Source organism: Ignavibacteriales bacterium (assembly GCA_016700155.1).
In the GTDB taxonomy this organism is placed as follows: domain Bacteria; phylum Bacteroidota; class Ignavibacteria; order Ignavibacteriales; family Ignavibacteriaceae.
Map to the genome: position 1 here is coordinate 2825476 of CP065001.1, position 461373 is coordinate 3286848.

At 36.8% G+C, this 461373-nt stretch carries 369 protein-coding genes, 5 tRNA genes and 1 pseudogene (2 of these 375 cut by a window edge); 96 read left to right on the top strand and 279 right to left on the bottom strand.

What is annotated here, in order from left to right; genetic code table 11:
* The 25 genes from rpoC to IPM56_12180 form a co-directional block, all read right to left on the bottom strand.
* Nucleotides 1-3646: the 5' portion of a DNA-directed RNA polymerase subunit beta' gene (rpoC, locus tag IPM56_12060; GenBank protein ID QQS34992.1), read on the bottom strand. The gene continues 584 nt to the left of window position 1, outside the view; the window shows 3646 of its 4230 coding nt (coding positions 1-3646); it begins with the start codon at nt 3644-3646; the stop codon falls past the left edge of the window.
* A gap of 42 nt (nt 3647-3688) precedes the next feature.
* Entirely contained in the window at nt 3689-7447 is a 3759-nt protein-coding gene (rpoB, locus tag IPM56_12065) for a DNA-directed RNA polymerase subunit beta (GenBank protein ID QQS34993.1), read from the bottom strand.
* 136 nt (nt 7448-7583) lie between these two features.
* Entirely contained in the window at nt 7584-7964 is a 381-nt protein-coding gene (rplL, locus tag IPM56_12070; GenBank protein QQS34994.1) for a 50S ribosomal protein L7/L12, read from the bottom strand.
* A 34-nt stretch (nt 7965-7998) separates the two neighbouring features.
* Nucleotides 7999-8520, bottom strand: a complete 522-nt coding sequence (gene rplJ / locus IPM56_12075; protein QQS34995.1) for a 50S ribosomal protein L10 — start codon at nt 8518-8520, stop codon at nt 7999-8001.
* 66 nt (nt 8521-8586) lie between these two features.
* Nucleotides 8587-9279, bottom strand: coding sequence for a 50S ribosomal protein L1 (locus tag IPM56_12080; protein QQS34996.1), 693 nt, complete (start codon nt 9277-9279; stop codon nt 8587-8589).
* Between the two features lie 22 nt (nt 9280-9301).
* Nucleotides 9302-9727: a 50S ribosomal protein L11 gene (rplK, locus tag IPM56_12085; protein ID QQS34997.1), complete on the bottom strand. Its 426-nt coding sequence runs from the start codon at nt 9725-9727 to the stop codon at nt 9302-9304.
* A gap of 27 nt (nt 9728-9754) precedes the next feature.
* Complete coding sequence (gene nusG / locus IPM56_12090; GenBank protein QQS34998.1) at nt 9755-10291, bottom strand: transcription termination/antitermination factor NusG; 537 nt, start codon at nt 10289-10291, stop codon at nt 9755-9757.
* A 12-nt stretch (nt 10292-10303) separates the two neighbouring features.
* Nucleotides 10304-10486 (bottom strand): preprotein translocase subunit SecE, encoded by a 183-nt coding sequence (gene secE / locus IPM56_12095; protein ID QQS34999.1) that lies wholly within the window; start codon nt 10484-10486, stop codon nt 10304-10306.
* Between the two features lie 26 nt (nt 10487-10512).
* Nucleotides 10513-10586: transfer RNA gene (locus tag IPM56_12100), tRNA-Trp, on the bottom strand.
* A gap of 8 nt (nt 10587-10594) precedes the next feature.
* Nucleotides 10595-10744, bottom strand: coding sequence for a 50S ribosomal protein L33 (gene rpmG, locus IPM56_12105; GenBank protein QQS35000.1), 150 nt, complete (start codon nt 10742-10744; stop codon nt 10595-10597).
* A gap of 22 nt (nt 10745-10766) precedes the next feature.
* Nucleotides 10767-10839 (bottom strand) — tRNA-Thr (locus tag IPM56_12110).
* A gap of 24 nt (nt 10840-10863) precedes the next feature.
* A tRNA-Gly gene (locus IPM56_12115) sits at nt 10864-10937 on the bottom strand.
* Nucleotides 10938-11056: 119 nt separating this feature from the next.
* A tRNA-Tyr gene (locus IPM56_12120) sits at nt 11057-11140 on the bottom strand.
* 107 nt (nt 11141-11247) lie between these two features.
* Nucleotides 11248-12786 carry a YifB family Mg chelatase-like AAA ATPase gene (locus tag IPM56_12125; protein QQS35001.1) on the bottom strand — a complete coding sequence of 513 codons (1539 nt, stop codon included), beginning with the start codon at nt 12784-12786 and terminating at the stop codon, nt 11248-11250.
* Nucleotides 12787-12851: 65 nt separating this feature from the next.
* Nucleotides 12852-14546 (bottom strand): T9SS type A sorting domain-containing protein, encoded by a 1695-nt coding sequence (locus IPM56_12130; protein ID QQS35002.1) that lies wholly within the window; start codon nt 14544-14546, stop codon nt 12852-12854.
* Nucleotides 14547-14585: 39 nt separating this feature from the next.
* On the bottom strand, nt 14586-15080 hold the full coding sequence (gene nuoI / locus IPM56_12135; GenBank protein QQS35003.1) for an NADH-quinone oxidoreductase subunit NuoI: 495 nt from the start codon (nt 15078-15080) through the stop codon (nt 14586-14588).
* 54 nt (nt 15081-15134) lie between these two features.
* Nucleotides 15135-16172 carry an NADH-quinone oxidoreductase subunit NuoH gene (gene nuoH, locus IPM56_12140; GenBank protein ID QQS35004.1) on the bottom strand — a complete coding sequence of 346 codons (1038 nt, stop codon included), beginning with the start codon at nt 16170-16172 and terminating at the stop codon, nt 15135-15137.
* A 15-nt stretch (nt 16173-16187) separates the two neighbouring features.
* Nucleotides 16188-17870 (bottom strand): molybdopterin-dependent oxidoreductase, encoded by a 1683-nt coding sequence (locus IPM56_12145; GenBank protein QQS35005.1) that lies wholly within the window; start codon nt 17868-17870, stop codon nt 16188-16190.
* 18 nt (nt 17871-17888) lie between these two features.
* Complete coding sequence (locus IPM56_12150) at nt 17889-19142, bottom strand: insulinase family protein (protein QQS35006.1); 1254 nt, start codon at nt 19140-19142, stop codon at nt 17889-17891.
* A gap of 209 nt (nt 19143-19351) precedes the next feature.
* Complete coding sequence (locus IPM56_12155) at nt 19352-20065, bottom strand: metallophosphoesterase (protein QQS35007.1); 714 nt, start codon at nt 20063-20065, stop codon at nt 19352-19354.
* 403 nt (nt 20066-20468) lie between these two features.
* Nucleotides 20469-21689 carry an aminotransferase class I/II-fold pyridoxal phosphate-dependent enzyme gene (locus IPM56_12160; protein QQS35008.1) on the bottom strand — a complete coding sequence of 407 codons (1221 nt, stop codon included), beginning with the start codon at nt 21687-21689 and terminating at the stop codon, nt 20469-20471.
* 201 nt (nt 21690-21890) lie between these two features.
* The gene (locus tag IPM56_12165) at nt 21891-23879 is read right to left on the bottom strand and encodes a T9SS type A sorting domain-containing protein (protein ID QQS35009.1); all 1989 of its coding nucleotides are present in this window, start codon (nt 23877-23879) and stop codon (nt 21891-21893) included.
* 72 nt (nt 23880-23951) lie between these two features.
* Nucleotides 23952-25670, bottom strand: coding sequence for an IPT/TIG domain-containing protein (locus tag IPM56_12170; GenBank protein ID QQS35010.1), 1719 nt, complete (start codon nt 25668-25670; stop codon nt 23952-23954).
* A gap of 386 nt (nt 25671-26056) precedes the next feature.
* Complete coding sequence (locus tag IPM56_12175) at nt 26057-30196, bottom strand: response regulator (protein QQS35011.1); 4140 nt, start codon at nt 30194-30196, stop codon at nt 26057-26059.
* A gap of 214 nt (nt 30197-30410) precedes the next feature.
* Nucleotides 30411-31343 (bottom strand): T9SS type A sorting domain-containing protein, encoded by a 933-nt coding sequence (locus IPM56_12180; GenBank protein ID QQS35012.1) that lies wholly within the window; start codon nt 31341-31343, stop codon nt 30411-30413.
* 432 nt (nt 31344-31775) lie between these two features.
* Between IPM56_12180 and IPM56_12185 the strand changes: the two genes are divergently transcribed.
* Both IPM56_12185 and IPM56_12190 read left to right on the top strand, forming a co-directional pair.
* On the top strand, nt 31776-33113 hold the full coding sequence (locus IPM56_12185; GenBank protein QQS35013.1) for a 4Fe-4S dicluster domain-containing protein: 1338 nt from the start codon (nt 31776-31778) through the stop codon (nt 33111-33113).
* Between the two features lie 18 nt (nt 33114-33131).
* On the top strand, nt 33132-33680 hold the full coding sequence (locus IPM56_12190; GenBank protein QQS35014.1) for a BMC domain-containing protein: 549 nt from the start codon (nt 33132-33134) through the stop codon (nt 33678-33680).
* A gap of 28 nt (nt 33681-33708) precedes the next feature.
* Here the strand turns inward: IPM56_12190 and IPM56_12195 are convergent, their stop codons facing one another.
* The 50 genes from IPM56_12195 to IPM56_12440 all read right to left on the bottom strand — a co-directional run bounded on the left by IPM56_12195 (nt 33709) and on the right by IPM56_12440 (nt 87404).
* Nucleotides 33709-34653, bottom strand: a complete 945-nt coding sequence (locus tag IPM56_12195; GenBank protein QQS38292.1) for a T9SS type A sorting domain-containing protein — start codon at nt 34651-34653, stop codon at nt 33709-33711.
* 600 nt (nt 34654-35253) lie between these two features.
* Nucleotides 35254-37620 (bottom strand): T9SS type A sorting domain-containing protein, encoded by a 2367-nt coding sequence (locus tag IPM56_12200; GenBank protein ID QQS35015.1) that lies wholly within the window; start codon nt 37618-37620, stop codon nt 35254-35256.
* A gap of 86 nt (nt 37621-37706) precedes the next feature.
* On the bottom strand, nt 37707-40205 hold the full coding sequence (locus tag IPM56_12205; protein QQS35016.1) for a T9SS type A sorting domain-containing protein: 2499 nt from the start codon (nt 40203-40205) through the stop codon (nt 37707-37709).
* Between the two features lie 13 nt (nt 40206-40218).
* On the bottom strand, nt 40219-42063 hold the full coding sequence (locus tag IPM56_12210) for a T9SS type A sorting domain-containing protein (protein QQS38293.1): 1845 nt from the start codon (nt 42061-42063) through the stop codon (nt 40219-40221).
* A gap of 695 nt (nt 42064-42758) precedes the next feature.
* Nucleotides 42759-43286, bottom strand: a complete 528-nt coding sequence (locus tag IPM56_12215) for a T9SS type A sorting domain-containing protein (GenBank protein QQS38294.1) — start codon at nt 43284-43286, stop codon at nt 42759-42761.
* A gap of 1318 nt (nt 43287-44604) precedes the next feature.
* Complete coding sequence (locus tag IPM56_12220; GenBank protein ID QQS38295.1) at nt 44605-45177, bottom strand: T9SS type A sorting domain-containing protein; 573 nt, start codon at nt 45175-45177, stop codon at nt 44605-44607.
* 1442 nt (nt 45178-46619) lie between these two features.
* Nucleotides 46620-47348, bottom strand: coding sequence for a 23S rRNA (guanosine(2251)-2'-O)-methyltransferase RlmB (gene rlmB, locus IPM56_12225; GenBank protein QQS35017.1), 729 nt, complete (start codon nt 47346-47348; stop codon nt 46620-46622).
* A 16-nt stretch (nt 47349-47364) separates the two neighbouring features.
* A complete protein-coding gene (locus tag IPM56_12230; protein ID QQS35018.1) occupies nt 47365-48225 on the bottom strand; it encodes a prolipoprotein diacylglyceryl transferase in 861 nt (286 codons plus the stop codon).
* A gap of 8 nt (nt 48226-48233) precedes the next feature.
* On the bottom strand, nt 48234-48746 hold the full coding sequence (locus IPM56_12235; GenBank protein ID QQS35019.1) for a hypothetical protein: 513 nt from the start codon (nt 48744-48746) through the stop codon (nt 48234-48236).
* Nucleotides 48746-50005 carry a histidine--tRNA ligase gene (locus IPM56_12240; protein QQS35020.1) on the bottom strand — a complete coding sequence of 420 codons (1260 nt, stop codon included), beginning with the start codon at nt 50003-50005 and terminating at the stop codon, nt 48746-48748. Before IPM56_12240 ends, IPM56_12235 begins: the two co-directional genes overlap by 1 nt.
* A gap of 62 nt (nt 50006-50067) precedes the next feature.
* Nucleotides 50068-50538: a PTS sugar transporter subunit IIA gene (locus IPM56_12245; protein QQS35021.1), complete on the bottom strand. Its 471-nt coding sequence runs from the start codon at nt 50536-50538 to the stop codon at nt 50068-50070.
* 105 nt (nt 50539-50643) lie between these two features.
* Nucleotides 50644-51972, bottom strand: coding sequence for a pyridoxal phosphate-dependent aminotransferase (locus tag IPM56_12250; GenBank protein ID QQS35022.1), 1329 nt, complete (start codon nt 51970-51972; stop codon nt 50644-50646).
* A gap of 146 nt (nt 51973-52118) precedes the next feature.
* On the bottom strand, nt 52119-53738 hold the full coding sequence (locus tag IPM56_12255) for a T9SS type A sorting domain-containing protein (protein QQS35023.1): 1620 nt from the start codon (nt 53736-53738) through the stop codon (nt 52119-52121).
* Between the two features lie 310 nt (nt 53739-54048).
* A complete protein-coding gene (locus IPM56_12260; GenBank protein QQS35024.1) occupies nt 54049-55311 on the bottom strand; it encodes a T9SS type A sorting domain-containing protein in 1263 nt (420 codons plus the stop codon).
* Nucleotides 55312-55765: 454 nt separating this feature from the next.
* The gene (locus IPM56_12265) at nt 55766-56092 is read right to left on the bottom strand and encodes a YHS domain-containing protein (protein ID QQS35025.1); all 327 of its coding nucleotides are present in this window, start codon (nt 56090-56092) and stop codon (nt 55766-55768) included.
* Between the two features lie 26 nt (nt 56093-56118).
* The gene (locus IPM56_12270; protein QQS35026.1) at nt 56119-58329 is read right to left on the bottom strand and encodes a TonB-dependent receptor; all 2211 of its coding nucleotides are present in this window, start codon (nt 58327-58329) and stop codon (nt 56119-56121) included.
* A gap of 67 nt (nt 58330-58396) precedes the next feature.
* Entirely contained in the window at nt 58397-58837 is a 441-nt protein-coding gene (locus tag IPM56_12275) for a hypothetical protein (protein QQS35027.1), read from the bottom strand.
* Between the two features lie 184 nt (nt 58838-59021).
* Nucleotides 59022-60497: an ammonia-forming cytochrome c nitrite reductase gene (gene nrfA, locus IPM56_12280; GenBank protein QQS35028.1), complete on the bottom strand. Its 1476-nt coding sequence runs from the start codon at nt 60495-60497 to the stop codon at nt 59022-59024.
* Nucleotides 60498-60514: 17 nt separating this feature from the next.
* Nucleotides 60515-61114, bottom strand: coding sequence for a cytochrome c nitrite reductase small subunit (gene nrfH / locus IPM56_12285; GenBank protein ID QQS35029.1), 600 nt, complete (start codon nt 61112-61114; stop codon nt 60515-60517).
* A 12-nt stretch (nt 61115-61126) separates the two neighbouring features.
* Nucleotides 61127-61558 (bottom strand): hemerythrin domain-containing protein, encoded by a 432-nt coding sequence (locus IPM56_12290; protein QQS35030.1) that lies wholly within the window; start codon nt 61556-61558, stop codon nt 61127-61129.
* Between the two features lie 143 nt (nt 61559-61701).
* Complete coding sequence (locus tag IPM56_12295; protein ID QQS35031.1) at nt 61702-62814, bottom strand: 4Fe-4S binding protein; 1113 nt, start codon at nt 62812-62814, stop codon at nt 61702-61704.
* A 15-nt stretch (nt 62815-62829) separates the two neighbouring features.
* Complete coding sequence (locus IPM56_12300) at nt 62830-63081, bottom strand: DUF2249 domain-containing protein (protein QQS35032.1); 252 nt, start codon at nt 63079-63081, stop codon at nt 62830-62832.
* Between the two features lie 13 nt (nt 63082-63094).
* Entirely contained in the window at nt 63095-64324 is a 1230-nt protein-coding gene (locus tag IPM56_12305; GenBank protein QQS35033.1) for a DUF438 domain-containing protein, read from the bottom strand.
* Nucleotides 64325-64375: 51 nt separating this feature from the next.
* Nucleotides 64376-64801: an Rrf2 family transcriptional regulator gene (locus IPM56_12310; GenBank protein QQS35034.1), complete on the bottom strand. Its 426-nt coding sequence runs from the start codon at nt 64799-64801 to the stop codon at nt 64376-64378.
* Between the two features lie 76 nt (nt 64802-64877).
* A complete protein-coding gene (locus tag IPM56_12315; protein ID QQS35035.1) occupies nt 64878-65663 on the bottom strand; it encodes an ABC transporter permease subunit in 786 nt (261 codons plus the stop codon).
* A complete protein-coding gene (locus tag IPM56_12320; protein QQS35036.1) occupies nt 65654-66370 on the bottom strand; it encodes an ABC transporter ATP-binding protein in 717 nt (238 codons plus the stop codon). Before IPM56_12320 ends, IPM56_12315 begins: the two co-directional genes overlap by 10 nt.
* Nucleotides 66367-67608, bottom strand: coding sequence for a nitrous oxide reductase family maturation protein NosD (nosD, locus tag IPM56_12325; protein ID QQS35037.1), 1242 nt, complete (start codon nt 67606-67608; stop codon nt 66367-66369). The genes IPM56_12320 and nosD overlap by 4 nt, the downstream gene beginning before the upstream one ends.
* Before the next feature lie 2 nt (nt 67609-67610).
* Nucleotides 67611-68060: a nitrous oxide reductase accessory protein NosL gene (locus IPM56_12330; GenBank protein ID QQS35038.1), complete on the bottom strand. Its 450-nt coding sequence runs from the start codon at nt 68058-68060 to the stop codon at nt 67611-67613.
* 1 nt (nt 68061) lies between these two features.
* Nucleotides 68062-68646 carry a hypothetical protein gene (locus IPM56_12335; protein QQS35039.1) on the bottom strand — a complete coding sequence of 195 codons (585 nt, stop codon included), beginning with the start codon at nt 68644-68646 and terminating at the stop codon, nt 68062-68064.
* Between the two features lie 44 nt (nt 68647-68690).
* The gene (locus IPM56_12340) at nt 68691-69023 is read right to left on the bottom strand and encodes a cupin domain-containing protein (GenBank protein ID QQS35040.1); all 333 of its coding nucleotides are present in this window, start codon (nt 69021-69023) and stop codon (nt 68691-68693) included.
* A 14-nt stretch (nt 69024-69037) separates the two neighbouring features.
* Entirely contained in the window at nt 69038-69613 is a 576-nt protein-coding gene (locus IPM56_12345; GenBank protein QQS35041.1) for a hypothetical protein, read from the bottom strand.
* Nucleotides 69613-71571 carry a Sec-dependent nitrous-oxide reductase gene (nosZ, locus tag IPM56_12350; protein QQS35042.1) on the bottom strand — a complete coding sequence of 653 codons (1959 nt, stop codon included), beginning with the start codon at nt 71569-71571 and terminating at the stop codon, nt 69613-69615. The genes IPM56_12345 and nosZ overlap by 1 nt, the downstream gene beginning before the upstream one ends.
* Nucleotides 71572-71596: 25 nt before the next feature.
* Nucleotides 71597-72112 (bottom strand): cytochrome c, encoded by a 516-nt coding sequence (locus tag IPM56_12355; GenBank protein ID QQS35043.1) that lies wholly within the window; start codon nt 72110-72112, stop codon nt 71597-71599.
* Nucleotides 72113-72316: 204 nt separating this feature from the next.
* The gene (locus IPM56_12360; protein QQS35044.1) at nt 72317-73291 is read right to left on the bottom strand and encodes a YihY/virulence factor BrkB family protein; all 975 of its coding nucleotides are present in this window, start codon (nt 73289-73291) and stop codon (nt 72317-72319) included.
* Nucleotides 73284-75506, bottom strand: a complete 2223-nt coding sequence (gene purL, locus IPM56_12365) for a phosphoribosylformylglycinamidine synthase subunit PurL (GenBank protein QQS35045.1) — start codon at nt 75504-75506, stop codon at nt 73284-73286. Before purL ends, IPM56_12360 begins: the two co-directional genes overlap by 8 nt.
* A 154-nt stretch (nt 75507-75660) precedes the next feature.
* Entirely contained in the window at nt 75661-76920 is a 1260-nt protein-coding gene (locus tag IPM56_12370; protein QQS35046.1) for a hypothetical protein, read from the bottom strand.
* Nucleotides 76921-76974: 54 nt separating this feature from the next.
* Complete coding sequence (locus tag IPM56_12375; protein ID QQS35047.1) at nt 76975-78153, bottom strand: hypothetical protein; 1179 nt, start codon at nt 78151-78153, stop codon at nt 76975-76977.
* Between the two features lie 33 nt (nt 78154-78186).
* Complete coding sequence (locus tag IPM56_12380; GenBank protein ID QQS35048.1) at nt 78187-78666, bottom strand: hypothetical protein; 480 nt, start codon at nt 78664-78666, stop codon at nt 78187-78189.
* A 73-nt stretch (nt 78667-78739) separates the two neighbouring features.
* Entirely contained in the window at nt 78740-79429 is a 690-nt protein-coding gene (locus tag IPM56_12385) for a ribonuclease H-like domain-containing protein (protein ID QQS35049.1), read from the bottom strand.
* A gap of 29 nt (nt 79430-79458) precedes the next feature.
* On the bottom strand, nt 79459-79908 hold the full coding sequence (locus IPM56_12390) for an acyl-CoA thioesterase (protein ID QQS35050.1): 450 nt from the start codon (nt 79906-79908) through the stop codon (nt 79459-79461).
* An 80-nt stretch (nt 79909-79988) separates the two neighbouring features.
* Nucleotides 79989-81023, bottom strand: coding sequence for a DegT/DnrJ/EryC1/StrS family aminotransferase (locus tag IPM56_12395; GenBank protein QQS35051.1), 1035 nt, complete (start codon nt 81021-81023; stop codon nt 79989-79991).
* Nucleotides 81007-82686: an apolipoprotein N-acyltransferase gene (gene lnt, locus IPM56_12400; protein ID QQS35052.1), complete on the bottom strand. Its 1680-nt coding sequence runs from the start codon at nt 82684-82686 to the stop codon at nt 81007-81009. The genes IPM56_12395 and lnt overlap by 17 nt, the downstream gene beginning before the upstream one ends.
* Nucleotides 82686-83294: a DedA family protein gene (locus IPM56_12405; protein QQS35053.1), complete on the bottom strand. Its 609-nt coding sequence runs from the start codon at nt 83292-83294 to the stop codon at nt 82686-82688. The genes lnt and IPM56_12405 overlap by 1 nt, the downstream gene beginning before the upstream one ends.
* A gap of 5 nt (nt 83295-83299) precedes the next feature.
* Nucleotides 83300-83773: a 2-C-methyl-D-erythritol 2,4-cyclodiphosphate synthase gene (locus tag IPM56_12410; protein ID QQS38296.1), complete on the bottom strand. Its 474-nt coding sequence runs from the start codon at nt 83771-83773 to the stop codon at nt 83300-83302.
* An 8-nt stretch (nt 83774-83781) separates the two neighbouring features.
* The gene (locus IPM56_12415; protein QQS35054.1) at nt 83782-84063 is read right to left on the bottom strand and encodes an acylphosphatase; all 282 of its coding nucleotides are present in this window, start codon (nt 84061-84063) and stop codon (nt 83782-83784) included.
* Nucleotides 84041-84967 (bottom strand): DMT family transporter, encoded by a 927-nt coding sequence (locus tag IPM56_12420; GenBank protein QQS35055.1) that lies wholly within the window; start codon nt 84965-84967, stop codon nt 84041-84043. Before IPM56_12420 ends, IPM56_12415 begins: the two co-directional genes overlap by 23 nt.
* 21 nt (nt 84968-84988) lie before the next feature.
* Entirely contained in the window at nt 84989-85885 is an 897-nt protein-coding gene (gene era, locus IPM56_12425) for a GTPase Era (GenBank protein ID QQS35056.1), read from the bottom strand.
* A 7-nt stretch (nt 85886-85892) separates the two neighbouring features.
* Entirely contained in the window at nt 85893-86216 is a 324-nt protein-coding gene (locus IPM56_12430; GenBank protein QQS35057.1) for a heavy metal-binding domain-containing protein, read from the bottom strand.
* A 100-nt stretch (nt 86217-86316) separates the two neighbouring features.
* Nucleotides 86317-86841: a hypothetical protein gene (locus tag IPM56_12435; protein QQS35058.1), complete on the bottom strand. Its 525-nt coding sequence runs from the start codon at nt 86839-86841 to the stop codon at nt 86317-86319.
* Nucleotides 86829-87404, bottom strand: a complete 576-nt coding sequence (locus IPM56_12440; protein ID QQS35059.1) for a sigma-70 family RNA polymerase sigma factor — start codon at nt 87402-87404, stop codon at nt 86829-86831. Before IPM56_12440 ends, IPM56_12435 begins: the two co-directional genes overlap by 13 nt.
* A gap of 187 nt (nt 87405-87591) precedes the next feature.
* On the opposite strand from IPM56_12440, the gene IPM56_12445 reads away from it, so the two are divergent.
* Complete coding sequence (locus IPM56_12445; GenBank protein ID QQS35060.1) at nt 87592-87942, top strand: hypothetical protein; 351 nt, start codon at nt 87592-87594, stop codon at nt 87940-87942.
* Between the two features lie 69 nt (nt 87943-88011).
* Here IPM56_12445 and trxB read toward each other — a convergent pair whose 3' ends face one another.
* From trxB to IPM56_12530, 17 genes are all read right to left on the bottom strand, one after another.
* Entirely contained in the window at nt 88012-88959 is a 948-nt protein-coding gene (trxB, locus tag IPM56_12450) for a thioredoxin-disulfide reductase (protein ID QQS35061.1), read from the bottom strand.
* Between the two features lie 116 nt (nt 88960-89075).
* A complete protein-coding gene (queG, locus tag IPM56_12455) occupies nt 89076-90017 on the bottom strand; it encodes a tRNA epoxyqueuosine(34) reductase QueG (protein QQS35062.1) in 942 nt (313 codons plus the stop codon).
* A 93-nt stretch (nt 90018-90110) separates the two neighbouring features.
* The gene (locus IPM56_12460) at nt 90111-90470 is read right to left on the bottom strand and encodes a Rieske 2Fe-2S domain-containing protein (protein ID QQS35063.1); all 360 of its coding nucleotides are present in this window, start codon (nt 90468-90470) and stop codon (nt 90111-90113) included.
* On the bottom strand, nt 90448-91290 hold the full coding sequence (locus IPM56_12465; protein QQS35064.1) for an MBL fold metallo-hydrolase: 843 nt from the start codon (nt 91288-91290) through the stop codon (nt 90448-90450). The genes IPM56_12460 and IPM56_12465 overlap by 23 nt, the downstream gene beginning before the upstream one ends.
* Nucleotides 91291-91491: 201 nt before the next feature.
* Nucleotides 91492-91761 carry a 4Fe-4S binding protein gene (locus IPM56_12470; GenBank protein ID QQS35065.1) on the bottom strand — a complete coding sequence of 90 codons (270 nt, stop codon included), beginning with the start codon at nt 91759-91761 and terminating at the stop codon, nt 91492-91494.
* A gap of 279 nt (nt 91762-92040) precedes the next feature.
* Entirely contained in the window at nt 92041-92373 is a 333-nt protein-coding gene (locus tag IPM56_12475; protein ID QQS35066.1) for a 4Fe-4S dicluster domain-containing protein, read from the bottom strand.
* Between the two features lie 192 nt (nt 92374-92565).
* A complete protein-coding gene (locus IPM56_12480) occupies nt 92566-93285 on the bottom strand; it encodes a TPM domain-containing protein (GenBank protein ID QQS35067.1) in 720 nt (239 codons plus the stop codon).
* A gap of 3 nt (nt 93286-93288) precedes the next feature.
* Nucleotides 93289-93894 carry a LemA family protein gene (locus tag IPM56_12485; protein ID QQS35068.1) on the bottom strand — a complete coding sequence of 202 codons (606 nt, stop codon included), beginning with the start codon at nt 93892-93894 and terminating at the stop codon, nt 93289-93291.
* A 144-nt stretch (nt 93895-94038) separates the two neighbouring features.
* Nucleotides 94039-94878 (bottom strand): hypothetical protein, encoded by an 840-nt coding sequence (locus tag IPM56_12490; GenBank protein ID QQS35069.1) that lies wholly within the window; start codon nt 94876-94878, stop codon nt 94039-94041.
* The gene (locus tag IPM56_12495; protein ID QQS35070.1) at nt 94869-95711 is read right to left on the bottom strand and encodes a hypothetical protein; all 843 of its coding nucleotides are present in this window, start codon (nt 95709-95711) and stop codon (nt 94869-94871) included. Before IPM56_12495 ends, IPM56_12490 begins: the two co-directional genes overlap by 10 nt.
* 6 nt (nt 95712-95717) lie before the next feature.
* On the bottom strand, nt 95718-96122 hold the full coding sequence (gene yidD / locus IPM56_12500) for a membrane protein insertion efficiency factor YidD (GenBank protein ID QQS35071.1): 405 nt from the start codon (nt 96120-96122) through the stop codon (nt 95718-95720).
* 4 nt (nt 96123-96126) lie between these two features.
* Entirely contained in the window at nt 96127-97272 is a 1146-nt protein-coding gene (locus IPM56_12505; GenBank protein QQS35072.1) for an acyl-CoA dehydrogenase, read from the bottom strand.
* 143 nt (nt 97273-97415) lie between these two features.
* Nucleotides 97416-98582, bottom strand: coding sequence for a T9SS type A sorting domain-containing protein (locus tag IPM56_12510; protein ID QQS35073.1), 1167 nt, complete (start codon nt 98580-98582; stop codon nt 97416-97418).
* Between the two features lie 8 nt (nt 98583-98590).
* Nucleotides 98591-99841: a PQQ-like beta-propeller repeat protein gene (locus IPM56_12515; GenBank protein ID QQS35074.1), complete on the bottom strand. Its 1251-nt coding sequence runs from the start codon at nt 99839-99841 to the stop codon at nt 98591-98593.
* Nucleotides 99842-99891: 50 nt separating this feature from the next.
* Nucleotides 99892-100029, bottom strand: coding sequence for a hypothetical protein (locus IPM56_12520; GenBank protein ID QQS35075.1), 138 nt, complete (start codon nt 100027-100029; stop codon nt 99892-99894).
* Between the two features lie 14 nt (nt 100030-100043).
* Nucleotides 100044-100382: a hypothetical protein gene (locus IPM56_12525; GenBank protein ID QQS35076.1), complete on the bottom strand. Its 339-nt coding sequence runs from the start codon at nt 100380-100382 to the stop codon at nt 100044-100046.
* 11 nt (nt 100383-100393) lie between these two features.
* A complete protein-coding gene (locus IPM56_12530) occupies nt 100394-101569 on the bottom strand; it encodes a hypothetical protein (GenBank protein QQS35077.1) in 1176 nt (391 codons plus the stop codon).
* Nucleotides 101570-101922: 353 nt separating this feature from the next.
* On the opposite strand from IPM56_12530, the gene rlmN reads away from it, so the two are divergent.
* Together rlmN and IPM56_12540 are read left to right on the top strand one after the other, a co-directional pair.
* Nucleotides 101923-102984, top strand: a complete 1062-nt coding sequence (gene rlmN, locus IPM56_12535; GenBank protein ID QQS35078.1) for a 23S rRNA (adenine(2503)-C(2))-methyltransferase RlmN — start codon at nt 101923-101925, stop codon at nt 102982-102984.
* A gap of 286 nt (nt 102985-103270) precedes the next feature.
* Nucleotides 103271-103699 (top strand): hypothetical protein, encoded by a 429-nt coding sequence (locus tag IPM56_12540; GenBank protein QQS38297.1) that lies wholly within the window; start codon nt 103271-103273, stop codon nt 103697-103699.
* A gap of 44 nt (nt 103700-103743) precedes the next feature.
* Here the strand turns inward: IPM56_12540 and IPM56_12545 are convergent, their stop codons facing one another.
* The 6 genes from IPM56_12545 to IPM56_12570 form a co-directional block, all read right to left on the bottom strand.
* The gene (locus tag IPM56_12545) at nt 103744-104394 is read right to left on the bottom strand and encodes an ATP-binding protein (GenBank protein QQS35079.1); all 651 of its coding nucleotides are present in this window, start codon (nt 104392-104394) and stop codon (nt 103744-103746) included.
* Nucleotides 104395-104397: 3 nt separating this feature from the next.
* On the bottom strand, nt 104398-105129 hold the full coding sequence (gene mtgA / locus IPM56_12550; GenBank protein QQS35080.1) for a monofunctional biosynthetic peptidoglycan transglycosylase: 732 nt from the start codon (nt 105127-105129) through the stop codon (nt 104398-104400).
* Nucleotides 105130-105159: 30 nt separating this feature from the next.
* Entirely contained in the window at nt 105160-107553 is a 2394-nt protein-coding gene (locus IPM56_12555; GenBank protein QQS35081.1) for a hypothetical protein, read from the bottom strand.
* Nucleotides 107554-107619: 66 nt separating this feature from the next.
* Nucleotides 107620-107958: a P-II family nitrogen regulator gene (locus IPM56_12560; GenBank protein ID QQS35082.1), complete on the bottom strand. Its 339-nt coding sequence runs from the start codon at nt 107956-107958 to the stop codon at nt 107620-107622.
* A 12-nt stretch (nt 107959-107970) separates the two neighbouring features.
* Nucleotides 107971-111015 carry a preprotein translocase subunit SecA gene (secA, locus tag IPM56_12565; protein QQS35083.1) on the bottom strand — a complete coding sequence of 1015 codons (3045 nt, stop codon included), beginning with the start codon at nt 111013-111015 and terminating at the stop codon, nt 107971-107973.
* A 347-nt stretch (nt 111016-111362) separates the two neighbouring features.
* A complete protein-coding gene (locus tag IPM56_12570; protein QQS35084.1) occupies nt 111363-112235 on the bottom strand; it encodes a hypothetical protein in 873 nt (290 codons plus the stop codon).
* Between the two features lie 468 nt (nt 112236-112703).
* Between IPM56_12570 and IPM56_12575 the strand changes: the two genes are divergently transcribed.
* Together IPM56_12575 and IPM56_12580 are read left to right on the top strand one after the other, a co-directional pair.
* The gene (locus IPM56_12575) at nt 112704-115520 is read left to right on the top strand and encodes a hypothetical protein (protein ID QQS35085.1); all 2817 of its coding nucleotides are present in this window, start codon (nt 112704-112706) and stop codon (nt 115518-115520) included.
* A 1-nt stretch (nt 115521) separates the two neighbouring features.
* Nucleotides 115522-117477, top strand: coding sequence for a DUF2723 domain-containing protein (locus IPM56_12580; GenBank protein QQS35086.1), 1956 nt, complete (start codon nt 115522-115524; stop codon nt 117475-117477).
* Here the strand turns inward: IPM56_12580 and IPM56_12585 are convergent, their stop codons facing one another.
* The 8 genes from IPM56_12585 to greA are packed head-to-tail and all read right to left on the bottom strand — an operon-like array spanning nt 117478 to nt 125493.
* Nucleotides 117478-118569 (bottom strand): DUF4837 family protein, encoded by a 1092-nt coding sequence (locus IPM56_12585; protein ID QQS35087.1) that lies wholly within the window; start codon nt 118567-118569, stop codon nt 117478-117480.
* Between the two features lie 3 nt (nt 118570-118572).
* Nucleotides 118573-119241, bottom strand: coding sequence for a dolichol kinase (locus tag IPM56_12590; GenBank protein ID QQS35088.1), 669 nt, complete (start codon nt 119239-119241; stop codon nt 118573-118575).
* Complete coding sequence (ftsH, locus tag IPM56_12595) at nt 119228-121306, bottom strand: ATP-dependent zinc metalloprotease FtsH (GenBank protein QQS35089.1); 2079 nt, start codon at nt 121304-121306, stop codon at nt 119228-119230. The genes IPM56_12590 and ftsH overlap by 14 nt, the downstream gene beginning before the upstream one ends.
* A gap of 3 nt (nt 121307-121309) precedes the next feature.
* Entirely contained in the window at nt 121310-121885 is a 576-nt protein-coding gene (gene hpt, locus IPM56_12600; GenBank protein QQS35090.1) for a hypoxanthine phosphoribosyltransferase, read from the bottom strand.
* Nucleotides 121873-123246 (bottom strand): tRNA lysidine(34) synthetase TilS, encoded by a 1374-nt coding sequence (tilS, locus tag IPM56_12605; GenBank protein ID QQS35091.1) that lies wholly within the window; start codon nt 123244-123246, stop codon nt 121873-121875. Before tilS ends, hpt begins: the two co-directional genes overlap by 13 nt.
* 6 nt (nt 123247-123252) lie before the next feature.
* Nucleotides 123253-123882, bottom strand: a complete 630-nt coding sequence (locus IPM56_12610; GenBank protein QQS35092.1) for a riboflavin synthase — start codon at nt 123880-123882, stop codon at nt 123253-123255.
* Nucleotides 123883-123915: 33 nt separating this feature from the next.
* Nucleotides 123916-125004, bottom strand: a complete 1089-nt coding sequence (gene ribD / locus IPM56_12615; protein QQS35093.1) for a bifunctional diaminohydroxyphosphoribosylaminopyrimidine deaminase/5-amino-6-(5-phosphoribosylamino)uracil reductase RibD — start codon at nt 125002-125004, stop codon at nt 123916-123918.
* A gap of 12 nt (nt 125005-125016) precedes the next feature.
* Nucleotides 125017-125493, bottom strand: coding sequence for a transcription elongation factor GreA (gene greA, locus IPM56_12620; GenBank protein QQS35094.1), 477 nt, complete (start codon nt 125491-125493; stop codon nt 125017-125019).
* 221 nt (nt 125494-125714) lie between these two features.
* Between greA and porQ the strand changes: the two genes are divergently transcribed.
* On the top strand, nt 125715-126650 hold the full coding sequence (gene porQ / locus IPM56_12625; protein QQS35095.1) for a type IX secretion system protein PorQ: 936 nt from the start codon (nt 125715-125717) through the stop codon (nt 126648-126650).
* 43 nt (nt 126651-126693) lie between these two features.
* On the opposite strand, the gene IPM56_12630 is transcribed toward porQ, so the two are convergent.
* The 16 genes from IPM56_12630 to IPM56_12705 all read right to left on the bottom strand — a co-directional run bounded on the left by IPM56_12630 (nt 126694) and on the right by IPM56_12705 (nt 150468).
* Entirely contained in the window at nt 126694-127293 is a 600-nt protein-coding gene (locus tag IPM56_12630; protein ID QQS35096.1) for a hypothetical protein, read from the bottom strand.
* A gap of 18 nt (nt 127294-127311) precedes the next feature.
* Entirely contained in the window at nt 127312-128781 is a 1470-nt protein-coding gene (locus IPM56_12635; GenBank protein QQS35097.1) for a T9SS type A sorting domain-containing protein, read from the bottom strand.
* A 35-nt stretch (nt 128782-128816) separates the two neighbouring features.
* On the bottom strand, nt 128817-129464 hold the full coding sequence (locus IPM56_12640) for a response regulator transcription factor (protein ID QQS35098.1): 648 nt from the start codon (nt 129462-129464) through the stop codon (nt 128817-128819).
* 107 nt (nt 129465-129571) lie between these two features.
* Nucleotides 129572-130246, bottom strand: a complete 675-nt coding sequence (locus IPM56_12645; protein ID QQS35099.1) for a response regulator transcription factor — start codon at nt 130244-130246, stop codon at nt 129572-129574.
* A 7-nt stretch (nt 130247-130253) separates the two neighbouring features.
* The gene (locus IPM56_12650; protein QQS35100.1) at nt 130254-133403 is read right to left on the bottom strand and encodes a hypothetical protein; all 3150 of its coding nucleotides are present in this window, start codon (nt 133401-133403) and stop codon (nt 130254-130256) included.
* A 158-nt stretch (nt 133404-133561) separates the two neighbouring features.
* A complete protein-coding gene (locus tag IPM56_12655; protein ID QQS35101.1) occupies nt 133562-135787 on the bottom strand; it encodes an NADP-dependent isocitrate dehydrogenase in 2226 nt (741 codons plus the stop codon).
* A gap of 149 nt (nt 135788-135936) precedes the next feature.
* Nucleotides 135937-137184, bottom strand: a complete 1248-nt coding sequence (locus IPM56_12660; protein ID QQS35102.1) for a T9SS type A sorting domain-containing protein — start codon at nt 137182-137184, stop codon at nt 135937-135939.
* A gap of 192 nt (nt 137185-137376) precedes the next feature.
* Nucleotides 137377-138387, bottom strand: a complete 1011-nt coding sequence (locus IPM56_12665) for a T9SS type A sorting domain-containing protein (GenBank protein QQS38298.1) — start codon at nt 138385-138387, stop codon at nt 137377-137379.
* 421 nt (nt 138388-138808) lie between these two features.
* Nucleotides 138809-139309, bottom strand: coding sequence for a T9SS type A sorting domain-containing protein (locus IPM56_12670; GenBank protein QQS38299.1), 501 nt, complete (start codon nt 139307-139309; stop codon nt 138809-138811).
* A gap of 697 nt (nt 139310-140006) precedes the next feature.
* Nucleotides 140007-140414 carry a T9SS type A sorting domain-containing protein gene (locus IPM56_12675; protein ID QQS38300.1) on the bottom strand — a complete coding sequence of 136 codons (408 nt, stop codon included), beginning with the start codon at nt 140412-140414 and terminating at the stop codon, nt 140007-140009.
* A gap of 783 nt (nt 140415-141197) precedes the next feature.
* A complete protein-coding gene (locus IPM56_12680) occupies nt 141198-141695 on the bottom strand; it encodes a T9SS type A sorting domain-containing protein (GenBank protein ID QQS38301.1) in 498 nt (165 codons plus the stop codon).
* A gap of 1256 nt (nt 141696-142951) precedes the next feature.
* Entirely contained in the window at nt 142952-144136 is a 1185-nt protein-coding gene (locus tag IPM56_12685; GenBank protein ID QQS35103.1) for a T9SS type A sorting domain-containing protein, read from the bottom strand.
* Nucleotides 144137-144142: 6 nt separating this feature from the next.
* On the bottom strand, nt 144143-146596 hold the full coding sequence (locus IPM56_12690) for a T9SS type A sorting domain-containing protein (GenBank protein QQS35104.1): 2454 nt from the start codon (nt 146594-146596) through the stop codon (nt 144143-144145).
* 114 nt (nt 146597-146710) lie between these two features.
* Nucleotides 146711-147850, bottom strand: a complete 1140-nt coding sequence (locus IPM56_12695) for a tetratricopeptide repeat protein (GenBank protein QQS38302.1) — start codon at nt 147848-147850, stop codon at nt 146711-146713.
* 88 nt (nt 147851-147938) lie between these two features.
* Entirely contained in the window at nt 147939-148802 is an 864-nt protein-coding gene (locus IPM56_12700) for a hypothetical protein (GenBank protein ID QQS35105.1), read from the bottom strand.
* Between the two features lie 16 nt (nt 148803-148818).
* A complete protein-coding gene (locus tag IPM56_12705) occupies nt 148819-150468 on the bottom strand; it encodes a glycine--tRNA ligase (protein QQS35106.1) in 1650 nt (549 codons plus the stop codon).
* Between IPM56_12705 and IPM56_12710 the strand changes: the two genes are divergently transcribed.
* Nucleotides 150467-151078, top strand: coding sequence for a DUF47 family protein (locus IPM56_12710; protein QQS35107.1), 612 nt, complete (start codon nt 150467-150469; stop codon nt 151076-151078). The genes IPM56_12705 and IPM56_12710 overlap by 2 nt on opposite strands.
* A gap of 6 nt (nt 151079-151084) precedes the next feature.
* Entirely contained in the window at nt 151085-152086 is a 1002-nt protein-coding gene (locus IPM56_12715; GenBank protein QQS35108.1) for an inorganic phosphate transporter, read from the top strand.
* Here IPM56_12715 and IPM56_12720 read toward each other — a convergent pair.
* The 5 genes from IPM56_12720 to IPM56_12740 all read right to left on the bottom strand — a co-directional run bounded on the left by IPM56_12720 (nt 152083) and on the right by IPM56_12740 (nt 156665).
* Complete coding sequence (locus IPM56_12720; protein ID QQS35109.1) at nt 152083-153003, bottom strand: DUF2520 domain-containing protein; 921 nt, start codon at nt 153001-153003, stop codon at nt 152083-152085. The two genes, IPM56_12715 and IPM56_12720, sit on opposite strands and share 4 nt — an antisense overlap.
* Nucleotides 153004-153825, bottom strand: coding sequence for an AmmeMemoRadiSam system protein B (gene amrB, locus IPM56_12725; protein ID QQS35110.1), 822 nt, complete (start codon nt 153823-153825; stop codon nt 153004-153006).
* Nucleotide 153826: 1 nt separating this feature from the next.
* Entirely contained in the window at nt 153827-154384 is a 558-nt protein-coding gene (amrA, locus tag IPM56_12730) for an AmmeMemoRadiSam system protein A (protein QQS35111.1), read from the bottom strand.
* A 5-nt stretch (nt 154385-154389) separates the two neighbouring features.
* Nucleotides 154390-155217 (bottom strand): DUF4905 domain-containing protein, encoded by an 828-nt coding sequence (locus tag IPM56_12735; protein ID QQS35112.1) that lies wholly within the window; start codon nt 155215-155217, stop codon nt 154390-154392.
* Between the two features lie 77 nt (nt 155218-155294).
* Complete coding sequence (locus IPM56_12740) at nt 155295-156665, bottom strand: tryptophanase (GenBank protein QQS35113.1); 1371 nt, start codon at nt 156663-156665, stop codon at nt 155295-155297.
* A gap of 177 nt (nt 156666-156842) precedes the next feature.
* On the opposite strand from IPM56_12740, the gene IPM56_12745 reads away from it, so the two are divergent.
* The 8 genes from IPM56_12745 (at nt 156843) to IPM56_12780 (ending at nt 166914) form a co-directional block, all read left to right on the top strand.
* Complete coding sequence (locus IPM56_12745) at nt 156843-157664, top strand: YIP1 family protein (protein QQS35114.1); 822 nt, start codon at nt 156843-156845, stop codon at nt 157662-157664.
* Between the two features lie 307 nt (nt 157665-157971).
* On the top strand, nt 157972-161541 hold the full coding sequence (locus IPM56_12750; protein QQS35115.1) for a GMC family oxidoreductase N-terminal domain-containing protein: 3570 nt from the start codon (nt 157972-157974) through the stop codon (nt 161539-161541).
* 11 nt (nt 161542-161552) lie between these two features.
* The gene (locus IPM56_12755) at nt 161553-163214 is read left to right on the top strand and encodes a metallophosphoesterase (GenBank protein ID QQS35116.1); all 1662 of its coding nucleotides are present in this window, start codon (nt 161553-161555) and stop codon (nt 163212-163214) included.
* Nucleotides 163215-163227: 13 nt separating this feature from the next.
* Nucleotides 163228-164052: a hypothetical protein gene (locus IPM56_12760; GenBank protein QQS35117.1), complete on the top strand. Its 825-nt coding sequence runs from the start codon at nt 163228-163230 to the stop codon at nt 164050-164052.
* A gap of 34 nt (nt 164053-164086) precedes the next feature.
* Complete coding sequence (locus IPM56_12765; protein QQS35118.1) at nt 164087-165370, top strand: patatin-like phospholipase family protein; 1284 nt, start codon at nt 164087-164089, stop codon at nt 165368-165370.
* Between the two features lie 24 nt (nt 165371-165394).
* Nucleotides 165395-165982, top strand: coding sequence for a hypothetical protein (locus tag IPM56_12770; GenBank protein QQS38303.1), 588 nt, complete (start codon nt 165395-165397; stop codon nt 165980-165982).
* Between the two features lie 39 nt (nt 165983-166021).
* Nucleotides 166022-166303, top strand: a complete 282-nt coding sequence (locus tag IPM56_12775) for a hypothetical protein (GenBank protein ID QQS35119.1) — start codon at nt 166022-166024, stop codon at nt 166301-166303.
* A 2-nt stretch (nt 166304-166305) separates the two neighbouring features.
* On the top strand, nt 166306-166914 hold the full coding sequence (locus IPM56_12780; protein QQS35120.1) for a hypothetical protein: 609 nt from the start codon (nt 166306-166308) through the stop codon (nt 166912-166914).
* 94 nt (nt 166915-167008) lie between these two features.
* Here IPM56_12780 and priA read toward each other — a convergent pair whose 3' ends face one another.
* The 5 genes from priA to IPM56_12805 form a co-directional block, all read right to left on the bottom strand.
* Nucleotides 167009-169474, bottom strand: a complete 2466-nt coding sequence (gene priA / locus IPM56_12785; protein QQS35121.1) for a primosomal protein N' — start codon at nt 169472-169474, stop codon at nt 167009-167011.
* A 43-nt stretch (nt 169475-169517) separates the two neighbouring features.
* Nucleotides 169518-170057: a hypothetical protein gene (locus tag IPM56_12790; GenBank protein QQS35122.1), complete on the bottom strand. Its 540-nt coding sequence runs from the start codon at nt 170055-170057 to the stop codon at nt 169518-169520.
* A gap of 9 nt (nt 170058-170066) precedes the next feature.
* Complete coding sequence (locus IPM56_12795; GenBank protein ID QQS35123.1) at nt 170067-171116, bottom strand: LD-carboxypeptidase; 1050 nt, start codon at nt 171114-171116, stop codon at nt 170067-170069.
* Nucleotides 171113-172396 carry a diaminopimelate decarboxylase gene (lysA, locus tag IPM56_12800; protein QQS35124.1) on the bottom strand — a complete coding sequence of 428 codons (1284 nt, stop codon included), beginning with the start codon at nt 172394-172396 and terminating at the stop codon, nt 171113-171115. The genes IPM56_12795 and lysA overlap by 4 nt, the downstream gene beginning before the upstream one ends.
* 142 nt (nt 172397-172538) lie before the next feature.
* Nucleotides 172539-174596 carry an acetate--CoA ligase family protein gene (locus IPM56_12805; protein QQS35125.1) on the bottom strand — a complete coding sequence of 686 codons (2058 nt, stop codon included), beginning with the start codon at nt 174594-174596 and terminating at the stop codon, nt 172539-172541.
* Between the two features lie 157 nt (nt 174597-174753).
* On the opposite strand from IPM56_12805, the gene IPM56_12810 reads away from it, so the two are divergent.
* From IPM56_12810 to IPM56_12820, 3 genes are all read left to right on the top strand, one after another.
* Nucleotides 174754-177768, top strand: coding sequence for a hypothetical protein (locus IPM56_12810; GenBank protein QQS35126.1), 3015 nt, complete (start codon nt 174754-174756; stop codon nt 177766-177768).
* A 66-nt stretch (nt 177769-177834) separates the two neighbouring features.
* Nucleotides 177835-178464, top strand: a complete 630-nt coding sequence (locus tag IPM56_12815; GenBank protein ID QQS38304.1) for a response regulator transcription factor — start codon at nt 177835-177837, stop codon at nt 178462-178464.
* 120 nt (nt 178465-178584) lie between these two features.
* Nucleotides 178585-180615 carry a VCBS repeat-containing protein gene (locus IPM56_12820; GenBank protein ID QQS35127.1) on the top strand — a complete coding sequence of 677 codons (2031 nt, stop codon included), beginning with the start codon at nt 178585-178587 and terminating at the stop codon, nt 180613-180615.
* 90 nt (nt 180616-180705) lie between these two features.
* Here the strand turns inward: IPM56_12820 and aspA are convergent, their stop codons facing one another.
* Nucleotides 180706-182577 (bottom strand): aspartate ammonia-lyase, encoded by a 1872-nt coding sequence (aspA, locus tag IPM56_12825; protein ID QQS35128.1) that lies wholly within the window; start codon nt 182575-182577, stop codon nt 180706-180708.
* 150 nt (nt 182578-182727) lie between these two features.
* On the opposite strand from aspA, the gene IPM56_12830 reads away from it, so the two are divergent.
* From IPM56_12830 to IPM56_12870, 9 genes are all read left to right on the top strand, one after another.
* Nucleotides 182728-184386: a M28 family peptidase gene (locus IPM56_12830; protein ID QQS35129.1), complete on the top strand. Its 1659-nt coding sequence runs from the start codon at nt 182728-182730 to the stop codon at nt 184384-184386.
* Nucleotides 184387-185217, top strand: a complete 831-nt coding sequence (locus tag IPM56_12835) for a PstS family phosphate ABC transporter substrate-binding protein (GenBank protein ID QQS35130.1) — start codon at nt 184387-184389, stop codon at nt 185215-185217. It abuts the gene before it with no gap.
* Nucleotides 185218-185310: 93 nt separating this feature from the next.
* Complete coding sequence (locus IPM56_12840; GenBank protein QQS35131.1) at nt 185311-186714, top strand: hypothetical protein; 1404 nt, start codon at nt 185311-185313, stop codon at nt 186712-186714.
* A gap of 130 nt (nt 186715-186844) precedes the next feature.
* The gene (locus IPM56_12845) at nt 186845-189298 is read left to right on the top strand and encodes a leucine--tRNA ligase (protein QQS35132.1); all 2454 of its coding nucleotides are present in this window, start codon (nt 186845-186847) and stop codon (nt 189296-189298) included.
* Nucleotides 189299-189385: 87 nt separating this feature from the next.
* Entirely contained in the window at nt 189386-190663 is a 1278-nt protein-coding gene (gene serS / locus IPM56_12850) for a serine--tRNA ligase (GenBank protein QQS35133.1), read from the top strand.
* Between the two features lie 110 nt (nt 190664-190773).
* Entirely contained in the window at nt 190774-192522 is a 1749-nt protein-coding gene (locus IPM56_12855) for an ABC transporter ATP-binding protein (GenBank protein QQS35134.1), read from the top strand.
* A gap of 9 nt (nt 192523-192531) precedes the next feature.
* Nucleotides 192532-194325 carry an ABC transporter ATP-binding protein gene (locus IPM56_12860; GenBank protein QQS35135.1) on the top strand — a complete coding sequence of 598 codons (1794 nt, stop codon included), beginning with the start codon at nt 192532-192534 and terminating at the stop codon, nt 194323-194325.
* 32 nt (nt 194326-194357) lie between these two features.
* Nucleotides 194358-195389 (top strand): class 1 fructose-bisphosphatase, encoded by a 1032-nt coding sequence (gene fbp, locus IPM56_12865; protein ID QQS35136.1) that lies wholly within the window; start codon nt 194358-194360, stop codon nt 195387-195389.
* A gap of 226 nt (nt 195390-195615) precedes the next feature.
* Complete coding sequence (locus tag IPM56_12870; protein QQS35137.1) at nt 195616-196356, top strand: hypothetical protein; 741 nt, start codon at nt 195616-195618, stop codon at nt 196354-196356.
* 125 nt (nt 196357-196481) lie between these two features.
* Here the strand turns inward: IPM56_12870 and IPM56_12875 are convergent, their stop codons facing one another.
* Both IPM56_12875 and IPM56_12880 read right to left on the bottom strand, forming a co-directional pair.
* Entirely contained in the window at nt 196482-197096 is a 615-nt protein-coding gene (locus IPM56_12875) for a hypothetical protein (GenBank protein ID QQS35138.1), read from the bottom strand.
* A 73-nt stretch (nt 197097-197169) separates the two neighbouring features.
* Nucleotides 197170-197436 carry a hypothetical protein gene (locus IPM56_12880; protein ID QQS35139.1) on the bottom strand — a complete coding sequence of 89 codons (267 nt, stop codon included), beginning with the start codon at nt 197434-197436 and terminating at the stop codon, nt 197170-197172.
* Between the two features lie 163 nt (nt 197437-197599).
* Here IPM56_12880 and IPM56_12885 point away from each other — a divergent pair, with 163 nt between their 5' ends.
* Together IPM56_12885 and IPM56_12890 are read left to right on the top strand one after the other, a co-directional pair.
* Nucleotides 197600-198556: a glycosyltransferase family 9 protein gene (locus IPM56_12885; GenBank protein QQS35140.1), complete on the top strand. Its 957-nt coding sequence runs from the start codon at nt 197600-197602 to the stop codon at nt 198554-198556.
* Nucleotides 198553-199830, top strand: coding sequence for a 3-deoxy-D-manno-octulosonic acid transferase (locus IPM56_12890; protein ID QQS38305.1), 1278 nt, complete (start codon nt 198553-198555; stop codon nt 199828-199830). Before IPM56_12885 ends, IPM56_12890 begins: the two co-directional genes overlap by 4 nt.
* Before the next feature lie 49 nt (nt 199831-199879).
* Here IPM56_12890 and IPM56_12895 read toward each other — a convergent pair whose 3' ends face one another.
* The 5 genes from IPM56_12895 to uvrA form a co-directional block, all read right to left on the bottom strand.
* Nucleotides 199880-200392 (bottom strand): DinB family protein, encoded by a 513-nt coding sequence (locus IPM56_12895; protein QQS35141.1) that lies wholly within the window; start codon nt 200390-200392, stop codon nt 199880-199882.
* A 30-nt stretch (nt 200393-200422) separates the two neighbouring features.
* Nucleotides 200423-201400 carry an isoaspartyl peptidase/L-asparaginase gene (locus IPM56_12900; protein ID QQS35142.1) on the bottom strand — a complete coding sequence of 326 codons (978 nt, stop codon included), beginning with the start codon at nt 201398-201400 and terminating at the stop codon, nt 200423-200425.
* A gap of 151 nt (nt 201401-201551) precedes the next feature.
* The gene (gene sugE / locus IPM56_12905; GenBank protein QQS35143.1) at nt 201552-201869 is read right to left on the bottom strand and encodes a quaternary ammonium compound efflux SMR transporter SugE; all 318 of its coding nucleotides are present in this window, start codon (nt 201867-201869) and stop codon (nt 201552-201554) included.
* A gap of 35 nt (nt 201870-201904) precedes the next feature.
* Nucleotides 201905-202279, bottom strand: a complete 375-nt coding sequence (locus IPM56_12910; GenBank protein ID QQS35144.1) for a hypothetical protein — start codon at nt 202277-202279, stop codon at nt 201905-201907.
* A gap of 159 nt (nt 202280-202438) precedes the next feature.
* Entirely contained in the window at nt 202439-205237 is a 2799-nt protein-coding gene (uvrA, locus tag IPM56_12915) for an excinuclease ABC subunit UvrA (GenBank protein ID QQS35145.1), read from the bottom strand.
* Between the two features lie 165 nt (nt 205238-205402).
* Between uvrA and IPM56_12920 the strand changes: the two genes are divergently transcribed.
* The 14 genes from IPM56_12920 to IPM56_12985 all read left to right on the top strand — a co-directional run bounded on the left by IPM56_12920 (nt 205403) and on the right by IPM56_12985 (nt 215232).
* A complete protein-coding gene (locus tag IPM56_12920) occupies nt 205403-206281 on the top strand; it encodes a hypothetical protein (protein ID QQS35146.1) in 879 nt (292 codons plus the stop codon).
* Between the two features lie 218 nt (nt 206282-206499).
* The gene (locus IPM56_12925) at nt 206500-207381 is read left to right on the top strand and encodes a Fic family protein (protein ID QQS35147.1); all 882 of its coding nucleotides are present in this window, start codon (nt 206500-206502) and stop codon (nt 207379-207381) included.
* A 211-nt stretch (nt 207382-207592) separates the two neighbouring features.
* Nucleotides 207593-209023: an amidohydrolase family protein gene (locus tag IPM56_12930; GenBank protein QQS35148.1), complete on the top strand. Its 1431-nt coding sequence runs from the start codon at nt 207593-207595 to the stop codon at nt 209021-209023.
* A gap of 101 nt (nt 209024-209124) precedes the next feature.
* Nucleotides 209125-209739, top strand: a complete 615-nt coding sequence (locus IPM56_12935; GenBank protein ID QQS35149.1) for a dihydrofolate reductase family protein — start codon at nt 209125-209127, stop codon at nt 209737-209739.
* A 33-nt stretch (nt 209740-209772) separates the two neighbouring features.
* A complete protein-coding gene (locus IPM56_12940) occupies nt 209773-210228 on the top strand; it encodes a DUF1569 domain-containing protein (GenBank protein QQS35150.1) in 456 nt (151 codons plus the stop codon).
* 140 nt (nt 210229-210368) lie between these two features.
* Complete coding sequence (locus IPM56_12945; protein QQS35151.1) at nt 210369-210782, top strand: DUF1801 domain-containing protein; 414 nt, start codon at nt 210369-210371, stop codon at nt 210780-210782.
* A gap of 39 nt (nt 210783-210821) precedes the next feature.
* A complete protein-coding gene (locus IPM56_12950) occupies nt 210822-211397 on the top strand; it encodes a DUF4256 domain-containing protein (GenBank protein ID QQS35152.1) in 576 nt (191 codons plus the stop codon).
* A 24-nt stretch (nt 211398-211421) separates the two neighbouring features.
* The gene (locus IPM56_12955; GenBank protein QQS35153.1) at nt 211422-211814 is read left to right on the top strand and encodes a DUF1801 domain-containing protein; all 393 of its coding nucleotides are present in this window, start codon (nt 211422-211424) and stop codon (nt 211812-211814) included.
* Between the two features lie 28 nt (nt 211815-211842).
* Entirely contained in the window at nt 211843-212205 is a 363-nt protein-coding gene (locus IPM56_12960; GenBank protein QQS35154.1) for a DUF2200 domain-containing protein, read from the top strand.
* 101 nt (nt 212206-212306) lie between these two features.
* Complete coding sequence (locus tag IPM56_12965) at nt 212307-213215, top strand: NAD(P)/FAD-dependent oxidoreductase (protein QQS35155.1); 909 nt, start codon at nt 212307-212309, stop codon at nt 213213-213215.
* A 166-nt stretch (nt 213216-213381) separates the two neighbouring features.
* Nucleotides 213382-213960: a DUF1211 domain-containing protein gene (locus IPM56_12970; protein ID QQS35156.1), complete on the top strand. Its 579-nt coding sequence runs from the start codon at nt 213382-213384 to the stop codon at nt 213958-213960.
* Between the two features lie 48 nt (nt 213961-214008).
* The gene (locus IPM56_12975; GenBank protein ID QQS35157.1) at nt 214009-214407 is read left to right on the top strand and encodes a bleomycin resistance family protein; all 399 of its coding nucleotides are present in this window, start codon (nt 214009-214011) and stop codon (nt 214405-214407) included.
* Between the two features lie 8 nt (nt 214408-214415).
* Entirely contained in the window at nt 214416-214778 is a 363-nt protein-coding gene (locus tag IPM56_12980; protein ID QQS35158.1) for a hypothetical protein, read from the top strand.
* Nucleotides 214768-215232 (top strand): GNAT family N-acetyltransferase, encoded by a 465-nt coding sequence (locus IPM56_12985; GenBank protein QQS35159.1) that lies wholly within the window; start codon nt 214768-214770, stop codon nt 215230-215232. Before IPM56_12980 ends, IPM56_12985 begins: the two co-directional genes overlap by 11 nt.
* 6 nt (nt 215233-215238) lie before the next feature.
* Here IPM56_12985 and IPM56_12990 read toward each other — a convergent pair whose 3' ends face one another.
* The 29 genes from IPM56_12990 to IPM56_13130 form a co-directional block, all read right to left on the bottom strand.
* Nucleotides 215239-216270 (bottom strand): MCE family protein, encoded by a 1032-nt coding sequence (locus IPM56_12990; protein QQS35160.1) that lies wholly within the window; start codon nt 216268-216270, stop codon nt 215239-215241.
* A gap of 11 nt (nt 216271-216281) precedes the next feature.
* Nucleotides 216282-217019, bottom strand: coding sequence for an ATP-binding cassette domain-containing protein (locus tag IPM56_12995; protein QQS35161.1), 738 nt, complete (start codon nt 217017-217019; stop codon nt 216282-216284).
* 1 nt (nt 217020) lies between these two features.
* Nucleotides 217021-217845, bottom strand: a complete 825-nt coding sequence (locus IPM56_13000; GenBank protein QQS38306.1) for an ABC transporter permease — start codon at nt 217843-217845, stop codon at nt 217021-217023.
* Between the two features lie 101 nt (nt 217846-217946).
* A complete protein-coding gene (locus tag IPM56_13005; protein ID QQS35162.1) occupies nt 217947-218315 on the bottom strand; it encodes a YraN family protein in 369 nt (122 codons plus the stop codon).
* Nucleotides 218312-218947, bottom strand: coding sequence for a ribonuclease HII (locus IPM56_13010; protein ID QQS35163.1), 636 nt, complete (start codon nt 218945-218947; stop codon nt 218312-218314). Before IPM56_13010 ends, IPM56_13005 begins: the two co-directional genes overlap by 4 nt.
* On the bottom strand, nt 218944-219780 hold the full coding sequence (locus IPM56_13015) for a geranylgeranylglycerol-phosphate geranylgeranyltransferase (GenBank protein QQS35164.1): 837 nt from the start codon (nt 219778-219780) through the stop codon (nt 218944-218946). Before IPM56_13015 ends, IPM56_13010 begins: the two co-directional genes overlap by 4 nt.
* A gap of 50 nt (nt 219781-219830) precedes the next feature.
* On the bottom strand, nt 219831-221597 hold the full coding sequence (locus IPM56_13020) for a BamA/TamA family outer membrane protein (GenBank protein QQS35165.1): 1767 nt from the start codon (nt 221595-221597) through the stop codon (nt 219831-219833).
* On the bottom strand, nt 221581-222546 hold the full coding sequence (locus IPM56_13025; protein ID QQS35166.1) for a 1-phosphofructokinase: 966 nt from the start codon (nt 222544-222546) through the stop codon (nt 221581-221583). The genes IPM56_13020 and IPM56_13025 overlap by 17 nt, the downstream gene beginning before the upstream one ends.
* A 31-nt stretch (nt 222547-222577) precedes the next feature.
* Nucleotides 222578-223858 carry a GWxTD domain-containing protein gene (locus IPM56_13030; protein ID QQS35167.1) on the bottom strand — a complete coding sequence of 427 codons (1281 nt, stop codon included), beginning with the start codon at nt 223856-223858 and terminating at the stop codon, nt 222578-222580.
* 13 nt (nt 223859-223871) lie between these two features.
* Nucleotides 223872-225167, bottom strand: a complete 1296-nt coding sequence (gene rimO / locus IPM56_13035; protein ID QQS35168.1) for a 30S ribosomal protein S12 methylthiotransferase RimO — start codon at nt 225165-225167, stop codon at nt 223872-223874.
* A gap of 27 nt (nt 225168-225194) precedes the next feature.
* Nucleotides 225195-226016 (bottom strand): phosphatidate cytidylyltransferase, encoded by an 822-nt coding sequence (locus IPM56_13040; GenBank protein QQS35169.1) that lies wholly within the window; start codon nt 226014-226016, stop codon nt 225195-225197.
* Nucleotides 226013-226363, bottom strand: coding sequence for a DUF2007 domain-containing protein (locus tag IPM56_13045; protein QQS35170.1), 351 nt, complete (start codon nt 226361-226363; stop codon nt 226013-226015). The genes IPM56_13040 and IPM56_13045 overlap by 4 nt, the downstream gene beginning before the upstream one ends.
* Before the next feature lie 8 nt (nt 226364-226371).
* Nucleotides 226372-227322, bottom strand: a complete 951-nt coding sequence (locus IPM56_13050) for a CPBP family intramembrane metalloprotease (GenBank protein ID QQS35171.1) — start codon at nt 227320-227322, stop codon at nt 226372-226374.
* A gap of 106 nt (nt 227323-227428) precedes the next feature.
* A complete protein-coding gene (locus tag IPM56_13055; protein QQS35172.1) occupies nt 227429-228220 on the bottom strand; it encodes a DUF3108 domain-containing protein in 792 nt (263 codons plus the stop codon).
* 2 nt (nt 228221-228222) lie between these two features.
* Nucleotides 228223-229281 (bottom strand): glycosyltransferase family 9 protein, encoded by a 1059-nt coding sequence (locus IPM56_13060; GenBank protein ID QQS35173.1) that lies wholly within the window; start codon nt 229279-229281, stop codon nt 228223-228225.
* A complete protein-coding gene (locus IPM56_13065; GenBank protein QQS35174.1) occupies nt 229262-229879 on the bottom strand; it encodes a DNA-3-methyladenine glycosylase in 618 nt (205 codons plus the stop codon). The genes IPM56_13060 and IPM56_13065 overlap by 20 nt, the downstream gene beginning before the upstream one ends.
* A 35-nt stretch (nt 229880-229914) precedes the next feature.
* The gene (locus IPM56_13070) at nt 229915-230574 is read right to left on the bottom strand and encodes a tetratricopeptide repeat protein (protein ID QQS35175.1); all 660 of its coding nucleotides are present in this window, start codon (nt 230572-230574) and stop codon (nt 229915-229917) included.
* Nucleotides 230575-230583: 9 nt separating this feature from the next.
* Nucleotides 230584-232038 carry a glycosyltransferase family 2 protein gene (locus IPM56_13075; GenBank protein QQS35176.1) on the bottom strand — a complete coding sequence of 485 codons (1455 nt, stop codon included), beginning with the start codon at nt 232036-232038 and terminating at the stop codon, nt 230584-230586.
* A 33-nt stretch (nt 232039-232071) separates the two neighbouring features.
* Nucleotides 232072-232638 carry an LptE family protein gene (locus tag IPM56_13080; GenBank protein QQS35177.1) on the bottom strand — a complete coding sequence of 189 codons (567 nt, stop codon included), beginning with the start codon at nt 232636-232638 and terminating at the stop codon, nt 232072-232074.
* Complete coding sequence (locus tag IPM56_13085) at nt 232635-233744, bottom strand: sigma-54-dependent Fis family transcriptional regulator (protein QQS35178.1); 1110 nt, start codon at nt 233742-233744, stop codon at nt 232635-232637. The genes IPM56_13080 and IPM56_13085 overlap by 4 nt, the downstream gene beginning before the upstream one ends.
* A 270-nt stretch (nt 233745-234014) precedes the next feature.
* A complete protein-coding gene (locus IPM56_13090; GenBank protein QQS35179.1) occupies nt 234015-234785 on the bottom strand; it encodes a ribonuclease Z in 771 nt (256 codons plus the stop codon).
* Nucleotides 234786-234795: 10 nt separating this feature from the next.
* Nucleotides 234796-235509, bottom strand: a complete 714-nt coding sequence (locus IPM56_13095; protein ID QQS35180.1) for an SPOR domain-containing protein — start codon at nt 235507-235509, stop codon at nt 234796-234798.
* 19 nt (nt 235510-235528) lie between these two features.
* Entirely contained in the window at nt 235529-236878 is a 1350-nt protein-coding gene (gene miaB / locus IPM56_13100) for a tRNA (N6-isopentenyl adenosine(37)-C2)-methylthiotransferase MiaB (protein QQS35181.1), read from the bottom strand.
* A 280-nt stretch (nt 236879-237158) separates the two neighbouring features.
* Entirely contained in the window at nt 237159-238256 is a 1098-nt protein-coding gene (locus IPM56_13105) for a hypothetical protein (protein ID QQS35182.1), read from the bottom strand.
* Nucleotides 238257-238269: 13 nt separating this feature from the next.
* On the bottom strand, nt 238270-239892 hold the full coding sequence (locus IPM56_13110) for a DNA methylase (protein ID QQS35183.1): 1623 nt from the start codon (nt 239890-239892) through the stop codon (nt 238270-238272).
* A gap of 955 nt (nt 239893-240847) precedes the next feature.
* Nucleotides 240848-241060, bottom strand: coding sequence for a hypothetical protein (locus IPM56_13115; GenBank protein ID QQS35184.1), 213 nt, complete (start codon nt 241058-241060; stop codon nt 240848-240850).
* Between the two features lie 44 nt (nt 241061-241104).
* The gene (locus IPM56_13120) at nt 241105-242232 is read right to left on the bottom strand and encodes an acyltransferase family protein (GenBank protein ID QQS35185.1); all 1128 of its coding nucleotides are present in this window, start codon (nt 242230-242232) and stop codon (nt 241105-241107) included.
* Nucleotides 242233-242775: 543 nt separating this feature from the next.
* A complete protein-coding gene (locus IPM56_13125) occupies nt 242776-244332 on the bottom strand; it encodes a T9SS type A sorting domain-containing protein (GenBank protein QQS35186.1) in 1557 nt (518 codons plus the stop codon).
* A gap of 140 nt (nt 244333-244472) precedes the next feature.
* Nucleotides 244473-245654, bottom strand: coding sequence for a T9SS type A sorting domain-containing protein (locus IPM56_13130; protein ID QQS35187.1), 1182 nt, complete (start codon nt 245652-245654; stop codon nt 244473-244475).
* Nucleotides 245655-245890: 236 nt separating this feature from the next.
* On the opposite strand from IPM56_13130, the gene IPM56_13135 reads away from it, so the two are divergent.
* On the top strand, nt 245891-246823 hold the full coding sequence (locus IPM56_13135; GenBank protein ID QQS35188.1) for a TIGR01777 family protein: 933 nt from the start codon (nt 245891-245893) through the stop codon (nt 246821-246823).
* 204 nt (nt 246824-247027) lie between these two features.
* Here the strand turns inward: IPM56_13135 and IPM56_13140 are convergent, their stop codons facing one another.
* The 4 genes from IPM56_13140 to IPM56_13155 all read right to left on the bottom strand — a co-directional run bounded on the left by IPM56_13140 (nt 247028) and on the right by IPM56_13155 (nt 251866).
* Complete coding sequence (locus IPM56_13140; protein QQS35189.1) at nt 247028-248356, bottom strand: adenosylhomocysteinase; 1329 nt, start codon at nt 248354-248356, stop codon at nt 247028-247030.
* A gap of 43 nt (nt 248357-248399) precedes the next feature.
* A complete protein-coding gene (locus IPM56_13145) occupies nt 248400-249542 on the bottom strand; it encodes a methionine adenosyltransferase (protein QQS35190.1) in 1143 nt (380 codons plus the stop codon).
* A 31-nt stretch (nt 249543-249573) separates the two neighbouring features.
* The gene (locus IPM56_13150) at nt 249574-250551 is read right to left on the bottom strand and encodes an NTP transferase domain-containing protein (GenBank protein QQS35191.1); all 978 of its coding nucleotides are present in this window, start codon (nt 250549-250551) and stop codon (nt 249574-249576) included.
* Between the two features lie 91 nt (nt 250552-250642).
* Nucleotides 250643-251866 (bottom strand): 4-hydroxy-3-methylbut-2-enyl diphosphate reductase, encoded by a 1224-nt coding sequence (locus IPM56_13155; protein QQS35192.1) that lies wholly within the window; start codon nt 251864-251866, stop codon nt 250643-250645.
* A gap of 135 nt (nt 251867-252001) precedes the next feature.
* Between IPM56_13155 and IPM56_13160 the strand changes: the two genes are divergently transcribed.
* Nucleotides 252002-253858 (top strand): cyclomaltodextrinase N-terminal domain-containing protein, encoded by a 1857-nt coding sequence (locus tag IPM56_13160; protein ID QQS35193.1) that lies wholly within the window; start codon nt 252002-252004, stop codon nt 253856-253858.
* Between the two features lie 13 nt (nt 253859-253871).
* On the opposite strand, the gene IPM56_13165 is transcribed toward IPM56_13160, so the two are convergent.
* The gene (locus IPM56_13165) at nt 253872-254297 is read right to left on the bottom strand and encodes a Rieske 2Fe-2S domain-containing protein (GenBank protein ID QQS35194.1); all 426 of its coding nucleotides are present in this window, start codon (nt 254295-254297) and stop codon (nt 253872-253874) included.
* 170 nt (nt 254298-254467) lie between these two features.
* On the opposite strand from IPM56_13165, the gene prfA reads away from it, so the two are divergent.
* Complete coding sequence (prfA, locus tag IPM56_13170; protein QQS35195.1) at nt 254468-255547, top strand: peptide chain release factor 1; 1080 nt, start codon at nt 254468-254470, stop codon at nt 255545-255547.
* Here the strand turns inward: prfA and IPM56_13175 are convergent.
* The 7 genes from IPM56_13175 to IPM56_13205 form a co-directional block, all read right to left on the bottom strand.
* Nucleotides 255526-255843, bottom strand: a complete 318-nt coding sequence (locus IPM56_13175; GenBank protein ID QQS35196.1) for a hypothetical protein — start codon at nt 255841-255843, stop codon at nt 255526-255528. The two genes, prfA and IPM56_13175, sit on opposite strands and share 22 nt — an antisense overlap.
* Before the next feature lie 152 nt (nt 255844-255995).
* Entirely contained in the window at nt 255996-257561 is a 1566-nt protein-coding gene (locus tag IPM56_13180) for a response regulator (GenBank protein ID QQS35197.1), read from the bottom strand.
* Between the two features lie 166 nt (nt 257562-257727).
* Nucleotides 257728-258066, bottom strand: a complete 339-nt coding sequence (locus IPM56_13185; GenBank protein QQS35198.1) for an STAS domain-containing protein — start codon at nt 258064-258066, stop codon at nt 257728-257730.
* Nucleotides 258067-258094: 28 nt separating this feature from the next.
* The gene (locus tag IPM56_13190) at nt 258095-259483 is read right to left on the bottom strand and encodes a sigma-54-dependent Fis family transcriptional regulator (protein QQS35199.1); all 1389 of its coding nucleotides are present in this window, start codon (nt 259481-259483) and stop codon (nt 258095-258097) included.
* A gap of 10 nt (nt 259484-259493) precedes the next feature.
* Entirely contained in the window at nt 259494-261068 is a 1575-nt protein-coding gene (locus IPM56_13195; GenBank protein ID QQS35200.1) for a PAS domain-containing protein, read from the bottom strand.
* A gap of 115 nt (nt 261069-261183) precedes the next feature.
* A complete protein-coding gene (locus IPM56_13200; GenBank protein ID QQS35201.1) occupies nt 261184-264570 on the bottom strand; it encodes a hypothetical protein in 3387 nt (1128 codons plus the stop codon).
* Nucleotides 264571-264633: 63 nt separating this feature from the next.
* Nucleotides 264634-265305, bottom strand: coding sequence for a DUF4159 domain-containing protein (locus tag IPM56_13205; protein ID QQS35202.1), 672 nt, complete (start codon nt 265303-265305; stop codon nt 264634-264636).
* Between the two features lie 70 nt (nt 265306-265375).
* Between IPM56_13205 and IPM56_13210 the strand changes: the two genes are divergently transcribed.
* On the top strand, nt 265376-266860 hold the full coding sequence (locus tag IPM56_13210; GenBank protein ID QQS35203.1) for a hypothetical protein: 1485 nt from the start codon (nt 265376-265378) through the stop codon (nt 266858-266860).
* Between the two features lie 37 nt (nt 266861-266897).
* On the opposite strand, the gene IPM56_13215 is transcribed toward IPM56_13210, so the two are convergent.
* Nucleotides 266898-268970: a right-handed parallel beta-helix repeat-containing protein gene (locus IPM56_13215; GenBank protein ID QQS35204.1), complete on the bottom strand. Its 2073-nt coding sequence runs from the start codon at nt 268968-268970 to the stop codon at nt 266898-266900.
* Nucleotides 268971-269180: 210 nt separating this feature from the next.
* Here IPM56_13215 and IPM56_13220 point away from each other — a divergent pair, with 210 nt between their 5' ends.
* Entirely contained in the window at nt 269181-269651 is a 471-nt protein-coding gene (locus tag IPM56_13220) for an EVE domain-containing protein (protein QQS35205.1), read from the top strand.
* 182 nt (nt 269652-269833) lie between these two features.
* Here IPM56_13220 and IPM56_13225 read toward each other — a convergent pair whose 3' ends face one another.
* From IPM56_13225 to IPM56_13255, 7 genes are all read right to left on the bottom strand, one after another.
* Entirely contained in the window at nt 269834-270265 is a 432-nt protein-coding gene (locus IPM56_13225) for a GNAT family N-acetyltransferase (GenBank protein QQS35206.1), read from the bottom strand.
* Complete coding sequence (gene rmuC / locus IPM56_13230) at nt 270262-271635, bottom strand: DNA recombination protein RmuC (GenBank protein ID QQS35207.1); 1374 nt, start codon at nt 271633-271635, stop codon at nt 270262-270264. Before rmuC ends, IPM56_13225 begins: the two co-directional genes overlap by 4 nt.
* A gap of 56 nt (nt 271636-271691) precedes the next feature.
* Nucleotides 271692-272069: a GxxExxY protein gene (locus IPM56_13235; protein ID QQS35208.1), complete on the bottom strand. Its 378-nt coding sequence runs from the start codon at nt 272067-272069 to the stop codon at nt 271692-271694.
* Between the two features lie 39 nt (nt 272070-272108).
* Nucleotides 272109-273632 (bottom strand): aromatic amino acid lyase, encoded by a 1524-nt coding sequence (locus IPM56_13240; GenBank protein QQS35209.1) that lies wholly within the window; start codon nt 273630-273632, stop codon nt 272109-272111.
* Between the two features lie 135 nt (nt 273633-273767).
* Nucleotides 273768-275333: a histidine ammonia-lyase gene (gene hutH, locus IPM56_13245; GenBank protein QQS35210.1), complete on the bottom strand. Its 1566-nt coding sequence runs from the start codon at nt 275331-275333 to the stop codon at nt 273768-273770.
* Nucleotides 275323-276585, bottom strand: a complete 1263-nt coding sequence (gene hflX / locus IPM56_13250; protein ID QQS38307.1) for a GTPase HflX — start codon at nt 276583-276585, stop codon at nt 275323-275325. Before hflX ends, hutH begins: the two co-directional genes overlap by 11 nt.
* Before the next feature lie 20 nt (nt 276586-276605).
* Nucleotides 276606-278696 (bottom strand): BatA and WFA domain-containing protein, encoded by a 2091-nt coding sequence (locus IPM56_13255; protein QQS35211.1) that lies wholly within the window; start codon nt 278694-278696, stop codon nt 276606-276608.
* A 147-nt stretch (nt 278697-278843) separates the two neighbouring features.
* On the opposite strand from IPM56_13255, the gene IPM56_13260 reads away from it, so the two are divergent.
* Nucleotides 278844-279320, top strand: coding sequence for a MarR family transcriptional regulator (locus tag IPM56_13260; protein QQS35212.1), 477 nt, complete (start codon nt 278844-278846; stop codon nt 279318-279320).
* A gap of 11 nt (nt 279321-279331) precedes the next feature.
* On the opposite strand, the gene pbpC is transcribed toward IPM56_13260, so the two are convergent.
* The 5 genes from pbpC to IPM56_13285 all read right to left on the bottom strand — a co-directional run bounded on the left by pbpC (nt 279332) and on the right by IPM56_13285 (nt 290173).
* Nucleotides 279332-281635 (bottom strand): penicillin-binding protein 1C, encoded by a 2304-nt coding sequence (pbpC, locus tag IPM56_13265; protein ID QQS35213.1) that lies wholly within the window; start codon nt 281633-281635, stop codon nt 279332-279334.
* A gap of 121 nt (nt 281636-281756) precedes the next feature.
* Nucleotides 281757-287204, bottom strand: a complete 5448-nt coding sequence (locus IPM56_13270; GenBank protein ID QQS35214.1) for a hypothetical protein — start codon at nt 287202-287204, stop codon at nt 281757-281759.
* Between the two features lie 236 nt (nt 287205-287440).
* Nucleotides 287441-287656 carry a type II toxin-antitoxin system HicA family toxin gene (locus tag IPM56_13275; GenBank protein ID QQS35215.1) on the bottom strand — a complete coding sequence of 72 codons (216 nt, stop codon included), beginning with the start codon at nt 287654-287656 and terminating at the stop codon, nt 287441-287443.
* Entirely contained in the window at nt 287653-287868 is a 216-nt protein-coding gene (locus IPM56_13280) for a type II toxin-antitoxin system HicB family antitoxin (GenBank protein ID QQS35216.1), read from the bottom strand. The genes IPM56_13275 and IPM56_13280 overlap by 4 nt, the downstream gene beginning before the upstream one ends.
* A gap of 46 nt (nt 287869-287914) precedes the next feature.
* The gene (locus tag IPM56_13285; GenBank protein QQS35217.1) at nt 287915-290173 is read right to left on the bottom strand and encodes an aconitate hydratase; all 2259 of its coding nucleotides are present in this window, start codon (nt 290171-290173) and stop codon (nt 287915-287917) included.
* Between the two features lie 295 nt (nt 290174-290468).
* Here IPM56_13285 and IPM56_13290 point away from each other — a divergent pair, with 295 nt between their 5' ends.
* From IPM56_13290 to IPM56_13305, 4 genes are all read left to right on the top strand, one after another.
* Nucleotides 290469-290951, top strand: a complete 483-nt coding sequence (locus IPM56_13290) for a hypothetical protein (GenBank protein ID QQS35218.1) — start codon at nt 290469-290471, stop codon at nt 290949-290951.
* A 7-nt stretch (nt 290952-290958) separates the two neighbouring features.
* On the top strand, nt 290959-291558 hold the full coding sequence (locus tag IPM56_13295; protein QQS35219.1) for a hypothetical protein: 600 nt from the start codon (nt 290959-290961) through the stop codon (nt 291556-291558).
* Between the two features lie 10 nt (nt 291559-291568).
* Entirely contained in the window at nt 291569-292792 is a 1224-nt protein-coding gene (locus IPM56_13300) for a hypothetical protein (protein ID QQS35220.1), read from the top strand.
* Between the two features lie 422 nt (nt 292793-293214).
* Complete coding sequence (locus IPM56_13305) at nt 293215-293466, top strand: hypothetical protein (GenBank protein ID QQS35221.1); 252 nt, start codon at nt 293215-293217, stop codon at nt 293464-293466.
* A gap of 100 nt (nt 293467-293566) precedes the next feature.
* Here the strand turns inward: IPM56_13305 and IPM56_13310 are convergent, their stop codons facing one another.
* The 5 genes from IPM56_13310 to IPM56_13330 all read right to left on the bottom strand — a co-directional run bounded on the left by IPM56_13310 (nt 293567) and on the right by IPM56_13330 (nt 298364).
* Nucleotides 293567-294856 (bottom strand): OmpA family protein, encoded by a 1290-nt coding sequence (locus tag IPM56_13310; protein QQS35222.1) that lies wholly within the window; start codon nt 294854-294856, stop codon nt 293567-293569.
* A 148-nt stretch (nt 294857-295004) separates the two neighbouring features.
* Nucleotides 295005-295379: a co-chaperone GroES gene (locus tag IPM56_13315; protein QQS35223.1), complete on the bottom strand. Its 375-nt coding sequence runs from the start codon at nt 295377-295379 to the stop codon at nt 295005-295007.
* Nucleotides 295380-295425: 46 nt separating this feature from the next.
* Nucleotides 295426-296589, bottom strand: coding sequence for an NAD(P)/FAD-dependent oxidoreductase (locus tag IPM56_13320; protein QQS35224.1), 1164 nt, complete (start codon nt 296587-296589; stop codon nt 295426-295428).
* Between the two features lie 9 nt (nt 296590-296598).
* Nucleotides 296599-297276: a methyltransferase domain-containing protein gene (locus tag IPM56_13325; GenBank protein ID QQS35225.1), complete on the bottom strand. Its 678-nt coding sequence runs from the start codon at nt 297274-297276 to the stop codon at nt 296599-296601.
* Nucleotides 297276-298364: a type III polyketide synthase gene (locus IPM56_13330; GenBank protein QQS35226.1), complete on the bottom strand. Its 1089-nt coding sequence runs from the start codon at nt 298362-298364 to the stop codon at nt 297276-297278. The genes IPM56_13325 and IPM56_13330 overlap by 1 nt, the downstream gene beginning before the upstream one ends.
* Nucleotides 298365-298525: 161 nt before the next feature.
* On the opposite strand from IPM56_13330, the gene IPM56_13335 reads away from it, so the two are divergent.
* The 3 genes from IPM56_13335 (at nt 298526) to tnpA (ending at nt 301119) form a co-directional block, all read left to right on the top strand.
* Nucleotides 298526-299140: a class I SAM-dependent methyltransferase gene (locus IPM56_13335; GenBank protein ID QQS35227.1), complete on the top strand. Its 615-nt coding sequence runs from the start codon at nt 298526-298528 to the stop codon at nt 299138-299140.
* A complete protein-coding gene (locus tag IPM56_13340) occupies nt 299137-300402 on the top strand; it encodes a glycosyltransferase (GenBank protein ID QQS35228.1) in 1266 nt (421 codons plus the stop codon). Before IPM56_13335 ends, IPM56_13340 begins: the two co-directional genes overlap by 4 nt.
* A 270-nt stretch (nt 300403-300672) precedes the next feature.
* Nucleotides 300673-301119, top strand: a complete 447-nt coding sequence (tnpA, locus tag IPM56_13345; GenBank protein QQS35229.1) for an IS200/IS605 family transposase — start codon at nt 300673-300675, stop codon at nt 301117-301119.
* A gap of 242 nt (nt 301120-301361) precedes the next feature.
* Here the strand turns inward: tnpA and IPM56_13350 are convergent, their stop codons facing one another.
* From IPM56_13350 to IPM56_13410, 13 genes are all read right to left on the bottom strand, one after another.
* Nucleotides 301362-302444: a DegT/DnrJ/EryC1/StrS family aminotransferase gene (locus IPM56_13350; GenBank protein QQS35230.1), complete on the bottom strand. Its 1083-nt coding sequence runs from the start codon at nt 302442-302444 to the stop codon at nt 301362-301364.
* Nucleotides 302441-302806 (bottom strand): FdtA/QdtA family cupin domain-containing protein, encoded by a 366-nt coding sequence (locus tag IPM56_13355; protein ID QQS35231.1) that lies wholly within the window; start codon nt 302804-302806, stop codon nt 302441-302443. Before IPM56_13355 ends, IPM56_13350 begins: the two co-directional genes overlap by 4 nt.
* The gene (locus IPM56_13360) at nt 302806-303792 is read right to left on the bottom strand and encodes a glycosyl transferase (GenBank protein ID QQS38308.1); all 987 of its coding nucleotides are present in this window, start codon (nt 303790-303792) and stop codon (nt 302806-302808) included. Before IPM56_13360 ends, IPM56_13355 begins: the two co-directional genes overlap by 1 nt.
* Nucleotides 303792-304508 (bottom strand): class I SAM-dependent methyltransferase, encoded by a 717-nt coding sequence (locus tag IPM56_13365; GenBank protein ID QQS35232.1) that lies wholly within the window; start codon nt 304506-304508, stop codon nt 303792-303794. Before IPM56_13365 ends, IPM56_13360 begins: the two co-directional genes overlap by 1 nt.
* Nucleotides 304505-305149, bottom strand: coding sequence for a methyltransferase domain-containing protein (locus IPM56_13370; protein ID QQS38309.1), 645 nt, complete (start codon nt 305147-305149; stop codon nt 304505-304507). The genes IPM56_13365 and IPM56_13370 overlap by 4 nt, the downstream gene beginning before the upstream one ends.
* A 119-nt stretch (nt 305150-305268) precedes the next feature.
* Entirely contained in the window at nt 305269-306474 is a 1206-nt protein-coding gene (locus tag IPM56_13375) for a hypothetical protein (protein QQS35233.1), read from the bottom strand.
* Nucleotides 306475-306675: 201 nt separating this feature from the next.
* Nucleotides 306676-307566, bottom strand: coding sequence for a glycosyltransferase (locus tag IPM56_13380; protein ID QQS38310.1), 891 nt, complete (start codon nt 307564-307566; stop codon nt 306676-306678).
* The gene (locus IPM56_13385; protein ID QQS35234.1) at nt 307563-308225 is read right to left on the bottom strand and encodes an FkbM family methyltransferase; all 663 of its coding nucleotides are present in this window, start codon (nt 308223-308225) and stop codon (nt 307563-307565) included. The genes IPM56_13380 and IPM56_13385 overlap by 4 nt, the downstream gene beginning before the upstream one ends.
* Entirely contained in the window at nt 308215-309471 is a 1257-nt protein-coding gene (locus IPM56_13390; GenBank protein QQS35235.1) for a flippase, read from the bottom strand. Before IPM56_13390 ends, IPM56_13385 begins: the two co-directional genes overlap by 11 nt.
* A 90-nt stretch (nt 309472-309561) precedes the next feature.
* Nucleotides 309562-312102, bottom strand: a complete 2541-nt coding sequence (locus IPM56_13395) for a YfhO family protein (GenBank protein QQS35236.1) — start codon at nt 312100-312102, stop codon at nt 309562-309564.
* Nucleotides 312103-312112: 10 nt separating this feature from the next.
* Nucleotides 312113-312928, bottom strand: a complete 816-nt coding sequence (locus IPM56_13400) for a methyltransferase domain-containing protein (GenBank protein ID QQS35237.1) — start codon at nt 312926-312928, stop codon at nt 312113-312115.
* Between the two features lie 66 nt (nt 312929-312994).
* On the bottom strand, nt 312995-314113 hold the full coding sequence (locus IPM56_13405; GenBank protein ID QQS35238.1) for a glycosyltransferase: 1119 nt from the start codon (nt 314111-314113) through the stop codon (nt 312995-312997).
* An 87-nt stretch (nt 314114-314200) separates the two neighbouring features.
* Nucleotides 314201-315250 (bottom strand): glycosyltransferase, encoded by a 1050-nt coding sequence (locus tag IPM56_13410; GenBank protein QQS38311.1) that lies wholly within the window; start codon nt 315248-315250, stop codon nt 314201-314203.
* A 277-nt stretch (nt 315251-315527) separates the two neighbouring features.
* On the opposite strand from IPM56_13410, the gene sufB reads away from it, so the two are divergent.
* The 8 genes from sufB to IPM56_13450 all read left to right on the top strand — a co-directional run bounded on the left by sufB (nt 315528) and on the right by IPM56_13450 (nt 322668).
* Nucleotides 315528-316976: a Fe-S cluster assembly protein SufB gene (gene sufB, locus IPM56_13415; GenBank protein QQS35239.1), complete on the top strand. Its 1449-nt coding sequence runs from the start codon at nt 315528-315530 to the stop codon at nt 316974-316976.
* Between the two features lie 106 nt (nt 316977-317082).
* On the top strand, nt 317083-317847 hold the full coding sequence (gene sufC, locus IPM56_13420) for a Fe-S cluster assembly ATPase SufC (protein ID QQS35240.1): 765 nt from the start codon (nt 317083-317085) through the stop codon (nt 317845-317847).
* Between the two features lie 34 nt (nt 317848-317881).
* On the top strand, nt 317882-319198 hold the full coding sequence (sufD, locus tag IPM56_13425) for a Fe-S cluster assembly protein SufD (GenBank protein ID QQS35241.1): 1317 nt from the start codon (nt 317882-317884) through the stop codon (nt 319196-319198).
* Between the two features lie 5 nt (nt 319199-319203).
* Nucleotides 319204-320463, top strand: a complete 1260-nt coding sequence (locus IPM56_13430) for a cysteine desulfurase (GenBank protein ID QQS35242.1) — start codon at nt 319204-319206, stop codon at nt 320461-320463.
* Nucleotides 320463-320918 (top strand): SUF system NifU family Fe-S cluster assembly protein, encoded by a 456-nt coding sequence (locus IPM56_13435; GenBank protein QQS35243.1) that lies wholly within the window; start codon nt 320463-320465, stop codon nt 320916-320918. The genes IPM56_13430 and IPM56_13435 overlap by 1 nt, the downstream gene beginning before the upstream one ends.
* Before the next feature lie 95 nt (nt 320919-321013).
* On the top strand, nt 321014-321334 hold the full coding sequence (locus tag IPM56_13440; GenBank protein QQS35244.1) for a DUF59 domain-containing protein: 321 nt from the start codon (nt 321014-321016) through the stop codon (nt 321332-321334).
* Nucleotides 321335-321480: 146 nt separating this feature from the next.
* Nucleotides 321481-321987: a BrxA/BrxB family bacilliredoxin gene (locus tag IPM56_13445; protein QQS38312.1), complete on the top strand. Its 507-nt coding sequence runs from the start codon at nt 321481-321483 to the stop codon at nt 321985-321987.
* A 204-nt stretch (nt 321988-322191) separates the two neighbouring features.
* The gene (locus IPM56_13450; GenBank protein QQS35245.1) at nt 322192-322668 is read left to right on the top strand and encodes an Rrf2 family transcriptional regulator; all 477 of its coding nucleotides are present in this window, start codon (nt 322192-322194) and stop codon (nt 322666-322668) included.
* Between the two features lie 6 nt (nt 322669-322674).
* On the opposite strand, the gene menC is transcribed toward IPM56_13450, so the two are convergent.
* The 11 genes from menC to IPM56_13505 form a co-directional block, all read right to left on the bottom strand.
* The gene (gene menC, locus IPM56_13455; protein QQS35246.1) at nt 322675-323778 is read right to left on the bottom strand and encodes an o-succinylbenzoate synthase; all 1104 of its coding nucleotides are present in this window, start codon (nt 323776-323778) and stop codon (nt 322675-322677) included.
* A 27-nt stretch (nt 323779-323805) separates the two neighbouring features.
* On the bottom strand, nt 323806-325293 hold the full coding sequence (locus tag IPM56_13460) for a hypothetical protein (protein QQS35247.1): 1488 nt from the start codon (nt 325291-325293) through the stop codon (nt 323806-323808).
* Nucleotides 325294-325396: 103 nt separating this feature from the next.
* Entirely contained in the window at nt 325397-326386 is a 990-nt protein-coding gene (locus IPM56_13465; protein QQS35248.1) for a PorV/PorQ family protein, read from the bottom strand.
* Between the two features lie 18 nt (nt 326387-326404).
* Nucleotides 326405-329152, bottom strand: a complete 2748-nt coding sequence (locus IPM56_13470) for a hypothetical protein (protein QQS35249.1) — start codon at nt 329150-329152, stop codon at nt 326405-326407.
* A 23-nt stretch (nt 329153-329175) separates the two neighbouring features.
* A complete protein-coding gene (locus tag IPM56_13475; protein ID QQS35250.1) occupies nt 329176-331635 on the bottom strand; it encodes a carboxypeptidase-like regulatory domain-containing protein in 2460 nt (819 codons plus the stop codon).
* The gene (locus IPM56_13480; protein ID QQS35251.1) at nt 331632-332501 is read right to left on the bottom strand and encodes a MurR/RpiR family transcriptional regulator; all 870 of its coding nucleotides are present in this window, start codon (nt 332499-332501) and stop codon (nt 331632-331634) included. Before IPM56_13480 ends, IPM56_13475 begins: the two co-directional genes overlap by 4 nt.
* Nucleotides 332502-332546: 45 nt before the next feature.
* Entirely contained in the window at nt 332547-333665 is a 1119-nt protein-coding gene (locus IPM56_13485) for a T9SS type A sorting domain-containing protein (protein QQS35252.1), read from the bottom strand.
* Nucleotides 333666-333706: 41 nt separating this feature from the next.
* Entirely contained in the window at nt 333707-335119 is a 1413-nt protein-coding gene (yfcC, locus tag IPM56_13490; protein ID QQS35253.1) for a putative basic amino acid antiporter YfcC, read from the bottom strand.
* Nucleotides 335116-335967: a cyanophycinase gene (locus IPM56_13495; protein ID QQS35254.1), complete on the bottom strand. Its 852-nt coding sequence runs from the start codon at nt 335965-335967 to the stop codon at nt 335116-335118. Before IPM56_13495 ends, yfcC begins: the two co-directional genes overlap by 4 nt.
* Before the next feature lie 5 nt (nt 335968-335972).
* Nucleotides 335973-337067: a M20/M25/M40 family metallo-hydrolase gene (locus IPM56_13500; protein QQS35255.1), complete on the bottom strand. Its 1095-nt coding sequence runs from the start codon at nt 337065-337067 to the stop codon at nt 335973-335975.
* A gap of 92 nt (nt 337068-337159) precedes the next feature.
* On the bottom strand, nt 337160-337507 hold the full coding sequence (locus IPM56_13505) for a hypothetical protein (protein QQS35256.1): 348 nt from the start codon (nt 337505-337507) through the stop codon (nt 337160-337162).
* Nucleotides 337508-337654: 147 nt separating this feature from the next.
* On the opposite strand from IPM56_13505, the gene IPM56_13510 reads away from it, so the two are divergent.
* From IPM56_13510 to IPM56_13555, 10 genes are all read left to right on the top strand, one after another.
* The gene (locus IPM56_13510; GenBank protein QQS35257.1) at nt 337655-338296 is read left to right on the top strand and encodes a TetR/AcrR family transcriptional regulator; all 642 of its coding nucleotides are present in this window, start codon (nt 337655-337657) and stop codon (nt 338294-338296) included.
* Nucleotides 338293-339258, top strand: a complete 966-nt coding sequence (locus IPM56_13515; GenBank protein QQS35258.1) for an efflux RND transporter periplasmic adaptor subunit — start codon at nt 338293-338295, stop codon at nt 339256-339258. Before IPM56_13510 ends, IPM56_13515 begins: the two co-directional genes overlap by 4 nt.
* An 11-nt stretch (nt 339259-339269) precedes the next feature.
* Nucleotides 339270-340220 carry an ABC transporter ATP-binding protein gene (locus IPM56_13520; GenBank protein QQS35259.1) on the top strand — a complete coding sequence of 317 codons (951 nt, stop codon included), beginning with the start codon at nt 339270-339272 and terminating at the stop codon, nt 340218-340220.
* A complete protein-coding gene (locus IPM56_13525; GenBank protein QQS35260.1) occupies nt 340217-341521 on the top strand; it encodes a TolC family protein in 1305 nt (434 codons plus the stop codon). The genes IPM56_13520 and IPM56_13525 overlap by 4 nt, the downstream gene beginning before the upstream one ends.
* A gap of 78 nt (nt 341522-341599) precedes the next feature.
* Nucleotides 341600-342523 (top strand): ABC transporter ATP-binding protein, encoded by a 924-nt coding sequence (locus tag IPM56_13530; GenBank protein ID QQS35261.1) that lies wholly within the window; start codon nt 341600-341602, stop codon nt 342521-342523.
* Nucleotides 342524-342528: 5 nt separating this feature from the next.
* On the top strand, nt 342529-343662 hold the full coding sequence (locus IPM56_13535; GenBank protein QQS38313.1) for an ABC transporter permease: 1134 nt from the start codon (nt 342529-342531) through the stop codon (nt 343660-343662).
* On the top strand, nt 343659-344789 hold the full coding sequence (locus IPM56_13540; GenBank protein QQS35262.1) for an ABC transporter permease: 1131 nt from the start codon (nt 343659-343661) through the stop codon (nt 344787-344789). The genes IPM56_13535 and IPM56_13540 overlap by 4 nt, the downstream gene beginning before the upstream one ends.
* Before the next feature lie 2 nt (nt 344790-344791).
* On the top strand, nt 344792-345232 hold the full coding sequence (locus IPM56_13545) for an acyl-CoA thioesterase (protein QQS35263.1): 441 nt from the start codon (nt 344792-344794) through the stop codon (nt 345230-345232).
* Between the two features lie 101 nt (nt 345233-345333).
* On the top strand, nt 345334-346080 hold the full coding sequence (gpmA, locus tag IPM56_13550) for a 2,3-diphosphoglycerate-dependent phosphoglycerate mutase (protein QQS35264.1): 747 nt from the start codon (nt 345334-345336) through the stop codon (nt 346078-346080).
* A 138-nt stretch (nt 346081-346218) separates the two neighbouring features.
* Nucleotides 346219-347277 (top strand): PorV/PorQ family protein, encoded by a 1059-nt coding sequence (locus IPM56_13555; protein QQS35265.1) that lies wholly within the window; start codon nt 346219-346221, stop codon nt 347275-347277.
* 13 nt (nt 347278-347290) lie between these two features.
* Here IPM56_13555 and IPM56_13560 read toward each other — a convergent pair whose 3' ends face one another.
* The 4 genes from IPM56_13560 to IPM56_13575 all read right to left on the bottom strand — a co-directional run bounded on the left by IPM56_13560 (nt 347291) and on the right by IPM56_13575 (nt 350431).
* Nucleotides 347291-347692 (bottom strand): response regulator, encoded by a 402-nt coding sequence (locus tag IPM56_13560; protein ID QQS35266.1) that lies wholly within the window; start codon nt 347690-347692, stop codon nt 347291-347293.
* 337 nt (nt 347693-348029) lie between these two features.
* A complete protein-coding gene (locus IPM56_13565; protein QQS35267.1) occupies nt 348030-348545 on the bottom strand; it encodes a TlpA family protein disulfide reductase in 516 nt (171 codons plus the stop codon).
* A 41-nt stretch (nt 348546-348586) separates the two neighbouring features.
* Complete coding sequence (locus IPM56_13570) at nt 348587-348808, bottom strand: hypothetical protein (GenBank protein QQS35268.1); 222 nt, start codon at nt 348806-348808, stop codon at nt 348587-348589.
* A 117-nt stretch (nt 348809-348925) separates the two neighbouring features.
* The gene (locus IPM56_13575) at nt 348926-350431 is read right to left on the bottom strand and encodes a glycosidase (GenBank protein ID QQS35269.1); all 1506 of its coding nucleotides are present in this window, start codon (nt 350429-350431) and stop codon (nt 348926-348928) included.
* 549 nt (nt 350432-350980) lie between these two features.
* On the opposite strand from IPM56_13575, the gene IPM56_13580 reads away from it, so the two are divergent.
* Genes IPM56_13580 through IPM56_13590 form a run of 3 tightly spaced genes read left to right on the top strand, consistent with a single transcriptional unit; the run spans nt 350981 to nt 354089 of the window.
* The gene (locus IPM56_13580) at nt 350981-351970 is read left to right on the top strand and encodes a hypothetical protein (GenBank protein QQS35270.1); all 990 of its coding nucleotides are present in this window, start codon (nt 350981-350983) and stop codon (nt 351968-351970) included.
* 8 nt (nt 351971-351978) lie between these two features.
* On the top strand, nt 351979-352935 hold the full coding sequence (locus tag IPM56_13585) for a hypothetical protein (GenBank protein ID QQS35271.1): 957 nt from the start codon (nt 351979-351981) through the stop codon (nt 352933-352935).
* Between the two features lie 20 nt (nt 352936-352955).
* Complete coding sequence (locus tag IPM56_13590) at nt 352956-354089, top strand: hypothetical protein (GenBank protein QQS35272.1); 1134 nt, start codon at nt 352956-352958, stop codon at nt 354087-354089.
* Between the two features lie 17 nt (nt 354090-354106).
* Here the strand turns inward: IPM56_13590 and IPM56_13595 are convergent, their stop codons facing one another.
* The gene (locus IPM56_13595; GenBank protein QQS35273.1) at nt 354107-354880 is read right to left on the bottom strand and encodes a sulfite exporter TauE/SafE family protein; all 774 of its coding nucleotides are present in this window, start codon (nt 354878-354880) and stop codon (nt 354107-354109) included.
* A 90-nt stretch (nt 354881-354970) separates the two neighbouring features.
* Between IPM56_13595 and IPM56_13600 the strand changes: the two genes are divergently transcribed.
* Nucleotides 354971-355735 (top strand): hypothetical protein, encoded by a 765-nt coding sequence (locus tag IPM56_13600; protein ID QQS35274.1) that lies wholly within the window; start codon nt 354971-354973, stop codon nt 355733-355735.
* On the opposite strand, the gene hisN is transcribed toward IPM56_13600, so the two are convergent.
* Nucleotides 355736-356503, bottom strand: a complete 768-nt coding sequence (gene hisN / locus IPM56_13605; protein ID QQS35275.1) for a histidinol-phosphatase — start codon at nt 356501-356503, stop codon at nt 355736-355738. It lies immediately after the preceding gene.
* 87 nt (nt 356504-356590) lie between these two features.
* Between hisN and IPM56_13610 the strand changes: the two genes are divergently transcribed.
* Both IPM56_13610 and IPM56_13615 read left to right on the top strand, forming a co-directional pair.
* Nucleotides 356591-356920 carry a DMT family protein gene (locus tag IPM56_13610; GenBank protein QQS35276.1) on the top strand — a complete coding sequence of 110 codons (330 nt, stop codon included), beginning with the start codon at nt 356591-356593 and terminating at the stop codon, nt 356918-356920.
* A 64-nt stretch (nt 356921-356984) separates the two neighbouring features.
* Nucleotides 356985-357071: transfer RNA gene (locus IPM56_13615), tRNA-Ser, on the top strand.
* 355 nt (nt 357072-357426) lie between these two features.
* Here the strand turns inward: IPM56_13615 and IPM56_13620 are convergent.
* From IPM56_13620 to IPM56_13640, 5 genes are all read right to left on the bottom strand, one after another.
* The gene (locus IPM56_13620) at nt 357427-358002 is read right to left on the bottom strand and encodes a hypothetical protein (protein QQS35277.1); all 576 of its coding nucleotides are present in this window, start codon (nt 358000-358002) and stop codon (nt 357427-357429) included.
* A complete protein-coding gene (locus tag IPM56_13625) occupies nt 358002-358427 on the bottom strand; it encodes a hypothetical protein (protein ID QQS35278.1) in 426 nt (141 codons plus the stop codon). The genes IPM56_13620 and IPM56_13625 overlap by 1 nt, the downstream gene beginning before the upstream one ends.
* A 133-nt stretch (nt 358428-358560) precedes the next feature.
* Nucleotides 358561-359223 (bottom strand): response regulator transcription factor, encoded by a 663-nt coding sequence (locus IPM56_13630; protein QQS35279.1) that lies wholly within the window; start codon nt 359221-359223, stop codon nt 358561-358563.
* On the bottom strand, nt 359220-360368 hold the full coding sequence (locus IPM56_13635) for a sensor histidine kinase (GenBank protein QQS35280.1): 1149 nt from the start codon (nt 360366-360368) through the stop codon (nt 359220-359222). The genes IPM56_13630 and IPM56_13635 overlap by 4 nt, the downstream gene beginning before the upstream one ends.
* Nucleotides 360352-360615 (bottom strand): hypothetical protein, encoded by a 264-nt coding sequence (locus IPM56_13640; GenBank protein ID QQS35281.1) that lies wholly within the window; start codon nt 360613-360615, stop codon nt 360352-360354. Before IPM56_13640 ends, IPM56_13635 begins: the two co-directional genes overlap by 17 nt.
* A gap of 263 nt (nt 360616-360878) precedes the next feature.
* Between IPM56_13640 and IPM56_13645 the strand changes: the two genes are divergently transcribed.
* Complete coding sequence (locus tag IPM56_13645; protein ID QQS35282.1) at nt 360879-361112, top strand: hypothetical protein; 234 nt, start codon at nt 360879-360881, stop codon at nt 361110-361112.
* Between the two features lie 73 nt (nt 361113-361185).
* On the opposite strand, the gene kduD is transcribed toward IPM56_13645, so the two are convergent.
* The 29 genes from kduD to IPM56_13790 all read right to left on the bottom strand — a co-directional run bounded on the left by kduD (nt 361186) and on the right by IPM56_13790 (nt 411579).
* Nucleotides 361186-361944: a 2-dehydro-3-deoxy-D-gluconate 5-dehydrogenase KduD gene (kduD, locus tag IPM56_13650; GenBank protein QQS38314.1), complete on the bottom strand. Its 759-nt coding sequence runs from the start codon at nt 361942-361944 to the stop codon at nt 361186-361188.
* Nucleotides 361945-362009: 65 nt separating this feature from the next.
* Nucleotides 362010-363287, bottom strand: coding sequence for an MFS transporter (locus IPM56_13655; protein ID QQS35283.1), 1278 nt, complete (start codon nt 363285-363287; stop codon nt 362010-362012).
* A 59-nt stretch (nt 363288-363346) separates the two neighbouring features.
* A complete protein-coding gene (gene kduI, locus IPM56_13660; protein ID QQS35284.1) occupies nt 363347-364180 on the bottom strand; it encodes a 5-dehydro-4-deoxy-D-glucuronate isomerase in 834 nt (277 codons plus the stop codon).
* A gap of 77 nt (nt 364181-364257) precedes the next feature.
* Nucleotides 364258-365709: a decarboxylating NADP(+)-dependent phosphogluconate dehydrogenase gene (gnd, locus tag IPM56_13665; GenBank protein QQS35285.1), complete on the bottom strand. Its 1452-nt coding sequence runs from the start codon at nt 365707-365709 to the stop codon at nt 364258-364260.
* 20 nt (nt 365710-365729) lie between these two features.
* Nucleotides 365730-367004, bottom strand: coding sequence for a DUF2088 domain-containing protein (locus IPM56_13670; GenBank protein ID QQS35286.1), 1275 nt, complete (start codon nt 367002-367004; stop codon nt 365730-365732).
* A gap of 2 nt (nt 367005-367006) precedes the next feature.
* Nucleotides 367007-367897 (bottom strand): HAD hydrolase-like protein, encoded by an 891-nt coding sequence (locus IPM56_13675; GenBank protein QQS35287.1) that lies wholly within the window; start codon nt 367895-367897, stop codon nt 367007-367009.
* A gap of 30 nt (nt 367898-367927) precedes the next feature.
* Nucleotides 367928-369007: a sugar kinase gene (locus IPM56_13680; GenBank protein QQS35288.1), complete on the bottom strand. Its 1080-nt coding sequence runs from the start codon at nt 369005-369007 to the stop codon at nt 367928-367930.
* 36 nt (nt 369008-369043) lie between these two features.
* On the bottom strand, nt 369044-369892 hold the full coding sequence (locus IPM56_13685) for an SDR family oxidoreductase (GenBank protein ID QQS35289.1): 849 nt from the start codon (nt 369890-369892) through the stop codon (nt 369044-369046).
* An 11-nt stretch (nt 369893-369903) separates the two neighbouring features.
* On the bottom strand, nt 369904-370551 hold the full coding sequence (locus IPM56_13690; GenBank protein ID QQS35290.1) for a bifunctional 4-hydroxy-2-oxoglutarate aldolase/2-dehydro-3-deoxy-phosphogluconate aldolase: 648 nt from the start codon (nt 370549-370551) through the stop codon (nt 369904-369906).
* Between the two features lies 1 nt (nt 370552).
* Nucleotides 370553-372112 carry a hypothetical protein gene (locus IPM56_13695; protein QQS35291.1) on the bottom strand — a complete coding sequence of 520 codons (1560 nt, stop codon included), beginning with the start codon at nt 372110-372112 and terminating at the stop codon, nt 370553-370555.
* Between the two features lie 13 nt (nt 372113-372125).
* Nucleotides 372126-373538 carry a glucuronate isomerase gene (gene uxaC / locus IPM56_13700; protein ID QQS35292.1) on the bottom strand — a complete coding sequence of 471 codons (1413 nt, stop codon included), beginning with the start codon at nt 373536-373538 and terminating at the stop codon, nt 372126-372128.
* 11 nt (nt 373539-373549) lie between these two features.
* Nucleotides 373550-374752, bottom strand: a complete 1203-nt coding sequence (locus IPM56_13705; protein ID QQS35293.1) for a DUF4861 family protein — start codon at nt 374750-374752, stop codon at nt 373550-373552.
* 36 nt (nt 374753-374788) lie between these two features.
* Nucleotides 374789-375454, bottom strand: a complete 666-nt coding sequence (locus tag IPM56_13710; GenBank protein QQS35294.1) for a rhamnogalacturonan acetylesterase — start codon at nt 375452-375454, stop codon at nt 374789-374791.
* Nucleotides 375455-375602: 148 nt separating this feature from the next.
* Nucleotides 375603-376640 carry a LacI family DNA-binding transcriptional regulator gene (locus tag IPM56_13715; GenBank protein ID QQS35295.1) on the bottom strand — a complete coding sequence of 346 codons (1038 nt, stop codon included), beginning with the start codon at nt 376638-376640 and terminating at the stop codon, nt 375603-375605.
* Nucleotides 376641-376684: 44 nt separating this feature from the next.
* Nucleotides 376685-377908: a glycoside hydrolase family 88 protein gene (locus tag IPM56_13720; GenBank protein QQS35296.1), complete on the bottom strand. Its 1224-nt coding sequence runs from the start codon at nt 377906-377908 to the stop codon at nt 376685-376687.
* A 13-nt stretch (nt 377909-377921) separates the two neighbouring features.
* On the bottom strand, nt 377922-379208 hold the full coding sequence (locus tag IPM56_13725) for a pectin esterase (protein ID QQS35297.1): 1287 nt from the start codon (nt 379206-379208) through the stop codon (nt 377922-377924).
* Nucleotides 379209-379347: 139 nt separating this feature from the next.
* Nucleotides 379348-381477: a T9SS type A sorting domain-containing protein gene (locus tag IPM56_13730; protein QQS35298.1), complete on the bottom strand. Its 2130-nt coding sequence runs from the start codon at nt 381475-381477 to the stop codon at nt 379348-379350.
* A 68-nt stretch (nt 381478-381545) separates the two neighbouring features.
* A complete protein-coding gene (locus tag IPM56_13735) occupies nt 381546-384620 on the bottom strand; it encodes a T9SS type A sorting domain-containing protein (protein ID QQS35299.1) in 3075 nt (1024 codons plus the stop codon).
* Between the two features lie 85 nt (nt 384621-384705).
* A complete protein-coding gene (locus IPM56_13740; protein QQS35300.1) occupies nt 384706-389379 on the bottom strand; it encodes a carbohydrate-binding protein in 4674 nt (1557 codons plus the stop codon).
* 91 nt (nt 389380-389470) lie between these two features.
* Complete coding sequence (locus tag IPM56_13745; protein QQS35301.1) at nt 389471-393805, bottom strand: T9SS type A sorting domain-containing protein; 4335 nt, start codon at nt 393803-393805, stop codon at nt 389471-389473.
* A gap of 164 nt (nt 393806-393969) precedes the next feature.
* Entirely contained in the window at nt 393970-394983 is a 1014-nt protein-coding gene (locus IPM56_13750; GenBank protein ID QQS35302.1) for a PorV/PorQ family protein, read from the bottom strand.
* Nucleotides 394984-394987: 4 nt separating this feature from the next.
* Nucleotides 394988-397153, bottom strand: coding sequence for a hypothetical protein (locus IPM56_13755; GenBank protein ID QQS35303.1), 2166 nt, complete (start codon nt 397151-397153; stop codon nt 394988-394990).
* Between the two features lie 18 nt (nt 397154-397171).
* The gene (locus IPM56_13760) at nt 397172-400513 is read right to left on the bottom strand and encodes a carboxypeptidase-like regulatory domain-containing protein (protein QQS35304.1); all 3342 of its coding nucleotides are present in this window, start codon (nt 400511-400513) and stop codon (nt 397172-397174) included.
* A 67-nt stretch (nt 400514-400580) separates the two neighbouring features.
* On the bottom strand, nt 400581-401990 hold the full coding sequence (locus IPM56_13765; protein QQS35305.1) for a glycoside hydrolase family 28 protein: 1410 nt from the start codon (nt 401988-401990) through the stop codon (nt 400581-400583).
* 3 nt (nt 401991-401993) lie between these two features.
* On the bottom strand, nt 401994-403790 hold the full coding sequence (locus IPM56_13770; GenBank protein QQS35306.1) for a DUF4990 domain-containing protein: 1797 nt from the start codon (nt 403788-403790) through the stop codon (nt 401994-401996).
* 29 nt (nt 403791-403819) lie between these two features.
* A complete protein-coding gene (locus IPM56_13775) occupies nt 403820-405343 on the bottom strand; it encodes a right-handed parallel beta-helix repeat-containing protein (protein ID QQS35307.1) in 1524 nt (507 codons plus the stop codon).
* A gap of 52 nt (nt 405344-405395) precedes the next feature.
* Entirely contained in the window at nt 405396-407072 is a 1677-nt protein-coding gene (locus tag IPM56_13780; GenBank protein ID QQS35308.1) for a T9SS type A sorting domain-containing protein, read from the bottom strand.
* A 117-nt stretch (nt 407073-407189) separates the two neighbouring features.
* Nucleotides 407190-410195 (bottom strand): TonB-dependent receptor, encoded by a 3006-nt coding sequence (locus IPM56_13785; protein QQS35309.1) that lies wholly within the window; start codon nt 410193-410195, stop codon nt 407190-407192.
* 409 nt (nt 410196-410604) lie between these two features.
* A complete protein-coding gene (locus IPM56_13790; protein ID QQS35310.1) occupies nt 410605-411579 on the bottom strand; it encodes an alpha/beta hydrolase in 975 nt (324 codons plus the stop codon).
* 77 nt (nt 411580-411656) lie between these two features.
* Between IPM56_13790 and IPM56_13795 the strand changes: the two genes are divergently transcribed.
* On the top strand, nt 411657-412040 hold the full coding sequence (locus IPM56_13795) for a VOC family protein (GenBank protein ID QQS35311.1): 384 nt from the start codon (nt 411657-411659) through the stop codon (nt 412038-412040).
* Between the two features lie 13 nt (nt 412041-412053).
* Here the strand turns inward: IPM56_13795 and pelA are convergent, their stop codons facing one another.
* Complete coding sequence (gene pelA, locus IPM56_13800) at nt 412054-413268, bottom strand: pectate lyase (GenBank protein QQS35312.1); 1215 nt, start codon at nt 413266-413268, stop codon at nt 412054-412056.
* A gap of 677 nt (nt 413269-413945) precedes the next feature.
* Between pelA and IPM56_13805 the strand changes: the two genes are divergently transcribed.
* The 10 genes from IPM56_13805 to IPM56_13850 all read left to right on the top strand — a co-directional run bounded on the left by IPM56_13805 (nt 413946) and on the right by IPM56_13850 (nt 429091).
* Nucleotides 413946-416819 (top strand): T9SS type A sorting domain-containing protein, encoded by a 2874-nt coding sequence (locus IPM56_13805; protein ID QQS35313.1) that lies wholly within the window; start codon nt 413946-413948, stop codon nt 416817-416819.
* 371 nt (nt 416820-417190) lie between these two features.
* Nucleotides 417191-419974: a TonB-dependent receptor gene (locus IPM56_13810; GenBank protein ID QQS35314.1), complete on the top strand. Its 2784-nt coding sequence runs from the start codon at nt 417191-417193 to the stop codon at nt 419972-419974.
* Between the two features lie 109 nt (nt 419975-420083).
* Nucleotides 420084-422996, top strand: coding sequence for a T9SS type A sorting domain-containing protein (locus IPM56_13815; protein QQS35315.1), 2913 nt, complete (start codon nt 420084-420086; stop codon nt 422994-422996).
* A 105-nt stretch (nt 422997-423101) separates the two neighbouring features.
* The gene (locus IPM56_13820) at nt 423102-423344 is read left to right on the top strand and encodes a hypothetical protein (GenBank protein QQS35316.1); all 243 of its coding nucleotides are present in this window, start codon (nt 423102-423104) and stop codon (nt 423342-423344) included.
* On the top strand, nt 423317-425812 hold the full coding sequence (locus IPM56_13825) for a choice-of-anchor D domain-containing protein (protein QQS35317.1): 2496 nt from the start codon (nt 423317-423319) through the stop codon (nt 425810-425812). Before IPM56_13820 ends, IPM56_13825 begins: the two co-directional genes overlap by 28 nt.
* A 17-nt stretch (nt 425813-425829) precedes the next feature.
* Complete coding sequence (locus IPM56_13830; GenBank protein ID QQS38315.1) at nt 425830-426003, top strand: T9SS type A sorting domain-containing protein; 174 nt, start codon at nt 425830-425832, stop codon at nt 426001-426003.
* Nucleotides 426004-426090: 87 nt separating this feature from the next.
* A complete protein-coding gene (locus tag IPM56_13835) occupies nt 426091-427143 on the top strand; it encodes a T9SS type A sorting domain-containing protein (protein QQS35318.1) in 1053 nt (350 codons plus the stop codon).
* A 214-nt stretch (nt 427144-427357) separates the two neighbouring features.
* Nucleotides 427358-428155 (top strand): T9SS type A sorting domain-containing protein, encoded by a 798-nt coding sequence (locus IPM56_13840; protein ID QQS35319.1) that lies wholly within the window; start codon nt 427358-427360, stop codon nt 428153-428155.
* A gap of 24 nt (nt 428156-428179) precedes the next feature.
* Nucleotides 428180-428773, top strand: a complete 594-nt coding sequence (locus IPM56_13845) for a hypothetical protein (protein ID QQS35320.1) — start codon at nt 428180-428182, stop codon at nt 428771-428773.
* Between the two features lie 84 nt (nt 428774-428857).
* On the top strand, nt 428858-429091 hold the full coding sequence (locus IPM56_13850; GenBank protein ID QQS35321.1) for a hypothetical protein: 234 nt from the start codon (nt 428858-428860) through the stop codon (nt 429089-429091).
* Nucleotides 429092-429104: 13 nt separating this feature from the next.
* Here IPM56_13850 and IPM56_13855 read toward each other — a convergent pair whose 3' ends face one another.
* Together IPM56_13855 and IPM56_13860 are read right to left on the bottom strand one after the other, a co-directional pair.
* Nucleotides 429105-430061: a metallophosphoesterase gene (locus IPM56_13855; GenBank protein ID QQS35322.1), complete on the bottom strand. Its 957-nt coding sequence runs from the start codon at nt 430059-430061 to the stop codon at nt 429105-429107.
* 201 nt (nt 430062-430262) lie between these two features.
* Nucleotides 430263-431192, bottom strand: a pseudogene (locus IPM56_13860) (hypothetical protein).
* A gap of 228 nt (nt 431193-431420) precedes the next feature.
* Between IPM56_13860 and IPM56_13865 the strand changes: the two are divergent.
* A complete protein-coding gene (locus IPM56_13865; protein ID QQS35323.1) occupies nt 431421-432278 on the top strand; it encodes a T9SS type A sorting domain-containing protein in 858 nt (285 codons plus the stop codon).
* Between the two features lie 24 nt (nt 432279-432302).
* Here IPM56_13865 and IPM56_13870 read toward each other — a convergent pair whose 3' ends face one another.
* The 13 genes from IPM56_13870 to IPM56_13930 all read right to left on the bottom strand — a co-directional run.
* Nucleotides 432303-433955, bottom strand: a complete 1653-nt coding sequence (locus IPM56_13870; protein ID QQS35324.1) for a T9SS type A sorting domain-containing protein — start codon at nt 433953-433955, stop codon at nt 432303-432305.
* Between the two features lie 166 nt (nt 433956-434121).
* The gene (locus IPM56_13875) at nt 434122-435255 is read right to left on the bottom strand and encodes a T9SS type A sorting domain-containing protein (GenBank protein ID QQS35325.1); all 1134 of its coding nucleotides are present in this window, start codon (nt 435253-435255) and stop codon (nt 434122-434124) included.
* Between the two features lie 142 nt (nt 435256-435397).
* Nucleotides 435398-439114 carry a T9SS type A sorting domain-containing protein gene (locus tag IPM56_13880; protein QQS35326.1) on the bottom strand — a complete coding sequence of 1239 codons (3717 nt, stop codon included), beginning with the start codon at nt 439112-439114 and terminating at the stop codon, nt 435398-435400.
* A gap of 61 nt (nt 439115-439175) precedes the next feature.
* On the bottom strand, nt 439176-440660 hold the full coding sequence (locus tag IPM56_13885; GenBank protein QQS35327.1) for a hypothetical protein: 1485 nt from the start codon (nt 440658-440660) through the stop codon (nt 439176-439178).
* A gap of 8 nt (nt 440661-440668) precedes the next feature.
* Nucleotides 440669-442654, bottom strand: coding sequence for a PQQ-dependent sugar dehydrogenase (locus tag IPM56_13890; GenBank protein ID QQS35328.1), 1986 nt, complete (start codon nt 442652-442654; stop codon nt 440669-440671).
* 99 nt (nt 442655-442753) lie between these two features.
* A complete protein-coding gene (locus IPM56_13895; GenBank protein ID QQS35329.1) occupies nt 442754-444277 on the bottom strand; it encodes a hypothetical protein in 1524 nt (507 codons plus the stop codon).
* Nucleotides 444278-444280: 3 nt separating this feature from the next.
* Nucleotides 444281-445780, bottom strand: a complete 1500-nt coding sequence (locus IPM56_13900; protein ID QQS35330.1) for an endonuclease/exonuclease/phosphatase family protein — start codon at nt 445778-445780, stop codon at nt 444281-444283.
* Between the two features lie 8 nt (nt 445781-445788).
* Nucleotides 445789-449217, bottom strand: coding sequence for an exo-alpha-sialidase (locus IPM56_13905; protein ID QQS35331.1), 3429 nt, complete (start codon nt 449215-449217; stop codon nt 445789-445791).
* A 44-nt stretch (nt 449218-449261) separates the two neighbouring features.
* Nucleotides 449262-452963 carry a T9SS type A sorting domain-containing protein gene (locus IPM56_13910; GenBank protein QQS35332.1) on the bottom strand — a complete coding sequence of 1234 codons (3702 nt, stop codon included), beginning with the start codon at nt 452961-452963 and terminating at the stop codon, nt 449262-449264.
* 108 nt (nt 452964-453071) lie between these two features.
* Nucleotides 453072-455918 (bottom strand): M6 family metalloprotease domain-containing protein, encoded by a 2847-nt coding sequence (locus tag IPM56_13915; GenBank protein ID QQS35333.1) that lies wholly within the window; start codon nt 455916-455918, stop codon nt 453072-453074.
* Between the two features lie 371 nt (nt 455919-456289).
* Complete coding sequence (locus IPM56_13920) at nt 456290-457366, bottom strand: T9SS type A sorting domain-containing protein (GenBank protein ID QQS35334.1); 1077 nt, start codon at nt 457364-457366, stop codon at nt 456290-456292.
* Between the two features lie 64 nt (nt 457367-457430).
* On the bottom strand, nt 457431-460334 hold the full coding sequence (locus IPM56_13925; protein ID QQS35335.1) for a choice-of-anchor D domain-containing protein: 2904 nt from the start codon (nt 460332-460334) through the stop codon (nt 457431-457433).
* Between the two features lie 110 nt (nt 460335-460444).
* Nucleotides 460445-461373, bottom strand: partial view of a hypothetical protein gene (locus IPM56_13930; GenBank protein ID QQS35336.1) — the 3' end only. The gene runs 7582 nt beyond the window's last position; the window shows 929 of its 8511 coding nt (coding positions 7583-8511); its start codon lies beyond the right edge, outside the window; its stop codon occupies nt 460445-460447.

Below are 461373 nucleotides of genomic sequence, written 5' to 3' on the forward strand. Positions count from 1 at the left end.
TAACCAGGTATTCTTGAACAGCACTGGTACCCTTAATTTTGAGGATGTCATGTGGATTGATTGGACCGTCTGTAATTTTTTCACCGGCAGGTATCTCATCATTTTCCTGTACAAGAATATGTTTACCTAGCGGCACATTGTATTTCTTTTCATCTGATCCATCGATAGCCACAACCATGATCTCGCGCGAGCCTTTTTTACGGGCACCGAACTTGACAATACCTTCAATCTCAGAAACAATTGCAGGTTCCTGTGGACTTCGTGCTTCAAACAATTCAGTTACTCGTGGAAGACCCCCGGTAATATCTCTACTCTTTGATGCCTGCTTAGAGATTTTAGCAAGAATAGTTCCTGCTGAGACCGTTTCGCCTTCATCAACACTTAAATATGATCTGGTTGGAAGGTTGAATGATTTTTTGGTACCATCTTCACCTTCAATCATAATACTTGGAGTCAGATTTTTATCCTTCGATTCCATTACCACTTTTTGAACGTGACCTGTCTGTTCATCAGTAAGTTGATGCAAGGTTGTTCCGTCATTTAGATCAACATACTTAACACGTCCCGGAATATCAGAAAGTATAACAGAGTTGTAAGGATCGTGTGTATAAAGCGGTGCACGTTTTTTAATTCTGTCTCCGTCATTTACAACTAGTTCAGAACCGTAAGGGACATCGTATTTTTTTATCTGCCTGTTATTATCATCATAGATTCCAAGTACACCTCTACGACCCGTAACAACTTTTACGGAACCAAGGAAATCTGATTTTTCAACAAATGCGATTCTTTCAAACTTAACTGTTCCCTCAAGCGCAGATTCAACTTGTGACTGACTTGCGATACGTGATGATGTACCACCTAAGTGGAAAGTTCTCAACGTAAGCTGAGTACCAGGTTCACCAATTGATTGCGCAGCAACGATTCCGACTGCTTCACCAATCTCTACTATTTTTCCATTAGTTAAATTTCTTCCATAACATTTTGCACAAACACCACGTTTTGATTCACAGGTTAAAACGGTACGGATGTACACAGATTCAATGCTTGCATCTTCTATTTTTTCTGCAATAGTTTCTGTGATCATATTTCCGGCTTCAACAATCAATTCGTCGGTACGCGGATCGTAAACATCTTCCTGTGCCGTTCTGCCTGTAATACGTTCGGCAAGTGGCTCTCTTTCCTGTTCAACATCTTTTAAAGCAGTGATTTCGATACCGAGGATGGTGCCGCAATCTTCTTCTGAAATAATTACGTCCTGTGCAACGTCAACTAACCTTCTTGTAAGATATCCTGCATCGGCAGTTTTTAATGCAGTATCTGCCAAACCTTTTCTTGCACCGTGGGTTGAGATGAAGTATTCAAGAACTGTAAGACCTTCTTTGAAGTTAGCGACAATTGGGTTCTCGATAATTTCACCAGCCTGACCTGATAATGTCTTTTGAGGTTTCATCATCAGTCCTCTCATTCCGGCTAACTGTCTGACCTGTTCCTGCGAGCCTCTAGCACCAGAGTCAACCATCATGTGAAGTGAATTGAACCCATGATTATGAACACGGATTTTATCCATCAATGCTCTGGCAACATCATTAGTTGTATGCGTCCAAACGTCAATGATTTTATTGTAACGTTCAGCATCTGTAATAACACCCTGTTCGTGTTCGTTTAATATTGCTTCAACTTTTTTATTCGCTTTACCAATAAGGTTTACTTTTTCTTCAGGGATAATCATATCTGCATAGCTTACAGAAAGTCCGCCTGCTGTTGCATAACGGAATCCTGTATCTTTAAGATCATCAAGGAATTTTGCCGTGACTTTATTCCCGAGTTTCATAAACATCTGACCGATAAATCCGCCGAATGTTTTCTTTACTAACAGCTGATTGAAAAATCCCATTTCATTAGGAACAATCTGGTTGAAGAGTACTCTTCCAACAGTTGTTTCAATTGTATTACCATCTATCTTAACTTTTATTTTTGCATGAAGCCCAACTATCTTTGAATTGTACGCAATGATAACTTCATCGGGTGAACCGAATAACATTCCTTCACCCTTCTCACCCTCTTTAAGTTTGGTAAGATAGTAGCAGCCAAGAACGATATCCTGAGTAGGAACAACAATCGGACTTCCGTTCTGCGGTGAAAGAATATTATGACTGCTAAGCATGAGCAAAGATGCTTCAAGCTGCGCTTCATAAGATAAAGGAACGTGAACAGCCATCTGGTCACCGTCAAAGTCAGCGTTGAATGCCGTACACACCATCGGGTGCAACTGAATTGCTCTTCCGTCAATAAGAATCGGTTGAAAAGCCTGAATACCAAGTCTGTGCAAAGTCGGCGCACGATTAAGTAGTACCGGGTGCCCTTCAATTATTTTTGCAAGTATCTCCCATATAATAGGGTCTTTTCTATCAACGACTTTCCTTGCACTCTTTACTGTTTTATTATGTCCTCTTTCAATAAGTTTGCGGATGATGAACGGCTTGAACAATTCCACAGCCATATCTTTAGGCAAACCACACTGATGAAGTTTTAATTCAGGACCGACAACAATAACTGAACGACCTGAATAGTCAACTCTTTTTCCAAGGAGATTTTGTCTGAATCTTCCCTGTTTACCTTTAAGCATATCACTTAAAGATTTAAGCGGACGGTTATTATCACTTCTTACAGCACTGCCTCTTCTTGAATTGTCAAACAGTGCATCGACAGATTCCTGCAGCATTCTTTTTTCGTTACGAAGAATTACTTCAGGAGCTTTGATATCAATTAATCTTTTTAAACGATTGTTCCTGATGATCACTCTTCTATAAAGATCGTTAAGATCGCTTGTTGCAAATCTTCCGCCTTCAAGAGGAACAAGAGGTCTTAATTCAGGCGGTATAACCGGGATGTAACTAAGTACCATCCAATCGGGTCTGTTTGGAACTTTACCTTCTTCTTCTTTAAATGCCTCAAGCACTCTTAATCTTTTAAGAAGGTCAGCCTTTTTCTGCTGAGATGTTTCAACCTTTAACTGATCGCGTAACTCTTTTGATAATTTTTCAACATCAGTATTACGCAAAATATCTTTTACTGCATCGCCGCCGATTTTTGCTACGAATTTTTTAGGATCGGTGTCATCAAGTTTTTCATTACCGGCTGGTAGTGAATTTAAAACTTCAAAGTATTGATCTTCTGAAATCAAATCCTTTTTGCTTAATCCGGTTGGACCAGGATTGATAACAACATAAGATTCATAATAAATAATCTTCTCTAATTCTTTAAGACTTACACCGATTATGTTTCCTATCTTTGATGGCTGTGCTCTGAAAAACCAGATGTGCACAACAGGAACTGCAAGTCCTATATGTCCCATTCTTTCGCGGCGAACACTTTTTTGTGTTACTTCAACACCGCATCTGTCACAGATGATACCTTTGTAACGGATTCGTTTATACTTACCGCAAAAACATTCCCAGTCACGTGTAGGACCAAAAATTTTCTCGCAGAACAATCCGTCTTTTTCAGGTCTGAAAGAACGGTAATTAATTGTTTCAGGTTTTGTTACTTCACCATAAGATCTCGATAATATATCATCAGGGCTTGCCAGGCTTATTGTTATGCTGGCTATATCTTTCATTGCATTTTCTTGAACTCTATAAGGCATTTTATATATCTCCTAATTTCTAAGTGAAAAAATGTTCAGCTATTAATTAATTTTTATATCGAGTCCAAGACCCTGGAGCTCTTTAATTAATACGTTGAACGATTCAGGAATATTTGGTTCCTGTAGGTTTTCACCCTTAACAATAGACTCATAAATTTTTGCTCTACCGGCAACGTCATCACTTTTTACAGTGAGGATTTCCTGAAGTATGTGCGAAGCGCCATAACCTTCAAGCGCCCAAACTTCCATTTCTCCGAAACGCTGGCCGCCGAATTGTGCTTTACCACCAAGCGGCTGCTGAGTAATGAGAGAGTATGGTCCAATAGACCTTGCATGAATTTTATCATCAACAAGGTGGCTTAGTTTAAGCATATAAATATATCCGCAGGTAACTTTTTGATGGAAAGGATCGCCTGATCTTCCATCATGCAAAGTAGATTTACTGCCTTTTTCCAAGCCGGCTTTCTCTAACCATTCATCTACATCTTCCATTTTGGCGCCGTCAAATATCGGAGTTGAGAATTTTACTCCGAGCATCTTACCAGCCCAGCCTAAAGCTGTTTCGTAAAGCTGACCAAGATTCATACGTGAAGGTACACCAAGTGGATTAAGAATTATATCAACGGGTGTTCCATCCGGAAGGAACGGCATATCTTCTATCGGAACTATTTTGGCAACAACACCTTTGTTACCGTGTCTTCCCGCCATTTTATCACCGACAGAAAGTTTTCTCTTTTTAGCCACATAAACTTTAGCTAACTGAACAATTCCCGGAGGTAGTTCATCGCCACCGGCAATTTTAACTTTTTCACGCTTGAAGTCTTCTTCAATTTCCGCAACTACATCAAAATAGTTTTTAAATAATAATTTGATGTGGTTGTTTGTTTTCTTTGTATCGAACCACTCTAATGTGTAATCAAGTTTTGTAACATCATCAAGCTGAGCAAAAGTTGTTTCTTTGATTGTAGTACCGCTGCGGATTACAACACTGCCATCAAGATCCCTGATTCCGGTTGTTGTTAAACCGTCTGTGATCTTCGTTAATTTTTCAATCAGTTTGTCATAAGCGTTTTGTAAGTTTTGCTTATGCTGATTTTCAAGATTATCTAAAACTTTCTTCTCAGTTTTTTTAGCATCGCCGTCTCTTTTCTTTCTGCTAAATAAACGAGTCTTAATAACTGTTCCTTTAATTCCCGGAGGCGCTTTCAGTGAAGCATCTTTCACGTCACCAGCTTTATCTCCGAATATAGCCCTTAATAATTTTTCTTCCGGTGTAGGATCAGTTTCACCTTTTGGTGTAATTTTTCCTATAAGAATATCATTCTCTTTTACCTCAGCGCCTTCTCTGACTATGCCATACTCATCAAGATTTTTTACAGCCTCTTCGCTTACGTTAGGAATTTCACGCGTGAGTTCTTCTTCACCACGTTTTGTTTCTCTTACTTGTAATTCAAATTCTTCAATGTGAATAGATGTATAAACATCTTCGCTTACAACACGTTCACTGATAATGATAGCATCTTCAAAGTTATATCCTCTCCACGGCATAAACGCTACAAGCACGTTTCTTCCAAGGGCAAGTTCTCCATTGTCAGTTGAAGTACCGTCTGCAAGTACATCACCGGTGATTACTCTTTGTCCTTGTTTTACTATCGGACGCTGATTAACACAAGTCTCCTGGTTAGTACCATTAAACTTTGTCAGCCTGTAAGTGACTCTTCTTACATCGTTGAAACTAGTAAGAGCCTCTACACTATTTGGATTAATATCATACTTGACTGTTATCATATTAGCATCAACAAATTCAACTACGCCATTATCTTCAGCAAGGATAACAGCTCTTGAATCTGTAGCAAGTTTCTTTTCCATTCCGGTGCCTACAATTGGGGCTTCGGGTCTTAACAATGGAACAGCCTGGCGCTGCATGTTTGAACCCATCAATGCTCTGTTCGCATCGTCGTGTTCAAGGAATGGAATTAATGCAGCTGCAGTACTAACGATTTGTGCAGGGGCAACATCCATAAATTGAATGTGATCAGGAGTCACAATCGGAAACTCACCTTTATACCTTGACTTAACTCTTTCATTAACAAATTTAGATTGTTCGGTTAACGGGGCATTTGCCTGAGCAATTGTGAAGTTATCTTCTTGTTCAGCAGTAAGGTAATGAACTTCCTCAAGCACTTTTCCTTTTTGTACTTTTCTATATGGAGTTTCAAGAAAACCATAACGGTTAACTCTTGCAAATATTGTAAGTGACGAAATCAAACCGATGTTCGGACCTTCAGGTGTTTCAATCGGGCACAATCTACCGTAATGTGTGTAGTGAACGTCACGAACTTCAAATCCGGCTCTTTCACGTGTTAATCCACCAGGTCCTAAAGCTGACATTCTTCTCTTGTGTGTAATTTCAGCAAGAGGATTTGTCTGATCCATAAACTGGCTAAGCTGGTTGGTACCGAAGAATGCATTGATAACACTGCTGATTGTTCTAGCATTAACAAGATCCTGGGGAGTAAAGTTTTCATTATCACGCATGTTCATACGTTCTTTTATGGTTCTAGCCATACGCGCCATACCAATGTTGAACTGCTGACCGAGTTGTTCTCCTACCGTACGTATTCTTCTGTTGCCAAGATGATCTATATCATCAACGCTTTCAACACCACCCTTAAGTTTGATGATGTATTTCATAATTGCGATGATATCTTCGACTGTAAGTATTGTAGTTGTTTCCGGTATTTCCAGTTTCAACTTATCATTCATCCTGTGACGACCAACATCACCAAGATCATAACGCTTATCATTGAAGAAAAGTTTTTCAATCAATGCTTCAGCGGTTTCAATATCCGGAGCCTCGCCTGAACGCAGTTGTCTGTAAATAGCAAATAAGGCTTCTTCACGGGTATGAGAAGTATCTTTTCTTAAAGTATTAACAATCAAATCACTGTCAGGACCTGCGTCTGACTTGATAAGTTTAAGAGTATCGACTTCTGCTTCTCCTAATCTTTCAACGTCTTCTTCCGTCAGAATGCTATCCTTGGTTAGAAAAATTTCACCTGTTGACATATCAAATACATCGCTGGCAATTGCACGACCGATATACTCTTCAATTTTTACTTTTTTTACTTTTATTTCTTCAACAAGGTTAAAGAGGTCGAGAATTTCTTCATCTGATGCAAAATTAAGTGCACGAAGTAAAGTGGTTGCCGGGAATTTTTTCCTTCTGTCGATATAAACATACATGATATAGTTTATGTCTGTTGCAAATTCTACCCAGGAACCGCGTAGCGGGATTATTCGTGCAGAATAAATTGGAGTGCCGTTTGGATGAACCGTTTGACTGAAGGCAACACCAGGAGAACGATGCAATTGCGATACAACAACACGCTCGGCTCCATTAATTATAAAGGTACCTTTGTTAGTCATGAACGGAAGGTTACCAAGATAAACTTCCTGCTCAACAGTATTTACAAATTCTTCAGTTTCCGGATCTTTAGTTGAAAGACGCAGTTTCCCTTTAAGAGGTGTAGCAAATGTTAACCCACGCTCAAGACATTCAAGTACTGAGTACCGCGGTTTTTCAACATAATATTCTATAAAATCTAAGCGATAATTTTCCTTGTTGTCGAAGATGGGGAAATTGCTGCTGAATACAGCCTGAAGCCCTTTGTTCTCCCTTAAATCGGGCTCTGTTTTCAGTTGGACAAAATCTTCGAATGAATCCGTCTGTATACTTAATAGATCTGGAGCTGAAATTACTGAAGGGATTTTACCGAAGGAAATTCTTTGATTGTTCAATTATAAACCTCCAATTTTAATTCAAATTCTAACATTTCTGTCAATATCATTCAATCACTTATAACATAAAAAGCGATAAGACGGACTTCACCCGCTTATCACTTTTTAATATGCGTAAATCTAAACGTACTAGTTATTACTTAACTTCTACTGAAGCACCAGCTTCTTCAAACTCTTTTTTGAGTTTTTCAGCTTCGTCTTTAGAAATTCCTTCTTTGACTGGTTTTGGAGCTGTGTCAACAAGATCTTTAGCTTCTTTCAAACCTAATCCTGTGTGAGCACGAACAACTTTAATTACGTTGATCTTTTTATCTCCTGCAGAAACGAGGATGACATCAAATTCTGTTTTTTCTTCAACAGGCGCACCACCAGCTGCAGGCGCACCACCGGCTGCTACAACAACAGGTGCTGCTGCTGTAACACCAAATTCATCTTCAAGTGCTTTTTTAAGTTCTGCAGCTTCTAAAAGCGACATTCCTTTAATAAGTTCTAAAGCTTGACCAACTTTTTCTGACATTTTATTTTTCTCCTGATAATTTTTTCAAATTTTATTACGCTGCTTTTTTCTTAGAGATCTCATCAACTACGCTAACAAGGTCTCTCATTACAGCGTTAATTGCGCCAACAACACCTGAAACAGGTGAATTGAGGCTTCCTAAAATACCTGCAATGATTTCATTCTTAGACGGCAGGCTAGCCAATTGATTTAACTGGTTGCCATCATAAAATTGATTTTCAATATAACAGGCTTTTAAAGATAGTTTTTGTGTTGTATCGAAGTACTTCTTGATGATTTTTGCAGGTGCGACCGGATTATGAGAAGCGAATGCATATCCTGTCATTCCTACTAAATGATCACCAAGTTTATCAAACTTTTCAGATTCAGTAATTGCGCGTTTAAATAAAGTATTCTTTATTACTTTATATCTAACACCTTCCTTGCGGAATTCATTCCTGATCTGATTTATATCCTCTACCGTAATACCGGTATAGTCTGTCAGATAAACTGCTGAAGCACTTTCAATCATTTCTTTTATTTCTGAAATGATTTCAGATTTTTCAGTTTTGTTCATGTTTCTCCTATTACAGAGGTTTTGTTATCTATTCTGTTAGAAGCATTAACAGAGTGCGTAAACTTTTTAAAGTGCAACTTCTTCTTTACTAATTTTTAATCCTGGACCCATCGTGCTTGATAAATAAAGGCTCTTGATATATTGTCCTTTTGCGGTTGAAGGTTTAAGCTTAACGATGGTATTTAAAAAAGCGTGAGTGTTTTCAGCTAATTTTTCTGCATCAAAATTTAATTTGCCTAGAGAAGTATGAACAATACCGGCTTTTTCAACGCGGAATTCAATTTTCCCGGCTTTAACTTCTTTAACAGCTTTTGCCACATCCATTGTTACTGTGCCGCTTTTAGGATTCGGCATTAATCCTTTTGGTCCTAAAACTTTACCAAGTTTTCCAAGTTCACCCATTGAATCCGGTGTCGCAATTACCACATCAACATCAGCCCAACCGCCTTTTATTTTTTCTAGATATTCTTCAAAGCCGGCAAAATCAGCGCCTGAATCAAGCGCTTCCTGTGCCTTGGCACCTTTGGCAATAACCAAAACCTTAACTTCTTTACCTGTTCCATTCGGTAAAGAAACGGTTCCTCTGACCATCTGGTCAGCATGTCTTGGATCCACTCCTAATCTGATGGCACAATCAAGTGACTCAACAAATTTTACTTTGGAGCTGTCCTGTAAAATTTTTATTGCATCTAAAATCAGATATTCTTTTGATTTATCCACTGATTTAGAAATTTCTTTATTTCTTTTTGTTTTTTGCATTTTACACCATCAAATTTCTTAGTTAGTCTTCTACTGTCAGTCCCATACTTCTTGCTGTACCGGCAACCATGCTCATTGCATGATCAATATCAAATGCATTAAGATCTGGCATTTTCATTTGAGCAATTTCTCTCACTTGAGCCTGGGTAACTTTTCCAATTTTGTTGCGATTCGATTCAGCCGAACCTTTATCAACCTTTGCTGCTTTTTTTAATAAAACAGCTGCCGGTGGAGTTTTTGTAATAAATGTGAATGATTTATCAGAATATACAGTGATTACGACAGGTATAATTAACCCATCTTTGTCTGAAGTTCTGGCATTAAACTGCTTACAAAACTCCATAATGTTAACACCTTTCTGACCTAACGCCGGTCCAACCGGTGGTGATGGATTAGCTTTACCTGCGGGAATCTGAAGCTTAATAAATCCACTTATTTTTTTTGCCATAAATTTACCTATTCAATAAAATGCTTTTTATTTTTCTAATTCTGCTTGAACAAAATCAATCTCAACAGGAGTTTTTCTACCAAAAATTGAAACAAGAACTTTTATTTTCATTTTTTCTTCGTTTACTTCCTGAACCGTTGCACTAAAATTATTGAATGGACCATCAATAATTTTAACAATATCTCCATTACGAAAAATCGTTTCAATTCTTTCACCACTTTCGTCCTGGGTTATTCTTCCAACTATTCTTTTTACTTCCTCCGGTTGAAGTGGGTTTGGGTTATTCCTGGTACCAAGAAATCCCATAACAGATTGAGTATTAAGAATAAACTCTTTTACCTGATTATCTAAATCAGCTTGAACGAGGATATATCCGGGAAAGAAATTCTTTGTTTTACTTTTTTTCTTGCCATCTTTAACTTCAAAGACTTTTTCAGTAGGAACTAAAATATCCTGAATTTTTGCTTTCAGCTGATCATTTTCAGCCATCTCGGACTCTAAAACACTTTTTACTTTGTTTTCATGCCCGGAAAATGTTCTAACTACATACCATTTATAATCCATAAAGTCTGAAGCCTAATAAATACCTTTAATAAATTCATTAATTACAAGATCAATCACATACGTGAAAGCAGCAATAACAAGGCAAACTACAATAACTATTGTGGTAGATTCTTTAAGTTCATTTTTTGTAGGCCAGGTCACTTTTTTCATTTCCTTTACCACATCATCAAAGAACTTTATTATTTTTTCTTTCATTTTATAACTTTCAGGATTTTAGTATGCACGTCAGGAGGGACTCGAACCCCCAACCTGCGGTTTTGGAGACCGCTGCTCTAGCCAATTGAGCTACTGACGTAGCTGAAATCATTTTGTTTCTTTGTGGATAGTATGCTTTTTATCCCAACGGCAATACTTTTTGAATTCAACTCTACCAGCGTGTAATCTTTTATTTTTTGTAGTAGTGTAATTTCTTCTTTTACACTCTGTACATTCTAATGTTATTATATCTCTCATAATTCTAATCTCATTTTGTTTGAGCTGACGACCGGGATTGAACCGGTGACCTCATCCTTACCAAGGATGTGCTCTACCAACTGAGCTACGTCAGCAATAAAATTATTATTTATTGCTTGAGCGGGAGACGGGACTCGAACCCGCGACCAACAGCTTGGAAGGCTGTGACTCTAGCCAACTGAGTTACTCCCGCAATCAATCATCAATATAAACAGAACATTTAATTTGAAATTCTATGTTGAAGAACCAGAAAGCTAATGACAACTTTTCTTTGTTACCATGTTCCCCAATATTTCAATAAAAATCGTTTTGTGGGCGGCGAGGGATTCGAACCCCCAAAGGCGTCAGCCAACGGATTTACAGTCCGCCCCGGCTCTCCAACTCCGGCGTCCGCCCGGATTTATAAACGAGCAACAAATATATTTGTTATGAAATAAAAATGCAAATAAAATCTATTGAATATGACATTCATTAATAAATATTGAGGCATGAGTTACAAAATTTCAATGTTTCCAAAGCTCACGGTCAAGGCTTCGGTATTGTATGGCTTCACTAATATGATTTGACATTATTTCTTCTGAACCATCAAGATCTGCAATCGTTCGGCTCACTTTCAAAATTCTATCATAAGCTCGCGCCGATAAACCCAGTTTTGTCATAGCCATTTTTAATAATTCAGAGCCCGGTTGATCTAATTTACAATATTGTCGTACTTCTTTAGTTCCCATGTCCCCATTATTAAAAATGTGTTTTAAGTCCTTAAATCTGTTAAACTGCACTTTCCTAGCGTTGATTACTCTTTTTCTTATTTCATTTGAACCTTCGCTCTTAATGTCAGATGAAAGTTCTTTGTATTTAACCGCTGGTACTTCGATGTGAATATCTATTCTGTCAAGAAGTGGTCCGGATATTTTGGACATGTACTTTTGAATAATTGGAGGCGAACATGTGCATTCTTTTGTTGGATCAGTAAAGAATCCACATGGGCAGGGATTCATTGCAGATGCTAACATAAAATTCGCAGGAAACTCTAATGATAACTTGGAGCGACTAACTGTGACTTTTGAATCTTCAAGTGGCTGCCTGAGAACTTCAAGTACATTCTTTTTGAATTCAGGCAATTCATCTAAAAATAAAACCCCATGATGAGCAAAAGATACTTCTCCCGGTCTGGGGAATGAGCCGCCGCCGACAAGTGCAGCATCTGACACAGTATGGTGCGGGCTTCTGAATGGTCTCTCAGTAACCAATGCCTGCTCTTTTGAAAGAATTCCAGCAACAGAATGAATCTTTGTTGTTTCCAGTGCTTCTTCAAATGATAATGGGGGAAGAATTGATGGGAGTCTTTTAGCCAGCATTGTTTTACCAGATCCAGGTGGACCTATCATTAAAATATTATGACTACCTGCAGCCGCTACTTCAAGTGCTCTTTTTACATTTTCCTGTCCTTTGACATCAGAAAAATCAAGTTGATAAACATTTATAGAAGAAAACAATTTTTCAGTTTTAACTTCTGTTTTAGTTTTTGAAATATCTCCCCTCAAAAACTGAACGACCTCTTCGAGATTTTTCATACCGTACACCTCAAGACCATCAACTATCGCGGCTTCTTCTGCTGATTCCAGGGGAAGTAAAATTCTTTTAAATCCCTTACGTTTTGCTTCAACTGAAATTGGAAGCACACCTTTCACCGGACGCAAGTTACCATCAAGTGAAAGCTCACCCAAAAATATTGTATCATCAATTAAGATATTTTCAAGAACTCCGGTAGCAGATAAAATTCCAACTGCGATAGGAAGATCAAAGGAACTTCCTTCTTTCCGAATATCCGCCGGTGCAAGATTGATCGTAACTTTTTTAAGAGGGAATTCCAATCCTGAATTCTTAATTGCCGCAGTTACCCGTTCACGACTTTCTTTTACTGCATTATCAGGTAACCCAACTATGATAAAATTAGGGATCTGTTTTTCGACATGAGTTTCAACTTCAAGAATGTAGGCATCAATTCCATAAGTTGCACTTGAGTATATTTTAGATAACATCTGAAATGCCTGCAGAAAATTATTAGAAAAAATTTAGAAGTGACTACTGACTAATTTTTCAGAACTTATTTTGCTAAAATCATTTTACGAGTCTGCGAGAACGATGGTGTTGTAACTTTATAAAGATAGATTCCGGATGGCAGTTCAGTACCATCAAAATTAAATTTATGCTGACCTTTTTCTAAAACACCATCCTGCAAAGTTACTACTTCCCTGCCCTCAAGATTATAAATCACTATATGTACTTCACTTGCTTCAAGCAAATCTACTACAATACTTGTTTTAGGATTAAATGGATTGGGGAAATTTTGTTCCACAATAACCTGATCTTCAAGCTTACCCTGACCTACTTTAACACTACCTGAATAAACTACACTGCCATCTTTATTCACTTGCTTTATCCTGTAATAAACTATTCCTGCAAGTTCATCAACAACATCTGTGTAAGAGTAAATTTTTTCCTGATCGTCAATTGCCTGAACTTTCACAACTTCTAAATAAGGCTGCGCCTGAATAGACTTTTCAAGAATATACACGGAAGCAATATTCTTCCCGACAGAATTCCAGTTAAGTTCAATCGAGTTTTTATATAGTGCAATATTAAGTTCCGGTGCAGTTGTAAATAGCGGTGCATCTGATTTTACAAGTTGAATTCCACCAAACTCTATTATTTGTTTTTGAAGCAGTGTGGTAAATTCATCACTTGTGTCAAACTTTAATAGAAGAAATGCATTCGAACCATCAAGTGTGTTACCGTTATAATTATTATTAATAAAGGCTTTGTTTATATCATCATCGAATTCTATTAATCTTAACTGTTCAATGTTGCAGCTTTTATTTTCAGCATTGATTTTAAATTTGAAACTCAGGTCAGCCGTGGATATTCCCGGTGGTAATTTTCCTTTGCTTAACAATTTTCCATCTGAAAAAAATCTTATTCGATCAGTATTTTTTTCAATAATGACTGAAATATGATTCCACATTTTTCTGCTGATGAATTCCGGTTTCGAGTATTCCAGTTCACTATCAATAAAATCAGTATAAACCATGAGATGCGGATTATACTTCAGTTCCAGAATATTTTTTTGTTGTCTTTTATCTTCAAGTGATAGTATTGATATATCCACATTATTTAATTTTAACCAAAAATCAAGAAGAAGATATTTTGCATTTTGCTCAGGCATCTTAATATTAAGATATGATTCCGAGGATAACTGAAGCGACCTGCCGGCGAGTTTTTGTGGTTTATAAAATTCTAAATTCAACTCGGTATAATATGGTTCGACTGATTCCTGGTAAAGATCATCCTCAGAATATGTACAATATCCAAGTATCTTGTTGTTATTCTTATATATTCCCGCGATCCCGATTTTATCAGCACTTACATTTTCGTTTTTGAAAGAAAGCAACACCTGGAAAAAATCGTTTGTTCCTAATGTAGAATCGGAAAAATCAACAACTATACTTTTATTTTTTTTCAAAGACTCTGAATTTTCAACTTCCAAAACTTTTAACTTTATTTTTTTACCCGAGTATCGAAGTTCTGCTGATTTTATTTCCGTACCTGATCCTGCTTGAATTAATATCTCAAGAACACTTGCGTTATTAAAAGCTTTGGTTGTTACAAATGATACTTCGAATGTTGAATTAACAGGGATGAATTTGGGAAATGAAAGATCGTAGTACTCTCGGTTTAATTGTGCAAATGCCGAAATGGCAAAAAGTACAACTACCAGCAATATTTTAATGACCTTAGTCATAGGGGTGGAGAAATTAACTACAAATAATTAAAACATCAACTATTTATAATTTCTCAAAAAGTCTATTCGTTCCTGAACCTGTGTTACCGGAACCAATAGTTTATCTTTTCCATACAGTGCATCAGCGCGATTGCTGAACGCTAGTTCATAATCTTTACTCATAACAATTGCTTCCTCGGGACAAACTTCTTCACAAAATCCGCAAAAAATACATCTCAACATATTTATCTCGAAGACTTCAGGATAACGTTCTTTTTCTCTTTCTGTTTCTGAAGCCTGAACTTCAATAGCTAAAGCCGGGCATACTCTTGAACAAAGTCCGCACGCCACGCATCTTTCTTCACCATTATTTTCCATTACAAGAACAGGGCGACCGCGGTAAGATGCCGGCGGATTAAATCTTTCTTCAGGATATTGCATGGTGAATTTTGGTTTGAACATATTTTTTAATGTTAAACCTAATCCTTTAACTATTTCAGGAATATAAATTCTTTCCCAAACTGTCAAATCTTTTGATCGTTTCTTAACTGGCATTAATACTCCCGGTAAAAACTTCTTTCACAAATTCATTAAATGATGATACACAAATCATAAATTAAAAATCATTATTAGTAATGCAACCCAGATAATATTAATTAATGATAACGGGAACATTACTTTCCATCCGAGATTCATTAACTGATCATATCTGAATCTTGGTAAACTCCATCGTACCCATAAGAAAAAGAATAACACAGCACCCATCTTTACAAAAAATGTTGCGACCTGAATAAGAACTGTTAACCAGGCAGGTAATCCGAATGTTGCAACATCAACAAACGGTAAGTTATATCCGCCAAGGTATAATGTAATGATAAGTCCGCTTGCAATTATCATATTAGCGTATTCCGCTAAAAAGAAACCTGCGAATTTCATACTGCTGTATTCGGTATGGAATCCACCGACTAATTCTGGTTCAGCTTCGGGTAAATCGAAAGGTAACCTGTTTGTCTCAGCAAATGCGGAAACAACAAATGTTATAAAACCGATTGGCTGTAGCCACATATTCCAGAGATAAGCTCCCTGACCTTCAACAATAGCAATTGGTCTTAGTGATTCTGATAAAAGTAGAACGCCGCCGATTGAAAATCCCATTGAGATTTCGTAAGAGATCATTTGAGCAGATGATCTGATTCCGCCTAATAATGAATATTTACTTCCCGATGACCAGCCTGCAAGTGTAATTGCGTAAACACCTAATGATGTAAGGGCAAGCACATATAATATTCCGATATTAACATCAGCGACAACGAGTGAAATGTTATAACCAAAAACTTCTATATTTCCTCCGATTGGTATAACAGCGTAAGTAGTAAAAGCAACGAACAATGCTATCATTGGTGCAATTGTATGTATTACTTTGCTTGCGTTGAACGGAACAATATCTTCTTTAAATAAAAGTTTTAATACATCAGCAAATGGTTGAAGAATTCCTTCCCATCCAACTCTGTTCGGACCTAAACGATTCTGTGCCCATGCGCTTACTCTTCTTTCAAAATACACTAAGTAAGAAACTGTGAGCAGCATTACTGTCAGTATAAAACCTATTTTGATAAGGGTAATAACCGCAATTTCAAGGATATTCATTTAATTATTTCTCCCTTATGCTTTAATAGTCTGTTCTGAAATTTTAATTTTTAATTTAGCGCCAAGTTCGCCGATGACATCGTAATCAAGTCCTTTAAATTCAGGAACTGTATTTACTATTTCATTAAACACTTCTTCCGCCATTGCAAACTTATATTTTTGTCCGAACATATTTGATAAACCGGCAAGTATTCTCCACGTTGCTTTTGCGTCGTGTTTAGTTCCGTTTGCCCACTTGTCATACTTTGTTCCGAATCTATCTAGCCTGCTCATTGACATTCCTTCAAGTGCGCGATCTTCTTCATTAAGCGCAACTGCAGGACGAATCCTTTGAACTCTTCCATCAAAATTAATTACAGTTCCGTTTTTCTCAGCATAAGTAGCTGCGGGAAAAACAATATCTGCAAGTGCTGTTGTTTTGTTAAAGTTTGCAGAGTGTACAATTAATAAATCCAATTTGGTTAAGATAGTTTCTAATTCTGAATTAAGAGAAACAACATCCTCTTCTATAATAAAGAGAGCTTTTATCTTTCCGTCTTTGATTGCATTTACAATTCCATCAAAGTTCAATCCTGACGAAGATGATTTTACTCCAAGTAATTCGGCTCCTAATGAGTTGGAAGTCATGTCAGATTTTCTGAGAATATCATCAGCAAATTCGGGATCATTCTTTTTTATGAAATCGATATTCTTTGTTCCTAAAACTGATTTTGCAAATTTTGAAACCATAAAATCATCTTCGCATGTAGAAGATGCTGAGCCAATAACTGCAATTTCATCTTTCTTAAATGATCTCAATTCTTTAGCTGCTAATTGAAATGCTTCATCCCAATCAACTTTTACTAATGAACCATCTCTTCTGATATGTGGTCCGTCAACTCTTTCTTCATTTACAAATTTGAATGTGCTTAATCTTCCGTGATCACACATCCAGTAGCTGTTAACTTCTTCATTAAGTCTTGGTGTTATTCTCAATACTTTATTGTTACGTACCCATAAATCAATATTGCACCCGCGTGAGCAGCCCTGGCAAATTGTTTTTGTCGATGACATATCCCAGACTCTTGCGTTAAATCTGAAATCTCTGTTTGTCAACGCGCCAACAGGACAAATATCAGTTGTATTTAGTGAATAAGGATTATCCATTTGCTGACCGGGATAAGTAACGATTGTAACTCTGTCGCCTCGTTTAACAAAAGTAAGTTCCGGATCTTTTGCAATCTCATCGCAGAAGCGGATACACCGCGAACAGGAAATACAACGTTCAGCATCAAACATAACATAAGGACCGAGTTCAACTCTTTTATCTTTGTGAACTTTCTCTTCAACAAACCTGCTTTCACCTGCTGAATGTGAATAAGCATAATCCTGAAGTTTGCACTCACCCGCCTCATCGCAAATAGGACAATCAAGCGGATGATTGATCAATATAAATTCCATAACAGCATTACGAGCGGCAAGAGTTTTTTCTGATTGTGTATGAACAACCATTCCTTCAGCCGCAATTGTTGAACAAGCGATAACAAGCTTTGGCATTTTTTCAACTTCAACCAAACATACGCGGCAGTTGCCGGAAACAGATAAAGAAGGATGCCAGCAAAAATGCGGGATGTCAATCCCGACCGCTTTGGCAGCTTCTATAATCGTCTGTCCCTGTGTAAACTCTATTTCTTTTCCATCTATAATAAAATTAGGCATAGTAAAACCTGTTATGTGTTAAGCGGCTTTTTTCAAATCCGATTTTAGTGATCTTATAAATATTTTCGTTAATAAATCTTCTTTTAAAACTTCGTTTGCAAGTTTGATAATATCTTCGCTTGTAGTGTTATCAACTCTTTCAACAAACGATTCAACAGGAATAATTTTTCCAAAATAAATAACAGAACTTGCAGCACGTATCATCCTGTTGGTAGTGTTTTCAAGACTAAGATAAGTGCTTCCTTTTAAATATTCTTTTACTCTTTTTAATTCTCTTGCGCCTACTTCAGTTGTTCTCAGTTTATTAAATTCTTTTGAAAGAACATTTAGCACTTTATCAACCTGTTTGTTGTTGGTTGAAAAGTAAACTCCAAATGTTGAAGTATCTGAAAAAGAATTAATAAAAGAATTTATCTGGTAAGTGATTCCAAGTTTCTCTCTTACTTCCTGGAATAATCTTGAACTGCTTCCTTCGCCAAGTATATTTGAAAGTACATGAAGTTTTATTCTTTGCTCGTCATCCTTATATCCGTATGAACTTTTACCGATTATACAATGAACCTGCTGAATATCTTTTTCAATCACTTTGTTTATTTCTGATTGATGTGAAGCAAGTTTTCTTTTACTCTTTGATGCACTGGATATTCTATTAATATATTTTTCTGCACACCTTACAACCTGATGATGTTCAACATTTCCTGAAACAGCTATCAGAATATTGCCTGATAAATAATGGTTGTGATGAAACGCGTGTAATTTATCCGAATCAAAACTTAAAAGATTTTTTTCCGTTCCGATTATCGGCTGACTTAAAGTACTTCCTTTGAACAATACTTCTTCAAACTTGTCAAAAATTAATTCTTCGGGATTATCATTGATATCATTTAATTCATCGATGACAACACCCGCTTCTTTTTTAATTTCCTTTTGTTTGAAGAGCGGTTCCTGAACCATATCAGCAATCACTTCAAAAGTTTTTTCAAAATATTTCGTCATTCCCCTTCCGTAAAAGCATGTATGTTCTTTGGAAGTGAACGCGTTCAAATAACCGCCGCAGGATTCAATCTCCTCAGATATTTTTTTTGCTGATCTTTTTTTGGTTCCTTTAAAAACCATGTGTTCGATGAAATGTGAAATACCATTCTCATCATTTTTTTCATCACGGCTGCCGACATTAAACCAGAAGCCGAGGGAAAAAGATTTTAAGTGAGGAATATTTTCAGAGACGATTTTTACACCGCCTGGAAGTGTTGAAATATTAAACTGGGTCAAAGAAAAATTACCGTTTTTAGTTATTTGAAGTGCAAATATAGAGAATGAGTATTAGCTAATCAAGGTAAGGTTGAGATGAAAAAATGATGAAAAGGATATTGACATAACTGTTTGGCGCTTGACGAAGAAGTGGATTAAGAAACACAAAATTTAATTTAAGCGCTTAAACAACTTTTTTGCCAATCGTCTATTATATGCTGTGATTTCTGTCATTCTGTTGTCGGTAATATCTTGTCAGTTAAATACTTTTTCCATTCTATCCCAGTAAATTCACAGTTCCCACTATAGATTTTAGCATTGGGAAAGTCTGCAAGAATTGATGTAAGGTCGTTCCAAACATCCTTTAAATCTTCATCCTTGTTTTCAAAACTCAAACTCAATTTCGCATTTTTGAGTTTCAAATAATTTATGAATATCCCCTCTTGCGTTGATTTAATTCTATCCGCAAGTTGTATGTAGTAACCCTGATAGTCTGGATAAGGTACCTGTTCTGGTTGTCTTTCATCACCAGCGTAATAGCGAAACAAAATGTTGTGTCCATATTTGCTTAAATTCTCTTTCCAAAATTCAGGTCTGGGAATTTCAGAAAAGTCGCTTGTTAAATAAATTTCTGTCTCACTTGTCCAAGGCTTAAAAGTTGTTTTTATCAATTCTAGTTCTTCAATAACAAGACTGTCTGTTACAAGTCGAATTGTCACAGGTGTCGAGAATTCCAAGCAAATTCCATTTTCAACTTCTATTACTTCAATACTTTCGATGTAGTTTTTATCGCCAACACTTGTCATGGCTTTGTCATATGTCCATTCGTAAATTTTAGATGGAATGATTTTGAAAGGTAAAATGTGTCTTTCGGAATTTGCCTTATAGTTTGCATTTACGTTATAACCAACAATAATCTCCAACGGATTTTCCCTAACTGACAAAACGTGCCCATCTACAAAATAGAAGTTGTCGGACAACCATTTGTCAAGGTCGTTGAATGTATTTATTGTCGTTCTTAGCACAGCAGATAACTATTTACTTTTCTTCCATGCAGAAATCTTCTTTACTTCTCTTGAGACTTCTCTAACCCCCTCTTTTTGAACTACTCGAATTTTTCGAGTAGTTGACTCATTCTGTAGTTCACCACTATTGTAAATTTCCTTTAGGTGATATGTAATTGTATGACTTTCAACTCCAAACAACTCTGCCATTCTCTTCTGACTTAACCAAAATGTTTCATCCTGAAAAAAACTTCAACTCTAACGTCGCCGTTTGGTGATGAGTAGAATATTATTTCATTTGAACCTGCCGAATTTTCTTTAGTCATTCAAATACAAAACTTTTTTAGTTTTCTACCAACTCAGGATACTTCTCCTGGTACTTAACAAAAAACTCACCGATAGCATTATAAGCTTCTGTAAGAATTTGTTCATTCGGCAGAAAGACTACTCTGAAATGTTTTGTACCGGGAACCTGACCAAAGCCGCTGCCGGGAACTATTACAACCCCGGTTTCTTTTATAAGTTCACCTACAAAATGTGCGTCCGGTTGTTTCATATGCAACCTTGGAAAGGCATAAAAAGCACCTTCGGGTTTTACACAGGATATTCCCGGGATTGCATTAAGCATTTCAACTGTAAGATCTCTGCGTTTAGTCAGCTTCGCCATTGCATCAGTAAGATGATCCTGGTTTCCTTCGAGTGAAATTTTTATTCCGTATTGCTCGGGATGATTTGCCGATAAACGTGCACGGAGAATTTTATTTATCGCTTCTATGTAGTCTGATAAAACTTCTTTCTGCCCGCTTACAATTCCCCAGCCTATTCTGAATCCGGGAACCATATAATTTTTTGAAAGCCCACCGAATGTAATGCATGAAACCTCTTTATTCAGTGAACCGATTGAGATATGTTTTTTACCATCGAATAAAAGTTTGTCGTAAATCTCATCTGCAAAAATCACAAGGTTATGCTTAAGCGCGAGATCAACTATCTGCTGTAAATTTTCTTTTGTATAAAGTGAACCTGTCGGGTTATTCGGATTGATAAGAATTATCGCTTTCGTCTTATCATTAATCTTTGATTTGATGTCCTCGACATCAGGCAGCCAGCCGTTTTCTTCATCAAGATAATAAGGATTTTCCATCATCTGAAGTTTGCTGGCAATTGCTGTGTAAAGCGGATAGCCGGGAGTTGGTGTAAGAACATTTTCTCCGTCGTTTACCAGAGCAGTCAGACAAATATCGATTGCTTCACTAGCACCGGTTGTAACAAAAATATCATGAACGTTAGTAATGCCTTTTCGTTCTGCTTCCTTTTCAATTGCCTGCACAGCTTCTTTAATTCCTGATGAAGGAGCATAACCATTAAGATTTTTCAACATTGCTTTATATGTTTCTTCAACAAGATGTTTAGGCGGTTCGAAATCATAAAGATTGGGGTCACCGATATTTAAATACAACATTTCTTTACCAGATTTTGCAACCTGATTTGCAAGTACAACAATATCACGTACTGCGTAAGTTATGTTATCTGTTCTTATTGCTGGAATAATTTTGCTGATCATAAAAAGCTCCGGTAAAGTTGTTTTCAAAATTCACTACAAACTTAAATAAAATTAGGGTGAAGTGCAGTGAGGAAGTTGAAAGATTGAAAGATTCAAAAATTGAAAGATTGATTGTTTGAATGGTTGAATGAGTGAATGAAAAAATTAACTCCGGTTCCGATTAAACTTTATATTAAACCGAAACCGGAAATTGTATTAGAATTACTTGGTAAGTATCATCTTTTTAGTTTGAACAAACTCACCTACTTTTAACTGGTAATAATACACCCCACTCGCGAGCTGGGATCCATCAAACTCAACTTCATAAATACCAGCTTCTCTAAATTCATCAACAAGTGTTGCAACCTCTCTTCCAAGTACATCATAAACTGTGAGTGATACAAAATTATTTTGTGCCAGTGAGTAATTGATCGTTGTTACAGGGTTGAAAGGATTTGGATAGTTCTGTTCAAGAGTATAATTATCTGCCTGAGTAAAATCATCCGATTGTACGATCAGTTTATCAATTAAGCTGTTTGTAATTGTTAGTTCTTCACCTGGATTGATAACAGAGTTTAGCTCATTACCATATGCATCTTTTATCAGCCCAGTCATATTTTCAACTTTAATTGTAACCGGGTATTTTACTCCTGTCATTTCAATAATCTTTTGAGAACTAATTTCCTCAGCAATTCTTCCACTGCTATACCTGATGTCAAATATTCCTGCTGGCGGCGGTGGTGGCAGTTCATATTTCTCAAGATCAGTCTGACTATTTACTGCAAACAGAGTATAACTTTTTCCTGTTGCATCAGTTATTATTATTCTTCCAAACTCTTCTTTAAATAATTCTTCAGAACTACTTTTCTTACTAAAAGAATTAGGTAAGGTAGAAACACATGTAGTATCAATTATTAATTTCCCATAGCCCGAAGTCTTTACCCAATATGCAAAACCTGCTTCCAGGGTGTCAGCTACCTGGTAGCCGCCCGAAAATTCATAAAACGGTGATGAGATTAGACCAGGAGGTATTGAAATAATACTGTTAACAGGAAATGGTCTTTCATAGGCGCCTATAAGCTGCCAACCATCGTTTACTACTATTGGAAAATGAGGCATTTTGCGAATGCCCTGGGCTGGCCATTCATCCCCGGTATTGTACGTAATATTACCTGCATTCCTCATCCAGTATCCTCTCCCGGGTTCAACGGTAGTCACTGCCTGATATCCATTATCAAATTGGTATACGCTTGCAGCCGGATCTCTTCCCGGCCACCAAGTATCTACAGATAGAGGGGCGGGAAGAATACGACCGGGTATTGATACAATATTCCAATTATCGGCTATATCAATGGACAGTTGAAAAAATTGAGGATTAAGAGTGGTAGGCAGGTCTACAGTTTTACAATCATTAAGCGGGTTTCCATCACCTTGTAGCTGCGAACATACCGTAAGCGATGAAAAACCAGTGAAATCCATTTCATCAAAAACTGAGCGTGTAGCATCGGGCTCAAGATTGTAAACCCATCTCGTATAATCGATTGAAGTATCTGTACCTGTTAGCGTATATTGCACCGGAAAACTTTGAGTAACTGAACCAGAATTTAAATACGAAAACCAATGGAAACACGGGTTGTTTGTCGTAGCATACTCATTAATACCAACATCTGATTCAATATAAGCGCTAATAATTACTTCATCGATCCAATCCATATCAATCAGCGAATGATTACCTATTATTGTGAATGATAGATAAGTTGTTAAGCCAACATTTTGTAAAATTTTAATGTTTATAACGTCGGCACAATTATAAACATTTTCTGCAAGGTTGTAACCTTCATTTACCCAGGTTCCACCGTCTGTGCTGGACTGAATTCTTAAAGCCACACCAGCCGTATCAGAACAACTAAGCTTCTGAGCAAACTGAAGAGTAAGAATTGAAAAACCTGCAGTATTAATTGGTCCCACAATTAATCTGGAGACACCAATACCAGCAGTTCCTGTAAACATCACCTCGTTTGGTGTACCGCCGGCATTTGCACTCTGGCTAATACTCCATCTGGGACTTAAAGTAGAAGTCTGCGTCCAGAATGGTGGAAAATTAGGTCCGTTAAACTTCTGCTGATACGGTATATTGATTTGCGCAACAGCCGTTGAGCAGAAAAAGATTACTGTTGAGAAAACAATAGTTAAGAAAGAAAGATTTTTCATAATAGTTCTCCTGTAATTTGAGAGTACTTAGGACTTTAAATGTTGTTATTTATAGTTGAACTCCTTCAATGTTTAAAAAACATGAGTTTCTGTACTGCGAATAATAAATATCGCACCATAATCTCTCATACCAACAACAATATCAGCTGTACCATCCCCATCAAGATCACCTGTTGCCATTGATAAAATAAATCCTTTAAAATGGTCACCTTCTTTTACAGGCAATTTAATTTTATAATCATAAGAAGATTCTAAAATCTTCTTACCCCCTACTAAACAATCCTCGAAAGCAATAGTCAACAAATCACCATTAACTGTCAGAACAACTGGATTCGCAATCTCTAGGTGTAATCCTTTATGACCTCCAAAAGAAGATGAACCTAAATTTTCCCAATAGCTTAGATTAGCTGATCTGTAATCAAGTGTAGACAAATCAATTTTTCCATCAAAGTTATAATCAAATCCCGCAACCCAAACTGGTTCAATGAGACTTTCTTTTATATACTCACCTAAATAACTTACACTTGAACCGGGGTTGAATAAAATAATGGCTTCATTATTGGATTTATTTGTAATTGCCAAATCCAAATTGCCAACTCCATCAAGATTTGCAGCAGCGATCGAGACTAACTCATTTGGTTTTCCTGATGTTGAGCCTCCAGATATAGGAATTTCAATTGCGGTTTCAAAGCTACCATCATCTTTCCCTATCATGATTGAAACCGATGATCCTGGTGAGTTCGCAGTTGCAATATCATCAATATTTCCATCTCCATCTAAATCATTTACAATAATTGCTTTCGGATTACCACCAACATCAATTAAATCGTAACCTGAAATAATACCGCTTCCATCATTAAAAATAACAGCGACTACTCCAAGCTCTTCCAATGCCACAGCAATATCTACACTACCAGAAAGGTCGAAATCACCCAAAGCTACTCCACTTGGTTTTGAATCATGGGGTAATCCCAAAGTTGAAATAGGATCATCGTCGATTCCATTAATAACTTGTACGTTTACAGCAGCAATATCGCTTGAAACAACCACTATATCATTTCTGTGATCATTATTCATATCATCAATCGCAACATATTGATAGGAGTCTTTTATAGGTTCGTCAATGCCAAGCGGTGCACCAAAAATATGGTATGGATCAGCAATATATTCATAGCATTGCCACAATGTATCTGAAGAAGGGCAATCTTCTGTGTCACAAGTGAGGAATAAGTGAACGATCTCTGGAACATGAGGCTTCGTATAACCAGTAATTTCGCTTTCGCTTATTACTTTAAGATCATCTAATTCATAAACTCTTGCTTTTTCCGTATGTAAAGAAGCATCTGCTGGTGCTTTAAAATTTCTTCCCCGGATAGTAACAAATGTTCCACCTAGTTCTGAACCCTTATTCGGTTCAATCCTAAAAATTTCAATATCTTCAGTATAGGTAAATTCAAAACTATTACTTCTATCATCATCGGTTACTACATATACCTTAATAGTTTCTGGAATTGGCCAGGCTGGGACCTCGAATTGTAATTTTCTGTATGGTAAGTTCCTAATTTTTCTGATTTCATCCTTATTAATTCTCGTGCCCCCGAAGTCAATATATTCATAATTGTTAAAAGCATTCTGATTTACCCAAGCGTCAACAGTAAGACCACCTTTCATTGAGGTACAGTGTTTATCAATGTAATGTAATTCTGGAGTACAACCAATAAAAAAGGAAACTACAAATACTATTAGGATAGTAAACCGTAAGTACAAATAATTATTGAAATTCGTTTTCATAAAAACCTCCTAAAGTTTTATTAATAACGATTATTGGATAGTTAAATTTTCAATTCAAAAATAGTTTTTACCAGATGGGTCTGCTTTCGTTTTTGTAACTATCTCTGGCGTTTTTGTAACAAAAAGGATTGTTAGGTCACCCTGAACTGACCGAAGGTCAAGCTGAATCCCTGTCCTGAATTTGTTTCAGGATCTTATATAATTTCAGGGTCTTAATAACGATTTTGTAGATGAGGCTGTCTCAAAGGTAATTTTATAGGTTACACTGAGCCTGTCGAAGTGTGAATTTATTCGATAATGTCTGTCTTCGACAAGCTCAGACTGACAAATTTAGACTTTTGAGACAGCCTCACGACAATTATCAGGATTCGAAAGGTCTTTCCTAATTATTTGGCGTATTCGGAGGGACTGCAATTAAAATATTTTGTGAATGCTTTGCTGAAATGGGATGGGCTGTTGTAACCGACTTCGTATGCAATTTGAGTTACAGATAATCTTTTCTCAATGAGCATTTCGGCGGCACGTTTTAATCTATATACCCTTATAAATTCACCCGGTGCCTGTCCGGTTATTGCCTGTATTTTTCTGTGAAGCTGCATACGGCTTACAAATAATTCTTTTGCAAATAGTTCAGTATCGTATTCAACATCATCGAGATGTTTTTCAATCGTGTCGTAAGCTTTTTTAAGAAACTCATCGTCAAGTGGATTTGTGGTTACGCTTTCCGGTCGCGGATGAATATCCTTGCCGAATTTTTCTTTAAGTCTTTTCCTCTGCTCTATAAGATTTTTTATTCGTGTAAGAAGCTCTTTTGAGTCGAACGGTTTTATAAGGTAATCATCTGCACCGGTTTCAAGCCCTTCAATTTTGTTATCGTGTGAGGCTTTTGCAGTAAGAAGAATTACCGGAATATGTGAAGTAAGAAATTCTGTTTTAATTATCCTGCAGAATTCTATCCCATCCATTTCAGGCATCATTACATCACTCACAATAAGATCGGGCATAATCTCTTTGGCTTTCTCAAGTCCCTGCTGACCGTTAACTGCAACTTCAACTTTGTAATGACTGTTGAGAATGTCTTTTATGTATTCACGGACATCACGATTGTCTTCGACAAGAAGAATTAAATTTTTATTTTCTCTTATATCATTTGCGATATCTTGGGTTACCAACTCAGTTTTCTTTGTGAATGCAGATTCATCTATATAAATATTCTTTTCTCCAACAACTGAACTTTCAACTATTTCATCATCTTTCAGATGATCTCTTCCCAATGGAAATTCAACAATAAACTCACTGCCAGTACCGACTTTACTATTTACGTTAATACTTCCGTGGTGTAATTCAATTAGTTCTTTGATTAGTGCCAGTCCTAATCCTGAACCTTCATATTCTCTTGTCTGCGAACTGTCAACCTGGTAAAACCTGTCGAATAGTTTCGGTAGTTCTTCTTCTGATATTCCGATGCCGGTGTCTTTAACTCTTATGACTATCATCCTGTCATTCCGAACTTGTTTCGGAATCTGGTGCTCAAATGAAGATGCTGAAATAAATTCAGCATGACCAACGGTTACCGTTATATTTCCACCTTCGGGTGTGAACTTAAATGCATTTGATAGAAGGTTAGTTAGAATTTTTATCATCATTTCTTTGTCGAAGTAAAGCTCAATAATATCCTGTTCACATTCTATCTTCAGATTAATATCTTTTCTTTCAGCAAGCGATTCAAACGACATCACAATTCCTTTTACAAAAGGAACAATATTACTCTTTGATGCTTTTATTTTGAGTTTGCCTGCTTCGAGTCGTGAAAGATCAAGAAGCTGGTTTATAAGATTCATCAGTCGATGCGCATTTCTCCTGATAATTCCGGTATGCTTTTCAATTTCATCAGCAGGAGTTTCTGAAGTTAGTTTATCAATCGGGCCTAGTATCAGAGTAAGCGGTGTTCTGAATTCGTGAGAGATGTTTGCAAAGAAACGTGATTTCATTTTATCGGTTTCTTCTCTTTCTTTAAGCTTTACTTCATCAAGCTTTACCTGGTTTTTTAATCTCAGCCGGTTCATTTCATATCGTCTCACTGCATAAAAAATGCTTAGCACTAATAAAATGTAAAACGTGTATGCCCACCATGTTGCCCAGAAAGGCGGCGAAATTATAATCTTAATTGATGCCTCTTCTTCATTCCAGACACCATCGAGATTACAGGCTTTAACTTTGAAAACATATTCACCTGCATCAAGATTTGTATAAGTGGCATTTCGTTGCGTTCCTGCATCAATCCATTCTTCTTCATATCCTTCCAACTTGTACAGATACTTGTTTCTTGATGGATCAGCATAATGCAAGCCTACATAATCAAATCGAAGATCGTTTTGATTATAAGAAAGATTTAATTCTTTAATCTCCGTTATCAATCCTTCATACTCAAATTTTTCATCCGGTCTGTTGAAAAGAGAAACATTGTTTAATACTACTTGAGGTGGGATCGGATCGTCTTTTATTTTATCAGGATGGAAAAGAATGAAACCATCAGAAGTACCGAACAGCATTTCACGATTTGAATTTTTGAACGCGCTTTTATTTGAAAATCTGTTACCTTCAAATGATTCTGAAGTAATAATATTTTTAACATTACGGGTTTCAGGATTTACTTTTGACAGTCCATAGTCTGTCCCAACCCATAGATTGCCGGAATCATCTTCAAGTATTGACCGTATCAAATTGTTTGAGAGTTCAATATTGTAGGAAAAGGATTCACTTTCCCGATCAAATAAAATAATTCCTTTGTTTATTGCCCCTATCCAAAAATTTCCTTTCTGATCTTCGTGTATTACCGGAACAACGGGACCACCTTCAATATGCCAAAATGATTTGAAGGAATTATTTGTTGCATCAAATTTGTTCAGTCCTGCGTTACCCTGAGTTCCTACCCAAAGCATTTCTTTTCGATCACGAAAAATACACTCTACTCTTTCATTGCTCAGACTACCTGGATTATCTTTCTCGGGCAGATATCGAATAAATTTACCAGACTTCTTATTGAACTTATTTAATCCGCCTCCACGAGTACCAATCCATAGAAATTCATCACCATCTGGTAAGATATAACGAATTGTGTTGTGACCAATAGAAGTTTGGTCATCCGGACTATTGGAATAAAAGATTTTAGAATTTCTAATAGGATCAAATTTTACTAAACCTCTGGTTTCTGTACCAAGCCAGAAAGTCCCGGATTCTTCTTTGCAGATAAAAGTTACTGTGTTATCATTTTCAGAATTATCGTATTTAAAATTCCCGAATTCACCTGTATTTCTATTCAAACTATTTAAACCATTATGGGTACCAAACCATATTACACTTTCCGAATCCTCAATGATAGAAAAGACTGTTTTGAAATCACCTTCGGACAAGTTAGAAGGGTCATTTACAAAACGTTTAAATTTAGATTTATTTCTGTCCCATTTATTTAAACCGTTATAAAAACTTCCAACCCAAAGCACACCAGTACGATCTTCATAAATCGACCATATATACCTGCTGCTTGCAATACTGTGCGGAATATTTGGATCGTGTTCGATCGGTCTAAATTTTTCAGTGCGCGGATCAAAGACTACAAGACGTCCTTCTTCCTCTAAGCCTGAAATCAACCATATAAAACCGTATTTATCTTCAACAAGATTGTGAAAATAATTTTTTACATTATTCTTATCCGGTGGAGTTAATGAAAAATTTGTGACAATGTTTTGTTTCAGATCAATCTTCGATAATCCCAATGAGTGTCCTATCCAGAAGAATCCATCTTCAGTTTGAAGCAAGGAATTAATTTCACCGATATCTTTAATCAAAGGATTGATTTTATTTTCATCTGTAAGTATCTGTTCATCAGCATCATAGATTAAAATTTTATCATTGTCGACTACAAGAATATTTCCAGCGGATTTCTCTTCTACAATAGCAACAACTTTATCTGAGTAAACTGAATTTTTATAATAGATATGTTTAAAGGATTCTTTCTCTCTGTCAAATAAGTTTAATCCTTTCTCGGTACCAATAAGAAGATTTCTGTTTTTGTCTTCAAAAATATCTGCTACAAAGTTGGAGGATATGCTCGTTGAATCATCCGGATCGTGCATAAATCTTTTAAACTTTTCACTAACGCTGTTAAAACGATTAAGTCCATGGTTTTTTCCAATCCAGATAGTACCGGATTTATCCTCATAAATCCTTCGCGTCTGTCCAACATTCAGACTTAAAGAATCAGAAGCATCCGGCTGATAAGATTTCATATTATAACCATCATATCTTACTAATACACCCTGGGTACCAAACCACATATATCCAAGATGATCCTGCATAATTTCAAGTACACTGTTTTCAGGTAATCCGTCGGCTAACGTGAAATGTTCAAAGATTGGGTCCGGCCAGTTTACTTCCCTGTAATTCCCCTGGGAATAAATTGTAGAAGTCATCAATAAAAGATGAATGCAAACCAGTTTAACCGTAATACTATAAATTGAATACAAGTGCTATAACCGGGTTAGTTGATTTTTTTTATTTGAAGGAGTAAAGTATAATGTGAATATATGAAAGAGAAAGTATTAGATGAAACTATACTTTCTCTTAAAAATATTTTTGCTAATGAAAATCTCTATACATTGTTATAAGCTGATAACATTCACAATCTGTCATGCTTTATCATCAGCCATGCAAAGCTGGATTTCCAACTAAACGACTGTGTCATTTAATCATTAACATCTTTTTAGTTTCAATAAACCCTTGCCCTGAGTTTGACGACGGATCACCAACGATCAGTTTATAGTAGTAAACTCCGCTTGCCAACTGTGAGCCATCAAACTCAGCTTCATAACTTCCCGCAGTTCTGTACTCATCAACTAATGTTACAACTTCTCTTCCAAGCATGTCATAAACTTTTAATGTTTGATGACTGCCGATTGGCGACTGCCAACTGATCTTTGTACCTGGATTGAATGGGTTTGGAAAATTCTGTTCTAAATTATACTTACTAATCTGTGTACCTGCGGGATCATTTATATCAGTCGCACCGCTCCATGAAAGATCGTCGATAATAACTCTGCTGCCAACGTGAGGGAATCCTCTTGCATGTGTAACGAATATAGCAATGAGAACAGAATCCGGAACTTCACTATTTATAAAAGCGGTCGGGATACTAAACTCAGTATAATTCGCTGCGGGACTTAAATTGTTAGCGGCAACTCCGATTCCAACTCCATTCTTCATGAAGTTTGCCTGAACCTGTAAGAAATCGGATTCAACAGAAGTAAATTTATACATTCCCCTGAAAGCCGATGGACGAAAATTAATTGGGATACCTTCACCCATTTCTCCGCCAATAATAGATGGTCCTACAGTGAATACGCTAAATGTAACAACATCCCCCTGAGCAGCCCAGCTTCCGGCAAAAGCATCACTAGTTCTGGTAACCGGTATGAATGAACCTGTTGTATTATTTGTAAGCCACATAATAGGATCTAAGTTTGCATCCCAATCTTCAAAACCGCCATTGTTAATTTGTGCTTCAATAACAGAATTAAAGAGAAAAAGTCCCAACAGAATAAATCGAAAAACAGGTTTCATATATACCTCAAGGAATGTTGAAAAATAATTAATTATAAGAGCCATCAAATCCATGAAACACTTGAACAGGATCACCGACTAATACTAATCCGTATTGAACTTTGGGTTGTTAAGGAGAACAAGGATCAATGACACACAATTGAACAACAAACGTAGAGTATCTAACCAGGAACAGTTAACACTTAAGGAATGCAGTGATTGAAGCAGTAGAGGTTTGAAGAGTAATCAAGTTTACCCTTCCTTAAGTAATCATTTTGTGATTGAGTATAACATCAAATAATTTCCCGTAAAAAACAAGTGGCTCTTATTTGTCTCTAACAATTAAAATCAATGGGACTTATAAACCCAAATCACTTTTACTAAGACTGATATTCAATAAACAAAAAGACTGCAATGAAGGTTTTTGACAGCCTAATTAATTATTTTTCGGCGGTTTAGAATTCAGAATATGAAAAGTAATACCGGCAAAAATATATAAGGATCACTTTGACTGAAATTTCAATTCTAAATAAAATACGTGACGCAGGTGTTGTAGGTGCTGGTGGTGCTGGTTTTCCAGCATTCAAAAAACTCACTTCAAAGGTTGATCACATAATTGCAAACGGTGTGGAGTGTGAACCGCTTCTTTACAAAGACCGTGAGGTGATGCTTCAGGAAACTGAGAAACTGATTGCGGGCATATCTATAGTACGCGAATTGACCGGAGCTTCAAAAGCTACACTTGCTATCAAAAGAAAAAATGAAGACCTGGTTAAGTTACTATACCCGTCAGCGAAAAAAGAAAAAATTGATATTCATATTTCTGAAAATGTTTATCCTGCCGGTGATGAGTTTATTTTAGTTTACGAGGTTACCGGTAAAAGAATTCCGCCCGGTGGAATTCCGTTGATGGTCGGTTGTGTTGTAAACAATGTTGAAACACTTGTAAACATTGCAAATGCAGTCGATGATGTTCCTGTGACAGAAAAATATTTAACAATAACCGGTGCGGTTCAAAATCCTGTAACAGTAAAAGTACCTGTTGGCATATCTGTTAATGATTGTTTATTGCTTGCAGGTGGTCCTTCGGTTCAAGATCCTGTTATTCTTACAGGCGGAGTGATGATGGGAGGAGTTGAAACTGATTTATCTGTTACAGTAAATAAAACTCTTGGCGGTTTAATTGTTTTACCTGCTGACCATACACTCGTAGTAAGAAAAACATCTCCATCAAAATCCTATAACAAATCCGGACACAGCACTTGTGATCAATGTACTTTCTGCACACAACTTTGCCCGCGATACATTCTTGGTTACCCGATACAACCTCATCTTGTTATGCGATCATTACAGATGACCGGCGACGCAAAGGACAGATTAAATCAATGGGCTGAACACTGCTGCGAATGTAATGTATGTACTTTGTTTGCATGTCCTGAAAAACTTGATCCGAAAAATATTTGTGTTGATACAAAAACAAGATTGAAAGAAAATAAAAACGGATTTACAAAAGATCAGCTTGAAGAAGTGTTCAGAGATATTCATCCCGCACGCGACGGTCGCGAAATCCCTATCACTTCTTTATATCAGAGACTTGGATTAAAAAAATATGACAGGAAAGCGGAATTCATTTCATCAACATTCGGATTTGAAAGAGTGATTGTTCCGCTTAAATATGGATTTGGAAATGTTTCAACTCCAATTGTTTCTATAGGAATGAGAGTGAATAAAGGTGAATTGATCGCAGTTTCAGCTAACAATGATTCTAGTGTTCCTGTTCATGCAAGTATAAGCGGAATTGTAAAGGAAGTATCAGATAACGGAATATTAATTTTAACGAATTAATTTGAAGGACATCGACAGATGAAATCAGCGATAGGATTAATTGAACTTTCAAGCATTGCGAAAGGTATTGAAGTTTCTGACGCGATGTTAAAACGTGCTGATATAGAAATTATTGTTAACAGAACAATTTGTCCGGGCAAATATATGATACTGATCGGCGGTGATGTTGATGCTGTTAATGCAAGTATTGAAACAGGAATTGAAGGAAGCGGCGAAGAATTAGTTGATCAGTTTGTAATCCCGAATGTTCACCCTTCCATATTCCCTGCTATAAGCGGTATTACTCCGCCAGTTACTTTAGAAGCTCTGGGAGTCATTGAATCATTTTCAGTAGCATCAATCATAGAAGCTGCTGACGCAGCGGTAAAGTCCGCATCTGTTGAATTGATCACTGTGTATCTTGCAATGGCTATCGGAGGAAAAGGTTATGTGATGTTTACCGGCGATGTAGCGTCTGTACAGACTGCAGTTGAAGCCGGAGCCGCGTCTATCTCAAAGAAAGGTTTGCTGGTACAGAAGGTTGTTATTCCTTCACCGAGAAAAGAAATACTTCAGTCATGGATATAATTGTTTTATTGAATCGAATTCTTATCGCTTATTTAATTAATATCATTTTCCTGGTTTCAACAAACCCTGCCTTGCCGTCAGGTAGATCACCAACTCTCAACTGATAATAATAAACCCCACTCGCTAACTGCGATGCATCAAACTCAACTTCAAAACTACCTGCATTTCTGTACTCATTAACAAGTGTTGCGACTTCCTTTCCAAGTACATCATAAACTTTTAATGTTTGATGACTGCCGACTGGTGACTGCCAACTTATCTTTGTGCTTGGGTTGAATGGGTTTGGGTAGTTTTGGGAGAGAGAAAATTTTATCGGAGCTATAATTACTTCAACTATATCCGAGTACTTATAACTTCTATCAAAGTCTATTTGTTTTAATCTGTAGAAAAGTTTTGGAACATTTATTCCGTTAATATCATCTGTGAAGGAATAGTTTTGTTGTTCTGTTGTTGTGCCTTTACCTTCTCTGAATCCAATTCTTATCCAATCAGTTTTATTTGTACTGCGTTCTATTTCAAAACCCTGGTTATTTAATTCTGAGGCTGTTGACCAGTCAATAAGTATTTTATCATTAACAAGTTTGGCTGTGAATGAAATTAGCTCAACCGGTGTACCGCCGTTTACTGTATGAATAATTTTTCCATCGTCCCCCACAGCCCATCCGAGATTTTCATTAATAAAAAAAACTGAGTTTAACACTCCGGTGTTTAAATACTGTTCATACCAATTAACACCTCCATTTGTTGTTATCATAACAAAATCGAGATTAGGATTCGGGGGTACCTGTATTTTAAATCCAACTGCGTACCCCAAACTGTTATTAAGAAAATCAATGGATTGAATAAACCGCGTATTACTCCAATATGGCTGTGTCCAGGTTAATCCTCCATCAGTGGTTTTTGAAAATTGGGCGCTACCAAGAGTATTATGGCTCAAGAATCCAGATTGTCCGTCTTTAAGTTCCAAACACATTGGGGCACCTGTAAATGTAACCGGATAATAATTCCAGTTGTTTCCACCATCAGTCGTTTTTAGCAAACCTGACCACCCAATAACAATTCCTGAAGTATCGTTTATAAAATCCATTGCTTCGAAAATTTCTGATGATGTTTGATATCTGATATCCCAGGAACTACCTCCGTTTGTTGTATGATAAATATGTCTTAAAATTGCTGCGTTGTTTGAAACTGCCCAACCGTTGTTGGAGTTAAAAAACTTAAACCGAACCAGGTAGTTCGATGCTGGCCAGGTAGATGAACTCCATGTGTTTCCCCCATCAGTCGTTTTTATAAACTCATCATCGCCACCAGCCCAGCCAGTGTTAGCATCAATGAATTGTATTATACTAAGTGAGGCATTAGAATTAGAATTAAGTATTTCCCAGGAGTTACCTCCATTTGTTGTTTTAATGATTAGTCCATTTTCACCGCAAGCCCAGCCTTCATTCATATTAATAAAGAATACAGCTTTTAGATTTTCAGTTGTACCGCTATTTTGTTGCAGCCACTGTGCGTTTACCACTAAAGAAAAGATTGCAATAAGGGAAAAAATAAATTTCATAATTAACTCGCGTTATTTTATTAAAACCATCTTTCTTGTTTCAACAAACCCTGCCTTGCCGTCAGTCAGGTCCCCAACCTTTAGCTGATAATAATATACCCCACTTGCTAGTTGCGATGCATCAAACTCAACTTCATAACTACCAGCATTTTTATACTCATTGATAAGTGTTGCAACTTCTCTTCCAAGTACATCATAAACTTTTAATGTTTGATGACTGCCGACTGGTGACTGCCAACTTATTTTTGTGCTTGGGTTGAATGGGTTTGGGTAGTTTTGGAAGAGAGAGAATTTTATCGGTGCTATAATTACTTCAACTATATCCGAGTACTTATAACTTCCATCAAAGTCTACTTGTTTTAATCGGTAGAACAGTTTTGGAACATTTATTCCGTTAATATCATCTGTGAAGGAATAGTTTTGTTGCTCTGTTGCTGTGCCTCTGCCTTCTATGAATCCTATCCTTAACCAATCAGTTTTATTTGTGCTGCGTTCTATTTCAAAGCCTTGAATATTTATCTCTGAAGTTGTAGCCCAGATTAGCTTAACACAATTGTTTGAATAAAAAGTAGTAAATGAAGTTAGTTCTACTGGAGTTGGGGCAGCATTTAGTGTTTTAATAATGACTCCACCTGAACCACAAGCAAATCCCTTTGACTCGTTAATAAATAAGATTCCGTATAAATTATTATTTGTAACTTTTTCATTAAGTATTGAATAAAACGGGATCCAACTATTCCCCCCATTTATTGTTTTAAAGATTGAACCGTTTCTTCCACATGCCCAGCCCATATTGTTATTAATAAAATTTATATCATAAATATAGTCTGCAGCACCCGTATATGACCAGTTAACGCCTCCATTCGTTGTTTTATAAATTCCAGGTGATGCACCAGAATATCCTTTCAAAGAATCGATAAAAAAAATTGAAGAGACAGAAGTTGGAAGCGTCGCGACTTGAGTCCATACATCTCCTTGATTAGTTGATCTATAAAGGTTTCTGGAAGTATTGGATATCCAGATTAAATTAGAATTTATTATAAAAACATCATAAAATGCAGTGGAACCAGTAGTTCGATTAAGCCAAGTAAGCCCGCCATTGGTTGTTTTAATAATTGTTCCATAGTCGCCAATAGCAATACCAAAATCAGAATTATAAAAATCAACTTTCCAAAGATCCATGCTTACCGGGGCTTGTTGTGTCTGCCAATTACTTCCACCATTCGTTGTATGTAAAATTGTTCCATTTAATCCGACTGCCCAACCATTATTTGGATCTATAAAATCAACCGAATAAAGATCATTGCTATCTCCGCTATTTTGAGCTATCCAATTTTCACCAGAATCGGGTGAATGAAGCACAACACCTTTATCGCCTACAATCCAAAACAAATTATGATTTACTTTTGACATGCCTCTTAAACTTGATATTGTAATATGGTTACTTTTTTCATTCCAAGTTGCTCCCGCATCCGTAGAGATTAAGATAAGACCAAAATTCCCAACCACGTAAACATTGTTATTAATCGATTTAATTGTTTTTAAATAAATATTTTCATCATAGGTAATTGCTGACCAATTATTTCCGCCATCCGTTGTTTTAATAATCTTTCCCAAATGGCTAATTGTTATAAAATTATTTTCGTCTAGGCAGGTCACTGATGTTAAATAATCAGAAAAACCACAGTTTAAAAAAAACCACGAATCCCCACCATCGATTGTTTTGAGTATTACACCATTTTCGCCAACAACAATTCCCACTTGTTCACCAACTAAATTAACTGAGTTAAGCTCAAAAGTTGTATTGCTAATCTTTTGACTCCAATTAATTCCGCCGTTAGTGGTTTTAATAATAGTACCGTTTTCACCAACAGCAATCCCAATTAGATCATTAATAAAAGAAGCTGAATTAAGTGACTGATTCGTATTGCTGTTTTGGGGATTCCAATTTATTCCTCGATTTGATGTTATAAGAATACTACCATCATCGCCAAAAATATATCCAATATTGTAACTAGAAAATAATATTGCATTTTTCCATTGGTTAAAAGAATTAAGAATACTCCAATTTGTCCCGCCATCTGTTGTTTTATAAAAATCTCCATATGTACCCAGGGCATATCCAAGATCCTTATCAGCAAACGCGACTGGACCCATTCGATTAGTATAACTGGTGAAATGCTTAATACTCCATTCATTACCTTTATTAGAAGTTTTCATGACTGTACCGGAATAACCAACAATTAAAAATGAGTCCGCATTAAAAAGGTGCATATCCAAAAGAAAGTTTCCCTGGGGTTTTGGATTAACCCATAGCCATTGAGCTTGTACTTGTGATATGCAAAGTAAAAAAAGTATAACCCGTAGAATCGGTTTCATATGTTTTCCCTTAAAATGTTAAAGTATATTCTTCAATGTTTTATTTTTAGATATAACATCAACATTGCATTGAATCCCTGATAATTTTATTTCACCACCATCATTTTTTTTGTCTCAGAAAATTTTTCAGTTCGCAATTGATAATAATATACCCCGCTTGCCAACTGAGATGCATCAAACTCAACTTCATAACTACCAGCATCTCTGTATTCATTTACAAGTGTTGCAACTTCTCTTCCCAGCACATCATAAACTTTTAAAGTTTGATGACTGCCTACTGGTGACTGCCAACTTATATTAGTGCTCGGGTTGAATGGGTTTGGATAGTTTTGGGAAAGAGAAAATTTTAACGGTGCTACAGTTACTTCAACTATATCTGTGAATTCATAACTTCCATCATAGTCCATTTGCTTTAATCTGTAATAAAGCTTTGAAATATTTATTCCATTAACATCATCAGTGTAAGAATAATTTTGCTGTTCTGTTGTTGTCCCCTGGCCTTCTTTGAATCCAATTTTTATCCAATCAGTTTTATTTGTACTGCGCTCAATTTCAAAACCTTGGTTATTTAACTCTGAGGCGGTTGACCAGTTAAGCTGAACGCTACCATTTGAATAAACAGCAATGAATGAACTCATTTCAACCGGGGTAAACCAATGACTTGAATATAAAATAGTTCCTTTGTCTCCAGCTGCCCAGGCATTAGAACCATTTGGATATACAAAATTTATGGATTCTAATTGAACGGGAGTTCCAATAAATACCCAGGAGTTGCCACCGTCATGAGTTTCCATTATCAATGGACTATTGTCAATCTTTTTTCGACCGTAAATTCCAATGTGAATCGGACTCATCATAACTATAGAGTTAAAATCATATTCACTCGAAGCATTTACCTGAGACCAGGAGATACCTGCATCTTCAGATCTCATTATTAATCCGTCTTTACCGACCAGCCAAATTGTGGTTAACGAATAAAATAATATAGATTTTATTTCCTTATTGATATTAAGCGGAATTTGTACCCAGTTATTTCCGGAGTCTGTGCTTCGTAATAAAAGTCCATTTGCCCCTCCTATGAAACCAAGCTGTGTACCAAACTTAATTGTGTTAAGCTCTTCATTAATAATTGAAGAATGTTCAGCCCAAGAGTTTCCTCCATCGGTGGTTCTTACTATAGTTCCCTGTCCACCGACAGCTATTCCATTGTTAGCATCTACAAAGGAAATGTCATTAATTATACTGCCAATTGAACTGTATTTTTCCTCGAGGTTGTTCCCCTGGTTATCACACTTATAAATTAGTGATTTGCCCCCGTTCGAATAATCATATCCCCCAATAAAAATCTCTGTGTTGTTTTTTGCTGATATACATTTGAGTTTTTTATTCTCATAAATTGATTTTACTCTCCACAGCGGATGATAACCTATAACAGCACTTTCAATTTGCATTGTTTGCGGATTTTCTTTCCATCCAACCGCAAATGGCTTACCTCCAAGCACATTAATAATACTTTCAAGATTATGAGTTGGACCAATCGCGACTTTTTCCCAACTGTTTCCCAAATCAGTTATTTTAAAAACATAATTATCCAGTGTGAGGAATATTTTGTTAGGATTAATAATGTTTATCATTGCTGACCCGCCGTATAACCCGTGACCAGGAATTGTCATCACATTCCAACTGGAACCAGAATTTGTTGAAACGTAAAACGAAGTAATATTCAAACTATAATCAAAAGCTGCTGCAGCTACAATGGAGTCCCTAGCTTCCACTAAATTGACTGGGTTGATTACAGAGAGAGTTGATAAATTTGACCAGGATACTCCACCATCAGTTGTTTTCATTAAAACTCTGCCCAATGAAATATGATTGATAGTTATATAACCATTCAACTCATCAATAAAACTAACAGATTCTACCAACCCACTCCAGTCAGCTACAAAATTCCATGTTTGTCCATCTGTCGTTTTATATAGTTCCGATGCTCCAACCTGCGCTCTTAAGAAAAAGCCCTTGTTTTCATCAAAAAAGAATGGCCAGCTTTCAAACCAACTCTGTAAATTTGAAATTTTAAACCAGTTTGTTCCGCCATCTGTGGTTTTATATAATTTGCTATAATCACTAATCCATCCAACTTTGCCATTAATAAAAAAAGAGTTTTTGAAAATACCTCCGCTGAAAGAATAAACATTATTCCAGTTTGATCCTCCATCTGTAGTCTTCCATATTTTCCATCCAAAAGTATTGCGTATTCTATAAAAATAATAACCGGTATCTGCATCAGTAAAAATAAATGGTCTTTGCCGTGGGAACTCAAATACTCCTGCTTCAAGCTGGTGGATACAATCCCATGTCTTTCCTCCATCAATTGTTTTAAACAAAGCATTATTTTCAAAAAGTTGATAGTGATTAGAGTGCGGCATTATCCAGCCAATACTATCATTTATAAATTGAATATGCGATCCTTCATATAACTCATAAGGATTAAAGTCTTTCCACCCATATGTTAATTGAGGAAAAATTTTGTCAGTGCAACCAATAAAAATTAAGGTTGTAGCAATTATGTTCAGCAATGCTTTCATCAATCCCTCCTTGTTATTTTATCACCATCATTTTTTTCGTTTCAACAAACCCTGCCTTGCCGTCAGGCTGGTCCCCAACCTTCAACTGATAATAATATACCCCGCTTGCCAACTTAGATGCATCAAACTCAACTTCATAACTGCCTGCATCTCTGTACTCATTAACAAGCGTTGCAACTTCTCTTCCAAGTACATCATAAACTTTTAATGTTTGATGACTGCCGACTGGTGACTGCCAGCTTATCTTCGTGCTTGGATTAAATGGGTTGGGGTAGTTTTGGGAGAGAGAAAATTTCATTGGTGATACAGTTACTTCTACAATCTCTGAGTATTCATAACTTCCATCAAAGTCTATTTGTTTTAAGCGGTAATAAAGTTTTGGAACATTTATTCCGTTAATATCATCTGTGAAGGAATAGTTTTGTTGTTCTGTGGTTGTGCCCTGACCTGATATGAATCCTTTCTTTATCCAATCAGTTTTATTTGTGCTGCGTTCTATTTCAAAGCCCTGATTATTTAATTCGGATGCGGTTGACCAGATCAAATCTATTTTACTAAGAGATTGACTACCCGAAAAAATGATAAACTCTACAGGAATCACACCTCTTATTGAGCGCCAATTTGAATACCCGGCAGATCCATAAGTATTGTAAGATGCAACACGATATGTATAATAATCATCTGTCGAAGTAGTAGTATCAATATAGGAAACTGAATTTGAGTCAACGGAATCAATTATTATAAATTCATTGGTGCTTAATGAATCGCCAAGTTTTCTTTCGATATTAAAACCTAATTCATTATTTGAATTATCCTTCCACGTTAATCTAATTCTACCAATTCCAGCGCCTGAGCTCCATAAATTTGTGGGCCTAAAAGGTGTGCATTCTTCACATTTGATTCCTTTTATTTTTATATTATCTATAACCCACCAAAATCCCCAGCTTGGTTGATTAGATTTAAATCTAACTTTGATATTATTTTTACCACCACATAAAACACTTAAGTCAATTATTTCATTTGTATTTCTGAGGTTTATTCCTGTTTTACTCCATACTGCAGTCCAGGAATTTCCCGCATTTGTACTTACTTCAATCGTTGATTTATCTAGTGAGTTGTAAATTGCAATATCATTGTCAAATTCAAGCCACACATAGGTAAATAACGAAAAATCAAAAATTTGATTTAATGTTGCCGTAGTGTGTACTTGAGTACCACCTGTACCACACACATCAGCATCTGCTGCTAATACTCCACCCTCAGAAGTTGTTGGTAACAAATAATTATTTGGGTACTGATCCACATAATTTGTCCAAATACCGTGACCTAAATCATTCACCAATGTCCAATTTGTTGTGCCATTTTCGAATGAATCTTCAAAAACATTAACGATTACAGGATCAATAAAAGTCCCGAATATCCAGGTGGAGGAATAATTTTTTCGAGGTAATTGGTTATTTTCAGATGCTATCTTCCAGCAATAAATTTTATTGGCAAATATTTCCTGCGGCTGAAATGCCGGTACGTTAGGACCATTATAAACTGAATTAATATCCCATATCTCACCGAATGAAAGATTTATACTTGTAGCGTTTGATCCATTTTGCCATTCAAGAAATTCTAGTGATGTTGGAACATTGAATGTACCGGAGACCGGTATAGGGTCAAAAGCGTTTTCAACTAGAGGAATTGGTTGACATTTTTCAGCAATAGTAAACGCTTCAACTACGTGTGGTCCCCAACTATGAATTAAATTAGAGTGACCTGTCAAGGGATCAAGGGTTCTTAATTGAGCATACTCCCAATAGGTATCATAGGTGCTAATATAAATTATACCTGTTTTCCTATCTACATCCATTCCTTGGCTCCAATTCGAAGAGGGAAATCCGAGTTGTCCAATATAATTGGTTTCAAGTGTTTCAAGATTTAACTTGTATACAGCGCTTGTTAAAACATCATAGGTATAACAACTACCATCACAGGTAATGGCAAGATCAGCAAAAATTCCGTCGACATTTATTTCACCGATATAATTTGTATTGCCGGTTCCTATATTAATTTGGTATATATGATTCTTAAAAGAAGTATCTGCTCTTGTTAAAAGAAAATATTTTCCTGTAAATGAATTATATGCTAATCCTCGAGCTCTTTGATCTGCGGTGATTCCCTGGATACTGGCGATCACCGTGGGTCCCGGTGATGGATAACTTATTGAATCTAATCTGTAGATTCTATCACTTACTAGGTAGTATTGATTATCCCCACCCAAACACATACCTCCGGCTCTTGGGGCTAAAATTGGATAAGGAGGAAACGATAAATTGGATAGTGGGTATCCCGTAGAGATGGGGAATGTGACAAATCGGTTATTATATGTTCCATAAGCAAACGTTTGAAAATTTTCCGCAGAATTCAATTCAATATTTAAATTCTGACCACTATTAAATTTATTTAGCATATCTATTGAATCTGTCTGACCTAAAACCATTGCTGAAAGAACTATCAAGTAAATGATTATGAGTTTATTATCAATTATTTTCAATTTATTCACCATCACTTTATTAAAATCATTTTTCTGATCTCAACAAACTCCCCAACCTTTAACTGGTAATAATAAATCCCACTTGCCAAATGCGTTCCATCAAACTCTATTTCATAACTGCCTGCATCTTTATACTCATTCACAGGGGTTGCAACTTCTCTTCCCAGCACATCATAAACTTTTAATGTTTGATGACTGCCGACTGGCGACTGCCAACTGATTATTGTCCTCGGGTTAAAAGGGTTTGGATAGTTTTGTTCTAACTTAAATTCAGTTGGTATCAGATCAGGGTCATCATCAATACCTACTACGAATGTTGTATCACCGTAAACAACACCATCAATAATCGCCCCCTTAAGTAAATTTTCTCCGCCTCCAAATTCATTAAACAAAGTCGAGGCAAGTCCTAACCCTTTAACTAATGTATGCTGGCAGGTACATGGGGCATATTCAAAATAAAATCTCATTGTGCGTAGTGTATCCCAAAACTGCGATTGTAGTTCATCCTGCAAAATGTAGTAGGGCTGCCCCTGATTCATCGGGTTATAAATCGTATCTCCGACTTCAGCATTTAAATTATAGAAAGGAAAATCCTGATTCAGTGTTTCCCAATATCTGTAAATGCTTCCTGTTATCGAATCTATCCTTAATAACATTTTTTGTTCGAAGACAATTTGGTTGCCTAAGTCATTTTCTAAAATGAAATATGGTTTAGTGTTTATTATTGTATCTCTTGTTACTTCCATTGTCCTGGTTCCAAGAAACTCATAAATTGGTGGACCGCCCCCTGTATATGATATTGAGTAGCTATTATAAACCCATTTGTTACGAACAGTAAGTGGAAACCAGGAGAATAAATCCGGTGTGACGGGTAAACTCTTAACAATAGTTATTTCAGAAGGAGTAATTTTATAAATCACATACGGCGTTGCGGCGTAAAGGATTTCATTTCCAGGTTTCTTATAAAGACCAACTATTTTGCTTATTAATGTTTTGTACAAGGTGAACGTATTTCCATTATCTACTGACTTATAGATCTTCTTACAGTCTGCGAGGTAAATTACACCTGATTGTACCGGATCAATTGTGATGAATATCGGGTTTTCACTTTGATAGGTTTTTGTCCAAGTAAACGCATCGCCTTTATTATTAGAAACATAACATGCATAACCACCATAAGTTTTATTTACCCTGTAAACATGATACTGATTTACATCGTAGAGAATTTTTGTATAGTCATCGAAGAAAACTTTAGATGTATCAACCAGCGCACCCCCTTTAACAAACCTGTTTTCAAAATCATACCCAAAGAATATATTATCATCGTACTCGGTTAGATTAAAAAATTCATAATCAGTAAGTAGAAGAATAGAATCTTCAGGAAATGTAAATCCGCCGTCAAAACTCCGTCTTATTGCATCTCCGACAAATGCAAAAACTTTAAGTGGATTTTGTTTCGATATATCAACCCGATAATATCCACCCATCCCGCTATATACGACAGTATCGTTCTTTGCTATGTATGAATGGTTATCAGGAAAAATTGTATAACCGACATTCATAAAATTTTCCGCATCGTTCGGGAAGAATTCAAAATCAAGAACGGCTTTTGCATTTTCTCCACCAGGCAAAGAGTGGTAGTGAGCATCCATTATAAAAGTTTCTGTCCCGGAGTTAACTTCGTATTTGTAAACCGGACTGTATCGAAATCCCTGCTCACCAAGCCGGTAAATAAGAAGCGTGTTCCCCTGCTGGTCTTCTACTCCATCCAATGAGTGAAATGTTTGAGCAGGTAGTGATGTTACAATGAACAAAACGAGTGCAGCAATTAATCTTTTCATTTTAACCCCTATAATGTTATTTGATCAAAATCATTTTTTTTGTTTGAATCAATTCACCAGCCTTTAATTGATCCGAATGGATCGCTATGCGATAATAATAAACCCCGCTTGCCAAATGCGTTCCATCAAACTCTACTTCATAACTACCAGCATCTTTATACTCATTGACAAGTGTTGCAACTTCTCTTCCCAACACATCATATACTTTTAATGTTTGATGACTGCCGACTGGTGACTGCCAACTGATCTTTGTGCTTGGGTTGAATGGGTTTGGGTAGTTTTGTTCTAACTTAAATTCAGTTGGTATTTGATCAGGGTCATCGTCGATACCTACCACGAATGTTGTATCACCGTAAACTGTTCCATTTATGACACATCCTTTTACCGTACTTTCGTGACCGAAAAAATCACAGAGGTAATCAATAAAAATTCCCAGCCCCTTTACTATCGTGTAACCTAACCCGAAATAGTTTCCAAATACTTTGTACGGCCGTTGTTCACCTAAAAATTCATCTGAATTTATTTCGAAACATACCAATAAAGAATTTTCATTTTCAGGGTATATATACATAGAGTCTCCAAGCTGCATCCTTAGATCAAACAGAAATATTTCTTCTTCGGCTGCAACACTGTATTGATAAACTATACCACTTATTGAGTCAATTCTTATCAAGGTTTCAACATCGGTCATCAGCGGCTGATTAAATCTTTCGTATTTAATATTGTTAATCAATGTATCGCCGGTTATTTGAATCATTTCATTATGACTTTGTTCGGGAGAACAAAATGAATCGAGTGTCCAGTAATTTCTTAGCCATCTGTTTGCTTGATGGATCGGGAACCATTCAAAAGCAGAAGTGTTTAAAGCAATTGACCTGATAGGATTTACTAGTCCATTGTTAACTTCATAGATGTGGTATTTAGTGGCAGCATAAATTTTATCTACACCGGGCTTCTTATAAATACCAACAACATTTTGATGAAATCCAGTTACATAATTAAAGTTCGTTCCAAAATTTGTTGATTTTAATACCAGGTTATTTTTTGAAATATAAATCTCACCCTGATTGTCAGAATCAACCGATACAAAAAATTTATTTTCATCATCATAAATCAAAAACCATGTGGATGCTTCACCCCTGTTGTTTGATCTGAATAGTTTATAGCTATTTCCCTCCTTGACAAACATATAAATAGTTGTACCGTTTGCATCGAAATAAAACTTGTAATACTTCGCATCAAAAGCTGTTGAGGTATTAACTAAATAACTTGTGATACCGCCGTCAGTTGATTTTATTAATCTTGATTGCGCGTCAAGTCCGAACATTTCATTTTCGTTATCAGGAAAAATATCGAGGAAATTAAAATTCCTTATTGAATCGACCGGCCAGGTTAAACCACCATCAAAACTTCTTAACAGACTGCCATCAGCTGCAAAACAATGTTGTGAATTTTGTCGGGAAATACTTACATAGTTAACCCAGCTTGTCCTTGAGGTCGGCACATAATCGTTATAGGACACATAACCGTATTGTGATGGTGTGTTTACTCGATAGCCGCAATTGATGTAATGATCCGGATTTCTAAAAGCAAAATCAAAATCCTCCACTGACTTAGAGTTTTCGTTACCCGAGGAATTGTAAATGTATGCGGAGATTAAAGGATCTTCTGTTCCATTCCCGGTGTTCAGTTTTCGTAATATATTATACTTAAACTCATTGGTACCGTATCTGAATACTAAATGTGTATTCCCCTGCTGATCCTCAATTCCATTCAATGAATGAAAAGAATTATATTCTTGGGAGTAAATAATTGAATTGATGAGTAACACGAGAAGTAACAATTTCTTTTTCATAGTCTACCCTTTGAATTGTTAATCAGGACTATTTTTGATTTGCTTTTTTGGTAACTGCAGGCAGCCTGATTTGCGGGTGCCCGAAAATTACCCTTTTCAATCCTTATGCTGACTTTCATACTATCCCCGGATAATACTAAATCAAACGTAAGTAAAAGAAGTGCCTAATTCAACAATTAAATTTTTCTTTGGCGGTTAAGCTCAAACAGGATAATGCCTGAAGCAACAGACACGTTTAGTGATTGGATTTTTCCTGACATAGGTATTTTAACCTTGTAGTCGCATAAGTCCGCAGTAAGTTTTCTGATACCTTTTTCTTCGTTGCCCATTATTAATGCGGTTGGAATTTTATAGTCAACTTCAGTATAGTCAACTGATTCACTCAATGTTGAACCAACAATCCAAAAGCCGTTTTCTTTTAGTTCCTTAATCATCTGTGAAATATTATTCACAACGCAAATCATAATATGCTCTGTTGCGCCGGCGGATGTTTTAACGACTGTATCATTTACTGATGCGCTGTTGTGACGCGTAATAAAAACTCCATCAACACCTGAACATTCAGCAGTCCTTAATATTGCACCCAGATTATGCGGATCCTGTATCTGGTCAAGTAAAAGTACAAGCGGATATTTTTTTTGCCGTGAGTATTTAATTATTTCCTGCGCAGTGTAAAATTTTTGAAATGCTTTTCGTGCAGCAACCCCCTGCGAGTTTTGATTTTTTACAAGTGCGTCAAATCTATCTTTTTGAACTTCACTGCATTTTATTCCGCGTTTTTTTGCTGCAATCCGTATGACATCTACAATTCCCCCCTGTTGTCCGTATAGAAAATAAACCTGCTCAATTTGTTCACCAGAGTTTATAGCTTCAAGAACAGGTTTGCGTCCTACTATCAATGACATATAATTCTATAAATCTTTACTTCTTTTGTTTTTGATGTTCCTGTTTTATTGGCGGCGGGACAAATTTTTTAATCGCTGTCTGCTTACTGAACGTAACAATCCCTCCAAGTCCAATAAAAATTAAACCGACGGAGATAATTTGTGCTTCAGATAATCCAAGTAATAACCTGGGATTAAGTCTTATGAATTCAACTAACAACCGGGCTGTGCCGGAGAATACAAGATAAAACATAAACAATTTGCCGTCGGACCATTCTTTTTTTCTGAGCTTCCAGAGTATTAAAAAAATTATCACCGAAACAAAAAATTCATAAACAGGTGTTGGATGTAATGGCGTATTGTCCGGAAGTATTCCGTTCGGATAACCTGCAGCATATTCACTTCCCCTGAACATTGCTGAAGGCGGAACAGTTCCGTTCTCATAGTTTGTACCCCATGGCAGATTGGTTGGTATTCCATAGTCACCATCGCCTGCAAGGTGACATCCTATTCTTCCTATTCCATAAGCAAGTGCTAATGATGGGGCGGCAGAATCAGCTGCAACAAGGAACGGGATTTTTTTTCTTTTCATGTAAATCCAAATCGCACCGATAGCAAAAATTAATCCGCCGTAGAAAGTTAATCCGCCGGGCGAGAATGCCATCTCAATCGGATTACCTAAAAACTCTTTCCAGTTCTCTACAAGATGAAATACTTTTGCTCCTACTACTCCAAAAATAATTGCGAGTAAAGTTATGTTCGTCGCGATATTGGGATCAAGTTTTTTTCTTTCAATTTCTTTTGTAAGAAAATAACTCGCTGTTATGAATGCTATGCCGAGCATCAATCCATAACTGTAAACAGTAAGAGGTCCTATATCAAAAAGTTCCGGGTACATTTTAAGCCTTATTTAGTAAAACTGAATTTTTCTTTTTTAACCAGGAAGTCGCAGAATTTTCTGTTGTTTTCTTTTTCAGGGATAAATTCTTCAACTAATGAAATATCTTTCTTAAAAATATTAAAGTTGAATACCGCACTGTTTATACTTCCATCCTGTTTAATAATGTTAATAGTATAATTACCATAAAGTTCTTCGAACATCAATTCCGAATAAGCAGGACCGGGTTCATTCACATAATTATTTTTTGTTTTGAGCCCGAGTATACTTACATCAATTACATTTTTATTTTTGCGGTGCTGTAATGATAATTCATAACTCAGTAAAGAAAAATGCTGCACAGTTTCAACGACAAGACAGTAGTACTGAACATCTGATGCAGGAATTGTTTTGAAGTAAACACTGCATTTAAACTCAACAGCCGAAATCTTTTTATGCGGAGTCTGGTCTTTTGTTTTTTCTATAGATTTATTCCTGGACTTTGCGATACCGGGAATTTCTTTAGGTTTTTTTAATGACATCAGCTATTAATTATTTTTTTTATCTCATCGAAACTGTTCTTCAGAACTTTCTGCTCGGTACCATTCTGCATATTCTTAAGATTCAATAAACCTTCTTTAAGTTCATCCCCGCCAAGGAAGATTACATATCTCGCATTCATTTTATTCGCTTCACGCATTTGTGCTTTCACACTTCTGGCAAGATAGTCATAATCACATTTTAGATTTCGCCTTCTCAACTCAGTACAAATCTCAGCAGCAAGCATTTCAATACCGTTATCAATTCGTACGATGTAAACATCAAGCTGTTCCGGAGGTAAAGCAAAAGTATTTTCGTTGGCACAAGCCAGAAGAATTCTTTCCATTCCGGCGGCGAATCCAACAGCAGGAGTTGGTTTGCCTCCAAGCTCATTTATCAACAGATCATATCTCCCGCCGCCGCACAATGCACTCTGTGATCCAACACTTGAACTAACAATTTCAAATGTGGTTTTTGTGTAGTAGTCAAGTCCTCTGACAAGTGCAGAATCAACGTCAAACGGAATTCCATTTTTAGTCAGGTAATCTTTAACAACTTCAAAATTTTGTTTGCTTTCTTCGTCAAGATAGTCGATCAACAGCGGTGCGTTATTTAGAATCTGTTTATCAACTTCTATTTTGCTGTCAAAAATTCTGAGGATATTTGTATCAAAACGTTTGCGGCTGTCTTCCGATAATTTTTCCTTTTTATCCGAAAGAAATTCTCGTAACAGATTTTTATACTTCTCACGGACTTCGGGAATCCCCAGCGAATTTATTTTCACCTGAAGATTTTTTAAACCGAGACTCTTTAATATATGATATGCGAGTTGTATCATTTCAGCATCCAGCAACGGCGACGAACTGCCGATTGCTTCAGCACCAAATTGATGGAACTGTCTTAATCTTCCTGCTTGCGGGCGTTCCTGACGAAACATCGGTGATATATAGTAGAGCTTATTCAATCCCTGCTGGGCGCCGAGTGAATGTTCAATAAATGCACGCACAACACCTGCAGTCATCTCAGGTTTAAGTGTAATACTTGTTTCGCTCCGGTCCCTGAATGTGTACATCTCTTTGCTTACAATATCTGTGTCTTCACCGATTCCCCGTGCGAACAAGGCGGTTTCTTCAAATACAGGAGTTCTGATTTCTTTGTAATTAAAAATACTGAAGGTTTCTCTCAACAGATTTTCAAGGTAATGCCATGATGAAATTTCTGATGGAAGAATATCTTTTGTACCCGTTACAGCTTTTATCATAATTGTTTTGGTCTGGGTGAGTTCAGGATCTTTCCGGTCGATCAAATTTTATTATGGAAGTTTTATACATCGAAATAATTTTCTTCTTCAGTTTTAAAAAGCGAAATGATTTCTGCAGCAGTTCCGGCATCATATAACTGGTTACGGAATGAGTCTTTATTCATCATTCGTGAAATCCTGCTTAACAATTTAATGTGAGTGCTTACTAAATTATCTTTGCCGACTAATAAAAAGACAATGTGTACAGGTTTACCATCCAATGCCTGGTAATCAATTTCATTTTTAGTTTTTCCAAACGCGGCTATGATTTCTTTGACTGCGCCGGTTTTACCATGCGGAATAGCAAAACCTTTACCAACTCCTGTTGACATAATTTTTTCGCGTTCAAGAACAGCCGTTCTTACTTTTTCAAGATCAACTATTCTATCATCACCGTTAAATAAATCAACCAGCTGGTTGATGATATCTTCTTTAGATTCGCCTTTAAGATCTGCAATAACAAATTTTTCTGATAGGAGTTCTGAAACTTTCATTAATCAACACCGGTAATCATTATAAGAATCTGGTAATTAAATCGGGACGCAATTTAACATGCCCCTGTTTGTTAATCAATTTGCATCCTGATAAATAATAATTAATTATTTCAGAGGATGATGTTCAAAAAATTTTTTTAATCTTTGCTCAAGCACAGGAAACTGATCTTTCCTAATTAACGATACACAGGCACGTATGCCTTCGCTGCGTTTACTTCCTGTTATCAGCAAAGATATTGCACTTATACCATAGAATAATAATTTTTCGAGCAGTTCATCCCCGCTCATTCCGGGATATGCTACTGTAAAGTAAAACCCGTCGGCAATTGGTTCATTTTCATCCAGGTCATAAACAATTTTAAATCCGTTTTGTGTAAAAAGTTTTTTCATCACATTAGCTTTTTCGCCGTACTCTTTTATTGATTGAACAAAATCAAAAGTTCCATCATTTGCGGCTTTAAGCATAGCGGCGAAGGCGTATTGTGCTGAATGCGATGTTCCGGCGCTCAGCGGGTATAAAGATCCAAACACAATAGCGTGTCCGAATCTTTCGGAGGAATAAAATCTCTTTAAATCGGGAGCCGAAGTGTTAAATAATTTTTCTGAAATTACCATTACACCAATTCGCTGTCCTGCATAGCTGAATGTTTTTGAACCGGAAATCATAAGAATAAAATTATCAGTATAACGTGCAACGGTTGCCTGGAATGGTGGTTTACCGGGTTTCGATAAATCTTTGCGGAAGTCCATTGCAAAGTATGCAAGGTCTTCGAGCACCACAACATTATACTTGTCAGCAAGTTCTGCAATGATCTTAAGTTCATGCTCGGTAAAACATATCCATGATGGATTATTCGGATTTGAATAAAGTAATCCTGATATGTCACCTTTACTTAAATATGATTCGAGTTTATTTCTCAACTTTTCACCCCGGTATTCATAAACATCGAATGACTCCCACTTCATACCGAGTACCTGCAATTGCTGTTTATGAACAGGAAATCCCGGATCAATAAAAAGAATTTTATCTTTTTTTGCATCCATCCTGTTTACAGTCATCATTGACGCAAAACCGGTTTGCATTGAGCCAACCGCCGGAATACAATGTTCAGGATTAACATCAATATCCATAAATAATTTTACGAACCTGGCAACTTCCTGCTTTAACGGCGGGATGCCCTGGATATCCGGATAGATTGCAGCAACCCCTTTTTTAAGAGCAGCTATTTCAGCTTCAACACCTATTTGGGATGGCGGAAGTCCTGGTATTCCCATTTCCATGCGTATGTACTCATCACCGGTTACATTTTGAATACTGTCTATCAGTTTTTTAATTTCACGTATTGAAGCTCTTCCAATGGAAGGGAGATTGCTTTCTCTAATTTTAGATTTGACTGTTTCAAAATTGATAGGTGTATCAGTGTGTGTTGTCATATTTCCCCCGATACTTTTGAGTTTTTATTGGGATTGATTATTCAACAATATTGTTGCTACAAAAATACAGAATCTGTTGAAAAATCGGGAATAAAATTTTTGAAGATAAAAAAGCTCCCTGTATTTCAAGGGAGCTAAAAAAAATATTACTTCATCAACATCATTTTGTTGGTGAATACTTTTTCATTTCCGTTTGATTCACTTACTCTCAATGTGTAGTAATAGATTCCTGAGCTTAAGTCTTTTGCATTGAAGCTTACTTCGTGACTGCCGGCTCCCATTATTTCATTTACCAATGTGGCTACTTCCTGACCTAATGTGTTATACACCTTCAGGCTTACATAGTTCTCTGATGGTAAATTGTATTTTATCACAGTGCTCGGGTTGAATGGATTCGGATAGTTCTGCTCTAATCCATATACCAGCGGGACTAAGTTATCTACCAGTACTTCAGGACTATATTCATAGTTTCCATTGAAGTCTATTTGTTTCAGTCTGTATACTACTGCATCTGCATTGATGTCTCTTACATCATCACTATATGTGTAGTTCTGTGCTTCTGATGTTGTTCCGTGTCCTTCTTTGAAGCCTACCATTGTCCATTCACCTGTCTGTTCGCCGGTTACTGTGCTTCTCTGGATTTCAAATCCTAAGTTGTTCAGTTCACTTGCTGTTGACCAGTTTAGGATTACTTCACCTGAACCTGCCTGGGCTGTGAATGAGGTCAGTTCTACTGGAACTTCATTATCATACTTTAAAACCATTCCTGCCGCACCACCTGCAAATCCGAAATTTGCATTTACAAACTGCATATGCTGAATTCCGTTTGTAGCTGCCACAACGGGAACAACCTCCTCTACCCATGTTGTTCCGTAGTTTGTGGTTTTGAATAACCGGTAGCCTGTGGTTTCATTAAGTGATAGACGAATTGTATTTGAACCATCTTTCATCCCGTGCATGTTTATTGCCGCAAATGTTGTAACACCTGTAGGAAGTGTTACCGCTGTCCAGCTTGTTCCGCCGTTTGTTGTTCTCATTATGTTATTTCCATTTGAACCAGCCATACCATTATTCAGATCTGTAAACGCAACAGCCTGATAATATAACCCGGCAGTTCCGCCTGTTCCGGCAACATTTGTAAATGACCATGTTCCGCTGTAACCGTTTGATGTTCTGAAAATTTTTGAAGTTGTTGCACTTGCTGTAAGATTTGCAGAACCAATCCAGAAATGTGTTGTATCAATCCAGTCCCACGCGTTAATAACACCAAATTCATTTCCTGCAACAGGAGAATTTTGCGCAAGATACCAATTTGTTCCACCGTTAGTAGTAAATCTCATTTGATAAGGCTGCCCACTTCCTGTTGGGTCACCGGTATATACACCATAATTTAAGTCGAACATTTTTATACCATTAATAAAACTACCTGATACAGCGATCTGCGATGTCCAGCTCTGACCGCCATTCGATGTTCTGTAAATACTTCCGGCAACTGTTCCAACCCAGCAATTTGTTGTATCGATTGCAGAGATGCCATATAAATTTCCTGTGGGAAGTCCGCTATTTCTTAGTAACCAGGAAGCACCTCCATCAGTTGTTTTATAAACCGAATTGCCGTCACAGGCAACCCAAACAATATTATGATCAACAACTGAAATTGAATTGATGTTTGCCCCATTTGGTAATGATGTCATTTGTGTCCACCCGGTTTGACCGAGGATTATTCCTGAAAATAGTATTACTAATAAAGTAAGTTTATGCAGCATGTAACCTCCGTTTTAATTTGTTTTTGGATAAACTGAATTGAACTGTTCAATGAATTTAATTTTTAGTCTGAGATTATCTGATGAAAACGTGTTTTGATTTGCTCTTGAAGAAAAAAAATTCTGATCAGTGTAAAAGTGAGATGACATAATTATTCAATAAATATTACGGCAATAATATAATCTACCTGTGATTAAATGAAAATGTGTTTTTTATACTCACAATACTTCATAATTATTAACTGTTTTTATTTTATTGATCATAAAAAAACCCCTGCAGAACAGGGGTTTGTAAATAGGATATGAAATTCTCTTATTTCATCAACATCATTTTGTTAGTGAATACTTTTTCATTTCCGTTTGATTCACTTACTCTCAATGTGTAGTAATAGATTCCCGAGCTTAAGTCTTTTGCATTGAAGCTTACTTCGTGACTGCCGGCTCCCATTATTTCATTTACCAATGTGGCTACTTCCTGACCTAATGTGTTATACACCTTCAGGCTTACATAGTTCTCTGATGGTAAATTGTATTTTATCACTGTGCTCGGGTTGAATGGATTCGGATAGTTCTGCTCTAATCCATATACAAGCGGGACTAAGTTATCTACCAGTACTTCAGGACTATATTCATAGTTTCCATTGAAGTCTATTTGTTTCAGTCTGTATACTACTGCATCTGCGTTGATGTCTCTTACATCATCACTATAAGTGTAGTTCTGTGCTTCTGATGTTGTGCCGTGTCCTTCTTTGAAGCCTACCATTGTCCATTCACCTGTCTGTTCGCCGGTGACTGTTCTTCTCTGGATTTCAAATCCTAAGTTGTTCAGTTCACTTGCTGTTGACCAGTTTAGGGTTACTTCACCTGAACCTGCCTGAGCTGTGAATGAAGTGAGTTCTACTGGAACTATTTCATTGGTGACAGTATAGTTGTCAACATACATTTCATCATTTGCTGTTGCGCCGAAGAAATCAGATGCGTCTAATTTCATTGGACCGGTTCCGGTTGTTGCACCGGCTGTCCATACCCACGAAGTTTGGAGTGTACCATTAAGCCAGAATTCTCCAGTATTGTTATCAAGATCAGTTACAACCTCAACCAGCATCCATGTTGCAGGTGTCCATGTAAAGTTAAAGTCTGTGGCAGTTGAGAAAACACCAGCACCTCCCACATTAAAGTAACATTCAAATGCCCAGTATCCACCTGTTGTGAATGTAAAGTCAGATAATGTATTCCAGTAACCCGCTTTACCTGCAGGAATGTAAACACGCATTGACTGTTTGTATTTACCGGATGTATAACCATTTGCTCCGTTGTGTAATCTTACAAAATCAATATTTTGCGTTATCACAAATGAATTTGCACCACTATACGCAAAATTAGTTGAGACAAGAGCGTCTTCAGTGGTACTGCAGGGTGAATTACTCCAGGTTGTCCATTCAGTAGGATTCTGGCAGGCAACTCTTTGACCTGCAACATAAGAATCAAAATTATCACTAAATACCGTAACCTGAGCAAAAGTGACAGAGCCGAAAAGAACTGCAGCTAACAGAACTCCCAAGTAACTTTTTTTCATCGCACTCACTCCATTTTATTGTTAAGAATTAATTAATTAAGATTGATATTTCAAATCTGTGATTTCAATTATCAATTGCATGAATTATCAGATAAAGCCCGACAGGAATAGTATAGACTGGATTAGTTTCTGAACCAATATGCCTCCAGTAAAAATTGAGTCTTAGAAAATATCTCAATTAACTTTTGTCTTATAGAGATTCATCAATTATAAATCAGATAAGACTTTTTATTGCACACAAAAGATCAGAGTGGAATCATAATTACAAAACAGATCAATCAAAACAATTCTATTATATAATTCTCGTAAATAATATAATCATCTGAAGTAAAAATCAAAAGTGCAGATTAAAAAAAATTATTACAGCTGCATCAATCATTTGAACACAAAATACTCAAAAATAAAAAAGGATTACCCTATACGGATAATCCTTTCATACAAGATTAATCACAATTTATTTTTTGAGAAATCTTTTTCCATCCTTACTCAGATTATTTACATACTTTTCAGGATTTTTTGCAAACTTGGTGTCGCAGCCTGGACAGCAGAAACCATAAACTTTTCCATCATGCTCAACAGTCGGAACATCTTTTTCCACTTTGTTTCCCTGAACAGGACATAATTCATTCCAGATTTCTTTTTGTTTATTGTCTGTCACCTTTGAACTATCGATTGAAGTAGAATGTTTTTCCTTTTCAGTTTGTGTGGATTTGTTCTTTTCCTGAGCATCTAAATTAATACTGAGTGTTAAGACGATTATTATTAATAATATTTTGTTCATTTTTGCCTCGTGCTTTATTTATTGATTTAAAAAATACTTAAACGTAAACCTGCATAAAACTTTCTGCCTTCAACCGGTCCCCAAACTAATGAAGCATCAAAGTATTCACCAAATGGTTCATCCGGCGAGATAACAGGATTATCCTGTTTAAAGTCTGTTAAATTCTCGACACCAAGATACAATTCAAGTATGTCAAGTTTTTTTGTCAACTGAGCATTGATATTAATGTATGAACCAAAACTTTCTTTTCTCTGATGTTCAACCGGATTCTGAACTGTTGAAGGAATTCTTCCTCCGCCGTTAAGTAAAAAGGAGGAATCAAATACCCAGTTTCTTTCATCTGTAAAATAAGACAACGTTAAGAGTCCTTTGTATTTTCCTATCAGCGGTTTGGTAAGTAATGATTGACCGTATTGGGTTTTAACATCCGTGTACCTGTAAGCAGCACCGATATCCAGCCTGTCAAATAACTGATAATAAATTTCCAGCTGATAATTATTCGAATATGAGCTTCCGTTAAGATCATAAAATCTGACTTCCCTTGCATCAGTGTCAATGTCCACAACAGTCTGCTTCTGGAATTCAGTCCTGTAATAATCAAATGTTACTCTCATATCTTTATCGGCTATGGTAATATACCTCGTCAGATTGAATCCATAGTTTATACCTTCTTCATACGTAGGCTGATTTACAATCACAAACTTCCTTGAACTAACAAGGTAACTAAGATTGTCAGAAAAAATATTTACTGAGCGATATCCTTTTCCTGCGGAAAGTCGTAGTGTAGTGTTTTCATCGATTGCATATCTGATATGAATTCTCGGAGTAAAAAAAGTTCCGAATAAATTATGAAAATCAACTCTGACACCGGGTACAACAGATATAAAATATTCTGGTGAAAAATTATATTCGGCGAATACACCGGGTCTTGATTCATTTCTTATAAAATTCAGAGTATCAAATTTTTCATCGTAGTGATCGTACACATAACTTCCACCTGCAGTTATTGAGTGAATACCGTCGCTGCTGTTTGACTGGAATAAAAGATTTGAATAAAATGATTTTTGATCAGCATTATAAATCCTTTTTCCAAATAAAGAATTTTGCTGGTGGAACTGCGCACTTAAAATTAATCCCATACTTGTATAAGGTTCATCATCAAAAACAAAACCATTTTTTGCAAATACTTCGTAGCGTTTTGTATCTATATTTATTTTGTAATCTTCTCCCTGATGAAGACCGGAGTGTGTCGAAGATATTTGTCCGCCGCGTCTTTTTTCGTCAAGCACCTGGACTCCGAATTGTGATTCAAATCCTGTGAATGACTGGTATTTCCACCTGTTCATAAAATTAAACTGTTTAACTTTTGGCTGATCTGCGAACGAATCGTGATTATGATCAAGAGATTTTTGATTGAACTCACTATGAGCAAGTAACAGTGTACTGAGATTTTCAGATAACTGAACGGCTGAGTTTGCGTTCAAGTCCATTTTATAATGTGAGCTTTGAAATACATTAAAGTAATGTCGCTCCATATCATCAGGTTTCTTATAATCAAGATTTATCTGGCCGGTGATAGATTCATATCCATTAACTACTGAAGCCGATCCTTTTGATATACTTATATGAGTCATCCAGGGTCCGGGAACATAACCAAGACCGAATACACTGCCTATTCCCTTAAGTGTCGGAATATTCTCGATCATCATTTGAGTATATGTTCCTGCTAAACCAAGCAGTTGAATTTGTTTCGCACCGGTGACTGCATCCTGGAACTGTACATCAACACTTGCATTAGTTGTAAAACTTTCTGCAAGATTACAGCAAGCGGCTTTAAGCAGTTCTTTTGATGTGATCACTTCAGTTTGCCGCGCATCTAATTCATCAAAATATTTTGAGAGTGAAGTTCCTGAAACGACAACTTCCTGGAGTTCCCTGTTCACGGAAAGAACAATTTCAATGCTATCAAGATCATTTGGAATATCAAGTGTGTCGGGTTTATAACCGATATAACTTACAACAAGGTGAAGATGATCTGACTCGATTTTTTTCAATTCGAAAAAACCATTTAAGTCAGTGGATACTCCCATCTGTGTACCTTCCCAATAAACATTAGAACCGGCAAGCGGGATTCTTTTTTCATTTTCGTCAAGTTCAAATACAAATCCTTTCAGAGTTTGTGCTCTTGCACCTGAAACAGTTAGTATTATGAACATTAAATAAATATATAGTCTCATAGAAATCCTGTTTTTAAAATCGATTAAATAATTGATTTAGCTTACTTGGGGAAAAAATTTCCCGTGATCAGCAAACAGGCAGATCTACTTTTAACTGATGTAATTTTTGAAGGAGTTTTTTTCCGAACCTGGGCGGTGGAAGGTTTTCATTTTTATCAGGATTTAAACCTGAAACATTTTCGTTTTCAGATGGCAGTTGATTGTCTAAGATTGTAAATAACTTTATGCCTGGTACAAGTTTGAAATTGGATTGTGAAAAATTATCTTCAATTTTTTTGTATTCAAATTGGTCAAAGCAGCATGTTGATGTCTGATCTTTTACAATCAACCTGTAAATTATTGCTTCTTCCTCACAGCAATTAGAAACAACTTTTTGAGAATCTTCACAACCGGGGCACTTGCTATATGATTTACCTATAACTGAACAGTAATGTGAAACTAAAGGTAATCCCGTAGTGGAAAGTACAAACAAAAATGTCAGTGTTAATATTTTGATCCGGTTTTTCATCATACAGTCGTAAACTTAAAACATTAATTGCTACCAAGCAATGATAATGCCTGCACAAATGTTACATAATTTAAACTAATGTTTATAAATACTGCTGATATACGCATAATGACGGTGTTATTTACTAAATCAAATTTATAAACGGACTTTTACCTTTTATCAGCAGTACTTATTTCAATAAAAATTATTGGTTCATCTTTTTTTCTCTGTCCGCTGCCTGTCTATCCCATTCAGGAATAACTGTTGATATAAATTCTTTTTTTTCAGTTTTGAATTTTTGGATATCCAGCTTGAGATATTCCTGCGCTTTTTGCTTTGTTGTAAGATCCGGCATTTGAATAGGTGTGGACACTTTTAATTCTGTAAGGAGTTTTGAAAGTATTACTCTTGCTTCCTCAGATTTTTTTATCGATGTGCCAAGTATTCTTGCTACTTCAAGAGGTGCGTGAAAACTTGCACCGTGCGATGCAGTTGCAAAATCCCATCTCCATTGTGCATGTCTTATTAATGTAAGAATTGGTTTCATTTGAGTTTCTGTAGCACCATTATCCCACGCTGTTTTAGCTTCGATATGAGCTTTGACAAGTGAACCTTCGGCAAGGTCCTGCAGTTCTTTGTTTTTATCCTGACGTTCATACACATTACTCATTAGAGTTTCTTCGCTTTCGCGATGGCAAACTGCACAACTTCTTGAAATATTATTAAGCGGGCTTTGCATATGATGATCTGTGAATTTTACACTTCCTTCACTCATATAAGGCATGTGGCAGTCTGCACAGGAAACACCTCGTTGACCATGTATCCCTACTTTGAATATTTCATAACCTGGATGTTGTGCTTTGATAATGGGTGTCTTACTTAATGCATGGACAAAATCTTTATGTTCAATTTCATCATAATATTTTTCCATGTCTTCAACAGTGAATCCGTCATCCCATGGAAATGTAAGATATGTATGATCTTCACCACCAAAATAATACTCAACATGACACTGAGCACAAACCAGCGATCTCATCTCCTGTTGCGTTGAATTTTTTATATCCTTCCCCATCCTGCTGAAAGCTTCAGCAAGTGCAGGTCGTGTAATTCTCAGATTCATTGTGTTTGGTTCGTGGCAATCCTGGCAGCCTATAGGATTAACAATTTGTGAACCCATATCCTTCCATGGTTGTTTATAAAAATTGGAAGCGCCCATTTCATTCATAACTCTTGGAACATCTGTACTTTTGCAAGTCCAGCAGGTTGCAGGCTGCTTAACTCTAGTACGTAAAGTGTTGCGAATATCGGTTACTGCATAATAATGACCGCGTGATTGATTATAGTCGTGCGAGAATGCATAACCAGCCCACAGAATTACCATATTCGGATCTCGTTCAAGTTCATCAATCATTACAGAGCCATTGTATTTACTTGCGAAAGAAGTATCCCGTGTTTTAAGATATGTTTGATATTCACGCGGGAAATTTTCTCCCCAAACTTCATTGCGGGGTTCCCAATCCGGTATTGTTTTTACTAATTGAAATTGCTGAACAGATTCAGTCCTTCTTTCAAGTATCGAGGCACCAAAAAGACCTACAAGAAATACAACCGCGATTGTTCCTAAAAATAAAAACCATGCAACCCAGGGTTTCTCTGTGATTAATTTTTGAAATTTGCTCATTACTGCTCCATAAAGAATTAGTTTGATTTTTCATTTGAAATATTTTTTTCTATCCATTCAGGCATAACCGGTGTCAGTTGTGGAACTCTGACAAAAGGAAATGATGACAGGCTGTTCACACGCCCGTGCGGCACTTCCCGGTGACAATCCCAGCAAAGCTTTCCATTTCCATGGTCGGCTGATTCTCCTGTCATTGTGATTAAGTTTGTTTGATTGATAAGATCAGAATGACATCGGATACAATTTTCCTGAACAACATTTCTCCCGGCTTCATGAATTCTTATTACCTGCGGCTCAAGTCTGAAAGTAAACATAGTTGCATGACGTAATCCGTCACTCGCTTTAAATAGATAGGTTCTGATAAAATTATCGTGTGGTACATGACAGTCGTTACATGTAGTAACCCTTGCATGACTGCTCCTCTGCCACGTTGCAAATTGCGGGTTCATTACGTGGCAATTTACACAGGCTTTGGGGTCATCGGAAAGATATGATGTAGCATTTGAAATATGTGCGATCACAAATCCTAATCCAAATATTACACCAATGGCGATTATCACAGGCGCTCTCCATTGCGGTGGAGGAATTAAGGAGGATATTATTTTTTTCAGGTTCATAAATCTATATTATTATTTGAATACAAGTTTATTCAATTCACTTTCATTGATTTCATTTTCAATCATAACAAATAATTCCCGTTCTTCCTTTCTGATGTGATTTTCAAGCAGTCTTCCAAGTTTGTCAAGAATGGTTATTTGATCAGATGATGAGTCAAGCTGTTCAACTAATTTTTTTATCTGAATGTGTTCGAAAAATATTTCAGTAAATAAAATGTCAATTTCCTTAGACTTCCCCTTCACCAGCGGATATAGGATTTCCTCTTCATCATTGAAATGACGGATCAACTCTGTATTAAAAAAATTTTTTGTGTATTCAATTTTGCCCGGAAGATCATTTGGAAGACCTTTGTAAACGGGGGCATTTATTTTTATCAGGTTAGCAAGTACTAACCCGTGATGATGATCATGCGAAAGAGCGATAAGATTACCATGTCTTTTCATAAAATGCTGTCAGATCCATGCTTAGTAATGAAGTGTCTAAATCTTTTTTTCAAACTAATAGATTTCATTTTCGTAAGCAACCATTATGAATATTAAATTTGTTAGCAGTCAAATAAAATTAGTTTTTTTAGTTTTATAATTTATTAATTGTTCATTCCATTTTTTAATTCCTGCTCAAGTCTTTCGCGGGTTACCTGTTCATTCAAATGTTTCATTTCTTTTGTTCCGGTCGGATGTCCATAGCTGTTCATTTGTTTATAATGCATCATATACTCTTCAGAAGTAATTTTATTCTGCCATAACCCTGCTATCATTCCAATTCCGGTAACAACCATAAATATTGATACTACACCAACCGCTACAATTTTTTTAGATATTTTTTTCTTTGAAGGAAGAATTGATTTTAAATCAAGCGTATCCTTAACGGGACAAACATCAACACAACTCATACACGTGCTGCACTCATCCGAAAAAACTGTTTTCACTTTATCAACCTTAATTGCAGAGGGACATGCTTTTGAACACAATCCGCAGTCAATACAACTTACAGCGTTTCTCTTAATTTTGTTCGGACTGAGTAATGAAGTAATTCCAAGTAAAGCACCGTAAGGACAAAGAAATCTGCACCAGAAATTTCTTATAAAAATTGAGAGAATGAAAAGTGTTCCAATTACAATTAAAGAAGTACGCGAAATATCAGCAAAGAAGTAGTACATCTTAATATCTGAAACCGCGTTGTAAGGGCTGTCAAGAAAAGCTTTCACTGCAAGATCACTCATTAAAAATAAAACGGAGTAAGTAAGAAACGCCAGCAACAGATATTTTAAACTTCTGAGAGGATAATCTAAAAACTTAGGCAGTTTTAATTTTCTCTTAAATATTTTTTCACCAAAGTCTCCGATCAATTCTGAAATAAACCCGACAGGGCACATCCAGCTGCAAAAAGATTTTCCAAATACGAGTGACATCAAAACTATTCCTGAAAAAATGAAAAACCCGGCAGGATGTGAAGCATGAATTTCACCTGTTGAAAGAAATAAATAGAAACTCATAAATGAACTGATTGGAAGGAACCCATCAACACCCGGCGGACGTTCATAGAACTGTGTCGCTCCATTCGTCTCAAAGTATTGTGTGAAAAAGTAAAACTCGATTCCAATCCATATACATAACAACGCAAACAGGATTTGCACAGTAAACCTGATTTTCTGAATTCCCTTTTCGCTATTCCTTATTATCTTTTGCTTTTCTTTCATCGCACGTCTCAATCGTTATTTCCAGATGTATGTATTGTAACTGCCATTATCCTGTGGTTCACTTTTTACTTTGAAATTTTTCTCAGAAACTTTTTCTATCAGAGGTGCAGGAAGAAAGGGTGTTATTAATAAAAAGCTTTCCTCTTCTTTAAGCTCATTGATAGAATTCATTACTTTTGCGAGCGGATGAATTCCCGCTTCGAGGTCACTGATAGCATTGTAAACTTCTTTTATAGTTTCGGGCTTCAAATCAATTTCTGTTTTCATTATCATCCTTTCATTAATATTCAAGAATTCTTCTTTCACCTTCGAGCTTTCTTAATTCCGTCACGTCTTGTGTTACTTCGAGTGTTCCAAGATAATTTTTTGAATCATCGCGAACTGCATAGTATCTGATATAAATAAATCTCTCCTTAAAGTTTATCCAGAATGATGCTTTATCCTGAACTCCGTTTTTAAAATCATTAAGTATTTTTTCTACGATATGAACACTTCCAGGTGGATGACAGTACTGAACTTTTCTTCCAAGTATGGCTTTGTTACGCTGGAAAATTCTGTCTTCGCCATGAGAGAAAAATTTTACGTTATCATCTTTATCAACGAATGTTAAATCCACCGGCATTGCATTGAATAATGCTGTCAGTTCATCAAGATTAAATATACCCGTCGGCAGTTTTATTTTTGCATTATCTATTATCTCACTCGTTGCTGAAACGTTCACATTTTCAGGATGCCACTTGTGTACAGGAGAATACAAACAATAACCGATCTCGTCACCCTGGTTATATATCTGCAGCCAATCTTCCTCCTTAAGTGTATCAAGAGACATCGGAAAAAGAATTTTTTCTTCTTTGTAGATCATTTCATCGATGGATTTGACAGTGGGTTTCATAACTAATTCAATAATACTATTTAAGTCTTCGATAGTTGGATTTTCCAGTGCGTTCATTACACTTATACAATTTTTTAACATCTCCCTTGTCTGATCATGTTTACCCCACATCACAGTTGAAGGTCCTGTTATTCCGTATTTCTCAAGGAATGGAAACAAAAGATTTTCTTTTCTCAGATAATGTTTTTCAATATCCATCAGGTTATTAAATGAACTTCTGATTATCAGAAAAATTTCATCAGCATTTTTATCTGGAGACATTTCATTCACTTTGTTGAAATGTGATTGAAGAATTTCAATTTCTCTCCTGATTGCCTGGTTTTCTTTTTTAAATGTGTGAACAGGATGACCGGGAGTATCCTGAGTTTTAGCTTCAGGATTTATTAGACCTTTTAATGCTGCTGTATGAAGGTCGCACAATTCAAGCATTTTATCCCTGTTGATTCCCTCTTCAAAAAGTTCCTGTTCAACTTTTATTACATCTTCATAGCTGACTTCATTAAGAAGTGATTTGAGTTCTTCACTTACTAATTGTGAATCTTCTTCACTTCCTATTTGCCTTATCTTATCTTTTAAAAGGTTCAGTTTCATTTCATTGTTGTTTATAAACTCACTCATATTGTTCCTTGTTTATCGGATGTTATTATCTGATTTATACATAAAAATTTTTCAATTAATTTTTCTTAATGTCTTTTCTTTGAACTGATCAATGGTTTCTTTGGTCAGCATATCATAAGCTTTGGTTCGTAACTCACCCCACGTATCATGCAGCGGACAAGGTTTATCCGGCGAACAATTAGGAAAACCGAGTACACACTTATCAAATATTTCAAGTCCGTCAATAGCTGCGACAATATCTATCAAGTGAATACGCGATGGATTTTTAGCAAGGAAAAATCCACCGGACTTCCCTTTTTTTGAATGAACTATTCCACTCTCTGTAAGACTTTGCAATATCTTTGAAACGAATTCTTTTGGTATAGATAATTTTTGAGCTATATCATCAGATGGAACAACTTCATCGCTTTCTTTAGTAGCTAAGTAAAGAACAGCCTGAAGTCCGTATTCACATTTTTTTGAAAAAATTACAGTCATAATGTTTAATCAGATAATATTGTCTGATTAAAAATATGCGTATTTTCTCACTTTGTCAACAGAATTGTTAAATATTTCAGAAATCTTTTTTAAGAAATTTTCTGTAGGCGAAATAAGTTGGAATGAAGCACCACAATAACAGTGAGATAATTGAGATGAAAAATCCGGTCTGCTCTCCTAGAAATTTTTGGAACAACGCACCGGTATAACCCATCAGTGCGGAGACATCAAAATTCAAAATGAAGATTATTCTTGCCAGATCAATCGGGTTTAGCATGCTTACCCCCAGCACAACATTTTCTATTGGATAGTCGCTGAAATAATAAATGATGAACAATAATATCCCATCATATATAACAGCGAGTAAAAGCCAGGTAAGTATTGAAATACCAAATCCCTTTACCCTATCGTTTATTTTTATTGATACACCGAAAGCAACAGATGTAAAAACGAACGTGAGTGCAACACCGCAGAAAGTAAGAATTAAAAACGGAAATAGGTTTTCAAAAGTTGTTGTCAATAACAACGGAAGCATCATGCCAAACATAAACCCTGAAGATAAAGGAATTGTGTTGCCAAGATATAGTCCGATGAATAGCGATTTTCTGTCAATTGGCTGACACAATATCATTTCGATGTATTCTCTTGAATTGTAAACATAGATGGCTCCGAAAATAAGGCTGACAAGAGGAACAACAATCAAAACAATATTCATCATACTTATAGCGCTTCTTCCGCTGCCTGAATCAAAACTTAATAGGATATAATTAAGTAAAAAGAAAAATACAGAATATAGTATAGTCCATTTGCTGCGAATAGAATTGTTTAATTCATACCTGAAAATTTTTACTACTAATTCCATACTTTAACATCCTTCATCATAGCTGCGATAGCTTTTTCAAGTTTGGTCTCACCTTTATTTGTCAAAAGTGAACGAAGGCTTCCGTTAAACTGAATTCTTCCATCGAGTAAAAACATAATATCATCCGCAAGTTCCTGCACTTCTGCCATAATGTGAGATGTAAGAATTATTGTTTTTCCTTTTTCTTTTTCAATCTGTAATAACTCTTTAAGATTACTACTTGCAACAGGATCAAGTCCCGCAGTTGGTTCATCTAAAATTAGTACTGATGGATTGAACATCAGTGCGATAAGTGCGCTGACTTTTTGTTTATTTCCACCGGAAAGATTACGCAATGTTTTATTTAATTCAGGTGCAAGATTAAATACATCAATGTACGGTGAAGCTTTTAACTCACTTTCATTCCTTAGATTGCTTATCATTTTAATCAGTTCACGCACAGAAAGATTATCCGGAAAACTTGCTGCCTGCGGCATGTAACCGATTTCTTTTCTGTATAAATGCCGACCGATTATATTTTTTTCAGAAAAAATAATTTCACCGGAATCGGGTCTTACTAGTCCCAGAATTGTTTTAATAATTGTCGTTTTACCTGAACCGTTGGGTCCGACAATCGCGGTAATCTTACCGGCATTAACTTTAAATGAAACTCCGCGAAGAACTTCAAGTTTACCGAATTTCTTTTCTATGTTTTTTACTTCAATCAATTTATTCTCTTCATAGAAGGTGATGAATCAACAAGTGTTTCAGGAGTAAGTGATGGAATAACACTTTCAGCAACATCAATTATTTGAATGAACAAAGAGTGCATAAGGATAAGTGAAGGTTTTTGTTTTTCAGTAATGATGGAATAAAGTTTTACAGGTCTGTATGGAACATCACCCACACTGTTTTTATCAAGATCGTAACCAGTATAGTTACTCCAGTAATTTCCTTTAAACGTATTAAAGTTTTGCCTGCTGTTTGTGGCTATGTCAAACGAATTGGAAATAAAATCATTCTTCGAAAAAATATTGTCAGAAGAATTTGCCATAAGTTTTACAGCCCAGCCGTTACTTTCGAAAATATTATTTTCAATAGAAGTTCTTAAACAGCCTTCGATATATATACCTGTAGTATTTTTTTTCAAAAGGTTTTTTATAATTCTGCTTTCACTAATATCTTTTAAGAGTATCCCGTAAGAAGCTTGTCCCCAGTTGTCACTAAAAGTATTTTTAGTCATCTCAACTCTTTTGGAATACATCACAGCCACGCCAGCACCGTTAAAAGAAAATCGGTTGCTTTCATATTTACACTCATCAGAGAACATAAAATGTAAACCATACCGCAGATTATTAGTACTTATGTTTGAATGGATGAAAGCTTTACTGGTGAATTCGAGATAGATACCATCACGGTGTCCCTTTATCCGGTTGTTATTTATTATTACATCTTTACTGTACCAGAGATGAATCCCGTTTCCGGAAGATGTTTCTCCTTTACCATAAGCTTCAATGTAGTTGTCAGATATTATAGTCTGCGATGACTTAGAAAGATAAATTCCAAAAAAATTATTATAGAGTTTGTTGCCTTTAATTTTACAGCCGTAAACATTTTCGAGTTTAATTGCTGAATTTTCTTTTAAATAGCTGACACCTGCATTCCGCAAAAGCAAACCGATGATTTCCACACTGTCACTTTTAATGGTCAGGATTTCTTCTTTGCCGCCGCCATCAACAACGGGAAAGTCAATGCCTGTAATTTTTATTTTTCTATCGATGATAATGTTGCCCTCATAATAGTTTCCCCTTTTCACAATTATGGCATCACCATCTTTAGAAATTTTTATCGCTTCTTTTATTGATTTTATTTTTCCGTTTTTATTAACGACAATCTCTTTCGCATTTAGATTGATCACAAAAAATAAAACAGAAATCAAAATCGATATCGTGGTTCGTAAAAACATTATTACATCTTCTTAACCAATTCAACAAGTGAATTCCAGTCGTACTCAACACCACCATGTTCATCTTTGATTTTTTTTAACTTGTTATGGTCGCCGCAAGCAAGAACATTAAATCCCATTGGACTATGGAATTTTTCATTCTGAAGATAAAAAGCATCTTTTGCATTAATGAACTGAGAAGGCTCAGAAAAGTCGTTTATCCATAACGCAGCATCTTTATTTTCTTCAGAATCATTTTCAAGCAGATGCTGGACAAGACATTCAACTGCATCGAACTTAAAACATTTACCTTTTTTTGTTATCAGTTCGGCTGCATACTTATTGTCCGTTATCTGCATCATACAATGACTACAGTTATCAACCCCATATTCAATAGGTTGAGGATCCTGACCACATCCGAACGAAAATAACAATGATGATAGGATTAACATCAGTATAATATTTGTTTTCATTTTAGACTTTCTCCTTAAGCCTGAATGATTTTGAAAAAGCTGCAAACGCGGTAATTGTCATTGAAATTAATATCACATATGTACCTATTGCAGGTAGAGAAACAGCGTTAATGTTCAGTAGTTGTTTGGAACCGATTAAAGGAGGTTGATAAGTCATGCCAGGCACTTTGATCGGCGCATCTGGATTGAGGTTATGTCCATAGTTATAACCCCAGATATAAAAGTCGATCAATCCGGCAACTGACACAACAAGAAAAAGTACTATCCATATCTTGAGCAGAAATGGTTTGCCTGCATAAGCATTGTACAATCCAAACAAGATCATAAAAAGAATTACAAACGGCATTATTTTTAATTCGGGAATTGATTCAGGTTCAATGACATTCATCCCGATATAATGATTCAGACCATTAATTGACTGGAGGTCATTAGGTTTCAAGCCGCCTATTTCATTAAGCCAGATTCTTAAACCCAACCCTTCGGGATATTGCGGAGCATTTAAATCAATCTGCCATATCGGAAAAAAAAATGTCAGTAATAATATCAGTGAAGCAAATGCAGTCAGTATTTTCGATTTGGTATTCATAATAGCTCATTCCCAGATTTTATGATCAGTACAACTTTTTCTTATCACTTAATCATAGTTAGTAACATTTTAGAGTTTTCTAATGCAATCAGTCCGTGCGGAATATTTGCTGGAAGCAGAATTATTTCGTTAGTATTAACTATAACAGGTTCACCACCGATTTTAATTTCCATTTTACCGTCAACCATAAAGACCAGGGCTTCAAATGGTGAGATATGTTCGGTGAGCGATTCATTTTTTGCAAACGCAAATAGTGTAACATTTCCATTTGGCTTTTTTACTATCTGCTTGCTGACGATTGAATTTTCATTATACATTATTTCGTCAGCTAGTTTTTTACTTTTAATTGATTCGATATTTTCTGTCATCGTTTCCATATCATTCTTTTTTATTAGTGGCAATGTGTTGATTTATTTTTTGAGTCTGTAAAAAGTTCTTCTACATAATGTATAAAATGAACATAGGATTTGACATAATCCCTTCCAGCTTGGAGATCATCTGTATTGTAGTTTTTTTTCTTTATTACTTCAGAAAAATATTCTTCCAGTTCAGCATACTTTTCGTCCGGCAGAGAAGAAGATATTTCTCCTAACGAACCGAGAACAATCGCATTATCAGCTTCAGATATTCCAGGTTCTGGTTTAAAGGTTGCATCTTTTATTCCTGTATACGCAACACCTTCACCCATCCGATGAAGCCTTACTACCGTTTCAAAGAAATAATTTGTCAGTAAATTATTTACATCATTGTTAAGATTGCGATTTTGTAAAACCTTATTGAAGAGCCGGCGGATTTCCGGCTCATCTTTTTCAGGTATCCAAATCAGTACATAATTTACGTTTCCTGTTTCCAAAGATTTTTGGGCAGCTTTTATTACAGGGCCTTCAACTGAATCACAATGTGCATTGGATATTGTATTGAATGAAAAAATAACAAGTGCGGTGATGATTAAAAACTTTAAATTCATTACTTATTATCTCCTAAACTATAAGACAGTTGTACATTTGAACCCTGGGGTGAAACCCGAATATAGCCTGACATTTCCTGATGCAAGGCTGAACAGAAGTCAGTGCAGTAGAATGGATGAATACCTGCTTTTGAGGGAATCCATTTAAGTGTTCGTGTCTGTCCAGGCATAATTAGCAATTCTGCATTGTTATTACCTTTCACAGCAAATCCATGCGGTACGTCCCAGTCCTGTTCAAGATTCGTTATATGGAAATAAACTTCGTCACCAACTTTAATACCTTCGATGTTATCCGGTGCGAAATGACTTCTCATCGCTGTCATATAAACGTGCACTTCATTTCCTTTTCTTTCAACGCGGCTGTCTTTCTCTTTTTTAGTTGCATGCGGATGCATGTTTTCTTCAATCTTATAAAACTTAATTGTTTTATCCTTTACAAGATCAGCAGGAAGACTTTGTGCATAATGCGGTTCACCGGCAGTAGGAAAATCTAAAAGCAGCTTCATCTTGTCACCGCTTATATCAATAAGCTGCGCTGATTGTGTAAGTTCCGGTCCGGTTGGAAGATATCTGTCCTTTGTAATTTTATTCAGAGCAATTACATATTTTCCCCAGGGTTTTTTACTGTCGCCTCCGGGAATATTTAAATGACCGATTGAATAATAAACAGGGATTCTATCCGCAACTTCCCATGTTCCAACTTTCCATTTTACAATTTCAGAAGAAATGAATGCTGATGTATAAGCATATCCCTTATCATCAAATTCAGTATGCAGCGGTCCCAAACCGGGATCTTTAACTTCACCGGCAACTATTGATTCATATTTAAGGATCGGGATTCCCTGTATCTCACCATCAAATTCTTTATTCTCAATTGCTTTGATCATTTTTGAAAATGAATGAACGGGAATTACAGTCGCTAGTTTTCCTCCAGCAACTATGTACTCACCGCTTGGATCAACATCAACTCCGTGCGGAGATTTTGGAGTTGGCAGGTAATAAATCATACCGGGACATTCTTTCGGGTCTAAAACTTTTACTTCAGTATTCTTAACTGAAACGGCTGTTTGAGTTTTATGATCCATATAATTCCGGTAATACTCAGCAGGCATCGTTCTGGCTTTTCCTTCTTTGAGATATTTTTCAGCAAGCTTCCAGTTAACCGCCGCAATAAAATCTTTATCATTCTTTGATGCGTTTATTTCCAACAGAGTATTAGCTTGCTCACTGTTATAGCTTGTGAAGAATGCCCAATCACCTGAAGGTCCTTTACCTCCTCTAGCAAGATCATAATTAAATCCAGGGACAATTATCTGGAATTCAAGATTCATCATTTCGGTTTTAGGGTCGAGTTTTATAAAACTGATTGAGCCTTTAAAGTTTTCTTTATAAGATGAAATCGGGATATCGTTTTGAGGAATCGGAACACTGAATCTTGTTGATGCAATAACATACTCAGTATTCTGCGTAATGAATGGTGACCCATGATTACCTGCGGAATTCGGGATTTCAATTATTTCTGTTGTCTCAAATTCCTTTAAATCTACCTTGGCAATACGCGGAGTATTATTGCCATTAATAAAAACAAATCTTCCATCGGGAACACCATCAGTTTGTGAAAGTTGTGGATGATGGGCATCATCCCAGGGAATAAATCCGTAAGAAGTATTCAACATTGCTTTGGTTTCTTCAGAATAGCCATACCCTGTTTCAGGGTTTTGGGCAAATACCGACATCACTTTAAATTTTCTTCCGGATGGCAAACCGTATACGGTCATTTGACCACTGAACCCACCTGACATAAAAGTATAAAATTCATCATATGTTCCTGGTGCGACATATACCTGCGATGATACATCCCCCGAAAAACTTTGCTTACTGTTGTTACAACCGATATAGCTGACAATTATTACGGCAACTATAAAAGTCAGCAAAAAGAAATTACCTGAAGGTTTCATTTTATTCCCTTTCATATTCTAAAATTTATTTTTCGTTTCCGGCTTTTCTAAAATATTCGAGTATGGACCTTGCTTCATCGAATGAAAGATTCTGATTAGGCATTGGAGTCATAAACTCAGCTAATAATTTTTTCGCCTCAGGATGTTTTTTATACATCTCTTCCGGGTTTAACATCATGTTCATTATATACTCAGGTGAACGTCTTTCAAAAATATTTCTTTGTGCCGGTCCTACATATCGCTCATCAAGTTTATGACAAGAAGCACATTTGCTAAGAAAAATATCTTCTCCCTGTTTTGCGAGCTTCATATCCAAAGCACTTAATTCGATAATTTGTTTTATTGGTCCAATGCCGTTCTTCATCTCGAAATCAGATAAACCACTGGCATTCGTGTTCGCGGTAACTGTTTTATTGTTGCTAAACTGGGCAGGATCCTGTCCTTGTGAATCACCACAGCCTGTCAATACAATGATTGATAGTGCAAGTAGAAGCAGCAGATAAACAGCAGATGTTGTGTTTTGTGTTCTCTTCGTTACCATTTTACTCTCCATATTTTTTATATTAGGACTTTTTTGTCTGATTATATTCTAAAAATTTTTAACTGCTATTTCATCGATTCAAAAAAAATTTTCCACATTCAAATTATTAATACCAAAAGCTTATCAGATTTTTTTGTCTGATTATAACTTAAGACAATAATTTCCTTTTGTCAAGTAATTAACTAAAATTATTTTGGTAATTAATCAGGCAGGATTATTTTTGAGTTGAATTCGCTCTTCCAAACGTTCATCGAACAACTTGCCTATTTCTGCCCCGACAATAAATACCGCGGCAGAATAGTATATCCAGAATGCGACAACAACTACCAAAGCGTAAGCACCATAAATTTGTCCCCATGACGCAAAGTTGAAAATGTAATAACCGAAGACCTGCTTTGCGCCTTCCCACAATATTGCTGCCCACATCGCACCGATAGCTACAGATCGTTTCCTTATTTTCTTTATCGGAATGAATTTGTACATAATTGCAAACAGTGAGAAAATGATAAAAAGCGAAATAAGTGTTGTAAATATTTTTTGAAAAATACCGTATTGTAAAAACTCTAGAAACGGCAGATGCTCGGAGACATTTCTAAAAATATCAAGCATAGGCAGGAACATTGTTGATACGAGAAAAATTAGAATCACGATCATGATTATTGCAAAGTCTCTTAACTTGCCGAGGAAAATATTAATGTCTAAATCCGTCCCGAATACTTTATTCAATATTGTTCTTACGCTGCTGAAGAATCCGCTCGCAGCAAAGAACAAACCAATAATACCAACGAAACCAGCAATGTTTTTAAATTCAATTACTTCATAAATTCTTTTATAAAGAATTGACTTAACAAATTCAGCGTAGGTTTCATACGGAATGATCGTGTCAATGAGAGTATTTATCTGTACTTCCACATCTGAGGATGAAAGGAAATTTCCAAGTATCCAGAAGAGAATAAGAACAAGAGGAACTATACAAACGAAAAGTGAAAACGCCAGCCCGCCGCTTAGTAACAAAACATGATGTTCGTCTATCCTGTTATACAATCCCCCGAAGTAATGAAAGAAAAACTTTTTGAACTTTTGATAATCGGGAATCATATTGAGCAGAAACCGAAGCTTTCTGAAAGCTTTATAAGTTTCTGACTCTCTGATCCTCTTTATTAAATTGATTTTAAACATTCATAATTTCGGAAATTGAATGATAGTATAAATCAGCAAGCCTGTTCAATTCAATACCAATCTTATTGTTCACATTTAAACTTCTGCCGCCGGTTTTTCCGATCAGTTTAAAAACCTGTCCTGCATCACCGAGTATTTTTTCAACTGCACTCTGATTTTTTGTACTGATTGAAATTACAATCCTCGACTGACTCTCACTAAACAATGAAAAATCTTCTCGACTTTTAACCGGAATATTCACATCAGCACCGATCATATTAGTTTCATTAATTATACAGCTTTCTGCAATCGCTGATATTATTCCACCCTCAGAAATGTCGTGGGCAGAATTTATCAATCCTTCATTGATTAGTTTTAATAATGTGTCCTGTAATTTCTTTTCTATAGTCAGATCTATCGCTGGTGAATCGCCGGCAACTTTATTGAACATCAGTTTTATGTATTCACTGCCGCCCATTTCTTCTTTATCTTCTCCAAGCACGTAAATCAAATCATTTTCATTTTTGAAATACGATGTTGTGATGTGAGATAATTTTTCAATCAGCCCAACCATTCCGATAGTAGGCGTCGGATAAACCGCTGTGTTCGGTGATTCATTATAGAAACTAACATTGCCTCCTGTAACCGGAGTGTTAAAGAATCTGCATGCTTCTCCCATTCCTTCTATCGCCTGCTTGAACTGCCAGTAAATTTCAGGTTTGTATGGATTACCAAAGTTAAGACAGTTTGTAACTCCAAGTGGAATGCCGCCGGAACAAACAATGTTACGTGCTGATTCAGCAACCGCTATCATTGTTCCCACTTTTGGATTAAGATAAACATAACGTGAGTTGCAGTCTGTTTTAACAGCCAACGCTTTGTCTGTTCCTTTGAGATAAATTACTGCTGAATCACAACCGGGACCAACAATAGTATTTGTCCGCACCATTGAATCATACTGTTCATACACCCATTTTTTTGATGCTATGTTAGGTGATGAAAAAACTTTTTCAAAAACATCCGTTAAGTTTTTTGGTTCTGGTAATGTTGAGTGATCAAATTTTCTTAGCTCATTAAGATAAGCCGGTTCTTTTGTTGCTCGCTGATAAACAGGAGCACCGCCGCCAAGGACTAATTCATACGAAGGAATAGCTGCTTTCTTTTCACCTTCATAATTTATTTCAAGAATGCCGTCATTAGTTACCTCGCCAACAATCTCGCAGTGAAGATCCCATTTCTCAAAAACTTTTTTTACATTTTCTTCATGACCTTTTTTTACAACACATAACATTCTTTCCTGGCTTTCGGATAACATAATTTCATAAGCTGTCATTCCCTTTTCCCGCAGAGGAACTTTATTGAGATCGACCTTCATTCCGGATTTACCCTTTGCGCTCATTTCACTTGTTGAACAGGAAATTCCCGCAGCACCCATATCCTGTATTCCAACTAACCATCCGTTACGTATAATTTCCAATGAGGCTTCAAGTAAAAGTTTTTCTGTAAACGGATCACCTACCTGTACTGATGGTCTTTTCGCTTCCGACTTTTCAGAGATTTCTTCCGAAGCAAATGTAGCACCATGTATTCCGTCTCTGCCTGTGGATGAGCCGACAATCATAACAGCGTTGCCGACACCTTCCGCAGTTGCACTTGCAACATTTCCGTGTTTTACTATTCCAACTGCCATTGCATTAACAAGTGGATTATCCTGGTATGATTCATCAAAATAAACTTCACCGGCAACTGTTGGGACTCCGAAGCTGTTTCCATAATCACCGATACCTTTTACAACACCATCAAATAAAAATCTTGTGCCTGCGTCATCAAGTGAACCAAAGCGTAATGAATTTAATGATGCGATTGGTCGCGCACCCATTGTGAAGATGTCCCTCATAATTCCACCGACACCTGTTGCCGCGCCCTGGTATGGTTCAACCGCGGAGGGATGATTATGACTTTCAATTTTAAAGCAAACCGCTAGTCCATCGCCGATGTCAATCAGTCCGGCGTTTTCTTCACCGGCACCGACCATAAGCTTGCCGCCGTCACGAGGTAAAGTTTTTAAAAGTGCGATTGAGTTTTTATAACTGCAGTGTTCACTCCACATCACACTGAAAATTCCAAGCTCGGTGAATGATGGTATTCGCCCTAATATTTTTTGAACGCGTTGATATTCTTCTTCGGTTAGTCCGTGTTCGAGTGCAAGTTCAAGAGTTACTTCGGGTTCTTTCATTAATAAATCCGGAATAGTTTAATAAATAGTCGTTCTAATATAATACTTTGAAAATTTGTGAGGAAACTGAATTTGATTATGATTTAATGTAGAAGTTCAATAAAAAAGGCTGGCAATACTGCCAACCCTTAATAAAATATTCTTTGGATGGATGTTAAAACAACGATGTTATGTTCTGGAAATGAATTGATAGTCCTGTAATGTTAGTTTCAAAGATCTCATCTCCAGAAAAATAATCGGTATCGTAATATCGAATATCAAGATGTTCGGCAAGAAAATCTGTTACAGGATCATTTGCCCAATAAGCATATAGCTTGAATAAGCCTTTTGCCCTGATACCAATTCCGCTTGTTTCTCTTACATCCCAATAACCACGTCCTGAAAAATGACCGTCATAAATGGTAAGGGTTTCAAATAAATCTATCATCAAACCTCTGCGTGAGACTATTTTTTCATCTCCTTCTATTTCAATCACATTTTTCCAAAATCTTAGATCGCTGAGAGTAGATTGGTATTCTTTCTTAGCTCGTATGAGCGAATCCTGTCCAGTCCAACTGACACCAACAAGTATATCCTCGGCTTCAACAGTAAAAGAAATATTGATTGTGTTTATGTTGATTCGCTCATCAATTAAATCCAACCCAAAATTTATTCCGTAGCCAAGCCTGTCTGTTCGCGGTAATGGATCTGCCTGAGCCGGATCGATATAATGAACAAAGTCACCAACATTGGTCCGTGCATATCCCAGCGAGAAATTGAAATTGGGTTTTAATACCGGAGTTTCGCCAAAAGTAAAATTCTCATCAATTAATTTTATTAAAGGGACATTTAATAAAATACCATAATCATAAACGCCTGGCTCTGCTGATGCCCTGCCTGTTTCACTTCCTGTTGGCCTGTCACTCAAAATGGAAGTAACATCTTTATACGTATAACCCACACTTAGCTGAACACAATAATCAATACCAACACCCAATGAAAAAGCCTGATAGTAATCTTTTGAATTAAACGAACCTGCTGGACTGTAGTATGTTCCAAAATCCATTTCTGCTCTTGAATAACCGAGTCCAACCGAAACTGGAAACCCAATTTCATTCTTCAAATCATAACCCAGATTGAGTGCATAACTATTTAATTCTATATCAAAACCGAGATTTTTTAACCATTCAACTTTAGCGGGATAAAAGATAAATGATAAATTATTTGTCCTGCTTGAAAAACCAAGTTGTGCCGGGTTATATAAAACAGCTAAGGGATCATCATTAGGAAGTGCAGTTCCTGTCCCACCCATTGCCATTGATGAAGGTGAAACCGGCAACATTAAGAACGGAATTGCGGCTTCTCCCTGCGGAAAAATATTCCAGCTTAAAATTATACTTAAGAATGCTGCTGCGAGAAATGTTTTTGCTTTCATTTTATGCCCACTACATTGTGATTAATTATTCAATTAATTGAAAATGATTTAATGTTAAAGTGTTAAGCCCAATGCTATCTTCCCTATTGTTTGTTCTCTGAATTTTCCTGACATAAGATGTGAGTCTGCAAGGGCAATATCTATGTTAAAATTATTCGTGGATAGTTTTAATCCCGCCGTGATAAAGAATACATTAAAAAAGTTTTCACGATTATAAAAATAATTTTCTTCTCTAATTGTAAGATCAGAGGAACTAAATCCTATCGAAGCTGATGTAACTTCATTGAATTTCAATACGGCACTTGTGGAGTATATTAGTTGATTATCCCACAACGAGGGCTGACTCTTCCATAGTATAAGACTTAGGCTTGTTAATAATTTTAACTTTGATGTAATATCGATTGATAAGTCAGAGTTTATTTGATCAGGAAAATGTGCTGAAATAAAAGGGACAACATCTATAACATAAATTGATGAATCACCCCTGGGATCCGGGTCAAATACTTTTGATGGAGAATTAGATTCAACCTTTCCATCAAATTCAATTTTGCTTTGGTACATTAATCCCAGGTTAATAGAATGATTTTCATCGATTAATAATGTATAGAATATTCCTGCACTTAGCGCTGGAGAATAATCTTCTGCATCAAATTCATATCTGTACAATTTAGTGTAGTCATAAAATCTCCCAAGTGAAAATCTCAATCCTACATTTAGATTGTCATTGCTAAAAATATTTCCAAAAGAATACGCTGATGTAATACTAAAATCCTGCATCGCAGTTTCCATAGTAGGAGAGAAAAGTTCACCTGTACCATAAGGATTTTCTTCTGTGGTAATTGGTATTAGTCCAAAATCAAGCGACATATTGTAACCCTGACCAAAACTCAACCCAAGAGTTATTTCATCAAATTTTAAAACAGACCCGAATGATTGAGGTGTGATGTTATGAATTCGGCTTACATCTATGTCAGCATAATAACCATCTTTAATATTAGTGCTGAATTGATATGAAAGTCCCAGTGAATAATTATTAAACTGCACAATAGAGGCAGGATTCATAGACGAAAGATTTGAGACATCATTATAAATAGAAGAAGTACCGTAAGAATTTAATAAACCCAGTCCAAATCCCTGTGGGAATGAGGTTGCCCGGCTTTCAGTTCCTTGGCTGGATTGAGAAAAAATATTTAGACTTACTAAAACACAAAAAAACAGAACATACTTTTTCATAAGATCCCCCTGAATTATTTTATTTAGATTCAGCTATAACTTATCGTCAAAAATCACTTTCCCTTGTTTGTCATAAGTTATATTTCGCACCAGTTTATTTTTTTCATAAGTCTGTTTGGCTTCAAGTTTACCATCAGGATAATAACGAAGTGTTTCGCCGTTAAGAACACCTTGCTCATAATTTGCAACTGTTTTGAGAGCACCATCCGGGTAGTAAGCTTTAAACTCACCTACCATCATTCCGTTTTCAAACATAACTTCAGATGCAATGTTTCCGACTTCATCATAAGCAATCATTAAACCTTCACGCACACCATTCCTGTATTCGGTTTCCGATTTAACTGCACCGTTTTTATGATAAGCTAATTTTACTTCACCCTTGCGCTCAACCTGTTTTCTTGTTTTAGTCTGAACTACATTTTCCTGCGGCTGGTTTTTATTTTCCTGGCAGCCGCCGATAACCGTGTAGAGTGCGATTAAAATTATTGTTAACGAATTAAAAACTCTTGTCATCTTTATTCCTGAATTATTTTTCCACTGCAAAGTTATGACTTGTTTATGAAAATCGAAATTGAATTTTTATCCTTCAGATATTCAGAAACTCATCCCATATTTTATAAAGCTGGTAGGTCGCGTAAATATCTTCACCGCAGTAAATAGCAATATCCCTCACTCTACCCGCTTCATAAAGATTTTTTACTTCCATACCGGAAACGCCTTTTGATTTAGGTGATTCAACTCCGAATGCGTGACAATAAAAATCCAGGTTGAACTTCCTTGTTATTCCATAGTAAGTGAATTGTTCCAGAAGGTCGATATGATTACCGGAATCATACCTGTTTTTGATTAATGCTTTTGTCGGTTTTATTTTGTGGAGAGCAGAGCGAAGCATCATAAATGGCACATCAAAATTTCTTCCGTTAAATGTTATGAACTGGTCAGTGACTTCGGCAATCCGCCAGAACGATTTCAGCATTTCCTCTTCACTCAAGCTTTTGTACTGAACATTCTTTTCCTCTGATTTCCATTCTTCAACTTTGTCTCCTTCATAATAGACATAAGCCTTTTCGGCGGTAACATCGAATATGCCAATCGCGATTACTTTAGCTGTGAAAGGATAGAGACTTGTGAACCTGATAGCGTCTTCAATTCTTGTTGAACGTGTTTTATAATCAGATTCTTTTTCTGCATAACGAAGTAAATATTCCTGCTGACTTTCCGATAAAGATTCAAAAGGATATGCACAGGTTTCTATATCGAAGACTAACTTTCTCATAGAGCCCTCCGTTAATATGTTGTGACGAATTATTTTTCTGACAGTATGACTAAATCTTTTTCAAATGCTTTTACTGCTGCCACAAATTTTTCAGGAAGAGGAGTAGATTTTTTTGTTTTCGGATCAACGTGAACAACAACACCAGAACCATCAACTATTAATTCATTTGTCTTTGCGTTAACAATCAGGTGCTCAAATCCATAAGAAGAATTTTTTATGAAAGAAACTTTTGAATGAATAATTAATTCATCATCAAATCTTGCGTGACTTTTATAGTTGATTTCATTACGGACCATAAAGAACAAACTGCCGTCGGTAAATAATCCTTTTTCGGGAATAAGTCCTAAGTCTTTTACATACTGAAGACGCGCGTGTTCAAAGTAATTGATATAAACAGCATTGTTGCATACTCCAAGCATATCAACTTCATGAAAGCGGACTGAAACCTTTGTTTGATGTGAAAAATTATTTGTACTCATAAAAGTAATTATTATTGTTTAATTGCTGCATTGTTTCATTTTTGTTAAAGCAATGAAACAATAGAACAATGAACCAAGGTTTAATGCCTCACGACTCTTTTCAAAATTTCCGATGCTGTTTTAATATCTTCGAACGAAACATCAAGATGTGTTATCGCCCGCACCAAATCTACTTTACCGACTGATAAAAGTAAACCTTCATTTTTACAAACCCGAATAATTTCATCAACAGAATGTTTTAATGGTTTGAAAAGAAGTATGTTTGTTTGAACGGAGTTCATATCAATTTCAAATGTATCATTGTTATTAATTTCTTTTGCTAAGAACAGAGCTTTTTCATGATCTTCTTTTAACCTTTCAACATTATTCTTTAATGCATACAAACCGGCAGCAGCAAGAATCCCAACCTGCCGCATTCCTCCGCCCCAGCTTTTACGAACACGGTAAGCTTCTTTAATAAATTCTTTTGTGCCCGCAATGATTGAACCGACCGGCGCTCCGAGTCCTTTTGATAAACAGCAAGAAACAGAATCAAAGTGTGAAGCATATTCTTTAACAGAAATTCCGGTTGCTACTGATGCGTTCCAGATCCTTGCACCGTCAAGATGATAAAACAGGTTATATTTTTTTGCCAGTGCTTTTAATGATATAATATTTTCCATCTGCCAGATCGTTCCACCGCCGCGGTTGTGTGTGTTTTCAACTTCTATAACTTTTGTTCGCGGCATATAATAAGCTGAAGATGGACGAATCAAAGGTTCAACCTGTTCAGGAGTTATTACTCCCATTTTACCATCAACCGGGAAAAGTTGAATGCCGCTTATTGCAGCCGGTGAACCTGATTCATAATTAAAAATATGAGCATCACGCTCACATATAACTTCATCCCCGGGGTTTGTAAGAACATTTAAACATATCTGGTTTCCCATCACACCGCTTGAAACAAAAAGCGTTGCTTCTTTGCCGAGAAGATCTGCAGCATATTCTTCAAGCGCATTTACTGTTGGATCTTCTTTAAAAACATCATCACCAACTTCAGCGTCATACATTGCTTTACGCATTGCCTCGGATGGTTTTGTAACTGTGTCACTTCTCAGATCAATTATTTTTTTCATCTTCTTCTTTGAACAATATTTTTTTAAGTCGTAGTAAAATAAAAAGTCCAGCTATCCATACTGAAAATGCAGAGCAAAGAACAGGAACGATCAATGGATTCTTTGTATAAAATGTTTTTTCTTCAGAAAGAGGAACATCAACAGTCAAATGCGTTGTCTGAAACATTTCCGTTTCAACAATTGTTTTACCAACCGGATTTATGAAACAGCTTACACCGCCATTAGCAGAACGTAAAACTGATCTCCTGTTTTCTATTGCCCGAAGCACCGCAATCTCTTTATGCTGGAATGGTCCGCTTAATCTTCCGTACCAGCTATCATTTGTTACGACAGTGATGATCTGCGCACCCTTATGAACAAAGGACGAAACAAAATCCGGGTAAAGTGATTCATAACAAACTAACCCGTTTACTTTTATTGTATCACCGTCGTCATCCTTCATAATGAACACAGTTGTATCCTGACCAATATTCCATCCGCTTAGTCCAACTCCCCATTTCAAAAACTTACCTAGGAAAGGAAGTTTATCAACGTAAGGCACACGTTCGCCAAACGGTACTAATTTCATTTTCCCGTATCTCTGTACTTCAAATTTACCCGGTGAGAAAAAATAAATCGCATTGTAAGTCGCATAGTAAAATTTTCCTTCTGCGGCATATTTAACATCCGGGGGTTTGGTATCATTGTCGTCGTAGTAACGCATATCAGGCATACCGGTTAAAAGATAGTTGCCAGACATATCCAGCATTGAATAAATTGAATCAAGTGTTGACCTGTGATTTCCATTCAACAAGTAAACAGGCAATGCGGTTTCAGGCCAGAGCAGCAACTGCGAGCCTTCACTGATTGCTTGTCTTGATTGGCTGAGATATTTGTTTACAAGTGCGTCAAGATTTCCGCCTGACCATTTATCCCATGGATCAATATCAGGTTGAATGATCCCAACCTTTAAATGTTTTGATGGCTCTTCATAATTATTTATTCTGATAAAACCATAGACGATGAAGAAAATGAAAATCAAAAATGCTATTGAAAATTTTATTACTGATTTTTTACGATCTGAATTAAAATTTTTCCAGCCTTCATATAAAATCACATTTATAAAAATTACAACCAGAGATATACCAAGCACACCAATTGTATCAGCAATTTGTATGAATGAAAGAAACTTTGCCAGCCCGCTGCCAAGTGTAAGCCAGGGAAAACTCATTTCATTTATCATGTGCAGGTATTCAAGTGTGATAAAGAAAAGAGGATAAAACCAGATTGTATTTTTGTTTGGAAAAATTTGTCGTGAAAAATAGATCAGCGTAGTTGGGATCATATAAAGTATCGGCATAAAGAATACAAGCATTACCCCACTGATCATCAAATACGGATCGGCTGTTGCCTGCCAGCTTCCAACCCAATAAAGTGTTATGGCGCTGAAAATAAAAAAAGCAAGGTATGTTGCACGGTTTAACTCCGCCAGGGTTTTTCGTTCTCTTATTACACTAAAGAATGGTATTAAAGCACCGAACATTAAAAGTGAAAACGGAAATGGAAAAGGTGGAAAAGAAATTCCAAGTAATGTTCCGCTGATGATTAGTTTAATTCGCTGCTGCTTTAGCTTTTTCTTTTCTTCAGGCGTAAGAACAATTTTATTTTTTTTAGAAAACCACATTACTTTTTTTTCTTTCTTAAGAAGAGAAATCTTATTACAAAAATTAATGCAATTACTGCTGTCGCTATTATAACAATATTGCTGTATGTGGAAAGATAAGAATCAATAAGCGGAACATTATCTCCAAATATCACCCCGAGATAAATTATGATTGCATTCCATGCAACTGCACTTATTGATGCAAAAAGAATCGTCTTTTTGATTTTAAGTTCACTTACTCCGGCAAAAAAAGAAATCACCGATCTTGTTCCCGGCATGAACCTGTTTGCAAGTATAACATAGTAACCGTATTTGTTAAACCATGATTCAGCTTTATCCAATGCTTCAATCGAGATCCATTTTATCTTTCCTGTTCTTACAAGTTTTTTATCGAGCTGCTTACCGATGTAATACAAAGTCAGAAATCCAAGCACACTTCCAACTGATGTAATAATTAATGTCGGAATAAAACTAATTACACCAGTTGATATAAGCGACCCGCCAACTACAACAACAAGGTCGCTTGGTGAAGGCGGGAAAACATTTTCAATGTATGAAAAGAAAAAAAGTGAAAGATAAATTATAAGAGGTGAAGCGCCTGAGATCTGGTTTAGTATTTCTTCTACCATAAATTTTATTTGTGAATGAGAAGAACAGTTGCCCAGGCTGATACGCCTTCTTCTCTTCCGACGAATCCGAGCTTTTCAGTAGTTGTTGCTTTTACAGAAACATTTTCAATTTCTGTTTCAAGGATTTCTGCAATCCTGCTTTTTATTTGAGGAATAAACTTTGCGATCTTTGGTCTTTCCATCGCGATTACGGAATCAAGATTTCCCAAAACATATTCTTTTTCTTTAATCAGTGTATAAACTTTTTTTAACAGCACAGCGCTGTCTGCATCTTTATATTTTTCATCAGTGTCAGGGAAATGATGACCGATATCACCAAGTGACAAAGCACCAAGCAGTGCATCGGAGATTGCATGAAGAAGAACATCTGCATCTGAGTGTCCCAATAAACCTTTCTCTGATGGAATTTCAACACCGCCTAAAATTAATTTTCTTCCTTCTGCAAAAGCATGAACATCAAATCCATTTCCGATCCGTATAGAATTTTTCAATGTGTTATCTCAAAACTTTTAAATTCATTTTTATATTCCATCCATTTTATCCCGGCATTTTTAACTGAAGCGTGGGATGGTCCGACTCTTAATTCACTGAACAAAGCTTCAATCAAAGCCGCTTCCCCTTCAACAACAGTAAGTACTTCACCGGAATAAAGATTTTTTACATATCCATTAAGATTTAACTGCTGCGCTTTTCTCATAACAAAATACCTGAACCCAACACCTTGCACCAATCCGTTAACAATTATTTCAGCTCGTTTCAGGTTGTCCATTTTCATTTTTTTGTTTGTCGATTAACTCACTCGCCAGTAACCCTCCAAATATAAAGATACAGCCTATAAAGCCAAAGTTTGAAATTCTTTCATTCAAAACTATGAAGGCAATGATGGCGGCAAATATCGGTTCGAGTGAAAATATAACTGCTGCTTTTGTTGGAGTAACTGTTTTTTGAAATCTTGTCTGAAGAATTGTCGTTACAACTGTTGCAAGAATTGCTGTGTAAGCAATTGCAAAAATTAAGTTGTCATTCATCGTAAACCGGATTTGTTCTATGCCTGTTGCGGCAAACAATCCAATTGAAATGAATCCACCGATTGCTGTTAAAAACACCTGAATAAATACAAGAGGCATATAATCAAATTTTTTGCTTACAATGTCTAAGTAAACAATATAAAGCGCGAAGAATATTGCACAGATGAATGTAAGCACATCACCGATGTTCAGGTTGTTACCAAGTTCAGTGAAGATACCAATTATTGAATCGCCTTTACTTGATAATAAAATTAATCCAATAAACACCAATACAACTCCCAGCATTGTTCCTCTGCCGGGTGCTTTTCTTTCAATCATAACCTGGAACAATGGCGTAAGCACGACGAATGTTCCGGTAATAAATCCTGACTTTGTTGCAGAAGTATAATTTAATCCGACTGTTTGAATTGTAAATCCGATAAAGTAAAGAAGTCCGAGAATCAATCCGCCGATAAGTGTCGGCTTAGAAATATTCTTAAACACTTTGGGGATAAACGGAATAAGAATAAGTGAGGCAAGAGCAAACCGCATTGATATAAATACCATTGGGGAGACATCTTCAAGCGCGGTTTTAATTATTGTAAACGTCGCTCCCCAGATTACAGTTGTAAGAACTAACGCACCTTCACCATAAAACTTTTTCATGATAAACCCGGAAAGGGATTTCTACTCGTCAGGTTGGTCATAACCAAATTGCTTTAACATCTTTTCATCGGAGCGCCATTTTTTTCTGACCTTTACTCTTAGCTCCAGGAACACCGGTCGTTCCAAAAATTTTTCAATTTCTTCGCGCGATTTTTTGCCTATCTTTTTTATTCCTTCTCCCTGCTTACCAACTATAATTATTTTCTGACTGTCTCGCTCAACTATTATTTCAGCCTGAATAAAATCTTTCCGGTCTTCTCTTTCTTTGAAATCGACTATCTGAACTTCGCAACTGTAAGGAACTTCATCCTGGAACAATTCAAGAATTTTTTCGCGGATTATTTCAGAAACAAAAAATCTTTCATTTGCATCAGAGATTGAATCATCCGGATAAAGTTTTGGACCTTCCGGTAAAAGATTAATTATTTCAGTTTTAACACTATCTACATTGAAATTTTTAGCTGCTGAAGCAGGGATAATTGCTTTGTACTTACCTGTTTTTTCAAAACTATTTATTAAGGTGAGAATCTTGTCCTGTTGTGAAAGATCTATTTTATTTAGAACAAGAATTACAGGTTTATTATTTTTTTCAAGCACAGAATTAATTAGTTGTTCATTTTCTTCAATCTTCTGAGTGACATCAAAAATTAAGATTATTAAATCAGCATCAACAACAGATTGTGTTACACTTTCCATCATTTTTTTTTGAAGAAGATATGATGGTTCAAGAACTCCCGGTGTATCTAAAAATATTATCTGATATTCATCTTCACTCAGTATGCCGAGAATTCTCTTTCGTGTAGTCTGAGGTTTTTTATTTACAATGGAAAGTTTTTGACCAAGCAATGCATTCAGCAGTGTTGACTTACCTGCATTTGGCTTGCCAATTATAGCAACATAACCCGTTTTTGTTTTCATCAGACTATTATTCAATTACAACTGCGGTTCCGCTTGCGCTTACCATAAGCATGTTTCCGCTGCCGCCGCCAATTGTTTCATAATCAAGGTCAACACCTATTACAGCGTTTGCGCCATAAGACCTGGCGAGTTCCATCATTTCATTAATTGCGATGTCTTTTGCTTTGCGTAATTCCTGTTCATACGCTGCTGAACGTCCGCCGACTATATCACGGATTCCTGCAAAAAAATCTTTAAAAATATTTGCGCCAAGAATTGCCTTACCGCTTACGAGTCCGTAATACTTGGTTATTTTTTTCCCTTCAACAGTGTTTGTTGTGGTCACTAACATTTTTACTCCGGTTATTTTTAGTTTGAGTGCAAATATACGAAGCTTTGATGAAATGAGGGCAGAAAGTTCCTGAAGATCTTAAGCACAATTACTGAATATTTTAGATTTTATTCAGATTTGTTTTACCGGTTTTAAAAAATTCAAAAAATAAATAAGCAGAGATAATTATTGAAAACGCCAGTATAGAACCCACTACAGAGATGTTAGTTCCTTTAAAAAAGTCAACGATTGATTTTGCAAGATGCTCAAAATAAACGGCAGTGTTTTCCAGTAACCCGGTAGAGGAGTCATCTTTATTTACGCTGCTTAACATTCCATACGTTACATAGCTGACAAGAAGTACTGATGCACCGATAAACAAAGAATACATAAGCACAAGAAAATAATTCTGCTGTTTAAACCAACCGGGCTTCCGGTTGAGATTGTTCATCACACGCGAAATAAAATCAGGTGAGGTTTCATCTTCTTTTAAATGCTTAAGTGTGTGGTGAATTGATTTCAATGCCAGGTAACGTTTACGCAAATCTTCTGATTGATTGATCGCTTTTTCAATAAATTCTATTTCAGATTTACTCAGTTCCTTATCTAAAAATTTATTTAACAATTCGTCATTTATTTCATCCATACTAATTCCTCGCTGTTTTTAATTTTTAGCACAGCATCTTTTAAAGCATTTCTTGAACGGTGAAGAATAACTTTTACATTAGGAACGCTAAGATTCATAACTTCGCCGATTTCTTCGCAGCTCATTTCTTCCAGGTAAAACATTGTAATTAAAGATGCATATTTTTCAGGAAGCTTTTCAATTAGTCTGTTTACAAATTTTTCTGTTTCTAATTTTTCAACCTGGTCGGCTTCAACTTCTCCTGCCAGGTCAAGATGGTCATCGATTGATGACATTTCATTTTCTATTTTTCTTTTCTTAGCTGTTAATTTAGTCAATGCACTGTTATAAACAATCCGGTAAAACCAGGTTGAGAATTTTGATTCAAGTCTGAAATTATTGAGTCCCCTGTACGCTTTTAAAAAACAGTCCTGTAAAACTTCCTCTGCTTCCATTTCATTTTTAAGCATTCTTTTAAGAAGAGAAAAAGCCTTGTTCTTGTACCGGTTAACTATAATTGAGTAATCAGATTGATTTCCTCTTTTAACTGATTCAATAATTTCAATGTCTGAAAGATTCTTCATTTTATGGTTAGACTTAATAAGTCTCCGACAGGTTACACAGCTAAACATATCTTTAAAGCATTCCAATTGCAATGTGTAACCTTATTTAATTTTACTATGTCTTAAAGACTGAAGAAGAAATAATTCTCCAACTGTAACCAGGAAAATATTTTTAAGTCAAAAGATTAAAAGAAGAAAGGCGAACACAATGGAAGGCGAAACAATTGCGGTATTTATACCTATAATTATGGTACTTGTAACAGGACTTGTACTTGTTACTTATTTTTTCCTCAGATCGAGAGAGCGACAGATGCTTATTGACAAAGGACTGAACGCAGAACAAATGAAACAGTTCTTTGAAAGTAAGAAGGATCAATTCTGGCTGTTAAAAATCGGAGTGATTGCCATAGCATTCGGATTAAGTCTTGGGTTAGGACTGATGCTGGAAGATGTTACAAGCAAAGAGTACTGGGTTCCATTGTCTCTATTCACTGTAACAGGTGTTGGTTTTATAGCTGCAAATCTTGTATCAAGAAAACTTGAAAAAGATTCTAAGTAGGACTTGGTTCTGTTAGTTACCACATTTAAATGTGTTGTCAGTTAAAAAACTGACAACACATTTTTTTAATTAACCTTCCTGAGCTTCCAACCAGCGTTCACAATCAAGAGCCGCCATACAACCGCTGCCAGCAGCAGTAATTGCCTGACGGTATGTTTTATCGGCAACATCACCTGCGGCAAAAACACCTTCGATGTTTGTATAAGTCGAACCTGATTTAGTAAGCAGATAACCGGTTTCATCCATATCAATAATACCTTTGAACAATTTTGTATTTGGCTGATGACCGATTCCGATAAAAAGTCCGTCCGCTTTCAGTTCTGATGTAGAACCATCAACAGTATCCTGTAAAATTACTCCTGTCATTGTTTTTCTGCCGTTCTCTTCTGCACCGACAACTTCTTTAACAACTTTGTTTGTAAGGAATTTTATTTTCGGATTTTTCTGTGCCCGCTCAAACATAATTTTAGAAGCACGGAATTCATCTCTACGATGGATGATAGTCACTTCACTCGCAAATTTTGTCAGGAAGTTTGCTTCTTCCATAGCAGTATCACCACCGCCGACAACAATTACTTTTAACCCTTTAAAGAAAAAACCATCACAGGTTGCGCAGGCTGAAACACCATAACCCATGTACTTTGATTCACTTTCTAATCCTATCAGTTTGGCCGAAGCACCAGTTGAAATAATTATTGCGTCAGCAGTATGAACATCATCGTATGTCTTTACAGTAAACGGTCTCTTTGAAAAATCTACTTCTACTACTTCTTTATAAATTGAGGTTGCACCGAAGCGCTGTACCTGTTTTCTCATTACATCCATTAGTTCCGGACCCTGAATACCGTGTTCAAAACCTGGATAGTTTTCTACTTCTGTTGTGATAGTTAACTGTCCGCCGGGCTGCATTCCTTCAAATATAACCGGGTTTAAATTTGCTCTGCCTGTGTATAACGCGGCTGTAAATCCAGCCGGACCTGATCCGATAATAATTACTTTATGATGATTGTTAGACATTATTTCTCCGAAATTATCTGAATATTTTAACTGCCTATATGATTACTCTTTTCTATAAAAGTTTCAAAGTGCTTTGCAAAGTTACGAACTTAATCTGTTATTCTCTTTTCATTTTCTTATTCTTCCAAAAACTCTGCGTTTCTTTTTAAGCCTTTAAGTTTAGTTCTTTTAATCGGGCTTTCACTAAATCTGATTTTGAATTCTTCATCATTCATGTCCTTTACTTCATTCATCGTCAAAGATGTTTTTCCATCCTTAGGTTCAAAATCTTTTATCGATGATGTAATAGAAAATTTTTCATTCCACGGGCAAACGTCCTGGCATATATCGCAGCCGAATATCCAGTCGTCAAACTTTCCTTTGTACTCAGTTGGAATTTCATTTTTATTTTCAATCGTCAGGTATGATATGCATTTGTTTGAATCAACTACATACTCTTTAACAATAGCGCCGGTTGGACAGGCATCAAGACATGCTGTGCAACTTCCACAAAAATCTGTGATGATTTCAGAATAGGTAAAATCTTTGTTTGTGAAAATGGTCGCTATAAAAAACCAGCTCCCGATATTTCTGTTAATTACATTTGTATGTTTACCGAGCCAGCCCAGACCTGCACGCACAGCCCATGCTTTATCCATAACAGGACCGGTATCAACGTACGAAATTGAGTTGAACGAGTTATCAATTTCTTTCAGTTTTGTTTCAAGCAGTTTTAACTTTTCCCAGATGATAAGATGATAATCTTTTCCCCAGGCATATCTTGAAACCTTGCCTGCCGGTAGTTTGTTTTTTTCTTTATCACTTTTTGTGTTATGAGTGAATGGCGTATTGTAATTAAGTCCGAGTGAAATTACACTTTTAACATCAGAAAAAATTTGGGATGGATCTTCCCGCTTATTAAAATTTCTTGCCATATAAGACATATCAGCATGAAAATCTTTTTCAAGCCATTGTTTTAATTTTTGGATTTCAGAGGAAAGCGGCTCAACTTTTGCAAAACCGACCAGATCAAAGCCGAGTGAGTGAGCTATATCAATTACTGTTTGATTTGTTATCACTTTTTATAAAAGTTATCGATATTTGGATTTGTCATGAGACTTCTATGGCTTCACCATCGAAGTGACAAAGCCTGGTCATATCCAGAATCACTGTTACCAATTTAATTGTTTCTGATGAACCTTGACATAAACGCTTAGTCCTTTAACTATAACGGGATAAACTTCGAGACCGGTTTTGCTCATCGGCATTTTGCCGGTTTTAATATCGAACATCCATCCGTGAATCGGACATACAATTTTTCCTTCTTCAATTGTTCCGTCGTAAATCATGGTCGTGTGTTGATGCGGACACATATTACTGACTGCATAAACATTTCCTTCATGCCTGAACACGGCAATATCAACATCGTTCACCATAAATCTTTTTCCCTGCCCTTCTTTCAAATCGGATAAGGAACAGATTCGTGAAAAATCTTTTAGTTCAGGTGATTCAGAAAGATTTGAATTTTTCATTTATGATGATTCCCTTTTCAGTTCTTTTCAATGTTGCAAAAGCGGTTTCAGGATCGTGATAGAAAAATATTTTCCAGTTACCTTCAACAGCATCCGACAGAATTTTCTTTTTTTCGCTCACTGTTACAAGCGGCTGAATATCATATCCCATTATATAAGGCATCGGGATGTGTGATGTGAACGGAAACAGATCACAGCAAAATAAAATTGTTTCAATGCCGTCAGAGATTTTAATTAGCTGTTGACCGATTGTGTGACCGTTTACAATTACAAAATTAATTTCATCATCGAATGGATCATTTTCATTTAAAAGGTTTAGAACTCCGGATTCCATTAATGGAACAAAGTTTTCTTTGATGTAGCTTCCTTTGTCGCGGTCACTTGGATTTACAGCCCACTCATAATTTTTTTTCTGCACATGATATTTTGCATTTGGAAAAAATGGTACTGGTTTTCCATTCACATTTTTTGTCGATCCGCCTGTATGATCAAAATGAAGGTGAGTTAAGATGACATTGGTAATATCACCGGGTGTTAAATTATATTCTTTAAGAGATGATGAAATATCGGGTAACTTTTCTAAAGCATAAATGCTTGCTGATTTTTCATCCCATTTATCTCCCATTCCTGTATCGATAAGAATATTTTTGTCATCACTCTGAAGTAACAAACTTCTTGTTGCAAGAGTAACACGATTTACTTCATCAGCGGGATTTGTTTTTGACCATAAAGGTTTAGGAATTATTCCGAACATAGCACCGCCATCGAGCTTGAAATAGCCCCAGTTGATGATGTTCAATTTGTATTTGCCAATTTGCATATTCAGGAAGTTTGTCCACAAATTTATTGGCAAGTTAAGGAAGAATAATTTCACAGAAAAGAAATGACATAATTCTTTAAACTAAAAAAGGACATCAGTGATGTCCTTTTCAGTCCCCAAAGTTCTGAGGTCCCCTAGCGTTTTCCCCTTACCTATTTTCCCCTTGTTTATATAATAAGCCCTGGTCGCTGCAACAATACATTAACTTATCTGGACAACCGCATCTACAGGGCAAACACTAACACATTGTGGTTCGTCATGGTGACCCTGACACTCAGTACACTTGTCAGGAACTATATAAAAGTAATCGTTTGAATAAAATCCGTTAACACCAGAAGGAGCTGCCGCGCCTTCACCATAGGTATTTCCGTCCATTTCCCATTCGTGTCCGCCTTCATAAATAGCTGTATTTGGGCATTCCGGTTCACAAGCTCCGCAATTGATACATTCTTCAGTAATTCTATAAGCCATTTTCAATCTCCTTAAATTCAGTTTTTATTGATCTAGCTGGGTTCAGCCGTTAAAGTGATAAAATATTTCCGAAAATTGTGCCACGGACAGTCTTAATGAATAGTTAAAATATCTTAAATAATCGAAGGGCTGTTAAATCATTTTTTTAATAAATGAGAGAAGTGCGCTTACCATTTTTCAGAATCGAGAATCTTAAAAGAGGAACAACCTAAAGTGACGAGTATTTCTACAGGAAGGAAAAAGGTCAGAAGTTGTTGTAACATCTGACCTAAAGAAAAATTATCTGCCGATTCCATCAAGATAATCTTTGCGTGCTAGCAATGTTTCCTTGTCCTCAACATGTTTTGGATCAAGAACGCAGCAATCAACGGGGCAAACAGCAGCGCATTGAGGTTCATCATGAAAACCGACACACTCAGTACATTTATCAGGCACTATATAAAAAAAGTCACTTGAAAAAAATCCATCAGCCCCTGATGGCGCGGCATCACCATCAGCATAATTTTTGCCTGCTAATTCCCAGCTAACACCACCTTCGTAAATAGCTGTGTTGGGGCATTCTGGTTCGCACGCACCGCAGTTTATACACTCTTCAGTAATCATTATTGCCATTTTGTGTTTCTCCTTATTACTTAAAACATTACTAAGCTCAGTATTTTTTATTTACTTACACTTAGAGATTCTTCTTTCAATTAAAATTAATATAAGAAATTATGATTGCCTTAAAAGGTCACTTAAAATTATTTCTGAACAATATTAAAGAATATTCAGCTATTCTTCAAGTAATAGAAAACCAAATAATACTCACCAGCTGCCGCTCGATCCGCCGCCGCCAAATGAGCCCCCTCCTCCGCTGAATCCGCCAAAGCTTCCGAAACTTCCGCTGCTTCTGCCACCGCTTCCGCCAAACCCGCCGCCATAATAAATGAATCCCCCGCCGCCTCTTCCGCTTCCTTTCCTGAGAAATGATATGATGATGGCAATCAATATGAACAAGATAGTTGATATAACCGAAACCGGCTGACTCTCATCCGAAGGCTCGGGACTATTAGCATATTCTCCTCCAATTGCGGCTACAATAGCATTTAAACCCGAAACAATTCCGTTATAAAATTCATTTCGTTTGAAGTAAGGTACAATATCATTTCTGATTATCGAATTTGCCAGGGCATCAGGAAGCGCACCTTCAAGACCATAACCAACTTCAAGTCTGAGTTTTCTGTCATTCCTTGCAATAAAAAAAAGTACCCCGTTATTATTTTCTTTAGTTCCGATTTTATTTTTCTCAGCAACTTCATGTGTGAACATTTCTATAGGATAGTCGTCGAGAGTAGGAATCATTAACAGAACAAGTTGATTACTTGTTGTGTCTTCATAAGTTTTTAATCTTCTGTTTAGAGAATTAATTTCACCGGAAGACAGTGTTGAAGAAAGATCAGTTGCCCATTGTTTTAGTTGAGGAATATCAGGCTGGCTTATTCCAGCCTGACTTAAAATAAATATAAATAAAATTAGTTTACTCAAATATCAGAACTCAACCTTTGGAGCAGTTTCTGATCCGGGAGCTGATTTAAAATATTGTTTTTCCCCGAATCCGAATATTCCCGCCATCATTGAATTTGGAAATCTTTTTATTGTTGTGTTATACGTCTGAACAGTTTCATTAAACTTTTTTCTTTCTACAGAGATTCTGTTCTCAGTACCTTCAAGCTGTGCCTGAAGCTGAAGAAAATTTTCATTTGCTTTTAGGTTCGGATAATTCTCTACAGTCACCAGCAGTCGGGATAACGCACCGCTTAATTCACCCTGCACCTGCTGGAATCGTTGAAACGCAACAGGATCATTTAATACTTCGGGGGTAATGTTCATCTGGCTGACTTTAGCGCGTGCTTCTGTTACATCTGTCAGGACTCCTCTTTCAAATTCAGCATAACCTTTAACTGTATTAACAAGATTCGGAATAAGATCTGCTCTTCTCTGATATTGATTTTCTACCTGGCTCCAGCTTTGAGTTACACTTTCATTTATCGTAACCAAATTATTGTATGCGCTTATTCCCCATAAAACCATTACTACAATTCCAATAAGGATTATGCCCACAATTGAGAGAGCTATTATCGTACCTTTCTTCATGAAGCCTCCGGGTAAAATGATTTATTAAACGGCATAATTAACAATTGAATAATGCTTTTCTTCTTTTAACTTTTTATACGAATGTAAATTAAAATGATTTTTGTTTAATATCCAACAACTTATGTTGGAGGGATTAAGCCCTTTTTATGGTTTTTGTCCTGTATAATTATTCTGAAGGAATAAAAGTGCATCATTTACAATAATTTTGTTCCTTTCAATTGCGAACTGTTCAGCGTTTTGCAGATTCCCCCTGTAAAACCTCATCCATAAAAGTGTTGAAGTAATTACTCCGTCAAAAACCCTGTCTTCCATAAATGAATTGATACTTAGATAACCGGCAAAAACATTCCAGGCTAAAGACATAAACCCGCTTAAGTATTCGCCTGAATAAATTTGTCCCGCGCCTGGAATAAAGAGCGATATGAACTTTGCAAAAGCAGGAGAATATTTTTGTTCGTCAATGCTTCTGCAATAGTTAGAGAGAAATTCAGCGCTGTCACATTTTGCAAATTCGACTGAAGCATTTGCCCATTCATCATTAAAGATATATGCCCAGCCTCTCCAATAGTTTATATCATTTTCAGAAATATTTTTTCTTTCAAGTGAATCCAGAATTTCCATAGCTCTTGGAATTGTACCGCGAAGTATATTTGTACGGATTATATCAATCGTTAATTCATACTTTTTATTTTCATCGTAACTTTTTATTAATGCGATATTAAAATATTTTATAGCATCGTCATACCTACCGCCTTGTTTGTATGATTCAGCGATGAACCTGTTTGCATCGACCGGGTACTCTGAGTTTTTATCGAAAAATATTAATCGCTTGAATTCTGTTACAGCATCAAAATATTTTTCTTCACTGTAAAGTTGTATTGCATAGTCATATTGCTTTTCAATCTCTGATTGCGGAAAAACTGATTTACTCATCAAAGCAGTAACACATAAAACGATGAGGAGTGAAAATATTTTTATTCGCATAGATCGACTTCCTGCAAAAAATAATTTTCTTTAATGATATAATTGTTCAGGTCTTCATTAAATCTTTCATCGAGTTCCCTGTTATAAACATCTGCAGAAACGGCAGAGCCATAAACATTTCCGGCATAAAAGAAAAATCCGATTCCGGCAAAAAGCCATCCCCGAAAATTGTGATCGTGTTTAAAATTGTCGATGCTTAAGAAAGTCAATAAACCTGTGGTTACTAAAGCGGTAATTCCATCACCCCAGCGTTCTGTATAAAATTTTCCAGCACCCGGAAGTATTGCTGATAAACACGAAGCTAGCCAGGGACTTTTATAACCTGCCTCTGATCTTCTCTCATAAAATATTTTTAATTCGCTTTTATTTATCTCTGGAAATGGATTTAGAAATTCATTTTCGCCAATTGTAATTTTATTCGTCGATAAGATTCCAAGGTGCAAAAACATCCTTGCAGTTAAATTATCAGGATGATCAGAAAGTTCATTTTGAATTTCGGGAAAAGCTGATTGCAAATAATAATTTTTCATCATTTGCCTCTGACTGGAGGAAAACAAATTTGATGAGGAAGGTATCATTCTAAATATTTCAAGAGCTAATTCAGTTTTATTTATTTTCGAATATGACAACCCAAGTTTGAACTTAACTGTATCGTTGATGTTATTCATCAGAAATTTTTCATATTCAAATGAAGCTCTTAAATAATCGCCGTCACAAAAAAGCCAGTCAGCAAAATCTCTTATTGATTGCGATGAAGTGAACTGTTGTTCAAATTTTTGCTGCGGAAATAAAATTGAAGTGAAAAAAATTATAAATAAAACTGTATGTTTCATCTATCACTATCGGCGTGAATTAAAAGAAATATACCTGCTGACGGGATCAGAATATCTTCCATTTATTTTATACTGATAATTTTCATCTCTTCCTGCAGGATTAAAATCTCTTGTTAGTCTGTCGGCAAAAAGTAAAACTCCTGAAATGAATCCAACCTCATCAGCAGCTTCTGAAAAGAAAGAAGAACATGATGGATTAAAAGCGCAGTTATCCCCGTCAATATCAGAAATAAAAAATTTATATACGGAAACGAATGAAGAAGTTACTGAACTCCCTGACGATTGTTCCTGATGGGAATGCTGACTCGACTTGATTTCATAGATGTGATCTGACTTTTCCCACTTCTCCGTTTCACTTTGTGCAATTAAGAAAAACGGAGAAGCTAATATTAAAAGGAAAAGTAGTTTCATAAAACTAATTACTGTCAAGCAGTGAACGAGCAATTACCATTTTTTGAATTTCGGATGTGCCTTCGTAAATCTCTGTTATCTTTGCATCACGTAAATAACGTTCAACTAAATATTCACGAACATAACCGTAGCCGCCATGAACCTGGATTGCGTCAAGCGCACATTCAACAGCTACTTTAGAAGCGTACAACTTAGCCATCGCCGCTTCTTTGAAATACTTTTTGCCTGCATCTTTTAATGCTGCCGCACGAAGTGTCAGCATTTTTGCTGCGTCAACTTTTACAGCCATATCAGAAAGTTTAAACTGAATTGCCTGGAAATTTGCAATGGTGGAACCGAATGCTTTTCTCTCCTGTGAATATTTAACCGCAGCTTCAAGTGAAGCTTCAGCGATGCCAATCGCTTGTGCAGCGATTCCGATTCTTCCGCCGTTTAAAGTGTTCATGGCGAAGTTAAATCCTTTGCCCTCTTCCCACACGATATTCTGAAATGGTACTTTGCAGTTTTCAAAAGTAAGTGAACACGTATCCGAACTTCTGATTCCAAGTTTATCTTCTTTTTTTCCGTGACCGAATCCAGGTGTTCCCTTCTCAACTAGTATTGTTGAAATACCGTGATGACCTTTTTCTTTGTCTGTTGTAGCCATTACAAGATAATAGTCTGCAGTTGTTCCGTTTGTGATCCAGTTTTTCATTCCATTTAAAACAAAGTGTTCACCGTTCTTATCAGCGGTGGTTTTTTGTTTTGTTGCATCGCTTCCGGCTTCAGGCTCTGACAAAGCAAACGCACCAAGCTTTTCACCTTTTGCTAAAGGGACTAAATAATTTTGTTTGATAAAATCTGAACCATACTTTTCAAGTCCGTAACAAACAAGCGAATTGTTAACTGACATAACCACGCCGACACTTGCATCGACTTTTGAAATTTCGATCATTGCAAGAACATAACTAACAGTATCAAGTCCGGCACCGCCGTATTCCGGTGAGACCATCATCCCCATAAAACCGAGTTCACCCATTTTTTTTATGATGTCGTGCGGGAACTCCGCATTTATATCTCTATCAATAGTTGATGGAGCAATTTCCGATTGAGCAAAATCTTTTGCTGAATCACGGATCATTACCTGATCTTCTGTTAACTCGAAATTCATTATTCACCCTTTAATAATTTTGTTGAGTTGAATTGGTTTATAATTTTGATTCCAAAATACTGGAATAATGGATATGGCGCAATTGGAAATACAGAGATAAAAAACGCTGCATTAAGCAGCGTTTGAGTAAAAGAATGGAATAATTACTTTATCAGTAACATCTTTTTTGTTGATAAAAACTCTCCTGCTTTTAACTGATAAATATATGTACCACTCGCAAACGTAGATGCGTTAAAATCTACGGAATAGCTGCCCGCTGTTTTAGATTCGCTAACCAATGTTGCAACCTCTCGACCAAGTAAATCATACACTATTAGTGATACTAATCCATCCGTTGGAATTGAATACTGTATGTTTGTTGTTGGGTTGAATGGGTTTGGGTAATTATTTATCTGAAAATTATAAATTGTGTTCTGAAGATTGATTTGTTTCTCGGGACTTTGCCCGGCAATGTTAGCAACTACCGTATTTGTTGCCTCACTTTCACTTTCGTTAATTACAACTGCCTTAACAAAATAATATGCATTTGCACCACCTTGTTGAAGATCTAATGTAAGTTCAGTATCGATATAATCATATTTATCAAAGTCATTTGTTGCGATAGGATCAAAGGTCGAAGTACCATATTTTCGATAAACCTTGTAAGCAACAACATCTGTTAAAGTTGGATGTGGTCCCCAAACAAGTCGAGGATGGTTTCCAGACTGTGATGGTATCAGGGCGAGTCCATGATCCCAAAAATCTGGAAGCTGGTCAATATGCGGGCTTCCAACATTTTTTAATTCCCACATAGTTAAATATTGATCATTTATGATAGAATAAAATGGGAGTGACTCCCCATTATTGCTATAAGAAAAAGAACTCGTGCTCCCATTGTACTTAATCCATACGTCAATAGTGTGTCCGGTTGTTGTGCCCGGATAGCAAGAAATCCTTTGGTCTCTATAATCAATATAAAAATGGGCCGTGCTTTCCGAGTTTGTTACTCTGTATAAACCATATCCATAAACATCTGCACCAAACCAACTTATCGAAGTTGTAAAATCCATACCCTCCCATTGATTCACCGGTTGGTTATGATTTGTAATTGTGTAGGATGGATCATTAAAATCATTACTTAAATAGTATTCCATTATGCAAGGAGTTGCCAACAAATCTCCTCCCCAAACCTGCCCTTGATTTGACAAATAAAATGTTATCGGACCTCCAAACGTGGACTCTGTTCCAAAGTATAACTCCACTGAAGCGGTTTGTTCAACCTGTGGAAAGATTCTAAGAGTAAGCAAACAGAGAAAAAATAAATGTTTCATAATGACCTCTATTTAATTATATACAAATTATCAGACCGGAATGTGGGATAAACTAATGTTCCATCTTTTGTTATAGCAGGAGACTGACCAAGAGAACGTTCATCATATATTGGAAGAGACCATTTTATAAGCCCTTCTTTTGAAACCGCAAAAATAGAATTATTAAAAAAGTCTGTAGAAGTACCGATATATACTGTGCCTTCAGAATCACAAACTAGCGGACAATAATTGACCCCATCAACTAAATCAAGTTTCCATCTCAACTTTCCTGAATAATCGAGTGCATATAATGTCTCTGTTGCAAAATAAATATTCCCATTTTTATCGATAGTCGGATCTGTATCAACATAATAACCTCTTGAGTGTGGAAATTTCCATTTTAAACTTCCATCAGGATAAAGACAATAAAAGTTTGCTGTATTCTGATTTAATGTATCATCGGCAACCAGGACATAGACATTTCCTTGTGAGTCAACTAAAGGACCATTTCGCATAAAAGCATGCCCAAACTTCCACTTGATTGATAAAGTTACCAGATCGAAAGCTACAAGTGTTATCTCTTTATCACCAATTATACCTCCATGAATATATAGTGTGTTACCATCAGGTGAGAACGCAAGATTTACAATACTTCCCCATAAAAAATTATTGTCCTGAAATTGCCACTTCATTGTTCCATCCCTGTTTATCGCATCCAGTGTTGAGCCGTTTTCGATGGCATATATTGTCCCATCTTTGCCTATACCTAAACCATCATTAAATACTTCTCTTGACGTTTGCAAAGTCCATTTAACAGTTCCATCAGGATTCACCGCAAAAATCTTTCTAAAGAATCCATTAGCTATATAAATTGTTCCTTCATCGTCAACTAATGGTGTTGTAGATGTTTCAAATGCTTCTAAATCGAGTGACCAAAGAATAGTTCCATCTATCTTGGCTGCTACCAATTGAGTTGTATCCACATTTCGTGAGGATGTTCCATAGTAGAAAATCGAATCAGTACCAAATACGACTCCGGTTTGCATTTGTGCAGCTTTAACTTTGGCGAAAATAACTCCTTGCTGTGGACCAATGTATTTTGATCTTCCTGTCCTTTGCATATCTGCATGATTTGTCGGCCAGGGACTATCTGCAAGACTTGGCCAGGGTATGTCTTCCTGCCAGCCGGGTGGTTTGTTGTCTGGTGGGGTTATTGTGTTTTCTTTACAACTTAATTGTAAAATTATTATTACAAGTATAAATAAAAATAATTTTTTCATTTTTTGCCTCAGTGTTAATGAGTGTTGTTAAAACTTAAACAATATTTGTTTTAGTTACTGCATAGTTTTTCTCCTTTGTTTTGTTTGTACGGTGTGATGAAATTGCTGGAGATTTCTCTCTCGCCTGGTGAAAACAAGAGCTCGTTCGAAATGACTGTTGCTGAAATTGCCGGGATTTTTACTGACATACTCTAACCCCCGTTTAATAAATTATTCTTACCTGTTGTAATAAAGAAAAAAAATTAAAACCAAAAACATCAAAATTTTGATAATAATTGATTGGTGAATTTCTGATCATCCCATATTTCATTTTTGGATAATACGCTATATTGTATTCATTTGTTATTTCAAAATCTGACAATGGATTTATATAGTTCGCTTTCCATACGCTACTAAACGCTTCCAACTTAAAGCGTAACGAGTCGCTAGAGTTGGAACTCATTCCTTCCGTAACTATAAAAATTTCTGCCAACGACCAACCCTTTGATTGTCCAAAACATATTGAGGCGCTTAACAATAAAAGTGTGGTAAATTTGATCATAATTTATTCCCTCATTTTATAGAAAATATTTTATTTGAATCCCAGGAAGGGATGTACATTCTGCCTTCACAAATAATCGGAACTCCTGCAGTTGATGAGTTATCGTTTGTTGAAACTTCCCAAATTAAATTTCCTGAATTATCCAGCTTAGTAATTGTGATTCCATTAAGAGCAGTAGTAATGAACAACTCATTTTGGGAGTTGCAGGCAATCGGTTCTGAAGGAATAATAGTTTTCTGCCATCTAAAGTTTCCACTGTAGTCGAGAGAAATGATATTTGATCCACCACGGAAAAAAAGATTTCCCGCATAATCAATTGTCACTGGACCGGGAAAATCATTTTCATCATTGTGCAGATAGCTCCATCTTAAATTGCCATCCGGTTTAAGAGAAAACAAACTTAGCGCTAAACTGTCAGTCCGTGAATGGAAATAGATGTTACCCTGATTGTCTACCAGTAAATCATTAACACCTCTGCAACTAAATATCCATTTTATAGTTCTCTCAACAATGTTTATTGCTGTTATGCCAATTCCCTGAATATAAATTGTGTTTCCATCTGGTGAGAATACAAGTTGTGAGCCCCACACATTGGCTGATGTGTTTTGAATTGACCACAAAAGAATTCCTGCATCAGAAACACAATAGAGGACATTTTCGCAGGTAAAATAAAAATTACCTGTCTTGTCCAAATTTATCCCTCGTTGACCTGCACATGCAGGCAGAATATATTCCCATAGTATTTGCCCGGTAGTATCAATCGACACTAATTTTTGCGATGCAACTAAAATGATTCTACCATTGTTAGTTATTGTAGGAGTGGAATAGGAAACACCAATATTTACTTTCCATTTTAATTCACCTGCCTTTGTAATAGCATATAGAAATGGATCGTTTTGCAATGAAGAGGATTGATAAATAACATCCTCGTATATTGAAAATCCAGCTTGTGAATTTATACCTTCATAAACCCATTCAATTTCGCCTGTCATTGCTCCTGAAAATTTACTTCTATTTGTATTCTGTGGATCACATCTAAACATAGGCCAGGGACTATCTGCCAAACTTGGCCATGGAATATCTTCCTGCCAGCCGGGTGGTTTGTTGTCTGGTGGGGTTATTGTGTTTTCTTTACAACTTAATTGTAAAATTATTATTACAAGTATAAATAAAAATGATCTTTTCATTTTTGCCTCAGTGTTAATGAGTGTTGTTAAAACTTAAACAATATTTGTTTTAGTTACTGCATAGTTTTTCTCTCCTTTTTTGTAATGGTGGTCTTGTGAAATGATGTTGGATTTCTCTGGCTTCGCCATTGAAATGACTGATTGCAGTTTGCCTTGAATGCCGGGATTTTTACTGACATACTATAACCCCCGTTAAATAAATTTTATTTACCTGCTGTAATAAAGAAAAAAAAAAAATGAAAGAAGCAAATTATTTTTAGTTGCTAAATATGTAATGTTGCGCTCAAAGATATGCTTACGTTTTATTCTTATATTTGTTTTGCTAAAAGCAAAAACTTATATCGATGTATTGAATGTTAACAGACAAAAAAACCATTCTTAAAGGTCTTACCCTTCCTGAGCTGAAAGAATATTTCATTTCAGCCGGACTGCCTAAATTCAGGGGTGGACAGGTTTTTAACTGGCTCTACAATAAACTTGAAACTGATTTTAATGAAATGTCCGATTTCCCAAAAGACCTGCGCAAATGGTTAAGCGAAAATTGTGAGAGTAAAACTCTTGATGTGGTTGATTCTATCATCTCTCCTGAAACAGGAACGCAAAAATTCATATTCGAAACAAAAGGAAAAAACAGGATTGAGTCAGTTGTAATTCCCGATGAGAAAAGAACAACACTCTGTATTTCAACGCAAGTCGGCTGTCCCCTTGATTGTAAATTCTGTGCGACAGGATTAATGGGTTATAAAAAAAATCTAACATCGGGAGAGATTTTTGATCAGTATCTTCTCGCATCAAAAAATTATGACAGAAGTGAGATTACAAATATTGTTTATATGGGTATGGGTGAACCGCTTTTGAACTTTGATGCGACTGTTCGTTCACTTCAAATTTTTTCCGAAGAACTTACAACAGGAATTAGTTTAAAGAAGATAACAGTGTCAACCGCCGGCATTGCACCAAAAATAAATGAACTTTCTGAAACAGGATTGAAAGTTAAACTTGCCTTCTCTCTTCACTCATGTTTTGAAGATATGCGGACGAAGATAATGCCGATAAATAAAAAGTATTCACTCAAAGAAAATATTGCTGCCTTAAAAAACCACGTAAAGAAAACAGGTACAAGAGTTACTTTTGAATACGTGATGTTGAAGAACATCAACGATACTCAAAAGGATCTGAATGCACTTGTAAAACTGTGTAAAGAAATTCCGAGTAAGGTAAATGTAATTCCTTTCAATTCACTTCAGCATATGAATCCATCCGGATTTTCCGCAGAGCTTGAACCAACTCCGCGCAAACGAATCAATGAATTTGTTGAAGGTTTAAGAGAAAAAGATGTGACAGTGATTGTCCGCTATACACAGGGGGAAGATATTGCAGCAGCGTGCGGACAGCTTGCCATAAATTATAATTGACGCGAAAATGAAGAAACTAACTCACGACGAAATAGCCGCCAACCGAAGTACACTTGAAACAATTCACACAGTACAAAAAATCCCGGTATATGTAGTTCTTAACAGCATAAGAAGCACATACAATGTTGGTTCAATTTTCAGAACTTCTGATGGGGTGATGATTGAAAAATTATTTTTATGCGGATACACTCCTCATCCACCGATAAAAGATTCTATCATATCGAGTGAAAAGTCTGAGGTAATCGTTCATACAACAGATTCCTCATCGGCTGAAGCCGGATTCGGAATGACAGATGAAACTGAACATCTTAATCCTGTCATTTCGAACGAGCCGCCGCAGGCGGAGAGAGAGAAATCTCAAAAGTCGGCTGGAAACAAAGAAGTTTTAAAAACAGCGCTCGGTGCAACTGAAAGTGTTAATTGGGAATATGTAAAAGATGCGAAAGAAGTAATCCTGAAACTCAAAAATGAAGGAATAAAAATCTGCGCGCTTGAACAGACAAGTAAAAGCATCGCATATAATGAAGTAACAAAAAATGATTTCCCTTTATGTTTAATTGTTGGTAACGAAATAGGCGGTGTCTCACAGGAGTTGATCGACCTCTGTGATTTTTCCATTGAAATTCCGCAGTTCGGAATCAAACAATCACTTAATGTTGCAGTTGCTTATGGTATAGCTGTGTTTGAGTTAAGAAAAATATATGATCAAGTTTAGTTAAATCACATGCAAATTGAAGAAAGTGAACACCAGGCTTCCCCTCACCTTCCCGTAAAAAATTCTTCACCGTTATCCTTTGTGTGAATTGCCAGCAAATTTGCCCTGACCATTTTTACCAATGTTCGTGATGCTCTTCTTTCTGAGATGTTTACAAGCTCGCTTAACTGTTTAACCGAAATAGTTTCATTCTTTGAGAGATATTCGAACACGCTTTTTTCAAGCTGACCGATAGAATATTTTTTTAATTTCATCTGCCCTGTATTGGCGCGCATAATACGTATCATTTCTTTGCTCGCCTGTATGCTTTTGTCATTGACCCTTATCGGAACAACGGCTGTGTTGATGTCTAAATCGAGATAGTCCTGCAGCCTGTGCGGTTTGTTATCAGATTCCGGTACTGATGCGATAACCAATTCTTTGCCGTAAAGTTCAATGTATTCTATTTCATATTCGATCGGAGGTTCACATAATTCTTTTGCTGCCTGCGTAACTAACTCCGCTTCCGACTTTTCACTTTCAACTCCGACAACTTCTTTATCATCATCAACGCCAAAGATGATATAGCCGCCTTTTGTATTTGCAAATGCCAGCATCTCACGCGCAATTTTTTCGGGTGACGAAAATTTGCGTTTAAATTCGCATTGAAGGTTTTCACCTTCTTCAATTAAATCAAGAAGATCTCTTCGTTTCATTTTTCAGAAGTTGAGTTGTACATCATTCATCCTTCCGCGGATTAAGGATGCGCGTCTTAATACATAGCCTGAATTTGTGTTTGGTTTGTGTCTAAGAGGACTTGGGATAACTGCAGCAAGTCTTGAACATTCAATTACAGTAAGCTTATCCGGGTCTTTATCAAAATACTCAGATGCCGCTCTTTTAATTCCAAAGATTCCATCTCCCCATTCTACTGCGTTGATATAATTTTCCAGTATAACTTTTTTCGGAAGTTCTTTTTCCATCCTGAAAGTGATTATAAATTCTTTTGCTTTACGGAGAATGCTTTTATTGGTCGTAAGATATAAATTTTTAGCAAGCTGCATTGTTATCGTACTCGCACCGCGGGCTGTTCTCTTTCTTCTTTGATTTACCTTCATCGAAGTTTCAAGTTCTTTCCAGTCGATTCCTTTGTGAATAAAAAACTTTCCGTCTTCAATTGAAATAATAGATTTTAGTAATGCTGGATTAACTGAACCAATGCTTGTCCATGACTGCGAAGGATAAAACAACATATAATTTTCTATTGCCCGTTGTTCCATCAGTGAAGTTATTCTGAATGAATTGTATTCAAGCACAGGAATCTGAAATGAAGGAATACTTAAATACCCGACAATCAAAAAATAAAAAATGATCGTTTTTAATCTGTGCTCTTTAAAGTAACGCAGAAAAATTTTGAAGTAATGCGTCAGTTCAAATTCAACCGGGTACATAAATTATTTTACTGATTGATGAGGTAATTTTCAGGAAACTGGAAGATGCTTATCACTATTTTTCAAAAAATATTTTCCGGCAACAGAATGAACAAAATATTTTGGCGGAACAAATTCTGAGTTACGATAAAATGAAATTTTCTCTCCACCGTCTTCACCGCCCTCTTCTTCTTTTTTGCCTTCATCAGATTCAGGATCAATTACCTCTTCACCGGTCGGTTCAATCAGGTTTGGATTAAGATTATTTAACGAATCCTGAATTTCTTCTTCAGTTTTTACCGGAGTTATTTGCTTCAGTGAGTCGGCTTTAATTGAATCCGCAATTTGCTGCTGAATTAGTCTTAAAGAATCTTCAACTGCTCTTTTTATTCTTTCTTTTTCCTGCTTATAAAAATTCAGTTTGGGTCGTATTGCTCCTGCATAAACAGACGAAGGATATTTAACTAAAATCGTATCATATATAACTGCTGCAGAGTCCGGTTTCAACAGGTTATTCTCCAGTATCCATCCGGTTGCGTAAAGTGCTTTGGGTGCGTATTCCGAACCAGGATATGTTTTATAAATGTGCTGGAACTGTTTCAGTGATTCATTGTAACTGCTGTCATTCATTTTTGATTCCGCCGCAGCATAAAGATCTTTAGCCGGATCAAAATCAAGAACAATTAATGGTTTGTTCAACTGGTTTGCGGCAGCATTTACAATACTTTCACTTTTATAGTTTTCATAAATCTCGTTAAACAGACTATCTGCTTTTTCTTTTTCTTCTTTAGTCAGATAATAAGTTCCAAGGGCGTAAAGTGTTCCTGCCTGGTACTGAGTTCCGGGCAGATTAGTCAGTATATTATCATAGTAATAGTAAGCGGAATCGGCTCTTCTTAGTTCACCCAAAAACAGATTACCAAGTTCAAGCTGATCTTTTGCAAGCAGGGTTTTAATTGAATCCTCGGGAATATCCGGTCTTACCGGTTTATTCAATTTTGGTTTTTCAATTGTTGATGTAGTTTCCCCGGTAGTTGTAGAAATTTTTTCATCACCGCCGCGTTCGCGGGTCCTGTTACCAACTGTAGTGTTATTCTTTAGTGAATCCAGAGCCATAAGCTTTTTGAGTGAATCCGCTGCGAGTGAATCTATCTTTGTGCTGTCAACCAAAGAAGTATCAGCACCAAAAAAATCTTTAGGCATTTCAAACAAGTGTGATACATCTACATTCATTAATGAGTCTGCAATGTAGGCTAATGAATCCTGCACGTATGTCAGCGAATCCTGTGTATATACTTCCGGGTTTTTGAGGTAAAATAATTTTTTAGCGTTAAGATCAATTGCAGTTCTGAGTCCTGCATATTTTCTAAATAGTTTTGATTTTTCCTGTGCTAATGGTTTGTACTCATCCGAAATTGCAGAACCCGCGGCTTTTGTGTAATAAACAAGGGCACTGTCATAATTACTCAGCGTACTCTCATAAATGTTTCCAATTACATACCGTGCAATTCCTGAACTGGTTGAATTTGTGTAAGTTGAATCAACAATGTTCAACTGGTCTATTGCTTCATCAACACGATCAAGTTCATAAAGTGTGATACCTCTTTCAAGATCAATTATATCAAAGGCAATCGAGTATTTATCTTCATCTCTCATATATTCAAAAATCTCGAGTGACTTTTCAAGTTCTCCGCCTTCACGAAGAGCCATTCCTAACTGGATGTATGCGTCCTGTTCAATATCATATGAAGGAGAGTAATCAAAAACTTTTTCAAAAGATAAAATTGCATTAGGAGTATCATTTTCAATGAGATAAAGTTTACCCGCCTGGTAAACTATCTCTGCATTTATTTCATCGTCATCGGAGGTTTCAAGAAATTCATTTAAAAGAGTTAAAGCAGCAGGATTATTTTCATTGGCGATGAAGTAAACAATTTCCTCAATGTACGTCTCTTTAAGTATTTCATATTCTCCTTCATCTATAGCTTTTTTTCTAACAGATCTTAATGTCTCTAATCCTTTGTTTTCCTCCCTGAGTTTCATCTGAGATTTACCGATCCATAACTCTGTTTCAAGCAAGAGATCACTTTCGGTCTGAGTAGCAAGCAATTCCTGGAACTTGCGTATTCCCTTTAAATAATTTTTCTGATAATAAAAACTTTTCCCGATGATAAGAAGCGCATCATCAACATAATCGGATTCTGAACCGAACTGTAGAATCCTGGAACATTTCTCTACGACTTTATTAAGATTCGTATTTGCAGCGCCGGGAATTACAAGTTCAGTTGTAGCGAAAAGATCCCGCTTCTGCTCCTTGATTAGAGTTTCGGCTTCTTCAAAAAGCACCTTGGTGTTATAATAAACGTTGAAGTAAGTTGTGAAATTCGTCCAGAGGCTGCACCCGCTGAAGAAAAGAAGGAAAAGAATTAATGAATACTTTTTCAATTTTATTCGCTTTTTATTTACTGGCAAAACTATCAAAGATGCAATGAAAGCAAAAGTCAAAATAAATTACAGAGCCGCTTTACCCGATTCTTCGGTACGGATACGGATAACGTCACTTATATCGGAGATAAATATTTTACCATCACCAACCTGACCGGTTTTGGCAGAACGCAGAATTGCATCGACTACTTTTTCAACTTTGTTAGCTTCAACCACAACTTCAATTTTTATTTTGGGAATGAATTCAATCCGGTATTCACTTCCCCTGTAAGTTTCGGTATGACCTTTCTGTCTTCCGTATCCGCGCACTTCGGTAATTGTAAGCCCTTTGATGCCTTCTTCAATAAGTGCTTCTTTTACTTCATCAAGTTTAAAGGGTCGTATTATTGCTTCAATTTTTTTCATCTGTTTACCCTCTTACTTTCCATGACAGTTTTTATATTTTTTACCTGAGCCGCAGGGACAGGGATCGTTACGTCCGACTTTTTCTTCTACCTTTACAGGCTGTGCTTTACCCGCCACTTCGGGACTACCTTCGGCACGATTTGTTGATAGACCTATATTTGTCGCGCTTTGTTTGCTCTCCATAATTCTGCCGGATGAAGGTTTGCGTCTCGTTTGCATTTGTTCGGGAGCCTGCGGGAAGAATTTAAATGTAAATGATACAACTTCATTTCGAATCTGATCAAGAAGCTGAACAAAAAGTTTGAATGCTTCGGCTTTGTATTCAACAAGCGGATCTTTTTGTCCGTAAGCCCGCAGACCAATACCTTCTTTAAGGTCATCCATTTCACGGAGATGTTCTTTCCATTTATGGTCGATAACGCTTAGCGTTGCATAACGTTCAAGCCTTGCCATCAATTCCGAACCAAGCATCTCTTCTTTTTTCTGGTAGAAGGTTTTTGCTGATTCCAAAATCCTGTTTCTTACTCCGTCTTTACCAAGTGATTCAAATTCTTCAGCTTTAAGATCAACCTCAATCAGCAGGCTGTGGAGTAGTTCTTCTTTAATAATTTCTACTAGTACATCGTCAAAATTCTTTTCAACAATTTCTGTAACATACTCTTCAAGCAGACCAAATATTTCACTCTTTAACCTGTCGCCCTGAAGTGCTTTCTGTCTTCTTGAATAAATAACTTCTCTCTGCTGGTTCATGGTATCATCGTATTCGAGAAGTCTTTTTCTTATTGCGAAGTTATTCTCTTCAACTTTCTTTTGCGCACGTTCAACTGATTTCGTTATTAGAGGATGCTGAATAACTTCACCTTCTTTTAATCCCATTCTTTCCATAACAGAAGCGATACGGTCAGTACCAAATAATCTCATCAGATCATCTTCAAGCGATAAGAAAAATTTCGAAGTACCCGGATCTCCCTGTCTGCCTGAACGACCTCTTAACTGCCGGTCAATACGGCGTGATTCATGTCTTTCAGTACCAAGAATAAATAATCCGCCTTTATCCCTTACACCTGAACCGAGTTTTATATCGGTACCACGACCAGCCATATTTGTTGCGATAGTTACAGCACTAATTTCACCTGCGTGCGCTACAATATCAGCTTCACGCTGATGCTGCTTTGCGTTAAGAACATTGTGTGCAAGATTTTTTCGCTTCAACATTCTGCTGATTGTTTCTGAAACTTCAACTGAAGTCGTACCAACAAGTACCGGTCTGCCTTCTTTTCTCAGCTCTTCGATCTGTTCAATTACTGCATTATACTTTTCACGTTTGGTTTTATAAACTGCATCATCGTCGTCATTCCTTGTTATGGGTTTGTTTGTTGGAATAACAACAACTTCCAATTTATAAATCTGGAAGAACTCACCTTCTTCAGTTTCCGCGGTACCTGTCATTCCCGCAAGTTTGTGATACATCCTGAAATAATTCTGAAGTGTGATTGTTGCAAGAGTCTGAGAATCCCGTTCAACTTTTACATTTTCCTTAGCTTCAATTGCCTGGTGAAGTCCGTCTGAATATCTTCTTCCCGGCAGTACGCGACCTGTGAACTCATCAACGATTGCAATCTTACCTTCTTCGGTAATTACATACTCAACATCTTTTTCAAAAAGTGTATATGCTTTTAATAACTGGTGGATTGTGTGTATCCTGTCACTGCTTTCAGAGTACCTGTGATAAAGTACATCTTTCTTCTTCACTTTTTCTTCCTGGGTAAGCATCGGATCATTTTCAAACTTGCTAACTTCAGTTCCAAGATCAGGAAGTACGAAGAAATCTTTTTCCATTCCGCTACCTTTGGCAAGTTCTTCTCTTCCTTTTTCTGTTAAATCAATTGTGTTATTCTTCTCATCAATAACGAAATAAAGTTCGTCATCAATGATGTGCATGTTCTTTCCTTTTTCTCTCAGGTATTCAAGTTCAGTTGCCTGAAGCAGTTTTTTATAAGAAGGTTCACTTAATACTTTAGCGAGTTTGTTGCTCTTGGGCAAGCCGCGGTAGGCACGTAGCAACAGCACTCCCGCTTCATTCGTCTCACCGTCATTGTTAAGCATCGCCTCTGCTTCCTGTACAAATTTTGCCACAAGGTTTGTCTGCGCCCTGTGCAATCGCTCAACACGCGGTTTCATTTCGTCAAATCGCTGGTCATCCGTTTCAACCGGACCTGAAATGATAAGAGGGGTTCTGGCTTCATCAATAAGTACTGAGTCAACTTCATCCACAATCGCGTAATTGTGTTTTCTTTGAACACGACCTTCAAGATCAATTGCCATATTATCACGAAGGTAATCAAAGCCGAACTCGTTATTGGTTCCATAAGTAATGTCACAGTTGTAATGAACCTTTCGCTGGTCAGGACTCATAGTGTTGAGGATCACGCCGACTGTAAGATTATGGAACTTAAATATCTCTCCCATCCACTCGCTGTCACGGAGAGCGAGGTAATCATTGACAGTAACAAGATGAACGCCTCTTCCCGTCAAAGAGTTGAGATAAATCGGTAATGTAGCGACAAGCGTTTTACCTTCACCTGTAGCCATCTCTGCAATTTTTCCCTGGTGAAGAACAACACCGCCGATAAGCTGTACATCATAAGGAATCATTTCCCATGTAATTTTATTGCCGGCAACTGACCAGCTTTTACCGACTAATCTCTGACATGTTGACTTAACAACCGCAAATGCTTCCGGCAATAATTCGTCAAGAACTTCTTCATACTTTTCATTGAGTGCGTCTTCAAGAGCATCTACTTCATCATAAACCGCTTGCCTGTCAAACTCTTCATCGGACTGTAGTTTTGTTCGAAGTTCTTCAATCTGTTTTCTCAGTTCAGCAGTTTCATCAGTAATTTTTTGTTTGAACTCAACTGTTTTTCGTCGCAGTTCATCGTCACTAAGATCTTTTAACTTTTCATACTCTGCATTTATTTCATCAACTATTGGCCAGAGGAGTTTTAAATCTTTGCTATGTTTATCACCGAAAATTTTCTTTATAATTCCTAACATTTAAGAGGGTTCTCCGTTTGTAAATGGGTAGTAAAATTAACCATAGCGCCCATGAAATGCAATTTAAATAAGGGTGGGTGGAGATGACGGATGGAGACTTGTAGTGTGAATGAGTGAGTGGTTGAATTGGTGAATGCTTAAATATTTGAATAAGACAGCACTCACCTTTTGGACAGTGCACGCTTTCTAACAATAAACTAGTCAGAATGAAAATGTGATTTGTGAGATTGTACGACTTTCACCAAGTGATTCATGGCAGCTAAGGAAAGAATAGTTTCGTCATGAAAAGCTTCACGGAAAATAAAAACCGATATGAAGAAGCTAAAGTGGATTATTTTTTTTCATTATTAATACTCCTTCTGAGGAATTGTATGTAGCAGTTTTTTATTTTTTGTTAATGTTCTTTCCCAAAATGCATTTGACTCCACTGCTTTATGCAGCATAGTATTTTTAAATTTGTTCAAATCATTAATTTTTCTACTATCCATTTTGTATGTATACTGAACAGCCCAATAAGAATTTGGATTATTAAGAATTATTGAATCTAATTTTGTATTCATATCGTTTGAATACCATAAATATGAAAGAAAAAACAAATACTCAGAATTTTTTGATATTATTTTTGTACTTATTAGTCTATTAAATTCACGTTCAAACAATTCACTGTTTGTGTGCGATCGGGTTTTTAAGAAATCCTCTAGTTCATTTATTTGAGCATTAAAAACGTCATTAGGTTCTTTGACTGTTATGTACAATTCGTTCGATAAAATTGATTCATTTCTTAACGTGTCGCTTTCATTTATTATAAGACAGTCTCTAAACTTTAGCTGTACCCTGTATTTACCCGGTTTAAAGGAGTCAAAAAAAGGCCAATCCTTACCTAAATTGCCATAGCTCGAAGTAATATTACTAAAATGTATGATTTCTTCTTTAGGATTTAATCTAACCTCACGATCATTCTTTAAACCTGGATAACCTTCATGATGGTTTTTTAATTTTATTCCTGAATCGTTTTCTATTAAAAATTTTTGTTGGTTAGAAAATGTATATGTGAACACATAATCGGCATTTGATGAATTTGTTATTGATATCAAAACGATTATTGGTTCACCGGAAAAATATTCATTTTTCTCAGTACTTATCTGGATATTCAATTCTTGAGAATAATTATTTTTAAATAATAAGAGTAAAAATAATATCAGGATGTATTTGTTTAACATGGCAACTCCTTTCTAGATTGTGTAATCAAATGAACAAAAACTGTATTTATTATTTCTTCCAGCATCCTGTCGACTATAATTAAAATATGCGTAGTTATTATGATTGTAATAGGAAAGAAATTAACTAATGATACCCGTTCTCCTATTTTAATTTGTTGCAAATTAAAATTTGTTCACAATACATCACAACACAATTATCAATTATTAAGTTATTACAATTAAATTGTTATCCAGATTCATCAAACGTGTACCAATTCACTGTATTGTCAGTATCCACTTCCTGACAGAAACCTCACCAGAATGAATATGTGATTCGTGAGATTGCTTAACTGTCACGAAATGGTTCATGACAGCCGAGGAAACCTTTATATACTACTCTAACTTCCCAATCACACATGTATCGCTCCTACAATAATTTTTTAAAAGAAATTTTAATATTAGTTTTGCATCAACAAACTGAACCAGATAGTGCACAAAAGACAAAACAGATACAGATTATCAACCTCCTTCCAGGAAAATATTTTTCAGTTTTCATACGGTTATTTACCTCACGAAAAATTCACCGATGTTCTGAAGCTGTTCCAGTCAGAGACGGATAAACATTTTTTTACTTATGAATCAGAAGCAAACCTGCTGAGGATCATAAGCAATATGTTTGATAAAGCTTCGATGATAAGCGATTGTATCCGCTATCCGCATTATGCTGAGATACTTGCCGCGGCGGCTTCGAACAGCAATTACCTTACAGATATACTTGTCCGCAATCCCGAATTTTTCTATTCAATTGTAAATCCTTCTGAGCTTAAAAATCCGTTGGAAGAAGAAATATTCCTTCAAAAAATTAAAAGCAGGACTGACAGTTTAAAAAGTTTTCCTTCAAAACTTCACGCGTTAAGAACAATAAAACGAAATGAGATGTTAAAGATCGGGATGAAGGATATTCTGGGTCAGGATGATTTGAACAGCATTACATCACAACTAACTGTGCTTGCAAAAACTATTTCATCACACCTGTTTGAACTTTGTTATGAAGAAATAAAAACCCGTCGCGGAATTAAAAACTTAAAAAGTTCGTACTGCATTTTATCACTGGGTAAACTCGGCGGAAGAGAACTTAATTACAGTTCTGATATTGACCTTATAATTTTTTACGACAACAACCAGCAGTTGAGTGACACAAAAACTTATGAAGAATTCCTCACCGAAGTTACTCACCTTTTCATCGAAAGTATTTCATCACACTCAGCTGATGGTTTTTTGTACAGGGTTGATTTCAGGTTAAGACCGGATGGAAAAAATTCTCCGCTTTGCAGAAGTTTTAACGAGTACATAAATTATTACGAAAGTAAAGGTGAAGACTGGGAACGTCAAATGCTGATCAAAGCCGATCATCTTGGCGGCAGCAAAGATCTCTATCACCGTTTTATGAATTATCTGTCTGCTTTTATTTTTCCTTCGTCGTTCAGAATATCACCTACTGAACAGATAAAAAAACTTAAGTTCAATATTGAAAAAAATATCGGCAATGTTGAAAATATAAAATTGCAGTCAGGCGGAATACGGGATATAGAATTTTCTGTACAGGCTTTGCAGTTACTTAACGGCGGAAGAATTAAATCGCTAAGAACAGGACACACTCTTAATGCGATTGAAGTTTTAGAAAAGGAAAAACTACTCACATCAAAAGAAGCAGAAACATTTTCATCAAGTTATAAACTGTACAGGAAGATTGAACACTTTCTACAATTAATGAATGATAAGCAGACACACACAATTCCCTCCGAAGGTGAACTGTTGAATAAACTCGTTCATTATTGCGGATATAAGGATGAAGCTTCTTTCAGAAGAGATTTAGACGCTAAGAAAAAACAGGTACAGAAAATTTATAATTCAATTATCGGCATTGAAAAAGAGCAACAAAATATTTCAGATATATCATCAATAAGATTTACGAATAAATCCAAAGCACTGACTGATCTGAACTTTCTCCGCGACGGCAAAGGACTTTTCGGCAATAAACAGTTCGGTGTCTCTACTATTGAATCATTCGAAGCAGTTGAAAAATCTTTAATTGAATATTTAAACGGAAGTGGGCAGCCGGATTTAATTCTATACAACTTCGCAAGGATCATAAGAAGCAGCAGAATACCTTCAATCTGGTATAAAGCTTTCAGGGATAAAAAATTATTTTTTTCTTTCCTTAAGGTTTGTGTGGTTTCGCAAAAGTCTGCGGATATGCTTTCATCGAAAGAAGAGCTGCAGGAATTTTTTCTTACAAAAAAAGTATTTGAAAAGATCAGTGAAAAATCACTCGCTAATTATACTCCCGAACAATTGTTGTTTGTTTTGTCCGTCGGTTTTGCGCTCGACAAAATCAATGCTGACAAAATTTCAAAACATCTTTCAGGTTATTATTCAGCCAAAATTATCACCAAAAGTAAATCACTGATCGAACCGAAGCTTTCATCTGATAAATTTTTTATTGCATCACTCGGAAGCCTTGGTACTACTGAAATGAATTTTAATTCTGATATTGATTTGTTATTCGTTACGGATAAATTCCCTTCACGAATTAATACGGAAAAAATATTCAATAATTTTTTATCCGCACTAAAGACTGATCTCTTCCCTGTTGAAGTTGATTGCAGGCTTAAACCGGAAGGTAAAAATAGTCCGGTTGTTTTGACAATCGAGCAGTATAACAAGTACCTTTCTGACCGGGTGCGCGTTTGGGAACTGCAGGCGTTGACTAAAATTAATTTCTTGTACGGAAGTAAAGCTTTATTTAAAGATTTTATTTCTCTTGTTGAAAAAAGAATTAAAATAGAATCATCTGACTCAATCAAAACTGCAATCATAGAGATGAGGAAGAAAGTAATTTCATCCGGAATTTCTTCCGGTAAAAATTATAATATCAAAAAAGGCACCGGAGGTATTGTCGATATTGAATTTTTAATCCAGTTTTTCATACTTTGCCAGCCGGTTTTATACAAGAAAAATTACGGGAAAAATGTTATCAGGATGATTGATTCAATTGAAGAAAAAATAATTTCGCCTGAAGATAAAATTGTAGTGAAGCAAAATTATTTATTCCTGAAAAACCTTTTGATGACAAACCAGAATTTATTTAACACAAGAAATAATATTGTAAGCGGAGATCCGCATAAACTTTCACAGCTTGCTTCTTGTTTGCAGTATGAATCAGGACAAAAGTTAAATGTTCACATTGATTCCGTGTTCAAACAAAATAAAAACCTTTTCGAAAAATATGTGATGAGGGACTAACTTGAATTTCCTTAAAAAATATTATCCTGCTTTGACCGGACTTTTCGTTTTCATAGTTTATCTTTCAACACTTGCGCCTACTGTTGTTCAGATAGATTCGGGAGAACTTTCAACAGTTCAGCTTATGCCCGGAGTTGCGCATCCCACAGGTTATCCTTTGTTCACAATTACTGGTTATCTTTTTTCACTTATTCCACTGCCGTTCACAAAAATTTACCAGATGAATTTGCTTGCTGCAATCTGGTGTGCGCTTGGTGTTATCGTTTTTGTTTCAACAGCGAGAATGATATTAACAAATATTGATTCATTTAAATCAGCAAAAAAAGAAATCGCAAAAAAGATTTCGAAAAAAGATAAGAAGCTAAAACAGGTAGTTGAAACTCCGGCAGTAGTTATAGAAAAACTTCCGGAGATAATTGTTATACTCGCTTCGGTAGCAGGCGGACTTATGCTCGCATTCAGCAAAACATATTGGTTTCAAAGCACTTCTGTTGAAGTGTATTCACTGCATGTTTTTCTCATTTTACTTGTAATTTATTTTCTGCTGAAGGCTTTCATAGTCAAAAGTGATTCATTTTCAATTTCATTAAAAAACTACTGGATATTGTTTGCCTTAATGTTAGCACTTTCATTCAGCAATCATTTAACAACATTGCTTATTCTTCCGGCAGTTGCGGTAATTTATTTCAACAAGTATGGATTTAATAAAACTTCATTCCGGCAAATTGGAATTATGTTATTGTTCTTTTTCCCGATGCTGATTCTTCTTTACTCTTACCTTCCATTAATGGCATCGCAACAACCTTTAATTAACTGGGGCAATCCAATTGACTTGGAAAGAATTTTGCGTCACATATCCGGCAAACAATACCAGGGCTGGCTATTCTCTTCGACTGAGTCAGCAAAAAAACAGCTAACATATTTTATAGAAAATCTGCCTGTTGAATTTTTCATATCACTGATTTTAGCAGCAGCAGGTTTGATTTATTCATTTATGAAAGTCAGAAAACTTTTTTACTTCCTAACTACAGCATTTGTATTTACAGTTTTGTACTCAATCAATTATGATATAAATGATATTGATGCTTACTTCCTTCTTGCATTTATCTCAGTTGCGTTCTTCTGTGTTGCAGGTGTTTTATGGTTGTTTTCATTGCTAAATACAGTCAAAAGCCCGGCAATGGTTACATCAATTGTTGTTATAATTTTAGTTGGTGTTCAGGCTTATACAAATTATGGTAAGGCTGATCAAAGTCAAACTTATGTGTTTGAAGATTACACAAGAGCAGTTGTAAACAGCGTTGAACCGAATTCAATTATCTTCAGTTACCAGTGGGATTATTTTATTTCACCTGCGTACTATCTTCAATATATTGAAGGCTTCAGGAAAGATGTGATCATTGTCGATAAAGAATTGTTGAGAAGATCATGGTATTACAACCAGTTACAAACCCAGCATCCTGATCTGTTAGATAATATGCAGCCGGATGTTACACAATTCCTTAAAGCGCTTGAACCATTTGAACGAAGCGAAACTTATGATGCAAATCTTCTTGAGAATTTATTCAGAAGAATAATGACCGACCTTGTAGCGACAAATATTGAAAAGAGAAATTTTTATATCGCTCCCGAAGTTCTTGAGAATGAAATGAAACGGGGCGAGTTCACTTTGCCGAAAGGTTATACGATTGTGCCTGATTTGTTTTTCTTTAAAGTAGTAAAAACACAAGATTATCATGAAGCGCCCGAACCTGATTACACACTACGTTTCCCTGAAAACAGGAACTACTATATAGACTCAATTGAGAAATTTGCAGGATCAATGCTGGCAAGAAGGGCTTTATATGAAATGGAGTTTGACAAATTAGAAAAGGCAAGATTGTATCTCGGCAAGCTTAAAAGGGAATTCCCTCACTACAACATTCCGCAGTCACTGCAGGATGCAATATTAAATTAATTATTCTGCAGCGTCAAGCAGATCTTCTTTTCGTTCCTTTGATAATTCTGATTCGGTGAGGAATGATTGAAGTGTAACATCCATTTGTTGTATTAGTGTCCGCTTAAAATATTTTGGTGCGAATACCGAACCATCAAGCATATAAACTCTGCGCGTCTTTTCATCATAAAATGTGTAATTGATGAAGGGACCACCCATTCCTTTAATATTAAGATCCCATAAGCCCTGTGTCAGTATCGCGTATCTCCCGTTAAAGTTCACTTCAGATGTTGAGAAATAATCATTCGCAATTACAACATAAGAACTGTCATCAGAGGTCTTGTAAAATTCTTTCGTAACCCTGTCGCGTATTATTTTTATTGAATCACCATTTAGATACTCCGGGGTTGCATTGTCAATCCAGTGAACGAATATCCATCTTTCCATATCACTGTTTGGCGAACGTCTTAACCAAACGAAGTTTTCGTCAGGTCTTTTTAAGGCTAACTGAAAATCTGCCTGTACATAGATGATCCAGCCAAAGTCACGGAGAAGTTTTCCCTCAACATCTTTTTTCTCATAACGTGAATTATAAAGGCTCTCAAACAATCTTTCATCTGACTTTTTTTGATAAGCGTAAAGTATGTTGTCTTTATTTTTTAGGATTTTGAATTCGAGTTCCTGCATTGAAGGTGCCGAAAGAACTGTTACAAGCTGACCTTTAGCCCATAAGTCATATTTTTTTACAAGAAGATCAGGGTCGGTGTTCAACTGGTTTTGAACTAATGTATCAACTACTTTCCCGATAAACTTAGACGTATTTGAATTACTGTTAAGCGGTGCAGCGATTACAATGTTCTTTCTGTTTTTATATTTCTCAATCTCGTTGACACTTATTCTTTTAAGCAGAAATAATTTTTCCGGTTGAGGTGTAAAAATCTCTTTCTCAAATGTTGTCTGCAATGCTGTTTTAAGTTCTTCGTATTCAACGGAATCGGCAACGACAAATATTTCGTCTTCAGGACCGCGGGCAGGCTTGTTGCTGCTGTCACAACCGGCAGTCAGCAATACTGCTAAAAGAAAGAGAACTACTTTAATAAAATTTTTATTCATAAATCACCTTGGTACATTTTGCAGAACAAGTTGAACTTCAGGGAGAAATGCGCCGTACAACAGCCACATTGTTATACCAATTGAGATTGGTATTGTCAGGTTATCATCCGCAAATCCAAACGAAAGATTTTCAGCCAGTGTACCGATTAATGCTGCAAAAATTCCTATCCCATATTCAACCATTCTGCCGTCAATTTTGGGAGTAAATAAAACTACAATGCTTGCACTAACAAAAAATGTTAAAGTTCCTTCAAGACTTTTGGAAAGAAATTTATGTTTACCAAATTTTCTTCCAATTAATGCCGCGAGTGAATCACTGATAATAAGTATCGCAAATGCTGTTATAAAAATTACTTTAGGGAAAACAATAACACCTATCAATGCGGAAAGAAGTACGTATGTAGCGCCGTTAAGATTTTTTTTGCGGGAATCGACTTCATGTCTTCTCAATAAAAAGCCAAATATTTTATAAAATAATTTGCCAAAACCCGAAGAGAAGTATCTGCTTAGATCAATAATAAGCGCAAGAAATGTAAGAACACTCAGAATGATGATTGCGGATTCTTTAGTAATAAAGTAATAAACAATTGGAATGGACAGTGAACAAAGATGAATCAGCTTACGGACTAATTCATCTTTGTAGTGTATAGTTCCGTTGTCAGTTGGATTCATCTTTAGAAGCAGATTCCTTAGCTTTTTTCTGTTCCAGCAGCTTCTTCACATGATCGGGCATTTCGCTGCCGCCTTCACCGGATGTTCCATTCTTTTTTAATGGAGGAAGTTCTTCGCCTTTAACCAGTTGATCTATTTCTGATCCATCAAGTATTTCCCTCTCAAGAAGTTCAAGGGAAAGTTTGTGAAGCAGTTCCATATTATCTCTTAAAATCTTCTCTGACCTGTGCATGGCATCACTAACTATTCTTCTTACTTCATCATCAATTTCGATTGCAGTTTTTTCACTGTAATCCCTGTGACTCTGAATCTCACGACCTAAAAAGATTTCTTCTTTTTTAGCGCCATAACTTAGCGGACCAAGTTTATCACTCATTCCCCATTCACAAACCATTTTCCTGGCTATGCCTGTCGCTTTTTCAATATCATTTCCGGCGCCGGTGGTGTAATGATTAAAAACGATTTTCTCCGCAGCACGACCACCTAATGCGTATGTGATTATGGATTCAAGATATTCTTTTGAGTAAGTATGTTTTTCATCAATCGGCAAATAACTTGTAACACCAAGCGCTCTTCCTCTTGGAATGATAGTTACTTTATGCACGGGATCAGCATCAGGCAACATTCGTGCAACAAGAACATGTCCAATTTCATGGTAAGCCGTTATTTTTTTCTCTTCCTCAGAGATTATCATACTTTTTCTTTCCATTCCCATCATTACTTTATCTTTTGCTTCTTCAAAATCTACCATCTCAACTTTTTTCTTATTCTTTCTGGCAGCTAATAATGCAGCTTCATTAACAAGATTAGCTAATTCAGCGCCTGCAAGTCCGGGAGTGCCTTTAGCTAATGTATCCAGCTTAACATTTTCCTCAAGAGGAATATTTCTTGTATGAACTTTTAAAATACCTTCACGACCTTTAACATCAGGACGATCTACAACTACCTGTCTGTCAAATCTTCCCGGTCTTAATAAAGCAGGATCAAGTACATCAGGACGGTTTGTTGCTGCGATAATTATTACGCCACTGTTTTGTTCAAAGCCATCCATTTCGACAAGAAGCTGATTTAAAGTTTGTTCACGTTCATCGTGACCGCCGCCTAATCCCGCGCCGCGGTGTCTTCCTACAGCATCAATTTCATCAATGAATATTATACATGGTGCATTCTTTTTACCCTGGTCAAAAAGATCGCGCACGCGACTTGCACCAACACCGACAAACATTTCAACAAAGTCAGCACCACTTATTGAAAAGAAAGGTACACCTGCTTCTCCGGCAACTGCACGGGCTAAAAGAGTTTTACCGGTTCCCGGAGGTCCTAATAACAAAACACCTCTGGGGATTTTGCCGCCAAGTTTTTGAAACTTTGATGGCTCTTTTAGAAATTCTATTATCTCTTCAAGCTCAAGTTTTGCTTCATCAGCACCGGCAACATCACGGAAAGTAATTTTTTGTCCCGACTGTGTAATAAGTTTTGCTTTACTTTTTCCGAATGAAAATATTCCTCTTGTACCGCCGCTGCCGCCCTGCATTCGCCGCATGATGATTATCCATACAGCAATAATTAATATCCACGGAATAAAACTGACAAGTACGTTTAACCATTCATTGGATTCTTTATCGAATGAATATTTTATCCCTTTAGCTTTCCATATAGCTTCCTGATCTTTAATAATCGGTTCAGGAAGATAAACCATCACATCACTTACAGGAGTTAACGCACCATTTATTTCCAGTTTTTCTTCTGAGCGAAGCTTTGCTTTAAAGTGATAATCATTAAAATCCGATTTGACTATTGTAGCGCTTTCAATTTTATCTTCTGAGACTAACTTTTCATACTGGATATAAGATATTTCTGTGAAGGTTTGTGACCCTGTTCTAAAAACCTGAAGTACTATCACCGCAGCAACAATAACTGCACCCCATCCGAATACAAGACGAATTACTTTTGACCAGTCGAAATTATCATCAGGTTTATTCTGATTTCCATTTCCTCCTGATCTCTTATTTGATGAATTATTGTTGTTATCAGCCATAAAAAATTTTCTGTTATTTAACTCCATTATTTATTTTGCTCCGTCATTCGCTAAAACATATATCGATCTTAAATTTCGGTACTTTTGTGCATAGTCCAAGCCGTAGCCGATAATGAATTTGCTTGGAATATTAAATCCAATATAATCAATTTTGACATTATATTTCAGACTATTTGGCTTACATAGCAGCGATACTACCTTCATGCTTGTTGGTGTATGCTTTGTAAACAATTCTTCTATGTATTTAACCGAGAGTCCTGAATCAACAATATCCTCAACGATGATTATATCCCTTCCGGTAACATCACAGTTCAGTTCTTTTAATAATTTTATTTTGCCTGATGATATTTTTTCATCTCCATAACTTGATAACTTAAAAAAATCAATTTCACAATCAATTGATATATTTTTTATCAGATCGGACATAAAAATAAATGAACCGTTCAATACACCGATAAAAACCGGAGTCTTACCCCTGTATTCATCCGATATCTGCTTACCAAGTTCTGTAATCCGTTTTTGTATTACACTTTCATCCAAAAATTTTTCAAAGATCTCATCACCAACTACTACTTTTTCAGGTGAATTGGAAATTATTTCAGACATAATTGTACGACCTTTTTAGTTTTGGATGTTATGCGAAACCGGTCATCTATTCTGTGACCGACAACCCAGATTATATTGTTATTATTCAACAGCAAAAGTTTTGCGGATTTTTCGGAAGCAGGAATTTTTATTTCATTCAGATAATCAGAAATCTTTTTTGTCCCTTTCATACCAAAAGGTCTGAATGAATCACCTTCTTTCCATTTTCGTAAGATGAAAACATTATTCAGATTTCCTGCGTCAATATATTCAGTTGAACCATCAAGCGAAAATATTTTAGGGATATTTTTTACTTCCTTCACTTCTAATAGTTTATTTCCTATCTGAATACTTTGGTTTAAGTTTATCTTAAGGTTCTTCTGCTCAACATTGCCATCAGTCCTTTTGCTGATTACAATTTCCTCCCGCTCGCGAATTGCGGATAGTTTCTCAGATAAATGTGTCTGACGGGATACTTCGCTATCAATCAACTTTAGGACAGATAGTATATCGTTGTAACTTAACTGAATTTCGAACTTCGAATGAACTGCCCTCATCAATAGCTCAGGTAAAATTCTGTGGTCAAGTTTATTAATATCCTTAATCTTTAATTTTACAAATGAATCACCAATTAAAAAATATTTTTGAGCTTTGTTTAATTGATCATCTATAAATTCAAGATAATTTCTGAAAACCTGTGTGGAGCGCAGTACAGCTTCATCAAGATTAGGATTTAACTTTTTCCTTATTGAAGGGACTATTTCATTTCTTATAAAATTTCTTTTGTAACGGGAATCAAAATTTGATTTATCTGTTCTGAATGAAAATTTGTTTCGCTTCAGGTATTCAATTATCTCCTGCTTTCTTAAACATAAAATTGGACGGATTATTTTTCCTCTTACTACCGGAATGCCTGATATTCCCCTCAATCCCGTTCCCTTAATGAGGTTGAGTAAAACTGTTTCCGTGTTATCATCGCTTATATGAGCAGTTGCAATTTTATTATAGTTATGGAACCTGGCTGTTTTTTCAAGCTCCTCATAGCGAACTATTCTTCCTGTTTCTTCCACAGAAGTTTTATTCTGTTTTGCTAACTCAGCAATTTTTTTTTCTGAATCATAGAAAGGAATTCCTGAAGAGTCACACAGTTCGCCGCAAAACCTGGCATCTTCATCAGACTCTTTCTTTCTTAACAAATGATTCAGGTGAAAAGCTGCGACAGTAATAGAATATTTCTTACTGAATTTTATAAGAAAATTTAAAAGGAAAACAGAATCCGGTCCGCCGCTCAATGCAACAAGAACGCGGTCGTTTTTAGAGAGCAGTTTTTTTTCATCAATAAATGAAATTACTTTCTGCTCAATTCTTTTTGTGGGGTTCATCTGAATTCAGCTTTTTAACTGCTCTTGAATTGAATTAATCTTTTCAGGTTCAAGAAGCATTACACGTTCAACGTATTTACCAAGTACATCAAACTCAAGGTTTACCCGATCGCCTTTTCTTCTTTCAGAAAAAACTGTTTCTTTCCATGTGTGAGGAATAATACCGACAGAAAATTTCGTATCCTCAAGACGTGCAACCGTCATGCTTACTCCATCAATTGCTACTGAACCTACATAGATAAGATATTTTGCAAATTCAGGTTTGAAACTGATGGTCATAAAGTGACTGCTGCTAAGCTCCTTTACATCATCAACTATTCCTGTTGTATCAACATGACCAAGTACAAAGTGACCGCCTAATCTTGCGTCTGCTTTTAGCGGACGTTCCAGGTTCACAAAACTACCTTCACTCAAATCACCGAGATTTGTTTTTGATAATGTTTCCTCTATCGCATCAACAGAAAACTTTTTACCATCGATGTTTACAACTGTAAGACAGCATCCGTTCACACTTATACTGTTTCCTATCTGCATATCGTTTATTATAATATCGGCACTGAATGATAATCTAAGACCTTCACCCGAAGGAATTTTTGAAATTAGTTTTCCTTTTTCCTCAACAAGACCTGTAAACATATTTAATCTTCTATTTTATTTATTCATTAATATTTATTTAGAAAGTTCTATCAACACATCTTCACCAATTTTTTCACTGTTCACCAGTTTTAGTTTGTGAATATCTTTAATATTCTTAACCCCAAGATCACCTGTCAAGGGTACACCCGAACCTATAAGCTTAGGGCTGAGAAATATCAAAAAATTATCATAAAGGTTTTGCTGGAAGAACGATGTGAAAAGTTTGCTTCCCCCTTCAACAAGAATTGAATTTAAATTAAGCTTGCCTAATTCCTTAAGCATATACTTTAGATCAAGATAACCATTACCCGCACTCTTGCTGTAAATAATATGAGCCCCTTGCGATATGAGTTTTTTTACTTTTCGCTTTTTATCGATACTGTTTTTTGATGTTATGATTATGAGATTAGAATCATGATTATTTGTCAAAAGCTTATGTGTTGTTTTAAGTACAAGATTTGTATCCACAACAATTCTTCGCGGATTCCTTCCTTCAGTCAACCTAACTGTTAATAAAGGATTATCTTTATTCGCAGTACCTGCGCCAATTAATATTGCATCATACTGTGAACGGAGATTATGTACATATCTCCTCGATTCAATTGACGAAATCCATTTCGAGTTCCCTTTTATATCAGCAATTTTTCCATCGACTGTCTGAGCAGCTTTTATAGTAACGTAAGGAATTTTTTTTGTGATATGCTTGAAAAAAAATCTGTTCAGCTGAATACATTCTTTTTCAAGCACACCAACTTTTACTTCCACACCGGCAGATTTGAGTTTTCTGATTCCCTTTCCGCTTACAAGAGGATTCATATCAAGAGTGCCAATCACAACTCTTTTTATTTTGTGTTCAATTATCTTATCGACGCAAGGCGGAGTTTTACCTGTATGCGAACATGGTTCAAGGTTAACAAATAAAGTTGTGCCTTCCAGATTTTCCCGCGAAGAGCTGATAGCATTTATCTCGGCATGATTCTCACCGAATTTTTCGTGATAACCAGCACCAACTATCCTGTCATCCTTAACGATGATGCAGCCAACAAGAGGATTTGGACTTACATACCCTATTCCCCTTTTTGCAATTTCAATTGCCAGTTGTATGTAAGATTCATCGGTCAATTTTTTGTATCCTTATTTGACGGAGAGAATTTCAAACTCCATAAGTCCGGCAGGAGCTTTAACACTAACTTTATCGCCTGATTTTTTACCCATTAAACCCTGACCAACAGGCGAAGTGACTGAAATTTTTCCTGACTGGAAATCAGCTTCTTCGGGGGAGACGAGTGTGTATTCTATTACTTTGGAATTTTTAAGATTTTTTATTTTTACAGTAGAAAGAATATGAATCTGGTCATCTGCAAATTGTGAAGCGTCAATAACCCGGGCACGCGATAAAATATTTTCAAGCTTACTTATCTTTAACTCAAATAATCCCTGTTCTTCTTTAGCGGCGTCATACTCAGCGTTTTCTGATAAATCACCATGCGCTCTGGCTTCGGCAATTTTTGAGGCAATCTCTTTTCTGCCGTTCGATTTCATGTCCTGAAGTTCCTTCTCAAGTTCGATTAATCGATCTTTTGTAAGGTAAACAAAATTAGCATCCGCCATTATTAACTCTCGGTTTGTTCATGGTTTTAAAAAAAATTGCCACCGCATTTTGCAGTGGCGTGATAAAAATAATTAATTCCGATTTTGATGTCAAGAATTTGTCCTGTTGATTTTTTTAATACCATTCATAGTGAATGGTAAAATCATTTGCGTATATGATAATTACCCTTGCCTTTATTTTTAATATTGGTTAAATAAGCGCACGAATTTTAAGGAGTTTTATGAAAAAGGCATCCTCATTTTTGGTTCTCCTGTTAGCACTTTCCTGCCAGACAATTTTTGCGCAGAGTACTTACGAATTTTTAAGAATTGATATGAGTGCCCGGGCGGGTGCATTGGGCGGAAGTTTTGTTTCTAACAATGACGATCCTAATGTTATTTTTTATAATCCTTCAGGATTAAAACTTATTGAAGAAAGTCCGGTTTCATTTTCATTTATTAAACATTTGTTGGATATAAATCTTGCCAGTCTTGCTTACTCAACAGAATTAGAGAATATTGGGAGATTTGGAGCTGCGGTCAGGTATATCAACTACGGTAGTTTTCAGGGAGCTACAGTAGACGGACAAAAGACCGATGAATTTGGCGCAGGTGAAGTAGCATTTATTGTTGGTTACGCAAATACAATCGATGATAATTTTTATTATGGTGCCAACGCAAAATATATTTATTCGGGAATTGCTGACAGATCTTCAAGTGCTATAGGATTTGATTTGGGTGTACACTACGCAATTCCAAGTGAGATGATGAACGTGGGATTTTCAGTATTAAATCTCGGTGCTCAAATATCTTCTTATTATGAAACTAAGGAAGATCTGCCTCTTGATGTTGTGATCGGTGTTTCAAAGCGGCTTGAAAATTTACCTGTAAGACTATCACTCGATTTTCATAAACTGAATGAAGACCGGGATGATTTTGTTCAAAGGTTAAGAGCATTTTCAGTCGGAGCAGAATTTACTCTGAGCAAAGTTTTGAAATTAAGATTCGGTTATGACAATGAAAGAAGAAAAGAACTTAAGATTGGAACCACAGCAGGCATAGCTGGATTTAATGTTGGTGTGGGCGCGCTAATATCCGGGTATACTTTTGATTATGGATTTTCTTCACTTGGGTTAATTGGTGGTCTTCACAGAATCGGCATTTCAACAAACATCTGATTTTCAAGGGGATGAAACTTCATCCCCTCATCTAACACAACAATCATAACTCCAATCTGAAATTTATTTTTACTATCAATCGCTCTTTATTTATTCTTGTGTCATAACCGGGAAACCCTGAATTTAAATTCCCTTCCAGTTTCCTATTGATCTGATTTGCTGAAACAGGAGCGTCAATTAATGACCAGAGATAAACCACACCGCCAATAATCACTCCGGTTAATGCTATAGTCCCGGCAGCATCGTTATCTGACTTTCCATCAAAATCAGTTGATGATGCACCATAATAAAATGCCGCTAACCCCAAAGTGGCTAAACCAGCCATTAGAAATGCTTTTCCATATTCACCATTGTATACTTGCCCGAGTCCGGGATATAAAACGGAAAGTCCGAAAGCGAGCCAGGCAGATTTTTGAGATCTACTTATTACAATTTGATTTTCCTTCCTAATATCCTCCAGTAAAATTAAAAATGATTTTCTCTTAAAATAATTTTTCTCTGGTTCAGTGTTTAAAACAGATTCTTCCCTGTGAGCGGTTGTGGAATCACTTAAAAAGTACTTACATTCATTTTCAGTGGCAACGGTTTCGGTAGTTGAAAAAATCAGTGCACATATTATCGCAACTAGTAATGATCTATCCATATTATCTCCTGCATTTATTTACTTTAATAAGATCATCTTTTTTACGGCTTTATTATGATTTGTCTCTATTGTATAGAAATACATCCCGCTTGAAATGATTTTGTGAAAACTGTTTATGTCGAATTCCACCGTGTAACTTCCTGTGTTCTTATATTCATTTACAAGCGTTGCTATTTCATTACCGAGAATATCGAAAACTTTTAGTATTACTTTGGTTTGATCAAAGCCGTTCGCGGGTATTGTATAATTTATTCTTGTAACCGGATTAAATGGATTCGGATAGTTTTGAGAAAGTAAAAACTGTGACGGAGCCTGATTCTCAATCGAGTTTATGCCGGTTATAATATTACCAGTGGAATTTTTTATATAGTATATATCTTCATTCCCGGATTTTTGATCCATCCAAATTATATGAACAGCAGAATCAGAAAGTGCTATGGAAGAATTTTCTGATGTCCAGGAGGGACTGTTGCTAATCAAATAGGAGGAATCCCAGTTGGTACCATTATCTGAAGAACGAGTATAATAGACTTCCCATACTTCATTCCAGCTTATGTGAATAAAGTCGGAGGATACGGCTAAAGAAGGTCTGTTAGATGCAACAGGTGAACTCTTAACTTTTATATCTTCACTCCAGGTTAAACCATTATCAGATGATCTTTTGAAGAATATTTCTGCATTACCAACCCCATCCCGGCTATCACTCCAAACGACATAAATATTTTCGCCATTTGCTGCGATAACAGGAGTTTCAGATTCTCCGGCACTGTTCGTTAATCGAATGTCCCCCGACCAAGTATTACCATTGTCTGATGATTTTTTGAAATATATTTCCTTGTCGTTGTCACGTTCATCCTGCCATACCACAAATACTTTTTCATTGTTAACAGCTATACTAGATCTTTCCGATATAGAAATATCATTTGTCAAACGTACATCGGGTAACCATGTAACTCCATTGTCCAAAGAACTTTTGTAATATATTTCTGTATTTCCATCACGTAAATCAATCCATACAATATGTATTGTATTCTCTGCAACTGCCAGTGAAGGCAAGCCCGGCTCGGATGGATCTGTTGCAAGTTTTTTATCTTGCTCCCAACTTATTCCTCCATCCGTTGATCTTTTATAGTAGATTTCAGGGTGAAAAGCTAAATCCCGGTCATCCTGCCAAACAACATGAATATAGTTTCCAGTCACAGCTATAGCCGGATACTCGGACCAACCTACAATATTTGTCAAGCGGGTGTCTTCACTCCAGGTTTGTCCAAAATCGAATGAGTTTTTATAGTAGATTTCTCTATCCAGGTCACGACCATCCCACCATACAATATGTATTGAGCTACCATCGACCCCAATACAATGAGCATTATTGTATGACAAATAAGAAACTGAGGGATCATTTGTTAATCTTATTTCCTGCTGCCATTGTGCAGATGCACAAGCAATAAAGCTGAAAATTATAAAGGTCAGAAATCTTGTATACATATTCCCTTCTTCCTCCGTTTGTCAAAATCCGAGGTTTAGTTTTTAAATGAGATGTTTGCACTTCTTTTTAGTTCTGCAATTTTAAATACTTTGTTATAGAGGTTGCGGATTTCTTTTCCAATTGTTCCCACAGTTGTCCCTAATTCTTCAGCAATTGTTGAAAATGATTTCCCTTCAGCAAATTTTGCGAGTAGTGTTTCTTCTTCATAAAGTAAAAAACACGAATCAAGATTTGAATAAAGCCTGGACTTTTTTATAAAATCACTAATGCCGCCTGCCAGTTGAGGTGTGACTGGTGAATAACCCGATGCAATAAACTTTAATGCGTTAAGAAATTCTTTCCCCGACGTAGTTTTGGAAACATATCCCGATACACCGTTTATTATCGCCCTGATTATAAGCCCGTCATAATTTGTTGTTGTGGCGGCTGCAATAGTCATTGAAGGAAATTGTATCCTTAACGATCTAACAGTTAAAAATTCATCTGAAGCAATATCTTTTAAGTCACATATCAGTATATCGGTAACAGCACTGCTATCGGAGTTTGCAAATTCCTCTATTGAAATAAATGAACCCGAAAGTTTTATCCACGATTCATTCTGTAATAAAAATTCAAACGCACTTTTGATAAACTTATTCGGTTCAACAATTGAAATGCTTTTGTGTCCGGGAGAATCTTGCATTCATTTATCCAAAATAAAGTTTGCAATATTTTACGTTGTAAAAAATAAATAAGCACCAAGTAAACCTGTAGTTTTTGTTTTAAAGATTCTCAGAAAGGATTATGAATTTATTGATAGAAAGGCGGGATCAGTTTCTTCTTAAGTCCTACTGAAATAGCTTCTGCCCTGCTGTGCACCTGCAACTTTTCATAAATGTGCCGGATATGGTAATAAACTCCATCAACAGAAAGATAGACTTCATCCGCAATTGCAGCATATGATTTTCCTTTAGCCATTAATTGTAAAATTTCATTCTCTCTGTCGGTTAGTACTATTTGGCTATCGGAGCTTTTTACATTTGATTGAAAACTTTCAATTACTTTTCTTGCGACACTTGGTGTCATAGGAGACCCGCCGTTGTATGCATCAATTAAAGATCTCTTAAGTTCATCCGGATTAATTTTTTTCAACAGATAACCGACAGCACCCGCACAAATCGCATTGTATATCTGTGTGCTTTCTTCATGCACAGTGCACATCACAATTATAAGGTCATTATTAATTCGTTTAAAATGCCTGATGCCATCAACGCCTGACATACCGGGTAAACCTATATCAAGCAAAATCATATCTGACTCAGGAATCACTGTAGAATTAAGTGCATCTTCGCAGTTAGAGAATGAACCTGTAATTTTAAAATCTTTTGAATTGCCCAGCACAAGTTCCCATCCGCTACGAATAAACTTGTTGTCTTCAACAATTAGCAGATTAATGGGAAATATTTTTTTTGAGTCACTATCCATATCGTCTTCACAATGGAAATTTTAGTTTCCAGTTAGCTCCATTTCCCTGAGAGGTAGTTAATTCAACATTTCCATTCAGTAACTTTGCTCTTGAGAAAATATTTTTCAGACCGTTACCTTCAGATAAAACAGACTTATCAAATCCTTTTCCGTCATCTTTCATTTGAAGAATAATTTCACTCCCGGAAAGCTCAATATTTATTTCTATCATTTTACAGCAGGAATGTTTTACTGAATTGGTAATCATTTCCTTAAAGATAAGCCATAAGTTTCTTCGTCGTTCCATATCAAGCCGTTTCAGTTTTTGCGGCAGTTCAAAAATATTAATGTTATACCTGATTGATTTGCTTTCACATAAGTCTGATGCATATCGTCTTAGTTTAGGTAAAAATTTATTCCAGTCATCATTCTCAGGATTTATTGACCAGATTATGTCACTCATAGAATCCTGCACGGTACTGGCACTATCGTGTATCAATGAAATTAATTTGGATAGTAATGGGGTCTTCTCCTCTCCCAGTTCTTTTGATATTGCATCCGAGAAATAGACAATACCGGTCAGTGTTGCACTTACATCGTCGTGAAGATCTTTTGCGATTTTATTTCTGGTTCTTTCAATTTCCAGAAGCCTGTTAAGCCGGTATCTGTAAAAACTATAGGCAAGTGAAATCAAAATTAAAATACTGATTGACCTGAACCACCAGGTTGCCCAGAATGGAGATGAAATAATAACTGTTACTCTTGTATCAGTTGGATTCCATATTCCATCGCTGTTACTACCCTTTACCCTAAATACATATTTGCCGGGTTTAATGTCTGTATAGTAAGCAATATTGGTTTGACGCGACCTCAACCAGTGCTTATCGATTCCTTCGAGCATGAATTCATATTGGTTCTTGCCCGTAGCTGAATAATCCAGTGCGGCAAATTCAAATGAGAAAAAATTCTGATCATAGTCCAGTTTTATTTCAGTTCCGTTTGGAATTGATTGAGATAAGAAATATGGTTTGTTAAAAAGCTCAAAGCCTGTTATAACAACGGGTGGAGTGAAACTGTTGTCACTTATTTCATCTGGATTAAAAAAAATAATTCCATTGTTTCCGCCGAAATAGAATTTCCCATCATAACTTTTTAACGATGATCCCTGGGTAAATTCGGAAAATGGCAGTCCTTCAGATTTGTTATAATTTCTTATACTCTGCGTTGAAGGATTGAACTTACATAGACCTTTACTCGTGCCTAACCATAAATTTCCAGATGAGTCGGTAATAATTGAATAAACAACATTGCTCGGTAATCCATGCCTGATCGTATAGTGCGTGAATTTTTCAGTCTTCTTATCGAATGAATTTAATCCCCCGCCCCATGTTCCGATCCAGAGTGTGCCGTTGTCATCTTCATTAAAACACCATACTGTATTACTATTAATTGATGAACTGTCTTTTTCTTTCAGGACAAATCGATTGACTTTGCCGGATTTAGTATCAAGTCGGCTGACACCCTTGTTATGTGTACCGATCCATATCATTCCCTCGCGATCTTCATAGATCGAAAAAACAGAATTACCGCCTATTGAATTTTCATCATCCTTTATACTTCTGAAGTTTTCAATAATTTCTGTATTAAGATTTACTTTGAACAATCCTTCATTAACAGTTCCTATCCATATTTCATCATTACTGCCGGCAAGCATCGCTGACACACCGCCAAGATTAATTTTAAATTTTTTAAAATGACTAAGAGACTTTTTCTTTCTATCATAAATGAAAACAGCTCCTGCTTTTGAATTCACTCCTGGATCTGTTCCAATCCATATCCTGCCCCTGGTGTCGGTGCATAATGCAGTGATAGAATTACTTCCGACAGAAACTGGGTTGGTAAGATATTTTTCAAACTTTTCAGATAAGGCTGGTTTATAGTTTAGTCCGCCTCCGTCGGTGCCGATCCACAGCCCGCCATCTGTATCTTCGCAAATCGACAAAACGGTGTTGTGACTTAAACTTGTTTTATCTTCGCTATTATGTGAGATGTATCCGAATTTTTGTTTTCGTTTGTCAAACCTGTTAACTCCTCCGCTTGAAGTACCAATCCACAATCCCCCGCTGTTGTCTTTATATAATGACATTATTGCACCGTTACTTATTGACCAGCTAACCGAAGGATTATACTTATACGTAGTGACGTTTTTGTCATTCATATTCAGATAACACAAACCAGCATCAATTGTTCCTATCCATATACCTTCATCATCAGGAAGGATTTTCATGATCCTGTCACTTGGGAGACTGTTCGTTTCATTTTTATTTGCTCTGAATATTTCGAGTGCTGAAGTCTCAGGATGGAAACGGCTGATACCTCCATCAGCACTGGCAAACCATAAACATCTTGTAACATCCTCTTTAATATCAAAAACGGTCGAACCACCCAGTTCAATTTTTTTTCCTTTGGTATCTTCAAAGGAGTGCAAAGTATTTTTAGAAATATCAAACCTTAATACACCTTCCCATGTTCCAAACCATATATTATTTTTGGAATCAGCATAAGCACATTGAACGTGCAAATTGTCAACGTTTATATCATCATCAAAATTATATCTCACTTCAACAAATCTTTTAAGTGTGGAATCATGTTTAAATAATTTTCCGCTTGTGCTTATAAGCCATAAATTATTTTGTGTATCCTCTGCAACTGAAATTATTCTGATTGCTTTTAAATCAGATTTATTTTCAGCGGTAATAAGATGATGATTAAATGTGTTATCATCAGAGTTGTAACTGCAAATGTTCCCGGAAAGTCCCAACACCCATAATGTTCCGTTGTGATCAACAAAAAGATTTCTGATTCCCAGATCATTAACGGACGCAGAATCCAATGCATCGGGTCTGAATATTTTAAATTTATAGCCATCATATAAATTGAGTCCATCCTGAGTACCGAACCACATAAATCCTTTTCTGTCCTGGACAATACTGAACACAGTCGACTGGGACAAGCCATCTTCGGTAGTTAAATGATCGAAACGGATATTGGCTGACTGAGAAATGATAGGTGAGGATAATACGATTAACAAGAGAATGACATAAAGAAAGTCAGTGATGATGCGGTTACATCTCTGTAAAAGTGTGGAAGAGAAAAAGGTATACCAATGGCTTTGCATTTTCCCCTTCCGCATAAAATTCCCTCAAATAATTTCCGGCAACATAAATTAAATCGGGTATCAAATCAAGAAATGATTATGGATAGGGGAAGAAAAAAGAAAAGAAAAAAATACCGGCATTTACAATATATGCCGGTATCCTAATGAATAAAATGAAATTACATTTCGTCAATTATTTTGTTTAATGTTGGACTCGGTCTCATAACCGCTGATGTTTTATTATCATCGGGCATATAATAACCACCGAGATCTGCTTGCTTACCCTGCACAGATATAAGATCATTTACAATCTGCTCTTCATGTTTTTTCAATTCAGAAGATATTTTGGAGAATCTGTTTTTTAACTCATCATCTTTACTCTGCAGAGCTAAAGCTTCCGCCCAGTACATAGCAAGATAAAATGAACTTCCACGATTATCTATTTCTCCTGCTTTACGGGATGGATATCTTGAGTTTTCTAAATATTTCCCGATAGCAGCATCTAATGTTTCCGCAAGTAAGGCTGCTTTTTTATTCCCCGTTTTTTCAAAGATCATTTCGAGTGATGGTACGAGAGCACAATATTCGCCTAACGAATCCCACCTCAAGTGATTTTCTTTCTGAAGCTGCTGAACATGCTTTGGTGCTGAACCTCCCGCTCCTGTTTCAAATAATCCTCCGCCGTTTAAAAGCGGAACAATTGAAAGCATTCTTGCACTCGTCCCGAGCTCGAGTATCGGGAACAGATCAGTCAGATAATCTCTTAAAACATTTCCTGTTACAGAAATTGTATCAAGACCTTTTCTTACTCTTTCAAGAGTGAATTTCATTGCATCAACAGGTTTAAGAATTTTAATTTCCAATCCATTTGTGTCATGTTCCGGCAAATATTTTTTTACTTTCGAAATTATTTCCCTGTCGTGTGCTCTGTTTTCATCAAGCCAGAAAATTGCGGGCGATGATGAAGCTCTTGCACGGTTCACTGCAAGTTTGACCCAGTCTTTAATTGGCTCATCTTTAGTCTGACACATTCTAAATATATCGCCCGTTTCAACTTTTTGTTCCAGTAAAATTTTCCCTTCCGCATTCACAACACGGAAAGTCCCTTCACTCTTTGATTCAAAAGTTTTATCGTGCGAACCGTACTCTTCAGCTTTCTGAGCCATCAGTCCAACATTAGAAACAGCACCCATTGTTGCCGGATCAAACTGACTGTTGGATTTCGCATCTTCAATAATTGCCTGGTAAATTGTTGCGTAGCACCTGTCAGGTATCATCGCTATGCAATCCTTTAGTTCATCTTTTCTGTTCCACATTTTGCCGCCGTCTCGTACAACATTAGGCATTGATGCATCAACAATTACATCATTCGGAACATGCAGATTTGTTTTACCTGTTCTTGAATCAACCATAGCAAGTTCCGGCTGATATTCATAAACTTTATTAATATCTGTCTCTATTTCAGCACGTTTTTCGTCAGGAAGTTTTTTCAGTTTGTCAAGCACATCCATCAACCCGTTATTTACATTTGCGCCGATCTCACGAAGTACATCAGCATGTTTTTCAAGAGCTTCTTTATAATAAACAGAAACTGCATGCCCGAACATGATCGGATCGCTTATCTTCATCATTGTTGCTTTCAGGTGAAGCGATAGAAGTACATTATCTTTTTTTGCTTCTTTAATCTGAGCCGAATAAAAGTTTCTTAGTTCTTTCACATTCATCACAGATGCATCAATAACTTCACGGGGCAGAAGTTTAAGATTTTCTTTCAGAACAGTCACATTACCTTTAGCGTCAGTGAATTCTATTTTAACCGTATCAGCATTATTAAGTGTTGTTGATTTTTCTGAACCATAAAAATCTTTCTGAGTCATGTGCGCGACACGAGCCATTGATCCTGTTGCAGGCCAGGATTTCATCATTTTATGGGGATGTTTCTGAGCAAATTTTTTAACCGATGATGAAGCTCTTCTGTCTGAGTTTCCTTCCCTCAATACAGGGTTAACCGCTGAACCTAGAACTTTGGCGAATCGTTCTTTTAATTTTTTTTCTTCATCATTTTTTGGTTCTTCAGGATAATCAGGAATCTTATATCCTTTTTCCTGTAATTCTTTTATCGCTTCCTTTAACTGGGGAATTGATGCACTTATATTTGGCAGTTTAATAATATTAGCTTCAGGTGTTTTTGCAATTTCACCAAGCTCAGTAAGGTAGTCGGGTATTTTTTGTTCATCGGAAAGATATTCAGGAAAATTAGAAATGATCCTGCCGGCAAGTGAGATGTCTTTCGTTTCGATTTCAATTCCGGTTCCTTTTGTAAAAGATTTAACTACAGGAAGCAGACAGTAGGTAGCGAGTGCCGGTGCCTCATCGATTTTGGTCCAGATTATTTTTGCGGTCATTATTCACCCAATAATTATAAACTATTAATATTTATTAACGATGAACAAAGATACTTAATCTTGAATAATTTTTACAAGAAAGGATAACCGTATCCAGTAAAATAAAAATGCCCGATAAAGGGCATTTAAAATTTGATTGATGAGTTAATTTATTTTAGAAGAATCATTTTTTTCGTTTCGATAAAATTACCAACCTTCAATTGATAGTAGTATACTCCGCTTGCCTGTTTTGCGGCATTAAATTCAACTTCATAATTTCCTGAGGGTTTGTATTCATTTACAAGTGTAGCTACTTCATTGCCGAGTATGTCGTATACTTTGAGCGTTACCCACGCCAGGGACGCATAGTATGCGTCCGCTACGGTGTACATAATCTTTGTGCTTGGGTTGAATGGGTTTGGGTAGTTTTGGGATAGCTCAAATTTGTTTAATAAAGAATTTTCTTCATCAATACCCGTCACTCCGCCGTTCGTTGTGTGAAGAATGACTCCTCCATCTCCTACACACCAGCCTTTATCTCCTTTCAGGCAAATTGAAATAAGCAATTCAACACTTCCTGTTTCCTGCGCCGACCAGTTTTCACCTGAGTCTGTTGTATGTAAAATTGTTCCGTTAGTGCCCGCAGACCATCCTGATTGAGAACTAATAAATTCCAGCGACCAGAGATTGCTGGAAACTCCGCTTGTTTTAGGTGACCAGTTAATGCCTCCATCAGTTGTCTTTAATATTGTTCCGTTAGTGCCGGAAACAAAACCAATCTCATCCGATACAAAAAAAACTGAAAATAATATTTCCGATGTGCCGCTCGACTGAGGCATCCAATCCATACCGCCATTTGTAGTTTTGAAAATGATTCCGCTTTCACCAGCAATCCATCCAACAGATGAGTTAACAAAATACACGGATCGCAATCCGGTTGATGTGCCGCTGAATTGCGGATTCCATGTTTCACCTGCATCTGTTGTGTTAATTATTGTTCCCGATGACCCTATTATCCATCCTGAATCGGGTGATGCAAAAAACACTGAAAGCAGGAATTGCGAACCACCGCTTGACTTAGGATTCCACGTAGTTCCGCCATCGGTGGTTTTAATTATATGACCTGAGTATCCCACAGCAAAACCGGTTTGGTCGTCAATAAAAAATGATGAGTATAAATTATATACCGATCCGCTGGTTTGCGGAACCCAGTTCGTACCGCCGTCTGTTGTTTTTTGGATAATGTTGAATGATGCCGGGCTTGTTGTACTGCCGCCGACTATCCACCCGGTATTATCATCTATAAATTTTACTGAGTAGAGAGTGTTACCTGCCGGCAGCGGATTTTGTAACGACCATTGCGAATAAATAAGCGGGCAGACACTAAAAACTAAAAGAAAGAAAAACTTTTTTAACATCAGATCATCTCCCTTTTTTTGTAGAACGTGGAATAGAAAATTATTTGTTCGGAAAGTATCTGAACAAAATTAATAATTATTCTTTTCTGATGTTATAAGTTTTAGTTCACCGTTATCAACACTTAACAGATGACAACGAATAGCGCTTTTAGTATCAACTCCGCCTTGCCGATATCCGGGATTACAAAAGATTTATTTTAACAGAATCATTTTCTTTGTCTCACTAAATCCAGCTTCACCGTCAGGCAGATTTCCAACCTTCAACTGATAATAGTAAACACCGCTTGTCAGTGCTGCTGCATTGAATCCAACTTCATAACTGCCGGCAGATTTATATTCGTTTACCAGGGTTGTTACTTCGTTGCCGAGAATGTCAAAGACTTTTAGTGTTACCCACGCGGGCGATGTATAATATGCATCCGTTACTGTGTACTTAATCTTTGTTGTTGGATTGAATGGATTGGGATAATTCTGTGATAGGAAAAATTCATTTAACCCTGAGATAGACACTTCAACAACTTTTGAATATTCGAATGTTCCGTCAAAATCTATTTGCTTCAAACGATATTTATACTGACCGGGTAAAAGATTTTCATCACTGAAGAAATATGAATGCTGCTTACAAGTTGTACCATTCCCTTTGATAAATTTTATCAGTTTCCAATCATTATAAATTTCACCCTCAATACTTTCAGCCTTTTCAATTTCAAATCCAAGATTATTTAATTCAGTGGATGTATGCCAGGACAACAAAACATCATTGCCGGAATTCACAGCTTCAAATGACACCAGTTCAACCGGCAGTTGTGCTTCCGACAGATTACTATATGTTGAATGACCATACACATTAAATGATTTTACACGATAACGATAGGATAGTAACTCAACTGTTGTATCTACATAAGTTGAAACATTGGTTCCGACTGTATCGACAATCTCAAAGCTGCCGCTATTTAATATTTCCCGTTCAATAATAAATCCTGTTTCATTAGATGAATTGTCTGTCCAGGATAATTGTACCGAAGGAACTGAGAGATTAACAATTGCGGAAAGATTATTCGGAGCTGTGGGCGGAAGTAAATATACAGTAACGGAATCCCAGAGAAGAGGATTATCCTGACCCGCATTGACTTTATAAATACCTGCCTGCGGTGCCGTAAGTGTAAAAGGATTTTGTGATGTACTATTTACATAGGTTACCATTACTCCGCTGCTGTTGACAAGTTCTCCGGCTACATTTTGTGCACCAGTTACTGTAACACTTATTTGAAATCCATTAACAGTCACTGAAACTTTATTGTCCTGAAAACTATGACAGCCCGAGCCGCTGCAGCCGGGAGTGTTTCCGTTAAAACTTGGACGGCAATAGAACTCAGTATTGTAGAAGAACATCACAAGTATTAATGTTAAAAGAATGGTAGTCGTTTTCACTGTTTGTTCCTTACTTATAGTTTATAGCTGGAGATTATTGAACGCAGCTACACAAAAGATGTGCTAAGAAAGAGATTATTCATTTAGTGAGATCTAAGCCAAAAACCAACTCTGAATTCTTGACTTTTAGAAACTGTTGATAATTAAAACACAATATTTATCGATTGTGGGAAATAAAATTACTCTCCGTTTCCTATTTCAACAAGATCATCTTCTTCGTTTCGATAAAGTTGCCAACCTTCAATTGGTAATAATAAACACCGCTTGACAACTGATGACTGCCGACTGCAGATTGAAATTCTACTTCATAACTGCCTGCAGGTTTGTATTCGTTGACTATTGTTGTTACTTCGTTACCGAGTATGTCAAATACTTTGAGCGATACCCACGCTTGGGACGCATAATATGCGTCCGCTACGGTGTATTTAATTTTTGTTGTTGGGTTGAATGGGTTTGGATAGTTTTGAAATAATAAAAACTTTTCTGGAAGTTTTATCTGATGTTCCTCTTTTATGTCTGTAAGTACAGTATCCCCGTTCTCATCAATTATCATTTTACTTTCCCAAACACTATGATAAGCTCCTAAAGTATCATAGTTCGCCTGAAAGTACATAGTCTTTCCATCGGCTGTAAGAAATGGGTGGTGTTCACTTCTTGAAAGATATTCACCAATGTTATACAGACTGTCGCTCATCAATGAAATATTTAATGTTTTGGTTTGACCATAATAGCCTCCAGTAGAATGAAGATATTGAACATATATATTTAAGTTACCTCCAGACCCATCCGAGTAATAATGCTTTTTCCTGTCAGGTGATGCCCAGGATCCCCAATTCGCTAATGTATATAAAGGATATTGTGGAAAATATTCGGGGACACTCCATAATCCTGTTGTTGAATCATAATGGGTAATTCTTCCCTCGGCCAAATACTGCAACATTAGAGTAGTATCATTCAGAAAACAACCAGTTTCCCACCATCCGTTACCTGAACTGATTCCATTGTCGTCAAATATCCTAGCGGTGTCCCAGTCATTTATATGGTCATTCCATTTCGAGCGAAACAACCTAACTGTCTCGTGTCCAGAAAATATCAATGTCTTTTCATCTGGAGAAATAACAGGTTTTCTAGGATACATCAAACCGTTTACCTGCGGGCCCAAAGGATGGATTTCAGACCATACAGTATCAATTTTTTCGATGTAAGCAATTCCATAAACACTTATGAAATATATTTTATTACCATCCCAGCTAACTGATGGATTGCTCCCATAAACTATCTTTCGTGGTTTACTCCATTGTTCGATAGCAGGCGGATAACTTGTTTGTCCAATTGTGTATTGGGCAAGTAAAATAATTATAATACCAAGCAGTCGAATTCTCATTATAAATTTATTTCAACAAGATCATCTTCTTCGTTTCGATAAAGTTGCCAACCTTCATTTGGTAGTAGTAAACACCGCTTGCCAGTTTTGCGGCATTGAATTCAACTTCATAACTGCCTGCGGATTTGTATTCGTTTACGAGTGTTGTTACTTCGTTACCGAGTATATCATATACTTTGAGCGTTACCCACGCGGGGGACGCATAATATGCGTCCGCTACGGTGTATTTAATTTTTGTTGTTGGGTTGAATGGGTTTGGGTAGTTTTGGGATAATAAGAAGTGCTCTTGAAGTTTTGTCCGATGTTCCTCTTTTATATCTGTAAGTACAGTATCTCCATTCTCATCGACTATCATTTTACTTTCCCAAACACTATAGTATCCTCCAAGTGTATCATAGTTCGCCTGAAAGTACATTGTCCTGCCATCGGGAGTAAGAAATGGATGATGCTCGCTTCTTGAAAGATATTCCCCAATGTTATAGAGACTGTCACTCATTACTGAAATGTTCAGAGTATATGGCAGTCCATAACTTCCCGTTGAATCAAGATAATGAACTACCAAATTCAATTCACTTGTACCATAAACATAATAATGTTTTTTCCAGTCAGGGGATACCCACGACCCCCAATCTGATCTTGTATATATTGGATACTGTGGGAAATACTCAGGTGCGCTCCAAATACCTGTCGTAGAATCATAGTAGGTTATTCTGCCCTCAGAGAGATATTCGAGCATTAATGATGTATCACTTAGAAAACTTCCTGCTTCCCACCATCCATGACCGGAACTGATTCCATTGTCAGTAAATATTCTTGCTGTGTCCCAATCATTTGTTTGTTCGTTCCACTTAGATCGAAACAATCTGGCTGTCTGATGCCCGGAAAATATCAGTGTTTTTTCATCAGGAGAAACAACAGGTTTTCTAGGATATAGTTGATTGTTTATTTGAGCCCCAAGAGGATGAATTTCAGACCAAACGGTATCAATTTTTTCAATGTAAGCGATACCATAAACACTTATAAAATAAATTCTATTACCATCCCAGTTGACGGATGGATGTATCCCATACACAATTTTTTTGGGTTTGCTCCATTGCTCAACAGCAGCGGGCCAGAAAATTTGCCCTAATGTGGATTCGGTAACTAGTAGTATAACCACTAGTGCAATCTGAGTTTTAACTTTAAAGCTCATAAAAATTTATTTTAACAAAATCATCTTCTTCGTTTCGATAAAGTTGCCAACCTTCAATTGATAGTAATAAACTCCGCTTGCCAGCGTTGCGGCATTGAATTCAACTTCATAGCTGCCTGCGGGTTTGTATTCGTTAACGAGTGTTGTTACTTCGTTGCCTAATACATCAAATACTTTAATAGTTACCAACCCACCCCCCGCCAGAGGCGGGTAAACACTTTCCCCTCCAGGGAGGGGACGCGTTGTTTGAGGAACAGTGTACTTAATCTTTGTGCTTGGATTAAATGGGTTAGGAAAGTTTTGGGATAACTCAAATTTATTTGGTGAATTTATTTCTACCGTTTCATTCAATTCATAGTACTTGTATGTTCCATCAAAATCTATCTGCTTTAGCCTGTATTGATACAATCCTTCATTCAAATTTTCATCGATAAAAGTATATGAATGTGGTTCTGTTGTTGTTCCGTTTCCGTTAACGAAGCCAATGCTTCGCCACACACCCATGACTTCGGCTTCCCCTCTCGAGAGGGGACTGAGGGGTGTGTTTCTTCTTTCGATTTGAAATCCCTGATTATTTGTTTCTGTTGTTGTCTGCCAGTCAAGAGTTACATTGTTTTGATTTACTGAGGCAATGAAAGATGAAAGTTCAACAGGAGTGATACCGTTCTCATTAAAAATCACTAAACCTGCGCTTGCAGTTGCGATCCAAAGATTTCCAAAATTATCAAATGCAAGATCATTAATAACATAAGTCTGAGGTAGTTGAGAGTTTGTCGGATTAAATGATGTCCAGTTTGTACCATCGAACTTTAATAGTTCCGCACTATTTGTAAACGATTCAGTGCCGACCCATAGATTACCGGCATTATCAAATTCAATTGCAGTAGCCATATAATTATAAATAGAATAATTTGAACCATTAAACTTTACTAAAGAACCCCACCCTGCTAATCCTGTTGCAAACCAAATATTATTTAAGGGATCACTTTTAACATCAGTACAATAAAGTCCGACCGGTCCGGTTTGAGGTTGAAAATATTGTAATGAATCATTTTCAAATAAGTATAATCCCTCCCCATCTCCTATCCAGATTGATTGATCATTATATAATAACTGACGATTACCGTTTGCCAATTGCAACGAAAGATGTGTTGTCCACAGGCTGTCATCTCTGAATTCGATTAAATAATGAGTTGACCCAATCGACTGGTTTATATTTTTTAGAAGCCACCCATTATTTAAACTATCAAAAACAATTGAAGAAATACTATGTCCCGGAGGTGTTGAATCGGGGATGCCAAACACAAACCAATTAGTCCCGTCAAACTTTGTCAGGAGACTTCCATACCCGCCCCAAAAATTTGACTCGTTATCTGCATTTATTGTGTTAAAATAATTAGTGGGAATATTAGAGTTGCTCGTATTGTAAATTGTCCAGGAAGAACTATCTATTTTTAGAATTCCATCTGAAAAAAATGAAATCCATTTCCTGTTTAACTGATCAACAACAATATCGCGTACATTATCAGAAGGTAAATTGGAATTTGTTGTATTATAGATTATCCACTGAGGATTGCTTTGCGGAAAACTTATAATGCCAAGCAGAATGACTAAGAGCAGTGCCAGCTTTTTCATAGTGACCTCTTAATACAAAATTATTAAATAACCCCACTTTAAACGAACGAAATAAAACTATTAAAATCTATTATTATCATTTCATCAGGATTCCCGCTGGGCGGGATTTCTGTTTAAATGACGTATCACTTAATCATCAACATCTTCTTTGTTTCAATAAACTCACCCGCTCTTAACTGGTAGAAATAAACTCCCGATGCCGGATTCTTGATAATTGATTCCGGGTTGAATTCTACTTCGTATTGTCCGGCAGATTTTTCTTCATTAACAAGAGTTGCAACTTCTTTACCTAATACATCAAACACTTTTATTGTTACAAACTGCCTACTGCTAATTGCATACTGAATTTTTGTGCTCGGGTTGAATGGGTTTGGGTAGTTTTGAAATAATAAAAACTTTTCTGGAAGATTTATCTGATGTTCCTCCTTTATATCTGTAAGTACAGTGTCCCCGTTCTCATCAATTATCATTTTACTTTCCCAAACACTATAGTATCCTCCAAGTGTATCGTAGTTAGCCTGGAAGTACATTGTCTTTCCATCGGCAGTAAGAAAAGGATGGTGTTCACTTCTTGAAAGATATTCGCCAATGTTATAGAGGCTGTCACTCATTATTGAAAGATTTAGTAGAGATGAAGTTCCATATCTTCCTGTCGTTGAATCAAAATACTGAACTACTAAATTTAAATTGCTGGTTCCATCCACGAAATAATGTTTCTTCCAATCTGGCGATACCCACGATCCCCAATCTGATCTTGTATAAAAAGGAAATTGAGGAAAGTACTCAGGAGCACTCCAAATACCTGTCGTAGAATCATAATATGTTATTTTCCCATCCGCTAAATATTCTAAGAAGAGTGATGTATCACTTAGATAACTTCCTGCTTCCCACCATCCGTGACCGGAACTGATTCCATTGTCAGTAAATATTCTTGCTGTGTCCCAATCATTTGTTTCTTCGTTCCATTCCGTTTTAAATAATCTTCTTGTTTGGTGACCAGCATATATCAATATTTTTTCATCGGGAGAAACAACAGGTTTTCGAACATTTGTCTGATTATTAACTTGAGGACCTAGAAGGTGTACTTCTGACCAACTCGTATCAATTTTTTCTAGGTATGAAATGCCATTGATACCAATGAAATATAATTTGTTTCCATCCCATGATACTGAGGGAGTAATACCATATATTATTTTTTTTGGTTTACTCCATTGTTCAACTGCGGGCGTGACAATTATTTGTCCAATTGTTAATTTGGTAAAAATACAAACCATTAACACCAACAGTTGAGTTTTCATTTTAAAGGTCATAAAAATTTATTTTAACAAGATCATCTTCTTCGTTTCGATAAAGTTGCCAACCTTCAATTGGTAGTAATAAAATCCGCTTGCCAACTGATGACTGCCGGCTGTGGACTGGAATTCAACTTCGTAACTGCCGGCGGGTTTGTATTCGTTTACGAGTGTCGTTACTTCGTTACCGAGTATGTCAAAGACTTTTAATGTCACAAACCCACCCCTTTCCCCTCCAGGGAGGGGCCGCGTTGTTTGAGGAACGGTGTACTTAATCTTTGTGCTTGGGTTGAATGGATTGGGAAAGTTTTGTGAAAGTTCAAATTTATTTGGTGACCCGATTTCAACCGACTCATTTAATTCATAGTACTTATATGTTCCATCAAAATCTATTTGCTTTATTTTGTATGAGTAAGTACCAGCATCAAGTTGTTCATCTTTGAATGTATAATATTTTTGTTCTGTGGTTGTCCCGCTTCCTTCTACAAATCCTAACAGTTTCCATTCTGTCTCCTGACTTATGTCTTCCGACTTCTTCCTAAAAACTTCAAATCCATTATTGTTCACTTCTGATGATGTACTCCAGTTTAATGTTACATTACTTCCATTTACATCTGCTGTGAATGAATTCAGTTCGACGGGCAGGTTTGCCGGATTTGTATATTTTAAAATCAATCCGCTGTTGCCAACTATCCATGCGTTTGCAGCGTCAGTCATGTAAATATCATCAAATGTTGAAATTGTAAATCTTGGTTCTTCTGTCCAGTTAGCACCGCCATCGGTTGTTATATAAACATAACCGCTTGCACAGGCAGTCATACCAACTGAACCATAAACCGGTGAAGGAGATAAATGAATTCCCCATACAGTATTTCCGGGTGGTGTTATTGCAGGATTCCATGTATCGCCGGCGTTGGTTGTGTAATAAGTATTGCCTGACGTTCCTCCGGCAATTCCATTATTCCTGTCAATGAATGAAATTCCATAAGTGCCTAATCCTCCGACACCAAGCTGTTGTGTCCAGTTTACACCGCCGTCAGTAGTTCTGAAAATTCTTTCGCCTGTTGCAGCAACATATCCGTAAAGTGAATCAACCATATCCATATCCCATGAATTACCCGGCGAAATAAATCCAATTAGATTCCAGGTAGTGCCGCCATCTGTTGTTCTTGCAACATTACCATTATAAGCGGCAACAATTCCATTGTTATCATCCCAAAAATCCAATGCAAGAATATCAGAGTTGGTTCCTGAAATTCCCGTTGCAATTAATTCCCAGTTGTTTCCGCCATTTGTTGTGCGGGCAATATTGCCGGCATCACAACCTGCAATAGCTACATTAGGTGAAGTACAAACTACTTCATTAATATCACCGGTGAACGGAGATGTCTGCTGAGTCCATGTAGTTCCGCCGTTTGTTGTTCTTGCAACGAAGTTTGTTCCGACAACATAACCATTATTATTATCTGCAAAGCTTACATCACGAATTCTCTGTGTCGTAAATCTGTAGCCGAGTTCATTCCACGTAGCACCGCCATCTGTAGATTTAAAGAAATATCCGTTTCCGCCGGAGATGTATGCAACATTGTTGGATCCGAACCTTACAGAATAAAAAATCTGACTTGCAGGAAAACCCGCAACAGGGCTCCATGTATCACCGCCATTAGTAGTACGAAGCACTGTACTTGCAGCACCTACTGCTAAACCATTTATTCCGCTATCATCAAAATCAATTGCCCAGAGTTGATTGGTGCCGCCTCCGTCATAAACCGATCCCCAACTTGATCCGCCATCTGTAGTCCTCACAATCCTGTTCCTGTGTCCTACAGCAAATCCAAGGTAACCGGTAGCAGTTGGAGGAAAATGAATGCCGCGGAAATCGGTGGTTGTTCCATAAATCGGAGGAATAGCAATCCAGTTAACTCCGCCATCAGTACTTCTTATAAATGCATCGGTGGCTCCGGCAACAAAAACATTATTAGCATCGGTTGCAAATACACCATAAAGCGTACGAGTTGTTAGGGCTGTGTTCGATTGTGAAAACCAATCACTTCCACCATTTGTTGTTTTAATTATGAACCCGTTAAAACCAATACTCCAGCCGATATTTTCATCAATAAAAAATACATCATACTTGGTTGTGTCTGGCGCATTCGGTTGCCATGTCCACGTTAATCCGCCGTCTGTGGTTTTATGAAGTCGTTCAACAAAAGAACCTACTGCCCACCCTGTATTATTATTCAGAAAGTACGCGCTTCTGTAAATACCGTCACCGCCGATCTGAACTATATCCCATGTTAAACCGCCATCGTGCGTAACAATTGCTTCACCCTGTCCTGTTACAGTAATATACCTGTCAGCAGACGGTGCCGAACCGATATAACTTGTATTGGCAGTAGGGTGCGGATTTAAAATATTCCACTGCGCAAAAGTTATTGTAGAAAAAACAATGGTCAGTAGTAGTGATAGGCTTTTCATAAAATCTCCTGTTGAATAAGAATGAACTTACTCACTAACTTAAAAACACAGGAGACTTAAATCAATGAATATTATTTTTTATTGTTGCTGGATGGAAAATATTGGCAAAGCAGGTTAATTCTTCCGCAATCTTTCCAGGTAATCCTCTGCGACTGTATGTGAGTTGCCGTACTCTCTCATATCAAGTAACTGCTCATACCTTTGAATTGCTTTTTCTTTATTGCCTAATTGTTCGTGAAGCATGCCGATGTATAAAACAGCATTGATTAGAAATCCTGATTCTTCTTCGTTATCAACAAGGCGTGAGACTTTTTCACTTTCTTCAAAATAAGCAAGCGCCGAGTCCGGCTGAAAAGTACTTCTGAAATTCGCCGCTATATAATAAAGCGCTTCACGCTTTACCCTGTTATTGAAATAGCCCGTTAATTTTTTTTCATTCTTTGTTAAGATGCTCGTGAAAATTTCGGAAGCCCGTTTATAATTTCCCTGTTTGACAGCTATTCTGCCTGACCATCTTTCAAATGAAGGATTATTCGGGAATTCATTCGTAAGCAAATCCGCAAACTCCTGAGCCTTTGCCGTATTGTTTTCATAATTGTAAAATAGAGTCATAAGAAAATAACGTGCTTCATACTTTGCGTACTTGCCGTTGTAAGCAGTGTTTGTCAACTGCCCGATTCCTTTTTGCTTGTCACCTGATGGAAAGAAAAGCATAAGAGGTTTGATGATCGGGTATTCCTGCGGAATTACTGATGCGTAGTAATTATAAATTCCAAAGCCAAGCTGAACATCAACATTTGAAGGATCGATATTGTAAGCGCGCTCAACAATCGGTAATGCCTCACGACCATCATCAGCAGCTTTAATCCAGCTTTCACGTGTTGCACGAAGTCTTCCCCTGAATCCTATCGCGCCGCCTTTGAAGAAGAGTGCGTCCACATTCTCAGGTTCTTTATCAAGTATCTCATCACACTGGTAAATCACATCTTCAAGTTTCTGATAAAAAATGTCATCGTAACTTTCATTGTCGAGATCGAGAAGTATTTTCCACCAGTCTATCATTGCGAGAAAAAATCTTCCGGCAGGATGATTTGGATAATCACCGATTAATTTTCTGAATGTTACTTCCGCTTCAGAAAATTTAATGCTGTAAATTTCTTTAATGCCCTTTGTAACAAGTGAATCAAAATCTGCCGATTGAGCTTTAACAAAACTTGTGTTCGAGAGGATAAAAAATAAAATCAGACCTACAATCATCTTAATCTTATTCTTACTCTTTATCTTTCTTCCGCACGCATCCACTTTTACCCTCAATTGAATTCGCATAGTTCTTCCAAAAAAATTACAGCACTAACAATCCTGCAACAGATTGAAGTTTACAATCAAATGTAACCCTGACTTCTGCAGGCAGCCCTGAGCTTACTGTAATATCATGAACCCATATTTTTGCATAATAAAATGTCTGCGTCTCAGCGCGTTCTATCTTAAGCAGATAAACTTTATTCTCTTCGACTAATGTCGGGGCAAGCAGGAATGGTTCAGTTAAATCGGTATCATCATAAGCTGATAATCCTTCACCGATCACTTCCATTCTTGTAACACGGCTGCCGGGAGGAAACTGGTTCGGTGAAATAAAATTAAGATTACTTCCCTGCACAATTAAAACCAGGTCAATGAATTGTGAGTTTGTAATATTCAAAGCGTAAGTTGAATCTGTTCCGTTTGTAACATTCCAGCCAAACGCATTTGATGAGGTAAAGTTTGAGATTGTTTGTGAAGTATCCGCATAAACACCTGAATATATTTTGGATGCTATCGAATCACTGTCTCTTTTTTCTTTAGATAATGCTTTTACATAAGAGATATATTTCTTACCTCGCTCTATATTCTGAACAAACATAAATGTATCGGTCATAGTTGTATTCTCATTGAACAAAGCAAAAGGCTGGTTTGCTGCGTTCAGTTCATAAGTACCAACATAATATCCGTTAAAGTCAGGGTCGTTTTCATCAACAGATGCTTTCCATGTTACTATTGAATATGCATCACCCTGGGCTTCTGCATCTAAAATAATTCTTACATTCTGAGGACCCTCGATTTTGCTGTAAGGATTATTATCTGTCAGACAATCACCCCCTGTGAATATGAACACCAGAATTAATGACACGGCTGAATGAAATAATGTCCTTGAAATATTGTTAGACATTTCAGTTCTCCGTTTGTTAATAATTTATTTTCTCGAGCAAATGTGTTAAGATCTTATCAGTACTAACGCGAACCTGTTCCATTGAATCTCTTTCTCTTATCGTAACTGTGTTATCAGTTAAAGTCTGAGTATCAACAGTTATGCAGAATGGAGTTCCTGCTTCATCCTGTCGTCTGTATCTTCGTCCCACAGCGCCTTTATCATCATAAAAAACTTTTATATGCCTGCGAAGATCGGCTTCAATCTTTCTTGAAATTTCCGGCATTCCGTCTTTATTAACAAGAGGGAAAATCGCGGCTTTAACCGGCGCAAGCTTCGGATGAAATTTTAAAACTGATCTCATTTCACCGTTAACTTCTTCTTCATAAAATGCGTCAACTAAAAAAGCCATGAATGATCTGCTTGCACCTGCTGAAGTTTCAATTATGAAAGGAACAAATTTTTCTTTCGATTCTTCATCAAAATATTTTAATGATTTACCTGAAAATTCTTCGTGCCTGCTTAAATCAAAATTGGTTCTGTTGTGAATTCCTTCAATCTCTCCCCATCCGAAAGGGAAAAGATATTCAACATCAGTAGCTTCTTTTGCATAATGAGCAAGTTTGTCTTTCGGGTGATCATGGTATCTTAATTTTTCAGGCGACATTCCAAGTGATTTGAACCATTCAAGTCTTTCATACTTCCAATAGTCGTACCATTTTTTATCATCCGTTGGTTTTACAAAGAACTGCATTTCCATCTGTTCAAACTCTCTTGTTCTGAAAAGAAAGTTCTTTGTGTTTATTTCATTACGGAAAGCTTTACCGATCTGCGCAATTCCGAAAGGAAGTTTTTGCCGTGCTGAACTTTGTACATTAAGGAAGTTGACAAAAATTCCCTGCGCTGTTTCCGGTCTCAGATAAACTGTGTTTCCGCTTTCTTCAAGAGGACCGATAAATGTTTTAAACATCAGATTAAACTGACGTGCAGATGTAAATGTTCCCTTGTTGCCGCATTGCGGACAGTTAAATTCTGCAAGAACATTTGAACTATGTTCTTTACTTTCGAGAAAAGAATTCAGCAATTCTGTAAGTCCGTTATCATCAGCGGATTTTATTTGTTCAGCTAATCCTTCAATTGAAAATTTTGTATTAAACTCTTCAAGGATTTTTTTTCTTTTTTTAGAAGCTAATGAATCAGCAAGTATATCAAGGCGGAATCTTGCTTTACATTGTTTGCAATCAACCATCGGGTCAGTAAAATTTTCAACGTGACCTGATGCTTCCCATACTCTCGGATGCATCAATATTGACGCGTCAAGTCCTTCAACATCTTCGCGGTAAGTCATGAACTTCCACCATTCTTCTTTAATGTTTTTTAGAAGTTCAACTCCCAGCGGACCGTAATCCCAGCAGCCGTTAAGTCCGCCGTAAATTTCGCTTGACTGAAATACGAATCCTCTCCTTTTTGCAAGTGAGACTATCTTTTCAACTGTATCATTCGGGTTATTTTTCTGCTTTTCGATGGTGAAGATCCTCCTGAAATAAAAATATTTTGCGGCAAAATATAGTAAATCGGGCGCAATTAACGGAATCCAAAATATTCTGCAATTTTCTGTGAAAAATTTTTCTTCATTTCCATGAATAATCACTAATTTTGTAAACGAAAAAAGAGGGAGAGAGAACATGTTCAGAAGTTTAATGCCGAAGGAAGAAAAGTACTTTGAAGATTTTAAAGAAATGATCTCGCACATCGAAGAGATGGCAAAGTACTCGGAAAATCTTTTCAATTCAGAAGTGCCCGACCAGAACAACTTCCTTAAAATGAAACCGCTTGAAGTCCGCTGCGACGAGATCTCATCCAAGATCACCAAAAGATTAAACAAAACATTTATAACACCATTTGACCGCGAAGATATATTCGCACTCATCAAAAGACTTGATGATGTAAGCGATATGCTTCTCGGTGCTGCTGCAAGGGTTGATACTTTCAATCTTACAAAAAAAATAAAATACGCTGATAAGATGGCAGCTATAATTCATCAGCAGGTTATTGAACTTGGAAAAGCAATACAGGATCTGAAAATCAGAAGTATAAATGAATGCAAAGCAGTGAAAGATCTTGAGTCAGAAGCAGACAAAGTTTACCAGCAGGCTATGAAAGAATTATTCGTTGATGAAACGAACGCAGTTGAACTGATAAAGAAAAAAGAAATCCTCGATCTGTTAGAGAGGATTTGTGACAGATGCCAGTCAACAGCAAATGTAATTCTTTCAATCTTCATCAAAAACGCCTGACATATTATGGAAATTGTAATTCTGATTATTGTACTCGCTTTAGTGTTCGATTTTTATAATGGAATGAACGATGCCGCAAATTCAATTGCGACAATAGTATCAACAAGAGTTTTAACACCATTACAGGCTGTTGCCTGGGCAGCCTTTTTTAATTTTATAGCTGCATTTGCATTTGGTGTCAGCGTTGCAACAACGATTGGCAAGGGTATTGTCGATGTAAGTATGGTCGATAACTTTGTCATCTTTTCTGGTTTGATAGGCGCCATACTGCTCACTGCTACGGCAACACATTTTGGACTACCGATTAGTGTATCACATGCAATCATCGGAGGCTATGGCGGTGCTGCTCTGATTAAAGGAGGCGTTGCCGCAATTATAGTATCTGGTTATACCAAAGTTCTCATCTTCATTTTTCTCGCCCCGATGCTTGGCATGTTTATGGCGTACTTTTTTTCAATTATTACAATGTGGATTGTACGGAAAATGAATCCCAGAAAGGTTGATCACTATTTCCGAAAACTACAGCTTGTATCTGCCGCAATTTATAGTCTGAGCCATGGTTCAAATGATGCTCAAAAAACCATTGGAATTATAACCATAGTTTTATTTACGAATCAAATGCTTGGTAACACATTTTATGTTCCATTCTGGGTAATAATAACAAGCCACGCCGTAATTGCCTTAGGCACTTTACTTGGCGGTTGGAAAGTTATTAAGACATTAGGTATGCGTGTTACAAAGTTGACTCCATTCGGAGGATTTAGCGCCGAAACTTCAGCAGGCTTAACAATTATCTGGGCAACTTTACTTGGTGTTCCCGTCAGTACAACCCACACAATAACAGGTTCAATTATAGGTGTTGGTTCCGTAAAAGGATTTTCAGCAGTAAGATGGGGAGTAGCAAGAAATATTTTATGGGCATGGGTGCTAACAATTCCGCTCTCAGCAGGATTTGCTATGCTGACTTATCTGTTAGCAACTAACGTAGTTGGATGGTTTGCAGGTTAAAACTTAATCTTTTTGATTTGGGTTTGAAGTAAAGTTTTTATTTTTTTTTGAGACGACGAAAGTTTACCTGTTTTATTTTCTGCTACCTGAACTAATATTAAAGACTGAACCAGGTAGCTGAGATTTATTAGCTTTAACAAATTTTTATTTGCACTCTTAATACTTACTGATCTCAGATCTCTTAGATGCTTTTCTATTGTATTCAAATCCCCTCTTTCAACAGGACCTGAGAGTGATTTAGAAACCCCGTACTTCTCAACGTTTGCTAAGGTTTTCTCAGCAATTGGTCCCAGTAATTTGTATGAAGACATATCTGAATTAGTTTGTTTGAAAACTGTATCTGCTGAATAAAAATTTCCTGTAAGAAAATTCGCCGCAAAAACTCCGGAAAGATGATACAAAGACTTTTGCTCAGAATAAATTTTGAATGGCTTTAACGCAACTGACTTTGCGACACTGAATAATAATTTTTCAGTTTTTGAATTATCACTCTCAATTGCTGCAAAACAATTTTTTATGCTAACGATTTTTTTTGATGGGAATGTCTGCATAATATGAACTGAACCGGTTGAAGCTCCTTTTTGTCTCAACGCATAAAGCGCATCGATATTTTCAGAGCCACTCAGATGAATAAAAGTTTTTCCCTCAAAATTTATTTTCAGCTTACTGATCTTTGCTGAAACTTTTTCTATCTGATCATCTGGCAAAGCAAGAATGATTAAATCCGATGTTGGCGGGATATCTTTCAAATTATCAGAATAATTTTTTACAGAAAGTTTTTTTGCAAGACTACGAGCAGAGCTAATACTTCTGCTTATCACACTTTCGATGCTATATTTTGGTAGAAGACTAATTGACAGTGAATGAGCAATCTTTCCTGCGCCGATAAATGTGATATTCAGTTTTTTCTTTTTCAATCATTCACCATAGACTACTGCCGATAAATATCCGACAACCTGGTTCAGGTCGCCGCTTGTTTCACCTGAGTCATTTCTATTCAACACTTTTGATTTGCTATAATTTAAAATCTCTGCAGCTTTCATCATTACTGCAATCGGTCCGCCGCCGCATGCTTCACACTTCCCGCTTTCAAGATTTCTTATCAATGAATCATAATCAAATTCATTAATATTTTTTTCAACAATTGAATCCATGCTATTTGCTTTTATCCTGTTGTAGTAATGCGAAAGGTCTGAGCTCGCAACTATTAAAGTTTTTTCATCGACAGAATTTGAAATTTGTGCAGCAAGTTCATCAATGAATGGTTTACCCTGGTCACCCATTACAACCGGAACGATTGAAAAATCCTTCAGCACACTTTGCAGGAATGGAAGCTGCACTTCAACTGCATGTTCATCACCGTGACCTTTTACACCACGAAAAATTGTTTTACTTCCATCACAAATTTTTTGCGACATAGTTTCATTAATTTTCAATTTACCAAGCGGAGTTTCATAAGCTGTTCCTTCGTAAATACAACTTCCCGGGAAATATTCTCTGTGACTCGGTGAAATTATTATTACAGTTTCATAATTCTTATTAAGTAAAAGGTTAAATCCATACGAGGCAGTTTTTCCTGAATAGATATATCCCGCGTGAGGTGAAACAATACCGAATATTTTTTCGTAAGCTTTTTCCGGCTTTGTAATATCAAGCATCAATGAAATTTCTTTTTTCAAAGATTGAGGATTTCCCGGATAAAAATATCCCGCGACTGCAGGCTTACGGATCTTTTCCACGCTAATCCCTCATTTCCTTTTCTGAAAATATCGTCGCTGTAAAAACTTTAATGTTCAGCTTCCGTTCTTTCCAGGTATTTTTTTTCATTCCGGCTTTTTCACAAAGTGATGATAAAAACATGTCTCTGTCATAGTTATGTTCAACTGCTACCTGAGGAAGCAGCAATGCCCTGTTTCGCTCATCAAGTAGAAGTCCGTGCTTACCGATTTCTATTTCACTGTAATCGGAGATGGGAACGGGGATTGAAAGAACACTTATTTCAATGTCAATAAATTTAAACTCTGTTTTATTCAAAGAAGGAAATCTCGGATCATTAAAAGCCGCCTGCATAGCTGCATCACTTATGGTATCGTATAACGGCATATCGGACATAATGTAACCGATACATCCTCTCAACTCGCCATCAATTGTTAATGTGACAAACGCACCCGCATTCTCTTTCAGTGAAGGATAATGTATGAAGTCAATTTTTTCGGGCGATGATTCTCCAAACGCGAACAGGATTGACTGTCTTGCAGCTTTGAGTAAAATCAGTTTTTCTTCTTTAGTCAAGTTCATTTTTTTTAACTATGAAACTGAACAAACAATAACTTCATTTTTATTTTTAAAAGGAAGAGAGTATCGTCAATCATAAAAAATGAATCCGGTATAAGAGCCTTTATTTTTTTGTTCAATACTTCTTCAAAAATATTCTTTCCGGAATTAATATCAATCGTAATAAATTTATTATTCAAAAGATTTTCATCAGCGGCTTCATGAAAATTGCACATGAGAACAGAGTTATAAATCATAAAATCAATTTTACCAATTACTACGTAATCCGTCCGGACCTGTTGTAAAAAAGATTTAACATCATCATCAACTTCTGAAAGTTCTGAAAATGATTCGGGGAATAAATAATTGTTCTCAGTCTGCCTTGAAAGATTATTCTTCAACTGGTTAACAAGTTTGTGGTCTTCACCAAGATCATCGAGGAATTGCCCTGTTTTAATATTTACAGTAAAATAATTTCGTCCTTCGAAGGATTGCTTGTAACAAAATATTTTTTCGTGTGTTGAATAAAGAAAATTAAACTCATCATTCTCCCACAATATTTTTTTTGAACCGATATCAAAAGCAATTATACCTTTGTGAACAGGCATATCAGGCTTTAAAAACTTATGAAAAAGAATAACATCATTTTCAACAGCTTCAATTCCTGTCCAGAATTTTTCATCAAGCTGAAAGTTTGAAAATATTTTTTTGCCCGTATCGATCTCAACACAATTGTAAAATGCTTCCTTGTTTTTAAGATCACGCTCTTCAATAACAATCTTAGAAGACTTTGTAGGAATAAGTCTCCATATCTCTCTTCCGTTAGTGAAGTTATATTTTTTTTTGATTCGGGGCATTGATGATTGACAGATTATTTTATAAACAAAATGTCACACCCGGATTTTGAGTGTGACAAAAAAAACAGTAATGCGGATTAAAGCTTTTCAAACCGTGCTGTAAAGTGCCGCAGCATCGGGGCTTCGTAAGTAATTTTATAACCTTTCATAAAATTTCTTTTACGGAATACTTCAAGAATAACTTCAAGTACATAATCAATGTGACTTTGTGTATAAACTCTTCTTGGTATTGCAAGACGAACAAGTTCCATCGGAGGAGGAATTAATTTTCCATTCTTATCATATTTACCAAACATTACACTTCCGATTTCAACCGCACGGATTCCGCCTTCAATATAAAGTTCACATACAACTGATTGTCCGGGAAATTGTTCCGAAGGAATTTCAGGTAAAAATCTTTTTGCATCAATGTATATTGCGTGACCACCAGGTGGTTCAATAATAGGAACACCTGCCGCGACCATTTTTTCGCCGAGATATTCAACGCTTCTTATCCTGTACTGCAGGTAGTGTTCGTCTAGAATTTCTTCAAGACCTTGCGCGACCGCTTCAAGATCACGTCCTGCAAGTCCGCCGTAAGTTGGAAAACCTTCAGTAACTATCAGAAGATTTCTGCATTTCATTGCAAGCTCTTCGTCATTAATTGCTAGGAAACCTCCGATGTTTACAAGCGCGTCTTTCTTGGCACTCATTGTTGCACCGTCAGCATACGAAAACATTTCTTGAGCAATTTCTAAAAGTGATTTTTCTTCGTAACCTTTTTCTCTGCGTTTGATGAAGTATGCGTTCTCTGCAAATCTGCATGCGTCAATGAATAATGGAATTCCATATTTTTTGCATACAGCTTTTACTTCACGGATATTCTGCATTGAAACTGGCTGACCACCGCCTGAATTGTTTGTAACGGTGACCATACACAACGGAATATTTTCTTTTCCTTTTTCTTTTATGAATGCTTCAAGTTTTTCAACATCCATATTTCCTTTAAAGTCCGCGCGTTGTTCTGGGTGTTTGCCGACCTCTGTAATTAAATCAGTTGCTTCGGCTCCGGTGAATTCAATGTTGGCGCGCGTGGTATCGAAGTGAGTGTTATTTGGAAAATATTTTCCCGGTCCGCCAACGATTGAAAATAATATTTTCTCAGCGGCTCTTCCCTGGTGAGTGGGAATAATAAAATTGAGTCCTGTAATATTTTTCACGGCAGATTCAAACCTGTAAAAACTTTTTGAACCGGCATAAGCTTCGTCGCCTTCCATAATCCCAGCCCATTGTTTGGAACTCATTGCTGAAGTTCCGCTGTCTGTAAGCAGATCAATTAATACATCATCTGCATGAAGTAGAAACGTATTATAGCCGGCATCTTCGAGAAGTTTTATTCTTTCTTCTTTTGTTGTAAAACGGATTGGCTCAACTGATTTGATTTTGAAAGGTTCAATAATTGTTTTCATAATTATCCTTGAATAGAGTCCACAAATAATAATAATTTTCCTTCCCCAATTTAATAAACCGGAGTGGTCTTTGCTTGAGTTTCTTTATTTAATGATATGATCATTTTTTTATTGCCTTTTTAACCTGTGTTAGATAAGTTTTTTTAACTCTAATTATCAATTATTTAGGAGATGAAGATGAACGAGTTTGATACCGCGAATCCTGAACAAAATATCCCTGAAGAACAGGAGTTAAGTCATACCGATAAAATGGTAGGGGTTTTTACTGAACCGGCAGCGATTTATACCAGCACAGCAAAATTTCCTTTGAGGACGATTGATTGGCTTCTTCCATTTATAATTCTGTTAGCACTCGTAGCGATATCACAAGTGATTGTTACAAGTAATCCGGAAATTGCTTACCAGATTAAACAGAAACAGATGGAACAAATTGAAAAGAATTTTGCGGACGCTGTTGAAAAAGGTCAGATGACGCAGGAGCAGGCTGACCAGCAGATGGAAAGAATACAGGAACAAATGGAATCGTTCGGAGGAGGGATTGGAAAAGTTATTCAGGTAGTTTCAATATTTATAGTTGGATTCATTTTCTTTTTTATTGTAAGCGGAATCTGGTTCCTTCTCTCAAAGTTTGCCTTAAAGGGAGACGGCACTTACGTTTCGGCACTTGTGGCATCCGGATTAACAGCGTACATATCAATGATCCAGGTACTGGTCACAACAATACTTGCTATTGTAATGGGAAGATTGGTTAGCGATACAAGTGTTGCATCACTGATGAATATTGATAAAACAAATATCACCGGATTTTTATTAAGCAAGCTTGATGTATTCTCTATCTGGGCTTATGCAGTACTCGGTATAGGTCTTGCAAAATTGTTTAAATCAGAATCAACCGGGAAATATATAATCATGGTATTTGCAGTATGGTTGATCTGGAGTTTAATTGTATTTGTAATTTCGAAGGCAGTTCCATTCCTGAGTTTCCTTGGCGGTTATTAATTTTTTCAAATGAGACTCACTTCTAAAGTGAGTCTCATTTTCTTTTGAAAAATTCTTGACTTCTGAAATTTCGTTCCCTAAGTTCACAACCAGTAAGTGTGCTGTTCCACTGAATTCCCGATAACTCTTTTCTAATATCTGCTCAAATATTCTTTTCCGGGCGACGCACACTTTGTTTCTCAAGGTCTCTCAGTTCCTGGTCCTTAGTCAGTTGGAAAATCTAATTCATTCAATAAACCGGATGTAACCTGTAAAGTGTTAACACTCAGTTTTTTATTAAGAAAGAATTCAGAAAAAAGGAGATCACATGCCTACGCTAATAAATTTTAAAGGATATACTTCAAAAGATCCGCTGGATAAAGCACCGGTATCAATGCAGTACATAATAGTGATGAGTGTCAATCTCATCCTATCAGTAATTCTGATTTACTTTATCACTAAGTATAATGTTGTTCAATTTAATGGCTTCAGATTGTTCGGGTATGATTTTCCGCCCCTTGCTACTATGATACTTGAAGTAATCACCAATACATTTATTTATTCATTCCTGATTGTCCTGTTAAGAAAATCCAGTTCACTTATAATTTACTTGATAGTGTTCCTGCCTTATTATTTACTCGATCTTTATCTCGAAAGTTTTGTCAGACATTCTGGCGGCACAGCACTCTGGGTTTATGGTGATCCATCTTTGGTTTCCGGTATTCAGATTCCCGCATTAAAATTCTTCATTACAATATCTGTTGATGCTTTAGTCTTTGGAATCCTTGCGTTGTTTGTAGGTAGAGTTATGGCGATGATCATCTACGGTAAAAAAGATTATCCTCAGGCACCTACTGATGAGCAGTATCAAAAACTATTCAGCGATAAATGGTCTAAAGAATCTGTTCCAAAACCAAAACGCGACGCCTCATATTGGATTTTAAGGTTACTCGGATTCGGGTACGTCGTTTATCTTTCAATTCTTTTAGCAGGGATATTGGGCGCCGCACCATGGCCTGAGGGAATTGCAGGATTAATTAATATGACTTATGAAAATCCTGCTCTTGCAATCAATACTTATTTCAAAATTATCCTGATGACGATGCTTGCCTTTCTTGGGGCTTATAACAAAAATCTGAGGTTTCATTCTGCATTGGGATTAATTGTTGGTCACGCAGTATCGACCGTTTACTCGCTTGCAATGTACTTCATTGATAAGACAAACCCGTACTCAGAATTTCTCCTTACATCGGCAATTGTCGATGGAGTTATGATCATACTATTCACCTGGATCATGTTAAAACACAAAACTGATTCAGAAGAATTCAATCCGAAGAATGATCTGCCGATTTATTTTTCCATTCCCGCAACACTCCTTAAAAGCCTGTACAAAATTATTGCGATAGTATTCCTGGTCATTTCTGCTTCTATTTTACTTTTAAGGTTTTTATGTGATGGTGAAACCGGAATTGCGGCTGTGTTTGGATATCCCGATCCAATGATAGGAAATACAATTACACTTTATCTGACATTATCACTGCTCGCGTTTCTTTTAATTAAGAGAGACAAACTGCGCAACCATTTTTTTGGATTAATATTATTTCCTTTAGCTGCCGGAAGTATTGTTTCATCACTCTGGATCATTACCGGTAATATCGTTTTGTCCGTAGAAATAATGACAAGGAACGGAACTGCTATTTCTGTGGACTGGTACTTTATTCTTTATGCATTGATCAACCTTATCATTGCAGCTCTCATGATAGCAGTACGAAAAATGTATTATAATGTCGACTACGCTATAAGTTCACTTAATCCTTCTACTGCAAAAAATATCCTTGCTCTTACAAATACATTTTTTAAATCCGATTCAAAGCATCAAAGTGAAGTGCTGCAATCAATAGATCAGTACATGGGTGGAATGAGGGGACGTAAACGAGGATTACTTAACCTTCCGTTCGCCTTGCTTGAAAGTGTTTTCAACTGGTTGATGGGATTACATCCGGCATTTTCATCGATGAGCCGGGATGAGCAGAGATACTTTTTACGAAAATATATTTTCACAGATGAATTAGAGCGAAAGAAAAGTCTTGTCCCCGATGTTTCAAATTTTCTGTACCAGATCGGATTATCACTGAACTCAATGATTATGTTTGCTCATTTCTCACAATTGAATGAAAGAAGTAAAATCGGTTACGTTCCCGCCGATGCGAGAGACAGGCTTCAGGGTGATTCTCCTTCTTATGAACCGCCGTTCAGGTCAGTCGCTAAACTTCCTGTAGATGAAGAGGATTCTGCAAATTTTAAACCGCCTGTAAGTAATGATTATAAACTCGTTGCGCCAAGAGTTACTACTCCATATGATTTACCGGGAATACCTGACGAAATTGATTACGTCATCATTGGTTCCGGCGCCGGAGGTGCAACCGCAGCTTATAAACTGGCCTGCGGGATTTCAGATCCTTCGCAGATATTAGTTGTGGAACGCGGTCATCGCTATCAGCCGCTCCAGGATTTTAATGACAGCGAAATAGATATGATGAAGAAAATCTACAAAGAAGGCGGACTGCAGCAAACAAAAAAATTTACAATGTCCGTCCTTCAGGGTGAATGCGTTGGCGGAACAACTGTAAGCAACAATGCAGTTTGTTTTAAAATGCCTGATAAGATCAGGAAATATTGGGAGGATGAATTCGGATTATCGTATCCCGACCTCGATTCCGAGTATGAAAAAATTGCCGTTGAACTTGATATCAAACCGCTTGGTGATTCAGGAATCAACACAATCGTAAAAAGTAAATTTCAAAAAGGAGTAGATGAGTACAATAAGGTTTTAAGCCAGGATGAGAAGTTGAATTACCACGGAGCGGTAAGTGTAAATCATCTTAACAATGTGGGAGATGGTAACTGGAATCTTGGCAACAAACGAATGCGTAAACGTTCAATGCTTGAGACATATATTCCATGGTCGGAAGCAAGAGGCGTTAAATATGTTTCAAATATTACAGCTGTTCAGTTCGTCGCTTCATCAAACGGGAATAGAGCTGAATATGTTGTTCTTAGAACTGACAGCGGAAATCTTCAACGCGTTAAAATTAGAAAAGCATTGATCGTAACCGGGGGTGTAATTGCCAGCAGTCACTTCTTAATGAGAAGCGGCGTAAAAAACGGGAACATTGGAAAAAATATGAGCTGTAATTTTGCGTTCCCGTTAACGTTTGAATATGAAGACAGACTAAATGCGTTTGACGGAGACCAGATAACACTTGCCGCTATCGATTCACAATCACGCGCAATATTCGAAACTTATTTCAATCCTCCTGCCGCTTTTTCACTTGCGAGTGTTCCTTTCTTTTTTGACAGAAGAGATTCTATAATGAGCCGTTATAAATATTTAATTAATTACGGCGCATTAATCGGTTCTGAACCGAATGGCACAATTAACAGGCAGGCAGATCTTTTAAATGGTCAGGCATTTTCGTGGGATCTTGGTGAAAAAGATTTAACAAACATAAAGTACGCTTTAACTTCACTTATAAAACTGGGTCTGTATTCGGGAAGTAAAAAAGTTGTTCTACCAATGAAACCGGGAATTGAATTAAATCTTTCGGATAAAAATGAAGTGGATTTATTTCTAAAAACTTTAACCGATTTCCCTTTAAGGATTGAAGATATTTATCTCAACACAGCTCATCCCCAGGGCGGGAATATTATGACATCAGCTAATTCTAAATTGCATAACAAGAGAGTGACAAATGAAAACTTCAAACTCGATGGGTTTACAAATGTTTACATCGCTGATGCCTCAATTTTTCCGTCGAGCCTTACAGTAAATCCTCAATGGACAATTATGGCAATGAGTGCCCTTGCTGTAAAAAATGTATTACACGCACACAACTAAGCAATCTGATTATGGAAACAATATCTGAAATATTAAAGCAGTGCGAATCAAATGGAACTGCACCTGCATTTGTAACTCAGCCTGAAACTTACAAGGAACAAAAAACATCTTTGTTTCAGCAGTTCCGCCCGGTAAGAACAAAACCGATTCAACTTACTACAAATGGCGAAGAAATTTTTGTTGTGAGTGATCTGCACATCGCTGCAGGCAGAAACAAAACCGGTGTATACGAGGGAACGGAAAACTTTTTTGCGGATGATTCATTCCACCGTTTTATTAAGTACGCGCAAGCTGCAAAGAAAACAGAGAAAGCAATTCTTGTTATCAATGGTGATATATTTGATTTTCTTAGAGTAACAGATTATCCCGGGAAAACGAGAAAACTCCGACCCGCAAGAAAATTTAAAGCCCTTCTGAAATTTGAATCAACAGATTATCCATCAGCCCGCAATGAAGATAATGAATACACAGAATGGAAAAATGAACTTGAGAAAATCGGAATAAGTAAAACAGTTAGTGATCTTAAACTTTCAGTATCAGGTAAAGAAAAGAATTATGGTTTAAAAACCGATGCATTTAAGACCATCTATAAATTTCTGAAAATTAAAAATGGTCACCCCGAATTTTTTCTTGCTCTTGGTGGATGGCTTCAATCCGGAAACAAAATTATAATTGTAAAAGGCAACCATGATATCGAACTGTACTGGCCGGAAGTGAGAAATTATCTCCGTCTTATCATTGCAGAAAACATAGCCGGCGAAAATAAATCTGCTGAGGAAATATTACGGAACACCGTTTTGCCTAATATCACTTTCATTGATGACTCGGTTGTGATTGATAAAGATTTTTATGTCGAACACGGTCATCGCTATGATAAATTCTGTATGATACTCGATAATCCCATTCTTGAAAAATCTCCTTCACAGATAAATATTCCTTTCGGTTCTTTCTTCAACAGGTATTTGATAAACAGGATTGAGTTGTTCTATCCATTCATTGACAATGTACGCCCTTCGGGAAATGTTCTGCCGATTCTTTTAAAAGAAAATTTTCCTCTCGGCTTAAAAATATTGTGGCACCATATACCATTGTTGTTCAAAATGCTGTTAAAAGATTTCCGTTATGTAAAATTTATGCTGAACAAAATTATCTGGTTCATACTTGCTTTGCTTCTACCTATTGCAGTTGTAATCATCCTGAACCTCGATACATTCAGTAAAATTCCGGATCAGGTTTCAATATTTGAAAAAAGCGGATGGGTAATTTCAACCTTGTTTGAAGGCGCTAATAGTTTCCTGCTTCTTTTCCTTTCTTACCTGCTTGCAAGAATTGTTTCCTGGTTCCAGCTAAGTGAGCCTTCCAGCCTGGATAAATACGCCGAAGAAAGATTTAAAGGAACTGATTACAGGATATCAACAATGGGTCACACGCATAATCCCGGTGAATACACCTTTCATATCGATGGTAAAGAAAGAAGGTTTTACAACACGGGGACATGGATCCCGGTTATAGAAAACTCAACGGCTAAAGTCAGAGAAGACAAAACTTATACATTCCTGCATCTTCAAAGAGACGATGAAGGAAAATTACAGCCTGCTGAAAATGGTTTGCTTCAGCGCTGGAATGATGATGCGGGAAGAGCAGATATTCAGGTTCTTTTACAACGCAAATAAAAATGGATGTGTTATGAAAAAAATTTTATTACTTCTTTTCACTGTTTTTCTTTTTTATGGCTGTGGTTTGTTTAAAGATCTTGGATCAAATTTCGGTGAAGGCGTAGTTGAACCGCTGAGCGTTGAATCAGACACAATTGGTTACAACCTGATACAAGGTATGAAACGCAGTCTAACCGACCCTGAATTTCAAAAAGAACTTGATTCACTTATTACTGCATTAGGCAACAGCACAAACGCACAGTTGAAGGGAATAATTGATTCATTACTTTCCGAAGACACAAAAAATAAAATCGGTTTAATGCGTGATGAACTTATCGGTGATAAAACATCTGCAAAGTTAGTCCAGCTCAGGAACGCAATTCTTGATAAGCACCTTCAGAATTATTTAACCGAAACCGTTTCCGGACTTGGGACTAATCTTCTGAATGATTCCACATTGACGCGGTTGGGTGCAGTACGCGATACAATTCTTGGACAGCGTTCCAATGAATTGATCCGTTCCATCGTTGATTCAATGATGGTCACACTTGCCGGAAGGATTAACACAGATATTAACCCTCTGTTAAAACAGAATCTAAGTTTCATCGAAAAGAATGCAACCTGGTTGTTGATACTTATCGGCGCCATTGCACTAGGAATTACAGCTTTCATCTGGCATCAAAGGCAGAAATATTTAAAGATGACAAAGCTTTTAACATTTCAGATTTCTGATCTTGATCAAGCAACACGTGAAAAGATAAAAGATAAAGTATCACAAAATGCAAAGACAATCGGCATTGAAGCTGAGTTAAGAAATTTTCTTGACGCGGAAGGTCTGCTTCATCTTGATAAATAATAATTATAAAAATTTTTTGTAAGGCAGGAAAATTATGAATACATCAGACTTCACTGAGAACAGAGATGTCAAAGAAATCATCAACAAACTTAGAAATGATTTACCCGATAAAATTTACTCAGATGTAGTTGATGCCGAAGGACATCAGTATGTCGATCTTGTCCAGGAAGGCGGCGGTGTGCTGGGAATAGCACTGCTCGGATACACTTATGTACTTGAACAAATCGGGATCAGATTTTTTAGTCTTGGCGGTACATCTGCAGGTGCTATCAATACTTTACTGCTTGCTGCTGTGGATAATGTTGACAGGTCTAAGACTGAAAAGATCATTCAGCTTGTTGCGAATAAAAACCTGTATGATTTCGTCGACGGACCTTTCTTTGTAAAGTTTTTACTGAAGGGTGTCAGAACAAGTAAATCAGATGCTCCACTTTTTAAAAGAATAATTAAGAAAATATTAATTGTCTTGTGGACACTTCTCTGGTCTTTGCCGGTTCTGATTTATCTCTTTATCAAAAAAGGATTAAACAAAGGGAATAATTTCAGAATGTGGGTTGTACAAATTCTTCATAACAACAGCATTTACAATGAAACGGATTTAAGTAAAAAAAGAAATACCCCTGAAAGTCTTGCCATAAGAAAAGGTGTTAACTCAAACATTGACGGATTAAAACCAAATCTCAAAATAATCGCGGCGGAAATAACAACGGAGACGCGTGTACTCTTTCCTGAAATGAATTTATTGTTCTGGAAAAATCCCGGCACTGAAAGTCCCGCTGATTATTTACGTGCTTCAATGTCGATACCGCTGTTCTTTCATCCATTCACAATACCTATCGGCAACAGAAAAAAAGAAGACTGGGCAAAGCAGGCAAAATTTTACGGCGAGCCTCCTGAAAAAGCTTTCTTTGTTGATGGAGGTGTGTTATCAAATTTTCCTATCGATGTATTTCACAACAGAAGCAGGGTTCCCCGCCTTCCGACTTTTGGTGTTAAACTTGGTGATGACAGGGACAAGGTAAGCAACGTAAAAACACTTATGAAATTTCTTATGTCGATATTTAACAGCGCGCGGCATGTACTTGACTATCAGTTCCTTTTAAAGAATGATGATTATGAACATCTTATAACAAAGATAGATATAGGAGAACACAACTGGCTTAACTTTTCAATCAAGGATGAAGACAAACTTGATCTGTTTATAAGAGGAGCAAAAGCCGCCGATGTATTCTTAAGAAAATTTGATTGGATTAATTACAAAGGAATAAGAGAAAAAATGATTCCCTCTTCTCCCCAGCAGCAGAATAAAACAACCTAAGGAGTTAACACTATGGCAAAAATAATGATGCCCAAAGCCGCACCAAGACTATCTTCAACTGAATTACGAAACCGTATTGCACCATTTAACATTGACCGGAATAAATATCCTTTAATCATAATTGGTATTCGGGGATACTACCTCAACACAATGGGTGAGCCGGGAAAAAATGACAGAGGTATTTATGATGATGCGTTGTTTGTTGAAACACCTGCGGTAACTTCTTCTTATAATGCGAATACTGATCCATCCGTTGTGCGAAAAGGTTCTGGTAAAGGAACCGGAAAAGGAATGGCAGTATTGAGACCAGGAATTTATTACGCTTACAAACTCGATACACACCGCAGTAAAAATCCTCATCCCGCGGTCTGTCAAAGATACGGCGAAGTTACTGTGATAAGAGACGGCAATCCGCCTTATGAAGATACAGGAATGTTCGGGATAAATATTCACAGGGGCGGCAACTCAACAACTTCAAGTGAAGGATGCCAGACTATACATCCATCTCAATGGGATAGTTTTTATAACCTTGTGAAAGACCAGGCAAAAAGATTTTATGGTGATAAGTGGAATCAGACAGTTATACCTTATGTGCTAATGGAAGAAAAATGATGACCAGTCTTTTAAATAAAAATTTCGTGGAGAATCAATATGAGTAATAACGGTTCAAGTGATCCTGTTGCAATGGTCGAAAGGATCACAAAACTATTTAAGCTGGAAAGAATTGTATACATAGTTGCTACATGTATTGCCCTGCTCATGTTATTAACCAATGCGGCTTTACTGATCATAAACGGGAAAGCAGGTGCGGCTGAATTGTCATTGCTGTTCGGCTCAGGCGGACTGATAACACTTTCGCTAAACAGGATTATAAAGATGTGGAGCGAGACGATGAAACTTCTCCTTGAAATAGCAAAAGGGAAAGGAGAATAAAGATGAATGACGATCTTGATTTAACTAAAATAGAAAAGACATCTAAAACTTCTGTGATTGTAAGCGCCATCGGACTTATTGTAATAATCGCTGCATTGATTTACAGTTTTGTTAAACTCCAGGATCTGCAGCAGGAAACAAATAAACTAAGCGACGTAAGAGATAATTTAAAAACCGAAATTGACAGTCTTCAAAAAATGAAAGATACATTATCAGCGCGCTTAACTGTTTCCAACACTGCAAACCTTGTTGAAAAACAGGTAGACAAAGAATCCATCGAAAAGAATTTAACAGAGCAAACTGCTGTTGCCGCACCACGCGTATATATTCATATAAGTAATACAGCACAGAATATTCCGGCTAAAAAAATGGCTATGATTTTACAGAGGAATGGTTTTGTTGTACCTGGTATTGAGAACGTTGGCGGCAAAGCTCCGCAGGTTACCCAGCTAAGATATTTCAATAACTCCGACCAGGAGAAAAAAGATGTGAAATATATTTTAGCACTTCTAAATAAACAGGAACAACGTATCGATGAACAGTATGTGAAACTAAGAGGACAGACGACAGTGCGCCCCCGGCATTATGAAATTTGGTTTGGGAGAGAATGAAGAAGAGAACTCACACCACACTCTGCGCGTTAACATCAATTTATAATAGTGAGGTTCATCCCATAGGGATGCGCCTCACTTGTGTTAAACATCCTCACACCACACTCTGCGGGTCAACATCATAAAAAAGTTTTACATCTTTGTAGCGCGATTTTTTATTAAACTCAATAAAAGCATTCATCACAGCTTTGCGTAGTATCGCTCCACCCGGATCTGTTTGCCTTCTGCTTTTAATTAAAATATGGTAACGGTAAAACCCTTTTAGTCTTGATATGATTGCGTTTGTTGGATTATGTACCTGCAATTGTTTTTTATAAACACGCAGTTCATTATAAAAATCATTTATAGCGCCTTTGGCATTTTCATCTTTAAGGTCTTTCGCCTCGATCAGACATATCCGTGTAAACGGAGGATAATACATTTTCTCCCTGTCCATAATTTCTTTCTGATAAAATCCTTCATAGTCATTCATCACAACACGCTGGAGTGTAAAATGTTTTTCATTTTGTGTTTGTATTATTACTTCTCCCGGCTGGTTACTCCTCCCCGCCCTGCCTGCAACCTGGGTAAGCAATTGAAATGTTCTTTCATCAGCACGGAAATCCGGCAGCCATAAAGTTGTTTCAGCGGCGATAACCCCGACAAGGGTTACTCTTGAAAAATCCAATCCCTTTGATACCATTTGCGTGCCGACAAGAATATCGGTTTCACCTTTTCCGAAGTCAGTAAGTATTTTTCCAAGCGAAAATTTTTTTGAAACAGAATCCGAATCAACACGTTTTATTTTTGCCTGGGGGAAATAATATGCGAGCTCATCTTCAACTCTTTCTGTGCCTGTTCCGTAATATTTAATTGACAGCGAACCGCAATGAGTACATGCATTTGGTACTTTCTTAATCAGTCCGCAGTAATGACACTGCATCATATTTTTGTTTATGTGATACGTCATTGAAACCGAGCAGTTGTCGCAGGTTTCAATTTCACCGCAGTCATCACAAAAAACCTGTGTGGAAAATCCTCTTCTGTTTTGAAGAAGAATAACCCCTTCATTTTTTTTCAGCCTGTCTTCAATCTTATTCAGCAGAAGATGAGAAAAAATATTTTCCATCTTACGTGCTTTTTTTTCAGATGAAACATTTACGAGTTCAATCACCGGAAGTTTTGCATTGTCAATCCTTTCAGGAAGATTCAGCAATTCATACTTACCACTACGAGCGTTGTACATGCTCTCAACTGATGGTGTGGCTGAACCAATAACAACCGGACAGTCATACATACTTGCCAGCACAATCCCAGCATCTCTTCCGTTGTACTTCGGCACCGAGTCGAATTGTTTATAACTTGCATCATGTTCTTCATCAACTACTACAATTCCCGGATTAAACAATGGCGAGAATAATGCTGATCTCGCGCCGACAACTACATTTGTTTTTCCTTTTAATATTCTTCTCCAGGTATCATATCTCTCACCTGGTGACATCCTGCTGTGAACAACACTCACCTTATCGCCAAAGTTATTGAACATACGTGCAGTCATTTGCGGTGTTAAGGAAATTTCAGGTACAAGTATCAAAGCTGACTTTTTCTTATGCAAAACTTTTTTAACGAGTTCAATATATACCTGGGTTTTGCCGCTCCCTGTTACACCGTGAAGAAGAAAAACTTTGAATTTATTTTCATCAATTTGGGCAGATACTTTTTCGATCACATTTTTCTGGTCGTCGGTCAGTTCAAAATCTTTAATCTTTTCTTTGTACTCATCACCATATTTACGTTCAACTTCAACATCGCTTATTTCTATCAGACCCTTTGATTCAAGTGAATCAAGTGATGACTGCGATGATTCAGTTTTCTTCAATAAATAATTTTGAGGAATTGGTTTTCCTTTCGTCGCAGCAAGTGTAAGAAGTATCTTTACCTGTTTTGGCGAACGGCTTTCAATTTCCGGTATCATTGCATAAACTTCACCAAGCGATTTTATCAGCTTAACATGTTTAATCGTTTTAGGTTTTACTTTAGCTTCTTCAATTTCATTAAGGACAGTTACTGCGCCGGTTTTTTCAATTGAATGAATTGTGGAATAAAGATTTTTCTTTTTGGTGATTCGTTGAAGCTGTTTAAAACTTATTTCATCTTTTTCGGAAAGAAGATTAAGTAATTCAGCTTTAAACGTTTTTTTATTTTTTTCTTCCTGGTAAAGTTTTGCGCAAAGTTCTTTTTCAATAATGATTTTTCTTTTTGATTCGATCTCTGTCCCGATGGGAACCGCTAGCCTTAACGCTTCGCCCAATGAACACATATAATATTCCGCGAGCCAGGAATAAAATTTTAATCCTGTTTCGTTTACTACAGGAGTCTCATCAATAATGTCTTCGATAGGTTTTATTTTTTCTGTTAAAGAAGTTGTCGCAGATTTGTTAATGATGAAGCCCGTTAGTGTTCTTTTACCGAAAGGTGCAACTGCACGAACGCCGACACGTACTTGTGAAGTAAGTTCATCAGGAACTGAATAAGTAAAAGTATTTCTGAAAGGAAGCGGAAAAACAAGTTCGACAAACATTTATGCCACTGTTAATTTTTGGTCAGCTAAATGCCGATACCTTTTATTCATTTAAATATGGAAGAAGTGCGCGGTAAGAATCGCCTTTTGTGTCTTCACTGAAAATTTCAAACTTCAGGTTCTTAAAACTTTTATCCCATAATATTTTTTTATGATCTTCCGCGACGATTATTGTTCCAGTTGTTGAAACGATGCTGTCACCCAAAGATAAAACTGAATAATAAAATCCTTCATCAGTTTGAATTCCCTCTACATCGCTTATGTCGGTAAAAGTAAATTCAGCACGACCATTTAGTTTATTACCGTCGGCAAAAAGCTCTCGCGACTTGATATTTTTTCCTTCACGTTTAATTTCCTTTATGAAGTCGCTGCTTTTATAAATGTATTCAAAGAGATACTGTTTATCTTCTTCAAACTCTGAATCAGTTTTGGATAAAGATTTAATATCCTTTATCAATGCTGTTGCGGAGCCTGTTCCATCTTCGTTCAAAACAATATCATACGAGATTGTATTGAATGAAAGACATCCTTGTATACTAACGATCAATAGCAATATTGTTACAACGCCAAATATTTTTTTCATTTGCTTTCCTTATTCAACTGCATTTTCAAGAAGTGTAATTGTTTTTTCACCGGCATCAAATTCAGTACTAATGCCGAGCGGTAACGTAAATTTATTTTTTATGTGACCGAAAGATAATCCATAAGCAACTGGTATTCCTAATGATGCTAGTCGTTCTATCAAGACTTCTTTCAGAGAAAAAGAATTTTCAAAAGATGGTTCAACTTTTTTTGATTCGCACTTTCTAAAAGTACCCAGCGCAATTCCCTTTGCTTTTTTGAACTTACCCGACTGAATCATTTGCGTAAGCATTCTGTCAATTCGGTAAGGTTCTTCACCAATTTCTTCAATGAAAATTATTTTGTTTGTGTAATCAATGTCATATTCAGTTCCGATGAGTGAAACCATCACAGATAAATTTCCTCCGGCTAATTTACCAGAACATTTACCTTTTCGAAGTGTATAAATTTCGGCAGGTTCATCCGGGTTATCATCTGCAGCACTTGTCATTTTTATTTTCTTATTTCCTTCAACAAGTACGTCATAAAAATATTTCCTGGTGAACTCATTGAACGAGGAAATACCAACAGGTCCGTGAAAAGTAACAAGACCTGTCTTGTGTGTGATGCCCAGAAGCAATGCCGTCACATCACTATAACCTATTAATATTTTGGGATTATTTTTTATAACAGAGTAATCGAGCATTGGAAGAATTCTTGCACAGCCATAACCGCCGCGCGCGCACATAATTGCTTTTATATCTTTGCGTGAAAACATCTTCATTATGTCTTCAGCGCGGTCTTTATCATGAGCGGAGAAGTAGCCATTCATCTCAAGAACTTTATCTGTGTAAACTGCTTTGAATCCGAGTGACTCAACATTTTTTATTGAGTCATTTAGTTCTTCCTGTGTGATATAACTGCCGGGTGTTACAATTCCTATAAGATCACCTCTACGAAGTGCTTTTGGCTTAGTTACTTTTTGCTCATCAATATTTTTCTGTTCAGAGAAAGCAAATGAAGGAAGTGAGGTAACAATAGTAGCTGCGGAAACGGTTTTAACAAATTCACTTCGCTTCATGAATTTCTAACCAGTTCTGAAATTATTTTTTCATCGTGTAAAAGGTATTCGAATGATTCCCTTCCGCGAGCTATAAAAAATTTATCTCCGTCAACTACAACTTCCGGTGGTCTTCGTCTGGCATTATAGTTTGAGGACATAGTCATACTATAAGCTCCGGCAGACATTACCGCAATGTATTCTCCGCTTTTCATTTCAGTTAATGTTCTGTCGTGAGCAAAAAAATCACCGCTCTCACAAACAGGACCAACAACATCAACAACAATATTTTTTCTTCCCGTATTTTTTTTCAATGGCTGGATGTGATGATATGAACCGTAAATACTCGGGCGTATAAGGTCATTCATTCCCGCATCAACTATAAAAAATTTTTTATCGCCGTTGGTTTTGTTGTATAATAATTTTGTGACAAGGCAACCGGCATTTGCTGTTAAAAATCTTCCCGGTTCGAAATAAATTTCAGCGTTTAACTTTTTTAGAATTGGTGAAATTGCTTCGGCTAATTTTTTCATGTTCAACGGTTCTTCATCGTGATACCGGACACCCATTCCCCCGCCGATATTAAAATGTTTTAATTCTATTCTTTGAGATTTCAGGTATAAAAATAAATCAGCTAATTTTTCTACAGCTTCTTTGTAGGGATGAACAGAAAGAATCTGTGAACCAATGTGCATTGCCAGCCCGCTTATTGTAACATTCTTAAATGATGATTTATTTTTTATTAGTTGCGTTACAGCCGCGTTTTCTAGTCCGAACTTATTTTCTGAAAGTCCTGTTGAAATATATGGATGGGTTTCAGCATCAACATCAGGATTAACACGAAGAGTGACGTTTACAACCCTTCCAAGCTTTTGCGCGGCATTATTTATTATAATTAATTCTTCTTCCGATTCAACCTTGATTGAATATACACCGGTTTGAATCGCATTGATGATCTCGTCTTCAGTCTTGCCAACGCCTGAAAATATTATCTTCTTAGGATCAACGCCTGCTTTCAATGCGCGGAACAATTCACCTTCGGAATTAACATCAACCGAAGCTCCGAGTGATTTAAAGATATTTATGACATTGATATTATAATTTGATTTTGCGCTGAAAAATATTTTGTGATTTATACCGCTGAATGCATTCCGGATCAGGTTGTACTGTTCAACAAAATATTTTTTACTGTAAATGAAAACAGGTGAACCCGCTGCCGTTACTATATCACTTAGCGGAACGCCGTCACAGTACAATTCACTTTTTTTATAGATGTAACAATCTGATTCGAAATAATTCATTTACAATTTCTGATTGATAGTAAATAAAGAAAGGCTTTTTCCTTTGAGCAAAGTTAAGAAAATATTTTTACGAATCACTCACGTTATGCCAATGTCACACTAAGCCCGTCGAAGTGTGACATTGAAACAATTAATTTCGAACTCACACTTTTATTCTGACATCAACTGCATAAACCTGGTTATCGTTTGTAACCAACAATGGATTCAAATCAACTTCACTTATTTCTTTGTGATTGACCATCATCCGGGCAAGATTTTTTATTGATGATTTAATCCTTGACATATCAACAGGATCTTCACCTCTTACGCCCCGAATTATTTTTCCGATCTTCGGTTCATTTATCATTTCGTCAATATCAACATCGGTTAAATATGCTGAGCGCATTACAGTGTCTTCAAAATACTCAACATACTTTCCACCTGAACCGAACATTATCATCGGTCCAAAACTTGGATCACGGAAAGCACCGACAAGTAATTCATATCTTGTCGCAAGGAAAGGCTGGATAAGGAAAGCATCAAGATTAATATTTTTTGATTTAAAGTTTGAGATCATTTCATCCGCAATATTGATCAACTCTTCTTTACTTCTAATATTCAGAACAACACCTTTCAAATCAGTTTTGTGAATTATCTGCTCTCCAACTGCTTTTACAACTACAGGAAATTTTATATCAGCATTTTTCAGTTCTTCATAATTCAGTATCAAATCTTTTATGCGGGGTAAATCATAAACATCACACAATTCAGCAACAGCAGGTTGGGAGAGAAAGCCTTTCTTATCTGAAAGATTAATTTTATTCGCACCTGATTCTGTTTTTACGATTCTGCCTGAATTTGATTTTTTATTTCTAAACTTCAGCATGTTATTTATCACAACTGCCGGATCTTCCGGTCGTTTAAATAATGATCGTTTGGTTTTTGATTCTGTTCTGTATTCCTGCCAGAATTCGGGCAAAGGCATAACCACCTGGAAGACCGGCTTATCAGATTTAATCTCATTTATACCTTCGATAACCGGAAGCGCTTTGACCATAATAGGTTCAACAAAAACCGAAATTACTGCGTCAACATTTTTATCACGTACTAATATTTCATTCACTGCTTTAAATTGTTCTGCTGTACCGCCGGGAAGAAGATCAACCGGATTATTTACACTTCCCTCAGGATGAACTATTTCTTTTAACTTTTGTTTTGTTTCAGGAGATAACTCTGCAAGTGACAAATTATTTTTTTCAAGAGTATCAACAGTCAGAATTGCAGGACCTCCAGCGTTGGTAACAACTGCAATATTATTTCCGGCTGGCGAATGGAAATCTTCAAATCCTTTTGCAGTGTTGAACATATCGTTAAGATCATCTGCGCGAATAATGTTAAACTGTTTTAAAATCGCGTCAACAACTTTATCGCTGCTTCCAAGCGCTCCGGTATGTGATGATGCCGCTTTTATTCCGCTTGAAGTTCGTCCGCCTTTTAAAACAATAACCGGTTTTGAAATTTTATCATCAATGAAATATTTGATAAACCTTTCTCCATCAACAAAACTTTCAAGATAGTAAGTGATAACTCCGATGTCATCACAACGTTGCCAATACTCAAGCAGATCGTTTTCATTAACATCCGCTTTGTTGCCTACACTTATAAAATGTCCGAACCGTATATCAGTTTCACGCAATGAATTCAAGACTGCGGCTCCTATCGCACCGCTTTGTGAACAGAATGCCATACTGCCTGTTTGCGGTTCTTCAGCCACAAAAGTCGCGTTCATCTTGATTGAAGGAAGTGCGTTTATTATTCCCATACAATTTGGTCCTACCATTCTTGCATTGGAATCTTTAACAAGTTTTAAAATTCTTTTTTCGGCTTCTGCGCCTGATTCACCGGTTTCTTTAAATCCGGCGGTAATAAGAATTATTGCTTTAACATTTTTACTAATTAATTCTTTCAGAGTTTCTTCAACGAATTGTTTTGGTACCATTACAATTGCTAAATCGATTTTTATATCAACAGCATTAATAGTTGCGTAGCATTTGTAACCAAGTATTTCATCTGACTTTGGATTAACAAGAATTAATTTTCCCGTGTATCCATATTGTTTAACTGATTTTGTTAATTCATAGCCAAGACTTTTAGGCTTTGACGAAGCGCCTACAATGCAGATTGATTCAGGATAAAAATATTTGTTGAATACCGATTCCATAGAGTTTCCCTGTATTTATAAAATTACTTTTCAAAATTACTACTTTAATTTCAAAACTGCCGGATAATTGTGCACAAACAACATCACCCAAAATGAGTGATTTAATATTGTTTGATGTTTCAGTATGTTATATCAGTTAAATCCCGAAGAGGAAAACATGCGAATAATTTTAATTGTACTGATTTTAATTTCTTTCACTTTTCAAATGCAGCCACAGGAAGAGTTCATTATTTCCAGGATGCCGGGAAGTGATCAGTATCCTTACAAGCTGACATATTCTATGATGCAGGATAATAAAGGCTTTCTCTGGTTCGGAACCATGTATGGATTGCTTCGGTTTGACGGGCTTAAAACAGTACATTTTAGAAATGATGTTGACGACAGCACATCACTTGGTTTTGATGATGTTGTGACGATCTGCCAGGATAAAAAAAATAATTTATGGATTGGCACCTGGGGAGGTGGTCTTGTCAGGTACGACGCCGTTATAGGTAAGTTCTCCACATTCACTGCGGAAGCAAACGGACTTTCTGATAATATAATTTTTGCAATCACTGAAGATGCATCCGGTATCATTTGGCTCGGTACACAAAATAACGGACTAAGCATTTTTGATCCCGTGAAAAATAAGTTCACGAGTGTTGCCGCAGGTGATGATGAAAATGTTCCGCGGGGATATATATCTGTCCTAACAACTGATTCAAATAATGATATATGGATCGGGACTCAATCAGGTTTATACAGGTATAATTGGAAAGAAAAAAAATATCAGCATTTTGAACTTGACAAGGATGATTCACTAAAATCATTCTCAAATAACATAACGTCGATTGAAGAATTCGATAGTGAAATCTGGATATCAACAAGGAACGGATTGTTCAGATATGATCGTGACAGGAATGATTTTGGGGGGTATGATTTTTCTACATCAAACAATATCAATTCAATAGCAAAAGATGAAAATGGATTTATCTGGCTTGCGACAATGAACGGGCTTACAAGATTTAATCCTGCGACTAAGTACTCCGATCATATCTCCGATTACTCAAATGAACCTTTTCTAAGTTCTTACATTGGCAACGTCATGGTTGACAGGTCAGGAATTATCTGGGTTTGCAGTTACGAAAGATCTCTTTTCAGGATCACATATAAACCAGGAATTTTTTCTGATAATTTTATTGATGATAAAACCGGAATATTAAATACCAGTACATTTTCTTTCACACAGGACGCTGAGGGAGTATGGATCGGAACCATCAATGGTAGCTATGAATTAAATAAGCACTCCGGAACTGTAAGTGACATGCCCGAGATCAACAAATATCCCCTACTGAAAACAGGTGTGTTAGCTTTGAATAAATCTACTGAAGGATTATATGTAGGAACCCGGCGCGGGCTTTATTTATACGATCTCGATAAGGAAAAACTGACATTACCTGATATTCTGAAAACTATAAAGCTAAACCGTATCACTTCATTGATGAATGATAAGAAAAATAATCTCTGGATCGGAACTTATGATAATGGTTTTTACAAATATGATAAAACTATTGACACGCTGATTCATTATAGTTTAAATTCCAACAGCATGGGCAATTCAAATTCAGATTTTATTCTTACCCTCTTTGAAGATAAACAGGAGCGAATCTGGATCGGTACGTATTCGGGTATCCGGCTTTTTGTTGAAGGGAAATTCATTTCATTTACTCACGATAGAAAAAATAAAAAATCAATTTCCAACAATTATGTTTACAGTATTTACCAGGATATCAAAGGACGTATTTGGGCCGGAACTGCAAATGGTTTAAATCTTTTTAATGAAACTGAAAAATCATTTACAGCATTCTATGAAAAAGACGGACTCTCAAATAATGTAATATCTGCTATGAATCAGGATGATAGCGGCTTCCTTTGGATAACAACATTTAACGGCATAACCAGGTTTGACTATGAAAATAAAATTTTCAAAACATTTTCTGATTTGAACGGGTTGCCCGGAAATTATTTCAACAGCGGTGCAATTTTAAAAGTCGGTGATAAATTTTATTGCGGGTCCAGCAAAGGTCTCGCAATCATTAATCCGGACATAATCACAACACCAAAAAATGATAAGCAGATTTTGATTTCTTCAGTGGTAATCCTGAGTAGTACCGGCGAGGATGAATCCGTCTTTAATATTGGTGAAAGCTTAGAATTAAGTTATTCACAAAATTCTGTAAAGCTAATCCTGTCATCGTCTGACTATACTGCTCATGTTTTGAACAACTTCAAATTATTTGTCAATGACAGAATCGTAAATCAGAAAACAAATGAAATCATTTTATCAGATCTTTCTCCCGGTGTTCACAATATCCTGATAACGGCGGAAAACCATCTAGAGCAGAAATTAGTTATAACAATTCTGCCACCATTCTGGCTTACCTGGTGGTTTATAATTATCAGCATTTTAATTCTGTCTTCACTAATCTATATCAGCTATAAAATGTTATTAAAGAAAAAAGTAAATCGAATCCGGGAAATTGAAAAAATAAAAATTGAACAGGCAGAACAAATCAGGAAAAAAACTGCCATAGATTTTCATGATGAACTTGGACACAGGCTGACAAGGATCTCATTATTATCAGGTATGGTTAGAAAAAAAATCCATAATCAGTTTGATGAACTGACTCCACTGCTTGATAAAATAAATGAAAACTCTTCGGCGTTGTATGACGGGACAAAAGATTTTATATGGTCAATCGATCCTTCCAACGATTCTCTTTATGAATTGCTGATAAGAATGAAAGATTTTGGCGATGAAATCTTTACAGACGGTAAAATTAATTTTGAGGTTAAAGGAATCACGGATGAACTCTCAGAGGCAGCATTGGATATGGATTGGAAACGGCATCTATCACTAATACTCAAAGAAGCGATGAACAATTCGCTTAAACATTCGCATGCTACAAAGATAATACTTGAGACATCTTTCAACGAAAATGAAATTGAAATTATTCTTTCCGATGACGGAATAGGAATAACAGACAACTATAAAGAAGGAAACGGGCTGCGCAACATGCAGCGCCGCGCACAAAAACTTAAAGCACAATTAAACGTAACGTCAGAAATTGGTAAAGGCACAAAAATTTCATTTAAGGGAAAAATTCCCGGCAAATCACTAAATTATAATTAGGTTGTGATGTTTCTTTATTCAGAACAACATTCGAACTCTTATCATTCACTTAATGTGCTTAAGCTGATGCCGGATAAAATAACAAGGGTGGTTATTATTGAAGATGATTCGATCATTCGTCAGGGCTTTATATCTGTTATTGAAGAGAATGATTCAATCCACTGCACCGGTGATTACGATACCTGCGAGGAGGCAATAAAGAACATTGATGGTGATCAGCCGGATATTATTCTGATGGATATTGAACTGCCGGGTATTTCCGGAATCGAAGGAATAAGACGAATAAAAAAAACTCATCCACAAATTGATTTTATTGTTGTAACAGTTCACGAAGATGATGAAAAGGTTTTTGATGCATTGTGCGCTGGCGCAAGCGGTTATCTTACGAAAAATATTTCGACTCAAAAACTTGTTGACTCGATAAATGAAGTCCGTAACGGCGGGGCACCAATGAGTACAAGTATAGCAAGGCGTGTAATCAGTTCATTCCATAAAAGTACTGCCTCTCCCCTTTCACCAAGAGAAACTGAAATTCTTCTTCATCTTTCGCGGGGCAAAAGTTATTCTATGATTGCGGATGAACTTTTCATAAATAAAGAAACAGTCCGCACTCATATAAAGAATATCTATCAAAAGTTGAATGTGAACTCAAAATCAGCCGCACTTCAGAAAGCTAATAAAGAAAGACTTATCTGATAACTTTCAGGTATTAATTTTTCCCACTATGTGAATCACCCAATTTGCAGGATACTACTCTCGCCTCCTTTACAATATAATGGTATCAGATTTTAACCACTTTAATGAAAGGATATCATTATGAAATCACTGAAACTAATTTCTTCAGCGATGCATCAAATAATTTTTGTTGTTGTAATGCTTTTTCAATCGGAATCTTCTTCACAGATTTTTCAAAAAATAACAGATGCCGCAAACCCGATTGTCACGACATTATCGGACGCAAACTACTCCGGCGCTTGCTGGATTGACTATGACAATGACGGTGATCTGGATCTGCATGCAACAAAAGCATCTTTGTTCAGAAATAATGGTGACGGAACATTTACAAAAGTACCAACGACATTCGGCACAGGAATAGCAGGACTTGGCAACGGTGCAAGCTGGGCGGATTATGATCACGACGGTGATCTTGACGTGGTAGTTGCTGGTGTTCCCACACGTTTCTACCGCAATGATGGCAATGATACATTTACAACTGTTATTGACGGCGAATTAGGAACAAGTAAAGATAATCGTGACTGGACATGCGCCTGGTCAGATTTCAACAACGATGGTTATGCTGATATTCTTTTGGTTCATCCCAGCGGGTTTACCGGGAACCCTGCTCTTGCAAACAGACTTTTGCTATCGAACAGAGATGGAAGATTCACACGCTTAACCGGATATGAGTTTACTACTGCACACGCGCCATATACGGTTGCAACATGGTATGACTTTGATCTCGATGGAGATCAGGATTTATTTATTGGAAGCGGACCTGCTGGAACTCCGGCGAGGGATTTTCTTTTCAGAAATTTATTTACTGAAACCGGAGAAATCGGTTTTGAAAGAATAAATGATCTGCCGATGGGAACCGATCTTCAGGATGGTCAGGTATGGAGTCTAGCTGACTACGATAATGACGGTGATCTTGATGCATTTATAACAAACTATGGTGGTGCTGTTAACAGGTTTTATAAAAACAACAATGGAACTTATCAGACAATTACTACTCCATTTACAGTCGGCGGCAATTATTTAAGCAACAGCTGGGCTGATTTTGATAATGATGGTGATCTTGACCTTGTCACAACATCCGAAGGAAATATCCAGGTATTTTTTAATGAAGGCAGCGACACCTTCGTAACTCATTTTACAGTTTCAGGAGCCGCGCGCAGTGTAGCCTTAGCTGATTATGATGAAGACGGTGATATTGATTTTTATAATTCCGGCGGCGGAACTTCAAGAGGTTTGTATGAAAATATAAATTCTAATGGCAACAACTGGATGCAGTTCATACTGAACGGCAAAATAACTAATCCGGATGCACTCGGAGCGAAGGTTAGACTTAAAGCAATGGTAAATGGAAATCCTGTCTGGATGATGCGTGAAATAAATGCTCAGAATAATTTCAACGGACAAAATTCTTCCCGTGTTCATTTCGGGTTGGGAAATGCAGCAAGCATAGACTCAGTTGTCATTGAATGGACTTCGTCGGATGTTCAGATACTTACCAATATTAGCCCAAACCAGATATTGACTGTCAATGAAAATATTCCTTCAGGATTTTTAAGATGTAACTTCAGTGCCGATTCTGTAAGCGGGAATTACCCATTTAATGTTTCGTTCAGCGACCATAGTCTCAGTGATCCTAATTCAGCAATCACTTCCTGGAAATGGGATTTTGATAACGATGGAACAATTGATTCTGATCAGCCTAATCCTCAACACACCTATGATGATGCAGGAATCTATACAGTGAAGTTGATAGTCCAGAATGGTTCAACAACTGATACACTTACGCGGGATGATTATATCACGGTTGGACAGCCTACAGGAATAATTGAAACCGGTACAACCGTTCCTGCAGAATATCAGTTATTTCAGAATTACCCGAACCCATTCAACCCTTCAACTAAAATAAAATTTCACCTTGCAAAATCTGGATTGATGCGATTATCAATTTATGATGCGCTTGGTACTAAGGTTCAGACAATTTATGATGGTTATAAAGATGCAGGTGAGTACGAAGTTGATTTCAATTCTGGTGATTTAACTTCAGGGCTGTACATTTACCGGCTGGAAGCTGAAAGTTATTCATCAACTAAAAAGATGATGGTGCTCAAGTAATCATAGATTAATTCAAATGTCAGTCATATCCTGTGACTGACATTTGATTATTCTTTCCGATCGGGTTTGTACGATAAATTATAATTAGAACTACTTCTGAAACTTCACAGGACCAATCATATTTTCCGGTTTAAGAATTTCATCAAGTTGATCTTTTGACAATAGATTTTGTTCAAGCACCAATTCATAAACGCCACGATTTGTTTCAAGTGCTTCCTTAGCCAGTTTTGTTGATGCTTCATAACCGATTATCGGATTTAATGCTGTAACTAACCCAATAGAATTTTCAACAAGTTCACGGCATCTTTTTTCATTTGCAGTTATACCGTTAATACACCTGTGAACAAGCGTTGTCATACCGTTCTTCAGCATTTCTATTGATTCAAAAATACTTTGAACAATAAGCGGTTCCATCACGTTCAATTCAAGTTGTCCCGCTTCCGCGGCAAGAGTAACAGCCAGATCATTTCCAATAACTTTAAAAGCTATTTGATTTACAACTTCGGGAATAACAGGATTTACTTTACCCGGCATAATTGACGAACCGGGCTGCATAGGCGGTAAATTAATTTCTCCTAATCCGGTCCTTGGTCCTGATGAAAGTAATCTTAAGTCATTACACATTTTGGATAGTTTTACAGCTAATCTTTTTACAGCAGATGAATAAATAACGAACGCGCCTGTATCCTGTGTTGCCTCGACTAAATTTGATGCAAGTACAATTTCAAATCCTGATACTTCCTTCAGATGTCTGATAACTTTTGTACTGTAATCAGGATCAGCATTTATTCCAGTACCGATTGCGGTTGCACCCATATTCACTTCAAGGAATAGTTTTGCGTTCTGATCTAGTCTGTCTATCTCTTCTTCAAGTGTTGCAGCGTAAGCTTCAAAAGCCTGACCCAATGTCATCGGAACTGCATCCTGTAATTGTGTTCTTCCCATCTTAATGATATGTGAAAATTCTTTTCCTTTATTTCTCAAAGCATCAATTAATACCTTAAGAACTTCGATCAGTTTTAAATTACTTTTTATTATTGCAATCTTAACTGAAGTAGGATATGCGTCATTAGTCGATTGTGACAGATTAACATGATTATTGGGATGACAATATTTATAATCACCTTTTTCATAACCAAGTATTTCAAGTGCGCGGTTGGCGATCACTTCATTTGCATTCATATTTGTCGATGTACCTGCACCTCCCTGGATCATATCAACAACAAAATGACTGTGCAGTTTTCCATTAATTATTTCAATACAGGCCTGTTCTATTGCGTGTGTGACGGGCGCTGATAATAGTCCCAGGTCAAAATTCGCTTTTGCTGCTGCGAGTTTTACCATTGCCAGCGATTCGATTAGCAAAGGATAAAATGAAAGTGTAACACCACTGATGTTAAAGTTTTCAATCGCACGCAGTGTTTGAACTCCATAATAATATTCATATGGCACTTCCCTGTCGCCTAACAGATCGTGTTCGGTCCTTGTTCTGCCTGACTGATATTGAGCGGCAATGTTAATGACCCGTGTAGTAGTGGATCTCATTCTTCTTGAGATAACCTTTGCCACATTTGCCAGAATTTTTGATGCGACAATATTATGATCCTTAAACAATTCATAGAACCGGTCATGGCTTAGAACAAGTGCGGTAGTATCAACCAGCGCTTTTGCTGATGTCGAATGAGGTGAATCATCCATCAGGGCTCCTTCGCCCAGGAAATCATATTTGTTAAAAAGTGCTAATCTTTTTTCTTCACCAAACGGAGATTTTTTAATTAGTTCGACTTCTCCTTCATAAATAAGGAACAGGTATTTTCTTGTATTATTTTCAGTGAACAGCAAACTATCTTTTTTGTAAGTGATGGAATCAAGCTTTTGCACGATAAGTTTAATTTCATCTTCAGTTAATTCTTTAAATAGTCCGATTTGTTTTATGAATGCGTGAATATTGTTTTTTTCCATTTCAATCTCCAAAAGTTTATTCTGCTGAAAATTCTGAAGTGTTCAGAATTTCCTCACCAAATTTAGCTATTATCTTTACTTTAAGAATAAAGTAAATATTGACTCTCTTATTTTTTTTTTGGTAGTTGACATTTAAATATTTACAGTAAAATGAAACTGCGGATTTCTCTTTTCATAATAATTATTTTTCTTCAGACTGAACTATTTGGATTTGTTTCTGATTCAATTGTAACCGGCGGTGTCGGACTGATATCAAAATCGCAATTAAAAAATCATATAGATTCACTCGGAAGTGATTTATTTGAGGGCAGATCAATGGGAACATCGGGTGGAAATCTTGCTGCAAAATATCTTGCTTCCCAATTTGAAAAAATGAACTTGATACCGGCTGGTGATGAGGGTACTTACTATCAATATATTCCTATGCATGCCAGCCAGCCGCAACCCGAGTCAGGTTTGGTTTTGTACCATGATAAAGACAGCAGTTTACTAATGCTCAACCAGGATTATTTATTATATAAAACCGGGGAACAAACTTTTATACCTAATCCGTTGCCACTGGTATTCGTGGGGTTTGGTATTGTCGCGCCGGAGTTTGATTATAATGATTATCAGTCCGTTAATGTTGAAAATAAAATTGTAGTGTTTCTTGAAGGTGAGCCCTTTTCAACTGACGAAAAATATTTTGAAGGAATTAAGCCTTCGATTTACAGTCTGCCGGAAATGAAACAGAGAATTGCCATTTCAAGAGGGGCAAGCGGAAGCATTATGATTCCCGGAATCAGGTATAAGGAAGCCGGTGAATGGAAAAAACTCATTAATGAATTTGCATTTGAAGATGTTACGCTGGCATATTCTGCTTCAGGTAATTTAAGTGTCTTAATGGGTCCATATGTTGCAGAACAATTATTTCATTCCGCTGAATTTTCAATCAATGAAGTTTTTAATATGCAGCAGCAGAATTCATTAAAGAGTTTTGAACTGCAAACAAAAATTTCTTTTAAAGGTGAATTCCGTGAGAGAGATTTTACCTCCGCAAATATTGTAGGAATGATAAAAGGTTCTAACGAGAAACTTTCCGACAGCTATTTATTAATCTCTGCGCATTATGATCATCTTGGAATAGGTCCTGCGGTAGACGGGGATTCTATTTACAACGGGGTATATGATAATGCTATCGGTGTTGCATCACTTCTTGAAATTGCGTCAGCATTTAGTAAACCTGAAAATAAGCCGGAGCGCTCCATTGTTTTTCTGCTTACTGCCGGTGAGGAAAAAGGATGGCTTGGCTCAACTTACTATGTTAACAACCCGGTGGTTCCGTTATATAAAACAATTGCAAATGTTAACATAGATGGCATTGCATTGTTCGATAGGTTCAGAAGTATAGTTGGTGTTGGAAGAGAATATTCTTCACTAAATGATTTTCTTATTGAAATCGCCAAAAGAAATAATCTTGAAGTTGAAGATATTCCGGAGCAATTTATTCAATCAGAATCCTTCACCAGATCTGACCAGATTATTTTTGCGCAGGCAGGAATTCCTTCAATACTTATATCAGAAGGATTGAATTATGAAAATCTTTCGCGCGAAGATGGTATTAGACTCTTTATACATTACAGTGAAAACGTTTATCACACACCGTTTGACGATCTTACTCAGCCAATGAACTTTGATGCAGCCGAACAGCACACAAAAATAATTTTTGAATTCTGCCGTCTTCTTGCTGCTTCTGAATCAGTGCCTGAATGGAATGAAGGTGTTCCATACAACAGTGCACGACTGAGATCAATCGCCGAAAGAAAATAGATGAAAAAAGTTTTTTGTTTATGTCTGATAGTCTTATTTCTTACCAGTTCCTGCAGTTTCAGGATTCCAGCTTCCAAAGTAATAAAGATCAAAGGCTCAGATACTATGTTGTATTTAACTCAGGCTCTCGCTGATGAATATATGAAACTGAATCCGGGTGTTTCAATTTATGTTGAGGGCGGCGGAACAGCAAGCGGTATAAACTCTTTTACCAAAGGTGAAATTGATATTTGCACTGCATCAAGAACACTTAAACCTGAAGAAGTAAAACTGATAGCGGAAAAGTTTGGCTCTGTTGGAATGGCTACACTGGTCGCAAAAGATGCTTTAAGTATTTTTATAAATCCGCAAAACCCTGTAAAAGATTTTCAGATTGATGAAGTAAAAAATATTTTCACAGGCAGTATTACTAATTGGAATATGTTGGGCGGAGATAATGCTGATGTTATGGCAATTATCCGTAACCCGAATTCAGGTACATATCTTTATTTTAAGGAACATATATTGGATGGCGAAGAATATTCACCTTCAGCAATTACGGAAGCGACAACAGAAAAAATTATTTCTGCCGTTAAGGAAAATAAAAATGCAATCGGGTACGGCGGTTTAGCTTACGGCGATAAAAATCTTCATGCAAAAATAAACGGAATTGAACCGACTGAAGAAAATGTTATTAATGATAAATATCCTGTAACGAGGTATCTTCATTTTTATACATTATTCCAACCGGATGGCATTGTTAAAAATTTTATCGACTGGGTACTTAGTCCTGCTGGACAAGCGGTCGTAAAGAAAATCGGGTATATACAGATTTATAAAAGAGAGTTTTGATCAATAAAAAGAAATTTTATTCATGATATATTTTGCTTAGTTTTACTTAAGAGTTTATGAAGTTTATTGTTAAACTATTTTTTGGGGCAAATCATGAAAAACCTACTGATAATTTTAATCCTGATTTTAATAAGCTATAGTAACGTCCACCCGCAGGATCTGACGCGCACTTATGCTCTCTACCTGCCGGCAATTGCAAGTGAGCACAAGGAGTATCATGAACAGATTAATGCCAGTCTTCAATACTATGCTAAGCTGAATCCTGAACTCATTTACTATTATATAAAATATCTCGACGCTCGCTTTAAACAAAATATTTCAAACCCTGACTCAAATCATTATAACCAGTTACTAGCATTTGAAAAAGAATTAGCGTTAGAACGTAATGAGTGGATTTCAAAAATAAAGGGGGAAGCATGGGATCATGTTAATTCATGGATTGAATATAGAAGTATCGCTTCACTTTATAATGAATTTGATGTTGACCGGACTGAAATGAAAGAAACAAAGCAAACAATTCAGATTGATGAACAATTAAAAGACTATTTTGTTTTTTTGTATTTGTCTCTTCCTGAGCATAAGAATTTTGATAAAGCTGAAGATTACAAACGATTGATAAATTCCCGCACTAAAACCATTGTTAATAATCTCTCGTTAGCATATGAGAATGCGGGCGCACTCAGTAACAATGAAAAGGATTCAGTAATTGCAACTGTCATGCAGTATCCGTTTCTCCTAAAAAGTTATTACCGCAAATATTTTGCAAATACAACCGATTTTGAGTTATATGAATTATTTGATGAATTCTATAAAACCGATTACCGTGTTTATAATGAACTTTTTGTCACAGGTTCTTACTTGTTGGGTAACATTAATGGTGAAGAAAGCTTCAATTTATCCGGTGAAAGATTTCCATTTTATGCAGGACCAAACACATACAATTTAAAAGTCGAGGCTAGAAATAATTTTAATGCCGGTATTGGATTTAAATTAAAGCTTGTGGAAAAAAAATCCATGCTATCATACTTGAAGTTTGTGTTCTTATATGGTGTTGGAACAGTAGCCGAAAATAGAAGCAATTATCCAAGGATTAGATATTTAGATACTATTCTCCCGGGACGAAAAGCATTTCGTGGAAATATAATTGCAGAAGATATTTCTTTTTCAAACAAACGATATTTTCAAGTGATGGCATCATTACCCGTGATGTGGATCTTTCGGGATTTGTCAGCAGAAATTGGTATAAGTTACTCTAATTTCAACCTTGATTACTCAACGAGCGTTAAAAGGGATGAAAACCCCGAAGTTTTTAACTCTGATGAACCGGGGGATTATGATACATCACCAATTAATAAAAACTACAATATTTCTGAATCAGAAGTAGCGCCGTTTATTACTCTAAACTACCTGCTCTATGACAGATTTAATTTCAGAGCGACTTATATAGGGCCTGATCTAATAAGTTTTGGTATTGATATAGTTGCTGTACAGTTTTAATTGTGATGCCCGATAAATTTACAATTTATCGGGCACACTTCAGCTTTGAGAACATCATTCTCTAAATTTGAATTACCTCCCTTTTTCGGTAAATTTCTCCCCGATTTTTAAAATAATATTGAATTGATTTATGCGATATCCATTTGCCGAAGTTGAATCCCGGTGGCAAAAATTCTGGGAAGAAAATAAAATTTATAGAACTGATTTTTCAAACGATAAAGAAAAACTTTATACCCTCGTAATGTTCATTTATCCTTCCGGTGCAAAACTGCACTGCGGACATTGGTATAACTACGGTCCAACCGATACCTGGGCTAGATTCAAAAAGCTAAAAGGTTATAATGTATTTGAACCGATGGGTTACGATGCCTTTGGTTTACCTGCTGAAAATTATGCAATCAAAACAGGTATTCACCCTTATGACAGCACAATAAAAAATATTGCCGACATACGTGACCAGTTAAAACGAATGGGATGTATGTACGACTGGAACGCTGAGTTAATGACATGTGTTCCGGAATATTATAAATGGAATCAATGGTTATTTCTGCAACTCTACAAAAAAGGATTAGCGTACAGAAAAAATGCACCCGTGAACTGGTGTCCTAAAGACAATACCGTTCTCGCAAATGAACAGGTTTTGAATGACGGTACTTGTGAGCGATGCGGAACAGTTGTTATCCAAAAAAATCTTACGCAGTGGTTTTTTAAAATAACCGACTATGCCGAAGAACTTCTGCAGGGACTTGATAAAATAAACTGGCCAGAAAAAACCAAATCCATGCAGCGCAACTGGATCGGCAAAAGTGTCGGAGCTGAAGTTCATTTCAAGATAGACGGAACTGAAAATGGTATAAAAGTTTTTACTACCAGACCGGATACTCTTTTCGGTGCAACATACATGGTTCTTGCACCGGAACATTCTTTAGTTGTCCAGATAACTACACCTGAAAATAAAAATGCCGTTGAAGCTTACAAAGATTCTATCAAATCAATGACCGAGATTGACAGAACTTCAACCGTGAAAGAAAAAACAGGAGTGTTTACCGGAGCGTATGCAATCAATCCGGCTAACAATAAAAAAATTCCTATCTGGATTGCAGATTATGTTTTAACAACATACGGTACAGGCGCTATAATGGCTGTTCCGGGACAGGATGAGCGTGATTGGGAATTTGCCGAAAAATTTAATCTGCCGATTTTAAGAACCGTTCAGCCATCAGAAGGATTTGAAGGAAAAGCTTTTACTGAAGATGGTCCGGCAATCGAAAGTGATTTTTTAAACGGACTTTATGTCGCTGATGCTAAACAAAAAATGATTTCCTGGCTCGAAGAAAAAGGAATCGGAAAAAGTAAAATAAATTACCGGTTGAGAGATTGGCTAATTTCACGTCAACGATATTGGGGAACACCGATACCAATAATTCACTGCCCTAATTGCGGTGAAGTAGCAGTTAGCCAAGATGAGTTGCCTGTCGAACTTCCTTATGAAGTTGAATTTAAACCAACAGGAGAATCTCCGTTAACTTCAAATCAGAAGTTCATGAATGTTAAATGTCCTAAGTGCGGCACTGATTCAAAACGTGATCCTGACACGATGGATACATTTGTTGATTCATCATGGTATTACCTCAGGTATCTGAATCCTAAAATATCTGACAAAATGTTTGATGATACACTTGCTGAAAAATGGACACCGGTCGATATGTATGTCGGTGGTGCCGAACACGCTGTAATGCATTTGCTGTACGCACGATTCATTCACAAATTTTTACGTGATATGAAAATGGTCAACAGTGATGAACCATTTCAAACTCTTGTTCACCAGGGAACAATTACGAATGACGGCGCAAAGATGTCAAAGTCAAAAGGAAATATTGTTAACCCCGATGAGTTCACTGTAAAATTTGGAGCTGATGTTTTCAGACTTTACCTGATGTTTATGGGTCCTTACGAACTTGGCGGAGATTGGAGTGATAAAGGAATTTCGGGAACAGATAGGTTCGTTCAAAGATCCTATGATGTTTTTCTGAATCATAAAGATTTTAGTAAGAGCAACTTTGCTGATATAAAGTATGATTTACAATCGCTCAATGATGCTGAGAAATCGCTTTACAGAAAAGTTAACCAGACAATCAAAAAGTATGAAGATGAAGTAAACAATTTCAGGTTTAATACTGCAATTGCCGCATTGATGGAATTGTTGAATGAAATAAAATCAATCGAGAGTTGCAGAGAACAAATCCGTACTTATGTGCTTGAACGGTTTGCAGTAATGCTTGCGTCTGTTGCACCGCATCTTGGGGAGGAATGCTGGAACATATTAGGAAATGAAAAATCGCTTTTTGAAAAACCCGTTTGGTTTGAATTTGATCCCGCTGCATTGATTGAAGATACTGTTAATATTGCTGTTCAGGTTAACGGCAAACTCCGTTCAACAATCAGTGTTGCAATGAACAGTGAGCAGGATGCCGTTAAATCAATAGTGTTCGCCGATGAGAAAGTAACCAAATTCACTGACGGCAAAACAATAGTGAAAGAAATATTCGTAAAGAATAAAATTTATAACATAGTAGTAAAATAAAACTAACCACTAAGACACTTAGTTCACTAAGAAGCACTAAGTGAAACTATGTGTTCTTAGTGCCTTAGTGGTTAAAAAAGGAATAAAATGTTAGACCTAAAATATATCCGCGAGAATCCTGAACTAGTAAAACAAGGTATCATCAACAAAAATGAAAAGGACAGAGTTGATGAGATACTCGCCCTTGATGAGCAAAGAAGAAACTTCATCTTAAAGACCGACGAACTGAAAGCAAAACGCAACCAGGTAAGCGCGCAAATTCCGCAAATGAAAAAGGCAGGGCAGGATACAACTTCCGTTCTGGTTGAAATGAAAAAAGTTTCAGATGAAATAACTGATCTTGATTCCCAGCTAAAAGATGTTGAAGAAAAGTTAAATGATATCCTGATGTACATTCCCAATCTTCCTCACTCAAGTGTACCTGTTGGAAAATCAGCGGCAGATAATGTTGAAGTAAGACAATGGCTGCCGGAAGGGTTTTCATTTAATAAAGAAGAAAAAGTTTTAGATCACATTGAACTTGGTAAAAAATTAAAGATACTCGACTTTGAACGAGGCGCAAAAATTTCAGGTTCAGGTTTCCCGCTTTATCTTGGTAAAGGCGCAACACTGGAAAGAGCATTGATTAATTTTATGCTCGACCTTCATCTTACACAACATGGTTACAGTGAAGTATTTCCGCCGTTCCTTGTTAACCGCGACTCAATGAAGGGAACCGGACAAATCCCGAAGATGGAAGAAGACATGTACAACATCGAAAAAGACGGACTCTTCCCTATTCCAACTGCAGAGGTTCCGATTACAAATATTTACCGTAACGACATTTTAAGTGAGCAGGAATTGCCTCTTAAGTATGTAGGATATTCAGCATGTTTCAGACGTGAAGCCGGATCTTATGGAAAAGAATCAAAAGGATTTTTGCGCGTTCACCAGTTCAACAAAGTAGAGATGGTTAAGTTCGTTAAACCGGAAACTTCTTTTGATGAACTTGAACTGTTAGTAAAAGATGCCGAAGATGTTTTGCAGGCATTAAAAATACCTTACAGGATTTTAATGTTGTGTACCGGTGATTTGAGTTTCTCTGCTGCAAAGTGTTATGATATAGAAACCTGGTCTCCAGCAGAAAACCGTTGGCTTGAAGCTTCATCATGCAGTAACTTTGAAAATTTCCAGGCACGAAGAGCAAACATCCGTTTCAGGAATGAAGCAACGAAGAAACCCGAGTTTGTTCATACACTTAATGGTTCAGGTTTAGCCACAAGCAGACTGATGGTTTCACTGCTTGAAAACTATCAGACTCCTGAAGGTAAAATTATTGTTCCGAAAGTACTTCAGAAGTACACCGGATTTGAGATCATCGACTAATCAGAAAAAAATAGTACACTGATTTAAGTTTTTAACTCTGATTTTTTCAGACCATACCTGATCTTATTCAATCATAAAAATCAGTGTACAATTCCTACTAATATTTATTAATGAAAAACTTATATAAACTAAAAAAATATTTTACCCGTTATAAATCAAAACTCCTTTGGGGATTTTTATTTATTCTTTTATCAAATGCAGGGACTGTACTTCTCCCTATACTTCTTAAAGATGCAATTAACGTTCTCGAAAAAGTTGCAACAACAAACGATCTGATTTTTTACGGCACCTGGATAGTAATCACTTCATTGGTCGCTGGTATTTTCAGATTCCTGATTCGTCAAACTATTATTGTTGTTTCAAGAGAGATTGAATATGATCTGCGTCATGATTTCTGGGAACATATACAAAAACTTCCGTTGAGATATTTTCAGAATAACTCTACAGGGAATATTATGGCGCATGCAACAAATGATATAAACGCAGTGAGAACATTTCTCGGTCCCGCAGTGATGTACTCGACAGATACGTTGATAAGATTTTTAATGGTGATCGGAATAATGTTATCAATAGATGTCCGTCTGACCATATACGCTTTAATTCCTCTTCCGCTTTTATCGTATGGAGTTTTCAGAGTTGGAAAATTAATTCATGCCAAGTACACAAAGATCCAGGAGAAGTTTGCTGAACTGACAACCAAAGCTCAGGAAAATTTTTCTGGAATAAGAGTTATCAAATCTTATGTTCGCGAAGATCATGAAATAAATAAATTCAATGAAATGAGCCGCGACTATCTTGGAACAAATATGAACCTTGTAAGAGTACAAGCCTTGATAATGCCTATACTTGTGCTTATAACCGGATTGTCAATTATACTCGTTATCTGGTTAGGTGGGACAAATGTGATTAACAAAACTCTTACACTCGGTGAGATGACCGCATTTATAATTTATCTCGGAATTCTTATCTGGCCTATGATCGCATTCGGATGGGTAATTAATATTGTCCAGCAGGGTGAGGCAAGTATGAAACGAATTAATAAAATATTTGCTGAACCATTTGAAATACACGACTCTGAATCAACAAAGCACGAAGTCAAAGATATTAAAGGTGAAATAACTGTTAATAATGTTAGTTTCAGATACAGCGAGAACCTTCCTGATGTATTAAAAAATATAAATTTGAAAATCCCTGTTGGTTCTACCACAGCTATAATGGGTTATACAGGCTCGGGAAAAACTTCTTTCATTAATCTTATTCCCAGGTTATATGATGTAACCGGCGGAGAACTGCTTATTGATGGCATTAATGTAAAAGACATTTCTGTTTCAATATTAAGAACAAAAATCGGTGTTGTTCAGCAGGAATCATTTTTATTTTCTGATACCGTTATGAATAATCTTTCTTATGGTTTAAGAAATGTTAATGAAGAACGAATAAAACAAGTTTCTTCAATAGCACAGTTTGATAAAGATGTGGAATCATTCCCGCAAGGTTACAGCACAATGGTTGGTGAACGCGGAATAACTTTTTCCGGCGGACAGAAACAAAGAGCGTCACTGGCAAGAGCATTAGCTATTGATCCTAAAATATTAATACTTGATGATTCCTTCTCAGCAGTTGATACACATACAGAGGAAGAAATCCTGAAAAATCTAAAACAGTTTATGAAAAATAGGACAAGTATTATTATCAGTCATAGGATTTCAACTGTGAAAGATGCGGATAAAATTATTGTTCTGTCAAACGGAACAATAAAAGAAGAAGGAACTCACGAACAACTTGTAAACCTTGGCGGAATTTATGCTGATCTGCATTTCAAACAATTACTCGAAAAAGAATTAGAAGAATTAAATTGATTTTAAGTTATGGCTAACGATTATAAAAACGATGATGAAGTATTGGGTAAAGCGTATGACTCCCGTTTGATGCGGCGTTTGTTAGGCTACATTAAACCGTATAAGAAGTATGTTATCTTCGCAATATTTTTTAATGTTGTGGTAGCTGCGTTAGGTCCGCTTCGACCATATCTTACAAAGATCGCCATTGATGATTACATTGCTCACTCCAACTACAATGGTTTGTTGTACATAAGTATTGCGTTGTTTGCTTCACTTATGTTTCAGGCGGCGATACAATACTTTTTAACTTACTACACTCAGCTACTCGGACAAAAAACTATTTATGATTTGCGTTCACAAATTTTCGCACATACGCAGAAACTTGCTCTGAAATATTTTGATAAAACACCTATCGGCAGGCTTGTTACACGTACTACAAATGATGTTGAATCTTTAAATGAATTATTTTCATCCGGCATTGTAATGGTGTTCAGCGATGTGTTTATCATCTTATGGATACTTGGTTTTATGTTCTTCATGGACATTCCCCTTTCATTAGTTACACTTTCTGTTCTGCCTGTTTTGATTTACGGAACATTTCTGTTCAGAAAAAAAGTACGTGAGAGTTACAGGGATGTAAGACTTCACCTTGCAAGATTAAATGCTTATATGCAGGAACACGTAACCGGGATGAATGTTGTTCAGATATTCCATAAAGAAAAAGATGAACTGAAAAGATTTTCCGATATTAATAATGATTACAGGACTGCGAACATTAAATCAATTTTTTATTACGCAGTATTTTTCCCCGGTGTGGAATTGTTAAGCTCAATTGCTATTGCACTTATCATCTGGTATGGCGGCGGTGAGATAATACAGGGCACACTAACACTTGGTGTTTTGTTCGCTTTCATTCAATACACAGAAATGTTTTTCAGACCGATAAGAGATCTATCGGAAAAGTATAACATTATGCAGACCGCTATGGCATCATCTGAAAGAATCTTTAAACTGCTTGATGATAAAACATTTATTAAAAATCCTGAAAGCCCTGTTACATTAAATGGTGTAAAAGGCGGAATAGATTTTAAGAATGTCTGGTTCGCTTATAATAACGATGACTATGTACTTAAAGATATTTCATTCAGTATAAAACCAGGTGAAACTGTTGCGATTGTCGGTCACACAGGCGCCGGCAAAACAAGCATCATTAATATTCTTACAAGATTTTATGACATCAGCAAAGGCTCAATTTTATTGGATGGAATTGATATCAGGAATTTAGACAAACGTGAACTGAGGAAATATATTTCAATCGTACTTCAGGATGTTTTTCTTTTTTCAGGAGATATAAAGAATAATATAAATCTTGGCAACGACGATATTCCTGAAGAGAGAATTATTGCAGCAGCAAAATATGTGGGTGCCGACAAATTCATCGAAACACTTCCCGGCAAATATTCTGAAATAGTAAAAGAACGCGGCGCAACATTAAGCGTTGGACAAAAACAGTTAATCTCTTTTGCCCGCGCATTAGCTTATGATCCACGCATTCTCATTCTTGATGAAGCAACTTCAAGTGTTGATACGGAAACAGAACAGCTTATTCAAAGAGCGATTGAAAAACTTTTAGTCGGAAGAACCGCAATTGTAATTGCTCACAGACTTTCAACTATACAAAGCGCGGATAAAATAATTGTTATGCACAAAGGTGAGTTAAGAGAAACAGGAACTCACCAGGAACTTCTTGCTAAACGCGGAATTTATTATAAATTGTATCAGCTTCAATATAAAGATCAGGAAATAACAAAAGCCGTTTAATAATTCCATATTAATTGAGAGGAGAGCAATCAATGGAAAAAGTCCGGTTCATGACGCTTGCCCGTCACATTATTGAAGGGGAAAAACTACATCCTGAAGCGACAGGAGAATTGTCAAAGCTGTTATCAGATCTGTCACTCGCAGCAAAAGTCATTTCACTTGAAGTAAACAAAGCGGGTCTGGTTGATATACTTGGTTTCACAGGTGACAGTAACGTTCACGGTGAGCAGGTAAAAAAACTTGATATGTTTGCTCACGATATGATGTTCAGAGCAATGGATCACGGGGGACATCTTTGCGTAATGGCATCTGAGGAGGAGGAAGATATAATACACATTCCAGACAGGTTCAACATTGGAAAGTACGTCCTGCTTTTCGATCCGCTTGATGGCTCATCAAATATTGATGCTAACATTAGTATCGGAACAATATTTTCAATTTACAGGAGAATAACTCCTGACGGTAAACCCGGAACTCTCGAAGATTGTCTGCAGCAGGGAATGTACCAGGTTGCCGCTGGATATATTGTTTATGGCTCAAGCACAATACTTGTCTATTCTGCAGGTCACGGTGCACACGGATTCACTCTTGATCCTTCATTCGGAGAGTTTCTTCTTTCACATCCCAACATGAAAACACCGAAGAAATCTAAAATTTACAGTATCAATGAAGGCAATTATCTTTACTGGCACCCGGGCTTAAAAAAATACATCAAGTATTTGCAGGAGGAAGACAAAACAACAAGCAGACCATACTCTTCCAGGTACATCGGATCAATGGTTGCCGATATTCATCGTAACTTGTTGTACGGAGGAATATTTATGTATCCTGCTGATTCAAGAAGTCCAAACGGCAAATTAAGATTGATGTATGAGTGTAACCCTATGTCATTTATTGTTGAGGCTGCCGGTGGAAGAGCTTCAAATGGTAAGCAGAGAATACTTGAAGTTAAACCATCTTCGCTTCATCAAAGAACACCTATCTTTATTGGTAGTGAAGAAGATGTTAAGATGGTAGAAGAGTTTATGGCGAAAGAAGAATTAGTTGAGCAGGGAGTGAAGTAAAGAAGTCAGAATTTATTTGACCCGCTCTGTTGAGCGGGTTTTTTATTTGTAAAAATAAATTTAATTGTTAGTTGTCAATTTTTGTCCTGCCGCATGTCAATTAATTTCTACAAATAATTTTAGTTGAATATACAAAGTTTGTTCCCCTGTCGTTGTTGTTTTACATCAATCGGGTTTTAAAATGGTATCAAATTTGCCAAGGGAGAAAAAATATCGGGAGGAAAAAATGAAAGCTTTATTTATCAACTCTAAATACCTGCCTGTCCTTTTCACACTAATTTTTATTCAATGTCACGTACCGCCAAATGCAGTTTTGAAACTAACCGCTGATTCACATGAAACCGAATGGTATAAAGGTAAACAAATTATGACAATTGAAAATGAAATTGTTTCTATTCAATTATCTTTTGACAGAACTTCATCAGATAATTACCTGTTTGATGTTGATGTATTAAATACATCAGACTCTGCTCTGCTTGTAGATCCGCAGAAATTTTACTATAGCCTTATTGATCCGAAGTCCAGAAAGAATCCTGTAATTGTCAATGCCCGTGATCCAGAATCTACTATTCTTGACCTGCAAAAAAAGTATGCGTTAAATCAGAGTCGGGTGGAAACAGAGAAGATGTCATACGCATTTGGGTATTTCCTTAATGCCGTTGGGCAGACTGCTGCTCTTGTTAAAGGTGATCGTGAAACAAGTGAAAATTTTGATCGAAATTACCAGGATCTTGAACGGGAAGAATTTCTTGACGATGTAAGAAATCAAAAAATTTCTGAATCACTAGAATCGTCATCATATATCTGGGAAATACTCGCTTTGAGAAAAACTACTCTAAGAAAAAACGAAAGTATAAACGGTGTTGTATTCTTCCCTGTAAATAAAGATGCAAAGACTCTTGAGTTCTTTTTTCCGGTTGGCAGTTCAACTTTAAAAATTAATTTTAACCAGGAGAGGATACTATAAATTAAAAGGTTGCACTATACAGTGGGACTCAATAATTTGAGTTTGAGTCCGATTAACTTCGTTAATACATTAAAACGCTTATAGTCATAACTCAATTAGTTCTATACTATTAAAAATTATAAAGTTTAATCTGATTCTTTATAAGATTGTTGAATATGATAGGCATTGTCGATTTCAATTCTAAGATCATGATAATTCACAGACGAAGTTAATTTTTTGAGTGAGTTTAAAGTGATTGAAGATTCACTCTTTTTGTGCAAATCAAGTTTAAAAGTAGGAAGCACATAAAAATCCCATTGCTCCATTTTCAAAGGATCTAAAGTCTCCTGCACTTTGTGTTTCAACAAACAAAACACGTAAACATCTGCATGTCTTTTAGGACTGATTTCCTGAATATTTGTACTCGCATCCCAATATCTGGCAGGTTTTATAGAAAATAAAATAGATGAAAATTTTTTTTGACACCAACTCTGTAAATACGATGAAGATTTTACCTCAATTTTTTTGCCATCAGGTGTAAGTAAATCAAAAGCATCCCATTCAGTTCTAACATTATCAAAATTAATTCCGACTGCTGTTCCTACAATGAATTCTGCAAATTTTCCTCTGATTGCATTACTTACAATATCTGAAGCAGTCCAAATCCAAAAATCAAGCAACTTAAAATTAGTTTTCTCTCCATGAACTGTCAGGAATTCCTTCCCAGATTTAGCAGTTGATTTGATTTGTCCGAGACTCATAAATAGAAAATTTAAAGAGTGATTAGAGGATAAACTTTTGGTACTTCACAGAAATTCTAAGATTCAAGTGTGTTTACTTCTTAATCTTGGCAAGCTCCGCCGCAATTTTATCGGCGAGTGCTTCTTCAGATATTCCTTCAACTCTTATCTGAGATGTCTTAAGCAGAATTTTAGGATGATCGCCTTCACCCATTACAAACTTATATAATCCGAACCCCAGCCTGTTGCGGTCATTATCAACCGGCATAAATTCTTTAAAGTCATTTACAATTTTATAAACCTGGGCTTCGACTGAATCTTCCGGAAATTTTTTTGTTGCCGGAGGAGGTAATGTTGACATAAAGTTTCCTTAATTTTTGTTACAAAAATAGGATTGATGCCCTTCACCCGCAACTTAAATGTGGAAGAACTTCATCTATTTGTGTAGATTTCCCCTAAAATTTATTCATCATTTTTATTTTTGTTTGAATATTAAACACTTAAATAAAGTGCTCATTATACGCATGAGTTCTTTGGGCGATGTTCTGCTCACAACACCTCTTCTGAGATCACTGAAAAAACAGAATCCCGAAATTCAGATCGACTTCATAGTGAAAAAACAATTTGCCGATGCGTTAAGATTTAATCCTCACGTCTCAAATTTATTTGAGTATGATTCAACACAAGAGAAAAATAATTTTGGCTTGCCTGATTTCAGTAATACCAAATATGATCTTGTAATTGATCTGCAGAACAATCTTCGCTCATTAAAAATCCGGCGGCAGGTTAACGCCCCATTAGTAAAATTCCATAAACCTAATCTTGCAAAGTTCCTGCTGGTAAATTTTAAGATTAATCTTTTGAAAGAAAAAACTCCGATCACTGCAAGGTATTCAAATTCAATTGAAGGATTAGAGCTTGATGAAAAAGGATTGGAACTTCATACAAACAATCAACCGGATATTAGATTACAAAACGGAACCAACTACGTAGGTTTTTGTCCCGGCGCAAAACATTTTACCAAACAATGGCTGAAAGAATATTTTGTTGAACTTGGAAATCTTTTAACAAAAGAGAATTATACAGTTCTGCTTTTCGGCGGTAAAGACGACAGAAAATTATGTAAAGAAATTTCAAATGAAATAAATTCATCTATCGATCTTTCAAATGATGATGAACTGCTGCAGACTGCGGCTGATATGAAAATCTGTAAAATGATTGTCTGTAACGATTCCGGATTAATGCATACAGCGTGCGCGGTCGGAATTCCTGTTACTGTTATATTCGGATCAACCGTTCAGGAATTTGGTTTTGCTCCTTACAACACCCCAAATTTAATATTAGAAAACAAATCATTATTTTGCAGACCGTGTTCGCACATTGGAAGGGAAAGCTGCCCTAAAGAACACTTTAAATGTATGAAGGAGATCGTTCCGCAGCAGGCACTCCGGGAAATTTTGCAGTTTATAAAATCAAAATGAAAATACTTTCTAAACTATTCTACAATATTCTTGTAATTCCATTTCTTTATATCACATTAAGATTTATCGGGCTTTTCAATGCAAAAACTAAAAAAGGAATTCAGGGACGCAAACGTGTATTTGAAGAACTTATTCTCGATGCCGCGGCACTTGATAAATCAAAAAAATTAATCTGGTTCCACTCATCTTCACTTGGTGAGTTTGAACAGGCAAAACCAATTATTAAGGAACTGAAAAAGGATAATAAGATAAATATTCTTATTACTTTTTTTTCGCCGTCGGGATATGAGAATTCAAAAAAATATCCTTACGCTGATCTTGTTTCGTACATTCCTTTCGATACAAAAACAAACGCTAACCGGTTTATTCATATTGTTCATCCAGACCTTGCAGTATTGATGCGTTACGACATCTGGCCAAATCACATCTGGGCAATGGATGATTACAGCGTTCCGTCATACATAGTTGACGCGACAATGAAAAGTTCATCTCCAAGGAAATATCCGTTCATAAAAAATTTTCATAAAGTTTTATTTAAAGACATAACAAAAATTCTTACAGTATCTCAAGATGATGTTAACGGCTTTAAAGATTTCGGCTGTACAGACGAGCAGGTTAAAGCAGTAGGCGATACAAGATTTGACCGGGTTTATCAAAGAAGTATAACGGCACGTGAAAGAAATCTTGTCAAAGATGATCTTTTCAAAAATAAAAAAGTGATTGTCGCCGGAAGCACATGGGAACTTGATGAAGAGGTTATCATCCCTGCTTTCTTAAAGCTCGCTGAGTATGATGAAAATGTAATATTGATTATCGCTCCACACGAACCTACACTGGTTCATCTTGAAAAAATTGAAAATGAATTTGCCAATAAGCTTAATTCAATCAGGTTTTCAGCTTTGAACAATTATAACAATGAACGCGTCATCATTGTTGATTCGGTAGGAATTTTACTTACGCTTTATACTTATGCACATCTTGCATTCATCGGTGGAAGTTTTAAACAGAACATACACAATGTGCTTGAAGCCGCTGTTTACGGTATCCCGGTAATGTTCGGGCCAAAGATTGATAATTCGCAGGAAGCACAGCAGCTTGTAAAAAGAGGAAGCGGTTTACTTGTTAATAATAAAAGAGAAGCTTACAGGCACCTGAGAACATTATTGACAAATGAAAATCTGAGAGAAAAACTCGGGAAAGTATCATTCAATTATGTGCAGGAAAATCTTGGCGCTACTGAAAAAATCCTGAAAGAGATTTACGAAGTTATTTAAAGTAGAGATGACATTTTTTTAAAAGATGTCATCTCTAAAATCGGAGTTCTCAATTCCCCAGGTATCTTTCTTTAAGAATTTTTATATGATGTTTTTCATGACCGGCAATGATGAATAACAACGCCCTTACAGTCACTTCAAAATTATTTGCTACACCACGCTTGTTTAACATAAATTCATCAAACCCCCGGAATAAAAGTATATTCGATTCCCTCAGCAGCCTGAACTCATAGTTCAGATCAAATAACTCGCGGCTGTTAAAGTTTCCCGTTTTAACATACTCGTTCTGATCATAACCTGGTAGTGATTGCTTTTCACCACGTGCGATACACAGAGCTCTGTAAGCAAAAATTCTTTCGGCATCAATAAGATGCCCGACAACTTCTTTTACTGTCCACTTCCCTTCAGCATAAGCATAATTCCCTTTTGATTCAGAAAATGAATTCAACAACTCCTGGGTCTCAAGATTTTGTGCGGTAAGAATTTCAATACCGTTATCGCCTGCAAGCGCATCAACATAACCTGCGTAGAACGGTGCATAATCTTTTTTATCCGGACGCATAAACTTTCCTCCGAAAATTTTTGATAATAATTATTCCCAGATCTTAATTTCTTTTTTACCTTTTGAATCCAAAGAAGCTCTCAGCATACTGCCGGTATTATACAGCATCACAACGTTTCCATCCTTATCAACTGCTATCAAACCGCCGGTTCCTTTTTCAAGTCTTTTGTTTATCATCTCTTCTGCTGCATGCTGAAGTGTCATGTTCTTCATTTCCATTAAAGCAGAAACATTATACGCAACAGTATTCTTAATGAAGAGTTCTCCAGTTCCCGTACATGAAACAGCGCATGTTTTATTGCTTGCATAAGTGCCGGCATTCACAAGCGGTGAGTCGCCAATCCTGCCGGGCATTTTACCAGTCATGCCGCCTGTTGACGTAGCAGCAGAAAGATTGCCGTTCTTATCCAACGCCACACAACCTACTGTGCCTTGTTTATTTTTCTCCTCAAATCTTTTTAAAGATTCATAACTGCTCTCTGTATAAAAATAATTTTGGTTAACCATTTCGACATTCATTTGCTTTGCGAACTCTTCCGCACCGTCACCACTTAGCAGCACGTGTTTTGTTTTTTCTTTTACCAGCCGTGCTAATGAGATTGGGTTTTTAATATGCTTTACTCCGGTAACCGCGCCGCAGGAAAGGTCAGCGCCGTACATTATGGATGCATCAAGTTCATGCGTGCCGGCACTTGTAAAAACAGCTCCCCGTCCCGCATTGAAAAGTGAATCATCTTCAAGAAACTTCACTGCACTTTCAACTGCATCAAGACTGCTTCCGCCATTTTCTAGAATGTTTTTCCCTATGTTCAATGCTGTTTCAAGTGAATTCATATAAAGCTGTTTTGTCGATTCGGGAATTTCCTTATTCATAAATCCGGCACCGCCGTGGATTACAATCGCGTATTTACCATCATTTTTTCCAGGCTCATTCTTATCGTTTTTATCAATGAACTGAACTGCAAGAATCACAAGCGCGGTGATTATAATAAAATAAACAGTCTTCATTCTTATCTCTTGATTATTTTTGGTTTGTTAATGCTGCATTAACACAATTACAATGTGCTTCAGCGATTCAAATTTATTTTAATTATTTCAGAATTGAAACTCATAAAACAATTTTATTCAAGTATAATTGATGAGAAAAATTTTGAATGTTTTAATCGGAATAGACTTTAAGACCTATTATCCCCGATACAATAAGGAAGATGAAAAATATTCTGATAAGTTCTTTCGATTCACCGAAAAGTATCATTCCGAATATTGCTGTGCCGACCGCGCCAATACCTGTCCATACGGCATAAGCAGTTCCAAGCGGCAATGTTTTAACTGAAACGGACAGGAGATACATACTTAATATCATCGCCGCGATTGTAAAAATACTTGGCCAGAGTTTTGTAAAACCATCTGTATATTTTAATCCCACCGCCCAGGCTATTTCAAATATTCCGGCAACTACTAATATGATCCAGTTCATTAATTATTTATGGAATTAAAGTTTAAGTGATTTATCTATGCTTCTTCACTTTCAAAAACTGCGTACGTGTCTTTAACAGGATAGCTTCTGTATGCGAATACGGCTGTTGAAACTTCAAGTACTAAAAAAACAAAATATGCGGCGGAATATTTTGCAATGAGATACTCATTCAAAACTATATATCTGGTCATCACGAGGATCAGAAATACCGCCCCGCCTAATACGTTTAACACTGCAGGTATGTAAGTCCATTTTCGTTTTTGCCATACACCGACAACAATCGAAAATGAAGTAAGCATCGGTATGAAACTTATAAATTCTTCTTCACTGCCTTGCGGGGTCATAAGAAAATCTACCAACAGCCATAGCGACAACACAAGGTGAAATAATATGATGAGATATCTTGACATGGTTACTTTTATAACTGCGGCAAATATAGCATTATTAAAATTAAATTGTGAAATGCTCTAATATCGATCGGCTCTCGTCACCCGTCGTCAGGCTCAGGGTGACAATTGAGAAAACCAGATCATTCCTTTCAAGATAGAATCCCAATCCAAATGCGCAGATTAATTAAGATACGACTTAAGATACTTTCCTGTATAAGATCCGGGAACTTCACAAATCTCTTCAGGCGTTCCTGCTGCGACAATCTCTCCTCCCTTCTCTCCGGCTTCCGGACCGAGATCAATTATGTGATCAGCACATTTGATCACATCAAGGTTGTGTTCAATAATTACAACGGAGTTTCCTCTTTCAATTAAAAGATTAAAACATGTAAGCAGTTTTGAAATATCATCGAAGTGCAAACCTGTAGTCGGTTCATCAAAAATAAAAAGTATATGCCGTCTTTCCCTTTGTGCAGTTAGATGCGATGCTAGTTTTATTCGCTGTGCTTCTCCGCCGGATAAAGTATTAGAAGGTTGTCCAAGTTTTATATAACCAAGACCAACATCAGATAACACCTGCAAATATTTTGTGATCTTATCATGCCCTTTGAAATATTCGAGTGATTCATCAACTGTCATCTCAAGTACTTCGACAAGATTCTTACCGCGGTAAGTAATTTCTCTTGTTTCTTTTTTGAATCGCGTTCCGTTACAGTCCTCACATTCAAGATAAATATCCGCAAGGAACTGCATTTCAACTTTTATGAATCCGTCACCCTGGCAGGTTTCGCATCTGCCGCCGGGAACGTTAAATGAAAAGTAACCCGGCTTATATCCCCTTGATCTTGCCTGGTGTGTTGATGCGAACAATTCACGTATCAGCTCAAACGCTTTTATATAACTTACCGGATTTGATCTCGGTGTTTTTCCAATCGGTGATTGATCAACAATTACAACTTCATCAATAAACTCGCCGCCTTTCAAACTATCATGTTTGCCGACTTTATTTGCGGTAAGTCCAAAATACTTTGCAAGCCCGCCGTAAAGAACATCATGAACTAACGTACTTTTGCCGGAACCGCTTACACCAGTGATCACCGTAAATTTGTTTAACGGAATTTCGAGATCAATATTTTTTAGATTGTTTTCTCTCGCGCCTTTAATTGAAATTGTCTTTGTCTTTTTTGTATTGCGTGATTTCGGCACAGGAATTTTTACACTTCCCGATAAATATTTTCCTGTCAATGATGATGTGTTCTTCAAAACCTCATCATAACTTCCCATCGCAATAATTTCTCCGCCGTTCTTGCCTGCATACGGACCCATATCAATTAGTATATCGGCTTCGTGCATCATCTCTGCATCGTGTTCAACAACAAGCACGGTGTTGCCGATGTCTCTTAAGTTTTTCAAAATGCCGATAAGCCTTGCATTGTCGCGCGGATGAAGTCCGATGCTCGGTTCATCAAGAACATACAGAGTACCAACAAGCGCTGAACTTAATGATGTCGCAAGATTTATTCTTTGTGTTTCGCCACCTGAAAGTGTACTGCTCAACCTGTCAAGCGTTAGGTAACCGATTCCCACATTATTAAGGAATGTTAAACGTTTAATGATTTCTTTAAGAACCTGGTCAGCGATTTTCATTTCGTACTCAGTGAGTTTTACATCACGGAAAAACTCAAGTGAATGTTCTATCGGAACGCTTACTATATCATAAATTGATTTGTCATTTATCTTAACCTGCAATGCTTCCCGTCTTAATCTTGATCCTTTACAAGCAGAACAGGTTGTATACCCCCTGTAACGGCTTAGCAGAACGCGTATGTGCATCTTGTAAGTTTTTGTTTCAAGCTTTTCAAAAAATTTATCGATGCCTTTATAAGTACCAAAACCTTTTTGAATAAGACTTACCTGTTCAGAAGTAAGTTTATTGAACGGAACATTAAGCGGAATGCCAAACTGTTTTGCGTTGTGAACAAGATCACGCAGATGAGTGCTGTATTTGGCTGTTCTGAAAGGTGCAATTGCTCCGTCAGCGATTGATAAATTCGGATTGGGCACAACAAGATTCATATCAATGCCGATTGTCTTGCTGAATCCCTGGCAAACAGGACAAGCGCCGAATGGATTGTTGAATGAAAAAAATCTCGGTTCGGGTTCTTCGTACTTTATTCCGCAGCATTCGTAAAATTTATTGAATTCGTGTTCTTCATTTGTTTCCGCGTTGATAAGAACTAACCTGTTCTCACCTTCTTTAAATGTTACTTCAATGCCGTCGGAATGTTTTTCACGCATTGAACCTTTTGTAACTTTTATTCTGTCAATGACAACTCTTACACCTTTTTTAGAAGACGGACCTTTTTTCTCCTCATTAAGATCAACCATTTTTTTATTGAAGTACAACCTGAAGAATCCTCTTTTCTTCAGCAATTCAATTTCTTCTTTTACAGTTCTGCCTTCGTGATCGTGAAGAGGAAATGTTAAATAAAATTTTGCCCCATCCTCCTGTTCCTCAAGCCAGTCAACAACCGTTGAAGTTGTTGCTTTCTTAACTTCCTTGCCGCACTGAAAGCATATTGTTTTACCTACACGCGCAAATAACAATCTTAAGTAATCATAAACCTCGGTGCTTGTGCCGACTGTTGATCGAGTGTTTCTCGCTCCCGTCTTCTGTTCAATGGCAACCGCGGGACTTATTCCCTGTATAAGATCAACATCAGGTTTGTTCATTCTTTCAAGGAACTGGCGCGCATAAGAAGAAAGACTTTCAACATAACGTCTCTGTCCCTCCGCATAAATTGTATCGAACACGAGCGATGATTTACCGCTGCCGCTTACACCTGTGAACACAACGAGTTTGTTGCGTGGTATTTCAAAACTGAGGTTTTTAAGATTATGCTCGCGCGCACCTTTTACAACTATTTTCTTTCCCGCGGAAGCGGGTAAATTTTTGTTATTATTTTTTTTATCTGGCATTTATACTTAACCGGTTTGAAAACTGAGTTACTAAAATAGTAATTATTTGTGAATGAGAGGTGGAGGAAAGAGGGATAAAATAATTGATAGGTAGAAAGTGTAATTCTTGAAATAAAAAATTTGTTGAAAATGAGAGTGTTTATGTGCAATATTGTGTAAAGAATTATGTTAGTAAACATTAAATCATTAGTGATGCGAAGAGTTCAAAAATTAATATTTGTTGCCTTTCTTTTATTGGCAAACTCTTTTAATTCAGCTCAAAGCATACAATCTGAATTTAGCCACATTGAAATTATTGTTGATTCAGCATCATTTGAAAAATTGGTTGCAAACGAGTTTATCTGGAGTGAACTTGCTAATTGTTTATATGACACCATGCTGGTTTCCCCATTGGTATTGAGTTATTACCTTTATGGACAAAGCAATTTCATTCATTTCAACCCCAACAGAGGCTATTTTGCTACCCAAAAAGGTACAGCTTATTTAATTTTTCAAACTAGACGACCTGGGCAGGGAAAGCTGTTAGAAGAACGATGGCGAAAGGTTGCGACTGATTCAATTGTTAGCTATGATTTTGAAGGCCCTGGTTTTACATTAACGGAAATCGTGTATAATCATCACGACCATCTTAGTAAAAAGCAGACTAATAATCTTGTACCGATGTTGAGTTCATACTCAGTCGAGACCTATCGAGAATGGGGGTTTGGTGATTCGGTAGAAGTAAGCATGGAGCAGTTTTTGTCGCAAGATTCTATAAATAAGAATAAACTGTTCGAAAGAATAATCTCAATTGATCTGGTAATTACGCAAAAAGAATTACAAGATCTTATTCCTGTTTTACAACTTGCGGGATATCAAAAAGAGAAAAATAAATTCATTAAGAGTAACGAGCCAACAATTTCTTATGTAGTAAATGATAATTTAAACATATCTAAAGTTGAAAAACTAACATTCAGTTTAACAGAAGATGCTGGTAAGAAAAGTTTCAACTTTGGTACTATTATTCTGATAATTAATAAAAAAAGGGCAGAGTTTTCCTTTTAACCAAACGACGACTAACAAGATATTTGCATGGCTGTTGATGGATTCAATTGAACATGTCTCATTCTACTGAACTTAAGTGATAAAAATCCCTAACTTTTGCAAGCGGCAAACTGTTAATGTCCATTGTAATGTGATACCGTAGCCAACTACTACATAACAAAATTTATCATAACTTTGGACAGAAAATTACGCAGTGACATAATAGAAGAAAATGAACTATGAGTAACTCAAAAATATCCATACGTTTTTTTAACGACCGTGAAGTGCGAGCCGTTTGGGATGAGCAAAACTCCAAATGGTGGTTTAGCGTCCTTGATATTGTAGCCGTGCTCACAGACCAGGACGACTATACCAAAACCCGCAACTACTGGAAATATCTTAAAGCGAAATTTAAAAAAGAAAAAAACGAGTTGGTTAGTGGCACTACCCAACTGAAACTTTTGGCAAGCGACGGGAAACGATATTTAACGGATATGTTAGACTACACCGGTATTGTTGCATTGGGCAAGTCATTTCCCGGTACAAAAGCAAACCGTTTTATAGAATGGTTTACTTACAGTGAAGAAAGCATAGACGGAAAAAGTAAAACAAAAGCGTATGCTTTGTTTGAAAGTTCTTTTATCAACAGCATTGAAGTTGGTACAACCAAAGGGCTGCAGCAAATACACGCTTATTTGTTTGGCGGGTTGTATGATTTTGCGGGACAAATCAGGCAAAAAAATATTTCAAAAGGTGGGTTTCAGTTTGCCATAGCCCGCTTTTTAGATAACACATTAAAGCAAATAGATGCAATGCCCGAAAATTCTTTTGACGAAATCATAGATAAGTATGTAGAAATGAACATCGCACATCCTTTTATGGAAGGCAACGGCAGAAGCACCCGGATATGGTTGGATTTGATACTAAAAAAACGCATCAAAAAATGTGTGGACTTGAGTAAGATAAGTAAGAATGATTATATGAACGCAATGAAGTTAAGTTCAACAAAAAGCAGCGTTCTAAAAACAGTTTTAAAAAAATCACTCACCACAAAAATAAACGACCGTGAAATGTTTATGAAAGGAATTGACTACTCATATTACTACGAAGAAAATAACTAATGATAGAACGGTAAAAAATATGGTAGCACCCAAAGAAAAAATGAAAAGCAAAATGATAAAATCGAAAAAAATGAACCGTCAACACACGCTCGGCGAAATGTGGGTTGACGTGTTCCAATTAAGTGTTGTGCTTCGTAGAAAGTCCGTTGGTGAAAATCTCTGTCTGCGGGTAGCTGCAAAACATTATGTGTAATAAAAACCAAAACGAAATATGAAAATAAAACACTTTGCCCTTTTTCTATTGGCAATTTCTTTTATTGCCGGTTGTAATAGCGGGCAGGAAAATAAGACAAACTTCAAAAGTGAGGCGTATGTTGGCGCAAATATTATTGACGGAACTGGGAATGATTGTAAGGAGAATATGACGATTATTGTAAAAGAAGGTAAAATAATCTCAATTGGAAAAAGTAATGAAATCGAAATCCCCATTGATGTTAAGATAATTGAAACCAAAGGGAAATGGGTGATGCCAGGCTTAATTGATATGCATGCTCATGTTACAATCTTGCCTGTTGACAGTAACTTGGTAATAATTGAAAAATACGATCAGGAAGCTTCTTTGGAAGCGCTTAAAACAATGCTGGCTTTTGGAATCACTACTACACGAAACCCGGCAGCTCCTACTGGTGATGCAATTGAACTGCGAAACCTAATAGCATCGGGCAAAGCAATTGGACCAACAATATTCACTACAGGATTTGCACTAAACAGAACCAAATCCTTTTTCGGACCATTTGCCGTCATAGTAACTGAAGAAGAGATAAGAGAAGAGATTCAAAATCAAGCCGAACAAGGTGTTGATTTTATTAAAGTCTATGGAAGTCTCAAGCCTGAACAAATTAAAATCGCCATAGATGAAGCCCATAAGCATGAAAAAAAGGTTATTGGTCATTTACAAAATACGACATGGACGGATGCCGCAAATTTAGGAATTGACTTTATAACACACGCAGCTCCCTGGAATAGTGAATATCTGTCTGAAGCAGCGAGAATTAATTACAGACCAACTTTCATTGGACGCTTGTATTGGCTTGAGAATGTTAATTATAACGATGCACCAATACAAGATATGCTCACGGCAATGTTGGAAAATAATGTGTCCGTTGATCCAACATTAATCGCCTTCCGCACAAAGTTCTGGGGTGATGATAAGTATTATACTCAAAGTAAATACCTTGATTTAGTACCCAAATTAGTTGCCGGCATCTGGAACAAAACTACTTTTACGAGTAGTTGGACTCCAGAGGATTATTCTCGTGCAAAAAAGCAATGGCCTAAACTCTTAGCTTTGACAAAGCTCATGTTTGACAAGGGCATTTTAATAACCGCAGGCTCGGATTTTCCAAACCCCTGGATAATTCCCGGAATTAGTCTGCACCAGGAGTTCGAGTTACTTTCAGAGGCTGGAATTCCCAATAATGAAATTATCAAAATAGCTACACTTAATGGTGCTATAGCATTAGGAATTGACGATAAAACAGGGTCAATTGAATTAGGTAAAGAAGCTGATTTGATTTTCCTGAATTCCAATCCACTTGACAACATCGAGAATACTCGAAGCATCGATTTCGTCTTAAATGATGGTGAAAAGTTTATACCTACAGAACTAAATAAGTACATAACAATGTTTAAGCGGTATTAAAACGACTGCTTATACTTGATCGTTGTTGGTCATTGTAAAAAGAAAGTAACAAACCCTGCCTACCGGCAGACAGACACACACAACAATAAAAAAGGAACTATATGTTGAACGAAGTGAAATCCCACGAAGCGGGAAGAAAAATAATTTCATTTATGCACATATCTCTTGATGGTTTTGTTGCAGGACCAAACGGAGAAATGAACTGGATTAAAGTCGATGAAGAAATTTTTGATTACGTCGGCAGGCGCATAAGCGAAGGCGACACGTCATTATATGGAAGAGTTACTTACCAGATGATGGAAAGTTACTGGCCCACCGCGGGTGACAAACCCAATGCAACCAAACACGATATCGAACATTCAAAGTGGTACAGCAAAGTTCATAAAGTTGTTTTATCAAAAACAATGAAAGGCACAAGCCTGCCTAATACAACAATTATCAGCGACAACATTGTTGAAAGAATAAATGAAATAAAACAATCCGGGAGTAAAGACATATTACTCTTCGGAAGCCCGTCTGCAACACATTCACTTATCCAACTGAACCTGATTGACGGCTACTGGCTGTTTGTTAATCCGGTTATTCTCGGACAGGGCATTCCATTGTTTAAAGACATCAAAGACAAAATAAATCTAAAACTTAAAAATACTCATCAACTTACCAGCGGTGTAACTGAATTGAATTATTTAGTCGATAAAACACAGCAAACAACCTGACAATTAATACGATCACTAAAACCGAAATAATAAATGAACAATCTATTCAACCAACCGGATGTATCAGAAATTTTTGAGCGGATCGAAAAACTGACACCCAACTCACAAAGAGGCTGGGGTAAAATGAATGTCAGTCAAATGCTGGCTCATTGCAATGTGTCAGTTGAAACAGCGATGGGTAAAAATTTTATCAAACGGCTTTTTATCGGCAGGATAATCGGGAGCTTAATGAAACCGGGTGTTCTCAGCGAAAAACCATTTGGAAAAAATTCCCCGACCGATAAAACCTATATCTTTACGGATAGGCACGATCTTGATTTTAATGAAGAGAAAACAAAATTGATTAAGTCGATCAACCAGTTTTATGAATGCGGTGTTTCTAAATGCACTACTCATCCGCACCCGTTTTTCGGTCATTTCAAACCCGATGATTGGGCTGTGTTTCAATGGAAACATCTTGATCATCACTTAAGACAGTTTGGGGTTTGATTTTTAAACTGAGTTCTCTTAATTAAATCTATGCTCTGATTGATTTGAGAAAAGTTTCTCAGTAAACTTTGAATCATTTTAGTTGTTATCTTCCTGTCACTCACAATTAAGCTTTTTAAAACACTAAAGGAAAATTCATCATGGGTAAACCAGCAGAAATAAAAACCAAACAAACAGATTTAAACGTTGAAGATTTTCTCAATTCAGTTAAGGACGAAGAACAGCGTAAGGATAGTTTTATCATACTCAAGCTGATGCAAAAAGTCACAAAGGAGAAGCCTAAAATGTGGGGCAGTTCAATGGTCGGTTTTGGAATTAAACGATATAAAAGTCCGGCGACCGGAAGAGAGGTTGATTGGTTTTTAATCGGGTTTTCACCGAGGAAGGCAAACCTTTCGTTACACCTTGTGCTTGATATTAAGAAGCAGGCAGCGCAGTTGAAAAAATTAGGTAAGCACAAAACGGGAGTCGGTTGCCTTTACATAAATAAACTTGCTGATATTGATGTAAAAGTTTTAGAAGGATTAATTGTTACGGCGATGAAAACTAAGTAAAAAAAATATTTATAAACCGGCAGCAAAGGAAAAATATCGATGGCTAAAAACAGCACTACAAAAAAAACGCTTTCCCAAAATCAGATTGAAGAACTGTTAACCACATTAAAATCGCGTTTTGAAAAAAATATGAACCGGCACAAAGGTATTGAATGGTCCAAAGTTCAATCAAAGCTGAATGCAAATCCGGATAAACTGTGGTCACTGTATGAAATGGAAAAAACAGGCGGTGAACCTGATGTCGTTGGTCAGGATAATAAATCCGGGGAGTATATTTTTTATGACTGTTCTGCTGAAAGTCCTGCAGGACGCAGAAGTTTATGTTACGATGCTGAAGCGTTAGCATCGCGAAAAGAACATAAACCTAAAGACAGCGCGGTTAATATGGCTGAAGCGATGGGAATTGAATTACTGACTGAAGAACAAACCCGTGAATTACAAAAACTCGGGGAGTTTGATTTGAAAACCTCAAGCTGGGTAAAAACACCGGATGCTATCAGAAAACTCGGCGGCGCTATTTTTTGTGATCGCCGTTACAATAGTGTTTTCGTTTATCATAACGGAGCTGAATCGTATTATGCTGCACGAGGATTCAGAGGATCCCTAAAAGTTTAATTCCTTTCATTTAGAAAGTAACTTATGCACAAAGACATCCAATCCTACAACAACTCTCATTCAAAAGATGAGAGAGAAATTTGCGACAAACTTGCAAAAGAAATAAGCCGCGGTTTACCGGAGGCGGAAAATAAAATATGGCATTCTCATCCTGTATGGTTCCTGGATGGCAATCCTATTGCCGGTTACAGCAAACAGAAAGCAGGCATAAGGCTTATGTTCTGGAGCGGTGCCGGTTTTGAGGAAGAGCAATTAAAACACGGAACAGGAAAATTTAAAGACGCTTCAATCTTTTATACATCTGTTGATCAGGTTAAAATTAAAGATCTAAAACGCTGGCTGGAAAAGTCGCGCGACATTCAATGGGATTATAAAAACATTGTAAAACGTAAAGGCAAGTTAGAGCGTTTAAAATAATTTTAGTGTCAACCAATTAAAAAAAGATATGAAAACAACACCAGAACATGACGAGCGAATTGCAAAAATGATATTCGCATCTGTATATCCGCACTACATCACAAAAGTTGAGAGTAAAGGCAGATCAAAAGAAGAATTGCACAAGGTGATTGAGTGGTTAACAGGCTTTGATAACAAAAAGCTTCAAACCCTTATCAACGAAAAAGTAACTTTTGAAACATTCTTCAAGAAAGCAAAATTAAACCCGAATGCTCATCTCATTACCGGAGTAATCTGCGGCTACCGGATAGAAGAAATTGAAAATCCGTTAACAAAGCAGGCCAGGTATCTTGATAAACTGGTGGATGAATTAGCTAAAGGCAGGGCGATGGAAAAAATTTTAAGAAAGTAAGTGACAGATAAAATCTCAATTACCGGTTGGCATTTCTCTCTGCTTCACCGGCTTGAGAATTAATTGAACCTCTCTCCTCTTCAACAACAACGGAAAAATAAATGACAGACAACTACAGTTTCGAAGTAATAATAATCGGCGGAAGTTACGCCGGACTTTCAGCCGGAATGGCTTTAGGCAGAGCATTAAGGAAAGCTTTAATAATCGACAGCGGTAAACCCTGCAATATTCAAACTCCGCATTCTCATAATTTTATAACTCAGGATGGAAGAACACCGGGTGAAATTTCTTCTGCAGCAAGAGCGCAGGTTGAAAAATATAATTCAATACAATTTTATAGCGGCACTGCTGTCAGCGGTACAAAAACAGAAAAAGGTTTTGAAGTAAAAACACAATCGGGCGACAGCTTCACAGCAAAGAAATTAATTTTTGCGACAGGAGTCAAAGACATAATGCCGGCAATCAAAGGATTTGCGGAGTGCTGGGGTATTTCAGTAATTCACTGTCCTTACTGCCACGGTTATGAAGTACGCAATGAAAAAACAGGAATACTCGGAAACGGTGATATAATATTTGAATTTTCTAAACTGATTAATCACTGGACAAAAGACTTAACTCTTTTCACAAACGGAAAATCAAAACTAACAAATGAGCAAACTGAAAAGTTAAAACAGCATAACATTAAAATAGTCGAAACTGAAATTGACATATTTGAACAAAGCAATGGGCAAATTGAAAACGTAGTATTCAAAGATGCTTCAAAAATTTCGATGAAGGCTGTTTATGCAAAAATTCCTTTTGAACAGCATTGTGATATTCCGAAACAATTGGGCTGCGAACTGAACGAAGGCGGTTATATTAAAATTGACCCATTTCAAAAGACAACCATTCCCGGAGTATTTGCGTGCGGTGATAATGTATTCGTTATGCGTTCGGTGGCTAACGCAGTCGCAATGGGAACACTTACAGGCGCAATGGTTAATAAAGAAATTATAGATGAAGAATTTTAATTCAAAGGAACCTGTCTCGGATAATAATTTGCTCACTGTCTGAGAGCCTATTTAATTGAACATTCAATTGCAAGACAAGCTGAAATTATTAACGAATTGAAAATATAGTTTTAGAATTTTGACAATAGATATCCAAAGTAATTGATAACATCAAAGAAAATACTATATGCAAAAAGGAAGACTTGAAGCATTCAGTGACGGAGTATTAGCCATCATCATTACCATTATGGTACTTGAAATAAAAGTGCCGCACGGTGAGCAACTTTCCAACTTGAGTCCCCTGGTTCCGGTGGTACTCAGCTACATTCTCAGTTTCATATATATCGGTATATACTGGAATAATCATCATCATATGATGCACACAGTTACAAAGATAACCGGCGGTATTCTCTGGGCGAATTTGCATCTTTTATTCTGGCTGTCTCTTGTACCATTTGTTACCGGCTGGATGGGAGAAAATAATTTCGGAACTCAACCGGTTGCCTTATACGGAGTTGTAATGCTGATGGCTGCAATCGCTTATTATGTTTTGCAGACTTTGATTATTAAATCACAGGGTGAGCATTCATTGCTCGCAAAAGCTATCGGGAATGATTTGAAAGGAAAAATTTCTCCGGTACTATATCTTGCAGGAATATCTTTATCATCAATCAGTTCAAAAATTTCCGGCGCGCTGTATGTACTAGTGGCGCTTATCTGGCTGATTCCTGACAAACGTATTGAAAAGATCATTCATCATAGTTAGTAAAAAACCTATACAAGAATATCGACAGAACAATAAGGAACTTCTGATATGAAAGTAAATTTTCATCCTGCATCACCAATTCTCCGTGTAGACAATATTGATAAAAGTATTGAGTATTACCTGGATAGCCTTGGCTTTAAGCTGGACTGGAACTGGGAGGATCGTATTGCATCAGTATCAAGACAGAAAAGTAATATTATGTTATCCTGCGGCGACCAGGGTTTGGGAAAGGCGTGGGTATATATTGGAATCAGTGATGTTGAAATGCTTTATCAGGAATATAAGAACAGCGGCGCAATGATAAGACAGTCTCCAAAAAATTTTTCATGGGCTTATGAAATGCAGATTGAAGATCTTGACTCAAATGTTCTACGTTTTGGTTCAGAGCCAAAAGACGGAGTACCATTCGGTCCGTGGCTTGATATGAATGGCAAACTGTGGGAGTAATTAATTTTATGTACAAAGCATTATTTCTAAGCCCGATGATACCATCATATAATTTATCCGGGACTTCACATTTCTTTAGAGATTTACTCGGCTTCAGGAGTATTATGGATTCATCTGAATATTGTGTATTGATAAAAGATAATCTTACTATTCACCTGCTGCGGGCGGGTGAAGATATCGGGCAGATGGAATTCTATCTGGAGGTTGATGATGTTGATAAAGTATGGGCTTCTATTGAAAGCAGGATTGGAGGATTAAAAGTCCGAAAGCCGTTTAACACGGAGTATGGTATGCGTGAGATTCACATAGAAGTTCCTTTCACAAAAACGTTATTGTTTATCGGTCAGGAACTAAAGAAAAATGAGAAATGAAAAAATCAGTATTGTAAGAACTGACTCAATCAACAGGGATTTTATTTCACTGGTAAAACTGCTTGATGTTGAACTTGCAGAACGGGACGGCGCTGAGCATCCGTTTTACGCACAGTATAATAAGATCGATAAAATTAAATATGTCATTGTTGCATACGAAAATGATGTGCCTGTAAGCTGCGGTGCGCTGAAGGAATTCGGGCACAGCCAAATGGAAATAAAACGAATGTACACTTTGAGTAATTACCGGGGAAAAGGTATTGCTACTAAAGTTTTACTTGAACTGGAAATGTGGGCGGTTGAGCTTGGTTATATAAAATGTATTCTTGAAACAGGGAAAAAACAACCGGAAGCAATCAGGCTTTACGAGAAGAACGGATACAAAATTATTCCGAACTACGGACAGTATGAGGGAATCGAAAACAGCGTATGTTTTGAAAAGATGATATGTTGAAAAATATTAATTCTTTTTTTCTTCAAGCGCTTTTAACTGTTCAATCCTCTCATCAAGCATTTTAATCTTCTTATCAAGTTCAATCAGATTATTATTGATCTCATCTTCATATTCGGCTTTGTCCCAGTAACCCCTGTCTTCAAAGTAACTTTTGAACAACCAGTTATGTTTCAATGCTTCCATGTTTTCAGCGAGACGTGATGCAGCAAGTTTTCCATCCTCTGATATCTGCTGAATATTTGAAAGTGTCGCGCTTAACACAGAATCGTACGAACTTTCTTTAATCAGCAATGATCCGAGAAATCCTTCACCTTTTCTTACTCCGCCGATGATTGTATCAACATCCACTACCGCCTGGTTAACATTTGCAACAACTTCCTGAACTCCGCTTCCTAATTCCTTAAATATCTCTGTAACTTCTTCAAGCTCTTTAGTAATTGCATTAAGACTTCGGTCTGCTGTTTCTGTCAGCATTGTGGCGTTGTTATAAAGTTCCTCATCATTAAGAAGTTTACCAATTGACCCTTCTCCCCGGTTAACTCTTGCTACAATTTCAGAAAGGTTTTTTGTCATCTCTTTAGTGTATTCCATAATTCCTTGGGTTTCCTCAATTATCTCCGCAAACCCAAGCGGTTCTTTTGATTGAATAACTCCCCCGTCTTTAACCTGTTCTGACGCGCTCGTCCCGATTTGAAGAATAATCACTTTGTTGCCTACAAGACCCTCTGTTTCAATACTTGCTTTAGTATCCTTTCTGATAAATCTTTCTATATCTGTTATAAGGCGCATTGAAACTTCTATTCTTCCGGTTGTATCATCGGCTATTTCAATGGACTTAACACTTCCAACGTCAATACCGCTAAGTCGGACTACAGCACCGTTTCTTAATCCTTCAATATTTTTAAAGTATGCTTGTACAGTAAATGTTGATTTGAACAGCGCGTCCTTATTCCCTAACAGAAAAATCGCAGCTACCAGTAACGTACTGCCGATAAAAATAAATATTCCAAGTTTTGCTGAAGCCAGGTTTTTGAACATTGGCTTTTACCTCATCTTTCTTCAATGATTTCATTACTGAAAAAATTTTTTAAGAACGGATCCTGTGATGCGACAAGATCATTAATAGTTCCTTTGAACTTTACCTTACCTTCATCAAGAACAATAGCTTTGTCAGCAATTATGCTGGCGGCAAGAAGATCGTGCGTAACAATAATTGAAGTCATCTTTAACTCAGTCTGAAGATCACGTATCAATACGCTTATTTCTTTTGCTGTTATCGGGTCAAGTCCTGTTGTAGGTTCATCATACAGCATTATTTTTGGCTCGCTGATAATTGATCTTGCAAGACCAATTCTTTTTTTCATTCCTCCTGAAAGCTCAGCAGGCATTTTATCTATCGCTTCTTCAAGAGAAACTTTTTCAAGTGCTTCTTTCACTTTTTTTTCTCTTTCGGATTCAGATAAATCAAAATGGCGTATCAACGGAAATTCAAGATTTTCCCTGACAGACATCGAATCATAAAGCGCCGCGCTCTGGAATAAAAATCCGAGATCCTTTCTTAATTCATTAAGTTCATTCAAATTGAGCTTAAGTACATTTTTATCTTCAATGAATATTTCACCTTCATCAGGCTCCATAAGTCTTACCATACATTTAAGCAGAACACTTTTACCTGTTCCGCTTCTTCCGAATACAACAAGGTTTTCAGCACGCTCAACATTTAGTGAAACATCTTCAAGTACAACGTGTTCGCCGAAAGCTTTGGATAAATTATTTATTCTAATCATATCAGATCGTTGGCCACAGCCACAATGTTATTTTTACCAGTACCATGTCAAACAATAGTATCATCAATGATGATATCACAACCGATGTTGTAGATGCTTTCCCGACGCCTTCTGTGCCGTTTGTTGCGGTGTATCCTTTATATGAACCAACCACTCCGACTATAAATCCGAAAACAAATGTTTTGGCAACACCCGGAATTGCATCGCCATACTCAACCGCGCTGACAACCGCATCGATATAATATTCTATACTCATATTCTGAACAAGAACAACTGCTATGTAGCTTCCGAACAAAGCAATGAAGATAACGTACACTGTTAACAACGGCAGAATAAATGTACATGCAAATATTCTCGTGACGACAAGATATTTGAAAGGATTAACTGCGGATACTTCCATTGCGTCGATCTGCTCGGTCACTCGCATAGAGCCTAATTCAGCACCTATACCGGAACTTACTCTTCCCGCGAAAATCAATGCTGTTATCACAGGTCCAAGTTCACGCACAATGGAGATTCCAACCGAGCCGGGAAGAAATGCTTCAGCACCAAACCTTACAAGTACAGGCTGGGTTTGCATTGCCAGTACCAGTCCAATTATAAACCCGGTAATGCTTACTATAGGCAAGGTTTTTATTCCCAGTTCATCCATATGTTTACGGATCTGTTCAACCTCGTATGGTGGAATGAAAACATTTTTGAAAAACATTACTGAGAACTGAAAAAGTCCGGCAATTGTTTCAAAAAATTCTAAAACTTTCTTTTCAAAGTCGGATGTTATTTTTTCACGGGCTGTTTTTGATTTCACGGATTGTTCGGTGTGAATTTTAATTTCAATCGGATAATTATTTAGATATTCAGCTTAAATCCTTTTGAAAAATAAATAAAAATCGTATTAAAATAAATTTTACTTTTCATTATGCTGAATTAGTCAAATGCATTGATATAATGTTTTAGCTCAGGTTTTTTATTCTGATTAAATAGTATGGTTACAACATCAAACCTGCAGTCAGCTTCTTTTATTTCTTTATTATAAAAATAAAGCTGTGCCATTCGTTTTATCTGTTTAACTTTATTTTTTGTGATAGCATATTCGGGCTCGCCGAATTCAAGATTTTTACGCGACTTCACTTCAACAAATATTAATAAATCCTTCGATGGCTCCTTTGCAATAATGTCAATCTCACCCTTTCCATACCTGTAATTTGTCTCAACGATTTCATAACCACTTTCTTTCAGAAAATCAATAGCTAGCTGTTCGCCTTCATCGCCGACTTGCTTTGTTTGATACGTCATTGTTGTACCTGAGAAAAATCCAGTTGAAGAATTTTCGATTCCGGAAGAATTTTTTTCAAAAAAGTTTTTCTATGATACGGTGAAACCCCGATCCTTTTTATTGTGCTTATATGAAATTGTGTCGGATATCCTTTATTCTTCTTCCAGTTGTATTCAGGATATTCTTCATCCAGCATATGCATAATCCCGTCCCGTGTTACTTTTGCAAGTATGGAAGCTGCCGCGATTGAAAATGATTTTGAGTCACCTTTAACTATTGCCCTGGTTTTCATTTCTGAATTGAAAATTTTATTGCCGTCTATCAAAACAATATCGGGTTTAATATTCATTTTATTAACGGATTGCTTCATAGCCTTTAATGATGCCTGCAAAATATTTATTTCATCAATTTCTGAATGAGAGATTTCCGAAACTGAAAATGCCAGAGCTTTTGATTTAATAATGTCAAAAAGATTATCACGTTCTGATTCATTTAATTGTTTTGAATCATTTACACCTTCAATAAAATCGTCAGGATGGAAGATGACCGAAGCCGCCACCACAGGTCCTGCAAGCGGTCCCCTTCCTGCTTCATCAACCCCGGCGATCAATTTTATTCCATTTGTTCTGTAGCTGTCGTCGAATGATTTCATCTGCCAAAATAAATTGCAATTAATCCGAATACCATTCCTGCTTTAAGCATCCTGCTGATTTTATTCAGGTTACTCTTTGTTGTCTTTTCAAAAACTGTTCTCAAAACATGGACTAGGATCAGGTCAACCGTAAGCAATACAATGATAAAGAATTCAATCTTATAAATTTGTGTAAAATAAGGATACGAAGTAAAAAAAATAAGTGCCACTGTAATTATGGAAATTATCTTCTGCGTCAATGGTATCCCAAACCTTGAAGGGAATGTAAATATGCCGGATGAAATATCCCCATCAATATCTTCAATATCTTTTACAAGTTCGCGTACAAGGTTTATAAGGAATGCAAACAATGCCGGTATAACAGCCGCATTAATATTCTTTGCGACGATACCGCCATAAATAAAAGTAAGTGCAGTAAGCAGCGCAACAGTAACATTTCCAATTATCGGAATCTTCTTAAGAATATAGCTGTACATGAACAAAAGAATATTTGCCGACACAACAATTATAAGAGCGTCAAGACTTACAAATATGGCAGCAATGACTGATAAAAAAACAAATAGAAAATAAACTACCAGAGCTTTGCTTTGTGAAATGTCGCCGGAAGGAAGCGGTCTTTGAGGTCGGTTAATTTTGTCAATGGCAATATCAAAATAGTCATTAATAATATTTCCGGATGCGGCGCTGAATATTGAAGATAGGGCGGCGAGTAAGGTTATTCCCAAATCAATTTTAGTATAGCTGCAAATAATTACTGCTACGATAACAGTAATGAAAGTAATTAAGAGGTTCAGGGGTCTTACAATTTTTATCCAGGCTGAAGTTTTTTTCATCTCATCTTTTGGATTCTTCATTTAAAAGATAAGAAATTTTTATCCCCGTGTTAAAATTCATTAATTATTCCGAAATGAATTTTTCCTTCAGAGAATGAATCTCCTTTGGCAAGCGCAAAACTTACAGCAAGTACACCGATTCCGGTTTCAATATTCAATCCCAGTCCATAACCTATATTAAAACCTTCCTGCTTCTCAATCATTCTATCCGATTCTTCTTTTCTCAGAAAGTATCCAGTATCAAAAAATACGAAAGCAAAAGTCCGCTGTGTAAGTAATAATCTGTATTCAAGATTTGACCAGAAAATTCTCGATCCTAAAAACTGGTTTTCTCTGTAACCGCGCAGTGAATTTGTTCCGCCTAACCGGAAAAGATCACTTTCTTCGAATGAAGGTCCGCGCATTTCTCTTCCATGTAATCCCAACGCTGCAACCTGCCTCGAAAAGAACTGGTAGAATAAGCTTATGTCCACGAAGAGTCTTTGAATATTAATATTTCTTTCCAAATCTGTAGCCAGGTATTCTTCAGGACCATTAATTTTTTTCTGGCTGAATGAATACGTGTTTAAGAAAAGTATTCCTTCAGTGGGGGAATACGGATCGTCTCTTGTATCAATCTTCAGGTTGACACCGGTTGTAATTGCAGAAGAGTTGTAAACACTGAATACTGAAGTTTCATTTTCAGTCGGGATAACGCTTTCAGAAGCTATGAAGACTGATGCACTTATATCTTCGGTCGCAAGATATTCAAGTGCGCCTTCCAGCTTTCTTTGAACATAGGTAGTATCCTGTTTCCGCTGGAATAATCCTCCGTTTACATTAAATGGAAAACCAAACAACCATGGTTCAAGATACTTTAATTCAAGTTCCTGTGAGAACCTGTCGTACTGCTGCCATCTGACTGCGGCTGCTCTTCCTGTTCCAAATAAATTCCGGAGACTAACATTTACAAGTCCTGTTATATAACCTTTTTCTCCTGCCTTCGTTCCGGGAATGTAACCGATGATTCCGTCAAAATTATTTGTCTGCTTTTCTTTTATGTTAATCAGCAGAACGCCGTTATTATCTTTGTCAAGGAAGTATTGCGGTGTGCTTACCGGCTCAAAAAATCTTAACCTGTTTAATCTTTTAGGAAGTTCCTCAACCCTTTTCTGTGAGTAGACTTCTCCCTGGTTTAATCTAAGCTCACGTGTAATTACATAGTCTTCAGTTGATGTGTTTCCGCTGATCTCAATCCTGTTTATATAATTTTGTTCGCCTTTAATAATTTTTAAAATCAAATCACATACATTCTGGTTTTCGGTTGAATCATACTCAAGATTAAAGGATACAAACTGAATTTTTGCGAAAGGGTTCCCGCTGTTTTCATAATAAGTTAAAGAGCTGGTAATGGACTCTTCAACTGAATATGTATTAAATATCTCCCCCTGTAGAAAAGAGAAGTTTTTAATGACTGAAACCGAATCGAGGCTGTCAGCATTTTCAAAAATAATATTCCTGATGAATGATGGTTCGCCTTCATCAAAATCCAGGAATATTTTTATCCTTGTGCTGTCCGGTCTTAACTCAGTTGAGTCATTATGAAATGAAGGATAAAAGTACCCGAACTCACTAACAGCGGCAGCAATATTTTGCTTGGCTGAATCGATAAGTCCCGGGCGGAAATTCATTCCTGCTTTTAATCCGCTCCACCCGATAAGATCATTGACTGAAAATATTTTGTCGCCGGTGATTGTTATAGATTCGATGCTCTGCGGGTAAGCTGAAATTGCTGTGATAATGAGGAATAGAATATGAAACTTAACGAGGCGTATCATCAATTATTTTTATCTTTTTTCCTACTGCTGTAATTTTAATTTCATTAAGTAACCTGTTTGTATCAGCAGGCTGTACATTACACACCTCAAAATTTGTTGAATTGATACCGCCGAGTGATGAAGCAAACCGCAGCATTTCATTGAACGTATGGTTATGATGCCAGCAATAAATTATACCTGCTGTAAATGCATCACCGCTTCCCGTGGAATCAACCGAATTCAATGTAGGATTTTGCACTTTGTAATGAAACTCAAAATTAGATGCATAGGTATCCAATGATCCGTTTGTAATGAAGCCCTGCTTTACACCTTGAGAATAGAGATGATCAAGGAACTCAAGCTTTTGTTCTTCATTACTTAAAGGAATGTTTAGCGAACTTTCAATTTCATCAACGTTATTATGGACTACAGTAGGAGAAGCCTTAAGACAATTTGCAAGATGGTCTCCGTATGTATCAAGCACCGAAACTTTATCATACCTGTTTGCTATTTCAATACCGGTTGGGAAAATTTTATCTGCTTCGTTACTTGGTGAACTGCCTGAAAAAACAACCATCTCACAATTCACAATTGTTTTTTCTAACTTGCTAATGAATGCATCGGCTTCTGATTCGCTTATATTATTATTTTTACCGAAATACATTTCGGCAATCTTCGCCGAATTATCAATAATTACTGTTGATGTTCTTGTGTTGTCAGAAATACGTGTGTGAGTAAAGTTTATTTTTTCTTCATCGAGAAGTTCATGAAGATGTTTTCCGTTCCTGCCTCCGAGAAAAATCATTGACATGTTTTTAATGCTCAACTGATTTAACTGCCGGCTGACATTTATGCCTTTGCCGCCTGCCTGGTAATATTCAACCGGGTTCCTGTTTGAGCTGCCCTTATTTACAGAATGATAAATCAACCTGTGTTCAAGAAGCGGATTAATTGTTACAACAAGTATCATTCTTTACACGCATTATTGGAAATTGTAAAAGCTATGGTCTGTACTTGTAAAGATCGCCATGTAACGGAGTAATCAACCTATAATCTCCGAATCCCGTTTCATCAACAAATACAAAACTCCTGTTCAGATCATAATAATCCCACACTTCATAAGGCTTGGAGTCATAGTCAAAAGGATGCCTGTCCACATTGCTCGGAGGACCAAGCAGAATAAACACCATTCCCCTGTCTGTTTTCCAGCCTTCGGAGTAATGCGAAAATTTTTCGTTGCAGTATGAAATTCTTCTGTAGTACTCATTAAATATTTCATTCTCCTCCGTACCTGCGGAAGGATCTTTCGACTTCCAGAAGTCGAGATACCTTTTTATAACTTCCTGCGGATTCTCACCTTCTTTGATAAAATCAAGTTCAGATGAAGATGCTATGTAAACAAGCTGGTCTACAGCCTTATTCATATCAGAAATATTTTCAGGAACTCCTATCCAGCGTGAATTAAATTTTTTTGTAGTGCTCATCATTTTTTCACCGCCGGCATTCTTAAGAGTAATCCTTATAGCATAAACTCCAAGATCAAGTTTTAAGTCTTTGAGCGTATAAAACGTCTGGGTTTTGCCGGAATCAACTTCACTTAATTCAGTTGTGGCAAATACAGTTTTATTTTCAGGGTTGATGACATCATATTCTACACTGATCTTTTGATTTCTTCTTGAATAAACCTCGAAGAAAAGCGGCACGCCGTCACGCTGTGCCAGAACACTCTTCGATACGTTAGGAAGAATTTTTACGCTGCCGTTAACAGTATCTTTCCTTGAGATGATCATAGCATCACTAAGCGCGAGATGGTTCGAAAGATCACTAACTACAAATGTATTTTCGACTGTGAATTCCTCCCTTGAGTCCTTATCCTCAAGTGAAGTCCGTACAAGATATTTACCCGGAACTAAATTAAATGACCGCAGACTGAGATTAAAATTGTTTTTAGAAAGTGTCTGATCAAACTCAGCTACATCAAGTTTTTCTGTCCAGCTTTTTTCACTGATAAGTTTTTCTTTATTCTCATCAAACACTGATACTGTAAGGCTATATGCTGCGCTGAATCCGTTTGCAGATTTTACAAACTGAACTTCAGAATACGGTACCTGGATGAATACATCCAGCCGCGTCATGCCGGGCTGGTCTGATCTGAAATTCAGAAAGTCGAGATAGTAATTTGTCTTTACCATCTTTGAATTTTGCTTTGAACCGTTTTCGTTCTGAGCAAATATTGAACTTGAGAGGAAAATCAAAAGTGCTGTAAATATTCTAAGAATCATTTTGTTTCCTCCTTTATTCAATTGGGTTAGCGAACAGATCATATTCGTTATAATCATAAACTTCAACTGTAAGAAAATTACCGTTATCTAAATTCATTTTTCCGTGAGGGATCAACACTTCGCCATCAACTTCAGGCGCATCCCTGTAAGATCGGGCAACATAAAATCCGCTCTCGGAACTTTCAACTAACACATTCAGTTTTTTGCCGATAAATGTTTTATTCTTTTCCAATGAAATCTCTTTCTGGATTTCCATCAAAATATCTTTTCGTTCATTCTTTTTTTCTTCCGGCACAGGATCACCAAGAATAAAGCTCGGAGTATTTTCTTCCGGTGAATATGTGAATGTTCCGGCTCTGTCAAATTTTATTTCACTTACAAAATCACAAAGTTCCTGAAATTCCTTTTCACCTTCATTCGGATAGCCGACAATGAAAGTCGTCCGTAAAGTAATATCAGGGATTCTTTCGCGCAAACGATAAATTAATTCCCGGGTTCTTTTGGAAGTTACGCCTCTGCGCATAGAACGAAGTACATCATCAGCAATATGTTGAAGAGGAATATCTACATAATTACAGATTTTAGGATTCGAATAAATCTCATCAATAAGCTTATCGGGAAAATGAGAAGGATAAGCATACATCAACCTGATCCATTCTATTCCATCAATTTTACTCAGATTGTTCAGCAGTTCAGCAGTTTTAATTTCGCCATACAGGTCCGTACCGTAATCGGTTGTATCCTGTGCTATTATTACAAGTTCTTTGGTATTATTTGCTGCAAGAAATTCAGATTCACGTATAAGTTCTTCAACAGGTTTTGATTTATGCTTTCCTCTCATCAATGGTATCGCGCAAAAAGAACATGGTCTGTCACAGCCTTCAGAAATTTTCAGGTATGCTGTGTGTGAAGGTGTTGTGATCAGCCTTTCGCCGAGAAGTTGATATTTTAATTCACCGCCGAGTTCGTTTACTATTCCCTCATACTTTTCTGTGCCGAAGTAAGCATCCACTTCGGGAATTTCATTTTTCAGATCGCCCATATACCGTTCTGACAAACATCCTGCAACAATTACTTTTCCTATTTTTCCCGCTTTTTTCATCTCAACAGCATTGAGAATTGTGTTTACTGATTCTTCCTTTGCTGCTTCTATAAAACCACAGGTATTAATGATAACAGTATCTGCCCGGTCTGGATTATCTACAAGCCTGATGTTATTCAATTGTATCTGCTTCATTAACCGTTCTGAGTCAACAGTGTTTTTTGAACAGCCCAGCGTTATCACATTTACTTTTTCATTTTTTTTCATCGGATATCTTTTTTGTTTTCAACTTATTTAGCGCACAAAATTTTTCATGTATAAAAGTATGACCGGGGCAGAAAACAGCAGCGAATCAAACCTGTCGAAAATTCCGCCGTGACCCGGAATCAATGCTGATGAATCTTTAACGCCGGCATCACGCTTAAATAAAGATTCAACAAGGTCGCCAGCCTGTCCAATCGTGCCTACTATCAATCCTATTACTATAACATCTTTCCATTCCATAAAATTCAAAATGATCACTTTTGCAAGAAGCATAGTAATAACCGCAAACACCAAACCGAATACAGCGCCTTCCCAGCTTTTATTAGGGCTGACCCTGGGAAATAGTTTATGTTTACCCAAAGCCGTTCCGCCAAAAAAAGCTGCTGAATCACAAATCCAGATTGTCGCCATTATTGATAATAGTACAAACCCTCCTCTGAAATAAAGTTCACCTATAGGCGGATAGAATTCTCTTATTCCGATCAATGCACTTGCCAATAACTGAATGTAAAAAACAGCAAGCAATGTTGAACCGATATTTATTATTGCAGATCCTTTGTTCCTGAATAACTCAACCAATGAAAGCAGAACAATTAACAACAAATAAAATGAATAATTATCTATAAAAGGTCTGAACTGATCGGTAAGTAAAAGAGCAACGGCAATAAATCCGATTAATATATTCGGACTTATACTTTTCTTTTTCATCATTAATGAAAACTCAATGAATGATACCAATGCAATCACCATCACCATTCCAAAGAAATAATATGTGCCCAGGTAAGTAGCTCCTAATAAAAAAGGAATGGCGAGAACTGAAACAATAACTCTTTTAAATGTATTGGATGTCATTCGTCGTTTTCCTCACCGGAATCATTTTCGCTTTCCATCTGGTTTAAATAATTCCTTGCATCTTCTTCATATTCTTTCCTGACCATAAGTTTTATTAAAGTGAAGTCGCCGGGTGCCGGAAAATTTCTGTCTTTATGTGAAAGTATCATCACAGGTATGTCTGAGCTTTCCAGATTATCTTTTATCATTTCGATTTCATACTCATCATTCGCAGTGTACACAACGACCCAATCCTCTTCATCATACTCAACTGATTCAGGCGATTCTTCAACTAAAGAATAGTTGCAATCAGGACACACTTTTATTCCCTCAACATATTCATAATTACAATTAGGACAGAAAGGCATATTTCCTCCTATGTTTTTTTCTTGTAATGTTTTGAAATTAATACCATCACTGAACTAAAAAGAAAAAGCAAAACGCCAAAAGCAATAACGCTTGGAAGCAGTTCGGGTTCACTTTCTTTTACTGAATTGATCAGTTCATCATCACCTAAAATGAAATAAATCATTACTGCTGCAAAATTATTAATGAAATGAAGAATTACAGGGATCATTATTGAATTACTTATGTACGCGGCATAACCAAAGTAAACACCGAGTGAAATCAGGGCAACCATACCGTAAGGATTAAAGTGATTCAGTCCGAAAAAGATTGCTGTTATTACTATTGCCCAAAATGGTTTTAGTTTCAGTTCAAAACTTTTTTGAATAAAGCCGCGGAACATTACTTCCTCACAAACTGCTGGAACAACGGCTACAACAATAACCACAAATACACCTTCCAGAACAGAGTGTATTGTAAGAAGATTGCCATAAGTTTTTTCAACAAATTCATTCAACTTATCAAATGATACTTTAATTGAATTTATGAATTCATAATTTTCTGCTAGCCGGAAGAAAAAATAATTTTGAATTGATATAAACGACTGCAGCATTGATCTGAGAATCAATACGCCGAGAGAAAATAAAATTATCCCGACGGGATCTGCTAACCTGAATCTTATGACGGATGTGACGTCTTCATAAAACCATTTTGCAAATATGAGTGCAGGTAGTAAAATAAATAGTATCTGTCCCGCAGAAGTTAATAATCTTAGTCCGTCAACAGGAGCTTCCGCCGTATTAAATCCAAAGATTAGCGCGACAAGAGCAGCGCCAAAAAACTGGTATAATATGAACGCACCTATCAATCCAATGAATGCAGCGCCTACGGGGTTTATGAGCGGAGTAATTTCACCTGGTTGATTTTCATCATTTGACTGGTTTTGGTCTTCAGGATTTATGTCTGGTTCTTGATCGTTCAAAATAAAACTGTAGATGTATTTTGTTTGTTGTTCAGTGTTAGTTACGAATACAAAAAAAGAAGAAGCTTATGCTTCTTCTCTTAATAAAATTTTTTAATAATTACATTCATCTTTTCGATGTCAGTTTTCCTGCTAACCCCTCATAGTTAGTCAGCTCCGCATCAATCGAGCCAATAACGACTTTTGTTTTAACTTTAACCGGTACTCGAAGATCATCGTCAGTGAGCCATACGATAATATTTCCCTCACTCTTAAATAATCCGCCTTCCTGCACAAGAGGCTCAACAATTATGCAGGCAAATTTTCCGGCAGTCACCTCAATCGTTTCTTTGCCAAGATACCTTACGTCAAGATCATAGACTTTATCTTTATAGAAATTTTTAAGATGCACACGGTCATTTAATTTTAATGGTGTATAATCAAAAGTCCGGGCAAGATAAAAAGCTGAAACTATATCATTAACATATTTTGGAATTTCATACTCGCCTTCACTCGTTTTTGCTTTACCTTTGCGTTGGTCAAAGAATGCCGAAAAGTCACGGCTGTAACCGCCTTCACGGATATGCTGTTCAAATCTCCATGGAAAAAGTCCTTCAACATCGATATAAGTTTCATACCTGTCGCGCACCTTATATATCCAGTCGAAACTCGGTACTGTATTAACTTCAAATGTTACATGGTATGCATCTCTTCCCGAAATTCTTTTGATCTTTGGTATCTGCATAACAGCAACGCCAGCCGTTACAAAACCGTATTTCACATCGAAGGTTAATTTTTCGCCCTCTTTAAATGCGATGTTTTCTAATTTTCTGAATTCACCGGATTGCGTCGTATTCTGGGCTTGAATAAAACCTGAAAGTAATATTAACGAAATCAATATTTGAGCAAGATAAACCATTATTACTCTCCATTCTTTTCATCTAAATTAAGAATTTTTTCCGCACTAACAATAACATCATTGATATTGATACTACTCATACAATTTAACCGCTCACACTGTTCCCTGTTACAATTGCTGCAATCAATTTGCGGAGTAAAAACAAATGATTTATTGGAATATGGTCCCCATCTTTTTGCGGAACAAGCCTGAATTTTGGGATAAAAACCGATCGTTGAAATATTCAATGCCGCTGCGATATGTATTGGTCCGGTTGAGTTTGAAATAAACAACTGAGCCCGGCTTATAAGTGCGATAAGTTGTGAAAGAGACAACCTTCCGGCAAGATTTATTGCACCGCTTACTTTAGAAATGTTTCCGCAGATTTGTTTTTCAGTTTCCATACCTGTTATCAGTAATTGTATTTCCGGTTTTGCGGATAATGATTTTACAAGCTCAATAAATTTATCAACAGGAAGATCAATTGAACTGCCTCCGCTTCCCGGATGTACTATTACAATTTTTTTATCGTCATAAATTTTTTCTTCATTCAATAGATTTTCGATGAACCGCTTAGCTTCTTCAGATGGTTTAAGATCAAACTTAACAGAATCTTTAGAAACAGTTTCAGCGATACCGATATTTTTTAACAGAGCTGTATTATACTCGAGTTCATGCTTCCGGGCATCCTTCCTGTGTTCAAACACTTTAGAATTGAACAGCATAGAATACCACCTGTAGCCGGTTCCAACTCTTACAGGAATTTTACTCAAGAAAATAATCAGTGATGTTTTGAAAGTCGGGTAAACAACAATTGCAGCATCAAACTGTTTACTCCTTATCATCTTAATATTTGACGATAGATCAGGGATGCCGTTATTCTCTTTCAAAATCATAAACTCGTCAATGTAGGGATGATCTTTCACAAGTTCTGATGTATAAGCGCGAACCAGGAAAGTTATTCTGCAATCGGGATATTTTTCTTTCACTATTCGTGCAATTGGCAGCGACAGGATTACATCTCCGATCCTGTCTGTCCTTACAATTAGCAGGTTCTTTATTTTAAGATCTCTTTGAGACATACGGATTATCTTTAATATAAAACCGCCATGGCAGTTCAATTGATTTTGTTATACCTATGCGTCTGCGGACTTCAATATTTGCCGACTTAACCTTTTTGTTATCAAGCAAAAATATTTTATCCCCGGTCAGATCAGTGCCGTTAAAAATTTTTGTAATTCCATAAGCCTGGCAGAACTTTCCGGGACCACTCGTCAGATTCAGTTTTTCCTTTTCCGAAATATTTGTTTTGTCATACCTGTTCTGTGAAAGCAGTTCAATATGATTCAAAGGTTCAACAGCACGGATCAATATAGCTTTCCCTTCACCGCTTTTACCTGTAACAACATTCGCACAGAAATGAGCACCGTATGTAAAATAAACATAAAGATATCCGCCTTCATTAAACATTACCTTTGTTCTTTCAGTAATTCCTTTAAATGAATGTGCTGCTTCATCAAAACTGCCGTCATAAGCTTCAACTTCAACGATCATAGCTTCAAGAAATTTTCTCTTTTCTTTTTTGACAATAATCTTTCCAAGCAGGTTAGATGCAGTCCGCAACAATTCTCCTGTATAAAAATTTCTTTGAAGTTTGGAATTAGTTGATAATAAACTCATTGAAGTGAAAATGAAATTTGAAGAAGGCTTTAATTTTAAGTGCCTGAAATCTCATCAATCTTTTTCTGGTAGTAATCGGTTTTTTCAGGATTACGTTTCATCAGCCTGGAATACACATTGATCGCTTCCTGTGCTTCGCCCTGGGCTAAATATATTTTTGCAAGTGTTTCGGAAATTATCAGGTTATCCTGAGAAACTCCTGATGATTGTTCCGCTTTCACTTCACCCTTGCTTCCGCCGGATGTTATTTCATTTATCGTATCAAGAAGTGATTGATCCAGCATAGGGCTTGCCTGGACTGTTTCGTTAGTCTGAGTTTTTTCTTCAGGAGTTTCGGTTATGAAAGCCTTTTTTGTTACCGATTGAAAAACAGATCTTTGAGTTTTAAACACCTCAAATTCATTCAGATAATATTCACGGGTTTTATCTGATCTTAAAATCGATGCTGCTGTTTTTATATGTGAAGAAGCTTCGGAGTAGTTGCCTTTTCCTGCGAATACTTTTCCAAGAAGTATATGAGCGACAGGGTGACCGGGAAATTTTTTTAATCCCTCGTTAAGTATGTTTACCGCGGAATCAAGATTATTATTCTGAATTTCATAATTAGCATAACGGGTGAATAAAGGACTGCTCCGGTCAGATTCAAAAATTAATTTTACTTTTTCCTTAATTAAATCTGCCGGAGTTTTGATCATTATAACCTTTTAGTTTTTGGAATACGCATGCTTAATTGACGTAAGCGATACGAATGAGAATCCTAAGAAGAACAACATCTGGAAAGGAAGTGATGCTATCTCAAGAAAATAAATCGATGATAGAACGCCAATAAAACAATACACAGCCATTATCAGCTCAACAATAACTGACATACCTATTTTTCTTTTAGCTGTATATTTTTTACCAACCCACGAATCTTTTCCGTCAACAACTTTGAATTTAGGCGTGCGGACAAATTCACTTTTACGGCTAAGTAAACCTTCAATGACAGCGCGGGAATTGTTCACAGCAAAACCCATACTGCCAGCCATAAACAAAGGAAAGAGAACTATCTTCTTTCTCCAATCGGTTCGTATATCCTTCTGTGAATAAAGATAAAACATAAACGAACTTACAAACGCAAGTACGAACAACGACATAACAGCAAAGTAAAGTTCATGCGAACCGCTGTTCTTTACGAATATCAATGGAACATTAAGTATTGCTGCAAGAAGAATGAATGGAAATACAAGATTGTTTGTCAGGTGAAACGTTGCCTGTAATTTAATTCTTAACGGAACTTTTGATTTCCATACAAGCGGCAGAATTTTTTTAGATGTTTCAATTGCGCCTTTTGTCCACCTGAACTGCTGTGACTTTAACGCGTTTATCTCAGAAGGAAGTTCAGCAGGTGAAGTAAAATCTTTTAAGAACACAAATCTCCATCCGTTCAACTGTGCTCTGTAGCTAAGATCAAGATCTTCTGTAAGAGTATCTGCATGCCAGTTGCCTGCGTCTTCAATACAGGATTTTCTCCAAACGCCGCCTGTGCCGTTAAAGTTTATAAAGAACCCGGCTTTGTTTCTGACAGTTTGCTCAATTACAAAATGTCCGTCAAGTGCAAGCGCCTGTGCTTTGGTAAGTATCGAATAATCACCGTTAAGATGTTCCCATCTTGTTTGTACCATACCGACTTTATCATCGGTAAAGAATGAAAGAGTTTTCTTTAGGAAGTCTTTATGAGGAATAAAGTCCGCATCAAAAATTGCGACGTACTCACCTTTAGCAGTTTTAAGTCCTTCTTTTAAAGCACCTGCTTTAAACCCTTCCCTGTTCCCTCTTCTGACGTGGGTTATATCAAAACCCAGTTTCTGTTTTTCGGCAACTGCTTTGGCAGCTATCGAAACAGTTTCATCAGTTGAATCATCGAGTACCTGTATTTCTAACTTATCTTTTGGGTAATCGATCTCACATACATAATCGATCAGCCGTTCAACAACATAAAGTTCATTATACAGAGGAAGCTGAATTGTAACAACCGCGTCGGATACAACTTCCTTTTTTTGTTCATGCTTTACTCCGCGGTATTTCCGGTGGTAAAAAAGCATAATAAAACCATGGCATCCGAACACAAATAAAATAAAAAGCGAAACGAAGTAACCAATCAGTACTATATCATCCATATAAAATCTAAGCCTTATTCTGTTATTAAAATTTTACCATCCGGAAACTGTGTCAAGCAGAATATCCTCGGTGATTTTATCTATTGCATCAGCAATAGCACCGCTTCTGTCAGCCACATTACCGGAATAATCTCCGTAATTGGAGAAACTTTTATCGAACACATTTTTTCGTTTTACAAGATCTTTGAAGGATACCTGAACATTAATTGTTATCCTTCTCTGACTTACATTTTCACCGGCTGATACAATTGCCGGGGCATCACTCAACGAAGTTATAACACATTCAAGTACACAATTTGCAGTTGATCTTTCCGCAACCTGAAGAGTGTTATCGGAAATGAATTTTGTAATCAACTGATCGGTGAGCAGTTCTCTCAATCCTGGTTCACCTGAACCGCTCCTGTCATCCGCAATCGGAATAGCTATAGTTTCAAGATGCGGAGGTACAGCAGCACCTGTAAAAGAATACGAAAAACACGCTTCAAAATTAACTATGATGTAAGTGATATACAAGCAAAGAAAAAGTATTCTGAAATCCTTTAAACCTGCTTTTTTTGATGTTTTTACAATCTTTAATTCTTTCCCTGTTGAAAATTTCATCTTAAATCATACTCCTTGATTTTTCTGTAAAGAGTACGCTCACTAATGTTAAGCATTCTTGCCGCATCACGCTTATTGCCGCGCGTTGTTTCAAGTGCATTTATAATTGCATCGCGTTCCATATCTTTCAATGCGCGCACTTCACCTGAACCATTATTAACATGGTTAGTCTGATATACTTCATCCTGTTTCATCCGTATAAGGTCTTTCAATTCCACAAGATCTTTTTTTATTTCGAACAGCGCACGGTAAAACAATTCCCTGTCAAGATCTTCGGCAGACTTATTAAGAAATATGGGAAGGTTACGGTTCTGGTCAGCAGTTTCTCTTTCAAATAAAAGTGAACTGAATGATGATGGTTCTAAAACTCCTGACCTGTTCAATGCGACTGCCGTTTCGATGGTGTTTTTTAATTCACGGATATTGCCCGGCCAGTTGTATTCATTAAGAAGCTCTAATGCTGACTGTGATATTTCCGGCGGTGTAATTTTATTCTGTTCAGTATAGGCGGCAATAAAATTTTTTGCGAGCACTTCAATCTCTGCTTTACGTTTTCTCAGAGGAGGTATTGTCAGCGAAACAGCTTTTAACCTGAAGTACAGATCTTCACGGAATCTTTTTGCATCAACTTCACGCTGAAGGTCTTTATTTGTCGCGGCAATAATTCTTACATCAACTTTTGTTACTGTTTCCGCACCGAGTTTAAGGAACTCTTTCGTCTCAAGCACACGGAGTAATTTTACCTGTGTAGTTAAAGGCATCTCGGCTATTTCATCGAGGAACAAAGTTCCGCCGTCGGCTATTTCAAAATAACCTTTACGGCTTTCTATCGCTCCGGTGAATGAACCTTTCTTATGCCCGAATAATTCACTCTCAAGAATTCCTTCCGGTATAGCGCCGCAGTTTACACTTACAAGCTGTTTATCGGAACGGTTACTGTAGCCGTGTATCGCTCTTGCAAAAACTTCTTTACCTACTCCGCTTTCCCCGGTTATTAATACAGATATATCAGACTTTGCGACCTGCATTGAAACATCAACAAGGTCATTTATTTCCTTTGTCTTACCGATTATTCCAAATTTATTTTTGAACTGTTCTATCGTCATTTTTTAGTAATAAAAGAATAGAAAATTGATGTGTCAAATATACCATCTTTTGAGAGTTTAATAAATACGGAATTTGGGTGGGATTTTATCCTGCAATAGGTTCTAGAAAAACTCGAGTGATTTGGTAGCCGCAACCTTCAGGTTGCGTAGCGGGTACTAAGCCCAAGAATTCTTAGTAGCACTGAGTTATGTCATTCCGAACTAGGTTCGGAATCTGAATGGCTTTAGAAAATGCTGAATCATACTCCATTCCTAAAACTGTCATATCATCTAAATCTCCGTCACCATTCCATCAAAAGCCAAAACAATCTTCGACTTTAAATTTGCAGGAAGTTGATTTAACGCAAGCCGTAGTTCATCCTCAATCTCATCACCGATATGTGTCAGGAACACTTTTGTTATTTCCCTGTTCTCTATAAATGAAATCAAATCAGGAATATTAATGTGTGTTGTTTCAGTTACTAAGTAATCATAATCCGGATCATCAAAGAGTGAAAGATCGTCAGCGCTTCCAATATCACCGGTATAATAAAGTGAAGTTGAATTTGATGTAAATAAAAATCCCGATGATTCAAAACTTAATTCATTCTGCGGATCAGAACTTCTGTACTTATCCAGATGTGTATTTGGTTTTGATATACAATTTATCTTCTCTGAAATATTAAACGGCTGACGGTGATTAAATCCAATGAAAGAAATTTCATATCCCATTCTTTCATTAAAGATATAAGACTGCCTTAAAAAACTTTTCAGGAATTTTTCCAGCGAAGTATGAACAAAAACTTTCAACTCACTCTTTCTTCCGTTCATTTTCATCTGGCTTAGAAGCAGCGGCAGACCCGAATAATGATCGGGATGCAAATGAGAAATTATTATCGAATCAACCGAAAGAAAATCAACATCCTGCAAAAGAAGCGCTCGTGATATACCATCGCCGCAATCGACTAAAATGTTTTTCATGCTTTCTGATATTATAAAAGATGAGTGCGCCCTTAGTAAAGAAGTTTTTCCTGAACCGGTACCAACGAAATGAATTTTCACAACCGTTCTTTTAATTGATGCTTGTTACAATAGCATTGATTTTAAATTCCGAATTTATCACCTGCATTGTGCTTCGTGCTTCATCCTCTTTTACAAACCTGCCTACATACACAACGTGGAATGTACTTCCGCCGACAGTCTTTTCCTTTATCTCGCTGTAATAACCGGATAGCTCAAAACTTTTCTTCAGTTCACTTGCATTATCATAACTGCTGAACGCGCCGGCCTGCAGCGTGTATAAATATTTTTTTGTGTCTTTAACAGGCGGAGTAGTTTCTTTCGGCGTCTCCTTAACTTCACTCCTCGATAACTCATTCATATCATCCTGCTGAGGGATTGTCCTGTCTGCAATTTTAATATAAGGTGATTCAGGATATTCATTCTTCAAACGCTTTAAATAATTTGCAGCAGTCTCATAAAGCCCCAGCGCGTAGTAATAAGAATAAACCCTGAACATAGCCGCGTCAGCATATTTACTGCGCGGGTATTTTGTAAGTATAGAATTGTAAATCACCAACGCGTCCTGTCCGTTCTCAGTCAGCACACCTTCAAGAAAAAGCACTGACGGACTATCCGGATTTTTTTTCTTCAGCAATGGTAATTCTTCGGAAGCGTTTTGAGTATTGCCCGCTTCAATCTGTTTTAAATACGGAATGATATCAACATCCTGTGCAAACGCCGGAACGAATAAAATAAAAATGAACAGGACCAGTAATCTTTTCATTTTAATTCTTCTTTATAATTCACGCTGTTAATGATAACGGCTTACCCGGCATCTCGATCTTCTCAACATACTCGCCGAATAAAGTCGCGTGATTAACCTTGTTTATCCTGATCTTCACATAACTGCCTTCACCGATATTTTCCCGGACAGGAATTATCACAACTTTATTTGTGTCGGTTCTTCCTGCAAAAAACTTATCGGACTTTCTGCTGAAACCTTCGATCAGGATTATTTCCTCAGTACCTATTGATGCCTGGTTTATCTCCAGCGCTATCTGCTGCTGCAGCTCAATTATTTCCGAGAGTCTTCTCGTCTTTACAACTTCAGGAACATCATCATCCATCCTGTAAGCTTTCGTTCCCTCCCTCGGCGAATACTTGAACATATACGCGCCGTCATATCGTACCCTTTTCATCACATCAAGAGTCATCTGGTGATCTTCTTCAGTCTCGGTCGGGAAGCCTGAAATTATATCAGTCGAAAAACTTACACCGGGGATTATCTTCCGCGCCTTATCAATTATTTCAAGATAATGTTCAATAGTATATGTTCTGTTCATCAGCTCAAGAATCCTGTTCGAACCGCTCTGCACAGGCAGATGAATATAATTGCAGATGTTCGGGTACTGCGCGATTGTATATAAAAGTTTATCCGAAATATCCTGCGGATGCGATGTAGTAAATCTTATTCTTATTGAAGCATCAACCGAAGCGGAAGCGGCAAGCAGGTCGGCAAAATCATTCCCGTTATCAAGATATGAATTTACATTCTGTCCCAGCAGAGTAATTTCCTTAAACCCGCGCTGACTCAAAGTTTTGATCTCATCAACAACCGAACTTAACGAACGGCTTCTTTCCCTTCCCCTTGTAAAAGGAACAACACAAAAAGTGCAGAACTTATCACAGCCGCGCATAACCGAAATCCACGCAACCAAACCATCCTCGCGGTATGGAACTATATCATCATAAGTTTCTGTTTTTGAAAGACGGACACCAATTCCCTTTTCACCGTTGAACGCTACATCAATCAACTCAGGCAAACGGCGGTACTCATCGGGACCGACAACAAGATCAACAATTTTTTTCTCTTCAATCAGGTCCTTGCGCAGCCTCTCCGCCATACAGCCGAGTATGCCTACAACCATTTCAGGTTTTGTGTCCTTTATCGTTTTTATATTGCCGAGCCTTCCGTAAATACGCTGTTCAGCGTTATCACGAATGCTGCACGTGTTTAACAAAACAAGGTCTGCCTCCGAAATATTTTCAGTCACAGAGTAACCTTTGTTTTTAAGAATGCCAAGCACAACCTCAGTATCGGCAAGATTCATCTGGCAGCCGTACGTCTCTATATAAACATTATTCTTATTCATCAATTCCTATGGATTTTACGGGCACAATATAAGACTAAATGAGGCTGGGTTCAACAGAATGGGGGATGTACATTTTCCTTATTCGTTCAGTATAACAGCACCGGGCAGAAATTTTATGGATTGGTCAGGGTTAGTTTGAAGAGGCTGGAATGATTGAAGCTCATTCTTTAAGTGATCAAGGTCATTAAATATTTTTCAGAAATCGACGCCAAAGTCGAAACTTCTTTTTATGCTAACGACTGATTACTTTTAAAGTAGTTGTATGCACTTTACAATTGATCTATTCTCGGAGTAAGAAGAGTGTTGTTGCGTGTGTATGATATTCTTGACCATCCCAATCAAAATTTAACCTAAAGTCATTAAAATCAACTTCTCTATTTTGATTAAGATAATTATTAATACCTTCACTTAATATTTCCCTATTTCTCTTAAGCCGCCAACTATCTTCTAGATTTTGCATATCAATTAAAACAACAAAAAATCTATTAGCAGAATCGAATCTTCTTGTCCCTTGGTTTTCATAAAACCAAGTAATTAATTCACGTGGATCTTGAATTACATTATTTATTATTTCTCTCCTTGTATTTCTGAACTCTTCTAGAAAATTTCTTGCTGCTTCACTCGGATGTTCAGTTATACGAGTTAATATTTCTTGGAATTGTTCACTATCAGGTACATTTCTATCAAATGGAATATTATTTCCCCTCGCGAATCTTTTAAGTTCTGTAAACTCAGGACGTAATCCCAATTCTTGCCTTCTTAGTTTCATATATCCATCTGGGAAATAAGTCACTTTCAAATCAAATGGGAAATTGTGCCAGAAAAAATCAACTTTTTTAACAAGACCAACTGCTGGTGTTATATCGGGATGGTCTTTAAACATATCCTCAATTAAAATAGATGACCAATGATTATACCAAGAACATAGAATATATCCACGTAACCGAGGATTTAAATCGTTATCTATTGCATTACTAAGTTGGTTGTAATCTTGAATTTTTTTCACATAATTATTGACAATTGTTTGCTCAACGGCATTCTGGTAGAATCCACCCCAATTGAAAACTTGTAAACGAAATAGCTGTGTATAAAGGAAATCCTCATTTGCTCGTCTAACTGCTCTCTCCCTTTCAAAAACTTGTTGAACAAAATCTTGAATAGTTTCTTGGGGAATAGTTTGACAAAAAATATGTTCAAAAAGTTGGCGAGAGCCAACACCTTCAATATTTATTTCTACTAATCTTGAAAGTTCTCGAAGTAAATCATTACGGGATAAAGAACGAAGCATTAAAAAATAAATCCCAAATTCGTGTTCAAAGATTGTTTGGAAATCATTGTTCTGGTATGCACGATTTAATATTCTGAATATTTCTCTCATTAAATAATTTCCCCTAGTTCTGGTGAGTGATTATTTTGTTATCAATAATTTTTATCGCTTCAGATATTTTGAAAAACTTATTTTGATTTAAATAATACTTGAAAAGTTGATTAAATATCTGATAATGTCGAACCGATTTATCAATACTATTTACTGATAAAACTTCTATTAAGTTTATTATAGTTTCTTTCTCTATACTAATGATGTTTAAAGGAAGATTTAAGTGATTTTTCCTTTTTACGAAAGTTAGAATAAAATCTGTTTTTAATCCCTTACCTCTTGTATCTTGAACAACTGAGTTTGCGGAATAGTCTAAAGTTTCTACTTTATGTAACTGGAAATTGAGTGTGTGTAATTCTGAAATAACGTTTATCCAAGTATTATCATCAAGAGAATTGAACATTAATGAAAAAAACTTTTCATATTTTAAAACTCTGTAGATTTCTTGAAAAACTTTATTTAATAGACTATTATAATTCTCTAAATTCTTTTTCCTTTCTTTGGATTCACTTATTACTATCTCACTTTCATAATCCACATCCATTTTTAACCAACTATTCCAAAGCATACTTAATTCTAGATAAGGAATTCTATTACCGTGTGGTGGATCGGTTATAACATAGTCGATGGAATTATCTGGTATTTCCTTTAAAGCTTTCTGAGCTGGTAAATTCCTCAAATAAAGGTTTTTATCGTTACTGGTTAGAAAACTAATATCATCAACCTCTTTTACCTCATAATCACTTTTTTCTTGTTGTTTTTTTGCTTTTATAATTTTTTGGAATTTATTATTAAAACAATTCCAAACATTTATTTCAAAATTTTCTTTTGGTGTCCAGTAACCAATGACCCAACTTCCAACTTCTTTTCTAGTTTCGTTTGATTGCCCTTTATATTTTCCTCTATTTTTTACAACAAAAACCATTTTACTGGCTTGTCCAACACAAGAAGTAAAACAGAATTTTAATATGTCTCTTATTTCTGGATCATCTTCTTGTCCGATAGCATTCATCAGCATAGATAAAGCGAATAAATTGCGGGGTGTGAATAACTCGTAAATTTTTTTACCACCGTAAGCATTTATACGTGGATTATGAAAAAAATCATTACGGGGATAGTAATAATTTATTTTATCGTAATCGAATTGATTGATAAAAATAATGTCACTTTCAGTCGGCTTTGTTATATTTTTATTTGAGCCGTTTTGATACCAAATTTCTGTTAATTCGTTTTCCTCCCAAATAAAATGAGTTGCTAAATATTTTTTACTTTCTCTTTCAATTACGTATAGAGAGTTAATATCATCTTTAACTTTTGATTCAATTTTTAAATATGATTCATAAAGTTTTGAAGTAGATATTTTATTTAACATTTGCTTAGTTATAAAAATTGCAGAAGGGTTTATATCAAAACCTACTGCCTTTCGATTACTTAGTACGGATTCAATGATAGAAATTCCAGAACCACAAAACGGATCTAAAACTATTTCTTCTACTCGAGAATATTTTTCAATGAAATGACGAATTATATTATATGGCTTTTTTGACCAATATTTATGAACTCCATAAATACCAGTATAACTTTCTGCAGAATAATCATCTATATTTTTTTTTACATCAAATATCTCTAATTGCATCTCAACCTTATTTTTTCATTTTTTTCAAAAATAACCATTTAGTAAACAAGATGTCTAATTTATTGTTGATTGGATGTTTAACTTATATATCTAATTTGAATGACTTAATGATGAAACAAATATATTATCTGGTCGCTAATTAATAATTTTCAAAACTATTTTCTCCCGATCCGCTTTCCACATACAAGCACAACCTGTACAACTGCCTCAAAGCTCTGCCCCGGGATTCTGGATATGGTAACTGGGGCGATATAAAATCAATAGCAACTTAAAGCAACACGGGATTAAACTCAAACAAAAATATTTTTTAATAATTGTATAACAGTCTTGCCGCTAACCGGCAGCCCATAACGGGAATGTCGAACAGAAACACAAACATTAATATTTTTTAATAGACACACCTTACTTAACAAATATTGAGTACGAAAGAAGTAACAACAAAACAAGAACTATTAAATATTGCATCAGCATATTGAAAATATAAAAGGGAAGAGATATTGAAAATATTAAATTCAATTTCGGGATTGCTTTTAAATCATCTTCATCTGGTTTAAACATTTTTTTAAAAGATCTGAAAGTTGCAAACGGTTTAAACATTGTATAAGGAGTCAATCCGGAAACGCTATTTGGGACATCAAGCAATACTCTGGAAATCCAAAGCAGAATAATTACTGCTAAAATCGTGATATATATATTTTTTGAAATTATAATGACGGGAAGAATTATTGGAAACAGAATTAAAAACAAAAAGTATCTAAACTTCAATTGTGGAGTTATTTGATAAACTTTATCTTGTATCATCCCCCTATTTAAGAAACCCATATTAATCCTTATGCTTTATTACTGCATTTCAACTAACCCGCCACTCATATTCAATAGCAACTTAAAGCAACGCGTAACAAAACTCAATAGCGTTTTTTAATAGGCAGTAGGCATTAAGCGGTAGGCAAGAATTTTAAGGCAAAGGAGAAGAATGCCTTTCAAAAATAAATACCAACCAATCACACTCTACAAAACTTCTCATACATCCCTCTTCTAGTATCCAGCTTCCTATATCCGGTAGCTTGCATCCGGCATTCGGTATCCAGCATCCAGTATCCAGTATCCAGCATCCAGCATCCGGCATCCAGAATCTGGCATCCGGTATCCAGCTTCCAGCATCCTTCACTCCCCTCTGTGCCTCGGTGTCTCTGTGGTTAATGCCTTGCCTCATCAATCATTGACTTTACTTTGCTTCTTATACTTCATCCCGAACAACAATCTCACCAGCCGGTATCTCCGTATAAACAGCTCATAGATAATCCACACAATACCAAACGTACCCGCAACCAGTACTAAAAACTTTAGAAGGACACTTACATCCAACTCAACAACATAAAACCCAAGCACAAGCAGCACCGTGTGATGGAGAATATAAAATGGATGAACAGCTTCATTGCGGTATCTCAAAACTGCACCCGGCTTGTTAAGGAACTTGGCTGAATATCCCATCAGTAACAATATCCAGCTCCAAAGATTAAAAATCCTTACAACACAAGTTATGATCTGAAGTTCGATATGAAGCAAAAGAAAGTAAGCCGTTGTTAGTACCAATGCCGATATCAAAAAGTAAATCCTGTACTTTTCTATAAACGTCCAGAAAGTATTCTTAAGTGATATTAAAACAAACCCGTAGAAAAATAAAACTCCGTAAAACGACAACGCGTACCAGTCACCCCAGAACGCCATTGTATAACCGAACAAAGGGTATAGAAGCGCTTCAATAATTATTAATGGAACCGGAAAAATCATTATTACAAATGGATATTTACTCAGCGCATTGTTCAGCCATTCGATTGGCTTCAGCCCGGGATTATTTCTTATATAAACAAACAGCGGCGTTAAAACCAATGTAAAAAAGAACAGGTAAACTATAAACCATAGGTGATGCCAGCTTAAATTGCCATTTGGATATATCCCGTTGAACAGTGTTGAGTAAAAATCAAAATAGGAACTGTAGCTAGCACCCTGGCTAAGTCTTTCAACATAAACCTGCGGCGGGACTAATATCATCATCCCGAAGAATAACGGAACAATAAGTCTTAATGTCCGCTCATTAATAAAATTGCCTATTGATTTGTATGAAAGCGCATAGCAGGTACCCATTCCCGATATAACAAACAACAACGGCAGCCGCCATTGATTAAGAAATAACATTGGAAAAATAAAATCATCGCTTGTAATATTATTTTTGATGTGATAATTCCACGGAACGAATATCATGCCCACGTGATAGAGAATAAGCAGATCAAATGCAATGACTCTCAGCCAGTCTAAATTGTACTTTCTTTCTTTTTCCATAAATGACAACAATTCCCCAATAAAAATATTGTATGAAAAGAATAACCCCTCTTAACATTAACAAAGACAGGTAGAGCACAATATCATTTAATAAATTCAATTGAAACTTATAGCAATGGTAAACTAATCTCAAATGTTAAATGCTAAATGTTAAGTGTTGAATGAGTGAAACGGGAAAAGCCAATATTCGGTAGGCAAGTTATTCAGTCGTCAGTCTTCAGCCATCGATCAGTATATGTTTTTAAATAATTACATAAATACCATTTCGACTACTCGCGTAAGATGAAGAGAAATCTCACAACCGAAGGCAGCTCTAGAGCATATTTAAGAAGTTCTTAGTGTTTCTCAGTGAACTTAGTGACTTAGTGGTAAATAGATTTATGTCAGTAATGAAGCTAGGGATTGTATTTTGTATTGTATATTTAAGATCATAACCATCATAAAAACCTGTTATTGCCCAGAGATCAGTGTACTATCCGCTATCAAAAAAAAGGCGACCATTCCTGATCGCCTTAATTCATAACCATAATTCTAAATTCAAAACTACTTCAACAGCGTCATCTTCTTAACCATATTAAAACTGCCTGCTTCTAACTTGTAGAAGTAAAGACCGCTGTTAAGATCCTGTGCATCAAACTTAACTGTATGCTGACCGGCTTCCACAAATTTATTGACAAGTGTTTTAACTTCCTGTCCGAGCATATTGTAAACCTTTAAAGTTACATTAGATGCTTGCGGAATTGCATAGTTAATTGTGGTTGTAGGGTTAAAAGGATTCGGGAAATTCTGTGCAAGGTCAAATTTAACAGGAACAGGAGTAACCTCAGCTTCAATTACATTTGTATACTCATAAGTTCCGTTGAAATCAACCTGTTTCAGTCTGTATGAATATTTACCAGCCTGTAAATTTCCGTCGACATATGAATATGTTTTTGTTGAAGATGTTGTTCCGTTACCCTGAACGAAACCGATCTTCTGCCAACTATTGTTTGCTGATTTTCTTTCGATCTCAAATCCCTGGTTATTTAATTCACTTGCGGTTACCCAGCTTAACTGAACTGCATTACCGGTAACGTTAGCTTTAAATGAAACCAGTTCAACAGGTACAGTAACTTCTGTCCAGGTTGAACCTGCTCTAATTCCGTCAACAGTTACGTTATAAGTCTGACCACCCTGTCTTAAAGAAATAGAACTTACAGGAGTATCTGTTCCGCTATCAGTGTTTGTAGCATCAGCAGATCCTGGCTCACCACCGGGAAGTGTAGGATTAATAAATATTTTTACAACGTCATCACTTCCGGTTACATCTGTAACAATTTCATACTTAACAACTATCAAATAAGTTGTTCCGTAAGTATAAGTTCCGGGTGCGTATGATACTGTAGATGTAGCCTTGCTAATACCGAAATTAAGTCCGCCTGAACCATCATCTCTTACGAATAATCTTCCTCTAAAAGTTGTTGTAGGAAAAGAAGGACCGAAATGGAAGAAATAGTCAGCAGTAGTAGGACCAGGTGAAGCAACATTCACGAGTAATGAAGTATAAGCTGCACCAGTGCTGATTGCGGTATTAAACCCGATGTGTGAATCCACACGTGAACCTGAACCACCAGCGACTAATACTGAATTTCCAACACCGCTGTTAGGATAATTCGGGTAAGTAAGACTTCCGGAAACTATCAGCATTGGAGTCGTACCGCTATGTGCCATCCACCCGTGTACACCAAGTGAATCGCCGACCGGATATGCAAAGTTTTCTTGAAAAGGCAAGGTGCGGGCTGTATTAACGAATCCATTCATTCCCGGATGAAATGTACATACATAATTATAATATCCTTCAACAGTCACAATATATGTGTATGTATCACCGACACCTGTAAAAGTATAATCCCATGATGTTGCGCCTGCAGGTACAACAGTCGAAGTGGTTGTATGGCTGCCTGCCTGAAGTGTCCAGACAATTGTATCGCCAACAGCGACTTCAATGTTAGCAGGTGTAAAAACATTGCTGTTTACGGCAACATTATGAACAGTCGCTAAAGTACCGGTTGCCAGAAAGGTAAAAAGCATTAGGGAAAGAAGTAATTTCAGTTTACTCATAGTAACTCCTTATAGTTTTAAGCATTTGGTTAATAATTTGAGCCCAAGATAATAATAATTAAATAAGAACGCATGTTTTTTATGTTAAGTAATGGTTAAAAATAATTTTGTGACAATTTAATTATGCCGTCAGATGAAATTCATTTGAGTAATTGCATTTTTTTTATAGAAATACCTGACCCATCAGATAATGTATAGAAATATATTCCACTGGCAAAATTTGACCCGTCAAAAATAATTTTATGGTCTCCTTCTGATTTTTGTTCTTTTAATATAGTTGCGACTTCCTCACCTGCCGCATTAAATATTTTGATTGTGACAAATGAAGGTTCCCGCAAACTAAACTCAATCGTTGTTAAAGGATTAAACGGATTGGGATAATTCTGCTCAAGAGAAAAATTATTTGGCTTCGATAATTCCAATTCAATAACATTTGAATATGCATACTTACCATCAAAATCAATTTGCTTAAGCCTGTAAGAATAGTATCCTGAACTTACAGACTTATCTTCATAGAAATAATTAACAGGTGAATTAATGTTTCCGTTTCCAATTACAAACCCAATTCTCTCCCAACCCGAATTGTCATTCTGAACCTGCCCGACCGGCAGGCGGGCTTGTTTCAGAATCTTCCTTTCAATTTCAAACCCATAATTATTTGTTTCAGTAGCCGTCTGCCATTTAAGTACAACTGAATTTTCAATTACACTTCCGGTAAATGAAATAAGTTCGACTGGCATTGGTTCATTTAATGCAGATACAATTTGAATATTATCTATTCTTGAAGTACCTGTTCCTGCTACCACACCTCCTGTCACTGCATTATTTGAAATCATAATCCACCTCAGAAATACAGATGGTTGATCATCACATACAGCAGGCAGAGGAATTTCATTCACAACACCCAAAGTAAAATTATTAGCTACAATAATGGGATTAGTCCCCGCAAGGTCAGTCCAGGTGCCCGCCAACCCAACTCTATATTGAATCTTAAAATCTCTCGGACCGGTATTGGAACTTTGCTGCCTTGAAGAAACTGTTAATTGACTATAGAGCGATGTACTGAATTCAATCATCCAGTATTTTGTGTCAAGTCCGTCAGTCCAGCCAGTTGTAGAAATAGATTGTGTTGTGAAACCGGCCGGATAAGTAATTGATCCGGTAGTCCCAACCGGCGAAATTATTTTAAGTGCGTTAGGCGGAATTCCGGCATCGGCAAGTGAATCATCAGGACTATTCGGAAAATTCCATTCGACAATAGTTGTTTGGGAAAAAAGAAATGAACCGGAAAAGATCACCAGGAAAAGTATTAAAGTTTTCATTTTACCCTCCATGAAATTTATTTCTTCAAAAGGTTTGAAAAAAATATTTTAATAATTGTTCTGGAAGTAGTAGAGTAGAAACCGGAATTTAACTGCCCTCACAGGTAAAGACGATTGATGACAGCCCTACTGACAAACCCAATATAAAAAAGCATATTACAATGCACAATTTTTTTTATCGTCAAATTGAATTATTAATTTGAATACATTGTTTATAGTTAAAAATGAATTTATAAATGAAAAAGAAAATAATTGTAACAGGCGCAACGGGACTCATCGGTAAAAAATTGTGTGATGAGCTTATATGCAAAGGTAATGATGTTTATATTTTTACCCGTGATGTTTTATCTGCAAAAAAAATAATTTCCACTGCGACAGATTATATTAATTGGGATTATAAAAATCCTGAATTATGGAAACAACATATTGAAGGCAAAGATGCTGTTATACATCTTGCAGGTGCAAGTGTAGCAGGGAAAAGATGGAATGATGAATATAAAAGAGTAATCCGTGATAGCAGGATCGTAAGCACAAAAAATCTTGCTGAAGCAATTGTACAGTGTGAAATAAAACCAAAGGCATTCCTTACTTCATCAGGTTCAGGCTACTATGGAAACAGGGGCAATGAAATTCTTGGCGAGAATGATAATGGAGGTAAAGATTTTTTGGCTCAAGTCTGTAAAGACTGGGAGTCTTCAGCTTCAATAGTTGAATCAAAGGGAGTAAGAAGAGTTTCAATTAGAACAGGGATTGTACTAAGTAATCAAGAAGGCGCATTAAAAAAAATGCTGCTTCCTTTTAAATTATTTGTTGGCGGTCCTTTAGGAAGCGGTAAACAGTGGTTCCCGTGGATTCATATTGATGACATAGTAAATCTGTACATTCATTCAATTGAAAATGAATCTGTCAAAGGTGCAATAAACGCATCATCACCCGAACAAATATCAATGAAAGACTTTGCAAAAACTCTTGGTAAAGTATTGAAGCGTCCTTCTCTCTTCCCTGTCCCTGAATTAGTATTAAAAGTTGTTATCGGAGAAGTAGCTTCTGAAATTATTTCAAGTCAGAGATTGGATGTTTCAAAAGTATTAAACACAGGATTTAAATTCAGATTTGAAAAATTAGAAAATGCTTTAGGAGATTTATTATTGAAGAAGAGCAACTCATAAAAATATTTGTAATGTCACCCTGAGCCTGTCGAAGGGTGACTCTGATACAATTGTCAGGCTTCGACAAGCTCAGCCTGACAATAGAGATGACATCTTTTATTAGTTATACCCGGAAAGATGTCATCTCTAAATACATCTAACTGTTGATTTAAAATAAAAAAGAGGCTTCAGCAGCCTCTTTTAAATTTAACCTGATACTTAATTTTAGTACCTGTAATAATCCGGCTTGAACGGACCATTAACACTTACACCAATATACTCAGCTTGCGCTGGTGTCAGTTCTTCAAGTTCAACACCAATCTTTTTAAGATGAAGTCTTGCAACCTTTTCATCAAGATGTTTTGGTAAAGTGTAAACTTTATTTTCATAGCTTGATGCGTTGTTCCAGAGTTCAAGCTGCGCTATGGTTTGATTCGTGAATGAGTTTGACATTACAAATGATGGATGACCTGTCGCACATCCAAGGTTAACCAATCTTCCTTCAGCAAGTACAATCACATCTTTACCGTTGATCGTGTATTTATCAACCTGTGGTTTTATAACTTCTTTGGTTTTACCATAATTCTGATTTAACCATGCCATATTAATTTCAATATCAAAGTGTCCGATGTTGCAGACTATCGCTTTATCCTTCATTGCAAGGAAATGCTCTTTATCAATGATGTTCATATTTCCTGTTGCAGTTACAACAATGTCAGCTTCTTTTACTGCATCGATCATCTTCTTAACTTCGTAACCTTCCATTGCAGCTTGCAATGCACAGATAGGATCTACTTCTGTGACAATAACACGGCAGTTAGCATTCTTTAATGATTCTGCTGAACCTTTGCCAACATCACCGAAACCTGCTACGACAGCAACTTTACCTGCAAGCATAAGATCGGTTGCTCTTCTTATCGCATCAACTAATGATTCACGGCATCCGTACTTGTTATCAAATTTTGATTTTGTTACCGAGTCATTCACGTTAAAAGCGGGCATTGGTAGTGTACCGTTTTTCATTCGGTCATAAAGTCTGTGAACTCCGGTTGTGGTTTCTTCTGACAGACCTTTAATTCCTTTTACAAGTTCAGGATAAACATCAAGCACCATATTTGTAAGGTCACCACCATCATCAAGTATCATATTAAGCGGGCGGCTTTCATCACCAAAGAATAATGTCTGTTCAATACACCAGTTGAATTCTTCTTCATTCATACCTTTCCATGCAAAGACTGGAGTACCTGCTGCCGCAACTGCCGCTGCTGCATGATCCTGCGTCGAAAAAATATTACACGATGACCATTTTACCTCAGCACCTAACTCTATCAATGTTTCAATCAGTACCGCAGTCTGAATAGTCATATGCAGGCAGCCAGCTATTCTAGCACCTTTCAGTGGTTTCTGTTTGCCATATTCTTCTCTCAATGCCATTAGTCCGGGCATTTCTGCTTCTGCGAGTCTTATTTCTTTTCTTCCCCATTCAGCAAGGGAAATATCTTTTACTTTATACTTCAGTGACATATCGATCTTTTTTTCAGCTACTTCACTCATTTTTTACCTTTTCTTTTTGTTATTAAAATTCAATCAGTTGATGTTATGCATATTTACTGAACACCGGAACCAGATCAGTTAGTTCCCATGTAAATTCTTTTTCTTTTCTTCCGAAGTGACCATAAGCAGCCGTCAACTGGTAGATTGGCCTTCTTAATTTCAATCTTGAAATTATTCCTCTCGGAGTAAGATCAACTTCTTTCATTATCATTTTTGAAATTTCGATATCAGGAATAACTCCTGTTCCATGAGTATTAACATATACAGAAACAGGTTCAGCAACACCGATAGCATAAGCTACCTGAACAAGACATTCTTTTGCAAGTTTTGCAGCAACAACATTTTTAGCAATGTGTCTTGCAGCATAAGTAGCGCTTCTGTCAACCTTGGAAGGATCTTTACCTGAAAATGCGCCGCCGCCATGAGGAGCCCATCCGCCATAGGTATCAACGATAATTTTTCTTCCTGTTAAACCACTGTCGCCGTGCGGTCCACCTATTTCAAAACGTCCGGTTGGATTAACAAAATATTTTGTTTTTTTATCAAGATATTTTGCTGGTATAACTTTTTTAACAACGTTCTCAATTACATCTTCTTTAATAGTCTTCTGTTTTGCATCAGCATCGTGCTGGGTTGAGATAACAACAGCATCGACTCTTACAGGATTTTTCTTATCATCATATTCAATTGTTACCTGGCTTTTTGCATCAGGACGAAGATAAGGCATAAGTCCGTTTTGTCTTTTACGAATGTCGGCAAGTTTTTTTACAAGCTGATGAGCATACATAATCGGCATTGGCATAAGTTCAGGAGTCTGAGTGCAGGCATATCCAAACATAATTCCCTGGTCACCGGCGCCGCCTGTGTCAACACCCATTGATATATCAGGTGATTGTGAATGAATAGCATTTAACACTGAGCATGACTCTGAATCAAATTTATAATCAGCACTTGTATAACCGATTTTCCTTACTGTTTCTCTAACAATGTCAGGAACTTCAATATAAGCTTTGGTGGTAATTTCACCGCCGACTAAAACCAAACCGGTTGTAACGAATGTTTCGCAAGCTACGCGGGCATTAGGATCTTCTGTATAAATTGCATCAAGTATTCCGTCTGATATTGCATCACTTACTTTATCGGGATGACCTTCTGATACTGACTCTGATGTGAAAAAGAATGACATATTTTTACTTACCTTTATATGAAATTAATAATTAATAAAAATCTATTTCTGATGAATCGCCTGCGTTCAATCTCTTGAATGAACCTTTGACAATTGCCTTATTTCCTATTATCGAATTTTCCAGTAAAGCTTTTGAGACCTCTGCATTAGAACCAAGAATTGAATTCTTAATAACAGAATCTTTTATCCTGCTGCCTTTATCTATCGTAGTATATGGACCGATTACAGAGTTTGAAATGTCAACTCCTTCTGAAATGAACACAGGATTATTTATGACAACATTCTCAAACTTCTGAGTTGTACTTTTTTTATCAAGTAAAACTTTATTTGTCGATAATAATGTTTCAGGTTTACCGCAGTCATACCAGCCTTCAACGGGAAATGTAGTTACTTTCTCCCCGGTTTCAATCATCTGCTGAAGTGCGTCAGTTAACTGCAATTCACCTTTGGTGCGGATATCTTTTTCAATCAACCAGTTAAGACTTTTAACCAGGGCATCTGCATTTGATATGTAATACAAACCAACAAGTGCAAGGTTGGAAATTTTCGTCTGAGGTTTCTCAACAAGTTTTTGGATATATCCGTTATTACAAATGGCAACACCAAATCGGCTCGGATCCTCAACTTCTTTAACGCCGAGTGCGCTCTTTTTGTTTTTCAATACATCTTTAATGTTCACATCAAAAATTGTATCGCCGAGAATTATAAATATTTCTTTATCATCAAAGGAAGGAACTGCTGTGTAAATAGCATGACCTAATCCTTTCATTTCAGTCTGCTCTACAAATATTGAATTCATTTGTGGATATTCATTTTCAACATACTCTTTTATCATATCACCCAAATAGCCAATGACGAAGGTGGATTTATTAATTCCTTCCTCAAGAAGCTTATCAAGTATGTGACCTAATATCGGTTTACCGCCGACATTCAGCAGTACTTTGGGAGTTGAAAAAGTGTGCGGCTTAAGACGCGTTCCGATTCCTGCTACAGGTATTATTGCTCTCATTCAATTGGTTTAGTTTTATTCATAAATGGCTTGCAAATTTACCCATATCACTAAAGAATTACAAATAAACCTTTAGTGTTTATTAAGCTCATCACTTGAACAACTCATCAATAACATCATTAGTGGTACGTGCTGAAGGATAAAATGATACCAGCTTTTGCAGAACTTCATCAACCACTGAATCGGGACACGAAGCGCCGCTTGTAAGTATGATATCAACCTTATCTTTTACAGGCAAATAGTTCTCACTTACAATTTCTTTTTTTTGATGAACTTCAAAATGAAGAATAGATTTATCTGATATGATCTTCTTTTCATCAGCGATAAAATATGTTTTAAGTTTCGCTTCGCACAGTTCAACAATGTGACTTGTGTTCGAACTGTTATAACCTCCAACGACAATGGCAAGATCAGCTTTTTCATTAAGCAGTCCGTATGTTGCTTCCTGGTTATCATTTGTTGCATAACATAATGTATCACGTGTATCAGCGAAATGTTCAGTAATGTTTTCTACACCATATTTTTCTATCATCGCATTTTTAAGCAGAGTTGAAATCTCTTCCGTTTCTGTTGCAAGCATAGTGGTCTGGTTAACGACTCCGATCTTCAGTAAATCAGTTTTTACATTAAATCCTTCGGAATATTTACCACTGAAAAATTTATAAAATTCTTCTTCAGATTTTTTTTCTGTGATCACGCCTGAAAGAAATTTTGCTTCTTCTATGTCTCTTACTATAACTGATTTTGTTTTATTGACAGTATGAGAAAATGTTGCTCTTGTTTCCTCGTGATAATGTTTACCGTGAATGATAATTGTATAATCCTTTTCACCAAGCTGTCCGGAACGGTTCCAGACTTTTTCAACGAATGGACATGTTGTGTTATAGCGGTAAGGATCAATGCCCAAAACTCCGAGTTGTTTTTCAATCTCAAGTGTAGTTCCGAATGCCGGTATAATTACTATATCGTCGCTATTCAGTTCGTTCCAGTCAATTAAGTGATTACCCGAAGTATCCATTAAGAATTTCACTCCCCTTTTCAGCAGGTCGTCATTTACTCCAGGGTTGTGTATCATTTCACTCAGGAGGAAAATTCTTTTGTCAGGATTTTCATTAATGGTTTTGTAAGCTATCTCAATCGCATTTTCAACTCCGTAACAAAAACCGAAGTGACGCGCTATTAAAAATCTTACCGGACCAAAATCTAATTTTGTCGGAGTGAAATCTTTTTTGCGCGGATCGTCATTCCGCCTAAGATTTTTTATCCTTGAAATTACAGGGCTTCTGTAAAATTGCGGTATATCAAATTGTTTCATTATTAAATTCTGTTTGCTTTGTGCTTACAAAAATATAAAATAAAACCTGCAAAAACAGGAACCATATTTTTCGCTTTTAACTTGTAATCTTTATCTTGTGAACGTATTTATTAAACACAACTTAATGGTTATTGTATGATAAGATTTTTTGCCCATCTCACTTTACTTATAGTTTTAAACATTTTTACATTATCCGGTCAGCAGATAAAGGTAAATAAAATTGAACCTCCTAACTGGTGGACCGGAATGAAGTGGAATAATGTTCAACTGATGGTTTATGGAGAAAATCTAAAAAATATTTCCGCTGAGTTTGAAGATAAGTCAATCACAGTTACAAAAGTCACAGAAGCAGAGCACCCTGAATATCTTTTTATTGACATATCAATTCCAGAAAATCTTAAACCGGGAAATCATAAATTAAAATTGAAAAATAATGCCGATGAGTTTGAAATCGTATATCCGGTATTTCAACGCGAATCAGTTGATGGCAAACATCAGGGATTCAGTAATAAAGACGTAATCTATTTGATAACACCGGACAGGTTTGCAAACGGCGACACAACGAATGACATTGTTGATGGAATGAAAAATGAATTTGATCCCGATGAAGCATATTCGCGTCACGGCGGTGATATTCAGGGAATGATCAATCATCTGGATTATTTACAGGAGCTCGGTGTAACTGCCTTATGGATTAATCCTTTAGTTGAAAACAATACTCGTACAAGCTATCATGGTTATGCTGCAACTGATCTTTATAAAATTGATCCGCGATTTGGAACGAACGAACTTTATAAAAAACTTGTTGATGAAGCTCATAAGAATAATTTGAAAATAATTTTTGATCACGTAAGCAATCACATAAGTATAAATCACCCCTGGATGAAAAATCTTCCGTTCAGTGATTGGGTGAATGGTTCAATTGAAAGCCACGAACTCACTGAACATTTTAAGATTTCATTTTCTGATCCATATTCCGTCAATCACACAATCTCAAATACAACTGACGGTTGGTTCACCAATTACATGCCCGATCTGAACCAGAAAAATCCTTTTGTAAAAAATTACCTCATTCAAAATATGATATGGTGGATTGAATACTCCGGACTTGATGGAATACGTGAAGACACATATCCTTATCCTGACCAAAAATTTTTAAGCGAATGGAACAAAGCTATACTTGATGAATATCCCGGGTTTAATATTGTTGGTGAAGTATGGGTGAACGATGCGACCTTCCTTTCTTATTACCAGTCAGGGAATAAATTCAAGAATGACTTTGATACTTATCTTCCTGCTCTAACCGACTTTGGAATTTACTGGACTTACATTGGCTACCTCCGCGGCGAAAAAAGGTTATATGATTTTTATGAAGCATTCGCGAAGGATTTTATTTATGCTGACCCAGATAACCTGATGACGTTCCTTGATAATCATGATGTCAAACGCGCAATGTTTCTTTCCAAAGAAAATATTGACAGGGTTAAAATTGCTTTGTTCCTCCTGTTTACCACAAGAGGAATTCCGCAGTTGTATTACGGTACTGAAATTGGAATGGTTGGCGGTCCGGATCATGGAACGATAAGAACTGATTTTCCGGGAGGGTTCGTACATCATAAAAGAAATGCCTTTAAGGAAGCTGAAAGAACTGAAACAGAAAATGAAATTTTTAACTACACAAAAAATCTATTAAGCGTCAGAAAAAAGTATGAAGCGATTTCATCAGGAAAATTAATTCACTTTCCTGTTAAGAATGAAATTTATCACTACTTAAAAACTACTGGTAAAGAAAAACTATTGTGTGTCGTTAATAATAATGATACAAACAAAACACTGACTCTGACAAAACAGGAAAAACTATTTAGAAATGTTCACACCATCATAGAACTGGCAACAAATAAAAAAATTCAGTTTACTGACAGTGCATCAATAGAACTTGATAGAATGGACTCCCGAATATTCTTACTTGTTGAAGAACGAACAGATGAATAAATTTATAACTCATTCAACTGAATACCCTGAGTAAATTTCCATTTAACTCAGTATTGTATTTTCTTAAAGCTTGCACTGCAGGACCATTAATCACAGTTCCTTCCAATGTATAGTTTGAACCGTGATTAGGACAATGAATTCTGTTGTTCGCAAGTTGAAACTGAACTGTAGTTCCCTGGTGTGTGCAAACCTGTGATAAAGCTATAAAGGTTGTCGCGTTAACTCTGCCTACAAGAATTCCGCCTCTGTATAAAGATCCGCCGTTAGTGTTTAATGAACTGTTTGCAGCATCATTTAAATCAAGAGTAAAATCTACATTTGAAGGCGGAGGCGGCGGACCAGTTACTTCATCTTCCCCGCTGCAGCCGACCATACAATTACAAAACGCAATTGCGGTGGTTCCTATACCCATTTTGTAAATAAAGTCTTTTCTATTCATAACTACTCCGAAATTTTTGGAAGGACAGTTGCTTCATTTCAGTGAAGTACTCAGACAGTTTGGGACAGGTAAAAAATCATACCTGAATTCTTTAAAGACCATGTAAACGAAGTCCTAATTTATTCTGAAACCCAGCTTTAGTATATTTGCTCTCCAAAATAAAGAATACAATGGAACTGATAACAAGATTAAGAAAAATAAAAGATCGTTTTGATATGATAAATCAGCAGTTGTCTGATCCGTCATTCATGAATGATAGAGATAAAATTGTAAATCTTAGCCGCGAGAGAAGCGACCTGACTGAGATAATTTCAGCTTATGAAAAATATTCAGAAGTACTTAAGAATATCGATGGCAATAAAGAGATCATAAATTCCGGAATGGATAAAGAACTTGCTGATCTTGCGCAGATCGAATTAAAAGATCTTGAAGATGAAAGAGAGAATCTTGAAGAGGAAATAAAAGTACTGCTTCTTCCAAAAGACCCGAACGATAACAAAGATGTTATATTTGAAATACGCGCCGGCACCGGGGGCGAGGAAGCTGCATTGTTTGCTGGAGATTTATTCAGGATGTACACAAGATATGCGGAAGTAAAAGGCTGGAAGGTAGAATACATTGACATAAGTGATACAGGACTCGGAGGGATTAAAGAAGCTGTATTCTCAATCAGCGGAAATTCAATTTTTGGTGAAATGAAATTTGAAAGCGGTGTTCATCGTGTGCAGAGAGTTCCCGCTACAGAAGCAAGCGGAAGAGTGCATACGTCAGCAGCATCGGTGGCTGTGCTTCCGGAGGTTGAGGACGTTCAGGTGGATATAAATCCGAATGACCTGAAGATTGATATTTTCCGTTCAGGAGGCGCAGGCGGTCAAAATGTTAATAAAGTTGAAACTGCTGTAAGAATAACTCACTTGCCGACTGGAATAGTCGTTCAATGCCAGGATGAGCGCTCGCAGTTAAAGAATCGCCAGAAGGCAATGAAGGTTTTACGCGCACGGCTTTATGATATAAAGCTGAAAGAAAAGAATGACGAAATTTCTGCACAAAGAAAAAGTATGGTAAGAAGCGGGGACAGAAGTGATAAAATCAGAACATACAACTATCCTCAGAATCGTGTAACAGACCATCGGATCGGGTTAACTCTTTACAACCTTTCAAATATTATGGAGGGCGATCTTGATGAGCTTATCGAACAGTTAAAACTTGCAGAGCGTACAGAAAAACTTCAGGCAGCTTCGGAAGTATAAATTTTTCTTTCCTGTACTTTTTCGGTTATGCTGTTTCTGTAATTTGCGAGAAACCTGATCAGGAAAAGAATTACAAACCCAATTAATGAAAGCATAACTTCATCAGTTCCGACACTGAATTCAGCACGTGCACCGGCAAGGAACCCGAAATACTTCATTAATGAACACAGTGAAAACATAATAGCCAGACCTGAAAAACCATATCTTAATGGAATGCGCAAATAATCATTAACAAGTAAATGACCGCTGATCTTTTTTGTGTAAATCGCCGATTCTGTTATGGTAAAATTTTTCATTTTTCTTCCCTGAAATTTACTTACGAGTCCTTCGCAACAAATCAAATTCAAATTATTATTAAATAACGGGGTCTCCAGAAGAGAGCCTTCATAAATATTATCGGATGAAAATGAGAAAAGTTTAGGGATGTGCTTAATAAAAATTTGTATAATTAACGGGATTTAATAACAATCAGGCTGAGATCATCTTCAAATTTGCTGTTGGTAAAGAGACTGAATTCCGATTTTATTTTTTCCAGGGCATCAACAGAATCATTTACTTCTGCGACAACCTCCATAAGCTTTTTTGAACCAAATGGTTCACCGGCAGCATTTCGCGATTCGAAAATTCCATCAGTCAGCATAAACAGTAAATCGTTTTTATTAAGCTGAATGAACACATCGGAATAATTTCCTTCTGCGGCAAATCCAAGCAGTAATCCGTTTGACTGAATTCTTTTCATTTCCCCGGTCGTCCCATTTTTATAAATAATCGGTAGATCTCCTGCACCAGTGTATTTTACCGTCTTGTTTTGTTTATCAATCACCAGAATACTCAGAGTCGCAAAAACTTCTGAAACCTTTGCATCCTGGTAAACGGAATTATTCACACGTTGAAGTATATCGCTTGGAGTAAATCCTTTTGCATTCTGCAGTACAACTCTTAATGCGCTGCGTACATAACCCGCATAAGCAAATGCGAAATACCATGCACCCCATTTCTTTCCCATGACATCGCCAAGTACTACAGCCATATGATTATCATCTAGAGGAAAATAATCCAGGAAATCGCCGCCCGGAATTCCCTGAAAAGGAATGTGCCAATGTTTAATATCAAATCCGTCTAATTCAGGAAAACTTTCAGGAACAACTTTAGCACGCAATGAATCTGCAGCATCGTGCAGTTCTGTAACAACTTTTTCTCTTTCTTTGCCAAGACTTTTTATGATAGCACTTACCTTTGCAACTACTACTCTTGGTCCGGCTGTCTTAACAACATAGTCTGCAATTCCGAGATCATAGCCATCAAGTATATCTGTTTCATTTCCCTTTGCGGTAAGGAATACAAACGGAATGGATTTCAACTGCTGATCGGCAAGTAGCATTTTTCTGAACTCATAACCATCTACGCCGGGCATCATAATGTCAGAAATTATTAAGTCCGGTGAGATCATATGAGCCATTTTAAAGCCTTCTTCAGCACTTATGGCGATGCTGCAGTCAAACCCTGCTTTATTAAGATTGAACTGAAATAATTTTGCCAGCGAAACATCATCATCAACAATAAGTATTTTAGCCATTGCCGAAGAAAACGACTGCTCAAGATGTTTTTTAGCACCGTAAACTTTGTAAATGTCAGAACGTCTTATCAACGCCTGAACTTTAATCAGCAGATCGTTAACATCAAAAGGTTTAGTAATGATGTCATCTCCGCCGGCTTCGAGAGCCATTGATTTATCTTCAATACTGTTTTTTGCGGTTACAAATACGAACGGAAGAAGTCTGTACTTTTCACTCTCACGGACTTTCCTGCAGAATGAGAATCCATCCATATCACCCATCGTAACATCACATAAAACAAGGTCAACTTTCTGGTTATTTAACTGCGAAAATCCTTCATCAGGATTAGTGGCTTCCAGTACGCTATAGTCTTTTATTTTTAGATGATGGGAAATGAGTTTTCGGATGGTTATATCATCGTCGATTATGAGTACAGATTTTTTTTCGTCGCTATTCATAGGTCAATATTCTTGAATCAGTCCCCGGTTTTGTGCACCGGTATGATCCCCAGAAGCTTTCAAAGAAGGATTTAGCACCAATGGTAATGAACCATTATTTTTTAATTTTTATTACTATCGAAAAATTTTTACTAAAATAAATACCGTGCGGAGTTATTTCAGTCATTTAATTAAAACTATTTACCGCTTCTTCTTTTGTTTTGAATGATTCAAAAACCCTGTACATCCTGGTAAGTTCAAACATAGAATGAACTGCCGGCTGAAATCCAACAAGTCTCATATCACCGCCAAGGCTTGTAACTTTTTTCAGTGATACAACCAGTGCGCCGAGAAAAGTTGAATCAATAAACTCACATTCACTAAGGTCAACCACAATTTTTCTTGCGCCGTTCTGTATATCCTCAGCAAGTGCATTTTTAAAATCATCCGCTTCACGCAAGGTTGCTCTTGAAAGCATTACCATTTTAACGAGTACATCACCATGTTCTTCGGTTATGAATTCCATGTTTTAACCTTATTATTTTGTTTTCTGTTTAATCAAAAGAATGATGATCAATATTATATTTTTCCATCAATCTGTAAATAGTTGCTCTGCCAAGCTGAAGCTTTTTTGCTGCTTCAACAATATTACCGTTTGTAATTTTCAGAGCATGCCTTATAGCTTCTTCCTTTAATCTTTCAAAAGGAACAATATTATCGTCACTGAACAATGATCCCGGCTGTACCGGTGCTGAAATCAATTCCATATTCCGGATGTGCGGCGGTAGATCGTCAATTTCAACAGTATCGTTCTCCGCTACAACCAGACAGCGTTCTATTGTATTCTCCATCTCCCTGATATTACCGGGCCAGGCGTAATCATAAATCAGTTTCAATGCTTTTTTTGAAAATCCTTTTAGATTCTTGCCAAGTTTTTTATTGAATGAATCGAAGAAATACTGGGCAAGCACTAGTATGTCACCTTTGCGCTGTCTTAATGGCGGTATGTAGATGGGGAATGAATTTAATCTGTAATACAAATCCTCTCTGAATTCTTTAGTGTCCACAGCCTGTTTAAGGTCTCTGTTCGTTGCGGAAATAATTCTAACATCAGTTTTAATAAGTTCGGTTCCACCGACCCTTTCAAATTCCTTCTGTTGTATCACTCTTAACAGTTTTGCCTGAAGAAGCATTTCAAGTTCACCAACTTCATCAAGGAAAATTGTGCCTTCGTTTGCTAACTCAAATTTTCCCAGCTTTTTCTGGTGGGCGCCTGTGAATGAACCTCTTTCGTGTCCGAACAATTCACTCTCAAGCAGCTCACGGGGAATTGAAGCACAGTTAACGACAATGAATGGTTTATCTTTTCGTTTTCCGTTATAATGAATTGCACGGGCAATTAATTCCTTACCTGTGCCGCTTTCACCATAAATAAGAACTGTGATGTCATTGTTTAATACTTTTGATACAAGTTTAAACACATCCTGCATTTTACCATCAGCGGAGATAATGTTGTCAAAACTGTATTCCTTCTTAACATTCTCTCTAAGGTTCTGCAGTTCACGCTGGAGATCATAACTTTTTATAGCATTCTTAATTGCAGGCTCAAGCCGCTGCTGGTCAATCGGTTTAGGGAAGTAATCAAATGCACCAAATCGTAACGATTCAACCGCTACTTCAATACTGCCTTGGGCCGATAAAATTATTACGGGAAGATTTTCATCGAGCTGTTTTACCCTTTTGAGTGTATCGATACCATTTAAACCCGGTAACATTATATCCAGTAAAATCAGATCCGGTTTTCCGTTATTACTAAGTCCTCTCAAAAGGTCTTCGCCATTTGAGAAAACTTCCACATCATAATGCCATTTATCTTTGACCCAATAACTTAAGAGTTTTGATATTGCCTGTTCATCATCTACTATGTAGACCAGTTTGTTCACAGTTTTTACCTTAGAATTGTTGCAGGTTTTTGATCATAGGCAGTTTCATTACAAAACTTGTACCTTTGTTTATTTCACTCTCAAATATGAATAATCCACCGTGTAAATCTACAATTTGTTTAGCAAAAACCAAGCTATGAACAATTTCTGATGTAAAATTTTCCGCTTGAGCATGAGCAACATGTTTTAAAATTTTACTTTTTATATCCTCGGGTATACCTTTTCCGGTATCGGTTATTATCAGTTCAGTTTCATCGACGAATTTGTTAAGAATAATACTTATCCTTCCCGATCTCGCCGACATTGAAATGGAAAACAAAATCAGGGAATTTATCGCATCAAATATTTGCTTTCTGTCTGCGTAAATTAATACCTCACCTTGCGGCAGATCCGGATTCAGCACAAGACTCTTTGCTTTCATCCCCGCAGAATTTTCATTTATAAGCTCTTTGATAAGACTAACCACATCAAATGAACTTTTATTCAGCAATATTTTTTTACCTTCAACAAGTGATGTATCCAGCACTTCATTAATCAATTTTGCCAGACGCTTCGCTTCATTCAGAATTTCCCTGTTGAATTCATCCCTTGTCTCTCCGTCAAGATCTTTTTCCGAGTCAATAGTTTCAGAAAAACCGATAATAGATGCGAGCGGAGTTCGGAATTCATGAGAAATATTTGAAATGAATTCATCCTTCATTCGGTTAAGTTCCTCGAGTATAGCTTTTTGCTGATGCACCCGTGACTTTTCAATTTTAAGAACGCGTTCGGTTTCAATCAGTTTCGCCTTTAGAAATTTACTATCCGCCTGTATGTCAGCCTCCGGAATTTTTTTTGCCGTCAATACGATGTATTCCAGTTGGTTTCCATTTTCCATTATTCCGGTTTTGAATGTTATGTTCGATTCTCCGCCATGCGCCTTTGATATTGTTACATTAATTGTATTTATCTTTCTTTCGGTCATTAACGAGTTAAAACTCTTCGTAAATATTCCGATCTGATCAGCAGGGATTAATTCGATTAAATGTCTTCCCGAAATTTCTTCAATTGGTAATTCAAACATTTCCATAGTTGCCTTATTTGCTTCAATTACAATTCCTTCAGGATTTAAAATCAGAACTGCATCGTCAATTATTGAAAGCACTTTTACCATCGAATCATTAAATGTTCTATTACTTCTGTACTCATTCGATTTTAACTTTGCACTTTCTTTGAAAGCCAAACCAAGGTTTTCACAAATAATATCCAGTGATTTTTTCAGAGCAGGTTTAATAATTTTATTGTCCGAGGTCAAAACTATCAAAATTATTTTTTCCTCTTCTGCCGGATTAATAGAAATGATTTCCTGGTAGAATATTTTAATCCCTTCAGCAGTCCGCTTAACTGGTAGTAAGCCTTTCTCACCCCACTTATTGATATTTAAAGACTCCGAAACAAACAGAGAATATTTTTGATTTAATTTTCCGGTGGGAAATATTGATGCAACAAATTCATGATTATTCTTGAAAACCCTCACTACGCAACCCGCATCTTTACCACTTAATTTAAGCGCGGTTTCTAATGCAAAGTTGAATACTTCTTTCATTTATTGCTTTGTTTATTTGACTTGCAGAAACTTACTCTAAAATAAATTGATTGGAAATAAAAATTTTTTTTTGAGTTCTACATGGAGTTAAATGTCAGCCCGTACTAAATTTCTTCTAATTGCCCGGCTCTTTCTGTAGGGCTTCAAAATATTTACGGATGAGTTCTTCGTAGTCGCGTGAATAACCTTCCTGAACTGATTTTATCAATTCATCGTGAATCCTGTTTCTGCCGCTGTTAGAATTTAAGTTCAGATCAGATGGTGATTCCCTTACAACATTCTGCCCTGAATTTGATTCACGCTGTTTCTCAAAATCTCTTTCGTTTATTGAACGCTGAGCATCCAATAATCTTGACAAAATCTTTTCCTGTTTTTGAAGAAGATCATCATCTAATTTTTCAGTTTTCATATCTGAAATTACTTCCTGCATTTGCCTCATAATGTTTTCGAGATTTGCCGGAAGCCGCTTTGTTTGCCCGGATTGTTTTGCTTCTTTGTTCAGTTCCTCAAGTGATTTTCTTATTAGTTCCTGCTGCTGACCTAATCTTTGCAGTTCAGACTGCTGCTGTGGTGACAGCTGTCCGGATTTTCCCTGCTGCAGCATTTGAGTAAGATTATTCAAACTCATTTGCTGCCCTGACATTTGCTGAAGCTGCTGCATTAACGACATCATTCCACCTTGTCCACTACCACCTTGCATCATTGATTCCATAGAACTTTTCATCATTGATGCCGCTTCGTTAAGATGTTTCATCGATTCACCCTGGTTCATCGAAGCCATACCTGTATTCCGGTTCTGCATTGATTGTATAGCATTGTTCATTTCTTTTTTTGCATCACCAAGCGCTTTACCCATTTCAGGAGTTATCGCAAAAGTTTTTTGTGATACATCCGACATCTGCTGAAGAATTCTATCAAGACTTCTTTGAAGATTATTTTGCTTCTGCGCATTTTCATTTGCCTGCGATGAATTCGGATCCATGTTCTGTGATTCTTTTCTCAATTCCTCCTGCTGCTTGGAAAGATTGATGAGGTTATCAAGGATCTTCATCATATCGGTAAAAGTCTGCATCTGGTTCTGCTGCATCATTGACTGCTGAAGCTGCTGCATTTTCTGATTCATCTTTTTCATGTTGTTGCTCAGCTTATGCTGCTTTTGCATAGCACTCTGATTCTTCTTTTGCTTTAAATCATTTTCAGCCTGTTCAGAAAGTTCATCATTATTTTGTTCATCAAATTCTTCCTGCAAGTCCTCCATCTGCTCATTCGGCATATCCTCAAGCTCTTTCATTTTTTCAGAAAGATTTTTCATTTCCTTTTCAAGCTCTTTCAGATTTTTGCTTATATCATCCTGCTTTTTTGCAAGCTGTTCCTGGTTTTTCTGGTCAGACGTATTGCTTTCTGAGGTCTGTTTTTCAAGCTCCTCCTGCATCTCAGTCATTTCTTCAGTTCGTTTCATCAGTTCATCAACCTTTTGTTCAATCTGAATTCGTTTCAAAAGGTTCATCGTTCTTTCGATACTTTGCTGGAATTTTTCTTCATCTAGTTTAAAATCTTTCATCTGGTCCTGAGCCTGCTGGCGGTTCATATTCTGAAGCATGTTCCTCATTCTTTCCATTGCTTTTTTCATATCATCACTGGAAAGTTCATCCATCAGTTTTTGCAGTTCAAGATATTTCTCAAGTGTTTCTTTGGATAATAAATTATTCTCCTGAAGCTGTTCCTGCATTTGTTCTAGCTTCTCATTTACCTGTTCGGCTTTTTCCTGCAGTTCTTCAAACTTATCAAGAGCTTTTTCAATTTTTTCTTTTTCCTGCCAGTTTAATTCTTTTTTATCCTGCTTTAGATCACGTTCAATTTGTTCAATTTCTTTTTTCAGTTCTTCAGCTTGCTGCAAAGTTTCTTTCAGATCCTGTTGAGCATCATTATGCACTTCATCGGATTTTGCGAGAAGTTCATCAAGAGAAGGAACGCGTATCAGGTAAGTCGCGCTCTTTACTGATTTGGGTCCGCTTACATTATCGTTATCAAAAATTTCAAAGTAATATTGAACAACATCTTCCGTTGCAAGATTAAGATTGGAAAGATTCCATGTGTGATTTATTTCAGCTTCTTTCTGACTTTGAGGAATATCAAGATTGAATGCTGTGAACTTTTCCTGAGGCGCTTCATATTTTGATTCAGCAAGACGGTAATGAACCTGGAGTTTATTAAATCCATAGTCATCACTAATCATTACCGAAAGATTAACACGGTTATCATTCCCAAGCTGGATATTTTGTGCCGGCATCAATACATCAATTGACGGGTAAGAATCATAAACAACTTTAAGCGAATAGGTAATCGGGAAAAGATTTGCGTTATCATTTATATCCGTAATATTAATGTGATAATTTTTATCACCTCTTAAATTGAAAGATGATTTTGCTTCTGTGAGTGCCGGCTTCAAATCAATTTTTGTTGAATCGGAAAATTCAAGTTCCGCAGATTTTATTTCTTTAGATGATGTGATTCTGTATTCAATTTTACTTCCCAATAACGCAGTTATATTTCCGTTATCAATTTGTTGAAATGATTTTAATCCTGAATACAAAGGCGGAGTAACATTGATCAGTATGTTTGATATGACCGGTCTATCGATGATTGTTATTTCGTATTCGCCGCTTTCTATATCATCTAATGAGGCATAATACCTGAACGTTTTTCTTACAGCAGAATATTGCTGAATATAATCTCCAGAAGAATCCCGCATAACTTTTGCCAACGAATAATCTGTTTGCTCATCATCCTTTGTTGCAAGAAATACATAACCGGGTTTGTCGCCATCAACTTTTATTTTGATTTCAACATCTTCACCTTTTGTGATAGTATGATTCCCCGGCAGCACCGAGAGATAAAACTTTTGCGGTTTATTATACTCATCTGAAAAATTAATAATTCTGCCGGAAGCATTAGCAAGTCCAGGAATGAAGGCGATTAATAATACAATTATAGAAGCTGCAGCAAAGAGTAACATCGCTTGTTTTTTTTGCCGATCAAAGTTGATAATACTCTCAAACTTCAATTCACGGGAACGGTTATAAACGTTTCTGAATGCAGCATCTTTCAGGTTTTGCGAATAAAGAGTGGAAACCAAACCAGTCTCAACAAGCTGCATTGCGTTTACAAGATCATCTTTAATCGAGGGAAAGAATAACCCGACTTTCTGTGCAGTAGAATAATAATTTGTTTTGGAAAACCAATTATGTATCCCCGGGATGAAAATCAATAAGCCAAGTAATACAATTGCAGTAAATAAAATCAATAAAGAAAAAAAGAATAGGGTTCTTGTCCAGGTCGGGAAATATCCGATCAACTCAGCAAAAGAAAAAAGTATAAACAACGAAACAAATAAAAATGAAATTTGAATTATCCGGTTAAGTAAAACCCGTATAGATTCTTTCCTGTTAAGCCTTTCGAGCTTATTTAGTATTTCATTGTAAAAACCTGATTGTTCGCTCATCACAAACTCATATTCTTTCTCTTAATCTTATTCATATTCTTACTCTTAATCTTTTTTACCATCTCAATTAGTTAGTGCATAAACTACAATGTTAGTTCCGAATTTCAGAGCTTCTTCTCTTTTAACCGCCGGATCATTATGAACTTCCGAATCAGCCCAGCCGTCACTCGGATTTGATTCAACAGTATAATAAACAGCTAATCTTTTCCCGATAAATATTCCAAATCCTCGCGGTGGATTTTTATCATGTTCATGTGTCTTTGGCGGACCTGATGTAAAATCAAAAACATTATTATAAATAGGATGCGAAAACGGAAGTTCAACAAAATCATTTAACGGCAGGACTTTTTTCATTTCTCTTCTGACAGCTTTATCAAGACCATAATCATCATCGATATATAAGAATCCGCCTGCTTCAAGGTATTTCCTTAATCTTTCTGTCTCTGATTGGCTGAATGTAACATTTCCATGTCCGGTCATAAATAAAAACGGGTACGAAAAAATTTCATCACCTGAAAGATCAACAAACTTGTATTCATCTTTTGCTTTTATGTTGGTATTCTCTTTAATGAATTTTAGCAGGTTAACCTCTGCCGAAGGATCGTTATACCAATCGCCTCCGCCGCTGTATTTTAGACGAGCGATTCTGAATGATGATTCAGTTTGAGCATCAATAATATTTGCTTGCAGAAAAATTACAACAAGAAATAATTTAATAGTCAGCTTGTTTTGCATATTCATTCCGGAACAATAAAAAACTGTTCCATACATTTAATTATTAGCTGTTAAAAGATATTCGGCTTGAATGCTAATATCAACAGCCAAAAGCGGTAATTATAAATTCATATTCAATAAAATGTTTTATAATTTTATAAACAAGATGAACAAGTTTTATTTCATATCACTCACTATCGTGGTCCTGGTGTTTTTTACCGGTTTTATGTTCTTCAGACTAGATGACGCATATATATTTTATCAGTATGCAAAAAACATTGCCGACGGAAATGGTTATGTATTTAACATAGGCGAGAAAGTTAACGCAACAACTTCACCGTTATATACATTGCTGTTGGCATTCATTTATTTTTTAGTTAAACCTTTATTTCCGGGCAGCCTGGAATATATCGGCGGTATTATTTCTGTTCTTTCAATTGTACTTATTTTGTTCTTGCTATATAAGCTTCTCAAAGACAATGAAAGATTTTTTGTAACAGCACTTATATTTTTTTCGATGCCGGTTTTGAAATATGGTTTTGGTATGGAAACATTTTTGAATCTGACAATTATTCTTGCTTCCATCTATTACTTTACGAGTGAAAAATTTGTTCTTTCATTTTCATTAGCCGGACTTAGCATCTTAGCAAGATTGGATTCATTTCTTTTTGCCGGAATGTTATTCCTCTTTTATATAATCAAATACAAAAAACTACCTTCATTCAGAGTTATCTTTTTTTTCCTGTTAATGATTATTCCCTGGTTTGTATTCAGTAAATTTTATTTTGACTCATTTCTGCCAACCACAATTGCATTAAAACTTACTCAAAGTAAACTTGGAATATTCGGAGACGGTTTAATCTTTCTCACAGGAAGTGTAATTCACATCCCTGGAAAAATCATTACAATTAGCAGTATTCTTTTGTTGCTCATCATTAGTCTTATTTATTTCAGAGTGAAACGGATAGCATTATTAGAAAATGATGGAATAAAAATTCTTTCATACTGGTCGATTGCATTATTTGTTTTATATGCATTTGTGATTAACGCTCCGCCTTACAAATGGTATTACATTCCATTTGCGATAATACTCGCAATAATTTTCTCACTGTTTGCAGTAAGCACAATAAAGAATTCCGTTCTGAAAAAAATTTTAATGGTCATACTTTTCTTAACTGCTATCTCTCTACCAGTAAAAAATTTTATTGAAGGTCATAATGCTAAGTACAGCAATTTTATTAAAGTGACCGAATGGCTTAATCAAAACGTCTCTGAGGGTTCCTCAATTGCTGCAGATGATATTGGCATATTAAGTTATCATTATAAAAAGGGAAAGATGATAGATGCTTTGGGTTTGGTCAATCCCGAGATTTCCCAACATTTAAATCAAAAAAATTATGACCGTTTGGTTGATCATTATAGGCCTGATTATATAGTTCACGAGTATCCTGAAGTTATGTATTACTTAAGAGGTGATAAAAATAATTTTGAAAATTTTTATGAAGTAAAAAAAGTGTTTGAGACTAAAGGCGAAAAGATCGCCATCTACAAAAGAAAGGCACCACAGGATTTGTGATGCCTTCGATTCAATTGTACCTTTAAAATTTCAGATGTTACTTGACCAACAACATCTTCCTTGTGGAAACAAAATCACCTGCGGTCAATTTATAAAAATACACACCGCTTGATAATGAGTTTGCATCAAAATTATATGAATAATTTCCCGGTTGTTTTAGTTCGTTTACAAGGGTCAAAACTTCCTCACCAATACTGTTGAATACAACAAGTTTGGCGAGTGATTCTTTTGCAATTGAATAGCTAATAACAGTTGTCGGGTTGAATGGATTCGGATAGTTCTGAGCAAGATCAAATTTGTCGGGTATTCCTACTTCTACTTCATTATTCAGGTTATGATAAGTGAATGAGCCGTCAAGATCAATTTGTTTTAAGCGGTAATTATGAATACCAGAAACGAGTTCACGATCTGTAAATAAATAACTTCGTGTTTCTGAAGTTGTTCCTGCGCCTTCTACAAAACCGACTTTCTGCCAGTCTGCATTAACAGATTTTCTTTCAATATCAAAACCATGATTATTCATTTCACTGGATGTACTCCATTCAAGCGTAACATTTGAACCGTTTACACTTGCAGAGAATGTTGAAAGTTCAACCGGCAAAGGAACATCACCTTCATCACCGCCTCTGTAAGGCACTGTAGCGTGGCGAGGCTGACCGTCAATGTCATCTGTTATTCCGGTAATCGGAGTTCCTGCAAGATCAAAATCCCCGATAGATGCACCTGCAACATGAAGATCAGTATTGGAAACAAAATTCACTGCTTTAAAAATTGTGTTCTGTTCATTTGGTGTTGCGGCTGCTCTGTAAGTATTGATATCAGTGTATAATGTCCCGCCCCATCCGGCGTGATTTGAGCCTGCATCAAAACCATAATAAACATTATAATCGATGTCGCTCGTTCCAACCAAGTTAGTTGAACCTGAAAAATAACCGGTATGGAATGTTCCAGCGGTTCCGCCTGTTCTTGTATTCAATACAACATTATTCTTCTGATTGTAAATTGAACCTGCGCCGGTGTTCCCTTTTACTATACCACCGGATACAACTACACCAGCCGTACCACCCGTATGTGTGCCGCCAATCCTGATTGTATTATAATACAAGTTCATCGTACAATCAGTTGAACCGAGTAGTTGAATTCCGTAGAGTGATGTTTTTGTTCCGTTATCTAACGTGAGGCTGACAAAATTATTAAAAACATTTAATACTGATGCGGCTGCGGGTGTAATCTGCATCCCTCTCAATGTAGCAGAGGCTGTGTTTTGAATATCATATATTTTATTTTTTATGATATCAAGATTAATAAACCCTGCTGCTATAATACCAAAATTTGAAGTGTTGAACCCGGTGGTCTGGTATATTTCATTTCCCTGTATGACAATATTATGTGAAGATGATAAAACCCAGATACCTGCATAACCAAAATTGTATATCCTGTTGTTGGTGATCGTTGTGTTCTGGTTTGGGTTTGCTGTGGTGCCTGCAAGACCAATGCCTGACCGCCCTCCGATTATTTCATTATTCATTATCAGGTTATCAGAGTTTCCAGTTGGATTTGAAGCCGATGTACCAATTTCAATAGTTCTGGGACCTGCAGTATTCATTGTATTGTTTCTAAGAACACAATACCGGATAACATTATTACAAGCTCCGTTCAACAAACGAATTGTATATGAGCTGATTGTTGTTGCAAGGTTTTCCAATGTCAGATCAGAAGTGGTTCCCGTTCCTCCCGGTCTTCCGTCAATGATTACAAAATCAATATCATCCAGCAGTAAAATAGGCTGACCACCGGCAGTTCCCGAAATCGATTCACCTGTGTTTCCCGCTGCGGGTCTCAGCGTAATTGTGTTTGAAGTTGACGTCCCGGTTCGTAGTGAAAATGTAATCGGGAAAGTTTCATTTGTTCCCGCATAGGCAGCAAGGATTTCAATCGTATATGCCTGGGTTATGTTTGCCGGAATGGCATTATACGCTTCCTGAATGCTTGCATGCGAACTTACTAAAACTCCTCCGCCGTCTCTTAATTCAACTGAGCCTGCCTGAGCAAAAACAAATGGAGAGAAAAGAAACACGCTGAACAGAACAGAAAGTTTAAATAGTTTCATAAAGCCTCCTGATTATTTGAAATTATTTTTAAAGTACTGGGAATACTATTTGAAGTTCGTTCCGGCAATTGATGCAATCAACTTTATTACTTATCAATATAGATAGCGGTGTGAATAAGTGCAATCATTTTTATATTTTGCTTTAGCTATTATCAATTATGACTAAACGACAAGTACTTATTTTTTCGAATTTCATTTAAAAGGATTATTATGTCTAAAAAATTCTGGCTCGTAAAATCTGAACCAAACATTTTTTCTTTAGATGATCTGAAAAAATCTAAAAACCAAACTACTTGCTGGGACGGGGTGAGAAATTACCAGGCAAGAAATTTTATGCGTGATGAAATGAAAAAAGGAGACCAGGTTTTGTTTTATTACAGCAGTACTGAACCAAATGCAGTTGTGGGAATTTGTGAAGTTGTTAAAGAAGGTTATCCAGATCATACCCAATTCGATCCCAAAGATGATCACTTCGATCCTAAGGCCGATCCTAAAAATCCAACGTGGATAATGGTCGATATTAAGTTTGTGAAAGAGTTTAAAACTCACGTTACTCTTGATTCGATACGATCAAATCCAAAACTAAAAAATATGAGGTTAATTCAGCGTGGTAATCGTCTATCAGTCATGCCTGTGGAAAAACTTGAGTTTGAAGAGATAGTAAAGATGGGAAGTAAGTAATAGAACACTGATACCGCTAAGATTGTCAGAGAGCTTTTAAATTGTCATGCTGAATTTATTTCAGCATCTGTTTTTTTCACTATATCTCTAGCCAAGATTCCGAAACAAGTTCGGACTGACAGTCGTGAGATGACTAATCTGAGTGAATCAGTTTTATCTGCGTAATCAGTGTGCCATTTGTTTTAAAAATCTTTTCGCATTATGTGATGAGGAATTGTTCCAAATAAAGTAATCGTCTTCTCTATCAATCTGTACCCATGCTTTTCATAGAACGGGATAGCAGTATCGCGTGCGTTAAGCACAACATACTTAGCGCCTTTATCTATCGCAATCTTCTCAAGTTCATTAATAATAATTGAGCCTATTCCTTTTTTCTGCCATTCAGGTTCAACAGCCATTGAACGGATTTGTGCTTCATCATCACTGTTAAAATGAACTCTTCCGACACCGATAGGAATACCGTCAACCTCACAGACCATTATCGGGTAAGCAATATCTTCAATCGGATCCTTCTCAGAACCACGAGGTTGATTCCAGGGCGCGCGAAGCATACGCCACCTAAGATCATAATATCTTTCAAACTCTTCTTTGGTTTTTGGTGGTCTGACTATCATTCATTTTCCAGTAAATTATTTTCATCATCCATATCAGCACGGTTTAATATAGCGGGAGGTAAAGATTTGCTCGCTTTAGCTCCAAGCTTTTTAATTTTTTCTGAACGGCTTATCAGGTTACCTCTGCCGTCAGTCAACTTGTTCATTGCCTTATCGTAATTATCTTTTGCACCGACTAAACTTTTTCCGACAGAAATAAGATCATCAACAAATGCGGTAAACTTATCGAGCATTTCTCCGCTTTGTCTCGCAATCTCCATCGCATTTTTATTTTGATTTTCCTGCCGCCAGATGCTTGAGATAGTCCTTAATGTGGCAAGTAATGTTGAAGGACTAACTATCACAATATTCTGGTCAAATGCGTCAGTAAAAAGTGAAGCATCATTCTGAACAGCGACAGCAAATGCCGGTTCAATTGGCATAAACATTAAAACATAGTCGAGACTGTTCAACTGGTAAAGGTTCTGATAATTTTTTCTACTAAGATTTTTTATGTGTGAACGGATTGAATTGATATGTTCTCCTAATCCAAGCTGCTTTTGATGTTCATCTTCTTCGGAAACAAATTTTTCATAACCAACTAATGAAACCTTGGAATCAATTACTATGCTCTTGTTTTCCGGAAGCTTGATAATAACATCCGGCTGAAATCGTTTTCCTGCTTCTGTTGTTAGACTTTCCTGAACAACATATTCTCTTCCTCTAACTAATCCTGATTTTTCAAGAATACTTTCAAGAATAAATTCTCCCCAATTACCTTGCATTTTAGTCTGACCTTTTAACGCTGTAGTTAAATTTTTTGCTTCCTGTGTTATCTGCTGATTCATTTCCTTCAATGTCTGAAGCTGTTCACGCAATGAAGCATGACCTTTGATGCTTTCTTTATTTGTCTCTTCGACTTTCCTTTCAAACTCAGAAATTTTTTCTTTAAGCGGATTCAGTATTTCACCAAGTTTTTCTTTGTTCTGTTCAGTGAATTTGTTCCCTTTCTCTTCAAAAATTTTGTTGGCAAGATTCTCAAATTCTTTTGTGAATTTTTCCTGGAGCTTTTCTACCTCTTCTTTTTGTTCAGAGAGTTTTGTTTGAAGATTAGAATAGTCGGATTTAATTGATGAATTTTCCGAAGTTAGTTTTTCAGATTTTTCTCTTTCAGATTTTAATTCAAGCTGTAGTGAAAGTTTGTCCTGCTCGATGATTTTAACTTTTTCCGTTAATGCACTTGCTTCAATCTTCAGTGAATTTATCTGATCATTTAATTGCTGTACTTCCTGTGGAGTGATTCCTTTCTCACCCTTGAACTTAAATGATGCAATCAACCAAGCGGCAACTGCGCCAGTAACTAATCCGGTTATTAGATAAACTATTTCCATGTCATTCCATTGATCTTAAATTATATTTCTCGCAAAGACGCTAAGGCGCAAAGTGCTTATAAATTATTTACAATTCTTTTTATGCCATCTTTAATTAATGCTTCGTTAAAGTTTATCAGAAGTCCTAATTTTAGCCCTGTCAACTTAAGATAAGTTAGAACTTGTTTATGATGGACCGGTGCAATTGCTTCAATTGATTTTAATTCAATTATCACTTTATTTTCTACAATTATATCTGCTCTGAATCCCAATTCCATTTTCATTTTATCATAAATAACGGGAATTCCTTTCTGACGTTCGATGACTAAATCCCGTCTTAATATTTCATAAGACAAAACCTCTTCATATACTGACTCTAAAAGTCCAGGTCCCAATTCACTATGAACTTTAAAACAAGAATCAACAATTATTTTTGATAATTCATTTTCGTTCATATTCTTCTTTGCGACTTTGCGTCTTTGCGTGAAACTTTCCTAGTCTAATCTTCCTACTTCTTTCTCAACTTCCTCAAGTATCTCACAAGACTTCACAAGTGCTTTTATCTTGTTATGATCAGAATAAAGCGGACGATCAATATCAAGAAACTCAACATGTTTACGGATAACTTCTTTTGCTTTGCTTACTCCTTTTCCCGGTTTATGCTCGCGGAAATCAAGCGCCTGTGCCGCAGCCATAAATTCTATTCCCAATATACCATAAGCGTTATCAAGTATCTGCTGATTTTTAAGAACTGTATTCATTCCCATAGAAACAAAATCTTCCTGATCGGCAGCCGCAGGAATCGACTGAATCGATGCCGGTGTTGATAAAATTCTTTGTTCAACAATGAGAGTATCAGCAGTGTATTGACTTAACATCAAACCTGAAAACATACCCGCAGCTTTTGTTAAAAATGATGGAAGTCCAACACTCAACGCGGGATTATTCAAACGATTCATTCTTCTTTCAGATAACACACTTACCATAGTTACAGCGGCACTTATCATATCCATTGGTAATGAAACAGGTGTTCCCTGAAAGTTCGCACCGGTTAATGTAATTTTATCTTCAGGAATAAAGATCGGGTTATCACCAACACCATTCAGTTCAATTTCGATTTGTGACTTTGCATAAGCGACAGCATCGTGTGCTGCACCGATCACCTGCGGAGTTGATCGCATTGAATAAGCATCCTGAACTTTTTGTTTTATCTTTCCGGTGAGTAGTTCACTTCCTTCAATACATTTTTTTATTGACTGCGAACTTCTTACCGCGCCGGAGAAGCCTCTTAACTTGTGAAGACGAACATCATAAGGTTTCATATTAGCGAGAAGCGCTTCAAGACTCATTGCAGCGGCTATTTCAGCCTGCATAAGCCATCTATTTATATCATAAAGCTGAAGCGCGCTTATTGCTGTAATAAAATTTGAACCATTGATCGTTGCAAGTCCATCGCGTGCCTGAAGTCCGGGAATTTTTATTCCGGCTTTTTCAAAAGCGGTTTTACCGGGAAGTCTTTCACCTTTATAAAATGCTTCGCCTTCACCCATTAACAATAAAGCAATCTGTGACATTGGGGCGAGATCGCCGCAAGCGCCAACAGAACCTTTTTCACACACGACCGGAATACAATTTTTATTCAACATTTCGATGAGTGTCAAAGTAATTTCAGGACGGCAGCCTGAGTTGCCATGAGCGTGAACATTTATTCTTCCGGCAATTGCACCGCGAACATGTTCAATTGGCATCGGCTCGCCGATTCCAGCGGAGTGGTTGTAAATTAAATACTTCTGAAAATCTTTTACCTGGTCATCGTTCAAAACAACTTCTGAAAATTCTCCAATACCGGTGTTAACACCGTACATTATTTCGTGAGCCTGAATTTTTTCTTCGAGCATTGCTCTGCAGGTTTTTATTCTTTGAAGAGCTTCACTGCTAAGTTCTACTTTTTCTTTGTGGCGTGCTATGCTGACTAGTTTTTCAATTGTAAGATTTGATCCGTCAAGAATTATCGACATTGTTCCTCCGTAGAAAGAAATATTTGATGAACAAAGTTAGGCAAAATCGATGAGAGTAAGAATATGATTTTTAATAGACGAAGAATACGCTAAAGATAAAGAATAAGAGAAAGATCAGGACAAGACCGTAATCTTTTATAAAAGTTTTATTCTTCTTTCAACTTCAGTTAAAATCTGATTATTCCGTATCAAAGAAATCACCTTTTCGATTTCAGTGTATAAAACTCTGTCTGATTCTACAGGCTTAATTTTTTTTCTGATTGTATTATAAGCTGATTGAGTACCAATTCCCGGTTTCATGGGTCTATGAAACTCAAGTCCCTGGCACGCAGTTAAAATTTCAATCGCTAAAACTGATTGAACATTTTTCATGATCTGAAAACATTTTCTTGCCGCTATCGAACCCATTGAATTATGATCTTCCTGGTTTGCAGATGTTGGAATTGAATCAACACTAGCGGGATGAGCAAGTACTTTATTCTCCGATACCAACGCGGCGGCAGTGTACTGTGCGATCATCAAACCGGAATTCAACCCGCCATTCTTTGCAAGAAATCTTGGAAGACTGCTGAGTGAACCATTCAACATTCTTTCAGTTCTTCGTTCAGAAACATTTGCGTATTCGGAAAGTGCAATTGCCATAAAGTCCATTGCAAGCGCCATCGGCTGACCATGAAAATTTCCGCCTTCAAGATGTTCTTCATCATCAGGAAAAATTAATGGATTATCATTCACAGAATTCAATTCAACTTCAACGCGCGATGAGACATAATCAATTGTATCTCTCGATGCACCGTGGATCTGCGGAATACATCTGATCGAATATGAATCCTGAACTCGCGGATCATTCTTCCGGTGCGATTCGCGGATTTCACTTCCTTTAATCATCGACAAAATATTTTTTGCAACTGTAATTTGCCCGGGAAATGGTCTTAGTTTATGAAGTCGCAGATCGAATGCATTGTCAGTCCCGCGTAATGTTTCATGTGAAAGTGCGCCTGCTATGTCAGTAACTTTTTTCAGTTTGTTTGCCTCGATACAAATATATGCAGCAAAAGCTGTCATCATTTGAGTACCGTTAATTAAGGCTAAGCCTTCTTTAGCACCAAGTCTGATTGGGGTTAATCCATACTTCTTTAATACTGTGGAAGATTTTTGAACTTTAACTTTATGCGAATCATCATTCACAACATTCTTAAATATCTGCACTTCACCTTTACCGATCATTGTAAGAACAAGATGCGACAATGGCGCAAGATCACCGCTTGATCCAACTGATCCTTGAGAAGGAATAACCGGAATGATGTTATTGTTAATCATCGCAATGAGTAGTTCAAGTGTTTCAAGACGAATGCCCGAATGACCGCTTGCAAGTGCATTGACACGAAGCAGCATCATTATCTTAACAATAAACGGAGGAAGCGGATCGCCGACTCCTGTTGAATGACTGATGATCAGGTTCTCCTGAAGTTTTTCAATATCTTTTTTTGAAATTGAAACATTGGCAAACTCTCCGAAGCCTGTTGTTACACCGTAAATTACTTTTCCTTCGTCAACCCATTTATCAATTAAAGCGCGCGAACGTTTTACATTTTTAATTGCGCCGGGAGTAAGTTTTATTTTTTGATTTTCTTTTAAAAAACTTTCAATCTTATTTAACGTGAGTGATCTGCCATCGATCATCAAAACACTATTTGCCATGTATCATCTTCTTTATTTTTTCTGAGTTCTCTTTTTTTGTTCTGTATGTAATCAGGATTTTATCTTCATCATACCTTGTTGAAAGCACATCCGCAAGTTCATGAATCTTTGCTGCGATCCTGCTTTTCTCTGCAGGCAGAATAATATCTTCATTCACAAAAGCATCTTCAACAAAACTTAAAACTTTGTCATTCAGTGAAGAAACATTTATGCCTTTCTTTGCTGAGATTATTACACTGTTGGTGTACTTGTTTTTTGCATAATCAAGTAAATGTTTATTTGATACAGCATCAACTTTGTTAAACACACGTATAATTTTCTTTGAATGGAAATGCAGATCTTTCATCGTTTGCTCAACGACTGAGATATGATCTTCATAATATTGATGCGAAAGATCTATGATGTGCAAAATTACATCTGCGTCACGAACTTCATTCAATGTACTTTTAAATGATGCAACGAGATGATGAGGAAGTTTACGAATGAATCCAACTGTATCGCTTATTAAAAACTTTCTGTTATTGCCAAGCGTAAATGAACGAGTTGTTGAATCAAGCGTCGCGAATAATTTATCTTCGGCAAACACACCGGCATTCGTCAACAAATTGAACAGCGTTGACTTACCAACATTTGTATAACCTACAAGTGCAAGTTTTGTCAGATCTTTTCTCCCCGCACTTTGTGTCGAACGATGCGCTTCGATCTTAACAAGGTTTTCTTTTAGATGACTTATCCTGTTCCTGATAATTCGTCTGTCGGTTTCAATCTGTGTTTCACCCGGACCTTTTGTCCCGATACCGCCATATTGTTTTGAAAGGTGAGTCCACGCGCGCGTAAGTCTTGGCAGCATATACTGAAGCTGTGCAAGTTCAACCTGTGTTTTTGCTTCTTTAGTTTTTGCACGGAATGCAAAAATGTCGAGTATCAATCCGCTTCGGTCAACAATTTTTTTGTTAAGAAGTTTTTCAAGATTCCTTACCTGGACGGGAGACAGATCATCATCAAAAATTACAAGATCGATTTTTCTTTCTTCAACTATTACTGCAAGCTCTTCTGCTTTACCTTTACCGATGTAATAAGCAGGGTCCTTTGTGTACTTTGACTGGATCATTTTATAAACAGTATCAGCGCCGGCTGTTAATGCAAGTTCCTCAAGCTCAGCAAGGTGTTCTTCAACAAGTTCTTTTGTTATTTCATTTGTATGAAGCGCAACTAATGCTGCGCGTTCAATTGTTTTCTTCTCTATTTCAATTGTTGATTTAATACTAACTCCTACTTTGTTTCATTAAGGCTTAACAAATCTTTTTTACTGCTTCTCGCTACAAGCGTTTCAGTGATTGCAAGAAGTAACGCAATCAGCACAAAATATCTCCACAACTCTGAGCCAAATCTTGATTGAACTACCGCCTGAACCGGGTCATCATTTATATTCAACAAAAATGATTTACCCCCGAACTTTGTTGAAGCAATATAAGTTTCAATTTCACTTTCGGATAAATATTTTATGTCTGATTCAACCGGATCAGTATTGATCGAAAATTTATCTATAACTTCATTTCCTGTAACTGTGTAATTACCAGGTAATGTTGTCTGCTCAAATACATTCGCATTCTGATTTATCACTTCATCGGTTTTATCCGGCTTAGTAATCTTTAGAATGGGAGAGTTTTGCAGATAATTTTTTACCTGAATTTCCTGACCAACAAATTTTTCTTCAACAGTTTTTCCATTACTTGCAAGGTAGCTGACCGATTTATAAATGAGCGGAACAAAAATTCCTTTTAAAGGAAGATTAGTCCACGATAAAACCGGAGCCGAAGTGAAAACAAATATTTTCCCCTTACCTAAAACAGATTCAGAAAGAAAAACTGAATTATCATCAAGAGTAATTAATGGAAGGTTGTTTATCGCAGAACTCATCTTCAGATGAAAATAAATTTCAGGTGAATCAATTTTATTTTTCTTTTCATCAGGGAAAAGATCAGCAAACACCGGATGCTGAAATTCAATCTTATCAAACTTGACCGGATTACTGTTGTCATCAATTTTGCCGGAAGCAGCTACACCGGCTTGTATATTCAGTCCTGATAACATTGAAGAATATTCAAGCGCAGTTGTTTGTGAAGCGGGAATAATAAACAGTCCGCCGCCATTCTCAACATACGATTTTATTTTTTGCAGATTACTACCCGATATGTTTCCACACAGAATTACAGTTTTGTAATTATTAAGATTAACCGAAGCAATCTGGTTAATATTTCTCTTTTCAATTTTTATTGATGTGGAACTACCGGGAACATTGAGCGCAAGTTCAATAAACTTTGTATCCTGTTCCTGCTGATAAAAAATAATCACCGGTATAACTTCAGGAATATCAAGTGTAAGGTATCTTTTGTTATCCTGGAGAATATCATCATCATCTATCTCGATAAATGTTTCAACGAAACCGGAAGTATTAACCTGTGCTTCAATATTTAAAGTAAGTGATTCACCCGAAGCAATACTGAAACTTTGCTGCGCTATTCTTTCTCCGCTACTGAATATAGAAGCAACATTATTTGATATTTCATTCCCCGAAAAATTTTTAATAGTTGCGGTGAAACTCACAGGTTTTCCTTTTTCAAATATTTGCGTCTCTGTTTTGAATTCAGTTACCGCAATATTGTTCACCGGCTTTTCGTTAAACTTGATCAGGTATAACCGTATCTTTTCATCAGCAAGTTCATTAATCACTGAAGCCGATTCATATTTATTTAAAGTTGATTTCTGAAAATCACTAATGATATAAATCTCTTTATTAAAATTTTTCGATTCATTTAATAATGTAGCTGCTTTCAACAAACACTCTTCAAGGTATCCGCTTCCGTACGACGCACTCAAACCTCGCACCGAATTTATTATTCCGCCAATATCATTACTGAATTTAATTTCATTTTGTTTTGAAGACGTTAAGAATAACGCAGCTTCATCACCTTCCTGCAAATTGCTCAGAAGTTTTACCACACTTTCCTTTGCCTGGTTAAAGTATGAACCGTTATTGTCAACAACAGACATGCTGAATGAATCATCGAGAATAAAAACTGCGGATGTTTTTGCCGCTGATGTTGTTCCGCCGATTGCGAGTCCTTCCAGAGTTGGTCTTGCAAAAGCCATAACCAGAAAAAGAATTATCAAAACTCTCAACGCAAGCAAGAGCCATTGTTTAAGTTTTATTTTCCTGATCTTATTTTTCTGAAGTTCCTTTAAGAATGCGAGTGTACTGAATTCGATCTTCTTTAACTTTCTTAAATTAAAAAGATGAATCAGAACCGGGATTGAAGCTGCAAGCAGTCCGAAAAGAATAGCTGGATTTAGAAATATCATTAAATCTTGTTTTTGTTTATTCAAAAATAATTAATAAGGATTTAGAAAACTATGCAGAGAATCGTGACGCCGGATTTTTATTTTAACTCAATATTGCATTTGGCAAAGCTTAAGTTTATTGTTGTGCTGCAACGGAGGTAAAAATTTATGGGTGAAGTTTTAAAGCGAAGATTAAAACAATCTAAGTTCAGCAGCAACGCACAGGAAGCCGTGCTAAACCTGTTTGTAACAAGCTATCACTTGCGCGGTAAGTTCGAAGAGATTTTTGTACGTTACGGAATAACCACACCGCAATATAATGTACTCAGGATATTGAAAGGTGTCTTCCCGGAAGGTTATCCGCGCTGTGAAATTATCGACCGGATGATTGAACCGGCACCCGACGTTACCCGGCTTGTGGACAAACTGATAAAAGAAAAACTTGTTGAAAGATATTCATCTGATACTGACAAAAGGTATTCACTCACAAGGATAACAAAAAAAGGGTTGAAACTTCTAGAAGATATTCTCCCTGAAGTTCAGAAACTTGATGCCGTAATAAATAGAAAACTCAGCGCTGATGAGCTTTCGGAACTATCGATGTTATGTGAAAAAATTTATGGAGATGAACTTAGCAGCGAATAATGATTTTCTATTCAGAAACTTTTTACTGAAACTTTGACTGATCTCTGACTTCCCTGGTCATCCATACAAACAATATTCAGCATCTCAGCTTTTTCAGGTTTGTAAAACACCCGTTGACCTGCCTGGCTTCTTTTTATGAACTTATCATTCACATACCAGTAGTGATACTTAATTCCCGGGTTGGAAGAAGCCATCAGAACTATTTCCTGCTGAGAATTTGCTTCGATAAAATATTCAAAATTTTCCGATGGTGACACTATTTTGGGACCCGTCCCTCTTCTCCTTGAAGGACAATCATTGTTATGCTCTGGTACATGCACAAACGGAATATTATTTTTTGAAAACCAGGAAATCAACTCGGGTTTCTGTATTGTGAAATTCACTTTCTTAAAGTGATTAAGCGGTAAACATTCCTTGCAATACTGAATTGATTCATCTTCACTTACATATAATGTCTGGTGCAGGTTACAGTATTCATTATGCGACTGATTTTTTACAGCAAGTTCCTTAACAAGATTTTTACATTCCGGAGTTGGCAGCAGTCCAGATTCAAAACAAACGTCACGTTCATAAATATTTTCAGGTTTACTGAACCATTTATTTTTTGACTTGTAATCAAGTGCATTGAACAAATCTGCAAGCAAAGGTATCGCAGCTTCAGCCCCTGTCAGATAGGGTGAACCGCTTCCATTAAAATTTCCGACCCAGACTCCAATTGTATAGTTTGGATTAAAACCTATTGCCCAGGCATCGCGTTTTCCATAAGAAGTTCCTGTCTTGTAAGCAAACCTCGGAAGCTTGGAATAATCATAATCTACAAGCATATCATTACGCTGTTTACCTGATAGAATTTCCGCAATCAGATAAGCAGTTTCCTCTGAGAAAACTTCTTCGGAGTAATCTTCTTCATTGTTAATATATTTCAACTTTTTAAGTTCACCTTCATGTGAAAAAACTGTGTAGAACGAAGTCAGTTCTTCAAGAGTTACACCGCATCCTCCGAGAATCAATGACAGACCAAGTTTGGTTTTGTTTTTAGTTATCTTTTTAAAACCAGTTGATTCCATGAACTCAATAAAATCTTTAGTCCCAATTTTGTAAAGAAGTTCAACCGCGGGAATATTAAGTGAATTTACCAGTGCCTGTTCTGTCGATACCAGTCCGTAAAATTTTTCATCGAAGTTTTCCGGCTCATATCCTCCGATTTCTATCGGAACGTCAAGCAGCTTTGTTCCCGGAGTTATAAAACCTCTTTCAATTGCAATTGCATACAAAGCCGGTTTTAATGTTGAGCCGGGTGAACGTTCCGCAATAATCCCATTTACCTGCCCGGCATTATGTTCATCATAAAAGTCCGCGGAGCCGCAGTAACCCACAACAGAATTTGTTCGGTTATCAATTACAATTACAGCGCCATTGGAAATACTTTTACTTCGTATCCTGTTTATATAATTCCACAAAATATTTTCCGTTGTCTGTTGAATCTGCATGTTCAATGTAGATTCAATTCTGTCCTCATCATATTTTTTTCTTAATAAATAACAAAGATGTGGAGCCTTGTAAGGAATTGCATAACGATTGGATGTAATCGGCTCATCAATTGCGTCATTCAAATCATTCTCAGGAAAAATTTTTTCTTCTTTGAATCTTTTAATCCAGTAATCGCGTTTAATCCGGATTTTATCATTCATCCTGTCAAGCCGCAGCGAATTAGGATCACCGGGAATTATTGAAAGCAGTATCGCCTGAGATAAACTTAGTGTAGCGGGAGGATTATCAAAATAAATGTAGGACGCAGATTTAATCCCTTCAACATTACCGCCGAGTGGAAGATGACTGAGATAAATTTCCAGGATTTCTTTTTTACTGTAATGCAGTTCAATCTGAAACGCTCTTAACACTTCCACAATTTTATTTAAGAATGTTCTTCTCTTAGGTTCAAGTATTCTTGCAACCTGCATTGTGATTGTTGAAGCACCGGAAACAACTTTACCTTTTGTGATATTATTGTAAAGAGCTTTCGCTACAGCAAAAAAATCTACGCCTGAGTGCCAGAAAAATGTTTTATCCTCTTTGTTGATTATTGCAGTGATAAGTTCGGGCGAGACTTCTTCAAGCTTTGTCTGCAATCTCCACTTTTCATCTTTTGAAAGAAAAGCTGTCAGCAAAGTACCGTCACTTGAATATACAGCCTGTGAATAGGGCTTCAAATCAGGTAAAGGAAAAACAAAGTTCAGAATTAATAATGAAAATGATAACACTAACACCGGGGAGAGCCATTTGTTAGTTTTAAATATTTTGAATATCGATTTCATTTAAATCCGTGTCTTTGAGTTCTTCGTGTCAACAGGTTAGTGGACTTTGCGGTTAAGAAGTAACTACAAAGTCCACAAAACAAAATTAAGTATGCTAATCTTTCATAACGAAGAATAAGTCTTATTCTCTCGCTTTGATTGTTATTTCTCCGGCTCCGTTGTAACTGTGATATTCAGGATCATACATAGCTTCAGCACCGATTACAGGCAACTGGTATTTTCCCTGGTTCACAACCCGAAGCAAATAAATAAATTCACGTTTAGCATTACTTTGAAGACCCGTGAACAAAAGTAACCTGTCGTCTCTGATATCAGTGTAATCAGGAGTTAAAGGTGAATCCGTTTTCCAGTGAGTTTCTGTTTGCGGGTTTAATCTTGGATTTTCAATTTCAAATCCTGCAGGAATAAGATCGGTTATCACAATATTTTCTGCAGACCGGTTCATACCGTACAAAGAAATTTTACAAACAACAAGATCACCCTGAGTAAAAGTATTATTACTGATTGTCGCTTTGGTTCTGTAGTTATAATACTCTCTTCTTATCCTAAGGTTCGAATCTTCCTCTTTCACTTGTTCATTCACTTTTATTCCGTCACAACTCCAGAAATAATAAAGTTCGCCTTTCCCTTTTGATTTTAATGAAAGCGTTTCCGTATTAAGTCTTGAATCTTTTATGCTGATATCTTTACCTGAAAACTTACCGACGCTTTTTCCGTTTGCTATTACATCAACTTCCATCTCAGCGCCGGACACATTCTTAGCAGCTTTACCAAGAGCAAGGAAAGTAAATGATTGTTCCTGTGTCGAATAAGCATTCGGCAGATTTGAAGTTAAATATTTTACAATTGATGGAACCTGTTTGTTTGATGGTTCAACCTCAAGCAGAACGTTTAGCATAATAGCATTACTTCGAATTTCAGAATCAAAACTATTGCCTGTTTGTCTGTCAGTTTTTACAGGCTCATAGGAATTAGGCACTACTTCATAATAGGAATTCCACCTGCCGGCAAGTGCATAAGCTCCTGCAAGCAGATAACGTGAATCTTCAGTAAGAAGATGTAAACGTGATTTGTAATAATTCATCGTTGAAATATCTTCACGTTTAGCAAGCGCAAGCACATAAAGTGAATAAAGAATTTCCTTGTTTGCTTTATTATAAACAGTTCTTGCACCATTAGATGCGTAAGAAACATAGCTATATGTTTTCTGTTCTTTTGCCTGTTTACTCAGGTAGGTTAATAACCTGCTTAACACATTTTCTGAAACGTTATACTTTGCTTTTTTTGCTTCAACAAGAAAATGAGCAGCGTATACCGACCCCCACCAGTTTGAATAATTTTCTCCCTGCCAGTATGAAATTGAGCCGTCATACAATTGCATTGATTCGATTTTCTTTATTCCTTCTTTAACATAATACACAGGGTTTGTTGTTTTATAAAAGTCCGGGGCTGCCAGTTTAGCGAGATCTTCAAAGTAAAGCTGCGGGAATAATTTTGAAACAGTCTGTTCAATACAGCCGTGAGGATATCCGATAAGGTATTTCAACTGTTTAGCAAATTTTATTGCCGGGAATCTGCTGATCGTCACTGTGGTGTTTTGTGTTCCTTTAAGAAAATTTTCAGGCATATCAATTTTAGTTTCAGTATTTGCCTTGATGACGCCTGAACCGCTTTCAACTACAAGCGGTGAAATTGGTCGGACGGCTATATCAATTTCCTCTTTTGCAGTCGCTTGTCCGGTCGCGTTAAAAATAATTTTCGCTGCGCCAACTTCGGAAGAAGCGGCGATATTAAACACAACAACTTCAGATGATTTCGGTTTTATCTTAATCGTCTTTTCATTTATTGAAGTTGATTTAAGCGGACCTTCAAGCTTTAATGAAAGTTTAACTTCTTTTGTTTTGTCAGTCGTGTTAAGAACCGTGACCGGGGCAGTCAGCAAATCATTTATAGAAAGGAATCTTGGTATTTGCGGTTCAATAATTATATCATCAGCAACAAGCATTGCTTTTTCCGATGAACCAAACCTGGCGTCAGTATAAGCAACTGCCATTAGTCTTACATTACCGTTGAACTGCGGAATATTCAGTGAAACTTTTACTTCACCATTTGAGTCTGTTTTTTTAATACCGCTCCAGTAAGAAAGAAGCTTAATTCTTTTGACTGAAACAGGATTGGTTCTTTTCTTAGTTTCTTCATCCATACCATCGCCACCAGTTGAAGATGAAGAAGAAACTATTTCGGGAAGTAAGAGCTTATATAGATTGTAACTGTTCACCTGCAAGGGACGTTTAGCATACATAAAATCAAAAGGATCCGGAGTTTCATAATTTGTTATCTGAAGTATTCCCTCATCTACTGCAGCAAGAGTAACGTAAACATCTTTTGATGATGACGTTTTGATAGTAATATCCTGGACGGTATTAGGCTTTATTTTTTCAGGTGCTGAAATTGAAACCGGAATTATGTTGTCCTTCTTTATGACTTTAATCGAAGCGAATCCATTCCCAACTAAAAACGGAGTTGCCTGTTCCTGCGAATGTTTTTTGAATAGTGTCGCGCTTATATAAACATTGGGCATGTTCTCTTCATTCAGTTTGATATCCAGTTCAGCCGATTTGTTTTCAACATTAACATATTCGTATGACTGCACATTGTTGCGCTCAATAGTGACAAGCATTTTGCCGGAGAACGGAGCTGTAAAAAGTATCTTTGCTGTTTCACCCGGCTGATATTCTTTTTTATCAGTAACGATTTCAACTCTTCCCTCTTTATCAACCTGGAAGGATGTTGCAGTTGAAGTCCTCCATCCGTACGCATAAAAATCAACCATCTGGTAATCGTCAGTTCCTTCCTTGTAAATTCGAACCTGGTACTTCCCTGATCTTGAAACTTTAAATACCAGCGGAGTCTTATCATTGATCTCAATTTTTCTTTCCCATTCAGGAAATTCCTTTTGCTCAGAAGTGTAATAATATCTTCCGTTGTAATCTTTTTTAAGTACTGTCTGCCATTCATACCTTACAAGTTTTGCGACAGCCTTGAAGTTCTTGATCGCATTATCTTTTTCATCAACTGCGATGAGATTGAAATTAAGATTTTCATTTACACCGTTATAATATCCGGGCGCTTTTATTCCGACAAAATAATTTTTTGGGAATACTTTTGTCTCCGCCCATCTGCTTAAAGTTCTTCCGGTCAGATCAAAAACATTTACCGTTGCTGTAACATTTATGTAACCACCACTTCTCAGGTTTGTCGGTATCTTGTATTCATTTGAGCCTTCGCCATTTTCGTTAAGCTTACCGTTAAGAAAAACCGGATCGAGATAAGAATTTTCAATTGACGAATATGAAAAATTATAGCCGCTGTATTTCTTGCCTGAATACCCAACATGACTTGCCCTGAATTCTACATTGTAATCAAGTCCGGATGCTTTAGCTCCATACAGAAACTCCGCGTTGAAATTAATTTTAAAATTTTCTCCCGGCTTAACTGTTTCTTTTTCACTTTTTACAGTCATCCTGATTTTATCGGGAACAAATTCTTCAACTCTAAATCCATAAGAGCCTATTAACAATTTACTTCCGGTGTAGACTTCTGCTGTGTAGTTCCCGGTCTGTGCAAACACCGGCAGGTTAAATGTCAGGTCAAACGAACCCTGCTCGTTCAAATCTTTTTTAAATTCATCAAATGTTTTACCTGTCGGTGTTATAATTTTTATAACTACCGGCTCATCTCTGATTACTTTTATATTATCATTACGCAGAACGGCTGAGACAGTTACATCATCACCGGGTCGGTAAAGCTCCCTGGGACCATAGATAAAAACATTAAAGTCTGAAGCCGGCTGATATAATCCGCCGACATCAAACCGGGATTTGTCCACACCCATTGTGACAAGGTCGAGGTAATTATAATCACCATCTTTCTCAACAATTATTATTTGGGGTGAAAAACCCTCAGCATTTTTTTTGACGTCTGAAAATTTTACAACTCCATCACTGTTTGTTTTCCCGGATAACATCATCTGGTTACTGCTTGAGATCACCTTTACATCAGCGCCGGAAACACTCTCGGTTGAATTAATCTCATTAACAAAAACCATTAATTCATCTGATGTTGACTTTGCGATTATTCCAAGATTAGATAATGAAACAATCTTTGCATCGCTTATATATCTTTTCTTTGCTGATCTTACCGTAACTACATAAATTCCTTTAAATCTCTGGTCAAGCTGATCTTTAATATTTACACTGAATTTGTTCAGCCAGTTCGTTTTGCTTTTAAGATTAATATTTTCTTTTGAAATGCTCTTGCCATAATTTCCTAAATAGTACTCCTTACTTGAGTTGTAAGAATAATAATAGTCATCATAATCATACTCTCCTTCTTCATCGTAATCATAGTAATTGTAATAATAGCTTCGTTTACTTCTGTTCTGGTTTAAGAAATGAATTAAATTATTATCAAAGACCTGTGCGTACTCAACTTCCACTTCATCAATATTGACCGCATTGACATCAAGATTTTGAAGACCGCCCCGCATCAGGTACAATCCGGTATTATCGGCAAATTCTATCGATGGTGAAACATTCACCAGATTTATTTTCTGCTCAAAATCATCTTCAAGCACACCGCCGTATAATCCTTTCAATCCTTTTTTGATGATAAGATTTATTGTCCGCACATTTTCAAGTTCGGTCTCAACACGAAGACGGTTGTCGCTCACAAAAAATTCTAATTTCTTTTTGGGATCTGTCGTGATAAATTTTTCAAGACCTTCGTTATCAAGAGTTTGTGTTGTATAAATTTCAAACCAGCCGGTCTGATCACTGAACCCTGATGTAACATCAGTGATGGCTAATCTTGTTATAGGCGGAAGTATAGATTCAAAAGTTCTTTCATCTCCAAGATTTTTTTTGCCGAACACTGATTCAAGTTCACTTTTAAGAATGAGCGTGAATTTTTGTTCTTTATCCTGCTGTTTAATTTCACCGAAGTTTACAGCGATTATATCTGAAGATTGTTCAGTTACAATTTTAAAATCATTCAGAAGATTGTCACCGAGTTTTACCTGCAGGTATTTTTTTAGCTGCGAGGGATCAACAGGATAATTGAAATGAATATTTGCCTGCACACTTAATCTGTAAGATTGACGCGGGATGTTGGTCCAGAAGTGATCAACTTTTATTACGTCGAAAGATGGTGTGTTAAATTTATAAGTTTCAAAATCAGTGCTGAGATCTTTTCCGAATAAAACCTCATCATTTATTTCAGCTTCATAATCCTGGATTGGTGCAAGAGGAATTTCAGGAGAGAAGACGAGCACATTTGCGGAAGTCCATTTAAACTTACCGGGGATCTTTGGAGTGAATGAGATATAATTTGTATCAACCCACTGATCAAGAATTTCTGCCGGCGCAAGATCGTGAGAGAATTCGATCACAAAATTGGTAAGTTTTTCAACTTCACCTTCAGGGGAAAAAGATGTAACCGTTACACTGTTCGAAGAACATTTCCAGAACAGAAAAGCAAAAACAGCAAGGATAAAAATTCTGAATCGCATAATATCACCATGGAATATTTTTTATAAAATGTTGGCTGGCAAACTAAATTGGATTGATGAACGCGAAAACAATTACCCGATTGAAAGAGGAGATTCACTTAAACCTTCCGTAAACGAAAGTAAAAATTTATTTCTGTTTGAACTTAAAAAAAAATTGTGCAGGTCAAATAAATCAAACGATTAACTTATTGAAAAAATAAATTATTGACTCAATACCTTATGTCGGAAATCCTAAATCAAATTAATTTTTTAAGGTCTTCAATGCTGATCCCTGCACTTTTTAATATGTTGTTTAATGTACCTTTCTTTAATTCCTTATGATTTGGAACTATTATACTTTTTTTTCTTTCAAGATTATGTAAGAATATATGACTGCCATGTTGATGGTCAACATAAAAGCCCAATCTTCTTAATGCTTTTATAACTTGTTTACCTGAAAAAGTCTTGCTCAAATTATTACTTCTAATTCTCTGACAAATAATTTAGGATCAGACTTGATTTGATTTACTTTTTCCAGCCCCTCTAAATAACTGAGAATTGCTTCCCTGGCATTCTGGATTGCTTGCTCTTCATTATCTCCTTGTGTAAAACATCCGTCTAATGCAGGTACTGTAACATTATATCCACCTTCTTCTGCTTTTTCCAAAACAACATTGAACTTCATTTTAATTCTCCGTTTCTCTACATTTTTAATACGAATGATAAGGCTATTATTTATTTCCCATTGCAATTAGATTCAACGCGCTTCCTGCTTTAAACCATCCTATTTGTGATTCGTTAAATGTGTGATTCAGCAATATCTCATCTTTACTTCCGTCTTTATGTTTTACGGTCATTTTAATCTGGCTGCCGGGAGAAAGTGCTGAGACATTCAAATCGATTCTATCATCTTCTTTTATTTTGTCATAGTCAGATGGATTGGCAAATGTCAATGGTAACATTCCCTGTTTTTTAAGATTTGTTTCGTGAATCCTTGCAAAACTTTTTACGATGATAGCTTTACCTCCGAGGAATCTTGGTTCCATAGCTGCGTGTTCCCTGCTTGAACCTTCACCGTAGTTTTCATCACCGATAACAACCCAGCCTGTGTTTTGTGCTTTGTACTCACGCGCAACTTCCGGAACACTTTTATATTCACCCGTAAAAACATTTTTAACTTTGCCTGCATCTTCAGTAAAATAATTTATCGCACCGATGAACATATTGTTAGAAATGTTGTCAAGATGTCCGCGATACTTAAGCCACGGTCCCGCCATTGAAATGTGATCCGTTGTACATTTACCTTTTGCTTTTAATAAGACCGGAAGATCAGTAAAATCTTTTCCATCCCAGGGTGTAAATGGTTTAAGAAGTTGAAGTCTGTCACTGTCAGGTTTAACTATCACTTCGACTGAAGCACCATCAGCAGCAGGAGCCACGAATCCGCTATCACCTTCATCAAATCCTTTTATGGGAAGTTCTTCACCTACCGGAGGATCGAGTTTAACTTTTTCTCCCTTTTCATTTACAAGTTCATCGGTCAATGGATTGAAAGATAAACTTCCTGCGATAGCAAGCGCGGTAGTGATTTCAGGGCTTGCAACGAATGCCAAAGTTTCAGGATTTCCGTCATTTCGTTTTGCAAAATTCCTGTTGAACGATGTAACGATTGTATTCTTCTCACCTGTTTTGATGTCCATTCTTTTCCACATACCGATGCACGGACCGCATGCATTTGCTAGTATTAATCCGCCGACATCAGTTAAAGTTTTTAACTGACCATCACGATCTATTGTTGCTCTTACCTGCTCGGAACCTGGTGTAATTGTGAATTGTGATTTTGTTTTTAACCCTTTTGCAAGCGCCTGTTTTGCCAGACTTGCTGAACGGTCTATATCCTCATAACTGGAATTTGTACAGCTTCCGATTAACGCCACGGAAATTTTATCAGGATAGTTTTCACTCTTAACAGCTTCCTTCATTTTTGAAATCGGCCATGCTTTGTCAGGAGTGAACGGACCGTTTAAATGTGGTTCAAGTTTATTGAGATCAATTTCAATTACCTGGTCGTAATACTTTTCAGGATTTGAAAATACTTCTGCGTCAGCACAGAGTTCATCTGCTAAACCTTCAGCGAGTGCAGCAACATCAACACGTTTTGTTATGCGTAAATATGCTGACATCTTTTCATCAAATGGAAACACAGAAGTAGTTGCACCGATTTCCGCACCCATATTACATATTGTTCCTTTGCCTGTCGCTGAAATTGAATTTGCACCTTCACCAAAATATTCAACGATTGCACCGGTTCCACCCTTAACTGTTAAGATACCTGCAAGTTTAAGTATAACATCTTTAGCGGACGTCCAACCGTTCATCTTTCCTGTTAGTTTGACGCCGATAACTTTAGGCCATTTAAGTTCCCACGGCATACCTGCCATAACATCAACTGCATCAGCACCGCCGACACCTATTGCGATCATTCCAAGTCCGCCGGCGTTAGGCGTGTGTGAGTCTGTTCCTATCATTAGTCCACCTGGAAAAGCATAATTTTCAAGAACTACCTGGTGAATAATCCCTGCGCCGGGTTTCCAGAATCCAACTCCATATTTTTTTGAGATACTTCCGAGAAAATCATACACTTCTTTGTTTTCTGAATTGGCTCTGTTAAGATCATCTTCGGCACCGACCATTGCCTGGATTAAATGATCGCAATGTACTGTTGAAGGAACGGCTGCTGATTTTCTTCCGGCAGACATAAATTGAAGCAATGCCATTTGTGCAGTTGCATCCTGCATTGCAACGCGGTCTGGTGCAAGTTCGGAATAATCTTTTCCGCGTTTTAATTCTGAGCCAGGAGAATTCCACAAATGTGTGTACAGAACTTTTTCAGTAAAGGTTAACGGTCTGTTAATAATTTTTCTTACCGAATCCAATTTTGATTTATAGTTTTTATATACCTTTTGAATCATATCAAGATTAGCAGTCATTTAATAAACCTCATTCATTTTTGTGATTTTATTTTAGGCTAAAATATAAAATTCTGAACTATTATGCTCATTGAGTTCACGTAGCATTTTCCCAATCATCATGTAAAAATTCCCGTAAAAATTTCTTCGCTGATAGTAATAATTGCTAACGTCTCAATAAGTAATATCAAATTAGAGCAAGTGCCTCATAATAATCTTTCAAAACAAAATAAAATCATAGTTATGCCGATGTTCAATAATGAAACGTATGGCATATAAATTGTCAAACAATACAAAAATAAATTCGTGAAAAGCTATGAATTTAGGTCAATCATTATACGCAATCGGTGCTATGCTCATTCTCTCGCTTATCGTCCTTAGAATGAACAACACCATATTAACAACAGACGAAATCGTTTTGGATTCAAAACTTGGTGTGCTTGGCACTTCAATAGGTACATCGATTATTGAAGAAGCAAGCAGACTTCCTTTCGATCAAAATACTATTGAAGATGGTGTTTCGAGCGTCAGTTCATTAACATCGGCTCCTTTTGTAAGGGAGGTTTCAACCGTTTATGATGACTTTGATGATTTCCATAATCATACCCAGACAGATACAATCTATTCAATCCCCTTTAATTCCAGATGTACTGTTACATACATAAACGCAAATGATCTGAACGGTTCGACAAATTCCAAAACCTGGCACAAAAAATTAACAATCAGAATTACAACTCCGTTTTCTCCCGGAGATACGCTTTCACTTTCAACAGTATATAGTTACTGGTATTTCAGATAGGTGATATATGGGATTTAGCGTTATTCTTGACATAATAGGTTCAATAATTATCGGTGGAATTTTACTAACCATCGTTCTCCGTTTAACAGACACGGCTGCAGAAAAAACTCACAACTATAGCGGTGAATTATCATTGCAGCAGGCACTTGTCACGGTTGCTCAAATTGTTGAACATGATTTCCGTAAAATGGGTTATTGCGCTGACTGGCAAAAGTTCCCTGATCCAACAAGAGCTATAATTCAGGCTGATACCTCCGCAATAAGATTCTATACTGATTATGATAATGACGGAGATATTGATTCAATCCGTTACTATCTCGGTACTACATCCGAATTAGCTGGAACTCCAAACCCGAGAGACAGAATGTTGTACCGTGTGGTGAACACAGAGACTGCAAAAACATCAAACGTGGGAGTTACGCAGTTTTATCTGACATACTTTGATGCTTTTGGCGATACATTGAGTCTTCCGATACCGGATCCCCGACTTATAAACTCCTTTGAAATAAATGTTCAGGTCGAAAACTCCTATGCATATGACAACAAATACTCATCTGCTTTCTGGAGACAAATAAGGTTAGTTGCAAGAAATTTACGAAACAGGTAAGAGGTAAAATATGAGTGGTAAAGCTTCTCTAATAGTTATACTCGGTTTCAGTATGTTATTTATGGTTATCGGGGGAAAGTTCACGGGTGTTTCCGGTAGAATGACTGACAACTATGTAGATTACTATAACGAAACTATAGCACATAGTATTGCCGTAAGCGGTGCTAATCTTGCTGCAAACCAGATATTTATTGACCCGACATGGACTGACGGATATGCAAGTTTAGCTTATCAAAACGGCACCATTGATGTTAAGGTTAACATTATTGACGCGTACAAAAATATCAGGCAGATAGTTGCAGTTGGAAATTATAATGGTGAAAAAAGTACAGTACGTGTAACTCTGTCTCCGAGTAAGTTTTCCAAATTTGCTTACTATTCAATAAGCGAAGGCGGAACAATATGGTGGATGGCAAGGGATACTGTTTGGGGGCCATTCCATACACAGGATTACCTTCGTGCATCTAAGCACCCAACTTTCTATGGTAAAGCAAGTTCTAAAAAAAGCATTATATACCAGACAAACAAGACAACTGATAAACCGAATTTTTACGGTGGTTATGAATCAGGAGTAGATTTACCGTTGCCTATTGATGGAGTAAATCAATTAAGTACTCCAGCCCAAACAGATGGTTTGTACTTGACTGGACACGATACAATTCACATGGAATTCAAAAAGGATTCATTATTTTATAAGTATACCTGGAATGGTGCGGTTACAAAGGTTTATTTACCCACAGCAATTAACAACGGTCTTATATATGCAAATAATGCAATTGTAAGACTAAAAGGAGTTGTAAGTGGTGCATACACAGTTGTTAGCGGAGGTACAAGTGGAACCAAAGGAAGAATTTATTTAGATGATGATATCGTTTACGATAAGGATCCAAGAGTGTATCCTACATCCACAGATATGCTTGGAATTGTTGCCAAAGAAGAGGTTATCATCACTGAGAATTCAGCAAACAATAATGACATCAGAATTCACGGTTCCATTTATGTTGAAGATGGTGGATTCGGGGCAGAGAATTACAGCGGGCGCCCTGTAAGCGGTGACATTCAATTGCTGGGTGGTATCATTCAGAATACAAGACGAGCGGTTAGTACTTTCAGCGGTACAACAATCAATCATGGCTTTGCAAAAAGTTACCGTTATGATGAACGCTTTATGGTTGCATCACCGCCAATGTTTCCAGGTACCGGAGGATTTGAAATCGTTTCCTGGTACGAATAGAATTTTCATTTTACTTCATTCTGATCCCGTGCCTGTTTGCGCACGGGATTTTTATTTTAAACAATGTAATACTTACAAGTAATTATTATTTATGAAGAAAAGTTTTCTTTCCTTAAAAAATTACAAAAGGAATTCATATCAATTCATACTCAAGTTTTGATTAATAAAATTTGCATTATAATTCAATTTCACCTCTTTTAGTTTTCAATTATTTGCGCATCTGAAATAAGGAAAAAATTTGTTACGGGAATGATTTTTGCGGGTATGGTAAGAGTTCGATCCACAGTTCCTAAAAATCTGCTCACTGACGATCCGACTAAAATTTGAAATCCTGAGAAATTATATAAAAGCTTCGATACTTCTATTCCGGGGAAGCATTAAAAGAGTTAGTAATTTTAATGATAAGTATGAGAGGAGTCACCATGCCGCTGCAACAACCAATTCAACACCTCAGCAAGGATGAGCTGTTGGAAAAATGCCTGGATCTGCGTTTGCCTGTTTCAAGGTTCGATAGTTATCAAACACTTGATAATTTTCTAAAAGCCGCTTCTGATGAAAACGATTTTGAAAAAAATGAAAATCATTCAGAAGTAATTGAGGAGGAAGAACCTGTTTACTTAGGTAAATATTTTTCTTTTAAATATGTGCTGGGAAAAGTTCTTACACTTATTTGAATAAAAAATATTTATTTGAGAAAGCTGTTATAGATCTCTCAAAATAAAAAAAGGCATTTGTACGTTTAGTGCAAATGCCTTTTCTATTTTTAAATGTTAATCAAAGTTTAATAAACTCAACCCGTCTGTTATTTGCTTTTCCCTGGGCAGTATTGTTGTCTGATATCGGAGATGTTTCACCTTTGCCCTCTGTTTCAAGTCTTGAACCATCGATACTGAAATCATTAATCAAAGTGTTCTTTACAGATTCAGCTCGCTTTTTTGAAAGCTCAAGGTTTGAAGCATCATTACCGTCGCTGTCTGTATGACCGACTATCTGCACATTTACATCAGCATTTTCTTTTAGAACGTCAGAGATGGATTTTAATGTTCCATAAGACTCAGGTTTTATTTTATCAGAACCTGAATCAAAATAAATTCCGTGAACAACGAGTTTACCTTCAGTTATTAGTTTACTTCGCATATCAGGCAACCCTGCCGCAACCCTTAGGTTTGTTATATACAGATAAGGGTTTTCATCGTGCGGCATCCAGGTAGCAAACCTGATCCTGTTAGGTTTTATTCCCTGGCTAAGTAACCTGGGAAGATCATAAATTTTATTTTCGTTTACCCAAAGACGCACTCTTTGTTTTTGCACAGCTATAGAAACTCTTACCCTGTTATTGGTATTATCAATAACAACCTTATTATCCTTTGAGTTACTTATTTCGCCATAATTTCCTTCACTCCAGTTCCATGTCGCAATCGCCCAGCCAATTTTGAATCCGCAACCGCCTGAACCGGGAAGCAGATCAAAATGATTTGTTCCTTCACCGTTGTCAAACAAGCAAAGTTCAAAGTCAGGCTGATTATATTCAACGGTTGGTGCATAAACCAAATCAAATTCAAAAGTAAAGTTTTCGCCGAAATCTCCGGCAATATCTGGCAGGAAGTAACCATCATTACCAACCTTAAACCAGTGACCGGGAAATTTATTTAGTGTAACAACTTCACCTGTACTATTTGTATTCCAGATTGCCGGGAAATCACCAACATTATCCTGAGAAAAATCTTCAAAGAAAATTACTTTATCACCGGGAATGAAGTCATACCTGGAAAAACTTTTTAATTCCATCTTGTCGATCGGATTTCCGCCGGTTGTTTCTGAAGTAGTATTTTCTTTTTGAGTTTCAGTAGTTTCGGTTTGTTCATCACTTCCTTCAACTGCGCCTTCAACACCCTCCTCTACTCCATCCAAACCTTTGTCGATTCCTTCATCGACTTTTTCATCTGCTTTTTGTTCAACTTTTTCTTTTACTTTATCTTTTAATTTTTTAAAGAAACCATCCTGTGCAAAACCGGCGCCCGCAATTACAAGGCAAAACAGCAGAGCAAAGATTCCAAACTTCATATCAATTCTCCTGAACGATTTTATTTTTAGTTATTTGTTTATAGATAATTTAAGGATTAGCGAATTTTTGAATATGTAAAATTACTCAATCTTAGCGGGAAAATTTAACAACAATTGCTAAATCAAAAGCGAAATTATGTTTTATTTATTAATAAACAACATCATCATTCCTGATGAGTAACAGGATAGCGGATTGGGGAACAATAAGGAATTTTGCTTTTTCAAATTCTATTTCAAATGCTTCTTTACGAAGGAAGATTGCCAGGTCCCCTTCTTTCGCCTGAAGCGGAATATATTTTACTGAGTCTTTAATTTCTTTCCATGGTTCATCTTCAACATTTGCTGCGGTAGGGTAGCCCGGACCGGCTTTTAAAACGTAACCGCTTTGTATTTTTTCTTTTTCAGAAACTCCCGGAGGAAGATATAATCCGCTTGCTGTCTTATCTGAATCCTGTGCCGGACGTATTAAAACTCTGTCACCAACAACAATAAATTTACTGATGTTTTTCATTATCATTTCCATATTGTTTTTCCTTATCCCCTTAAAGTACTTTTCAAATATAAAAAAGTTATGAGTGATTTAGTATGCGGCTCCTTCTGGTGAGCCTAATCGATTTGTTAAGTAAATCAGGGAACCTTTTTACAATTGACAATGCAAATTTTCTTTGTGAATTGCGCATAATAATATTTTGAATTAAAACTGCATTACGGACTCTTTGCTGAAATTGTTCACTCCATTTTTTTTGATACTCATTTACAATTTCCGATCTGTTTTTTTTGTGGATTGAATCAATAATAATTCCCGCAGCAAGTTTTGCGGATTCCATCGCCATACCTATGCCATCACCTGCTAATGGCGCAATGATGCCGGCAGCATCACCGATCATCATAATGTTATTAGCGACAACTTCCCGCTTTCCAAAAAATATATTTCCGGTTCCATAATTTTGAATTTTATTAAACTCTAAAGCAGAATGATTCACAAATAGATTTCTAAAGAATTTGTTTTTCTGAATCAACTGTTGAACCGGATTTGTATTGGCAGTGAGTCTATCTTTATTAAACAAATAACAAATCGTCGTTTCTTCTTTTGATAATACATTTACTCCGCAATAAACTCCATTTGTCGTGTATAAATTAATATGCTCAGCAGAAATCTGGTTCAGCAATTTATTTTCAATATGAAATTTAATTCCGTAGTAACCGGATTTCTTCGAAGCAAAGCTTCTTCCAAATTTTTTATCAAGTATATTTCTTTTACCATACGCGCCTATGACAAATTCCGATGATATGATTTTCGTTCCGCCATTGCCTAAACTTACCTCAACATTAAAACCCTTCTCCAGTTCATTAACACTTGTCACCCCGGAGTTCGGATACAACTTTACGCCACGTTTCCCTGCTTCATTAAACAAAAGATTATCGAATACTGAACGCTTTACCGAATACCCGGTAAACTCAAGAGAAGTAGAAAACACTTTTCCCGAATCATCATAAAGTGAAAAATATTTCAGGCGGTTCGGATTCAATTCATAAAATTTTTTGAGAAGATTTAATTCTGAAAGTATAGTTATAACTTCGTGAGAAAGAAATTCTCCACAGATTGTCTCTCTCGGGAATATTTTCTTTTCGACAAGAACAACATTTATTCCCGCATCAGCAAGTATGATTGCTGCTGTTGAACCTGCAGGTCCGCCTCCTATAATCAGCACATCGCAGTCATAATTTTTCATTATGATCCCTTATACTTTTATTACCACAAGCCATCTGAATGCCCATTTACGTTTTATTAAATAATTTTTTATCCCCATCGCATCAAGGATTTTTACAAGTTCCTTCTTCACAAAACCTCTGCGAACAGATAACGGACCATCGTGTTTTACCATTCTGCTGTGGGAGAATATCGAGGTTAGAATTTTTATTCCCGCTAAAGCGAATACAGACCTGCGTAAATCATTTATGATAATTCCTTTTTCCGAATACTGAATCACTTTAATCAATATGTCTTTGATCTGCTCCTCATTGAAGTGATGAAGAAAAAGAGAAAGATGAACTATATCAAATTTTATTCTATTGAACGGAAGATTAAAAACATCTGAACAAATTATTCTTACAGATGGATGACTTTGTTTGGTATTAAAACAGCATCGCTTATTTATATCAACGCTGAATATTTCAAAACTTGTATTTTGATTTTTCAACCGAAGAAGTATGTCTGAATTGCCGGCGCCTATATCCAGTACTGTCAACTTTTCATGGTTAGTCTCATTAATCAGAAGTTTTATACCTTGATTACTAACAGAATTACCACCCAGTAATTCATTAATAATTTTCAATTCTTTTAGTGCTTCATCAATTCTTTCGTCAGCGATAGAAAAGTCATCCATTATTTCTTTTTCGTAACTACGCCGGAGCAGCATTAAACACCTTGAAAAAGTACGACTTCCATTGTGAGCCCGGGACCAAAGGCAACAGCACAACAATAATCGCCGGTCTTAATAATTTTTTTGTCCTGAATATTTTTCAGCACGTATAAAATTGATGCGGATGACATATTACCAAAATCTCGAAGCACTTCTCTTGAAGGAATCATTTGTTCATCGCTTAATTCCAATCCATTTTGAAGTGAATCTAAAATTGCTCTCCCGCCGGGATGTAATGCCCAGTGCTTGATATCAGAAATTTTTAGCCCGCATTGATTCAAATAATTTTTTAATACAGGAGAGGCATTATTCAAAATGATTTTAGGCAGTTCCGGTGAGAGTGTCATTTCAAATCCATAGTTGCCGATCTTCCAGCCCATAAAGTATTGTGAATCCCTAAACAAAAAAGAAAATGAATTTTGAATTTTTAGACCTGAATTACTTTTCTCCTTTTGCATACTGAATAAAGCGGCAGCGCAGCCATCAGCAAAAATCATGTTTGCCAGAATATTATCCCGAGAAGCTTCAGTCTGAAGGTGGATGCTGCACAGTTCAATTGAAATGAGCAAAGTATTTTGATGACCATTAATCGAAGAGTTCATCGTTTCATACACATTGTTCACGCCGATTAACGAAGCAGCACAACCCATAAAACCAATGTGTGTTCGTTTGATTGATAGATTAAGATTAAACTCATTTATGATATGATAGTCAAATCCTGGAGCATAAAATCCTGTGCACGAAATTGTAACTAGTTTGTCTATTTGTTCCGGTTTGATTTCATTCGAGTTAAATATTTTTTGTACAGCTTCCTTTGTCAGGATCTTAGTCCACTTTTCATATTCATTCATTCTGCTTTGTGTATCCGGCTTTAAATATCCTGCTTCGCTTGTATAAAACTTTTCAGTTGAATCTTTATCGGCATCCGGAATTATGATATGCCGTTTTTCAATTCCGGAGTGTGCAGCAGCCATGTCAATCATTCGTCCCGTTGCTGAACCAGACATTCTTTGTTTAAGTTCTTCAGCAGCCTTTTGCTGGGTAACGATAAACGGCGGAGAAGATGTTTCAATTGATGTGAGCATGATTTTCCAATCTGTTTATTGCACAAAAGCTACAAAATGTTTTATCAGTTAAAAACATATTTACAAAACACTTTCATAGCTGGGTTCGTTCCTATCATCAATTGTATAATGCCGAATATTATTTCTAAATTTGCAGCAAACAAATAACAAGCTTAATCTGAATGAGTACTGTTAATTATGAAAGTGAGTTCTGGAACCAGAGATTCGGTGCTGAAGAATATACTTATGGAACAGAACCGAATATATTTTTCAAAGAATCTATCGATAAACTTTCACCCGGAAAAATTTTATTAATTGGCGAAGGCGAAGGTCGGAACGCTGTTTACGCTGCCAAACTCGGCTGGGAAGTTGACGCAGTTGATTTCAGCACTTCAGCAAAATTTAAAGCTATGAAGTTAGCTGAGCAGAATAATGTTAAGATTAATTATATGATATCCGCACTTGATGAATTTATCCCAACTAAAAATTATTACGATGCAGTCGGAATTATTTTTGTACACTTATCACCTTCATTAAGAGTTAAAGTGAATCAACAATTAATTAATTGCCTGAAACCCGGGGGTAAAATATTAATGGAAGTTTTTTCCAAAGAACAATTAGGAAAAACAACGGGAGGTCCGCAGGATATTTCAATGTTGTATTCGATAGATGACATCAACAAATCTTTTCCTGATCTGAAAACAATTTTACTAAAAGAAGAAACTGTTTATTTATCAGAAGGTAAGCATCATTCGGGTGAAGGCAGTGTTGTTAGATTTATAGGACAGAAGATTTGAAAAAACTTTTATTCATTACATACTTCTGGCCGCCTTCAGGTAAAGCTACTCTTCATTGGCCCTTGAAAATAATCAAACACCTTCCGCAATCCGGCTGGCAGCCATCTGTGTTAACTGTTGAAAATGAATCCTTCACACAAAAGGATGAAAGCCTTTTAAAAGAAGTTGATCCTTCACTCAAGGTAATCAAATCAAAAACATTTGAGCCGTTTGATATCTATAAAAAATTCATTGGAAAAAGAAAAGACGAACAGCTTGTTGCATCAGACACAATATCTTTAAGCAATAAAAGTTTTTCTCATCGTTTATCGATCTGGATTAGAATGAATCTGTTTATCCCCGATGCTAGAATTGGATGGAATTCTTCTGCGAAAAAAGCGGGGAAAGATTTTTTAACTAAACACGATCAGGAAGCAATAGTAACAATTGGTCCGCCGCACAGTACACATCTCATCGGTAAAAAGCTGAGTAAAAAATTTAATCTCCCTCATATTCCTGTTCTCATTGATCCATGGGTTGATATTATTTACTATAAAAATTTTAAGCGAAGTTATCTCACTCGTAAGATCGATAATCACCTTGAAAAATCTGTCCTTGATAATGCTTCACAGGTTGTTTTCGTAACTGAATCAACAAAAGAAGACTACACAAAGAAGTACAATTTCCTAAAAGATAAATCACACGTTCTTTACTGGGGTTATAATGAAGAAGATTTTTCTTCATTTAGTAATATTAAAGACGCGGAACTAAAAACAATTGTTCATGCAGGAAATATTTTTGATTATCAGAATCCAATAAATTTCTGGAATAGAATCAGGAAAGAAATTGATAACGGAAAAAATATCAAGCTTAAATTTATCGGGACAATCAGCTCCGGAATTAAGAGCGCTATTGAATCAGCAGGATTAAATTCTCACACAGAAATAATCGGATTCCTTCCTTACTCACAAATGGTAAAACATCTCGAAAGCGCTTCTGCATTATTAGTTTGTGCGACTGAGAAAAGACATATGCCGGGAAAACTTTTTGAATATTTACGTACCGGCAAACCCATAATAGCATTCGGCGATGATAATAAAGAAGTAAATTCTATTCTTCAAAAATCAAATGCGGGAATGTTGTTCAAATACAATTCAGATGCGGATGAGTTCTTTAAAAGATTCAGTCAGTTCAACACAGATTTAAATTTTGTAAAGCAGTTTGATAGAAAAGTTATTGCTGAAAAGTTTGCGGGGATATTAAATAGTTTTTCAGTTGAATAAAAACGGTTGAAACCGTTTTGGGGGTCTTGCTACTTCATAATACCCCGCGATAAATCGCGGGGAGAATCGATGAATACTTTCAAATTTTAATTGAGTTGGATGTAAAAATATTATTATCAAAAATTTGATATAAATTTAAATGCGCTCATCATCATGATACAATCCTATTCTCATCCCGATTTATCGGGATGTACACGATTAGCAACCTAATCACTGGAACGGTTTCAACCGTTTTCAAAAAACTTACTAATAAAATGTTGAGATAATTATATGTCAATTCATTCATACAATAAAATATGGATACACTTCATCTGGGAGACATTAGATAAACAAAAAATACTTCATCTTGATGCACGAAAAACTATCTCTAATTTTCTTTACAATTATTGCAAAGAGAAAAATATTTTTTTGAAGATAAACTTCGTTAACGCAGACCATGTGCATGCTTTAGTAGATTTGCCAACGAATTTATCAATCGAAGAATGTATAAAATTACTGAAAGGTGCTTCGTCATTTTTTATAAACAAACAGGAAGTTATAAATACAAGATTTTCTTGGGGCAAAGGTTATGGTGCATTTTCGGTTTCACCCTCTCAGTTGAATAAAGTAATTACATATATAAAAAATCAGGAAGAACATCACAAAGTCAAAACTTTTAGTGAGGAGTTTGAGTTGTTTATTAAAAATTATGGGATTGTGGAAGAGGAAAACGGTTGAAACCGTTTTGGGGGTCTTGCTACTTCATAATACCCCGCGATAAATCGCGGGGAGAATCGAGATTTTATTTTGTGACTCAAAGTAATTAAATCAAAAAACTAATTGTGGTATAAAATGTTTCTACAAATCGAAAATTAATCTCACCCATCAATCTTCCCATTCTCATCCCGATTCATCGGGATGTAAACGAATTTCCAAACCCACCACTCTAAGGGTTTTAACCGTTTAACGATTTGTACACGCTAAAACCTATTCATCACCTCAACAACCTTTTCAACTTCTTCTTTAGTGGTTCCGAATGATACCGGTAAACTCAACGTTGTTTTATGTATCTCTTCAGAGATTGGATAGTTCCCGTCCACTATTCCTCTCATTGCAATTTGTTTGTGAGGCGGAACAGGATAATGGATGTCGGTTTTAATTTCATTCTTTAGTAAGTATTCCTTCAACTCATCTCGCTTGGGATGACGGATGTTATAGATGTGATAAACATCAAAATATTTTTCATCTACAACTGGTTTTATAAAATCATCTTTCAGAATATTATGATACACTTCCGCAAGATTTCTTTTGTGAGTATTTATCTCATTCAACCTTTTCAGCTTGATCGATAAAAATCCTGCCTGAACTTCATCGAGCCTGGAATTGTAACCAACGAGTTCATTATAATACTTTATATCACTGCCGTAATTTCTGAGTCGTTTAATAGTCTTTGCAAGCTGATCATCATTGGTTAAGACAGCGCCTGCGTCACCAAGTGCGCCAAGATTTTTTGTGGGATAAAAACTGAACGCTCCAAATTCGCCGAAAGTGCCCGTGAGTTTTCCATCAAACAATGCACCGTGCGACTGGGCACAGTCTTCAATCAGCTTCAGGTTATACTTTTTGCAGATAGAATTTATCTTATCCATCTCACAGCTTTTGCCATAAAGATGGACGATCATTACCGCTTTTGTTTTAGGGGTGATCTTTTCTTCAATTCTTTCCGGATCAATATTGTAAGTGCTGATATCCGGCTCGACAAGAACAGGCTTCATTCCTGCATGAAGTATTGCAAGAATAGTCGCGATATATGTATTTGATGGAACAATTACTTCACTTCCCTTTTCAATATCAAAAACAACAAGCGAAAGTATCAAAGCATCAAGTCCCGATGCCAGACCAATACAATGTTTTGCGTTATGATATGCTGCGAATTCTTTTTCAAACCGTTCAACATTTTTTCCGAGAATGAACCAGCCGCTGTTTAAAGTATCGGCAAATTTTAATTTGAATTCTTCGATAAACGGTTTGTTAGCTTTAAAAAGATTTTCGTATTCGATCACTTATAATCCTCATAGATATAATCTTCAGGATCAAATTTTGTATTTGCAAAAACAAGCAGCACGGCGTCTTCGGAAAAGTTATGCATTGTATGCCAGTCGTAAGTTTCAAGGATTAAACATTTACTCGGATGGTCCAACAAAAAATCTTCATGTCTTTTGCCGTCATTATTAGATACCACGCAGCTTCCGTGAATACATATCGCAGCCTGCGTTGTTGTTTTATGCCTGTGTCCGCCGCGTACTGAATCATCAACTCCGTAAATGTAAAATATTCGTTTTATATCAAACGGGATCTGACTTTCAATTACAGTCAGATTGCCTCTTTGTTCAGAAAAAGTTTTAAGATTAATAATATGCGCCATCAGGTACCTGCAAAAGTTTTTTTGTCAAATATATTATATGTGCCGCGAAGTTTCCTGTAAATATATAGCAAAGGAGTTTTCCAATTCAATGGTTTTGCTGAAGGTCCATTTGAATCAAAACTGTTATCGATCACTTCTATTTCTTTTTTTATTTCATCGAGCAGTTTTACATATGGTTTGTAAAATGTGTCGAGCACTTTTTCAGTCAGGATTCTTCTGCCCAATTCAAGTGAACCATCCTTATAAAATCTTAAATAATGAAAATGATAAAAGATAACATCAAATTGTTTTCCATCATTTTGAATTCCGGTTATGCGCTCGCCATTTCTCCTGAAATCATATTGCTGAACATTCCAGGCAGCTATACCTCCGCCGTTATGCTGAAGAACATGCACACCTTCAAAACGAGTTGTCCAGTCATCAAGATAAAGCTGATCGCCAAACTTGCCATCTTCAAAACGGTTGTAGCACCACTCGATGCACCTGTCACGCCACCACCTTAACGCCTTCAAACCTCTTTCGTCTTTTTTGAACGTTACAAACTGAACACAATACTTTCCTGCTTTCAGTTCCTTGTTGTACTGTGGTGAATATCGATGCTCAGTTATAAGAATTGATCTGTCTCCCATCTCATCAAAAATCATTTTTGGCGAAGAGTAAAAATAAATATCTGCGTCAATGTATGTACAGTTATCAACGTCAAAGTTTTCAAGCACATAAAGTATAGTTGACGAAGTGCTTGTCCAGCAGTACTCCGCAATGGTTCTTGTCGGCTTAACTTTTAAGAGTTCCGGATCTTCAAATTGTTTGAGTGTAATTATCGTTGCCTTAGGAAGATTCATTTTCTGAAGAACAGAATAACTCTTATCATCAAATGCAAAAATGTATAAATGAAAATCATCACAATGTTTTTCGAGGGAACGATAACAGGCAATTCCTCTTGATAAATAATTTGAATCGAACAATGTGCAGAAGTTGTACATAATTATTTTTTCTCAGCAAGAACAATGTTGTCTAAATAAAGATCATCGTTTTTCGGTAATAATTTTGAAAGTAAAATGCTTAACATTGTTACCGGAGCCATAACAAAGACAAGAGTAAGGTTTTTCAAAAATAAATTTCTTCTCGTGATCTTATAAACATAAGCGTTAAACAACTGACCGAGCACCCTGTAATCATTTACACTTTTTCTATGTTCAATGATTTTAAATCCATGTTTTTCAAGCAATGCAGCTAACCCGAATGAAGAATAACGCGCATAATCATAAGGCTGTTCGTGTTCATCCCAAACGAAAGGAACAGTGAGTAAAAGCTTACCGCCGTGCTTCAGGACACGATTTATCTCTGTAAGAAAATCATCCGGGGTAAAAACATGTTCAAGTACCTGGTTAGTAACGATTGAATCAAATTCATTTTCAGTAAAGGGAAAAATTTTTCCGTCATAATAAAAATCTGCCTGTTTCTTTTCTGAATCGATACCGGTGTCAAACTCCAGTCCGACGTACTGTGTATAACTAAATAATTTTTTATAAGGTTTGGTTCCGCAGCCAACATCGAGAGTTTTGCCGGTTATATTTTTTCCAAGATCAGAAAGATGTTTATGCAGATCTCTACGGGCGATATAAAAAGGGTTAAGAAAGATTCCCCAAAAACCGGGATTGAATTGATGCTTTAAAACTAAATTCTTTAGAACACTCATCATTTAGTTTTCCTCAAAAGGAAAACAGGAATCTGTTCAAACAGGTTTGGAAAACTTTTAATCAAAAAATTTTTAACAGGGTTACCGGGTTCTACAGATCGCTTTTCTAAAAACTCTAATCCGCCAACGCACTCGACAAGCAATTCAAAATCTTTAATGGATAATTGATGAATATGTCCTGTATCAAACCACTGGTAACCGAACAAACCATTCTGTGGCATTCTTCCGTTGAGCAGCAGATCAATCCTGTTTTTATAAAAGGCAAAATTCGGGAAAGAAATTATCTGATGCTTTGCAATTCGTTTCATTTCAGAAAGAAGAATCTCCGGGTACATCACCATTTGAATAGTGACGTTACAGATTGCATAATCAAAAGTATTATCGTTGAAAGGAAGAGGCTGATCAATCGAACCGGTCTGAACATCGAGACCTGCAGCTTTACATACTTCAACACCGGAAGGAGAAAGTTCCAATCCTTTAGCGCTGACAGATTTTTCTTTAATAAGCCTGTGCAGTAATGCACCGTTGCCGCAACCAAGATCAATAACCAAAGAATTTGACTTAATAAATGAAATGACAATGTCGTACTCAGTACGGTTTTCATTGAACGGGAGATCGTAATTATATTTTCTGTTATCCTGCAGAGTAAGTCCGTATTAGAATTTTTTATTAGCAAATATAATGAGAAATGAAGAATAACTTTAGAAAGTCTTTAAAATAAAAAACCCCGCCGTTAGCGGGGTGAGGAGAAAAAATTTGAATCTTAATTTATCTGTTTCCGCATAAAGCCAATTTTATACCAACTCGAATTTTGTCCGATACCAGAGTAATAAATTCTATATTCATTTTCTAATTTTATATAGTTCGGATAAGCTATATCATACAATGCCCAGTTGTTGGCAGTATTTTCTTCTGTAAAAAAAGGATTGTCTGCGGATTTTGTCCAGTTTTTTCCATCTGAGGAAGTTGCTGTGCCAAAGGCTGTGAGATTGCCATATCGATTCATATAAACCATTTTGAACATGCCATTATCATGTATTACAGCTGGATAGTAAATACCAGTACCTTCCCAGTTTTGTGTTTTTTCCAGAATGGGATTATTGGAATACCTATTCCAAGTTATGCCATCCGTAGATGTAGCTAAACCAATTTTAGCTGTACCAGAGGAAATTCCATAATAGTATAAGTAATATGTTCCGTCAAGCTTTACAACTGAAGCCGGAGCAATTTGATATTCCCAGCCTCCGGATGCATATAAAATCGGATGAGGGTCTTTAGTCCAATTAATTCCATCTGTTGAAGTTGCTCTACCAATGTTCCACTGACCATTCTGATTTGCCCAGCCAACATAATATATTGTATAGATACCATCATCAAAATAAACAGCACCCGGACCAACTGCTTCTTCATCCCAGGATCCTATGGTTGGAACTATAACTGGATTCATGTTGGATTTTACCCAGTTAATTCCATCCGTTGAGGTTGCGTAACAAATAGTCACGTAAGGTCCGCCGGATAATCCGAGGTACCACATTTTATATTGTCCATCAATGTATAGAACTTTTGATTGTTGAATCCCTAAAGATTCCCAGCTTACATTGGATTTTGCTAAGACAGGATTTTGAGGATAATCAATCCAACTATAACTGGTCGGCGTCCCCCATGTCACATAGATATAAACTCCGCCAGTTCCAACGCCTGTTGGATTCAAAACAAGGTTTACCTGAGTTAGTATACCCGCAAGCACTGTGACTTCTGCAGAGCCTGTGTACAAAATTTGTTCGATTGAATCCTTTGCATCAACTTTGAGCAGCCAATTTCCCGCAGCCACTTCATTAAATGTTAAATCCGCAGAAGTATCTGAAAGAATGTTCATTGTTGAAGTAAGTGTATCAAAGTTTTCTCGTGTCAAAGTCGCAGTAACAAACATAACCGATTCCGGTGCATTCTCCTGATCGATCTTTAACATAATCTTGCCAGAAGAATTATTTTGAGGAGGTTGTGTTATAATGTCTTGTTGACAACTGATGAGATTGATTAAAAGAAGAGAGAGGAAGATCAAAGTATTTTTTTTCATAAAGATGCCCATCCTTATTATTATGGGGATAAATTTAAAGAGAAAGCTGAAAATACTCAAGCAATAATTGCTAAGTGTGTAAGAAGGTTTGACTTAAATTCCCAACCTCTTTTTTAAGCCGGAAACACGGGATTTAAATTTTATTGATCTAAAATATTCGGAAATAATTTGTTCATTCAACTTGTTTACCTCCAACGGTATTTTTTTCAAATTGACTTTACCTTCTGAAATGAAAGTGTCATAAACATTTGTTGAACCAAGATGGGTGCCTAACCCGTCTGTCCCTATATTTTTCACTAAAGATTTTCCCGGATATAAAGTCAGTTTGTTTTTAATAAATGCAGAGGCATGCCATCTGATAGCCCAGGAATCAATCTTTCCTTCTCTTTGATTTTTAAGCATCCGGTAATTTTTAACAGAACCTCCTAAGTCAAATTCCTTTTGAAGTTTAGATTTATCAATCTGTTCAATCAAGAAATTGGAGTCTTCTTCGAAAAAATCCCAGCCTCTTTTCCAGGTAGCCCATCCCCAACAGTCAGCACCTCTCAAAAAAAAGGTTTCAGGTAATTGTTTTTTGACCGGGTAAATATAACCGTGAATGCTGATAACATTCTCTTCCCGTTCATAAATATCTAAAGCTTCATTCATAAAGTTCAGGAAATAAGGAGAAACAATCATATCATCTTCTAACACAATGATTCTTCCAAATTTTTTAACTGTATTAGTCACACCATAAATTATAGACTTTGCCAGTCCTTTATTAATATCGCTTTGTTCGGATTTTACTGATTTAAATCCTTGAATTTCTTTAATAATCTCTCTGACTTTTTGAACTGATTTCTCATCAGTAATATCTTTTGCTCCATCAGAAAAAATTATCAGATCGCTTTTTAACGCTAAGTCATTTATGATAAGTGAATCAATTGTTCTTTTGAAATGATCGGGACGATTATAAACGAATAATGCAATCGGTGAGTACATTATATATTTAGGCAGTTATTATTTTTGTAAAAAACAGTTGTACATTTTTTGTATAAGTAACCTGGTGATATACCCCAAAAATCTAACTTCCTAAAACCCTGACGCAATAATAGATCAATACCTGTGAAATACTCCTTTCGTTCACTATCATCGAGGATAATGATTCCATCATTCTCTAAAGCACTTATACTTGTTTCCAGACACTCAACTCTAAAAATTGCATCAACTAATACGATATTAAATTTAATTCCGGCATTTAGTACAGAACTGATGTATTCTTTTTTATTTGATTCAGATTGGAAGAGAATAGATGTATTTGCAGGAACCATTTTACTGATCTTTTCATGCCAGGAATTGCTGTGCTCTACTGCTATAACTTTACTAACATTTTTTGCAAAATAAAGTGTTGAATTTCCAGCACCATATTCAAATACACTTATTTGATTATTGAGTCTTGGTGTCAAGAAGTCAATAAAAGAATATGTGAGCCATGGTAGTGGATTACCTTCACCATCAATTGGCTTTCCAGATTCGAATGCATTAAACCAACCTGAATCCTTTAAAAAGCCTGAATACTTCTGTGAGAGTAGTGCACTCATAGTTTTTGGCTTTGTAAATAACTCAGCCAAAATTTTTATTTTATCTGTAACACTAACCGGCATTTCTTCTTAAAAGTTTGATGATGTTTACAAAAAAAATTGATTTTATCATCATATACAATTGTTCTCGTGTACTAGCTGAAAATGCAATTGAGAAAGTTGCCATTGAGTACGAAACTAACGTTGCAATTGCAGAGCCCACAATTCCATAAACAGGTATGAGTACCAAATTCAGTATCACATTAACTACCATTCCAACAAAAGTTCTGTAAAATGAAAGCTTTGTCAGATTCTCATTTATCAGGTACTGGCTGCTCGCTATGCCTAAAAATACCGCAACACCTGCCCAGATGTAAATTGTTAAAACATCAGCAGCAGGTAGAAATTTTTCACCGTATAATATTGAAATAATAAATGTCGAAAGAAATGTTACCGGCAATGCTATTCCAATTGAAATCGCAGCCAGCATATCATATAACTTCTGCAATCGGTTAATATAAAGTTCGTGACTCATCTGCTTTGCATTAACTATGGCAGGAAATAACGATGTGCAAATCGCCATCGGGATAAAATACCATGCCTCCGATAGTTTTACGGCCGCAGCATAAAATCCTGTTTGCTTATCATCAAGCATGTTTCTAATCATAACCTGGTCAATTTTCATGTACACAGAAATAACTATCCCGGATAATATCAACGGCCAGGCATCCTTTAATAAGAGTTGTGCTGTGTCTTTTTTGAAATACCATTTTGTGATGTTAAGGTTATTCTTTTTATAAACTATAAAATAACCAGCCGACATAAACAAACTTTCAGAAGCATGAACAATCGCAAAATATAAGAGCGGTGACTCATTCAGTATTAGAACAACTTTCAATACCGCTGCAATTAACATTGACGATGACTGAACATACACATTAAACTTTGATTCGACTTTTGACTGGAAGTAGTATTCAACTACATTTAGGCATTGAAAAATATTTGTCGCAGCTATAACCAGAATAAGTATCGTTGTTAGTGAATCTTCTCCCTTTGCAAATATTGTAACCGCAAGCAGAATGATTGATGCAACTCCGCCCCAAATCCTCAAGTTAAAAACCGAGCCGAGTATTTCGTCTCTTCTGTCAGGAGCTTTTACAAGTTCTCTAACCACTATGCTGTCAAGACCCAAAGTGGAGAGTGTTGCGAATAACCCGACAAAGCTTAACGCATAACTGAATAACCCGAATTGATCAGGTCCAAGATATCTTACTACGTAAACACTGACAAAAAAACCAACAAGCATCCTGATGATTCTTTCACCGAACATCCAGGATGTGTTGGCGAAATATTTTTTGAATGCTTCCGAACCAAAATTAATTGACGTATTTATTTTTCTTCTTCGTTCAACTATAATCTTTTAAGCTTTAACTTTTTTCTTTTTCAGTTCAAGAACAACAGCAAATACTAATCCCAGCATTACCAAAGAACTTAATACCAATGCAATATTTTTTGATATGAAAAAACTCTCCGGCGCAAATTTGAATGCTACGATATGCTTACCCTTCGGCACAACAATTCCCATAAAACCATGATTTGTTTTATAAACCTTTGTTTCGTTTCCGTCAACTAAGGCTTTCCAGCCGGGGTGATATGTGTTGCCAAAAAATAAAAAGTTGCTGCCGGTCGAGTTTACTTCAACTACAGTTTTAGCTTCACTATATTCCTTTATATTTGATGAAGCGGTACTGTCAGGTATATCTACTTTAATATCCTCTTCAACAAAGGCTAATTGTTTGGGGTCCATAGTTCCTTCTTTAAATGTATTCAACATTTCAAGCGGAGTTTTCTTTTCAATTTTATCCACGATGTAAGCCCGGGGCAGCACATTTTCATTTTTATAAACCGATGCAGTTTCACCTTCAAGTACAGACGAATAATCCGGCATCATAGAAGGTTTATCAACAACGAGATATTTTACATTCAACATTCGCCACAGTACCTGGTTCGCAGGACCGACCACATCGAGTATATCCTGGTAAGCTCTTGGTTTTATTCCCGAGTAACCATAAAAATCTTCAATTAAAAAATAAGCATGATAATTTGAGTTAGCATTAAATGCGCCGTATGACTGATCTTGCTTGAGATTAAAAATCCTGTAAGGTTCTTTATCATTCTGATTTTTAATCGCGGTAATGTATTGAGGCTCCGCAAACATATTTCTTTTATCGGGGCTGTCTGTATATTTTGCGCCGCGTGAATCGATTCTCCATAAATCAGTAAGAGTCAGAAGAATAGCTACCACGACCAGAACATCTGCGCTTAGTTTTCCTTTTAAATAAAAATATGCTGACCAGAAAAGTATTGTAAGAAAACCCATTCCAATTAATAGATCACCTGTAAACATATCAGAAGAATATTGAGCAAATGCCTGGTGATATTGTGCCAGCCGTTGGTTGCTTGCCGAAACCGATTGAGCGTATTCGTTTACTCTTCCCGTAAACCAGCCTGCCAAAGCACTGTTTGCTAAGATTGAAATCACAAACAGGGCAAGAAAAACAAATGAAATATTTCTTACCAGCATTAATGATTTTTCATCTTTTTCTTTTTTAAGATTAATGATCTTCATCAAACCTATTCCGGCAAGAACAGGCAGACTCATTTGAACAAGTACGAGTATCATTGAAGGGACTCTGAACTTATCAAAGAACGGAAGGTTATAGAATAAAAGATCAAACACTACAGGAAAAGTTTTTCCGAAAGAAACCAGCAGAGCAAATCCCGACAGTATCGTCAAAAACCTGACAAGCGGATTTTTCCAATCCATAAAAACTGCAAAGAGTGAAAGGAAGAAAACCACGACTCCCATATACATAGCTACATCAACAAAACGCATCTGACCAAAATATGTATTTACTTCAACAGATTGATTGTTGGTCAGCGGACCGTTGTACGTCGAGTTTCCGAATCCATAAAATGAGGGAACGATAAATGTTAATACTTCACCCGGAGAGAACGACCATTCTGTATGATAGTCATAATAATCTGATGAAGCTTTGTCGGTATTTTCAGAAGCCTTCTCCAATATTCCCTGTGTACCTCTTGTTGAGTACGGGGTGTATTCATATATCTGTGTTAAGCTGTCGATTTGAATCAGTACAGCAATTGCAGCCGCACCAACAAATATCACTGCTGATTTTACAAGGTTATTTCTCAGTTCAATATTTTTTGTTTTAAGCGAATGGAAGAAATAGTAAATGAAATAAATCGCTACTGCTAAAAGTGTATAATAAATAATCTGAACATGGAAACCCTGAACAAATATCTGCATTGTTACAATAAGCAAAAGTATATCAAGCAGTTTTATCTTTTTCTGGAACCTCAACAGCATCAGGAACAGTAACGGGTACATACACAAAGAGATTAATTTTGTTACGTGTCCGATATACAAAAATACAATTAACCCTGTACTGAATCCTGTAGCGACCGCTGTAAACAATCCTATACTTGTTCTTCCTGAGATGTGCTTCATCAAAAAGAATGATGATATTGACATAATGATCAGATAGAATGTCCACATTGCATAGTCAACTGAAAAGAAACTTGTAAACGCGCTTCTTAAGGAATAGTTAACCATATAGATGAGATTGAACCATGTTTTTTCAGTACCTGTTGCGTAAGCCGGAATTCCGCAGAAGATATACGGATTCCAGAGAGAGAATCCTTCCCTATCCTGGTTAACGTATGACTTTGAACTTTCCATATTTATTATATCGCCTGACTGGAAAGTCTTTTCCCCGAAGTATAGCGGATTAAGAAAGATCAGGTACAAAACAATGAGCAGAAGAATTACTATCCATACGTGGTGTTTTGAGGGAATGAACTCATCAAGATTAAACTTTGAGAATAAAGTATCCTGCTGGGATTTTGTTTCTTTAAGTATCTTTTTTGCTTTCGACATTTTTATTCCGTTATATTTTTTTTTCTGCGATGAATGTTAATCCGGTACCTGTTTTATTCGTCCCCTTAAAATCGATGTACATAAACAAAAGTGTAAATGGAAACGTCAGCACAAAATACACAGGAAGCAGTATCAATAACAGTTTAGAAATATTTACCATAAGAATCGGGTATTTAATTCCAAGTCTCCATGCTAAGGTACCCCAGAATCCATATGTGTAAAACGACTTTTTAGTGTTAAATCCGAACGGATGAAGTTTCTTTTCAAGTTCTTCAATTGAATAGCCGTTACGTGCATGCTCGCCGACAAAACTTTCATCGTGTTCATCGTGAACATCACTGCCGCCGTAAATTGATGGAGTGTTGATTAAAAGAATTCCCCCCGGTTTTAGAGCACGATGAAAATTCTCAAAGACTTTTACATCTTCAACAATGTGTTCCATTACATCAACACTAATGATAAGATCAAATTTTTGTTCATGATCTATCGCGGTTAAATCTTCAACTCCGAATGCAACCTCTTCTCTGTCGATCTTTTTATAAAACTTTGAAATGTCTTTTATCCAGTCCTCTTTAACATCAACAGCATAAATGCTGCAAGGCTTAAGATTGTTCACCATAAAATAAACATACTGGCTGTAGCCTGTTCCTGCATCATAAATATTTATGCTCTTATCTTTAAAGTGACTGCGGATATTTCTTAACTCTCTTCTAACGTACCATGAACGAAGGAACATGATATCGAGAATTTTAAAAAATAAAATTCTGAATGCCGGAGTAATTTTTATTAATGTTGCGAATATATTTTTTACGGGGTCGTAATGCATGGTTAATTATTATTAAGAGATGACATCTTTTAAAAAGATGTCATCTCTGCATTTACAATAGACTTATTAATTTATCAATTCAAACATTCCCTTAACAAAATTTTTCCAGGAATATTTTTCTTTAAGCGAATTCATATTTGAAGAAAATTCGTTTTCTTTTTCTTCTTTATAAAACCTGATGATTGCGTCTGCAAGTTTTTCAGGATTCTCCTTTTCAACCACAAATCCTGTTTTACCATCTTCAATCACTTCACCGATACCGCCGACATTTGCCGCGATTACAGGCATAGCAAAGTTAACAGCAACCTGTACTATTCCGCTCTGTGTAGCTGATTTATACGGAAGTACAACAGCATCCGATGCGGAAAAATAATACTTAACATCCGAAGTAAGAATAAAATCTTTTTTTAGAAGTATAGAATTTTCAAGTTGATGTTTTGAGATAAGGTTTAAATACTTTTCTTCGGATTCATAAAACTCACCGGCAACAATAAGTCTTATATCCATTTTTTTTCTGACAATTGAAAAAGCTTCAATTAAAATATCAAGTCCTTTATAGTCGCGTATGAATCCGAAAAACAGGAGTATTTTTTCATCATCAAGTTTTAGAAATTCTTTTGCTTCCTGCTTATTTACCTTGTCGCCAAACAATGAAAACACCGGAAGAGGTAATAGTTTGTAAACAGGTTTTTCGATAAACAGGTGAAGATCTTTTGTAACCTGGTCTGATAAAGGTATGAAGTAATCGATACTCTTTAGAAAATATTTTGAAAGAAGTTTGTCACCCAGACGTTTTTCATGTGGAATAATATTGTGACAAACAGCAATCATCTTTGCTGATGATTTATTTTTAATTTTTTTTGCAATCCATCCGTAACAAGGCGCAAAAAAAGGAAGCCAGTGTTTGAAGATTACAAGTTCAGGTTTGAATTCTAATATATGTTCTGCCGTTTTTGACCAGTTGAAAGGATTAATTGAATCCAGTATTACTTCAGATGGAATTTTATCTATTGTCTCTGTTGATTCAGTCTGTGACTTGCCGGGAAATAAAAATTTCGGGTACTGACGTTTGAATGTAATTAATTTTACTTCATGCCCGATTGAAAGTTCTTTGTAAAGAAGTCCCGCGGAATGTGCAATTCCGCCACGTAAAGGATAGGCTGCTGATATAATTACAATCTTCATCTGGACTCCTGAAAAATCATAATATCAGCCAACAAGGAAAAGAAAATTTTCTGAACAAAAATTTAATTGATATGACATAAGGGAAAATTATCCCTTATCCTTTATGACATATTCTTTATCATCCATAAAATTATGGACCATCATTTCCCCTAATAACCCGACGGAAAAGAATTGCATTCCAACTATTATTAAAAGCATTCCTAAGAACAACATCGGTCTGTTACTCAAATATTTTCCCATTATCCATTCGTAGGTAAGATATCCGTTAATAAGTAAGCCGGCTAATACACTCAATGCTCCTAAAAATCCGAACAGGTGCATCGGTCTTTTGATATAGCGGGTTGTGAACATCACGGTGATCAAATCAACAAATCCTTTAAAGAATCTTGATATACCGAATTTTGTTTTTCCATATCTTCTCGGATGATGCGTTACAGGAATTTCAGTAACTGAAAAGCCAGCCCAATCCGCAAGCACTGGCATATAGCGGTGAAGCTCTCCATAAACCTTTATGTTTTCAGTCACTTCTTTTCTGTATGCTTTTAAACCGCAATTAAAATCATGCAGTTTAATACCGCTCATTAAGCGAGTAACAAAGTTGAAAAATTTTGATGAATATTTTTTTATGAATGGATCGTGTCGTTTTTTCTTCCAGCCGGAAACAAGATCAAATCCGCTATCCAATTTTTTTAATAGGGCAGGAATTTCATTTGGGTCATCCTGGAGGTCTGCATCCATTGTTATTACTACATCACCTGTTACATTCTTAAAACCGACATTTAGAGCAGCAGATTTTCCGTAATTCTTTTTAAAGCTTACAAATTTAAATCGCCTGTCAATCCTGGCAATCTCTTTAATTATTTGAAGCGAATTATCTGTACTTCCGTCATCAACAAAAACAACTTCCCAGGAAATCTCTATCTGCCGCAGCGCTTTTTTTATTTCATTCACTAATGGATTAAGTGATTCCTGTTCATTTAAAAGAGGAACCAGTACAGACAATTTCTTGAAAGATGTTTTTTCTTTTACTATCTGTTGCTGATTCTGCCTGTTGTAAGGATGTCTTCTTCGTCTGTTGTAGTGGCTCTTCCTGTGATATCCCTGTCCGCCCTGTTCTTTATTTTCAGATTTATTTATTGAACCGGTATTTTCATTCTCTCGGTAATTCTGATTCTCGTTTGAATTTTTTTCGTCCAAAATCGTTCCGTTTTGTAAATAAAATGATGCTAAAATTAACTGAATAAATGCTTAAAAACAATTTAAAGGATTTGAGCCTGCAAGTATGTCATTAGTGATCTTAGCACTTCAGCTGATCTTAATATTTATTTATGACCTTAATCAATCTTGACAAAAGAGTACAGATTGATTAAGTTTGAATCAGAAAATCGAAAAAAAATGAGGATTAAGGAGTAAAATGAGTTCAACCGAAGTAACGAAGATTGAACAATTAGCAAATACAGAATATAAGTATGGATTTGTAACCGATATTGAGTCCGAATCACTCCCTAATGGATTAAATGAGGATATAATCAGGCAACTTTCAGCTATTAAGCAAGAGCCAGAATTTTTGCTTGAGTGGAGATTGAAAGCATATCGTCACTGGCTATCTATGGAAGAACCGCATTGGGCGAATGTAAATTATCCGCCGGTTAATTATCAGGATATTTCATACTACTCAGCGCCAAAGAAAAAACCTGTGCTTAATTCACTTGATGAAGTTGATCCTGAATTAATTTCTACATTTGAAAAACTCGGTATTTCTCTCGATGAACAAAAAAGATTATCAGGTGTTGCTGTTGATGCTGTATTTGACAGCGTTTCTGTTGCAACAACATTTAAGGAAAAACTGCATGAACTTGGAATAATTTTCTGCTCATTCTCTGAAGCAGTTCTGAATCATCCGGATCTTGTAAAACAATATCTGGGAAGTGTTGTTCCATCGACCGATAATTTTTATGCGGCACTAAATTCAGCGGTGTTCAGCGATGGTTCATTTGTTTATATACCTAAAGGTGTTCGCTGCCCCATGGAACTTTCAACATATTTCAGAATTAATGCGGCTAATACAGGACAGTTTGAACGCACACTTATCATTGCAGATGAAGGTGCTTACGTAAGTTATCTTGAAGGTTGTACAGCTCCAATGCGTGATGAAAATCAGTTACACGCCGCAGTTGTTGAACTTGTTGCGCTTGATAATGCACAAATAAAATATTCGACAGTCCAAAACTGGTACGCTGGAGATAAAGAAGGTAAAGGCGGCATCTATAATTTTGTTACAAAACGAGGTGCCTGCCGTGGAGTTAATTCAAAAATTTCATGGACACAGGTTGAAACAGGTTCAGCAATAACCTGGAAATATCCAAGCTGTATTCTTCAGGGAGATAATTCTATCGGTGAGTTTTATTCAGTTGCAGTAACAAACAATATGCAGCAGGCTGATACCGGAACTAAAATGATTCACCTCGGCAAAAACACCAAGAGTACAATTATATCAAAAGGAATTTCTGCTGGAAAGAGTAATAATAGTTATCGCGGTTTAGTTCGCATTGCAAAGAACGCAGAGAACGCCCGAAATTTTTCACAATGCGACTCTTTGTTACTTGGAGATAAATGCGGCGCACATACTTTCCCTTATCTTGAAGTAAATAATTCAACCGCACAAATAGAACACGAAGCAACAACTTCAAAAATTGGTGAGGACCAGATATTTTATCTTAACCAACGAGGAATATCAACTGAAGATGCTATCGGACTAATTGTTAACGGTTACTGCAAAGAAGTATTCAAAGAACTGCCGATGGAATTTGCAGTTGAAGCACAGAAATTATTAAGTGTAAGTCTTGAAGGAAGTGTAGGATAATCTATTCGGTCATTCCGAATTTATTTCGGAATCTCTATTAAAATAATTATGAAGAAGCTGAAACAAGTTCAGCTTGACAATTTTTGAAAATAAAAAGGAAATCCAAATGCTCGAAATAAAAAACCTTCACGCAAACATTGAAGGAAAAGAAATATTAAAAGGTATCAATTTAAAAGTTAGTTCCGGTGAAGTGCACGCTATTATGGGACCCAACGGTTCAGGTAAAAGTACACTTGCGCAGGTGCTTGCAGGAAGAGAAGAATATGAAGTAACCGAAGGTGAAGTCATCTTCAACGGAAAAAATATTCTTGAACTTTCTCCTGAAGACAGGGCGCGCGAGGGAATGTTCCTTGCGTTTCAATACCCTATTGAAATTCCCGGTGTAAGCAATACTAATCTTTTAAAAACTGCATTGAATGAAATAAGAAAATACCGTGGTGAAGAAGAACTTGACGCGATGGAATTTCTTTCGCTTATAAAAGAAAAAATGAAGTTGGTTGAACTTGACCAGAAATTATTAAGCAGAGCAGTTAATGAAGGATTTTCAGGCGGTGAAAAAAAACGCAACGAAATTTTTCAGATGGCTGTGCTTGAACCAAAATTAAGTATTCTGGATGAAACTGATTCAGGACTTGATATAGACGCTTTACGCATAGTTGCTAACGGTGTTAATAAATTAAAACGAAATGATAACGCCACAATTGTCGTCACACATTACCAGAGATTGCTCAACTATATCATCCCGGATTTTGTACACGTACTTTACCAGGGAAAGATCGTTAAATCAGGCGGTAAAGAGTTAGCTCTTGAGCTTGAAGAAAAAGGTTACGACTGGGTAAAAGTACAGTCCAATGAATTAGTTGAAAATTAATTTTCACAGAATAAGAAACCGGAGAAATTATTTAATGAGTCAGATAACTGAATTTAAAGATTGGTTCATATCAAACTTTGCTGAACTCGAAAAAAGCTTAAATGGAGAGAAAGAACATTTTATTCATCAGCTTAGAAAAGAAGCGATTGATAATTTTTCAAAATTAAATTTTCCTAACACAAAAGATGAAGAGTGGAAGTACACTAACATATCGCCTTTACTGAATCATAAATTCATATCTGCTAAGAGAGAAGCGGCAGAAATAAAAATAGATATTTCAAAATTTTTATTCAGCAAAGACGAACATAGCATTATAACTTTTATAAACGGTATTTATTCAAAGAAGAATTCCAAAATAAAAGATCTGCCTTGCGGCGTAGTTGTTGAAAGTTTATCATCGGTTGAAAAATCAAACCCTGAATTGGTGAAAAAGTATTTTGGAAAATTTGCAACAACCAACGACAATATATTTACAGCACTGGGAACCGCTTTTGTAAACGATGGTGTTTTCATTCACATACCTGATAACAAGGTGATTGAAGACATTATTCATATTCTTTATATAACCGATGCAAATGATGACAGCATTGTTGTTCAACCAAGAAACCTGATTATCGCAGGTAAAAATTCACAGGCAACTATAATTGAACATTATCTTTCACTCTCGGATTCGACATATTTTACAAACTCAATTACAGAAGTTATTGTTGATGAAAATGCTTTCATCGATCATATAAAACTCCAGGAAGAAAGTCAAAATGCTTTTCATATTTCAAGGATGGAAGTTGATCTTGAACGCAGCAGCAATTTTACTTCACATGCGATTTCGTTTGGCGCACAGTTATCCAGGAATGACATCAACGCGAGATTTAATGATGAAGGCGGTGAATGTACTTTGAATGGATTATTCCTGACTGAAGACAAACAGCTTTGTGACACTCATACATTGATAGACCATGCTAAACCGCATTGCAACAGTCACGAACATTATAAAGGAATTCTGAACGACAAATCACGCGGAGTCTTTAACGGAAAAGTGCTCGTAAGAAAAGATGCACAGAAGACAAATGCGTTCCAGCAGAACAATAATATCATTCTCACAAAGGATGCATTAGTAAACACAAAACCACAGCTTGAAATTTTCGCTGATGATGTTAAATGCTCACACGGCGCAACCGTTGGTCAGCTTGATGCGGATGCAATGTTCTATCTTAAGTCTCGTGGAATTGGCGACGATGCAGGGAAAGCAATTTTAATTCATGCGTTTGCAAGTGATGTGGTTCAATCAATTAAGATTGAAGCTATAAGAAACTATCTTGAAGAAATTCTTACAAAAAAGTTTAATCAATAATCTTTATGAAAACTGAAATTGAAATTCCTGTAAACAGGGAATCAAAAGAATTTAACATTGATATCATAAGGGATGATTTTCCCATACTGAAAACTAAAGTGCACAACAAACCTTTGGTTTACCTTGATAATGCGGCAACTACTCAAAAGCCTCAGCAGGTTATCAATGCAATGAACAATTACTACCGCACGATGAACTCGAATATTCACCGCGGTGTTCATTCACTGAGTGTCGTAGCAACGGAAGCATTTGAGCGTGCGAGAATAAAAATCAAACAGTTCATCAATGCTTTTGGGAAGAATGAAATTATCTTTACAAGAGGTACGACTGAATCAATAAATCTTGTTGCACAGACATATGGAAGAATGGTTGTCAATGAAGGTGATGAGATAATAATTTCGCATATGGAACATCATTCAAACATTGTCCCATGGCAGATGTTATGTCTTGAAAAGAAAGCTGTTCTTAAAGTTATTCCGGTCAACGATAAAGGTGAACTTATCATTGAAGAATTTGAAAAGATGATAACTGAAAGAACAAAAATTGTTTCGGTAGTTTATGTTTCAAATTCACTTGGGTCTATTAACCCAGTAAAACAAATAATTGACATCGCTCATAAAAAAAATATTGTTGTAATGATTGATGCCGCACAGGCGGTTAATCATTTACCGATTGATGTTCAGGAACTTGATTGCGATTTCCTTGCATTTTCCGGACATAAAATTTATGGTCCAACCGGAATCGGTGTGCTTTATGGAAAAGTAAACCTGCTTGAAAGAATGCCTCCATATATGGGCGGCGGAGATATGATTTCAAAAGTTACTTTTGAAAAAACAACGTACAATGAACTGCCGCATAAGTTTGAAGCCGGAACCCCTGATATTGCAGGCGCAATAGGGCTCGGCGCTGCTATTGATTATGTAACAAATATTGGAATTGAAAAAATAGCAAAGCATGAAAATGATTTGCTGGTTTATGCAACCGAAGCTGTTTCAAATATGAAAGGATTAAGAGTCATTGGAACTGCCGAAGAAAAATGTGCCGTCTTATCATTTGTTTTTGATAATGTTCATCCTCACGATGTAGGTACATTTTTAGATTTTGAAGGCGTGGCAATCAGAACAGGACATCACTGCACACAGCCTTTGATGAACAGGTTTAATGTTCCAGCTACATCACGTGCATCGTTTGCTGTGTATAATACAAAAGAAGAAGTGGATATTTTAATCAGGGGATTGAAAAAGATAACAGAGGTGTTCAATTAATGGAAACTGAATTACGCGAACTTTATCAGCAGGTAATTTTAGATCATAATAAGAGCCCGAGAAACTATAAGAAGATAGAACCTTCAACTCACTTTGCAGAAGGATACAATCCATTATGCGGAGATACTGTACACATTTATCTTTTTGTTGAAGACGGATTAATAAAAGATGTTTCATTCCAAGGTTCAGGATGTGCAATATCAAAAGCATCTGCATCCTTGATGAGTACAATTGTTAAAGGCAAAACTGTTGATGAAGCACACAAGTTGTTTGAAAAGTTTCATGATTTAATTACAGGTAAGCTGGGAGAAAATCCTGACATTGATGAACTCGGTAAACTCGCAGTGTTTGCCGGAGTGCAGGAATTCCCTGCCAGAGTAAAATGCGCTTCACTTGCCTGGCATACTATGGAATCAGCTTTGAAAGAGAATAAAGAAAAAGTAACAACTGAATAGTTCTATGTCATCCTGAGCCTGTCGAAGGATGACGGTTACTCAGTTTTCAAGTCACACTTCGACAAGCTCAGTGTGACATCGTTATTAGAAATATTATGTCACAAATAAATAAACAACAGCTCGAAGAAAAAATAATTCAAACACTAAAAACATGTTACGATCCTGAAATTCCGGTTGACATTTTTGAGCTTGGATTGATATATGAAATTGCAATTGATGACAATGCTAATGTCGAAGTCAAAATGACTCTTACTTCCCCATCATGTCCTGTTGCCGGTACATTACCCCCCGAAGTAGAGGGGAAAGTAAAAAGTATTCCCGATATAAAAAGTGCAAAGGTTACTTTAGTTTGGAATCCGCCATGGGAAAAAGATATGATGTCTGAAGTTGCAAAGCTTGAACTTGGATTTTTGTAAAGCGGTTAGTTTGTCATCCCGAATTTATTCCGGGATCTTAAGCAAGATTACACAAGACTAAGAACCTGAAACAAGTTCAGGTTGACAATTACTTAAAACTAAAATTATAAGGAGATAAAATGTTCAATGTACTTTCGCGTCCTCCGATGTATGACCAGGACGCAGTTCAGCCAATGCGTGATGAATTGGTTGCAGTAGGTTTCACCGAACTTCTTACAACCGAAGAAGTTGATAAAGCAATTAATGTTAAAGATGATAAAACAGCTTTAGTAATGATAAATTCTGTTTGCGGTTGCGCTGCCGGAAGTGCAAGACCGGGAGTTTCACTCGCGCTTCAGAATAATATTATTCCTGACAAACTTTTTACAGCATTTGCAGGACAGGAACGCGATGCTGTTGACAGTGTTCGTGCTTTGGTAAAAGGTTTTCCTCCCTCATCACCGAGTGTTGCTTTATTTAAGAATGGTGAACTGATTTATTTTATGCCGAGACTTGATATTGAAGGTTATGACGCACACAGTATTGCAAAAAGATTAGTCGCAGTGTTTAATGAAAAATGTTCTGCCGCAGGTCCGTCAATTCCACCGGACGCCTTTGAAAAAGTTATGTATGCAAAAGCATGCGGTTCAAAAATTCCGTTGTATAAAGGATAATTTATAATTGTCATTTCGAAGGAGTCTTCGACTGAGAAATCTCCGAAATTAATATTGCATCAGATTTCTCCCTACGGTCGAAATTACAAGTTGGTATTTTCAGATCAAATAGGTTAAAGAACATTTGACTTACTGAGCCTGTCGAAGTATGACAGAATAATCGTCACTCTTCGACAAGCTCATGGTGACAATAAAAAAAATAAAATGAAATTCAGTACACAAGAAGAATACGGATTAAGATTATTACTCAGGATCGGGAAGAGTAACTCCCCCAACGGAATGACAATTCCTGAACTTAGTGAATTAGAAGGCTTAACTGAAGCTAACGTTGCAAAGATTTTGCGTGTGCTTCGTCTGGCAGGCTTTGTTGAAAGTTCACGCGGACAAACCGGTGGTTACAAACTTGCACGAACACCAAATGAAATTCTTGTCGGAGATGTGTTGACTGCACTCGGCGGTAAGTTGTATGAATCTTCTTTCTGTGATTTGCATGCAGGCGTTGAAAACATCTGCACAAATTCAATCGATTGCTCAATACGCTCACTCTGGAAAACAATTCAGACTATGCTTGATGGTGTTCTGAGTAAAATTACACTTCAAGATCTATTAGGGAAAGAACATGAAGTTGAATCATTTGTTACTAACTTAACAGATGAATTAGACTTCAATACAAAGTACTAATATCTTTTAATACCTCTCAGATCTGACTGTCACCCTATCCAGCATCTCCATATTCACTTCAACACCAATTCCTGGCTTGGTTGGAACATCCATTGTTCCATCTTTATTCACAACAAATTCCGGTTCAACTATATCTTCCTTGTAATATCTTTTGCTTGCAGAAATATCGCCGGGTAAAGTGAAGTTAGGCAGAGATGCGAGAGCTACATTCCCTGCTCTTCCGATTCCTGATTCAAGCATACCGCCGCACCAGACAGGAATATTTTTACTTGCACAATAATCGTGAATAAGTTTTGATTCTGTGAATCCACCGACTCTTCCGGGTTTTATATTTATTACTCTGCAGCTATCAAGTTCAATTGCTGCGCGTGTATCATCAAGTGAGTGAATGCTTTCATCAAGACAAATTGGTGTGTTCAATTCTTTCTGAAGTTTTGAATGATCATAAATATCTTCATAACTCAGAGGTTGTTCGATCAATAACAAATTTAAATCATCCATTTGCTTGAACAGGTTTACATGTTCCAATTCATAAGCTGAGTTTGCATCGACCTGGAAAAGAATGTCCGGATATTCTTTTCTGACAGCTTTGACAAATTGAATATCATTACCGGGAGCAATTTTTATTTTTATCCTTTTATATCCTTCAGCAAGATATCCTTCGATCTTTTTAATAAGATCAGGAACCGAGGATTGAATTCCAATGCTGACACCAACATTAATTTTATTTTTATCTGCACCAACCATTTTTGAAAGAGAAATGTTTTTCGACTTTGCAAAAAGGTCCCACAAAGCAGCTTCAAGTCCGGCTTTAGCCATCATATGCCCGCGCACTTTTGAATATGATTTAATTGCATCATCAATACTTGAAATATTTTTTCCAAGAATCGATGGAATTAAAAAGTCCTGAAGTATATGCCAGGCAGTTGTTACTGTCTCATACGAGTAAAATGGTGTTCCTTCCGCAACACTTTCACCCCAACCTGTTAATCCTTCTCCATCAACACGAACGATTATATGTTCTTCATCATACTCAGTTCCCATTGATGTGGTGAACGGAGTAACCAATTCCATTTTAATATGACGGAGTTCTATTTTTTCAATTTTCATGTTTTACCTTTGTTAATAGCATCATAATTACTTTAAGACTCTAAGGATTGGATAAGTTTCACCCTTTTTGAGAAGATGTTCAAACTGTTTGTAGGTAACCAATCCAAGTTCTGATTTTGGCTCAAGCGCAATTACAATCGTATTATTCTTTAATTGATTTACCGGAATAAAAATATAATCGTCTTCCTGCAATTCAGTATCTAGCAATTTGGATTCTACAATTGGGTTGATAATTATATCTCTTTCAAAATCCATTGAGTCAATGCCTGTGGCAAAGTATTGTTCAATTTTATCTTCATAAGATTTTTTGTACTCAACGTAGTAAATAGAATGTCTGTCAGCCCAGTCAATAATTTCAACAATGGTTTTGGGAACAAGATATCCTTTAGGTCTTTCAACATCATAAATTGATTTAACAATTGGTCTGTAATCATTAACGACAACTATTGTATCTTCTTCTGAATAATATGAAAACAACGGAAGTTCCAGTTTACTTCCATCAGCAAAATGATCTAACTGAATGGCAACCTTTTCATCAACTTGGTTTACGACAAGTTTTTCTCTTTCATTCTTAACAAGTTCTTTGATTCTGTTTTTATTTTTATAAACAAACTCCAATAAACCTTTCATCCCGGTCATCTGTCCTTCAGCACGATGTTTTATGTTATTAATAAAACCATCTTTACCATTCAGTCCTTCTTGTATGAATGAAAAAGTATTTTGAATGCCAAGACTTTGTCTACCGTCATTTATATCGAATGTGCTGTGCCGTATGTAATCGATTTCCGGTGGACCTCCGGGACTATATTCGAAGTATGAAAAATTTCTTTCATTCAAATAACTTTTGATAAAAGGAAGATATTCTTTCTTTGATAGTTCTCTTATTTCTTCTGCATTGTTAATATTTGTTGTAGTACCAACTTCAACATCGGCATTGTTTCTATAACCATATTCTTTCCATGTTTCGCCATAAGGGAAATACTCATGTACATCCATCGAAACTTCAAACTTGCATTTGTTAAAGAGTTTGTGAAGTGCGTTTGTTTCCGGTTCTGTAAGTATTAAATGATTTCTGTTAAGGTCCAAATCATGACCGTTTCGTCTCTGATTTTTTTCTGAGCCATCGGGATTCATCTGCGGAATCAATACAAAATCAATCTTGTCAAACAAATATTGATTTTCAGGTTTTAACAGTTCATCGATTAAAAACAATGCTCCTTCTTTTCCTGACTGCTCATTGCCATGCTGCTGTGCAAATATTAATACTTTAATTTTCGATTCATCTTTTCCGAATCCGGAATTAGAAAAATGTACAGCATACAATTCTCTGCCTTCAACAGAATTGCCAATAACTTCCACACTTATAAGTTCAGAAACTTTATCAACCTGATTAATAAAACCTGATAGTTCATCGTATGAAGTTATTTTTTGAAAATTATTTTTTTCGAGAGGAGGCTGAATTTGTGAGAGTGATAAACTGCTACAAAGTAAAAAAGTAAACAGGAAGGTTTTCATATAATTAAACTTACTCAACGGGTGATACAATAATTATTTTAACTACAAAGATTATCTATGCTAATGATTTATTGAATCCATTAAACAGAGATAATTTTTAAAACTAAAAACTTAAATTAACTGAAATACGGTGAACACTTGGTAAAATATCATACACGGAATATGCGTAATCAAAATAGACTGCGGTTCCGCCTAAAGGCACATTAGCACCTGCACCAAAAGTAAAATCCTGATCATCATAATTATATTTGTAACCACCTCGTACTGCAAACCTGTCAAAGAATGAAAACTCAGCACCAAAGTGCGCACGTTCAGCGTTGTCGTTAGGATGCGTTACATCAATTGCACCTATAATTTTTACAAAGTCATATTGCACTATATCAAATCCAATCCCGACCTGAAAGTTTAACGGGAGCGGATATTCCTGCGTGTTTAACCTGCTGGGAATTAATCTGCTTAAAGGATAGTTATCATCTTTGCGATATGTGAAATCAAGATCAGGTCCGTCAAATTTTATATCTGCACCAAAATTTGTCATACTCATTGCTATAGTAAGATTCTGAAAATCCAACCTGTATTGAGTGCCAATATCAAAAGCAACTCCTGATGCAGTTTCATTCCATATTCTTTGATTGATATATTTCACGCTCAATCCAACACTGAATCTGTCTGTAAGATATTTTGCATACGATACACCAAGTGCAATATCCCCTGCATCAAAATACCGACCTGTTCCGTTCGGCTCTTCTTCAGTTGTAATTTCCATGTTGCCTGTTGTAAAGCTTACCATACTTGCACCGAATACTCCGAATTCACCCGCATTATATACAAGTGAAGCAGCGTTAAAATCGAAAAGGTCAAACCAGTTCATGTATGAAAAGTGTGCCTGCACATTATTAACTTTTACAAGTCCGGCAGGGTTCCAGAAAATTGATGATGCGTCATTAGTAAGTCCTACGATTGCACCGCCCATTGCTTCAGCACGGGCACCGACAGGTATTTGCAGAAACTGAGCGCCGGATGTTCCAAGATTCGGGTTCTGTGCAAAAGTAGAACTAACAAGCAATAAAAATATCAGTAATAATTTTTTCATAAAATTTCCTGCATCAACTTATTTGATTATTGCAAAACGTTCTTTGTACTCGGAGTTTTTTGTTTTTACAACATAGATATAAATTCCCGCCGCTATTTCTCTTCCGCCTTCTGTACGAAGATCCCAAACCTCGGTACCATTAATAGCGTTGTGATTTATAGTCTTAATAAGGTCTGCATCAACTGTAAAAATATAAATTGTACATTCCGGTGGAAGATTTACAAATTGAATTTGCCTCAGAGGTTCTTTTCTTAATTCACCGAATTCAGGCTCATAAAGTGATGAAACTATATATGGATTGGGCACAACCCGAATCCTGTTAAGTTCACTTGCAACTTTTTGATAATCAACTTTTGAACCCTCAATACCAAAGGAATATGAATCTCTGATATTGGGCTTTAAAGGTTTGATCACTTCAACAGAAAACATATTGCCGGCAGCAGGCGGTGCTGTTGATGGAAATGTAATTGTTCCTTCAATTCCATCATAAGTAAAAATGTCTGATGAAAACAATGTATCAAGCTGAATGTTCGTTTCAGTTACTGACAATAAAACGAATCCATTATTATTTACAAATCCGTTTCCCTCAACTGATACGATATAAATTTTTTCTTCAACTAATGTTTCATCTGCAACACTGAATGTCATTTCAACATTATTATCTGTACCGCCAACTTTTGATACACTCTTTATTATATCAGGTTGAATCATTTTTATTGATACGCCGTCAGTTGTTGTTTGTAACTGATGTAACTGGAACGGGCGTTTATTTATTACTAAATCCTGGTTATTCCTTAAAACGTTTATAGCAAAATTTATGGCGATAATATCTCCTTGTTCGGGAAGAAATGAGGGATCAGTTCCTACCGAATCAACTAAGCTTACTCTTAATCCTTCACCTGTTATTACAACGTCTCTTCCTCCCTGCGGATAAGGAAACCCTGTTCTGATAACTGTGTTCAGGGTTATATTCTTCAAATCAAAAGTAGAAGAACTTGTAAATTCAATCGCATACTTATAAGGATTTGTAATAGTAGAATCTGTAACTGTTATTGATACATCCGTTGCAAGATCACCTGATTCGATTCTCGGTACAAAAGTGAAGGTGGTTAAATACTGATTTCCGGCAAGTGATTCATCGTCAACGACTGAAGCATTTAAAGTATAATTTGAATTCCCTGTATTAAGATTGACAGGATTAATTGATGTGACTGAAGTTCTGCCAATTGCTTCCGATCTTGGTGTAACTGAAACTGTATTCACTGCTTCAAGTGAATTGCCTATCGGACTTTCAAGGCTCTCAATTGCTGAATTACCTTTATCAAAAGATGTTACTGAGTACCAGTATTCAAATCCATTAGTGACAGTTGTGTCGACATAACTATATTGTAAACCGGTATTCCCTCCGATAGTATTGACCAGGTCGAACTCAGCGATTCTTTCCCAGCTTAGTCCTCTGTTTTTACTTCTGTAAAGTCTGTAACCCTCAAAATCATAACCGGAAAATTCATCGTAACTTAATTCAGCTAAATCATCCCAATAAAGCGTTGCCCTAAAATCTCCATTTGAAGAATAAAGTTTTGGTCGAGCCGGTGGTTTGGGCAGATTGAAATTTGCATCAACAGCATTTTGAGCTACAGCTGCGGCATTGATCAGTTCATTGTATGTATCACCAGCAACAAAGGCTGTATAAAAAACTAATGTGTCACCCGGATTTATTGTGTAAGGACCGGATGATATATGTGCAAGGATATCCATTCCGGAAGCCGGAATTGTTGACGGATCATCGAAATGAAGATTTGAAGTATTTGTTAAATGAAAATATTTACTTCCAATTGTTGAATTGTAAAGATCCGGATCGGATGACATGAAACCATATTGTATTGAATCAATATCAGAGATGTTGTCATCATCATATAACATATAATGGAAATCAGTTATACCCAATTCAGTTCCGTTAACTTCCGGAGTCTTCAGCATCATCACTCCGAAGAATCCTGTTTTGCCGTCGGGCCATTCACCTGATACTCCGTCATCATAAAAATAAATCAGGTTCTGAGGCGGAATAAAATTAACTTTATCATCGCCCCATTCAGGTAATCCTCCGCTGATGTCCCCAACATCAATATCGTTATGAAGTCCGAAGTAAAGACTGTCATAGCTGTTCTGGCTTGTATTGGTTAATTCATATTTAAAGAAGAGAATATTTTTTGCAAAGTTTGTTCCGAAGGCATAACCTGTTTGTGCAAGTTGAAGTCCAAGTATTGTCACAGTATTATTACTGTCATTAAAGACACAATAACTATCCTGATCAGATAAAATAATAGTGTTCCCGTTTATATCTTTTACAGGCCAGCCTTTTTGCGGATGCCACGAGTTTGGATCATCACTGAAAGCTACTCTTGCAGTATCGCTATTATGGTAACCTGATGCAGCTTCCCATTCCTCATTTGTTGTGAATCTTCCCTGAACGACATTTCCCGGTACACCAACAAACTGATTTACCCTGTAGATGTAATTCTTCTGACTGTTAATAGGAAATTCACCTGATGGTCCCTGAGATATTGTTCTCGGATAAAGTTTGCCGCGATTCTCAAAAAACAACCCGATGTTACTCGCATTATGAATTCCTGCGGCGCGATCTTCAATGCGAAGTATTTTTTGTAATAAATCTTTTGCTTCAAAATCTTTATCGTATTGGGCAAATCCTTTTGAAGAAAAAAGTATTAAGCAGATCAGCATTTTTAATATTAAAACTCTTCTCATTTTTTCTGCCTTAGATAGAATGATTAATTAAATCTCATTGTAAAACCTAAACGTACTGAACGTGGTGGTCCGAAGTTGGAGGGGTCTCTCATATATTCAGTTGAATAGCCACCAACAGTTGTATACTCAGGATCACCGGTATCACCGTACACATAAAGTATATTTCTATGATCTGTCAGGTTTAAAATTTCTGCAAATAACCGCAGTCGAAGATTCCCAGGAAATTCAAATTCTTTACCGATCATTAAATCGATATTATAAACACCAGGCTGTCTTAAAGAATTTTTTTCGACGAAACCTATATCTCTTCCTGAAGGTGTGTAAGGAGCGCCTGAACTTGCTTTGATGATCAAACTGAAATCCATGTTATCAAATATTTTTTCACCGAATATTTCAGGACCCTCATTGTTCGGGATTGTATATGTACCGCTTGCATTAAATACATGCGGACGATCGAAGTCCAAAAAATAAAGTTGTGTTGATTCTTCTGTGCCCGGATATTGTTCTGCTTCAGATGAGGCACTTCCTTTTGCTACAGAATATGTATAAGTAAGTCCGCCGGAGAAATAATTATTTGGTCGTACATCAAGTGCAGCTTCAAATCCTTTTATGTTTGCATAATCCTCATTTACATAAAGAGTATAGCCGGTGTATCTTCCATCAACGTAAGGGAAATAATAACGAGTGCCGATAAGACCGGTTATATCACGATAGTATGCTGTTACATTAAGTGCAACATTGTCGCTGAACTGGTGTGAAACACCAACTTCATACGAGATAGTTCTTTGTGCATCAAGGTTTGGCTGTCCGAATAAAGGCTCACGAACATTCAGGTCATAAAGATTATTCTCAAACAAATATTCGAAATCAGGATTCTGGAAAAAATGCCCATAAGAAAAATGAAGTTTAGTTCTGTCCGAAATAGGATGTGCTATTCCAAACCTCGGGGATATTTGTGACCTTGATTTAACTTTTATAATTGAATTAGGATCAAGCGGGTTTTCCCTGAAGCTTACATTTGAATTCAGATAGTCAAACCTTAACCCTACATTGATAATCAGGTATGCTAATTCAATTTTATCCTGAACGTAAACTGCGCTTTCAAACGGTTCAGTATCGTAATCATCTATGTATGGGAAATTTCTTTTCGGATCATAAATTTCATACAAACTCAGCCAGTGTTTTTTGTAAGATGCGCCGAACTTAACTTCATTCATTGACCCGATTTGCCAAACTGCATCAAATTTAAAATCTGCTGAAGCAGTTCTGCTGTTAATTAACTCTACCGGATCGGATAATTTATAAAACTCATATCCCGTTCCGATGTTTTCAAAATACTGTTCTTCAGTTGATGAAAGATATTCGGAAGTATCTTTATCAATGCCTGAATAAAATCCCTGGTTGAAGTATGATGCTTTAACATCATAAAAGAAATTATTTTCAACTGTGTGAGTAAGACTTAATGTGCTTTGCCAGCTATCAGTTCTGGTTCTCAGATATTGTTCCGGAATATATTTGTATGAATGACTATATCTCTGCCGTTTTCCGGAGTTACCCCTGTTTGACAGCGCGATTTTAATATGAGGAATTACCGTAGTGGAAAGTTTTGTAAAAAACGATTTTGTGTTATTGTAACCGAATGGCAAATAACTTCCCCGTTTATCAACTTCGCCTGAAAAGAAAAAATTGTAATCGGGTGTAATTATTGGCCCGCTTATGCTTCCATTAATTCTGTTTTCATGTAATGATGAATAGCGGTCAACTCCAAACTCACTTGTACGGGCTTCAAGTTTTGCTGAAAATTTATCTGTACCATCTCTTGTAACAATATTAACAACTCCGCTTAAAGCATTTCCATACTCAGCGTTGAATGTTCCGCTAAGTAAACTCATCTCCTGAATTGCGTCGTTATTAATATCAGTCGCAAGTCCGCCGAGTAAAGGATCAACAACGATTGTTCCATCGATCATATACGCTACTTCATTTGACCTTCCGCCTCTGACGTGAAGATTGGAACCGCTTCCGGTTACGCCCGCCTGCAGCGAAAGTAATTCAGTAAAAGTTGATACAGGTAAAGCTTCAATTTCTTCCCTTGTTACTACCGAGATACTGCTTGTAACATCTTTTTGAACAAGTTGTGTTTTTGCTGTAACAACAATTTCACCTACTTCAATTGTTCTTGGCTTTAATTCAACCGGTAGTTGTGTTGTTTGATCAACAATGATTGCAACTTCAGTAAATCTTAAAGTTTCATAGCCGATGTATGATACTACAACATTATACTTCCCGGGCGGAACGTTCAGAATTACATAATTTCCATTTACATCGGTAGCAGCACCAAGCGATGTTCCTTCAATCAATATATTAGCCCCGATCAATGGTTCGCCGGATTGTGCATCTTTAATTGTACCCGATAATTTACCTGTTGTACCGGGATAGAGTAAATAAGGAATTAGAAGGAACAGCAGTAAATATTTTTTCATCTTTCACTCCCGCTGATTATCTGATTCTGACTGATCATAATATCCTCAGATTCTTTCAGAATTTTTTTCGCTCTTTGTTTGTCCTTAATTGCACATGCTGTTGCAATAGCATTTATCAGCACTGATATAGCAGCGAATGAATTTGTGAACAACATGTTTTCACTTTTAACAATCAAGTTTGCCTTTGTAAAGAATGTTGCCGGTGATGCCGGCTGATTAGTCACAGCAATCACATCTATCTTTCTTTTCTTTGCAAACTCCGCCGCTTCAACTGTTTCTTTTGAATAAGGCGGAAATGAAAAAACTATCAGCAGGTCTTTCGGATTCATAAACAATATCTGTTCATTGAATAACGTATGTGAGTGCTGAAGAACCGATGAGCTTACACCAACCTGCGTCAATTGATAAGCTAATATTTCCGCAAGCAAAAACGAGATACCTAATCCCGCAGTGAACACTCTTTCAGATTTCAGGATTGTATCAATAACATTATCAAAAGTTTTCCGCTCAACTAAATTGAGTGTATCATTTATATTTTTGATATCAAGATTAGCAACTTCGGTGAGAAGATCTTCTTTAACTTTATGTTTTTCAAATAAAGGGAAAATTGATTTGTTATTAATTTCGTTCTGAAGCGAACCGGTTATTGCATCTCTCAGTTCGCTGAATCCTTCAAAGCCTGCACGTTGTGCAAACCTTACGACTGATGCCACACTTACACCGGTAGCTGCTGAAAGATCCTGAACATTCAGAAATGGTATCTTATCAAAATTGTTAATAAAGTATTCAGCAACCTTCCTTTGATTTTTAGGAAGTGAGTTGTATTTGCTGGTGATTTTTTCTTTTATTTCTTTGTATCTGTCCATAAGCAAAAAGGCTCACGTATTACTGTGAGCCTTATAAAATTTTTATTATTTAATTACTGTCATTTTCTTTGTGATCATTTTTCCGTCTGTCTGCATTGAATAAATGTAAACTCCCGAACTAAGATTTGCAGCGTCAAAATTATAATGGTGTGTTCCGGCTTCAAGAGTTTCGTTAACGAGTTCTGCAACCTGTTCACCGAGTGCGTTAAACACTTTCAGTACAACATCTGATCTTTCAGGTAATCCAAATGTAATTTGTGTTGATGGGTTGAACGGATTAGGATAATTCTGCTCAAGGACAAAATCTCCCGGTACATTATTCAAATCAGATTCAACAGAAGTTAGCTGATTATATTTTTGAAGTGCAAGCTGCATATTTGCCAGCATATCATTATGATTTCCACCGACTGCCACAGCAAAATAAACAGTCTTTGTAGCTGCAGGTTGGATGTTTGAATGCTCGCCGCCTAAAATTCCTACACCGCCATCAGCATCTGTTGTAAGTGTGTCAGTCGAAAAAGTTCCTGCATTCATCATGTTATAATAAAGTGTGTCCAACAATTCATAACCATCAAACCATTCAAACACCTGACCTGATGTGGTTTGTTCTGATAAAAATTTTATTCCGATGTAGTGGTTCTCAAATTGGGTTAGTATGTTATTAGTCAGATCATAAAATATTTTATCTTCTTCCCATGTAAAATCCACATATTGCACAACATCCAGCCCTGCCTGCATTGGCATTGCAGTAGTTTCGCGGTTTGTCAATATACATTTAACAAGGCAGTAACTTTCATTATTCCAGCCGTATACACTTTGTTCGATTAAAAAGTCAGGAGGCGCACCTGAAAAAGAATTGTCATATACTCCTGTAACTTCAAAATCACTCAAAGTCGGATTAGGATTTAGTGCCGTTTCAGTTACCCAACCAAGATCATTCCAATATTCAAGAACCTGTCCCTGGTTTCCTGCAACTATTAATGAAATTCTGTTTATATGTTGCAGAGTATCTACTCCCTCAGTTGTGAAGATCCTAATTGCACCATAATCATCAACCCGTACGTTTATAGTTCCGGTACCGAATGTAACCTGGGCAATAGTTCTTTGCTGAATTATACCAACAAAGAATACCATTAGTAAAAGAACCAGTAGAGAATTTTTCATGACTAACCTCTCCTTTTGATTAATAGATTATTAATTAAAACTCATTGCCATCCCATTAAATTTGGCGGGATGAGCAGTAACAATCCAAGTAACATTAAAATAATCTGAAGCGGGATTACCCACTTAGCCCAGCGTTCCCAGGGAACACGCGCCATTGATAAAGCACCCATTGTAACGGCAGAAGTCGGAATAATAATATTTGTGTATTCACCAAATTGAAAAGCAAGAATTGCAGTTTGTCTTGACACACCAGCAAGATCAGCAAGCGGTGCCATTATAGGCATTGTCAGTGCTGCCTGTCCACTTCCTGAATGAACGAAGAAATTTATTATTGCCTGAACAATAAACATCTTTTGTGATGCGAATATTGGAGATGAAGATTGGATATAAGGCGAAAGTTCATAGAGTATTGTATCGATGATCTGCCCGTCTCTCGAAATAACAAGAGTTGCACGCGCAAGTGCAACAATCAATGCTGTACCAACAAGATCTCTAGCACCCTCAATAAAGGCTTTAATCAAGTCATCGGTTTTAAGTGACCCGATTATTCCCACAATAATTCCCATTACCAGAAACATAGCCGAAATTTCTTCGATGAACCAGCCGAGTTCTATAACGCCAACAACAAGCATCACCAATGACAACACAAAAGTTAACAGTACAAGTTTATGTCTTAAGGTCAGTGAAGATGAATTATTATATAAAGATTCGAAGTGTTCACTCTTCCGTCTTTCTTCATCCTGAATAAATGTAGGACTGATTTTGGGATTCTTTGATAATCGTTTTACATAATACAGAAGAAATAAAATAGCAGCGGCAGTTGAGATTGCCCATGAAATAACCCTGTAACCGATCCCGGAAAACATCGGAACATCGGCAATACCCTGCGCTATACCCACATTGAATGGATTAAGAAATGCACTTGCGAATCCAACGTGTGCGCCTACAAGTGGAATCGCGACTCCAACAATTGAATCATAACCAAGCGCTAAACATATCGGAACGATTATCAATACAAATGGAATTATTTCTTCATTCATTCCAAATGTTGCACCGCCGAGTGAGAATAATAAAATCAACGTAGGTATAAAAAGTTTTCGAAGAAGATCGGATGATTGATGAGCTTTGGCAAGTTTATTAATCACAGCATTAATTGCATCAGTTTTGGCAAGTACATTAAACGCACCGCCGACAATTAAAATAAAACCGATTATATGTGCAGCTTCAATAAATCCTTTTAGCGGGGATGTAAATAGATCTACAACTCCCTGGGGTTCATTCTCAATATATTTGAAAGAATTCTGGACAACTACTTCTCTAGAATTGACGGTTGTTCTTTCATATTTACCGCCGGGAATAATCCAGGTCATTGCTGCAATCAATACCAGCAAAGAAAAAATCAGTAAGTAGGTATTCGGGACCCGAAACTTAAATTTCTTTTTTGTCTCACTCATTTAATTACTTGTTTGGTTTTCATATCAAATTTATCTCCGCTGATTAATACATGGAGTTTCATATCACTTATACCAAGATTGCCTTTTTTATCTTCACGGATGTCATTTCCATCAGTCGGATCGTAAACTAAAACCTGGTTGCTTCCCAAAACTTCAAATGTGTCGTCGGGATAAACAATTATTGAAGTTGATTCGTCTATCGCTATCCCGAATAGATCAGGATGTTCGATCAATGAAGCGATTGTCCGGTTGTGTCTTTTTCTTTTCAGAAAGTGCTGATCGATGATAACATTCTTCAAAAAACCAAAACCTGTTTTTGTTTCAACATTACCTTTATCTATAGTAACAAATGAAACGGTAGAATCTTTATTAACCAATTCATTACCGGTTATCATGACTTCACTCATAACTGCAGCACCCGCACTGCTGCCGCCAACAACTCCGCCGTTATTATAAATATCAAAAACTTTCTGAAGTAATTTTGTTCCGAGCATGTCTCTGGTTAGATCACTCTGATCACCGCCGAGAAAAAATACTGCATTAACTTCATTCATCTTTTTCAAGTTGATTTCATCGTCAGCTGTTGCTCTTGTAAATATTAAGTAATCGGAAGACGCACCAAGTTCAGCAAACTCCTGTTTTTGTATTTCACTATTCTCAACAGGTTCTGAACCTGCGTTAGGGATAATCATTATTTTTGCGTTTGAACCGCCTGCAAGTTCAACAAACTTTTTAATAATTTCAGTTGTTTGAACCCCGCCAACTATTACAAGTTTTCCCCTGGATTGTGTAAATGCAATAAATGTGCTGAATAGAAAGACAAAAATTATAAGTATTATTTTTTTCATTTTGACTAATCTTTCTTAACAAGTTCAAGAGCAATTTCTGTTGATTTAACAAGGTCTTCGATGAAAATGAATTCATCATTTGAGTGAGGATTTTGTGCCCCGATACCAAGATTAACTGATTCAATACCTCTTGCATTAAGTGAGTTGGCATCACTGCCGCCAAGTGAAATTTTAGGTATAGGAGTCAGCCCTACTTTGTTTAGTACGTTTACTGTTTCTTTATAAACCTCAGATGTTTCAGGAATTGTATAAGGCATGAAATCCCAAAAATGGTCGATTTCAATTTTTGCTTTAGCTGATTCACATTCTTCTTTAAATATTTTAACAAGCAAGTTAAAGTAATCTTCAGCTTTTTTAAGATTGAATGATCTTACTTCACCTTCTAATTCAGTTAGTTCAGGAATAACATTTACAGCAGAACCACTTTTAAGTAACCCGACATTCATGGTTGTCTCATCATCAATTCTACCGAGAGGAAGTTTGCTGATTGCTTTTGCTGCAATCTTCATAGAGTTGATTCCTTTTTCAGGTGCAATACCGGAATGAGATGCTTTCCCAATTATTTTTATTTTAAATCCCATGGCACCACAGGCTGAGTAAATAAAACTACCCGGTCTATAACCTGAATCAAAAATAAATCCTTTTTTTATCTCCTCATTTAGACCGAGATGTTTAGACCCAAACAAAGTTGTTTCTTCGCATGTAGTAAACGCTACTGTAAAATCTTTAACAGGAATTTTTTCCAGTGCAATCTTCTTTAGTGTATATAGCAGGGTAGAAACACCCGCCCGGTTATCAACTCCAAGTACAGTATCACCTGAAGAAACTATACGATCATCTTTAATGATTGGTCTTACGTGTTCGGTGGGCCGTGCAGTATCCAGATGCGACAGTAAGACCATATTACCGCCGGTTCCAACTTTACAAATTAAATTTCCACTATTACTTCCGGTAAATTGACGGGAATCGTCTTCTGTTAATTCGTAGTCATATTTTTCAAGGTACAGTTTGATATGCCCTGCAAGTGGTTTTTCATTAGCGGAAAGTGCATTTATGCTGGTTATTTCTATGAACAAATCTATTATTTCAGGATGGTTCATCTGTAATTCTGCTTACATAGTGATAATATGATGTAATGTTTGTTACAGATTTACGAAAATAAATTTTCTAAGTCAAGAAATAATTTTTCTGACTACTCGTCTTCTGAGTAAACCTCAAGATCACCTTTTCTTATATACCCGTCTTTTAGCAGGCGGTCACTTGATCTGTAAAGTACAATTGTAAGTTCGTTTGTGAGGTAGTATCCGGTGGATTCAATCTTAACGCCAAACAATTCTCTGGTTACTTTAACCTTGGCGATAAGTTTGTCCTCCGCGATAATTGACTTTTCTACTTTAGCTTTTTTTGTTGGAATGTTCGACAAAGCCCAATAAATACCCTTCTTTGCATTTTGCAGAGTGGTGGTTATATCTTCTTCAATTTTAGCCTGAGCCGACAAACTATATGATAAGAGAAAAATTAGTACTGAAACAACTGACATTCTCATGTTACCCTCCCGATTTTTAAGAAATTTAGCCAAATATTTTTTAACAGCAAATCAATCTTTTCAAAAATAGTGGAAACTGACTATTGACTTTTTAGTTTCCATCATGTAAGTTGGAAACTAAATAAACGATTATAGTTTCCAATGAAAAAATTAAAAATAACCAGTGAAGATCAGAATCCTGAAAAAATAAGGATAGTAAATTTTGCCTCAGAGGTTTTTCTCCGCGATGGATTTTTCAAAATCTCCATGGACAGAATAGCTTCTGACCTTCACATAAGTAAAAAAACCATTTACAAATTCTTTTCTACAAAAGAGGAATTGGTTGAAGCTGTAATATCTAATTTTATCACTTCAGCAAGTTCAAGAATAGAATCTGTGATGGATGCGAACGAAACTTCGCTAACAAAGGCTTTAAAACTTTTTGAGATAATGGGTTCAATAGCAATGAGATTGAGTGATAACTGGATTAAGGACATTAAAATCCATACTCCTGACCTTTGGGAAAAGATAGATGAATTCAGAACTAAAAAAGCCTTCGCAGTGCTTGGTAATATTATCCGCCAGGGGCAAACTGAAGGAATGATAATAGATAAACCTGCCGAGCTTATTATTTATCTGTTCGTTAACTCAATCAGGTCAATTGTAAATCCGGATTTTCTATTCTATCAGAAGTTCAACTACAAAGAAGCTTTTCAGCATTCATTTGAAATTTTATTCAACGGGATACTGACACAAAAAGGTAAAAAACAATTCGATAAAATATTCAGTAAGGTAATACAATGAAAAAAGTAATAAGATTATTTCTTATGGGAATGATATTGACGCTTTACTCATGCGGCAATGGTAATGATGGAAATACAATTGAAGTTTCCGGAAATATTGAAACAACTACTATAGTTGTCAGCTCACAGGTAAGCGGGAAAGTTTTACAACTCTTAAAAGACGAAGGTGAAAAAGTAAAAGCTGGAGATACAATAATAGTTATCGATCCTATTACGTATCAGTTAAAACTTGAGGAAGCCGCAGCAGCATTAACTGCCGCCGAAGCACAGTATCAGCTTCTAAAAAACGGTGCAAGACGTGAGGACATTCAGCAGACACAGGAAATGTTGAACCAGGCTGAGTTGAATTTTAATTCTGCTGAAAAGGATAAAGAACGGTTTGAGAATCTGTATAAGTCAAAAGCCATCACGAAGAAACAATATGATGATGCAATAACAAGATATGATGTATCGCTTGCACAATTTAATTCAGCAAAACAGAACTATAAGAAAATTACAAACCTTGCAAGACCTGAGGAACTAAAGCAAGCTGAAGCAAATGTCAGCCGGCTAAAAGCAGCTTTAGAAATGGTTAAAAAAAGTTTAGCTGACTGTTATGTTAATTCGCCAACAGACGGAATCATAGTAAAACAATTTATTGAAGCTGGCGAAACTGCCGGAATGTTATCGTCACTATTTAAAGTATCCGATTTGAGTACAGTTGATTTGATTCTTTATATCTCCGAGACTGAGTTAGGCAAAGTTAAACTGGAACAAAAAGTTGATGTAAATGTTGACTCATACCCGGAAAAAATTTTTGAAGGTAAAATAGTTTTCATTTCACCTGAAGCAGAATTCACTCCAAAAAATATTCAGACAAAAGAGGAAAGAACAAAACTGGTTTTTGCAGTCAAAGTGAAAATTGACAACAAAAACTACGAACTAAAAACCGGCATGCCTGCTGATGCTTTAATCAAATTGTGAATTACACGTCAATGAAACTTGCAATAAACATAGAAGAACTTCATAAAAGTTATCCGGAAGCAGCCGCAGTTAACGGAATTTCTTTAAATGTAAAACAAGGTGAGATGTTCGGACTTGTCGGACCGGATGGCGCTGGTAAAACAACAACAATAAGAGTAGTGTGCGGACTTCTTAAACCGGATAAAGGAGTCGTAACCATTCTTGATCTTGACATAACAAAAAACAGGAAAGATGTACAAAACCAGATTGGCTACCTTTCACAAAAGTTCAGCTTATATGGTGATCTTTCAATAGATGAGAACATTGAATTCTTCGCGGATATACATGATGTAAAGAATTTTAAACAACGAAGAGATGAACTTCTTTCATTTACAAGACTGACTGCATTCAGAAAAAGGCTTGCAGAAAAATTATCAGGAGGAATGAAACAAAAACTCGCGCTTGCCTGCAGTTTAATTCATACGCCAAAAATTCTTTTCCTTGATGAACCTACTACCGGTGTTGATCCGGTATCGAGACGCGACTTCTGGAAAATACTTTCTGATCTTCAAAAGGATGGGATCACAATTTTTATGACTACACCCTATCTGGATGAAGCAGAAAGATGCAACAGGGTTGCTTTGATGAACAACGGAAAAATTATTACCGCCGATACTCCATCATCAATTAAAAAATCAATTGAACGTAGTACACTTGAAATAATATGCAGTGATATAAAAAGTGCTTATGAACTTTTAAGAAATGAAAAAGAAATTGAAGCGCAGATTTTTGGCGACCGCATCAACCTGATGTTTAAAGATCACAACAAAGAATTTGATAAAATAAAATCACTGCTTACATCAAATGGAATAAGCATAACAAGCAGCAGAGTAATTCCACCCTCACTTGAAAATGTGTTTATTCACCTTGTTAAAAAAGAAACAACAAAGATTAATGATAGTAATGTAAAGGAATTAAGATGAAATATATTTTTTTTGCAATAGTGCTTTCAGGTTGTGTGATGGCACAATCACTAACACTTGAAGAAAGTCTGCAATTAGGTTTAAAGAATAGTAAGGACTTAGTCATTTCAAAATCAAAAACAAAATATGCTGATGCAAAAATTACCGAGGTCGGTTCACAGATGCTGCCGCAGTTAAAATTCTCAGCGTCTTACACAAGACTAAGTGATGTTCCGCCGTTTGAAGTGATCGTCCCGTTTTCTCCATCACCAATAAAAATCCAGGATGTTATCCTTAACAATTATTCTTTCAAGCTATCACTACAGCAGCCTTTGTTTACAGGCTTCAGGTTAAGTTCGTTAAAAAATTCTGCGGAGTATAATTATGAAGCTGCAAATCTTGAATACAATGCCGCTATTAATAACTACGCTGTGCAGATATATGAATCATTCTGGAATTTTTATAATTCACAACAGATTGCAGTGCTCATTAAAGAACAGTTAATTTCTATTAATCAGCATCTTGCCGATACAAAAAATTTCCTTGATAATGGTCTCGCTACTATGAATGATGTGCTTAAACTTGAAGTTCAATATTCTTCACTCGAACTAAAATTAATTGAAGCAGAAAGTAATCTGGATCTGGCACGAATTAATTTTAACAGAGTAATTGGATTAGAATTAGATGCATCTCCGGAATTAAAAGTGAACGAAATAAATCCCCTGCCCGAAAAATTTTTAATTAGTGATTTATTACTCGAAGCCAATAAAAACAGGGATGAAATAAAATCTATTTCCAATCGTGTTAAAGCAAGTGATGAATTGGTTTCAGCGGCGAATGCAGGCTGGTTCCCTTCAATCTATTTGTTTGGCAACGCTTACTACAATAATCCCAATCAACGGATTATGCCAATAAAGAATGAATTTAAAGATTCGTGGGACGCTGGTGTAACATTAAACTGGGATTTGTGGAACTGGGGTTATACCTCTTCACAAACCACACAAGCTGAAGAGATAAAACTTCAGACTGAAACAAACTTAGCACAGTTAAAAGAATCAATTGAAATTGAAGTCACACGTGAGTATCTCAATTATGTTAAATCAATAAAGAAAGTTGAAGTTGCACGTAAAAGTGTGGAACAGGCAGACGAGAATTACAGATTGACAAAAGAAAAATACAACTCACAGGTTGCAAGCAGTTCTGATCTGATTGATGCACAAACATACCAGCTTGAAGCAGAGACTAATCTGATTTCAGCGTTGGTGGGTTTCCAAATTTCAAAAGTAAAATTGGAGAGAGCCACAGGTAGAAAAATTTATTGACGGTTCAATCCATCAAGTGTGAGTTACTTTCAATACAATATAGCAATGAGACAATAGAACAATTACCAATAGATAAATATGAATAGCATTGACGTAAAAGATTTGACAAAAAAATTCGGCAGTTTTATTTCTGTTGATAATGTTTCATTCACAGTTAAGAAGGGCGAAGTGTTTGGATTTCTTGGTGCGAATGGTGCCGGAAAATCTACAACTATAAGAATGTTATGCGGGATACTATCACCGACATCTGGTGACGCGCTTGTTGGCGGTTACAGTATAATGAATGAAGCCGATAAAGTAAAAAAGAATATCGGGTATATGTCTCAAAGGTTTTCTCTTTACAATGATCTCACCGTTGAAGAAAATATAAACTTCTTTGGCGGCGTATATGGATTAGATAATGGTGAACTGAAAGAAAGAAAAAAATGGGTTTTATCAATTGCTGATCTTGAAGGGAAAGAAAATGTTTTAACCGATTCTTTACCGGGCGGAATAAAACAGAGACTTGCACTTGGTACAGCGGTTATTCATAGACCTGAAATTGTTTTTCTCGATGAACCTACAAGCGGAGTTGATCCAATTTCACGGAGAAATTTCTGGGATCTTATAAACCGTTTATCATCGGATGGAACTACTGTTTTTGTAACAACTCACTATCTTGAAGAAGCCGAGTTCTGCAATAACATAATTCTTATCAACGCAGGAAAGCTTGTAGCAGAAGGAAATCCGAAAGAATTAAAAACCGAGTTTATCAAAAACAAAATCATGGAAGTTGAATGTGAACGCGTTGTTGACGCTCTGGAAATACTTGCTAAAGAAAATTTTGTTGATGAGACAAGCATATTCGGCAACAATATTCACATCGGTGTGAATGACAATTTCCATAATATTGAACAGATAAAACAATCCCTGTCAAAAGCATCAATACAAATAAACAGGATAGACGAAATCTCCCCCACTCTTGAAGATGTATTTATAAAATTAGTTGACAAAAAATATTAATGATGATGTTTACAAAATTATTTGCAGTAATAAAAAAAGAAGTAAGACAGCTCAAGCGCGACCACAGGCTTTTATTCGTGATCTTTTTCTTTCCTGTAATGCTTCTTGTGTTATTCGGATACGCTGTTAACTTCGATATAAAAAATATTAAGCTTGCAGTTTATGATCAGGATAGATCAGACATTAGCAGGGAAATCCTTAACTCCCTAAGTAGTTCGGAATATTTTAATATCGTCGCTTACATAAATGATCATAGCGAAATCAACAAGTATCTTGATGATAAAAATGCCCAATGTGTTGTAGTTATCCCGAAGGATTTTTCAAAAAAACTTTACTCAGGTCAGGATGCCTCTATTCAATATCTTATTGACGGTGTTGAAGGCACAACAGCAACAACAATACAAAACTTTGTTAACGCGGCAACATTTTCTTTCAGCGGAAAATTCGCGCAATCAATACTTACAAAGTATGGGACTGATCTTCCAGTGCCTGTAAGTTTTGAACCCGTATTCTGGTACAATCCTTCACTTGAAACTGCTAAATTCCTGGTCCCCGGACTGATTGCAATGATACTAATTATTATTGCTGTCATCTCTGTTTCCCTTTCTATTGTAAGAGAAAAAGAAAGAGGAACAATTGAACAATTGAATGTATCGCCGCTTCATTCGCTTTCTTTGCTTATAGGAAAAATAACCCCATACCTTATTATATCATTTGTTAATGCTGGTTTTATCTTGCTTGCAAGTTACTTCCTGTTTGGTGTTGAAGTAAAAGGAAGTCTAATTCTTTTATTCCTGACTACATTAATATTTTTATTTGCGTCAACCTCGATGGGAATTTTTATTTCCGCAATTGCTAACTCGCAGCAGGTTGCCTTTACGTTCGCAACATTTTTTTCATTACTTCCTTCTCTGATTTTATCAGGATTCATTTTCCCGATTGACAATATGCCCGTAGTGATCCAGGTAATTACAAACATAAATCCGACAAAATTTTTTCTTGTTATTCTAAGAAACATTATGCTTAAAGGAGTCGGCATTGAGACATTTTATGACCAGGTATTATATATGATACTTTTCGGTTCGGTTTTAATTTTATTAGGCACAGTAATCAACAAGAAGAAAACAAGTGCGACATGAAACAGATACTTCATTTTATTAAAAAAGAATTTTTACAATTCAAACGTGACCCGAAAATGTTCGGGATAATTCTCGTAGCCCCTGTTATACAACTTGTATTTTTAGGATACGCAGCTAACCTTGATGTTGAAAATGTAAAGTTGATCGTCTATGATCAGAATAAATCTGAAGCATCAAGGGAATTTGTTGAAAGGTTTACATCATCCGGTTATTTCAGCGTAAAAAGATATGCAGATAATTATGATGATATAACTTCATCACTCGACAACGGAAAAGTAATTGCGGCTATTGTCATTCCATCTGATTTTGAAGAAAAAATTAATCGCAATGAAACAGCATTTGTACAAGCCATTTTCGATGGTTCTGACGGTAACACCGCATCAATAGCATCGGGATATATGAGGTCAATAATTGTAAAGTATTCACAGAACATTTCAACACAAATCATGCAAAAGTCCGGACGATTGGTTAAACCTGTCGGCAGTATAAATCCGGAAACACGCGTATGGTACAACCCGACTTTAAAGACAAGAAATTTTATGGTTCCGGGAATTGTAGGTCTGCTGTTAAGTATAATTACGATGCTGCTTACATCACTTGCGGTTGTTAAAGAAAAAGAAATCGGAACAATGGAACAGTTGATAGTTACACCGTTAAAACCTTACCAGATAATCATAGGAAAACTTGTACCGTTTGTAGTACTCGGTTTTGCTGCTGTTATAATTGTCCTTACCGCGATGACATTAATTTTTAACATCCCTGTAAAAGGAAGTATAACTTTTCTTTTTATGTCGGCGTTTCTTTATATCCTCTCGACACTTGGACTTGGTTTATTTGTTTCAACAATATCAAAGAACCAGCAGCAGGCAATGATGATCGCAATTTTCGCAGTGATGATGCCGATGGTGTTCTTAGCAGGGTTTGCATTTCCTGTTGAAAACATGCCGGAGATACTTCAATATATTTCTTACATCATCCCATTAAAATATTTTTTTATTATAATCCGTGGTGTGATACTGAAGGGATTAGGTTTTGCTGATCTTTGGTTTGAAGCGTTAATGCTTCTGCTTATGGGGATTTCAATTCTTATTTTAAGTGCATCAAGATTTCAAAAGAAACTGGAATAAATATGGGAAGAATAAAAATATTACTGCCGGATAAATTTCAATTCAAAACTGAAATGAAAATCAGGGTAACTGATATTAACTATGGCGGGCATCTTGGCAACGATTCAGTACTTTCAATTATGCATGAAGCAAGGATACGTTTTCTTGGTTCATTAGGTTATGCTGAATCGGATGTAGAAGGCACGGGTATTATGATGACTGATTGTCACATCAATTATACTTCACAGGGTTTTTACGGCGATGAAATAATAATTGATGTGTCTGTTCCAAACATTGAAAGAAACGGCTGCGATTTTATTTACCGTATCACAAATAAAAATTCATTGGCCGAAATTGCAAGAGGTACAACGTCCATAGTATTTTATAGCTACACGCTGAAGAAACTTCAAAACACACCTGAAAAATTCAGAATAAAAATCACTGAACTTCCCTTTCTTGACTGATCAGATAATCCGCATTCCATATTGCAATAGCTATTGTGTATTTCTATTTTTGATGTGGAAAAATTTTGTGTAAAGTAATAATAGAATAATCAGGAGAAATGATGTATAAAGTTGTATTACTCCGTCATGGAGAAAGTTCATGGAATAAAGAAAACAGGTTCACCGGCTGGACAGATGTTGATCTTTCAGAAAAAGGAATCGGCGAAGCAAAAAAAGCTGCTGAAGTTTTAAAATCAGAAGGTTACACTTTTGACATAACTTATACTTCCGTATTAAAAAGAGCGATAAGAACTTTGTGGTTAACATTGGACGGAATGGATTTGATGTGGATTCCCGTAATCCGTAACTGGAGATTGAATGAAAGACATTACGGCGCATTGCAGGGATTAAACAAAGCTGAAACCGCAGAAAAATTTGGTGAAGACCAGGTAAAGATCTGGAGAAGAAGTTATGACACACCGCCGCCTGTATTAGAAAAAACTGATGAACGTTATCCGGGAAAAGATAGAAGGTATGCGGATCTAAACGAAACTGAACTTCCTCTAACAGAATGTTTAAAAGATACAGTTGCCCGTTTCGTTCCTTACTGGGAAGGTACTATTGCGCCAATGGTAAAATCCGGGAAAAAAGTTTTGATAACCGCTCACGGTAACAGTTTAAGAGCTCTTGTAAAATATCTTGATAACATTCCTGATTCAGAAATTGTTGAGTTAAATATTCCAACAGGTATTCCATTGGTTTATGAACTTGATGCAAACCTTAAACCAATAAAACATTATTATCTCGGTGACCAGGAGGAAATTGCAAAAGCAGCGGCGGCAGTTGCCAACCAGGGAAAAGCAAAATAAAATTTTAGCCCCGGTCATAAATAAATCGGGGCTTAATTGATGCACTTGTCTCACACAAAATTAGCCTTGACTTTCAGAATCAAATTATCAATTTTTTCCCACCGTTTATTGAAAATAAATCTAAACCGGAGCCATTTAATGGGTAAAAATACATCGATCTTTAAATACTCGCTTTCACTGGTGCTGTTGTTTGTTATTGCACTAAGTTCAATGTCTAATTCACAAACCGTTATTCGAAAATATGCCGGCGAGTTTATGGCAATCGGTGTTGGAAGCAGAGCTCTTGGAATGGGTGGTGCATTTACAGGAGTAGCAAATGATGTAACCGCTTCATACTATAATCCATCAGGTCTGGCTAATTTGAATTATCCTCAAATATCTCTTATGCATGCTGAACAATTCGGTGACCTTGTAAATTATGATTACGTTGCACTTGGAATCCCTTTTAAAGAAGATATGAGTTTTGGACTTAGTATTATGCGCCTTGCTGTTGACGGAATTCCCGATACCAGGAACGCACTTGTTGACAGGAACGGCGACGGAATTCTTGATATTAATGATGACGTACTTGACCGAAACCTGATAACAGAGTTCAGCAATCAGGACTATGCCATCTATCTGACTTTTGCAAAACGCCATACTTCTGATTTTTATTATGGCGCTAATGTAAAAATCATTAGCAGGAGTTTTGGGGATATCGCAAGTGCTTATGGAATTGGGTTTGATGTTGGCGCTCTATACTCACCTTATAAAGACTTTTATGTTGGTGCAAATATTCAGGATGTTACAACAACACTTCTTGCCTGGGATACAGGGTTAAACGAATTAGTCTCACCCACAGCTAAAGTAGGTGCCTCTTATGTATTAGAATTTTGGGGAGGTAAATTTACACCGGCTTTGGATTTTGATATAAGATTCGAAAACAGAAGATATGCGTCACAGTTTAACATTGGTCCGGTTAGTTTTGATGCTCACGCTGGTTTTGAATATAACTTCCGAAACCTGATAGCTGTACGTGCCGGCTACAATGATGTTAAACAATTTACTGTAGGTGCCGGTATTAAGCTGCCTAAATTAAATCTCGATTATTCATTTGCAAGATTTAGTGCATCAGAGATTGACCGGCTGCCGGACACACATAGAATATCTCTTATTCTTACACTTGAAGAACCAAAATTTTTACGGGCAGGATTATAGTCAGATTGTAAACTTAATCTGATTTGCCCGATTCAAGTGCGTCGAGAAGAGTCTTTAAAAGGATTTGGTTCTCAACCGGTTTCGTCAGAAAGATATCCACTCCAGCTTCAAGAGCATTATCCATATCTCTTTTAAAAGCATGCGCGGTTAAACAAATAACCGGTATCTTTTCGTACTCTTTCCTTTTGCGCAATTCTCTTGTAAGTTCAAGCCCGTTCTTATTTCCCTTTAAGGAAATATCCATAAGTATGATGTCAAACTTGTTCCTTTCGAGCTGAGCATAAAAAGATTGCTCTGAATCACAAATCTCAACATCAAATTTTCTTCCCAAAAACATTTCAAGAAACTTTTGATTCTCATAATCATCTTCGGTTATAAGAATTTTTGGTTTCATCCCCTGACTGTCATCTGCCATTAATCAAGCTCCTGAATTCGTTAATATTACATTACTTCAGAAAACAATTATATACAGTTAAACAAGTATTACCGGTGTGATCCCTATGATGCTTTGGTTCTACTGCCTTATTTTTACACTAAACCGTTAGTGGTTTTTACACTGCTAATTTCAGGTTTATAAATCTAAAATTAACTTACTTAGTCTTTAACTATTAATCAATCGCTTATAAAAACTTTTAGTTTGCAACTATTGAATATTGCTACAGGTATATAATTGCATTGAAGATTGAATCAATACGAGCACAAAAAAAATCCGGTCAAAGTTTGACCGGATTTAAATACTAAAATTTTATTATCTACTTCTTGACTAACAGTTCTTTTATTTCTTCTTCATAAATATATTTTGGATATAAGCCAATGTGCCTGTTTGTTATATTTCCTTCTTTATCAATTATAAAGGATGTCGGTATAGATTGAATTCCTCCATAGTCTTTAATCACTTTATCATCAAAGTATACTATAGGATAATTTATTCCATAATTTTTTATAAACGGCTCTACTTCTTTTTTAGTCCTGTCCTGATCAACCGAAATTCCGATAACAACCAGATCATTTTTATATTTGTTCTGTAAATCGATCAGATCAGGAATCCCTTTTCTGCAGGGTCCGCACCAGGTTGCCCAAAAATCCAGGATCACAATCTTACCTTTGTATTCAGACAACTTAACTGTTTTTCCTGTTGTACTTTTTAATGCAAAATCAGGGGCTTTGTTGCTTTCATTGCCTTCCTGATAAGCGGCATCATTTGATGTAAACGCCAGACTAAAAACCACTAACATCAACGAAACACTGAATAATATTTTTCTGCTCATTTATTCTCCTTTAAAAATTTATTAAGCTGAACCATCTATACCTACTGCATCAATACTGGCGATTCACCATTATTGTAATTCGGAGGATAAGGTCCTTGTTCGGGTACATTCCGGGTATTGTTGATAATAAAAAAGATCAAAAGGATAATAAAAACAATAGCTGTTACTACTGTATTCTTATACCTCGGATCGATCAAATGTTTTTTCTGAACAGGCTTTTTGCCTATTTGTCTTTCCTTAACTTTATTTTTGTTAGAGTTCATAAAATTCTCTCAGTTGTTTGATGATTGTATTCATTTATAGTTTCACACTTTTGAAAATTATTTATCTCAATCTTTTCAATATCATTTAATTGTAAAAGACCAAAATAATACCCCGGATTAAAATGTAATTTGAAAGTCGCCTTCAATTCTCACATCAAAAATGTGACTGTGATAAGATTTAAGTTCAACAAAAAGCCCGGTGTTTTTTATTTCATCACAAGATCGTATATATTCGTCGTTACTTAGCAGATCAATTAATTTAATATCGTCTTTTTTGTGCTCTACGGAAAATTTTAAGCGGCATTGTGAAGTAGCTGCTGAGTAATTTACTGCTATAATCCGAAGTTCATTATTCAATTGCCAGCTCCAGACAAGAATATTTTCAAAAGAAAAATTGTCATTACTAGCCGGGAGTGCTTCCATCAGTTTCCATTCGCCGAATCTGAATACTTCTGAATTTATTATTGCTAGCAGTTTCCTGTAATATTTTTTTATTGATTCAGACTGCTTTTCAATTGGTTCCCTTCCGAGCTGAACCGGCAGTTTAACTTTCTTCCCTTCAAACTGTCCATCATGAAATAACTTCATCCCGGCAATGGTACTTATCACAGTAGCGGCAGCTAATGATTTTTGTTCGCCAAACTTACTTGAAGCGCGCGGTTCGTCATGGTTTTCTATAAATCTCATACATTTTTCCTGAAAAGACTTCTCTGCACGAAGATGAAGTTTTATTCCATTCAAATCACCGGATGAAAGTCTGTCCGTCAGGCGTTTATCATAAGTATAATCAAATCCCTGCTGTTGAAGTGTGTATTCAAGATCCCAATACGCTTCACCGAGAAATATATGATCAGGTTTTTGTTTTTTTACCTCGGTGATAGCTTCAGTCCAGAATTCAGTTTTTGGTTTTTGGATACCTTGTCTTGAAAGAGCTCCAATCCAGGTGTTGTTAAAAGTATTATTCAATGGCAGCATTGCCATGTCACATCTTACGCCGTCGCACATTTCTGAGATTGATTTAAGTGTTTCGATCATAAAGCTTCTTGCTGCCGAACTGAAATAATTAACCTGAATAGTATCTGTCCATGCAGGAAATAATGGATCTCTCGCATGCGCGAATATCTGACCGGAACCATTTGCCGGTATATAATATGTATGCGGATCTTTTTCAATTAAGTTGTCATCGCCCTGAAGAAAGACCTCCGGGTTACTTTTTATTATTCCGGATGAGGCACCAAAATGGTTAGGAACGAAGTCCAGGAATAGTAAAATCCCTTTTTCATTAAGATTATTACGAAAGATTTTTAGAGCTTCAGAACCTCCGAGTGAACTATTCACCATGTACTCATCAATTGAATAGGGAGAGCCAATTACATCGCTGTTCTTCCAATCAGGAAGACTATGATAGTAAGCTGATATAAGGTCTACCTGGAAACAACATTTATTTATGATATCGGTACAGGTTTTCCATGCACCCATTAGCCAGACGATATTTATTCCCTTCTGTTCAAGGTCATCAAAAAATGTTTTTGGAATATCTGCAAGTGTTGCATTCTGCCCGAATTGATTAATCCATACCCGCGTGTTGATTTCATAAAGAACCGGATTTACAAGTCTCTTCATAACTGTCTTTCAGACCGCAATGCGATCGCACTTTTTCTATAATACATAAAAGAAGAAAATATCTATACTTAAAATAACCTTAATAAAGTTTTGATGCATAACCTGTAAGTAACTTTTACAATAATCATTACAAAATGTAACACAATCAGTAAATCTGTCCTTCCGGGTCAAAATTAAAAAAAATGATTTACAGCCTTTTTATCGAAAAATTTATTTTATAAATTAAACTGTGTTTTAACTCCTGATGTTTAAACACATCTGTAATTGGAAGTCACGCCAATCATAGCCGGTTATTTGATTTTTTTTGCATAGTCCCTTCAGTTACTGTTATTTATACTTATATAACAGCTGTAAGGATATTTAAAAATAGTTCAGATAAATACCTCCACGGCAAAATTGTCTTCCATTTGAGATACTGTATTATCTGGTATAGTAATTGAAATAAAATCTACCTGATTGCTCTGTCGGGCTTTCATTGGTGTTAGGTAACATTTTATTGATAATTAAACTCACTTAATTTTTAATTAGTAAGAAACATTGAGGGAATTAATGCAAAAAACAATCAGTCAGGAAAAATTGGATATTAATCCAGCTAAAGTTCAGGAGTTTAATTCAACTAACGGACTTGAAGAGGAACTTGATAATTTTACCCGCCAGGCGGTCCTGAATATTAGATTTGCTCTCATAATAAAACCAGCAATCATTTCATTTATCGCCTTAATCATTTCATTCTTTCTGGATCTGTCATCAGTTCCGCTTTTAGGAAATGTAACAATTGACCTGACAAAAAACTTATTCCCTGGATGGGAACCACCTACTGAAGCTATTGAACCTTTTAATTTTTGGTGGCTCCCGTTAGCGGTATATGCATTATTTGTTTTCTTAGCATTCCTTGCTTATAACAAATTACGACTGGAAATAGTTAGAACCCCTGCCTCGGAAACAATTGACAGAGTTATTAACTCCTACGCAAGTGTAATTGATAGTATCTCGACTGCGCTGCCTTTGATTGGTGCAGCAATATTGCTAATCAGTATTAAACTTGGTGAGGAGGTATTCCTCGGTTTATCTGTACCATTTGAAGTGAAAGCTTTGATTGTATTAGCCCTCGGTAAACTATTTGAACCCGTTCTGGATCAGCTTGGTGTTGAGTTTCAGAACGTCGTTAATCACGTTAAGGATATAAAGGACAGATATTTTTCAAAAATACAAATTGAGAACTCCAAGAGTCTTATTAAACAACTTAGCGGCGGATCAGTTGCAGGAAGCGGAGTACGAGTTCCTGAGATAACAGCTAAGGATCTTGAGCATTATAAAACCTTGCTCGAACAGACAAACCAGATAAGTGAGCAGATTTATAAAAACTTCAGTTCTGTAAACTACCTGCTTGAAAAAATTAATAATACCCAGAACATAAGCGCAGAAAAAATTGAACAATTAAAATCACTCGCAAATTCTATTTCACAGGCATCGGCTTCTTTAAGCGATGAAAAAACAATAACCGGGTTAAAACATCTTGAATCTATTGTGAGGAAATAGAAGTAATTATGAACAAAAAAAATCATGACAGTAAATTTGTAATCTACCAGGTATTGTACATTTTCGTAATTACAGTACTTGCGTTGAAAGGTGCAGACCTGGATTTGCGAAGAGTGATTTCCAAAGAAGATGCAGTTGATAAATCTGTTCGGGACTCACTCATAATGAAACTTGATTCTCTTTACGCATTAGGATTAACTCCCAAAATAGAAATTGATCCAAATGTTGTAGTTGAAAATGTAGTGCTTAAAGAAAAGATTGCTTCGCTGAACAGAGAAATGCAGGAACTGAATGAACGGGTTATTATTACACCGGAAGAAATCAAGCCGGAATTACCTGAAGAAAAAGTCGATGAACAAACATTGCTTCAATCTCCCATTTCAATTGCACAAACGTTTATACAGCATACCTGGAACAAAGCCCGGAATACCGGCAATGTTCCGACTACAATTGTAGATCCGAAAAATCCGAATGTTCCTTTAGTAACCATACCACCCGGACAGGAAAAAACTTTTGATCTTACTGATCAGACAGAAGTGTTAATTAAATTCGGAAGTCAGCAGGACAGGATAAAAGTTGTTCCTAACCGTCCGCCGGAAATAAAGATTGAAAGAGTAACTACAAAAATGAACGCATCATCTATCTATGTACAAGAGCTGCAGAGGATAACCGCGTTCACAGTTACAATAATAGATGAGAGACCTGAACAATTAAAGGTTACTCATTCGGGATCGATCTCAGTAACAGGCCCGCAAAAAGACAGCAAGGGAAATCCGGTTTACTATGTTTCCCTTAATTTAGCCCCGACTGAAGCCAGATTTGAAGAGTGGTTAGACCGTAACAGCAGCCTTCGTGAATCCGACGGAAGGTATAAAACCAACTTCTTCTTCACAGTAGTGGATCAGCGATCAAAGGACAGAGTTCAGGTCGGTGATTCATTCTTCTTTACAGATTTTTCCAAATAAAGAATTCCGGATACACAGAAATGAAAAAAATATTCTTATTACTAATTCTGTTTCTGATAATTGCTCCTGCAGTTGATGTTTATTCTCAGACAGAAGATGAAGAACAAATTGTTTATTACCAGATGGAACCGCTGGACGACAGTTTATTCATTAAAATGCAGAATGAAATATTTATTGATCCTCCTGATCCAAAAGCAGAAATAATTGTTGACTTAAGGGATCCGAATAATCAAACTGTTTCTATCAAAGGAGCACTTTACCCGTTCCTCGCATTTACTCCGGAAACGCGTGCAAGAATTATCACTTATCCGTTTAAGATTAATCTTGTAGAAGATATTCATTATGGTTCGGTGTTTTCAAGAGTAATTGAAAAAATCCGGTTAAGTAAGGTAATTGCTCCACCGACTGCATCCCAGATTTCACCATCATTGCATTACGTTAATCCGTTCCTTCAATTATTCGGCGGTGAAAGACTTGGCATCCCAATTAAAAAAGATATTGGATTATCGATTGGTATAGGAACTCCGTACTCAGGTCCGCTTGAAACAAATATTGTTGAGGCAAATTTTCATATACTTGGATTTTTTGGTGGTGCTTTAAGCTCTGTTGATGCTATGACAGAAGTCAAGTCGACACAAAACCATAATAACCTTTACATATCTCAAGGTTATCAATTGGGATATGTTATCCCATTTGGAAATTTTTTCCAGGTAAGTTACATAGATATTTTTGGAAGTTATTCAGAGTCAAAACTTTCTACTTATCAGAAGTATGATACGCCTGACTATCAGGCAAGAATACTTACTGATTCATACCTTAATTGGGAGTTCAGGTATCCATTTAGTTTTATGGGTTCAACCCGATCTAAGGTTTATGCGGCTAGGTATTTGGGTGAACTGCATTTCGGTTTTACCGGAAGAGAACTATCACTTGCAGGAAGCACTTTCGATCTTCGATTTGATGCTATGACGAGTACTAAATACAGACCTGTTCAATATGTGATGGATATATTAATACAGAAGATTGCCGAGAGCTGGGGTTTCTCTGCTTTTGCTTTAGGTCCATCCGTAGTGTTCGGCAGAACAGATAGCGGTAAAATGGGAATCACATCTATCTTCGCAAACTTCAGACTTAAAGTAGGAACTTCACTTTAATTTAGACGGGAATGATTTTAAATCATTCCCGATGCTAATCCAATCGAAATAATAATCAGCATTACTGCTACTATAATCTTAACAGATTGATACGTAATTTTTTTTAATATCTTATTGCCTATGTAAGCCCCTGCAAAAGCTGCCAGTACAGATATGACTAAGAGTGTCATATTCTGTTTCAATTCTGTTTGAAATATTTTTGAACTGTAAACCGAAAGTCTTGTTAAATCAATCAGACATGCGATTACAACACCGGTTCCAATAAATGATTCTTTACTTAAGTTTAGTTTTACAAGAAATGCGCTCCTCAAAGCTCCCTGGTGACCGGAAAGCCCGCCAAAGAATCCACTCAGGATTCCCCCCATTGTTAAGTACTTTTTATTGAAAGATAATTTCTCAAATCTTTTTGAAAATTCTGCCATCACAAACACAAAAATCAAAACCGAAATTATAAGCTTTACAATTTCAATGTTATAGACTGAGTCGTAAAAACGATACTGAGTAAGCGGCTTGATACCTGAAAGTAAAGAAAGTAATTCAGCACCAAGAAAGGCTCCAAGGATAGCAGGTAAACCAAAAAGAAGAATAGAATTTTTATCCGAGAATTTTGCAAAGAGAATCAACTTGAAAATATTATTGAGAAAGTGAACTACAGCAGTTAAAGCTATTGCAATTTCTATCGGATAAAATATTGAGAAAACCGGCAACAGTAATGTTCCCAATCCAAATCCTGAAAACAAAGTAAGCCCTGAAGCTAAAAGTGCAACAAGGGGTATTATTATATATTCCATTTATTGCCGGTAAGGTTTTATCATTTCGTGATTGAATTTCTTCAAATCAAATCTAATTTGTTTAACTTTGAAAAACGAATTAATGGAATAATGAAACAAAGTATCATCCTCTGGCTCGGCGCTATTGTAATTACATTTCTGTCTGGGTACGTTGAAAGTGTAACCAGCAAGAACTATCCTGTTACAGGTACTATAGGAATTGAAGGTAAAAAAGTTTCATACAAGTTTGATAAAATCACTACTTCGGAACTGGGATTAGATATTCTTTTAAGAACTGATGCTGACTCATTAAGAGGATATGTTGAATGTAAGTTTGATACTTCGATGGTTTGGCAAAGTTATCCTCTAAAAGAAGAACTGCAGATATTAAAAACTCATATCTCAATTCCAAAAGATATTAAACAAATTATCTACCGTGTTGTTTTATTTCATAAACAGAACAGAACAATTTTACAGGATAGAAATGAGCCGGTACTACTTACTGTAAAAGGTAGGGTTCCTAAAATGATCGATACATTTTTCTATTTGTTCCTGTTTTGCGGTCTGCTTCTTTCAGCGAGAAGTGGATTGGAATTCTTTAATCAAAATGAAAAAATAAAAAAGCTATCAATTTTTACTCTTATTTTCCTTTCAAGCGGAATAATAATTTTTCTGCCGCTTAAAAAGATTTATGAGTTCCGGGCTTTAGGAAGTAAGGTGTTACCGGCAGGTGATTTAATTGATCAAGCTTTATCCATAATACTGGTTTTATGGATTGTTGCTGTTGTAATGGAATTTGTTTTTAAGAATTACAGGATTATTCCTCTTATAGCTTCAATACTTACAATAGTATTATTTCAGTTTATTGAACTTTAATCAAACCTGATTTAATTCCTGAATCACGATAGAATGAAGATTGCCCGAAGACGCAATAATACTATTACCGGTGATAGCATCATTACCCTGCCAGTCTGTTATAACTCCACCAGCGCCCTTTACAACCGGTATCAAAGCCATTGAGTCCCATACACTCATAATCGGATCGACGACTATATCCGCATATCCTGTGGCAAGCAGATAATAACCGTAACAATCACCCCAGCCTCTGTAAATTTTTACTCTGGAAATCAGCTCATCGAATTTTTTTCCGTCCTGGTATTTACCAACATTAAGATGATCAGCAGTCAGCAGTACGGCGTTCATAATTGAATCACAAGTTCGTACTGAAACATTTTCCCCGTTCAGCAACGCCGAAGAATTATCGCCGATAAGAAACTCATTCATCACTGGCTGATTTATAACGCCGAGTATTGGTTCACCATTGTGCGTAAGTGCTATCAGCGTACCGAATGTAATTGTTCCGCAAATAAAACTCTTTGTCCCATCAATAGGATCAAGAATCCACTTATACTCTGCGGCGGGATTCTCTATTCCAAACTCCTCACCGATGATTCCATGATCAGGATAATGTTTCATTATGGCAGCACGCATAAGTTCTTCGGCTTTCTTATCTGCAATAGTTACAGGAGAATTATCAGATTTAGAATCGATACTTACAGGCGTTCTAAAATAACGTTTTATAACATCGCCGCTTATGTGCGCAAGTTGCTTTGCGAAAGATTTAAATTCTTTTGAATTTTGCATAAGTAAATTTATTAATGATTAAAAGATCAACCACTAAATCCATTCGGATTAAAACATCTTCACCAAAATTAACTGAAAGAATTTTTTATGACAACAATTCTGCTGCTTATAATTTCAAATATCTTTATGACATTTGCCTGGTATGGTCATTTAAAATACAGGGCATCGCCGCTGTGGATAGTAATTCTTGTAAGCTGGGGAATAGCATTCTTTGAATATATTTTTCAGGTTCCCGCAAACAGAATTGGTTATGGACAGTTTAATGGCGCTGAGCTAAAGACAATTCAGGAGGTGATAACATTAGTTGTATTTTCAATTTTTTCAATTATCTACTTAAAGGAAGAATTTAAATGGAACTATGCTGTAGGGTTTATACTAATAATTGTAGCAGTGTTTTTTATCTTCAAAAAGTGGTAATACTGCTTTGGCGGGATTACAAACAATTATTATATTTGCGGGGCAAAAATGTTCTTATAAATACGGAGAGATGGCAGAGTGGTTGAATGCGGCGGTCTTGAAAACCGTTAAGGATGCAAGTCCTTCCGGGGTTCGAATCCCTGTCTCTCCGCCCAGTAAAAATTGAATGCGAAGATTGCGATTAAAAGCTGTTTTCGCATTTTTTGTTTTTGGTAATTGTAACATCAATCTGAAGTGTGATTGAAGCAAAATGTTTCAGTAAATATTTTCCGAATATTATAAATCATTTTATAAACATTTATGAAATAACTTCTGTTAAACTGCTTTCAATTTGAATCTGGTATCTTCTTGATTGACACCGTCCCCAAACCTTCTGAATAATAACGAGGCGAATATACCGGCATTAAAATAATTTTCAGTCGTTCTATTTGATAAATCGACCTGTATAAGTATGGCGATTATTCTTCCAGGTGCTATAAAAGGAAAAATTAGATTGAGTATAAATCTTAAGCTGCCTGTTTTTCAAACGAGATTTTTGGTTTGCTGTTTTCGTTTATTATCAGGAAGAATATAGCGAATAATATCTGGATGTAACTTGTAACGATATAATAAACAGCCCCTACTTCCACATTAGTTATCGACACAAAAAATTTAAGTAATAGTGTAAATTCATAAATAACTAAAACCAGATGAAATATCAGAATATTTCTATGCAGACTAAAATGAACCGCTAAGATTCTAAGAAGAACTATAAATATGACTGCATGAATTACAAGTGTTAATATTTCGGTTGAAAGATTGCTGATCATGAAAAACGGAATGGAAGTCAGTACAAAAAAAATAACTACTCCAATTCTCGTCTTAGTCTTTACATCAAACATCATTAAGTATAAAAATATTATACTCATAACTAAATAGTAGTCATCAGTTTTTACAGGGACCAGTTCATAGAATGCAATGTAAATTGGATCTGATAAGGCGAGCAATAAAAAAGGTAAAAAAAATCTTGTCCTGTATTGGCGAAATGGAACAAACAACCAGAATACTGTAAATATGTAATAAATAATTATTAGTGATTTCATCAGTCCAGGCAATAAGGCGGACACTTAAGTCCAAATTCAAGTGTAAATAACCCGGATGTTATAGTCAAAACTGCTTCCCTTCTTTCAATGTAAACTGAGCTTAATGTACTCAAAGTTAAAAGTTCCTGTAGTACCGTCTTAGAATATAGAGTGAATACCTCTGTATTGTTCATTGTCCCGCCAAATGGTAATAATACATTTCTTTTTCCGTCAAGTATAAATAATTCATTATCAACTATTTGAAACATAAGCACCTCAGGACTTTGAGGCAACAAATTTTTTAATACCGTTGCGTCCATTGATACGGAAACCAACACCGGTCCGAATAAGTCGTTTGCCTGTTCTTTGGTAATAATCTCACCCTGTGCAAGTACGTTTATTGATAAAACAAATATAGCTGAACATATTACTATAAACTGTTTCATAAAAAGCCTCCTGTAATATTTTTCGTGCGAAGCTATTTAATTACAGGTCAACTGTATATACGTACTTATACGTATTTTTTAGGTTTTCAACTATATATTGTAAGGAATTCGGGGAAAGTATAATATGAATTGTTTACGTAGATTTTATCCGCATCTTGTAGGCGATTGAATATTTGATTAACTGCGGCATTGATTCAAGACCCAGCTTTTGCATTATATGCGACCTGTGTGTATCAACAGTTCGTTTTGATATGTGAAGTTTATCAGCTATCTCAATACTTGTAAATCCGCGTCCGATTAAAAGAAGAATCTCTTCTTCCTTCTGTGTCAGTTTTATTGATTCTGTAATATTTAGTTCCTGGAATTCTTCATCATAAGTTTTTATTAATTTTTCTAATTCATCCTCTGTAAAATCAGGACCGAAATAATATTTACCGGCCGCCACACTCGTAATTGCTTTTAGAAGTTCGGGTTTTGAAATATCTTTACTTACCAGTCCTCTTCCCCCGCTCTTGTAGCAATGATATATATAATCTTCACCGTTGAACATTGAGAGGAATAGTACTTTTACGGCGTTAACTCTTTCTTTGATTTTTCTTATAGCTTCAGGTCCGGATAAAACGGGCATTGATATGTCGGCAATTATTAAATCGGGTTGAAGGATGAAATATTTTTCTACAAGATCATTACCATTCCTGGCTTCGCCAATGATCTGTATATTATTTTCATTTTCGATTAAACTCACAAGTCCTTTTCGGAATAGCTCATGATCGTCTGCAAGTAAAATTTTTATCATTTTATTTCCACGGGAATTTCTGCTATTAATGTCACACCACTCTCTTCGGAGGAATCTATTTTCAATAGTCCTCCTAAGTTTTCTGTTCTTTCCTTCATATTAAACAATCCGAAACCTGTTAATGTGTCATCCGCATAATTATTTTCATTTATACCTTCACCATTATCGGATATAACCACCCTGTATGATGAATCATCCCTGAATAATGTTACACTGAACTCTGAAGCACCGGAGTGTTTAATTATATTACTAAGTGCCTCCTGAACAAACCGGTAAAAGAATATTTCATACTTTTTATCCAATCTTTTATCAAGTCCCAAAACTTGCACACTACCTTTAATTCCACTTTCACGCACCGTTGTATTGCACAGAGTTTTTAGCGCCGCATCCAATCCCATCTCATCAAGTATCTTTGGTTTCAGGTCATATATTATACGCCTGAGTTCTTCAGTGATTTTTTCAAGCTGCTTTTTCAGGAATTCAAAATTATCGGGCTGTGTAACCGGATTCTCATCCATTATTTTTCTTAAACTCAATTGAATGAAATAGAGTTCCTGAACTATCCCGTCGTGTAATTCGGTAGCCATTCTTGAACGTTCTTCTTCAATAAGATTCTGTAAGTACTGGGATAACTTTCTTAATTTTTTTTCAAGCAGTTTTGTTTCAGAAATATCTCTGAAATAAAGCTGGGCAATTCCCAGGTTAGAATTCCCTTTGATCAGCACGTTATAATAAGTTTCATTATGCAGAAACGGAACGGTTACCGATGAATCGGTTTGTATTTTTTTCAGCAGGTCTGTTTCAGAAAGTTTAAAATATTTTTCAATAAAATTTGTATTCTCATCGAGCTTAAGCAATTCCATAGCAGAAGAATTATAGAAAATTGCTTTCCCTTCAGTATCAACTCTTATTACCGGGTCAGGATCCAGTTCAGCAAACAGCGCCATCATTCGGCTCGTTTTAAGTTCTATTTCCTTTTTTTCAAGGATGTGTTTTTGCTCCATTGGTCTGATCAGGTACTTGTTTATGAAGTATATGAGGATTATAAGCGTGATTAGAACAAAGATCGAGAGAAAAAATGGATTGGACCAGCTTGTTAGGATCTTGAAGAAATCGGTAACATCATTTTCAATTAGGAGAATCATTTCCCTGTTTGGATAAAAGAATGTCGTATAATTTATCTGTTACAGATATAATATACTCTTTTTGAGATAGACTATCCTTATTATCCAGAACATTATTAATAGCACCGAATATTTCTTCATGTAATAAAAGTGGAAATCTTTCGTTTATTTTTTTTTGAAAGTAAAATTTGTCCTGGTATTCTTCAATATTAAAATGATATATTTTTAATATGCTATTGACCTCACCATAAAAATCCCTTCGTGTCATCAGTCTCTCCTTAACTGTTGTTCTAAACTTATGCGATTAGAAAAAATCTTACATCAGTACAAATACGTATTTTCACAAAATACGTACTTATACTGATTCATCCGGGAAAACGAATCTATATTTTTTCATAAGAAAATGATGATAACAAAAACAAATATTGATTTAGGTAGAAGTGTGGTGATATATTCAGTGGGCATCGCTTATGGGCTGGGGGAAATCGGGCAGTTTTATTTCTAGCCCGATGTTGTGGAGTGCAATTATTGATGAGGCGGTATAAAAGCCATACTAATGGTGAAAGGTACGTGGGAAACAAACTTACAAAAGAAGTTCACGACCTTGACAATGAAAAGCCTCAATGTAAAGTGGATGAGATTATTGATACCGGAAACGATGAAGCTTTCCGGTATTTTTATGAATCGAAAATTAAAAATTATACTGTCTGCAGTTTCTGTTTCGGGATTTTTATTGAGGTAGTTAAAAAAAATAAATTTTCTTAATGATCTACAAACAAAAAAACTCAGGTTTAGAGCCTGAGTTTTTTAATGTTTGGAATGACTATTTGAGTTTCAGCTATCTACCCATCCAGCCGCCATCAACTGTTATTACAGTACCATTTAAATAATCAGATGCGGGTGAAGCAAGAAATACAACCGTTCCCATCAGGTCTTCAGGTGTTCCCCATTTCCCCTGTGGAATTCTATCAAGTATAGCTTTATTCCTTACTGGATCTTCTCGTAAAGCTTTTGTGTTTTCTGTAGCAATATATCCGGGAGCTATTGCATTAACATTTACTCCTTTAGATGCCCATTCATTTGCAAAAGCCATTGTCAGTTGTTTAATACCGCCTTTGGATGAAGCATAACCGGGCACAAGTATTCCCCCCTGGAATGAAAGAAGTGATGCAATAAAAATTACTTTGCCTGAACCTTTTGCAATCATTTCTTTGCCTAACTCTCTTGTTAAAATAAATTGCGATGAAAGATTCACCTCGATAACTTTATCCCAGTATTCATCTGAATGTTCCGCAATAGGGTTGCGTAAAATTGTACCTGCATTGTTCACAAGAATATCTATCCGTGAAAAATCTTTCTTTACTTTATTGATGAATTCATACAAAGAATTTCTGTCGGAAAAATCACTCACATAAGAAGAAAATTTTCTTCCTGTTGCTTTGATGATTTTTTCGGTCTCCGTGAAATCACTTTGATATGATACACCAACAATATCAGCGCCTGCCTGTGCAAGCGCTAACGCATAGCTTTGTCCTATTCCCTGGTTAGAGCCTGTTACTAAGGCAGTTTTTCCATCAAGTCTGAATTTTTCAAGAATCATTGTGTTATAATCTTTCAATAGTCATTAATAAAAAAATCTTCTATAATCATAAAACATAAATATTAATCAAGCACTGCCGGTTCAAGTTTTGGAACAAGTAAGTGCATCAATAGTAATGCGATAAGATAAACCACACCGGCAATCGCAAACATTATTTCATAACTGCCGGTATTTTGTTTCAACCAGCCGGCACCCAGATTCATGAAAAATCCACCCATAGCTCCGGCAAAACCACCTATACCTACAACAGACGCAACAGCTTTACGCGGAAACATATCTGATGTAGTCGTAAATATGTTCGCGGAAAAACCCTGATGTGCAGCAGCGGCAACACCGATAAGTATAACTGCAACCCAGGGTTCTGATACGTGTGGTGCAACAGCAACCGGTAATATCAAAATTGCACAAACAAGCATTGCTGTTTTACGGGCAGCATTCACGGTCCAGTTACGTTTTAACAAAGCTGAACTAAACCATCCGCCGGCAACTGAGCCGACATCTGCAAGTAAATAAACTACTATCATCGGTAAACCGATTGTGTGAAGATCAACTCCAAATCTGTCATTCATAAATAGAGGGAACCAGAAAAGATAGAACCACCATATTGCATCAGTTAAAAATTTTCCTGTTGAAAATGCCCAGGTTTGTTTAAGCGGAAGTAATCTGAACCAGGAGATTTTTGCAGGAGGATCAGGCGGATCACTTTCTATATGTTCAAGTTCTTTCTTAGATAATTTTGGATGCTGTGCCGGGGGTCTGTAAAGAGGCAGCCAGAATACTATCCATATTAAACCGGCTAAACCTGTAATCAAAAAAGCTTCCTGCCATCCCCAATGCAGGGCAATCCACGGAACAACTAAAGGAGCAATGATCGCCCCAACATTTGAACCCGCATTAAAAATACCTGTCGCTAATGCCCGTTCTTTTTTGGGGAACCATTCAGCAACTGTTTTGATTGCAGCGGGAAAGTTTCCTGATTCACCAATTCCAAGAGCAAAGCGGGCAATACCAAAACCAAACGCTGAACGTACCAAAGCGTGTGCAGCAGCAGCGAGCGACCAAATTGTCAGGTAAATTGTATATCCCATTCTTGTTCCTATTCTGTCAATAAACCATCCGGCGAATAGGAATCCTATAGCATAAGCAAGTGTGAACGCTGCACTTATGTAACCATATTCCTGATCAGTCCAGCCAATTTCTGTACGCAAGGTTGGAGCCAAAACTCCAAGCACTGCGCGGTCAACATAGTTGATGGTTGTTGCAAAGAAAATCAGTGCGACAATATACCATCTGTAATGTCCGATTTTTTCTTTGATGTTTTCACTAACTGTATTACTCATTAATCACCTATAAAGATTGGGTAGATATTTAGTTCAGAAAAATTAATCTGCTTTGAAAATTATTTTAAATCCTTCATCGGTATCCAATCCATATCATCATAAACCTGGTTCTCTCCGCCCATTGCCCAGATGAATGTATAATTTTTTGTCCCGCAGCCTGAATGCATTGACCAGCTTGTGGATAAAACTGCCTGTTCATTCCTCATTATTATATGACGTGTTTCCTTTGGTTCACCTAAAAGATGAACAACAAACGAATCCGGCTGCATATCGAAGTACATATAAACTTCACTTCTCCGCTGATGAGTATGCGCGGGCATTGTATTCCAAACACTTCCTTCATTAAGTATTGTAAGACCCATTGCAAGCTGACAGGTTTGTAAAATCTCTGTATGAATGTATTTATAAATCGTTCTTGAGTTTGAATCCGCAAGCGAACCAAGTTTAACAGGTGTTGCATCCGCATGTTTTATATGTTTAGATGGATACTCCTTGTGCGCGGGATAACTTACAAAATAAAACTTAGCCGGTTTTTTCGGATTTGCACTTTGAAACTCAACCAGTTTTGTCCCTCTTCCAATATACAGGGCATCGTAATGTTCCATCATATATTTTTTCTTATCAAGAATGATCACACCTTTTTCACCAATATTAATTACTCCTACTTCCCTTCTTTCCGTGAAGTACTCAGCTGCCATTTCTTTTTTTGTTGCGGTAAGTTTTAATGATTTTCCAACAGGGACAGCAGAGCCTGTAATCGAACGATCAACATCCGAGTAAACCATTGGTATCTGGTTCTTTTGAAAAAGTGTATCGATAAGGAATGAATCTCTCAATTCATCCGTTGTGAGTTTTTTAAATCCGTTTTTATCAGGTGAATATCTTACTTCCATATTTCCTCAATTTAATTTCTTCTAAATCACTAATCTTTGTTACACGGAGAACAATAGAGTTAAAATAATTTTCGATATCATATCGTGTATGTTGATGATGCAGTCTCTCCGCCTCTTCCTGTCCAGTTTGTATGAAAGAATTCGCCTCGTGGTTTGTCTGTTCTTTCATATTGATGTGCGCCAAAATAATCTCTTTGCGCCTGTAAGAGATTTGCGGGCAATCTTCCATTCCTGAAGCCATCAAAATAATTTAACGCGGTTGACATTGATGGAATCCATATACCATTCATTATGCTTGTCGATACGACTCTTCTCCAGCCTTCCTGTGACGCTTCAATTTTTTCTTTGAAGAAAGGATCAAGAAGAAGATTGGTTATATCCGGATTCTTTTCAAACGCTTCTTTTATCTTACCAAGAAATGCTGAACGTATGATACATCCGCCTCTCCACATTAATGCGATGCCGCCGTAATTTAAATTCCATCCGTATTCTTTTGCCGCGTTCCTTAACAAAACATAACCCTGCGCATAAGAAATAATTTTAGATGCGTATAATGCTTTACCCAAAGCTTCAATGAATTGTTTTTTGTCTCCTTCAAAAACTGGCTTCGGTCCGCTTAATACTTTAGATGCGTTGACTCTTTCATCTTTCAGGAATGATAATGCTCTTGCATAAACGGCTTCTGATATAAGAGTGATTGGAGCGCCTAAATCCAATGATGCAAGCACTGTCCATTTACCTGTACCTTTTTGTCCTGCAGTATCAAGAATTTTTTCAACGAGCGGTTTGTTATCAGAATCTTTATAAGCAAGAATATCACGGGTGATTTCTATAAGATAACTTTCAAGTTCACCTTCATTCCACTCTTTAAAGATGTTATGCATTTCTTCATAAGATAAACCAAGCAGGTCCTTCATTATCTGGTATGATTCACATATCAATTGCATATCGCCGTACTCAATTCCGTTATGAACCATTTTAACAAAATGTCCCGCGCCGTTTTCACCCACCCAATCACAACATGGCGTTCCATCAGCAACTTTAGCAGCGATGGATTGGAATATCGGTTTCACAAATTTCCATGCCTCTAATGAACCGCCGGGCATAATTGATGGACCAAGCAGTGCACCTTCTTCACCTCCTGAAACACCAGTGCCGATATATAACACTTCTTTTTCTTCAAGGAATTTTGTTCTTCGGTTTGTATCAGGATAATGAGAATTTCCGCCGTCAATTAATATGTCGCCTTTTTTTAACAGAGGAACGAATTCATTAATAAGATCATCTACAGGTTTACCGGCAGGCACCATCATTAAAATCTTTGCAGGTGATTTAAGTTTTGAAACTACATCAGCAAGTGAAATTGCCTGTGAAATATTTTTCCCTTTTGCCCTGCCGTTAATAAATTTTTCAACTTTAGGTATGTCTTTATCATAAACAACTACTGAATATTTTTTGCTTTCAATGTTAAGTGCAAGGTTTTCACCCATTACACCAACACCAACTATAGCTATATCGGCGGGAACCAATTAATACTCCTTAATAATTTCTAATTGTTAAACCTGTCTTTTGATGACCACAATCCCAGCGCGGGATTCGAGATATAAAAAATCTCTTCACCGTCTTTTGTTTTATTGAAACCATCCTTCAATACATCCGGATCGTACTTCTTCATCATTTCATTTAGATCTGCGTAATTAAAATTCACACTTTCAATTTCCTCTTTGCTCACTGAACCTGGACAATAAGTAATCTTAAACCTGTTTTCAGATGAACCGTGAATGAGATGCGCTGCAGCACTGAGATTATTTTTTAACTCATCGTTCTCATCAACATATTTTAAAATTTCAGGAGTGGTTTTATAGCCGTACTTTCTTATCAGCCTGTCGATCTCTTTATCTTCACCGAAACTTTTTAATCCGGGCGCAAGAATGATAAGTTCACCGTTATCGGCGATTGCCATTCTTGTACGGTAAACACTTTTGTTGCCAAGCCATGTACTTTTAAATTCATCAGCATCAAGATAAACAACTACTTTCTTCAACGGCGCATCAAGCATTTCAAAATTAACCTGGAGCGAAAGTGCAGCGGCAAGTTTGAAACACTCATAATCATCACCGATGTATAGTCCCTTCATAACTAATTTATTCTGCTCATTCTTTCCAACTACAGTAAGTACATAAATTAACGGAAGGTGTTTTGTAAAATTATCTGAAGCATAGTTCAGAACTTTTCTGACGGGAGTATCAGCTCGTCCCATCATTCTTTCCATACCGTAAACAGCGCCAAGATAATGACTTTTGTTTATCCCTTCACTTCCGCCGGTGCCGACAAAAATATTTTTATTGTAGTTAGCCATTCCAACAACTTCGTGAGGAACAACCTGACCGATAGATAAAAGTAAATCGTGACCGCCTTCAACTAACATTTTATTTACCTGCGCTGTCCAGTGATAATTAACTTTCCCTTCAGACACTTCCGAAATAAACTCAGGCGGAACAACTCCAACAGTCGATAGATCTTTTTTCCAGTTGTGGACACGGAATAAATCTTTTGGAACTCCGTTGTACATCACATCAATTTCTTTTTCATTCATTGCAAAGTGTGTTCCCAATGCAGGAAGAACATCAGTTAATTTTTTTTGATAGTAGTCGAAGGTGAACTTAGTAAGAATACCAGCCATCGAATGAAACCTTGTAAAGTCAGGCGGAATTGCGAGGACTTTCTTTTTCGTACCGATTTTATCTAAAGCAGTGTACAGTCCTTCACGAATTTCACCAACACTTAACTGACCTTCAGCAGATCCTTTTGCAAATAGTATCAATTCTAGTTACTCCATTTAGGATGTTCGGGTAAATATTTTTCAAACTCATTTATAAGTTTTGTTTCATATTCCCCTGAATATGTTCCTGCAAAAAATCTATCGACTGATTCATTAAAAAATCTTTCCCAGGATTCTTCTTCGTGTCCCGGGTTCACCGGATAGAATAAAACTCCGTTTGATTTTGCGGCATTTAAATCCCCGGGGGCATCACCAATCATTAATATTTTTTGATCAGGATATTTTCCCTTTGCTGCAAATTTAAGATGTTCGGCTTTAGTGCCGTATTCCTGTCCTGCAATCACTTTAACATAATTCTGGATTTTATGCTCTTCCCATTCACGTGTTAATGCTTCGCCGGGTGTTTGAGAAACAACCATGAGATCTGCTTTGGAAAAAATTTTATCCAACGATTCCTGAACAAAAGGAAATGGAGGAACATCGAACACAAGTTCGGTAATAACTTTATTAACTTCTTTTGACCACTCTAAAGTTTTATGAATGAAAGGATCACTAATTTCAGCGGCGTATTTTTCAAGTGCGGGATTACCGAGTTTTGATTCTTTCTTTGTCCAATCAACAAGAGAGGTAAGATCCATGATATTAGTGTTACGCATCTTAACTTCTTTTCTGTCGGCAAGAAGCTGCATGGCTTTTATTAATGCTTTGAAACGGTTAATGCCTCTTGTCTTTGAATAAAGATTTACAAACTCCCATGTCTCTCTTGCGTACTTTGAAACCCGCTGCAATCCATAATGTTTAATGAACTGCGGGCAGAAACATTCTTTCTGTTTTATTTCCATTGTATCAAATACACAGCCATCGGAATCAATTCCTATGAAAAAATCTTTTTGTGGTTTTAAGTCTTCTAATATTTTATGAGGATTTTCTATCATATACTTTCAATAATATTATTTAAAAAATTTCTAACGTTTTACACGTGCATTACCCTGCCAGACACTCCATACCATATCTTCATCTGCCGGTTGAGCATAGTCAGTAAGAAACGTTGTTGCAAGCGCGCCGGATGCCCATCCAAACTGAATCCATTTTTCCGGTTCCCAGTTTTTAAGTATTGCGTATAGTAAACCACCAACAAATCCATCACCTCCGCCAATTCTATCAAGCACAGTTATTTCGCGGGGATTAACTATGTGCCAGTTATTTCCTTCAAGCATAATAGCACCCCACAAGTGTTTGTTGGAACTGACGACTTCTCTCAGTGTAGTTGCAAACACAGAAGCATTAGGGAAACTTTGTTTAACACGACCAATCATTTCTTTGAAGCTTTCAATTTTTTCTTCAATACCTTTTCCACCGGCTTCAGGTCCTTTAATGCCGAGGCATAATTGAAAATCTTCTTCATTGCCTACGAGTATATCTGACACTGATGCTATCTCAGTGAAAGCATCTCTTAATTCTTTTTCTCTTCCTTTCCAGAATGAAGCACGGAAATTTAAATCGAAAGAAATTTTTGTTCCGTGTTTCTTAGCAGCTCTTGCAAGTTCTAAACAGAATTCAGATGTCTCGGCAGATAGTGCGCCGATTAATCCTGAAAGATGAATTATCTGCACACCTTCTTTTCCAAAAATTTTATTAAGATCAAAATCTTTTACATTTAAAGTTCTTCCAATCTCACCGGCTCTGTCGTTGTGTACTCTTGGTCCGCGCGAGCCAATGCCGCTGTCGGCAATATTAAACTGGTGACGATATCCCCACGGTCCGCCTTGTGCTACATCTTTTCCTTCAAAATCCATATACCTGCTTTTAAGATTACTCTTTATGAATTTTGCTATTGGACTATCTTTGACAAACACTGTTAATACTTTTACAGGAAGACCGAGAAAAGATGAAATGCTTGCAACATTTGTTTCAGCGCTTGTTGCCTGCATCATAAATATATCACTTGAATGAACCGGTTGTCCGTTAACCGGTGTTATTCTTACACCAATACTTGTCGGGACAATCAGTGAATATTTAAAATCATTTTTTAATGTAAGACTCATTTACTATTTCCTTGAATAATTTTCTTTGATATTTTTTTACACACCGCTGTATGAATTAAATCCGCCATCAACAGGGATGACAACACCTGTAACAAACTTTGAAAGATCAGAAACGAGATATAACAATGTTCCTATCAGTTCGTCAGGTTCACCGAATCTTCCCATTGGTGTATTATTAATTATTTTTTCACCGCGTGCAGTTAGCTTTCCGCTTTCTTTATCGTACAATAAAAACCTGTTCTGATCCGTTACAAAAAATCCGGGCGCGATTGCATTAACTCGAATATTTACTTTTGCAAAATGAACAGCCAGCCATTCGGTAAGATTATTTATACCTGCTTTAGCCGCTGAATATGCCGGTATCTTAGTTAATGGTCTGAACGCATTCATTGAAGATATATTAATTATACTTCCGCCGTTTTTGATAAGGTCTTCACCATAAACCATTGTTGGCAGGACTGTTCCTAAAAAATTCAGATCAAATACTTTTCTGAATGAATCAATTTCAAGTCCAAGCAGTGAAGTTGACAAATCATCAATGTTATCCGGTGTTACAAATTCTGATTTTGTTGTTGCGGTAGGAGCATTACCTCCCGCACCGTTAATCAGAGCATCTATCCTTCCAAGACTATCATTAATTTCTTTTTTGCTCTGTAGTAAAAGATCTTTATCAAGAACATTCGCGAAAATTCCTATCGCAGAATCACTTCCACTTTTTTTGTTGATCTCATCAGCAACGTCTTTAGCACGTTCAAGATTAAAATCCACAATCGCTACCTTCGCACCTGCTTCAGCAAGTCCTAAGCCTAATGATGTACCGATCACGCCTGCACCGCCGGTAATAACGCATACTTTATTTTTTATTCCTTGAATTTCGTATTTCATTTAATTCCTTCTTAATTATTTACTGCTGAATTAATACTGCTCATAATTGTATTTGCATTTTCAGTCAGTTTGTTGTAATCACCATACTCAATAGCTTTTTTATCGAGCAATGCTGTTCCGAGTCCAACTGCGCATGCGCCTGCTTTAATCCAATCACCCGCGTTTGTTAATGACACTCCGCCTGTCGGCATAAGTTTTAAATGAGGCATTGGTGCAAGTATCGCTTTGAAGAAAGCCATTCCAACAACATCAGCAGGAAAAACTTTTACAATGTCAGCGCCATATTCATAAGCAGTTTGAATTTCAGTCGGTGTAAAACAACCGGGCATTGCGGGAACATTAAATTTATGTGCTGTTTCAATTATTTCTTTTTTAAGGATCGGGCTGACAACATATTTAGCGCCCGCTTTAATAGCGTCTTCAGCGACTTGCTTATTCAGAACTGAACCAACACCAAGTATGATATTTTTATCAACTTCGTTTGTCATCTTTTCAATTAATTGTATTGCATTAGGAACGGTCATAGTAATTTCTGCGACTGTTACACCACCAGCAGCAATTGATTCAATTATCTTTTTTAGTTTTTCAGGTTCTTTCGCCCGTATTACCGCGACAGCTTTTCGTTTTAAGATTTCATTTTGGATAAGGTCTTTACTCATTTTATTTAAATGGCTCCAGATGTTTGAGGAAATGTTTTATAAGGATATTGTAATGTGTCTCTTCATTTTGTTTCAGACAATTTAAAAGTCTTTCTTTGAACTTTAACTTACCATGCTCATCTTTATCAGTCACTACTCTTCCGAATGTAACATGAAGAACCTGCCTGCAGTCATCCGAGAAAAAAAGTTCAAGAAGTTGTTCATCAGAATATTCATTTCCCGGTTTTACTTTATTCAGGTCTGCTGAAACGTGATAGGTTTTCTTTTCATTCTCATAAAGTGAACGCGAGTAATCTAATATTTCCCTGAACAGTGATGGTTCTTTTACAGCGGATACTTTCAATGCTTCGAGGTAACTTGTCCCTGCAGTTTTAACATGTGTGAATGCATTGCTCATTGAACCGATAACTTTATAAACTGAAAATTTATCACTCCCCGAATGTAAACTTATTTTATAACTGCCGAAGTGTTTAACGATGCTTAGATGTTTGATGTATTCTGTTCTGAATAATTCAATGTCACCCTTGTAATCAATTCCTTTTTCAAAATCGCCGATGAACCTTGGTGCAAGACTGACAAAGTTTACGTTTAATCTTTTTAATTCGTTTGCAATAAAGAAATGTTCAAATGGTGATGTAACTGATTCAGTTTCATCTACAGACACTTCAACTTCAGAATTATAGTCAGCATACTTCGTCTTAAGATAATCATTTAACATCCTGATATGAGCCAATGCATTCCCGTATTTAACAAGCGCTCGTTTAAAATCTGTTTCAGAAGGTTTAAGCTTTAATAAATTAGAGATATTAATTTCTTTATTAGAATAAACTGATGATAACCCGTCATAAGAAGAATTCAAATTCTGCCAATTGAGTTGTTTGATAGCAGTATCAAGCTGCATTTCATTCAGGGAGTCAGCCTCATTGTTTACATATTCACCTGGATCAAATGTAAACATTGTAAACCCGGCGGCAACCATTAGATCAATATCGGCGGTGGTTTTTAAATGATCTGCATCAGCACCAAAACCTGATATATAACCTTCCTGGAACACAGCCCATACAGCAGCGTCCATTACTTCTTCTGGTGTTCTTTGTGTACGTGTTAATTCTCTTATTGATTGCTGCGCAAGCACAGGTTTAAAGTTACTTCCATTGAGTGAACGAATATGACCGGCGTTTGCAAGTCCGAGCCTATCACCAAATCCGAATGAGTTTGATAACCCGATAACAACAGGTTTGGTAAATAAAAAATATTTCTGGATCTGTCTTCTGTTGTCTGTGTTCATCAGGCACTTCTTTAATAAAACACCGGATGAACTTTCCGGGACAAGCATTGTTCCTTCAAACTCAGATACGATTTTATTATTAATATTCTCAAAAAGTATGAAAAGATATTTTTCCGATTTCTCTTTTCCTATGAAGAATAACATTCCTTCATAAGATTGAATTGATTTCGGATAAATATTCAATTCATTTTTACCATTAATTGTTTTGTTAATTATAGTATTGTCAATACTATTCCGTGTGAGCAATTCAGCTCTCAAAGTTGATGTTTCCATAGTTCCGTCTTATTTAAAGTTTGTAAGCTTTTTTAACTAAGTTGTAGGTAAGTTCTTTTGCCAGTCTTAATGCTTCTTCAAGAGAAATTATATGTCTTGCAACAAGCCCTGCTAAAAAGTTTGAATCGATTCTTCGCGCAACATCATGACGTGCTGGTATTGAAACGAATGCACGTGTATCATCGTTAAACCCAACTGTATTATAAAACCCTGCTGTCTCTGTAACCATTTCACGGTAGCGTGTCATTCCTTCAATGCTGTCATGGAACCACCATGCCGGACCAAGTTTCATCGATGGATAATGACCCGCAAGCGGCGCAAGTTCTCTTGAGTAGTTTGTTTCATCGAGAGTAAAAACTATTACCGTGAATGCAGGGTTGTTTCCGTATTTGTTCAAAAGTTCTTTAAGATTTTTTGTGTACTCGGTCTGAAGCGGAATATCACATCCTTTATCAAGTCCGTATTTTTCATATACTACCTTGTTATGATTCCTGTATGCCCCCGCGTGTACCTGCATTACAAGCCCGTCGTCAGTACTCATCCTTGCCATTTCCATTAACATGTGCGCGGTAAATAATTCAGCGTCACCTTTTTCAGATTTCTTTTTTAATGCCCTTTGAAAAATCGCATCGGCTTTTTTATGTGATAGTTCATGAGTATATGGAGAAATTATTCCATGGTCTGTTGATACGGCTCCATTTTTTTTAAAGAACTCTCTTCGTTCTTCAAGTGCCTTTATGAATGATTTGTAGTTTGTGATTTTATATCCAACAACTTCTTCAAGCTTTTTGATATTTGATTTCCACTGAGGGTTGGATAAATCAGTAACCGCATCAGGTCTGAAACAGGGGATGATCCTTCCCTTCCATCCGGAGGATTTTATTTTCTTATGATGACCAAGATCATCCGATGCTGCATCGGTTGTTGATAACACTTCGATATTAAATTTTTCAAAAAGATTTCTAGGAAGAAACTCCGGTGATTTTATTTTTTCGTTAAGTTCATCATAAATTTTAAGTGCATTACTTCCATCGAGTTTTTCTTTTATACCAAATACAATGTTGAACTCATAATCAAGCCACACTCCCGATGGCGTTCCATTGAACATGTAGTAATGTTCAGCGAATATTTTCCAGATTTTTTTCGCATTTTTTTCTTCTGCCTCACCGTTCACATCAGGAATACCAAGTGATTCAAGCTTTACTCCTTGCGAGTATAGCATCCTGTAAATGTAATGATCGGGTATCAGGAATAACTGAGTGGGATGCGGAAAGGATTTATTCTCACTGAAGATTGCCGGATCAACATGTCCGTGTGGACTAATTATAGGGAGCGACTTAACTGAGTTATAAATTTCCCTGGCATAGTTTCGTACCGATTGATCGGGATTAAAAAATCTGTCTTCGTGTAAATTATATTCTGCCATTTTTCATTCGTCTATTTTATAAGAGGAGGATTGTTTAATTCTATTTGAGTAATGTTAAGATAATTTATAAAATCTGCTTCGTTCGTGACGCCGTTGGGTTCCTGTTCCCATGCAGCACAGAAATAATATTCTGCTTTATCATTTTCAGGTTTAAGAACCAGTATGTGACTTAATTCATCTTCTGTCAGTTGCAATATCGATGAGGTTTTATAAAATATTGCAATTCCGAGTTTATCGGTTTCGTTAACCAGAGTCTGGCTTCCATACAATGCAATGTATGACCATTCGCCTTCGATCTTACTTTTAATAAAATTTGTACCTTTATATTTAGCAAGTCCCGTTGCAAGACTGTCAGCATCCTTAATATGTAAGTCAACTTTGGTTAATCTGCTACCAGCGGTGATTGAAAAATCACATTCAAGATCATATTTGTTTTCACCGATAAGCCAGCCGAAATAATTTGTTTTTATTCTTGAACGAACCGGACCGTTCTCTCTAATCTCACAATAAACGCTATCGGTTTTTGATACCATATTTACTTTACCATTCTGCCACAGAGCAACAGAACCTATTCCGAGAGAACTTCCTACTTTGAAAATATCCATTCCCCATTCCTGCATTGAATGATATGAATCATCTTTAGCAACTGTGTCATGAATACCAACGTTGTGGAGTAAAAGTTCATTCACTTTCTTGCCGAAGATGTCGGTCGCGTTACGCCAATCAAGATAAAACCGGTAACCAACTAATTCTGATTCCCAGCCGGGACCTTCATACCTGAATAGAGCATCATGATCCGTGTGGATTGACGGGACTTTAATTTTAGTTACGTTCTCAAATTTGTCACCACGAAATCTACCATCATAATAAATGTTTCCTTGCTTCATCGAGAGTTCGGCATACGTGCGGGTTTTATATTCTTTTTTATTTTCTACCGGAACCAGAGTAAGTGTCTTTTCTTCATTCGCAGCAAGATCTAAAACAAAACCAATTTTTAATCCTTCGTCATTAATTATCTGAAATGGAATTTCAGTTTCTCCATCTTTAAGAATAAAATTTTTAAGATCAGTGTTTAGTGTTTTGATTATAAAAACATCTTTAAGGAATGCATCTGTTTGATTCTGAACTTTGATTGTTTCAGATTTATCGCCCGATTGACAAGCAAGAAGCAAGAGTATAATCGGGATAAGGAATAATGCTTTTAGTTTTTTCATTTAGCTGGTAAAATTTGAAATGAATTTTATTGTTGTTTAGTCTTTTAAAAATTTTGCGAGCGCCGGAATTTTTATTCGAATTTCCGCTGAAGCCAGATCACATATTCGGAATGCACCGGTTGGAGAGAAGTGCGTGTCATCAGTTTTTCCTTCCGGCAATGAATTATATTCATTGGGTGATATATGAAGGAATAATTTTTTTGAATTTTCTTCTCCATAATTTATTAACAACTCTTCGGAGCTTTTGTGAAGATCAAGCAGGATAACTTTTTTTTCGACTGCTAATTCACGTATTACTTTCGGATAATCTCCATGCACATCATAAAACTTTCCATTCTCATCAAAACGTCTTCTTACTATTGGAGTAGCTAAAATTGGGATGCCGCCTTTTTGGAGAGTTTCGGTAATAAACTTTTCAAGGTTCTTTCTGTAATCTGTATTTGCATCTGCAAATCTTTTCGGGTCTTCTTTCTTTGTATCGTTATGTCCGAATTCGATTATCACATAGTCGCCGGGTTTAATTTTGTCATAAACAGAAATCCATCTACCTTCATCTAAAAAACTTTTTGTGCTTCTGCCGTTAACTGCATGGTTTTCTATTTTTATACCTTCTTTAAAGTATAGCGGAAGTATTTGCCCCCAGCCTTTTTCAGGATTACCGTCTTTATAAGGTTTATCAGCCATTGTTGAATTACCGATCATATAAATCGTAATCGGATTACCAGGGTTTTCAGTTTGACTAAATACCAGTTGTACGCAAAGAATGAATGTTATTAAAAGTGCTCTTGCAGAAGGAGTGATGTTTCTTCCCTGAGATTAAAATTCTATTTACAAATGATTAACAAATTAATTACGCTACCCATTCGCTCCGTTGTCCGTTTCCTCTTAACAATAATTTTGTTTTAAGCTGAATATTTTCTGAATGAACCGGCTTATGGCTGTTAAGAATTTTCAGGACAAGATTGACTGATTCCCTGCCGAGTTCAATGGTTGGCTGATCAACAAAATTGAACATAGAAGGCACAAGGTGTTTAAAATTATTATTACCGAAGCATGTCACAATTATATCTTCAGGAATTCTTATTCCTTTATCAAGAGCAGCTTCATACATTCCTAAGGCAACAGGATAAGTAACCGCAAGTATAGCCGCAGGTAATGAGCCTCTGTCATACATTTCAATAAATGCTTTGTAACCATCCTCTTCACCAAATCCGCCTTCAACAACCCAGTTCGGATTTACAGGGACTTTGTTATCCTTCATCGCTTCATAAAATCCTTCGAAGCGCTGTTTACCAATATTGATATATGTGTATCCGCCAATGTGACCTATCTTCTTGATTCCTTTTTTAAGGAAATATTCCACCGCTGTATAAGCACCGCCTTTATCATCAACCGTAACACTGGGCACATTCTTCAGGTTTGGAACACGATCAATAAAAACAAGTGGAACTTTTCTTTTTTGAATCTGTCTGAAAACCGAAAGGTCTTTTGTTTCCTGTGTGATCGAAACTATCAACCCATCTACACGCATGGAAAGAAGAGAAAGGATATGTTTACGCTCGCGTTCTGCCATTTCCTGCGAGACCATTAATACAATTTCATAGTTGTTTTCAAGAGCGGTATCATATATTGATTCAATCACTGAAGCAAAAAAGAAGTGCGCAATTTTAGGCACTACAACACCAATAATATTGCTTCTTCTTGATGAAAGATTTTTTGCCATAAAGTTAGGCATGTAGCCGAGCTTATCGGCCAGTTCTTTCACTTTACGTTTCATGTCGACTGAAATATCAGGATGGTTACGTAAAGCTTTTGAAATCGTAACCTTTGAAACATTCAGCTTTACAGCAAGATCTTCAAGCTTTATAGATTTGATTCTGTTTGTCAATTTATTTTTTACTCTCGTTATTAATAAAACTGATGATCATTTTTTTAATGAGTGCAGGATTTACTTTCCAGTTCCATTGCTGCGAACATAAAAGGACCGTAACCTTTAAAATCATTTACCCTTTGCGGTTCGCTTATATAATAATCAAAACTTCCATCACGGTAAGGTTTGCCGCCTAATCCACCAACCGAACAAACATGGTTAAGATAGATCAGTCCGTCTTTATCAATAGTGACAAGGTTATCAATTGCTGATTTGAAAGATTCATCCGCAATTGTAAAAAACTTTTTATTCAAATAACTTTTGTTTGCACCTTTTGCAAATGCGTAAATAAACATCATAGAAGAACTGGCTTCAATGTAATTTCCATCACGGCTTCCCTGGTCAACAACCTGGTACCATAATTTGGTTTTATCGTCCCTGTAAATTAGTAAACTCTCGGATAGTTCATTTAATATTGAAATAAGTTCTTTTCTGTCTTTATGATCTACAGGAAGATAATCAAGCACATCGACAATCGACATCATGAACCAGCCAATCGCTCTTCCCCAAAAGTTAGGTGATTGTCCTGTTTCTTTATCAGCCCATTCCTGTTTTTTGCTTTCATCGTATCCGTGGTAATATAGTCCAGTTTTTTCATCTCTCAAATATTTTTTTACAAGTGCATACTGTTTTATTATATCGTCAAATTTTTCGGGATGGTTAAACACTAGTGCATAATATGCGAGGAAAGGTTCGGCCATAAATAATCCGTCAAGCCACATCTGGTATGGATAAATTTTCTTGTGCCAGTATCCGCCTTCATTTGTCCGCGGATGCAGCAGCATCTGATGTTTCAGTGTGTCAGCAGCTTTTTTGTATTTTTCATTCCCTGTCTCATTATATAAATGAATAAGAACACGACCCGGAGAGACATTATCAATGTTGAAGTCATTCATATTGTAGGTTTTAATGTTGCCGTCGTCTTCAACATAGTAGTCTATATTCTTTTTGATGTAGTTAAAATATTTTTGATCGCCTGTGTGTTTATACCACCTGTAAAATGCTTCGAGTATCAGTCCCTGTTCATAATTCCATCTGTAACTTTTTGCTTCAGTTGGATAAGCAACAGTGTCAGGGTGAAGTTTGATGAAACTATCCGCCGATTTTTTTGACCAGCAGTTGATATCAATAGTCTCTTCCTGGGCAACAACAATATAAGTAGCTGAGGCTATCAGTACTATTGAATAAATAATAATAAATGTTTTGCTTGTAAGAAATTTTTTCATTCACAATTCCGGTTTAGTAAGTTGTAAAAGTCCATATTTCCCCGGTTATAGTATCAGCTTTGGTGATGGTATTAATTTGCCAGTAGTACTTTTCGCCTGATGAAACATCATCAATATTAAATTCCGTACTCCTGCTAGATCCAGAAAAAGCCAGAGATGAAGTCTTTCCAAAATATATATCATAGGATTCCGCATCTATGCCTGCTTTCCATTTCAAAGTAACCGATCCCGATTGATTCAGCATTGAATTCCTTCCCGGTGAGGGAAACTCGGCATACGGTAGAATGTTATCTAACTCTGTTTCGGGATTCCATTTTTCCGGGGCTGTTGCGAAAGTCCATTCAGCATTAATTTTTTCAGGTTCCGGTGATTCCACCGCTTCATTTAAATTGTCAGCATGCCAGTCGTAATCTCCTGATTCCCTTACACAGTTATAGTAGTAATATCTTTCTCCCCATTTAAAAACTCTGACAGGATTTGACGGAGCTAAAAACATTTTTTGATCTTTCATGTTTTCAGAAAAGACACAATCGATCAGAAAGAATTGACCATCACGATGATTCCTTCCCAGAACAAAATGCGGTACACCGTCAAAGTAAGAATTTTTTATAACGAACTTACTTTGCTCACTAAAACTGCCATCGTGCCAGATGCTTGCGCTGGCTTTCGAACTTAACTGATAGAATTTACTGTCGGTTATGTAACACCATCCGCGCGGACAAACAAAATCGACGTAACCCTCAAAGTTGCAATTGTAATGATAGTACTTTCCGAATTCAGGATTCCATAGGGAAACTGTATCACCGCCATCAGCTTTAATATCACAATTGATCAGAATTATTTTATCAATATCAAATCCACGGATGGCGAACTGATGATCATTATCTCCGAAAAGTGAACCGTAGTTATTGTACACTGTTAGATTTGCAATTGTGATATTTGAAACGCCATCAGCAATATTAATCACTGCAGAACCCCAGTCATTATCATTGTTATCTTTGCGCCAGTTTGAACGAAGTTCAGCAAATATGATTTGTGTTTTATGCCTGTCTTCACCAACAAATGTAATATTACTTTTAGTGATGAAAAGTTTTTCGTTATATGTTCCGTTTTTAATTTTAATATAAACACTTTGGTTATTATCGCTTTCAACAGCGTCAATAGCAGACTGAATAGTTACAAATTGTCCGCTTCCATCTTTTGCAACAACAAGTTCAATATTTTTATCCGGTTGAAAACCTGATGCCGATGCAAAAATAAAGAACATTAAACAAAGAAAATTAAAGGTAGTTGAAATCATTGTTCGGGTATTTTATGTATTAGGTAATAGGAATTAGTTTCCGCCACGAAGAGATTTTTCCTTTCCCGCCTGATACAATTTTTCATTTCATTCATTAACTATCACCAGGGACTTAATTTCAACTACCAATTATTTATTATTACTTCAACAACAACATTTTATTCGTTGCAGAAAATTTTTCCGTCTTCAGCGTACAGAAATACAACCCGCTGACTAAATCTGTTGCGACAAATTCAGTTGAATAAAATCCCGGATTAACCAGTTCATTCAGCAGCACAGCGACTTCATTCCCTAGTACATCGTATATTTTTATGGAAACAAAACTTAATTCGGGAACCTGGTATTTTATAATCGTTGAGGGATTAAACGGATTTGGATAATTCTGCTCAAGTGCAAAAGAAACCGGTTGTGTGCTTTCACCTTCTTCTACCGGTAATGGATGGTCAGAGTCAGCTAAAGTCCAGTATGAAAAATCTGAAATCCCTGACAGCTCAACGTAGTTCTGAGCCGGATCAACAGTACTGCCGAACCTTTCCCATGTACCATCATTTCCAGTTGGAGATTTAACCATTTGTAATCTTTCTTCCGGAATCCCGTTTAGTTCTGATTCATCGTAATAAAATCTTAGTGTTGCATTCAATCCAGTATTGTTAGAAGGCAAAATATTAAAGACTCTGGTAACACCTTCGTTTCCACCGCCTGTTGGTGTTGAATGAAATCTTTCAACTGTGGTACTGCCAAGATTGGAAGCCGAAGTTATCACAGCCCCAAATCCTCCAACATTTACAGATGATGGTGTATTAAGATCTGATACCGTTATAAGTTTTCCTGTACTTCCTTTCACGGTATTTCCATTAGTCTCTGTAAGCATTGCATTGGTTCCAAGTGTAACAGTATTTCCGTTAAGATCAAGATCACCATTCAGAATTTTTAATGAGTTATTTACAGTCAGATTGTTATTAAGTGAAAACCCGTTCGGATTGTTCACTGCAAAACCGCCGACTGGATTTGGAAGTGCATCTCCAAACGCCTGAACCACATCACTTTTATATTCATAGTTTGCATCAGGATTGTAAGATCTTGTTCCGTTTACCCGGATATTACCAAGAGTATCCGACAGTGTTATACCATATGCGCTGCCTATTTTTAATGTCCCTCCCGGTTGCAGAGTAAACGAGCCTTCACCCATCAATCTTGATTCAGATTTCATTTCAAGTGAACCTTCAACAACAAAGTCTCCAGCCGTTGATGAACCCCATCTTAATGTGTCAAGATCAAAGACAACTTCAGAGCCTGCTTTTACGGTATCATAAACGGCAGTACCCATATAAAATCTTACATCCATATCTACATACTGCTGACCTGTTCCTATAAAATTGAAAGAAAAGGAACCAAGTGAATTAGTAGCTACACTACTATTGGCATCAATCGAAACGTTACCAGCAACGTTTACGATTCCAACACCCGGTCCTGCTGAACTGCTTGTACCAGCCTGGATTCTTCCGCCTTGAACAACGAGATCACCGCCAATGTTTATTATACCAAGTCCAGCTGCATTCGCACTTGAAAAGGTTCCAAGTCTTGCATCAAAGTACGGTTCTTCACTATCGATAACATAAACGTTACCAAGAATATCCCATACTCCGACAAGTCCGTTATCTCCAACATCTATACAAGACATCGTGCCTTTTAATACATAAAGATCACCTTCAACTAAATGAGATTGACTTCCGGTTACAGGACGTACTCCGCGAAATACAACATTGGATGCTGAATTATTTATAATCAGGTTTCCGTGAATAACAAGGTTGCCACCCGGTACACATCCTTCATTACGCTGGATCATGAGATTTCCAAATTCAAGATTACCTTCACCACCAACAGTACCGCTGCCGCTGTGTATAACTGTACTATTCGGTTCGAGGATACGGTCCATTGATCCGGGAACTTTCGGATTGGTTGAACGATTATAATATTTGGAATCATTTTCAAGAAGAAGAGTTTCACTCACGCCTATAGTATCTACACTTGTTGCAAATATTCCATCTGCATATACTGATAGGTTACGGCAAATAGCCGGACCGGTTGTGTAAACCGAATCACCACCCGCAATCACAACATCACTTGTCGCAGAAGGAACAACTCCGCCAAGCCATGTTGATGCGTCACCCCAGGCACCCCCGCCGGTTCCGTTGCTGAATACCTGTGCATGTATTACTGTACTGAGCAACATAATAAGAGAAGCGGTTACTATTGTTTTTAATTTCATACTGACCTCAATTTATTTTCATTTAAGCACTGCCTGTGTACAGAACGCACACAGGCTGATATACTTGTTTATTTTACTAACAACATTTTTTTAGTGAATACAATATTATCAGAAGTTAACCTGTAGAAATAAATCCCTGTTGATAATTCTGATGCATCAAATACTCTTGAGTGTCTGCCTGCTTCTAAAGTTTCATTTACTATTGTGGAAACTTTTTCACCAATAGTATTATATACTGAAATGTTCACCAGTGATGATTTTGGAACTTCAAAATTAATTGTCGTTGATGGGTTAAATGGATTGGGGAAATTTTGATGTAAAGCGAATTCAACCGGGACTATCTTTACATCAACTTCAATGATGCTGCTGTAACTGTAATCGCCATTAAAGTCAATTTGTTTTAGCCTGTAAGAAACCAATCCATCCTTGCTTCTGTCATCGGTAAATGAATATGATTTTGTTTCGGTTGTTGTTCCGTTACCTGACACAAAACCAATATTTGTCCATTCACTTCCTGAATACTTTCTTTCAACATTCCAGCCTTTGTTATTTTGTTCTGAAGCTGTCTGCCAGTTTAACAAAACTGCCTTCTCATTTGATGATGCAGTAAATGAAATTAATTCTACGGGCAAAGGTGTATTTGTACTTCCCAGTGTCCAGAATGAAAAATCATTCAGCCCTGAAAGTTCCACATAATTATTCGCTGTGTTAACGGTACCGCCAACTCCATTCCACGTGTTGATTACTCCTGATGGTGATTTGAATAATACAAGTGTCGGTTCACTTAATCCATTCAATTCAGATTCATCATAATAAAAACGAAGCGTAGCATTTAGCCCAGTATTATTTGCAGGTGCTATACTGAATACTCTAAGTATACCTGTATTACCGTTACCGCTTGCTGCTGCGTGAGTCCTTTCAACAGTTGTAGTTCCTAAGTTGGATGCTGTTGTAAGCATTGCACCTAATCCGCCGACATTTACTCCAGTAGGCGCGTTAAGATCACGTGTTATTGTGATTTTACCTGTGACACCTGAAACAGTACTTCCGGCATTTTCTGTTAGCACGGCATTGGAACCAAGAGTGAGTGTATTACCTGCTAGTAATAAATCTCCGCCATTTACATTTACAAAACCATTTACAGTCATATTTCCGGTCATCGTTACACCAGCAGCATTATTTACCAGCAATCCATTGATAGAAGCTGGAAGTAAAGCTCCTGCAAGCTGTGTCGTGGTTCCGTTATAGCCGTAATTACCAAGCTGGCTTAGTGTTGTTGTTCCGGTATTTAAAAGGTTCTGCACAAAACCGCTATCAAGAGCAGTATTGATTGTGCCGTAATCAGAAACTGTAAATACTCCTGTACCTTGAATAACACTGGTACCCATATTAAGTACGGCACCACTATCTACTTGTATCGGCATTCCCCCGCCACCGAATGTTACGGTATTCAAAGTAAGATCTACGTCGTTACTTTTAATATAGAATCTTGCACCTGCTGAATTTGAATTCTGGGTTGTAAGATTATTAAGTGAAATACTGTTTCCATAAAAATTCCATGAAGTTGTACCTGTACCGGCTTGTGAACCTCTTGTCAAAGCAAAGTTGCCGTTAGTAGCATTAATATTTCCATAGTGATTAATAATTACTGTAGTATTTCCATTTCCTGTTCCGTGTGATGAAAAATTTCCGTTCAGATGAATAACATCACCTAAGAGTGTAACGATAGCAGTACTGTCCGTTACAGGTCCGCAAAGGTACCATCTTCCTGTATTTGTATTTGCAATTGTTATATCACCGCTTACTGTATGATTTGTAAATCCCATATTAAGGTTTGCAGTTTGTGCGGCACAATCAAAAATAAGATTGTAGTAGTTCTGACTTCTGTTTGCGGGTGCAGTATTTGTTGTTCCGGTTATTTTTAATGTAGAACCTGTTCCCCAATCTGAAACCGGAATTGCACCGGAATTCTGTTCGTGTTCATACATGCCGCCGTTTCCGAATTGTAATACTCCATTTGCATTTACGGTGTGTGGTCCCGGTGAAGGGTTAGCTGTGCCGGTAGATTTTAAGAGTCCCAGAACATTCATATCTACAGCATCTGATCCATCAGAAATTGTAAATACAACCGGATTACCATTTACTATAACTGAAGCTCCATTTTCTACAGTGACCTGATCTACATTTACAGTTGCCGTAACTGTAACTGTATGTCCTGTTCTTACTGTAATTGTATTTGACGTATCATAAGGTGTAACTGTTGCGGCACTCCAGTTAACGCCATCAGAAGAGAGTTCCCAGGTAGTTGTTGCATTCCAGTCACCTGAAGTAACAGTCCTGAAATGGCTTGTAATGGGTGAAGGCGGTGCCGGCGGATCAGTAATAGTAAGATTATCAATACTGATACTGCTTGTTGTACTTTGACCGAATCGCATTTTAAAAACATTTAAACTCTGTGCGCCGTCTCTTGCAGGAAAATTATCCAGCTCTTTATTTGTACCAACCCATAAATCATAACTGTCATCGGCGAGAGTTTCTGAACTTCCATTAGGAGCTGTGTATGTTATTTCACTTCCACTATTGTTCGTAACAAATGTAATAGTTTGTGTACCAGTGTAAGTTGCCGGGATCGGGCTTGGTGTTGCTGTGTAAGGACCGACAATAAATGAACCATCTGATCTGAATCCGATAGTAAATCTTGAATGTCCGTTTGATGTATCTGATTCACTGTTTGAATTTGTTGTTGAAGTTCCGACATAAAAATTAACAGGCTGCTGTGATGAGTTTGCTGATGAAGTCCAGAGTCTGAAATCAAACTTCACCTGCAGTGCTGTTGGTGGTCCTGCAAAAGCAACATTTCTTGTAAAGTACCCATTGCCACTGCCATTACGAAAAAAAGTTAACATGTTTGCTGTGTCACCGGTTGCGGGAACTGAAATATACATGTTGGCATTGTTGGCTGATAAAAAAGTGAATTGTGAATTAGAGGGTGTCGTTGAATTAACATATACCGGATCAGCAGAACTTCCGTTTGTAAATATTGTTAACGGGGTTGAAAAATCCTGCTGGAATAATTGTGCCTCAGCATCAACGAACGCTAACATCACAAATAAAATTGTGAATGCACTGATTATTCTTTTCATAGTATTCTCCTGTTTTTATTAATAATACACTATTTATATAGTTATAAAATCTTGCTCAGAGCTTTCTGTCAGTGAACAAACCCGACTATTTTAAAAACAGCATTTTCTTTGTAGATCTGAAACCACCTGTAGCTGATTCTGTTTTAAGTTCATAGACATATAATCCGCTTGCATAATCATCAGCATCCCATTTGTATTTGTAAAATCCTGGTCCAAGACTTTGATTTACAAGTACAGAAACTTTTTGACCCAGCGCGTCGTAAATTATCAAAGTAACATTCAACGTGTTTTCAGGAATTGAAAACTCAATTGTGGTAGCCGGGTTAAATGGGTTCGGGTAATTCTGTCCCAATATGTACTGATCAGGAATTATATCCTCACCAACTAATAGTTTTGTTACTGCCCTGTTATGAATTGTAAATGATTCATCTTTATTAATTCTGGTATTCAATAGCTTTCCGGTTTCATCCTGAAGTTTTATAGAAGCATTTTCAACTTTAATAGTAACCGGATATTCTAAAGCACTAAGTAAAATTGTCTGGTTACCTTCCTTCAGATTTTCAGCCTTCCTGTTACTACTGAACCTGACATCAAATGAACCTGCGGGAGGTAATGGCGGCATCTGGTAATGCTCAAGATCTGCTTCTCCATTTACTGAAAAGAGAGTGATACTTCTTCCGTTTGCATCTGTAATTATAATTCTGCCCCAATTATTTTTGTCATCTTGTGATTGTTCTTTTGCATTGGCAGAAAATGTTGGAGGATTAATCACACCGGGTCCGCTTAACAAAACCCAATATCCAAATCCCGGTTCTAAATTTGTAGGACTAAAGTATGTACCATTCCAACCATAAACTGTGTTGGTGACAATTAATCCCGGTGGCGTTGTTGTAAGTCCCGATACCGGAGCACTGTTTTCATAACCACCAATCATATTCCAACCCTGAGTTACAGCTATTGGATCGTGACTTACAAATTGAATTCCTCCTGCGGGCCACTCATCACCTGTGTTATAAGTCTGATCTCCCGTGTGTAACATCCAGTAGCCTTCTGAAGGTTCAGTATTCGTAACTGCTTCATAAGTATTGGTCCATTTGTAAACGTCAGCAAGCGGATTTCTTCCTGACCACCATGTGTTTACATTTTGATTAACAGGATGCAATCCGGGAACGGAAACCATATTCCAGCCATTCTGGACGGAAACAGATAATTGAAAAGTTGAAGATGCAGCCGTTGTCGCGCTGTCTGATAAGCCTGAAGAATAATTGCTTCCATTAAAAGAAAATGCTTTATAAAAATATGTAGTTGCCGGAATTAAGCCTATGTGCATCTGAGGAGATGTTGTTCCATTGTAAAGCAATGTTCCACCAGCCAAAGAACCTCCGATGGATGGAGGCAAACCGGATGGAGTAGTGAATATACCAGTATTATTCCATACTAAAATGACATTTTCATTTAATCCGTTAGGAGTAAAACTCAGTATAACCTCGGATGAGTTTACTACCTGCGCATCTAACGAAACAGGTGCTGCGGGTATTACCGGTGATGGAATAGAATCTCTTAAACTGAAATCATATACCCCGCTTCCGGAATAACTTGTTAACAAAGCCGGAACATTTGCTGCAGGATCTAATGAGTACGGATAATATCCAGATGGTTCAAAAACAGTTCCGCCTGTCCCCGGTGTACCACAATTGATAAAAATATTATCTCGTTCAACAACATATCCTGGAGGGCTTCCGTCACGTGAAGTTTCTGTTGGTATCGGGTTATTAACAAAATAATTTCCTTCTACCATTGCCTGAGCACCCAGATTTGATGATACCCCATAAATAGTATTTGTCGCACTTAAGTAATAATTGTTGTAAACGTGAGCTTTACCAAAACGGATGCGTGGATGACGTTGAATTGTTTGATCAAAAAAATTGTGATGATATGTAACTTTCATAGCAGAGTCAGAAGTCTGGCTATCTGAATGTCCCATCAAACTTGCTCTGTTATTGTTGTAGATATGATTCCATGATACTGTAACATAAGAAGCTGTATGTGTAACATCGATAGCAGCATCATAATTATTCGTAAATGAACAATGATCAATCCAGATATGATGACCCGTTGATTCAGTATCATCAGCCTGAATGGAAATTCCATCATCCGGAGCGTTTACAAAAAAAATGTTTCTTACAATTATGTTTGAACTTCTCGAAATTTTCAGGCCGACTCCTGAAAATGATGCATCATTACCAACTCCTATGACTGAGATATCATATGCATCCTTGATATCAATCATTTCACTTACACCGCTGTCCCTGAATAATGTTCCTACTATGTAAACGGTTAGCGGAGGTAAATTACCTGTATGATCTGCATCCACCCGGCTGTACATCAGATCAACAAAATCAGTTGCTGATGTTATAAAGACGTAGTTTGCTTCAGATCCTGAACCACCTGTTGTTCCCTCAGGATTTCCAAGAGCATTCATTGATGCAAATCCTTCGGGAGACATTTGTAATGGGAAGGCAGTTAGCCCTGTTGTATCCATCATTATACCGACAACGGTTTTATGAGAATTCATTGTAAGTACTGCGGGATTAGTAAAATTATTTTCAGTCCCTCCCCATCTGAAAAAAGTATTGCCGACAGAGGGGAATGCAGAAACTGTTATCTGAGCACCAGCATCATAGTAAGTTTCAAGTGGTGAAGCAGAGACAGTTCCGGATCCGCTTTTCAACAGAGATAATTTGTACATAGGAAACGCATCTGATCCGGCGACCATTATTCTGTCAATGTTAGGATTGGAGCCATTTGTTGTAGATGCAAATTTTAACCTGTTGATACCGGCTACAAGCGGAACTGAAATTGTAACTGAAGACCAGTTTGTCCAACTTCCAGTCCCCGTAAAGGACAGCGATGAAATTACTACATCATTTAACCTGACTGAAAGACTCCGGCTGCTGCCACCGTTAGCGTAGTACACAGTTATTAAATTTGTAGCTGCTGTATCACGCCGGAAGATAAATTCAAGATTGCTGCCATCCCTGTCAGCCAGATCTACATAACCAGAACCGCTGTAACCCGTATATTGCGAACGAACGAACGAACCGAAAAGTAAGCCGTCCTCAGCTTCAAAAACATTTGGATCTCCCGGTGCAATACCATTACCTGTAACCGCTACATTTTTTGTTACCGCATCGGCACCCGCATTAGAAATATTTCCGCCGTATGATGAAACTGATGTTGGTAAAAATCTTACATAAATTGTTGTGTTGTTTAGCGTACCACCTGTATAAGGTAATTCCAGAAATGAACTGAATCCGCTTCCACTTGTTGTAGAAATTTCGAATCCTGCCGGTGCCGTGATTGTAATTACTCCACTGAGAGGTGTTAAAGTATTCGCGGATACTGAATAATTTTTTTCAAGAGAAATTGTGTTGACTGTAACATTTCCAAATGATACAGAAGTGGGTGAAACTAAAATCGTTGGTGCAGCGGCTGTGGTTTGACTTCCTGTACCTGATGATGATGTCAAATAGTTATGCGAATTATTCGTCCCTACATTGAATTCATAAACTGCAAAATAATAATCGGTACTGCCTGCCAAACCGGTTACAGTGACCTGTGAACCCATTCCACTATAAACCACTTTATTGCCACTTCCCTGATCTGCTGCTGATTGATAGTTACTGTTTATACCACTTACGATTATGCCGTCACTCGGCTGCCAGTTTACGGCACTTCCCGATTTTACAACAACTAATCTATCTGATCCGTTTCCTCCGGAAAAGTTGACTGTGATTGAATTTCCTGTGACCAAACCGAAACTGACATTTGAAGAAATTGTTGGTTCACCAATAAGAGCAATTCCGCTGACTAAAAAGTTAGATGATACATCACCGCTTGTATGAGTCAAAATTCCGCTTACAGTTCCTGAAGGTATTAGGGGTTCAAATCTTACATAAATTTCAGTGGAGGGAAGAGAACCTCCTGATAAAGATAAAACAAGACTATCTGAAAAAGCTGAGTTATCTGTACTTACTTTGAAATAGTCCGGAGCTTTAACAACTACACTTTCAGAAAGATTGGTACCATTTACAAAGTAGCTAATCGATGGAGAAAAATTATTTGCAACTGTTGGTTGAAGAACAAGTGAATTAACAGAAGTGAAAATTGCCGATGATGATAACGATGTACCGGAAATCACTACGTCTTGCGGACATACATATTTACCTGATGAAGAAGTCGTATACCATGGATAAATCCTTAAATAAAATGTTCCTCCATCATTCACAGTTTCATTGATTGAGTAATCCGGTGCAGGCGCAATAAAACTGCCATTCGGTAAAACCAGAACACTGCTGTTCAATTGAACCGGATTGTTAAATGCTGCATCTGTTGAATACCAGATGTTTGCACGCATATTACTTCCGCCCGCAGCACCAAGATTCATTGAAATATTACCAACTGTAAAATTGTAGCCCGGTGCAGGAGATACAGCAAATTGAATATAACGGTTTTCATTCTGCTGTGATTCTGCGGGCCAGTTTCCATCTGAAGTTGTAACACGTTGACTGCTGTTGGGTCCTGTGTAATTATTTATTGTCATTCCACCAAATGACTCCGGTTGACCTGCTACATCTCCACTGACTGTAACAGCAGTGGTTGTTGCACTGGTAAGCGGCCATGTTGCGGAAGCATTTTGTGGCTTAATTGATACTGAAGTAATCAGAATACAGAACAGAAAACTGGTAAAGAATTTCATCGTGTTGCTATCTGTGTGTTTTAATTGAATGAAGAAAAAATCTTTAGGGCATTTGTCCATTTTGCAAATGCCCCAAAGAGAGATCATGATGTTACTTGAGGAGTATCATTTTTTTAGTTTGAACAAAATCTCCCGCAGTCATCTGGTATATGTAAGTTCCGGAACTGAGTTGTTGTCCGAAATTGTTCACACCATCCCAGTGAATTGAATAATTTCCTGCTTCAACCTGACCCGCAAACAAAAGTTTAACTTCTTGTCCGAGTATATCGTAAATCTTAACTACAACTTCACCGGCTGTTGGTACTCCGAATTTAATTGTGGTTGTTGGGTTGAAAGGATTTGGATAATTTTGATCTAACATATAGTTCTCTGGTACTTCGACAGCTGAGACTATCAATTTACCAATCAAAGCATTTTGAATTACTATTGATTCGTCAGCTTTGAGTACAGAATTAATTAATCTTCCTGTTTCATCCTGAATTTTTAAATCTGCTTTTTCCAGTTTAATAGTTACAGGATATTGAATTCCACTCATGTCAATCTTCTGTTCACCGATGCTGAAATCTTCAGCCAAACGCTGACTGACATATCTTATATCAAAGCAACCTGCCGGTGGAGGTGGAGGAAGCAGATAATGATTCAAGTCAATATTTACCTTATCAGTTGATGCCTTACTGTTAACAACATAAAGAGTAAATTGTTTTCCTGAAGCATCTGTAAATATTAATTTTCCCCAGTCAGCTTTATTATCTTGATTTGTTGACACTACCGGTTTATCTAATGCGGTTGGTATATTTATTACACCACTTCCATTCAGCAATACCCAGTATGCGTAGCCAGGTTCAATGTTGGCAGGATTGGAGTATGATCCGTTCCAACCATAGACGGTGTTTGGTACGATTAGTCCCGGAGGTGTGGTTGTTAAATTAACAACAGGCACACTTTGATCATAACCACCTATTAAATTCCAACCTGTATTAACTACAATTGGATTATGCGTTACTAATTGTATTCCGCCGGCCGGCCACTCTTCACCGGTATTATAAGTTACAGCACCTGAATGCAGCATCCAGTAACCTTCACTGGGTGTTGTAGTTGTAACAGATGAATAAGAACCAGTCCATTTGTAAACATCGGCTAATGGATTTCTGAATTGCCACCAGGTATTTACATTCTGATCAACAGGATGTAAACCAGGAGCAGAAACCATATTCCATCCATCCATAACTGAAACTGAAAGCTGGAAGGTACTTGAAGATCCGGTCTCACCAATGACAAAATAGCTAAGACCTGTTATATCATCTGATGTAATTGTTCCACCGGTTGGTTCTGCACTGCTTATTAAATCATAAGCCCCGGTCAAAGTTGATGATTTTCCAATACCCATTGTAGTTGTTAATCCATCTTCGGTCAGTCTTACTTTTGTCGAAACAAATTCGGTTAAGCCCGTAAGGATTTGGGCTGACCAATAACGGTTTGTATTTAATGATGTCAAACCGGTGCCTGGTGTACCTCCAGCATTTTCATCAGATACTTCAGATGAAACAACAACTGATCCGGATGCATTTGTGACTGCATCAACCAGTGCCAGAGGTTTATAACTTCCTTTTCCAATCGGGAAATTATAAACTGAACCGGTTGCCAACGATTGAGGTAATGTCAATGCCAGCGGACCATTAACATAAGCTGTTCCACTTCCTCCACTTATTGAAGAAGTTGATGTACCTGAAACAGTTAACATATTAACAGCAGAAGTATTCAGTTTTCCATCTGTTAGATTTAATGTACTGCAGGATGTTGCATTACTTAAAGTAACACCATTACTATTATTAATAATCAATGAACTGACACTTAAGGGTAAACGTATGCCGGTGATTTGTCCTTCAGCGCCATTGAAACCATAATTAGCTTCTGAACTTAATGTTACAACGCCTGTGGTTTTTAGTGTGCTATCAAGACCACCACCGTTACCACATAACAGCGTACCGTTAGCACTAACTGTAAATGCACCGCTGCCCGCAAATACACTCGTTCCAACATCTAAAGTTGCATCAGTATCAACTTCAACGGGGCAACCGCCGCCACCGAAAGTTACAGACGATAGTGTCATCTGCTGTACAGTGGTTCCGGTAAATACAAATCGTGCACCAGTGGCGTTTGAATTCTGAGTCGTAAGATTTGAAAAAGAAATATTACCATTGTGCATTAGCCACCTGGTTGTACCTGTACCAGCCTGTGAACCGCGAGCTATTGAGAAATTCCCGTTTACTGCGGAAATATTTCCATAATGATTAATAACTATTGTCGTGTTACCGTTACCTGTACCTTGTGTAGAAAAATTACCGCTTAAGTGATTTACATTACCCAATATTGTTAGTGTTGCGCTTGAATCTACAGATGGTCCACACAACTGCCATCTTCCTGTATTGGTATTTACAATTGTAATGTCTCCGCTTACAGTATTATTATTAAATCCCATATTCAGATTGGCAGTGAGTGCTGGGGTATCAAATATTAGGTTAAAATAATCCTGATTTCGGTTTGCAGGTGCAGTATTGGTTGACCCTGTGATTTTCGCAGTTGAACCATTTCCCCAGACAGAGATTGGAATAGCGCCTGCATTCTGTTCATGCTCATAAACTCCGGTACTTCCGAATTGCAGAACCCCGTTTGCGTTAACTGTATGTGGTCCCGGTGAAGCATTTGCTGTACCAGTGGATTTTAACAATCCATTAACCAACATATCAATATCATCAGGTCCATCAGCAATTGTGAATACTATGGGAGAACCATTTACTACTATTGTAGCACCTTCATCAACAATTACCTGATCAACAGTTACGGTATCGGTGACAGTAACAGTATGTGTTGGTCTGATATGAATATATTTGCCTGCAAGTGTTGGTGTTACTTCGGCATCCTCCCAAATAACACTATCAACTGATGTTTCCCAGGTTGGCAATGCATTCCAGTCACCATTTGTTTTGGTTCTAAAATAAACATCCGGATTACCCGCAGCTATTATCGTCTGCAATCCACCGTTAAATGCCGTACCTGATTTATTTCCAGAAGAAAATGTCAAGTCGTCCGTAATTATTGCATCAACACTAATATTATTTCCAACAGCAGCAGTCTCAAGCACATCTGCGGTAATCCATAGATATACTGTTTCGTTAGCGTTAATGTCCTGGGTTAATGAGGTGAATGAAAGATTACTTGTTCCTCCTAACCCGGCAGTGATATCTGCACCTATTTGAGTTGCGGCTGAAATATTATCTTCTGTATTAAACCACAACTGCAGCCTGGCAATATCTGCGGAAGTGTAGGTGCCTTGTGTTGTAAAGTTCACCTGATTTAATTGTGTACCTGCTACTGTTACAGCCAGGTTGAACTTATAAATAGGAATTTTTAAAGACCCTGTTGTGATATCGCCAGGTGGGACTGCAGGATTATCCGATGATAACACAATACCGGCAACACCAGCTAAAGTGCTGAACATCTCCTGGTTTCCATAGCTTGTACCAAATGTGTTAGTTGCATAAGCACGCACATAATAAGTTATTCCTGAAGCCAAACCTGTAATAGAACTGACGAATGTACCGGTACCGCTGCCATCTTCAGTTTTACTGTCCGCAATTGTGGGATTCTCAACCGTACTCCAGCAAACACCTCGTAATGTTACAGGTGCTGTTCCCTGATCAGTAACATTGCCGCCGCTTGTTGCGGTTGTTTGAGTTATATCAGTTACTGCGGTTGTAGTTAAAGTTGGCGGGGTTCCAGAAACAGAAAGTGTAACTGCCAAAGAAGCTAACCTTATTGTTGTGCCGGAACCATATTGTACAAAGTCAGTACCGGAACTGGTGCTTATTGTGGAGGTTAAAGCATTATAATAAATCCTTCGGTAAATTCTCATTGACTTAGCACCGGCAGGAATAGTTGGATTAAGTACAATCCATGAACTAGTTGCATTCGGAAATGGAACAGCAGATGCTCCAATTACACTTGTCTCACTAAAAGGATATTGATCAGAAAATACAACACCTGCATCTCCGGGATTAGTATTATTATTTGTACTTCCTGTGAAAGCAATTTCTGTAATTGTTGAACTTGAGCTATTAGCTGTTAGTTGCATCTCAATAAAAGCAGCGGTTGCATTTATCTGGTATCCATTAATATTGGAAGTACCGCAAACTGTTGCAGTAAAAAGTGCACCCCCTGACATAGTGTAAATTATCTCCCTGGCTGAACCGGGATTAAAAGTTGTTTGTGTTGTAGTCCACGGAAGTGGATAAGTACCTGAAACATAATCGTAGCCCATAAAAGAATCCTGGGCTTTCACAGTTTGAGCTGATACAAAAAGAAAGACGATCACCACGAACGCAAGAGAATAAAAACCCTTAAGAACAAAATGTGCTAATCGGTTCATAACTACTCCAGAATTTGAGTTGAAGAGAACAGTATCAGAGTTAATTTGAAAAAATGTTGGATTGAAAAACTGCAGCCGGTAATAGAATTGGAAATATTAAACTTAATTTATTAACGACTATCTCAGTAGAGTTTACTGGATGACAAAAAATTGAGATTTATTAATTAGAACGAGAAAGAAACCGAGAGCCTGTTAACACTATTAAAAACTTCAAAGCTGGAATATGAATAACTAACCGACACATCATATCCGCTTAATGAAGTGTGAAGTCCAATACCGCCCGACCACGAAGCCAAATCCCTGTTTGTCTGATAACCTCCACGTAATGAAACCATGTTCATGTAAGTATATTCTATGCCTATGTTAACTCTTTCAGAATAATTATTCTGATGAAGAAAATCAGTAGCGAGTATGATACTGTTTTCAGGAGCTATTTCAGGACTAATAACCTTCATAACATTAATTGCCGCACCGAGTGAAAATAGCAATGGAAGTTGTTCTTCAATTTCTTCCCGCTTTATGTTTGTAGCAAAATTTCTGATTGACATGCCAAATACAAAATCATTGAATTGAGTTTGGTATTTAACACCCGCATCAAACGCAATTTTGGATGCATTATTTTTTTGAACACCGGATGTATAAAGATTTTCACCAAGGTTCTGGCCGGTTAATTTTATGGTACCCCCTAAAGAAAAGGCATTCGAAATACTTTTAGCATAGGATAATCCTAATGAATAAGCACTTACATTAGAAACAACACCATTGTCAATATATCCTAATGAATTATTTGTTTGGTCTTCACTGAGGAGACTGGTTCCATTTATTGTTCCATAATCAACCACGAGAAGATGAAATCCGAATACTCCAAGGTTGCCTGAATTCCAAGATGCAGAGCCGCTTAAATAATTGATGTCAGCAATCCATCCGGTGTAGTTTAAGCTTATGTCAAATTCATTTTTCATTGATGTAAGCCCTGCCGGATTATAAAAAATACTTTCAGACCCTTTACCAATTACTGTAAATGCATCGCCCAATGATGCTGCCCTTGAACTTGTGCCAACTAAAAGAAAATTCATTGTGCTTTGGGCAGTCTTTTTTAAATCAACTTGTGAATAACTTTTTTGTGGTATAATAAAAAGCAGGATCACCAACAGTGATAGATTTTTGATTAATTTCATAGCCTCACCGTACAACAATAAATTTTTGGTAGTTTGTTTCACCATTGGGTTTTCTAAATACGGCTATATACACCCCACTGCTAATTACCTGCTGACTATCGGTAATCATATCCCACGGAGCTAAACCTTCTGATGAGGGTGAATCGTGTTCTATTGTTTTAATCAGATCGCCATTTTCGGTATAGATTTTTATTGTTACCGTACCCGGTAAATTGTAAAAGTTTATTCTCCTTCTTTCAACATCCACATAATATTTTACAAGTGGATCATTAATATTATAAGGGTTCGGGACAATCCTGATCTTGGACATATCATCAGAATAATATTTGGGAGGGTTTACAGATGTTACATTGGTTACCCATAAACGGCTGCTGTACATAAGTTTCCCCCTTGTAGTAGGATCAGCATAGATATCATGTTCATCTATCCTTACTTTTGATTGGATATAATAATAGTAAGGTACACCCGAGAGAACCATTGTATCCAAAAATGTATGTTCAGCGGCAATATCTTCAGGACCAGAAGAATAAACTTCATCGTAAAAAACTGTATCCTGGTAAGTAAGTTTTCTGAAAATTGAGTAACCTGCAAAGTTTGGCAATGTTTCTGCACCGGGATTTCTCCAGTACAGGACAACGCCATCCAATTCACCTGAACCATTAACTCTAAATACATCAGGAGGAGGAGGGGCTTGAGGTATCTGGTAATTATTTTCATAATTCCACTTGGCTCTATATGCAGTTAACATTACTGAATCAATCCCCGTGCTAATCCACCTGTTTTTTATTTTATCTAATTCAGTAGCGTCTGAAGGAAAAACAAAGTTTGAAGGGAACCAACCGGTTTGCGGGTTCGGCATGTTCGGTGGATCAGTAAGAGTTCCTTCCAGCCACTTCTCTCCAATTTCCTGAGACTTTATAATTCCAATACCTGCAACACCCACTGCATAAACAATTCTAATTTTATGATTAGGCGGAAACTGATATGGACCAAAACTACTGAAGTTTTTTGAATTAACTGAACTAAGGGTGCCGCCTGTAAAATTTGAAAAATTGGCAGTCCCGAGTTCATCATTATTTATCATATGAAAAGTTCCGGGAAAACTCCCTGGCATTATGTTCCTGCTTGAAAAACCTCCGCGCATTGCCCAATAGTTTTTACTTCCATAAGGATCCTCACCGGTTGCAGGGTTTGGAATTCTTGTTTCTGTACCTATATACGTAACTCTTGGCTGTAAAAAATCATCTACATCATCAGCTACATTAATAAACGGTGTTTCGGAAGCATGTATTATTGAGTAAAAAATAAAATTAGTATTTAATAATCTCCCGTTTTGACTTACCACAGGAGCTCCCATATTGTCGCCCCCAGCCTGTGGGTCATCTGCGGAATAAAAATAGAAAACTCTTAAAGAATCTCCCGGTCTTGCACCGTAATAATGCTGCCACACATATCCATAATTAGGACGTTCACTTGATGGCGGTGAAGGATTTGATCCGTTGCTGTAAAAATTGTTGGTGTTGCCCATATTCATTGAGAAATAAAAATTACGCAATGTATCCTGAAAAAGTGAACCATCATTTTTATCAACACCAACATTTGTAAGTTCAACCTCAACGATTAAGTAATTGTCATTATAGGTCTGACTCCATCCCAATATCTTTCTTTTAACTTCAACGCCAAGTACATTTTTGTAAGTAGCTTCTACAATCTGATCATAAGTTCCACCAGAAAATTTTGATGGGTCGTATGTTGCAAAATCTTGTATTGTAATTGGTGCTCTGTTTACTTCGTGTTGAGTATATCTGTTCCTGATATAGCTGGTTATCGGAACAACTACTTTTCCATTTATCATATAATCATTGGTTGGCCCGAATACTGCCGCGTTGAACAGTGAATCATCAGGAGCTCTCCAGCCGGTACAACCTAGTCTAAAACCAGAGCCTAGATGACTTTCAGAACCCTGACCTCTGTACTGAACTATATCATAATCACTAGGAAAAAAACCTGCTCTGAAGTCAAAGTTTGCTCTTTCTCCGTTCGCTGCAATTCCGCCCCAGATTCTAGTAATTTTTGTAACTGCATTTTCAAGTTCAGGTTGAGGATAGATTTGTAAAGGAATGATAACTATCAGCACCATTATTGCAGTAATAAAATTTTTTTTATTCATGAATTATTCCTCTGAATTCTAAAAGTCTATCCGCAATCCGAACCAAATATCTCGTGGTTGACCAAAGAGAAAATATGATAAATCCGGATCGTTGATGTGTGGTTTTTCATCAGATCGTAAATCACCGACTTTGTCATCACCGGGAATATAATAACCGGGGTTCTGAGCTCTCAGGTTATCAAATTCAGGCGAATCATACATTGGTAACCGAAGTGATGCAAGATAATTTTTTGTGTCAGCCCACTCAATAAAATTACCTGTGTCAACACTATTACGCCTAAAAGCATAGCCTCTATTGAGTAAACTTACTTTCATGTTCAGTACGTTATTTATATCCAAAAAGAATGTAGTGTTTAATCCCAGGAAGCTAAAAGTTTTTGCAACCCTAAAATCAAGCATAAAGTAGTCAGGCCATTGCAGATTATTACTTATAAAATCTTTATCAAGGGGGTTAAAGGTAAAGTATTCTCCAGCTTTCCATTCAAAGAATAATGTAGCTCTCCAGTTTGAAGTAATATGATTCAACCATTCACTTGAAAATAATTCGTCCGGTGATTTTAGCGTCACGTTAGTATTTAATATAGGTCTTGGTAAAAATTTTTGCTGGTTGTTTGAGTAAAGAGCTGTTCTTTCATCATCAAATGAATTCTTATAAATTGCCGATATACCGGACAGCCCTTCCTTTTCTCTCATGTAATTAAAATTTATCCAACCGGTTATCCAGCTATAATCATTTTTTGTGAAAGTTAATTCAAGACCCTGTATATCTTTGTATTCATTGTTATCCCATCGATCATAAATAAGAGCCCCATCTGTATTTCTCTGATAACTAACTTCTCCATGTTGTCCTGAAACATCCTTATAATAACCGGATAATTTGAGTATCACGTTCTCGAACATTTTATACTCCACACCCAATTCATATTGAATGGTTTTTGGAGGTTCCAGGTTAGGATTAGACATCTCGTATATTCCGTTTTTATCATACCTGTAAGTGAAAAGGAACATTGAAGCATAAGGCGGGTTTGATCTGAAATGCCCATAGTTAAAATAAAATTTTGATTCTGCAGTTACAGGAAATGATAGCCCCAACCTTGGACTAATTACTAAATGATTTTTAACCGGTTCCAGAAATCCTGGATTCTGTCTGTCATATTCTTCCCACTTCTCCCAAATTATTGATCTTCCAGAAGCGAGAATAGCATAGAACGAATCGGCAGCTTCTCCTGGTCCGGGGGGTGCACCACCAAATGCAGATGTAAAGGCATCAGAAAAATTATCACCTGTGGGCCATTTGCCTCCCCCTCCGTAATAATAGTCTAACCTGGTTCCGATATTTGCAATAATACCTTCATAGCTAATTTGATCTTGAATATAAAATCCTGTTTGACTTGGAAATCTATGGTAATTGAATTCATAAGAGTTGTACGGTCCTGTTCTGTTCCACTTTAACCACATCTTATGATCAAGATCAATATAATTATATTCGATTCCTGATTTTAAATAGTTATGATCCCCCAGTTGACTAACAATATCAAACTTAAGTCCAACCTGCTGAATATGTACATTAGTATATAAATCACCTTCTTTACTTCTAAAGCGCTTGTTAACACCGGGCAGTGCATCATAGCCAGGATATAAATATGAAATCGTATCATTTCCGGTAATTAATGTTAGCCTGTTATTATTCGAAAACTGAAGTTTCCCATATGGCATTTCTGAAACAGGGAAAGGTCCGAAGTGTGTCAGTACCGTGTTATCTCTGTTATCTCCCGTTGGTGAATGATCTTTAATGGAGGAATAATTCAATTTAAATTCCCAGAATGTTTTTTCATTCAGCATATGGTTGATATTTATTGCGCCCATCTTAGTTGTCTGATCAAGCAAAGGAAAGATTGGAACATCAAACCAATAATTTGTTCCACCATCCAGACTTGATATTCCTGAAATATCTTTTGTATTATCAATCCGCATAAAACCGCCTTCGCGTCCTGCGTCTGGAACATCCCCAAAGGCTGGTTTTAAAGGACTTAGTCCAAGTTGTCTTTTAACTAAGCCATCAAGTCTTACTGTAAGAGTTTTTAAGGGATTAGTTTTTAGCGTTGCTCTGGTTACATAATTCTGCTGACTTTTTTTTGCGAAGGGAAATACATAATAATCTTCTCTTGTTAAATGAGATAGATAAAAAGTTGCATCTCCAAATTCACTACTCAAAAAAGGAAGAGGGCCGCCAAAACCCAGATCTACATTATAGTCTATTCCTTCTTCACCTCTCACATGTTCCTCAAACAACCGCTTATGCTCTTCGGATACTTCATAACCTAAAGCGGATAGTGCTTCATAATCAGGAATTGCCATATGCATCCATGCAGCCAGCAGGTAATAGTCTAAAGGCGTTGCTTGTTGATTAAGCGGACGCCCTTGATTAAAAATATCTGCTTGCTGTATCCAGCCATCAAAATTGTCATATTGCTGTCTAAGGTAGTCATTATCAGCCCAGGCTGTCTGTGTCCCGACAAAAGCAACAGTAGGATCCAGGAATGGTCTTAATGCAGGTCCATAGGGATCAGAAAGTTTTGGTCCAAACCTTTTTAGATGTTCAATATTTCTTTGGATAGATATTGTTCCGTGGTATTTATTTTTATTTCCGGTTTTTGTTGTTACGTTAAGTAAGCCAGATCGGAAGTTCCCATATTCAGCATTAAATCCGCCGGATAGGACTGAAACCTGGTCAATGGAACTTAGAGGAACAGATGTCTCTGCATTTCCAACGGCTGCATTATTATATGACATACCATCAATAAATGAACCTGTCTGGTCTGCCGAACCACCTCTTATTTCAAGGAAACCTCTTTCGCTTGAAACACCCGGCTGTCTTTCAAGAAATGAATTTATATCTCTGATACCTGCAGAGTTAATTATCTGATCATTGGTAACGACAAGTTGTGTGTTAGAAACTTCATTATGCAGTTCATTCTTTTTTGCAACGATTACAACTTCTTCACTTTCAATATATCCCGAAGTCATTTTTATTTCTAATGATGTAACCCTGTCCGCTGAAACAACAACACCTTCGATTATATTCTTTTTATACCCGATCATTGAAGCTTGAAGCGTGTACGTTCCTACAGGAACATTAATGATTATAAACTTTCCGCTAAGGTCAGTAGCCGCACCGAGATGCGTATCGACAAGTATCACATTCGCGCCTAATAATTCTTCGCCTGTTTCTGCATCTGTTATTTTGCCTTCAATCTTGCTTCTGTTCTGACTGAATATCAGTGTTGAAAAAAGCAGTAACCCTGTAAATATTTTAATTGATGTTAATGTCATTGAATGAAAAGTAGTTTTTCTTTTCATCTGAAGCTCCACGTAAAATTATTTTTCACTTGCATATATGAGTTTGCTGTAAGTTTTAACCATTTGATCACCGCAGAAATTCTTTATCATTAATTTTTGATGATCGTATGGTCAATCCTTCAACATTCTCAATTACACTTTCGTTCTTAACTTTGTTGAAGGTACAGTTTTCTACTAACACATTTTTAACCGGGGAATGTTCATAAGCCTTTATCCAAACGGCAAATTCACTTTTTTGCGCTGTTACATTCTTTATAGAAATGTTCTTAACAACTGGTATAAATTTTCCTGCGTCTCCTTCTTCATAATAAAAATTTATTTTTATAACGGCTTCGCTTACTTCACCAACCTCAATATTCCTTACGTGTATATTCTCTATTATTCCGCCGCGTACGGAATTTGTTTTTATCCTGAATGCTCTTTCAAGGTGGGGACTATCCATCTTACAATTTTCCGCAAAAACATTTTTAACTCCACCCGAAATTTCACTTCCAAGTACAACTCCGCCGTGACCCTCTTTCATTATACAATTCTGGATTACAATATTTTCGCTTGGAACATTTATTCTTCTGCCATCGTTGTTTCTGCCTGATTTTATTGCGATGCAATCATCACCTGTATTGAAGTAACAATCTTTTATTAAAACGTCTTTGCAGCTTTCAGGATTACAGCCGTCATTGTTCGGACCCAATCCTTCAACGGTAACACCAAGTACAGAAATGTTTTCACACAAAACAGGATTGATAAACCACATTGGAGAATCTTTAAATGTCACACCTTCAATAAGAATATTTTTTGTTTTGTAGAAATGCACAAAGTTGGGACGCAGATAATAACCTTCACCCATTATTCTTTCTTCGGGTGGGATATTATCCTCAGCCATTTTAAAAAGTTTATCGCGTCCTTCTTTCTGATGAGGTTCACCCGTCTTCCATCCACCTTCTTTTTTACCCTTCCACGGCCACCAGTTGTTGACACTTCCCTGTCCGTCAAGAATTCCTTTTCCAGTTACAGCAATGTTCTCCTGACCATAAGCATAAAGAAGTGATGAGTAGTTCATACATTCAACACCTTCCCATCTGCTGAAAACAAGAGGAAGATACTTAGCTTTATCATCTGAAAATTTTATTACAGCATTCTCTGCTAGATGAAGATTAACATTACTCTTCAAGTGAATTGCACCGGTTAAGAAAATTCCTTCAGGGACATAAACCATTCCGCCGCCGTTTTTTGAACATTCTGCTATTGCTGATTTGAATGCAACTGTACAATCTGTTTCACCATCAGCTTTGGCACCAAAGTCTGTTATGTTAAAAATGCGTTCAGGAAATTGCGGAGGTTTAATTCTGTTTAAGATTTGTTCAACCTGAACCCATTCATCACCAGGAGTGCTCGTGTTATTTGTTGAACAACTGAGTGACGCGGCAACTAACAGCAGCGCTAATAAAAAAATATTTTTATGGTTGAAAATTTTCATAGGCTATTTCAGAAATAAAATTTTAACTGATTGTACACTTTCGCCAGATTGAAGCCGCGCAATGTACATTCCGCTTGGAAGCGAACTTCCGCTGCCATCAAGAGCAGTCCATGCTACTTCATAACTACCGGGCTCCTGATATTCATTAACAACTCCGGCGACTTGTTCACCAAGTACATCATAAATAATTAAACTTACTTTTCCGGGTGTTGATATATTGTATTTAAAATTAGTAGCCGGATTAAATGGATTAGGATAATTCTGATAAAGTATAAATTCAGAAGGGATAATTTTGCTGACATCAATTTCATCAGAATAAGTGAAAGCACCTGAATAATCTAATTGTTTTAAGCGGTATATATTTTTCTGATTTTCAAAAAAATCTGTGACAAATCTGTAATCATTTTTTTGTGTTGTGGTTCCATTCCCTCTTACAAATCCAATTGTTGTAAAATGATCTTCATCTAATTTTCTTTGAACTTCAAATCCAAGATTGTTTAACTCTGAAGAAGTTGTCCAATTCAATGTCGTAACACTGCTCACAACAAAAGCTGTGAAGGAAATTAATTCTACCGGAAGAATTTCACCATACTCAAATGCGCCTATATCAGGAGCCGAACCGACAAAAGGTAAACCTATATCAGTTCCTGAATCTATCAATTGACTTCCCTGTACAAGATTCAAAAAATTTATCAATGGAAGACTGCCATCAGGATTACGCGCTGCACGAACTCCAGTTGTATCTAATGAAACAAAATCCGCGGCAGTAACATTAAAAGGTGGAAGCCAGCTGTTTGTAGTTAACACAACGTGTCCAGCTAGTGAACCAGCACTTCCGAGTACAGCACAGTTTGTTATCGCTGCAACTTCACCCTGGTTTATAACTCCGGGAATTGAATAGTTTGTTCCATTGCGATAAGCAGAGCTGTTAAAAATTTTCATCGAACCACGATTATTGTTTTGGTCGTATCCTTTTACCCTATTATCAAACGCAAGACTTTTAACTATAGTAAAATGATTAGCAAGATTCTGACTGTTTGTATTGTCACCTCCGCCCATCTTATACCCGTTACCATTACCGGTACTCACTGTTCCGTCTTTTAAATATCCGTTCATGAAACACCAGCTGTTTTCAACAAGAGTTGTTACGTTATCAGCACCTCTTAAATATCCATCCCATCCATCATCTGAATTTTGCCATGCTCTGCATCCGTAAAAATATGTTCCGGTACCAACATCTAGTTTTGCAGCAAATCCATCTGCATTTCCCTGGCTTGGGTCTGCGTTATAATAAGAGTCACAATTAATAACATTGTTGTATGAAGCACCATTGCCAAGTTGTAATCCTGTGTCTTTGTTTTCATAGAACGAACAAAACTCTATTATATTGTTAGAACCTCTTACAAACATTCCATTATCACCGGCGCCATAAATATCAATTCCTTTTACATGCCAGTAATTTCCGTAAAGATTAATTCCGCGGTTACTGCTTCCATAAGGCTGGGTTGTATAATCGAGAACAGGTCTTTCATCCTGATAGGCAAACAAATAATACTTATTGTTTTCAGTTCCGTTTTTGCTGATGGTGATAGTTGAGGACAAAGTATAAACTCCGCCTCTTACATAAACTGTATCACCAGCCTGCGCAAGTGTAACAGCGGCAGGAATAGTTTTTAATGGTTGTTCAATTGTACCGGGGTTTGTATCACTTCCGGTTACAGCGACATAAATCTGCGCAATCGATTGATTAGAAAAAAATAATATAAGAACACCAAATAGTAATAAAGAAATATATTTCATTCGCATCCTGTTAAAAGTTTGTCATCGATTCATTTAAGCAATATCATTTTTTTAGTAATTCTTGTTTCGCCTGAAAATAAAGAATAGAAATAAACTCCATTGGAAAGATTTGAGGCATTGAATTCAATTTCATAATTTCCCGCATACTTTTGCTCATCAACGAGTGTTAAAACTTCGTTGCCCAGTACGTCATACACTTTTAGAAGTACATTAACTGGCAATATTGGATATTCATCTCCAACAGCATAGACAATTTTTGTAGCAGGATTAAATGGATTAGGAAAATTTTGTCCGAGATGAAATCTGAATTTGTTCATTTCATCCTTCACTGAACTTGGTATACCATCAGTTTCAAATGCACCTAAATCAGGAGCGTTATCATTGTAAGGCATCCCGACAGGCACACCTGCATCTATCAACGAACTTCCTGCAGCTAATCTTAAAAAATCAGTCGATGGTAAATTACCCAATGAATCTCTTTCAACTAAAGCGAGCAGAGTATCGAGACTGATAAAATCTGAATTCGAAACTGTAAAGCCTACCCAGCTATTAGCTTCTAAGATTGAATTTGAAGCGATCTGGTTATTTCCTGAATAAGAAATATTATTTTTTAATTCGTGTACTCCCGAAGAAGGTGCGGTTGGAAATGAAAAATTCCTTGATTGATTTCTCCATCCCGTGTTATTGTAAGCTATAATGCCTGCTGTGTTATTATTCTGATCAAAACCTTTTGACTTATTATCGAATGCAACGCTTCTGACTATCTTATGCGGACCAGCAACATAATTTCCGCCGAGTTTAAAACCATTGCCATCCCCCTGAAAATTTGGTATCCCCCAAATATTAAAACCGTTCCTGAATGCCCAGCAATCTTCAATCAGCACCTGCTGATCTCCTTCATAAATATCCCAGCCATCATCTGCGTTATTCCAGGCACGGCATCCTCTGAAAATATTTCCCGGACCAATATCAAGTTTCGGTGCAAACCCATCAGCATTTTCCCCTGACGTTAACGGGTCATTATTTCCGTAAGAATCACAATTGAGAACAAGGTTATAACTTCCGCCGCCGCTTATCTGAAGTCCTGTATCGTTGCAGTCGTGTATTACACAATTTTCAACAATCGTATACCATGCAGAAATATAAATCCCATTATCTTTTGCATTTCTTACCTCAATACCTTTAAGGTGCCAGTAGTTGTGCGAGATTTGAATTCCTCTTGATGAAGTTGCAACAGATTGACCGGCAAAGTCTATGACAGGTTTCTCTCCAGGGTAAGCCCATATTTTTATATACCTATCTGCTTGCCCCGTTTTGTTCAATCTGATTGTTGTAGAATCATAGTAAACACCACCGCGCATGTAGATAAGAGTATCCGGACCGGAGATTGAAACGGCTTTTGTTAAGGTTTTAAATGGAAATTCAAAAGTACCGGGATTAGAATCATCGCCGGTTGGAGAGACGTAAACCTGCGGATAAATAGAAAGATTAAGAAGAAAGATCAGTTGAAGAATTAAAAAGTAAGATTGGGATTTCATTTTATAAAAAAGCAAAAAGAAAAAAAGTGCATCCGGCGATTAAACCGGATGCACGAGGAGAGTTATACTACTTAACGAGCATCATTTTCTTAACTGTTGAATTTACGCCTGATTCAAGTTTGTAGAAGTAAATTCCTGATGAAAGATTGGAAGCATCGAAATTAATTTCATGCAAACCAACATTTAAATCACCCGCAACTAATGTTGCAACCTTTTGACCAAGTACATTATAAACATTCAAATTGGTTATACCGGATTTATCCAGATAGAACACAATTTTTGTTGAAGGGTTAAAAGGATTAGGATAATTTTGTTCGAGTGTGAATGTTGTTGGCATTACATAATTATCATTAACATCCAGGAATGTTGGGAACCAATTTAAGTCACCAACAGGTTTCCCATCACTACCACCGGTGTATGCAACGGAAGATGTAGGATATGATCCGTTCAAGGTATCACGGTAGTACTGGATTACTCTTCTATCATAATCATGTTCTTCTCTGATGAAATTTCCGGTGTTTTTTGTTTTACCGGCACCACCCTGAGCTTCAGGAGTTTCATACCAGCGCATCATATTTGTCATGAGTCTTGGTGTGTTGTTAAGTGTCAGTGGAATCTGAGTAAAAGCTGTCACAGAATCAGCACCAATTCTGCTGTTGATATGCCACGAGAGCGGTGAAGCTGGTCCAAAGCCATAATCATTCAGGAATGATTGACCTGAATCACTGATAGCAAAGTAATTATTGGAGATATCCCAGTTGGTAACCTGGTTTTGAGCAGTAAATATCCAGGTAATTCTGTTTCCGCCTGTAGGATAAAATTCACCGGTATTAGCCCACTCAGCTTTTCTTACGGCATCACTTGAATCTTCTCCTAATGCAAAACCATCGACAAACAAATTATTTTTAATAGTTATTTGTTCACCCACGTTACCTAAAGAAAGAAGTCCGTGATAGCCCATACCATTGATAAAGGTGTTGTGTTCAATAAGTGCATAATGCATAATTCTTGTTCCACCAGTATCCGGATGTGGATTAGAAAAGTTATAATGCCTTATTGCTCTATCCTGATAGTTGACAAAGGTATTATTCATCAGGATAAAAGTATCTATTTCGGCTTCACGAAAATCTATTCCTTTTCCAGCGCCGAGGTTAGAGGTGGTTAGAGCACCCATATTAGCAAAGATCGTATTTCGTATATCGACTTTACCAACATCAAATCCGGTTCTGATATGCTGACCATTTATATTGCTGAAAATAACTCCATCAACTGTGATGTTTGATCCAGCACCGGTAGTATTAATCAAGCCACCTTGAACACCGTCTACATTGTCTTCTATCGGTTCAAAATATCCTGCAATACAGATATCTTTGAAATGTAAATCACCACCGTTCAGGACAAACATATTTCCCGGAGGTCTTCCTGTACCAGTTCCTGCATCATAAAGATAAACAATTGGCTTTTTGCCGGAACCACTTTGCCCGCGAAGACGAATTGTCTGACCACTATTTACAGTTATTTGCGAGTTATGCATATGAATTGCATCACGTTGAAGTTCGTATACACGATTTGCAGGAATCACACCACCATTAGCAGCAATATCAGCTAAAATCTGTACGTTAATGAATGTTGTTGTATCTATTGCCGATGATGGATTTAGAACCAGTATTTCCTCCTGGGCAACGATTATTGATGAAAACAAAAAGATGAGAAATGTGACCGATAGGAACCTTTTAAAGATCATATGATCCTCCTAAATTTAATTTAAGATGAATTTTATTATTCGAACCAAAACACTCCCTAGCAACACCTCCTTGTCTGGATAAAGATTTCTTACCATTAAAATAATTATTCAATTTTTTCATAATTCGAGAGTAAGCCCAAAGTCAGCTGTTAAACCATATTTTTCACTTTGATCAAAAAGCTCACTGTTCCAAAGCTTGTAAACCCTTGTATATCCATCTTCAGAATTTGTGAGATTGTTGATGTTTAAGAAGAAAGATAAATTGTCATTGATCTTTTGTTTCATAGCCAGATCTATTCTGTTAAACACGAGAGTTTCCCGAACATTGTTTCCATCTGCATCAAATGAATCAATGTGTTTTCCTTTGTGGAATAACGATAGTCTTACGGAAAATCCTTCAATGTCGTATCCCAGAGAAATATTTCCATAAAAATCAGGCATACCTTCTAATCTTTGCTTTTTAGTAACGAGTATATTGGTGAATACTATGTGTGGGATTGGAATAGAATCTATATATGAAATTGTTTCCTGTCCGTACAAAGTTGTTTCAGAACGAACCAAAGAAGCATTGTAAGTCAACACAAAATTTCTAAGCAGTCCCGGCAGAAAATGAAAATTTATTTGATGTTCAAATTCAAATCCCCAAACTTTTGTCGCTTCCGGTGAATTGTATGGGAATGTCAAATTATAAGGTGTACTGCCCATTAGATTAGGCCAGTTTATTCCAAACTTCCTCATTAATGTATCTGTAAGTACTCCATCTTCATTTCTTACTGCTTTTGAAACAAAGTTGTTCAGCATATGATACATATCTTTTATTTCTTTATAGTAAGCTGAAACTGAAATCAATCCAATTTCATTTCCGTAGAAAGAAGTATTAATCTCATAGTTCCATGCTTGCGCAGTTTTCAGGTTAGGATTTCCAACAAACACAACAAAGTCTGATGTCGATTCAGCCGGTCTTCCTGCAGTTAACCTGTCAATTCTCATATTAAAATCAGGTCTGCTAAGTGCTTTGTAAACAGCGATACGAAGATTCATAAATTCATAAGGCTTGAAAGAAAGATTAAAATTTGGGAGTAGAACGTTTTGACTGTATGAAGAAGTAGTATCTGCAAATACATTGTTAGGAGGAGGAAATCCCTGTGCACGTCTGGTCATATATACTGATGCATAATCGTTTTCTTCCCGTTCAACTCTTAGTCCCGCTATTAATGTGAAGATCTGTCCTATTTTCAGAGTATTCATAAGATAAGCGGCGGATACTCTCTCAGTAACAAAATAGTCATCAAACCGTATAAGCGGATTTTCCCATACTTCAAGTTCGTTACCTGTTGGATCAACACCGTATTTATTTAGGTCCCACCATTGCCTTAGTCTATCTTGCATGATAAGTGGATATAAGGCGTATGAACCATATACATCCCGGGAGTTTGAATTGTTATACAAGAAGTCAGCTATAAAAGCTGTCCCACCGCCACCTCTCCACCAATCTTCGAAGTATGTACCGGTAAAATCTTTTGGTCTGAAAGTTCCGTCCGGTAATCGTTCATGCGTAAACCACCGTCCAAGATAGTATGGCGTAAAATCCTCAGTCCTTGAGTTGGACCTGTCTTTAGTCTTGTACTTTCCACCGATTTTAAACTGACCTGAGAATAATTTTCCAAATTCATAATCTTTTGAAATATCTATAAACGCCGTTCTTTCTTTATCAAAATTATCCTGAGTTCGGTAATAAGCCCATTGTAAATCTGCATTTCCAAAATTATTGACCGCATATGGAATTAACTGTGCGGGATTTGTTTTTATTTCTGGAGCTATGCCCATTCCATTGGGCTCAACAAAAAGTAACCCATAATCGAAGGGGAATTCAGATTCTGATTGTGCAAATGACAATCCCCAGCTTACACCAAATCCTAAGAGGTTATTATCTCCCCGAATTGAACTATTAATAGTCTTCAAATCTTGTTCTCTATCACGATGATTATAAACAGTTTGACCGTTAAAAGTTCCTCCCCCTCTGGTAGGATAATCTCTTGTTGACCAAAAATAGTTTCTGTTGGTTTTGCTATAAACGTTATTAAATCTTATTGTTCCATCATCGGGAGTATTAAAATCCAGAAAAATGCTGAAACCTTCTCTTTTTCGTATTTCATCTGTAAACTCAAGCAGGAAGTTTTCTATATGATAGTCAAACCTTGAGGTATCTGAATCACCATAGTCAACATTGATCCTTTCGTTGCTACGGATTCTGTTTTCCAAGTTCCCAAAAAGCTGAACTCCTAAAACGTTACTAAAAAATCTTTCACCATATTGAAATGAAAAATCATATTGATTAGCAGAGTGCATGAGATTGTTAAAGCCACCTTTCAAATCTGTCCTTAACTTCCTCACCTCCGGTGCTTTTCTGGTGACGAGATTAACACTTCCGGCAAGTGCATCACCATCTTTATCAGGTGTAAGCGCTTTATATAATTCAATACCTGCTAATGAACTTTGCGATATCATACTAAGATCAACTCCCCTGGAAGTCGCATCAGTTGGTGGCACTTTAATACCATCGATAGTTATGTTGGTGAATTTAGAATCTAACCCCCTGAGAATTATTTTATTTGCTTCACCACCAGAACGCAAAATGGAAACACCTGGTAAACGACCAATCGTTTCTGCAGCATTAACATCAGCCAATTCTTTTATTTTTTCTTCCGAAACAACATTGATAATTGTGTTGGATGTTCGTTGCTGATTTATTGCAGAAATTTGTCCCATCATTTGACCGGTAACGACAACCTCCTGCCCTTCAATCACATCTAATGAAAGTGAAGTATTGAGTTCAGTGGTTGAGTTATTACTTATTTGTATAGGGATTTCTTTAGGCTTGTAACCAATGTAAGATACCTTTAAGATGTATGAACCTTCCGGGATAGCACGTACAATGTACTGACCTTCCATGTCAGCAGCTGCACCCAGTGAGGTTCCAATCAGATAAACATTGGCTCCGATAAGGGGTTTTTCTGAGAGAGAGTCGGTGATTACTCCACGAAGTATTCCTTGTCCAAGGCTTTCAACTGTAAACCAAAGACAGATAATAATAATTGCGAAGATTTTATTGGTAGTAATCATTTATATTTTCCTCCTTGAGAAAGATCTTTCTAAATCCGAATAAAATATAGAGCGGTAATAGTAAAAGTTATTTTGCGTAAGGTTTTTATTATTATTGATTGAATTGCATTATGATAGAAGGTGAGTAACTGAAGGAAGGTGGCGTTATAAGGTATGAAAGTCATTATGTTAAAAAGCAAATTATTTAATTCTGAAACCGGTCTTTAACACTGCTAATAATACAGCTTCGCCTGGTGAGTAACATAAAAATTACTTAATCGGTAAAGTTATCGATAAAACACAGATGTTAAATAAATAAATCCTAAAACATTGTCAAGAAAAAAAGGAAACTTCAATATTATTAATTTCACTGTAAGTGTATTTATTTGTGTCGTGATAGGAACAATGAAGGAATACTAAAAAAAGTAGTTTATTGAAATATCTTATCCAGAAAGTGTAAAATTTCAAAACAGCTTTGCTCAAACCAAGGCTCAAATATCCAAAATGTATGTGGACAATTCCCAATTGTAACCACTGATACGGGAGTTCCTAAAGCCCTTAATATTTTTATGGCGTCATCTCTTCCGGCATGAAATCTTTCAATACCACTATTCAAAAAAAGAGTCGGGGGCATATTCTTATCAATGTAATTTAATGGAGATGCTTCTATCCATCTTTTTTGATTTTCCAAAAATGTAAAACCCAGCCACAATTTTCCCACAGAAGGTTTTGTTACATCCTGATCCTTAGCACTTTCCCCGGGATGAGTGAAATCGAGAATTCCATCAACATCAACAACTGCATTTACATAACTGGAATGCTGTAAGTAATCATCTACCCCCTCAAATTTGGAATTATTATTCGTCGAACCCAGAAATGCTGCAAGATGACCACCAGACGAAAAACCGATAACACCTATTCTTGTTGAATCAATATTAAATTCCGAACTGTGATTTCTTAAAAATCTTACCATGGATTTCAGATCATGAATAGCGGCTGGATATCCAGCTTCTGGTGAAAGTCTGTACTCAACTGAAACAGAGATATAACCTGAAGATGCTAACACCTTTGCTAAGGGTTCATTCTGGCTTTTGTCCCCTGAACGCCACCCACCGCCGTGAATTAAAATTATTGCCGGTTGTCTCTGATCTACTGAATCTCTCCGGTATAGGTCGAACCGCAAATGTCGGGAAACGGTTTTTTTGTAAACGAGGTTACGTGAAATACTGATGTCATTGATTGAATCAGCATTGGCAATTTTTATATGTGGGTAATTAACAACTTCCTTTTGAAATGCAGAAAATGTTGTGAATGATGAATCCCGTAAATATCCTTCAGGTGTTATGTACAATTGACAATATGCAACAGTACTAAAACAAAAAATGAAATAAATAATCTTTATCATATCTTACATATAAATTGAATAATTATTCTTTGTAAATTTATTCTGTAATTCTAAACTTATAAAAAACTAATTGAGTCATGATATTTGAACACTTTGCTTTAAATGTAACTTCACCTAAAGAACATGCAACGTGGTACGTTAAGTATTGCAGCATGAAAATAGTTAAATCTCTCAATGATTATCCCTTCACACATTTTTTATCTGATGAATCCGGAAGAATAATCTTAGAATTATATTCTAATAATTCCTCCACGGTTCCGGATTATTTTGAATTGAATCCCCTTCAGTTTCATTTTGCATTTGAATGTTCTGGTCTGGATGAGACAAAATTAAAACTATTAAACGCCGGGGCAACTTTAGTTGAAGAAATAAATCTTCCGGATGGTTCGCAAGTAGTAATGTTAAGGGATCCTTTTGGAGTTCCTTTCCAATTATGTAAACGCTCAGATACTTTTTTTTGATACATCTAAAAATTCACTTGGGTAAAATATTTTCTTCAGTGATCCATTTCATTTGCCATTCAGGATAGGAATCAAGTATTTCCTGCGGTTGATAAATATACCAGGCATATCCGGTTCTTCTTTCTCTTTCAACCTGATCCAATGAATAAACAATCTCTCCTGTACGTTTACAAAACATCGGAACGTGTGTGCCCAGTTCATAGAATCTTGTCCAAATCGGATTGGCTGATTCATCTGGAACTACAATTCTGTCATCCGAACTGGTATGATAAAGATATTCGGTTTCCGGTGCCTCAATCGTTACTACTTTAATTCCTGATATTTTTGATTCATAAAACCATTTTACTGCACCCTGAATTGCTGCTATTATTTCTCTGTCAGGATTTTTTATTTTCATAAGTAATTCTACAATCTCCGAACTTTCTCCATTACAAATGGCAGCAGGTTCAAAGGTGCGCGCAGGTCTTGGACTGAAATCTATATTATCATGCTGCTGACACCATGCTGTTAACTTTCCATCTTCAAAAATCTGGCATTTCAGTATACAGTCAATTCCTCTATTGTATGCTTCTGAAACTCTTGAGTATAATTCTTCATCAACGAATGAGTAATAATATTCTTTTTCAACAATGTTATGAAGCACTTTCATTATTCCCAACATTGCCCCATCGTTGAATGTAATATATTTCCTGTAGCCGCTTGTGTCGGGATAAAATTGAGGCCATCCTCCATTATCATATTGCGCAGTAAGAATAAAATTAATTCCCGTGGTAAATCCATCTAAATATTTTTTATCACCGGTAACATGATAGGTCCGGGCAAGATAATCCACCTGGGAGAATGTCGTTCCGTTATCAAATGTTGTATTAATATCTCCTTTTGATTTCTCAACAGCTTCTCTCTGGGCATTTGTTAGAACCGCAAGCATGTCGTAGTTCTTAGACCATCCGCCGTTTTCTTTTTGAAATAGTAAAATGTTATCAGCTATTTTTTCTATTTCATTTACATCATATCGTTTCTGATCTGAGTCCGGATTTATAACACGCTCTTCTTCTCTTATATCATACCAGTGATGAGCACTGTCATAAAAATATTCTACATTGAAACTTATAGTATCGGTCGAATTTTTTTTTGTTTGGGAAAAAGTAAATCCAGATACGAGGATAATAAAAGAAAAACAGATTATCGGAATTAAATAAAATTTAACAATGAAAGCTCTTCGTCCCATAATTCCCTATACATTTTAATTAATAAAATTTTCCTCATTTTAAATTTTAAACAATTGTTTTATTATTTCAATTAAAAGTTAAGGGCGATGTAAAGATCAAAATTTAAATTTGAAGTTCTCTTTCTAATTACTGAATAAGACAGGAGGGAAATAATCGCCCGGTACACTGGGCGCAGTAAACCGGGCATCGGGGGATTTTTGCAATTCTACTTATAGTGCAGTATTGATCAAATATGGTAGCTGCCCAGAATTACATTGAAAAAATATTTGCTTGTAATTCTATATGCAAGTTATCTAACTGTTACTAAGCTCTATTAATCACAAAATTATATACTTTCTATACGTGGGGTTTCAGGGCACAAAAATTTAACATAAATCATCAGTCACCTTCTTACCCTTAACGAAAAAACCAAGCTTCATAACTTCACATCAACACTCGTAATAAAATAGTATAAAGATAAATTCATTTTTAACAATTGGTTAGAAGAAGTTCTTAATGTTCAGTTTACACAATGATAACAATTTGTTTGTTTGATTTAAGATTTGATGACCTTTAATGTTGATACCGAATTTCAGTTTTTATTTAAACGATGAATGGAGAATTGGGCGACATTCAATCCGGCGATTAACAGAGAAAATTTTATAACTAATTCATCAATTCAAAATGGAGGTACATCATGAGGAAATTTGTTTTTCGTGCAATGACAACTTTACTTTTCGCGTTCTTTTTATTTGCTAATGCTAATGCTCAGTTACTTGTGGAAGATTTTAATTTTACAGGTTTACTGACAAACAATGGATGGAGTGTTACGAGCGGAGGCGGAACACAATCAATTGAAACCACAGCAGGTTTATCATACACCGGATATCCCGGCAGTGGCGTGGGAAATGCTGCAGGAGTTGACAATAACGGAGAAGATGTAAATAAACAATTTGCTACTCTGACTTCCGGTACTGTTTACTACTCTTCATTGCTTAATGTAAGTAATGCTGTTGCGGGCTACTTTCTACATCTTGGCACCGGAACTTCAGCTTTTGCAGCAAGAATATTTGTTCAGCCATCAACTACAGCTGGAAAAATTAATTTCGGATTTTCAAATTCAAGTACAGCAACATATTCAACAACAGATTTTGATCCTTCCACAACCTACTTATTAATAGTAAAGTATGAAGTATCAACCACAGGAAATGCAAGTATGTGGATAATTCCCTCAGGAATACCTGCAGATGAAACTTCAGCAGGAACTGCTTTACTAACCGCAACAGGATCGGGTCAGGCAACTATAAGTGGAATTTATCTCCGTCAATATAATGCGAGTCAAAATATAACCGTCGACGGAATCCGTGCAGGTACTTCCTGGACAGATTTATTTCCTGTTTCAGGATCACCAATCCTTTCAGCAAGTCCAAGCTCATTATCAGGATTTACATACGTTGTTGGTTCTGGACCTTCATCATCACAAAGTTATAACTTAAGCGGTTCTGATCTTGATCCTGCTTCAGGCAATATAACTGTAACCGGTTCAACAAACTATGAAGTTTCAACAGATGATGTTTCTTTCAGCAGCAGCGTAAACGTAGCATACACAGGCGGTGCGCTAAGTTCCACACCAATTTATGTAAGATTAAAATCAGGTTTGTCTTACGGTTTATACAACGGTGAGAATGTAACTAACTCTGGCGGTATGGCTACAACTCAAGATGTTACCTGCAACGGTGAAGTTATTTCTTCACTGCCAATAACTGAAAACTTTAATTACACAACTGGAAGTAATCTTACCGACAATGGTTGGATAGCACACAGCGGTGCTGGCAATCTTCCGATTATGGTCAATTCTTCTCCGCTCACTTATTCAGGTTATGTTAATTCAGGACTCGGAAAATCGGTCGCGCTAACTGCACCCGATACACTTTCGGCAGAAGATGATAAAAGAGTTTTCAGTAATGTAACAAGCGGAAGTGTGTATGCATCTTTTATGGTTAATGTTTCATCCGTCACTGATTCATCAGTTTATTACCTGCACTTCGGTGAAGGTAATTCAACAAGTCTGTTCTTTGCAAAAGTCTTTATTAAAAATAACGGTTCAAATTTTGCATTCGGTGTAGCGAAAAGAAATAACTCCGATGCAGTATTTACAGCATCATCTTATTCACTTAACACAACCTATTTGTTAGTTGTGAAATATACTTTCAATTCAGGTACTACAACTGATGATGAAGTTAAGCTATGGGTTAACCCTGCACTAAATGGAACTGAACCAGCCTCCGATCTTACACAAACTGACGGTGGTACAGATGCAAATGACATAAGTTTCCTCGCTCTGCGTCAGGGTGCCTTTGGACCGGCTTTATCTTTTGGCGGATTAAGAGTTGCCACAACCTGGCTGCCAGCAGCACCCGGTGGTAACTTCTCCGTGTCTTATTTAATTCAAGCCGGATGGAATCTTGTTTCATTCCCCGGTATTCATCCAAACAGTATGGATCGTGATACACTTTACAGATTCAGAGATCCTGCTGCAGATGTATTCTGGTTTGACGGAGCTATGTATGTTGCAGAAAATCCATTATCAGTTGGTAAAGCATACTGGATGAGACACGGTGCGCAGAGACTATACAACTGGAATGGTACTGTGCAGAGTGGAGTTTTATACCCACAACTTTCACAGGCTACTGTCGTTCCGTTTGCCGGAGTTGCTGGTTGGAATCTTGTTGGTGCATATGATTACACTGCACAGGTTAATGATCTGACAACCAGTCCTTCAGGATTGATAAATGGTTTCCCGTTCTCTTATAGTCCCGGATTTGGTTATCAGCCTGCTTCATCATTGCAGCCGAGTTATGGATATTTTGTTAATATGACCGGCGCCGGTGACATCATATTCCCTCCAAGACCTTCAGCACCTCCAAAACTAAATAACGAAGAGATATTTAAAAGTGAGTGGGCTAAGATCATCATCAAAGATGCTGAGGGAAAACAATATACTTTATACGCTACTAATGGAAACGCTCAGTTAGAAAAATTTATTCTTCCTCCAAAACCTCCTGTAGGATTGTTTGATGTCAGGTTCACAACTGATAAAATGGTTGAAGATCTTTCAACAGAAAAAACTTTTGAATTATCAGGCGTTGAATATCCTGTGACAATTAGTGTTTCAGGAATGAATGCTTCCATTAAAGATGCGGTGACCGGACAGTATGTAAACACTCAGATTATGGATGGCAACCAGATAGTTATAAGCAACAGTGCTGTAAATAAACTTACAATCAGTACTGATGTTGTAGCTCCTGTAGAGTATCAGCTTGCACAGAATTATCCAAATCCATTCAACCCAAGCACTACAATAAAATTCAGTCTGGCAAAAGATGGATTTGTAACATTAAAGATTTATGATGCAATCGGTAATGAAGTATCAACACTTGTAAACGAACAAAGACAACAAGGCAATTATGAAATTGACTTTAGTGCATTGTCTCTTTCAAGCGGTGTTTACTTTTATAAAATTCAGTCAGGCGAATTTACTGCCACAAGAAAAATGCTTCTGCTTAAGTAATTTTTCTTTCATACTTATAAACAGGAACCCCGGCAATTCCCCGGGGTTCTGTTGTTTAAAATGAAAATCTGAATGAGTGTAATGGTTGTGCCAGCAAAGATTTTTCCGATTCTTTAAGTGCGTATCTACAACTGTATAAGAACAAAATCTTTTTGTCATTAATTGAAGATAATGTTTAATACACCTATCCAACCCCATTGAAAACAGGATGTTAACACTCACTGTTTGTAATTAGAAACCCCAATTAAATTTTTTTGTGAATTTAATACTGGCTTAACATTACAGTAAAAGATTTTTAACGTGGCAGTAATACTAACTTAATAGCACCGGACTAATTTGCCCCCGTCATTTTAAAAATATCGGAGGCTTTTGTGAAAAAACTGGTACTGCTCTTCTCCTTCCTTTCAACGATTCTATTTCAAATTAATTTATTTTCTCAGTCTTCAAGTAAAATTTTCGGACAGGTAATCGACGAAGGTAATGGTGAAGCTATAATTGGCGCAAACGTTTTCATCGAAGGGACCAACTTAGGCAGTGCAACCGATATACAGGGACAATTTTCAATCAGGAATGTTCCTGCAGGAACTTACAATCTTATTGTTTCATACATCTCGTATACAAAAAAAACTATAAAAGGAATTGTAGTTGAAAACGGCAAAGACCTTGAACTGAATATAACTCTTCAATCAGAAGCAATAGAGACAGATGAGATTGTTGTAGTAGGCGAACTTTCTTTACAATACGAATCGGCTTTATTAAATCAAAGAAAAAAATCTACTACAATCAGTGACGGTATAAGTGCTGAACAAATAAAAAAATCTACAGATAACACAACCGCGGAAACATTAAGAAGAGTACCCGGAATCACACTGATGGACAACAAATATATTTTTGTCCGCGGTGTTAGTGAAAGATACAGTTCTGCACTGCTAAACAACGCTCCGCTTGCAAGTTCAGAACCCGATAAAAGAGATTTTGCATTCGACCTTATCCCGGCTAACCTGATTGAAAATACAATAGTTGAAAAATCTTTTACGCCGGACAATCCCGGGGATTTTGCCGGCGGTGTTGTTAAAGTTAACACAATCGATTTTCCCTCCAAAACAATCTTCACTTTCGGCTATTCAACTTCTTACGTGAACGATGTATCAACAAAAAATTTCAAAACATACGAAGGAAGCAGCACTGATTTTCTTGGTCTGGATGATGGTAAAAGAGATTTGCCTCAAGGTTTTCCAGATCCCTTAACATACTATAATTACGGATTTAACTTACTCGACACTAACAGAACATACTGGTCAACAAAACTTAGTGACGACTGGAAAGTAAGTGATACTAAAGCTTTCCTTGATCAATCTTTTGGGTTGACGTATGGTGACAGGTTTACAGTATTTGAAAATGATTTTGGTATTGTTAGTTCACTTACTTACAAAACAGGTTTCTCTTCTAAAGATGTTGTAACAAAAGATATTGCTAGCAGAGATGACGGAACTTTCTTCTTTGATTACAGCGGTGTCTCTCAAAAGAGAAATGTCTATTGGGGTGGAATTTTAAATCTGACTTACAAAGTTGGTGACAATCATAAGGTTGGATTAAAAAACACTCTAACCATAAACTCTGATGACGAAGTAACAAGATTAAGAGGATTTAAATATGATTATCAGGATGAAAGAATAACAACTGCACTCAAGTTTGTATCAAGAAGTTTATACTCCGGACAGTTAACAGGCACAAGTCATTTTGATGTTATTGATGGTTTGCAATTGGATTGGAACGGATCATACTCGGTTTCATACAGGGATGAACCCGATTACAGAAGAGTTGCTTATACAAGAAATATTGCTGATTCAAATACCACAGTTCCTTTCATCGCATATATCCCGCAGTTCCCCGAGTATTATGGCGGTGGAAGATTTTATTCATACCTCCAGGAACATAAACGTGGTATAGATCTTTCATTTGAACAGCGAATAGAATTAGCTAAAGTTAAATTTGGTGCTAATCATATCACAACAAACCGTTCATTTAATGCAAGACTTTTAAGTGTTACAGATGCCAACCAGCAGGGTAATGCACAAAGGCTTATCGGGAATTATGAACTTGATTCTCTTTACTCTGTAAAAAATTTTGAAAACAGAATTGTTATAATGAAGGAGTATTATAATCCTTCAAATGACTACACGGCATCAGATAACCTAATCAGTTTCTTTTTGATGACCGAATTACCATTCAACATTTTCAATCTCGATTTTGTTTTAGTAGGCGGCGCGCGTTTAGAAAACTATGTTCTAAAAGTTAAAACGTTCTCATCAGTTTCAACTGCACTTAGACCAATACACATTGATAATTTTAACAGTGATGTGCTTCCTGCATTCAGTCTAATCTATCGGATGAATGATGAAACAAATATCAGGTTCTCATTCAGCAGAACGATTAACCGGGCGCAGTTCAGGGAGATAGCACCATTTCAGTATTACAATTTTGAGGATCAGACTTTCGTAAGAGGCAATGACACGCTAAAACAGGCAAACATTTCCAACTATGATTTAAGATTTGAAATGTTTCCCCAACCCGGTCATTTAATTTCTGCAAGTCTCTTTCTTAAAGAAATAAGAAATCCGATTGAAAGAGTATTTGAAATTTCAACAGGACAGAACGACCGTACATTTGCAAATTCACCCTTTGCACGCAATGCCGGTGTTGAACTTGAATACAGAACTTCATTCGGAGTTTTCTGGGATGCTTTAACTGACTTTATGCTAACGGCAAATTATTCAAGGATATGGTCGGAGATTGAAGAAACAAATATTGGTTTGGACAGAACGATCAGACCTATGCAGGGGCAGAGTCCTTATGTAATAAACCTCTCACTCGGGTATCAGAATGTTCCCTGGGATCTCTCAGTAAATGTTTCATATAACCGGTTCGGGAAAAGGATTGTAGAGACAGCAAATTTCCAGGGCAGTGATATTTATGAACTTCCCCGCGACGTTGTTGACTTTGTAATAACAAAAGGCTTTGGAGAACATTTGGAATTCAAAGTTACAATGAAAGATTTTCTGAATGACCCAATTGAATATTATGAAGAGGATATCCTTGTACGGAGGTATACTACTAACACCAAGCTGTCACTTGGTGTTAGTTATCGGCTTTAATTCACTAATCGCACAGGAAAGGAGGATAGTTAATGAATTAAAAAAGCATTTCAAAGAATTTATAAAAACGTAAGAAATTTTATTAAAAAAACCAAAGGAGTTCTAAATTATGAAACAACTATGGAAATTGATTGCATTACTAGTAGTAATTTCAGTTCCTTCATTCGCACAGTTTACACCACACGATAGTACTATTTCCGGTAATATTACCGTAAGCAGAGTACTAGACAAAAACAAGGTATACTTGTTACAGGGATTCGTTTACGTTCAAAACGGTGCTACACTTACAGTACCTGCAGGTACATTAATCTTAGGTGAAAAATCCTCACAAGGTTCGCTTATAATTGAGAGAGGCGGAAAACTTATTGCTGATGGAACAGCACAGGAACCAATAGTATTTACAAGCCAGTTACCGGCAGGTTTAAGATCACGCGGCGACTGGGGCGGTATCGTAATATGCGGAAAAGCAGCTAACAACAGACCTGGCGGCAACTTTGTTGTTGAAGGTAACATCGGCAGCATAGCTGGTTATGGTGATGGCGGTATTGTTCAGGATGATAATGATAACAGTGGTATTCTAAGATATGTAAGAATTGAATTCCCGGGTATTCCTTTCACACCTAACAACGAAATTAATGGATTAACACTTGGCGCAGTTGGCCGTGGAACTGTTCTTGAACATATTATGGTCAGCTATAGCGGTGATGATTCTTATGAATTCTTCGGTGGAACCGTTAATGCAAAATGGTTAATTGCTTACAAAGCTCTCGATGATGATTTTGATACTGACTTCGGTTATTCAGGTAAAATCCAGTTCGCAGTTGTTTACCGCGATCCTATTCTTGCAGACGTAAGTAATAGTGAAGCATTTGAATCAGATAACGATGGTTCAGGTACAACAGCATCACCAAGAACTTCACCTGTTTTCTCAAACTTTACAGTGATCGGTCCGAAAAGAGTTTCTACAGATGTAAGCGGAACAAATTATAATGCTTTATTTTTCCATGGCATTCATCACAGAAGATCATCACGTCACAGTTTATTTAACAGCGTGGTTACAGGGTTTGACGAAGGTGGTTTATTCTTAGACGGTGCAACAGTACAGGGTGATACAGCAAACTTTGCTTACAGAAACAATACCTTCTCAGGAATGGCTACACTTATAACACCAACAACTTATAACGCATGGTTTACAAGTTATGGTAATACTCTTCTTACTGAACCTAACAGTGTTTTACTAAAGGCACCTTTTAACCAAACAAGTCCGGTTCTTGTTCCTCAAGCTGGCTCACCTCTTTTAGGTTCAGCAGCTTTCACAGGAAGTTTAATCTCTGATCCTTTCTTTACGGCTGTTACTTACCGTGGTGCATTCAGCGGTAATGGTGCAGACAGATGGGATATCGGCTGGTCTAATTATGATCCTAATGGAACAAACTATATCCGTTCAGCTAATATCACTTCACATGGATTGCTTTACATTACAACCGGTAACGGTGAATCAAGAGCAGTTGTGTTTGGTCGTGCAGTAGGTGCAACAGACGGACTTGATGCGTCACTTGGCGAAGCTTTATTACCTCCGCCACCTGCAGCTGGTATAGTTGATTTAAGATGGGAACTTCCAGGTGGAACTCAATTCTCATCAATTGATATGAGAAGCAGCGCAATCAATGGAACAATTACTTATACACTTGATTTTCAGGCTGGTTCTCCGAGTACAGCATTAACACTTAACTGGGATCCTAACTATATCGGCGCTGGAACCATTACTTTGAAAGATGGTTTTGGTGGAGCAATCTTTGCGGATGTAAATATGAAAACAGTTTCGTCGCAGGTTGTTACCGGACTAACAAGTGTTATTGTTGAAGTAGTTACAAACTACAATCAGACCATCGTGGTTGGAAACGAATGGAATCTTATTTCATTCCCAGGTATTCATCCAAATAGCATGAGCGTTGATACACTTTACAGAGGAAAAAATCCTGCTGCAAACGTATTTAAGTTTGACGCTGGTTATGTAGCTGTTACTTCATTAACCCCTGGAGAAGGTTACTGGATGAACCACTCAGGCATCAGAACCTACAACTGGAATGGAACTGTTCAATCAGGAATTTTGTATCCAAGACTTAACAGCGTTGGTTCAATGGCTTATCCTGGTAAACTTGGCTGGAATATGGTTGGCGGTTATAACTGGAACGCTGATGTTAGCTTCATAAGAACAATGCCGGAAAATAAAATCTTCGGATTGGTTTTCCAGTATGTTCCCGGTTCAGGTTATGTTGCATCCGGTTCAATGACCCCAGGAAACGGTTACTGGATAAACCTTACATCAGCAGCTAATATTTACGTTCCCGGACCTTATGCTCCAACATTAGGCAAAAACCCAATTGATCAACTCATCAGCAAAGATTGGGGTAAAGTTGTTATTACAGATGCAGCCGGTCAGAGTTATGTACTTTATGCAGCCGGAAAATCAGTTGATCTCAATAGCTTTAATCTTCCTCCATTACCGCCTGCGGGGTTATTCGATGTAAGATTCGGTTCACAGAGATTTGTTGAAGACCTTTCTTCAGCAGGTCAGACAATCAATCTTAGCGGAGTTGTATATCCTGTAACAATTTCAGTTGATGGCGTTAACATACAGTTAGAAGATGCTGTCAACGGAACATTTGTTAAAGCAGATGTGAAAGACGGTTCATCTTATGTATTAGACAACAGCAGCATTAATGTTCTTAAAATAAGTTCAGATAAAGTTGTTCCTGTTGAATACGCACTCGAACAGAACTATCCAAATCCATTTAACCCGTCAACAACAATTAAATTCTCTGTTCCTGAAATCAGCAATGTAAAATTAACTGTTTACAATGCATTAGGACAGAAGGTTGCTGAACTCGTTAACAATACTCTTGAGGCTGGTTCATATTCATATTCATGGGATGCTTCAAACGTTGCATCAGGTTTATACTTCTATGAATTGAATACAAACAACTTTTCATCAGTGAAGAAAATGATGTTAGTCAAGTAAGATATTTTATTTGGGTTCCCCGACACAATTGGGGAACTCATTATTGTTCACATTTTTAATCTAATAAATTTTTAACCCTTTATTGTTTTTATCGAAAGGTGTGTTATGCAAAAAGTTTTATCGATCTTAAGCCTGGTGCTGATACTGAGTGTATCAGCATTTGGACAGGCACAGATAGACATTCCAATAACCGCAGTCAACGGACCTAACACGCAGGTACTAGCAGTAGGCCTTGACCAGACGGCAACCAACGGTATTGATGTTACACTTGGCGAAAGCATCCTTCCGCCTCCTCCACCAGCAGGCGCATACGATGCAAGATGGGATCTTACCCTTACGGCACCGTAGCCGGAACGTGGAGAGACTACCGTCCTGCAGCAGCATTTCCATTTTCAGGCGATGTAGCCCATACAATTAAATGGCAGTTAGCAACAGGCGCTACCACATTTGAACTGCAGTATGCACTACCCACAGGCGCAGAGATACGTATTACAGATAACTTCGGTGGCGTACTATTTAACAGCGGATTTCTTACAGGCAGCGGAACCTATTCAATACCGCCGGCATTTGTAAGCAGCGGTATTGGTGTTGTAACAATGAGATATACAAATATAGCGCCTGCTGTAGTAGGGCCTGTATTTTCAGTAGCACCTGCATCATTAACCTTTGGAACAGTGAACTTAGGTAACAATGCAACACTGCCTGTAACAGTAACAAATACAGGTAACGCAGACTTAAACATAACAGGCATAGTATCATCAGATGCACAGTTTACATTTGCAGCAGGTACATTCCCTGTAGTAATAGCAGCAGGTTTAAACCAGGTATTCAACGTAACCTTTACCCCAACAGCAAACGGACCGCAGAACGGAACATTAACCTTTACACACGATGCACCCGGTTCACCAACGGTTTATAACGTAGGCGGTGTTGGTTATACACCTGCCCCGATATTCGGAGTAAGCCCAGCATCATTAAACTTTGGGCCAGTTAACATAGGCGGCAACGCTGTATTACCTTTAACAGTAAGCAACACAGGTGATGCACAGTTAACACTTACCAATATCGTTTCATCAGACGGACAGTATACATTTGCACCGAACGCATTCCCTGTAAACATAGCAGCAGGCGGCAACGCTGTATTTAACGTAACCTTTACACCAACAGCAGCAGGTACGCAGAACGCTACATTAACATTCACACACAATGCAGCAGGTTCACCAAACGTATATTCATTAACAGGCAGCGGTTTTACAACAGCACCTGTATTCGGACTTAGTGCAGCATCACTCAGTTTCGGCAACGTATCTGTAGGCGGAACATCAACACTTCCTGTAACAGTAAACAACACAGGTAATGCACAGTTAACAATAAGCAATATCGTTTCATCAAACGGTGTGTTTACATTTGCACCAGGTACATTCCCTGTAAACATAGCAGCAGGCGGCAGCCAGTTGTTCAACGTAACCTTTACACCAACAGCAGCAGGACTTGTAAGCGGTGATCTTACCTTCACACACAATGCAGCAGGTTCACCGTCAGTATTGCCTTTAAGCGGTACAGGTCAGACACAGGGCGGGTTGTTAAGATTTGTTAATGCATCACAAAATCTTTTAGATGGAACAGAAAATAACCCTGATGCGGTAGTACTTGAAGGTTATACCGGTCAGCCGATGAAAGCATTACAGTTTGATATCGTTGTAGGTAAATCAAACGGAAGATTGATCTTAAGATCAGTTAGCAGAGGCGCAGCAATAACAGCTCCTGAATTCAACTTCAGTTATGAGATCTATCCCGGTCCTACATTGCCTGACGGATCATCAAGAGACAGAGTAAAAATCGTCATCGTTGGCAACGGAACAAACTCTATTCAGCCGGCATTCGGTACACAGGAAATAGCAAAATTTGCATTTGATATAGTTGACATTACCGGTCCAAGTGCAACAACAACAAACGGATTGGAAAATGTACTTGGCGCAACAGCAACACCTGTAATCAATGCTAATATCTCAACCGGTGCCGATGAAGTAATTAATATTGGTAATGGTACTTCAGGTGGTCTCTACGGCGACGTTAACCTTGATGACCAGGTAAACATACTTGACATCTTGCTGATGATCGATCACATCTTGGGAAGAACAACCTTAACAGGTTTAGCATTTACGCAGGGAGATTTGGCTCCGTGGACAGTTGGTCAGCCGTTGCCAGTACCTGATGGCGTAATCAACGTACTTGATCTTTCAGTATTACAGAACATAGTTCTTACAAATACCTATCCAAGCGGAACACCTGTATATAAAGTTGCTGGTAGTCCATTTGATATCAGCATCAACTCATTTGAAAAACTTACCCCCGGAATGAATGCAAAACTGACATTCTACTTAACCAACAATGGAATGACAGTCCGCATTGAATCGATAAAGAAAGTAAAAGGCGTTCAGATAGAGTTGAATGGAATGGGATCACTTATTCCAAGCGGTACGGAAATGACATCAGTATTTGATCAGGCACTTTACTATCAGCTTAATGACTTTTTAAGAACATTAACATATGATCCTGAAGCATTAACAATAGATGCAGGCGAATATATGTTAGCAAAACTTCCATTTGCGTTGAATGATCCTGAAGCAATAATAATCGAAAAGATAATTGTTGCAGATGAAAACAACGGACAGATGGATAAAGTTGAAGTTGAGATCCGTTATGAAGAACCGCCAACGGGTCTTCCGCTGGATTACGTACTTGAACAGAACTTCCCGAACCCCTTCAACCCGAACACCACAGTACAGTTCCAGGTTCGAAGGACGGACTTGTAACAATAAGAGTATATGATATGCTCGGACAGGAAGTTGCAACACTGTTCTCAGGTAATGCAGCAGCCGGTACACATACATTAAACTGGAACGGGCTTGACCTGAATGGAAAAGCAGTAGCCAGCGGTAACTACATCTACAAGATGACCGCAGGTGACTTTGTTCAGTCAAAGAAAATGGTTTACTTAAAGTAAAATAATAAATCCGCCTCCCTGAAAAAGGGAGGCGGAAGTTCTAATAATTTTTTCAGGGATTAAAATGAAAAAATATTTCAGATAGTATTGTTAGTCGCAGTGTTTGCATCACTTGCAAACGCACAGCTTGTGTATGATTCTGTACGTGTAACCGATCAGGTTGGCGGCTCTAAGTGGCTTGTATTTGGTATTGACCCGACTGCAACCGACGGCATTGACCTTGCACTTGGTGAAGGACTTGTTCCGCCATTCCCTCCTACTGGTGCTTTTGAAGCAAGATTCTTTTTACCCGAAAATAATTTTTCAGGAACAGCCGCAAGCTGGAGAGACTTCCGCTTTATGGACAGTGTTCCTTACTGGGGAACAAAAGAGTTCAGGCTTGCTTATCAGCCAGGTACAGGTTCACCGGGTATGAGGATTGAATGGAACTGGCCTGCAAGCATTACTGGCGTACTTCAGGATCTGTTCGGTGGTGTGCTGATAAATATACCAATGTCAGGCACAGGATTTTTTAATGTTACTCCTGCACTCGACAGGTTAAAGATGGTTGTAACTTATGACAGTTCACTTTCAGTTGAACTTACATCATTCGGCGCATCGGTAAAAGGCAGCACTGTACAGCTAAGCTGGCAGACTTCTTCAGAAATAAATAACCTTGGTTTTGATGTTGAAAGAAAATCAGCAAATACAACCTGGCAGAAAATAGCTTTTGTCAGAGGCGCAGGAAGCACCACATCAGCACAGTCATACTCATATGTTGATGAGGACGTAACAACAGGCACATACACTTACCGCTTAAAGCAGATTGATTTTGACGGTACATCAACCTACTCGAAAGAAGTTGAAGTTGATATGGCTGTAAGTGATTTTCATCTTTACCAGAACTATCCAAACCCGTTCAACCCATCTACTGCGGTAAGGTTTTCAGTACCAACTGAAGGTCTTGTAACAGTTAAGGTTCACGATATGCTTGGTCAGGAGATAACAACTTTGTTTTATGATAACGCATCAGCGGGTGTGCATACACTTAGCTGGAATGGTAAGGACAGTAACGGCAATGACGTTAGCAGCGGAAGTTACATCTGCAGGCTTACGGCTGGTGAGTTTACACAGTCCGTTAAAATGATCTTTTTGAAGTAAGGGAGTTTCTCTCTCTCGAGCTGTCCTCAATAGATTTTTATAGGATGGGTGGATTAGTGATTTTGTTCTCTCTCCTACCTTCGACAACTATTGGGGCAGCTCATTTTAATGAGCCTGGCTGATTGGATTTAAGTCTATCGGGATTGTGGAGAGGTTTTGATATGACTATAAAAGTTTTAATTCACATTTAACATAAACATAACAGAAGGTAAGTATGAGAGTCATAACTATCCTATTATTTTTCGTCTGCTTTATTTCAACATTACAAAGCCAGCAAACCCCGGTTATTATGGATTCACTTATAATCCGCGACACAGGCGGAAATTCCCGCACGTTAAATTTTGGAATTGATCCAACAGCATCTGATTCGATTGATATGCATCTGGGTGAAGCATTGCTTCCTCCATTCCCTCCCGGATTCGAAGCCAGGTATTATCTGCCAAAAAATAATTTTGATGGTACATACGGGTCCTACTCGGATTTCAGACAGGGCACAGCACCATTCACAGGGTCTGTTGAACATAGAATCAGGATGCAGAAAGGAGCCAGTGACACTGTACTCTTTGAATATAATTTACCCGCATCAATTAATATTCGTCTTCAGGATGGAATTGTAGGTACATTATTAGATACAATGCTGACCGGATCAGGCTCTTATATGAATCCTAACCCGCTATTGTATGAACTTTTTAAGGTAACCGTTATTTATGATAATACAACAGATATAAATGAATCTGACAATGTTGTCGATGACTATGCACTACTTCAGAATTATCCGAATCCATTTAATCCATCAACCACAATTTCATTTAAGCTTAAAGAAAATTCATTTGTAAAAATACACTTATATAATGTGCTTGGCAAAGAAGCGGGTGTTATAACCGAACAGTTTTATTCTGCGGGATTTCATTCAGTTAACTTTGACGCATCAGATCTTGCAGCGGGAGTTTATTACTACAGGATAATCTCCTCGAACTTTTCAGAAACAAAAAAAATGGTTTTACTCAAATAATAATTTTATCTACTCCGGATTACTGTGACAATAAAACAAATAGATGGTGAGATCATTGTAGATCTCACCCTCCGTAATAACGTGAAATTAAAAAATCCATCCATAGCTGACGGACTAATATTACTTGATACTTCATATAAAATTGAACTGAACAAAACTTTTCCCAAGTACAAAACAAGAATCAGTAACCATGCTGTAGATGTGTATTATCTTTACTGCACCTGCAAGACCTACCGTGAATCAATAAAAAAATATCCCAAAAGAGATATTCGCAGAATCTGCAAGCATCTATTCCTTGCTATCTCTTCTAAATTTATTGACAGGTATGATGAGCTGACAAAACTTCTGATCGAATCAAAATTCTGGTACTCCCATAATGAAATTTTTAAACTAAGTCTGAACAATGAAATTATTTATATAGCATTTTCTTTTGAAAAAGAACTCGCAAATCTTTTCCTGAAACGTAATGAATGGCAATTATTTCCATTCGATATCAATACAAAGGATTGGAAAAAAGATGTCTCATCCAGTCTTGCAGAAACTGAAATAAAGTTGATTAAAAATTTCATTCTACGTTTTTATAAAGACTGGAAAAACGAACAGAATCCAACAATCTGATTACTTCAATATTAAATTTTTTCAAAAGGTTGATTTTAAATATCAGTTGAATAATTTGGGGTTACTTTTTTCAAGGAATCTTAAATGACTGCTAATCAAAATCACAATTCATTCACACGTAAAAACCTGAATTTTATAGACAAGTCAGAGGTTAACGAGCCCGATGTTTCCAAACTGCATAAGGATAATCTTTCTTCATTAAGCAGTCAACCAGGCAGAGGTAAAAAAATAAACAGAACTCTTGAGCGGCTAAAATATTTTGAAGATCTCGAGTATCGCAAAATTCTTATTATGAGGGAAATCAATAAAGAAAAGTAAGTACTTACTGTTTTTAATAAACTACTGCTTCCGATAATTCAATCCCATCTTCATATCCAACTAATTTAATCTGCTGCGGCTTTAAGATTAAAGGCGACATAGTAAAATCCCTTATGCTGTGAACTTCGGTACTTATTCCTTCATCAGTAACATTAATGAAGTTTACTGCAATAGAATTTTTAGCGGCTGATTTAATACTACCACCGCTGTTGCTGAACCTGATTCCTTTCCTGTGGTATTCAATCGATTCGTGTAAATGTCCGTGCAGCACAAGATTAACATTGTACTGATTAAACAAGTTGAACAATCTTCCTTTCTTACGCAGCTTCATTGTTTGTTTTTCTATGCCCTGCCAGAATGTTGAAGCAGATTTCTTTTTATTAATTTTTAATTTGTTAAAGTAATGATGAATTAATACGATCTTGTTTTTTACAGACTGGTTTGATTCAAATATTCTTACCACATCATTAAACTGATGTATATCCACTTCACCATTTGATGCAAACGGATTTTTAACTTTGGAATATCTTGCTATAGAATTTATTCCTGTAACAAGTGTATCATTGATAATTTTTGCGAACGGGAAATGGGATTCTTCAGATTTGTACACGCAGTTTTCAAAAGTCTCCTTGAAATAACTGACAAATAAATTTATCATCGAATCGTAGTCAACCATTTTACATCTTTCCGGAAAACTGAAGATATCCTCCGCTGTCTGCAGTCCTCCAAAAATATCATGATTCCCGATTACGATTGACATACGTTCTGAATCAAGCAATCCATTCTTCTTGAACAGGTTTCTTAAAATTTCAAAATCTTTTTCAGAGGCATTGTCTGTTAAATCTCCCGTGATGACAAGATGATCCGTTCCGTTTTCGACAGAATATTTAATCAGTTGTTTTATTTGCTTTAAATTTGAATCACTGTAAAATGTATTCAGGTGCAGGTCGGAAATGTGAGCAATTTTCATATTGGATTTATATAATCAACCATTATCTAAGAATTTTCGAATAATAATTTTTTTGTGTTTTGATCAAAGTAATCATACAGTTTCTGTCGGAAGATTTTGTTTTAATCTGAACCTTTGAATAAAGTTAAGCTTGGTGCTGTAAACAGGCATGATGAATACCCTTGCTTTTTTTTCTTCCTGAAGAAGTTCTTCTGCTTCAAGCGCAATGTTATAAGCTGAAGTTCCGCCGTTCTGAAGCGGTAACAATTTTTTTAATTCGTTTATATCAAAAGCGCTGTGTACTTCTTTATTCAGAGCAAGACCGATAAATGCAACTGAAGAAAATCGTGTTATCAGAACATCACTATTGGCAATCATCTCACCGATTTCACCATCTGTGTAAACTAAAGAACCGGGCGCATAGTTTTCGATTTCCCAGATAGCTCTGTCAAAATTTTCATTCGGATGAAGTTTAAATATCAGTTTCCTCCCCCCAGCTATTTCAACTGCTTCTTCGATAAATTTTTGTCTGTTTTCAAACTTGTAAGTTTCCCTGCTGTCTGATGTTGCAACCAGCACAAAATTTCTATGAGGAAAATCATTCTTCAGATAAACTGCACAGTCATCAAAATTTGGTATTCCGGTGACAACAATCTTTTCAGGGTTAACGCCTTTGTTGATGAAATGTTCTTTATACCCTTCCGATGCGACACAGAATTTTGAATAATCATCACTGAGTCCGGTTGTGGAAGTACTGGCAATCCAGCGCGGCAGTTTTAATTTTTTAACGAGATGATAAGCAATATTTTCAGGATCGGTCATTCCCTCCTGAACAAGTATTATTGATTTGCTTCTGATATTATTCGGGATGATAAGATCGCTGCAGGTAAACACAAGATCATAATTGTGTCCCTCTCCATGCATATCAATTTGTAAATTTTGAAAGCGAAGATACGCAAGTGTACTCGATCTGAATTTACCGCCAAGTATAGTGTTTGATAAAAGTTTTGTCTGTGAAAAGCGGTTTATTAATCCATCGGCATAATATGGGGTGAAGAAACAATCATGATTTTCAAGATGCTGAGATATCCGGTGCATCATTTTTGTCTGGTTTAATGACCCACATATAAAAAGTATTTTATTTATAGCCATAGTACGCCTCAATTTATTTTCGCCCGAAACATAGCTCTACCATATTAAGCCAGTATTAACTGAATATTAATGATTTATTAACATCAGGCATTTTATCCATACTTTTTTGTCTTCCACATAGCTAATAATCCCTCAACTTTTACCGTTAAAAACCGATAATTAATCAGCATAAAACATTATGCTGACATAAAAGGATTTTAAAAGGATTTAAACTCAGCAGGGGAAAAAATGAGAAAATCATCAGGGATGATGGCTGTAATGCTTTTAGCATTACTAATGATTACTGTTTCATACTTCAATTCTTATTCACAACCAATTAACAAGTCAACGGAGCAAGGCGGCATTTTAAAATTTACCGAAGAAACTGTTCAGAGTGAATCAGGAAGTTCAGGCAACATCAGCAAAATACTTCTGACCTCTTACAGCGGCAGACCACTTAAGGCAATGCAATTTAATATTATCGTAGGGAAAGATGGTGGAAGTCTATTGTTGAAATCAGTCTCGAGAGGAACTGGTATCCCCTCTTCATCATTTTTATTTGACTATGAAATTTACAGAGGCACTTCTTTGGAAGACGGTTCTTCGATTGATACAATCAGAGTAGTCATTCTTGGAAACGGAACCAATGTGATTGAACCGGGAAACCTTGTTGAAATAATTTCTATCTCATACGACATTGTAAACACGAACAATCAACATTTTTTAACAAAGTTATCATTAACGGGAGTTCTTGGTGCCACTAGTTCTCCTGTTGAAAATGCAAATATCGAAGCCGGTGAAGATCAGGTTATCTATCTTACCGGATCAACTCTAAAGCCTGAAGAAGGATCAACACTGCGCCAGAATTATCCTAATCCGTTTAACCCCGCAACAACAATTAATTTTACATTAAATAATCCGGGCAAAGTAACATTAAAGATTTTCAATTCAGTCGGAGAGGAAATCGCAACACTGATTGATGGAATAAAGGAAAGCGGAGAATATACAATTACTTATAGTGCTGAAAGTCTGCCCAGCGGAGTTTATTTATATCAACTGATTACTGATAATTTTATACAGACAAGAAAGATGATTTTGATGAGATAAAAAACATCAAAGAAAATTAATTTTTTATTTAAGCAGGACCATTTTCATTGATTTGATAAATTGTCCGGCTTCCATTCGATATATGTACACACCACTCGAAACGTTCTGTCCGAGATAATCAGTCCCGTTCCAATTAATAACGTACACACCTTTTAAAGCTTCTTCATTAAACAAAGTATTAATTTCCTGACCTAAAAGATTAAATACTTTTACTTTTACCATCCCATCTTCTGGAACCGAAAATTTGATTTGAGTAACAGGGTTAAATGGATTCGGAAAGTTTTGTTCTAATCTATAATCACCGGGAATTGTATTTAATGAAACAGTAAGTGTACTTGTTGCGTTGACAATCCTGATTTCATCACCTGAACTCAGGCGGCTGTATATATTTCCTTTTGCTTCATCGAAGATATTAATTTCAATATTGCTTACGCTTACAGTTAAGGGGAACTCCACGCCGCTCAATTGTATTTTATGAAACTCACTATTTAATGACTCGACAAATCCTCCGTTGCTGAATCTTATATCATACATTCCTTCAAACGGAACGGGCGGCATAAAATATTTTGATACATCAGTATTTTGAGGCGCTAAATACAGTTCCGAACTTTTCCCGGAATTATCTGTGATTACAATTTTTCCCCAATCACTTTTAATATTATTATTTACGATCCCGGATTTTTGAAAAGCTGGATCAGGAAGATTCACCAATCCGCCGGAGGATAAATAAATAAAATATCCATAACCAGGTACAAGTGTATTTGCAATTCGATACCCGCTATTGTAGGAATACACAAACCCGGATTGCAACCCCGCGGGCGTTGTTGTAATTGAAGCAGTATTAACTGTATAATCGTAAGTTCCGATTAAATTCCATCCCTGGAAAACTGATATAGGTTGATTTGTTATATACTGAATTCCTTCTGAAGGCCACTCATCACCGGTATTATAAATTGTGTAGCCGATATTTTTCAGCCAATAGCCTGTTCCAGGTTCAACTGTATTAACTGATTGGAACCCTCCGTTTATTGCATATACGCCTGCGTTCGGATCGCGGTTAATCCACCAGGTATTGATACTTTGATTTATTGGGTGAAGACCGGGGATTGAAACTAAGTTCCATCCATCGTAAACCGGAACAGTCAATGAAAAACTTGTCGGGTTAGAAAGATTAAGATGATTATCAGGATTTGTTATATCCTGAAATGTACTTCCTGTAAGTATTGTATTTATCAATCCAATGAAACGCCACCGGATATTTATTTCATTGTTAGTGAACGGAACTGTATTAGTCAGTCTGAATCTTCCAACTTTTTTCTGGGATTGAGTTATAAGCTCAGATTCAGCAAACGAGGCAAATGTTAAAACATATGAACCGTATGTGCTTATCAGACCAACAGCTGTTAATGGCGGGAGATAAAGTAATTCTGATGTTCCCTGAAGGTAGATAAAATTTAAGCTTCCGTTATTTATAACAGACTGACTAAATGACAAAGCGCATTGATATGATGTAAGATGAAAATTCTGGTTAACACTTTTGATGAATACATCAAATTCATATACAGTATTTGATACTCTCTCAACATTGGCAACACTCATCTGGTACTGAGGCTGAGCGGATATTTCTGCACAATAGAGTATTACAATAGCTGAAAAAAGTACAATAATTTTAAACATATACTTTTAGAACACTTAAGTGTTTAATAAATCTTATTTGAATTTTGGATAAATATTAAGATGACTCGAAAGCCTATAGCGGAGTTGTTTCCGGCAAACAGGACTCTTTTATACTTGCTGAAAATACAAACAAAATCATCATAACAAAAACAATATTTATCTGGTTTTATTTAAGAAAAATCATGGCTTTTACCTTTACTGAACCTGCTGTTTCAAGACTATAAAGATAAATCCCCGATGAAAGATTTCCGGGTTTAAATTCCACTTCATGTAATCCGGCGGCAAATAATCCATCCGCCAGGCTTTTAACTATTTCACCTGTTATGTTGTAGACATTCAGCTTAAAATAACCGGGAGCTGATATATAAAAATTAATTTTAGTCCCGGGATTAAACGGGTTTGGATAATTCTGATAAAGAACAAAATCAGCAGGAAAATGTTTTACCTCTATTTCAATTTCAGGCGAATAAGTTGATGTGCCATCATAGTCAATTTGTTTTAAACGATACTTATAAAGTCCGGAAGAAACAGCGGCATCAATAAAGGTATAGATGTTTTGTTCAGTTGTGGTACCACTGCCATTTACAAATCCTATTTTCTGCCAAATAATTTCAGTGGTTAGTTTATTTAAGTTTGCTCGCTCAATTTCAAATCCGTAATTATTAGTTTCAGTGGAAGTTTCCCAGTTTAAATTTATTCCCTCTTCAGATTGTACTGCATTAAAAGCAATTAATTCAACAGGAATTGCGTTCTCATAATTCATAATGATAAGAAATTGCCCCAATGAAAAATACTGAGGCGGAAAAGAAAATGTGCCGGAGTCAGTCAGAGTTTCATTTAATATAATACCTCCAAAAAGATCCTGAACTACTGCTGAAACTCCCTCAGGAAAATTCCAATCCAGGTTAAGTGCTGTTGCAGTAGAATGCATCTGGTATCTGACCCTGTGAATCTTCTGACCAGTATATGGAAGTATACCAAATCTGAAGTCTTTAAATGAAAGTATAAAGTCACCAGTCAGTGGCAACTCAAGCAATGTTTTAAAGATGTCTACAGGAGGACAATCCGTTTTTATAAAGAAATGATATGTACACAGAAGAGCATATTCACCCAGATGCATATCTATTGCATCTGTGGCTGTTGAATCAAGTCCCACCGTAAGTACTTGTGAGCTAAATGGAGGATTTGAGTTGTCCCTCAGACGGAAAGGTATTTCCAGATTTGCTTCACGCAATTCGACTTGCGGATGTATCTCATAAATACATAACCAAAGGACGACAAACAGAAATAAGATTTTCATCTTTGTGCCTCCAAATATTTTTTTGACTCTTTCTTAAATAAAAAATTTCTTCTTCAATAAGTGATTATCAATATCTGCTCTATCAATCATGAATAATTTATTGACCCGAATTTCATTCGGGTCAATAAATATTATTCTAACTTTACTTCAGCATTATCATCTTTTTGGTTTGAACAAATTCACCTGCAGTCATTCTGTATATGTAAGAGCCTGAGCTGATCTGCTGACCTGAATTATTTAAACCATCCCACTGAACTTTGTATGTTCCGCCTTCTACCTGTCCTGAGAAAAGAGTTCTTACTTCCTGACCAAGCATATCATAAATTTTTATAACAACATCGCTTGTTTGCGGAACATCAAATTGTACCGTTGTAGCAGGATTAAACGGATTCGGATAGTTCTGTTCTAACGCAAACTTATCAGGAATAATGTCAGCGGATACAAGCAGCTTGGTCACAGCAGAATTTGTTATAACCAGTTCACCACCGGTTTTCATTCTTTCGTTAAATATTTTACCTGATTCATCCTGAAGTTTTATGTTTGCGTTCTCCAATCTTACAGTAACAGGATATTTCATTCCGTTTAATTCAATTGACTTACTACCTTCTTTAAGATTTTCAGCAAGTCTTCCGCTTCCAAATCTTACATCAAAAGCGCCTGCAGGCGGTGATGGTGGAAGCAGGTAATGATTCAGGTTCACTTCGTCATTAACAAGATATAAAGTCAGATTTTTTCCTGAAGCATCTGTAACAATTATTTTACCCCAGTTAGATTTATCAACCTGTTTTGCAACCGTGACAGATTCTATCGTTGTCGGAATATTTATAACACCACTACCGCTTAAAAGTACCCAGTATCCATATCCGGGTTCAAGATTAACAGGATTGAAATAAGCACCGTTCCATCCGTAAATTGTATTTGAAACAATAAGTCCGGAAGGTGTTGTTGTAAGTGATGCAACAGGAACACTCTGTTCATAAGCACCGATCATGTTCCACCCTTCACTAACAACAACCGGATTATGTGCGACGATTTCAATACCACCGGCTGGCCACTCATCTCCGGTATTGTAAGTATTGGCACCGTTGTGCAGCATCCAGTAACCCTCTCCCTGTGTTGTCAATGAAACTGCAGAATAAGAACCTGACCATTTATAAACATCCGCAAGCGGATTTCTGTTTGGCCACCATGTATTTACATTCTGATTTACAGGATGATTGCCGGGTGCAGAAACCATATTCCATCCATCAGTTACATTTACAGAAAGTTGAAAAGTTGATTGCGATGAATTCGGTATCCAGGTATTTGCGACTCTTAATCCGCCAATAACCTGTGTAGAAGCATTAGAAGAATTACCCTGCCTGAATGCAAACATACCAAGTTCCAGTGCATCTGTTCCGGTATCCGTCTGAGTAATATCAGCAGCTGGTTCTGTTCCATCAAGTACGGGGTTGATCCATAATTTAACTTCATCATCCGTTGTTGTTACATCGTTAAAAGTATACTTAACAACAACAAGATAGGTTGTATTGAGTGCATAACTGAATGGTGTATATACAGCAGAGGTATTAACATTTTTAGCTACCCCGAATGCAATATTATTTGACGCATCTGCTTTGACAAATATTTTTCCAAAAAACAGAAGCGTGGAATTTTCAGGCGCGAAATGGAAAATATAATCTCCGTTAAGCTGAGCAGCCGATACATTAATCATGAACGAAGCATACACACTATTACTTGTAACAGAACTGAATGCCCTGTTCACATCCTCACCTGAAGAGGTAGAAGTTATAGAATTACCCGTGGCTGAATTAATATAACCGGTGTATGTAAGTGAGGAATCATTAACCAAAATAACATTTGTTCCACCTGCGCTATGCGCCACCCAACCGTTAGCTGTTAATGCTGTACCGGGTACATACTCAAAGTTATCTGTGATGGGTAAAGCAGGTGTAGATGCCGTTGTAAGAGTGAATTGAGGTACTGTACCATCTGTTTTATAATTAATGACGGTACCTGAATTAGTGTAAGGATAAATTTTGAAATAGTATGGTGTAACCGAATTACCTCCAAAAGAATATGCTTGCACACCGGCAGTAATATTTTGCACAAAGAAACTGTTGTTCTCCGGTGTACCATCAACAGGATCTATGATGGAAGCAAAATCAACATCACTGGCTTTTACAAGGTATCCATCAGGTGTAGTTGAACCAACGGCATCAACCCAGCTTAAATTAATAAAATGGTATGCAGGATTTCCGGCAACACCATTAAATGCTGTAACATGATTTGAAGGTTCCGGTTTTACAACAGCGCCATTACAGCTAACATTTATCGTTGTGGCTCCGCCGCCTGCATTTGAAATATTTTCTGCATTATAGAATCCACCGGGTAACCCGGCTTTAAGTCTTACATAAACTGTTGCATTTAGTGCAGCGCCGGTATAACCAACATTTACACTCGAACTGAAATTTGTATTGTCAGTGGATACTTCATAATTAGTTGAACCTGTGACAACGATATCGCCTGATGCGGGCGTTAATTCACTTCCACTTAATACATAACTCTGAGATGGAGAAGGTCCGCCTCCGATAAAATATGTAAAGTTTGAAAGTGCTGATGGTAACGCTGAAAGTGTAGGTCCGGTAGGGGCTGAGAATAAATCTTCCCAGGATTTAGCTACTCTTATTCCATCTGCTATTAAACTTGGTGATGTTGAAGCATTTCCCTGTCTTAATCCAACGGCATCAATAACATCCTGTCCCGCTGTTCCTATGTTTAATAATTCAGGTGCACCGGCAGCTATTTCAGTTGCAGGAATTCCTGAAGAGATGACCCACACTGCAACACTATCATTACCGCCTGTGTTGATAGAATATTTTCCGACAATCAAGTATGTCTGATTTTTTGCGAAATTGTTTGTGCCGTATGTAGCAGTTGAAGTATTCGAGATACCAATGTTAACCTGATCTGATACAACCCTTGCAAATAATCTTGCAGAGAATAAAGTAAATGAAGTTGAAGTAACTCTGTTACCTAAATGGAAAAAATAATCTCCCGTCTTGGAAATTGCCGCTTCATTTACATTTAAAAGAAATGAAAAGTAAACTGAATTTTCCTGGACTGAATCCGCAAGTGCACGATTTACATCCTCACCACCTGTGTTGTTAACTAAAACAGCATTTCCAACTGCGGTGCCGGGATAACCAGCATAAGTTAATCCGGTTGTGGTTGAAAGTGCATTTGTACCGCCACCGCTGTGTGCTGTCCAGCCATTTGCCGTTAACAATCCTGTGAATTCAAAATTCTCAACTAACAATGGTTGGTCAAGAATAAAATCTATTGTGCTTATCTCCGCCGGTAATCCTGTACCATTATCCCATCCATACACCCTGGTATAAGGTACAACTGAAGTTTTCCAGGAAGGGACAAAATAATTACTGCTGAAAGAAGCAGCAGATGTTTGCAATCTGAATCTTTGTAACCTTAGATTCTGACCGGGAGGAACAACACCATTTGAACCGGGCATGTTTGATGATGTCCTTAAAATATTCGGACTTGTTATTAATGCAGACGGCGGTTGCGCTCCCGTGGGGAACGAACTGTATCCCGGCACAATTGAAAAGGTAGGTGTTCCGCTATTTAAAAATGAAGGATCATAAGTCCATGCCATACTGCCGTGACTATAGGTCCAGCTTGTGGCTCCGTTATTTTTAACATAGACATCAAAAGTCAATGAGTTTGATGATTCAAAAATGATGTTAGAAACTGATACTTCACATTGCTGTGAGAAGACTCTAATGTTTCCGAGCCCAATCAACATCAGTACAAAAAAGAAACCGGAGAAGAATTTTTTCATTTTGCTCTCTCTTTTATTAATAATTGAAAATTTCAGACCAATATTTTTTCACAGTTAATACTTATTTGACATAACCAGGCGGAGCCTTAATCTCAGCGCCTATTAAATTATTTTCATAAACTTTAATTACATCGTTAACACCTACCGTAAGGTCGCCATTTATATCAGCGGGAACATATCCTGTTAATCCTGTTGCATTCCCCGAGAACACAATCGATAGATCTTCCGAGTCAACAAAACCATCCTGATTCACATCCCCTGAAATAATACACCACTTATTCCCTACCTGTTTAAGATTATTTTGATAAGCAGAAGCGGATGATGAAGCAAAATCAAAAGCGAGTGAGTTGGAAGTAAATACTTGTGGTGACGAACTCCATGTTTCAATTGAATTACGATGTTTAAGAACAATGTAGTAAGGAACACCGTTCACTGCTGATGCAAAAGTTCCGCTGCCTGTTCCCGAACTATTAAGGAATATTTTTGTCTGATCGACCAGTGTATATGGATAAGTGCTTTCTCTAAGTTCAATTGTTACTGTATCCGGCACCATAGAAAATCCATTGTACATCCCTTCAATCAAAGCACTGAATGACGTTAACTGAAGCATTGACTGGTTAAATTCAAAGTCAGCATAAACAGGAAGATGATCGGACGCGTAATGAAGAGCATTGGCTATTGTTTGGGTTACCACATTATTCGGAGGTCTGTTGATAGAGTCATTATAGTGATTGCCGTCATTTCCGTAAACGGTATAAGTACCCGGTACATATTTTATCCCGCCCTCATCAATTACTGATTGAGACATGAGTATCATATCAAATCTGTCATCCATTCCGCCTGTAGCACCGCCCCCAAACGATCTTACTCTTGGTGATTGCGTATGAAATGCAGCATACTGCTGTTGACTCCAATCACCGCTTAACGGATTAATGTCAATTAAATAACCGGAACCGGACTGACTAACTAGTTTCTGATATGCAGGTTCACTCGCACCGTAAATATTATAATCGCCAACGACAATAAAGTTGGTTCCTGAATTGAGTGAGTTGGTTCGTTTTCTTAAACTATCTATTTCAGCAGCTCTCTGCTGCTCATTCGCGGAACCGCTGCTTGCCTTCAGGTGCAGTGAATAAATTATTAATGTATCTCCGGAAATATTATTCCGAAGTTTAAATTCATTTATATCTCTCAACTCAGTTTGTATCGGCGAATTACTCAGAAAGGTAAAAGATGCACTCTTATAAAAAATGGCATTGTCAGTATCAAAACCATCGATGAATTGACCGGCAGCATAGCCCGATGAAACAGAATTAAGTACATTGTTCAGAAATCCATTTACCCCTGCCTGCGAAGTCATTTCCTGAACGATCAGAATATCAGGCTGCAGGGTTGAAAAGATAGTGCGAAAATATGGATTACGTGTTGTTGTATCCGAACCCGGATAATTCAAAAGATTATATGACATAATCCTGTGCTGACTTTGTGCAGAGATGATCAATGTAAAATGAAGTACAAGAACCAGAATTTTAAATATCATTTTCATATTAACTATTAGTTGTCCTTTGCTTTATCAATATCAAACGGTTTTCTAATTTCAACTCCCTGCACACTGTTTTTGTAAACAATACCAAGGTCCAAAATCTCAGTCAGTCCATCACCGTTTACATCAGTTGTGTTGTAACCAGTTTCACCATTTATATTATCTATAAATACATCCTGCACATCGGCAAAGTTTATATAACCATCCTGGTTTACATCGCCTGAGTAAATGCACCACCGTCCGTTTACTTCAACAAGATTATTTCCAAAAGCCGCTGACTGCGAGGACGTAAAATCATAAACAAGAAAATTATTTGTAAATGAGATGGTGCTATTACTCCATGTTTCAATGGCGTTACGATGTTTTATTGCCAGGTAGTAAGGTGTATTCATCATTGCCGATGTGAATACTCCGCTTCCCAATCCATCACTGTTTAACGGAACATTAGTTTGATCAACCAAGGAATGCGGATAAAAACTATTTCTTAGTTGAACCAACACGGTATCTGTCATCATTGCACTGCCGTCATACATACCTTCAATCAATACAGTAAGTTGTGAGAGTTGGAGCGGTTCATAATAAGCGACTGTTGCTGAATTACTATAACCGCTAAAAGTTCCACCAGAGTATGCATATACACGGTATGTATAAATCTCGCCGGGATTTAAATTGATATCAATGTAGGTTGATTGATCTGCACCAACTGAATCAATAGCCGCAAAATTGGAGGAAGCAGTTTTACGTTCGATAATAAACCCTGATTCATTTACTGAATTATCATTCCAAGAAAGTTCAATCTCTCCTGATGATACTGCAGAGGCATTAAGATTGGATGGAGCAATGATTGCAGCAGTAGGAGTGAATCTAAAAATTTTATCATTTGATCCTGAGAACGCGCAGATGTATAATTCATTATTCTGATCAACACCGAATGACACGGGTGATGCTGCTGCAGTTAGCAATAAAATACTTGATGGCTCATTTATTCCATCATACTCCAGAGCCCAGACTTTTTTTGAGCCATAATCTGAATAGATATATTTGCCGTAGAGTCCGGGTAGATTTGGTCCGCGGTAAACATAACCGCCTGTTACCGAATAACCCTCACTTCTCGGATAAACCCAAATTGGTGATTCATAGATATCATTGCAGTCAGTTAAATCGTAGGGAATATTTCCTTCATAACATCTCCACCCATAGTTCTTTCCTGATTCAACGATATCAATTTCTTCAAGTGTCCATTGTCCTACATCCGCACACCATAACCTGTTTGTTTCAAAATCAAAACTGAACCGCCATGGATTTCTAAACCCAAGCGCATAGATCTCTTCTTTATAACCCTGAGTATTTCCGGCAAACGGATTTGTAACAGGAATTGAGTAATTGAGATTTCCCTGGGTTGAATTGACATCAATTCGTAAAATTTTTCCGAGCCATGATGATTTGTTTTGAGCCTGATTATCAGGATCTCCCTGGCTGCCGCCATCACCAAGAGCGATGTATAAAAAATTATCAGGACCGAATGACAACTGTCCGCCATTATGATTTGAATAAGGTTGCTCAATTGACATCAGTATAAGTTCAGAATTATTATCCGCAGAGTCCGGATTAGAACTGCTCACGCTGAATCTTGAAATCCTAGTATAGCGTGGATTGGTCACTGTGTAATTGACATAGAAAAAACCATTTGTTTCATAGTTGGGATGAAATGCCAGACCAAGCAAACCCATCTCGCCTCCCGAAGAAACACGATCGGTTATATCGAGAAATACTTTTGATTGAGTGACCGCTGAATTATTCTGAAAAACCTTTATCACTCCAGCCTGTTCGACAATAAAAATTCTGTCTGTTCCGTCACCTGCATGTTGAAGATCAACAGCATTCTGAAAACTCAGATTTGGGAATGCTTCCTGTAACAGGTATTGTGCATTAGATATATTATATGAAGCAACTGTCATGAAGAGAAAAAATAAAAATTTAAACCTGTTGGTAACCAATCGAACCTCGATATTGTAAATGATTGAGCATCAGCCTGCTGGCTGAGAAATTTATTATGTGTGACATCAATACTTATTTTTATTCTTTTTCCATTTTTTTCATTCGGGAAAATCAATAGGTCTTTTTCTTTCAATTCCTAAAACGCTGTTCAAAAATACTTTGCTTACATCATCAATTTCAGTGAATGAATCACCGTTAAGATCTGTTACTGAATTTCCGTTTACACCAATTATATTTTCTGTGAATACTGTATTCAAATCCTGGAAGTCAACAACTCCATCCTGGTTAACATCGCCGGAATAAATACACCAATTACCATTTATCAATTTCAGATTGTTACCGAATGCTTTAACTGAACCCGTGGTAAAATCATAAGTAAGTAAGTTAGCAGAGAATGATTGTGGTGAAGCACTCCATGTTTCAATTGAGTTTTTATGTTTAATGACGATGTAATATGGAATTGAATTTAATGCACTGTAAAATCTGCCTGATCCGTTTCCTGATTCATCGAGCGTAATTTCAGATTGATCAATTAATGAATACGGAAAACTACTGCTGCGCAGTTCAACAGTAACAGTGTCAATGGTCATCGATGTACCGTTATATAATCCTTCAATCAACGCTCTGAAAGAAGACAATTCAAGTATAGAAAAATAAGGCGATGTAAGTTTGTAAAATCCCCCTGACTGTGCAGCGAATACATTCATTGAATCAATAACGGCTACTGCGTAATTACTTGGTGTAAGCGTTGTTGTTATCCAGTTTGTTCCCCAGTCTTTTGTTATATATATATTACTTCCTGACCAGGTGCCGGTTGCTACAAAATCAGAATTACCCGGATGTATATGAACACCCCAGGTATTTATTCCAGTGAATCCGATTGTCACCCAAGTTTGACCATAATCAGTTGAACGTATTAGACCTCCTCCTCCAGCAAACTTTGTTGCCCATGCAGTACCAGGTCTGTTGAAGTCAACAGCAATAGTTGGTATTTCACCTGAAGTATTATAGGTATTAGTCCATGTTAATCCGTAATCAGTGCTTTTGAATATTCCTGTCCCGTTATCACCGACAAGTATGATGCTTGTGTCGGGAAATACTTTTATATCGCAGGGCGCGGAGTTGGCACCGACTGAAGTTGTCAACGTTGTCCATGTACTTCCAAAATCAGTCGACCTGTTAAAATTATTTCCGTTCATTAGATAAATCGAATCGGGATGAGATGGATCCTGAGTGGATGGTATTCCATAAAATGAAAATGAAAGATTATCCGCAGTTGTATTCCATGTCACTCCCTGATCAGTTGATTTAACAACTTTATAGTTCGTACCCTTATAAACAGAAGCCACAATTTCTCCGGGTCTGTCAGCATTTAAATGCAGACATTTGACTGCAGAGCATTGTGGAATTACAGAGCCAAACTGTGTAAACGTTTCGCCCCTGTCTGTACTTTTAAAGATCGAATTGGATGATCCGTAATAAATAATATTGTTATTCACCGGGTCAATTGATATCGGGTTACCTCTTCCGCCGCCGGTTAATTTCTGCTGCCATGAATATTGAGCAGTAAGTGAGATACTTAATAACATAAATAAATAAACTGATAATAAAGATTTAATCATATATCACTTTGGCTTAAATAATAATTCTGAAACTGTTGGTTTATTACTTTCCACCCCTGATATATAATTAATGAATACAATACTTAGATCTTTTATTTCGCAGTAGCTATCGCCTGTTATATCTGTATTAAGATAACCTACAGCACCCGAAACATTTGAAGCATAAACAGTATTAAGGTCTATCTGATTTACAACCCCATCCTGGTTAACATCGCCTGAATACAAACACCATTTAGTACCTGCAAGTTTCATATTGTTTCCGAATGCTTTTGATGAGGCAGTTGTAAAATCATAAGTCAGATTTGAATTGATGAAAGTCTGCGGTACGGCACTCCATGTTTCAATTGTATTCCTGTGTTTTACTGCAATGTAGTAAGGTGTATTATTCTCAGCATTGTAAAATGTTGCAGTTCCATTCCCCGAGTTACTTAAAAAAACTTTTGCTTCATCAACTAACGTAAATGGTGAAACGGATTCTCTTAACTCAACAGTTATTGTATCCTGAACCATTGAGCTTCCGTTATAAAATCCTTCTATTAAAGTTGTAACAGAAAGCTGAACTGATTGTGAATCAAAACTAAATGCAGCAATTACAGGCAGATGATCTGACGCATAGTGAAGTGCATCTGCAATCTGCTGCCCGACAGCAGTATTCGGCGGCTGATTAATAGAATCATTAAAATGATTTCCGTCGTTACCATAAGCCAGGTATGTTCCGGGGACAAAAGTTATTCCGCCTGAATTCATAATTGACTGTGACATTAGAATCATATCAAAACGATCATCAAGCCCGCCTGTCGCACCATCATTAAATGATCTTGTTCTGGTTGACTGCGTATGATGTAGTGCATAAGCACCATTGTTCCAAGTTCCGGGAAGATTGAACGGATCTCTGAAATATCCCGGCTGAGATTGATTTAATAATTTTTGATACGCTGCTTCATTGGCACTGTAAATATTAAAATCGCCAAGCACAATAAAGTTGGAATTGGGAGGCAGTGAGTTGGTTCGTTTTCTCAGACTGTCAACTTCTTCTGCGCGCTGCAAACTATCGGCACTTGTATCATTAGCTTTCAGATGAACAGCATAAATCCTCAGTGTATCATTTGTTGAATTGTGAACAAGTTTAAATTCATTAATATCTCTTAAAGGTGTTGCTATTGGTGTGTTACTTATAAAAGTAAACAAACTGCTTTTATAAAATATTGCCCTGTCAAGATCGGGACCGTTAATAAATGTCCCCGCTGCATAACCTGAAGACGAACTGTTGAGAATCTTGCTTAAGAAACTATCAACACTTGCCTGCGAAACAATTTCCTGAACAACTAAAATATCCGGCTGAATATTCTGGAATATAGTTCTGAAATACGGATTGCGTGATGTAGTATCTGTAAAAGGATAATTTAAAATATTATACGTCATTATAGTGTGCTGCGTCTGCGATGCAGCAGTGCCTGAAAGAATCAGTATCCCGAATAATATTTTAATTGATACTCTGTCCATTTTAAATTTTAATTACCAAATCCAGTCTGATGAAAAGTTGAAACTCCTGCAGGGCGCTGCCTTGTTACACCAAGTACACTATTCACAAAAACAATATTAAGATCGTTGACTTCTGTAAACTGATCACCTGTTAGATCAGTTACTACATTTCCTGTAACACCATTGAGGTTATCAGTGAACACAAGGTTTAAATCACTTATGTTTATTGAACCATCCTGGTTTACATCACCGCTGTAAATACACCATTTCCCGTTTACCATTTTTAAGTTGTTTCCATAAGCTTTGTTTTGCGCATCAGTAAAATTATAATTCAATATGCCTGAACTGAATTGAACAGGAGAGCTGCTCCATGTTTCGATTGAGTTACTGTGTTTAACAACTATATAATAAGGTGTTCCTTCCGATGGTGTTGTAAATGTATCAGAACCAAATCCACTTGTATTTAACTGGATGTTTTTTGTTTCAACTATTGCATAAGGTGTAGTTGATGCTCTTACCTCAACAGTAACCACATCACTGACTGATGTTGTACCATTCCATAATCCTTCAGTCAACGCTGTAACATTTAATGTTTTAGTTGTCGGAATGAATTCTCTCATCAAATATCTTACAGCATTTACGATCAAATTTCCGGCTGTTGTCTGATTTGAGAACTGTGAAACAGAAAACGAAAAGAAAATGTTCCGGCATACAGAAGTATCGCTGACGGGACTATAAAGAAAAATTCCGCCGTTAGCTGCAGTACCGCCAACCCAGTTTGCTATCCTGCTTATGCCTGTTACACCGGGCAGTAATACCATTTCATCGCGTGCACCCCAGTTGTTTGTTCCGCCATCAACAACATCCATTGGACTGCTTACAACATTCGGAATATTAAATATAGGGTGAGTAGTGATTGCGGCCTGTAAATCTAAACCGGGTCTATCACTCACCCAGACACTATCAAGGAGGAGGTTGCGTCTGAATTCCGGATGAAGGTCTATTGTTCCTGCTTTTCTATAAATGTATCCAACCTCACCACCTTCAACCAATATCTTGCCTCCAGTAAGAGTGTGGTTAACAAGAGCAGTTCTTTTTGTGATGTCATTGAAGATTGAAGATTCCTTAACTCCGGCTGATAATATTACAACATCATAAGATGAAAGTGTCATAGTATTAAGATTACCAAATGTGACTTGTGTAACTGTGTACCCAGCCGTATTCAATGATGCAACAAATAAATTTGCCGAAGCTCCCAGCGGAATATTAGAAGCACCGTCACTCACTTTATCATTTGAAAATCTTCCTTCGGCAGTAACATCATCATCAATAACAAGTACATTACCAAGAGAAGCAATAATATTGAAAGAATGAAATCCTGTTGATGGACTGAAAGCAATATTATTCTGAGATGAATTATCAGTTGCTTTAATTCTGTACTCAATTAAATCACCAATTGCTGCACCGATTGAAGGAAAAACTGCCTGGTAAGTATTATCTGAAAGCAGATTCAAATTAAAACTTGAAATCGCTCCGCCGTTTTTTCTATACTCACATACTACCGACTGTATTCCGATATTATCTGTTACAATTGCCGTAACCGATGGTGGAAAACTGAAAGGGGGCATATTAAATAAAGGTGTGTGTGTAATTGTCGGCGGAACTAAATCTGTTTCAGCAGTAAATGAAAAATATTGTGACGGTGCATTCGATGGTAAACGTGTTTCAAATCCCTGGTTATCAGTCACGATGAGATAGTAGTTATATGTTGAGTTTAAACCATTCCCGGGAATATTGGCTGTATAATTATTTCCACCTGTATTAGTCATCTCCAAAACATTGTTTGGCGTACCGCTTCTGCTCCAATAAACTTTGATTGAACCTGCAACGATAGGATTAATTGATGTGATTGTTGCCTGAACTACATAAGGACCAATAACGTTCTCAGTATTTGGAAGCGGGGTATGAATAATTGCCGGACCAAAAGATACCTGTGTTATCCATGCCTGGTAATTTCCTGTTCTGTCATCTGCCCAGAAGGGATAAGCTTTTCCGTTTGATGCAGTGATACCGATATAATCACCCTGATATCCTGATGCCAATCCGCTGATTGGTTTTGGTTTAAAGTTTGCATCACTTACTTGAAATTCTTCAAAAGTGTTACCACCATTACCGGATGTTGCCATAAATACACCGGTACTGTCAGATGTAGTGTTCCGGTTATCGTAAAAAACTATATGAAGTTGTCCAGTTGATTGATCGACGGTGCACCAGGGATAGTATTGATCCTTCCCATTATTCAGATCATCAGTATTAACCCTTTTAGGAGTAGTCCAGTTTTCCCCACCATCTGACGAACTAATCATGACAATATCCGGATCAGACCCCGCAGGTGAAACTCCTCGCTGAGGCCAGCAGATATAAATGTAACCGTTTCTTGATCCTCCTGATCTATCAACTGTCATTGAGGGAAAAGACGAAACTCTTATTGATGATGTTTTAAGATTTCCTCTTATACCGAAATTAGCCGCGCTATAGATACGTGAACTAGTCCATGTAGCTCCGCCGTTTGTTGATTTTGCAAAAGCAATTGCATCTTCTCCATACAAACCCGAACCCCAGTTATCATAGATAGCAAAGACAGCATAAACTTCACCGTCGGGTCCCGTATTAATATTCACTCCTTGCGCGTGACTGCCGGGTGTAAGTGATGATGAAAGATCAACAAATGAACTCCAGTTAGCTCCGTTGTTACTTGAATAATTAATCACTACCTGGTTCTCACTTGCACTTCCGGTTACAAAATGAGTCCACGAATCATACACACGGTTTATGTAAGCACTGCCTGTTTTTTTATCAACCCATAAATGATTTTTATCCAGCAGATCAGCGCTGCTTGAAGGATCAGCACCGGCAGTATAAGATGACCATGTTAAACCGTTATTAGTAGAAACAGAAACACCCTGCCCACCGGCATCACGTATATATCCCATATAAAAATTTCCGTTTGGACCAATTACCGCAGCAGGATCACCGCTGTTGCCTGAACCAAAATAAGGTGAAGGGTTATCTGAACCTGACCAGTTATTACCTGCATTTGTTGACCAGTAAACGCCAGTACCATAAACTCCTGAAACCGGCCACGATGTTCCATTTGAACCAGCAAAAAGAATGTTAGGATTGTTTGGATGAATATCTATCGATAGCTCGGACTGCGTTGTGTTTGTTGTGGGTAGAACACGATAGTTTGCCTGTACGACGGCATCGGTTTCATTTAAGAAATATCTTCTTGAAATCTGCGGCGGCGGCAAATACCTGTAGTCAGGATTTTGTTGAACAGTATTATTTCTGTCTGCTGAAACCCTTGACCATTTTTTATCTTCAACCTGTGAACTTGTTAAAGTAGTAAGGAACATAAATAGCACGATTACTGCTAAAGCAACAATATTTTTATTCACTGCTTCACCTGAAAATATATTTCAATAAATGGGATTTTATTTTTCTATTTAAGAAGAATCATTTTATTTGTTATTACTGATTCAGAACTTTCTAGCCGATAAATGTAAATGCTGCTGGGCAGATCACTCGCATCTACATTAATTTTATAATTACCTGCTTCATACAAACCATCTGCAAGGGTACGTATGAATTCACCAAGTGAGTTAAATAAATTTATTTTGAGCTGAGTTTGTTTCGGCACTGAAAATTTAATCGTCGTACCCGGATTAAATGGGTTCGGATAATTTTGTTCGAGACAGTATTCGTCAGGAACCTCCGCTTTGGATATGATCAGTTTATCACCCTCAAGAAAATCAATTTGAATATCATTACCTGATTTTAAAACCGGGACAATCGTTCTTCCCGTTAAATCTTTAATTGAGATGTCGATGTTCTCTGAACTGATTGTAAGAGGATAATGTACCCCCTGCATATTAATTGTCTGAGACCCGAATTCTAAGTACTCAGCTTTTTTTCCTGTCGAGAATCGTACATCAAATAAACCTGCCGGGGGCAACGGCGGTAGTTGATAAGATTCAAGGTCAACTTCATCGTCTGCGATATATAATTTAAAGTTGTTTCCTTTTGCATCTATTATTTTTAATTGACCCCGGAATTTTTCTTCATCATTAGTTGTTAATTTTTTTTGATTCTCCAATGACGAAAGATTTATCACTCCATCATTATTCACAAGAACCCAGTAACCTAAACCCGGTTCAAGATTAACTGCATTGTAATATGAACCCGACCATCCGTAAATAGAATTAGCAACTATTATCCCGGGCGGAGTAGAATTTAAACTATTAACAGGCACAACCTGTTCATACCCTCCGATTATATTCCAGCCGCTTGTTACAACTAAATTGTTATGAGGAATTGTAATAATACCGGCTGATGGCCATTCATCACCGGTGTTGTAAATCCTGTTATCAGGATGCAGCATATAATAACCTCGTCCCGGAAGAACTGAATCAACAGGGATATAACTTCCTCCGGAAAACGAATATACACTCGCAAGCGGTTCCCGGAACGACCACCATGTATTTACATTCTGATTTACAGGATGAAGTCCGGGAATTGATACAATATTCCATCCTTGTGAAATCGGAACACTTAATTGAAAAGTTGTTTGAGTGCTAAATGTTGTGTCATTGGAAACAATACCCGAAGAGTAATTAGTTCCGTCAAATGAAAAGGCTTTATAAAAATAATTTTGAGCGGGTGTTAAACTATTATGGATTTGCGGAGAAGAAATTCCATTATATAATAAAGTACCTCCTGCAAATGTTTGACCTATTGCCGGCGGAGTTCCTGCAGGAGTTGTAAATGAACCATTGTTATTCCAGACAATTACAACATTGTTGCCGACAATATTTGTAGCGAACACCAGATATATTTCGGTCTGACTAATTGCGAATGCTGAGAATGTTCCTGGATTCTGAATTGCAAATGTTGTTGTGTTAGAAGTTAATCCCGCAGAATAAGTCGAACCATTATATGAAAAAGCTTTATAATAATAATTTGCGCCTGACGATAAGCCAGCGTGAAGTTGAGGAGATGATGTGCCGTTATAAATTAATGTTCCGCCTGCAAAAAGACTTCCAACAGATGGAGGTATTCCTGAAGGAGTTGTAAATGTTCCGGTATTATTCCAGACTATAATAACATTGTTATTACTTGCATTGGGTTCAAAAGTAAGTTCGATTTGAGACGAACTTGTTGGTGAGGCAGCGAATGATACCGGGTTAGACGCACCTGGATTGTTCACAATTGTGAAGTTCACATTTGATATATCGAAGAAAATATTTCCAACCGCTTCAACTTTAATCCGTGCTTGTGTTGTCGGAAAATTTGGAATGGTAACAATCTCAGAACCATCATTTGGAGTATTGGCAAGTAACTCTGTTGTAAAAGTATTACCGCCATTGGTGGATAATAAAATCCGGACGTTAGAACAGTTAATCGGTGAAAGATTAGTACTTGCTACACTCCACGTTATTGTTTGTGAAGTGTTACCCGTCCATGATACATTTGTATTGGGTGAAGTAACAACAAATGGTCCGGCTGTTCCGCTGACAGAAAAATTAACCTGCAAACGATCAACACCTCCGCCGCCTGCTTTATTATCACGGACTGTTAATCTGAATTTTAAATTTCTTGCATACGTTGGTAATAATTCACCAATACTTGATGTATTGTTTAACAGGTCAGTCAGTTTCGGAAATGTTCTCGTTCCATTTGCAACCGGATTAAAACTTCTGAAGATCGGCGCATCTCCCGATGGTGAGCCGGGTGTACCTGCGGGACCGAGATCAAATTCCTCCCAGCAATAAGTCATTGCATCACCGTTCGGATCGGTTGCTGAACCAGTAAGTGAAAAAGGTGTGCTTTTAGGAATTGTAAATCCGCCTGTCGGAACACTTACTACAGGGGTATTATTCCCTGTTAATGTTGTGACTGCACAACCATTTCCGCTTCCTGTATTTGTAAAAGCAACTATTTCATCAAAACTGATTGTATGAAAATATGCATCACTGTTACTTTGTAAATCATCGGTACTGCATATACCTGCATAAGCCATTATTGTTGATCCGCTGCCGGGTTCGTATGCGGTTGAAGCATTTCTATTTCCTCCGCCGCAAGAACCTGTCACACTATTAAAAGTGTGATTGGCACCAAACTGATGTCCCATTTCGTGAGCCACATAATCAATATCAAAAGGGTCACCAACCGGTGATGAGGAACCTGTTACACCTCCGGCTTTGCTGGTTGTGCAAACACAACCAAGATACGCAACTCCGCCACCACCGGTACTGAATACGTGTCCGATATCAAAATTAGCATTCCCTATCACTGTGCTCAGGTTACTTATGTTTTGTCCAAGCATTGTGCTGCCGCTTCCATTCGTGTAAGGGTCAGGGCTTGTTGTATAAATAATCAGGTTATTGTTTGCGATAAGAACCATCCTGATGGCTGTTTCTCTTTCATAAACTCCGTTAACTCTGTTAACACTTGTAACTACAGCAGATAATCCAAGTGCTACAGTCCCGCCATGAAAAACTGTATACTCAACAGTTGTAGCCACCGCAAGTCTGTAGGTTCTTAACTGCGGACCGGTTGGTGTGAGTATTTCATCTGTTGGATAAGTCTTTTCGCCCGGAGAGAATTCATTTGAAAGTAATTCACAGCTATAGTCTGCATTATGTTTGTGAAAATCTTTCGTGTAATAAGATATGTAGTGATTAGTATCGCCCATGCTATATGGATCAATAAAAACTCTTCCTGAAGGCGAAAGTACCTGTGCATGAAATCCATGTGGTGTTAAATCAAACTTTAAAGTAGCGTAAGGATCGGTTACTCCCTGTCCCGTATAGGTTCTTATCTCAGGATATAATACTTGTAACTCCGGAGCCATTGTTGGTGATTCCCAGAATTTGAATTCCTGGAAAGTCCCGTCGGGCATAGGTAATTCAATGATGATTAAACCATCATTAGCTTCTTTAGTAAATTCCATCGGTGCTGAAGTAAGAAGATTTTTTAATGATTCAATATTTACTTTTACAGTACGGAATACATCAGGAATGATATACCTTTCCCCGGCTAAGGCTACTTGAGTTTCAGGAATATCAGTCCACAAATCTGACTGTGAATAAACTGAACCATAAACAGTCAGTGTTAAAATGAATATCATAATTAATTTTTTCATGCTCTCCGCCTTAAATTAAAACGTAACCAGTACCAAACTATTACTGAATTATTATTAATGTTTTATCATTTGATAATTTTTCAGGAAATTCACTTTTGCAAAACAAAGTCAGGGTGTTCTGCGCACAATACCTCTGATAAAATTTGAAAACACAATACCGAGATCGGATGATTCAACAAAAAGATCTCCATTAAGATCTGTAGGGTGATAACCTGTGATACCATAAAAGTTGTCACTGAATACAGAGAACAAATCCTGCTGATCAATAAATCCGTTCCTGTCAATATCCCCGCTGTATAAACACCACTTGCCTGATTTGAGAATCATGTTATTTCCGAAAGCCTGCGAAGATGAAGTTGTGAAATCATAGTTTGCCGTTGAATTAATAAATTGAACAGGTGCTGAAGACCAAGTTTCAATTGCATTTCTGTGTATTACCTGGTAATAATAATTCTCAATCCCGGAAGCGTTAGAAAAGTTTAAAATAACTTCTCCGGAATTGCTGATTAATCCTTTCGCAGTATCGATCAGCGGGTAAGGATGATTTGAACCTCTTAGCCTTACAAGAATTGTATCAGGGATCATCTCCCCTGAAACCGGGTCTAATAACCCTTCAATAAATAATTTTAATGAAAGAGTTTTTGTAAAGGCAGCAGTGGATTTAATATAAATCCGGTCGAGATATAGATTATTTCCATACGCACTTATTGCTTTAAAACGTATCCTGTTTGTTCCCGCAGGTAAGGAGAAAGTTTTTGAATTCCATTGATCATCAGTTGGAATAAAAACTGAAGTTTGCGGTGGTGCGGTGACCATACCAGAACCAACGGCTGATCCGCCATTCAATGAAACCAATTCTGAAAATGTATTGCCGCCATTGTTTGAAACCTCTATAATCAATTGATCAACTTCAGAAATATAAGTCGCATACGCGTGATGTATCCTTAGTGAATCTCCTTCAACTGTGGGAATAAAAATTTCAGAAATAAGATTATGTGTTGTCCCGCTCTGTGCGCTGTAAAAATTATACTTTGCCGATGCACTGCCATGATTATAACTGCTCGCTCCGCTAAACCTTGTCCACAGATTGGAAGCAGAAGGATCAAGCAGCCAGTCAGCCGGCGGAAAAGTTTCTGACTCAAAACCCTGTGAACGATAATTACTTACAACTATGTAGTCGTTATTAGTTTTACTATCTGAACCGAAACTATTTGAAGCTGAAAGTGAAACATCAAATATGCCGTAGTTTTTATAAATTATTCCTGAAGGATTTTGCAGCGAAGATGAATTCTGAATTGAACCAGGGAAACTCCATAACCAGTTGTTTGGAGATCCGGAAGTGTTATCATAAAAGTTAACAGTATCACCGTTTACAATTTCTATTTTATCCGATGAAAAATTCACCACCGGCGCAACCTGGTTGCCAACTGAAAATGTAATTGTTTCTCCGGTAGCACCGATGTTAAAAATATTTAAACCACCAGGACTTCCATCAGATAAAAATGCTGAGGGATTTGTTACATCATTTATGGAAGTCCTGCCTACATTGCTACTGAAGTTTGCTGCACTGACAGTTCCGTTTGTTGTTAATGTTCCGTTTGGTCTGTAAATATATAGTTCATCCGGCGGACCGCTGGCATTACCCTGACCATCAACCGCTGTATTTATCCTGTACACAAGCAAACCGTTGCCCAGTAAACTATTTTCAAATCGCCCGTTTCTAAGCCGGTACTCAACAACAAAATATTCTGTTGATGAATTGGGAGAATTGATTCTAAAGCAATTACCTGTTGAGTTCGTCAATGGATTGAGTGTATATGTGCCATCTGAAATTACTGGGATATTATTTATCCAGTTCCCGTAGCGGTATTTCATATAAGCTGTCATGTGTTGCGGCGGATTTGTATTGCTGTTCATTATATCCCAGCTTCCTGCAGGTGATATTCCATCGCTTGTATAATGATAAAGGTCCGGCGCACCTAATGAATGAAACATTTCATGACATAAAACACCGACACCGCTGCTTGATAAACTTGTCTGCAGTTGAAAATTATAATCATATACTCGCTTACCGTTTATGTTAACTGTATACGAATATAAAGCCCATCTGTGCGGCCACAGCAAATCAGCCCATGCACCCGGACTGCCATAAACAATAAAGCAAACATTATCCACTCTCCCATCATTATCGCCATCAAGCACTAAAGAAGTGGAAACCTGAGATGAAACATAATTAACAGCGTTGACAAGTAATGTATGTTCTCTTGTTCTTCTCTCAGTTCCGCTGCTTCCGCCGGAATAACCAATGGTGTTAGTAGTGCTGTAAGGCTGGTAGTAACCACGGGGATTTGCATCCTGGTAGGATATGACCGTACTTCCGGCAGTTGCCGGATAAAAAGTGGATGTTATTGAAAGAGAGTTATACGATACCTCTCTAAAATAATTATACATTGAATTTGCATATGCAAGGCTGCTGTTAAACATGGTATCGTACTTAATTTTTGTATCTGTGAATTCACTTTCATCACTGAACCTTATATACACAACAAGATTATTAATTGTACCGCTTGTCGGCGCATCACCGATATCTGAAGGTGTGTCGCGCAAAAATTGATTTCTTCTTTCAAGCATTTTAGAAGAAGGAATGTTTAAAGCCCTTGTAAGTCCTGTTCTTTTTCCTTCAACTCTTCCTACAATAAAACCAGTCGCAACAAGTTCATCATTAACTAAATCTGCGTAAACATAATATCCTGTTGACTGGTCCTGAACAATTGTAAAATTATCCGAATCATGAACCCAGTTATAATATTCATCACCGCTCAGAAAAACTTTAATTGTGTTTCCATCGGGTTGTGTCAGCTCAGTCGGGAAAAAATATAAAGGTGCTGCAAAGCCGGATTTAACGGTTAATGTAAGTAATATTATAAGCGGAAAGAAAAAACTTACTCGCCTCAATAAAAGAACATATTTATAAGCACATCTTTTAAATTCAAACAACAAATTCGGCATCAGATTTTACAATGAGAATAAGTATAATTTCCTTGGTGTTATTCTTCTTAAACCAAAAACGGGAACACTGCCTTTATGACATTTCCCGTTTGAAAGATTCTGCTGATAAAAAAATATCTGCATTATTAATTTTTATACCGGATTTGAAGATTCACACAATTTATTAATCCGGTTCCGGCATCATTTCACCAACTCAGTGTGGTCTGATAAAAAACTTTTGACTTCCAATACATTAATGTGAATATGAAATTACGCCGGTACTAATGAACAGGATGCCCGGATCATTATAACCCGAACATCCCGAACATTAAACTCTCTTACTTCAAAAAGATCATTTTGACGGACTGAGTAAACTCACCAGCCGTAAGCCTGCAGATGTAACTTCCGCTGCTAACGTCATTGCCGTTACTGTCCTTGCCATTCCAGCTAAGTGTATGTACACCCGCTGATGCGTTATCATAAAACAAAGTTGTTATCTCCTGACCAAGCATATCGTGAACCTTAACTGTTACAAGACCTTCAGTTGGTACTGAAAACCTTACCGCAGTAGATGGGTTGAACGGGTTTGGATAGTTCTGGTAAAGATGAAAATCACTTACAGCCATATCAACTTCAACTTCTTTCGAGTAGGTTGATGTACCGTCAAAATCAATCTGCTTTAAGCGGTAAGTGTATGTGCCTGTTGTTACGTCCTCATCAACATATGAGTATGACTGTGCTGATGTGGTGCTTCCTGCGCCTCTGACAAAAGCTATTTTCTGCCAGGTTGTATTTGCTGATTTTCTTTCAACATCAAAACCAAGGTTATTTATTTCTGAAGAAGTCTGCCAGCTTAGCTGTACAGTGCTGCCTTTTACCGATGCGCCGAATGATGTAAGTTCAACTGAAAGTGAACTGTCATAAGTTACAACCATCTTTAACCTGTCGAGTGCAGGAGTAACATTAAAAAATCCTGTGCCTGACATTGGTATATTTATCAGCACACCACCGAACAGATCCTGAAGTACGCCAGTAATGCTTGCAGGCCAGTTCCATTCAATCCTCATACCCGGTGAACCTGTACCTGGCTGATAAGCAAGCCTGAACTCTTTTGTTCCCCAGTAAGGAACACTGTCCATAAAGCGGAAGTCTCTCCAGCTTGCGGCTGTTCCTGAAAAATTATTTTCGGGTAAAAAGAATCTTGCTTCAAAAGCACCAGTAGGAGGGAATGGCGGAACAAGTCCTTCACCAAGTGCAAGGTCAATGCCGTCGGTTGCAGTCGGGTCAATACCAAATACAAGCCACTTAGAGCCGCCAACCTGATCGGTTACACGTACAGAATCATACACAAGCTGTGCGTTTGCAAGTGATGCAAACACTGCGACTAACAATACTATCTGAAATATTTTTTTCATTTTAATCCCTGAAAAAATTATTAGAACTTCCGCCTCCCTTTTTCAGGGAGGCGGATTTATTATTTTACTTTAAGTAAACCATTTTCTTTGACTGAACAAAGTCACCTGCGGTCATCTTGTAGATGTAGTTACCGCTGGCTACTGCTTTTCCATTCAGGTCAAGCCCGTTCCAGTTTAATGTATGTGTACCGGCTGCTGCATTACCTGAGAACAGTGTTGCAACTTCCTGTCCGAGCATATCATATACTCTTATTGTTACAAGTCCGTCCTTCGGAACCTGGAACTGTACTGTGGTGTTCGGGTTGAAGGGGTTCGGGAAGTTCTGTTCAAGTACGTAATCCAGCGGAAGACCCGTTGGCGGTTCTTCATAACGGATCTCAACTTCAACTTTATCCATCTGTCCGTTGTTTTCATCTGCAACAATTATCTTTTCGATTATTATTGCTTCAGGATCATTCAACGCAAATGGAAGTTTTGCTAACATATATTCGCCTGCATCTATTGTTAATGCTTCAGGATCATATGTTAATGTTCTTAAAAAGTCATTAAGCTGATAGTAAAGTGCCTGATCAAATACTGATGTCATTTCCGTACCGCTTGGAATAAGTGATCCCATTCCATTCAACTCTATCTGAACGCCTTTTACTTTCTTTATCGATTCAATGCGGACTGTCATTCCATTGTTGGTTAAGTAGAATGTCAGTTTTGCATTCATTCCGGGGGTAAGTTTTTCAAATGAGTTGATGCTGATATCAAATGGACTACCAGCAACTTTATATACAGGTGTTCCGCTTGGATAGGTATTTGTAAGAACTATGTTCTGTAATACTGAAAGATCAAGTACGTTGATTACGCCATCAGGTACTGGCAACGGCTGACCAACTGTCCACGGAGCCAAATCTCCCTGCGTAAATGCTAAACCTGTTAAGGTTGTTCTTCCCAAGATGTGATCGATCATCAGCAAGATGTCAAGTATGTTTACCTGGTCATCAAGGTTAACGTCGCCGTAGAGACCACCTGAAGTACCATTACCAATATTAATTACTTCATCGGCACCGGTTGAGATATTAGCATTGATTACAGGTGTTGCTGTTGCGCCAAGTACATTTTCCAATCCGTTTGTTGTTGTTGCACTTGGACCGGTAATGTCAACTATATCAAATGCAAATTTTGCTATTTCCTGTGTACCGAATGCCGGCTGAATAGAGTTTGTTCCGTTGCCAACGATGACGATTTTTACTCTGTCTCTTGATGATCCGTCAGGCAATGTAGGACCGGGATAGATCTCATAACTGAAGTTGAATTCAGGAGCTGTTATTGCTGCGCCTCTGCTAACTGATCTTAAGATCAATCTTCCGTTTGATTTACCTACAACGATATCAAACTGTAATGCTTTCATCGGCTGACCGGTATAACCTTCAAGTACTACCGCATCAGGGTTATTTTCTGTTCCATCTAAAAGATTTTGTGATGCATTAACAAATCTTAACAACCCGCCCTGTGTCTGACCTGTACCGCTTAAAGGCAATACTGACGGTGAACCTGCTGCATTGTGTGTGAAGGTAAGATCACCGCTTACAAGTCCTGCTGCTGTTGGTGTAAAGGTTACGTTGAACAACTGGCTGCCGCCTGCTGCTATGTTTACAGGGAATGTACCTGGTGCAAATGTAAACACACCGTTTGATGAAACGATATTGCTTATTGTTAACTGTGCATTACCTGTGTTGTTTACTGTTACAGGAAGTGTTGATGTTCCGCCTACAGATACGTTGCCGAAACTGAGTGATGCTGCACTAAGTCCGAATACAGGTGCTGTTGTAAAACCGCTGCCTGTTAATGAATATACGTTTGGTGAACCTGCTGCATTGTGTGTGAATGTTAATGTAGCGTTCTGCGTACCTGCTGCTGTTGGTGTAAAGGTTACGTTAAATACAGCGTTGCCGCCTGCTGCTATGTTTACAGGGAATGCGTTCGGTGCAAATGTATACTGTCCGTCTGATGAAACGATATTGGTAAGTGTTAACTGTGCATCACCTGTGTTGCTTACTGTTAAAGGTAATACAGCGTTGCCGCCTATGTTAACTGGCCCAAAGTTTAATGATGCTGGGCTTACTCCGAATATCGGGGCAGGTGTATAACCAACACCGCCTACGTTATAAACCGTTGGTGAACCGGGTGCATCGTGTGTAAAGGTTAATGTTCCGTTCTGCGGTCCGTTTGCTGTTGGGGTAAAGGTTACGTTGAATACCTGGTTTAAACCTGCTGCTATTACTACAGGGAATGTACCTGGTGCAAATGTAAACTGTGCATCTGATGATACTATGCCTGTTATGTTTAAGTCTGCGTTACCTGTATTTGTTACTGTTACAGGCAGTGTTGCATTGTTACCTAAGTTCACTGTTCCAAAGGTTAATGATGCAGGTGCTACTGAAAATACAGGCCCTACTACAGCAGGCGCTATATTTGTATATCTCATTGTTACAACACCAATACCGCTGCTTACAAATGCCGGCGGTATTGAATAGGTTCCGCTGCCTGTAAGAAATCCGCTGTTAAATAGTACGCCACCGAAGTTATCTGTAATACGTATCTCTGCGCCTGTGGGTAGTGCATACTGCAGTTCAAATGTGGTAGCGCCTGTTGCTAACTGCCATTTAATTGTATGGGCTACATCGCCTGAAAATGGAAATGCTGCTGCAGGACGGTAGTCTCTCCACGTTCCGGCTACGGTGCCGTAAGGGGTAAGATCCCATCTTGCATCGTATGCGCCTGCTGGTGGAGGAGGCGGAAGGATGCTTTCGCCAAGTGTAACATCAATACCGTTGGTTGCCGTCTGGTCAAGGCCTACTGCTAGTACCTGCGTGTTAGGTCCGTTGACTGCGGTTATTGGAATGTCTATCTGTGCCTGTCCAAATGCTGCTACGCTCAGTATCAGCACCAGGCTTAAGATCGATAAAACTTTTTGCATAACACACCTTTCGATAAAATGAGTGAAGAAATGTATAATTATATATATGTACTCCAATATATAATTGGAGTTCCGTACCCCTCAGTACGGAACTCCGTGTTCTGAACGAATTACTTAAGTAACATCATTTTCTTTACTGAACTGAATTTCTCTGTTCTTAACTCATAGATGTAGAGACCGCTTGCAACATCTCTTGCATCCCAGCGGTATTCGTACTGACCAGCCTGTAACTTGGTATTAACAAGTTCGGTTACTCTCTGACCCAGTGCGTTGTAAATTGTTATTCTTACATTTTCTACATCTTCAGGTAATGAGAACTGAATTACTGTACTTGGGTTGAACGGGTTTGGATAGTTCTGCTCAAGTGCGTATACGTCCGGAATAATATTTTCCGATATTCTCAGCTTGCTTACCTGGCTGTTACTAATCTTTATTTCTTCTCCCGGTTTTAGTCTTGCGCTGACTAACTTACCTGTTTCATCCTGAAGTTTAATATTTACGTTATCTATTTTAAGAGTAACAGGATAATTCATTCCTCTTAATTCAATTGTCTGTTCGCCTGACTTAAGATCTTCAGCGACTCTATGGCTGCTGAATCTTGCATCGAATGCACCCGTTGGAGGCAACGGAGGCATCTGGTAATGATCAAGATTTACTTCACCATCAATTGTGTAAAGAGTAAAGTTTTTACCTGTTGCATCTGTAACGGTAATTTTACCCCAGGTGCTCTTATCATCTTGTTTAGCAATAGTACCACTGCCATCTATCACAGCCGGCACATTGATAACACCTGCACCTGTAGTTAATACCCAGTATCCATAACCGGGTTCAAGGTTTGTTGGATTATAATAAGCACCGTTCCAACCGTAAATAGTTCCCGGAACGATTAATCCCGGAGGTGTGGTTGATAAACTTCCAACAGGAATACTTTGGTCATAACCACCAATCATATTCCATCCATTGATAATCGCAATAGGATCATGTGCTACAATCTCAATTCCACCCGCAGGCCATTCATCACCGGTGTTATAGGTTTGAG

What these genes read in the sequence shown, in the direction of transcription:
- rplL (QQS34994.1), bottom strand. Translation starts at nt 7,964, where the DNA reads ATGTCAGAAAAAGTTGGTCAAGCTTTAGAACTTATTAAAGGAATGTCG.
- rplJ (QQS34995.1), bottom strand. Translation starts at nt 8,520, where the DNA reads ATGAACAAAACTGAAAAATCTGAAATCATTTCAGAAATAAAAGAAATG.
- IPM56_12080 (QQS34996.1), bottom strand. Translation starts at nt 9,279, where the DNA reads ATGCAAAAAACAAAAAGAAATAAAGAAATTTCTAAATCAGTGGATAAA.
- rplK (QQS34997.1), bottom strand. Translation starts at nt 9,727, where the DNA reads ATGGCAAAAAAAATAAGTGGATTTATTAAGCTTCAGATTCCCGCAGGT.
- nusG (QQS34998.1), bottom strand. Translation starts at nt 10,291, where the DNA reads ATGGATTATAAATGGTATGTAGTTAGAACATTTTCCGGGCATGAAAAC.
- secE (QQS34999.1), bottom strand. Translation starts at nt 10,486, where the DNA reads ATGAAAGAAAAAATAATAAAGTTCTTTGATGATGTGGTAAAGGAAATG.
- rpmG (QQS35000.1), bottom strand. Translation starts at nt 10,744, where the DNA reads ATGAGAGATATAATAACATTAGAATGTACAGAGTGTAAAAGAAGAAAT.
- IPM56_12125 (QQS35001.1), bottom strand. Translation starts at nt 12,786, where the DNA reads ATGTTATCTAAAATATACTCAAGTGCAACTTATGGAATTGATGCCTAC.
- IPM56_12130 (QQS35002.1), bottom strand. Translation starts at nt 14,546, where the DNA reads ATGACTAAGGTCATTAAAATATTGCTGGTAGTTGTACTTTTTGCCATT.
- nuoI (QQS35003.1), bottom strand. Translation starts at nt 15,080, where the DNA reads ATGCCAGTTAAGAAACGATCAAAAGATTTGACAGTTTGGGAAAGAATT.
- nuoH (QQS35004.1), bottom strand. Translation starts at nt 16,172, where the DNA reads ATGAATATCCTTGAAATTGCGGTTATTACCCTTATCAAAATAGGTTTT.
- IPM56_12145 (QQS35005.1), bottom strand. Translation starts at nt 17,870, where the DNA reads ATGCCTAATTTTATTATAGATGGAAAAGAAATAGAGTTTACACAGGGA.
- IPM56_12160 (QQS35008.1), bottom strand. Translation starts at nt 21,689, where the DNA reads ATGATCAGCAAAATTATTCCAGCAATAAGAACAGATAACATAACTTAC.
- IPM56_12165 (QQS35009.1), bottom strand. Translation starts at nt 23,879, where the DNA reads ATGAAAAATCTTTCTTTCTTAACTATTGTTTTCTCAACAGTAATCTTT.
- IPM56_12170 (QQS35010.1), bottom strand. Translation starts at nt 25,670, where the DNA reads ATGAAAACGAATTTCAATAATTATTTGTACTTACGGTTTACTATCCTA.
- IPM56_12180 (QQS35012.1), bottom strand. Translation starts at nt 31,343, where the DNA reads ATGGATTTGATGGCTCTTATAATTAATTATTTTTCAACATTCCTTGAG.
- IPM56_12190 (QQS35014.1), top strand. Translation starts at nt 33,132, where the DNA reads ATGAAATCAGCGATAGGATTAATTGAACTTTCAAGCATTGCGAAAGGT.
- IPM56_12195 (QQS38292.1), bottom strand. Translation starts at nt 34,653, where the DNA reads ATGTGTTTGGAACTTAAAGACGGACAATCTGGATTCTTGAGCCATAAT.
- IPM56_12200 (QQS35015.1), bottom strand. Translation starts at nt 37,620, where the DNA reads ATGAAACCGATTCTACGGGTTATACTTTTTTTACTTTGCATATCACAA.
- IPM56_12205 (QQS35016.1), bottom strand. Translation starts at nt 40,205, where the DNA reads ATGAAAGCATTGCTGAACATAATTGCTACAACCTTAATTTTTATTGGT.
- IPM56_12210 (QQS38293.1), bottom strand. Translation starts at nt 42,063, where the DNA reads ATGGATGTAGATAGGAAAACAGGTATAATTTATATTAGCACCTATGAT.
- IPM56_12215 (QQS38294.1), bottom strand. Translation starts at nt 43,286, where the DNA reads ATGAATCAGGGGCAGCCCTACTACATTTTGCAGGATGAACTACAATCG.
- IPM56_12220 (QQS38295.1), bottom strand. Translation starts at nt 45,177, where the DNA reads ATGCAGCTTGGAGACTCTATGTATATATACCCTGAAAATGAAAATTCT.
- rlmB (QQS35017.1), bottom strand. Translation starts at nt 47,348, where the DNA reads ATGTCATTGATAGTAGGACGCAAACCTGTTCTTGAAGCTATAAACTCT.
- IPM56_12230 (QQS35018.1), bottom strand. Translation starts at nt 48,225, where the DNA reads ATGTACCCGGAACTTTTTGATATAGGACCTCTTACTGTTTACAGTTAT.
- IPM56_12235 (QQS35019.1), bottom strand. Translation starts at nt 48,746, where the DNA reads ATGTCATTAAAAAAACCTAAAGAAATTCCCGGTATCGCAAAGTCCAGG.
- IPM56_12240 (QQS35020.1), bottom strand. Translation starts at nt 50,005, where the DNA reads ATGATAAAAGCTGTAACGGGTACAAAAGATATTCTTCCATCAGAAATT.
- IPM56_12245 (QQS35021.1), bottom strand. Translation starts at nt 50,538, where the DNA reads ATGAAAGTTTCAGAACTCCTATCAGAAAAATTTGTTATTGCAGATCTT.
- IPM56_12250 (QQS35022.1), bottom strand. Translation starts at nt 51,972, where the DNA reads ATGACAACACACACTGATACACCTATCAATTTTGAAACAGTCAAATCT.
- IPM56_12255 (QQS35023.1), bottom strand. Translation starts at nt 53,738, where the DNA reads ATGCTGCATAAACTTACTTTATTAGTAATACTATTTTCAGGAATAATC.
- IPM56_12260 (QQS35024.1), bottom strand. Translation starts at nt 55,311, where the DNA reads ATGAAAAAAAGTTACTTGGGAGTTCTGTTAGCTGCAGTTCTTTTCGGC.
- IPM56_12265 (QQS35025.1), bottom strand. Translation starts at nt 56,092, where the DNA reads ATGAACAAAATATTATTAATAATAATCGTCTTAACACTCAGTATTAAT.
- IPM56_12270 (QQS35026.1), bottom strand. Translation starts at nt 58,329, where the DNA reads ATGAGACTATATATTTATTTAATGTTCATAATACTAACTGTTTCAGGT.
- IPM56_12275 (QQS35027.1), bottom strand. Translation starts at nt 58,837, where the DNA reads ATGAAAAACCGGATCAAAATATTAACACTGACATTTTTGTTTGTACTT.
- nrfA (QQS35028.1), bottom strand. Translation starts at nt 60,497, where the DNA reads ATGAGCAAATTTCAAAAATTAATCACAGAGAAACCCTGGGTTGCATGG.
- nrfH (QQS35029.1), bottom strand. Translation starts at nt 61,114, where the DNA reads ATGAACCTGAAAAAAATAATATCCTCCTTAATTCCTCCACCGCAATGG.
- IPM56_12290 (QQS35030.1), bottom strand. Translation starts at nt 61,558, where the DNA reads ATGAAAAGACATGGTAATCTTATCGCTCTTTCGCATGATCATCATCAC.
- IPM56_12295 (QQS35031.1), bottom strand. Translation starts at nt 62,814, where the DNA reads ATGAAAGAAAAGCAAAAGATAATAAGGAATAGCGAAAAGGGAATTCAG.
- IPM56_12300 (QQS35032.1), bottom strand. Translation starts at nt 63,081, where the DNA reads ATGAAAACAGAAATTGATTTGAAGCCCGAAACTATAAAAGAAGTTTAC.
- IPM56_12305 (QQS35033.1), bottom strand. Translation starts at nt 64,324, where the DNA reads ATGAGTGAGTTTATAAACAACAATGAAATGAAACTGAACCTTTTAAAA.
- IPM56_12310 (QQS35034.1), bottom strand. Translation starts at nt 64,801, where the DNA reads ATGACTGTAATTTTTTCAAAAAAATGTGAATACGGACTTCAGGCTGTT.
- IPM56_12315 (QQS35035.1), bottom strand. Translation starts at nt 65,663, where the DNA reads ATGGAATTAGTAGTAAAAATTTTCAGGTATGAATTAAACAATTCTATT.
- nosD (QQS35037.1), bottom strand. Translation starts at nt 67,608, where the DNA reads ATGTTTTTACGAACCACGATATCGATTTTGATTTCTGTTTTATTTTTT.
- IPM56_12330 (QQS35038.1), bottom strand. Translation starts at nt 68,060, where the DNA reads ATGAAAACAAATATTATACTGATGTTAATCCTATCATCATTGTTATTT.
- IPM56_12335 (QQS35039.1), bottom strand. Translation starts at nt 68,646, where the DNA reads ATGAATACCAAATCGAAAATACTGACTGCATTTGCTTCACTGATATTA.
- IPM56_12340 (QQS35040.1), bottom strand. Translation starts at nt 69,023, where the DNA reads ATGGAAACGATGACAGAAAATATCGAATCAATTAAAAGTAAAAAACTA.
- IPM56_12345 (QQS35041.1), bottom strand. Translation starts at nt 69,613, where the DNA reads ATGAATTTAAAGTTTTTAATCATCACCGCACTTGTTATTTTTTCATTC.
- nosZ (QQS35042.1), bottom strand. Translation starts at nt 71,571, where the DNA reads ATGAAACCTTCAGGTAATTTCTTTTTGCTGACTTTTATAGTTGCCGTA.
- IPM56_12355 (QQS35043.1), bottom strand. Translation starts at nt 72,112, where the DNA reads ATGGTAACGAAGAGAACACAAAACACAACATCTGCTGTTTATCTGCTG.
- IPM56_12360 (QQS35044.1), bottom strand. Translation starts at nt 73,291, where the DNA reads ATGTTTAAAATCAATTTAATAAAGAGGATCAGAGAGTCAGAAACTTAT.
- purL (QQS35045.1), bottom strand. Translation starts at nt 75,506, where the DNA reads ATGAAAGAACCCGAAGTAACTCTTGAACTTGCACTCGAACACGGACTA.
- IPM56_12370 (QQS35046.1), bottom strand. Translation starts at nt 76,920, where the DNA reads ATGAAAGCAAAAACATTTCTCGCAGCAGCATTCTTAAGTATAATTTTA.
- IPM56_12375 (QQS35047.1), bottom strand. Translation starts at nt 78,153, where the DNA reads ATGAAAAAGTATGTTCTGTTTTTTTGTGTTTTAGTAAGTCTAAATATT.
- IPM56_12380 (QQS35048.1), bottom strand. Translation starts at nt 78,666, where the DNA reads ATGACAAGAGTTTTTAATTCGTTAACAATAATTTTAATCGCACTCTAC.
- IPM56_12385 (QQS35049.1), bottom strand. Translation starts at nt 79,429, where the DNA reads ATGAGAAAGTTAGTCTTCGATATAGAAACCTGTGCATATCCTTTTGAA.
- IPM56_12390 (QQS35050.1), bottom strand. Translation starts at nt 79,908, where the DNA reads ATGAGTACAAATAATTTTTCACATCAAACAAAGGTTTCAGTCCGCTTT.
- IPM56_12395 (QQS35051.1), bottom strand. Translation starts at nt 81,023, where the DNA reads ATGAAAAAAATAATTGATCTGAGAAGTGACACAGTTACAAAACCATCC.
- lnt (QQS35052.1), bottom strand. Translation starts at nt 82,686, where the DNA reads ATGTGGTTTTCTAAAAAAAATAAAATTGTTCTTACGCCTGAAGAAAAG.
- IPM56_12405 (QQS35053.1), bottom strand. Translation starts at nt 83,294, where the DNA reads ATGGTAGAAGAAATACTAAACCAGATCTCAGGCGCTTCACCTCTTATA.
- IPM56_12415 (QQS35054.1), bottom strand. Translation starts at nt 84,063, where the DNA reads ATGGACAACCTGAAACGAGCTGAAATAATTGTTAACGGATTGGTGCAA.
- IPM56_12420 (QQS35055.1), bottom strand. Translation starts at nt 84,967, where the DNA reads ATGAAAAAGTTTTATGGTGAAGGTGCGTTAGTTCTTACAACTGTAATC.
- era (QQS35056.1), bottom strand. Translation starts at nt 85,885, where the DNA reads ATGAAAACAAAAACGGGTTATGTTGCTATAATTGGCAAGCCAAATGCA.
- IPM56_12430 (QQS35057.1), bottom strand. Translation starts at nt 86,216, where the DNA reads ATGTTAGTGACCACAACAAACACTGTTGAAGGGAAAAAAATAACCAAG.
- IPM56_12435 (QQS35058.1), bottom strand. Translation starts at nt 86,841, where the DNA reads ATGGATGAAATAAATGACGAATTGTTAAATAAATTTTTAGATAAGGAA.
- IPM56_12440 (QQS35059.1), bottom strand. Translation starts at nt 87,404, where the DNA reads ATGAAGAATCTTTCAGACATTGAAATTATTGAATCAGTTAAAAGAGGA.
- IPM56_12445 (QQS35060.1), top strand. Translation starts at nt 87,592, where the DNA reads ATGGAAGGCGAAACAATTGCGGTATTTATACCTATAATTATGGTACTT.
- trxB (QQS35061.1), bottom strand. Translation starts at nt 88,959, where the DNA reads ATGTCTAACAATCATCATAAAGTAATTATTATCGGATCAGGTCCGGCT.
- IPM56_12460 (QQS35063.1), bottom strand. Translation starts at nt 90,470, where the DNA reads ATGAAAAATTCAAATCTTTCTGAATCACCTGAACTAAAAGATTTTTCA.
- IPM56_12465 (QQS35064.1), bottom strand. Translation starts at nt 91,290, where the DNA reads ATGCAAATTGGCAAATACAAATTGAACATCATCAACTGGGGCTATTTC.
- IPM56_12470 (QQS35065.1), bottom strand. Translation starts at nt 91,761, where the DNA reads ATGGCTTATAGAATTACTGAAGAATGTATCAATTGCGGAGCTTGTGAA.
- IPM56_12475 (QQS35066.1), bottom strand. Translation starts at nt 92,373, where the DNA reads ATGGCAATAATGATTACTGAAGAGTGTATAAACTGCGGTGCGTGCGAA.
- IPM56_12485 (QQS35068.1), bottom strand. Translation starts at nt 93,894, where the DNA reads ATGAAGAAAGGTACGATAATAGCTCTCTCAATTGTGGGCATAATCCTT.
- IPM56_12490 (QQS35069.1), bottom strand. Translation starts at nt 94,878, where the DNA reads ATGCGAATAAAAATATTTTCACTCCTCATCGTTTTATGTGTTACTGCT.
- IPM56_12495 (QQS35070.1), bottom strand. Translation starts at nt 95,711, where the DNA reads ATGAAACATACAGTTTTATTTATAATTTTTTTCACTTCAATTTTATTT.
- yidD (QQS35071.1), bottom strand. Translation starts at nt 96,122, where the DNA reads ATGAAACTACTTTTCCTTTTAATATTAGCTTCTCCGTTTTTCTTAATT.
- IPM56_12505 (QQS35072.1), bottom strand. Translation starts at nt 97,272, where the DNA reads ATGAATTTCGAGTTAACAGAAGATCAGGTAATGATCCGTGATTCAGCA.
- IPM56_12510 (QQS35073.1), bottom strand. Translation starts at nt 98,582, where the DNA reads ATGAAACATTTATTTTTTCTCTGTTTGCTTACTCTTAGAATCTTTCCA.
- IPM56_12515 (QQS35074.1), bottom strand. Translation starts at nt 99,841, where the DNA reads ATGAAAAAATTATTTTTATTTATACTTGTAATAATAATTTTACAATTA.
- IPM56_12520 (QQS35075.1), bottom strand. Translation starts at nt 100,029, where the DNA reads ATGTCAGTAAAAATCCCGGCAATTTCAGCAACAGTCATTTCGAACGAG.
- IPM56_12525 (QQS35076.1), bottom strand. Translation starts at nt 100,382, where the DNA reads ATGATCAAATTTACCACACTTTTATTGTTAAGCGCCTCAATATGTTTT.
- IPM56_12530 (QQS35077.1), bottom strand. Translation starts at nt 101,569, where the DNA reads ATGAAAAGATCATTTTTATTTATACTTGTAATAATAATTTTACAATTA.
- rlmN (QQS35078.1), top strand. Translation starts at nt 101,923, where the DNA reads ATGTTAACAGACAAAAAAACCATTCTTAAAGGTCTTACCCTTCCTGAG.
- IPM56_12540 (QQS38297.1), top strand. Translation starts at nt 103,271, where the DNA reads ATGACAGATGAAACTGAACATCTTAATCCTGTCATTTCGAACGAGCCG.
- IPM56_12545 (QQS35079.1), bottom strand. Translation starts at nt 104,394, where the DNA reads ATGAAACGAAGAGATCTTCTTGATTTAATTGAAGAAGGTGAAAACCTT.
- mtgA (QQS35080.1), bottom strand. Translation starts at nt 105,129, where the DNA reads ATGTACCCGGTTGAATTTGAACTGACGCATTACTTCAAAATTTTTCTG.
- IPM56_12560 (QQS35082.1), bottom strand. Translation starts at nt 107,958, where the DNA reads ATGAAAAAAATTGAAGCAATAATACGACCCTTTAAACTTGATGAAGTA.
- secA (QQS35083.1), bottom strand. Translation starts at nt 111,015, where the DNA reads ATGTTAGGAATTATAAAGAAAATTTTCGGTGATAAACATAGCAAAGAT.
- IPM56_12570 (QQS35084.1), bottom strand. Translation starts at nt 112,235, where the DNA reads ATGTTAAACAAATACATCCTGATATTATTTTTACTCTTATTATTTAAA.
- IPM56_12585 (QQS35087.1), bottom strand. Translation starts at nt 118,569, where the DNA reads ATGAATAAAAATTTTATTAAAGTAGTTCTCTTTCTTTTAGCAGTATTG.
- IPM56_12590 (QQS35088.1), bottom strand. Translation starts at nt 119,241, where the DNA reads ATGAATCCAACTGACAACGGAACTATACACTACAAAGATGAATTAGTC.
- ftsH (QQS35089.1), bottom strand. Translation starts at nt 121,306, where the DNA reads ATGGAGTTAAATAACAGAAAATTTTTTATGGCTGATAACAACAATAAT.
- hpt (QQS35090.1), bottom strand. Translation starts at nt 121,885, where the DNA reads ATGTCTGAAATAATTTCCAATTCACCTGAAAAAGTAGTAGTTGGTGAT.
- tilS (QQS35091.1), bottom strand. Translation starts at nt 123,246, where the DNA reads ATGAACCCCACAAAAAGAATTGAGCAGAAAGTAATTTCATTTATTGAT.
- IPM56_12610 (QQS35092.1), bottom strand. Translation starts at nt 123,882, where the DNA reads ATGTTTACAGGTCTTGTTGAGGAAAAAGGAAAACTAATTTCAAAAATT.
- greA (QQS35094.1), bottom strand. Translation starts at nt 125,493, where the DNA reads ATGGCGGATGCTAATTTTGTTTACCTTACAAAAGATCGATTAATCGAA.
- porQ (QQS35095.1), top strand. Translation starts at nt 125,715, where the DNA reads ATGAAAAAGGCATCCTCATTTTTGGTTCTCCTGTTAGCACTTTCCTGC.
- IPM56_12630 (QQS35096.1), bottom strand. Translation starts at nt 127,293, where the DNA reads ATGGATAGATCATTACTAGTTGCGATAATATGTGCACTGATTTTTTCA.
- IPM56_12635 (QQS35097.1), bottom strand. Translation starts at nt 128,781, where the DNA reads ATGTATACAAGATTTCTGACCTTTATAATTTTCAGCTTTATTGCTTGT.
- IPM56_12640 (QQS35098.1), bottom strand. Translation starts at nt 129,464, where the DNA reads ATGCAAGATTCTCCCGGACACAAAAGCATTTCAATTGTTGAACCGAAT.
- IPM56_12645 (QQS35099.1), bottom strand. Translation starts at nt 130,246, where the DNA reads ATGGATAGTGACTCAAAAAAAATATTTCCCATTAATCTGCTAATTGTT.
- IPM56_12650 (QQS35100.1), bottom strand. Translation starts at nt 133,403, where the DNA reads ATGCAAAGCCATTGGTATACCTTTTTCTCTTCCACACTTTTACAGAGA.
- IPM56_12655 (QQS35101.1), bottom strand. Translation starts at nt 135,787, where the DNA reads ATGACCGCAAAAATAATCTGGACCAAAATCGATGAGGCACCGGCACTC.
- IPM56_12660 (QQS35102.1), bottom strand. Translation starts at nt 137,184, where the DNA reads ATGTTAAAAAAGTTTTTCTTTCTTTTAGTTTTTAGTGTCTGCCCGCTT.
- IPM56_12665 (QQS38298.1), bottom strand. Translation starts at nt 138,387, where the DNA reads ATGGTAACCTATGTAAATAGTACATCACAAAATCCTTTTACACTTACG.
- IPM56_12670 (QQS38299.1), bottom strand. Translation starts at nt 139,309, where the DNA reads ATGAGCGACAGTCTGTATAACATTGGTGAATATCTTTCAAGAAGTGAA.
- IPM56_12675 (QQS38300.1), bottom strand. Translation starts at nt 140,414, where the DNA reads ATGTACTTTCAGGCGAACTATGATACACTTGGAGGATACTATAGTGTT.
- IPM56_12680 (QQS38301.1), bottom strand. Translation starts at nt 141,695, where the DNA reads ATGGGTGTGTGGCGAAGCATTGGCTTCGTTAACGGAAACGGAACAACA.
- IPM56_12685 (QQS35103.1), bottom strand. Translation starts at nt 144,136, where the DNA reads ATGACCTTTAAAATGAAAACTCAACTGTTGGTGTTAATGGTTTGTATT.
- IPM56_12690 (QQS35104.1), bottom strand. Translation starts at nt 146,596, where the DNA reads ATGAAAAGCCTATCACTACTACTGACCATTGTTTTTTCTACAATAACT.
- IPM56_12700 (QQS35105.1), bottom strand. Translation starts at nt 148,802, where the DNA reads ATGTCTAACAATATTTCAAGGACATTATTTCATTCAGCCGTGTCATTA.
- IPM56_12710 (QQS35107.1), top strand. Translation starts at nt 150,467, where the DNA reads ATGTTCAGAAGTTTAATGCCGAAGGAAGAAAAGTACTTTGAAGATTTT.
- IPM56_12705 (QQS35106.1), bottom strand. Translation starts at nt 150,468, where the DNA reads ATGTTCTCTCTCCCTCTTTTTTCGTTTACAAAATTAGTGATTATTCAT.
- IPM56_12715 (QQS35108.1), top strand. Translation starts at nt 151,085, where the DNA reads ATGGAAATTGTAATTCTGATTATTGTACTCGCTTTAGTGTTCGATTTT.
- amrA (QQS35111.1), bottom strand. Translation starts at nt 154,384, where the DNA reads ATGAACTTGACTAAAGAAGAAAAACTGATTTTACTCAAAGCTGCAAGA.
- IPM56_12735 (QQS35112.1), bottom strand. Translation starts at nt 155,217, where the DNA reads ATGCCCCGAATCAAAAAAAAATATAACTTCACTAACGGAAGAGAGATA.
- IPM56_12740 (QQS35113.1), bottom strand. Translation starts at nt 156,665, where the DNA reads ATGAAAACAATTATTGAACCTTTCAAAATCAAATCAGTTGAGCCAATC.
- IPM56_12745 (QQS35114.1), top strand. Translation starts at nt 156,843, where the DNA reads ATGAACGAGTTTGATACCGCGAATCCTGAACAAAATATCCCTGAAGAA.
- IPM56_12750 (QQS35115.1), top strand. Translation starts at nt 157,972, where the DNA reads ATGCCTACGCTAATAAATTTTAAAGGATATACTTCAAAAGATCCGCTG.
- IPM56_12755 (QQS35116.1), top strand. Translation starts at nt 161,553, where the DNA reads ATGGAAACAATATCTGAAATATTAAAGCAGTGCGAATCAAATGGAACT.
- IPM56_12760 (QQS35117.1), top strand. Translation starts at nt 163,228, where the DNA reads ATGAAAAAAATTTTATTACTTCTTTTCACTGTTTTTCTTTTTTATGGC.
- IPM56_12765 (QQS35118.1), top strand. Translation starts at nt 164,087, where the DNA reads ATGAATACATCAGACTTCACTGAGAACAGAGATGTCAAAGAAATCATC.
- IPM56_12770 (QQS38303.1), top strand. Translation starts at nt 165,395, where the DNA reads ATGATGCCCAAAGCCGCACCAAGACTATCTTCAACTGAATTACGAAAC.
- IPM56_12775 (QQS35119.1), top strand. Translation starts at nt 166,022, where the DNA reads ATGAGTAATAACGGTTCAAGTGATCCTGTTGCAATGGTCGAAAGGATC.
- IPM56_12780 (QQS35120.1), top strand. Translation starts at nt 166,306, where the DNA reads ATGAATGACGATCTTGATTTAACTAAAATAGAAAAGACATCTAAAACT.
- priA (QQS35121.1), bottom strand. Translation starts at nt 169,474, where the DNA reads ATGTTTGTCGAACTTGTTTTTCCGCTTCCTTTCAGAAATACTTTTACT.
- IPM56_12790 (QQS35122.1), bottom strand. Translation starts at nt 170,057, where the DNA reads ATGAAAAAAATATTTGGCGTTGTAACAATATTGCTATTGATCGTTAGT.
- IPM56_12795 (QQS35123.1), bottom strand. Translation starts at nt 171,116, where the DNA reads ATGAAGCGAAGTGAATTTGTTAAAACCGTTTCCGCAGCTACTATTGTT.
- lysA (QQS35124.1), bottom strand. Translation starts at nt 172,396, where the DNA reads ATGAATTATTTCGAATCAGATTGTTACATCTATAAAAAAAGTGAATTG.
- IPM56_12805 (QQS35125.1), bottom strand. Translation starts at nt 174,596, where the DNA reads ATGGAATCGGTATTCAACAAATATTTTTATCCTGAATCAATCTGCATT.
- IPM56_12810 (QQS35126.1), top strand. Translation starts at nt 174,754, where the DNA reads ATGCGAATAATTTTAATTGTACTGATTTTAATTTCTTTCACTTTTCAA.
- IPM56_12815 (QQS38304.1), top strand. Translation starts at nt 177,835, where the DNA reads ATGCCGGATAAAATAACAAGGGTGGTTATTATTGAAGATGATTCGATC.
- IPM56_12820 (QQS35127.1), top strand. Translation starts at nt 178,585, where the DNA reads ATGAAATCACTGAAACTAATTTCTTCAGCGATGCATCAAATAATTTTT.
- aspA (QQS35128.1), bottom strand. Translation starts at nt 182,577, where the DNA reads ATGGAAAAAAACAATATTCACGCATTCATAAAACAAATCGGACTATTT.
- IPM56_12830 (QQS35129.1), top strand. Translation starts at nt 182,728, where the DNA reads ATGAAACTGCGGATTTCTCTTTTCATAATAATTATTTTTCTTCAGACT.
- IPM56_12835 (QQS35130.1), top strand. Translation starts at nt 184,387, where the DNA reads ATGAAAAAAGTTTTTTGTTTATGTCTGATAGTCTTATTTCTTACCAGT.
- IPM56_12840 (QQS35131.1), top strand. Translation starts at nt 185,311, where the DNA reads ATGAAAAACCTACTGATAATTTTAATCCTGATTTTAATAAGCTATAGT.
- IPM56_12845 (QQS35132.1), top strand. Translation starts at nt 186,845, where the DNA reads ATGCGATATCCATTTGCCGAAGTTGAATCCCGGTGGCAAAAATTCTGG.
- serS (QQS35133.1), top strand. Translation starts at nt 189,386, where the DNA reads ATGTTAGACCTAAAATATATCCGCGAGAATCCTGAACTAGTAAAACAA.
- IPM56_12855 (QQS35134.1), top strand. Translation starts at nt 190,774, where the DNA reads ATGAAAAACTTATATAAACTAAAAAAATATTTTACCCGTTATAAATCA.
- IPM56_12860 (QQS35135.1), top strand. Translation starts at nt 192,532, where the DNA reads ATGGCTAACGATTATAAAAACGATGATGAAGTATTGGGTAAAGCGTAT.
- fbp (QQS35136.1), top strand. Translation starts at nt 194,358, where the DNA reads ATGGAAAAAGTCCGGTTCATGACGCTTGCCCGTCACATTATTGAAGGG.
- IPM56_12870 (QQS35137.1), top strand. Translation starts at nt 195,616, where the DNA reads ATGAAAGCTTTATTTATCAACTCTAAATACCTGCCTGTCCTTTTCACA.
- IPM56_12875 (QQS35138.1), bottom strand. Translation starts at nt 197,096, where the DNA reads ATGAGTCTCGGACAAATCAAATCAACTGCTAAATCTGGGAAGGAATTC.
- IPM56_12880 (QQS35139.1), bottom strand. Translation starts at nt 197,436, where the DNA reads ATGTCAACATTACCTCCTCCGGCAACAAAAAAATTTCCGGAAGATTCA.
- IPM56_12885 (QQS35140.1), top strand. Translation starts at nt 197,600, where the DNA reads ATGAGTTCTTTGGGCGATGTTCTGCTCACAACACCTCTTCTGAGATCA.
- IPM56_12890 (QQS38305.1), top strand. Translation starts at nt 198,553, where the DNA reads ATGAAAATACTTTCTAAACTATTCTACAATATTCTTGTAATTCCATTT.
- IPM56_12895 (QQS35141.1), bottom strand. Translation starts at nt 200,392, where the DNA reads ATGCGTCCGGATAAAAAAGATTATGCACCGTTCTACGCAGGTTATGTT.
- IPM56_12900 (QQS35142.1), bottom strand. Translation starts at nt 201,400, where the DNA reads ATGAAGACTGTTTATTTTATTATAATCACCGCGCTTGTGATTCTTGCA.
- sugE (QQS35143.1), bottom strand. Translation starts at nt 201,869, where the DNA reads ATGAACTGGATCATATTAGTAGTTGCCGGAATATTTGAAATAGCCTGG.
- IPM56_12910 (QQS35144.1), bottom strand. Translation starts at nt 202,279, where the DNA reads ATGTCAAGATATCTCATCATATTATTTCACCTTGTGTTGTCGCTATGG.
- uvrA (QQS35145.1), bottom strand. Translation starts at nt 205,237, where the DNA reads ATGCCAGATAAAAAAAATAATAACAAAAATTTACCCGCTTCCGCGGGA.
- IPM56_12920 (QQS35146.1), top strand. Translation starts at nt 205,403, where the DNA reads ATGTTAGTAAACATTAAATCATTAGTGATGCGAAGAGTTCAAAAATTA.
- IPM56_12925 (QQS35147.1), top strand. Translation starts at nt 206,500, where the DNA reads ATGAGTAACTCAAAAATATCCATACGTTTTTTTAACGACCGTGAAGTG.
- IPM56_12930 (QQS35148.1), top strand. Translation starts at nt 207,593, where the DNA reads ATGAAAATAAAACACTTTGCCCTTTTTCTATTGGCAATTTCTTTTATT.
- IPM56_12935 (QQS35149.1), top strand. Translation starts at nt 209,125, where the DNA reads ATGTTGAACGAAGTGAAATCCCACGAAGCGGGAAGAAAAATAATTTCA.
- IPM56_12940 (QQS35150.1), top strand. Translation starts at nt 209,773, where the DNA reads ATGAACAATCTATTCAACCAACCGGATGTATCAGAAATTTTTGAGCGG.
- IPM56_12945 (QQS35151.1), top strand. Translation starts at nt 210,369, where the DNA reads ATGGGTAAACCAGCAGAAATAAAAACCAAACAAACAGATTTAAACGTT.
- IPM56_12950 (QQS35152.1), top strand. Translation starts at nt 210,822, where the DNA reads ATGGCTAAAAACAGCACTACAAAAAAAACGCTTTCCCAAAATCAGATT.
- IPM56_12955 (QQS35153.1), top strand. Translation starts at nt 211,422, where the DNA reads ATGCACAAAGACATCCAATCCTACAACAACTCTCATTCAAAAGATGAG.
- IPM56_12960 (QQS35154.1), top strand. Translation starts at nt 211,843, where the DNA reads ATGAAAACAACACCAGAACATGACGAGCGAATTGCAAAAATGATATTC.
- IPM56_12965 (QQS35155.1), top strand. Translation starts at nt 212,307, where the DNA reads ATGACAGACAACTACAGTTTCGAAGTAATAATAATCGGCGGAAGTTAC.
- IPM56_12970 (QQS35156.1), top strand. Translation starts at nt 213,382, where the DNA reads ATGCAAAAAGGAAGACTTGAAGCATTCAGTGACGGAGTATTAGCCATC.
- IPM56_12975 (QQS35157.1), top strand. Translation starts at nt 214,009, where the DNA reads ATGAAAGTAAATTTTCATCCTGCATCACCAATTCTCCGTGTAGACAAT.
- IPM56_12980 (QQS35158.1), top strand. Translation starts at nt 214,416, where the DNA reads ATGTACAAAGCATTATTTCTAAGCCCGATGATACCATCATATAATTTA.
- IPM56_12985 (QQS35159.1), top strand. Translation starts at nt 214,768, where the DNA reads ATGAGAAATGAAAAAATCAGTATTGTAAGAACTGACTCAATCAACAGG.
- IPM56_12990 (QQS35160.1), bottom strand. Translation starts at nt 216,270, where the DNA reads ATGTTCAAAAACCTGGCTTCAGCAAAACTTGGAATATTTATTTTTATC.
- IPM56_12995 (QQS35161.1), bottom strand. Translation starts at nt 217,019, where the DNA reads ATGATTAGAATAAATAATTTATCCAAAGCTTTCGGCGAACACGTTGTA.
- IPM56_13005 (QQS35162.1), bottom strand. Translation starts at nt 218,315, where the DNA reads ATGACGTATCAAACAAAGCAAGTCGGCGATGAAGGCGAACAGCTAGCT.
- IPM56_13010 (QQS35163.1), bottom strand. Translation starts at nt 218,947, where the DNA reads ATGAAATCATTCGACGACAGCTACAGAACAAATGGAATAAAATTGATC.
- IPM56_13015 (QQS35164.1), bottom strand. Translation starts at nt 219,780, where the DNA reads ATGAAAAAAACTTCAGCCTGGATAAAAATTGTAAGACCCCTGAACCTC.
- IPM56_13020 (QQS35165.1), bottom strand. Translation starts at nt 221,597, where the DNA reads ATGATACGCCTCGTTAAGTTTCATATTCTATTCCTCATTATCACAGCA.
- IPM56_13025 (QQS35166.1), bottom strand. Translation starts at nt 222,546, where the DNA reads ATGATACTTGTTGTAACAATTAATCCGCTTCTTGAACACAGGTTGATT.
- IPM56_13030 (QQS35167.1), bottom strand. Translation starts at nt 223,858, where the DNA reads ATGATTCTTAGAATATTTACAGCACTTTTGATTTTCCTCTCAAGTTCA.
- rimO (QQS35168.1), bottom strand. Translation starts at nt 225,167, where the DNA reads ATGAAAAAAAATGAAAAAGTAAATGTGATAACGCTGGGCTGTTCAAAA.
- IPM56_13040 (QQS35169.1), bottom strand. Translation starts at nt 226,016, where the DNA reads ATGACATCCAATACATTTAAAAGAGTTATTGTTTCAGTTCTCGCCATT.
- IPM56_13045 (QQS35170.1), bottom strand. Translation starts at nt 226,363, where the DNA reads ATGCCTTTCTGTCCTAATTGTAATTATGAATATGTTGAGGGAATAAAA.
- IPM56_13055 (QQS35172.1), bottom strand. Translation starts at nt 228,220, where the DNA reads ATGGTTTATCTTGCTCAAATATTGATTTCGTTAATATTACTTTCAGGT.
- IPM56_13060 (QQS35173.1), bottom strand. Translation starts at nt 229,281, where the DNA reads ATGTCTCAAAGAGATCTTAAAATAAAGAACCTGCTAATTGTAAGGACA.
- IPM56_13065 (QQS35174.1), bottom strand. Translation starts at nt 229,879, where the DNA reads ATGAGTTTATTATCAACTAATTCCAAACTTCAAAGAAATTTTTATACA.
- IPM56_13070 (QQS35175.1), bottom strand. Translation starts at nt 230,574, where the DNA reads ATGATCAAAACTCCGGCAGATTTAATTAAGGAAAAAGTAAAATTAATT.
- IPM56_13075 (QQS35176.1), bottom strand. Translation starts at nt 232,038, where the DNA reads ATGGATGATATAGTACTGATTGGTTACTTCGTTTCGCTTTTTATTTTA.
- IPM56_13080 (QQS35177.1), bottom strand. Translation starts at nt 232,638, where the DNA reads ATGAAATTTTCAACAGGGAAAGAATTAAAGATTGTAAAAACATCAAAA.
- IPM56_13085 (QQS35178.1), bottom strand. Translation starts at nt 233,744, where the DNA reads ATGACGATAGAACAGTTCAAAAATAAATTTGGAATAATCGGTAAGACA.
- IPM56_13095 (QQS35180.1), bottom strand. Translation starts at nt 235,509, where the DNA reads ATGAAAAGATTACTGGTCCTGTTCATTTTTATTTTATTCGTTCCGGCG.
- miaB (QQS35181.1), bottom strand. Translation starts at nt 236,878, where the DNA reads ATGAATAAGAATAATGTTTATATAGAGACGTACGGCTGCCAGATGAAT.
- IPM56_13105 (QQS35182.1), bottom strand. Translation starts at nt 238,256, where the DNA reads ATGAGAGAAATATTCAGAATATTAAATCGTGCATACCAGAACAATGAT.
- IPM56_13110 (QQS35183.1), bottom strand. Translation starts at nt 239,892, where the DNA reads ATGCAATTAGAGATATTTGATGTAAAAAAAAATATAGATGATTATTCT.
- IPM56_13120 (QQS35185.1), bottom strand. Translation starts at nt 242,232, where the DNA reads ATGGAAAAAGAAAGAAAGTACAATTTAGACTGGCTGAGAGTCATTGCA.
- IPM56_13125 (QQS35186.1), bottom strand. Translation starts at nt 244,332, where the DNA reads ATGAGTAAACTGAAATTACTTCTTTCCCTAATGCTTTTTACCTTTCTG.
- IPM56_13130 (QQS35187.1), bottom strand. Translation starts at nt 245,654, where the DNA reads ATGAAAACTTTAATACTTTTCCTGGTGATCTTTTCCGGTTCATTTCTT.
- IPM56_13135 (QQS35188.1), top strand. Translation starts at nt 245,891, where the DNA reads ATGAAAAAGAAAATAATTGTAACAGGCGCAACGGGACTCATCGGTAAA.
- IPM56_13140 (QQS35189.1), bottom strand. Translation starts at nt 248,356, where the DNA reads ATGAGTGAAGTAGCTGAAAAAAAGATCGATATGTCACTGAAGTATAAA.
- IPM56_13145 (QQS35190.1), bottom strand. Translation starts at nt 249,542, where the DNA reads ATGTCATTCTTTTTCACATCAGAGTCAGTATCAGAAGGTCATCCCGAT.
- IPM56_13150 (QQS35191.1), bottom strand. Translation starts at nt 250,551, where the DNA reads ATGAGAGCAATAATACCTGTAGCAGGAATCGGAACGCGTCTTAAGCCG.
- IPM56_13155 (QQS35192.1), bottom strand. Translation starts at nt 251,866, where the DNA reads ATGAAACAATTTGATATACCGCAATTTTACAGAAGCCCTGTAATTTCA.
- IPM56_13160 (QQS35193.1), top strand. Translation starts at nt 252,002, where the DNA reads ATGATAAGATTTTTTGCCCATCTCACTTTACTTATAGTTTTAAACATT.
- IPM56_13165 (QQS35194.1), bottom strand. Translation starts at nt 254,297, where the DNA reads ATGAATAGAAAAGACTTTATTTACAAAATGGGTATAGGAACCACCGCA.
- prfA (QQS35195.1), top strand. Translation starts at nt 254,468, where the DNA reads ATGGAACTGATAACAAGATTAAGAAAAATAAAAGATCGTTTTGATATG.
- IPM56_13175 (QQS35196.1), bottom strand. Translation starts at nt 255,843, where the DNA reads ATGAAAAATTTTACCATAACAGAATCGGCGATTTACACAAAAAAGATC.
- IPM56_13180 (QQS35197.1), bottom strand. Translation starts at nt 257,561, where the DNA reads ATGAATAGCGACGAAAAAAAATCTGTACTCATAATCGACGATGATATA.
- IPM56_13185 (QQS35198.1), bottom strand. Translation starts at nt 258,066, where the DNA reads ATGGAATTCATAACCGAAGAACATGGTGATGTACTCGTTAAAATGGTA.
- IPM56_13195 (QQS35200.1), bottom strand. Translation starts at nt 261,068, where the DNA reads ATGAAAGAAGTATTCAACTTTGCATTAGAAACCGCGCTTAAATTAAGT.
- IPM56_13200 (QQS35201.1), bottom strand. Translation starts at nt 264,570, where the DNA reads ATGAGCGAACAATCAGGTTTTTACAATGAAATACTAAATAAGCTCGAA.
- IPM56_13205 (QQS35202.1), bottom strand. Translation starts at nt 265,305, where the DNA reads ATGCAAAACAAGCTGACTATTAAATTATTTCTTGTTGTAATTTTTCTG.
- IPM56_13210 (QQS35203.1), top strand. Translation starts at nt 265,376, where the DNA reads ATGCTAATATCAACAGCCAAAAGCGGTAATTATAAATTCATATTCAAT.
- IPM56_13215 (QQS35204.1), bottom strand. Translation starts at nt 268,970, where the DNA reads ATGAAACTATTTAAACTTTCTGTTCTGTTCAGCGTGTTTCTTTTCTCT.
- IPM56_13220 (QQS35205.1), top strand. Translation starts at nt 269,181, where the DNA reads ATGTCTAAAAAATTCTGGCTCGTAAAATCTGAACCAAACATTTTTTCT.
- IPM56_13225 (QQS35206.1), bottom strand. Translation starts at nt 270,265, where the DNA reads ATGATAGTCAGACCACCAAAAACCAAAGAAGAGTTTGAAAGATATTAT.
- rmuC (QQS35207.1), bottom strand. Translation starts at nt 271,635, where the DNA reads ATGGAAATAGTTTATCTAATAACCGGATTAGTTACTGGCGCAGTTGCC.
- IPM56_13235 (QQS35208.1), bottom strand. Translation starts at nt 272,069, where the DNA reads ATGAACGAAAATGAATTATCAAAAATAATTGTTGATTCTTGTTTTAAA.
- IPM56_13240 (QQS35209.1), bottom strand. Translation starts at nt 273,632, where the DNA reads ATGTCGATAATTCTTGACGGATCAAATCTTACAATTGAAAAACTAGTC.
- hutH (QQS35210.1), bottom strand. Translation starts at nt 275,333, where the DNA reads ATGGCAAATAGTGTTTTGATGATCGATGGCAGATCACTCACGTTAAAT.
- IPM56_13255 (QQS35211.1), bottom strand. Translation starts at nt 278,696, where the DNA reads ATGATATTTCTAAATCCAGCTATTCTTTTCGGACTGCTTGCAGCTTCA.
- IPM56_13260 (QQS35212.1), top strand. Translation starts at nt 278,844, where the DNA reads ATGGGTGAAGTTTTAAAGCGAAGATTAAAACAATCTAAGTTCAGCAGC.
- pbpC (QQS35213.1), bottom strand. Translation starts at nt 281,635, where the DNA reads ATGAAATCGATATTCAAAATATTTAAAACTAACAAATGGCTCTCCCCG.
- IPM56_13270 (QQS35214.1), bottom strand. Translation starts at nt 287,204, where the DNA reads ATGCGATTCAGAATTTTTATCCTTGCTGTTTTTGCTTTTCTGTTCTGG.
- IPM56_13280 (QQS35216.1), bottom strand. Translation starts at nt 287,868, where the DNA reads ATGAAGTTCAATGTTGTTTTGGAAAAAGCAGAAGAAGGTGGATATAAT.
- IPM56_13285 (QQS35217.1), bottom strand. Translation starts at nt 290,173, where the DNA reads ATGACTGCTAATCTTGATATGATTCAAAAGGTATATAAAAACTATAAA.
- IPM56_13290 (QQS35218.1), top strand. Translation starts at nt 290,469, where the DNA reads ATGAATTTAGGTCAATCATTATACGCAATCGGTGCTATGCTCATTCTC.
- IPM56_13295 (QQS35219.1), top strand. Translation starts at nt 290,959, where the DNA reads ATGGGATTTAGCGTTATTCTTGACATAATAGGTTCAATAATTATCGGT.
- IPM56_13300 (QQS35220.1), top strand. Translation starts at nt 291,569, where the DNA reads ATGAGTGGTAAAGCTTCTCTAATAGTTATACTCGGTTTCAGTATGTTA.
- IPM56_13305 (QQS35221.1), top strand. Translation starts at nt 293,215, where the DNA reads ATGCCGCTGCAACAACCAATTCAACACCTCAGCAAGGATGAGCTGTTG.
- IPM56_13310 (QQS35222.1), bottom strand. Translation starts at nt 294,856, where the DNA reads ATGAAGTTTGGAATCTTTGCTCTGCTGTTTTGCCTTGTAATTGCGGGC.
- IPM56_13315 (QQS35223.1), bottom strand. Translation starts at nt 295,379, where the DNA reads ATGGAAATGATAATGAAAAACATCAGTAAATTTATTGTTGTTGGTGAC.
- IPM56_13320 (QQS35224.1), bottom strand. Translation starts at nt 296,589, where the DNA reads ATGAAAAATTATGACTGCGATGTGCTGATTATAGGAGGCGGACCTGCA.
- IPM56_13325 (QQS35225.1), bottom strand. Translation starts at nt 297,276, where the DNA reads ATGCTGCTCCGGCGTAGTTACGAAAAAGAAATAATGGATGACTTTTCT.
- IPM56_13330 (QQS35226.1), bottom strand. Translation starts at nt 298,364, where the DNA reads ATGCTCACATCAATTGAAACATCTTCTCCGCCGTTTATCGTTACCCAG.
- IPM56_13335 (QQS35227.1), top strand. Translation starts at nt 298,526, where the DNA reads ATGAGTACTGTTAATTATGAAAGTGAGTTCTGGAACCAGAGATTCGGT.
- tnpA (QQS35229.1), top strand. Translation starts at nt 300,673, where the DNA reads ATGTCAATTCATTCATACAATAAAATATGGATACACTTCATCTGGGAG.
- IPM56_13355 (QQS35231.1), bottom strand. Translation starts at nt 302,806, where the DNA reads ATGGCGCATATTATTAATCTTAAAACTTTTTCTGAACAAAGAGGCAAT.
- IPM56_13365 (QQS35232.1), bottom strand. Translation starts at nt 304,508, where the DNA reads ATGATGAGTGTTCTAAAGAATTTAGTTTTAAAGCATCAATTCAATCCC.
- IPM56_13375 (QQS35233.1), bottom strand. Translation starts at nt 306,474, where the DNA reads ATGTTAAAGATCGATCAGGAGAATGCACCGGAATCGGTTATGTTTGTT.
- IPM56_13385 (QQS35234.1), bottom strand. Translation starts at nt 308,225, where the DNA reads ATGCCGGTTAGTGTTACAGATAAAATAAAAATTTTGGCTGAGTTATTT.
- IPM56_13390 (QQS35235.1), bottom strand. Translation starts at nt 309,471, where the DNA reads ATGTTCGGTGAAAGAATCATCAGGATGCTTGTTGGTTTTTTTGTCAGT.
- IPM56_13395 (QQS35236.1), bottom strand. Translation starts at nt 312,102, where the DNA reads ATGTCGAAAGCAAAAAAGATACTTAAAGAAACAAAATCCCAGCAGGAT.
- IPM56_13400 (QQS35237.1), bottom strand. Translation starts at nt 312,928, where the DNA reads ATGCATTACGACCCCGTAAAAAATATATTCGCAACATTAATAAAAATT.
- IPM56_13405 (QQS35238.1), bottom strand. Translation starts at nt 314,113, where the DNA reads ATGAAGATTGTAATTATATCAGCAGCCTATCCTTTACGTGGCGGAATT.
- sufB (QQS35239.1), top strand. Translation starts at nt 315,528, where the DNA reads ATGAGTTCAACCGAAGTAACGAAGATTGAACAATTAGCAAATACAGAA.
- sufC (QQS35240.1), top strand. Translation starts at nt 317,083, where the DNA reads ATGCTCGAAATAAAAAACCTTCACGCAAACATTGAAGGAAAAGAAATA.
- sufD (QQS35241.1), top strand. Translation starts at nt 317,882, where the DNA reads ATGAGTCAGATAACTGAATTTAAAGATTGGTTCATATCAAACTTTGCT.
- IPM56_13430 (QQS35242.1), top strand. Translation starts at nt 319,204, where the DNA reads ATGAAAACTGAAATTGAAATTCCTGTAAACAGGGAATCAAAAGAATTT.
- IPM56_13435 (QQS35243.1), top strand. Translation starts at nt 320,463, where the DNA reads ATGGAAACTGAATTACGCGAACTTTATCAGCAGGTAATTTTAGATCAT.
- IPM56_13440 (QQS35244.1), top strand. Translation starts at nt 321,014, where the DNA reads ATGTCACAAATAAATAAACAACAGCTCGAAGAAAAAATAATTCAAACA.
- IPM56_13445 (QQS38312.1), top strand. Translation starts at nt 321,481, where the DNA reads ATGTATGACCAGGACGCAGTTCAGCCAATGCGTGATGAATTGGTTGCA.
- IPM56_13450 (QQS35245.1), top strand. Translation starts at nt 322,192, where the DNA reads ATGAAATTCAGTACACAAGAAGAATACGGATTAAGATTATTACTCAGG.
- menC (QQS35246.1), bottom strand. Translation starts at nt 323,778, where the DNA reads ATGAAAATTGAAAAAATAGAACTCCGTCATATTAAAATGGAATTGGTT.
- IPM56_13460 (QQS35247.1), bottom strand. Translation starts at nt 325,293, where the DNA reads ATGAAAACCTTCCTGTTTACTTTTTTACTTTGTAGCAGTTTATCACTC.
- IPM56_13465 (QQS35248.1), bottom strand. Translation starts at nt 326,386, where the DNA reads ATGAAAAAATTATTACTGATATTTTTATTGCTTGTTAGTTCTACTTTT.
- IPM56_13470 (QQS35249.1), bottom strand. Translation starts at nt 329,152, where the DNA reads ATGAGAAGAGTTTTAATATTAAAAATGCTGATCTGCTTAATACTTTTT.
- IPM56_13475 (QQS35250.1), bottom strand. Translation starts at nt 331,635, where the DNA reads ATGAAAAAATATTTACTGCTGTTCCTTCTAATTCCTTATTTACTCTAT.
- IPM56_13480 (QQS35251.1), bottom strand. Translation starts at nt 332,501, where the DNA reads ATGGACAGATACAAAGAAATAAAAGAAAAAATCACCAGCAAATACAAC.
- IPM56_13485 (QQS35252.1), bottom strand. Translation starts at nt 333,665, where the DNA reads ATGAAAAATTCTCTACTGGTTCTTTTACTAATGGTATTCTTTGTTGGT.
- yfcC (QQS35253.1), bottom strand. Translation starts at nt 335,119, where the DNA reads ATGAGTGAGACAAAAAAGAAATTTAAGTTTCGGGTCCCGAATACCTAC.
- IPM56_13495 (QQS35254.1), bottom strand. Translation starts at nt 335,967, where the DNA reads ATGAAAAAAATAATACTTATAATTTTTGTCTTTCTATTCAGCACATTT.
- IPM56_13500 (QQS35255.1), bottom strand. Translation starts at nt 337,067, where the DNA reads ATGAACCATCCTGAAATAATAGATTTGTTCATAGAAATAACCAGCATA.
- IPM56_13505 (QQS35256.1), bottom strand. Translation starts at nt 337,507, where the DNA reads ATGTCAGTTGTTTCAGTACTAATTTTTCTCTTATCATATAGTTTGTCG.
- IPM56_13510 (QQS35257.1), top strand. Translation starts at nt 337,655, where the DNA reads ATGAAAAAATTAAAAATAACCAGTGAAGATCAGAATCCTGAAAAAATA.
- IPM56_13515 (QQS35258.1), top strand. Translation starts at nt 338,293, where the DNA reads ATGAAAAAAGTAATAAGATTATTTCTTATGGGAATGATATTGACGCTT.
- IPM56_13520 (QQS35259.1), top strand. Translation starts at nt 339,270, where the DNA reads ATGAAACTTGCAATAAACATAGAAGAACTTCATAAAAGTTATCCGGAA.
- IPM56_13525 (QQS35260.1), top strand. Translation starts at nt 340,217, where the DNA reads ATGAAATATATTTTTTTTGCAATAGTGCTTTCAGGTTGTGTGATGGCA.
- IPM56_13530 (QQS35261.1), top strand. Translation starts at nt 341,600, where the DNA reads ATGAATAGCATTGACGTAAAAGATTTGACAAAAAAATTCGGCAGTTTT.
- IPM56_13535 (QQS38313.1), top strand. Translation starts at nt 342,529, where the DNA reads ATGTTTACAAAATTATTTGCAGTAATAAAAAAAGAAGTAAGACAGCTC.
- IPM56_13540 (QQS35262.1), top strand. Translation starts at nt 343,659, where the DNA reads ATGAAACAGATACTTCATTTTATTAAAAAAGAATTTTTACAATTCAAA.
- IPM56_13545 (QQS35263.1), top strand. Translation starts at nt 344,792, where the DNA reads ATGGGAAGAATAAAAATATTACTGCCGGATAAATTTCAATTCAAAACT.
- gpmA (QQS35264.1), top strand. Translation starts at nt 345,334, where the DNA reads ATGTATAAAGTTGTATTACTCCGTCATGGAGAAAGTTCATGGAATAAA.
- IPM56_13555 (QQS35265.1), top strand. Translation starts at nt 346,219, where the DNA reads ATGGGTAAAAATACATCGATCTTTAAATACTCGCTTTCACTGGTGCTG.
- IPM56_13560 (QQS35266.1), bottom strand. Translation starts at nt 347,692, where the DNA reads ATGGCAGATGACAGTCAGGGGATGAAACCAAAAATTCTTATAACCGAA.
- IPM56_13565 (QQS35267.1), bottom strand. Translation starts at nt 348,545, where the DNA reads ATGAGCAGAAAAATATTATTCAGTGTTTCGTTGATGTTAGTGGTTTTT.
- IPM56_13570 (QQS35268.1), bottom strand. Translation starts at nt 348,808, where the DNA reads ATGAACTCTAACAAAAATAAAGTTAAGGAAAGACAAATAGGCAAAAAG.
- IPM56_13575 (QQS35269.1), bottom strand. Translation starts at nt 350,431, where the DNA reads ATGAAGAGACTTGTAAATCCGGTTCTTTATGAAATCAACACGCGGGTA.
- IPM56_13580 (QQS35270.1), top strand. Translation starts at nt 350,981, where the DNA reads ATGCAAAAAACAATCAGTCAGGAAAAATTGGATATTAATCCAGCTAAA.
- IPM56_13585 (QQS35271.1), top strand. Translation starts at nt 351,979, where the DNA reads ATGAACAAAAAAAATCATGACAGTAAATTTGTAATCTACCAGGTATTG.
- IPM56_13590 (QQS35272.1), top strand. Translation starts at nt 352,956, where the DNA reads ATGAAAAAAATATTCTTATTACTAATTCTGTTTCTGATAATTGCTCCT.
- IPM56_13595 (QQS35273.1), bottom strand. Translation starts at nt 354,880, where the DNA reads ATGGAATATATAATAATACCCCTTGTTGCACTTTTAGCTTCAGGGCTT.
- IPM56_13600 (QQS35274.1), top strand. Translation starts at nt 354,971, where the DNA reads ATGAAACAAAGTATCATCCTCTGGCTCGGCGCTATTGTAATTACATTT.
- hisN (QQS35275.1), bottom strand. Translation starts at nt 356,503, where the DNA reads ATGCAAAATTCAAAAGAATTTAAATCTTTCGCAAAGCAACTTGCGCAC.
- IPM56_13610 (QQS35276.1), top strand. Translation starts at nt 356,591, where the DNA reads ATGACAACAATTCTGCTGCTTATAATTTCAAATATCTTTATGACATTT.
- IPM56_13620 (QQS35277.1), bottom strand. Translation starts at nt 358,002, where the DNA reads ATGAAATCACTAATAATTATTTATTACATATTTACAGTATTCTGGTTG.
- IPM56_13625 (QQS35278.1), bottom strand. Translation starts at nt 358,427, where the DNA reads ATGAAACAGTTTATAGTAATATGTTCAGCTATATTTGTTTTATCAATA.
- IPM56_13630 (QQS35279.1), bottom strand. Translation starts at nt 359,223, where the DNA reads ATGATAAAAATTTTACTTGCAGACGATCATGAGCTATTCCGAAAAGGA.
- IPM56_13635 (QQS35280.1), bottom strand. Translation starts at nt 360,368, where the DNA reads ATGATTCTCCTAATTGAAAATGATGTTACCGATTTCTTCAAGATCCTA.
- IPM56_13640 (QQS35281.1), bottom strand. Translation starts at nt 360,615, where the DNA reads ATGACACGAAGGGATTTTTATGGTGAGGTCAATAGCATATTAAAAATA.
- IPM56_13645 (QQS35282.1), top strand. Translation starts at nt 360,879, where the DNA reads ATGAGGCGGTATAAAAGCCATACTAATGGTGAAAGGTACGTGGGAAAC.
- IPM56_13655 (QQS35283.1), bottom strand. Translation starts at nt 363,287, where the DNA reads ATGAGTAATACAGTTAGTGAAAACATCAAAGAAAAAATCGGACATTAC.
- kduI (QQS35284.1), bottom strand. Translation starts at nt 364,180, where the DNA reads ATGGAAGTAAGATATTCACCTGATAAAAACGGATTTAAAAAACTCACA.
- IPM56_13675 (QQS35287.1), bottom strand. Translation starts at nt 367,897, where the DNA reads ATGATAGAAAATCCTCATAAAATATTAGAAGACTTAAAACCACAAAAA.
- IPM56_13680 (QQS35288.1), bottom strand. Translation starts at nt 369,007, where the DNA reads ATGAGTCTTACATTAAAAAATGATTTTAAATATTCACTGATTGTCCCG.
- IPM56_13685 (QQS35289.1), bottom strand. Translation starts at nt 369,892, where the DNA reads ATGAAATACGAAATTCAAGGAATAAAAAATAAAGTATGCGTTATTACC.
- IPM56_13690 (QQS35290.1), bottom strand. Translation starts at nt 370,551, where the DNA reads ATGAGTAAAGACCTTATCCAAAATGAAATCTTAAAACGAAAAGCTGTC.
- IPM56_13695 (QQS35291.1), bottom strand. Translation starts at nt 372,112, where the DNA reads ATGGAAACATCAACTTTGAGAGCTGAATTGCTCACACGGAATAGTATT.
- uxaC (QQS35292.1), bottom strand. Translation starts at nt 373,538, where the DNA reads ATGGCAGAATATAATTTACACGAAGACAGATTTTTTAATCCCGATCAA.
- IPM56_13705 (QQS35293.1), bottom strand. Translation starts at nt 374,752, where the DNA reads ATGAAAAAACTAAAAGCATTATTCCTTATCCCGATTATACTCTTGCTT.
- IPM56_13710 (QQS35294.1), bottom strand. Translation starts at nt 375,454, where the DNA reads ATGATCGGTAATTCAACAATGGCTGATAAACCTTATAAAGACGGTAAT.
- IPM56_13720 (QQS35296.1), bottom strand. Translation starts at nt 377,908, where the DNA reads ATGAAAAAATTTCTTACAAGCAAAACATTTATTATTATTTATTCAATA.
- IPM56_13725 (QQS35297.1), bottom strand. Translation starts at nt 379,208, where the DNA reads ATGATTTCAACTACCTTTAATTTTCTTTGTTTAATGTTCTTTATTTTT.
- IPM56_13730 (QQS35298.1), bottom strand. Translation starts at nt 381,477, where the DNA reads ATGAAATTAAAAACAATAGTAACCGCTTCTCTTATTATGTTGCTCAGT.
- IPM56_13735 (QQS35299.1), bottom strand. Translation starts at nt 384,620, where the DNA reads ATGAAAAGAATAATCAGTGCATTCACAATTTTATTTGTGATGTTAGCG.
- IPM56_13740 (QQS35300.1), bottom strand. Translation starts at nt 389,379, where the DNA reads ATGAAATTCTTTACCAGTTTTCTGTTCTGTATTCTGATTACTTCAGTA.
- IPM56_13745 (QQS35301.1), bottom strand. Translation starts at nt 393,805, where the DNA reads ATGAACCGATTAGCACATTTTGTTCTTAAGGGTTTTTATTCTCTTGCG.
- IPM56_13750 (QQS35302.1), bottom strand. Translation starts at nt 394,983, where the DNA reads ATGAAATTAATCAAAAATCTATCACTGTTGGTGATCCTGCTTTTTATT.
- IPM56_13755 (QQS35303.1), bottom strand. Translation starts at nt 397,153, where the DNA reads ATGAATAAAAAAAATTTTATTACTGCAATAATGGTGCTGATAGTTATC.
- IPM56_13760 (QQS35304.1), bottom strand. Translation starts at nt 400,513, where the DNA reads ATGAAAAGAAAAACTACTTTTCATTCAATGACATTAACATCAATTAAA.
- IPM56_13765 (QQS35305.1), bottom strand. Translation starts at nt 401,990, where the DNA reads ATGAAAATTTTCAACCATAAAAATATTTTTTTATTAGCGCTGCTGTTA.
- IPM56_13770 (QQS35306.1), bottom strand. Translation starts at nt 403,790, where the DNA reads ATGAAATATATTTCTTTATTACTATTTGGTGTTCTTATATTATTTTTT.
- IPM56_13780 (QQS35308.1), bottom strand. Translation starts at nt 407,072, where the DNA reads ATGATCTTTAAAAGGTTCCTATCGGTCACATTTCTCATCTTTTTGTTT.
- IPM56_13785 (QQS35309.1), bottom strand. Translation starts at nt 410,195, where the DNA reads ATGATTACTACCAATAAAATCTTCGCAATTATTATTATCTGTCTTTGG.
- IPM56_13790 (QQS35310.1), bottom strand. Translation starts at nt 411,579, where the DNA reads ATGATAAAGATTATTTATTTCATTTTTTGTTTTAGTACTGTTGCATAT.
- IPM56_13795 (QQS35311.1), top strand. Translation starts at nt 411,657, where the DNA reads ATGATATTTGAACACTTTGCTTTAAATGTAACTTCACCTAAAGAACAT.
- pelA (QQS35312.1), bottom strand. Translation starts at nt 413,268, where the DNA reads ATGGGACGAAGAGCTTTCATTGTTAAATTTTATTTAATTCCGATAATC.
- IPM56_13805 (QQS35313.1), top strand. Translation starts at nt 413,946, where the DNA reads ATGAGGAAATTTGTTTTTCGTGCAATGACAACTTTACTTTTCGCGTTC.
- IPM56_13815 (QQS35315.1), top strand. Translation starts at nt 420,084, where the DNA reads ATGAAACAACTATGGAAATTGATTGCATTACTAGTAGTAATTTCAGTT.
- IPM56_13820 (QQS35316.1), top strand. Translation starts at nt 423,102, where the DNA reads ATGCAAAAAGTTTTATCGATCTTAAGCCTGGTGCTGATACTGAGTGTA.
- IPM56_13825 (QQS35317.1), top strand. Translation starts at nt 423,317, where the DNA reads ATGGGATCTTACCCTTACGGCACCGTAGCCGGAACGTGGAGAGACTAC.
- IPM56_13830 (QQS38315.1), top strand. Translation starts at nt 425,830, where the DNA reads ATGCTCGGACAGGAAGTTGCAACACTGTTCTCAGGTAATGCAGCAGCC.
- IPM56_13840 (QQS35319.1), top strand. Translation starts at nt 427,358, where the DNA reads ATGAGAGTCATAACTATCCTATTATTTTTCGTCTGCTTTATTTCAACA.
- IPM56_13850 (QQS35321.1), top strand. Translation starts at nt 428,858, where the DNA reads ATGACTGCTAATCAAAATCACAATTCATTCACACGTAAAAACCTGAAT.
- IPM56_13855 (QQS35322.1), bottom strand. Translation starts at nt 430,061, where the DNA reads ATGAAAATTGCTCACATTTCCGACCTGCACCTGAATACATTTTACAGT.
- IPM56_13865 (QQS35323.1), top strand. Translation starts at nt 431,421, where the DNA reads ATGAGAAAATCATCAGGGATGATGGCTGTAATGCTTTTAGCATTACTA.
- IPM56_13870 (QQS35324.1), bottom strand. Translation starts at nt 433,955, where the DNA reads ATGTTTAAAATTATTGTACTTTTTTCAGCTATTGTAATACTCTATTGT.
- IPM56_13875 (QQS35325.1), bottom strand. Translation starts at nt 435,255, where the DNA reads ATGAAAATCTTATTTCTGTTTGTCGTCCTTTGGTTATGTATTTATGAG.
- IPM56_13880 (QQS35326.1), bottom strand. Translation starts at nt 439,114, where the DNA reads ATGAAAAAATTCTTCTCCGGTTTCTTTTTTGTACTGATGTTGATTGGG.
- IPM56_13885 (QQS35327.1), bottom strand. Translation starts at nt 440,660, where the DNA reads ATGAAAATGATATTTAAAATTCTGGTTCTTGTACTTCATTTTACATTG.
- IPM56_13895 (QQS35329.1), bottom strand. Translation starts at nt 444,277, where the DNA reads ATGATTAAATCTTTATTATCAGTTTATTTATTTATGTTATTAAGTATC.
- IPM56_13900 (QQS35330.1), bottom strand. Translation starts at nt 445,780, where the DNA reads ATGGACAGAGTATCAATTAAAATATTATTCGGGATACTGATTCTTTCA.
- IPM56_13910 (QQS35332.1), bottom strand. Translation starts at nt 452,963, where the DNA reads ATGAAAAAATTAATTATGATATTCATTTTAACACTGACTGTTTATGGT.
- IPM56_13920 (QQS35334.1), bottom strand. Translation starts at nt 457,366, where the DNA reads ATGAAAAAAATATTTCAGATAGTATTGTTAGTCGCAGTGTTTGCATCA.
- IPM56_13925 (QQS35335.1), bottom strand. Translation starts at nt 460,334, where the DNA reads ATGCAAAAAGTTTTATCGATCTTAAGCCTGGTGCTGATACTGAGCGTA.